This window comes from Micromonospora sp. NBRC 110038 (assembly GCF_020884815.1).
Taxonomy (GTDB): domain Bacteria; phylum Actinomycetota; class Actinomycetes; order Mycobacteriales; family Micromonosporaceae; genus Micromonospora; species Micromonospora haikouensis.
The window spans coordinates 1-461,373 of record NZ_BBOL01000003.1 but is presented as its reverse complement, the minus strand read 5'-3'; the positions used below and the strand labels follow the sequence as shown (position 1 = coordinate 461,373).

Here is a 461,373-nt window from a genome sequence, read left to right as displayed (position 1 = left end):
GCGGGGCGAGCCGGCCGTTGATCCGGGCCGCCAGGCAGCGGTCGCCCCGGTCGGGGCCCAGCTCGTACGCCACGTCGACCGGGGTGGCGCCTGCCGGCAGCACCACCTGCCGCCCCTCGACGACGACCTGGATCTGCGCCTCGGCCAGGTCGCAGCGCAGCGACTCCAGGAACTGCGCCGGGTCGGGCGCCTCCTGCTCCCAGTCGAGCACCCGGCGCAGCCAGTCGAGCTGCTCGGCCTGCCCGGCCGCCCCGGCGGGACGCGGGAAACGGAAGTCGGCGGCGATGCCGTACTCGGCGGCGCGGTGCATCTCCTCGGTGCGGATCAGCACCTCGACCGTGCGGTCCTTCGGCCCGCAGACGCTGGTGTGCAGGGAGCGGTAGAGGTTGTTCTTCGGGGAGGCGATGAAGTCCTTGAACCGGCCCGGCACGGGCCGCCAGAGGCCGTGCACCGCGCCGAGGGCGGCGTAACAGTCGGTCGCCGGCCCGTCCACGACGATCACGATCCGGGGCAGGTCGAACGGGACACTGTGCCCGCCGGCGACGGTGTCCTTCCAGATCGAGTAGAGGTGCCGGGGGCGGGGGGAGACCTGGGCGTCGACGCGGCTGCGGCGCAGCGCCACCTTCGCCTTGGCGACCACGTCGTCGAGGTACGCGGACCAGCCGGGCCGGTCGTGCACGAACCGCGCGATGCGGGCGTGCTCGTCGGGCTCCAGGTGCAGCAGCACCACGTCGTCCAGCTCGCGTTTGAGGGTCTGGATGCCGAGCCGGTCGCAGAGCGGGACGAGCACCTCCAGCGTCTTGCGGGCGATCCGCTCCCGCGACGCGGCCGAGCGGACCCCGAGGGTGCGCATGTTGTGCAGCCGGTCGGCCAGCTTGATGATCAGGACCCGGACGTCCTTGCCGGCCGCGACGATCATCTTGCGGGTGGTCTCCGCCTCCGCGGCCTTGCCGTAGAACGCCTTGTCGAACTTCGTCACCCCGTCGACCAGGTGGGCCACCTCGCCGCCGAAGTCCTCCGCTAGGGCCTGCAGCGTGTAGCGGGTGTCCTCCACCGTGTCGTGCAGCAGCGCGGCCACCAGCGTGGTGGCGTCCATGCCCAGCTCGGCGCAGATCTGGGCGACCGCGAGCGGGTGGGTGATGTACGGCTCGCCGCTCTTGCGGAACTGGCCGCGGTGCATGTTCTCCGCGATCGTGTACGCCCGGCGCAGCACCGACGCCTCCGTGCCGGGGTGGATGCCCCGGTGCGTGCGGATCAGGTGGGTGACCGGGTCTGTTTCGCCGGTCGGCCAGCTCAGCAGCGACCGCAGCCGCCGCGCCAGGGGCAGGTCGCCCGGCTGGGTCGGGAGCGCGCCCCCCAGGGCGGCGCCGTGTCCGGCGTCGACGTCCACGAGGGACACCTCCTCACCCCGGCCCCTCGGTCACCGGGCACGGCGACCGGGAGCAGGCCCACGAAACGGGCAGTACTGCACTTCCTTAACAGCCTAAGCGAGTCGAGGTCGTCCGATCGGTCACTTGGTCATGGGCGTTCGGTCGAGAGTTGGTGAGATGCGGCGCTCTCGATCTTGCTGAGCAGGTCACGGAAGCGGGCCGCCCCGGCGGCCGGGGACGCCCAGCCGGAGGACATCTCCACCAACCGGGTCTCGGGTCGCTCCAACCAGGACAGGATGCGCTCGGACTCCTCGGCGGAGGCCCGGGGCACCGGGCCGGGGCCGGGCGGCACCGTCTCGGCGGTCGCCCGGATCAACTCGATCGTCGGTCGCGGGTGGACACCGGGCGGAGAGACCCCGGCCCCGGCCAGCCGGCCGTGCCGGACCAGGGCCAGTTCCCAGCCGCCCCGGGCGGCCGGCCGGGCGGCGGCCAGCTCGGCGATCCCGGCCAGCGCGGTCAACCGTTGCATCCGGACGGTGGCCCGCAGCACCGCCGCGAGCCGGGACCGCACCACCGCCGCCTCCTCGTACCGCTGGTCGGCCGCCAGCGCCCCGATGCGGGCCAGCAGCGCGTGCACCACGGACCCCGGGTCGGTGGCGGTGGCCGCGCGGAACGGGTCGACGGCGCGGGCCGCGTACTCCCCCGGGGTGATCCGGTGCTCGCAGGGTGCCGGGCAGCGACCCAGCTCGGCCAGCGCGCACGCCGGGGTGACGGTGCGCAGCGACAACCGGTGGGTGCACTGGCGCAGCGGGAGCGCGTCGTGGAAGCCGGCGGCGGCCAGCTCCGCCGCCCGTTGCGAGCCGAACGGGCCGAGGTATGCCTCGTCGCCGGGGGCCAGCGACCGCACCACCGACAACCGGGGGTAGGGCCCGTCGGTGAGCTTGAGCCAGACCATCCGCTCGGGGAACTTCGACCGCCGGTTGTACGGTGGCGCGTGCGCGCCGATCAGCCGCAGCTCGCGCACCTCGGCCTCCAGCGAGTGGGCGCACTCGACCGCCTCCACCCGCTCGGCGGCGGCCAGCATCTCCGACATCCGGGCCCGCTTCTCGGCGGCCGTGAAGTAGCTGCGCACCCGGGTGGCGATGTCGCCGGAGGTGCCGACGTAGAGCGGCCGGTCGTCGGCGGCCCGGAAGATGTAGACCCCCGGCACCTTCGGCAGCCCGTCGGCGAGGTGGCGCTTGCGCCGCTGCGTCGGGGTGACCGCCCGGGCGAACTCGATCGCCTCCCCGACGGTGTCGACCCGGTGCCCGCCGAGGCGCGCGATGAGGCCGTGCAGCACGTCGACGGTGGCCTTCGCGTCGTCGAGCGCCCGGTGGGTGGGCCGGGTGGCCGTGCGGAAGTAGGCCGACAGGGTGCCCAGCTTGCGGTTGGGCACCTCGTCGCGGCTGAGCACCCGCCGGGCCAGCGCCGCCGTGTCCAGCACCCGGGGGTTGGGCCAGCGGTAGCCGTGCCGGGCGCAGGCGGCCTTGAGGAAACCGACGTCGTACGGCGCGTTGTGCGCGACCAGCACCGCGTCGGCGACGAACTCCAGGAAGCTCGGCAGCACCTGCTCGATCGGCGGCGCGGGAATCAGCATGGCCTGGGTGATGCCGGTCAGCACGGTGATGAACGGGGGGATCGGCACGCCCGGGTTGACCAGCGTGGCCAGCACGCCCAGCTCCTCGCCGCCGCGCACCTTCACCGCGCCGATCTCGGTGATGCCGCCGCCGTCCGGCGCGCCGCCGGTGGTCTCCAGGTCGACCACCACGAACGTCGTCGCGTACAGCGGCAGCGCCGGATCCACGCCGCCGCCCGCCGCCTGGCCCAGCCCGGCGAGCGCCTGCTGGACGTATTCCGCTCCGCCCACCCCGGGCACGGTAGACCCCGGGTCCGACACTCGCGCAACATCAGCCCCACGGGTCACCCCTGGGGCTAGGATGAGAGATCAGCTCACTCACCGGGCGGTGGGCCCGGTCGCGGTGGGAGACTTGCCACATGCCCCTCACCGAGCCGCACGACGACAACCTCCCGCAGGAGGAGTCGGTCGCCGCCGTGCGCCACCCCGGTGAGGACGCCCCGACCGCCGGGGCGGGCACCGTGCCCGAGCAGGAGCCAGAGCCGGAGTCCGAGCCGAGGCTGTCGGAGCCCGGGCCGGAGCCCGAGCTGGTGCGGTCGGAGTCCGGGCCGGAACCAGGGCCCGAGTCCGAGCCGGAGCCGACGCTGCCGGAGCCCGTGCGGCAGCGGATCGTCGCGCTCACCGCCGCCGTCCTGCCGGTCCTGCCCGGCGACGAGGTGCCCGTGCCGCTGCGCCGGGTGGCCAAGTTCGCGCCCAACCGGCGGGCCCGGCTGGGCGCGCCGATGATCGCCGCCCAGCTCACCGCCGATCCGCTGTTCCGGCAGCGGATCACCGCCCGGGTGCTCGCCGACTCCGGCGACCTCGGCGCCGCCGTGGTCGCCGGCACCGCCCCGGCCGCGGCCGACCCGGTCGAGGTCGCCGCGCTGGCCTACCTGGCCCGGCCCCGGGGCTGGCGGGAGCTGATCGACGCCAGCGGGGCGGCGGTGCGCGCCGAGGCGGACAAGGCCGTCGTCGACGAGCTGGTCCGCGAGGCCGAGCAGCGCGCCACCCGCGCCGAGCACGACCGGGCCGTGGCCCGGGTCGAGGCCGACAAGCTCCGCGACGAGCTGGCCCGGGTCCGCGACGAGCTCGGCCAGCTCCGCGAGGAGAACCGGCAGCTCGCCCGCACGCTGCGCGAGGCGCAGGCCCGGGAGCGCAGGGCGGCCGAGCTGCTGGCCACCGAGCGGGGCCGGGCCACCCGCGCCGCGACCGAGGCGGACGCCGAGCTGCGTCGCGCCCGGGCCCGGCTGGCCGAGGCCGAGGCGGCGGCCGGGGTGGCCCGCGCCAGTGCCAAGGAGGCCCGCTCCGTCGACGACGCGAAGCTCTGGCTGCTGCTGGAGACGATCGGGCAGGCCGCCGTCGGGTTGCGCCGCGAGCTGGCGCTCGACCCCGTCGACCGGCTCCCCGCCGACTTCGTGGCCGACGCCTTCGCCGACCAGCCCAACGCCACCCCGGCCGGCGCCGCCACCCGGGCCCGCGACACCGACGACCCGGCCCGGCTCGACCAGCTGCTCGCGCTGCCGAAGGCGCACCTGGTGGTGGACGGCTACAACGTGACGAAGCGGGGCTTCGGCGAGATGTCGCTGGAGCAGCAGCGCAAGCGGCTGATCACCGGGCTGGGCGGGATCGCGGCGCAGACCGGGGACGAGGTCACCGTGGTCTTCGACGGCGCCGAGCGGATGCACGGCCTGCCGCCGAGCCCGCGCGGCGTGCGGGTGCTCTTCTCCCGCAAGGGCGAGACCGCCGACGAGCTGATCCGCCGGCTGGTCCGCGCCGAGCCGCCCGGCCGTCCGGTCGTCGTGGTCTCCTCCGACCGCGAGGTCGCCGACGGGGTACGCCGGCACGGCGCGTACCCGCTCGGCGCCGACTCGCTGCTGCGCCGCCTCGCCCGGTCCTGACCGGCCACGCCGCCCCGTTCCCGGCTCGTCGTGGCCCGGCGGCCGATGCGCACGACCGGACCCCTTGCGCGGTTCTGGGGCGGAAGCCCGCCCGCCGGGTCGGGGCTGGCCATGTCGGCGACATGGCGGGGTCGGGGACATGCCGATACCGCCCTGTCCCCGACATGACGACGTGACCACCCCGGTCGGCCCCGCCGCCGTCGGCAATAGGATGAGCGCTCACGGCGGGAGGAGCGACGGATGGGGCGCGCACGAGGCGAGCGCGGGGTGGCCCGGTGACGCCGCGCGGCTGGGCGGTGCTCACCCTCGCCGGGCTCACCGTCGCGCTGCTCGTCGCCGTCGCCCTGCTCGTGCCCTGGCACCGGCCGCCCGCCCCGCGCGCCGACCAGCTCGCCGCCCTGCGGGACCTCCCCGCCGAGCAGGTCGCCCGGGCCCGCGCCTTCCGCGGTGCGCTGCGCCCCGGCGGCTGGGCCGCCCTCGCCGTGGGCCTGCTGGTGGCCCTGGCCGTCGGCCTGACCCCGCTGGGCGGTCGCCTGGTGGAGCTGGTGGCCCGCCCGTTCGGCGGCCACTGGATCGCCCAGGCGGTGCTCGGCGGGCTCGCCGTGCTGCTCGTCGCCGACCTGCTCACCCTGCCGTTCGCCGCCTGGCGGCAGACGATCCTCACCCGCTACGGGCTGAGCACCCAGGGCTGGGCCGGCTGGGCGGCCGACCTGCTCAAGTCGTACGCCGTCAGCGCCGTGATCGGCGCGCTCGCCCTGCTCGGCTTCTACACCGTCATCCGGCTCGCCCCGCGCTGGTGGTGGGCCCTCGGCGCGGCCGGCGCGGCCGGGCTGGTGGTGCTGTTGTCGTTCGTGCTGCCGGTGCTGGTGGAGCCGGTGTTCAACCGGTTCACCCCGATGGAGCAGGGCCCGCTGCGCACCGAGCTGACGGCCCTGGCGGCCCGCGACGGGGTGCCGGTGCGCGACGTGCTGGTCGCCGACGCGTCCCGGCGCACCCGCGCGGTCAACGCGTACGTCTCCGGGCTCGGGCCGACCCGCCGGGTCGTCGTCTACGACACGCTGCTGCGCGAGGCGACCCCGGCCGAGGTGACCAGCGTCGTCGCGCACGAGCTGGGACACGCCAAGGACCGCGACGTCTGGACGGGCACCCTCACCGGGGCGCTGGGCGCCGCGCTGGGCGTGGTCGTGCTCTACCTGCTCGGCTCCGCCGGCCCGCTGCTGCGCCTGGCCGGCGTCGACTCGATCGCCGAGCCGCGCGCGTTCCCGCTGCTGCTCGCGCTGGTCACGGTGGCGGGCCTGGTGACCGCCCCGGCCCAGGCGCTGGTGTCCCGCCGGGTCGAGGCGCGGGCCGACGCGCACGCCCTCGCCCTCACCGGCGACCCGGCCACCTTCGAGGCGATGCAGCGCCGCCTGGCCGGGGTGAACCTGGCCGACCCCGACCCGCCCCGCTGGGAATACCTCTACTCGGCGTCGCACCCGTCCACGGTCGAGCGGATGGCCGCCGCCCGCGCCTACGCCAGGGAGACCGGCCGATGAGCCGCACGCTGCTGATCACCAACGACTTCCCGCCCCGCCCGGGCGGCATCCAGTCCTTCGTGCACAACCTCGCCGTGCGCCAGCCCACCGGCTCCGTGGTGGTCTACGCCTCCAGTTGGCGGGGGGCGGAGAAGTTCGACGCCGACCAGCCGTTCGAGGTGGTGCGGGAGCGCACCAAGGTGCTGCTGCCCACCCCGCTGATCGCCCGCCGGGCTGCCCGGCTGGCCCGCCGGCACGACTGCGACACCGTCTGGTTCGGGGCGGCTGCCCCGCTCGGGCTGCTCGCCGCCGGGCTGCGCCGCCGCGCCGGGGTCCGCCGGGTGGTCGCCCTGACCCACGGGCACGAGGTGGGGTGGGCGGCGCTGCCCGGTGCCCGCACGGCGCTGCGCCGGATCGGCCGCGGCGCGGACGTGATCACCTACCTGGGGGAGTACACCCGGGTCCGGCTGGAGCGGGCGCTGCACGGCCTGACGGAGCTGCACCGGCTGGCCCCCGGGGTCGACGTCGACACGTACCATCCGTCGGTCGACGGCGAGCCGGTGCGGGCCCGGCTCGGTCTCGCGGACCGGCCGGTGGTGGTCTGCGTCTCCCGCCTGGTGCCGCGCAAGGGCCAGGACATGCTGATCCGGGCCCTGCCGGAGATCCGCCGCCGGGTGCCCGACGCGGCGCTGCTGGTCGTCGGCGGCGGGCCCTACCGGGGCGACCTGGAGAAGCTGGCCCGGCAGACCGGCGTCGAGCGGGACGTCGTCTTCACCGGCTCGGTGCCCGCGGCGGAGCTGCCGGCCCACTACGCGGCCGGCGACGTCTACGCGATGCCCTGCCGCACTCGCAACCGGGGCCTGGACGTCGAGGGGCTCGGCATCGTCTACCTGGAGGCGTCGGCCACGGGCCTGCCGGTGGTGGCCGGCGACTCCGGCGGCGCGCCGGACGCCGTCCGCGAGGGCGAGACGGGGTACGTGGTCCCCGGCCGCGACGTCGCCCAGCTCGCCGACCGGGTGGCCACGCTGCTCGCCGACCGGGACCTGGCCCGGCAGCTCGGCGCGGCGGGCCGGGCGTGGGTGGAGCGGGAGTGGCGCTGGGAGACCCAGGCCGCCCGGCTGGCCGCCCTCCTCGCCGGCTGACCCCGCCGCCTCAGCCGGCGGACAGGCGCTCCAGCAGGCGCGCGGCGGGCGCCGGCTTGCCGAAGTGCCAGCCCTGGGCGGCGTCGCAGCCGATGGCCCGCAGCCGGTCGGCCTGCCCCTCGGTCTCGACCCCCTCGGCCGTCACGGTCAGGTCCAGCGCGTGCGCCAGCGAGACCAGGGAGGCGAGGATCCGCTCGTCGGTGCGGCTCGCCGGGTCGTCCGCGGGGGCGCGCAGCCCCGCGACGAACTCCCCGGCCACCTTCAGCTCGGCCACCGGCAGGTCCCGCAGGTACGCCAGGTTGCAGTAGCCGGTGCCGAAGTCGTCGATGGCGATCCGCACGCCCATGTCGGCCAGCACCCGCAGGGCGCGCACCGGCTCCTCCACCGCGCTCATCATGGTGCTCTCGGTGACCTCCAGCTGGAGCCGCTCGGGCGGCAGGCCGGTGCGTTCGAGGACGTCGCGCACCTCCCGCACCAGCCCGGGGCGGTGCACCTGGCGGACCGCCAGGTTGACGCTGACGAACGGCGCGGCGGCGCCGAACGACGACCAGGACGCCGCCTCCCGGCACGCCTCGGCGAGCACCCAGCTGCCCAGCGGCACGATCAGCCCGGTCTCCTCGGCCAGCTCGATGAAGCTGCCCGGGTAGAGCTTGCCCAGCTCCGGGTGCCGCCAGCGGACCAGCGCCTCGACGCCGAGCACCCGGCCGTCGCGCAGGGACGTCAGCGGCTGGTAGTCGAGGTGGAACTCGCCTCGGTCGAGGGCCGCCGGTATCGCCGCGGACAGGGCGTACCGGGCCAGCTCGCGGCGGCTGCGCTCGACGTCGAACAGCGACCAGCGCGCGCCGCCGTCCGCCTTGGCCCAGTGCAGCGTGGCGTCGGCGGCCCGCATCAGGTCGACCGGGGTGGTGCCGGCCACGGGACGCTCGACGATGCCGATGCTCGCCGACACGGTCAGCTCGTGCCCGTCGACCAGGGCCGGTTCGCTGACCGCCGCGAGCGCCGTCTCGGCCACCTTCACCACGTCGTCGGTGCCCGCCGTGCGTTCGACCAGGATGACGAACTCGTCGCCGCCGAGGCGGGCGACCAGGTGCTCGCCGAGCGCGCGGCGCAGCCGGTCGGCCACCGACACCAGCAGCATGTCGCCGACCTGGTGGCCGAGGGAGTCGTTGACCACCTTGAAGCGGTCCAGGTCGAGAAAGCACACCCCGACCCGGTCCGCGCCCCGGCCGGGGGAGTCGATCGCGGCGGCCAGCCGCTCGGTGAACAGCGTGCGGTTGGGCAGGTCGGTGAGCGGGTCGTGGGTGGCCTGGTGGCGGAACCGGGCCTCGCTGTCCCGCAGGGCCCGCTCGGCCTCCGCACGGGCCACCATCGCGGCCCGGCGGATCGACTCCTGCTCGTCGAGCGTCCGGTCCCGCAGCGCCCGGGCGTAGCCCGTCGCCACGGTGGCCAGCAGCCGGGCCATCCGGTCCTCGACGTCCTCGGTGACCAGCCCCAGGTCGCGCAGCAGCCGGAGCTGGATGACCTCGATGGTCCGGCCCAGGCCCTCGGCGGAGGCGATGTGCGCCGCCACCAGCTCGGCGCCGACCTGGTGGCCGACCCGCACGTCGAACGGCTCGGACACCAGCGCCTCGGCCAGCCGCCCGGTGAGCCGGTGCAGCAACGCCTCCAGCTGGGCCTGCGTCATCGGCAGGTAGCTGGTGCCGGAGACCGCCTTCGCCCAGGCCCGGGCGAACACACTCGGGCAGCAGGCGGGCACCCCCGGGCAGGGGCCGCCGGGGGCTGACGGGCCTGACGGGCCGTCCGGATGCTCACCCACCGAGCCGCCCGACGCCACCCATGAAGACCGCCTTCTCGGCGTCCTCGGTGCTCTCCGGGGTCTCGGGCCGCCACTGCGGCACCCAGACCACCCCCGGGTCGACCAGCGGGAAGCCGTCGAAGAGGGCGGTCAGCTCCCGCCGGCTGCGGATGACCAGCGGGTTGTCGGTGCGCTGGTAGACCGCCTCGGCCTCCTCGCGTTCCCCGGTGTCGTGCCGGTCGTCGTCGCTGGCCTGCGACATCACCAGGTAGCTGCCCGGGGCGAGCGCCGCGCGCAGGGTCCGCAGGATCTCGTCGGGCCGGTCCTCGTCGGGCACGAAGTGCAGCACCGCCACGATCATCACCGCGACCGGCTGGGAGAAGTCGAGCATCCGGTTGACCTCGGGGTGGGCCAGGATCCGCTCCGGGTGGCGCAGGTCCTCCTGCAGGACGACCGCCCGGTCGTTGCCGCTGAGGATCTCCCGGCTGTGCGCCACGGCCACCGGGTCGACGTCGACGTAGACCACCCGGGACTCCGGGGCGATCCGCTGGGCGATCTCGTGCACGTTGCCGACGGTCGGGATGCCGGAGCCGATGTCGAGGAACTGGCGGATGCCCTGCTCGGCGAGGAACTGCACAGCCCGGCGCAGGAACGCCCGGTTGGCCTGGGCCATCAACGGGGCGTCGGGCACCGCGGCCACCATCGCCCGCGCGGCGGCCCGGTCGGCGGCGAAGTTGTGCGAGCCGCCGAGATAGTAGTCGTACATGCGGGCCACGCTGGGGCGCTCGATGTCGATCGTGTCGGGTGCCCAGTCCGGCCGCTGCATGCCCTACCCCTTTTGTCAACGACGCGGGCCACGCCGCCCGCGCGGGTCACCCGGGTATTCTGCCCCGCCCGCCGGGCGGGTGACCAGAGAGGGCCGCCGTCGTCGCGCCCGGCCGGCCGGAGGGTCCCGTTGACCGGACCCGCCGGCCGTCGCGCAAGCCCCCCGGCCGGTGACTGCCGGCCGGGCGGGACGGCGTCAGAACTTCGGGGCGTCGGGCGCTTCGAGCAGGCCGAGCCGCAGCGCCGTCATCAGCGCCTGCGCCCGGTTGGCCGCGCCCAGCTTCTCGTAGAGCTTCGAGATGTGGGTCTTGGCCGTCGACTCGCTGACGAAGAGCTGCTTGGCGATGCCGGCCACGCTCATCCCGTCGGCGAGCAGCCGCAGCACCTGACCCTCGCGCGGGGAGAGCTGCGGGCCGGACGGCGCGAGCCGCCGCTTCATCGCCTCGGCCAGGTCGGCCGCCGTGAACGCGCTCGGCGAGGAGGCGGCGTGCCGGGCGGCGGCCACGACCTCGTCGGCCGGGGCCGTCTTCGGCACGAACGCGCTCGCACCGGCCTCCAGCGCACCGAAGAGCTGGTCGTCGCCCGCGTACATGGTGAGCACGACGATGCCCATCGACGCGCTGGACTTGCGGAGCGCGCGGGTGGCCTCCAGGCCGCTGCCGTCGGGCAGCCGCAGGTCCATGATCACCACGTCGGGCTGGAGGGCACCGGCCTGCCGGACCCCCTCCGCCGCCGTGGCGGCCTCACCGACGACCTCGAACTGCCGGTCACGCTCGAAGGCGTGCCGCAGCCCCTTGCGGATCAGATCGTGATCGTCGACAAGGAGGACCTTGGTGCGGGTCGCCGGTGTCGGGCTTGTGGTCATCCTCGGGTTACTCCCCTTCTGCTGCTGCCGCCTTGCCGCGCACCCTATCGCGCCGGGGCGAGGAGCCGAGCACCACCGCCACGGTCGTGCCACTGGGTTGGCGCGGCCTGATCTCCAATCGGCCCCGGATACGTTCCGCCCTCTCGGCCATGATCGCAAGACCGTAGTGCCCGTCCGTGCGCTGCTCACCGATGCCGTGACCGTCATCCGACACTTCGATCTGCGCGTACGGGGGGTCCACCTCACAGGTGACCCACAGATTCGCCGCCCCGGCGTGCTTGCGGGCGTTGGTGACCGCCTCCTGCGCGATGCGCAACAGTTCGGCCTCGGTCGCGGCGGGCAGCCGCGCGGTGGACTCGTCCAGCGACAGGTGCACCCGCAGCCCGCCGGACGCCCCGACGGTGCGCGCGTACTCGGCGATGGCGGCGGCCAGGCCGCCGTGCCGGTCCACCTCGCTGCGCAGCTCGAACAGGCTCAGCCGCAGCTCGGTGATGACCCGGGTCACCTCGCCGCGCAGGGTGCGCAGCGCCTCGGCCGTCTCCTTCGGGTCCTCCTCCACGTACGCCAGGGCGTTGTCGATGCCGTACCCGACCATGACCAGCTCCTGGGCGACCCCGTCGTGGATCTCCCGGGCCAGCCGCTGCCGCTCCTCGTTGGTGGCCAGCGAACGCACCTCGTCGAACAGCAGCGCGGCCTCCAGCCGCAGCGCCGCCGGGCGGGTCAGCGCGGTCACCCGGGACACCACCGGCGGCGGGTACGCCTGCGCGACGTCCGCCTCCATCACCAGCATGCCGACCGTGCGGACCCCGGCGACCAGCGGCACGATCAGCGCGGAGACGTCGCCGCCGGTGTGCGAGCGGGCCTGCGAGCGGCTGGCGGTCTGCGGCTGCTGGCTGGCCCAGGCGTCGGCGATCGCCGAGTCGGCGTCGAGCGTGGTCTCCCAGTCGACCCGGTCCACGCCCACCTGGGCGAGCACCACCAGCCGGCCGCCGCCGCTGGCGGAGAGCACCGCCGCCCGCTCGGCCCGGGCCACGGTGCGCAGCTCCTCCAGCAGGTGCTCGGAGATGCCGCCCGGGTCGAGGGTCGCCCCCGGCAGCTGCCGGGCCACCGTGCGCAACTGGGTCAGCAGCCGGGTCGCCTCCGCGTACGGCTGGGGCTTGCCCTCGCTGCGGACCCGGATCACCCGGTGCAGGGTGCCGGCGGTGTAGAGGCCCAGGCCGGCGAGGATCAGCCACTGCGCGCAGACCGCCAGGTAGCCCGGCTGGCCGAGCTGCCGGCCGCCGTCGACCTGGGTGAGGGCGGCGCTGATCAGCAGCGTGGCGGCGGTGACGGCGAGCAGCGCCGCGCCCTCGCGGAACCGCCGGCGCAGCGCGGTCACCGTCACCGGGACGGCGAGGTACGGCAGCACGGCCGACGCGCCGAGGCCGCCGATCGTGCCGTTGAGGGTGGTCACCGCGGCGACCTGGCTCGCGGCCAGCCCCAGCACCACCACCTCGGCGAAGCGGCTGAGCGGGCCGAGCAGCCGGTGCTGGGGGGCGAGGACGGCGGGCAGCCCGGCGACGCCGAGCAGGGCGATCCACCAGAGCTGGCCGGCGTCGTGGGTGGCGAAGAGGGTGAGGACGGCGACCAGCGCGAGCATCACCACGCGCGCGGCGGTGGCGAGCGGCTGCGTCGGCGGCCGGGCGGGTGTCGAGGAGTCGGGCACGTGACGGATCGTAGTCAGCGCCGGTAGATCTCCGCGATCTCCGCCGCGTACGTGGTGTGCACGACCTGCCGCTTGACCTTCAGCGACGGGGTGAGCTCCCCGGTGGCCTCGGTGAAGTCGCGCGGCAGGATCCGGAACACCTTGATCGCCTCGGCCTTGGAGACGGCCTGGTTGGCCTGGTCGACCGCGCCCTGCACCTCGGCGCGCAGCGCCTCGTCGTCGCGCAGCTCGTCGACGCCGGTGTCCTCGGGGCGGCCGTGGGCGGCCAGCCACTTCGGCAGCGCCTCCTCGTCGATGGTGACCAGCGCGGCGATGAACGGCTGCCGGTCGCCGACGACGACGCACTGGCTGATCAGCGGGTGCGCCCGGACCTGGTCCTCCAGCACCGCCGGGGCGACGTTCTTGCCGCCGGCGGTCACGATGATCTCCTTCTTGCGGCCGGTGATGCTGAGGAAGCCGTCGGCGTCGAGCTGGCCGAGGTCGCCGGTGCGGAACCAGCCGTCCGCGCTGAGCGCCTCGGCGGTGGCCTCCTCGTTACGCCAGTAGCCCTGGAAGATCAGATCGCCGGAGATCAGGATCTCGCCGTCGTCGGCGATCCGGATGGTCACGCCGGGCAGCGGCCGGCCGACGGTGCCGATCTTCGTGGCGTCGGGCAGGTTCGCGGCGGCGGCGGGGGAGGTCTCGGTCAGCCCGTACCCCTCGCAGATGGTCACCCCGATGCCCCGGAAGAAGTGCCCGAGGCGGGCCCCGAGCGGCGCGCCGCCGGAGATCGCGTCGCGGCACCGGCCGCCGAGGGCGGCCCGCAGCTTGCGGTAGACCAGCTTGTCGAAGACCGCGTGCTGCACGCGCAGCGCCACGCCCGGCCCGCCCGGCGACTCCAGCGCCTCGCTGTACGCCACGGCGACCTGCTCGGCCCGGTCGAAGATCCGGCCCTTGCCGTCGGCCTCGGCCTTCTGCCGGGCACCGTTGTAGACCTTCTCGAAGACCCGGGGCACCGACAGCACGAAGGTCGGCCGGAACGCCTGGAGCTCGGCGACCAGGTTCCTCGTGTCGGCGCAGTGCGCCATGGTGGCCCGGGCCTGCACCACGCCGATCTGGATGAGCCGGGCGAAGGCGTGCGCGAGGGGGAGGAACAGCAGGGTCGACGCGCCCGGGCGCAGGAAGAGGTTCGGCAGCACCGGCACGGCGTTGGCGATGTCGGCGTACATGTTGCGGTGGGTCAGCACGCAGCCCTTGGGCCGGCCGGTGGTGCCGCTGGTGTAGATGATGGTGGCGACGTCGTCGGCCTTGACCCCCGTGCGCCGCCGGTCGACCTCGACCGGGTCGACCGAGGCCCCGGCGGCGACCAGCTCGTCGACCGCGCCCAGCTCGATCTGCCAGAGGTGGGCCAGCTCGGGGAGCCGGTCGCGGACGCCCTCGACGAGGGTGGCGTGGGCGGTCGTCTCGACCACGGCGGCGACGGCGCCGGAGTCGGCCAGGATCCAGGCGGCCTGCTCGGCGCTGGACGTCTCGTAGATCGGCACGGTGACCGCGCCGGCCGCCCAGATGGCGTAGTCGAACAGGGTCCACTCGTAGCGCGTGCGGCTCATCAGGCCGACCCGGTCGCCGGGGGAGACGCCGGCGGCGACCAGCCCCCGGGCCACGGCGACCACCTCGTCGCGGAACTGCCGGCAGGTCACCTCGACCCAGCCGGAGGCCGGCGCGGCGGCCGGGCGGGCGAACTGGACGGCCTCCGGGGCGGTCTCGGCATTGTCCCAGACCGGGTCGGTGAGGTTGGCCGAGTCGCCGACGGTGACGATCGGCGGAACGGAGAACTCGCGCACCTGCACTCCCTCGTGCTCGCACTGGCCGGGCGGGCCGGGGCCCCGGACGGGTCGGCTCTGTCGAAACCTACCCGCCCGCCCAGGCGGGTGCGCCAGGCAGGTTGCCGGGTAGCCTCCCCCCATGGCGGACTCCTCCACCCAGTCGATCGTCATCGGCGCGTCACCGGAGCGGGTGGCGGCGGTCATCTGCGACTTCGCGCGCTACCCGGAATGGACCGACGCGGTGCGCCGGACCGAGGTGGTCGAGGAGTACGAGGACGGCTACGCCAGCCAGGTCCGCTTCACCCTCGACGCCGGGGTGCTGGCCGACGAGTACGTGCTGACCTACGAGTACGCCGAGGACATCTCCCGCATCGAGTGGCACCTGGTGGCGCCCTCGAAGATGCAGCGCTCCCAGCGCGGGTCGTACGACCTCGTCGGCAACCCCGACGGCACGACCACGGTGACCTACACCCTGGAGGTGGAGCTCTCCGTGGGCATGCTCGGCATGTTTCGCCGCAAGGCCGAGAAAATGATCATGGATGCGGCGTTGAAGCAGCTCAAGCGCCGGGTAGAAGACACCGGTGCGGCGCGGTGACGCGACCGGCTGCGGCACGCCCGGCACGGTAGAGGAGCCGACCATGGGGGGTACGGATCCGGGCTCGGCCCGGGAAGAGGCGGAGCGGCTGGTCGCCACGGTCCTCGCGGCGGCCCGGCTGGCCGCCGCGGGCGCCGGGTCGGGCGGCGGCTCCGGGGCGGGGCCGTGGGGTCCGCTCGGTGGGATCGTGTCCAGTGTCCTCGGTCACAGCACCGGCGGCGCGGCGACCCGACCGGCCACCGGCGGCGGCCACGGTGGTTTCGCCACCGGTGCCGCCGAATGCTGTATCTGTCCGGTCTGCCGCGGTATCGCCGCGTTGCGGGACCCGAGTCCGGAATTCGCCGAGCGGCTCGCCACGGGAGCCGGCGATCTGGCCGCCGGGGTGGCCAGCCTGCTGCGCGCGTTCGCGTCGGCCGACGAGCCCTCCGCCGGTGGCCCACCGCCCGGTGACCCCGCCGCGCCCCCGCCCCGACCGGCGGCTGACCAGGCATCGGGCGATCACGTGTGGCGCGAGGCCACCCGTACCGGGCATGATTCTCACCCGGCGCCGGATGAGGACGTGTGGTCCGCCGCGACCCGGGGGGAGGGTCCGGGCGTTCCGGCCGCCGCCGTGCCGCCCGCCGACGACGCCGGGCCGGACGCGCCGGGGGCTCCCCGGCCGCCGGCCGGCCGACCCGTGGTGCCCGCGTCGCGGGCCCCCGGTGGCGCGGGAGGGGACGCACCAGGCGACGGGGCCTGACCACCGGACATCCCGTCCCACCGGCACGGCCGTACGCCGTGCCGGTGCCGGGCAGCACAGCAGAGGGGAGTGGCAGCGGTGACGCTGACCATCGGAGTCGACGTCGGTGGCACGAAGGTGGCCGGCGGTGTCGTCGACGACACCGGCAACGTACTCGTGCAGGCCCGACGGGACACCCCCGCCGACAACGTGGGCAAGACCCGGGACGTCATCATCGAGGTGGTCACCGAACTCGCCGCCGGCCGGCAGATCGACGCCGTCGGCATCGGCGCGGCCGGCTGGATCGACGCCACCCGCTCCACCGTCCTCTTCGCGCCCAACCTCGCCTGGCGCGACGAGCCCCTGCGCGACTACGTCAGCCGGGCCACCGGTCTGCCCGTGATCGTCGAGAACGACGGGAACGTCGCCGCCTGGGCCGAGTTCCGCTACGGCGCGGCCCGCCACGCCGACGACTCCATGGTCATGTTCACCATCGGCACCGGCGTCGGCGGCGGCATCGTGCTCGGCGGCGAGCTGGTGCGCGGCGCCCACGGCATCGCCGCCGAACTGGGCCACATGCTCACCGTCCCCGACGGCCACCAGTGCGGCTGCGGCCGGCTCGGCTGCATCGAGCAGTACGCCAGCGGCAGCGCCCTGGTGCGCTTCGCCCGCGCCGCCGCCCGGCAGGAGCCGCACCGGGCCGTCGCCCTGCTGGAGCTGGCCGGCGGCGAGGCCGAGGCGGTCACCGGCCCGATGGTGACCGCCGCCGCCCAGGGCGGCGACCCCGTCTCCGCCGAGGCGTTCGCGCAGGTCGGGCGCTGGCTCGGCACCAGCCTCGCCGACATGGCGCAGATCCTCGACCCGCAGGTCCTCGTCGTCGGCGGCGGCGTCGTCGACGCGGGCGACCTGCTGCTCGGCCCGACCCGGCGTTCCTTCACCGACGCGCTGGCCCAGCGCAGCCGGCTCCCCGTCGCCGAGGTGCTCCCCGCCGAGCTGGGCAACACCGCCGGCGTCATCGGCGCCGCCGACCTGGCCCGCCGGCTGTAGGGCGGGCCGGGATGACCGAGACTGGCCGGGGGGCCGAGGCCCCGGGCGGCGTGCCGCTGCGCGTCGTGTCGTACAACGTGCACAGCCAGCGCGACGACCAGGCCGCGCTGGCGGCGGTGGTCCGCGCGGTCGCCCCCGACGTGGTGATCGTGCAGGAGGCGCCCCGGCGGTTCCGGTGGCGGCAGAAGTGCGCGTCGCTGGCCGAGTCGTTCGGGCTGGTCGTCGCCGTCGGCGGCCTGCCGTCGCTGGGCAACCTGCTGCTGACCAGCCTGCGGGTGCGGGTGGCCGACACCCGTTGCCAGCGCTACCCGCTGACCCCGGGCCGGCACATGCGCGGCGCCGCGTACGCCGACTGCCGCGTCGGCGGGGCCCGGTTCCTGCTGGCCGGCTCGCACCTGTCCACCGACCCGGCCGAGCGCCCCGCGCAGGCGGCGGCGTTCAAGGGGGAGCTGGCCGCCGCCGACCTGCCCGTGGTGGCCGGCGCCGACCTCAACGAGGGCCCGGACGGCCCGGCGTGGGCGACCGTCGGCGCGGGGCTGACCGACGCGGCGGTCGCGGCCGACCGCGCCGACCGGCTCACCTACTCGTGCGCCGACCCGCGCCGCCGCATCGACGCCGTCTTCGTCGACCCCCGGATCACCGTGGTCGACTACGACGTGGTGGACACCCCGCAGGCCCGCCTGGCCAGCGACCACTTCCCGGTCGTGGTCGACCTGCTGCTGCCCGCCGCCGGCTGACGGGCCGCGCGACCCACCGTCCACAGGGACTGGACAAACCGGTCGGGTTACCGGAAGGATTTCGCAGCGACCCGGCTCATGCCGCGCATGAGGAGAATGATTTCCGGCACTCGTGCCGCACATAAGGAGAATCCGGTGTCCCCCTCCACCGACCCCGGCCGTCCCGAGCCGGACGCGACGACGCTCGCCCCGCCCCGGGACGCCCGACCGGTCTCCGACCGAGGCGACACGGTCTGCGTCATCGGGGCCGGGGCCAGCGGCCTCACCGCCGTGAAGAACCTGCGCGAGCACGGCTTCGGCGTCGACTGCTACGAGCGGGAGACCGGCGTCGGCGGCGCGTGGAACTGGCGCCACGACCGCAGCCCCGTCTACGCCAGCACCCACCTGATCTCGTCGCGGCCGTTCACCCAGTTCCCCGACTTCCCGATGCCGGACGACTGGCCGGACTACCCGCACCACAGCCAGGTGCTGACCTACTTCGAGCGCTACGCCGACCACTTCGACCTGCGCCAGCACATCTGGTTCGGCACCGAGGTGATCCGGGTCGAGCCGGTCGACGGCGACCGCTGGGACGTCACCACCCGCAGCACCGGCGGGTATGGCCCCGAGCGCACCTCCCGGTACGCCGCCGTGGTCGTCGCCAACGGCCACAACTGGTCGCCGAAGCTGCCCCGCTACGAGGGGCTGGAGGAGTTCCGGGGCGAGATCATGCACGCCTCGTCGTACAAGGACCCGGCGCAACTGCGCGGCAAGCGGGTGCTGGTCGTCGGGGCCGGCAACACCGGCTGCGACATCGCCGTCGAGGCGGCCCAGCAGGCGTCCCACTGCTGGCACTCCACCCGCCGCGGCTACTGGTACGCCCCCAAGTACGTCCTCGGCCGCCCCGCCGACCAGGTCAACGACAGCCTGCTCGCCCTGCGGGTGCCGCTGCGCGTGCGGCAGTGGCTCTACCACTGGACGCTGCGGCTCACCGTCGGCGACCTGACCCGGTTCGGCCTGCCCAAGCCCGACCACCGGGTCTACGAGACCCACCCCATCGCCAACAGTCAGCTCGTCTACCACGTCGGCCACGGCCAGATCACCCCCGTGCCGGACGTGGCCCGGTTCCACGCCAAGGCCGTCGAGCTGACCGACGGCCGCGAGATCGACCCGGAGCTGGTCGTCTTCGCCACCGGCTACCTGCCGCGCTTCGAGTTCCTCGACCCCCGGGTGCTCGGCGCGGACGAGGCGGGCCGGCCCCGGCTGTGGCTCAACGCGTTCGTCCCCGGCCACCCGACGCTCGCCGTCACCGGTCTGGTCCAGCCCGACTCGGGGATCTTCACCCTGTCGCACTGGCAGACCGTCCTGTTCGCCCGGCTGCTCGCGCTGCGCGTGCGCCGACCGGAGCGGGCCGCCGCGTTCGCGCAGCGGGTCACCGCCGGGGCCGGCGAGCGCTATTCGGGGAAGGTCAAGGACAGCAGCCGGCACTGGTTCGAGGTGGGCCACGCCGACTACCTGCGCGCCGTCCAGCGCGCCATGCACGAGCTGGAGGACAAGTGAGCCGGCAGCAGCGGGTGCGGATCATGCGCGGCCGGGAGTGGGCCCGGCCCGTCCGTCCGGCCCGGCGCGAGGTGCTCAGCGCGCTCCCCGAGGTCGAGCAGGGCCGCCCGCCGCTGCTGTTCGTGCCCGGCTTCGGTCACGGCGCGTGGGCGTTCGCCGAACACTGGCTCGGCCACGCCGCCGGTCGCGGTTTCCCGGCGTACGCGCTGAGCCTGCGCGGCCACGGCGGCAGCGAGCCGGCGCCGGAGGCGACGCTGCGGGCGTACACCCATGACGTGACGCAGGTGGCGGCGGGCCTGCCGCGCCAGGCGGTGCTGGTGGGGCACGGCGCCGGGGCCCTGGTGGTGCGGCACGCCCTGGCCCGCTACCCGGCGCGGGCGGCGGTGCTGGCGGCCCCGGTGCTCGGCGACTGGGCGACGCTCGGCACGGCGCTGCGCCGCAACCCCGGCGGCACCCTGCCCGCGTTCGTCGGCGCGGGGCTGCGGCTGAGCCGCCGGCAGCTGTTCAGCCGCGAGCTGCCCGACGCCGAGGCCCGCCGGTACGCCGCCCGGATCGGCCACGCCGGCCGGCGTGCCCAGTGGCAGCTGCTGACCCACCGCGACCCGGAGCCGGCCGTGGGCGACCCGCCCGTGCTGGTCGTGGGCAGCCCCGACGACCGGGTGGTCCCGCCGGCCGCGCTGACCCGGGCCGCCCGCCGGCACGGCGGCGCGCCGCTGCTCTTCCCCGGCATGGGGCACGACCTGATGCTCGACGTCCGCTGGCGGGAGCCGATCGACGCGATCCTGGACTGGCTGGAGAAGGAACACCCGCCGGCCTGACCCGCTGCCTGCCTGACCCGCTGCCGGCGCGGCCCGCGGTGCGGGCCGCGCCGGCAGCGGCCGGTCGTGCGGAGCGCCCGGTCAGCCGGTGGGGGCGAGGTGGGTCAGCAGCGACCCGCCATCGTCGAGGGCGCTGAGGTAGGAGCGGGCCCACGCCCGGATGTCGTTGCGGTGCAGGTGCTCGCGCATCGCCCGCATCCGCGGCGTGACGTCGGCCGGGTCGGCCTCGAGCGCCGAGAGCAGCCCCTGCTTGAGCCCCTCCAGGTCGTGCGGGTTGACCAGGTGCGCCTGCGGCAGCTCGGCCGCCGAGCCGGCGAACTCGCTGAGCAGCAGCGACCCCGTGTCGTCGACCCGGGCCGCCACGTATTCCTTCGCGACGAGGTTCATGCCGTCGCGCAGCGGGGTCACCGCCATCACGTCGGCGACCCGGTAGAGCGCCGCCAGCTCCGCCCGGTCGAACGGCTGGGTGAGGTAGTGGATGGCCGGCTCGCCCACCCGGCCGAACTCGCCGTTGATCCGCCCCACCTCGCGCTCGACCCGGTCGCGGAGGATCTGGTATTGCGTGACCCGCTCCCGGCTGGGCACCGCCACCTGCACCAGCACCGTGTCGCGCACCTTGACGTGCCCGCTGGCCAACAGCTCGCTGTAGGCCTTGAGCCGCTGCTCGATGCCCTTGGTGTAGTCCATCCGGTCGACGCTGAGGATGACGTGGTCGGGGTCGCCGAGGTCGTGGCGCAGCCGCTGGGCCCGCGCCACCACGTCGGGGCGGGCGGCCAGCGCGGCCATCTCGGCGGTGTCGATCGAGACCGGGAACGCCCCGATGCGGACCACCCGGTCGCCGACGCCGATGCGCCGGTCGGTCGCCGGCAGCTCCAGCACCTTGGCCACCAGCTGGGCGAAGTTGTGCGCGGCCTGGGCACGCTGGAAGCCGATCAGGTCGGCGCCGAGCATGCCGCGCAGCAGCTCGGCCCGGCGGGGGAGCTGCATGAACAGCTCCGGCGGCGGGAACGGCACGTGCAGGAAGAAACCGATCCGCAGGTCGGGGCGCAGCTCGCGCAGCAGGCCGGGCACCAGTTGCAGGTGGTAGTCCTGCACCCAGACCACCGCGCCCTGCTCGGCCGCCTCGGCGGTCGCCTCGGCGAACCGCTGGTTGACCCGCTGGTACGCCTCCCACCAGCGGCGGTGGTATTCCGGCTGCTCCACCGCGTCGTGGTAGAGCGGCCACAGGGTCGAGTTGGCGAAGCCCTCGTAGTGGTCGCGGAAGTCCTCGCCGCTCAGCGGCACGGTGCGCATCCGCACGCTGCCGATGTCGGGCAGGCTCGGCGCCGGCCCGGTGCCGCCGGCCCAGCCGACCCAGGTGGCCGGCGTGTGCCGCAGCAGGGGATGCAGGGCGCTCACCAGCCCGCCGGGGCTGCGTCGCCATTCGCAGGCGCCGTCGGGCGCCACACTGTCGTCGATGGGCAGGCGGTTGGCCACCACCACGAGGGAACTCTGTCGCATCTCGGGCATTCCGATCAGCAGAGACCGACCACCGCTAGCAAGGAACAACCGGGCAGCCAGTGCGGGAAGTGACGTACAGCGGTATTCCTACTGACAGTAAGTTACACCACTGTTACGCCCCATGCCGGGGGCGGTGCGCGTCCCGCAATTCGGGCATCCGCCGTCCGCCTGTGGGGACGGGTCGCTACCCGGCGTATGGGGCCGCCTCAGACGCGGGCGCCGTCGTCGGGGTCGTCGTCGGAGTCGCCGGGGCGCAGCCGCCAGATCAGCGTCACGAAGCCGGCCAGGATGCCGGTGAAGCCGAGCAGGGTCACCACGGACGGGTCCACCGGCAGCAACGTCGGCTCCAGGAAGAGCACGAACCCGGCGACGATGGCCAGCACGCCGGCCACCGCGTACTTGGAAACGCGGGGCAGCGGCGGTGGCGGCGGCGGGGTGTAGCGCTCGTCGGCGTCGTCGGGCAGGCCGGCGCCGAAGGTGTCCAGCCCGTCCAACAGGGACGGCTCGTCCTGCCGTCCCCCGCCGACGGAGACGCCCGAGACGTCGGCGGCCCACGGCAGCCGGCGTACGTCGGTGGCGGTGCCGCCCTCGTCCGCGCCGACCCGGCCGGTCGTGCCGGCCGGCTGCTCGTCGGGCTCGTCGTCGATGTCCTCGGCGGCGGGCCAGGGGTGCGCCCCGGCGGCCGGCGCGGTGTGGAAGCCGGCCACGATACGGGCCCACTCGGCGTCGACGTCGGGCTCGTCGCGGGCCGGCGCGGCCGGGGCCTCCTCGGCGAGCTGGGTCAGGTAGTCGCGCGCGGTCGTCAGGTGGGAGCGGTCGACGTAGAGCCGGTCCACGGGGCGGGCCGGGACGGTGGTGGTGCGGGTGACCGGGTTCAGGTCGGCCGACGGCTGCAGGTACGCGGCGATGCCGCCCGCGGCCAGCACGTCGAGCAGGTGCTCGCCCACGCGCGGATCCACGTCGCCGGCGACCGCGTACTCGCTCGCGTCGAGCCCGTTGTCCCGCCGTCCCCGGCGGGCCCTACCCGCTGACACCGGACACCCTCCCTCGCGCACCTCCCGGTGCGGTAAGCACCCGACGCCCCGCACGCCGTGCCCTGAATCGTGACACGTCAGGGCCCCCTTCCGGGAGTGCGTTGTGGCGCGCCGTACGAAGTAAGGCCCCTGCCGCAGGTCGGGGCGGGGCCTCAATGTCGGTTTTCGCTAATCGCTTGCCAACAGAAGCCCCGCGCCCCGGCCCACCACCAGCACCGCCCGGCCGACCCGCCCCTGCCGACACCTACGCAGCTGAGTCGAATACGACATCACCCCCCCGCCCCACCCCACCCCCACCGTCCCGCCCAGCCCACCGTCCCACCGTCCCACCGTCCCACCGTCCCCCGGGCCGGTGATCAAGAGAAAAGCGTCAGAGTTGATCTCTGCGATGACACAATTCTCTTGATCACCGGCCCGGGGGGCAGCACGGGCGGGGGTCGGCAGGGGGGGCGCGGAGGCGCGGGAGGGCGGAGGCGCGGAGGCGCGGAGGCGCGGGCGGGGCGGGAGGGGCGGGGAGGGGGCTTCGGGTGGTCGGTGATGTCGTATGTGACTCAGCTGCGTAGGCGCCGCATCGCAGGTGCGGCTCTCGCCCCCTCGCGTTCTCGCCTACATGGCGGAGGGCGGTTGCCCCGCCGGGCGGCCTGTCTCGTCCTCAGTGGTCGGGCGGGATGGCCTTGTCGCCCGTGAATCCGGTGGACGCGGTATGCCGGTGGACCTGGCAAGCCCCGGTGGATCCCGTTGACCGGGGGATCCGTCGCCGGGCCTGGTCGCTGGGCCTGGTCGCCGGCCTGGTCGGCGGGCCCGGTCGGCGGGGCTAGTCGGTGGTGCCGGCTAGCCGGAGCAGGCCCGGGGCGTGGTTGCGGGCCGCGAACCCGCGCACCTCGGCCAGCACCTGCGCCGCGCCCGCCGGGTCCACCTCGCGCAGGGTGGGCACCGACAGCGCGGCGGCGAGCACGTGGTCGGTCAGGTCGCCCATCCGCCGGTACTGCTCGGCCGCCGACCGGAACAGCTTGGCGGCGGCCCGGGCGTCGCCGGTCGACCCGGCCAGCGCGGCCTCCGCCGCCTGCCCGGCGGCCCGGGCCCAGGGCGTCATCCGGGGCGCGGAGGTCAGCAGCCGGCGCACCCGGCGGGCCGCGTCCCCGCCGAGCACCACCGCGACGTGGCCGATCGCCGGCACCCACTCGGCGAACGGGATCTCCCGGGTCCGCCGCCAGTCCTCGTCCAGCTCGGCGAGCAGCCGCAGCGCCTCGGCCTCACGCCCCTGCACGGCCCGGCACAGCGCCGCGTGGGCCAACGTGGACCGCAGCACCCGGTGGAAGCCGGACCGCCGTCCGGCGGCCACCGCCCGCTCCACCTGGTCCGGCCCGCCGCCGTCGGCCGGGGCCTCCGGGTCGCCGCGCAGCGTCCGCATCCAGCCGGACACCGCGACGATGTGCATGTCCCACTCGCCGGTCGGCCGGCGCGTCGACTCGGCCGCCAGGTCCGCCGCCGCACCCCAGTCCCCGGCGTAGTACGACCGGGCCCACTGGTCCTCGAAGCTCGCGGTGAGGCTGTGCTCGCCGCCGAGGTCCAGCGAGCGCTGCTCGTCCACCAGCCGCGCCGAGCCGGCCAGGTCGCCCTCCTCCTGCAACGCCCAGGCCAGGTTGTGCACCGCCCGCCGGCGGCTGGCCAGCCGCTCCACCCGGCAGTGCTCGGTGATCTCGACCAGCTCCGCGTACGCCTCCGGCACCCCCGACAGGTAACGGGCCACCGCGAGGGTGATCCGGGCGCTCGCGCTGACCTCCCGCAGCTGGAGCCGCTCGGCGAGGCCCGCCGCGGTCCGGGCCGCCGCGCACGCGGGCTCGGTCTCCGCGTTGAGCATGTGCACCCGGGCCAGCTCCAGCAGGGCGCTCGCCTTCTCCTCGCTGTCGGGCAGGTCGGTGTAGATGCCGATGGCCCGGTCCAGGCAGCGCAGCGTCTCGGCCCGGTCCGCCCGCCGCCACGCGGCGGTGGCGAGCAGCGTCCAGGCCCGCGCCGCCCCCGTCGGCTCGCCGGCCCCGGCCAGCTCGCCGGCCAGCCGGGCCAACCGTGCCGCGCCGCCGTCGACGAGGAACGCGTCCCCGTCGCGGAACAGCGCCAGCTCGGCGTCGAACAGCTCCAACGTCGGCTCGGGTCCGCCGGGCAGGGCCAGCGCCCGCCCCATCAGGGTCGCGGCGGTGTCCAGCGCGTGCAGCTCGTACGCCCGGCGGGCCGCCCGGTGCAGCGCGGCCCGCGCCGCCGGCACGTAGGGCGTGGTGTCCAGCCCGACGGTACGGGCGATCTCGTGCGCCGCCCAGCGGTGGTTGGCGAGCACCTCGACCAGGTCCTGCTGCCGGCCGTCGGTGACCTGCTCCAGCCAGTCGGCGGTGCTCTGGTGGCGCGCCACCCGCTCGGTGCGGGGCAGCCGCTGATAGCACACGTCGCGCACCAGGACGTGCCGGAAGCGGTACTCGGGCTGGCCCGGCATCGTCGAGCTGGGCTGTTCGTACACTAGGTCCCGGCGCTGCAGCCGGCCCAGCGCCCGCTCCACCCACCGCACGGGGCGGCCCAGCGCGGTGGCCACCGGCCCCGGCCAGAACTGCACGCCGACGACGGCGGCGGCCTGGAGCACGGCCCGGTCGGCCGGGTCGAGCAGGTCGAGCCGGTTGGCGATGACCGCCTGCACCGTGCGCGGCATCTCCGGCGTACGGGCCGGGTCGGCCCGCCCGGCGGGGTCGACGAGCCCGCCGTCGAGCAGCATCCGGGCGTACTCCTGGGCGTAGAGCGGGTTGCCGTCGGCGAACTCGATCAGCGGCCCCCGGGACGCGGGCAGCAGCGCGGACTGCCCGAGCAGCAGCGAGTAGAGGGTGTCGATGTCGGAGTCGTGCATCGGCGGCACCGAGATCGACATCGCCCCGCTGATCGTGCCCGTCCAGGCCGGGTGCCGCTCCCGCAGCTCGGGCCGCGCGGTCGCCAGCACCAGCAGCGGCACGCCCCGGGCCGCCGCGCCGAGCTGCTCGACGAAGGCGAGCATCGCCTGGTCTGCCCAGTGCATGTCCTCGAACACCAGCACCGTCGGGCCCGCCGCGGCCAGGGCGAGCAGGAACCGCCGCCAGGACGTCTCGGTCTCGCCCGGGGTGAGCCGCTCGCCGGGCAGGCCGATGAGCGGGCCGAGCGGGTCGGCCAGCCGCACGGCGTGCGGGTCGCCCAGCCGGGCCAGCCGCTGCCGCAGCCGGTCGCCGAGCGCCGCCGGGTCGTCGACGTTCGACACGCCGACCCAGCCCTTCACGATGTCGGCGAGCGCGGCGTACGTGACGTTCTCGCCGAACGGCGGGCACTGCCCGACCAGCCAGGTGATCGGCGGGCCGGGCAGGCTGGCGGCGTGCCGGGCCAGCTCGCGCAACAGCCGGCTCTTGCCCACCCCCGCCGAGCCGAACACCGTGACGAGCTGCGAGGTGCGCTCGGTCACCGTGCGGTGCAGGGCGTTGACCAGCAGGCCGCGTTCGTGTTCCCGGTTGACCATCGGGGTCAGCTCGGCGGTGGTCAGGTCCCGCTGGGGCAGCGCCCGCACGGCCAGCCAGATCCGGCTGACCGCGGAGCGGCCCCGCAGCGTCACCGGCGGCCGGTCGGCGTACTCCATGTCGTGCCGGGTCGCCGCCCAGGTGCTCTCGTCGACGACCACGCCGCCCGACGGCGCGAGCGACTGCAACCGCGAGGCGGTGTTGACCACGTCCCCGGTGACGAAACCCTGCCCGCCGTCGCGGGCGGCGGACAGGTCGACCAGCGCCTCGCCGGTGGCGATGCCGACCCGGAAGCCGAGCGGCGGGTGCGGTCCGGCCGGCTGGCGGGCCAGGTTGCGTTGCAGCTCCAGCCCCGCCCGTACGCAGCGCAGCGCGTCGTTGTCAGTGGCCACGGGCGCCCCGAACAGCGCCATCACCGCGTCGCCGATGAACTTCTCGACCACTCCGCCGTACTGGTGCACCAGCCGTCGTACCGTGGCGAAGTAGGCCTGCTGGAGGTTGCGGGCCTGCTCCGGGTCGGCCCGCTCCGCGTACGTCGTGAAGTCGACGATGTCGATGAACAGGACGCTGACCTGCCGGCGGTCCTCCTGCACCACCACCGGCCGGTCCCGCAGCGGCTGCCCGCAGCTGGTGCAGAAGTTGGCCTCGACGCTGTTGGCGTGCCCGCAGGTGGCACAGCCACGGGTCAGGGCCTGCCCGCACCCACCGCAGAAGCGGTCGTCCGGACCGGCTTCGCGTGAGCAGTGTCCACACTTGAGGTCGATGGTCGGCTCCAGAGCGCGAGGTGGGCCCAGTATCGCGCCAGGCGGCAGAGTCGGCTACCCGATATGCAGGCGGATCGTGCGCCCGACCGGGTCAGACTAACCTTCCGCTCAGGACATGAACGCCAGGAGAGTGCCGTGCACGTACGACTGTCAGCCGCGTGGACGGACCCGCGAGGCACCCTGTGGGCCCCGGGCGACACGGTCGACGTCGATGCCGTCACTCTCGCCGCATTGGAGGAGCAGGGCATGGTAGACACGCCGGACGGTCAGGGCACCGCCCCCGACCAGGGCAGCACGAAGACCACCACGACGACCAAGCCGACCGACCCGACGAAGATCGGCCCCGGCCCGAGCGCGCCGCCCGCGGACGAGCCGGGCAAGTGATCCGACGCTGACGCCGGCCGCGCCCCTGGTGGACGTGGCCGGCGTCAGCGCTCAGGCCGGCGTGGGCCGTCGCCCGGGCCGGCGTCAGCGGCCGGTCAGCGGTCGCTCATGCCGGCGCGGCGGCGCAGCGCCGCCACGTCGGTGACCACGATCCGGCGGCCCTCCGTGCGCAGCCAGCCCCGGCTGGCGAAGGACCCGATGGCCTGGTTGACGCTCTGCCGCGAGCCTCCGGCCATCTCGGCGAGCTGGCTCTGGTTGAGCTCGATGGTGATCATCGGGGCCTGGCTCTCGCCGGCCAGCCGCACCAGCGTCTTGGCCACCCGGCCGGGCAGGTCGAGGAAGACGTGGTCGGCGTTCTGCTCGGTCAGCCGGCGGATCAGCCCGCCGAGGGAGCGCATCACCGCGTCGAGGATGCGCGGGTTGGAGTGCACCAGCTCCATGAATGCGGGCCGGGACAGCGCGAGGGCGGCGCAGTCCTCGATCGCCTCGGCCGACGCGGAGCGGGTGGAGGCGTCGAGCAGGGAGACCTCGCCGAGGACGTCCGGGGGTCGGATCACCGACAGCACGGCCCGCTCGCCGGTCGGCGCGGTGCGGAACACGGCCACCGCGCCGCGGCGCAGCACGATCAGGGACTCGCCGGGGTCGTTCTCGACGAAGAGCAACTGGCCCTTGCGGTACGTGCGCGGCACCGCCGCCGCGATCACCCGCTGCCGCACCTCCCGGCTCCAGGCCGGCGAACATCTCGACACCCGTGAGCGCGTCACCCGGCTCCGGCAGGCGCATCTCCACGGCCCAACCCCTCCCCGGTAAAGGACCTCAACTCGCGGCCGGGTGAACCCGTCAGCCCCCGCCGCGAGGTCGCGAACCGGTTCGGTGTCCGGTAGCGGCACTCATCAGATCATGACGGCCCGGTCGCCCGCTGTACACCCCCGGCGACACTTCCGTAACAGTCCCGAGCTGCGGCGCAGGGGCGTCGCGGCGGGCGCGGCCCCCGGCTGGCGGCCGGTGGCGTCGGTGGGCGAGGATGGCGGGCGATGGTATACCGCTACTTCTACGACTGCGAGTTCATCGAGGACGGGCGCACCGTCGACCTCGTGTCGATCGGCGTCGTCGACGAGAACGGGCGCGAGTTCTACGCCGTCTCCACGGAGTTCGACGACTCCCGCGCCGTGCCCTGGGTGCGCCGCAACGTCCTGGACCGGCTGCCCTCGCCGGCCGACCGGGCCTGGCGGTCGCGGGAGCGGATCCGCGACGACCTCTACGACTTCCTGATGGAGCCGATCCGGGGCCGGCCGGGCGAGCAGCTGGAGCTGTGGGCCTGGTACGCCGCGTACGACCACGTGGTGCTGGCCCAGCTCTGGGGTTCGATGCCGGGGCTGCCCCGGGAGATCCCCCGGTTCACCAAGGAGCTGCGCCAGCTCTGGGACGACCGGGGCCGGCCGCCCCTGCCGAACGCCGACGCGGCCCGGCACGACGCGCTGGTCGACGCCCGGCACAACCTCGCCCGCTGGCGTGCGATGACGGCCCGCTGATCAGGTTTGGCGGGTGCTCTCCGGGGCACCGGGTCGGCGTCGAGCCGATCGAGGGAGTGCCACCATGAGCAGTGAGCCGACCAGCGCCGCCGACGCCCGCAGCCGGGTGACCGAGCTGGTCCGCGCCGCGCGGATCTGCATGCTGACCACCATCGGGCTGGACGGCCGGCTGGTCAGCCGGCCGATGGGCCTGCAGGAGGCGGAGTTCGACGGCGACCTGTGGTTCTTCGCGTACGCCGACTCGGCCAAGGTGCGTCAGTTGCGGGTCAACCCGGAGGTCAACGTGGCCTTCGCCGACCAGCGCAACCACGCCTGGGTGTCGGTCGCCGGCACCGCCCAGGAGGGGTACGACCGCAGGCACGCCGAGCGGCTGTGGCACCCGCTGCTGAAGACCTGGTTCCCGGCCGGCCTGGACACCCCGGGGCTGACCCTGATCAAGGTGCACGCCGGCTCGGCCGAGTACTGGGACTCCCCGGGCGGCACCGTCGTCAACCTGCTCGGCCTCGCCAGGGCGGCGGTGACGGGGAAGCCGCCGAGGGCGGGGGAGAACCGCGAGGTGACCTTCTGAGCGGTGGACGCCTGCCCGGGGCGCGCTGCCGGCGGATTGTCGCGGCGGCTACAGTTCGCAGGGACGGCCCGCCCCGGGCCGGCAACGGTGCCGAGGTCTGATCCGACACTTATCCTGGGGCAAATCGGGCTTCACCTGATGCTCCAGGAGGATGAGCAGATCATGCGTATCGGCGTGCTCACCGGCGGCGGCGACTGCCCGGGTCTCAACGCGGTTATCCGGGCGGTGGTCCGCAAGGGCGTCGCCACCTACGGTCACGAGTTCGTGGGCTTCCAGGACGGCTGGAAGGGCCCGCTGGAGGGCCTGTCCAAGCCCCTCGGCATCGCCGAGGTGCGGGGCATCCTGCCGCGCGGCGGCACCATCCTCGGCTCGTCCCGCACCAACCCGTTCAAGATCGAGAACGGCGTGGAGCGGATCAAGGAGAACCTCGCCGCGCAGGGCGTGGACGCGCTGATCGCGATCGGCGGCGAGGACACCCTGGGCGTCGCCACCAAGCTGCACGAGCTGGGCGTCAACGTCGTCGGCGTGCCCAAGACGATCGACAACGACCTCGGCGCCACCGACTACACCTTCGGCTTCGACACCGCCGTCAACATCGCCATGGAGGCGATCGACCGGCTGCACACCACCGCCGAGAGCCACCACCGCACCCTCGTCGTCGAGGTCATGGGCCGGCACGCCGGCTGGATCGCCCTGCACGCCGGCCTGGCCGGCGGCGCCAACGTCATCCTGCTGCCCGAGCGGCAGTTCGACGTCGAGCAGGTCGCCGGGTACGTCGAGAAGCGCTTCCAGCACCAGTACGCCCCGATCGTCGTCGTCGCCGAGGGCGCCCAGCCGCTCGACGGCCAGATGGTCCTGCACAACCAGGAGCTGGACGCGTTCGGCCACGTCCGCCTCGGCGGCATCGGCCAGTGGCTCGCCGAGCAGCTGGAGGCCAAGACCGGCAAGGAGGCCCGCACCGTCGTGCTGGGCCACATCCAGCGCGGCGGCACCCCGACCGCCTTCGACCGGGTGCTCGCCACCCGGCTCGGCCTCCAGGCGATCGACGCCGCCCACGAGGGCGACTGGGGCAAGATGGTCGCCATGCAGAGCACGGACATCGTCCGGGTGCCGCTGGCCGAGGCCACCCGCGAGCTGAAGACCGTGCCGCTGGAGCGCTACGAAGAGGCCGAGGTCTTCTTCGGCAGCTGACGCCAACCCGGCGCGCGCGGCGGTTCCCCGTGGAGCCGCCGCGCGCGCCGCTCGGCCCCGCCGCACGGCGGGCCACGAAAGGGGTACGACCATGGCGGTGGGCGACCACACCGTTGCGGTGATCGGCGCGGGCAAGATCGGCGAGCTGATGCTCTCCGGGCTGCTGCGCTCCGGCTGGCCGGTGGGCCGGCTGCTGGCCACGGCCCGGCGGCCGATCCGCGCCGAGGAGCTGGCCACCCGCTACGGCGTACGGGTGGTCGACAACCTGACCGCCGTCGGCGAGGCCGACGTGCTGGCCATCGCCGTCAAGCCGCAGGACGCCGCCGCCCTGCTCGACGAGATCGGGCCGAAGGTGCCCGCCGACAAGCTGGTCATCTCGCTCTGCGCCGGCCTGCCGACCGGCTTCTTCAACCGGCGGCTGCCCGAGGGCACCCCCGTGGTGCGGGTCATGACCAACACCCCGGCCCTGGTCGACCAGGCGATGAGCGCCATCTCGGCCGGCGCCCACGCCACCGGCGAGCACCTCGCCCTGGCCGAGGAGATGTTCACCCCGCTGGGCGCGACCGTCCGGGTCCCCGAGTCGCAGCAGGACGCCGTCACCGCCCTGTCCGGCTCCGGGCCGGCCTACTTCTACCTCCTGGTCGAGGCGATGGTCGACGCCGGCATCCTGCTCGGCCTGCCCCGTCAGGTCGCCCACGAGCTGATCGTGCAGACCGCGATCGGCTCGGCGGTCATGCTGCGCGACTCCGGCGAGCACCCGGTCAAGCTGCGCGAGGCGGTCACCTCGCCCGCCGGCACCACGATCTCCGCCATCCGCGAGCTGGAGAACCACGGCGTACGCGCGGCGATGCTCGCGGCCCTCGAAGCGGCCCGCGACCGCGCCCGCGAGCTGGCCGCCCAGTCCGAGTGAGGTCGACGGGCGATGCCAGACGTGGGGGCTGACGACGTTCCGGATCTCGGCCCGCTGCCCGAACGCGTCGCCGTCGACGTGGCCCAGGTGCGCCGGCTCGTCGCCGGCCAGTTCCCGCACTGGGCCGACCTGCCGGTCGAGCCGGTCGCCGACGGCGGCTGGGACAACTGGACCTTCCGCCTCGGCACCGGCATGTCGGTACGCCTGCCGAGCGCGGTCGAGTACGCCGAGGCGGTCGCCAAGGAACACCGGTGGCTCCCCGTGCTCGCCCCCCGTCTCCCGCTGCCCGTCCCCACCCCGCTGGCGAAGGGCGGGCCCGGCGAGGGCTACCCGTACGCCTGGTCGGTCTACCGGTGGCTCGACGGCGAGACCGCGCGGGCGGACCGCATCGCCGACCCGGTCCGGTTCGCGCTCGACCTGGCCGGGTTCGTCGTGGCCCTGCAGGGTGTCGACGCCGCTGACGGTCCCCGCCCGGGCCGGCACAACTGGTATCGCGGCGGCACCCTGCGCACGTACGACGGGCTGGCCGACCGGGCGCTCACGGCTCTCGACGGGCGGATCGACGTGGGCCTGGCCGGCGAGGTCTGGCGACGCGCCCTGGACGCGCGCTGGGACGGTGCGGAGCGCTGGTTCCACGGCGACCTCGCGCAGGGAAACCTCCTGCTCGACGACGGGCACCTCGCGGCGATCATCGACTTCGGCACCTGCGGAGTCGGCGACCCGTCCTGTGACCTGGCGATCGCCTGGACGCTGCTGACCGCCGAGGGCCGGCGGGCCTTCCGGGAGCGGCTGGCCGTGGACGACGCGACCTGGGCGCGCGGGCGTGGCTGGGCGCTCTGGAAGACCCTGGTCAGCTATGCGAACGCGCCGGATGTCGGCGAGGCGGCGGCGAACTCACGGAGGATCCTCGACGAGATCTTCGCCGAGTACACCAACGGCGACAGTCGGTGAAGCCCCTGCGCCGGCCAGGCGCCCGTCGCGTCGTCGCACGGTGACTGCCCCAGATCTCGGTAGGTCAGCGATCTTGGTACGAAACGGCCCCCAGAGGGGCCGAAATCTACCAAGATCTACTAGTAGCGGGCACTGACGTTTCGTCGTGACGGCTGCCTGACGCAGGAACGAGTACTGGCAGCTCAGTCCGAGTGACGATCGGGCTTCCGTGGGATTCGGGTCGCCACGCATTCTCAGCGTGGGCCGTGCGCAACCCCGTTGATCAGATAGCGGAAACCGCCGTCGGTAGCAGCGGCCACGGCATTGTCAAGGCGCTGCCAGACGTAGGGGCGAAGAGTCGCTCTGGCGTCATCCGGTGAAATGAAACGGAATTCCAGCAGCTCACCGTCCGCCAGCCGCAGTGATCTTGCCTGCTCACCGGTAACCATGCCGCAGTCGAAAACGAACATCAAACTGTCGTCCCACGGGCCGTGCGGAGCCACCCAGTCCACCACCAGCAGCCGTCCGGCCCTCACCTCGACTCCCAGTTCCTCGCATAACTCGCGCTCGGCGGCCTGGTGGGGAGTCTCGTTCGCCTCGACCATCCCGCCGGGAAGGTCCCAATCCGGCTTGTACCGCGGGTTGACGAGCAGGACGTGGCCCTGTTCGTTTCTGATCAGGACGTCTGCGCCGACCCGCTTGCGGGCCTGCTTCGCGTTGCCCTCCGCCAGATATGCCTGCCACGCAACCGGATCCCGCTCGTAGAGCGGGCGATCATCCGAGCTGTTCGTCACCGGCTGCTCCTGACCGTAGCTCACCCACTGTGCCGATCCATGATCGCTCGTGGATCGTGTCGCGGAGACGGTCGAGGAGCGGCGGAACCTCGGCACACGCCTTCGCGTGAGATCCGAAGAGTATCGAAGCGTGTTGTAGTTGATCGATGATGACGCCTGATCCGAGGCCAGCGATCTCGTCCAGCACAGCATGGGTTGCGACGCACGCCTCGTCGATCTGGCCCTTGCCGAGCAAGACCGTGACCAACATGAGTTGAGCCAACGCGCGACTTCTGACCCTATCGGCCGGGCTGACGGCCAGCGCGGCCTGGAGCCGGCGCTGGGACTCGGCCAGATCACCGACGCGAAGGAGGCAGCGCGCAGCCTCGATGGCGAACGAAGTCACGTCGAAGGGACTCAACCACTCTGATGTGCCCGTGATCGGCTTGTGCAACGACGCCTCCGCGTCGGCGAGCGCTCGGGTGGCGTCGACCGGTTGGCCGCCAATGGCGAACCCGCGTGCCTGCATCGCCAGAAGCCGGGCCTGGAGCCGGCCGTGCGACGGAGCCTGCCGAAGACGTTCCAGTCCGTTCCGGGCGTGGAACAGCGACCCGCGCGCGTCGCCGCAGTGGTTGGCGAGATGACTCAGCCCTGCGTGAATCTGCGCTACGAGATGGTGGTCCTGGCTCTTCTCCGCAAAGGCGAGGGCTTCGCCGAGGTGTCGGCGGGCAGGACCTGCGCCACCGGAGTCGTGCGCCATCCACCCGGCCATCTCGTTGAGCGAGGCGGCAGCAGCGAGTGCTGCCTTCCCTGGTGTGCTGGCCCCAACGGGTACTGGTTCGGCGACCCTGCCTGCAAGATAGGCCGTTACTGTGGCGTACAGATGACCGCCGCCAACTCGGCGGTCAGCCAGCCGGAGTGACCGTACGAAGTTCAGGTGCTCGTCCCTCGCCCCCTGCCGTTGGTGGTCTCTGGTGCTGGCCGAATCCGCGTTGGGGTTGATCTCGCGGTTGTTCCTCGTTGACCTGAGGCTCGGCTTGCCCGCCCCGGCGAAGCTGATGGCCTTCCCGCCCTCATGACCTGCGGGCAACGCGAACCACAACAGGCGAGGGGGGATCTGTAGGAGCTGCGCCCAATGCGCGAGGCGGTCGAGGTGAACGACCGCTGGGCCGTTCTCGATTCGGCTGAGCTGAGCCTGCGAGAGGCCGAGCCAACGGGCCACGATTTCCTGGGGCAGTGGGTGACGACCGTGGTAAGGGTGGCAGCGGTAGGCCCGGATGGCCCGTCCCAAGTGACGTTTGGCCAGCGCCTGCCGGATCGGCCCGTGGTCCCAGAAGGAGTTTGGCAAGGCAGGCGGTGAGGCAACGCGGTTTCGTTCGGTGGCCTGGCAGGGCCCGCAGCGCCCGCTGGTGTTGTCGCGGGCGAGCCTTCCACCGCAGCGGGGGCAGTTGGCGTTACGTCCCGGCGATCTCGCCATGGTCGGGCGTCTCCGTCCATCGTGGGGTGCGCTGAGCCTATCCATTCAACTCGTTACGTGAGCGTTCGGCATACGCCGCGTGCATATCGGAGAACTCCACTTGCGTGGGATGCGTGTCGACCATCTGTTGGCAGTCATGCCGCTGGCTCTCGCGTGCCGCGAACCTGTCGGCATGGGCCCGGGGCGGGTGCTGGGCACCGGTGGGGCGCGGCCCCCAGCGCGTCCGCCGTCCCCGTCCGCCCCGGTGCCGCCCGACCTCGCGATCCCGACGGAAGGACTCTCCATGACAACGATGCCGGGCACCTGGCGGTGGGCGTGACCGGGCTCGGGCCGTACCCGATCGAAGCGCTCGGGTCGGCGGGGGTGCGCGACGCGGTGGCCCGCTGGTTGCGGCTGGTGGCGGCGGACGCCGAGCTGGCGCCGTACCTCGTCGGGGTTGATCGGGCCCGGCTCGCCGGGCACCTGGCGCTGACCCTCACGGTGGCGCTCGGCGGGCCGGCGGGCGACATCGCGCGGCCGGCGGCCGGGGCGTGGCGCGGCCTGGGCCTGACCGAGGAGCAGCACCGCCGCGTGGTCGATTATCTGGCCGGGGTGCTGTGGGCGCTCGACGTGCCGGCCGGCGCGGTGGACGCGGCCCGGCGGGCCTTCGCCGACGAGGCCGGCGCGTGACCGCCGCCCTGGCCGCGTCGTGGTCCACCCTGCTGCGGTACGCCCGCGCGGCGGCCGACGACTTCTGGTGCGCGGTCGAGGAGCGCTGCCCGGGGCGGCTGCCGGCGAAGGAGGCGGCCGTGTTCCTCGCGGCGCTGGGGCGGCTGGCCGCCGGCGGCGACGACCCGGCGGGGCGGGCGGCGCTGCTGGCCGTGCTCGGCCACGCCTACCGCCGCCATCGCCTGCTGCCGCACCAGGCTGCGGTGGAGGCCGCGCGGCGGGCTTCGGCGGCGGTGACCCGCGCCGCCGAGCGGGCCGGCGGCGGCCCGGCCTGGTGGCCGGCGCAGGTCATCGGCCACGACCGGCCCGCCGAGGGCGTCGCGATCCTGACCGTGCGCCCCTGGCGACGCCTGCCCTTCCGACCCGGCCAGGCGGTGCCGGTCTGCACCGAGCGCTGGCCCGGCCGGTGGCGCTGGTATTCCCCGGCCAACGCGCCGCGCCCCGACGGCACCGTGGAACTGCACGTCCGGGCGGTCGCGGCCGTCTCCCGCGCCCTGGTCCACGAGGTACGCCCCGGCGACCCGATCTGGCTCGGCCCGCCGCGCGACGTCGGGCTGGGCGTCGACCCGGCCTCGCGGGCGGACCTGCTGCTGGTGGCCGGGGGCACCGGCCTCGCGCCGCTGCGCTCCCTCGTCGAGCAGGTCGCCGCCGCACCGGCCGGGCGGCAGGTGACCCTGGTCGTCGGCGCGCGCGCCTTCGTCGACCTCTACGACTCGGTCAGCCTCGACAAGCTCCAGCGCGCCCACGACTGGCTGACCCTGGTGCCGGCGTTGTCGCACGACCCGCTCGCCGGGGCGGGGGAGCGGGGCGACGCGCTGACCGTGGCGCTCGACCACTACCGGCCCGGCCAGGAGGTCTACCTGTGCGGGCCGCCGCCGATGCTGGCCGGGTCGCGGCTGCGGCTGCTCGCCGCCGGGGTCCCGGCCGAACACATCAACCTGCCGTTTTGTCCGCTTACGGGGGCTGAAGCCTAAGGAATTTCCGGAGGAATTCCTTACAGGTTCCGCAGGGGTGTGTAGGGTTTCTCTGGTGAGGCGAGGGGGAGAGGTTGAGGCAACGTCAATGCGCTCGTTGCCGGTAACCTTCAGCTACTCGCAGGCCCTGGAGGCCGGCCTGACGCGGTGGCGGCTCTACCGATTGCGGGACCAAGGGCTGATAGAGCGCATGGGCCATGGGCTCTATCGACGCCACGACGCCGAGGCCGCAGACATCGACCTCGTCGAGCTTGCCCACCGGGCTCCGCCTGCCACCCTGTGCCTGACGAGCGCACTGGCTCGTCACGGCCTCACCGACGAGATTCCCTCCCGCATCGATGTCGCGCTGCCGCGCGGTCGGCATCGACCGGCGACGGCCGCCCCGGTCGCCTGGCACGCGTTCGACCCGGCCACCTTCGAGGTCGGCCGCGCGGAGTTGCCACTCGATCCGGAGACCTCGATCGGCCTCTACGGGCCCGAGCGCAGCATCATCGATGCCCTTCGCCTCCGGCACCGCGAGGGCCCGGAGCTGGCGTACCCGGCTTTGCGTCGGTGGCTGAGACGCGACGGCGCGGCACCGGCGAAGTTGCTGGCGATGGCTCGATACTTCCCGCAGGCCGAACGACCACTCCGAGAGGCTCTGGAGATCCTGCTGTGACCGTGCGCCCGACCCGAGCCACCCTGGCCGGCCGCGCCTACCTCGACCTTCAGAATCTCGCGCGCCGCTCCGGCCGCCCCACCGACGAGCTGCACCAGGTCTATGCGCTGGAGGGCTTCCTCGCCCGCTTGGCCCGATCCCCGTACGCGGACAAGCTGGTCCTCAAGGGCGGCGTGCTGCTGGCCGCCTATGCCGCCCGCCGGCCGACCCGAGACGTGGATCTCCAGGGCCGATGGATTTCGAACGACGCCGAGCGGGTGCTCGGTATCGTCCGTCGCATCAGCGCCCTGGACCTCGACGACGGCCTGACGCTCGATGCGGCGAGCGCAACGGCGGAAACCATCCGGGACGACGACGTCTACACCGGCGTGCGGGTCAGCCTCAGCGGCCACCTCGCCGCTGCCCGCCTGTCCTTCCATGTCGACGTCAACGTCGGCGACCCGATCTGGCCTGATCCAAAGCCGATCAAGCTGCCACGCCTGCTCGACGGTGAGATCGTGGTGACGGGCTATCCGCTCTCCATGGTGTACGCGGAGAAGCTGGTGACAGCGTTGCAGCGGAGTGCGGCAAACACCCGTTGGCGCGACTTCGCCGACGTCTACCTGCTCTCTGGCCTGCACGACATCGATGGCGGCGAGCTGGCCGCAGCCGTGCAACGGGTGGCCGAGTACCGCGGGGTGACGCTCGCGCCGTTGAGTCAGGTTCTCGACGGCTATGCGACGCTCGCGCAGCGGCGGTGGGCCGCCTGGCGACGTAAGCATCGCCTCGATGATCGGTTGCCGCAGAGCTTCGACGAGGTGTTGCAGCGGGTTTTCGCGCTGGCTGATCCCGCCTTGACCCCGCTTTCCGGTGGTCGGGAACACCGGTCGAGAGCACGCCGTGAGGCACTGGACGAGTTGACGGCGGACGCGATCGACATGGGCGTCTACGACGAAGCGATTCGACGCGGTCGCCAGCTCTCGGACGACCCGCCGGCCGAGTGACCATCCACCAACCTGGGAACCCTTGACCACCCTGCCGGTGCGGGTGGTCGGCTTGCGGCCGGGCCGGGCCGGGGCGGGGTCGCCACACCTGCGCGAGAGGAGACCCGTGCCCCATACTGGCGCGGTGTTCACCCTCGCCCAGGCGCGTCACCTCGTGGCCACCCTGCAACCGCGCATCGACGAGCTGATCCGGCTCCGCGCCGACCTCGCCGAGCTGCGCGCCGACCTCGCCGACGGCGGGCTGAGTCCGCTCGGCGGCCTCGCCGAGGTCAAGGGCCTGGAGGCCCGGCTGCACGGCGTCGTGGACGAGCTGCACGAGCACGACATCCAGGTCAAGGGCATCGCCCCGGTGCTGCTGGACTTCCCCGGCGAGCGGGGCGGCCGCCCGGTGCTGTGGTGCTGGCTGGAGGGCGACTCCGACGTGCGCTGGTACCACCGCGTCGAGTGCGGCTTCGCCGGCCGCCGCCGGGTGTGAACGGAGGCTCAGCGCAGGGTGGCCAGCGCCGCCGGTGAGACGTTGCCGCCGCTGAGCACCAGCACCACCCGGGTGCACGACGCGGCACTGACCAGGCCGGTGCGCAGCGCCGCGTAGGTGACGGCGGCGGACGGCTCGACCAGGAGCTTCGTGGCGTCCAGCAGCTCCCACCACGCGCCCCAGATCGCGTCCTCGGCGACCTCCACCACGTCGTCCACCAGGGCCTGGATGTGGGCCAGGGTGTGCCGGCCGGCGAAGGGGGCGGCCAGCCCGTCGGCCATCGACCGTGGCGGCGTGGCCGGGGCCGCGCCGCCGGTGCGCAGGGCGTGCCCGACGGCGTTGGCGGTGGCCGGCTCCACCCCGACGATCCGCGCGGTCGGTGCCGCCGCCCGCACCGCCGCCGCCACGCCGCTGATCAGCCCACCGCCGCCCACCGGCACCAGGACCAGCCCCGGCGGCGGGCCGTCGGCCAGGATCTCCCGGCCGATGGTGGCCTGGCCGGCGATGACGTCCGGGTCGTCGAACGGCGGCAGCAGGTGGTATCCGCGTTCCGCCGCGATGGCCTCGCAGGTGCCGAGCAGGTCGTCGGTGAGCACGACCTCCCCGCCGTACCGGCGGACCGCCTCGATCTTGGTCGGCACCGCGTGCGGCGGCATGCACACCACGGTGGGCAGGGCGTACGCCTGGCCGGCGTACGCCACGGCCATCGCGTGGTTGCCGGCCGAGAAGGCCGCCAGGCCGGCCGGTCGGCCGGCGCGTTCGGTGAGCGCGAGCAACGCGTTGAGCACCCCGCGGGTCTTGAAGCTGCCGGTGTGCTGCAGGTTCTCCGCCTTGACCCAGAGGTCGAGGCCGTACTCGTCGCCGATGTGCGTGCAGGCCAGCAGCGGGGTGCGGACGACCCGCCCGCCGATCCGCCGCTGCGCCGCCGTGATGTCGTCCGCGCTCACCAACTGCACACGGCGCAGCCTAGCCGCCACCACACACCGCCTCACGCCCCGCGCTCACCACGGGGCACGGCCCGGGCCGCACCGTGCCCCGGCCGGGGTCAGTCGCGCGGCGCCGTCTCCAGCGGCCACTGGGTGCTGACCGTCCTGTCGATGCCCCGCCGGTCGAAGGAGAGCTGGAGGCCCCGGGCCTGCTCGGCGTGCCAGCCGACCTGCGCCCGGTGCAGCGCGTCCGGCCGCATCCGGGCGATGGCCTCGTGCCGGGCGGCGATCGACCGGGCCAACTCGGCGGCTGCCCGGGCGTCGCTGGCCGCGTCGTGGGCGTTGTCGAGCGTGACCTCGTAGTACCGGCACAGGTCGCCGAGCTGCCGGCGGCCGTACCACCGGGGTTCGACCTGCTGGTGCAGCACGGACGGGTCGATGACGACGGCCCGGTCCCAGTCGATGGCCGGCAGGCCGTGCCGGGCCAGCTCGGTGTGCAGGGCCGTCACGTCGTACGGGGCGCAGAAGGCCACCAGCGGCGTGGCGTCGGCGATCAGCTTGGCCACCGCCGTGCCCAGCTCCGCGAGCGCCTCCCGGGCCGGCCGGCCGTCGGCGCGCACCCGCTCGTCGGTGATGCCGTGCCGGGCCGTGGCGTCGGCGGGGATCGGCACGCCCGGGTCGACGAGCCACTCCTGCGTCGTGCCGTCGGAGTGCACCAGGGCCGCGGAGACGATCCGGGTCTCCGTCGGATCGGGCAGGGTGCCCTCCAGGTCGAAGCCGACGACCGGCAGGTCGTGCCAGCCGCCGTGGCGTCCGACGGGCGGCGCGACCCGGGCCGGCACGCACCCGTCGTGGTACGTGTTCCAGACCCCGTTGGCGCTGGCGCGCCGGCCGGCGCCGGCCTCCACCGGGGCGTGGCAGGTGGCGCAGCGCCCGGCGTACTTGTTGATCATTGAGTTGTCTCCTGTGGGGTGTCGACGAACAGGAGACGATCTTCGGGTACGCGCCCGGCGGGCGGCCCGCCGCACACGCCGACGAACGGGCGGATCCGTGGCCCTTGTGGATGGTCGCCGCCCCCTAGCGACCACCCCTGTTAGGGATCGGTGATCTTCCATTTACCGTGCATTCGGTGGTATCTATCTCTGACTACCACTTCCCACCCCCAGGAGTGCGACGTGCGGAGATCCCGTCTCGTTACCCTCGCCGTGAGCCTCGCGGCGTCCATCGGCGCCACGCTCACGCTGGCCGTCCCCGCCCAGGCGGCACCCACCGACCGCTACGTCGCCCTCGGCGACTCGTACGCCTCCGGCGTCGGCGCCGGCAGCTACACCTCGGAGAGCGGGAGCTGCCAGCGCAGCACCAACGCGTATCCGGCGCTCTACAACGCCAACGTCAAGCCCGCGTCGTACAAGTCGGTGGCCTGCTCCGGGGCGACCACCACGGACGTGATCAACAACCAGCTCTCCGCGCTGTCGTCGACCACCACGCTGGTCAGCGTCACCATCGGCGGCAACGACGTCGGCTTCGCCAACATCATGACCACCTGCGTGCTCTACGGCGAGAGCCAGTGCGTGGCCGCCGTGCAGGCCGCCGAGGACAAGGCGCGCGCCGAGCTGTCCGGCAAGCTCGCGAAGGTCTACAGCGGGATCAGGTCCAAGGCCCCGTCGGCGCGGGTGGTGGTGGTCGGCTACCCGGTCTTCTACCAGCTCGGCACGGTCTGCGTCGGTCTGAGCGCGAACTCGCGGGCGAAGATCAACGAGGGCATCAACCTGGTCGACGACATCACCCGCAGCGCCGCCGCGTCTGCCGGCTTCACGTTCGCCGACGTCCGCTCCATCTTCGTTGGCCACCAGCTGTGCAGCTACGGCGAGAAGTGGCTGCACGCGCTCAACTTCGCCAGCATCGGCATCTCGTACCACCCGACGGCGGCCGGCCAGTCCGGCGGCTACTACCCGGTGTTCCGCTCCGCCGCCGGCTGAGCCTGGCGAGTCACCTGTCCCTGCTCTGACCCCGGCGCGCCCGGGGCGGCTTCCTGCCGCCCCGGGCGCGTCCGCGTCCGCGCCTCCGGTGGGACGGGGTGATCGACTCCATGTCGGCGACATGGGGGCATCCGGGTGGCGGGGACCCCGCCACGTCGGCGACACGGAGTCGATCAACGGCGGGGTGGCCCGTCACCGCCCGCTATCCGGTGATCGACGCATGTGCATCTTGACGAACTGATGACGGCGTGAGTAGCGTCTCACCATCCTTTTGGAAAGTTTCCTAACTGTTTGGGGAGCCGCCACATGAAGAGATCGCTCCGCCGGGCCCTCTGGGCCGGTGCCGTGGTCGCGGTGACCGTCGCGGTGGTCCCGGTGACCTCGGCGTTCGGCGCGGGGAGTGTGACCGCCACGTTCGCCAAGGCGCAGGACTGGGGGACCGGCCACGAGACCCGGGTAACCGTCACCAACGGCTCCGCCGCCAGCGTCAGCACCTGGCGCATCGAGTTCGACCTGCCCGCCGGCACCACCATCAGCAGCGCCTGGGACGCCGACGTCACCAGCAGCGGCAACCACTGGGTCGCGGTGAAGAAGAGCTGGGCCGGCCCGCTCGCCCCCGGGGCGACCTTCAGCTGGGGCTACAACGGCACCGGGGCCTACAAGGCGCCGCTGAACTGCACCATCAACGGCGCGCCGTGCGGCGGGGGGACCACCCCCACCACCGCGCCGCCGACGACCGCGCCCCCCACGACCGCGCCGCCGACGACCGCGCCCCCGACGACCGCACCGCCCACCACGCCGCCGCCGACCACGACCCCGCCCACCGGCGGCAAGAAGGTCGTCGGCTACTTCGCCGAATGGGGCGTCTACGGCCGCAACTACCACGTCAAGAACATCCACACCAGCGGCTCCGCCGCGAAGCTCACCCACATCCTGTACGCCTTCGGCAACACCACCGGCGGCCGCTGCGCCATCGGTGACAGCTACGCCGACTACGAGAAGGCGTACACGGCGGCCGACAGCGTCGACGGCGTCGCCGACACCTGGGACCAGCCGCTGCGCGGCAGCTTCAACCAGCTCCGCAAGCTGAAGAAGATGTACCCGCACCTCAAGGTCATCTGGTCCTTCGGCGGCTGGACCTGGTCGGGTGGCTTCACCCAGGCCGCGCAGAACCCGGCCGCGTTCGCCGAGAGCTGCTACAACCTGGTCGAGGACCCGCGCTGGGCCGACGTCTTCGACGGCATCGACGTCGACTGGGAGTACCCGAACGCCTGCGGCCTCACCTGCGACACCAGCGGCCCGAACGCCTTCAAGAACGTGATCTCCGCGCTGCGGTCGAAGTTCGGCTCCTCGGCCCTGGTCACCGCCGCCATCACCGCCGACGGCAGCAACGGCGGCAAGATCGACGCCACCGACTACGCCGGGGCGATCGGCAACCTCAACTGGCTCATGCCGATGACGTACGACTACTTCGGCGCCTTCAACGCGCAGGGCCCCACCGCCCCGCACTCCCCGCTCTACTCCTACGACGGCATCCCGCAGGCGGGCTTCAACTCCGACGCCGCGATCCAGAAGCTCAAGGGCAAGGGGATCCCGGCCGACAAGCTGCTGCTCGGCATCGGCTTCTACGGCCGGGGCTGGACCGGGGTGACCCAGTCCGCGCCGGGCGGCTCCGCCACCGGGGCGGCGCCGGGCACCTACGAGGCCGGCATCGAGGACTACAAGGTGCTCAAGAACACCTGCCCGGCCACGGGCACGGTCGGCGGCACCGCGTACGCCAAGTGCGGCAGCAACTGGTGGAGCTACGACACCCCGTCGACCATCGGCGGCAAGATGACGTACGCGAAGAACCAGGGCCTCGGCGGCGCGTTCTTCTGGGAGCTGTCCGGCGACACCACCAACGGCGAGCTGATCGGCGCGATCCGCGGCGGCCTCGGCTGAGGCAAGGAAGGGCCCCCTGTTGACGCTTTCCGCATAGCAAGGGTCCCCTGCAAACACCCCGGGCCCGGGAACCGTCCGCACGGCGGTTCCCGGGCCCCGGCGTGCGTGGGCGCGGCCCGGCGTGGGCGTGGCGCGGGGGTGATGTGTCAGACTCGCCCATCGGCGGCGTCCCCGGTGTGCCGGGGCCGAGGGGAGGGACGGATGGGCGTGACGAACACCAGGGTGGCCACCAGGGCGGCGCTGGTCGCGACACTCGCGGTCCTCCCGTTCGCCCTGGTCGGCTGCGGCAGCGACGACGAGGACGCCGCCCAGCAGCCCGGCCGGGCGCCCGCCGAGGAGGCGGCCGCGAAGTCGCGGGAGCGGGTCCAGGCGTACCTCGACGCGATGATCGCCAAGGACGTGGCCGCCGGGCGCGGCCAGCTCTGCGCCCCCGCCCAGGCGGCCTTCGACGCCGCCGCGACCGGCCCGAACGGCGACTTCGCCGACCACTTCACCGTGACCGGGGCGACGATCACCGACGTCCGCGCGGGCGCGGGCGGGCAGGAGGTCAGCACGGAGATCACCGTGACCGCCGGCTCCCGCGAGGCCACCCGGCCACTGCTGTTCACCGTCACCCGCAGCGGTGCCGACTGGTGCGTGGCGCGCGAGGCGCCGGGCGGCAACACCCCGGAGCCGTCGGTCACCCCCTGATCACGCCCCGGGTCGGCGTTGATCTTCCAACTGCCGGAAACCGTCCCCCTCGCCCGTCGGGTGCCCGGGCGGTCGCCGTACGCTTTCCGTCATGCGCCATGAGTGGCATCAGCTGAGCCATCCCGCCGTGGGCAGCCCCGGCCTGCAGACCAGCCGCCCGACCGTCGACTCCGCCGAGGACGCCGCCCTCGGCCTCGACCGCTGGCGGGAGCTGCCCCGCGCGCAGGTCCCGCCGTGGCCCGACCAGGCCCAGGTCGCCGAGGTCTGCAAGGTGCTCGACACCGTGCCGTCGGTCGTCGCGCCGTACGAGGTCGACCAGCTGCGGCGCAAGCTCGCCCTGGTCTGCGAGGGCAAGGCGTTCCTGCTCCAGGGCGGCGACTGCGCCGAGACCTTCGCCGACAACACCGAGAGCCACCTGCTGGCCAACGCCCGCACCCTGCTCCAGATGGCGATCGTGCTCACCTACGGCGCGTCCCTGCCGGTGGTCAAGGTCGCCCGGGTCGCCGGGCAGTACACCAAGCCCCGGTCGCTGCCGACCGACGCCCGCGGGCTGCCGGCCTACCGCGGCGACCTGATCAACTCGCTGGAGGCCACGCCGGAGGCCCGGGTCGCCGACCCGCAGCGCATGATCCGGGCGTACGCGAACTCGGCCGCCGCGATGAACATGCTCCGGGCGTACCTGGCCGGCGGGCTGGCCGACCTGCACGCGGTGCACGACTGGAACAAGGGCTTCGTCAAGAACTCCCCGGCCGGCGAGCGCTACGAGGCGATCGCCCGGGAGATCGACCGGGCCATCGCGTTCATCCAGGCCTGCGGGATGACCGAGGACGACGCGCTGCGCACGGTCACCCTCTACTGCTCCCACGAGGCCCTGGCTCTGGAATACGACCGGGCGCTCACCCGGGTCTCCGGCACCCGGGCGTACGGGCTGTCCGGGCACTTCCTGTGGATCGGCGAGCGCACCCGGCAGATCGACGGGGCGCACATCGACTTCATCTCCCGCATCGCCAACCCGATCGGCGTGAAGCTCGGCCCGACCACCACCCCCGACGAGGCGATCGAGCTCTGCGAGAAGCTCAACCCGGAGAACATCCCCGGCCGGCTCACGCTGATCAGCCGGATGGGCAACCATAAGGTCCGCGACACCCTGCCGCCGATCGTGGCGAAGGTCACCGCCGCCGGCGCCAAGGTGGTCTGGCAGTGCGACCCGATGCACGGCAACACCCACGAGTCCTCCAACGGCTACAAGACGCGGCACTTCGACCGCATCGTCGACGAGGTGCTCGGCTACTTCGAGGTGCACCGGGGGCTGGAGACCCACCCGGGCGGCCTGCACGTCGAGCTGACCGGCGAGGACGTCACCGAGTGCCTCGGCGGCGCGCAGGGCATCGAGGACCTGGACCTGCCCGACCGGTACGAGACCGCCTGCGACCCCCGGCTGAACACCCAGCAGTCGCTGGAGCTGGCGTTCCTCGTGGCGGAGATGCTCCGTGGCTGACGCGAGGAGTGAGCTTGCGAGCCCCGCAGTCGGCGGCCGTAGGGGGCATGGTGGCTGACGCGAGGAGTGAGCTTGCGAGCCCCGCAGTCGGCGGCCGGAGGCGGATCCGTGGCTGACGCTGTTGTCGACCTGCGGTCGGACACCGTGACCCGGCCCACCGCCGGGATGCGGGAGGCGATGGCCGCCGCCGAGGTCGGCGACGACGTCTACGGCGAGGACCCGACGGTCAACGCCCTGGAGGCCGAGGTCGCCGCGCTGTTCGGGCACGAGGCGGCGCTGTTCGCCCCGACCGGTTCGATGGCCAACCAGATCGCCCTGCAACTGGTGGTGCCGCCGGGCGACGAGCTGCTCTGCGACGCCGACGCGCACGTGGTGACGTACGAGATCGGCGCGGCGGCGGCGTACGGCGGGATCTCGTCGCGGACGTGGCCGGCGGCCGGCGCGGACCTCGACCCCGGCGTGGTCGCCGGGATGGTCCGGCCGGACGACTACTTCGCGGTGCCGACGCGGGCGATCGCCGTCGAGCAGACCCACAACCGGGGCGGCGGCGGGGTGATCCCCCTGGCCACGCTGCGCGAGCTGCGCCGGGTCGCCGACGCCGACGGCCTCGCCCTGCACTGCGACGGGGCCCGGATCTGGCACGCCCACGTGGCCGACCGGGTGCCCCTGGCGGAGTACGGCGCGCTGTTCGACACCCTGTCCGTCTGCCTGTCCAAGGGCCTCGGCGCGCCGGTCGGCTCGCTGGTGGTGGGCAGCGCGGAGCGGATCGGGCGGGCGCGGACGATCCGGAAGCGGATGGGCGGCGGGATGCGCCAGGCCGGGGTGCTCGCCGCCGCCGGCCGGTACGCCCTCGCGCACCACGTCGAGCGGCTCGCCGACGACCACGCGAAGGCCGCCCGCCTGGTGGAGGCGCTCGCCCCGTTCGGGGTGCTCGCGTCGCCGGTGCGCACGAACCTGGTCCCACTCGACCTGACCAAGACCGACCTGGACGCGCGGGGCCTGGCCGCCGCCGCCCGCGCCGAGGGGGTGCTGATCTCGGTGCTCGGCCCGCGCCTCGCCCGCCTGGTCACCCACCTCGACGTCGACGACGACGCGGTCGACCGCGCCGCCACCGTCCTGGCGTCGATCCTGCGCCGCTGACCCCGCCCGCCACCGGGGGCGGGGGAGGACCGGGTCAGGGGTGCAGGCGCTTGAGGGTGGCGATGTCGGTGGCGTGGCCCTCGTGCTTCTCCGTCGGGGTCTCCACCACGATCGGGATGCCGGCCGTGGCGGGGTGGGCCATCAGCTCGGCGAACGCCGGCTCGCCGATGCTGCCCTTGCCGATGTTCTCGTGCCGGTCCCGGGTCGAGCCGCACAGGTCCTTCGAGTCGTTGGCGTGCACCAGCCGCAGCCGGTCCGGCCCCACCGTGGCCACCAGCGTGTCCAGGCAGGCCGTCATCCCGCCCTCGGCGGCCAGGTCGTGCCCGGCGGCCCAGGCGTGGCATGTGTCGAAGCAGACGCCCAGGCCGGGGTGGCGGTCCACCGCGTCGAGGTAGGGGCCGAGGTGCTCCACCCGGGAGGCCAGGGACCGGCCCCCGCCCGCGCTCGGCTCCACCAGCAGCAGCGGGCCGTCCGTGGCCGTGGTCTCGTCGAGCAGCGGCAGCAGCGCCTCGCGCACCTGGCGCAGGGCCGCGTCGGCGTGCCCGGCGTCGACGGCGCTGCCGGCGTGGAAGACCACGCCCCGGGCGCCGATCGCCCGCCCCCGGCGCAGCGCGTGGGCCAGCGTCTGCGCGGACCGCTCGACCGTGGCCGGGGTGGGCGAGCCCAGGTTCACCAGCAGGGACGCGTGGATGAACACGGGCACCCCGCGCGCGGCGCAGCCGTCGCGGAACAGCGCGTCCTGGGCCGGGTCACCCGCCGGCAGCGCCCAGCCCCGGGAGTTGGACACGTAGACCTGGACGGCCTCGGAGGCGGCGGCGTCGACGTACGGCAGGGCGGCCTTCGCCAGCCCGCCCGAGGTGGGGGTGTGCGAGCCGACCGGGCGGCGGGGCGCGGGGGTGCTCACAGGCAGCCGATCGTGACCGGGGTGCCGGGCGGCACCTGCGAGTTCTCGCCCGGGTTCTGGAACCGGACGGTGCCGTTGGGGTTGAACTGCACGTTCACCGGCAGGCCCTGGCTCTCCAACTGCTGCTTGGCCTGCTGGCAGGGCAGGTCGACCACCCGGGGCACGACGACCTGCGGCGGCCCCTCGCTGACGTCGAGCTTGACCTGGGCGCCCTTCTCCACGCCGGTGCCGCTGGCAGGGCTCTGCCCGAGGATCTCGTCGCGCGGCTTGTCCGACTTCTTGTAGGTCTCCACCGGGACCAGGCCGAGCTGGGCCAGGGCGGCGCGGGCCTCGCCGAGGTTCTTGCCGACCAGGTTGGGCACCGAGATCGGCGCCTTGCCCTTGCTGAGGATGACGGTGACCTTCGCGCCGGGCTTCACCTCGGTGCCGACCTTCGGGTCGGTGGCCACCACGACGCCCTCGGGCAGGTTGTCGTCGTAGCGGGAGCCGCCCTTGGCCACCACCAGCTCGGCGTTGGTCAGGTCCGCCTCGGCCAGCTCGAAGTCCTTGCCGACCACGTCGGGCACCGGCAGCCGCTCCGGGCCCCGGGACAGGGTGAGGGTGATCGTGCCGCCCTTGACGATCCGGGCCGCCGAGGCCGGGTCCTGCGTCAGGACGGCGTCGCGGGGGACCTTCTCGTCGTAGCGGGGCTCGGCGTAGCGCAGCACGAACCCGCCCCGGTCGGCCTGCCCCTCCGCCTCGGCCTTGGTGAGGCCGACCAGCTCCGGGGCCACCGTGTACCGGCCCATCCCGAACCACCAGCCGGTGAGCGCGACGACCAGGCCGAGCACCACCAGGGCCGCGAGGACGCCCCTGCGGCCGCGCGGGTCGCCCATGATCTGGGTACGCAGCGCGGCGAGCCGCGCCATCGGCCCCTCGGGCTCGGGGGTGGCCCGCCGCCGGTGCGGGCGCTGCGGTTCGGGCTCGGGCAGCCGCGCCCAGGCGGGCCGCTGGGCCGGGTGGACCGCCGCGACCGCCATGGTCGGCTGCGCCATCGCGCTGGTCTCGTCGGTCACCGGGCGCAGCACGGCGGTGTGCGTGTTGGCGTTGCCCAGGTCGTCGCGGGCCACCTGGACCTCGGCCAGCAGGGCGCCGGCGTCGGTGGGGCGCGCGCCCGGGTCGCGGCGGGTGGCCCGGGCGACCAGGTCGTCGAGCGCCCGGGGCAGGCCGGGCACCAGCGTCGACGGGGCCGGCACGTCCCGGTCGACGTGCTGCCAGGCGACGTCCACCGGGCGGTCGCCGTCGTAGGGGACCCGGCCGGTGAGCATCTCGAACAGCACGATGCCGGCCGAGTAGACGTCGGTGCGGGTGTCGGAGCGGCCGTCGGTGACCAGCTCCGGGGCGACGTACGCCACGGTGGCCATGAGCTGGTTGCCCGGCTCCTCCTCGGAGCTGGCCTCCACGGCCCGGGCCAGCCCGAAGTCGGCGACCTTGACGACGCTGTCGACCAGGTTCGCCACGCCGCCGGTGGGGGCCTCGGCGACCAGCACGTTCTCGGGCTTGACGTCGCGGTGGACCAGGCCGGCGCGGTGCGCGGCGGCGATCGCGGCGAGCATCTGCTCCATGATCGCCAGCGCCTCGTCGGGGTTGAGCCGGCGGCGCTCGGCGAGCACGTCGCGCAGGGTGCGGCCCCGCACGTACTCCATGACCAGGTACGGCAGGCCGGCGTGGGTGCCCTGGTCGTAGACCGCCACCACGTTCGGGTGGGTCAGCCGGGCGATGGTCTTCGCCTCGTCGGTGAAGCGTGCCAGGAACCCGGCCATCCGGGCCCGCGCCTCGGTTGCCTGGGTCGGGTGGATGATCTTGACTGCGACGGTGCGCTCCAGGCGCTCGTCGGTGGCGGTGTACACGGTCGCCATGCCGCCACGGGCCACGCGACCGCGAATGCGGTAGCGCCCGTCGAGCAGCGAGCCCAGCAACGTGTCGGCGACCTGTGTGTCCATCGGCAGGCAGTCTATGTCTCTGGAGGGTGGAGGTTGCACCGGATGCTACAGCCGGATGGCCGGGTGCCCCCCGCGCCGCGCGCGTGGACCGGTTCCGGAGCCCCCGCCGGCCCCTCGCCTGCGGGGCGAGGGGGGTGCCGCGCGCCGTCCGGGCGGGCGCGTGGCAGGGTGATCGGGTGACCGACTCCGTACCCTCCGGCCAGGCCGCCTCCGGCGCAGACCTCGCCGGCCCGAGCGACCCGGCCGGCTGGCTGGCCCTGCCGGACGTCGCCGAGCGCCTCGACCTGTCGATCAGCAAGGTCCACCAGATGATCCGGGACCGCGAGCTGCTCGCCGTGCGCCGCGACGGCGTGCGTCGGGTGCCCGCCGACCTGGTGGCCAACCGCACCGTGCTCAAGCACCTGCCCGGCGTGCTCACCCTGCTCGCCGACGCCGGCTACGACGACGAGGCGGCGCTGCGCTGGCTCTACGAGCCCGACGACACCCTCTCCGGCGGCACCCCGGCGGCCACGCTCGGCGGCGACCACGCCCGCGAGGTCAAGCGCCGCGCCCAGGCCCTCGGCTTCTGACCGGCTCCGGCCGACCTCCGCACCCGGCCGGACACGGGCCGGGCCCCGTGGCGGAGGTCGCCGGCCGGGGTGGCGGGCGGGTCAGTCGGTGCGGCGGGTGGCGGCGATGGCGAGGTCCACCAGCGCCTGCCGGGCCTCGGTCTCCAGGTCGACGGCCGACAGCGCGGCGAGCGCCGTCTCGGTCAGCGCCGCGATCCGCTCCTCGGTGCGGGCCAGCGCGCCGGTCGAGGTGATCAGCTCGCGCAGCCGGGCCACCCCGTCGGCGTCCAGCTCCGGATCGCCGAGCCGCCCGAGCAGCAGCGCGCGGCCCGCGTCGTCGCTCGCCGCCACGGCCGCCGCCACGAGGTACGTCCGCTTGCCCTCGCGCAGGTCGTCGCCGGCCGGCTTGCCGGTCTGCGCCGGGTCGCCGAACACCCCGAGCACGTCGTCGCGGAGCTGGAACGCCTCGCCCAGCGGCAGCCCGTACGCCGAGTAGGCCGCCCGCACGTGGGCGGGCGCGTCGGCCAGCGCCGCGCCCAGCAGCAGCGGACGCTCGACGGTGTACTTGGCCGACTTGTACCGGGCGACCTTGCCCGCGCGCTCCACCGACGTGTCGCCGGTGGCCTGCGTCAGCACGTCGAGGTACTGCCCGACGGTGACCTCGGTGCGCATCTCGTCGAAGACGGGCCGGGCCCGGGCGACGACCTGCGGGTCCAGCCCGGCGGAGTGCAGCAGCTCGTCGGACCAGACGAGGCAGAGGTCGCCGAGCAGGATCGCCGCCGCGTCGCCGAAGCCGTCGGCGTCGCCGCCCCAACCGGCCCCCCGGTGCCGGGCGGCGAACCGCCGGTGCACCGCCGGCTCGCCGCGCCGGGTGTCCGAACGGTCCATCAGGTCGTCGTGGATCAGTGCGCTGGCCTGCACGAACTCCAGCGCGGCCAGGGCGGTCACCACCTGGTCGGCGTCGCCGCCGCCCGCCCCCCGGTACCCCCAGTACGCGAACGCGGGGCGCAGCCGCTTGCCGCCGCCCAGCACGAACGCCTCGATCGCCTCGGCCACCGGCACCAGGGCCTCGTCGACGGCCGTCAGCCAGGTGCGCTGGCCGGCCAGGAACCCGGCGAGGGCCTTGTCGACCCGCTGACGCAGGCCGGCGCGGTCGACGGGGGATACGGGAGCTGCGTGAGTCACGCCCCGACGCTAGCGGGTCGCCCGGTGAGCTGCGCATCGGCGGTGCATGGCGTGTCACCGGCCGCTCGGGCCGGCGAGGTGGGGTGTCCGGGTGACGGGACACCGCCGGGTCGGCCCTGCGGAGCCGATCCCGCCGGGTGGGCGCGTCGCCGACGGTGCGTGACGCTCGCTCGGGTATCGAACATTACGACTTGACGAACGGCGTGTTATCGCTCACAGTCGATGGTCAAGGACGACGACGCCCACGGCTGCCGGGCAAGCCCGCTTCGTTGGTCTTGGATTGGCGTGCGCCAGGCCTGCGTACGTGATGTTAGCGCTCACATCATCGACGCGCGCGGCCGTCCCCGCGCTGCCCATCTCTGGTCATTGAAGGAGGATCATGTCTGCCATTGGTGGATCGCCATCGATCGCACCGCCGCCGCCGCAGCGGCGACGCGGGTGGCTGTCTCGGGTCGTCGCCGCCGGCGTGTCGGCGGTGGTGCTCGGCGTGGCCGCCGCGGCCGCGGTGTCGACGCCCGCCGCCGCGGCGACGGTCGACACGAACGCGTGGTACGTGTTGGTCAACCGCAACAGCGGCAAGGCCCTGGACGTCTACAACCTCGCCACGAACGACGGGGCGCGGATCACCCAGTGGACGCGTAACAACGGCAACCAGCAGCAGTGGCAGTTCGTGGACTCCGGCGGCGGCTACTACCGGCTGAAGTCGCGGCTGTCCGGCAAGGTGCTGGACGTCTACAACTTCTTCACCGCCAACGGCGGCAGCATCGTGCAGTGGAGCGACCTGAACGGCACCAACCAGCAGTTCCGCCTGGCCGACTCCGACGGTGGCTACGTCCGGTTCATCAACCGGAACAGCAACAAGGCGGTCGAGGTGCAGGGCGCGTCGACCGCCGACGGCGGCAACGTCGTGCAGTACGACGACTGGAACGGCAGCAACCAGCAGTGGCAGCTCGTGCGCGTCGACGGCGGCACGAACCCCACCACCCCGCCGCCGACGACCCCGCCGCCGGGCGGCACGTGCGACCTGCCGTCGACGTACCGGTGGTCGTCGACCGGCCCGCTGGCGCAGCCGAAGTCCGGCTGGGCGTCACTGAAGGACTTCACCATCGCCCCCTACCAGGGCAAGCAGTTGGTGTACGCCACCACCCACAGCAGCAGCGCCACCGGCGGCTGGGGTTCGATGAACTTCGGCCTGGTCGACAACCTCAACCAGCTCGGCTCGGCCCCCCAGAACACCATGAGCCAGAGCACCGTAGCGCCGTCGCTGTTCTACTTCGCGCCGAAGAACATCTGGGTCCTCGCCCACCAGTGGGGCCCGACGTCGTTCTCGTACCGCACGTCGACCAACCCCGCCAACGCCAACGGCTGGTCGGCCCCGCAGCCCCTGTCGACTGCGACGATCACCGACTCCGGCACCGGCGTGATCGACCAGACGATCATCGGCGACGACCAGAACATGTACCTGTTCTTCGCCGGCGACAACGGCAAGATCTACCGCCAGATCATGCCGATCGGGAACTTCCCGGGCAGCTTCGGCTCCAGCTACACGACCATCATGAGCGACACCTCGGAGAACATCTTCGAGGCGCCGCAGGTCTACAAGGTGCAGGGCCGCAACCAGTACCTGATGATCATCGAGGCTAGGACCAGCTCCTGGGAGCGCTACTTCCGCTCGTTCACGGCGACCAGCCTGAGCGGCACCTGGACGCCGAACGCGACGACCTACAACAACCCGTTCGCGGGCAAGGCCAACAGCGGTGCCACCTGGACCAACGACATCAGCCACGGCGAGCTGCTGCGCACCAGCGCGGATCAGACGAACACGATCGACCCGTGCAACTTGCAGCTGCTGTACCAGGGCCGCGCCACGAACTCGGGCGGTGACTACGGCCTCCTGCCGTACCGGCCGGGTCTGCTGACCCTGCAACGCTGACCGCGTGAGCCGACGCTGACGGCGTGAGTCAGCGGCCGGCGTGAGTTCGACCGAGCGGCGGGTCCGGCGTAGGCCGGGCCCGCCGCGCGTCGCTCGACACCTCGTACCGGAGCGACCGAACAACGACCGGATCCCGCCCCCCGCCGATCGGCAGGAGGCGGGTCGACCCGGGACAACGGTCGGCGGGGACCGAGCGGGTCGCCACCGGGACCACCCTGCTGCCGACCACCATCACCGCGGAACGCCGCGCGGGGACGACAACGCGTCCCCGCGCGGGACGGTCAGGCCGCTGGCCGGTCAGGCGTCGGCGATCGGGCTGGTGCCCAGGCGGATGTTGTCGATCGCCCAGTACCAGTTGTTGCCGGCATTGAAGATCCGGAAGTTGACCTTTGCCGAGGTGGCCCCAGCCGGGACGGGACAGGAGAGCTGGACGAGCCGGTTCTCCTGGTCCTGGCCCTGGTTGGTGTTGCCGGAGGTCGCGCTGCTGTAGTGCAGCACCTTGACCTTGGCGCCGGTGTCGAACTGGACGGTGACCTCGGCCTCCTGCGGGCTCTCCTGACGGTAGTGGGAGTCGAAGCCCAGGTGGAGGGTGGAGGCGCCCGAGGGGATGGCGACCGCCGGGCTGGTCAGGGTCGAGTCGAACTGGCCCTGGCCGGCCGGGCTGCCGGTGTCGTCCCAGTCGTCGGGGTCGGCAACCGCGACCACGCCGAGGGACCGGCTGAAGTTGGGGCGGTTCTGCCCGCCGGGGAACCAGAACTGCTTGGACAGGAAGGTCCAGCCCTGTAGTTCCCGGGTGCCCTGCGGCATCCCCGGCGCGTTGGTGACCGTCCAGCCCTCGGGGGTGGTCCGCGTCCAGCCGAGCAGGCCGGGTCGGCTGAGGTCGGCCGCCGCAGCGAGCGTGGGGGCGACGGATTCGAAGTCCTCCGCGAGCAGGTAGCCGGTCATGACGGGCCCGGTCTTGGCCGGCAGGGACGCGGTCACCTGCTGGGCGCTGCCGCGCAGATCCGCCGTGACGGTCGCCTTGAGGCTGCCGGAGGCACGCGCCGCCGAGGCGGGCGCGACGACGTCCCACTCCAGGCGGGCGGAGGAGCGGGCCGCGACGGCCGCCGGCACGTCGCCCCTGGGCGTGGCGGTCCAGCCCGTCGGGAGGTCCAGCGTGGCTGCCAGGCTGGTGAGCGGGGCGCCGCCGGCGTTGGTGACGGTGGCCGACACGGTGACCGGCCTGCCCGGCGAGAGCATGGTGCCGTCGGTGCCGGGCGAGCTCGCGGGACCGGTCAGCGAGACGCTCATCGCCGGGGCGACCCGGAAGCCGACAGCCGCGTCGGCGAGCCTCAGCAGGCCGTCGCCGTCGCCGTGGGCGGCGACCACCAGGCGGCCTGCGGTGGCGTCAGCGGCCGGCGTGACGGTGAGTCGCACGTCGGCCGAGCCCCCGGCGGCGATCACCTTCGGCGCCGCGGCGGTCCGCTCGACCGTCCAGCCGGAGGGGGCGAGCAGGGCGACCGAGAGCCGGTCGATCCTGGTGCCGCCCTGGTTCCGCACGGTGACGACGACATCGGCCGGGCTGCTCTGCGCGAATGGCGTGTCCAGGGCGGGCAGCGCCTCCGGCAGGGTGATCGTCGCGGCCAGCGCCGGGGCGGTACCGGTCGCCGGGTCGGTGACGCCGGGCCTGTAGTCGGCCAGGCGGCCGGTCATCCGGCGCAGGAACGACGGGTCTCCCAGGTCGACGACCACGATGTCGTACCAGCCGTGGTCGGCAAGGTGGACGGGCACGGTCCGGGTCTGGCCGGGCGCGAGGGTGACGGTCTGGAGAGGGTGACGTGGCCGTCCACCGTGCCGGGGGTCACGCGGGTAGACCGACTCGCCGACGAGGAGCCTGCGGGTGGTGGTGGAGGGGTTGGCGCACTTCACCTTCACCTGGCCGGGGGCGGCCTGCTCGACCAGGTGCGCTTCAGCGCCCACGCCGGTGCCGCGCAGCTTCCAGACGGACCAGCCGGGGGCAGTGACCTGCAGGTCGTAGCCGTCGGCACCGTACCCGATCGTGTTGTCGGCGGTCCTGGCCGCAGGGACGGTCCACGGATGTGGGGCGGTGCCGTCAGCGGGATAGGCGGTGAACGTCGCGGCGGTGGTGCCCGCGTTTCCGAGCCGCAGGCGGACGTCGGTGCCGGTGACGGCGGCCCGCAGGGACAGGCGGTACGGCAAGGGCCGCGTCCGGCGGGTGCCGGTCTCCTGCGCCGGCAGCGACTGGTTCTTCGGCGGTGCGGGATTCCAACGGCCGACCGCCGGTGGCACCGGGCCGGGCTGCTCCACCTCGGGCTGCGGGTGCCTGCGCTTGAAGTCGAAGGCGGAGGTCAGGTCGCCGAAGACGCTGCGGCGCCAGGCGCTGATGTTGGGCTCCTGGACGCCGGTCCACTTCTCCAGGAACCGGATGACCGAGGTGTGGTCGAAGGCCTCCGAGCAGACGAAGCCGCCCACCGTCCACGGTGAGACGACCGTCATCGGCACCCGGGGGCCGGGGCCGACCGGCAGACCGTTGAACCAGTCGTCGCTGTTGCCGGAGTCCGGCCGTGGCGCGACCGGGGCGGGCACGTGGTCGAAGTAGCCGTCGTTCTCGTCGAAGTTGATGAACAGAGCCGTCTTCGACCAGGTCTTCGGGTCGCTCGCGATGGCGTCGAGGATGTCGTAGATGAGGTTGGCGCTGCCGACCGGGGTGGAGGTGCCGGGGTGCTCGGAGAGCGCCGCCGTCGGAACCAGCCAGCTCACCTTCGGCAGCGTGCCGTTGTTGATGTCGGACCTGAGCCGCTGGACGAGGGTGTCCGGCTCGGAGCGGTACGCCCCCCGCATGAACAACCGGCGCTCCGCCTCGGTCAGCGAGTCGACGCCCTGCTGGAACTGGGCCAGTGCGGCCTTGCGCTGGTCTGCGGTCTTGCCGAACAGGCTGTCGTAGAACTGCTCCGTGGTGGAGTACTGGCCGCTGACCTTGGAAAGGATCTTCCGGCCGATCTCCTTCCAGGGCCGGAAGTACTCGACCGCGTTGTCGGTGAAGTTGTCCCACTCCTGGTAGATCTGCCAGGAGACGCCGGCGGCCTCCAGACGCTCGGGGTACGTCGTCCACTGGTAGCCCGCGTGGGCGTAGGAGTAGGCGGCGTTGGTGACAGCCCGGTTGACGCCGTCCGGCTCGTAGCCGGTCGTGCCGGTCCACAGGTAGTTGCGGTTGGGGTTGGTCGAGCCGTAGACCGAGCAGAAGTAGGCGTCGCAGATGGTGAAACGGTCGGCCAGTTCGTACTGGAGGGGAATGTCACGCCGGTCGTAGAAGGCCATGGTGCTCTGGCCCTTGGCCGCGACCCAGTCGTCCCACCAGCCGTTCGCCCGCGCCTGGTTGGCGTCGGAGAAGCCGTGCGGGAGCGCGCCGAGGTATTGGATGTCGCTCTCGGGGCGACCGGCGTCGACCGCCGCCTGCCGGGCCGAGAACGGCAGAACCTTGCCACCGCCGGGCCGCGGCTGCTCGAAGACGCTGGCTCCGGTGGGCAGGCGCAGCGGTGTGCGGTCGCCGAAGCCGCGCACGCCTCTGAGGGCGCCGTAGTAGTTGTCGAAGGAGCGATTCTCCTGCATCAGGATGATGACGTGTTCGACCGCGTTCAGGCCACCGGGAGGCGGTGGCGCTGCCATCGCCCTCAGCACTGACGGGGGCAGTAAAGAAATCGCGGTGCCGCCAGCGACGGCACCGAGAAGCTTGCGGCGGGAGATCTCAGGCATGGGGCGGAGACTAGGTCGCGCCGATTGCACAAGGTAACCCTCGAGTGGTGAAACTTCATCGAGTGTTCAATTTCCGCTGTGGAATGTTGCGCCGTTTGTGTGGCCATGTTTGTCGTCGCATCCGTTGGGCGGCCGAGCACGTCACTGGGTCCGAGTCTCTGCTCGACCTCGCCGCGTGGGTCACCGCCCCGCACCGCTTCGCCGTCGCCCCTGGGACGCCTGCTGGCCGCATGGTCGCCGACCCGAAATGTGATGCAGCTGCGCCGTCGGAAACGTACGCCATATCTTTTCGCTGCCCGCCGATATTGGCGTCGGCAAAGTGGGAATAGGGATCCCCTTTCCCTGTTGACGGATTTCCTTCCGAGCGGCGGCCTCCTGACCGGGGTGCGTCAGGTGGGTCGACAGGGCCAGCTGGGCTGCTGGCCGCGCCGTGGAGAGGATCGGGGGGCGTGGGTGGCGTGCCGGCGTGGGCGGAGTATCGGCGTGCCGCCGGCTCGTGGGCGTGCCGGGCCGGCCGGCTGCGCCCGGCGGCGCGCGCGGCGGGCCCGCCCGGCGGCCTCGGCCAGCAGCTCCACCGGCGTGGCCAGGACCACGGCCAGCCAGCCCAGCCAGAAGCCTCCCGGCACCCGGAGCTGCCGTTCCCAGCGGGACACCTCGTGCCGGCTCAGCGTGGGCACGCCCGAGGCGGCGCAGAGCTCGGCGGCGAGGGCCTGCTGGCTGCGGCCCCGGCCCCGCCGGAGCCGGGCGAGCAGCGGCCCGAGCGGCTCGGGGCCGGGCGGCGTGGGTGGCGTCATCGGTCCTCCGGCAGGGGTCGGCGCGGGGGCGGCGTCGACCCGCGCACCAGGGCGGGACCGGCGCGCCGCCGATCGGTGCTGACCCCCGCGCGGGCCCCGTCCGCGCTACCGCCTGTCTACCCCGGGGGTACGACGCTCCGCCCGACCCACCGCTCGGGGAGGGCCCGTGCGGGGGCTCGCGTGGCGGTCGCGTCAGGTGGGAAGGTCCTGGGTGCGGTGCGTCCCGACAGCTAGAGTCGGTCCATGGCTCTCGGTCTACCCTCGGTCCTCCCCAACCCGCAGCCGGCGATCGGGGAGCTGATCCGTGACCGTCAGCCCACCTTCTCGTTCGAGTTCTTCCCGCCCAAGACAGCCCAGGGCGAGCGGCTGCTGTGGCAGGCGATCCGCGAGCTGGAGTCGCTGCGTCCCTCGTTCGTCTCGATCACCTACGGGGCCGGCGGGTCGACCCGGGACACCACGGTCGCGGTGACCGAGCGGATCGCCACCGAGACCACCCTGCTGCCGATGGCGCACCTCACCGCCGTCAACCACTCCGTCGCCGAGCTGCGCAACGTCATCGGCCGGCTGGCCGGCGTCGGGGTGCGCAACGTGCTGGCCGTGCGGGGCGACCCGCCGGGCGACCCGGGCGGGGAGTGGGTCCGCCACCCCGAGGGGGTGCTCTACGCCGAGGACCTGGTGCGGCTGGTGCGCGACTCCGGTGACTTCAGCGTCGGGGTGGCCGCTTTCCCCTACAAGCACCCGCGCTCGCCCGACGTGGCCAGCGACACCGCGCACTTCGTGCGTAAGTGCCGGGCCGGGGCGGAGTTCGCGATCACCCAGATGTTCTTCGACGCCGACGACTATCTGCGGCTGCGGGACCGGGTGGCGGCGGCGGGCTGCGACACCCCGATCCTGGCCGGGGTGATGCCAGTCACCCAGCTCAGCACGATCGAGCGGTCCGTGCAGCTGTCCGGGGCCCCTTTCCCGCCGGCCCTGGCCGCGCGCTTCGCCGAGGTGGCCGACGACCCGGAGGCGGTCCGCCGGCTCGGCATCGAGCAGGCGGCCGAGATGTGCCGGCGACTGCTCGACGAGGGCGTGCCCGGCATCCACTTCATCACCCTCAACCGGTCCACCGCGACCCGCGAGGTCTGGCAGCAGCTGCAGGTCGGCGCGCGGGTGTGACCCCAGTGGCGCGACACCACAGCGCCGGTGCGACGGTTGTTCCGTGGTGGGCACTTCGCTGAACTGGGACGAGTACGCGACGGCGTGGGCGCGGCTGCACGGGGGCTTCGACCCCCGGGCGGCGGCCCCGGTGGTCCGCGCCTGGCTGCGGTTCGCCTACCACGTCGGGTACGTGCTGGGCCGGCTCCGGGTCACCCCGACCGCCGTCACCGTGGCGGGGGTGCTGCTCTGCCTCTGCGTGCCGCTGTTCGCCGTCCGGCCGGTGAGCGGGCCGGTGCTCGCGGCACTGTTCGTGCTGGCCGCGTCGGTGGCCGACAGCGTCGACGGGGCGGTGGCGGTGGCCACCAACCGCACCACCCGGCTCGGCTACGTCTACGACTCCGTCGCCGACCGGCTCGGCGAGGCCGCCTGGCTGACCGCGTTCTGGCTGGTGGGCGCGCCGGGCGCGCTGGTCGCCGCCGCCGGCGGGCTGTCCTGGCTGCACGAGTACGTCCGGGCCCGGTCGGTGTCGGCCGGGATGCGGGAGATCGGCGCGGTCACCGTGGGGGAGCGGCCCACCCGGGTCTGCGTGGCCCTGGTCGGGCTGCTGCTGGCCGGCCTCGCCGGGCTGATCGACCCGGACCTGACCGCCGGCACGATCACCATGGCCACGGCCGTCTGGGTGCTGCTGGCCGGCTTCGGGCTGGGCCAGCTGCTCGCCGCCGTCCGCCGCGCCCTCATCGAGGCCGGCTGACCCTCCGTCGCCCTCCCCTATTCCCAGGCGGGGCCGATGGCGTCGGCGACGATCTGCGCGGAGAGGGTGACCATCGGCAGGCCGCCCCCCGGGTGCCCGGAGCCGCCGACCAGCCACAACCCGGCCGCCGGCCCCCGGTTCGCCGGGCGCAGCAGGCCACCCGCCGTGCCGTAGATCGCACCGCCGGGCGCGCCGGTCGCGGCGTCCAGGTCGGCCGGGGTGCGGACCTCCCGGAACACCAGCCGGTCGCGCACGTCCACGCCGCGCTCGGCGAGCACGTCGAGGACCCGGTCGGCGTACGCGTCGGCCAGGCCCGGCCGCCGCCAGTCCACCGCGCCCGTGGCGGTGCCGTGGCGGGGCGCGTTGACCAGCACGAACCACGCCTCGTGCCCGGCGGGGCGCACCGCCGGGTCGTCGGCGACGGTGACGAAGACGGTCGGATCGGGCGCGGGCCGGGCCCGCACGCCCCGCCCGGGGTGGCCGAAGACCGCGTCGAACTCGGCGTCGTAGTCGCGCGGGAAGAACACGTTGTGGTGGGCCAGGCCGGTCTCGCCGGCCACCCCGAGCAGCAGCACGAACCCGGCGAGGCTGCGGTCGGTCAGCCCGGCCAGCCGGCGCGGGCTGGGCAGCAGGTCCCGGTAGAGGGTTAGCGCGTCGACGTTGGCGACCACCACGTCGGCGGGCACGGGCGCGGCGACGCCGGCGAGGCGTACCCCGTGGACCCGGCCGCCCGCCGCGTCGATCCGGGTGACCGTGGTGCCGGTCTGCACGACCACGCCCAGGTCCAGGCAGCGGGTCAGCAGCGCGTCGGCGAGGGTGCCCAGGCCGCCGCGCAGATACCAGCCGCCGAACGCCAGCTCCGCGTACGGTACGGCGACCAGCGCCGCCGGGGCCCGGCGCGGGTCGGCCCCGGTGTAGGTGGCGTACCGGTCCAGCAGCATCCGCAGCCGGGGGTCGGCCAGGTGCCGGCGGCCCAGCCCGCGCAGGGTGCGCCCGGGGGCGATGGCGGCGAGGTCGCCCAGCCGCCAGGCCAGCGCGGCGAGGTCCAGCGGCGAGTCGACGGGCCGGCGCAGGATGTCGCGGTGCGAGGCGTCCCAGACCCGGGCGGCCCGCCGCCACAGCCGCTGCCAGTCGGCGGCGGCCCGGTCGCCGAACGCCGCGCCGACGCGGCCGGCGAACTCGGCCGGGTCGGCGCAGGAGTCGAGGGTGGGCCCGCCGCCGGGGAAGACGTGCCGGACGATCGGGTCCAGCGGGGCCAGGTCGAGATATTCGTCGAGCTTCGCGCCGGTCGCCTCGAACAGGTCGTGGAAGACCTCCGGGAGGGTGAGCAGGCTGGGCCCGGTGTCGAAGTGGAACGCACCGGCCGGGGTGTCGTGGACGTACCGGCCGAGCTTGCCGCCGACCGTGCCGGCCTGCTCGAAGACGGTCACCTCGTGCCCGGTGGCGGCCAGCCGGGCGGCGGTGGCCAGCCCACCCACCCCGGCACCGACGACCACGATCCGCGCCATGACGTGCCCTCCTAGCTGACCGGGCGACCCCGCCAGGACAGACGACGCCGCTTCCGCAGATGGTACGACCGCGCGGTCAGCCAGCCGAGGACCACGACCGACACGGGGTGGCCGAGCGCGTCGGGCCACCACCGGCCGCCGGTGGCGCGGGCGCTGACCGCCCGCCCGGCCACCCCGAGCAGCCAGGCCAGCGCCGCCACCGCCGCGACCGCCGGGGCGCCCGCGACCAGGGCGGCCAGCGCGACCAGCGGGGGAGCCGTGTAGAGCAGCAGCAGCGCCGCCACCACGGCCGCCGCCGCGCCGGGATGACCGAACGAGGCCCACAGCGACTTGGTGTAGCCGTCGCGCAGCTGCGGCCAGTCGTCGTACATCCGGCAGGTGGCCAGCCGGGAGCCGTCGGCGAGGGCGATCCGGCCGCCGGAGCGCTTGACCGCGCGGGCCAGTTCGATGTCCTCCAGCACCCGGTCGGCCACGGCGGCGTGCCCGCCGGCCGCCGCGTAGCCGGCCCGGTCGACCACGAGGAACTGCCCGCCGGCCGCCGCCAGCGACGGCCGCGGCGAGCGCTCCATCGCCCGCAGCGGCAGGAAGGTCAGCCACAGCCACTGCAGCAGCGGCTGCACCAGCCGGTCCGTCGGGGTCCGGGTCACGATCCTCGGGTACGGCGACAGCAGCGTCACCCGCGCGGCGCGCAGCTCGGCGACGGCCGCCGCCACCGCGTACGGGGCGAGGACGACGTCGGCGTCGACGAAGGCCAGCGCGGTGGCGGCCGGGTCGGCGCGGGCGGCGAGCTGGTGGCAGGCGTGCGGCTTGCCCAGCCAGCCCGGCGGCGGAGCGACGCCGGTGAGCAGGGTGACCCGGTCGTCGTCGCCGGCGACCGCGCGGACCACGTCGGCGGTGCCGTCGGTGGAGCCGTCGTCGAGCACCACGATCCGCAGCCCGGGCACGCCGCGCTGGGCGAGCAGCGACTCCAGGCACGGGGTGACCCGGTCGGCCTCGTCGCGCAGCGGCAGCAGCACCGCGACGGCCTCGGCGACCTCGACGGGCCCGCCGGCCGGGCGGCGCAGCCACCGGGTGGCGTTGACCCAGGTGTGCGCGGTGAGCGCGGCGACGGCGGCGATCAGCAGCAGGACGCCGGTCATGCGGTCGCGTCGGCGGGCGGACCCTGCTGGGGCTGCCGGTCCTGCCGGGGTCGCTGGCCCGGCTGGTCCGGCCGGCGGTCGCGGCCCAGCGCCAGGGCCAGCGGGACGGCGGCGACCGCCATGCCGGCCGCGCCCCACACCGCCGACGCGGGCAGGCCGAGGAAGACCGCGTGCGCCAGGACGCTGGAGGCGTACGTCCACAGGTAGAGCGCGAACATCGGGGCGTCGCCGGGGCCGGCCCGGTCGACGACCGCCCCGGCCAGCGGGCGCAGCGCCGCCATCAGCAACACCGCGAACAGCAGCCAGCCGAGGTAGTTGCTGACGGGCACGCCGGGCAGGCCGGGCAGCGCGGGGGTGGCGTCCCGCCACACCCAGTAGCCCTCGGCGACCATCTGCGGGTCGAGGAACAGGTCCCACGCGGCGAGCCCGACGGCGGCGAGGGCCACCCGGGCGACGCCGGGGGAGACGAGCCGGGCCGCCGTGAGCCAGGCGGGCCAGGCCATCCAGGTCCAGGCCAGGGGGATGACCAGCGGCACCCCGGCCAGCTTCGGGCCCAGCTCCCCGGAGTAGTCGTAGCTGCCGAACGGGAAGCCGGTGGCCACCCCGAGCGCCTCGATGGCGAAGCCGCCCCCGGTGGCCACCGCGACCAGCGCCGCCGCCGCGCGGGGACCCCGGGTCAGCAGCGCGTGGCCGACCGAGAGGAGGTATCCGAGGACGACGGTGGCCACGGTCAGCCCGGCCCGGGTGGCGCCGACGGTGAGCGGGTAGCAGATCTGGGCCAGGACCAGCACGCCCAGCCCCACCCAGGGCAGCAGCGGCCGGAGCCCGGGCCGGGTCACGGCGCGGCCGATCCCGGTGCCGGGGCGGCCGGGCCGGCCGGCGCGGGGGCGGCGGGACCGGCCCGGTCGGCGGAGCTGCCGGCGGCCGGGCCGGCCGGGGCCGGCGGGGTGAGCGGGAGGTCCCGGCCGAGGATGCCGAACGGGCGTTCGTCGCCGGGGAAGTGGAAGTGGCGCAGCACGTCGACGAAGCCGAACCGGCGGTACAGCCGCCAGGCCCGGGAGCGCTGCTCGTCGGCCTCGGGCGTGGAGAGCAGGGTGGTGCTGCCCGGTGCCATCGTGAGCAGCGCGGTGAGCTGCCGGGTGCCCAGGCGGTGCCCCTGGGCGGGCGGCCGGACGTGCAACTCGACCACCTCGAAGCAGTCGGCGAGCCAGCGCTGCCGGGCACCGGCGGTCAGCGCCCGGTGCACCTGGTCGTGCCACCACTGGCCGGGCGTGCCGAGGTAGCCGTACCCGAAGCCGGCCAGGTGCCCCTCGGAGGTGAGGCTGGCCACGGCGCGGAAGCCGGGACGGCGCACGTGGGTGGCGATGTAGCCGCGCCGCGCCTCCAGCAGGTCGGCCCGGTAGTTCATCGCCTCGCCGTAGACGGCCACCACGTCGTCCAGCCGTCGGACCAGGTCGTCCGGCGTCCAGCGCACCAGCCTCATGCCCGCCCATCCTTCGCCGTTGCCGCGTCGCCGTCGGCGACCCACCCCAGCACCGCCCGGTCGCCGACCACGTCGCGCACCTCGAACCGCGCGAAGAGCTCCTCCGCGTACCACCCCTCGGTGGGGGTGCGCGTGATCGCGGCGCGGTGCTCGGGGTGACGGTACGCGAACGCGACGAGGTCCGCCGGATCGCGCCACACGCTGACCGTGCCCTGCCAGCCCAGCGGGGCCTCGCCGACGCCGAACCGGGCCAGCAGGCCGGGCGCGGCGTGCAGGGCGGCGGCCACCGGCGGGACGGCCCGCCAGAAGGTGGCCGCCCGGCGGGCCCGCAGCCGGGCCCGGGTCAGCGCCAGCACCGGGCCGGCGACCCGACCGCCGGACGGCTCGCCGAACGGCCGCCGCCCGGACCACTCGCCCCGGCTGGTCAGCGGGCGCAGGTCGACCCGCACCGACGAGCGGGCGATGCGGGCCCAGGAGCGGCCCACCGGCGAGGCGTCGAAGCCGGCGGCGTCGGCCGCGCGGTCCCAGACGGCGAGGGCCGCCCAGCGGGTCAGGTCGGCGTCGCCGGGGCCGAAGCCGGTGCCCGTCCCGGTGCCGAGCAGCTTGCCGAACCGGACCCCGGTGGTGCGGCGCAACCGCGCCGGGTGCGCCGCCATCCGGGCCAGCGCGCCGGGCAGGGCGGCCCGGCCGATCCGCCAGACGTGCAGGGTGACCAGCTCGGGGACGCCGCTCACGCCACCTCGGTCGCGGTGCCGACGGTGATCCGCAGCAGCTCCGCGTACGTCGTGGGGAAGACCGCCTGGGGCACCCCGCCGGCCGCCCAGACCTCGTCGTAGCCGGCCAGGGCCACGTCGACGATGGTGCGCAGCGGCTCGGGGTGGCCGAGCGGGGCGACCCCGCCGATCGGCTGGCCGGTGTGCCTGCGGACGAACTCGGGGGTGGCCCGGCGCAGGTGGGTGAACCCGAGGTGCGCGGCCAGGCCGGCGACGTCCACCCGGTGCGCGCCGGAGGTGAGCACCAGCAGCGGCGCGTCGTCGGCGTCGAAGACGAGCGAGTTCGCGATGGCGCCGACGGCGACGCCGAGCGCGTCGGCCGCCGCCGCGGCGGTGTGCACCGCCTCGGGTAGCAGGCGGACCTCGCTGGGCCGGCCGGAGCCGTCCCGCGCGCCCGCGGCGTCGAGGGCCTCCTGCACGGCCCGCACGTTCGGGTGTGGCTGCATGCCGCCCATTCTCCCCGGTGCCGCACCGCCTTTTTCACCCACCCACGGCTACGCCGCGGCGGCCCCCGCCGCCGGCCGGGTGCCCGGCCAGCGCGGGGTGGCCCGGACCCGGCCGTCGGCGGTCACCAGCAGGGCGGCGTACCCGTCGAGGGTGGCCAGCCAGTCCAGGGCGTCCGGGCCCCCGGCGACGGCCGCCGTGGCGTACACGTCGGCCCAGAGCAGGTCGGGGCCGACCACGGTGACCGACCGGACGGCCTCGGCGGGCCGGCCGGCGCGCGGGTCGGTGATGTGCGTGCCGCGCCGGGCGGTGCCGGAGGTGGCGACCGCGCCCGACGCCCGCTCCAGCACGTCGAGCAGGTGCCCCGGGGACTGCGGGTCCTCGACGCCGACCCGCCACGCCGGCCGGTCGGGCGCGGCGCGCAGCAGCACGTCGCCCCCGGCGTTGAGGCACACGTCGTGGTCGGCCAGGTCGGTCAGCCACCGGGCGGCCCGCTCGACCGCCCAGCCCTTGACCAGCCCGGACGGGTCGAAGCCGACGCCGCCGCGCGGCAGCGGCAGCCGCCGGGCGTCGAACCGGCCGCCGGTGCGCAGCCGGGCCAGCTCGCACAGCTCGACCACCTCCCGCACCGCCGGGTCGGCGGTGGCCGGGTCGGGCGACCGGCCGGCGAGCCGGCCGAGGACGCTGTCCGGCCGGTACGTGCTGAACGTGTCGTCGGCCGCGCGCAGCTCGGCGAAGAACGCCTCCACCCGGGCGGCGACGGCCTCGTCGCGCACCCCGGGCCCGCGCAGGTGCACGCTCACCGGCAGTCCCATCACCTGTTCCACCCAGGCCCGCCGGCCCGGCTCGGTGGTCGTGGCCATCGTGTTCACCTTCCCGTTCACAGGTGGGCCGCGTCGATGGCAGCCTGGAGGGACTCCCGGTAGCCGTCGCTGGTGACGGTGGCCCCGGAGACCGTGTCGATGTCGGCGCTCTGCGCGGCCAGGGCCGACTGCCGCAGGATCGGCACCGCGTAGTCGTTGATCTGCTGGTCCCGGTGGTTGCCGTCGGGCACCTGGAGCGCGGTGACGTCGGTGATCTTCCCGCCGGAGACGGTGATCCGGACCTGCACCGGCCCCCACCGGGTCTGCGCCACCGACCCGTCGTACCGCCCGGCGCCGGTGCCGGACGAGCCGGTGCCGGTGCTGGTGCCCGACGGACCGGTGTCGGTGCCGGTGGCGGACGAGCCGGTGCCGGCGTTGCCGTCCGCGCCGGCGGCGATCGCGCTGCTCTCCCCGCCCACCCCCATCGTGCTGGTCTTGTAGCTGAACAGCAGCACCAGCGCCGCCACGGTGGACAGCAGCCACACGGTGATCCGTCGCATGGAAACCCCCTTCGCGCCTGTCACCAGGCAAAACGTTCGTGGTGGGTGTGCTCGTCGGGCACCCCGGCGGCGCGGGTGGCGGCCCGCGCCGCGTCGACCCAGCCGTCCGGGCCGCACAGGAAGACGTCGTGGTCGGCGATGTCGGGGGAGAGCCGGCGCAGCGCCTCGGCGTCGGGCACCCCTTCCGCGTACGCCGGCAGCCAGGCCGGTCGCCCGGCGCGCGGGCCGACCAGGTGGTGCACCACCACCCCGCGCTCGGCCGCGAGCCGGTCCAGCTCCGCGCGGAAGGCGATCTCCTCCTCGGTACGCGCGCGGTAGAGCAGCACCGCCTGCCCCGGGGCGTACGGCAGCTCCCACAGCAGCGCCAGCAGCGGCGTGACGCCGACCCCGCAGGCGAACATCGTGATCCCGCCGCCGCGCCAGTGCTCCCCGGTCAGCCGCCCGTACGGGCCCTCCAGCAGCACCCGGGTGCCGGGGCGCAGGGCGGCCACCCGGGCGCTGCCGTCGCCGAGGTCCTTCACGGTGATCCGCATCAGGTCCCCCGACGGGGGCGCCGACAGCGAGTACGGGTGGGCCCGGGACCAGCCGGGGCCGTCGAGGAACCGCCAGGAGAAGAACTGCCCCGCCCGGACGGGCAGCCGGTGCAGGTCCCGCCCGCGCAGCCACACCGACGTCACCCCCGGCGCCTCGGGCACCACCGCCGCCACCTCGACCCGGTGCCGCAGGGAGCGCCACGCCGGCAGCCCCAGCCGGAACACCAGCACGCTGCCCAGCGCCAGCAGGTACGCCGTCCACCAGTACGCCCGCGCGACGGGTGAGGCGACGAAGTCCGCGCCGGTCCAGAGCTGGTGCGGCAGCGCCAGCGCGATCCCCAGGTACGCGTACAGGTGCAGCAGGTGCCAGGACTCGTAGCGCAACCGGCGGCGGGCCGCCCGCACCGAGGTGACCACCACCAGCACCAGCAGGCCCAGCGCGGCGGTGGCCAGCAGCATCCCCGGGTACCCGGTGACCAGCAGCCAGAACTGCGTGACGACGTCCTCGCGGGCGGTGCCCGCGTACCCGATGGTGGTCAGCGCCACGTGGGCCAGCAGCAGGTGGAACGAGGCGAAGCCGGCGAGCCGGTGCCAGCGGGCGATCCGGTCCTGGCCGAAGCGCCGCTCGACCAGCGGCACCCGGGCCATCAGGACCACCTGGATCAGCATCAGGTCGGCGCTGAGCAGGCCGGTGAGCCTGCCGGCGGAGGTGAGGCCGGTCGCCACCCCGGACAGCAGCTCCTGCACCCCCCGGTCGGCCGTCCAGAGGGCGGTGACCACGAGCAGGCTGAGCGCGGCGGCGACGCCCGCCACGTCGGCCCACCAGCCGGGTGCCCCCGGCGGGACGAGGCGGACCGGGGCCGGTCGTTCGGCGACGGCGGCGCTCATCCGTCGATCGTTTCGGTACGGCTGACGTTCATGGGTCCACCCTGCGGCGGTGACCTCGACCGGCCCTTTGCGAAACCTGTGCGCGTACTGAGAATCCCGGCGGTCAGCGGCCGGCGGCGGCAGCGCCGGTGACCACCGCGTCGGGCGCGGGCGGCACGGTCTGCTGCCCGGGCGGGGCCGCCCGGGCCGTCTCGGCCAGCACCACCCCGAGCAGCACCAGCGCGCCGCCGCCGAGCTGGGCGACGTTGAGCGCCTCGCCCGCGCCGATGACCACCCAGGCGACCGCCGCGGCGAGCACCGGCTCCACCATGCCGACGATCCCGACGCTGGTCGCGGGCAGGTGCCGCATCGCGCCGGCCACCAGCAGGTACGGCACGACCGAGCCGAGCACCACCACGTACGCGCAGAGCAGCGCGACCGGCACGCCCCCGGCGCGGCCGGTCAGCGGCTCCCAGCCACCGGTGCCGGCGGTGACCGCCCGGGTGAGCAGCCCGGCCACGGCGGACCCGCCGAACGCCCAGGTGCACAGCGACAGGGTGTCGCGGCCCTGCACGCCCCGCGCCCCGAGCACGTAGTAGCCGGCCAGGAAGACCGCCGCGCCCACGCCGGCCAGCACGCCCAGGCCGTCCAGCCGCAGCCCGCCCCACACCTCGGCCACGCAGCCCAGCCCGACGAGGCTCAGCGCCAGGCCGACCCAGAGCCGGGGACGGACCCGGTGCCGCTGGCCGAACCGGGCCCAGAGGGCGACCAGCAGCGGGGCGGAGTACTCGAACAGCAGGCCGATCCCGACCGGCAGCCGGGAGATGGCGACGAAGTAGAGCATCGGCACCAGGAAGAAGCCGGTCAGGCCGTACCCGATCAGCAGCGGCAGCTGCCGGGCGGTGACCCGCAGCCGGCGCGCCCCCGGCCGCAGCGCGACGCTGAGCAGCAGCAGGATGGCGACCGCGCCCAGGGCGCGCAGCAGGGTCAGCTGCTGCGCGTTCAGGCCGGCCCGGAGCACCAGCTTGGAGACCGTGCCGTTGACGGCGAACAGGGCTCCCGAGCCGAGCACCATGGCGACACCGAGGGCGGGGCGGGGAGTCGTCACCAGCAGAGGCTAGCGTCGCCGCCTGTTTCGGCACGCCGGCCCGCCACACGTTGCGTTTTCGTCGGGGGCGGGGTGTACTGTCAGCAGTAGTTAGAACGAGTGTTCGATTGCCTCGAACGCCCGTTCCAACAACCCGGGGTGGTGTTTCGCGGCGCCGGCCCCGGGCGGTGCGGCTCCGCGGGCCGCACCTGGGTCCCGGGCAGTCGCGAGTCCGGGCCCGTCAGGCAGGCGCGTCGCCCGCCGCCCACGACCCCCGGGCGGCGGGCGACGAACCCGCCGATATCGCCGGCCGGGTGTGGTGTGGGGAAGCGTCCACACCCGGCCGGCCCCACCCGGTGCGTCTTCCTCCGCACCACCCGACCCGGCCCGTGCCGGCGGCCCCGGCCGCCGTGCCCGGCCCCGGCCACGTGGAGGAGACAGCCCATGCCGACCAACTCGGCCCAGCCACCGACGGTGCCGGCGCACGTGCTGCCGAACCGCACCCCGGCCCAGCTCCTCGCGGTGGCCCGGCACGGGCTGGCGGAGGCCGCCCGCACCCGCCCCGACGGCCTGCGCTACGCCGCGGCCCACCTCGCCGCCCTCCGCGCCGCCGCGGCCGTGCTCGCCGCTCGCGCCCGCCCCGCGCCGGCCCGGCGACACCGCATCACCAGCGTCTGGGTCCTGCTCTGCACCGTCGCCCCCGAGATGGACGAGTGGGCCGCCTACTTCGCCGCCGGCGCGGGCAAGCGCGCCGCCGCCGAGGCCGGCATCCCCCGCGTGGTCAGCGCCCGGCAGGCCGACGACCTGCTCCGGGCGGCCGAGCAGTTCGTGACGGTGGTGGAGACCTCCCTCGGGCTGACCCACCAGCCGGCGCTCGACGGCCTCGCCGCCTGACCGCGACCGGCACCCACCCAGCACAGCACTTCGGCACTTCGGCACAGCACTTCGGCAACGACGGGCGAGGCACGACAGGGGGTAGGTCCGATGGCGGGCCGCATGGTGGTCGGTTCCGCCGCACTGGCCGGCCTGGTCCGTCCGGCGAGCGCGCCGGACCCGGCCGGGGCGCACCGGATGCTGCCGGTGGCCGCCGAGCTGACCGGCCTGCTGCCCAGCCGGGGGCTGCGTCGGGGCAGCACGATCGCGGTCGCCGCCGGCCAGCCCCGGCACAGCGGCGGCACCTCCCTGGTGCTGGCGCTGCTCGCCGAGGCGTCCCGGGCCGGCTCGTGGTGCGCCGTGGTGGGGGTGCCGACCTTCGGCGCGGGGGCGGCGGCCGAGGCCGGCATCGCCCTGGACCGGCTCGCCCTGGTGCCGCAGCCCGGGCCGGACTGGCCGACCGTCGTCGCCGCCCTGATCGACGGGGTGGACGTGGTGGTCGCCGCCGTGCCGGCCACCGTCTCCGCCTCCGTGGCCAACCGGCTGGCCGCCCGGGCGCGGCAGCGCGGCAGCGTGCTCGTCCCGTACGGCCGGTGGGACGGCGCAGACGTCACGCTGCAGGTGGTCCGGGGCGTCTGGGAGGGGCTGGGCCAGGGCCGGGGCCGGCTGCGGCGGCGCGAGGTCACCATCTGCGCCCGGGGGCGGGGCGCGGCGGCCCGGCCCAAGGAGATCAAGGTCTGGCTTCCCGGAGACGCGCTCACCCGGGTCATCCCCCGTTCACCCGTCGCGTCGGGCGTCTCCGCCACCGGCCGCTCGGCCGCCGGCCGGCTCCGCCCCGTCCCGCCGCCGTCGGCCGCGCTGCGGTCGTCCGAGTTGCCGCGGTCGTCCGCGTCGTCGTCGCCCGCCGCGTCGTCGTCGCCGTCGTCGGCCGTCCCGCTGTCGTCGGCCGTCCCGCTGTCGTCGGCCGTCCCGCTGTCGTCGGCCGTCCCGCCGTCGGTGGCCGTCCCGCCGTCGTCGGACGCACCGCCCCGCCGGGGCGCGCTCACCGTGGTCGGCCCGGCGTGACCGATGCGCCGGCGCGGACGCTGCTGCTCTGGTGCCCCGACTGGCCGGTGCTCGCCGCCGAGCTCGTCGACGGGGTGCCGGCGACCGGGGCGGTGGCCGTGCTGCACGCCAACCGGGTGGTCGCCTGCTCCGAGGCGGCCCGCGCCGAGGGCGTCCGCCGGGGCCTGCGCAAGCGGGAGGCGCAGGGGCGCTGCCCCCGGCTGACCGTCGTCGACCACGACCCGGGGCGGGACGCCCGGGCCTTCGAGCCGGTGGTCGCCGCCGTCGAGGAGTTGGCCGCCGGTGTCGAGGTGGTGCGTCCCGGCGCCTGCGCGCTGGCCGCCCGGGGCCCGGCCCGCTACCTGGGCGGCGAGGAGGCGGCCGCCGAGCGGATCATCGAGCACGTCGCCCAGACCTGTGCGGTGGAGAGCCAGGTGGGCATCGCCGACGGGGTGTTCGCCGCCGGCCTGGCGGCCCGGGACGGGCGGGTGGTGCCCCCCGGCGGCACCCCCGGTTTCCTGGCGGGCCTGCCGGTGGAGGCGCTCGGCCGGCCGGCCCTGGCCGACCTGCTGCGCCGGCTCGGCGTACGCACCCTGGGGGGCTTCGCCGCGCTGCCGGCCGGGGACGTGCTGGCCCGGTTCGGGTTCGACGGCGCGCTGGCCCACCGGCTCGCCGCCGGCCGGGACCACCGGCCGTTGGCCGTCCGCCGGCCCCCGGCGGACCTGGCCGTCACCGCCGACCACGACGAGCCGATCGACCGGGTCGACGCCGCCGCCTTCGCCGCCCGGGCGCTGGCCGAGCGGCTGCACGACCGGCTCGCCGCGCACGGGCTGGCCTGCACCCGGCTGGGCATCGAGGCGGTCACCGCCGACGGCCAGGAGCTGCACCGCGTGTGGCGGCACGACGGGCTGCTCACCGCGGCGGCCGTCGCCGACCGGGTGCGGTGGCAGCTCGACGGCTGGCTCACCGGCAGCGCCGGCCGCCCCGGTGCCCGCCCGACCCGCCCGACGGCCGGGATCATCCGGCTGCGCCTGGTGCCCGACGGGGTGCTCGCCCGGGCCGACCTGCAACCCGGGCTGTGGGGGGAGACGGGCGAGGAACGTGAGCGGGCGCACCGGGCGCTGAGCCGGGTGCAGGGCCTCCTCGGCCCCGAGGCGGTGGTCACCGCGGTGCTCGGCGGCGGCCGGTCACCGGACGACCAGGTGCGGCTGGTGCCGTGGGGCGACGAACGGCTGCCCGCCCGCCCCGGCGAGCAGACCGGCCCTGCCCGGGCCGGCGAGTTGGCTGGCCCTGCCCGCCCCGGCGAGCCGACCGGCCCTGCTCGCCCCGGCGGGTTGGCGGGCCCCGTCCGGGCCGGTGGGGCTGGAGGGCCGGGCCATGCTGACCGGTCCGGTGGGGCTGGCGGGTTCGACCGGTCCGGTGGGCCTACCCGGGGAGGGGCGGCCTCGTCCGGGCGGGGCGCGTCGCCGCCGTGGCCGGGTCGGCTGCCGCCGCCCTCGCCGGCCGTGGTGCTGCCCGCCCCGATTGCCGCGACCGTCCACGACGCGGCCGGCGAGCCGGTCGGGGTCAGCGCGCGGCTCCAGCTCACCGCCGCCCCGGCGCGGCTGGCCGTCGGCGCGGCCCGGCCGGTGGAGATCGTCGGCTGGGCCGGCCCGTGGCCGGTGGACGAGCGCTGGTGGTCCCCGGCGGAGGCCCGCCGCCGGGCCCGGTTCCAGGTGTGCCTGGCCGACGGGGCGGCCCTCCTGCTGGCGGTCGAGTCCGGCCAGTGGCTGGTGGAGGCCATCTATGACTGACCGCCGCCCCACCCCCACCCTGCCGCCGTCGCCGACCGATCTTGGAAGTTCGTGGCCCCTCCAGGGGCCGGAAACTTCCAAGATCTCCGTGGCTCGGGGTGTGCGGTGAGCTTTCACAATCCCGGCGTGGGGTGGGGGGAGTTGGAGCGGGTGCTCTCCGGCCGGGCCGGGCCGGGTCCGGCCGGGTCAGGGCGGGCCGGGACGGGGCGGGGCGGTGAGGCGGGTCGGAGCAGAGAGCAGGGCGGCGCGGGCGGGCGGCACCTGTGGGCCGTGGACCCACCCGTGGTGGATCCCCTCGCCGTCGACGCCGATGGGGGCGACGGCCCCGCCTGGAGCCGCCGCCGGGGCCGGTACACCCCGCCGGAGCCACCCCGCACCGGCGGCGGCCCGGGTGGCGGCGGGCCGGGCAGCGGTGCCGTGCCGTACGCCGAGCTGCACGCGCACAGCAACTTCAGCTTCCTCGACGGGGCCAGCCACCCCGAGGAGCTGGCCGAGGAGGCGGCCCGGCTCGGGCTCACCGCGCTCGCCGTCACCGACCACGACGGCTTCTACGGCGTGGTGCGCTTCGCCGAGGCGGCCCGCGCGCTGCACCTGCCGACGGTCTTCGGCGCGGAGCTGTCCCTCGGGCTGCCCGGCCCGCAGAACGGCGAGCCCGACCCGCTCGGTGCGCACCTGCTGGTGCTCGCCCACGGCCACGAGGGATACGCGCGGCTCGCCGCCACCATCTCCCGGGCTCAGCTGCGCGGCGGCCAGAAGGGTCGCCCCGACTACGGGGAGCTGGAGGAGGTCGCCGCCGAGCTGCGCGACCACGTCCTGGTGCTCACCGGCTGCCGCAAGGGGCACGTGCCGGCCGCGCTGCTCACCGCGGGCGTCGACGCGGCGGCCCGGGAGCTGGACCGGCTCACCGCGCTGTTCGGCGCGGAGACGGTGGCGGTGGAGCTGACCGACCACGGGCACCCGGTCGACGGCGACCGCAACGACGCGCTCGCCGAGCTGGCCCGCGCCGCCGGGCTGCCCACGGTGGCCACGAACAACGTGCACTACGCCACCCCGGGCCGCCGCCGGCTGGCCACCACCCTGGCCGCCGTGCGGGCCCGGCGCAGCCTCGACGAGATCGACGGCTGGCTGCCCGCCGCCGGCACCGCCCACCTGCGCGACGGGGCGGAGATGGCGGCGCGGTTCGCCGCGTACCCGGGTGCGGTGGCGCGGGCCGCCGAGTTCGGCGCGGAGCTGGCGTTCGACCTGCAACTGGTCGCGCCGAAGCTGCCGGCGTACCCGGTGCCGCCGGGGCACACCGAGATGAGCTGGCTGCGCGAGCTGACCATGGCCGGGGCCCACGAGCGGTACGGGCCGCCCGGGGCGCACCCGGAGGCGTACGCGCAGCTCGACCACGAGCTGCGGATGATCGACGAGCTGGGCTTCCCCGGCTACTTCCTGGTGGTCTACGACATCGTCGCGTTCTGCCGCGAGCAGGACATCTACTGCCAGGGCCGGGGGTCGGCGGCCAACTCGGCGGTCTGCTACGCGCTGCGGATCACCAACGTGGACGCGGTGCGGCACCGGCTGCTGTTCGAGCGGTTCCTCGCCCCGGAGCGCGACGGGCCGCCCGACATCGACGTGGACATCGAGTCCGACCGCCGGGAGGAGGTGATCCAGCACGTCTACGCCCGGTACGGCCGGGAGCACGCCGCCCAGGTCGCCAACGTCATCTCCTACCGGCCGCGCTCGGCGGTGCGGGACGTGGCGAAGGCGTTCGGCTTCTCGCCCGGCCAGCAGGACGCCTGGAGCAAGCAGATCGACCGCTGGGGCTCGGTCGCCGCGGTCGACGCCGAGGACGTCCCCGAGCAGGTCGTGGCGTACGCGAACGAGCTGCAGACGTTCCCGAGGCACCTGGGCATCCACTCCGGCGGGATGGTGATCTGCGACCGGCCGGTGATCGAGGTCTGCCCGGTGGAGTGGGGGCGGATGCCCGGCCGCAGCGTGCTGCAGTGGGACAAGGACGACTGCGCCGCCGTCGGGCTGGTCAAGTTCGACCTGCTCGGCCTCGGCATGCTCTCGGCCCTGCACTACGGCTACGACATGATCGGCGAGACCCTCGACCTGGGCGACATGACCCTCGACGACCCCGAGGTCTACGACATGCTCTGCCGGGCCGATTCGGTGGGGGTGTTCCAGGTGGAGAGCCGCGCCCAGATGGCCACCCTGCCCCGGCTCAAGCCCCGCGAGTTCTACGACCTGGTGGTGGAGGTGGCGCTGATCCGGCCCGGCCCGATCCAGGGCGGCTCGGTGCACCCGTACATCCGGCGGCGCAACGGCCAGGAGCCGGTGGCGTACCCGCACCCGCTGATGCGCAACGCGCTGGAGAAGACCCTCGGCGTGCCGCTGTTCCAGGAGCAGCTCATGCAGCTCGCCATCGACCTGGCCGGCTTCGACGCGGCGGAGGCCGACCAGCTGCGCCGGGCCATGGGGGCGAAGCGGTCGGTGCAGCGGATGGCGCGGATCGCCGACCGGCTCTACGCGGGGATGGCCGAGCGGGGCATCGCCGGCGAGCTGGCCGACGACGTCTACCGCAAGCTCACCGCGTTCGCCAGCTACGGCTTCCCGGAGAGCCACGCGATGAGCTTCGCCTACCTGGTGTACGCCAGCTCCTGGCTCAAGCGCTACCACCCGGGCCCGTTCCTGGCCGCGCTGCTCAACGCCCAGCCGATGGGTTTCTACTCGCCGCAGACCCTGGTGGACGACGCGCGGCGGCACGGGGTGGAGGTGCGCCGGCCGGACGTCAACGCCAGCGGCGCGAAGGCCGTGCTGGAGTCCACCCCGGACACCCGGTGGGGCAGCGTGCCGGGCGAGCCGCCGCACGCGTGGGGGCTGGGCGGTCCGGCGGTGCGGCTCGGGCTGGGCGGGGTGCGTACCCTCGGCGACGGGGTGGCCGAGCGGATCGAGGCGGAGCGGGCGGCGCACGGGCCGTACCGCGACATGCCGGACCTGGCCCGGCGCGTGGGCCTGCCGGCCGCGCAGCTGGAGGCGCTGGCCACCGCCGACGCCTTCGCCTGCTTCGGGCTGACCCGGCGGCAGGCGCTCTGGGCCGCCGGGGCGGCCGCCCAGGACCGGCCGGGCCGGCTGCCGGGCACGGTGACCGGCGCGACCGCGCCGACGCTGCCCGGCATGGACGCGGTGGACCGCCTCGTCGCCGACGTCTGGGCGACGGGCCTGTCGCCGGAGAGCCACCCGGCCCGGTTCCTGCGCGACCGGCTCGACGCCCTCGGCGCGGTGCCGATCGCCCGGCTGGGGCGGGTGGAGCCGGGCCGGCGGATCCGCGTCGGCGGGATCGTCACCCACCGGCAGCGGCCGGCGACCGCCGGCGGGGTCACCTTCCTCAACCTGGAGGACGAGACCGGCATGCTCAACGTCACCTGCTCGCCGGGGCTGTGGCAGCGCTACCGGAAGGTGGCGCGCACCAGCGCCGCGCTGGTGGTGCGCGGCCGGTTGCAGCGGCACGAGGGGGTGACCAACCTGACCGCCGACCGGCTCGACCCGATCGAGCCGCCGGTCGCCCCGGCCTCCCGCGACTTCCGCTGAGGAGAGGAGGGGCACCTTGTTGACGGCTCCGGTGGAGCAGGGGCCCCCTGTGAACACCGCCGGGGCTGACTAGGCTCGACCGTGTGGAGCAGACCAGTGCCCGGTTCACCGGCCCGCCGTTGACCCCCCGTACCGCCGTCATCTGGTCGGTGCTCCGGGCCGAGCTGGAACGCCGCGCCGGCGACCGGCTCACCGTCCTCGACGTCGGCGGCGGCACCGGCGGCTTCGCCGTGCCGCTGGCGCAGGCCGGGCACCGGGTCACCGTGGTCGACGCCAGCCCCGACGCGCTCGCCGCGCTCACCCGCCGGGCCGCCGAGTCCGGGGTCGCCGACCGGGTACGCGCCGTGCAGGGCGACGGCGACGCCCTCGCCGGGCTGGTCGAGCCGGCCAGCGTCGACCTGGTGCTCTGCCACTCCGTCCTCGAGGTCGTCGACGACCCCGCGCCCGTGGTGGCCGCGCTGGTCACCGCGCTGCACCCGGGCGGCGCAGCGAGCGTGCTCGTGGCCGGGCAGGCCGCCGCGGTGCTCGGCCGGGCGATGAACGGCCACCTCGACGTGGCCGCCGCCCTGGCCGCCGACCCGGCCGGCACCGCCGGCCCCCGCGACACCCTGCGCCGGCGCTACGACGCCGACCGCGCCGCCGCGCTGCTGGCCTCCGCCGGCCTCACGGTCGAGGAGATCCACGGGGTACGCGTCCTGGCCGACCTCCTCCCCGCCGCCGTCGCGGACGGCCAACAGGCCGCCGTGGTCGAGCTGGAGCGGGCCCTGGCCGCCCGGCCGCCGTACCGGGACCTCGCCGCCCAGCTGCACCTCTTCGCCCGCCGCCCGGCATGACCGCCGCCGTCCCGCCCCCGCCCGGGGAGCCCGCGCGCAGGGCCGCCGTCCCGCCCCCGCGCCCGCCCGCCGATCCGCTGGCCCCGGTGCCGCCCCGCTACGGCGGCGCGAGCCTGGCCGACGTGCTGCCCAGCGCCCTGGCGGTGCTCGGCGTGCCCGGGGCCGTCGACCTGCTCGGCCTGACGCCGGCACTGGCCGGGGTGCGGCGGGTCGCGGTGCTGCTGGTCGACGGGCTCGGCTGGTACCAGATCCCCACCGCCGCCCCGCACGCCCCGACCCTCGCCGGGCTGGCCGCGACGGTCGGCCGCCCGCTCACCTGCGGCTTCCCGTCGACCACCCCGACCAGCCTGGTGACGCTGGGCACCGGGGCCGCGCCCGGCGCGCACGGGGTGCTCGGGTTCCGGGTGCGGGTGCCCGACACCGACCGGGTGCTCAGCCACATCGAGTGGACCGGCGACCCGGAGCCGCTGCGCTGGCAGCCCGTCGCCACCCAGCTCGAACGCGCCCGCGCCGCCGGGGTGGCGGTGACCGTGGTGAGCCGCCCCGAGTACGCCGGCAGCGGGCTGACCCTCGCCGCCAACCGGGGCGGCGACTACCGGGGCGCCGCCGACGCCGCCGCGCTGGCCACCGCGATGCTGACCGCGCTGCACGCCGGGGCCGGGCCGACCCTGGTCTCCGGCTACCACCCCGGCCTGGACCGGCACGGTCACCTCTCCGGCGTCGACTCGGCGCCGTGGCGGGCCGCCGCGACCGGGGTGGACGCGCTGCTCGCCCGGCTGGTCGACGGGCTGCCGCCGGACGCCGCGCTGCTGGTCACCGCCGACCACGGCCAGCTCGACGTGCCGCAGGCCGACCGGATCGACTTCGACGCCGACGACCGGCTGCGGGCCGGGGTGCGGGTGCTCGCCGGGGAGCCCCGGGTCCGCTACCTGCACGTCGCGCCGGGCGCGGCCGAGGACGTGGTGGCCGCCTGGTCGGCCGTGCTCGGCGACGCGGCCCGGGTGCTGCGCCGCGAGGAGGCGGTGGCGACCGGCTGGTTCGGGCCGGTGCCCGAGGCGCACCTGGGCCGCATCGGCGACGTGGTGGTGGTCTGCCGGGGCACGTCCGCCGTGGTCGCCACCCGCTCGGAGCATCCCATGGACTCCCGCCTGGTGGCCTACCACGGGTCGGACACGGCCGCCGAGATGACGATCCCGCTGCTGGTGGTGCGCGGCTGATCCTGGCGGCGCGGCCCCGGGGGCCGCGGCGTGTCGTACCCGGGGGCTAGCCTGCGGGCATGGGTCGCAGTCAGTCGTTGCCGCGCGGCGGCGACCCGCGCTTCGGGCCCGACGGCGACGACTCCGGCAGCCCGATCCTGCACGTCGACATGGACGCCTTCTACGCCTCGGTCGAGGTGCGCCGCCGCCCCGAGCTGCGGGGCCGGCCCGTCGTGGTCGGCGGGGTCGGCCCGCGCGGCGTGGTCAGCGCCGCCAGCTACGAGGCCCGCCGGTACGGCGTCCGCAGCGCCATGCCGATCATGCGGGCCCGGGCGCTGTGCCCGCACGCGGTCTACCTGCCGCCCGACTTCGCGCAGTACACGGCGGCCTCCCGGGCGGTGATGCAGATCCTGCGGGACGTCACCCCGCTGGTCGAGCCGCTCTCGCTCGACGAGGCGTTCCTCGACGTGGCCGGGGCCCGCCGGCTGTTCGGGCCGCCCGCCGAGATCGCCCGCGGCATCCGCGCCCGGGTCGCCGAGGAGCAGGGGCTGACCTGCTCGGTGGGGGTCGCGCCGAGCAAGTTCGTGGCCAAGCTCGGTTCCACCCGGGCCAAGCCCGACGGGCTGCTCGTGGTGCCGGCCGACCGGGTGCTCGACTTCCTGCGCCCCCTGCCGGTCGACGCCCTATGGGGCGTGGGGGAGCGCTCCGCCGAGACGCTGCGCCGGCTCGGTCTGGCCACCATCGGCGACCTGGCCGAGGCGCCGCGCGGCATGCTCCGCAAGGCGCTCGGCGAGGCCGCCGCGGCCCACCTGCACGAGCTGGCCTGGGGGCGCGACCCGCGCCGGGTCAGCCCCGAGCAGGTGGAGAAGTCGATCGGCGCGGAGGTGACGTTCGACGCGGACGTGGCCGACCCGCTGGAGATCCGGCGGGCCCTGCTCGCCCTCGCCGAGAAGGTCGGCGCCCGGCTGCGCCGGGCCGGGCAGGTCGGCCGCACGGTGTCGATCAAGGTGCGCACGGCAGACTTCCGCACGGTCAGCCGGTCCCGCACCCTCGACGTGGCGACCGACACGGCGCGGGAGATGTTCGACACGGCGTGGGCCCTCTACACCGTCCTCGACCCCGGTGAGCGGATTCGCCTCGTCGGGGTGCGGATGGAGGGTCTCGCCCCGGCGGGCGAGACGCCGCAGCAGCTGACGCTGGGCGCTCCCGAGCGCGGCTGGCGGGAGGCGGAGGCCGTGGCGGACGCCGCCGCCGCCCGATTCGGGCGTTCCGTCATAGGTCCGGCGAGCCTGCTCGGCCGGCGCGATCCCGGGCGAAACGAAAATCCGCCCCGCCCATAGGTCGTCCCGCTTTCCGACGCGCGACCCCCCTCGTAGACTTGTCGTTAAGCAGCCGGTTGGCTGCCACGGTCTGTCGGTCCGACCGGGCCGACCAGCGTGACCGGGGAGGAGTGCCGTGCCGCTCTCGGAGCACGAGCAGCGGCTGTTCGAGCAGATCGAGCGGTCGCTTGCCGAGGACCCAAAATTCGCCTCGGCCGTGCGTGCCAGCGATCCGCGCTTCCACGCGCGGCGTCGTCTGCTCGTCGCTGCCGGCGCGATCATCGTTGGCCTGGCTCTACTGGTCTACGGTGCGGTGATCAAGACCCCACCGCTCGCGGTGGTGGGTTTCGTCATCATGCTGGGTTCGGCGGCGTACGCGGTGCAGTCGCACCGCAAGGCGCAGTCCCCCGACCTGCACGTGGTCGGGGGGACGACCACCAGCCGACGCCGCCCGCGCGGGCGGTCCGGCCGGCGGTCGTCGTTCGTTGATCGGATGGAGGACCGGTGGCGGCAGCGCCCGGAGGGGCACCGCTGACCCGGTACCACCGCTGATCCTCGGTCCCGCCGGCCCGGCGGGACCACGTCGATCCGGCCCGCCGACGGCGGGCCGCTGCTTCCTGCCCGCACCGGGGCCGTGCGGGCTTTTACGGTGCCCTGGAACAAGCCGGCTTCTTCTGTCTGTGCAGCCGATGGCCGTTCGACCATTGCACGGGTCTAGCAGTGAAAAAGCCGCTGGCAGCCGCTGCGCCCGGCGACGGCGCGGCCCCCTGCCCACTCAGGGCGTGCTGCCGCGCCGTGTTCGCTGGGACTACTTCGCGGTGGTTGTCTTGATGGTGACGCGCAGGGTCTGCGCCAGGCCGGGCATCGCGTTCCAGCCGTCGGCGACCTGAGTGAGTCGGGTGGCGTTGGTGGTGGTGAACTGCTGCAGGTCGGCTGCGGCGGCCTCAATGACCTCGCCTACCCGCGATTCACGGCAGGCCCAGTCGGCGGCGGCGACCTTCTTCTCGAATGCGACGGCGTCCGCCCATTCTGGAAGGGCGGTTGGGTCCGACGGACTTTCGAACGATACGGGCGGGAAATTTTGTTCGACCTTTATGTACGCCTCGGACAGGTCGCCGGCGTCGATCCCGGCCGTCTTCATGCAGTTGGCGTACTGGCCGGGCAGGTCTGGTGCGACCTGTTGCTGGACTTGGCCGAGCAGGTCCACCAGCTTGGCCTCCAGCTCCTCCTGTCCGTCGGGGACGCTGAGCCTTTCCCCGGCGGTGGCCGCGCCTTGGCAGGACTCAACGGTGGTGAACCAGCCACCCTGGGCGTCCGCTGCGGCGGGCAGGCCCGGGTTCGGAGTCTCGCCCCTCCTGGCCAGCATCTCGATACGGGCGGCTACTCCGAAGTCGGCGCGCTGCGGAGCGAATCCGAGCAGATCTCCGGGGGCGGGCTCGGTGGGTGGTCGCATCGGTTGGTACGGGGTGACGCCGTATACGACGCCCTTGGCAAGAGCGCAGGCGGCGATTGCGGACTGCATTGTGAGCCACATCCGTTCCTGGCCGGCCTGACGTTGTTGCGGCGTGCCGTACACCTGGTCGAGCACAGTAGACAGCAGGGTTGCGGCGTCGACGCCGGCCGGTGCGGCGGCGGGCGCTCCGGGCTGCGCGCAGCCGGTCAGTGCAACGAGGGTGACGGCGGCCGCTGCAGCCATGCGACGGGGACGGTTGGTCATCGGGCGGGTGGCTCCTTTCATGATTGGTCAGGACGAGCAGGAGGTCGACGAGGAGCCGCCCGGGTCGTACTGGTATGTGCCGCTGGAGGTCAGCCACCATGAGCGGGTGCAGTTGTTCGGAATGCTGGGGAGGACCGAGGACGGCGCGCCGATCGTCACCTCACAAGTACCGCTGGTGGTCGCGTTGTTGTTGCCGTAGCAGCTAAAGAGCTTGTTAAAACCGGACACGTCAGTGGACTCGTACGTGTTGCCGCTGTCGCGTGAGAAGGCCGGCCGGCAGGAGCGCGCCATGCGTGCGTCGTAGTGACTGCCTTCGCGGTTCCAGTCGTACCACATGTCCAGGCACTTGCCGCTGGGCACGGCACCGGTCGGGTTGGCCATCACGCGCAGCAGATCGGATGTGTCGTTCTGGTTGTAGAACCCATATGAGGGTGATGGGCCAACGTACAGGTATCCGGACGCGGCCTGGGCGGGACTAGCGACAACCAGGCAGGCGGCTGCGCCGAGTACAGCAACTGCTGTCGCGGCGAGCCGGTGGCGCATGGTGTGAACAGACAAGTGCTTCCTACCTCTGCATGGCAAGGCGACATGTGTGGGGTTCCGTCAAGAGAGCAGCGTACCTCAAAGTCACGCGTTGTATTAGGAGGAAATGATGAGCAAGGATCCCTGGCTGTGTGAGCTGGTGATTCACGCCCATCATGGGGTGTCAAGCGAAGTCCGGCTCTTCAAGGTTGAGGTTCCCCCGGTTTGCCGGAGGGTTGGTTACCTGGCGCCGGTGGGCTCAGGCTGAACGATAGCCGTCTCATCTTGTCGGGCCTGGTGGGCGTGCCAGGCGGTTTCGTACTCGTCTGGGGATCGCCAGCCGAGGTCTTCCTGGATGCGGCGGGTGTTGTACCAGCCGTCGATGTAGGTGAAGATCGCGTTCTCGGCCTCGTCGCGGGTCCGCCAGGAGTTGCGGTAGACCAGTTCGATCTTCAGGGTGGACCAGAAGTTCTCCATCAGGGCGTTGTCGAACGAGTCGCCGACCGACCCCATCGAGGGCAGGATGCCGTTGTCGGCCAGGCGTTGCGCGAAGCGGAAGGACGTGTAGTTCGAGCCGCGGTCTGAGTGGTGGATCAGTTGGCCGTCGTGGACGTCGCGGGACCAGATGCCGTATTCGAGGGCGCCGAGGATCAGGTCGGTGTCGCAGCGGTCGGAGCAGCGCCAGCCCACGATGCGGTTGGAGAAGACATCGCGCACTGCGGCGAGCCAGAACACGCCCTGCCCGCAGGGGATGCGGGTGGCGTCGGCGACCCACAGCCGGTTCGGCGCGGCGGCGGTGAACTGCCGGTTGACCAGATCCGGAGCCGGTGTCGCCTTCGGGTTCGACCGGGTGGACGGGATGCGCCACTTCTTGCGCAGGAACGCCCCTTGCCGGCCGGCGGTACGCATCAGCCGCTCGACCCGCTTGCGCCCCACCTGCCGGCCCTGCCGACGCAACATCGCATGCACTCGTGGGCTGCCGTAGGTGCCGCCCGACACGTCGTGGATCTCTGCGATCTCCACGGCCAGCTCCGCATCCTCGCGTCGCCGGACAGACGGCTTCGCGGCTTGGGCGCGCCAGCCGTAGTAGGTGGAGACAGCCACGTTGAAGACCCGGAGGATGGGCTCGACCCCGAAGCGGTCTTTCAGCTCGTCGACGAGCGTCATGACCGTCGCCGGGTCGGGTCGAGTTCCGAGGCGAAAAAAGCCGAGGCGGCTTTCAAGATCTCGTTGGCCCGTTTCAGTTCGGCGTTCTCCCGCCGTAGCCGGCGCAGCTCCTCCACCTCGGAAGTGGTGGGCCGGTCGCCGCGCTGGCCGCGGTCGGCTTCGTCCTGGCTGATCCAGTTCCGCAACGCTTCGTGATGCACCCCAAGCTGGCGGGCCAGCTGGCGGATCACGGGCTTCGGGTCCGACTCCCGATACAAGCGCACCGCACGTTCACGCAGCTCATCGGGGTACTTCTTCGGTGGTGCCACGGATGACTCCCTTCAGCTCCATCAGAGCATGATCGAAAGCCTCCGAGCTACCGGGGGAACCTCAAGGTTGGAGAGTGTTTGGTATATCTTGTTGCTCGCATTCGTGGAGGCGCAGCGTTGTTGGCGGGTGGGAGTATGCCTCGAATGAGGTGGTCGGCATGCTGGCAGGGGCACCTCAGTGGATCATTAATTACAAGGGCCGCAGGGTGGGTTTCGTAGTCGCGCGGGTCAGCCGACAGCGTGGCAGTCCAACTTATGGCTTTCTCTGGCACGGAGTGACGGGTGCACGCGATGAGCCTTTGCTGGTTGGATGTTTGCGGATGATTCTCCCGTGCGCTGCGCAGCGTGTTGCGTCGAGGTTGATTGCCTTTCCGAGGCTGATGGGTCGCTGCGCGAGAGCGGCCTAGCTTCTGCGCCTCAATGCCGTATGGATCGCCGACTCGGCTGCGATCAGCCGCAGCTTGAAGTCGCATTCGAACGCACCGCAGCTCTCTTCAAGGTGCAGCTTTGGCGGCATTGCCACAGAAGTAACCCTCTTCCCGTAAAGTCGTAGCTCCAACGCGAAATCAATGTCATAGAAGGAAGAACTCCGTGTGGCCAATGAAAAGCGTCAGCGCTTGAGCGCGTCGACAAATGAGGTCCAAGCGGACGGGCTGAACGACAGCACCGGCCCCTGCCGGTCCTTGCTGTCGCGCACCTGGGCGCTGTGGTCGGTGTACCGGGCCTCTACGCAAGCACCGTTGCCGCCGCTGCGGGTGCTGGTGCGCCACTGGTCGTCCAACGCCCTCATCGCGTCTCCTTGTCAAGATGCTTCTTGATGATCCCAGTTGAGGCAGTAGGCGACAGGGCGGCAGCCCGCAGGCTGTTGAAGACCCGAGTGCACCTCTGTACGTCCTCGCCTTCAGCGTAGAGGTCACCGGTCAATCCTTCGATGTAGACCACCCCTGGGCCTTCGGCGAAGCTCAGGATGTGGAAGCTCGACAGCATCGAGGCGTAGGCGCCCTCGCGGAAGGGGATGACCTGGACAGTGACGTTCCATCGCTTCTGGGCATCGAGTAGCGCCGTGAGTTGGGTCTGCATGACCTTGGGCCCGCCGATCTGGCGATGCAGGACTGCCTCGTCGATGACTGTCGCAAGGCGTAGGCGCTCTTCGGTCAGCAGCTTCTGTCGCTCCATCCGGACGGCAACTCGTTCCTCCACCGCCTGGGGAGTTGGCTGGGATGCGTCAGCGATGGTGATTGCGCGGGCGTAGTCGGTGGTCTGCAGCAGGCCGGGTACCACCAAGGTCTCGAAGTTCTGGATCTCGGCCGCCGCAGATTCGAGCCCGATGTACTGCCGGTAAGAGTTCGGCAGGTCGCCGTACTTCGCCCACCAGCCACGCTGCTTGCCACTTCGCGCCATGGACAGCAACGTCTCGCGTAGTTCGGCGTCGGTGATGCCGTACCGGTCAAGCAGCGCGTTCAACGCGGGTCCCTTGAGGCCGACCCGGCCTTGCTCGATGCGGCGCAGGGTGCTCGGAGAGACCTCGATGATCTTAGCTGCCTGTTCGGTGGTCACGTCGGCCTTCTCGCGCGCTCGCCGGAGGTGCGCGCCAAGTTGAAACCGCAGGAACGTCGGGCTCTGCATGGCGCCATCTTGCCTCGCCTCCCGTTCTCGCTAGCCCGCCGATGCGGGCGTGTCGTCAACGGATGTGACTCGTTGCCCCCTACAAAGTGCGCGCGCAAAAAGACTGAAGCGGTATGTTGCGTGCGAAGATGAGGGGACGGGTCATGCCTCGACGCATCACCTACGACCAGTTCATCGCGGCTGTGGCCCTGACCCTGGCTCGCCGGCACGGGCCGGCGTGGAACCGCATCCTCAAGCGGGTGACGTGCCGATGTGGCCGCGACCTGCCGTGCCGGGTGAGACATCGCCTCCCGATCAAGCGAGGGCACTGGCCGGGTGAGGAGGGGTGACCGCCCGGGAGTCGTCGGTGCACGAGCTGCCGATCGGTCGCAGGGTTGCCTACTGGCGTGGGCGGAGAAGCATGTCGCAGCAGCAGTTTGCCGACGCGATCGGCAAGTCGAAGAGTTGGGTCGACAAGGTAGAGCGGGGTGTCCGCAGGCTGGACAAGTTGTCCAGTCTGCAGGCCGTCGCTGATGGGCTCCGGGTTGATCTACGACTGTTGCTCAGCAAGGAGACCAAGCGGGAGGCAAGCTCGGACGAGCTACTGGGCCGGGCCAACATCGACGAGGTCCGGGCTGTTCTGGTTCGTTGGGGGCCGGTCCAACTCTGGCCCGATCATTCCGTGCCTACCCTCGGGGATCTGGCTAAAGCCGTCGACCACGCCTGGCTGGCCTGCCAACACGCCAAGTACCTCGACCTGATCCGGTCGCTGCCAAAGCTGCTATGCGGGGCACAGCAGGTTCGGACGGCTGACCCGGCTGCCCCGGAAGCCGTACAGCGCTTGGCCGAGGCGTACCAGATTGCCTCGATCGTGCTGAGCAAGGCCGACATCAACGATCTGGCCTGGGTGGCGGCGGACCGGGCGCTGGCCGCGAGCCAGAATGCCGACGACCAGCTCTTGGTGGGTGCCTGCGCCGCCCAGCTTGGGCGCGTGTTGCTCGCCCAGGGGCAGGCCCGGCTCGCCATGGAGATCGGAATCGCGCTGGCCCACCGGATCGTCCCGTCAGGTCCGCTCGACGCTCCTGCCGATGCTCTGTCGGTATACGGAACGCTGCTCCTCGTGGCCGCCCGGGGCGCTGCTGGCCTTGGGCACGCCGACAGCGTCGCCGATCTGCTCGACCGGGCTGGTAGGGCGGCGGCGATCATCGGTGACGGGCAAGACCATTATCGGACCGTCTTTGGCCCGGTCACCGTCGCGTTGGCCCGTGTGGTGGCGACGATCGAACTCGATCCTGGCGTACTTGATCTCGTCGTCCATCAGCGGCTCGTCAACGCCACCGCATTTCGACGGTTGCCCCCGAGCATCGGGCTGCCTACCTGCTTGACGCGGCGAACGGGTTCATGCAGGTGGGCGACCTGAAAGCTGCTGGCCAGGCGATAGTGGGCGCCGACCGGGCGGCAAAGGCGGAGGTTCGCCACCGCCGGCAGGGCCACGACCTGCTTGCCACCCTTCTGCGCCGGTCGGCGGCACCTGGCTTCGACGTCCTGCGCTTGGCCGACGAGATGGGCGTAGTTGTCTGATCAGGGGGTCAGCGGCCCGTGCGGGTGGCCAGCAGGCGGCGCGGGCTCCAGCGCAGCAGCCGGTACCGGGCGTCGCCCGTCCTGGCCACCAGCCGGGAGGACGCGTTGCCCAGCGCGGTGCGCCAGCGCAGCAGCACCGACGGCGGCAGCACCGCCGCCAGCAGCCGCGTCCGCCGGTCGGTCCGGGTGGCGAGCGCGCTCCGGACGGCGCGCAGCGCCGGGTGCAGCTCCCCGCCCGCGAGCGGGGCGCGGGCGTACCGGGCCAGTTCCTCGGCGCGGCCCAGCAGCCGCACCGCCGTGGCGGCGGAGGCGTCCTCACCGACGGCCTCGGTGACGAGGCGCTCGGCGGTCGCCCGCGGCGTCTCCGTCCGGTCCACCCGGACCCGGTAGTCGACCAGGGTGTCGAGCAGCTCGTCCCAGGCGGCATGCGCGTCCGCCCGCGCCCGGTCGGGGTCCAGCACCACCGTGACCGGTCGCCCCGCCTCGCCGGCCGGGCCCGCGCCGGCGTCCACCGTGGCCGGTGCGAGCGTCACCGCCGGCCGGGCGGCCCGCCGGCGGCGCAGCGCCATCCGCAGCAGCGCCGGCGCGGCGAGCAGGGCCAGCAGCGCCAGCGCGCCGGCCGTCCACCAGGGCCACACCGGGGCCTGCCGGGTCGGATCGTTCGCTCCGACCGCCAGGCCGGCGTCGGTGTCCTGGTCGGCGGCGTCCGGGTCGGTGGCTTCCGGCGCCGCCTCCGAGTCGTCGGGGGCGGCCGGGGCGCCCGGCTCGGTGGCCGCCGGCTCCGGCGCGTCGGTGTCCGGGGCCCACGCCGAGCGGGTCGAGCCCTGCACCCCGTACGCCGGGGTGGCGTCGAACGGCACCCAGCCCATCCCGTCGAAGTAGACCTCCGTCCAGGCGTGCAGGTTGCGGTTGGTCAGCACGTACCCCTCGTCGGTGCGGCCGGTGCCGTTGGTGAAGCCGAACGCCACCCGGGCCGGGATGCCGGCCGACCGGACCAGCCACGCCATCGCCGCCGCGTACTGCTGGCAGAAGCCGGCCTTGTTGTTGAGGAAGTCGACGATGTCCTGGCCGCTGGTGCCGCCCTTCGTGGTCAGGCTGTAGGTGAAGCCGTTGTCCGCCGAGAAGTGGTCGTAGATCGCCCGGACCTTGTCGTAGTCGGTGCTGCGGCCCCGCACCAGGTCGGCGACCAGGGTGTCGACCTGCTCGACCGGCGGGGTGGCGGTCTGCTGGAGCCGGATCGGGTGGTCCGACGGCAGCGACGGGGCCCGCCGCAGCGCCGTCGGGGTGTACGTCGACCGGACGTAGTCGAACGAGTAGCGCTTGCCGCGGGAGTTCTCCCGGTTGGAGAAGACCACCTGCTGGTTCGGGTCGTAGAGCCAGTTGCCGCTGAGCTCCACGGTGCGCACCGGCTCGGCGTAGGCGGGCAACAGCGGCATGTTGAGGTTCTTCGAGACCTCCACGGTGGCCTGGTACCGCGTCCGCTCGACGCCGTTGCCGGTGCCGGAGCGCTGGGTCGGGTCGGGCAGGTCCCGGGTGACGGGCCGGCCGGTCGGGTTGCGCACCCGGAAGCCGTCGGGCCGCAGCTCGTCGGCGACGCCGTAGCGCAGGTAGAACGGGTTCGGCTCGTTGGTGGTCACCGTGACCATCTCGTAGACCTCGGACTGGTTGAGCTGCCCGCTCAGCGAGGCGAAGAGGTCGATGCGGCCCGGGTTGCCGCCCTGGCCGTTGCCCGACCCGGTGCCGGTCCCGGCGCCCACGGCGTTGAGCAGGCCACCGGTCATCCCCGGCACCGCCAGCGGCAGCGCCACCGCCAGCACCACCCCGACCACGGCGAGCCGCCGCCCGGCGGCGGCCAACGGCGAGGACTCCCACACGTCGACGTCGCGGCCGTCGCCGGTGAACCGGCGGCCGAACCGGCGGACCCGGTCGACGTTGTCGGTGACCAGCAGCCACAGGTAGCCGGCCGCGCCGACCACGAACGGCACGGCGGGGACGCTGTCGACGTAGACGGCGACGGGCACCGAGTAGATGGCCAGCATCGGCAGCCCGGCCAGCGCCGGCCGGCGCAGGCCGACGGCGAGCACGTCCACCACCACGGCCACCCCGCCGATGCCGAGCACGCTGACGAACAGCAGCGGGTCGGTGTCGGGCACCTTCACCCCGTACGAGCGCATGTCCACCACGGACGCGCTCAGCAGCTCGCCGAAGTGGGCGAACGTGCTCGGCGTCGGCAGGAACGCCACCAGCTCGGTGCCGGCGGGGAAGAGCCAGGCCAGCGCGAGCGTCAACCCGCCGAGCATGCCCAGCACCTGCCCCCACAGCGGGGCCCGGACCAGCCGGGTCAGCGCGGCCACCCCGGCGACCACCGTGACCGCGATGGCCGCCTGGATGAGCCAGGTCCAGCGCTCGAAGATGGCCGACAGCGGGGCGGCCGCCAGCAGGGTCGCGGCGGCGGCCACGAAGCCGAGGTTGCGGGTCGCGGTCACGGGGGAGCCTTTCGGGGTCATCTTCCCGCCGGGGCGGGCCGGCACGTGCGCCCGACCCGGCGGATCGTCACTTGACGCCGCCGGCCACGGTCTCGGCCAGCGCGGCCCGCAGGGCGAACCCCTGCGAGCCCCGGCCGGCCTGCGGCCACAGCGCGGGCAGCCGCGCGCCGTGGTCGACCCCGATGACCCGCCACCCGCTCTGCAGCAGGGCGAGCGCGGCGGCACCGTGCGCGTGGTCGGCCTCGGCCCGGGCCCGGGGCGCGAGGTGGAGCCAGGTGGAGCTGTCCAGCAGGAAGCCGACGCAGGTCGCGCCGTTGCCGCGCAGGCCGGCGAGCAGCTCCGCCTCCGCGGTGCTCACCGCGCCGAACAGGCCGATGATCAGGCCGCCGTCGCCGCGCTGGCGGACCTGCCGCACCAGCGTGGTGATGTCGCCGCGCGGGTCGAGGCGGACCTCGGCGAGCTGGTCGAGCAGCAGCCCGTCCCCGGCGGCCTCGGTGGCGTCGACGTCCGCGCCGTCGCCGGTGACCAGGCGCAGCTTGTAGCCGGCCTGGCGCAGGTGCACGGCGATGCTGGCCGCCGCGGAGACCGCCCACTCGAAGCTCGCCGTGGGGCCGTCGCCCCGGTGGCCGTAGCCCCGGGTGTCCAGCACCACCGTCGCCCGGCTCTCCCAGGGCTGCTCCTCGCGGCGGACCATCAGCTCGCCCGTGCGGGCCGTCGACTTCCAGTGCACCCGGCGCAGGTCGTCGCCCATCCGGTACTCCCGGGTCGCCGCGTCGTCCTCGCCGTGCACCGCCACGGACCGGGCGCGGCTGGAGCCGCTGCCCGCGTACTCGCCGGGGAGCCGGACCGAGGGCAGCGGGGTGACCTGCGGGATCACCGTAAGCTGGTCGACGCTGGGGAACGACCGGGTCAGCTCGCACAGCCCGAACGGGTCGGTGAGCCGGACCACCAGCGGGCCCACCTCGTACCGGCCGCGCACGTCCGCGCGGACCGTGTACGCCACGGAGCTGGCCTGGTGCGCGCCGAGCCGCTCCAGCACCACCCGGGGCCGGCTGCCCAGGGCGTACGGCAGCCGGTCCTCCAGCAGCAGCGTGCCGGTGGGCAGGCGGGACATGTTCTGCAACCGCAGCACCACCCGGGAGCTGGCCCCGACCGGCACCCGGTGCGGGTCCAGCGACCGGTTGCAGGCCAGCTTGTAGCGGCTGCGCCCCACGTACGCGGCGGCGAGCAGCGGCAGGACGGCGAGCAGCACGGCCACCCGGAGCAGGTCCTTCTCGCCGAGGATGACGGCGGAGACCGCCGCGGCGAGCGCGGCGGCCAGGAACGAGCGGCCGCGGGTGGTCAGGCCCCGGAGCCCGTCGCGCACGTTCACCGCCTCCGCGGCTCGTACGGGGCGCGGCCGTTGCCGTCGGCGGCGGGCCGGTTGTCGTACGGGGAACGCTGGCGGTCGTGCGGCAGCGGCAGCCGGTGCACCAGCTCGGCGACGATCGCGTCGGTGGTGCGCCGGGCGAGCTGCGCGTCGGCGGTCGGGATGATCCGGTGGGCGAGCACCGGCACCGCGAGCGCCTGCAGGTCGTCGGGGAGGACGTAGTCGCGCCCCTCCAGGGCGGCGACGGCGCGGGCGGTGCGCAGCAGCTGGAGGGTGGCCCGGGGCGACGCGCCCAGCCGCAGGTCGGGGGCCTCCCGGGTGGTGGTGACCAGGTCCACCGCATATTGCTTCACGGCGTCGGCGACGTGCACCTCGCGGACGGTGGCGATGAGCCGGCGCACCGTGTCGGCGTCGGAGACCGGCCGCAGCTCCTGCAACGGGTCGGCCGCGCCGTGCCCGTCCAGCATGGCCAGCTCGGCCTCCGGCCCCGGGTAGCCCATCGCGATGCGGGCGGTGAACCGGTCGCGCTGCGCCTCGGGCAACGGGTAGGTCCCCTCCATCTCGATCGGGTTCTGGGTCGCGATCACCATGAACGGCGTCTGCAGCTGGTAGGTGACCCCGTCGACGGTGACCTGCCGCTCCTCCATGCACTCCAGCAGGGCGGACTGGGTCTTCGGCGAGGCCCGGTTGATCTCGTCGCCGACGACCAGGTTGGCGAACACCGCGCCGGGGCGGAACTCGAAGTCGTGCGTCTCCTGGTTGTAGACGCTGACGCCGGTGACGTCGCTGGGCAGCAGGTCGGGGGTGAACTGGATGCGCCGTACCGAACAGTCGATCGACCGGGCGAGGGCCTTCGCCAGCTTGGTCTTGCCGACGCCCGGGACGTCCTCGATGAGGAGGTGGCCCTCGGCGAGCAGGACGGCCAGGGCGAGCCGGACGGTGGCCGTCTTGCCCTCGATGACCTGCTCGATGTTGGCCACGATGGCCTCGCTGGCGGCGCGGAACTCGTCGTGCGGCAGCAGACCGCCCACCTCGTCCCAGGTCTGTTGTGTCACGGGCCTCCTCCTCGTCGCCACGACGGCAGCTCTGTTAAGAGCACCTGGACCCGCCGTTGGGTTCGCGACGGGAGAGCCTCGTCTGCCGCAGAAATCTCACTGGCCTCTCAGGCTAACCATGTTTGTCGTGAACGCCGAACCCCGCAGGAAGTCGGTCGGTTACGCCCGGAATATTCGCCCGACGGGGGAAACGCATCGTCACCCAGCGTGAGAGGGGTGTCCCGCGTCCCACCTCGCGGCGGCGGGCCGCGTGCCCGGCGGACCGGCGGGGTACACTGCCCGACATGGCCGGAGTCTTCCTGCTTCTTACCGGGCCGTGCTGATGCGCTGACGCGCGACAGCACGGCGGCCCCTCCTGCGCGAGGGGCTTTTTTGTGCCCTCCGCCGGGCCGGCCCGGCGAGCCGGGATCGCCGGCCCGGTCGGCGGGCCGACACCGCCGGACCCGGCCCGGCGACGCCGCGACGAAGCGAACGAGGAGAGACGATGAGTGAGGCAACTGCGGCGGGCGACATCCCCCCGTACCGGTACACCGCGGCCCTGGCCGAGGAGATCGAGCAGCGCTGGCAGGACACCTGGCAGCGGGAGGGCACCTTCCACGCCCCGAACCCGACCGGGCCGCTGGCCGACCCCGGCCACCCCCGGGCCGGCGCGGAGAAGCTGTACGTGCTGGACATGTTCCCGTACCCGTCGGGGGCGGGCCTGCACGTCGGGCACCCGCTGGGCTACATCGGCACCGACTGCTTCGCCCGCTACCAGCGGATGGCCGGCCGCAACGTGCTGCACGCGATGGGCTTCGACGCGTTCGGCCTGCCCGCCGAGCAGTACGCGGTGCAGACCGGCACCCACCCCCGCACCACGACCGTGGCCAACATCGAGCGGTACAAGGCGCAGCTGCGCCGGCTGGGCCTGGCCCACGACGACCGCCGCTCGGTGGCCACCATCGACACCGACTTCTACCGCTGGACCCAGTGGATCTTCCTGCAGGTCTTCAACTCCTGGTACGACGCGGACGCCCGGAAGGCCCGGCCGGTCGCCGAGCTGATCGCCGAGTTCGCCGCGGGCGAGCGCCCGACGCCGGACGGCCGGCCGTGGGCCGAGCTGACCGACGCCGAGCGGCGGGCGGTCGTCGACGGCCACCGGCTGGCGTACGTCTCGGAGGCGCCGGTGAACTGGTGCCCGGGGCTGGGCACCGTGCTGGCCAACGAGGAGGTCACCGCCGACGGCCGCTCCGACCGGGGCAACTTCCCCGTGTTCAAGCGCAACCTGAAGCAGTGGATGATGCGGATCACCGCGTACGGCGACCGGCTGCTGGAGGACCTGGACACCCTGGACTGGCCCGAGCCGATCAAGCTGATGCAGCGCAACTGGATCGGCCGGTCCACGGGCGCGCACATCGACTTCGCCACCGACCGGGGCCCGGTGCGGGTGTTCACGACCCGTCCGGACACCATCTTCGGGGCCACCTACATGGTGCTGGCCCCCGAGCACGAGCTGGTCGACGCGCTGGTGCCGGCCGCCTGGCCGGACGGCACGCGGGACGCCTGGACCGGCGGGCACGCCAGCCCCCGGGCGGCCGTCGAGGCGTACCGCAAGGCGGCGGCGGCCAAGACCGACGTGGAGCGGCAGGCCGACACGAAGGAGAAGACCGGCGTCTTCGTCGGCGCGTACGCCACGAACCCGGTCACCGGCGGGCAGATCCCGATCTTCATCGCCGACTACGTGCTGGCCGGCTACGGCACCGGCGCGATCATGGCGGTGCCGGCGCAGGACGAGCGGGACTGGGCGTTCGCCGAGGTCTTCGAGCTGCCGATCGTGCGTACCGTGCAGCCGGCCGACGGCTTCGCCGGCAAGGCGTACACCGGGGACGGGCCGGCGATCAACAGCGCCGCGCCCGAGCGTGGCCTGGACCTGAACGGCCTGGGGGTCGCCGACGCCAAGGCGGCGATCATCGCGTGGCTGGAGGCCAACGGCCACGGCGCCGGCGCGACCACCTACCGGCTGCGCGACTGGCTGTTCTCCCGCCAGCGCTACTGGGGCGAGCCGTTCCCGATCGTCTACGACGCCAGCGGCGCGGCGATCGCGCTGCCCGAGTCGATGCTGCCGGTCGAGCTGCCCGAGGTCGACGACTTCTCGCCGAAGACGTTCGACCCTGACGACGCCGACAGCAACCCGGAGACCCCGCTGTCGCGCCGCCGCGACTGGGTCGAGGTGGAGCTGGACCTGGGCGACGGGCCGCAGCGCTACACCCGCGAGACCAACGTGATGCCGCAGTGGGCCGGCTCCTGCTGGTACGAGCTGCGCTACCTGGACCCGACCAACGCCGACCGGTTCGTCGACGCCGAGAACGAGTGGTACTGGATGGGCCCGCGCGCCGAGGGCGACTGCGGCGGCACCGACCTGTACGTCGGCGGCGCCGAGCACGCCGTGCTGCACCTGCTGTACGCCCGCTTCTGGCACAAGGTGCTGTACGACCTGGGCCACGTGTCCAGCTTCGAGCCGTTCCGCAAGCTGTTCAACCAGGGCATGATCCAGGCGTACGCGTACACCGACGCCCGGGGCTCCTACGTGCAGGCCGAGGAGGTCGTCGAGCGCGACGGCACCTGGTTCCTGGGCGAGGAGGAGGTGCGCCGCGAGTACGGCAAGATGGGCAAGTCGCTGAAGAACGTGGTGACCCCCGACGACATGTGCGCCGCGTACGGCGCGGACACCTTCCGGGTGTACGAGATGTCGATGGGCCCGCTGGAGGTGTCCCGCCCGTGGGAGACCCGGGCGGTCGTCGGGTCGTACCGGTTCCTGCAGCGGGTCTGGCGGGCCGTCGTCGACGAGCAGACCGGCGCGACGCGGGTCACCGACGACCCGGCCGACGAGGCCACCCGGCGGCTGCTGCACAAGGTGGTCGACGGGGTCCGGGGCGACATGGAGGGGATCCGGTTCAACACCGCGATCGCCAAGCTGATCGAGCTGACCAACGCGCTGACCCGCCTGCCGGCCACCCCCCGCGAGGTGGCCGAGCCGCTGGTGCTGATGCTGGCCCCGTTCGCCCCGCACGTCGCCGAGGAGCTGTGGCGGCGGCTGGGCCACGACACCTCCCTGGCGTACGCGGACTTCCCGACCGCCGACCCGGCCCTGCTGGTCGCCGAGACGGTGACGTACCCGGTGCAGATCAACGGCAAGGTGCGCGGCCGGATCGAGGTGAGCGCCGACGCGTCCGAGGACGACGTGCGGTCGGCGGCGCTGGAGGCGGTGGCGGGCGCGCTGGCCGGCAAGGAGCCCCGCAAGGTCATCGTGGTGAAGGGCCGGATGGTCTCGGTCGTCGCCTGAGGTGCAAGGAGGGGCCCCTGTTGACGCATTCTGCATAGCAGGGGCCCCTTCCTGACGCCCCGCTGGCGGGGGCGCGGCGGCGTCAGGCGGCGGCGCGGTCGCGTCAGGCGGCGGCGCGGCGGCGGCGTTCCGCGCGCCACCAGCGGTGCAGCAGCACCGCGCTGGCGATCAGGCCGAGGCTCGCGGGGGCGGCGGCGTACCAGTTGACGTCGCCGGGGGAGGTGGCCGCCGCGCCGAGCGCCGCGTAGCCGAACGCCGTCGGGGCGGAGGCGAGGACGCTGCCGGCGAGGTACGGCAGCACCCGCGCGCCGGTGGTGCCGTATCCGTAGCTGACCAGCCCGTACCCGGAGATGGGCAGCAGCCGGACCGTGGCGACCCCCAGCACGCTCTGCCGGGCGAACCAGCCGTCGAGGCGGGCGAGCCGCCCCCGGACCCGTTCGGCGACGAACTCCCGGCCCAACGCCCGTCCGACGGCGAAGCCGAGCGCGGCGGCCAGCAGGGCCGCGCCGAGCGCGTACGCCGCGCCCTCGAGGGGGCCGAAGATCGCGCCGACGGCGAGCGTGACGAAGGTGCGCGGCACCAGGGCGACCAGCAGCAGCGCCCCGCCGACGATCGCGGCGACCGGGGCGTACCCGCCGAGGGAGTCGGCGAGCCGGGGCAGCGCCGCCGGCTCGGGCCGGGGGAGCACCGGCAGCAGCGCCGCCAGCCCGGCGAGCAGGAGCAACAGCAGGGCGAACCGGCGCGCCGCCGGCTGCCCGAGCAGCCGCCGTACGGCCGGGAGCAGCCGCCGGGCGGCGGGGGTCATGCGCGGGCGGGCCGGAGCCCGTGTCGGTGGGGACGGTCCACGCATCCAGCCGGCCGCCGGGCGGCCCGGATCATGCCCGGGCGGCGGCCACCGCGGCGCGGCGCTCGGCGCGGAGCCGGTCGGCCCAGGTGTCGTCCAGCGGCGGGAGCTGGTGCGCGCCGGTCGCCCAGCGCAGCAGCAGGTCGGCCAGGGCGGGGTTGCGGGCCAGGGCCGGCCCGTGCGAATACGTGCCGAGCAGCTTGCCCCGCCACGCGCCCTCGGTCGCGCCGTCGTTGCCGACCCCGGCGGTGACCCGGGCCAGCGGGGACACGCCCGGCCCGAGGTGGGTGCGGCCGCCGTGGTTCTCGAAGCCGGTGAGCGCCGGCACCCCGAGCCGGGGGTCGATGTCGCCGGCCAGCTCGCCGACGGCCCGCGACGGGCCCCGGTCGGAGGAGAGGTCGAGCAGCTCCAGCCCGGCGCACTGGACGCCCTTGGCGAAGAACGAGGTGCCAAGGAGCTGGTAGCCGGCGCAGACACCGAACACCACCGACCCCTGGGCGACGGCGCGGTGCAGGCCGCCGTCGGCCCGCAGCCGCTGCGCGCCGAGCGCCTGCGGGCCGTCCTCGCCGCCGCCGATGAGGTAGATGTCGGCGGTGGCGGGCAGCGCCTGGTCGGAGCGGACCTCCAGCACCTCCACGGGCATGCCGCGCTGCTGGGCCCGGCGGGCCAGGATCAGCATGTTGCCCCGGTCGCCGTAGGTGGACAGCAGGTCGGGGTAGATCCAGACGATACGCAGGCTCTCAGTTGACACGGTCCAGCTCCGCTCGGATGTCCTGGAAGGCGGTGTAGTTGGCGATGACCTCCAGCCGGCCCGGCGGGACCGCCCGGACCGCCTCGCCGAACGTGCGGACGTGCTGGAAGGGCACGCCGTTGACGTCGAGGCGGACCGCCAGGTCGTACGCCCGGTCGCCGGTGATCAGCACCTGCCGGCCGCGCAGCGGGGCGAAGTCGACGTCGAAGAGCCAGGAGGTGTCCAGCCCGTCGGGGTCCCGGGCGTTGATGGAGAGCAGCGTCGGCGCGAAGTCGGCCATGTCGAACGCCTCCAGCCAGCTCGCCGGGTTCTTCGCCAGCAGCAGCCGGATGTTGCGCCCGTCGCGGTCCACCTGGGCGTAGCGGCCGGCGATGGAGGTGACCGCGCCGAGCCGGGAGACCGCGTCGACCGGGCGGACGCCGAACTCGGCGGCGACGGCGAGGGCGGTGGCGGCGTTGCCGAGGTTGACCTTGCCGGGGAGCTGGAGCACCACCTTGTGCCAGGCGCCGGTCGGGTCGAGCACCCCGTCGTCCTCGACGGCCCACTGCGGATCGGGCCGGCGCAGCGGGCAGCCGCTGCACCACCACTGGTCGCCGTTGCGTGCGATGGTGTGCCCGCACTCGGGGCAGACCCACGAGTCGTCGTGCCAGCGCTGGCCGGCGCTGAACCAGGTGACGTGTGGCGGCCGGATCCCTCGGGCCGGGTCGCCGGGCGGGGTGGCCGCCCACACGACCATCGGGTCGTCGGCGTTGGCGACCACCCGCACGTCGGGGTGGTTGACCAGCGCCGCGCGCCAGAGCTGCGCCATCATGGCGACCTCCTTGGCGCGGTCGAGCTGGTCGCGGGAGAGGTTGAGCAGCGCCACCACGTGCGGCTCGGTGGCCTCCAGGACCTGGGCCAGGTAGTGCTCGTCGACCTCCAGCACCGCGTACGGGGTGCTGCCGGCCTTGGCCAGCGCCGAGGTGTGGCCGGTGGGCATGTTGGCGCCGAAGGAGTTGGTGGCGACCCGGCCGAGGACGCCGACCGCCGCCGTTGTCAGCCGGGTGGTGGTGGTCTTGCCGTTGGTGCCGGAGACGAGCGCGATGGCGCGCCCCGCCGAGAGGTGGGCCAGCAGGTCGGGGTCGATCTTCAGGCCGATCCAGCCGCCGATCACCGAACCGTCGCCACGACCCGCGGCCCGGGACAGCGCCGCGGCGGTCCGCGACACGGAGCTGGCCACCTTTGCCCGCAGGGGCATCTTCGCGTCCGTCACGCGAGCGAGGTTACCGGACCGCCGCCCCCGCCAGATCGCCGCCGACGGCGAACCGTTCGGCCGGGCCACCCGGGCGGACGGCCGGAGCGCGGTCGACCGGATGGAGTCGATCTATGTCGGGTAGTGGACGCCGGGGTGGGGCCGCCGCGGCCCTCCACTTCGCTCCACCCCTTCTGACGTGCTGTTTTGTCGCCGACGACGACGCGCCGCGCGGGCGATTCTGGTTGCAGGTGGAGGGAAGTGGAGTAGAGTGGGGACCAATGGTGAGGCCGGGAGGGCCCACCGGCCCGGGGGGAGCGGCGCCGCGAACGCCGCTGCAAGGGCGAGGGGGTTGGGCCGATGTTCCTCGGCACCCACACCCCGCGCCTGGACGACAAGGGCCGGTTGATCCTTCCGGCGAAGTTCCGGGATGAGCTGGCGGGGGGTGTCGTGATCACCAAAGGGCAGGATCGCTGTCTCTACGTCTTCCCGATGCCCGAGTTCCAGCGCATCGCCGACCAGTTGCGCGCGCAACCCATGACGAACAAGGCGGCCCGCGCCTACAGCCGGGTCTTCTTCGCCAGCGCGCACGACGAGGTCCCGGACAAGCAGGGGCGGGTCACCGTCCCGGCGCACCTGCGGGCGTACGCCGGGCTCGACCGTGACCTGGTGGTCATCGGCGCGAGCACGCGGGTGGAGGTCTGGGACAAGGCGGCCTGGGAGGCCTACCTCGCCGACAGCGAAGACGACTTCGCCGACATCGAGGAGGGGGTGCTGCCCGGCGGTCTGTAGGGCGTGACGACGCCCGACGTACTGCGAGATCTCCAGCCGCTTTCGAGTTCCTGGCACCCCTTCCCCGGTGCCAGGCGCACGATCTCCCGGAGGGCCGCGGCCTCCGGTGGGCGGGAGCGGATGGGGATCTGGCGGTACGACGGAGGCGTCGTCCGACGACAGGCGCGGAGAGAAACGGACGGTTCAACCGGTGGGGGTCGACATGGGGGAGCTTCGCGGCACGCACGTGCCCGTGCTGCTCGAGCGGTGTCTCGAGTTGCTGGCCCCCGCGCTGGACAGGGGCGACCGCACGATCCACGTCGACGCCACGCTGGGCCTGGCCGGTCACGCCGAGGCGGTGCTGCAACGGCATCCGCGCACGGTGCTGATCGGGCTGGACCGGGACACCGAGGCCCTCGCCCACGCGCGGGTCCGGCTGGCCCGGTTCGCCGACCGGGTCCACCTCGAACACGCCGTCTACGACGAGCTGCCCGAGGTGCTGGCCCGGCTGGGTTACCCGGCGATCGACGGCGTCCTGTTCGACCTGGGCGTCTCCTCGCTCCAGTTGGACGCGCCCGACCGCGGGTTCGCCTACGCACAGGACGCGCCACTGGACATGCGGATGGACCAGACCCGGGGGGTGACCGCCGAGGAGGTGGTCAACACCTACTCCCACCCGGATCTGGCCCGGGTGCTGCGGGTGTACGGGGAGGAGAAGTTCGCCCCGAGGATCGCCTCGGCGATCCTGCGGGAGCGGGAACGGGCCCGGATCACCTCGTCGGCACGGTTGGCGGAACTGGTCAGGGAGAGCATTCCCGCGCCAGCCCGACGAACCGGGGGACACCCGGCCAAGAGAACGTTTCAGGCTTTACGGATCGAGGTAAACAGGGAGCTGGCGGCGCTGGAGACGGCGTTGCCGGCCGCTCTCGACAAGCTCACGGTGGGCGGTCGCATGGTGGTCCTGTCCTACCACTCGCTGGAGGACAGGCTCACCAAGGCGGCCCTCGCCGACCGGGTCCGCAGCAAGGGCCCGGTCGACCTCCCGGTCGAACTGCCCGGGTCGGGTCCGACGTTCCGGCTGCTCAGCCGGGGCGCGGAGCTGCCCGGGGAGGCGGAGGTCGCCGCGAACCCGCGTGCCGCGTCGGTGCGGCTGCGGGCCGCGGAACGGATCGACCCGGACGCGGAGCGACAGGGGCGGGCCGACCGCGAACGGCCCCGCCGGCGGGTCAGGGCGATGCACCAACCGGGGACCGGATCGGCGGATCCGGGGTCGACGGGCGCAGGGACGGACGAAGAGGGGGAGGGAAGAAGAAGATGAACGCTGACAAGCGCGACGGCCGGGACACCGGCGTCGGGCAGCGCGCACCGCGGTCGGGGGGCCGGATCGCGGCGCAGCGGACCACGCGGGCCGGGATGCCGGCTCCGGGGGCCGGCCGGCTCGACCGGCAGGGGGAGACTCGCGCCCGGGGGGCGCGCGAGTTCCCGACCAACGGCAGCGCCGCGTTGCGCCCGACCGAGCGGGTCAGCCCGGCCGAGCGGACCGGCACGACCGAGCGGGCCCGTGCGGCGGCGACCCCGTCGCCGCGGCTGCGGGTCGCCCCGCCGCCGCCGGTGTCGGTGCCGCGGGCGCCGTTCGTGGCGTTGATCCTGGTGCTGGTCGTCGGCGGGGTGCTCGGCATCCTGCTGGTCAACACCAAGATCAACGAGAACTCGTTCCGGCTGGAGCGGCTCCAGCAGCAGCAGGCCAAGCTCGACGTGGACCAGCAGCAGCTGGACAAGGAGATCGCCGACGCGAAGGCGCCCGGCAACCTCACCGCCACGGCCCGCCGGCTCGGCATGGTCGAGGCGGAGGAGCCGGCGTACATCCGGCTGCCGGACGGCCGGGTGATCGGGGTGCCGCAGCCGGCCAACGGCCAGCCGTCGGTCACCAGCCAGCAGGGTGCGGGGGGCTGACCGAGGTGCCGCCGAGAGCTGAGGAACCGCGCCGGGACCCTTCGGGCTCCCGGCGCGGTTCGTCCCGGGCCACCGGCGGGCGGGGCGAGCCGCGCACCGGCGAGCCCGGCGTGCAGGGCATCTCCGACGCGCGGGCGTACACCCCCCGGGGGCGCACCGTCCGCGAGGAGCGCCAGGCGGCGGGCCGGCCGACCGCCGGGGGCGCCGAGCAGCGGCGTACCCCGCGCGGCGCCCGGGCCGGCGGCGATCCGTTCCGGCCGGCGTTGCAGGTGCTCGACGGCGGCCGGGCCGGCGGCGGCCGTGCCGGCCGCCGGGAGCCCGTCCCGGCCGCGCGCGCCGCGGTGGTCCGGACCGTGCCCACCCGGGCGCGGCCCGACGACGATGACGATGACGCGCCGCGCCCGCCGCGCCGCCGGCCCGCCGGGCGCGGCCCGCGCCGCCCCACCCGGCCCGCCGCCGGGCGGTCGCCGCGCAAGCCCCGCAAGCCACCCCGGCTGGCCGACCCGCGCCGCCGGCTGCGCCTGGGCACCCTGCTCGTCCTCGCGCTGTTCGCCACCATCGGCGTCCGGCTGGTCTTCCTCCAGGCGGTCGACACCCCGGCGTACGCCGGCGGCGGTCTCGCCGACCGGGTGATCCGGATCGACCTGCCCGCCCCCCGGGGCGCGATCTACGACCGCACCGGCGCCCCGCTGGCCAACAGCGTCGAGGCCCGGTACGTCTTCGCCGACCCGACCCGGGTCAGGGACCGCACGGAGACCGCGCGGGCGCTGTCGCCCCTGCTCGGCCGTCCGGCCTCCGAGCTGGCCGAGCGGATGAAGCCGCGCACCCTGGAGAACGGGAAACCCTCCCAGTTCGAATACCTGGCCCGGGGCGTCGACGTCCCCACCGCCAAGAAGATCGTGGCGCTCGACCTGTACGGCATCGGCGTGCACCGCGACGAGCGGCGCGAGGTGCCCGGCGGCGACCTGGCCGCCAACCTGATCGGCTTCACCAGCCAGGACATGGTCGGCCTGGAGGGCCTGGAGGCCCGCTACGACGACCTGCTGCGCGGCGAGATCGGCCGCCGGGTGTACGAGGCCGGCCAGGGCAAGCTCGACGCGCCGATCCCCGGCGGCTACAGCAGCACCACCCTGCCCAAGCCGGGGAGCTCCCTGCAGTTGACCATCGACCGGGACCTGCAGTTCAAGGCGCAGCAGGTGCTCAAGAGCCAGGTGGCCAAGGTGCAGGGCAGCGTCGGCGTCGCCATCGTCCTCGACGTGCCCACCGGCGAGGTGCTGGCCCAGGCCAGCCACCCCACCTACAACGCGGCGAAGCCGCAGGAGAGCGAGCCGACCGACCGGGAGGACGCGGCCACCAGCTTCGTGGTCGACCCCGGCTCCATCCACAAGGCGATCACGTTCGGCGCGGCGCTCCAGGAGGGGGTGATCACCCCCGACACGGCGCTGCCGATCCCCGACACCATCGTCCGGGGCGACACCACCTTCCGCGACACCCACCCGGCGAACGGGCGGCGGATGAGCCTGCCGGGGATGCTCGCGTACTCGTCGAACGTCGGCACCATCGAGATCGCCGACAAGCTCGGCCCGGACCGGCTGATCGACTACCAGAAGCGCTTCGGGCTCGGCCAGCCCACCGGCGAGGGCATCCCGGGCGAGGCCAGCGGCCGGCTGCTGCCCGCCCAGTCGTGGAGCGGGTCGTCGTACGGGTCGGTGCCGATCGGGCACAGCGTCGACGCCACCCCGCTGCAGATGGCCGCCGCGTACGCCGCGATCGCCAACAACGGCACGTACGTCCAGCCGCACCTGATCAAGGAGGTGATCAGCGGCAAGGACGGCAGCCGTACGCCGGGCAAGGCACCGGTCACCCGGCCGGTGCTCAGCCCGGCCAACGCGAAGGCGCTGCGCACCATGCTGGAGGCGGTCACCACCGTCGACGGGGCCACCGGGCTCGCCGCGGCGGTGCCCGGCTACCGGGTCGCCGGCAAGACCGGCACCGGCATCCGCTACGTCGACGGCAAGCAGCAGCCCGGCGAGGTCGGCTCGTTCATCGGGATGGCTCCGGCCGACAACCCGCGCTTCGTGGTGGCGGTCTTCGTGTGGAGCCCCGGCGGCGGGGGCGGGGCGGTCGCCGCGCCCGCGTTCCGCGACATCATGGGCTTCACGCTCAGCCGCAACCGGGTCCCCCCGTCCGGCGCGCCGGCGCCCAAGTTCGAGGTCTTTCCGCGCTGACCAGGCGCGGCGGGACATCATCGGTTGATGGGGACGAACCACCGGGGCGGCTGTACGGTCGGAACCGGACGACCGGGTAGGGTCTGACGCCGTGCCCGGCAATCCACGCCCCCGTACCGTGACCGGACTCCGGCTCGGCGAACTCGCCGACCGGCTCGCCGTCGAGGCCCCCGCGGGGGCCGCCGACCAGGCGGTGACCGGGGTGACCCACGCCAGCCAGGAGGTCCGCCCCGGCGACCTGTACGCGGCGCTGCCCGGCGCCCGCCGCCACGGCGCGGAGTTCGCCGCCGCCGCGGCCGCCGCCGGCGCGGTGGCCGCCCTCACCGACCCGGCCGGCGCGCCGGCGGTGGCCGCGGCGGGCCTGCCGGCGCTGGTGGTGCCTGACCCCCGCGCGGTGCTCGGCGCGCTCGCCTCCGCCGTCTACGGCGACCCCACCGCCGGCCTGACCGTCATCGGGATCACCGGCACCGCCGGCAAGACCTCCACGGCCTACCTCGTGGAGTCGGGGCTGCGCGCCGCCGGCCACGTCACGGGCCTGATCGGCACGGTGGAGACCCGGCTGGGCGACCTGGTCGTCGACAGCGTGCGCACCACCCCGGAGGCCACCGACCTGCACGCCATGCTCGCCGCGGCCCGGGAGCGCGGGGTCACCGCGCTGGTCATGGAGGTCTCCAGCCACGCCCTGGCCATGGGCCGGGTCGGCGGGGTGCGGTTCGCCGTCGGCGGCTACACCAACTTCGGCTCCGACCACCTGGACTTCCACGCCGACTCGGCGGACTACTTCGCGGCAAAGGCGCAGCTGTTCGACGGGCGCTGCGCCGTCGAGGTGCTCAACCACGACGAGTCGGCGCTGCGCGCGCTGTACACCCCCGCCACGGTCAGCTACTCGGCCGCCGGCGACCCCACCGCCACCTGGTACGCCACCGACGTCGACGGCGAAGGCTACGCGCAGCGGTTCACCGCGCACGGCCCCGGCGGGCTGACCGTGCCGGCCGGGGTCGCGCTGCCCGGGCGGCACAACGTCGCCAACGCCCTGCTGGCCATCGCCGCGCTGGTCGGCGCGGGGGTGGACCCGTCCACGGCCGCCGCCGGGGTGGCCGCCTGCGGCGGGGTGCCCGGCCGGCTGGAGCTGGTCTCGGCGGCCGGGCCGGTGCGCGGCGTGGTCGACTACGCGCACAAGACCGACGCGATCGTGGCGGCCCTGGCCGCGCTGCGCGAGCTGAGCGCCGGGCGGCTGATCTGCGTCATCGGCGCCGGTGGCGACCGGGACCGCGGCAAGCGGCCGGAGATGGGCGCCGCCGCCGCCCGGGGCGCCGACGTGGTGCTGGTGACCGACGACAACCCGCGCACCGAGGAGCCGGGCGCGATCCGGGCGGAGGTGCTGGCCGGGGCGTACGCCGCCGCCACGCCGGCCCGGATCGTCGAGGTGGCCGGCCGGCGCGCGGCGATCGACGAGGCGGTCCGGCTGGCCGCCCCGGGTGACGTGGTCGCCGTGCTCGGCAAGGGGCACGAACGTGGGCAGGAGGTGGGCGGCGAGGTGTTGCCGTTCGACGACCGTACGGAGCTGGCCGACGCGCTGCGCGCCCGCTTCGGGGACCTGGCGGGCCGCCGATGATCCCGCTGACGCTGGCCGAGGTGGCCGAGGCGGTCGGCGGCCGGCTGGTCGCCGCCGACCCGGCCGCCCGGGTGACGGGCCCGGTGGAGTTCGACTCGCGCAAGGCCGGGCCGGGCGCGCTGTTCGTGGCGTTCCCCGGCGAGAAGGTGGACGGCCACGACTACGCCGCCGCCGCCGTGGCCGCCGGCGCGGTGGCGGTGCTCGGCACCCGGGAGGTGCCCGGGGTGCCCATGGTGCTCGTCGGCGACGCCCTCGACGCGATGGGCCGGCTGGCCCGCGCGGTCGTGGACCGGCTGCCCGCGCTGACCGTGATCGGGCTGACCGGTTCGTCGGGCAAGACCACCACCAAGGACCTGATCGCCCAGCTCACCGCGCGGCTCGGCCCCACGGTGGCCCCGCCCGGGTCGTTCAACAACGAGCTGGGCCACCCGTGGACGGCGCTGCAGGCCGACGCGGACACCCGCTTCCTGGTGCTGGAGAAGGGCGCCCGGGGGGTGGGGCACGTGCGCTACCTGTGCGAGGTGGTGCCGCCGCGCATCTCGGTGGTGCTCAACGTCGGCGTGGCGCACCTCGGCGAGTTCGGCTCGGTGGAGAACATCGCGCTGGCCAAGGGGGAGCTGGTCGAGTCGCTGCCCGCCGACGGGCTGGCCGTGCTCAACGCCGACGACCCGCTCGTCGACGCGATGGCCGCCCGCACCGCCGCCCGCGTGGTGCGCTACGGCGAGGCCGCGCACGCCGACGTGCGGGCCGTGGACGTGACGCTGGACGGGCGCGGGCGCGCCGCGTACACCCTGGTGACCCCGGAGGGGAGCGCGGCCGTGCGGCTCGGGCTCACCGGCCGGCACCAGGTGTCGAACTCGCTGGCCGCCGCGGCGGTCGCCCGGGAGCTGGGCATGCCGCTGGCCGAACTGGCCGCCGCGCTGGGCGAGCTGGGCCTGGTCTCCACCCGACGGATGGACGTCTTCGAGCGCCCCGACGGCGTGACGGTGATCGACGACTCGTACAACGCGAACCCGGCGTCCACGGCGGTGGCGCTGCGGGCGCTCGCCGGGATGCGCGGCGCGGGACGGGCGGTCGCGGTGCTCGGCTACATGGCCGAGCTGGGGGAGTACGAACGACAGGGGCACCTGGAGGTCGGTCGGCTCGCGGCCGAGCTGGGTGTGGACCGGCTGCTCGTGGTGGGCGAGCCGGCGGCGCCGATCCACGAGGGCGCGACAGCGGTAGAGGACTGGGGAGGAAAATCGGTGCTGCTCACCGATCAGGCGGCGGCCGTCGAGGTGCTGCGCAGTGAACTACGGGCGGGCGACGTCGTCCTGGTGAAGGGCTCCCGGTACCGCACCTGGGAGGTGGCCGACGCGCTGCGCGCCGACGCCACGGACGGGGGTGCCGCCGCATGAGGGCGGTGATCGTCGCCATCGGGGTGGCGTTCCTCGTCTCGCTGTTCTGCACCCCGATCGCGATCAAGGTGTTCGCCCGGCTCAAGGCCGGCCAGCCGATCCGATCGAACCTCGGGCTCGCCAGCAACGAGGGCAAGAAGGGCACGCCGACGATGGGCGGCGTGGTCTTCATCCTGGCCACGGTCATCGCGTACGTCGCCGGGCACCTCGCCCTGACCACCCTGCCGGACGCGCAGATCGCCCAGGTCGAGCCGACCATCACCGCGCTGGTCCTGCTGGGCCTGATGGTGTTCTCCGGCGCGGTCGGCTTCATCGACGACTTCCTCAAGGTCCGCAAGCGCAACAGCGGCGGGCTCAACAAGCGGGGCAAGCTGGCCGGGCAGATCCTGGTCGGCGCGGCCTTCGGCGTCGTCGCGCTCTACTTCCCCAGCAGCATGACCGACGCCAGCGGGGCGGCCACCAACACCGAGACCGTGGGCGCCACGACGCTGAGCTTCATCCGGGACATCCCCGCGCTGGACGTCACCAAGATCGGCGCGGTGGTCATCTTCATCTTCGTGGTGATGGCGGCGACCAACGGCGTGAACCTCACCGACGGCCTGGACGGCCTGGCCACCGGCGCGTCGGTGATGGTCCTCGCCGCGTACGCGCTGATCGCGTTCTGGCAGTACCGGCACTGGTGCGCCGACCCGTCGTACACGGCGAACCCGGACAACTACTGCTACACGGTGCGGGACCCGCTGGAGATCGCGCTGATCGCCGGGGCGGCGGCCGGGGCCTGCGTGGGCTTCCTGTGGTGGAACACCTCGCCGGCCCGGATCTTCATGGGCGACACCGGCGCGCTCGGCCTGGGCGGCCTGATCGCCGGCATGGCGATGTCCACCCGCACCATCCTGCTGCTGCCGATCATCGGCGGGCTCTTCGTGATCATCACGATGTCGGTGGTCATCCAGATCATCTCGTTCCGCACCACCGGCAAGCGGGTGTTCCGCATGTCGCCGCTGCAGCACCACTTCGAGCTCGCCGGGTGGAGCGAGGTCAACATCGTGGTCCGGTTCTGGATCATCGCGGGGATCGGCGTGGCCATCGCGCTCGGCCTGTTCTACAGCGACTTCCTCGCCGCGATGGGCTGATCCGCCGGCGCGGCCCCACCCCGCGCGGACCGGCGCGCCAGGCGTCAAGAAGGGGCCCCTGCTATGCCGAATGCGTTAACAGGGGGCCCTTCCTTTCGCCCGGCGACACGCCGACCACGGCGTTCGGCCGGAACGGGCCGCTCGCATTCGCGATGATGGGCGGGTGGGGGAGGACCGAGGCACCAGCGCGACAACGACCGACACGTCCGGCCGACGCGGCCCGGGGGGCGGCCGGGGGGTCGACCCGCCGGCCGCCGCGCCGGGGTTCGGCCTGGACGCCGCCGGCGGGCTGGCCGCGCTGCGCGGCCTGCTGGCCCGCCCCCTGGCCTCCTACTATCTGCTGATCTCCAGCGCCGGGCTGCTGCTGGTCATCGGCCTGACCATGGTCTTCTCGGCCACCAGCGTGAAGAACTACGCCGAGGAGGGCAACGCCTTCGCCGACGCCACCCAACAGGCGATCTTCGCGGTGATCGGGGTGGTGGCGTTCTGGGTGTGCCAGCGGCTGCCGGCGAGCACCTACCGGTCGGTGGCCGGCACGGCGCTCGGCATCGCGGTGGTGCTGCTGCTGGTGCTCAACCTGCTGCTCGCGCTCGACTCGTTCTTCGGGGTGAAGCGGGTGGGGCCGCTGGAGGCCAACCTGCTGTGGCTGTTCGTCGGCGGCGTCCAGCTCCAGCCCTCCGAGCTGGCGAAGTTCGCGCTGGTGCTGTGGGGGGCCGACGTGCTGGCCCGCAAGGGCGCCCGGCTCGGCTGGTGGAAGGAGCTGGCCACCCCGCTGTTCCCCGTGGTCGCGCTGCTGTTCGTGCTGGTCGGCTACAACGACGTCGGCACGATGCTCTGCCTGCTGGCCCTCGTCGTCGGCCTGCTCTGGGCGGCCGGCGTGCGCACCAAGGTCTTCGCCGTGCTGTCGGTGATCGGGCTGGTCGGCATCGGGCTGCTCGTCGCCGCCGCCTCGCTGGGCGCGGGTTCGGGGGCGAAGGGGCAGGAGAACTACCGGCTGGCCCGGCTCACCACCTTCGTCAACCCGCCGCCACCCCAGGAGTGCTTCGCCGAGCAGTGCTACCAGGTCGCCCAGGCCCGCAACGCCATCGAGCACGGCGGCTGGTTCGGCGTCGGGCTGGGCAAGAGCAGCTTCAAGTTCGGCTGGCTGCCCGAGGCGCACAACGACTTCATCTTCGCCGTCCTCGCCGAGGAGCTGGGCGTGGTCGGCTGCGTCGTGCTGATCACCCTGTTCGCGGTGCTCGGCTACACCGGGCTGCGCATCGCCCGGCGGGTGGAGGATCCGTTCCGTCGGCTCGCCGCCGCCGGGGCCACCACCTGGCTGGTCGGGCAGGCGATCATCAACATCGGCGGGGTGACCGGCCTGATGCCGCTGACCGGCGTGCCGCTGCCGTTCATCTCCGACGGCGGAAGCGCCCTGGTGGTGACCATGGCGGCGATCGGGATGCTCGCCTCGTTCGCCCGCTGCGAACCCGACGCGGCCCGAGCCCTGCATGCCCGTCCGCCCGCCCGATGGGTCCGACTACTCTGGGCCCCGTTGCCGCCGCTTCCCGGCCGGCGTCGTCGTCCGGCGCCGCCACCGGCGGACCGTGGGTCCGTACCCCGGTCGCGGGCGCGGCGCGAGGACGACCAGGCCGCATCCCGTGGCGCCCGGCCGGACCGGGCCCGGGGCGGGACGGCGAGCGAGAGGAGACGCTGATGGGTCCGCTGCGTTCGGTGGTGCTCTGCGGAGGAGGCACGGGTGGCCACATCTACCCGCTGCTCGCCTTCGCCGACTGCCTGCGCCGACACGACCCGGGCGTCCGGATCACCTGCCTCGGCACACCCAAGGGCCTGGAGAACGAGCTGATCCCGCCGGCCGGCTACGACCTGCGGCAGATCCCGGCCTACCAGCTGCCCCGGTCGGTGAACATGAGCCTGGTCCGCACCCCCGACCGGATGTGGAAGGCGGCCCGCGCGGCGGGCAAGGTGATCGACGAGGTCCGGGCCGACGTGGTCGTCGGCTTCGGCGGGTACGTCTCCGTGCCCGGCTACCTGGCCGCGTGGCGGCGCGAGCTGCCGATCGTCATCCACGAGGTGAACGTGCCGCCGGGGGTGGCCAACCGGCTCGGCATGAAGTTCACGAGCAACGTCGCGGTGGGCTTCCCGCACCAGCCGGCGCAGGCCGAGGCGCTGCGCGACGCCCGGGTGGTCGGGGTGCCGCTGCGCCGGGGCATCGCCGGGCTGGACCGGGCCGCCAACGCCGCCGCCGCCCGCGCCCACTTCGGACTCCGGCCGGACCTGCCGGTCCTCTTCGTCGCCGGCGGCTCGCAGGGCGCCCGGTCGATCAACCTCGCCGTGGCGGGCGCGGCCAAGGAGCTGGCCCGGCACGGCGTGCAGGTGCTGCACGTGATGGGCGCCCGCAACGAGCCGGTGCCGATCCCCAGTGACCTGCCGGTGCCGTACGTGACGCTGCCGTACCTGTCCCAGATGGAGATCGGCTACGCCGCCGCCGACCTGATGCTCGGCCGGGGCGGGGCGATGACCTGCGCCGAGGTCGCCGCGATCGGGCTGCCCACCGTCTACGTGCCGTACCCGCACAGCAACCAGGAGCAGAAGCGCAACGCGCTGCCCGTGGTGGAGGCCGGCGGCGGGCTGCTCGTCGACGACGCCGAGCTGACCCCGGCCTGGGTGGAACGCACGATCATCCCGCTGATCCGCGACCCGCACCGGCTCGCCGCGATGGGCGCCGCCGCGGCGGCGTACGGGCGGCGCGACGGCGACGAGGCGCTGCTGAACTTCGTCTACGAGGCGGTGGCCCGATGAGGGGCGCGGCCGTCGCGACCGGAAGGTTCCCGTCATGAACACCGCGCAGTTCACCCCGGCCGGCACGCTGACCGCCGAGGACCTGGGCCGGATCCACCTCATCGGCGTCGGCGGCGTCGGCATGAGCGGACTGGCCCGGCTCTTCCTCACCCGGGGCCTGCCGGTCTCCGGCAGCGAGCTGCGGGAGTGGCCGTCGCTGGCCGGGATGCGGGCGCTGGGCGGGACCATCCACATGACCCACGAGCCGTCCAACCTCGACGGCGTCGACACGGTCGTCTACTCCTCGGCGATCCCGCAGGACCACGTGGAGATGGTGGAGGCGCGGCGGCGCGGGCTGCGGGTGCTGCACCGCTCCGAGGCGCTCGCGGCGGCGATGACCGGCCGGCGCACGGTGGCGATCGCCGGCACCCACGGCAAGACCACCACCACCTCGATGGTGACGATGGTGCTCCAGCAGGCCGGCGCCGATCCGTCCTTCGTGATCGGTGGGGAGATCTCCGAGGTCGGCTCCGGGGCGCACCACGGCACGGGCGAGCACTTCGTGGTCGAGGCGGACGAGAGCGACCGCTCGTTCCTCATCTACCGCCCGTACGTCTCGGTGATCACCAACATCGAGGCCGACCACCTCAACACGTACGGGGACCTGGCCACCCTGGAGGCGGCGTTCGCCGAGTTCGCCCGGCTCACCGACCCCGACGGGTTCATCGTCACCTGCGCCGACGACCCGGGCGGGCGGCGGCTGGCGCAGACGCTGCGGGCCGAGGGCCGTCGGGTGCACACGTACGGCGAGGCGGCCGACGCCGACCTGCGGCTGAGCGAGGTCGTCTCCTCCGCGCAGGGGGTGCGCTACCTCGCCGAGATCGACGGGCGGTCGCTGGGCGAGTTCCGGCTGCCGGTGCCCGGGCGGCACATGGGGCTCAACAGCGCGTCGGCGGTGCTCACCGCGTACCTGCTGGGGTTGCCCGTCGAGGCGGCGGAGGCCGCGCTCGCGGCGTTCCCCGGGGTGCGGCGGCGCTTCGAGCGCAAGGGCGTCGCCGACGGCGTGCTGGTCTACGACGAGTACGCCTACCACCCGACCTCGATGACGTTGGCGATGCGGACGCTGCGCGAGGTGGCCGGCGAGGGGCGGCTGATCGTGGTGTTCCAGCCCTACCGGCTCTACCGCACCCGCGACCTGCAGGCGGAGATCGCCGCCGCCCTCGGCCTCGCCGACGAGCTGGTCCTGCTGGAGGTCTTCGGCCCCGGCGAGCTGCGCCAGCCGGGGGAGGGCTCGGCGGCGCTGGTGGAGGCGGTGCCGCTGCCGGCCGACCGGAAGGTCTTCGTCGGCTCCTGGGAGGACGCGCCGGTCGAGGTGGCCCGCCGGGCGCGCCCGGGCGACGTGGTGGTGACGATGGGCGCCCCGCCGATCTCGCTGATGGGTGACGAGCTGCTGGCGGCCCTGTCGGCCCGCGCCGGTGACGCCGCCGGCGGTGCGGGCGGCTCGGCGGCCACCGCCGGATGAGCCCCGGTCCGGCGCGCGGCCGCACGGCCGGCGCGGACCCGGGCGGCGGGCGGCGGGGGCCGGTGCGGCGCTGGCAGCTGGTGCGGGCCGGCTCGGACGCGGTGCCGCCGTCGACCCGGCGGTTCATGGCCCGGGCCCGGCAGCGCCGGATGCGCGCGGCGCTGCCCTGGGCGGTGACCGCCGGGGTGCTGGCCGTGGCCGCGCTGGTGGCCTGGACGGTGCTCGGCACCGGGCTGCTCGGCGTGCGTGAGGTGCGGGTGGAGGGCGCCGAGCTGGTCACCGCCGTGGAGGTCCGCGAGGCCGCCGCCGTGCCGGACGACCAGCCGCTGGCGCGGGTCGACCTGGCCGCCGTCGCCCGGCGGATCGGCACCCTCGCCCCCGTGGAGCGGGCGACGGTCACCCGGGACTGGCCGGACGCGCTGGTGGTGCGGGTGGTGGAGCGCACCCCGGCGGCGGTGGTGCCGCAGGGCGAGCGGTTCGCCGTGGTCGACGGGTCCGGGGTGGTCTTCCGGTCGCTGCCCCGGCAGCCGGAGGGCCTGCCGGTGGTGCGGGTCGGCCGGCCGGGGCCGACGGATCCGGGCACCCTGGCCGGGCTGGAGGTGCTGGGCGCGCTGACCCCGGAGCTGCGCGGGCAGCTGGTGGAGGTCGGCGTCGAAGGGCTGGCCCGGATCAGCCTGCGGCTGCGCGGCGACCGGACCGTCGTCTGGGGCGACGCCACCCGGGGGGCGGACAAGGCCCGGGTCGCCACGGCCCTGCTCGGTCGGAAGGCCGACACGATCGACGTGAGCGCGCCGGACGTCGTCACCTTCAAGTGACCGGCCGGTCAGCGGCCCGCCCGTGGTGGCCGCCCGGTGGCGCGGGTAGGCCGGTGGCGCGGGCCGGAAGATGAGGCGTGGCCCTCTCCGGCGGCGACACGCCGGGCGGGTCCTTGGCTCCGGGCGTGGGGCCGCTTACGTTGCCCCGAAGAGGATCAGTAGTTGACATAACAGTAAGCCTCTAGTAGAGGGTGAGGGTTCACCTCTCGCCTCGTTGGGGGCCCGGCCGTGTCGGCGCTGGTCTGGCCAAGCCGTGTGGGGTCGGCCCATGCCAATCTCGAAGGGAAAGGACCGGAGATGACACCTCCGCACAACTACCTGGCGGTCATCAAGGTCGTCGGCATCGGGGGCGGCGGCGTCAACGCCGTCAACCGGATGATCGAGGTTGGGCTCAAGGGCGTCGAGTTCATCGCGATCAACACCGACGCGCAGGCGCTGCTGATGAGCGACGCCGACGTCAAGCTGGACGTGGGGCGCGAGCTGACCCGAGGGCTCGGCGCGGGCGCCAACCCCGACGTCGGCAAGAACGCCGCGGAGGACCACCGCGACGAGATCGAGGAGGTGCTCAAGGGCGCCGACATGGTCTTCGTGACGTGCGGCGAGGGCGGCGGCACCGGCACCGGCGGTGCGCCCGTGGTGGCCAACATCGCCCGCAAGCTCGGCGCGCTGACCATCGGCGTGGTCACCCGGCCGTTCTCGTTCGAGGGCAAGCGCCGCCAGGTGCAGGCCGAGGCGGGGATAGACGAGCTGCGCAACCAGTGCGACACGCTGATCGTCATCCCCAACGACCGGCTGCTGGCGCTCGGTGACCGCAACATCAGCATGATGGACGCGTTCCGCACGGCCGACCAGGTGCTCCTCTCCGGTGTCCAGGGCATCACCGACCTGATCACCACCCCGGGTCTGATCAACCTGGACTTCGCCGACGTCAAGAGCGTGATGAGCGGCGCGGGCAGTGCGCTCATGGGCATCGGCAGCGCCCGGGGCGAGAACCGCGCGGTCGAGGCGGCGGAGGCGGCCATCTCCAGCCCGCTGCTGGAGCAGAGCATGGACGGCGCGCGCGGCGTGCTGCTCTCCATCGCCGGCGGCTCCGACCTCGGCCTGTTCGAGATCAACGACGCGGCGCAGCTGGTCACCGACGCGGCCCACCCGGACGCCAACATCATCTTCGGCGCGGTCATCGACGACGCCCTCGGCGACGAGGTGCGGGTCACCGTGATCGCCGCCGGGTTCGACGGCGGGACGCCGGCGTACAAGCCCGAGCCGAGCCGCAAGAGCAACCAGAACCAGCCGGCCCAGCCGACCACGCCGACGCCGCCCCCGGCCACGATGCCGGCGCCGTCCCAGTCGCCGCGGCGGGTGCTCTTCGACGACGTGGACGTGCCGGACTTCCTCAAGAACGGGTCCTGACGGCCGGAGATGACCGACGTGAACCCGACGGTGCGCCCGGACCCGGGGCACCCCGACCGCCGGGCCGAGCTGGCGGCCGGGCTGGCCCGGGTCCGGTCCCGGATCGCCGACGCCTGCGCGGCGGCGGGGCGGGACCGCGCCGAGGTCACCATGGTCGCGGTGACCAAGACCTATCCGGCCTCCGACGTGCTGGCCCTGGCCGGGCTCGGCGTGGTCGACATGGGGGAGAACCGGGACCAGGAGGCCGCCGGCAAGGCCGCCGAGGTGGCCGCCGCCGGGGCGACGCCCCGCTGGCACTTCATCGGGCAGCTGCAGCGCAACAAGTGCCGGTCGGTGGTCCGCTACGCCGACGTCGTCCAGTCGGTCGACAGCGTCCGGCTGGCCCGGGCGCTCGACGCCGCGGCCCTGGCGAGCCGGGACCGGCCCGTCGACGTGCTGGTGCAGGTCAGCATCGACGCCGACCCGGCCCGGGGCGGGGCGCTGCCGGGCTCGGCCGACGCGGACGTCGGCCTCGGCCCGGTGGCCGAGGCGGTGGCCGGCGCGGCGGGGCTGCGGCTGGCCGGGCTGATGGCGGTGGCGCCGCTGGGCTGGGAGCCGCAGCGGGCGTTCGCCCGGCTCGCGGAGGTGGCGCAGGCGTTCCGCGCGGCCCATCCGGAGGCGGTCGCGCTCTCCGCCGGGATGAGCGGGGACCTGGAGGCGGCGATCCGACACGGCGCGACACATGTCCGCGTCGGCAGCGCGTTGCTCGGAATGCGTTCCACGCTGCGGTAGCCTGACCCGCGAGAGAAGCAAATTACATCAGTGTTGTTTCAGGAGCGGCGTCCCGTCGTCAGGGGGCGCGGCCCACGACCGCGAATCGTGGGCCGGGGATTGCTGTTCCGGTCCGGTGGGCAGGTTGTCCACTCGCGAGAAGCGACACGGCACGGGGGCGCGTGCCGCACGGCGGACGGAAGGGCGCGGGATGGGTGCACTGCGCAAGGCGGGGGTCTGGCTCGGTCTGGTCGAGGAGGACGACGAGCGGGCGTACGACGACGGTGGCTACGAAAAGGGTGGCTACCGGGAGTCGTCGCGCTACCGGCAGGGCCGGTACGCCGAGGAGTTCGCCGACGACGACGATGACGATGCCGACGAGCCGCCGGCGCCGCGGCCCCGGGCCGGCGAGCGGGGTCGGCTGACCGAGCGCTCCGCCACCCGTCCGCTGGACTCCGACCGGGACCGGGCGGACTCCGACCGGCCGGAGCGCGCCGAGCGGGTCGAGCGACCCGACCGGTCCAGCGTCCGGTCGATCACCCGCAGCTCGGGCGGGGAGGGCTCCGGCGCGCTCACCTACCACACGCGCGACAACCTCGCCCTGGCCCCGCAGGCCCAGCCGAGGGAGCGGGTGGCCCCGGTGGAGGAGGAGCAGCGTTACCAGATCACCACGCTGCACCCCACCACCTACCGCGAGGCCCGCACGATCGGGGAGCACTTCCGCGACGGCGTCCCGGTGATCATCAACCTCACCGAGATGGACGAGGCCGATGCCCGCCGGTTGGTCGACTTCGCCGCCGGGCTGGCCTTCGGGCTGCGCGGTACGATCGAGCGCGTGACCAACCGGGTGTTCCTGCTCTCACCGGCCAACGTCCAGGTCACCGCGGAGGACAAGGCCAAGATCGCTGAGGGTGGGTTCTTCAGCCTGAGTTAGCCCCGCCCGACCGAGGGACGTCGCCTGCTGTGTTGTCGATCCTGCTGCAAGTGCTGTACCTGATTCTGTATGTCTTCCTGATCATTCTTCTGGCCCGGTTTGTCCTCAGCGCGGTCCTCGCCTACGGGCGCCGCTGGCAGCCCGGCCGGGGAGCGACGGTGGGGCTGGAATCCGTGTGGAGCGTCACTGATCCGCCTCTCAAGGCGTTGAGGCGTGTGATCCCTCCGCTGCGAATTGGTACCGTGAGCATCGACCTGGCCTCCCTTGTGCTCCTGGTTATCCTGTTCGTGCTGATGGAGTTCGTGTTGAAGCGGCTGATCCTCGGGTGATGAAGACCCGCAGGTCCAGCCCGCTACGCGGCCGCAACTGACCCGAGGAGTTTCGATGCCGCTGACCCCGGCCGACGTCCACAACGTCGCCTTCAAAAAGCCGCCGATCGGCAAGCGGGGGTACGACGAGGAGGAGGTCGACGCCTTCCTGGACGAGGTCGAGCGCGAGCTTGCCCGTCTGATCGAGGAGAACAACGAGCTGCGCGCCCAGGTGGAGCGCGGCGGTCGCGGCGGTGCCCCCGCCGGTCCGGGCGGCGACGCCCGGCTCGCCGCGGAGCTCAACGACGTCAAGGCCCAGCTCGACCGGGTGCAGCGCGACAAGGTGGCCGCTGAGCAGGCCGCCCGGGCGATGCAGGCCGAGCTGGAGCAGGTCCGCGCCCAGGGTGGCCCGGCCGTGGCCGGCGACGGCGAGCAGCAGGCGCTGCGGGTGCTGATGATGGCCCAGCGCACCGCCGACGACCACGTCTCCGACGCCCGCCGCGAGGCCGACCAGCTGCTGTCCGAGGCCCGGTCCAAGGCCGAGGAGGTCACCCGCGAGGCGCGCGCCAAGGCCGACGCCCTGGAGCGCGACGCCCGCCAGCGGCACCAGGAGGCCATGGGCGGCCTCGACGCCAAGCGCACCGCGCTGCAGAAGCACATCGAGGAGCTCAAGCAGTTCGAGCGGGAGTACCGCACCCGGCTCAAGGCCTACCTGGAGAGCCAGCTGCGCGACCTCGACGGCCGTGGTCAGGGCCTGGAGGCCGAGATGACCCGGGCCGAGGGCGGCCGGGCCGTCGGGGGCAGCAACGGCCTCGCGGCCGCCGGCCTCGCCGGCTCGTACGGCGGCGGGCGCTCCGGCGCGCTGGAGTCCGGCCGCTGATCTTCGGTGCGGCGGCCGTCGTGGGGACGGCCGCCGACCGTGCCACCTGCATCCGACGCGGCGGGGGTGAGCCGTGATAGTCGCAAGCCTGTTGCTCATCCTCGTCGCGGTCGTGCTCCTGGTGGTCGGCCTCACCGGTGGCTCCAGCGTGCTGCTGGCCGCGTCCATCGCGGCCAGCCTGCTGGCCGCCGTCGCGTTGGTGGTGGGTGCCCGCCAGGCGGCCGCCACCCGGGCGGCAGCCGCGCGGGTCGACCCCGACCCGTCCGGGGAGCACCTGCCTCCGGCGGGCCGCGTCCCACGGGACGCGGCCGGGCCCCCGGCCGGGCCGGACATTCCGGCCCAACGCGTTTCGTCCACGATCGGCGCCGACGACCCCGGGTGGCGGCAACCGCCCGGGTCGCCGGCCGCCGGGGCGGACCTGCCCGCCGACGCGGCGGGCGAGACCGCCACGCCCCTCGACGAGCCACCCGCGCTCCGGGTGTCCCCGGCCGACGCGGCCCTGGTCGCCGAGCTCGACGCGGAGGTCCAGGTGGTGGACGGCCGGCCCCGCTACCACCTGTCCGACTGCCTCCACCTCTACGGCCGGGAGGCCGAGCCGCTGCCGGTGGCCGAGGCGGTGCGGCTGGGGTTCACCCCGTGCGCCCGCTGCGCCCCGGACGATGCCCTCCTCGCCGACGCCCGGCCGCTCTGACGCCCGATGGACGACACGCTCACCGTCGCCGTGCGGGTCAAGCCGGGTGCCGCCCGTGCCCGCGTCGGCGGCCGGCACGACGGCCCGCTCGGGCCGGCACTGGTGATCGCCGTGAACGCCCCGCCGGTCGACGGCCGGGCGACCGAGGCGGCCCGCCGGGCCCTCGCCGACGCGCTCGGCGTCCGGCCGGCGGCCGTCGCGCTGCGGTCCGGGGCGGCGAGCCGGGACAAGCTCTTCGCGGTCGAGCGCCCGACGCCGGAGCTGACGGAGACGCTGCGCCGACTGCGCGACGGGGCCGGCCGGTGACGGCTGGCCGCACCGGGCCGGCATGACGCCCGGGTTCGATCTCGCACTGCTGCTCGGCGCCGGGGTGTTGCTGGTGGCGGTCGGCGCGGTCCGCTTCTCCACCCGCCTCGGCGTGCCCAGCCTCCTGGTCTACCTGGCCCTCGGGGTGGCCATCGGCGAGTCCGGGCTGGGCATCCGCTTCGACGACGTCGACCTGACCCGCACCCTCGGTTTCTGCGCCCTGATCGTGATCATCGCCGAGGGCGGGCTGACCGCCCGGTGGAGCACCCTGCGCCCGGTGCTCGGCCTCGCCTCGGCGCTGTCCACCGTCGGCGTGGTGGTGAGCATCCTGGTGGTCGGCCTGGCGGTGCACCTGCTGCTCGGGCTGGACTGGCGGCTGGCGATGCTCTACGGCGCGGTGCTCTCGTCCACCGACGCCGCCGCCGTCTTCGCGACGCTGCGCCGGCTGCGCCTGCCACCCCGGCTGGTCGCCACCCTGGAGGCCGAGTCGGGGATGAACGACGCCCCGGTGGTGCTGCTGGTGGTGCTGCTGTCCCGCTCGGCCACCGAGGCCGGCCACCCCTGGTGGTACGAGGTGCTGCTGCTCGGCTACGAGCTGGGCGTGGGCGCGGCCGTCGGGGTGGGCGCGGGGCTGGCCGGCCGGGCGGCGCTGCGCCGGGCGGCGCTGCCCTCGGCGGGGCTGTACCCGATCGCGGTGGTCGGCTTCACCGTGCTCGCGTACGCCGCCGGTGCGGTGCTGCACGCGTCGGGCTTCCTCGCCGTGTATGTGGCGGGGGTGCTGCTGGGCAACGCCCGGCTGCCGCACCGGCAGGCGATCCTCGGCTTCGCCGACGGGCTGGCCTGGCTGGCCCAGATCGGCCTGTTCGTGCTGCTCGGGCTGCTGGTCTCGCCGGGCCGGCTGGAGGCGGCGGTGCTGCCGGCGGTGGTCGCCGGGCTGGCGCTGCTGCTGCTGGCCCGGCCGCTGTCGGTGGCGGTGTCGGCCACCCCGTTCCGCGTCGGCCCCCGCGAGCAGGCGTTCCTGTCCTGGGCGGGGCTGCGCGGGGCGGTGCCGATCGTGCTGGCGACCATCCCGCTGTCGCAGCGGGTGCCGGGGGCGGAGCAGCTCTTCGACGCGGTCTTCGTGCTGGTGGTGATCTTCACGGTGCTCCAGGCGGGCACGCTCGCCCCGGCCGCGCGTCGGCTGCGGGTCACCGCGCCCGCCGAGCCGGCGGAGATCCGGGTGGAGACCGCGCCGCTGGAGCGGATGCGGGCCGACCTGCTCCAGTTGGAGGTGCCGCCGGGCTCGCGGCTGGGCGGGGTGCACGTGGACGAGCTTCGGCTGCCGGTGGGCGCGTCGGTGACGCTGGTGCTGCGCGACGGGGTGGGCTTCGTGCCCGGCCCGGACACCCGGCTGAAGGCGGGCGACAGCCTGCTGATCGTGGCCACCGCCGGGGTGCGGGACGCGGCCGAGCGGCGGCTGCGGGCGGTGAGCCGCCGGGGCCGCCTGGCGCGGTGGTTTGGCGAGTACGGCGACGACCGCGACGACTGATCTGCTAGCGTTCCTTTTGCCCATTTGAGGGCTTTTCGAGGCGGATTAGCGGTGCGGCGGTGCGGCACGTTGTCGGACGCCTGTACGTTCCGTATTCTTGCCAACCTCCGGAGTGCGCGGCGGTCCTCGCCGCGCGCCCGTTTTGTTACCTGGGGGCGCCAGGCCGGTGACCCCTGTCCAGAGGCCGTGGCATGCCGCGGTCCCGTGGCGCGAGGGAGTGACGATGGTGAAGCCAGCCGACACCAGGACCGCCGGGCGTAAGCCGGTGGCCAGGACCACCCGCAGCGCCGCGGAGACCGAGAAGATCCGGGCGGCGCTGGCGGCCCGCCGCGACGAGCTGAGCGCCGAGTACGATCAGACGCTGAGCGAGATCACCGAGCTGCAGCGCGATCGGCTGACCGACTCGGCCGGGGACGACCAGGCCGACACCGGCACCAAGACGTTCGAGCGGGAGCAGGAGATCTCACTCGCCAACAGCATCCGGGAACGGATCACGCAGGTCGAGCGGGCCCTGGAGCGGCTCGACGAGGGCGGCTACGGCTGGTGCGAGAAGTGCGGCGACCCGATCCCGGTGGAGCGGCTCGCCGCCTTCCCGTCGGCGACCCTCTGCGTGAAGTGCAAGCAGCTGGAGGAGCGGCGCTGACCTCGCTCCCCGGCCGGTCAGGGCGGTGAGCGATCACCGCCGGGAGCGTCGATGGGGAGCAGATGACGGCTACACCGCCCGCCGGAACCGAGACCGGCACCGCCGAGCCGGGCGGGGGCAGGGCCCGACGCCGGGCGATCGTGCTCCTGGCCGGCGTCGGCCTGTTCGCCTTCCTGGCCGATCTGCTCACCAAGCACCTCGCGTTGCAGGCGCTCAGCGACCGGGAGCCGGTGAAGCTGCTCGGGGGCGCGGTCTACCTCAGCCTCACCCGCAACAGCGGGGCGGCGTGGAGCATCGGCAGCGACCACACCTGGGTCTTCCCGCTGATCACCATCGCGGTGATCGGCTGGATCGGCTGGATGGCGCTGCGGCTGCGTTCGGTGCCGTGGGCGGTCTCGCTCGGCCTGGTGCTGGGCGGGGCGCTGGGCAACCTGGCCGACCGGATCTTCCGCGCGCCCGGCCACTTCGTCGGGCACGTGGTCGACATGATCAGCCTCTTCGACCCGTACGGGCAGGTGTGGCCGGTGTTCAACCTGGCCGACAGCGCGCTGGTCTGCGGCGTGGTGCTCGCCGTGTTCCTGGAGCTGACGGGCCGCCAGCGCGACGGCTCCCGGCTCGGCCGGGACAAGCCGGCCGCCGAGGTCCCGGTCGAGCAGGGGGAGCGGGCGTGACGGCGGCGTTCGCCACCGGCGGCGACCACCGTTCCCTGCCGGTCCCCGACGGCCTGGACGGCATGCGGCTCGACCAGGCCGTGTCCCGGCTGTTCGGGCTCTCCCGCACCGCCGCCGCGAACCTGGTCGACGGCGGGGACGCGCTGGTCGACGGCGTCGTGCGGCCGAACTCGCACAAGGTCAAGGCCGGCTCCTGGCTGGAGGTGACGCTGCCCGCCCCGGTCGCCCCGCCGACCGTGGTGCCGCAGGCGGTGCCCGGCCTGCTGGTCGTGTACGCCGACGACGACATCGTGGTCGTGGACAAGCCGGTCGGCGTCGCCGCCCACCCCAGCCCCGGCTGGACCGGGCCGACCGTGATCGGCGGGCTGGCCGGGATCGGGCACCGCATCTCCACCAGCGGCGCGGCCGAGCGGCAGGGCGTGGTGCACCGGCTCGACGTGGGCACCACCGGGATCATGGTGGTGGCCAAGAGCGAGCAGGCGTACACGGCGCTGAAGCGGGCCTTCAAGTACCGCGAGGTGGAGAAGCGTTACCACGCCGTGGTGCAGGGGCACCCGGACCCGTCGCGCGGCACCATCGACGCCCCGATCGACCGGCACCCGCACCACGACTACCGGTGGGCGGTGGTCTCCGGCGGCAAGCCGAGCATCACCCACTACGACACGCTGGAGGCGTTCCCGTCGGCGAGCCTGCTCGACGTCCGGCTGGAGACGGGGCGCACCCACCAGATCCGGGTGCACTTCTCCTCGCTGCGCCACCCCTGCGTCGGTGACCTCACCTACGGCGCGGACCCGACCCTGTCGGCCCGGCTCGGGCTGGCCCGGCAGTGGCTGCACGCCCGGTCGCTGAGCTTCCAGCATCCCCGCACGGGCGACGAGGTGACCTTCGTGAGCGACTATCCCGACGACCTGGACCGGGCGCTGCGGGTCCTCCGCGACTGACCCGGTGACCAGCCCAGACCCCGGACGGCCGGGCAGCCGCGCGACCCGACGCCGGCCCCGTGCGCTCACCGTCGCCGCGCTGCTGTCGGTGGCGGCGGTGCTGGTCGCGGCCGGCTGGGTCGGCCGCCACGACCGGCCGGTGGGCGACCGCACGGTGGGCGAGGTGACCCGGGTCGGGGTGCTGCCCGGCGGGTCGATCCCCGACTACCTGCGCGCCGCCGCCGCCGAGCTCACGGCCCTGCCGGCGGGTGGGTCGCCGGCGGGCACGTACGCGCTGGTGTCGTTCGCGGACTACCTCGCGCCGGACCGGCTGGCCGACGCGCTCGCCGGGGTCGCGGTGGCCGAGGTGGTGGCGCGGGCGCCGCTGCCCGGCCGGCAGACCGAGATCGTCCGGCTGTCGGCCCAGCGGCTCCCGCAGGACGTGGTGGCGGGGATGGCCGGCGTGGCGGGGCGCAAGGACCGCGAGGCCGCCGACCAGCGGGCCCGGGCCGCCGCCGCCGATGACGCCGAGCTGCGCCGGGCGTACGAGGCCGGGGCGCTGGTCGCGGCGGGCGAGGCGGCGGCGTACCGGGCGGGGTGCGCCTGTGCCTACGCCGCCGTCGTGCGGGCCGCGCCGGACGCGCTGCGCGCCCTGGCGGCCCGGCCCGGGGTCCGCGCCGTCGACCCGGCCCCGGAGCTGCGCCGGCTGGACCGGACGGTGGTGACCCCGCCGCTGCCCGAGCAGCGCGACGTGGCCCGCCCGCCGGCCGACGCCGGTCCGACGCCGCTGGTGGGCGAAACGTCGGAAGCGGCACCGACGGCGACGGGTTCCTCACCGAACGTCGACCGGGTCGTCCCCGCCGCGACCCCGTCCGGCGTCGCGACCTCCCCGGACGCGTCCGTGGGCAGCCGAACGGTGGTGGAGAAGTGACAAAGCCGAATCAGGATGTGCGCGGACCGGTGTGGTCCGAATAGGGTTTCGTTCGTAGCCTGTCAGGCGGAGATCGATGGCGCTGGGAGGGCGAGCCTTGGACGGCACGGAGACCAGCTGGGGTCGGCCGGCCGAACCAGCACCGCGGTGGCGGGCGCTGCTCGACCGGGCGCGGCTCGGCGGTCGCACCGCGGAGCAGGCCGAGGCCGACCGCCACGCCGAGGAGGCGCCGCGCGCGGCGCCCGAGCCGCTGCCCCGGCGCACGTCCGGCAACGGCTACGCCGGGCGGGCGGCGGCGATCGGCCCGCCGGGCGAGCAGTCGTACGCCGCGGAGCCCGGCTACCCGGCGGAGCCGGCGCGCGGCGGCTACCGGGCCGGGGCGAGCTACCGGGTGGACCCGGCCTACCGGATCGACCCGGCGTACCAGCCGGAGCCCTCGGCCTACCAGCAGCCGGAGCCGCCGGCCTACCCGGCCGATCCGCTGGGCTACCAGCCCGAGCCTTCCGGCTATCCACAGGAGTCGACCTATCCGGCCGAGCCGTCGTGGCGGTCCGGCCCCGGGCGCCTCGACCCGGAGCCGGTGCGCCGCGCCGACCCGCCGCCGCCCGCCCAGTCCCGCTACTCGCTGCTCGACGGCGGCGGCTACCGCCCCGAGCCCCCGCCGGTCGAGTCGCGCTACTCGCTGCTCGACGGCGGCGGCTACCGCCCCGAGCCCGCCTACCAGCCGCCCCCGGCCGACCCGGTCTACCAGCCGCCGCCCGGGCCGCCCGCGGTGGTCGAGCGGGGCTATCCGGCCCGCATCGAGTGGCGGGCGCAGAGCGCCGAGAGCGAGCTGGAACGCGCCGCCGGGGTGCTCCGCCGCGACCTGGGCACGCCCCGGGTGCTCGCCTTCGCCAACCCCAAGGGCGGGGTGCACAAGACCACGGCCACGGTGCTGGCCGCCGCCACCGTCGGCAGCGTGCGCGGCCGGGGCGTGCTCGCCTGGGACGACAACGAGCTGCGCGGCACCCTCGGGCTGCGCGCCGGCAGCGCCCGGCACGCCCGGACGATCCGGCACCTGATCCACGACCTCGCCCAGATCGAGATCTTGGAGGGCTCCGCCCTGCTCGGTAGCCTCGACGACTACCTGCGGCACGCCGCCGACGGCTCGTACGACGTGCTGGCCGGGGAGGAGAGCCCCCGGTTCGCCCAGCGGCTCGACCAGTTCACCGTCAAGCGGGTGCTGGAGCTGCTGCGCCGCACCCACGACGTGGTCTGCGTGGACACCGGCAACAACGTGGAGAGCCCCAACTGGCGCACGGTGATGCAGGCCGCCGACCAGCTCGTGGTGACCACCGTGCCCCGGGAGGACGCCGCGTTCAGCGCCGACTGGATGCTCGACCTGCTGCACGAGGTCGGCATGGGCGAGCTGGCCGACAACGCCGTCACCCTGATCTCCTGCCCGACGCCGGGCCGCTCGCCGTTGCAGACCGACCTGGAGCGGCACTTCGCCACCCGCACCCGGGCGGTGGCCGTGGTGCCGTACGACCCGGCGCTGGAGACCGGCTCCTCGATCGAATACCACCAGCTCCAGCCGGAGACCCGGCAGGCGTGGCTGCGCGCGGCGTCGGTGATGCTGGAGCCCTTCGCCCGCTGAGCCGGCCGCGACCACGAGCCGCCGCGGCGGCCGAGCCGGCTGCGGCGGCACCGACGCCCCGGGGACGCCCCCGGTCTGTAAGGATCATCGGGTGAGCCCGGACACCTCCGACGCCGACCGCCCCGCGCCCCGTCCCGACCCGACCGCCGGGCCGGTCCCCGGGCCGCCCGCCGCCCCGGTTCCCGACCCGATCGAAGGGCCGGTCCACGGGCCCCCGGCCGACCCGGCCCACCAGCCGCCCGCCGGTCCGCCCCAGTATCCGTTCGGCGCGCCGCCGACCGGGCCGGTCCCCGCCGGCCCGACCCCGCCCGAGCGCCGCCCGGGCCGGGTGGCCGGCGTGGCGCTGGGCGCGTCGGCCGTCCTCACCGCGCTGGGCGTCCCGCTGGGGCTGCTCTGGGCGGCCGTCGCCCCCGACACCCCGGTGGTCAAGACCGCCGAGGGGGCCGTCTACGCCCAGCCGCAGCCGGAGCAGCCGATCGCCGCCGACGGCTGGTTCAGCCTGCTCGGGCTCGGCTTCGGCGTGCTCGCCGCGCTGGCCCTGTGGGTGCTGCTGCGGCGGCGGCGCGGCCCCGTCGGGCTGCTCGCCGGGGCGGCCGGCGGCCTCGGCGCGGCCCTGGTGGCCTGGCAGGTTGGGCGGCGGGTGGGCCTGTCGACGTACGAGCGGCTGCTGGCCTCCGCGCCGGACGGGCAGGCGTTCACCAAGCCCGCCGACCTGCGCGCCGGTGGCCTGCACCGGCTGTTCGACGTGCTGCCCCTGCCGTACGGCAACCTGCTGCTGCCGGCGTTCGGCGTGGCCGTGACGTACACCCTGCTGGCCGGCTGGTCGCGCTGGCCGTCGCTGCGCCCGGAGCCCGAGCCCGACCTGTCCTGGGTCTACGCCGCCCCGCCCGCCACCGGGCCCCAGGTCAGTTCGGGGCCGGCGGACTCGCCAGCTCCGACAGCGGCACCGGAACCGCCCGCACCTGGCGCAGCAGGGTCGCCTCGCGGTTGAGCAGCCGCAGCTCGGCGCGGAGCCGGGCGGCGGTGCCGTCGACCGCGAGCAGCCGCTGCCGGTCGTCGACGGTCAGCATGGCGGTCGCGGCGACCAGGTGGGACAGCACCGTCGGGTCCTCCGGCAGCTGCTCGGAGATGTCCTCCGGGTCGGGGCGGATCAGCCCGAGATATTGCCGGAACACCGAGATCACCCGGGCCGCGAGCAGGTCGGCGGCCTCGTCGGGGCCGCCCGGCTCGGGCAGCCACTCCACCTCGGCCGTCAGGTAGGGCTCGGTGGTCTCGTCGAGCTGCGCGACGCGGAACCGCCGCCGCCCCACGGTGACGATGTCGAACCCGCCGTCGTCCAGCTCGGTCACCTGCCGCAGCTCGGCGGTGCAGCCGACCTCGTGCAGCGTGACGCCGCCGACGCCGGGGACGGGCCGCCCGGGCGTGCCGGGGGCGACCTCCCAGCCGGCCCGGATGGCCACCACGCCGAACTCCCGGGGGGCGCCCTCGGGCAGGCCCGTCAGGTGGCGCACCAGGGCCCGGTAGCGCTCCTCGAAGATGTGCAGCGGCAGCACCAGGCCGGGGAAGAGCACCGTCCCGAGGGGGAAGATCGGCAACCGTGCAGTCACGGGACCGAGCCTAGCCCGCCCGCGCCGTCCCGGCGGGGCCCGTCCCGCCCCGGAGGACCCGCCCGCCCCCGGCGGGGCCGCCCCCGGGCCCGTCGCGGCCCGCCCGGCGGCCGGCGTGGCTCGGCTCACCGTCCCGGCGTGCGGGCGGCGCGGGCCGCCGCCGGCCCGGCCGCCTAGACTCGCAGGCGTGTTGAATCGGATCGACCTGCGCGGCGGCGTCCGGGACCCCCGCCGCCTGCTGCCCCGTGCCCAGCTCGATGTCTCCGTGGCGGTCGAGCGGATCCGCCCCCTCGTGGAGGCGGTCCGCGATCATGGGTACCCGGCGATCCGCGAGGCGAGCGAGCGCTTCGACGGGGTCTCGCCGGAGCGGCTGCGGGTGCCGGCCGAGGCGATCGCCGAGGCCGAGGGGACGCTCGACCCCCAGGTCCGCGCCGCCCTGCTGGAGTCGATCAGCCGGGCCCGCAGGGTCCACGCCGACCAGCGCCGCGTCGACCACACCACCCAGGTGGTGCCCGGCGGCACCGTCACCGAGCGCTGGGTGCCCGTCGAGCGGGTCGGCCTGTACGTCCCCGGCGGCCTGGCGATGTACCCGTCGACCGTGGTGATGAACGTGGTCCCCGCCCAGGCGGCCGGCGTCCGGTCGCTCGTCGTGGCCAGCCCGCCGCAGCAGGAGAACGGCGGCCTGCCCGACGCCCGGGTCCTCGCGGCCTGCGCGCTGCTCGGCGTCGACGAGGTCTACGCCGTCGGCGGCGCCCAGGCGGTGGCGATGCTGGCCTACGGCGCGACGGTCGACCCCGACGGCGCGCAGCGCTGCGACCCCGTCGACATGATCACCGGGCCGGGCAACATCTGGGTCACCGCCGCGAAGCGGCTGCTGCGCGGCGTGGTCGGCATCGACGCCGAGGCCGGCCCCACCGAGATCGCGATCCTCGCCGACGACACCGCCGACCCGGCGCACGTCGCCGCCGACCTGATCAGCCAGGCCGAGCACGACCCCCTCGCGGCCAGCGTGCTGGTCACCTGCTCGGTCGCGCTGGCCGACGCCGTCGAGGCCGAGCTGGCCCGGCAGGTGCCGGCGACCAAGCACGCCGACCGGGTCACCACCGCGTTGACCGGCGAGCAGAGCGGCGTGGTGCTGGTCGACGACCTGGAGGCCGGCCTTCGGGTGGTCGACGCGTACGCCGCCGAGCACCTGGAGATCCAGACCGAGAACGCCCGCGAGTGGGCGCTGCGGGTCCGCAACGCCGGGGCGATCTTCGTCGGCGCGTGGTCGCCGGTGTCGCTCGGCGACTACTGCGCCGGCTCCAACCACGTGCTGCCCACCGGCGGCTGCGCCCGGCACTCCTCCGGGCTGTCCGTGCAGTCCTTCCTGCGCGGCATCCACCTGGTGGAATACACCCGCGACGCGCTGCGTGAGGTGGCCCCGCACGTGGTGACCCTGGCCGGCGTCGAGGACCTGCCGGCCCACGGCCAGGCGGTCAGCGTCCGCTTCCCCGGGAGCGCCTCGTGACGACGCTGGACGACCTGCCGATCCGCGACGACCTGCGGGGCCTGACGCCCTACGGCGCCCCGCAGCTCGACGTGCCGGTGCGGCTGAACACCAACGAGAACTCCTACCCGGTGCCCGAGGCGGTGGCCGACGCGATCGGCAAGGCCCTCGCCGCCGAGCTGCGCGACCTCAACCGCTACCCCGACCGCGACGCCGTGGCGCTGCGCGCCGACCTGGCGGCCTACCTGGGGCACGGGCTCACCGTCGAGCAGGTGTGGGCGGCCAACGGCTCCAACGAGATCCAGCAGCAGCTCCTGCAGGCGTTCGGCGGGCCGGGGCGCACGGCGCTCGGCTTCACCCCGGCGTACTCGATGCACCCGCTGCTGGCGCTCGGCGCCGGCACCCGGTGGGTGCCGGCGCAGCGCGGGGTCGACTTCGGGCTGACCGCCGACGAGGCGGTCGCCCAGGTCCGCGCGCACCGCCCCGACGTGGTGTTCCTCTGCTCGCCGAACAACCCGACGGGCACGGCCCTGGACCCGGCGGTGGTCGCCGCCGTCCTCGACGCCGCGCCCGGCATGGTGGTGGTCGACGAGGCGTACGCCGAGTTCGCCCGCCCCGGCACGGTCAGCGCCCTCGCGGTGCTGCCCGGCCACCCGAGGCTGGTGGTGACCCGCACGATGAGCAAGGCGTTCGGTTTCGCCGGCGGCCGGCTGGGCTACCTCGCGGCCGACCCGGCGGTGGTGGCGGCGGTGCAGCTCGTGCGGCTGCCCTACCACCTGTCGGCGCTCACCCAGGCCGCCGCCCGCGCGGCCCTGGCGCACCGCGACGCCCTGCTGGCCACGGTCGAGGCGATCATGGGGCAGCGGGACCGGATCGTCGCCGAGCTGCGCGCCCGGGGCCTGCGGGTCGCCGACAGCGACGCCAACTTCGTCCTGTTCCAGGTGGGCGGCGACCAGGCGGTGGCCTGGCGAGCCCTGCTGGAGCAGGGGGTGCTCGTGCGCGACGTCGGGCTGCCCGGCTGGCTGCGGGTCACCGCCGGCACCCCCGCCGAGACCGACGCCTTCCTCACCGCGATGGAGAGTTTGTGATGAGCCGCACCGCCCGGGTCGAGCGGATCACCAAGGAGACCAAGGTGCTCGTCGAGATCGACCTCGACGGCACCGGCCGGGCCGAGATCGGCACCGGGGTCGGCTTCTACGACCACATGCTGCACCAGATCGCCCGGCACGGAGGCTTCGACCTGACCGTGCGCACCGTCGGCGACCTGGAGATCGACGCCCACCACACGATGGAGGACACGGCGCTCGCCCTGGGCGCCGCGTTCGACCAGGCGCTGGGCGACAAGGCCGGCATCCGGCGGTACGGCTCGGCGGCCGTCCCGATGGACGAGGTCCTCGTCCGGGCCGCCGTCGACCTGTCGGGCCGCCCGTACGTGGTGCACGACGAGCCGGCGCTGGCCCCGTACATCGGGCCGGTCTACCCGACCAGCATGACCCGGCACATCTGGGAGTCCTTCGGCCAGGCGGCCCGGATCACCCTGCACGTGGACGTGCTGCGCGCGGCCCGCCCCGGCGGCCACCCCGACGCCCACCACGTGGTGGAGGCCCAGTTCAAGGCGGTCTCCCGCGCCCTGCGCGAGGCCACCGCGCTCGACCCCCGGTCGGCCGGCGCGATCCCCAGCACGAAGGGCGCGTTGTAGCCGTGGGCGGGGTGCTGCCGACCCTGCTGCTGATCCTCGCCGGGGTGCTGGTCGGCGGGGCGGTCTCGCTGCACCGCCAGGGCGCGACGCGCGGCGCGGTGGTGGTCACCGCGGTGCTCGCGGTGCTGGCCACGGCCGGCGGGGTGCTCTGGCTGCTGCCCGGGGAGGGCTGATGGGCGATCGGACGAAGCGGGTCGTGGTGCTCGACTACGGCTCGGGCAACCTCCGCTCGGCCGAGCGGGCCCTGGCGCGGGCCGGCGCCGACGTCACCGTCACCGCCGACCTGGCCGCCGCCGCGGCTGCCGACGGCCTGGTGGTGCCGGGCGTGGGCGCGTACGCCGCCTGCATGGCCGGCATCGAGGCGCTCGGCGCGGGCCCGGTCATCGCCGAGCGGGTCGCCGCCGGCCGGCCCGTGCTGGGCATCTGTGTGGGCATGCAGGTGCTCTTCGAGCACGGCGACGAACACGGCGTGGTCACCAAGGGGCTCGGGCTGCTGCCGGGCGCGGTGACCCGGCTGCCCGCCGCCCGGCTGCCGCACATGGGCTGGAACACGGTGCGGCCCCCGGCGTCGTCGGTGCTCTTCGCGGGCCTGCCCGCCGACAGCCGCTTCTACTTCGTCCACTCCTACGGGGTGGTCGACGCGGGCGCGCTGGCGGCGTCGGGCGCGGCGGTGACCACCGCCCACCACGAGGCGGACTTCGTGGCGGCGGTGGAGCGGGGCGCGCTGTCGGCCGCCCAGTTCCACCCGGAGAAGTCGGCCGACTCCGGCGCGGCGCTGCTGCGCAACTGGCTCGGCACCGTGCCCGCCGGTGGCTGAGCGGGGCCCGCGCGGCCGGGGCACCGGGCCGGGGGGCGCGGCGTGAGCAAGGAGCGGGCCCGCCGCCGGGCGGCCCGCGAGGCCCAGTTGGAGCGGGAGCGGGCCGTGCGCCGCCGCCGGGTGGCCCGCCGGGAGCGCCGCCGCGCGGTGGTACGCCGGCTGACGCCCCGCTGGCCGCGTCGCCGCGCCGGCCGGCTGGCCCGGCACTCCCGGGGCGAGCGGGCCGCGATCGTCGGTTTGACCGGCGTGGCGCTGGTCGCCATCTGGAGTTTCGTCGACGACCTGGCGCTGCGGGTGGTGCTGGTCGTGTTGTTGCTGCTGGTGCTGCCGGCGGCCGTGGTGATCGCACTGGGCCGCCGGTCCTGACGCGCACGTTATCGATCTGAGGAGAAGAGCGTTGAGCCTCACCCTGTTGCCCGCCGTGGACGTCGCCGACGGTCAGGCCGTCCGGCTCGTGCAGGGCGCCGCCGGCAGCGAGACCGCCTACGGCGACCCCCTGGAGGCGGCGCTGGCCTGGCAGCGCGACGGCGCGGAGTGGATCCACCTGGTGGACCTGGACGCCGCGTTCGGCCGGGGGTCCAACGCCGCGCTGCTGGCCGACGTGGTCGGCCGGCTGGACGTGCAGGTGGAGCTGTCCGGCGGGATCCGCGACGACGCGTCGCTGCGGGCCGCCCTGGGCACCGGCGCGGCGCGGGTCAACATCGGCACCGCCGCGCTGGAGGACCCGCAGTGGTGCGACCGGGTCTGCGGCGAGTACGGCGACCGCGTCGCCATCGGCCTGGACGTGCGCGGCCGTACCCTCTCGGCGCGGGGCTGGACCCGCGACGGCGGCGACCTGTACGAGGTGCTGGAGCGGCTCGACAAGGCGGGCGCCTCCCGGTACGTGGTGACCGACATCACCAAGGACGGCACGATGCGCGGGCCGAACCTGGACCTGCTGCGCGAGGTCTGCTCCCGCACCGACGCCCCGGTGATCGCCTCGGGTGGCGTCTCGACGCTGGACGACCTGCGCGCCCTGGCCACCCTGGAGCCGGTCGGCGTGGAGGGCGTGATCGCCGGCAAGGCGCTGTACGCGGGCGCGTTCACCGTGCGGCAGGCCCTCGACGTGCTCGCCGCCGCGTGACCGTCACCCGGTTGGGTTCGGGCGGCCCCTGGGAGGCGCTGTACGGCTACTCCCGGGTCGTCCGGGCCGGCGACCGGGCCGTCACGGCCGGCTGCACGGCGACGGTCGACGGCCGGGTGGTGCACGTGGGGGACGCCGCCGCGCAGACCGCGCAGGCGCTGCGGATCGGCCTGGCGGCCCTCGCGGAGGTCGGCGCGGGGCCCGGCGACGTGGTGCGCACCCGGATGTACGTGACGGACCGCGCGTACGCCGACGAGGTGGGTCGGGCCCACAACGCGGTGTTCGGGGCGGTCCGGCCGGCGGCGACCCTGGTCGTGGTGGCCGCCCTGCTCGACCCCGAGCACCTGGTCGAGGTGGAGCTGGAGGCGTACCTCGGCGACCGCTGACCCGGCGCGCCCCCGCCTGCCAGGGGCGCCGGGCCGGCGGTGGTGCGTCGGGCGGTGGGGGTGAGCCGGGGCACACTGCGGCCCATTAGGTTGTGCACAACTCAATTGCGCGCTACGTTTTTCCCGTGACCGACGATCTGGTGCTGGGACGGCAGGTGTGCTTCGCGCTCTACGCCGCGTCGCGCGCCCTCACCGACGTCTACCGGCCGATCCTCGACGAGTTCGGGCTCACCTACCCGCAGTACCTGGTGCTGCTGGTGCTCTGGGAGCGCGGCGACGACGCGCCCACCGTCTCCGAGCTGGGCGCCGCCCTGCGGCTGGACTCCGGCACGCTCTCCCCGCTGCTCAAGCGGCTGGAGGCCGCCGGGGTGCTGGTCCGCTCCCGGTCGGCGGCCGACGAGCGGCGGGTCGAGGTGCGCCTCACCGACGCCGGCCGCGCGCTGCGCGAGCGGATGTGCGGGGTGCCGCTGCGGGTGGCGCTGGCCACCGGGCTCACCGAGGCCGAGCTGATCGGGCTGCGCGACACCCTCAACCGGGTCACCGAGACGATCCACCGACAGAAGGAGAAGTGATCGCCATGCAGGTCCTCTACACCGCCAACGCCCGCGCCACCGGCGACGGCCGCGACGGCCACGTCCGCACCTCCGACGGCACCTTCGAGCTGGACCTCGCGATCCCGAAGGAGATGGGCGGCGCGGGCGGCGCGGCGAACCCGGAGCAGCTGTTCGCCGCCGGCTACGCCGCCTGCTTCCACTCCGCGCTGCGCCTGGTGGCGCGGCGGGCCAAGGCCGACGTGACCGGCTCGGTCGTCGACGCCGAGGTGGGCATCGGCGCCAACGGCAGTGGCGGTTTCGGCCTGGCCGTCACCCTCGTGGTGGACCTGCCGGCCGTGCCCCGGCCCGCCGCCGAGCAGCTCGTCGAGCAGGCGCACCAGGTCTGCCCCTACTCGAACGCGACCCGGGGCAACATCGAGGTCACCCTCACCGTCCGCGAGGCCCTCGCCGCCTGAGCCGTGGCGCGCGGCGCCGGCGCACCGTGTGTCGCCGCGCGCCGCGCCCCGCCTGACGCAGCCCCGACCAGCGACCGAGAGGACGACCGACACCGTGACCGTCAACCGTGAGATCCACCTCGCCTCCCGCCCCGAGGGGTGGCCGACCGCCGACAACTTCCGGCTCGTCGAGACCGAGGTGCCCACCCCGGGCCCCGGCCAGCTCGTGGTCCGCAACCAGTTCATGTCCGTCGACCCGTACATGCGGGGGCGGATGAACGACGTCAAGTCGTACGTGCCGCCGTTCGCCCTCGACGCCCCGCTCGACGGCGGCGCGGTCGGCGAGGTGGTGGCCGGGGAGGGCAACGGGATCGTCCCCGGCGACACCGTCCTGCACGGCCTCGGCTGGCGGGAGTACGCGCTCCTCGACGCCAAGGGCGCCCGCAAGGTCGACCCGTCCCTGGCCCCGGTGAGCGCCTACCTGGGCGTGCTCGGCATGACCGGGCTGACCGCGTACGCCGGTTTGCTCGACGTGGCCGCCATGCGGCCGGGGGAGAGCGTCTTCGTCTCTGGCGCGGCCGGGGCGGTGGGCAGCATGGTCGGCCAGATCGCCAAGCTGCGGGGCGCCGCCCGGGTGGTCGGCAGCGCCGGCTCGCCGGCCAAGGTCGAGCGCCTGCGGGCGCTCGGCTTCGACGCCGCCTTCGACTACCACGACGGCCCCGTGGCCGACCAGCTCGCCGCCGCCGCCCCGAACGGGATCGACGTGTACTTCGACAACGTCGGCGGCGAGCACCTGGAGGCCGCGATCGGCGCGCTGCGGCTGCACGGCCGGGCCGCCGTCTGCGGCATGATCGCCCAGTACAACGCCACCGAGCCGCCGGCCGCGCCGCGCAACCTGGCGCTGCTCATCGGCAAGCGGCTCACCCTGCGCGGCTTCCTCGTCGGCGACCACGGCCACCTGCGCGACCAGTTCGTCCAGGAGGTGGCCGGCTGGCTGCGCGAGGGCAGGCTCTCGTACGACGAGACGGTCGTCGACAGCATCGACGCCGCCCCGGAGGCGTTCCTCGGCCTGCTGCGCGGCGACAACCTCGGGAAGATGCTGGTGCGCCTGTAGGCGGGCCGGGGCGATAGGCTTCGCGGCATGACGGTGGCGGTGCGGGTGATCCCGTGTCTCGACGTGGACGCCGGGCGGGTGGTCAAGGGGGTCAACTTCCTCGACCTGCGCGACGCCGGCGACCCGGTGGAGCTGGCGGCGGCGTACGACCGGGCGGGCGCGGACGAGCTGACCTTCCTGGACGTGACCGCCTCCTCCAGCGACCGGGGCACCATGCTCGACGTGGTGCGACGCACCGCCGAGTCGGTCTTCATCCCGCTCACCGTCGGCGGCGGCGTGCGGCAGGTCGCCGACGTCGACACGCTGCTGCGGGCCGGCGCCGACAAGGTCGGGGTGAACACCGCGGCCATCGCCCGCCCCGAGCTGATCGCCGAGATCGCCGACCGGTTCGGCCGGCAGGTGCTGGTGCTCTCCCTCGACGTGCGCCGGGCGCCGGCCGGCACCACCGCGAGCGGCTTCGAGGTCACCACCCACGGCGGCCGCCGGGGCACCGGGCTCGACGCCGTCGAGTGGGCGCGACGCGGTGCCGAGCTGGGCGCGGGGGAGATCCTGCTCAACTCGATGGACGCCGACGGCACGAAGGCCGGCTTCGACCTGGAGCTGATCGGCGCGGTCCGCGCCGTCGTCGACGTGCCGGTGGTGGCCAGCGGCGGCGCGGGCGAGGTGGCCCACTTCCCGCCGGCCATCGCCGCCGGGGCCGACGCGGTGCTCGCCGCCAGCGTCTTCCACTTCGGCGAGCTGACCGTCGCCGAGGTCAAGGCCGCCCTGCGCGGCTCGGGTCACCCCGTGCGCTGACCCCCCGGGCCGCCCCCGCCGGTCCTCGTGCGGGGGCGCTCAGTGCCGGCCGGAGTGGCCCTCCGGCGAGCGGCGCGGGGCCGGGATCGAGCGGACGGCGTACTCCTGCACGGCGGCGGCGTGCTCGTCCTCGGGGAGGGTCCAGTCGGCGCTGCCCGGGGCGTGCCGTCGGCTCAGCACGCCCTGCACGGTGTCGACGGCCGTGGCCAGGCCGGCGCTCGGGCGGGAGCGCCAGAGCTTCTCCCCGTCGGGGGTGAGCCGGAACCAGCCGTCGGTGACGCTGACCAGGCCGGCGCCGACGAGCCGGCGGACGGCGGTCTCCACCTCCTGCCGCTCGGGGATGGCGTGGTTGAGGTGGTCGGCTGTGGAGAGCACGTCAGCGAGCCGGACGCCCTCGGGGCGCCGGGTGGATGCCGCCCTGCGGTGCCGGCCGGCACCGTTGGCGATCACCAGCGAAACGAAGATCCAGGCGTCGGTCCAGCGCCATCCGCTCTCCCCCATGCAGGAATGATGCCGTGCGCCGCCGCCGGAGGAAACACCTACTTTTCCGGTACGGGTGTCGCCGCAGCTCAGCGCGGTTGCGTGGTCACGGTCCGGCGGGGCGCGGCCCGGCGACCCCCACCTCGACGGGTTCCGCCCCGGCCGGTTCCGCCTCGACGGTGAACATCGGCAGGAACAGTTGGGCCAGCGGCCCGATGGTGAGGGCGTACGCGACGGTGCCGACGCCGACGGTGCCGCCGAGCAGCCAGCCGAGGGCCAGCACGGTGACCTCGATGACGGTGCGGACCAGCCGGACCGACCGTCCGGGGCGGCGCGCCACATACCCGGTCATCAGGCCGTCGCGGGGGCCCGGGCCGAGCCGCGCGCCCAGGTAGAGGGCGGTGGCGGCGCCGTTGGCGACGATCCCGACGACCAGCAGCGCCGCCCGCGCCGCCAACGGGGCCCCGCCGGGCAGCAGGGCCAGGGTGGCGTCGACCACGAGGCCGATCACCAGCACGTTGCTGACCGTGCCGAGGCCCGGTCGTTGGCGCAGCGGGACCCACAGCAGCAGCACGAGCGCGCCGACGGCGATGGTGACGGTGCCGAACGACAGGCCGGTCCGGCGGGCGACGCCCTGGTGGAAGACGTCCCACGGGTCGAGGCCGAGGCCGGAGCGGATCATCAGCGCCATGCTGACGCCGTAGAGGGTCAGGCCCGCGTAGAGCTGGACCAGCCGCCGGACGGGCCGGTGCCGCAGATTGCCAATTGCCACCATGCATGCCACCCTAGGTGCCAATCCGGCGGTGGGGAGAGCCAATATCGGGAGGGTGGCCATGACAAGTCAGGTGCGTGGGGCCCAATTGGCTCGGCTCCTCGGGCAGTGGCACGCCCTGCCGGGCCGCCGGCGCAGCCCCGACTACGCCGCGCTCGCCGGCGCCGTCCGTGGACTGCTCGCCGACGGCCGCCTGCCCCTGGGGGTACGCCTGCCGGCCGAGCGGGAGCTGGCCGAGGCGCTGCGGATCAGCCGGACCACGGTGACCGCCGCCTACCGGCAGTTGCGGGAGAGCGGGCACCTGGCCAGCCGCCGGGGGGCGGGCAGCTGGACGATGCTCCCGGGCACCCACCGGGTGGCCAGCACCGGCCTGTGGACCCCGCTGGACGACCGCGACATGATCGACCTCGGGGTGGCCGCGCTGGCCGCGCCGCCCGAGCTGCTGCCCGCCGCCCGGGCCGCCGCCGAGGACCTGCCCCGCTACCTGGGCGGGGCCGGCTACCACCCGACCGGCGTCATCGAGCTGCGCGAGGCGGTCGCCGCCGGCTACACGGCGCGGGGCCTGCCCACCTCACCCGACCAGATCATGGTCACCAGCGGCACCCAGCACGCGCTCGACCTGGTGCTGCGGCTGGCCCTGGCGCCCGGGGGCAACGTGCTGGTCGAGTCGCCGACGTACCCGAACGCCCTCGCCGCCCTCGCTGCCCGCCGGGCCCGGATCACCACCCACGGGCTGGCCACCGACGCCGCCGGCTGGGACGCCGACCTGCTGCTGGGCAGCCTGCGTCAGGGGCGGCCGAAGCTGGCGTACCTGATCCCCGACTTCCAGAACCCGACCGGGCACCTGATGCCGGCCGAGCTGCGCGAGCGGGTGGTCGCCGCGGCCCACGCGGCCGGCACCGACCTGGTGATCGACGAGTCGTTCGTGGACCTGCCGCTGGACGGCACCGAGCTGCCCCCGCCCGTCGCCACGTTCGACCGGCACTCTCGGGTGATCTCCATCGGCGGGATGAGCAAGCCCTACTGGGGCGGCCTGCGCATCGGCTGGGTCCGCGCGTCCGCCCCGCAGGTGCAGCGGCTGGCCGCCGCCCGGGTCGGGGTGGACATGGCCAGCCCGGTGCTCGACCAGCTCGTCGCGGTCCACCTGCTCGCCGACGCGCCGGCCATCGTGGCCGCCCGCCGCACCCAGCTCGCCGCCCAGCGCGACGCCCTGACCGACGCGCTCGCGCGCCGCCTGCCCGACTGGCGGGTCACCGCGCCGCGCGGCGGGGTGACGCTCTGGGTGGAGCTGGACGGGCCGATCTCCAGCGCGCTGGCCCGCGCCGCCGAGGAGGTCGGCGTACGGCTGGCGCCCGGACCACGGTTCGGCCTGGACGGCACCCTCGAACGCTTCCTGCGGCTGCCGTTCACGCTGCCCGCCGCGGACCTGGCGGAGGCCGTCGGCCGGCTCGCGGCGGTCCGCTACGACCTGGACCGCGCCAGCCGCCCGCGCTGGCAGGAGCCGGCGGTCATCGCCTGACCCGGCCGCCCGCCCGCGCGGTCGGCCGATCCGGCCGAACCCGGCTGCCCGGCGGCCCCGGGTTGGAAGACTGCGGGGATGGGCAACGGGGGATGGTCGCTCGGGGTGCGACCCGGCGCGCCCGGCTCGCGCACCACCCGGCTGGAGCTCTTCTACGACCTGGTCTTCGTCTACGCGTTCCTCAACGTCACCACGCTGACCGTGTACTACCCGAGCCCCGTCAACCTGTGCCGCTGCCTGCTCGTGCTGGGGTTGCTGTGGTGGTGCTGGACGGGCTTCGCCGGGCTCGGCAACGCGGTCCGCGCCGACCAGGGGATCCTGCCGCTGGTCGGCTTCGTCACGATCGCCGCGACCTTCCTGCTGGCCCTGAGCATGCCGGGCGCGTTCACGGACCGGCCCGGCGGGCTGAACGGCCCGCTGGTCTTCGCGAGCTGCTACTTCCTGGTCCGCGCCTCGCAGCTCGCGGTCTTCGGCTGGGTTGCGCGGGGCGACCCGGTGCGGCTGCGGCGCTGGGCGTGGCTTGCCGGGCTGCCGGTGGTCGCGGCGGCCTTGCTCGTCGCGGCCGCGCTGGTGCCGCCGCGGATCGCCCACGACGGCACGGCGACGGCCCTGCAGCTGGCCTTCTGGGCCGCCGCGCTGACCCTGGAGTACGTGGCGGGAACGAGCCTCGGCGGCGCGTACTGGGTGGTGGTGTCGGCGGGGCACTGGGCGGAGCGGCACGCCCTGATGGTGCTGATCGCGCTCGGCGAGTCGATCATCGCGCTCGGGCTGGGCTCGAAGTTCGTCACCGGCCTGCCGCTGACCTGGCCGGTGGTGGTCGCCGCGGTGACCGGCATCGCGATCGCGGCGACGCTGTGGTGGGCGTACTTCGACGTCCTGGCGCTCGCCGTCGAGCAGGCGCTGCACCGGGCCCGCGACCCGGTGGCGCGGGCCCGGCTGGCCCGGGACGCGTACACGTACCTGCACCTGCCGATCGTCACCGGGGTGATCTTCTTCGCCCTCGGGATCAAGGACCTGCTCGTCGAGGCGGCGGATCCGACCTCGCCGGCCTGGGGCGAGCCGTTGGGTGCGTTCTGGATCCTCGTTCTCTACGGCGGGGTCGGCCTCTACCTGATCAGTCTCGTCGCCTGCGGGGTGCGGGTGCTGCGGGTGCTGCGCTGGCCGCCGGTGGTCGCGGTGGCGCTGCTGGCCCTGCTCTCGCCGCTGGCCGCCCGGATCGGGGCCCTGCACGCGCTGCTGCTGCTCGGGGTGGTCTGCGTGGCGCTGGTCGTGGTGGAGACCCGGGGCGAGGGGCGCCGCCGGCACCGGGTCCGCCAGTTGGCGCTGGCGGAGCAGACGGAGGCCGAGGCCGAGGCGAGCAGGTGGCGCGCCGAGCACCTGTGAGCCCGGGCCGCGCCTTCGTCCGCCTTCGCGCCGCGCCCTCGCCCGCTTCCGCGCCACGACTCCGTCCGCCTCCGCGCCGGGCGGCGACCGGCGGCCGTGCCCCGGGACGGTGGGGCACGGCCGCCGGTGGGTCGGTGCCGAGTGGGTGTGGGCCGCGGGGGAGGCGGCTCAGATCTCGGCGAGGCTGCCCTCGTACATCCGGTCGATCTCGGCCGCGAAGTTGCTCTCCACGCCCCGGCGCTTGATCTTGAGGGACGGCGTCATCTCGCCGTCCTCGATGGTCAGGTCGCGGGGCAGGACGGTCACCTTCTTGATCGTCTCCCAGCGGTTGAGCTTGGCGTTGAGCTGGGCGACGTACTCCTCGACCATGGCCCGGGCCTCGGCGGAGGCGGCGATCTCGGCGTAGCTGCGCCCCTCCAGCGGGCCGCCGGCCGCCCAGCCCCGGATCGCGTCCGGGTCGAGGCTGACCAGCATCGTGCAGTAGTTGCGGGCCTGGCCGATGACGACCGCCTGCGACGTGTACGGGCACAGCGCCTTGAACATGCCCTCGATGTGCGAGGGGGCGACGTACTTGCCGCCGGAGGTCTTGACCAGGTCCTTCTTCCGGTCGGTGATGCGCAGGTAGCCGTCGTCGTCGAGGCTGCCGATGTCGCCGGTGCGGAAGAAGCCGTCCTCGGTGAACGCGGCGGCCGTGTCCTCGGGGAGGTGGTGGTACCCCCGCATGACCGGCCGGCCCCGGACCAGGATCTCCCCGTCGGTGTCGATCCGGCACTCCAGGTCGCCCATCGCCCGGCCGACGGTGCCGATGCGCAGGCCGCCGGGCGGGTTGACGAAGTTGCCGGCGCTGCTCTCGGTGAGGCCGTACCCCTCGGAGATCGGCAGGTTGGCGGCGGCGAAGAAGGTGGCGATCTCCTTGCTCAGCGGCGCGGCGCCGGAGACGAGCACCCGGATCCGGCCGCCGAGGCGGGCCTGGAGCTTGCTGAACACCAGCTTCTCGGCCAGCGCGTACCGCAGCCTCAGCCCGGCGGGGACGGGCCGGCCGGCCTGCTCCAGCGCGACCTTCTCCTTGCCGACCCGCACCCCCCAGGCGAAGATCTTCGCCTTCGCGCCGCCGGCGTCCTGCGCGGTGGTGACCGCCTTGTTGTAGACCTTCTCGAAGACGCGGGGCGCCCCGCACATCAGCGTCGGCCGCACGACGGCCAGCAGCTCGACCAGCTTCTCGACCCGGCCGTCGACGTAGGTCGGCAGGCCGACGTGGGTCGCGCCGCAGAGCAGGGTCTTGCCGAACGAGTGGGCCAGCGGCAGCCACAGGTACTGCAGGTCGTCGTCGCGCAGCAGCCCCACCTCGGCCTGCGCCACGCCCTCCCAGCACCAGCCGCCGTGCAGCAGTTCGACGCCCTTGGGCCGCCCGGTGGTGCCGGAGGTGTAGATGAGGGTGGCCAGGTGGTCGGGCCCGAGGTCGGCGGTCAGGCGCTCGATCAGCTCCGGGTCGTCGGCCAGGGTCCGGGCGCCCCGCTCCTCCAGCTCGGCGAGGGTCAGCTGCGGCACGGCCGCCGCCGGGTCGGGCGTGCCGTCGAAGAGCACCACGTGGGTCAGGGCCGGCAGCGTCGCGCCGGCGAGCTTGGCGGCCTGGGCCGGGTTCTCCGCGAACAGCACCCGGGAGCCGGAGTCGGCGACGATGTACGTGGCGTCCTCGGGCTCGGTGGTCGGGTAGACGGTGGTGGTGGCGCCACCCGCGCACATGATGCCGAAGTCGGCGAGCACCCAGTCGAGCCGGGTGCTCGACAGGATCGCCACCGGGTCCTCGCGGCCGACACCGAGCCCGTGCAGCCCCGCCGCGACCGCCCGGGCCCGCTGCCCGACCTGGGCCCAGGTCAGCCAGACCGGCCCCGAGTCGTCGGGGGCGGGGTGGGCGAACGCGGGGCGGTCGGGGGTGGCCGCCACGCGCTTGAGGAACATGTCGGGGATGGAACGGTACGGTACATCGAGAGACATCGCTGTAGCCGCCTTCAGGGGGTGGAGGCGTGACGGGGGTCACGTCGTTTGCGGTTACCGAAGGGTATTGCCTGCACCGCGCATCGGCTAGTCCTCGCGGCGGCCCGCCGGGGCCCCGGCGCGGATCAGGCGTACCGGGCGGCCCGCAGCGACCAGTCGTAGGTGGCCCGCACCCAGTTGCGGCGGGCCGCCAGGAACGAGCGCAGCGCCGGGTCGTCGTCGGCGTCGACCAGGGCCGCCTCCCGCTCGGCGTAGCACGCGAGGGCCCGGTTGAACCGCTCGGCGGCGGCCCGCAGCGCCGCCGGCTCGCCCCGGCCGGTCTCGGCCGCGATCGCGCTGACCAGGTTGTGCGCGTCCGGCCCCGCCCGGTTCTCCTTGCCGTACGAGAACAGGTCGTTGCACCAGCAGACCAGGTCCGCCGCCAGGGTCTCGACGTCGACGAGCGCCGGCTCGACGCGGCGGTCCGCCTCCGGCGGCGCGTCGTACGCGAGGTCGGTCAGGGTGAACGCGGGGTGCACCGCCCCGGTGTGCCGGCGCAGCGAGACGTACTCGGCCACCCCGGGCACCCGGCCGTGCTCCCGGTTCGCCGCCTCCCACAGCAGGGCCAGCAGGTAGTCGCGCAGCTGGCCGACGAAGCGCAGCAGCAGCGGCGGGTGCCCGTGGGCCCGGATCCGCCGGCAGAGGTCGTCCAGGGCGGCGCCCAGCGGACCGCCGGCGGGGGCGAGGCCCGGGGCGCCGTGCCGGTCCAGCACGTCCAGCAGGTCGGCGACGACCGGGGCGAGCCGGGTGGGCGCGTCGCCGAGCCCGTCGTCGTCGCAGGCGTCGTCGACGACGAAGAGCCAGGTGATCAGGTCGGTGAGCAGTCGCAACCGGTCGGCGGGCGCGTCCGGGCAGGTGCGACCGGCCAGCTCGGCGGCGGCGGCGTGCCGCAGCCGGTGCATCCGGCGTCCGTTGGTGATCAGGCCGAACGCCTGCGCCCAGCCCAGGCTCTGTGCGGCGGCCAGATCGGTGCCGGCGTGCCGGCGCGTGGGAAACGGTGGCTCGTCCAGGGCAGAGACCGCGAAGCTCCGCACGTCACCCCCTGCCGGGTCGGGCCACCCCGGGTGGGGCGACCGGCCGAGGGTACGCCAGATGAATAGATATTCATAGTTCGGTCGGGAGTCTGCCCCGCGCCGTCGAGTGACCGTTCCCGCACAGCGGGTCAGATGCCGAGCTGGGCGGCCCGGAGCCGGTCCACCGCCGCCGCCGGCCCCTCCACCTGCACCCGCGAGACCCGCTGCCGGCCGGTGAGGAAGAGCACCAGCTCGCCCGGCGCGCCAACCACGCGGATCCGCGGCCCGCCCCGCCCCGCCGACAGCGCGCCGTGCCCGGGCGCCTGCACCAGCAGGTCGGCCGGGAAGCGGCGCAGCGCCAGCCGGCCCAGCACCGAGGCCCGCCGCCACAGCACGGCGTCCAGCCCGGCCGGCAGGTCGCGCGGACCCCACCCCGCCCGGGCCCGCCGGACGTCCTCGTGGTGGATGTAGAACTCCATCGTGTTGACCAGCTCGTCGGTGACGGGGTTGCTCAGCGGGCTCCACAGCGGCGGCCGGCGCACCAGCGCCACCAGCTCGTCGAAGGGCCGCGCCGCGACCCGCAGGCGCACCCGTTCGGCGTACCCGCGCAGCGGCGGCAGCGCGATCCCCCCGGCGGCGTCCGGCCGCCGCTCCCGCACGACGAGGTGGGCGGCGAGGTCCCGCACCGACCAGCCCTCGTTGACGGTCGGCGCGTCCGGACCCAGGTTCTGCATGAGGTCGGCGAGCGCCTCGCGCTCCGACCGGGCGTACCGCGGCATGGCCCGATCGTAGGCCGGTCCGCCGCCGTCGGCCCGTCGTGGCGGGGATGGCCCTCGACGTGATCGCCGACATACCCGTTCCGGGACAGCGTGGCTCGACCCGTCCGGTAAGGATGAGGGAGATACTTGCAACTTACGGCGGGGGAGAGCGTGACCAGCAGGACAAGTCGGGACGTGCTCCGCAGAGGGCTGTCCGTGCTCGGCCGGGCGATCCGGGAGCAGCCCCGGATCTTCGCGGTGGCGGTCAGCGGCAGCGTGTTGTTCGGCGGGCTGGTGATCGCCAGCGCGTACGTCGTCGGGGCGGTGGTCGGCGACGTCGTGGTGCCGGCGATCGCGCGCGGGTCGGTGGGCGTCGCCGCCCTCGCCCTTGCCGCCGGGGCGCTGTTCGGCATCAGCGTGCTGCGGGTGGTCGGCATCTTCGGCCGCCGGCTCGGCGCGGGCTACATGCAGTTCCGGCTCCAGGCCGCCTACCGCCGGCAGGTGACCCGCCGCTACCTGGAGCTGCCGCTGTCCTGGCACCAGCGCAACGCCACCGGCACCCTGCTGTCCAACGCCAACTCCGACGTCGAGGCGGCCTGGTACCCGATCGCCCCGCTGCCCTTCGCCGTCGGCACCGTGGTCATGCTGGTCGGCGCGATCGCCTCCCTGTTCGTCACCGACTGGGCGCTGGCCCTCGTCGGGCTCGCGGTCTTCCCCGCCCTGTTCGCCCTCAACGTGATCTACTCCCGACGGATGGCCCCCCGCCAGGCCCGCGCCCAGCGGCTGCGCGCCGAGGTCAGCGGCATCGCCCACGAGAGCTTCGACGGCGCCCTGGTGGTCAAGACCATGGGCCGCGAAGCGCAGGAGACCGCCCGGTTCGCCGCCCGCGCCGGCGAGCTGCGCGACGCGCTGATCTCCGTCGGCCGGCTGCGCGGCGTCTTCGACCCGATGCTGGAGACCCTGCCCAGCCTCGGCACCCTCGCCGTGCTGGTGGTCGGCGCGTTCCGCCTCCGGCAGGGCGCCATCACCGTCACCGACCTGGTCAGCGTGGCCTTCCTGTTCACCGTGCTGGCCTTCCCCGTGCGGGCCATCGGCTGGGTGCTGGCCGAGCTGCCGCGCAGCGTCGCCGGCTGGGACCGGGTGCGCCGGGTGCTCGACGCCACCGGCGAGATGCCGTACGGCGACGTCACGCTCGACCCGGCCGACCCGACGCCGGCCACGCTCGCCTTCGCCGACGTCGGCTTCGCCTACGAGCCCGCCGAGGCGCACCTGCCCGGCGCCGAGGTGCTCGGCGAGGTCACCTTCACCGTGCCCGCCGGCAGGACCGTGGCCCTGGTCGGGCCCACCGGCTCGGGCAAGTCCACCATCGCCGCGCTGGCCGTGCGGCTGGTCGACCCGCACACCGGCACGGTCAGCCTCGACGGCGTCGACGTCCGCCGGCTCACCGCCGCCTCGCTGGCCGGCACCGCCGCCCTGGTCGCCCAGGTGCCGTTCGTCTTCGACGACACCGTGCGGGCGAACATCGCGCTGGACCGGCCCGGCGTCACCGACGACGACGTCTGGGCCGCGCTGCGGCTCGCCGAGGCCGACGGCTTCGTCGCCGCGCTCCCCGAGGGGCTCGACACGATGGTCGGCGAGCGGGGCACCTCGCTCTCCGGCGGGCAGCGGCAGCGGCTCACCCTGGCCCGGGCGCTGGCCGGGCGGCCCCGGCTGCTGGTCCTCGACGACGCCACCAGCGCGGTCGACCCGAGGGTGGAGGCGGCCATCCTCGCCGGCCTGCGCGCGCCGGCCGCCGGCGGCCCCGCCGCCTCGATCCTGGTGGTGGCCTACCGGCGGGCCACCATCGCGCTCGCCGACGAGGTGATCTACCTGGAGCACGGCCGGGTGGTCGCCCGGGGCACCCACGCCGAGCTGCTCGCCACCGTTGCCGGCTACGCCGACCTGGTCACCGCCTACGAGCAGGCCGAGGCCGACGGCGAGCAGCAGCCCCGCCCGTACGACGAGGTCGCCCCGCTGACCTCCGGCCTGGAAGTCGAGGTGGACCGGTGAGTGTGGTGGAGGCCGAGCAACCGGCGGAGAACACCTGGCGCACGCTGCGGCGGGGCCTGGCCCTCTCGCCCGAGCTGCGCACCGGCCTGGCCGGCACCCTCGCGTTGGCGCTGGTCTACATGGTGGGCCGGGTCGCCGTCCCGGTCGCCGTGCAGCAGGGCATCGACGAGGGCATCGTCGGCGGTCTCGACCTCGGCGTGGTGTGGACCGTCGTCGCGGCGACCGCCGCCGTGCTGGTGGTGACCACCACCTGCGGCTACCTGATGATGCGCCGGCTGTTCACGGTCAGCGAGACGGCCCTGGCCAACGTGCGCACCCGGGCGTTCCGGCACGTGCACGACCTGTCGATGCTGCACCAGCAGTCCGAGCGGCGCGGCTCGCTGGTCTCCCGCGTCACCAGCGACGTCGACCAGATCACCCAGTTCCTCCAGTGGGGCGGGGTGATCCTGATCGTCAACCTCGGCCAGCTCGCGGTGACGACGGCCGTCATGCTCGCGTACTCCTGGCAGCTGACCCTCGTGGTGCTCGCCGCGTTCGCGCCCGCGGTGCTGGTGATCCGGCAGCTCCAGCGCCGCCTCGCCGGGGCGTACGGGACGGTCCGGCAGCGGATGGGAACCCTGCTCGGCACGATCGGCGAGAGCGTCGTCGGCGCGCCGGTGATCCGGGCGTACGGGATCGCCGGGCGGACCGCCCGACGGCTCGACGCGGCGATCGAGGGGCAGCAGCGGGCCCAGCAGCGGGCCATCCGGATCAGCATCCTGGGCAGCTCCGTGGGGGAACTGGCCGCCGGGCTGGCGCTGGCCGGCGTCGTCGTGCTCGGGGTGCTGCTCGGCGTGGACGGCACCCTGTCGATCGGGCAGCTCACCGCGTTCCTGTTCCTGGTCACCCTGTTCATCCAGCCGGTGCAGATCGCCACCGAGGTGCTCAACGAGGCGCAGAACGCCATCGCCGGCTGGCGGCGGGTGCTCGACGTGCTCGACGTCGCCCCGGACGTGGCCGACCCCGGCGAGCAGGGCCGGGATCTCCCGGCGGGGCCGCTGGACATCCGTTTCGCCGGGGTCGGCTTCGCCTACCCGGGCGGGCCGCCGGTGCTGCACGACGTGACCCTGGACATCGCGGCGAAGAGCCGGGTCGCCGTGGTGGGCGAGACCGGCAGCGGCAAGACCACGTTCGCGAAGCTGCTCACCCGCCTGATGGACCCGACCGACGGGGCGGTGCTGCTCTCCGGCGTGCCGCTGACCGAGGTCCGGTTCGCCTCGCTGCGCTCCCGGGTGGTGATGGTGCCGCAGGACGGCTTCCTGTTCGACGCCACCGTCGGGCAGAACGTCCGCTTCGCCCGGCCGGAGCTGACCGACGCGGAGCTGACGGCCGCGTTCACCGAGCTGGGGCTGGCCGACTGGCTGGCCGGGCTGCCGGCGGGGCTGGACACCCCGGTCGGGGAGCGGGGCGAGGCGCTGAGCGTGGGGGAGCGGCAGCTCGTGGCGCTGGCCCGGGCGTACGTGGCGGACCCGGACCTGCTGGTGCTGGACGAGGCGACCAGCGCGGTGGACCCGGCGACCGAGGTGCGCCTGCAGCGCACCCTGGACGCGGTGACCCGGGGCCGGACCACCCTCGCGATCGCCCACCGGCTCTCCACCGCCGAGGCCGCCGACGAGGTGATCGTGGTGGACCGGGGCCGGATCGTGCAGCGCGGGCCGCACGACGAGTTGATCCGCGACCCCGACTCGGTCTACGGCCTGCTGCATGCCTCCTGGCTGGAGCAGACCCGCTGACCGGCCCGGACGGGCGAACCGGCGGTGCGGTGGACGCGGGGGCGCGCATGGTCTACCGTGCTGCTTAGGTAAGCCTAACCTTCGGAGGTGGGTCATGCGCCCCAGTCCCGCCCTGCGCCCCACGCCCGCCGAGACCGTCCGGACGCTGGTCGCCGGCCGGCTCCCGGCCCTGGTCCACCTGGCCCAGCGGCCCGGCCCGTACCACGTCCGGCACGCCACCGACGCCGACGGGCGGGTGCTGCTCCTCGTCGGCGTGCACAGCGACCTGGCGGCGGCGCTGCCCCGGGGCGCGGGCGCCGACGTCGCCGTGGCGCTGGACGTGCTCGACCTGCCGCCGGCCGCCGGCGCCCCGTCGCTCGGCCGGGCCTGGGTCTCCGGGTGGGCCGCCGCGCTGCACGGCGACGAGGCCCGCCAGGCCACCCTGGACTTCGCCGAGGTGGACCCGACCGGCGACCTGCTCGACGTGGGCACCCGCTTCCGGCTGTACCGCTTCGAGGTGGCCGAGGCCCGCCTGGAGCGCCCCGACGGGCTGCTGCGGATCGACCCCGTCGCGTACGCCGAGGCGGAGCCGGACCCGCTGCACCCGGTGGAGCCGGAGCTGCTCACCGAACTGGCCGTGCACCACGGCCGGGAGATGGCCGCGTACGTCCGGCGTCAGCTCGGCCTGGTCGAGTCCGGCCCCGACGGCCCGCCCCGCGTGGTCCGCGTCGACCGGTACGGGCTGCTGGTCTCCCTCGGCCGGCCCGGCGCCCGGCGGCGGGCCCGGCTGGCCTTCCCGCGCCCGGTGGCCGACCACCGGGAGCTGGCCCGGCTGCTGCACCCGATGCTCTGCCAGCACCCGCGCTCCGCCGCGCCCCGCGGCTGAGCGAGCCGTGCCGTGTGGGCGCGAGCCGCGCTCCCGGGGGTGAGCGGGGCACCCCTTGCTACCGAATGCGTCAACAGAGGGCCCCTCCTTACCCCAGCCTCCCGCGCAGGTAGCGCTGGACGGTCGGGCCCACCGCCGCGACCAGGGTCTCCGGCGGGGCGGAGGCGACCGGCTCCAGCCGCACGACGTACCGCATGAGGGCCAGCCCGACCAGCTGGCTGGCCACCAGCGACCCGCGCAGCGGCAGTTCGGCCGGGTCGACGTCGAGGTGGTGCAGGACCCGGCGCAGCACCTGGGTGACCAGGAACTCGCGCAGCAGCCGGGCCGTCCACTCGTTGCTCACGGCCGAGCGCAGCAGCGCCACCGCGGCGGCGCCGGCCGGGGAGTCCCAGACGCCGAGGAAGGTGCGCACCAGCCGCTCACCGACGCCGTCGGCATCGCCGGCCAGCACCCGGGGCAGCAGCTCGCCCGGGTCGAGCGGGGCGCCCATCGCGGCCAGGAAGAGCTGGTCCTTGCCGCCGAAGTAGTGGTGCACCAGCGCCGGGTCGACCCCGGCCGCGGCGGCGATCGACCGGATCGAGGCCGCGTCGAAGCCCCGCTCGGCGAACGCGGCACGCGCCGCGTCGAGGATCGCCTCGCGGGTGCCCGGGTTGCCGGGCCGTCGCCCGGTGCGTCGCGCCGTCGCCATCCGCGCCCCGCCCGCGCGTCAGCCGCTGCGACGGCGCAGGGTGGCCGCGGCCAGCGCCAGCGCCAGCACCACCGCCCCGGCCACCACCCCGAGGTCGCGCCACATGGTGGCCGTCGGCTCGGCGTGCGCGCCGACCTCCTGCAACGCCTCGACGGCGTACGACAGGGGGAGCGCGTCGCTGACCGCCTGCAACCAGCCGGCCATCTCGTCGCGGGCGACGAACAGCCCGCACAGCAGCAGCTGGGGGATCACCACGACGGGCATGAACTGCACGGCCTGGAACTCGGTGCGGGCGAAGGCGCTGCAGAACAGGCCGAGGGCGACGCCGAGCACCGCGTTGACCACGGCGATGAGGATCACCAGGGCGCTGCTGCCGGCGGTGGTCAGCCCGAATACCCAGTACGCCACCGCCGAGGCGATCGCGGCCTGGCCGGCGGCGGCGAGGCCGAACGCGATGCCGTAGCCGAAGAGCAGGTCGAGCCGGCCCAGCGGGGTGGTGAGCAGCCGCTCCAGGGTGCCGGAGGTGCGCTCGCGCAGCATCGCGATGCTGGTCACCAGGAACATGATCACGAAGGGGAAGACGCCGAGCATCACCAGGGCCACCCGGTCGAACATGCTCGGCTGGCCGGGCGGGGTGGGCTGGTCGGCGTACATGTAGTAGACGAGCGTGAGCAGCAGGGCCGGCACCAGCACCAGCAGGGCGACGGTACGCCGGTCGTGCCGCAGCTGGCGCAGGACGCGGCCGGTGGTGGCGGCCAGGATGCGCGCGTTCACGACGCCGCCCCCTCGCCGGCTGCCCGCCCGAGGCCGTCAGCCTGCCCGCCGTCCGGTCCGCCGCCGTCCGGTCCGCCGCCGTCCGGTCCGCCGCCGTCCGGTCCGGCGTCGTCCTGCCCGGCGGCCGCCTCGCTGGCCCGGATCAGGCGCAGGAACGCCTCGTCGAGATCGTCGACCCCGGCGGCGGCGCGGACCGCGTCGGGGGTGTCGTCGGCGACGAGCCGGCCCTCGCGGATCAGCAGCAGCCGGTCGCAGCGGGCCGCCTCGTCCATCACGTGGCTGGACACCAGCAGGGTCGTGCCGGCGGCGGCGAGGGCGTGGAAACGGGCCCACAGGTCGGCCCGCAGCACCGGGTCCTGCCCGACCGTCGGCTCGTCGAGGACGACCAGCTCCGGCTCGCCGACCAGGGCGCAGGCCAGCGACGCCCGGCTGCGCTGCCCGCCGGAGAGGGAGCCGACGAGCTGGCCGGCGGCGTCGGCCAGCCCGACGTCGGCCACGGACCGGTCCGCCTCGGCCCGGCCCCGGCCGTGCAGGGCGGCGAAGTAGCGGGCGTTCTCGGCGACGGTGAGGTCGGCGTAGACGCTGGGCGCCTGGGTCAGGTAGCCCACCCGGCTGCGCAGCGCCGGGGAGCCCGCCGGCCGGCCGAGGACGGTCACCGAGCCCGAGCGGACCGTCTGCACCCCGACGACGGCCCGCATGAGGGTGGTCTTGCCGCTGCCGCTGGGCCCGAGCAGGCCGGTGACGGCGCCGCGCGGCACCGCGCACGTCACGCCGTGCAGCACCCGGCGTCGGCCCCGGTCCACGACCAGGTCGCGGACCGCGATCGCGTGGTCCATCGCCACCCCCTGGGAAGTAATTCATCACCCGATGAACTCCACGCTAGGTGAGGGAGGGGGCCGCCCGCAACGGTCGCCGCCCGGCCGGGCGGGACTGCCGCCGCGCCGGGCGGGGCGGCCGGCCGGAGTCGGGGTGCCGCCGGGCGGCGGCGAAAGGTACCCCGAGGCAGGAAAGAGAACCCTCGGGCACTAGCCTTCGGACCGGGCGTCAGCCTTCTGACCGGACAGCCCGTCCGGCATCGGGCATTGCGCCCCGATCGGGCGTACGGCACGATGGCGCGGTGGGTCACGCTGCGTCACCGGAAAGTGGATTCCTCGACGACTGGGCCGCCCGGCTGCGGCAGGCGGCCGAGCGCCCCGTCGTCGGCATCCTGCTGCGGGGCAGCCACGCCCGCCGGGCCGCCACGGCGCACAGCGACGTCGACCTCGACGTGCTGGTCGCCGACGCCACGCCGAGCCGCCCGGCCGGGCCGCCGATCAACGCCCCGTACGCCGCCCGCCGCGCCTACCTGGCCGAAACCGGCGGCCGGCTCACCCACGTCTCGGTGGCGGTCCGCGACGTCCGCTCCTGGCTGGAGCGGCTCGCCCAGCCGGCCGAGTGGGCGTTCGGGCTGCCGGTCACCGCGCCGATCCGGCTGCTCTGGGCCGACGAGCGGTGGCGTGCCCGCATCGACCTGCCGGTGCTCTGCCAGCCCGCCGACGAGCCACGGCTGGAGGAGCTGATCGCCACGCTCGGTAAGGTCGCCGGGGCCCGGGCCCGGGGTGACCACCTCGGCGTCCGGCTGGCCGCCGCCGACCTGGCCCGGCTCTGCCCGTCCGTGCTGCGGCTGGCCAACCCCTCGGTACGGGTGGTGTCCCGCCGGGCGGCGTTCGCCGCCGCCCTCGACCTGCCGGTCGCCCCGCCCGGATACCGCGACGACATGCTGCTTTGCCTCGGCGTGCGCCCCGGCTCCGTCGGGCAGCTCTGGGCCGCCGCCGGGCGACTGGTCACCGGCACCGTCCCGCTGGTCCGCCCGTACGCCGGGGAGATCGCCGCCGTCGCCGGCACGGACCTCGCCGAGGCCCTGTCCGACGGGCGGCTGGACCGCTACCTCGCGCAGCTCACCGGCGGGCCGGCACCGGCGCGGGCCGGCGTGCCGCGTCCGACCCCGGTCGCCCGGCGGGAGCCGTCGCCGGTGCCGTCGCCGCGTGCGGGAGAATGGGTGACTGTGCCCGTACCTGACGCGCCGGTGACCGGCGCCAACGCCCCCAGGACCCCGGCGGCGACGCCCGGCCCGGCCCGCCCGTCCCGGCTCGACCCGGCCGTCGCCGCGCGGCTGCGCCGCACCCCCGACGGTCTGGTGGCCGCCGTGGTGCGCCAGCACGACACGGGCGAGGTGCTGATGGTCGCCTGGATGGACGACGAGGCGCTGCACCGCACCCTCACCACCGGCCTGGCCACCTACTGGTCGCGCAGCCGGCAGGAATACTGGGTCAAGGGGGCCACCTCCGGCCACCTCCAGCACGTCCGCTCGGTCGCGCTGGACTGCGACGGCGACGCGCTGCTGGTCAGCGTCGACCAGGTCGGCGCGGCCTGCCACACCGGCGAGCGCACCTGCTTCTTCACCGAGCTGCCGGTCACCACCACCGGGGGGCAGGCATGACCGACGGCGTCGTCAGCCCCGACCAGGCCACCTTCGCCGACCTGGCGGCCCGCTGGCGGGTCGTCCCGGTCACCCGGCGGCTGCTCGCCGACGCGGAGACCCCGGTGGGCGTCTACCGCAAGCTGGCCGGCGGCCCCGGCACGTTCCTGCTGGAGTCCGCCGAGCAGGGGGCCGGCTCGGCGGGGATGGCCTGGTCGCGATACTCGTTCATCGGGGTGCGCAGCAGCGCCACCCTCACCGAGCGCGACGGCGTGGCGGGCTGGACCGGCCAGCCGCCGGCCGGGTTGCCCTCCGGCGGCGACCCGGTCCGGGTGCTGCGCGAGACCGTCGAGGCCCTCGCCGGCCCGGCCTGGGACCCGGCCAGCGGCATGCCGCCGCTGACCGGCGGCATGGTCGGCTACCTCGGGTACGACCTGGTCCGCCGCTTCGAGCGGCTGCCCGAGCTGACCGAGGACGACCTCGGCCTGCCCGAGCTGGGCATGATGCTCGCCACCGACCTGGTGGTCCTCGACCACTACGACGGCTCGGCGATCCTCATCGCCAACGCGGTGCTCCCGCCGGCCGACGAGCCGGGCCGGGACGCCCTGGTCGCCGCCGCCTACCACCACGCGGTCGGCCGGCTGGACGCGATGACCACGGCGCTGTCCCGGCCCATCCCGCCGATGATCTCCACGGTCGACCGGCCGGCCGTCGGCGACGTGGTCAGCCGCACCGACGCGGGCGGCTACCCGAAGGCCGTCGAGGCGGCCAAGGAGGCGATCCGGGCCGGGGAGTGCTTCCAGATCGTGCTGGCCCAGCGCTTCGAGCGGCCCACCGACGCGGACCCGCTGGACGTCTACCGGGTGCTGCGCACCACCAACCCGAGCCCGTACATGTACCTGCTGCGCTTCGACGGCTTCGACGTGGTCGGCTCGTCGCCCGAGGCGCACCTGAAGGTCAACGCCGGCCCCGACGGTCGACGCCGCGCGCTGCTGCACCCGATCGCCGGCACCCGCCCGCGCGGCGAGACGCCGGACGCCGACGCCCGGCTCGCCGCCGAGCTGCTCGCCGACCCCAAGGAGCGCTCCGAGCACGTCATGCTGGTCGACCTGGGCCGCAACGACCTGGGCCGGGTCTGCCGCCCGGGCACCGTCCAGGTGCCGGAGTTCGCCACCATCGAGCGGTACAGCCACGTCATGCACATCGTCTCGACCGTGGTCGGGGAGTTGCGCCCGGAGCAGACGGCGTTCGACGCGCTGGCCGCGACCTTCCCGGCCGGCACCCTGTCCGGCGCGCCGAAGGTCCGGGCCATGGAGATCATCGAGGAGCTGGAGCCGGTCCGGCGCGGCCTCTACGGCGGCACGGTCGGCTACTTCGGCTTCGGCGGGGACCTGGACATGGCGATCGCCATCCGCACCGCGCTGATCCGCGACGGCCGCGCGTACGTGCAGGCCGGCGCGGGGGTGGTGGCCGACTCCGACCCGGCCGCCGAGGACCAGGAGACCCGCGACAAGGCCGCCGCCGTGCTCGCCGCCATCGCCGCCGCCGAGACGCTGCGGCCCGCCCGGTGAGCGCGGCGGGGCGGCGCGTCGTGGCGGGCGGGGGATGGCCGCGGTGACCGGGCCGGCGACCGACCGGGAGACCTCCGGGGCCGGCGCGCCGGCCGCGCGGGCGCGCCGCGAGCTGACGTACGCGGTGCTGCTCTGCCTGGCGGGCGCGGGCCTGGCGCTGTGGGCGTCGACCCGGACGTGGGCGGTGGAGCTGGCCGCCCGGCCGGCGCCGCTGCCCCCGGTGCGCGCGGCCCGCACCGGGGCGGGGCTGCTGCCCTGGCTGCCTGCGCTCGCGGTGGTCGGGCTGGCGGGGGGCGGCGCGGTGCTGGCCACCCGAGGGCTGCCGCGCCGGCTGGTCGGCGTCCTGCTGCTGGCGCTCGGCGCGGCCGTCGCGGTCGGCGGCGGCTACGGCCTGGTGGCCGCGTTCGACGGCACGGTGAGCCGGCAGTGGCCGGCGTTCTGCCTGGTCGGGGGCCTGCTCGCCGCCCTCGGCGGCGGCCTCGTCGCGCTGCGCGGCGCGGGCTGGCCGGCGATGGGGGCGCGTTACGAGCGCCCGGGTCGACGCGGCGCGGGCCCCGCCCCGGCGGAGGCCGCGGCCGGCCCGGTGACCGGGCGGCGCACCACCGAGGCGTGGGACGCGCTGGACCGGGGCGAGGACCCGACGGCCGACTGACCGGCGACCGGCGACGGGCGAACCGCCCGACCGGCGAACCGACTGACCGGCGGCCTCGCGGCCGGGTCCGGCCCGGCGTGGTCGGCGGCCGGGGTCAGCCGACCGGCTGGCGGTCCCGCGTCGCGGCGCGGGCGGCGGCCAGCTCGGCCACCAGGCGGTCCAGCTCGGCGCGCTGGTGGGCGCGGGCCCGGTCGGCGCAGACGGCCTCCCAGGCGTTGCCGCGCGCGGTGCGCACCCGGGCGTCGCCCACGACGGCCCGCTCCAGGGTGTGCACCACCCCGACGGCCAGCGACGCCACGGTGCGGGAGATGGTGGTCAGTCCGATGGTCGGGTTGGGCCCGGCAGTGCTCATCTGGTCACCCCACGCGAGATCGTCCGACGGCTCGGGCGGCTGCTCGCCGCGGCCGCCCGATGGGCCGCGGGCAGGCCCCTCGTCGAGTCTGCCCGAGTCCCACGGTGCCCGGCTCACGTTTCGCCGCGGTCACCGCCACGTCAACTGTCCGCCGGATCCGTCCACCTGGGCAGGGCCGTTCAGCCTTGAGCTTCGTCACAACATCGACCGGCGTGCGCGCGGTCGCAGGCCGGCGCGCGTGCGGGTCGCCGGCCGGTCGCATCGGTGGGCGCCGGGCGGCGTGCGCGCGGCGCGGCGCCGACGGACAATGATCCGATGAAGATGGGCGATCATCGATGGCCTGGCGGGCGGTGGCGTCACCGCGATCGATGCGGTAGATCGCGCTCGGTGATCCACCGTTCACCGGAAGTCGGCCATTATGCCGCAGCCCATCTCGTGAGGAGCGCCATACCCCCGGCACGTGCTGCCAGGTGGCGCCCCCTAGCATCGGCCCATGACACCCGGAGAGGGGAGTCCGTTGGTGACTGCTGAGCATGCGCACGCGGAGGGGGACGGGGCCGGTCCGGCGGCGTCCGGAAGCGTCCTCGACGAGATCCTGGCCGGCGTCCGCGAGGACGTCGCCCGGCGGCAGGAGCAGGTTCCGCTGGAGCGGATCCGTGAGCTTGCCGCCGCCGCGCCGCCACCGCTGGACGCGTACGCGGCCCTGCGCCGACCCGGCGTGGCCGTGATCGCCGAGGTGAAGCGCTCGTCGCCGTCCAAGGGCCAGATCGCCGAGATCGCCGACCCGGCCGTCCTCGCCGCCGACTACGCCGCCGGGGGTGCGCGGGTCATCAGCGTGCTCACCGAGGGGCGCTGGTTCGGCGGCTCGCTGGACGACCTGGCCGCCGTCCGGGCCGCGGTCAAGGTCCCCGTGCTACGCAAGGACTTCGTCGTCTCCAGCTACCAGGTGCACGAGGCCCGCGCGCACGGTGCCGACCTGGTCCTGCTGATCGTGGCCGCGCTGGAGCAGAACGCGCTGGTCGGGCTGCTGGAGCGGATCGAGTCCCTCGGCATGTGCGCGCTGGTCGAGGTGCACACCGAGGAGGAGGCCGACCGGGCCATGGAGGCCGGCGCGCAGGTGATCGGGGTCAACGCCCGCGACCTGCGTACCCTGGAGGTCGACCGGTCGGTGTTCGAGCGGATCGCGCCCGGCCTGCCCAGCAACGTCGTCAAGATCGCCGAGTCCGGCGTGCGCGGCCCGCACGACCTGATCCGCTACGCCTCGGCCGGCGCCGACGCCGTGCTCGTCGGCGAGGGCCTGGTCACCCAGTCCAGCCCCCGCGAGGCGGTGGCCGCCCTGGTCAACGCCGGCAACCACCCGGCGACGCCCCGCCCGGCGCGCTGAGCCGCGCCGGGCGTCCCGCCCGGCGCGCTGAGCAACCCGGGCGAGAAGTCAGCAGCGAGAGGACACCGCCATGAGCGCCACCGAACCGGCCCCGGCCGGTCAGCTCCCCGACGCCGCCGGTCACTTCGGCCGGTTCGGCGGCCGGTTCGTCCCGGAGGCGCTCGTCGCGGCGCTCGACGAGTTGGACGCCGCGTACCGCAAGGCGATGTCCGACGAGTCGTTCCGCGCCGAGTTCGACGCGCTGCTGCGCGACTACGCCGGCACCCCCTCGCTGCTCTACCCGGCGCACCGGTTCTCCGCGAAGATCGGCGCGCGGGTGCTGCTCAAGCGGGAGGACCTCAACCACACCGGCGCCCACAAGGTGCGCAACGTGCTCGGCCAGGCGCTGCTGACCAAGCGGATGGGCAAGCGGCGGGTGATCGCCGAGACCGGTGCCGGCCAGCACGGCGTGGCCACCGCGACGGCCGCCGCCCTGTTCGACCTCGAATGCGTGGTCTACATGGGCGAGGTCGACACCCAGCGGCAGGCGCTCAACGTGGCCCGGATGCGGATGCTCGGCGCCACGGTCGTCCCGGTCACCACCGGCTCGCGCACCCTCAAGGACGCGATGAACGAGGCGATGCGGGACTGGGTGGCCAACGTCGACGAGACGCACTACCTCATCGGCACGGCCGCCGGCCCGCACCCGTTCCCCGAGCTGGTCCGGGACTTCGTCCGGGGCATCGGCGTCGAGGCCCGCGCGCAGTGCCTGGAGGCGACCGGCGCGCTGCCCGACGCCGTCGCGGCCTGCGTCGGCGGCGGCTCCAACGCGCTGGGCATCTTCCACGCCTTCGTGCCCGACGAGGGCGTGCGGCTCTACGGCTTCGAGGCCGGCGGGGAGGGCGTGGACACCGACCGGCACGCGGCCAGCATCACCGGCGGCACGTCCGGCGTGCTGCACGGCGCCCGCACCTACGTGCTGCAGGACGCCGACGGGCAGACCGTCGAGTCGCACTCCATCTCGGCCGGCCTGGACTACCCGGGGGTCGGGCCGGAGCACGCGTGGCTGCACGACAGCGGCCGGGCGAACTACCTGCCGGTCACCGACGCCGAGGCGATGGCCGCGTTCGAGCTGCTCTGCCGCACCGAGGGGATCATCCCGGCGATCGAGAGCGCACACGCCCTCGCCGGCGCGCAGAAGATCGCCCCGGGGCTCGCCGCCGAGCTGGGCCGGGAACCGGTCATCCTGGTCAACCTCTCCGGCCGTGGCGACAAGGACGTGCACACCGCCGGCGAATACTTCGGCATCCTCGACAAGGAGCAGTGACTCGTGAGCCGCATCGGGGTCGCGTTCGACAAGGCCCGGGCCGACGGGCGGGCCGTGCTGGTGGGCTGCATGCCGGCCGGCTTCCCGACCGTCGAGGGCAGCATCGCCGCGATGACCGCCATGGTCGACGCCGGCGTGGACGTCATCGAGGTGGAGATCCCCTACTCCGACCCGGTGATGGACGGCCCGGTCATCCAGAAGGCCAGCGACATCGCCCTGGCCGGCGGCGTACGCACCGCCGACACGCTGCGCATCATCGAGGCCGTCGCGGCCACCGGCGCGCCGGTGGTCACCATGACCTACTGGAACCCCATCGAGCAGTACGGCGTCGACGCGTTCGCCCGGGACCTCGCGGCGGCCGGCGGCACGGGCCTGATCACCCCCGACCTGATCCCCGACGAGGCCGACGAGTGGCTGGCCGCCTCGGACGCGCACGGGCTGGACCGCACCTTCCTGGTCTCCCCGTCGTCGACCGACGCGCGGCTGCGGATGACCGTGGAACACTGCCGGGGCTTCGTCTACGCCACCGCGATCATGGGCGTCACCGGCGCCCGGTCGCAGACCTCGGAGGCCGCGCCGATCCTGGTCTCCCGGCTGCGCGAGGTCACCGACCTGCCGGTCGGCGTCGGGCTCGGCGTCGGCACGGGCGCGCAGGCCGGCACCGTCGCCGGGTACGCCGACGGCGTGATCGTCGGCAGCGCGCTGATCCGCTGCCTGCTCGACGCGCCCGACCCGGCCGCCGGCCTGACCGCCCTGCGGGCGCTGAGCGCCGAGCTTGCCGAGGGCGTCCGCCACCCGCAGCGCTGATCCGCCCCGCCTCCGGGCGGCCTTTCCCGCCACCCGACCCGACCGGGGTGCCGGTCGGGCGGTGGGCGGCGGTAGCGTGTGCACCCGTGACCCTCGTCTCCACGATCCCCCAGGCGGCCCTGCCGAGCCCCAGCACGGCCGTCTGGCAGCTCGGCCCCCTGCCGCTGCGGGCGTACGCGCTCTGCATCATCGCCGGCATCGCGGTGGCCTGCGTGGTCACCGAGCGCCGGCTGCGCCAGCGCGGCGTCGCCCCCGGCGCGGTGCTCGACATCGCCGTCTGGGCGGTGCCGACCGGCATCATCGGCGCCCGGATCTACCACGTGATCACCTCGCCGGAGAAATACTTCGGCGAGGGCGGGGAGCCGCTCAAGGCGTTCGCCATCTGGGAGGGCGGCCTCGGCATCTGGGGCGCGGTGGCCGGCGGGGCGCTCGGCGCGTGGATCGCCGCCCGCCAGCTCGGCATCCCGTTCGCGGTGGTGGCCGACGCGCTCGCCCCGGGGCTGCCGCTCGCGCAGGCGGTCGGCCGGTTCGGCAACTGGTTCAACAACGAGCTCTACGGCGGCCTGACGACCCTGCCGTGGGGGCTGCGGGTGCACGACATGGACCCGCGCAACCCGGGTCACGCCAAGGTCGTCGACGGCGAGCCGGTGCTGCTGCCGGGGCTCTACCATCCGACGTTCCTCTACGAGGCGCTGTGGAACGTCGGCGTCGCCGCCCTGGTCCTCGTCCTCGACCGGCGGCTGCGGCTGGGCCGGGGGCGGGCGTTCGCGCTCTACGTGATGGGCTACACGGCCGGCCGGTTCTGGATCGAGCTGATGCGCACCGACGAGGCCAACCACATCCTCGGCCTCCGGCTCAACGTCTGGACGGCCGCGCTGGTCTTCGTCGGGGCGCTGGTCTACTTCCTGCGCGTGCGCGGGCCCCGCGAATACCTCGTCCCGCTGGGCGGCCCCGCCCCGGAGCCGGCCCCGACCGGGGGCGACGTGTCCCAGCTCGACCTGTCCGAGCGGGAGGCCGGCGCGCGGGCCGCCGCCCCGGAGGGCTACCGGGTGGTGAGCGAGGAGCAGTTCCGCGCGTACCGGGAGACCGGGGTCGTCCCCGACGACCCGGCCGACGCCGGCCCCGACGCGACCGGCGACGCCGACCGTGGGGAGACCGGGGCCGACGGAGCCGACGAGACGGACGACGAGGCGGCCGGGGCCACCGGCACCCGCGCCGCCGACCGCGAGAGCTGAGCGGGAGGGGTCGGCATGCGTACCGCGGTGGTGGTCGGCGCCGGGATCGGCGGCCTGGCGGTCGCCGGCGCGCTGGCCCGGTCCGGCTGGCAGGTCACCCTCCTGGAGCGCGCCGACCGGGTCCGCCCGGACCCGACGGCCGTCGTGCTCTGGCCCAACGGGGTACGCGCGCTGCGCGCCCTCGACCTCGGCGCGGGGCTCGACGCGATCGCCACGCCGCTGCCCGACGGCGGCGTGCGCCGCCCCGACGGGCAGTGGCTGGTGCAGCCCCGCCCCACCCCGGCCGACCGGATGCCCGTGGTGGTGCACCGGGAGGACCTGCACGACGCCCTGATCGCCGGCCTCGGCGAGCGGGTGGAGCTGCGCACCGGCGTGTCGGTGCGCACGGTGCGGGCCGAGCCGGGCCAGCGCCCGTCGGTCGGCGACGGCCGGCAGCGCTTCGAGGCCGACCTGATCGTCGCGGCCGACGGCACCGACAGCGAGATCCGCCGGCAGCTGGCCCCCGAGTCCCGGGTGGTCAGCTCGGGCTGCGCCGCCTGGCGGGCGGTGATCCCCTGGTACCGGGCGCCCCGGCTGCCGGCCGACCAGCCCGTCGGCGGGGAGACGCTGGGGGCCGGGTACCGCTTCGTGGCCGCCTCGCTGGGCGAGCGCGGCTCGTCGGGCGCGTCGAGCCGGGGCGGCATCTACTGGGTGGCCACCGCCGCGGGCGCGCCCCGCCCGGAGCCGCCGGAGACCCAGCTCACCCTGCTGCGCCGCTGGTACGCCGGCTGGCCCACGCCGGTCGGCGAGCTGCTCGACGCCACCGACCCGGCCGACCTGGTGCAGCAGGAGATCCGCGAGCTGCGCCCGCTGCCCCGCTCCTACGGCTTCCCGGCCGGGCCGGGCGGGGTGGTGCTGCTCGGCGACGCCGCGCACGCCATGCCCCCGCACCTCGGCCAGGGCGCCTGCCTCGCCTTCGAGGACGCCGCCACCCTCGCCTCGCTGCTGCGCGAGTCGCGCCTGCCGGACGCCGTGGTCGCGTACGACCGGCTGCGCCGCCCCCGCGCGGCGACGGTGGTGCGGCAGACCCGCCGGATGTCGGCGGTGCTCCAGGCCCGGGGCCGGCTCGCCCTGCGGGCGCGCGACGCCGCCCTCGGCGCGATCAGCCCCCGCCTGCTCTCCGGCGCGGCGGCCTCCGCCGCGCAGTGGCGTCCCCCGTCCTGACGGCCCCGGGCCGGGCCGAGCCGGGGCTCGCCGCCCGCGAGCGGCGGGACGGGGTTCGGGCCGTGGCCGGGCTCGGGCCGGGCCGGGCCGGGTCCGGGCGTCATGTCGGCGACATGGCGGTATTCCCGCGCCCTGATACCGCGATGTCGCCGACATCGCCGCGCACCCCGCCGGCAGGCGGCGGCGCGTCCTCGCCGGCATGCGGCGGCGGCGTCAGATGATCGCGGCGGGCTCGGCGATGCAGGCGGTGCCGATCCGGCGGAAGCCGACCCGCACGTAGACGCGGGCGATGTCCTCGCTGCCGGCGGAGAGGAAGACCAGGTCGGTGCCGGCGGCGCGCAGCGCGTGGGCGAGGGTGGCGGTGACCGCCGCGGCGAGCCCCCGGCGGCGGGCGGCCGGCAGGGTCGCCACCCCGGCGATCTCGGCGGTGTCGCCGACCCGCATCGCCATCCCGCTGGCCAGCGCCCCCTCGCCGGGGGCCTCGGCGAGCGCGGACAGCCGCCGGCCGTCGGCGGTGCGCGCCCGCTCCTCCTCCAGCGCCGCCACGTCCAGCTCGATGATCGCCGCGTCCCGCTGCGCCGGGCCGGCCTCGCCCCGGGCGGTGCCGGCGGCGGCGAAGCCCACGGCGGCGACCGCCCGGCGGGCGGCCACGTCGGCGGCGAGGTCGGGGGAGGTAGCGTCCAGCAGGCGCACCGGCACGTCGGTGAAGCTGCCCGGGTCGGCCAGGGCGGCGGGGTCGAGGACCATCAGCGGGGCCTCCAGGACGGTCAGCCCCGCCGCGCGGGCCACCGCGAGCAGGTCCGGTTTGCGCTCGTGCACCCATTCGAACGCCTCCGGCAGGCCGAGTTCCCGCTGCCGCTGGCGCACTGCGGTAATGTCGGCCACGGAAGGTGGCCCGGCGGCGTCGAGGCGGGGACGCGCGTAGAACGGCCATCCCGCCCCTTCCCGGACGAACAGGACCAGGGGGCCGTGCTCCTCGGCGCGGGCCGCGTCGCGGGGCACGGCGTCGTAGAACCGCTCCAGCCGGTCGAACGTCACAGTCGTCTCAGCGCGTACGTGATCCACCGCGCGAGACTACCTTTCCCAGGATCTGGAAGTGTGATCAATCTGAACTGGCCTTGCGCGCCTACCCCTAACGTAGACTCAATAGACCCATAAGGGCCGACGTCGTCCCGACCATGATCCAACCTGAGTGACGACAGGAGGCCCGGTGGCCTTTCCGTACCCTCTCAGCCAGCAGTCGGCCCCGCCCGCGGCCGGGCTGTACGACCCCGCGCACGAGCACGACGCGTGCGGGGTGGCGTTCGTGGCGGACCTGTACGGCCGGCGCTCCCACTCGGTCGTCGCCAACGGTCTCGGCGCGCTGCTCCGGCTGGACCACCGGGGCGCCCGGGGCGCGGAGCACAACACCGGCGACGGCGCGGGCATCATGATCCAGGTGCCGGACGCGTTCCTGCGCGCGGTCGTCGACTTCCCGCTGCCGCCCGCCGGCGAGTACGCCACCGGCCTGGTCTTCCTGCCGACCGACGACGACGGCGAGGCCCGCGCCCGCCGGGTCCTGGAGAAGTACGCCCTGGTCGAGGGCGCCGACGTCCTCGGCTGGCGGGACGTCCCCACCGACCCGAGCGGCCTCGGCGCGACCGCCCTGGCGGCGATGCCCCGGGTGCGGCAGGTCTTCCTGGCCGCCCGGCGGCTCACCGACACCCCCGCCGGCCCGGCCGGCTCCCCGCTGTCCGGCCTCGACCTGGACCGGGTGGCGTTCTGCGTCCGCAAGCAGGCCGAGCGGGAGACCGCCGAGCGGGGCGTGCCGGCCTACTTCCCGTCGCTGTCGTGCCGGACCATGGTGTTCAAGGGGATGCTCACCCCCGACCAGCTCCCCGAGTTCTTCCCCGACCTGACCGACGGGCGGGTCGACAGCGCCATCGCGCTGGTGCACTCCCGGTTCTCCACCAACACGTTCCCGTCGTGGCCGCTGGCCCACCCGTACCGGATCATCGCCCACAACGGCGAGATCAACACGATCCGCGGCAACCGCAACTGGATGCAGGCCCGCGAGGCGCTGCTGCGTAGCCCGAACCTGCCCGGCAACATCCGCCGGGTGTTCCCCGTCTGCACCCCGGCGGCCTCCGACTCGGCGAACTTCGACGAGGTCCTGGAGCTGCTGCACCTGGCCGGGCGCAGCCTGCCGCACGCGGTGCTCATGATGATCCCCGAGGCGTGGGAGAACGACCCCGACATGCGCGCCGACAAGCGCGCGTTCTACCGGTTCCACGCGAGCCTCATGGAGCCGTGGGACGGGCCGGCGTCGGTGGCGTTCACCGACGGCGAGATCGTCGGTGCGGTGCTGGACCGCAACGGGCTGCGCCCGGGGCGCTGGTGGCGCACCGCCGACGGCCTGGTGGTGCTCGGCAGCGAGGCGGGCGTGCTCGACCTCGACCCGGCCACCGTGGTCGCCAAGGGCCGGCTCCAGCCGGGCCGGATGTTCCTGGTCGACACCGTCGCCGGCCGGATCGTCTCCGACGACGAGATCAAGACCGAGCTGGCCGCCGCCCAGCCGTACGCGGAGTGGCTGCACGCCGGGCTGATCGACCTGGGCGACCTGCCGCCGCGTGAGCACATCGTCTACACCCACGACTCGGTGCGCCGCCGCCAGCAGACCTTCGGCTACACCGAGGAGGAGCTGAAGATCCTGCTCGCCCCGATGGCCCGCACCGGGGCCGAGCCGCTCGGCTCGATGGGCACCGACACCCCGATCGCCCCGCTGTCGACCCGGCCGCGGCTGCTCTACGACTACTTCCACCAGCTCTTCGCCCAGGTCACCAACCCGCCGCTGGACGCCATCCGCGAGGAGCTGGTGACCAGCCTCCAGCACACCATCGGCGCGGAGGGCAACCTGCTCGACCCGGGCCCGGCGAGCTGCCGGCAGATCGTGCTGCCCTACCCGGTGATCGACAACGACGAGCTGGCCAAGATCCTCTCCATCGACGAGGACGGCGACCTGCCCGGCTTCAAGGCCGTGCGGGTCTCCGGGCTCTACCGGGTCCGCGACGGCGGGGCCGGGATCAAGGCCCGGCTCACCGAGATCTGCCGGCACGTCTCGGAGGCGATCGAGGACGGCGTACGCATCCTGGTGCTGTCCGACCGCGACTCCAACGCCGACCTCGCCCCGATCCCGTCGCTGCTGCTCACCGCCGCCGTGCACCAGCACCTCGTCCGCGAGCAGACCCGCACCCAGGTGGCGCTGGTCGTCGAGTCCGGCGACTGCCGCGAGGTGCACCACGCGGCCGTGCTGATCGGCTACGGCGCGGCGGCCGTCAACCCCTACCTGGCCTTCGAGTCGGTCGAGGACATGATCGCCACCGGCGCCCTGACGGGCGTCGAGCCGGCGAAGGCGGTGCGCAACTACGTCAAGGGGCTCGGCAAGGGCGTCCTGAAGATCATGTCCAAGATGGGCATCTCGACCGTGTCGTCGTACTGCGGGGCGCAGGTGTTCGAGGCCGTCGGCCTGGACGCCCGCCTCGTCGAGCGCTACTTTCGGGGCACCCCCAGCACGATCGGCGGGGTCGACCTGCACGGCGTGCACGCCGAGGTGGCCGCCCGGCACTCGCTGGCCTGGCCGGCGCCGGGCGCGGTGGCGACCGACCGGCTGGAGGTCGGCGGGGAATACCAGTGGCGTCGCGAGGGCGAGCTGCACCTGTTCAACCCGGAGACCGTCTTCCTGCTCCAGCACGCCACCCGCAGCCGCCAGTACGACGTCTTCCGGCAGTACACGGCCAAGGTCGACGAACTGGCCGCGAAGGCCGGGTCGCTGCGCGGGCTGTTCACCCTGCGCACCGGCGTCCGTCCGCCCGTGCCGCTGGACGAGGTCGAGCCGGCCAGCGAGATCGTCAAGCGGTTCGCCACCGGCGCGATGTCGTACGGGTCGATCTCCGCCGAGGCGCACGAGACCCTGGCCATCGCCATGAACCGCCTCGGCGGCAAGTCCAACACCGGCGAGGGCGGCGAGGACGTCGAGCGGCTGCACGACCCGGCCCGCCGCTCGTCGGTCAAGCAGATCGCCAGCGGCCGGTTCGGCGTGACCAGCGAATACCTGGTCAACGCCGACGACCTCCAGATCAAGATGGCGCAGGGCGCGAAGCCCGGCGAGGGCGGCCAGCTGCCCGGCAACAAGGTGTGGCCGTGGATCGCCCGCACCCGCCACGCCACCCCCGGCGTCGGCCTGATCTCCCCGCCGCCGCACCACGACATCTACTCGATCGAGGACCTGGCGCAGCTCGTCCACGACCTCAAGTGCGTCAACCCGGCCGCCCGGGTGCACGTCAAGCTGGTCAGCGAGACCGGCGTCGGCACCGTCGCGGCCGGCGTGGCCAAGCTCAAGGCCGACGTCATCCTCATCTCCGGCCACGACGGCGGCACCGGCGCGTCCCCGCTCAACTCGCTCAAGCACGCCGGCACCCCGTGGGAGCTGGGCCTGGCCGAGGCGCAGCAGACCCTGCTGCTCAACAAGCTGCGCGACCGGGTCACCGTGCAGGTCGACGGCCAGCTCAAGACGGGCCGGGACGTGCTGGTCGCGGCGCTGCTCGGCGCGGAGGAGTTCGGCTTCGCCACCGCCCCGCTCATCGTCGAGGGCTGCGTGATGATGCGGGTCTGCCACCTCGACACCTGCCCCGTCGGCATCGCCACCCAGAACCCGGTGCTGCGCGAGCGGTTCACCGGCCGGCCGGAGTTCGTGGAGAACTTCTTCCTCTTCCTCGCCGAGGAGGTCCGGGGCTACCTCGCCGAGCTGGGCCTGCGCTCGATCGAGGAGGCGATCGGGCAGACCGAGCTGCTCGACGTCGTACCGGCCATCGACCACTGGAAGGCCCACGGTCTCGACCTCGGTCGCGTCCTGCACCTGCCGGAGCTGCCGGCCGACGCCGCCCGGCGCGGCGTGCGGGCCCAGGAGCACGGGCTGGAGCTGGCGCTGGACAACGAGCTGATCGCCCTCGCCCAGCCGGCGCTGACCGACGGCACGCCCGTGCGGGTCGAGGTGGCGGTGCGCAACGAGCACCGCAGTGTCGGCGCGATGCTCGGCGGCGAGGTCACCCGCCGCTTCGGCGGGGCCGGCCTGCCCGCCGACACCATCGAGTTCCTGCTGCGCGGCACCGCCGGGCAGTCCTTCGGCGCGTTCCTGCCCGGCGGGGTCACCCTGCGCCTGCACGGCGACGCCAACGACTACGTCGGCAAGGGGCTCTCCGGCGGCCGGCTCGTCGTCCGCCCGGACGCCGCCGCGCCGTTCGTCGACGGCGAGGCCGTGTCGGGGGAGCGGGCCGAGGACCAGATCATCGCCGGCAACACCATCCTGTACGGGGCCACGGCCGGCGAGGTCTTCCTGCGTGGCCGGGTCGGCGAGCGGTTCGCCGTGCGCAACTCGGGCGCGGTGGCGGTCGTCGAGGGCGTCGGCGACCACGGCTGCGAGTACATGACCGGCGGCACGGTGGTGGTGCTCGGCGAGACCGGGCGCAACTTCGCCGCCGGCATGTCCGGCGGCACCGCGTACGTGTGGCGGCTCGACGAGCGGCGGGTCAACACCGAGCTGGTCGACCTGTCGCCGCTGAGCGACGAGGAGTCCGACCGGCTGCACGAGCTGGTGCACCGGCACTTCGCCGAGACCGGCTCGGCGGTCGCCGAGGCGCTGCTCAAGCGCTGGCCGGAGGCGGTGGAGGAGTTCACCGCGGTGGTGCCCCGGGACTACCGCCGGGTGCTGGAGATCATGCGGGCCGCCGAAGCCGCCGGCCGTGACGTCGACGACGCGGTGATGAGCGCGCTGAGCGCGCCGGCCGCGCCGGTGCCGCCCGCCACGCGGGTGGTCGCCCAGGAGGTGGCTCGTGCCTGACCCGAACGGTTTCCTGCGCTACGACCGGCGGCTGCCCGCGCGCCGGCCGGTGCCGGTGCGGATCACCGACTGGCGGGAGGTGTACCCGCCGGCCGGCGAGGCGCTGATCCGCGAGCAGGCCACCCGCTGCATGGACTGCGGCATCCCGTTCTGCCACGACGGCTGCCCGCTGGGCAACCGCATCCCGGACTGGAACGACCTGGTCCGCACCGGCGGCTGGGACGCCGCGGTGGAGTCGCTGCACGCCACCAACAACTTCCCCGAGTTCACCGGCCGGCTCTGCCCGGCGCCCTGCGAGGCGGCGTGCGTGCTCGGCATCGGCGGCGGGCAGCCGGTCACCATCAAGCAGGTCGAGGTGGAGATCGCCGACGCGACGGCCCGGGGTGGCCTCGCGCCGCGTCCGGCGCCGGCCCCGACCGGCCGGTCGGTCGCCGTGGTCGGCTCCGGGCCCGCCGGCCTGGCCGCCGCCCAGCAGCTCGCCCGCGCCGGCCACGCCGTGACGGTGTACGAGCGCGACGACGCGATCGGCGGCCTGCTCCGCTACGGCATCCCCGACTTCAAGCTGGAGAAGCAGCACATCGACCTGCGGCTGGCCCAGCTGGAGGCCGAGGGCGTCCGGTTCCGCACCGGCGTGCACGTCGGCGTCGACGTGACCGCCGAGCAGCTGCGCGAGGCGCACGACGCGGTGCTGCTCGCCTGCGGCGCGTTGCAGGGCCGGGACACCCCGGAGACGCCGGGGCGGGCGCTGCGCGGCGTGCACCAGGCGATGGCGCACCTGGTCGCCGCGAACCGCGTCGTCGCCGCCGCGGGCGAGGGCCGGCCGGCCCTCGCGGTGCTGCCCGACGGCACCCCGATCGACGCCGCCGGCAAGCACGTGGTGATCATCGGCGGCGGCGACACCGCCGCGGACTGCCTCGGCGTGGCCCACCGGCAGGGCGCGGCCGGCGTACACCAGCTCGACCTGTACCCCGAGCCGCCGCACGCCCGCGACGCCGCGCGCGACCCGTGGCCGACCTGGCCGTGGATCCTGCGCAGCTACCCGGCGCACGAGGAGGGCGGCGACCGGGTGTTCGCCGCCGCCGTGCAGGAGTTCGTCGACGACGGCACCGGCCAGGTGCGCGCCGTACGCATCGCCGAGGTGACCGTCGAGAAGCGCGACGGCCGGCGCATCGTCACGGCGGTGCCCGGCTCGGAGCGGGAGCTGCCGGCGGACCTGGTGCTGCTGGCGATCGGCTTCGAGGGCACCGAGGAGCAGCCGCTGCTGGCGCAGTTCGGGGTGGCCCGCAACGCCCGGGGCGCGATCGACGCCCGGCCGGACTGGCAGACCGACGCCGACGGCGTCTTCGTCGCCGGGGACATGCACCGGGGCGCGTCGCTGATCGTGTGGGCGATCGCCGAGGGGCGGGCGGCGGCCGCCGCGATCCACTCCTACCTGGGTGGGGTGGGCGAGCTGCCCGCCCCGGTCGACCCGGCGCGGCAGCCGCTGGCCGCCCGCTGATCCCGCCGCGCCGGACGACCCGGACCTTGGACAGTTGGCGTTCCCCGGGGACGCCAACTGTCCAAGGTCGACCGGTCAGTGCGCGAGCAGGTCGTGGGCCTCGCGGATCTTGGCCCAGGACTTCGGCTTGACCGGGGCGGTGGGGGCGGCGGACCGGGCCGCCGAGGCGGCCTGCGTCAGCTCCGGGCGGCCCTTGGTGAACAGCCAGGTCGTGAACAGGGCGTCGAGGTCCTTGCCGGAGACCTGCTCGGCGAGGGCCTGGAACTGCTCGATCGTGCCGTTGCCGTGGCGGTGGGCGGCGGTCCACGCCGGCAGGATGCGGAAGAACGCCGCGTCGCCGACGGCCAGCCGGAGCTGGTGCAGGGCCATCGCGCCCCGGTCGTAGACCGCGCCGTCGAAGACGTTGTTCGCGCCCGGGTCGCCGGGCGGCACCTGCCAGAACTCGGCGTCGGCCGGGTAGCTGGCGTAGGTGAAGTCGAACCACTCCTGCGCGGTGCCCTCGCCCTGCTCCTCCGACCAGAGCCACTCGGCGTAGCTGGCGAAGCCCTCGTTGAGCCAGATCTGGCTCCAGTCCGCGACCGAGACCGAGTCGCCGAACCACTGGTGGGCGTTCTCGTGCACGACCACGTAGGTGTTCGACCCGCGCCGCCAGAAGCCCGGCCCGTACACCGAGCGGGTCTGCGTCTCCAGGGCGAAGCCGAGGCTGTTGGCCGGAGCGGCGACGCCGCCCTGCGCCTCGAACGGGTACGGCCCGAAGATCCCGCTCTCCCAGTCGACGATCTCGGCGGTGCGTCCGATGCTGGCCCGCGCGGCCGGCCCGAGCGCGCCCAGCGTGGTGCTGTACGCGTTGACGACCGGCTGCCCGTTCGGCGCGGTGTCGGTGACGATGTCGTACTGCCCGATGGCGAGGAACGCCAGGTACGTCGCGCCCGGCGTGGCGCTGCGCCAGCCCCAGCGGGTCCGGTTGCCGGGCTCGGCCAGCGGCGGCCGGGGCTGCACCCCGTTGCTGACGACCTCGACGCCGGTCGGCACCGACACGGAGACGTCCCACGTGGCCTTGTCGCTGGGGTGGTCGTTGCTCGGGTACCACCACCAGGCCGACTCGGGCTCGTTGACGGCGAGCGCCCCGTCGGCCGTCTTCGTCCAGCCGGTCCAGCCGTCGACGCGGGTCTGCGACGGCACGCCCGCGTACTGCACCACGATGGTCAGGGACTGGCCCGAGACGATGGGGCGGGGCGCGGTGATCACCAGCTCGTGGGCGCCCTCGCGGGCGAAGGTGGCCAGGTAGTTGTCGACCTTCACCGACTGGACGCCGAGCACGAAGTCCAGGTTGAACCGGGAGAGGTCCTGGGTGGCCCGGGCGAGGATCGTGGTGGTGCCGGAGAGCTGGTCGGTGGCGGGCTCGTAGCGCAGCCGGACGTCGTAGTGGTCGACGTCGTACCCGCCGTTGCCGTAGTCGGGGAAGTAGCTGTCGCCGATGCCGGGGCTGCCCGGGGTGGGCGCGGCCGGCGCCGCGGCCGGCCGGCCCCAGCCCGATCGGGCGGCGGCGTGGCCGGGTGCGCCGGCCGCGACCGCGCCGGCGGTGGAGACGGTCAGGGCGGCGATGGCCGCCGCGAGAACGCGTCGCACGGGATGGACTCCCTCCGTTGGGTGTACGCCGGCCAACCTAATCGACAGATGTAAACGGGTGTGTCCCGCGCGGGCGGTCCGCGCCCTATTCCCTCGATGGAAATGTTTCGATAGCATTACCGACCAGTAACCACCACCCCTGGGCCACGCGCGCGGTTCCGAGGACCCACCACCCCTGCCCCCGCGGAGGTTCCCCCATGCCCCACCGCCCGCTGGCCCGCACCCTGACCGCGCTGACCGCCCTGCTCGCCGCGACCCTCGGCGCGGCGGCCGCCCCCGGCGTCGCCCAGGCTGCCCAGGCCGCGAAACCCGCCCGAGCCGCCGCCGCGATCAACTACGTGGCGCTGGGCGACTCGTACTCCTCCGGCGTCGGCGCCGGGCCGTACGACCTGTCCACCTGCCTGCGCAGCGACAAGTCGTACGCCCCGCTCTGGGCCGCCGCCCACCAGGTGGCCAGCTTCACGTTCCCCGCCTGCGGCGGCGCGGTCACCGCCGACGTCATCAACAAGCAGGTGAACGCGCTGAGCACCAGCACCACCCTGGTCACCATCACCATCGGCGGCAACGACGCCGGCTTCGTCGACGTCATCACGAGCTGCCGGTTCGGCAGCACCAGCACCTGCGAGGGCGCGGTCGACGAGGCCAGGACGTTCGCCACCACCGAGCTGCCCGGCCGGCTCGACCGCACCTACGCCGCGATCCGCGAGAAGGCCCCCAACGCCCGGCTCGTCGTGCTCGGCTACCCGCGCCTGTTCGAGACGACCTCCTGCGGCGCGCTGGCGATGAGCGCCTACAAGCGGACCATCATCAACGAGGCCGCCGACCTGCTCGCCTCGGTCACCGCCGGCCGGGCCGCCGCGGCCGGGGCCACCTTCGCCGACGCCCGCCCCTACTTCGCCGGGCACGGCGTCTGCGCCGCCGCGCCGTGGATCCGCGACGTCACCGGCGTCATCGAGGCGTACCACCCGAACGCCGACGGCTACCGGCTGGGCTACCTGCCGGCGCTGAACGCCGTCACCGGCTGACCCCGCGCCACCGCAGCCGGCCGGCGGCCGACGGCCCCGCCTCAGGCCCCGCCGCCGGCCCGTCACCTGCCCCGCCGGCCGCTCCGGCGGGGCCGGTGCGCGCGCCGTCGCGGCGGACTGTCCGACGCCGCCGCGCGTCCGTTAGGGTTCGCTGGACCAGACGGCCATCGCGCGTGGGGGGGCAGCAGAGGGTGGGCAGGCTCGCGTCGGCGTACGGTCAGGCGGTCGCCGCCCATCGGCAGGCCCGCGAGCGGCTCGACCGGGCCCGCCGGTGGATCGGCGCGCCCGGCCCGGCCGCCCCCACCGCCGCCGACGTCGTCGCCCGGCTGGCCGCCGTGGGCGGGCGGCTCGCCGCCCCCGCCCCCGGGGTCACCGCGCTGACCGGCGCGCCCGCCCCGATCCGCGTCGGCGAGGCGACCACACTGGACGGCGGCTTCCCCGTGCTCGTCCCACTCGGCGGCGGCTGCCACCTCACCGTCGACTCCGACGCCCGGGACCCGCGCGTCGGCGAGCTGCTGCGCGCGGTGGTGCTGCGGCTGCTCGCCACCGCCCCGCCCGGCACGGTCCGCGTCGCCGGGATCGACACGGTGGCCTTCGGGGCCACCTTCCTGCCGCTGCGCCCGCTGCTCGACGCCGGGGTGCTCGCCCCGACCGCCACCACCGCCGCCGAGGTCGCCGCGCTGCTCGACTCCGCCGAGCGGCACGCCCGGGCCGCCCAGGAGGCCGACCCCGCCGCCCGCGAGCTGCTGGTGCTGGTCGTCGCCGCCGCGCCCGGCCCCCGCGAGCTGGCCCGGCTCGCCGCGCTCACCCACGCCGGGGCGTCCGCCGCGGTCTGCGTGCTGCTCGCCGGCCACCGCGCTGCCACACCCGGCAGCGCCGCCGGCCAGCAGAGCCCCGCCGCCTCCGACGCGCCGCCGCCGGGCGCGGCCACCGCGCTGCGCCTGATGCAGCGGTACGCCCACGTCGGCGACCCGCCCGGGCACCCGTTCAGCGCCGACGGCTCCGGGCTGGCCGCCCCCGTCGTCCTCGACGGCGACCTGCCGCCGGCCACCGTGGCCGCCCTCGCCGCGCACCTCGCCCCCGCCGCCCGCCGCGACACCCCGCCCGCCTTCGCCGACCTGCTGCCGGCCCGCCGCTGGGCGGCGACCAGCGCCGCCGGCCTGTCCACCGTGGTCGGCCGGGCCGGGCGGCAGCCGGTCACCGTCGCCTTCGACGACGCCACCCCGCACTGGCTGGTCGCCGGGCGCACCGGCGCCGGCAAGACCGTGTTCCTGCTCGACGCCCTCTACGGGCTGGCCGCCCGCTACGCCCCCGACCAGCTCCAGCTCTGGCTGCTCGACTTCAAGGAGGGCGTCAGCTTCACCGAGTTCGTGCCCACCGAGAGGGACCCGTCCTGGCTGCCGCACGCCCGCGTCGTCGGCATCGAGAGCGACCGGGAGTACGGCCTGGCCGTGCTGCGGGAGCTGCGCCGGGAGCTGAACCGGCGGGCGACCGTCCTCAAGCGGCACGGCGTCACGAAGCTCGCCGACCTGCCCGGCGACGCGGCGGTGCCCCGGATCGTGGCGGTCGTCGACGAGTTCCAGGTGCTGCTCGCCGGCACCGACGCCGTCGCCCGCCAGGCCGTCGACCTGCTGGAGGAGCTGGCGCGCAAGGGCCGCTCGTACGGGGTGCACCTGGTGCTGGCCAGCCAGTCCACCGCCGGCATCGAGTCGCTGTACGGCCGCGCCGAGGCGATCTTCGGGCAGTTCCCGCTGCGGGTGGCCCTGCCCGGCGGCGGGGGAGTGCTCGACGCGCTCAACACCGCCGCCGACGCGCTGCCGATCGGCGCGGCCGTGCTCAACACCGCCGCCGGGGCGGCCGGGGCCGACACCGTGGTCCGCTTCCCCGACGCGTACGCCGCCCGCGCCGAGCTGGCCCGGCTGCGCCACGAGCTGTGGCGCGAGCGGCCGGCCGGGTCCGCCGGACCCACCGTCTTCCGGGGGTACGATCCGGCGCGGCCCGACGACGATCCCGCCCTCGCCGCCCTGCGCCCCGGCGTCGGGCCCCCGGTCGCCCTGGTGGGCCGCGTCGTCGACGTGGCGAACAGCCCCGCCTCGTTCACCCTCGACGCGACCCCGGGCCGGCACCTGGCCGTGGTCGGCACCTCGACCGTCGGCGCGGAGGTGCTCCGCGCCGCCGCGCTGGGCCTCGGCCGGCAGCACGCCCCCAGCGGGGCCCGGTTCCTGCTCGCCGGGCTGGTCGCCGCCGTCGACCCGGTGGTCGACGCGACCGCCGCCGCGCTCGCCGCCGCCGGCCACCCGGTGGAGCGGCTCGACCCGGCCGCCCTGCGCGACCGGATCGCCGCCCTCGCCGCCGGCCAGCCCGCCGCCGGTCGCACCTACCTGGTGCTCTTCGGCGCGGACGCGGCCTCGGCCGCCCTCGCCGGCACCGACCCGACCACGTTCCGCTCCGGCCTGGACGACCTGCGCGCCCTGCTGCGCGAGGGACCGGGCCGCGGCGTGCACCTGCTGGGCTGGTGGCGGGGGCTGCGCCGGCTCGCCGACGACCTCGGCGGGGCGCACCACCGCGACGACGTCGCCTGCCTGGTCGCGCTGAACGTCCCCGGCGCGGAGCTGGGACTGCACCTGGGCGAGCACGACCTCGCCTACACCCCGCGCCCCGACCGGGCGCTGCTGGTGGACCGGCACGACCAGCGCACCCGGCTGATCGTGCCGTTCACCGGGCCGGGGCACGAACGGGACGAGGAGCGCTGAGCCGTGGCCACCTTCGCCGAGTACGCCGCCCTGGCCCGGCAGCTCGCCGACCAGCGCCGCGAGACCGACCGGGACGCCGTCGCCGCCGACCGCCGCCGCTCGGCCCTGCGCGCGACGCTCGACCAGCTCACCCGACGCCTCGACGCCCAGTCCCACCGCCTCGACCAGCTCGGCCGGGCCGCCGGCGTCACCGTCGAACCGGCACCCACGGCGGGCGAGCGCCCCGCGTCGCCGGCCGCCACCCCGGCGGCAGCGGCCGGGGCCGGACTGCCCGGCGGCGGGCCCGGTGGGTCGCCGGAGCCGGGGACGGCGGGGGCCGGCGGCGCAGCCGCCGCGCCGGGGCGGCCGGGTGTCGGGGCGTACCCCCGGGGTGGGGCGACCGGCGCGGTGGTGGCGGTGCCGGCGGCGGCCGGGGTGCCCGCGCCCCGCGCCGGGGGCGTCGACCCGGGCGCGGAGCTGGCCGAGGCCCGGCGGCTCGCCGACGAGACCGACCGGCTGATCGGGGTCACGGAGGCCGTCGGCCGTCGGCCGCCGCTGCTGCCGGCGTGGTCGCCGCTGGCGCGGGCCCTGGCCGTGTACGCGGCGTGCGCGGCGGCCGGCGTCGTGCTGGCGGTGGTGCTGCTGGGCGTCGCGGGCGTGGTGGCCAGCCCGGGGGCCGTCTACGTGGCGACCTGCGGGGCGCTGCCCGTGCTCTGCTTCGTCGCCGGTTACCTGGTGCTCGGCCGGTGGGGGCGGCCGGCGCTGGGCGCGGACGGGCCGCCGCCCCGGTTCGTGCCGCTCGGCTTCGTGACCTGCGTGCTGCTCATGCCGCTGGCCTACTGCGGCTACCTGGTGCTGTTCCGCCTGCTGGGCTGAGCCCAGCCGGTGTTTCGCCTTGCGCGGGCGGTCAGCCGTCCAGGGCGAGGCGGGCCACCTCGGCCGCGCACCCCCAGGACAGGGTGACCCCCGCGCCGCCGTGCCCGTACGCGTGCACCAGCCGGCCCCCGGCGGGGCCCGCCGGCTCGACCGCCACCCGGGGGCCGCCGTGTCGGGCGGGGCGCAACCCGATCCGCTCGCCGAGCACCGGCGCGTCGGCCAGCTCCGGCACGAGCGCCACGCACCGCCGCCGGATCGCCGCCGCCGTCTGCGGGTCGGGCCCGGTGTCCCAGACCCCCGGCTGGTACGTGCCGCCGAGCACCACGTCGTGCCGGCGCGGGTGCACGTAGGTGATCCCGGCCGGGTCGTCCTCGTCGCGCACCGACGTGGTCAGCCCCGGGTTCGCCACCAGCACCAGGTGCCCGCGCACCGGGTGCACGGCCGGGTCGGCGGCGAGCCGGCCGGCGGCCAGCCCGGTCGCGTTGACCACCGTCGGGGCGACGTCGAACGCCTCGGCGAGGTCCCGCACCCGGTGGCGCAGCACCCGCCCCCCGCCGGCGGTGACGCGCCCGGCCAGCCACCCCAGGTACGGCGTCATCTCCACCGTCGGCGCGGTGAACCGCAGCACCGCCGTGTACGGCGGCTCGGCCGGCCCGGCCACCAGGTCCCCGGTGGCCGCCGCCCACCACGGCGGGCCCTGGTAGCGGTGGCGCAGCAGCATCCGCGTCGGCCGGGCCACCACCCCCGGCACGCCCGCCCCCGCCTGGCGGCCCAGCTCCGCGTGCGTCTCCGCCGCCCAGCGCAGCACCCGGGGATCCTCGTCGGTGTGCGTCGGGTACCACACGGCGGCGGCCACCGTCGACACCGTGTCCGCCGGGTCGTCCGCCGCCAGCACGGTCACCCGCGCGCCCCGCTCCTGCAGGATCACGGCGGCGGTCAGCCCGATGATCCCGCCGCCGACCACCACCACGTCCACCCGCTCCGCCATCGTCCGCTCCTTCCGGTCGTCGCTCGGATCGTGGCCGGCCGTCCGGGCGGGCGTCCAAGACGGAACGGGCAGGCGGCGATAAGCGGCGCTTATGATCCGGGGATGGACGCCTGGTCGGACCTGCGCCGGCTGCGCTACTTCGCCGTGCTCGCCGAGGAGCTGCACTTCACCCGGGCCGCCGCCCGCCTGCACATCGCCCAGCCGGCGCTCAGCCAGCAGATCCGCGCCCTGGAACGCCAGCTCGGCGTGCCGCTGGTGCACCGCACCAGCCGGGGCTGCACGCTGACCGAGGTGGGGCGGCGGGTGGCCGCCGAGACCGCCCGGCTGCTCGCCGACGTCGACGCCGGCGCCGCCCGCATCAGGGATCTGGTGCAGGGCCGGGGCGGGCGGCTGCGGCTCGCGTACACCCGGTCGGCGCGCGGCGGCCCGGTGGACGCGCTGGTGGCCCGGTTCCGCGCCGCCCACCCCGACGTGGAGGTCGTCGCCGAGACCGCCTGGACCGCGCCGAACGTCGCCGGGCTGCTCGCCGGCCGGCTCGACGCGGCGTTCGTCCGCCCGCCGGTCGACGAGCCGGCGCTCGCGTGCCGCACCGTCGACACCGAGGAGCTGCTGCTGGCCCTGCCGGCGGGGCATCCGCTGGCCACCGGCCGCCGCCGGATCACCCGGGCCGAGGTGGTGGACCTGCCGGCCGTCATGTGGTCCCGCGACAACGGCCCCGGGATGTTCGACCGGACCATCGCCCAGGTCTGGCCGCGCGGCGGCTTCCGGCTGGTCCGGCAGGAGCCCGACGACGAGCAGTTGCTGCGCGCGGTGGCGCAGGGCGACGTGATCGCGGCCGTGCCCGCCGGTCGCGCGCGGGCGCTGAAGGTGCCGGGGGTACGGCTGCGCCGGTTCACCTCGCCGACCCCCACGGTGGACGTCGGCCTCGCCTGGCCCCGCCTCACCACCAACCCGGCCGTCCACGCCCTCGTGGCGCTGCTGGGCTGACCGTGCCGCCCCTTGTCGCCCCCCCCGTTCGCCGGGACCTTGGACAGTTGTCGTCCGTTGTGGACGATGGTTGTCCACGATTCGGAGTGAGCGCCGGATCGGACGAGGGGGAGGCGTCGATGAGCGAGGACCTGGGCGGGTTCGTGATCGGGTACGTGCCGGCGGGGGTCGACGGGGAGGTGTCCGACTTCGCCAGCGAGTGGGAGGGGGTGCGCTTCCGCACCCGGGTGTGGGAACGGCAGGTCGAGGAGGGCTGGCGGGTCGACCTGCGGGTGCACGTCCTGCGCGGGAGCCGGCTGGGCACGCTCGACGCGCTGCGCGACTTCCTCGCCGACTACCACGAGCGGGACGCCGCGGCCTGGCCGCTCACCGAGTTCACCGAGGGCGACGTGACCGGCCTCGTCGGCGGCGGCGAGGCGTTCCGGCTGGTCGAGCCCGGGGTGGCCGTCGACGTGCGCGCCGAGCCGGAGCGGGTGCCCGAGTCGGAGCTGCGGGCCGTGGCGGCGGGGGTCCGACCCGTTGCCGCTGCCCCGAGCCCGCCGCAGCCTGACCACCGTCCGTGAGGTGGCCGGCGACGTGTGTGCGACGCCGGCCCGAGGTCACCCTTCGTGATGCCCCCGCGACCCCGCCAGACTTCCCGCTGTCCCTTTGCTCTGCACCCGTATCCGCATCACGGTGTCCTGGCTCGACACATAGAGCCGGGTGAGTCGGTGCGGGCTGAGTCGGCGGGTTACCGTGCGTGGCTGTCGCGTATCCGGGTGCAGAGCAAAGGGTTTGGTGTGGGGGTGTGGCCGCCGGGTGGTCGCGGTAGCGCCGCGTAACGCCCAGAGGTCATCCCGCCCCGACGTCGTCGGCGTGGGCCGCCGCTCGCGGGCCGGTCGTCGGCGCCGACGACGAGGGGCGTCCCGGTCGGGTGGTCGTCACCCGGGCGGGCGGGGTCAGCCGTGCAGGTCAGCCAGGCAGGCCAGCCAGAGCTGGTAGCCCGCAGGCGCGCTCCCGGCGGCCTCCCGGGTCAGCCGCAGCTCCTCCAGCGCCCGGTCGGCGTCACCGCGTTCCGCCGCCGCGCGGGCCAGGTCGAACCGGTCGGTGACGAAGACCGACAGCCGCCGGAGGTGGTCCGCTGCGGACGCGACCAGGGCCCGCAGCTCGTCGGCCGAGCGCTCGTCCGCGTCGCCCTGCCCGGCGGCGACGGGTACTCCCTCGGTGGGCAGCGTGGGGATCGCGTGGACGCTGTCGTCGTCCCGTTGCGGGGGATGGCCGTGGCGGATCGCGCCGAGCCCGGCCAGGGCCGTCAGGTCGCTGAGCGCCTGGTCGCCCAGGAGCGCGGCGACCCGGTCGAGGGTGTGCCCGACCTGGTCGGGGCTGCCCTCGGCGAGCTGGTCGTCGAGCTCGGTGGTCAGGCAGGTGAGCTGTTCGGACACGCCGGCCAGGCCCTCCGCCAGGAAGGCGATCTCGTCTTCGAGCCGCTCCAACACCTCGTCGGCGGTGCTGAGAAGGCTGTCCCGCATGGCTCTCCCGGTCGTGTCGGTCCACAGTGATCGCGAAGAATCTTGACCCATCAACGGATGAAGATCGTCGATAGTATCTGTGAACTTCTGTCGGATACCCGATACGCCCACGGCGGGCGAACATGAGCCTTCCTTCATACCCTGTCGTGTTCGCCGTCGACTACGGACGTGGAGAGTCGTGGACCCTCGACAGGTACCGCTCAGCGTGGGGGCCACGAAGACCGAGCGGGCCGGCCGTCGAGACTCCGCGCTCGCGGCGAGCGAGCCATCGCCACTCTCAAACCCGGGAAGAGCCTGACCAAGCCAACCGCACCTTCCAGCCGAACCGTCCGGGGACGCTGGCAGCCCTTGTGGTGCCCGACGAGGTGAGCCGCCCTGTCACAACCACGAACTTCAGCAACGACCACGAGCGGCGGCTGCCGTAAGAACGTCCGCACAGTCAAATCGATGGCGGACACAGCATCGCAATATCCATGGTTGTCGGATTATCATATGGCGGACCGGCGAGCCGGTCCCGCGCCGTAGCAAACTCCGAAGGGGCTCGAATGACGGCAATCGCCAACCGCCTGGATAGGGCGGTAGCTGATCTGGAGAACGCCAACATCGCACGGATTTACGATTACTATCTGGGAGGCCTCTACAACTTCGCCATCGACCGGCAGAAAGCGGAGCGCATCAAGCTGACGCTGCCCAGCGTCGACCTGCTGGCTCGCGGTAACCGGGACTGGCTGCGCCGATCCGTGCGATATCTGGTGGCGCAGGGGGTGGAGCAGTTCATCGATATCGCGGCGGGTCTGCCGACTGCCAACAATACGCACGAGGTGGCGCACGCCCTCAACCCCCGCGCGCGGGTGATTTACGTGGACAACGACCCATCGGCTGTCATTCACGGCGAGGAGATTCTCGCGAGGGAGCCGCTCGCCGCCATGGCGGAAGCCGACGGGAGTCACCCTGAGCAGGTATGGGCACACCCAGCGGTCCGCGAGTTGATCGATCTGTCTCAGCCGGTGGGGATCATCATGGGTGGGCTGCTCGTGTTCGTTCCCGACGAGGATGATCCGAAGGGGCTCATCGCGGCGTACCGGGACGCCCTGGTGCCTGGCAGTCACCTCGCGATCTCCCACCTCACCGCAGACACGGTGGACGCGGAAACAAGAGCACAGGTGGACCGAATGGTGGCCGCCTACCAAGCCGGGGTCGGCGCGACCCTCCACGTGCGAGACAAGGCGACGTTCACGTCCTGGTTCGAAGGTATGGAACTGGTTGATCCGGGGGTGACCCTGATGGCGGACTGGCGTCCGGACCCGGGTCTGGACGTGGATGCCCAGACGCCGTCGCGGCAGCTCGGCTACGGCGCGATCGGCCGGATCGCCAGCTGATCCGTGGCTGCCGCCTTGGCCGCCCCGGCGGCCAAGGCGGCGGTGGATAAAGTGGTTCGGGCCGGGTCAGAGGCATGGTGGTCGACCTCGCCGACGGGTCGCACTTCGCTGATCGTGACAGGACGTCGCAGCTGGCCTGCCGGACGCTCACCACCGGCGGTCCGGACCGGACGGTCGGCAACTGTGGCGACCGTCTTGGCCGGTGCTGCTTGCCGCTAGCCCGTCAGAAGGTTCACCAGGACACCTGTGGGGATGGAAGCGGCTACGCCAGCCAGGAACCACCACAGCTGACCCCGTCTGTTCGTTCGCTGCAATCTGGCTACCAGATCCGCCAAGCTGGCACTCCCACTCGTCGCGCTATCCTCCGCGCTGACAATCCTGTTGAGTCGAAGTCGTAGCTGTCGTCCTATACGGCTGGTACGTGATGGCGTGTCCTTGATGGCGGAGCCGGGCCAGCGCCTGCGCCGAGCTGATGAAGACGCTGCACGCGCGCGTTCGTTTTCTGAGCCGTAGGGTAAGGGAAAGTAAGCGTCCGGTTGCGGGATCGGCCGGTCTTCGGACCTGCCGGGCGGGTGCTGGAGGGATTCCCGCTCGTGTGCCCTCCGCCAAAGCCCACCGGCGAGGCCGATCAAGAACAGGTCGGCTAGGGCCGCCACAAGTGACCATGGCTGCGGAAGGCTGTAGGCCACAGTTCCCGTCACTGCCGCTGCTGTAATCAGCAACTTGGGCGCATTCCTCATGGATGCTATTTAAGTGCCCTATGCGAGTGGGGGGTGACGGCTAGCGGACAGCAGCGTTGAGCACCTGACGCACGGAAGGCCAGGGGGTCGGCCCTGCGGGTGCCGGAACTGCAGCAACAGGGGCCAGGCACTGCATCCGACGCGGCCTCGCGGCCGTGGGTAGGTCGATCAGCCACCGGCACTGGCCGCACGGGCCGGCGGCCGACGCCGAAGGCGGGGCTGAGGTCGAGGGCGGGGCTGGGGGCGGGCCCGGGACTGCGGCCAGGGTGGCGAGGGCGGTGGCCAGGGCCGACAGCCGTGAGTGCAGCGCGTGATGTCGCCGATGACTCAGCTCCCTATGCGCCGACGGAAGCCCTGCTGCGGGCGGGGACGCTGCTGCACGTGACCCGGGCGGCGAGCCCGCAGTTCGTCCAGCCGCTCTTCTTCCGGCTGATCCGGGTGCACGCCGACCGGGTCACCTACCACGGGTGGACCTGGCTCGACGGCTATCAGATCGACGCGCGGGGCGACGCGGCCGCGCGCCGGTCGATCTTCGGACAGCCGGCCGGGCTGCGGGTAACGGCTAGTCTGCCGGCTTCCGGCGGGCGGCGGGCGAGCAGGGAGAACGCGTTCGGCAGCCGCCCGGACCAGGCCGCCGCCGTGACTCCGCCCGGCCGCCAGAACGGTTCGGGGTGTTCGGCCAGGTGGAGCAGCTCCAGGCCGGCGGCGAGCACCACGTTGACGATTTCCCCCAGGGTCCACTGGAATTCCACCGCACCGTTTCCCGGGAACGTGTCGTTGACGAAGCAATCACCGAAGTAACTCCGGTCGGCCCGGATCCGGGGCTCGTCGGCGTCCCAGCTCCACAGGGCGGCCGCCGGGTGCGCCTCGTACACGAACAGGTGACCCGCCGGCCGCAGCAGCCGGGCGACGTCGCGCGCCCAGGCAGCCAGGTCCCGCATCCAGATCAGCGCGCCCTTGCCGGTGTAGACCAGGTCCGCGCAGCCGTCGCGCAGTGGAGCGCCGGGGAGTTCGGCCACCACGTACCGGCAGGCCAGCCCCAGTTCGGCGGCGCGCCGGTTCGCCGCGCCGGTCGTCACCGCGCTGTAGTCGACCCCGATCACCGTACGCGCGCCGGCCTCGACCAGGGCCACGTCGTCGAGGCCGTGGCCGCTCTGCAGGTGCACCACCGTCGGCGCGGCGCGCAGCAGCGGGCGCAGCAGATCGATCTCGTACGGGAACAGCGACGTGCTCTCCCGCGCCTCGCGCAGCAGGTCGTCGTGCTCCCGGACGTACTTCCCGGCGGCGGTTTCCCAGGCGGCCCGGTTGCGTCGTACGGCGTCGTCCACGATGGGGAGTGTCGATGCCTGCCTCGAAAATGGCGAGCGGTTTTCACTTCCTGTGAATTCCATTGCCGCCCACCCTGACTGGAGTCATGAGCTATTGTCGGAATTCCGCTGGCGAGATCCACTGTGGACGGGTAATGTGCTGCGTCGTCGTCGACTCCCGTGCATGGGATCGGTGGCATTCGTCGTACCTGCGCAATTCCTCCGACGGTCGGCCGAGCCGCCGTCCGAAACGCCGTGCCCTTATCCGTTCCCATTCGCCACCCTCTCCCGGTGGCGGTTGAGTCGAGGAGCCGCCGTGCGCGACCCGGACCCTGACCCGCAGGTCAGACCTGCCGCAGCCGACACACCGGCCGATTCCGCAACGCCCGCCGATCCCGCGTCTACCGGCGGGGGCGAGGGCGCGTCCCGCCTCGCGCAGCGCTTCGCCGCCCGGCCCCCCGGATATCCGAGCGTGCTGGTCTGGCTGCGCGCCGGGGTGGTGCGCGACTGGCGCGGGGTGCTGGGCGCGTTCCTGGCCACCTGGTTCTACGTGCCCGCCGCGTTGTTCCTCGGGGTGGGCGGCGCGATCGTGTTCGGCGTGGCCGGCATCGTCAACGGGGGCGGCAACCTCGGCGAGGTGTTGCCGGAGCCGGTGCGGGACGCCCCGCTGGTCGGCTCGCTGCTCGACGCCTTCCTCGACCGCTCCGGTGGGGTCCTCGGCGGCTTCTTCGGCGTCGCGGTCGGGTTCCTGGCCGGGTCCCTGCTCGTGCTGGCGCTGCCGTGGCGTGAGGCGATCGACGAGCCGGCGAGCATCCTCACCGGGCTGGCCGGGATGATGGTCGCCGCCGTGCTGATCGGCGTGCTCTACACCCTCTACCGGCTCATGTGGGAGCCGCGCCTGCTGGCCATCTCGGGCGCGCGCCGGCTCAGCCGCCGCGAGGCCGAACGGCTCCGACCCGTCCTGTACGACTGCGCGCGCGCCCTCGGCCTGCCCACCGTGCCCCGGCTGCTCATCGAGGACGACCCGGTACTCACCAACGCCCGCGCGTACGCCCGGCACGTGGTCGTCACCACCGGCCTGCTCGACGAACCCGACGAGAACGTCGCGGCGCTGCTCAGCCACGAACTGGTGCACTGGCGCACCGGCGACGAGGTGACCAGCGCGTTCGTCCGTGGCGTGGCGCTGCCCCTGGTGCTGGTGCACGCCGTGCCGACGTGGCTGATGCGGGCCTTCCCGCACCCGGCGACCAACTTCGTGGTGTTCGTCTTCTTCTGGCCCGTGCTGCTCACCATGAAGTACGTGGTGCTGCCGCTGCACTCTCGCGACGTGCGGGCCGCCGAGTACCGGGCCGACGCGGGCGCCGTGCTCGCCGGCCACGCCCAGGGCCTGCGGGACATGCTGGAGCGGCGCAGGTCGTTCGAGACCGGGCGCAGCGGCTGGGACGAGGCGGTCTGCGCCACGCACCCGGCGTCCGAGCTGCGGCTGGACCGGCTGGAGGCGCTCACCGCGGCGGCTGCCGACGGCGTCGTCGCCGCCCCGGTGACCGCCGAGGGCCTGTTCGGGCGGCCGGGGGCGGTCGCCTCCCCACGGGCGATGCTGGTCGCCGGCGCGCTGGCCCTGGCCTGCGCCTTCGGCGGCATCCTGCTCGGGGTGACGCAGTGGGCCCTGTTCCGCCCGGCGCAGGCCGTCGACGGCTACTTCTCGGCGCTGGCCGACCACGACGCCCGGGCGGCCCTGGAGCTGCTGACCCCCGACGCGCGGTCGGCGGCCGGCGACGTCGACCGGCTCGCCGCGCTGGTCGAGGCGAAGGGCTACCAGCCGCCCGGCGACGTCGACGTGCTCTCGGTCGACCGGGACGGCGACGAGGCCACGGCGAAGGTGGAGTTCACCCTCGCCGGCCAGCGGGTGCCGGCCGAGCTGTCGCTGCGCCGGGAGGAGTCGGCGACCCTGGGCCTGTTCCACGGGTGGCGGCTCGTCGGCGGGCCGGTCACGCTGGGCGTCCCCGGTGGACAGGCGGGCCTGACGGTCAACGGGGTGCCCGTCGAGACGCCCCCCGAGGGGGACACCCTCGCGTTGCTGCCCGGCGTCTACACGGTGGGCGGGCAGAGCACGGTGCTCGCGGAGACCCCGGCGCAGGCCGTCGCCGTCGTCCCCGGGATGGACAGCGCGGGTCAGGTGCGGCTGGAGCCGGTGCTGGCCCCGGGCGCGCGGGAGGCGGCCGAGGCGGAGGTGCGCCGGCACCTGGACGCCTGCGCGGCGCAGAAGGTGGCCGCCCCGGCGGGCTGCCCCTTCCGCTACTACAACGGCAGCGCGGTGAAGAAGATCGCCTGGAAGATCACCGAGTACCCGCGGATCGCGGTGGAGCTCACCGGCCCCGCCACGGCCCGGGTGTCGACCCCGTACGACGCGCAGGGGTCGGTGCTGGCGACCGGCACCACCGACGGCTACTTCGGGGCGACCCCGTTCAGCGACGACGACTCGTTCGGCGTCGACGGCGTCCTGTCGGTGGTCGACGGCAAGATCACGTTCCTGCCCAGCGGCGAGTGAAGGAGAGCCACCACGTGACGCAGACCTCGACGGGGACGTCGGCGGGGGCGCGGCAGCCGGTGCGGCTGGTGCTGACGCCGCGCGCCGCCCGGCCGCCCCGGGTGCCGCTGCTGACCTGGATCCACCAGCGCCCGGAGTTCCGCGCCGGGGTGCGCGACGCCGGGGGCGGCCGGTCCGGCGGGCGGCCCGGGTTCAGCGACGCGGTGATCATCGCGGTGGTGGCGCAGGCGCTGCTGCCGGGGCTGTTCAACCTGTTGCAGAGCTGGGTCGACCAGCAGCGCACCGAGGTGAGCGTCCGGGTGCAGGCGGGGGAGTCCGAGGTGGAGATCCAGGTCAACGGCCGCACGGACGCCACGAAGCTGATCGACCAGGCCACCCGGGCGCTCCGTCAGGCGGCCGGTGAGGTAGGCGCTGCCGAGTAGCACGATCATGTCGGGGAGATGGCGGTATCCGGCCGCCGTGGATACCGCCATCTCGCCGACATGGATTCGATCATGAGCCCGGGTCGCCGGAATTCGCGCTGGGCGCGACATCCTGTTACTCGCGCGTAACTTCTCATTGACGTCGCTGGATCGCCAGCCCCATCATCTTTCCACGATCGATCGGAACGCCCCTCGCCTCCGCCCGGCCCGGCCGGGACACCCCCACCAGGAGGTGCAGCCATGCTGCTCCGAAGGATCCTCGCCGTCCTCGCCGCGTCCACCGCCACCGCCGCCGCCGTGCTGGCCGGACCCTCCCCGGCCGCAGCCCAGGCCGCCACACCCGCCAGCGCCGCCGCCCGGGCCGCCGCTGCCGCCAACCCCGTCATCGTCGTCGCCGGGCTCAGCACCCCCGCCCTCGGCTACGAGCCGCTCGCCGCCCGGCTGCGCGCCGACGGCTTCCGGGTGTCGATCTTCCAGCTCCCCGGCCTCGGCCTCGGCGACATCGCCGACTCCGCCCGGGCCTTCTCCGCGTACGTCGACCAGGTGCGCGCCACCACCGGAGCGGCCCGCGTTGACCTCGTCGCCCACTCCGAGGGCGGCCTGGTCTCCCGCTACCTCATCCGCAACCTCGGCGGCGGCACCAAGGTGGGCCGGTACGTCAGCCTCGGCACCCCGCACTACGGCACCTACGTCGCCGACATCGCGAAGTTCCTCGGCCTCGGCAGCTGCCTCGGCATCGTCGCCTGCCAGCAGATGACCATCGGGTCGAGCTTCCTCACCGCCCTCAACGACGGCGACGACACCCCGGGCGACGTGCGCTGGACGGCCGTGCGCACCCTCCAGGACGAGCTGGTCCGGCCCGTCGACAACGCGACCCTCGCCGACGGGGCCACCAACGTGCTCATCCAGTCGTGGTGCCCGCTGCGGCTCGTCGGGCACCTCGGCCTCGTCCTCGACGGCACCACGTACACCGTCGTCCGGGGCGCGCTCACCGACTCCCCGGTGCGCCCCGACTGCTACGCGCTCTGACCCGCCGGCGTCGGGGGGGCGTCCGACCACGACGGTGGGCTCAGGCGGCCTTCGCGAGGGCCGCGTACTCGTCGTCGGTGAGCTGCACCTGCGCGGCGGCCACGTTCTCCTCCAGGTGCGCCACCGACGACGTACCCGGAATGGGGAGCACGACCGGCGAGCGCCGCAACAGCCAGGCGAGCGCGAGCTGCGCGGGCGTCGCGCCGTGGTCGGTGGAGATCGCGTCCAGCGGGCCGCCCGGCTTCGCCAGGTTGCCGGTGGCGATCGGGAACCACGGGATGAACGCCAGGTCGTTGCGCTCGCAGTGGTCGAGCACGTCCTCGGCGCTGCGGTCGGCCAGGTTGTAGAGGTTCTGCACCGACACGATCGGCGTGATCTGGCGGGCCTGCTCGATCTGCGCGACGGTCACCTCGGACAGCCCGATGTGCCGGATCTTGCCCTCCTGCTTGAGCAGCGCCAGCTCGCCGAGCTGGTCGGCCAGCGGCACCTTCGCGTCGATGCGGTGCAGCTGGTAGAGCCCGATGGACTCCAGGCCCAGGTGGCGCAGGCTCAGCTCGCACTGCTGGCGCAGGTATTCCGGCCGGCCCACCGGCCGCCAGTCGCCCGGCCCGGAGCGGGTCAGCCCGGCCTTGGTCGCGATGACCAGGTCGTCGGCGTACGGGTGCAGCGCCTGCCGGATCAGCAGCTCGGAGACGAACGGCCCGTACGAGTCGGCGGTGTCGATGAACGTCACGCCCAGCTCGTACGCCCGGCGCAGCACCCGCACCGCCTCCGCCGGGTCCCTCGGGTCGCCCCACACGCCCGGCCCGGTGAGCTGCATCGCCCCGTAGCCGAGCCGGTCGACCTGGAGGTCGCCGCCGATCCGGTAGGTGCCGGAGGCCTTCGCGGGCTGCCTGCCAGCGTCGTCACCCATGAGTCGAACCCCAATCCTGTGCGTGTCGTCCGGTCGATTGTGCTCCCGTACCCCGCCCGCCCGGAGTCAGTCGGCCAGGATCAGGTCGGCCGCCCGCCAGGCCAGCGCCATCACCGGCGCGTTGAGGTATCCGGACACCAGCACCGGCAGCACCGAGGCGTCCACCACCCGCAGCGCGTCGACGCCGCGTACCCGCAGCCGGGCGTCGACGACGTGCTCGTCGGAGGGGCCCATGCCGCAGGTGCCGACGGCGTGGTAGCCGCAGTAGCCCAGCGCCAGCGCCGCCTCGACGATCTCCCGGTCGCCGCGTACGGCCGGGCCGGGCACCGTCTCGGCGGCGATCCGCCCGGCGATCGGCGCGGTGGCGAACAGCTCCCGCATCCGGCGGAACGCGTCCACGAGGACCCGCCGGTCGTGCCCGGTGGCGAAGTAGTTGGCCACGATCCGCGGCGGCGTGCCCGGGTCGGCCGAGGAGATGGCGAGGCTGCCCTCGCTGTCCGGCCGGGTGACCGTGCACAGCCCCATCATCCCCGCCTCGGTCTCCAGCTCCAGCGCGTGGCCCGGCCGGGGCGGGGCCGCCGAGAACGGCGCGATCAGCAACTGGGCGTCCGGGTGGTCGACCTGCGGCGTGGACCGGATGTGCGCCCCCACGTCGTGCACCGGCAGGCTCAGCGGGCCCCGCCGGGTCAGCGCGTACCGCAGCGTGGCCAGGCCCTGCCCGAGCAGGCTGCCCAGCATGTGGTTGTAGCCGCCGTCGCCGATCAGCCGGAACTGCGCCGGCACCGACCGGTGCTCGCGCAGCCCGAGGCCCACCCGGGGCCGGTCGAGCAGCACGTCGACGCCGGCCCGGCGCAGCGTGTCGGCGGGCCCGATGCCCGACACCTGCAACAGTTGCGGGCTGGCGATCGCCCCGGCGGCGAGGACCACCTCCGCCGAGGCCGCGTAGTCGACGGTGCGGCCGCCGCTGCCGGCCCGTACGCCGATCGCCCGGCCGCCGCGCACGAGGATCCGCCGCACGGCCGTGCCCACCGCGACGGTCAGGTTCGGCCGGTCCCGCACCGGGTGCAGGAACGCGTCGGCGGCGCTGACCCGGCGCCCGTCGCGGATGGTCGCCGTGACGTACCCGATCCGCTCGTCCTCGGTGGCGTTGAGGTCGTCGGACCGGTGCCAGCCCAGCGCCTGGCCGGCGGCGATCACGTCCTCGCAGAGCGCGTCGGTGCCGGTCGCCGACGACAGCCGCAGCGGCCCGCCGGCCCCGCGCGTGGGCGACGCGCCCAGCGGATGGTCCTCCAGCCGCCGGAAGATCGGCAGCATGGTGTCCCACCCCCAGCCCGGGTTGCCGAGGCGCTCCAGGCCGTCCCAGTCGAGGCGGTCGCCCCGGCCGTAGACCATGCCGTTGACGGAGCTGGACCCGCCGACCAGCCGGCCGCGCTGCCACACCTCCCGCCGCCCCGGTGCCGCCTCGGCCGGGTAGTGCCAGGCGGTGCGCCGGTCGTCCATCAGCCGGCTGAACGCCTTGGGGATGCGCACGAACGGGCTGCGGTCCCACCCGCCGGCCTCGACCAGCAGCACCCGGGTCGCCGGGTCCGCGCTGAGCCGGTGGGCCAGCACGCATCCGGCCGCGCCCGCGCCCACCACGACGTAGTCGAACTCCTCCACGCGATCCCTCACTCACCACCGGTTACGAGAATCCCTCAGAAGGTAGTGGTCTGGTCACCGAGGGGGAAAGGGGGCAGTTGCGCCGAGCGGCCCCGGCGGTGGGCCGGCGCGTGCGAGGCTGGCCGGGGCGGGTCCGCGGGCGGGGCGTGGGCCGGCAGCGCGGGAGGGGACGCCGTGACCGGGATGCCGCAGGTCGACTTCGCGCTCGACACGTACGAGTGCATCGTGCTCTACCCGGGCCCGTCCGGGCGGGCCCTGCCCGCCGAGACGGTCCAGCGGTTGCAGGCCGAGCACACCGAGCACATGCGCGCGTTGCAGCGGCGGGGGATCGTCCTGGTCGCCGGGTCGATCGACGGACCCGGACGCGAGCCCGACCCGCCGATCGGCTTCGGCCTGGCCCGCACCGGCTCCGTGGACGACGTGCGCAGCGTCATGGAGGCCGACCCGGCGGTGCAGGCGGGGCTCTACGCCGTCGACGTGATGACGTTCCTCTGCCCGGCCGGCTCGGTGGAGTTCCCCCTCGCCCGGACGCAGAGCTGAGCTGCGCCCTGGGACCGGCGCTGTCGCGATCGTGACGGCGGTCACCTGCCGCGCGCTGCTAGCGTCGGCCACGGCGGCGGGGAGCGTGCCCATGGGAGGTGACACCGGGCGGTAGGATTCCCGGCGCGCGGTCGCCGATGCCCGCCGACACACGACGACTCCGGACGATGATTCCGGTGCGGTTCCGCTCGCCACCCGCGCGGGCGTGACGCGTCGTCGGAAACTGTTCCGCAGTCCGAAAGGGGTCGGCCCGCAGACCGACCCGGAGGAGAGACTAGCCTGATGGGCGTGACACGCCGCGCGAAGATCGTCTGCACCCTTGGTCCCGCCACCTCGTCACCGGAGCGCATCCGGGGGCTCGTCGAAGCGGGCATGAACGTGGCGAGACTCAACTTCAGCCACGGCAGCCACGCGGACCACGAGGCGGTCTACCGACTCGTCCGCGAGGCCGCCGACGCCGCCGGCCGGCCGGTGGCCGTGCTCGCCGACCTCCAGGGCCCGAAGATCCGGCTCGGCCGGTTCGCCGACGGCCCGTACGAGTGGCGCACCGGCGACTCGGTCGTGATCACCGGGGACGACATCCTCGGCACGAAGGAGCGGGTCTCCTGCACCTACCGCAAGCTGCCGCAGGAGGTGAAGGCCGGCGACCGGCTGCTCATCGACGACGGTCGGGTGGCCGTCGAGGTCAGCGAGGTCGTCGGCAACGACATCCGCTGCCTGGTCACCGAGGGTGGCCCGGTCTCCAACAACAAGGGCGTCTCGCTGCCGAACGTGGCGGTCAGCGTCCCGGCCCTGTCGGACAAGGACGCCGAGGACCTGCGCTTCGCCCTCGGCCTGGGCGTCGACATGATCGCGTTGTCCTTCGTCCGCTCGGCAGAGGACATCAAGCTCGTCCACAACATCATGGACGAGGAGGGCGTCCGCCGCCCGGTGCTGGCCAAGGTCGAGAAGCCGGAGGCGGTCGACCACCTGGAGGCGATCGTCCTGGCCTTCGACGGCGTCATGGTCGCCCGCGGCGACCTCGGCGTCGAGCTGCCGCTGGACCAGGTCCCCCTGGTGCAGAAGCGCGCCGTGCAGCTGTGCCGGGAGAACGCCAAGCCGGTCATCGTGGCCACCCAGATGCTCGACTCCATGATCGAGAATTCGCGGCCGACCCGCGCCGAGGCGTCCGACGTGGCCAACGCGGTGCTCGACGGCGCGGACGCGGTGATGCTCTCGGGCGAGACCAGCGTCGGCAAGTACCCGGTGCTCACGGTCAGCACCATGGCCAAGATCATCACGACGACCGAGGCCGGCTCGATCGGGGTGCCCCGGCTCCAGCACGACCCGCGCACCCACGGCGGGGCGCTCACCGTCGCGGCGTCCTCGATCGCCCGGGCCATCGGCGCGAAGGCCCTCGTCGCCTTCTCGCAGACCGGCGACACCGTCAAGCGGCTCAGCCGGCTGCACTGCGACCTCCCGCTGTGGGCGTTCACCCCGGTGCCCGAGGTGCGCAGCCAGCTCGCCCTCTGCTGGGGCGTCGAGACGTTCCTGATGCCGTTCGTCGAGCACACCGACGACATGTTCCGCCAGGTCGACCAGGCGCTGCTCGGCCTCGACCGGGCCAACCCCGGCGACTACGTGGTCATCGTCGCCGGCAGCCCGCCGGGCACCCCCGGCTCCACCAACACCCTGCGCGTGCACCAGCTCGGCTCGCTGGTCGACGCGGCCTCCGCGCGGGCGTTGCAGTGACCGACGGGGCGACCGTCGGCCAGGCGGCCGTCGACCAGCTGCTGGAGGTCCTCGACCTCGAACACACCGGCGCGATGGCCTTCCGGGGGATGAGCCCCCCGGTCGGCCCGCAACGGGTGTACGGGGGTCAGGTCGCCGGTCAGGCCCTGGTCGCCGCCGGCCGCACGGTCGCCCCCGAACGGTTCGTCCACTCCCTGCACGGCTACTTCGTCCGCCCCGGCGACCCGGCCGAGCCGATCGCATACCAGGTGGAGAACGTCCGCGACGGCCGGTCGTTCTCCGTGCGCCGGTCGGTGGCGCTCCAGCACGACAAGCCGATCTTCTTCATGTCGGCGTCGTTCCAGCGGCACGAGGAGGAAGGGCTCGACCACCACGCCCCCACCCCGCCCGACGTGCCGGCCCCCGACGACGTGCCCACCATGAGCGACCGCCTCGCCCGCTACCCCGAGCGGCTCGGCATCTGGGGGCAGATCCCCCGCCCCATCGACGTGCGCTATGTCGGCGAGCCCGGCTGGGTCCGCCCCGGCGACCGCCCCGCCGACCCCCACCAGCGGGTGTGGATGCGCATCGACGGCAAGCTCCCCGACGACCCGCTGCTGCACGCCTGCGCCCTGACGTACGCCTCCGACCTGACCCTGCTGGACTCGGTGCTGTCGGTGCACGGCGAGGTCTGGGGCCCCGGCGGCGTGGTCGGCGCGAGCCTCGACCACGCCCTGTGGTTCCACCGGCCGTTCCGGGCCGACGAGTGGTTCCTCTACGACTGCTGGAGCCCGTCGGCCTCCGGCGCCCGAGGGCTGGCCACCGGCCGGATGTTCACCACCGACGGCCGGCACATCGCCAGCGCCGTGCAGGAGGGCCTGCTGCGCCGCGTCGGCGGCTGAGCAGAGCCGGCGGCTGACCGGGGAGGCCCCCGGCCACCGGTCAGAAGCTGCTGACGAGCTTCACGAACGCCTCGTCGATCGTCGCCGGGTCGGTGGCGTCGAACGCCTTGCCGGCGCTGGCCCCGGCGATCCGGTCCAGCGCGGCCAGGTCCGACTCCCGGTCGAACGCCACGCAGAAGACCTTCACCGGCCGGTCCGGGTCCAGCTCGATGTCGGCGAGCAGCCGGTCGAGGTCGTTGTCCTTCGGATACTCGTTCTTGCCGTCGGTGAGCACCACCACCGCGTTGATCCGGTCGGGGTCGTAGTCGGCGAGCAGCCGGCGGTGCGCGGCGCGGACCGTCGCGTACAACGCGGTGTTGCCGCCCACCCGCAGCCCGGTGAGCCGGCGCGCGAACGCGGCCCGGTCGTACGGGCCCAGCCGGACCTCCTCGCTGTACGGCTTCCCCGGCCGCTGCGGCGTCTCCGACGAGAACGACCACAGCGCCACCCGGTCGGCGGAGTTGAGCAGGCCGACGCCCCGGTCGACGGCGGTGGTGGCCACCTGGAACCGGGTGCGGCTGCCCACCTTGGCGTTCATCGAGCCGGAGGTGTCCACGGCGAGCAGGATGTTCGCCTTCTTGCGCAGCGTGCCCCAGCCGCGCAGGATCGCGTCGACCACCTCGGGCGCCGGCGGGTCGAAGTAGGTCAGCTGCCCGTCCGCGCCGCCCCGGACGGCGGCGACCAGCGCGTCCGACGCCCGCCGCTCGTGGTCGCGGAAGCCGAGGTCGGCGAAGCTGCGCTGCTGCGGGCCGGCTTGGAGGAAGGCCAGGAAGTCCTGGGCCGCCGCCTGCTGCGCCGCATCGGCCGAGGGCAGCACGACGTACGGGTGGTCGAGGTTGAACGTGCCCTCGCTGGGGTGCACCGCCACCAGCGGCACCCGCGGCTTCTGCCCCGGGGTGGGGCTGAGCTGCCCCTCGTTGTACTGGTAGACCAGCTCCTCCTGGACCACGACCGCGCTCATGTCCCGGGCCCGCGCGTCGCCGGCCCCGCCCGCAGCCGCCCCGCCCAGGTCCGCCTCGGCGAGGTCGCGCAGCAGGTCCACCGAGTCGTCGCTGTAGTGCGAGACGTTCGCCTCGATCCGGCGCACGAACTGGGTCACCGCGGGCTTCGCCAGGTCGGCCTTCGTCAGGTCGCTGGACCGCCGCACCGCCGCGTAGTAGGTGGCGATGGTGGCCGCCAGCCCCGACGTGGACAGGTTCGGGTTGTCCTTGCCGAAGGTGAACCGGCCCCACTCGGGCCGCCCGAAGGCCGCCCAGCCGGCGTCGCCGGAGAGCCCGAGGACGTCCGCCCAGCCGAGCCTGCCGCGCTGGCGCACCAGCTCGCCCTTCTCCAGGGGCATCGCGATGACCAGCGGGCTGTTGGCGATCGACGGGTACCGGCCGGGGGTCTGCGCCGCCCGGCCCGCCTGCTCGTCGAGCAGCCGCAGCCGGCCCGTCCACAGCGACGACGTTGGCAGCCACACCTGCGGGGCCGGGACGCCCGGCTGCCGGCCGGACCAGTTCCCCGCCGCCAGGGCCTCCATCGCCTTGCCCGAGTTGAGCCCGTGCACGGTCACCTCGGCGCAGCGCCCGCCGAAGCGCCGGTCGGCGGCGTTGTACCGGGCGGCGAGCTGGGCGACCAGGTCGGCCTTCTCCGTCGAGGAGTTCACCTCCAGCGCCACGCACCCGGAGCGGTCCGGGCCGGGGGTGGGCCGCACGATCACGTACGCCGCGGCGATGACCGCGAGCCCGGCGACGACGGCCACGGTGTACGGCAGCCACGGCCGGGCGGAACGCTGGCCGGCGGTCATCGGCTCCTCCAGGGGTGCGGGTCGGGCGGGGACATCGGCGTCGCGCCGGTGCCCTCCCGGGGCGGGGCGGCCGGCGGCAGCGCCGTGGCGAGCAGCAGGCGCACGCCGTAGACCACGACGAACGTGACCGCCCCGACGCCGGCGGCGGTGCCCACGGCGGTGGACGCGACGTACCCCACGGCGGCGCCGACCGCGCCGAGGAAGATCGCCGTCGAGACGCCCCACGCGTCGGTGGCCTCCCGGCGCAGCCGCCGCGGCCAGCGCTCGGGCCGCGCCCCGTGCGCCACCGGCGGGTACGTCGCCGCGGGCCCACCCGGCGGCTGGACCGGCTGCCACGCCGTCGGGGGCGGTGGTTGCCAGGCCGTCGGGGGTGGTGGCTGCCAGTCCGTCGGGGTGTGCGCCGCCGGCTGGCGGGGGACCGGCTGGGTGGCCGCCGCGTCGGTGCCCTGTTGCAGGGCCGCCCGGATCGGCACCGGCGCGCCGCCGCGCGGGCCGTGCCCCAGCAGCCGCAGCAGGACCTGGTCGGCCGGCGGCCGGGCCCGGTGGTCCTTGTCCAGGCACCGTTCGACCAGCTCCGCCAGCGGGCCGGAGAAGCCGGTCAGGTCCGGCGGGTCGTGCAGCACCCGGTGCATCACCGCCGCGACCGCCCCGGTGCCGAACGGCGGGTGGCCCGTGGCGGCGTACGCGATGGTGGCCGCCCAGGCGAACACGTCGCTGGCGGGGCCCACCTCGTCGTCGCGGAACCGCTCCGGCGCCATGTACGCGGCGGTGCCCATGACCCCGCCGGTCACCGTGCCGGTGACGTCGAGCGCCCGGGCGATGCCGAAGTCGATCACCCGGGGGCCGTCCGCGCCGAGGACCACGTTGTCCGGCTTGAGGTCGCAGTGCACCACGCCGGCCTGGTGGATCGCGGTGAGCGCGGTGGCGGTGCCCACGGCCAGCCGGTGCAGCACGTTGTCGGCGACCGGGCCCCGCTCGTGGACGTACCGGTGCAGGGTCGGGCCCTCGATGTACTCGCTCACCACGTACGGCGGGTCGTCGTCGACGTCGGCGAAGAGGATCTGCGCGGTGCAGAACGGCGCGACCCGGCGGGCGGCGTCGATCTCCTTGGCGAACCGGGCCCTGGCGCGCGGGTCGGGTGGCGCGGAGAGGGCGAGCATCTTGACGGCGACCAGCCGGCCCTGCCGGTCGCGGCCCAGGTAGACCACTCCCTGGCCGCCCGAGCCGAGCCGGCCGAGCAGCTCGTAGGGGCCGGCCCGGTCCGGGTCCCGTGGGCCGAGCGGAGTCGTCTCCGGCATCGCTGTGGCTGCCCCCATCGCCCCTGGCGGTTCCGACCGCGTGGTGCCTGGGCGGTCGGCGTCGATCCGTCGACACCGGTATGGTGCCACGCCCGCGCCAGCGTCGAGCCCGGCCGGTCGGTGGGCGGCCCGGCCCGTGGGACGGCCCCGGCGGGCCCGGTTCCCCCGTTCGGCTGAGGGCCGGCAGCCCGGCCGGTCGGGCGGGCGACTAACCTGACCGGCATGCGTCTCTCCGCCCGGGTCGACTACGCCCTCCGCGCGGCTGCCGAGCTGGCGGCGGTCGCCGACGGTGCGGGAGCCGCGCGGTCCCGCCCGGTGACCGCCGAGCAGATCGCCAAGTCCCAGGAGATCCCGCCCAAGTTCCTGGAGAGCATCCTGTTGCAGCTGCGCCGGGGCGGCATCGTGCACGCCCAGCGTGGCCCCGAGGGCGGCTACTGGCTGGCCCGGCCCGCCGCCGAGATCTCGCTCGCCGAGGTGATCCGGGTGATCGACGGGCCGCTGGCGCACGTGCGCGGGCAGCGCCCGGAGCAGCTCGGCTACCGGGGGGCCGCCCGCGCGTTGCAGGACGTGTGGATCGCCCTGCGGGCCAGCGAGCGGGAGATCCTCGAACTGGTCACCGTCGCCGACGTGGCCAACGGCACCCTGCCCGAGCGGGTCAGCGAACTGGCCGCCGACCCGGGCGCCTGGAGCTGACCGCAACCCCACCCGCCGCAAGCGTCCCGACATTTAACCGATAGGGACTTGACCCGAGGCCGTCTCGTGCCGCATTGTCGACCAAGTCGATAGGAGATGCCGAAAAGTCAGGGGGCGCTCGTGCGCAAGCTGTTGGTCCTCGCCCTCGTCGGGCTCGTCGCGCAACTGGTCGACGGCTCGCTCGGCATGGCCTACGGGCTGACCTCGTCGACCCTGCTGCTGGTGGCCGGGGTCGCCCCGGCCGCCGCGTCGGCGTCGGTGCACCTCGCCGAGATCGGCACCACGCTCGCCGCCGGGGTGGCCCACTGGCGGTTCGGCAACGTCGACTGGCGGGTGGTCGCCCGCATCGCGCTGCCCGGCGCGGTGGGCGCGTTCGCCGGCGCCACCTTCCTCAGCTCGATCTCCACCGAGGCCGCGGCGCCCTGGATGGCCGCGATCCTGTTCACCCTCGGCGCGTACCTGCTGGTGCGCTTCTCCCGGCCGCTGCGCGCCAGCCGCGCCGCCGGGCCGCTGCGCGCCCGCTTCCTCGGCCCGCTCGGCCTGGTCGCCGGCTTCGTCGACGCCACCGGCGGCGGCGGGTGGGGCCCGGTCGCCACCCCGGCGCTGCTGGTCTCCGGCCGGATGGAACCCCGCAAGGTCATCGGCTCGGTCGACACCTCCGAGTTCGTCGTCGCGGGCGCGGCCAGCGCCGGCTTCCTGATCGGCCTCGGCACCGAGGGCTTCCTGCTGCCGACCGTCGCCGCGCTGCTCATCGGCGGCCTCATCGCCGCACCGATCGCCGCCTGGCTGGTCCGCATCGTCCCCGCCCAGCTGCTCGGCGCCGTCATCGGCGGCGTCATCGTGCTCACCAACGCCCGCACCCTGGTGCGCGCCGGCGGGCTGCCCGGCGGCGCCCAGTGGACGGTCTACGCGTTGCTGGCCGCCGGCTGGGTCGCCGCCGTCGTGCTGGCCGTCCGCGCGCTGCGCCGCACCCGCCGCGCCCGCGCCACGGTCGAGGCGGCCCTCGCCGACCAGCCCGCCACGGCCCAGGTCGCCGGCTGACCGTACGCCGTGCCGGCGCGCGGCCGGTTGATCGACGCGATGTCGGCGACATGGCGCTGTCCGGCCCATCGGATGCCCCCATGTCGCCGACATCGCCGCGCCTTGCGTGAGCCGCGCCTTGCGTGAGCCGCGCCTGGCGTGAGCCGCGCCTGGCGTGAGCCGGGCGGGCGTGGGCCGGGGCAGGGGGGTCAGCGGCCGGCGGCCTCGCTGATCAGCTCCCAGGCGTCGTCCACGTGGGCCTGCGTGGTCAGCGGCGAGCCGATCGCCAGGCGCAGGGTGAACCGGCCGGCGACCCGGGTGTGGGTGAGGAACACCCGGCCGGTGGCGTTGACCCGCTCCAGCAGCCCGGCGCTCGCCTCGTCGCCGGCGGCGAGGCGGAAGCAGACCAGCGAGAACGGGTGCGGCGCGGCGAGGACGAACCGGTCGTCGGCGCGGACCCGGGCGGCGAACCGGTCGGCGAGCGCCACGTGCGAGCGGACGTGCGCCCGTAGCCCCTCCACCCCGTACCAGCGCAGCACGAACCACAGCTTCAGGGCGCGGAACCGCCGGCCCAGCGGCACCTGCCAGTCGCGGTAGTCGACGACCGCCCCGGAGTCGCTCGCCGCGTTGCGCAGGAACTCCGGCAGCACCGTCAACGCCTCCACCAGCTCCGCCGAGTCGGCCACCCAGAACGCGTCGCAGTCGAAGCCGGTGAGCAGCCACTTGTGCGGGTCGAAGCAGTACGAGTCGGCGTACTCCAGGCCGGCGTGCGACCAGCGCAGCTCCGGGCAGACCGCCGCCGCGCCCGCGTACGCGGCGTCGACGTGCAGCCAGACGCCGTACTCCGCGCAGACCGCGCCGATCTGCGGCACGGGGTCGACGGCGGTGGTGGAGGTGGTGCCGATCGTGGCCACCACGATCGCCGGCACGTCGCCGGCCGCGAGGTCGGCCCGGATCGCCGCCCGCAGCGCGTCGGGGTCCATGGCGAGGGTCTGCGGGTCGGCGGCGACCACCCGCACCCCGTCGCCGCCCAGCCCGGCGATGCGGGCCGCCTTCTCGATCGACGAGTGCCCCTCGGTGGAGGTGTACGCCCGGTAGCGGCGGTCGACGCCCACCTGTCGCCAGCGGCCCCCGCTGGCCCGGTGCAGCGCGGCGAGGGTGGCCACCAGCGTCGCCGACGACGCCGAGTCCTGGATCACCCCGCCGCCGGGACCGGTGGAGCGGAACTGCTCGGGCAGGCCGAGCAGCCCCGCCAGCCAGTCCAGCATCACCGTCTCCAGCTCGGTGCAGGCCGGCGCGGAGGCCCAGAGCATGCCCTGCACCCCGAGCCCCGAGCTGACCAGGTCGCCCAGGACGCTGGGGCCGGAGGTGTTGGCGGGGAAGTAGCCGAAGAAGCCCGGGTGCTGCCAGTGGGTCAACCGGGGCGTGACCAGCGCGTCCAGGTCGGCCAGCAGCGCGGCGACCGGCTCGCCGTGCGCGGTCGGCCCGGCCGGCAGTGCGGCGGCCACCGTGCCGGGCGGGTCCTGCGAGGTCACCGGGCGCTGCCCGAGCGTCGCCCAGTAGTCCGCGATCCAGTCGACGATCGCGTGCCCGGCGCGGCGGAACTCCTCGGGGTCCATGTGCTCAGCCATCCGACGAGTCGACCAACTCAGCCGGGTGGACGCAAGGGACCGGGACGTTGTTGCGGCGGGGAAAGCGGTGTCCTAGCATCCCAGGGGCGCGGAGCCGAACCATGGACGTCGATGCGATGTCCGATCACCGCCGCCAGCGCGGCGGACGCAACCCGGCGGCCAAGGGCAGGCCACCGGGGCCGACGCGTCGCCGCGCCCGCCCGACCTCCCCCGGAGGCATCCCCGTGCACCTGACCGCATCCCGCCGCACCCTCCTGGCCGCCGCCGTCGCGGCCACCACCCTCGCCGCCGGCGCCCTCGGCACCGTGGCCGCCTCGGCGGCCGCCGCCGGCTGCCGCGTCGACTACAAGATCAGCAGCCAGTGGGGCGGCGGCTTCGGCGCCGACGTCACCGTCACCAACCTCGGCGACCCGATCAACGGCTGGGCCCTCACCTGGTCCTACACCGCCGGCCAGCAGGTCACCCAGGCGTGGAACGCCACCGTCACCCAGTCCGGCGCCCAGGTCACCGCCCGCGACGCCGGCTACAACGCCGCGCTCGGCACCAACGGCACCGCGAACTTCGGCTTCAACGCCTCCTGGAACGACAGCAGCAACCCCGTACCGGCGAGCTTCGCCCTCAACGGCACGACCTGCACCGGCGGCACCACCCCCACCACCGCGCCCCCGACGAGCGCCCCGCCGACGACCCCGCCCCCGACGACGCCGCCACCCACCACCCCGCCGCCGACCACCCCGCCGCCCACGGACCCGCCCGCCGGGGCCAAGCAGATGGAGAACCTCGACCGGGGGCTGATCAGCGTCCGTTCCGGCAGCGGCAACCTCGTCTCCTGGCGGCTGCTGGGCACCGAGACCTCCGGGGTGTCGTTCAACCTCTACCGCGGCTCCACCAAGGTCAACGCCAGCCCGATCACCGGCGCCACCAACTACCTCGACGCCGGGGCGGCGGCCGGCTCCGCGTACACCGTGCGGGCCGTCGTCGGCGGCACCGAGCAGGCGGCGTCCGCGCCGGCGCTCCAGTTCGCCAACGGCTACCTCGACGTGCCGTTGCAGGTCCCGCCGGGCGGCACCACCCCCACCGGGGAGGCGTACACCTACTCGGCCAACGACGCCAGCGTCGGCGACCTCGACGGCGACGGCGACTACGAGATCGTCCTCAAGTGGGACCCGTCCAACAGCAAGGACAACTCGCAGTCCGGCTACACCGGCAACGTCTACGTCGACGCGTACACCCTCACCGGCACCCGGCTGTGGCGCGTCGACCTCGGCCGCAACATCCGCGCCGGCGCCCACTACACCCAGTTCCAGGTGTACGACTACGACGGCGACGGCGACGCCGAGGTGGCCATGAAGACCGCCGACGGCACCCGCTCCGGCACCGGCCAGGTCATCGGCTCGTCGTCGGCCGACTACCGCAACTCCAGCGGCTACGTCCTGTCCGGCCCCGAGTTCCTCACCATGTTCGACGGCCGCACCGGCGCCGCGGTGTCCACCGTCAACTACGACCCGCCGCGCGGCACCGTCTCCTCCTGGGGCGACAGTTACGGCAACCGCGTCGACCGGTTCCTCGCCGCGACCGCGTACCTCGACGGCCAGCGCCCCTCGCTGATCATGGCCCGGGGCTACTACACCCGCGCCGTCATCGCCGCCTGGGACTTCCGCAACGGCGCCCTCACCAAGCGGTGGACGTTCGACTCCAACGCCTCCGGCAACTCCGCCGCCGCCGGGCAGGGCAACCACAACCTGTCCGTCGCCGACGTCGACGCCGACGGCCGGCAGGAGATCGTCTACGGGGCCGCCACCATCGACGACAACGGCCGCCTGCTGCACTCCACCAACAACGGCCACGGCGACGCCCTGCACGTCGGCGACCTCGACCCGAGCCGCTCCGGCCTGGAGGTCTTCAAGGTCGACGAGGACGGCAGCAAGCCCAGCTCCTACTTCGCCGACACCCGCACCGGCCAGGTCATCTGGTCCACCCCCGCCTCCGGCGACAACGGCCGCGGCGTCTCCGGCGACATCTGGGCCGGCAGCCCCGGCGCCGAATCCTGGTCGTCGGCGGTGAGCTACCTGGCCAACACCAGGGGCCAGAACGTCGGCCGCAAGCCGTCCTCGGCGAACTTCCTCGCCTGGTGGGACGCCGACCCGGTGCGCGAGCTCCTCGACGGCACGAAGATCGACAAGTACGGCACCTCCGGCGACACCCGGCTGCTCACCGGCAGCGACGTCGCCTCCAACAACGGCACCAAGTCCACCCCGGCGCTCTCCGGCGACATCCTCGGCGACTGGCGGGAAGAGGTGATCTGGCGCACCGGCGACAGCCGCGCCCTGCGCATCTACAGCACCCCGACCCAGACCAGCACGCGCATCTACACCCTCATGCACGACCCGCAGTACCGCGCCGCGATCGCCTGGCAGAACACGGCCTACAACCAGCCGCCGCACCCGGGCTTCTTCATCGGAGACGGCATGGGTACCCCGCCCACGCCCAACATCTACCTGCGCTGACCGCGCCTAGGTAAGGTGGCAGGCACCGGGCCGCAGCCGCGGAATCCGCACAGCTCCGGCCCGGTGCACCACACCGCAGCACCCCCGACCCGTCCCGACCGGGGAGTGCCGTACCACCACCGGAACCAAAGTTACGCGGCGACCGCAACGCACCGGTGACGCCGGTATGAAGATCGTGTTTCGGGCGTTTCCAACCGGGTTCACCCCCGCCGGTCCACCGGGTTCACCCCTGCCGGCGCAACCCGCCCGCCACCTTCTCGGCGACCAGTTCGAACGAGCGCACCCGGTCCGCCCCGTCGTACACCATCGACGTCAGCATCAACTCGTCCGCGCCGGTCCGCGCCAGCAACTCCGTCAACTGCCGGCCCACCGTCTCCGGCGAGCCCATCGCCTGCCCCTCCCGCCGCTGCACGACGAACTCCCGCTCCGCCGCCGTGTACGGGTACGCCGCCGCCTCCTCCGGCGACGCCAGCGGCTGCGGCCGCCCCGAGCGCAGCTTCAGGAACGCCAGCGCCGACGGCCCCGCCAGCCACTGCGCCCGCTCGTCGGTCTCCGCGCAGATCGCGTTCACCGCCACCATCGCGTACGGCTCCGACAGCCACCGCGACGGCCGGAAATGCTGCCGATACAACGCCAACGCCGGCAGCGTGTGCTGCGCGCTGAAGTGGTGCGCGAACGAGAACGGCAACCCCAGCAGCCCCGCGAGCTGCGCGCTGAACCCGCTGGAACCCAGCAGCCACACCTGCGGCTGCTCGCCCCGCCCCGGCGTCGCCACGATCGGCCCCGCGTGCTCGCCGGTGAAGTAGCCCATCAGGTCGGCCAGCTCCCGGGGGAACCCCTCGGCCGACAGCCCCTCCATCGTCCGGCGCAACGCCAGCGCCGTCACCTGGTCGGTCCCCGGCGCCCGGCCGATGCCCAGGTCGATCCGCCCCGGGTGCAGCGCCTCCAGCGTGCCGAACTGCTCGGCCACCACCAGCGGCGCGTGGTTGGGCAGCATCACCCCGCCCGAGCCCAGCCGGATCGTGCTCGTGTGCGCGGCCAGGTGCGCGATCAGCACCGCCGGCGCGGAACTCGCGATCGCCGGCATGTTGTGGTGCTCGGCCACCCAGAACCGCCGGTAGCCCAGCTCCTCGGCCCGCCGGGCCAGGTCGGTGGTGTGCCGCAGGGCCTCGCCGGCCGTGGAGCCGGCCGCGACCGGGGCAACGTCAAGGACTGACAGGGGTACGTCGATCACGCGAGGAACCAACCCCGGCGTCACCCGGTTTGTTCCCGCCACCCCCGTCGCCCGGTAGGTCCCCGCCCGCCCCGGCGCCCGGAACCCGCCCACCCGCCCCGGCCCGCAGCAGCCCGAGCACGAGCAGGCCCGCGCCGATCCCCACCCCGGCCGCCACCGCGAAGCTCGCCCGCACCCCGCCCACCGCCGCCGCCCGCGTCGCCCCCGCCAGCAGCTCCCGCCCCTCCGGCGGCACCGCCCCCAGCAGGCCCGACACGCGCCCGCCGGCGACGGCGTGCGCGACTCCCGCCGCGTCGGCGACCCCCCGCGCCTGCAGGACGCCCCGCGCCCCCGCCGCGAAGACGCTGCCCAGCGCGGCGATGCCGAAGGCGAACCCGAGCTGCCGGCAGGTGTTCACCGCGCCGGCCGCCATCCCGCCCCGCGCCGCCGGCACCAGCGACATCGCCACCGCGCCCAGCGCCGGCGTCGCCAGCCCCACCCCCACGCCGATCACCGCCCCGCCCGGCACCAGCGCCGGCCAGCCCGCAGCCCCGCGCACCAGCACCGCCGTCACCGCGCTGCCCACCCCCACGCACAACAGCCCGCCACCGATCACCAGGCCCGGACGCCGGCCGTGCAGCGCCCGCCCCGACACCGCCGACACCACGAACGCCACCACCGACATCGGCAGCCCGGTCAGGCCCGCGCCGACCGGCCCCAGCCCCAGCACCGACTGCAACCAGATCATCGAGTACGCCAACGGCGCGAACGCCGCGAACGTCAACAGCAGCCCCGCCAGCAGCACCGCCACGAACGCCCGGTCCCGCAGCAACGCCAGGTCGAACATCGGCTGCCGGACCCGCCACTCCACCACGGCGAACCCCGCCAGCAGCACCGCCGCCGCGCCCGCCGCCGCCCACACCACGGCATCCGACCAGCCCGCCTCGGCCGCGCGGATCAGCGCGTACGTCGCGCAGCCCGCCGCCACGGCGAACACCACCACCCCGCCGACGTCCACCCGCCCACCCACCGCCGGACGGCCCGCCGGGAGCGTCCGCGCCCCCAGCCCGAGCGCCACCGCGCTGACCGGCAGGTTCACGAAGAAGATCCAGTGCCACGACACGCCCTCGGTGAGCAGCCCGCCCAGCACCGGCCCCACCGCCGCCGACGCCCCCGACACCGCCCCCCACACCCCGTACGCGGCACCCCGGTCCCGGCCCGCGTACGCCCCGTCCAACAGCGCGAACGTCGTGGCGAACATGGCCGCCGCGCCGAGGCCCTGCGCCGCCCGCGCCGCGACCAGCCCCTGCGCGCCGGGCGCGAGCCCGCACGCCAGCGACGACAGCGCGAACACCACCACCCCCGCCAGGTACGTCACCCGGTGCCCCACCCGGTCGGCCACCGCCCCCGCCCCGAGCACCAGCGCGGCGAGGGCCAGCGCGTACGCGTCGACCACCCACTGCACCGCACCGAACGACGCGTCCAGGTCCCGCACCATGTCCGGCAGCGCGACCGTCACCACCGTCACGTCGACCAGCAGCATGAACGTGCCCAGGCAGACCGCCGTCAGGGGAAACCATCTGCGCATGCCGACACCCGCGTCTCTCCCGGCCCCGCGCGACGGCCGGTGGGCCGGTGCGCCTCACCCCGTACAACGCGGCTGGCCCGGTGGCGTCACCGGCCCGCCGGCCTGTTGCCGCATCGACGTGCCCGACTGTTGCCGCGCCGGTTCGCCGGCCCGCCCCGGCCGGTCCCGTCCTCAGCCCGTGCCGCGCACCTGCTCGAAGATCAGGCTCGTCTGGGTGTGCTGCACCGCCGGATCCACCGCCAGATGATCGAGCACGAAGTCCCGCAACGCGTCCCCGGACGCGGCCCGCACGTGCAGCACGTAGTCCTCCGCGCCCGCCACGTGGAACACCGACACCACCCCCGGCAGCCGCACCGAGCGGGCCCGGAACGCGTCCACCGCCGCCCGCTCGTGCGCCGTCAACCGCACCGACACCAGCGCCTGCAACGGCAGGCCCACCGCCGCCGGATCCACCTCCGCGTGGAACCCCCGGATCGCCCCGCACTCCCGCAACGCCCTCGTGCGCGTCAGGCAGGTCGACGCCGCCACCCCCACCCGCTCGGCGAGGGCGTTGTTCGGCAGCCGGCCGTCCGCCGCCAGCTCGGTCAGGATCGCGCGGTCGACGTCGTCCAGGGCGGCGAAGGGCCGCACATCATTCGGTGCAAGGGGCATCCACCCATCCTGCTCCGAATCTCCGCGTAACTGAAGCCTCACTCGCAGAATCTTCTGCGGTTCTCTTGCCCGACATCACTGCGATGTTCGACGCTTCCCGCCATGAGCAGCACCGTGGACACCAGATCCGTCGACACCGCCGCCGTGCACGCCGGCCGCGCCGACCTCACCGCCCTCGGCGTCCACGCCCCACCCATCGACCTGTCCACCACCAACCCCCTGCCGTCGGTCACCGACGGCGGCGAAGCCTACGAAACCCTCGCCACCGGCGGCACCCTCCCGCCCGGCGGCAGCGCCGTCTACCAGCGGCTCTGGAACCCCACCGTCGCCCGCTTCGAAACCGCCCTCGCCGAACTCGAAGACACCCCCGCCGCCGTCGCCTTCGCCAGCGGCATGGCCGCCCTCACCGCCACCCTGCTCGCCGCCACCGGCGACGGCAACCGCCACGTCGTCGCGGTCCGCCCCCTCTACGGCGGCACCGACCACGTCCTCGCCACCGGCCTGCTCGGCACCGACGTCACCTGGGCCCGCCCCGACCAGGTCGCCGCCGCGATCCGCCCCGACACCGCCCTCGTCGTCGTCGAGACCCCCGCCAACCCCACCCTCGACCTCGTCGACATCGCCGCCCTCGCCGCCGCAGCCGGCGGCACCCCGCTGCTCGTCGACAACACCGTCGCCACCCCCGTGCTCCAGCGACCCGCCCGGCACGGCGCCGCCCTCGTCCTGCACAGCGCCACCAAGAGCATCGGCGGCCACGGCGACGTCCTCGCCGGCGTCGTCGCCTGCGACGAGGACTGGGCCGTCCGGCTGCGCCAGGTCCGCGCCCTCACCGGCGCGATCCTGCACCCCCTCGGCGCGTACCTGCTGCACCGCGGCCTGCAGACCCTGCCCCTGCGCGTCCGCGCCCAGTCCGCCGGGGCCGAGAAACTCGCCGCCTGGCTCGCCCGCCACCCCGCCGTCGACCGCGTGCACCACCCCGGCCTCGACGACCCCGCCGGGCTCGTCGGCCGGCAGATGACCGGCACCGGCAGCCTGCTCGCCTTCGAGGTACGCGGCGGCGCGCCCGCCGCCGCCACCGTCGCCGCCGCCTGCCGGCTGATCACCCACGCCGTCTCCCTCGGCGGCGTCGACACCCTCGTTCAGCACCCCGCCTCGCTCACCCACCGGCCCGTCACCGGCGACGCCCGACCCGCCGGCGGGCTGCTGCGCCTCTCCGTCGGCCTAGAGGACCCGGAGGACCTGCGGGCAGACCTGGAACAGGCGCTCGCCGCGCTCGGCTGACCGTCGCCCGCCGCCCTCGCCCGCACGCCCGCCCCGGCCGCCCGTCCCCGCACGCCCGCCCCGGCCGGCCGTGGACCGGCCCCGTCGTCCCGCCCCGGCGGCCCGACCGTCGTCCCGCCCCGTCAGGACTTCGGGCCGACGTGCCGGTCCAGCACCGCGACCGCGTCGCGGCGGGCCACCGACAGCGAGTTGGGGCGGTTCATCCGCCAGGCGACGCCGAGCAGGCCCAGCGCCCACTGGCAGAGCCCCATGATGTCGGCCGACTCGTTGCTGAACAGGTAGCGCGGGTAGACGTAGCCCCTGCCGCGCACGGTCACCCGGTTGGCCACCCGGCAGCCGTCGGAGTGGAACAGGCCGCGCGCGAAGTCGCCGGGGCGGGCGGCGACGATCTCGCGTTGCCAGCCGGCCAGGACGATCGGCCGCTCGTGTTTCTTGCCCGGCCCGTGCTGCGGTAGCAGACAGGGCCAGTGCACGCCGCTGCTCTCCACCGAGACGCACCCGCGTTTGGGGATTCGCTGCACCTTCGCGGCGAGCACGGCGAGCATCGCCTGCTCGCACGAGTCGATCAGGCGGGGGTAGGCGGCGGTGCAGGCGATGCGGAGGACCGGTGCCTTTCCGGACGTGACGAGGTGGCCGTCGCCCAGGTAAAGGCCGAGCAGATAGGGGTAGGCCCTGGAGTCTGTCGGATAGCCGACCTCGGGTGAGCAGCGGAAGCAACGCTTCGCCGTGCCGACGACGGCCCGCTCGGGGCGGTCGACGCACCAGTGCCACACGGTGTTGTAGGGCAACGAGAGAGCCCGGGCCACCGATCGAATGTTGTGGCCGTTCGCGCGAAGCTCACGGGCCCGAGCCCGCACCTGGGGTGGATGCATTGAACCATGGTCGAACGCCTGTGCGACAGTTTTTGTGCCCCCGGTGGGATTCGAACCCACACTGTATGCAGTTTGAGTGCATCGTCTCTACCGGTTGGACTACAGGGGCCTTCCATGATTCGGCCCTGACAGACTACCCACTACGCTAGGGACGGCGACACCCGGCACGGCGGGTGTCGGGCGCAGACTGGTGGGAGTGGCTCGTGGCCGAGACGCAGACGGATGCCGAGCGCAGGCGGGTGTTGATCGCCGAGGACGAGGCGCTCATCCGGCTCGACCTGGCCGAGATGCTCGTCGAGGAGGGCTACGAGGTCGTCGGGGAGGCCGGCGACGGCGAGACGGCCGTCCGGCTCGCCGAGGAGCTGAAGCCCGATCTGGTGATCCTCGACATCAAGATGCCGATCATGGACGGGCTGGCCGCCGCCGAGCGGATCGCCGGCGCCCGGATCGCCCCGGTGATCATCCTGACCGCGTTCAGCCAGCGGGACCTCGTGGAGCGGGCGCGGGCGGCCGGCGCGATGGCGTACCTCGTGAAGCCCTTCCAGAAGAGCGACCTGGTGCCGGCCGTGGAGATCGCCCTGTCGCGCTACTCGGAGATCGCCGCGCTGGAGGCCGAGGTCGCGGGCCTGACCGACCGGCTGGAGATCCGCAAGACGGTGGAGCGCGCCAAGGGTGCGCTGATGACGACGTACGGCATGACGGAGCCGCAGGCGTTCAAGTGGATCCAGCGCACGGCGATGGACCACCGGATGACCATGAAGGAGGTCGCCGAGCGGATCCTCGCCGAGACGGCCGGCGGCGAGGTGGCACAGCCGGCCTCCTGAGGCCCCTGATTCTTGGACGGTTGCCGCTCGCCGAGAGCGGCAACCGTCCAAGATCGCGGCCCGCGCGGGCGTTCCCCTGCGGCGCGGGGTCCCCGGCGCTCCGGTTGATCGATACGATCGGATGCATGCCTCGTCACCGCCCGCGTCGGGCGTCGGGACCGTTGCGGGCGCTGCGCGGTGTGCTCGGCGTGGTCGCCGGCCTCGCGGTGCTGCTGGCGGGCTGCCGGTCGTCCGAGCGTGCCGCGCCCGAGCCGGGGGGTGCCACGCCGGCCCCGGGGAGTGCCGCGCCCGAGCCGGGTTCCCTGCGCCCCGACTGGCGGGCGCTGACCCTGCCGACGCCGCTGGGGGCCCCGGGCCGGCTGCTGTTGCGGGACGCGGCGGCGTGCGGCGGGCGCTGGTTCGTGGTGGGGGCGGTCGCCGACGCGGCGGGCGTGACCCGGCCGGCGGCGTGGTCCAGCCCGGCGCCGGCGTCGTCCCCGGCGGCACCGCCCTCGGCTGCGTCGACCGCGCCGGGCGGCGCCGGGTTCGCGTGGTCGCCGCTGCGGCTGACGCCGCGCACGGCGTACGGCGCGGAGAACGTGCTCACGGCGGTCGGCTGCCGCGACGGCCGGCTCGCGGCGGTGGGTGCGAAGAGCGGCGGGGTGCACGGCAATCCCCGGATCAGCACGTGGCGGCAGCTCACCGACGGCTCTGTGGTGGAGGTGCCGGCCGAGTTCGAGGTGTTCGGCGGACCCGACGCGGTGAACGTGGGGCGGATCGCGGGCGGCCCGGCGGGGTGGGTGATCGCCGGCAACCGGGGCACCGGCGCGGCGGCCTGGTCGTCGGCCGACGCGGGGGAGTTCCGCCTGGTCAGCGGCGTGCCCGAGTTGGCGTCGGACGCGGCGGGGCGCACGTGGGCGGCGGACGTGACGGCGACGGCGTCGGGGTGGGTGCTGGTGGGGTCGGTGCGTGCCCCGGGGCGGCCGGGCGGTGACCCGGCGGTGTGGACCTCGCCGGACGGTCTCGGCTGGCGGCGGCAGGTCTTCCCGGCCGGGGACGCACCGGGCGATCTCCAGCGGGTGGTCCGGGCGGGGGAGCGGCTGGTCGCGGTGGGCCGACGCGGCGATGCCCTGGCGGCGTGGGTGCGGGACGCGGCGGCCGTCGGCGACCCGTCCGGTGCGGCGGCCGGCGGTGGGCAGCCGGTCGGGCCGAGCGGCGCGGGAAGCGCCACGGCGGGCCCGGGTGCGGCGGGGCCGAACGCGGCGGGGTGGCGACCGGGCGGGGCGTTGGGGCCGGCGGCGGCGGGCGGGTCGGTTCAGGTGGCGGGCCTGGCGGCGGTCGACGGCGGGGTGCTGGCGGTGGCGGTGGCCGCCGCGGGCTCCTCGGCGTGGTTCTCCGCGGACGGTGGCGGTTGGGCGCCGGTGCGGCTGCCGGTGGCGCTGGCGGCGGCGCCGGACCGGTCGGTCGCGGTGGCCGGGGCGGGTGGGGAGGTGTTGCTGCTGGTGGACGGCGGTGCAGAGGGGGCCCGGTTGTGGTCGGCGCGGCTGCCGGGCGGGCCCGGCTGAGCGTGCCACCGGTGTGTTACCGCCCGGTGTCGGATGTCCGATTTCGCCCCTGCCCCTCGGTGTGTGTTACAGCACTCCGGCGGATCTGGCCACTCAACGTAACGGTTAGGTCAACCCCGCTTTCTAGGTCTTACGGCGTGCCCTGCCTGTGGGATAACGTCCCGGCCCAGACCGGGTACGCGGTCGGTTCGTCCACCCCCCGCAAGGTCCAATTTCCAAGTCGCGGCGGGTGGTTCGGGCCTTCGGACTGAGGAGGGTACGAGCCGTGAGGCAGAAGCTCGCACGGGTGCTGGGTGGCGTGGCCATCAGCGCGCTCGTTATCAGTGGCGCGGCCGCGTGTAAGGCCGACAGTGGCACGGAGGGTGGCAGCGGCGACAAGGCGGCCTGCGACCTCAAGATCGGCTTCTTCGGCCCGCTGACCGGCGACGCCGCGGGTCTCGGTATCCACATGCGCAACGGCACGAAGCTGGCGATCGACCAGTACAACAAGGACAACGCGGACTGCAAGGTCAACCTCGCGGAGTACGACTCGCAGGGCGACCCGGCCAAGGCCCCGGCCCTGGCCCAGCAGGCGGTGGGCGACACCAAGGTCGTCGGCATCGTCGGCCCGGCGTTCTCCGGCGAGTCCGAGGTGGCCGACCCGATCTTCGACGAGGCCGGTCTGCCGATCATCACCCCGTCGGCGACCCGCCCGAGCCTGAGCACCAAGAACTGGAAGATCTTCCACCGGGGCGTCGGCAACGACACCTCGCAGGGCCCGGCCGCCGGCCGCTACATCAAGAACGTGCTGAAGGCCGAGAAGGTCTACGTCGTCGACGACCAGTCGGCGTACGGCGCGGGCCTGGTGGACGAGGTCAAGAAGGTCCTCGGCACGGTCGCGGGCGAGGACAAGGTCCAGGTCAAGCAGACCAACTTCTCCGCGGTCGTCACCAAGATCGTCGGCAGCGGCGCGACGGTGCTGTTCTTCGGTGGCTACTACACCGAGGCGGGTCTGCTGCTCAAGCAGCTCAAGGGCGCCGGCTGGAAGGGCACGATGGTCGCCGGCGACGGCGTCAACGACGCCAACTTCATCAAGGTCGCCGGCCAGCAGGTCGCCGAGGGCACCGTCCTGACCTGCCCCTGCGCCCCGGCCACCGCGGCCAAGGGCAGCTTCGTGGCCGACTACAAGGCGGCCTTCGAGAACGCCGAGCCGGGCACCTACGCCGACGTCTCGTACGACATCACGAAGATCTTCCTCGAGGGCATCAAGGCCGGTAAGTCCACCCGCGCCGACCTGCTCGCCTTCGTGAAGTCCTACAACAAGGCGGGCACCGCCACCGGTGTGACGTACAAGTTCGAGTCCAACGGCGAGTTGGACCCGGCCCAGGTGCTGGTCTGGGCGTTCAAGGTCAACGCGGGCCAGGTCGTCCCGGACATCGAGATCCCGAAGGCCTGACCGGTTCGCCGGTCCCGCCAGGGACACAGACGATGCGGCCGGGAGTGGTTCCTCCCGGCCGCGTCGTTTGACCGCACAGTTGGAGCCCCCACTTGAACTTCGATGAACTGTTCGGGAACTTCCCGGCCCTGACCATCACCGGGCTGGAACAGGGCGCGATCTACGCGCTCGTCGCCCTCGGGTACACCCTCGTCTACGGCGTTCTCCGCCTGATCAACTTTGCCCACTCCGAGGTCTTCATGGTCGGTACGTTCACCGCCCTGTGGACCTGGGAGGCTCTCGGCTACGACCAGAACTCCCCCTCGCCCGCCCTCGGCCCGCTGATTCTCGCGCTGGTGGCCGGCCTGGTCGTGGCTGCGGTCGCCTCGGCGGCGACCGCGGTGACCGTGGAACTGGTCGCCTACCGGCCGCTGCGCCGGCGCAACGCGCCGCCGCTGGCCTTCCTCATCACCGCGATCGGCGCCTCGTTCGTGCTCGCCGAGTCCTTCGGCATCGGCACCTCCCGGGCGCCGTTCGGCATGCCCGTGCTGATCCCCTCGGAGACGGCCTTCACCGTGTTCGGCGCGGCCGTCACCAACATCCAGCTGCTCATCCTCGGCGTCACGCTGGTGATGATGGTCGGCCTGGACCAGTTCGTGAACCGCAGCCGGCTGGGCCGCGGCATCCGGGCCGTGGCCCAGGACGCGGACACGGCCGCCCTGATGGGCGTGAACAAGAACCGGGTGATCCTGCTGGTCTTCGTGCTCGGCGGCCTGATGGCCGGCGTCGCGGCGCTGCTGTGGAACGTCCGCTACGGCTACACGAAGTTCAACGTGGGCTTCCTGATCGGGCTCAAGGCGTTCGCGGCGGCGGTGCTCGGCGGCATCGGCAACCTGCGCGGCGCGCTGCTCGGCGGCCTGCTGCTCGGGGTGGCGGAGAACTACGCCGCCGGGCTGTTCGGTGGAGACTGGAAGGACTTCACCGGCTTCGTGCTGCTGATCGTGCTGCTGATGTTCCGGCCCACCGGCCTGCTCGGCGAATCTCTCGGGAGGGCGCGCGCATGACCGCCACCGTGGACAAGGGCCGCGCCCCGGCCCTCAAGGGCCGCTGGGCGGCGATGCCGAAGCAGGTCCGCTGGGCCGCGATCGCGGCGCTGATCGTCCTGCTCTACATCCTGCCGAACCGGTGGTTCTACGAGTACCTCGGCTTCCCCATCGGCAGCGAGTACTTCGCCTTCTACACCACCCGCTCGGACTTCGCGGGCGTGCTGTTCGACACCGCCGTGTTCGTGCTGCTGGCCGTCGGGCTCAACGTGGTGGTCGGCTTCGCCGGCCTGCTCGACCTGGGCTACTTCGGCTTCTACGCGCTCGGCGCGTACACGGTGGCGTTGCTGACCTCGCCGGAGAGCCGGCTGGGGACGAACTGGCCGTGGTTGGCGGCGGTGCCGGTCGCGGTCATGGTCGCGATGGTCTCCGGCGTCATCCTCGGCGGCCCGACGCTGCGGCTGCGCGGCGACTACCTGGCCATCGTGACCCTCGGCTTCGCCGAGATGATCCGGCTCTACGCCGCCCGCAACGAGGGCGTGCTGCAGGGCCAGCGGGGCATCCCGGCGATCCCGCACCCGCCGGGCACCGGCTCGGACGGCAAGCCGCTGTTCGGGGTGGTCGACGCGCGCCCCTACTACTGGCTGCTGCTGACGCTGATCCTGCTGGTGATCGTGCTGGTGCGGAACCTGGCCAACAGCCGGGTCGGCCGGGCCTGGGTGGCCACCCGCGAGGACGAGGACGCCGCCGAGGTCATGGGCGTGCCGACGTTCAAGTACAAGCTGTGGGCGTTCGCGATCGGGGCGGCGGTGGCCGGCCTCACCGGCGCGGTCTTCGCCGGCAAGCAGACGTTCATCAACTCGGACCAGTTCGTGCTGGAGAGTTCCATCCTGGTGCTCGCGGCGGTCATCCTGGGCGGCGCGGGCAACATCAAGGGCGCGATCGTCGGCGGCGCGGTCACCTGGTACCTGCCGGAGTGGCTGCGCGGCGTCGGCGACCTGGTCGGGGTGGAGTTCGACGCGGCCGAATACCGCATCCTCGTGTTCGGGGTGGTCATCATCGTCATGATGATCTTCCGTCCGCAGGGCATCGTGCCCAACCGACGGCGGGCGGCGGAGTTCGCCGACCGGCGGCAGGAGGCGGTTCCGCAGGAGAAGGTGCCCAGTGAGTGATCCGCAGATGAAGAGCGACCGCGACGCGAGCAGCGACCGCGACATCACCGCCGACGGCCGCAGCACGGTCGGCGTGCCACCGGAGCCCGGCTCCGGCGCGCCGACGGCGGCCACCCCGGCCGGGCCCGACGCGGCGGGGCGGGAACCGCTGCTGGAGGTCGACGACGTCACGCTGCGCTTCGGCGGCGTCGTCGCCCTCGACAAGGTCAACTTCACCCTCTACAAGGGGGAGATCCTCGGCCTGATCGGCCCGAACGGCGCCGGCAAGACGACCTGTTTCAACGCGATGACGGGCGTCTACCGGCCCACCGAGGGCGAGATCCGGTTCAAGGGGCAGCGCACCAACGGCAAGCGGCGGTCGTGGATCACCAAGGCCGGCATCGCCCGGACGTTCCAGAACATCCGGCTCTTCCCCGAGATGACGGCGCTGGAGAACGTGATGGTGGGCGCGGACGTCCACCACAAGACCAGCGTCATCTCGGCCATGCTGCGGCTGCCCCGGCACTTCCGGGAGGAGCGGGAGGGCCGGGAGAAGGCGCGCGAGCTGCTGCGGTTCGTCGGCATCGAGCGGCGCGCGAACGACCTGGCCCGCAACCTGTCGTACGGCGAGCAGCGCCGCCTGGAGATCGCCCGCGCGCTGGCCACCGACCCCGCCCTGCTCTGCCTGGACGAGCCGGCCGCCGGCTTCACCCCGGCGGAGAAGGAGGAGCTGCTCGGCCTGATCCGCGAGATCCGGGACAAGGGCACGACCGTGCTGCTGATCGAGCACGACATGCGGCTGGTGATGGGCGTGACCGACCGGATCGTCGTGCTGGAGTTCGGCAAGAAGATCGCCGAGGGGCTGCCGGCCGAGGTCCGGGACGACCCGAAGGTGATCGCCGCGTACCTGGGGGTGCCGACCGATGCTGCTTGAGATCAAGGACCTGACCCTGCTCTACGGGCGCATCCAGGCCCTGCACGGGATCAGCCTGGTGGTCAACGAGGGCGAGGTGGTCGCGCTCATCGGCGCCAACGGGGCGGGCAAGACCACCACGATGCGGGCGATCTCCGGGCTGCGCCCGGTGGCCCAGGGCTCGATCGTCTTCGACGGCACCGACGTCACCCGGATGCGGGCCGACCTGCGGGTGACCCGGGGCATCGGGCAGGCGCCGGAGGGCCGGGGCGTGTTCCCGGGCATGACGGTGCTGGAGAACCTGGAGATGGGGGCGTACACCCGCCGGGACAAGGCGGAGATCGCCAAGGACATGGCCATGGTGCTGGACCTGTTCCCCCGGCTGGCCGAGCGGCGCAAGCAGGCCGGCGGCACCCTCTCCGGCGGCGAACAGCAGATGCTCGCCGTGGGGCGGGCGCTGATGGCCCGGCCCCGGCTGCTGTTGCTCGACGAGCCGTCGATGGGTCTCGCGCCGAAGCTGATCCAGCAGATCTTCGAGATCATCACCCGGATCAACGAGCAGGGCACCACGATCCTGCTGGTGGAGCAGAACGCCCAGCAGGCGCTGTCCCGCGCCCACCGGGGCTACGTGCTGGAGACCGGCCGGATCGTCAAGGAGGGCACCGGCCAGGAGCTGCTGCACGACCCGGCGGTCAAGGAGGCGTACCTCGGCGTGGCCTGAGCCCGCGACGTCAGACGGCGACCGGCCGGCGGTGCTCCCGCCGGCCGGTCGCCGTGCCCTCCGGGCTAGCTGATGTAGAGCCGGAGGATGTAGCCGCGCTCACCGCACCGGTCGTAGGCCACGACCTTGGGCAGGCTGGTCGCCGTGCCGCCGGCCTCGGCGCTGGCGCACGACCAGACGCCGAGGTAGCAGTAGTAGCTGTCGTAGATGCCGGCGACGTAGCTGGCGCCCGCGGCCTTGCACGCGGCCTCGCTGCTGTAGAGGCCCTCGGTGATCCAGCCGCCGGCCTGGGCCGGCGTGGCCGCCGCAGCGATCCCGCCGGCGGCCACGAGCGCCGGCACGGCGACGCGCGTGATCAACTTGTGCATGGTCGAACCCCCGTTCAAGACATGGATGTCGATACCCTAGCCAAGGAGTCCCGATCCCGATGCCCCGGCCGGCGGCCGTGGCGGGCGTGGGTTGTCAGCCGTACGGGCTAGAGTCGCTGCCGTGACAGCTACGACGCCGCGCCTGCTCCTCGTCGACGGACACTCCATGGCATACCGGGCGTTCTTCGCCCTGCCGGTGGAGAACTTCTCCACCACGACGGGGCAGCCGACAAACGCCGTCTACGGCTTCACCTCGATGCTGATCAACGTGCTGCGCGACGAGCAGCCCACCCACATCGTCGTGGCCTTCGACGTCTCCCGCCAGTCCTTCCGCACGGAGAAGTACGCGGAATACAAGGCGGGCCGCAGCGAGACCCCGGCCGACTTCAAGGGCCAGGTCAGCCTCGTCAAGGAGGTCCTCGCGGCGCTGCGCATCCCGGTGGTGGAGAAGGAGGGCTACGAGGCCGACGACGTCATCGCCACCCTCGCCTGCCAGGCCCGCGACCAGGGCATGTCGGTGCTGATCTCCAGCGGCGACCGGGACGCCTTCCAGCTCGTCGACGACCACATCACCGTGCTCTACCCGCGCAAGGGCGTCTCCGACCTGGCCCGGATGGACGCCGCCGCCATCGAGGCGAAGTACGGCGTGGGCCCGCAGCGCTACCGCGACCTGGCGGCGCTGGTCGGCGAGACCAGCGACAACCTGCCCGGCGTGCCGGGGGTCGGCCCGAAGACCGCCGCCAAGTGGATCAACCTCTACGGCGGTCTCGACGGTGTGGTGGCCCGCGCCGACGAGATCAAGGGCAAGGCCGGCGACAGCCTGCGCGAGCGGCTCGCCGACGTGATCCGCAACTACGAGATCAACTGCCTGGTCTCCGACCTGGAGCTGCCGGTCCGCCCCGAGGACGCCCGCTGGGCCGGCTGGGACCGCGAGGCCGTGCACCAGGTCTTCGACACCCTGGAGTTCCGCATCCTGCGCGACCGCCTCTACCAGTACCTGGAGGCCGTCGAGCCGGAGGCCGAGGCAGGGTTCGACCTGGCCGCCGAGCGGCTCACCGAGCCCGGGGCGGTGGTCGCCTGGCTGGACGCGCACGCCCCCGCCGGCACCCAGGTCGGCGTGGCGGTGAAGACCCCGGCCAAGCCGACCGCCCCCCGCGAGCGCTACGAGCCGCAGCTCGACGCCCTGGCCCTCGCGCTGGCCACCGGCCCGGCGGCGTGGCTCGACCCGACGGCGCTGGCCGAGGCCGACGAGCGGGCCCTCGCGGCCTGGCTGGCCGACCCGGCCCGGCCGAAGGTGCTGCACGACAGCAAGCACGCCCGGCTGGCGTTCGCCGCCCGGGGCTGGTCCCTGGCCGGCGTCGCCCGGGACACCGAGCTGGCCGCCTACCTGGCCCGCCCCGACCAGCGCTCCTACGACCTGACCGACCTGGCGCTGCGCTACCTGCACCGCGAGCTGCGGGTCGACGCCCCCGAGACCGGGCAGCTCACCTTCGAGGGCCTCGGCGACGACGGCGAGGCCGAGCAGAACCTGATGCTCCAGGCCCGGGCCACCCTCGACCTGGCCGACGCGATCGACGCCGAGCTGTCCCGCGACGGCGAGCAGTCCGCCCGGCTGATGGCGGAGGTGGAGCTGCCGCTGTCGGACGTGCTCGCCGCGATGCAGCGGGTCGGCATCGCCGCCGACCTGGACTACCTGCACGAGCTGGAGGCCCACTTCGCGGGCGAGGTGAAGTCCGCCGCGCAGGGCGCGTACGCCGCCGTCGGGCGGGAGTTCAACCTGGGCTCGCCCAAGCAGCTCCAGGAGCTGCTCTTCGGCGAGCTGGGGCTGCCCAAGACCAAGAAGATCAAGACCGGCTACACCACCGACGCCGACGCCCTGCAGTGGCTCTACGCGCAGAACCCGCTGCCCGTGCTGGAGCACCTGCTGCGCCACCGGGACGTGGCGAAGCTGAAGACGACCGTCGACGGCCTGCTCAAGTCGGTCTCCGAGGACGGCCGCATCCACACCACGTTCAAGCAGACCGTGGCGGCCACCGGCCGGCTCTCCTCCACCGACCCCAACCTGCAGAACATCCCGATCCGCACCGAGGAGGGCCGGCGGATCCGCCGCGCGTTCGTCGTGGGGGAGGGCTTCGAGTGCCTGCTCACCGCCGACTACAGCCAGATCGAGATGCGGATCATGGCGCACCTGTCGTCGGATGCCAAGCTGATCGAGGCGTTCAACTCGGGCCACGACTTCCACGCCGCCACCGCCTCGTCGGTGTTCGGGGTGCCCGTCGGCGAGGTCACCGCCGACCAGCGGCGCAAGATCAAGGCGATGAACTACGGCCTGGCGTACGGGCTGAGCGCGTTCGGCCTGTCCCAGCAGCTCGGCATCACGGCCGAGGAGGCGCGCGGGCTGATGGACAACTACTTCGCCGGGTTCGGCGGGGTCCGCGACTACCTCCAGGAGGTGGTGGCCCGGGCCCGGCACGACGGCTACACCTCCACCATCCTGGGCCGCCGCCGCTACCTTCCCGACCTGGTCAGCGACAACCGGCAGCGGCGGGACATGGCCGAGCGGATGGCCCTCAACGCCCCCATCCAGGGCTCGGCGGCCGACATCATCAAGGTCGCCATGCTGCGCGTCGACGCCGGCCTGCGGGAGGCCGGCCTGCGCTCGCGGATGCTGCTCCAGGTGCACGACGAGCTGGTCTTCGAGGTCGCCCCCGGCGAACGCGACGCCCTCGAGGCGCTGGTGCGCGGCCAGATGGGCGGGGCGTACCCGCTGTCGGTGCCGCTGGAGGTCTCCGTCGGCGAGGGCCGGGACTGGAACAGCGCCGACCACTGACCGGCGTCGGGTCCGGTCGGCGCCGCCTACCGAGGCGGTCGGGCGCGGGCCCGCACCTGCGGGCGGGTCGTGGCGGCCGTGGGCGCGGCCCGCTCACCGGAGCGGGTCGTGACCCCAGTTCATCAGCGACCAGCGCCACTTCGTGTCCCGCACGTCGCCTGCGGGGCGCTGCGCCAGGTGCCGGTGCACGTAGCCGACGACCTTGCGCATGTGCCGGTAGTCGGCCTCCGTCAGCTCGGCGCGCTTGCGGCGCAGCAGCTCGACGATCCGCCGGCCGGACGAGTGTCCCACCGACTCGCCGCCGGCCGTGCCCTTCTTCCGCCAGCCGACGTGCTTCGACTCGTCGCTCTCCAGCCACGCCGACAGCTCGCCGGGCCGCATGTTGACCGCCTCGGTGAACTCCCGGTACGTCTCCCCGTGCCGGTCCCCCTCAGTCCCGCTCACGGCGCAGCACCTCCGGCCGGTGGGCGACGTCCCGCCCCGAGTCGTCGTTGCGGATGCGGTACTGCGGCTGCTCGGGGGACGCGTTCACGGCGCGCCCCCGCACGTGCGTGCGTTCGGTGAGCTTCTCCCGGACGACCCCGTACGCCCGGCCGCTGTGGCTGGCCCAGGACACGTGGTCGCCCGCGCGGAATTCCCTCTGCTCGGCCATGCTGCCTGGCTACCCGGGGCGGGTGCGGCGAAACGGGCCGGGTCAGCCGGTGAGCTCGGCGACCGGCAGCTTGATCTCGAACGGCTCGGCCAGCGCGATCAGCTCCGCGCTGTCGGCGACCAGCTCGTACTGCCGCTCGCCGCCGAGGCTGAGCCGGTCGCTGAGCCGGTACGCGTACACGTGCACCGGGTCCTGCTCGATGCGCCAGTAGAACGGGATGCCGGCGGCGGCGTACTCGGCGGGCTTGGCGAAGCGGTCGATCCGCCGGGTGCCGGGGGACACCACCTCCACCGCGAGCACCACGTCCTCGGGCTGGAGCAGAGACCGGTCGGCGCGCACGTCGGCGCGGCGCAGCAGCACGTCCGGCTGCCGGGTGTTCTTCGCGTCGAGCGCGACCCCGACGGCCTGCGTGACCCGTAGGTGCTCGGGGGCGTGCTGCAGGAACCATCGGGCGAGGAACAGGGAGATGTCCTGGTGGCCCAGAGTGGGGGAGGGTGTCACTCGGAGGACTCCGTCGACGAGTTCGACGCGAGGGGCGTCGTCCGGCAGGTGGGGCAGGTCTTCCAGCGTGTAGTCGGCACGCTGTTGCCGGATCGGGTCCGGGCACCAGGGGCCAGGTGGTGTCGGGATCGGCTCGGCGCTCACCCGGTCAGCGTAACGCCGCCCGCAGCCCGGGACGTCGCACCGACGGTGCGATCCGCCGGCCGGTCTGCGGCTCGACGCGTCGGCCGCCCCGGGCTCAGCCCGCCGGCTTCTCGGCGACGAAGATGGCGGTGCCGGGGAAGAGCCGGCCGCGCAGCGGGCTCCACTGGCCCCAGATCCCCTCGTGCCCCTCGGGCCACTCCGGCTCTACCAGGTCCACCAGCCGGAACCCCGCACCGACCAGCTCCCGGATCCGGTCGCCGAGGGTGCGGTGCTGCTCCACGTACGTCGCCGCGCCCGTGCCGTCCTGCTCCACGTACGGGGAACGGTCGAAGTACGAGTGCACCGCGGTGAGCCCGCCCTGCCCCGGGTCGTCCAGGAAGATCCACCGCATCGGGTGGGTCACCGAGAACACCCAGCGCCCCCCGGGGCGCAGCACCCGGAACACCTCGCGCATCACCGCCGCCGAGTCGGCCACGAACGGGATCGCCCCGAAGGCCGTGAACGCGGTCTCGAACGCCGCGTCGGCGAAGGGCAACGCGAGCGCGTCGGCCTGCACCAGCGGGACCCGTACGCCGCTGCGCCCGGCGGCATCCGTCGCGTGCCGCAGCATGCCGGCGGAGAGGTCCAGGGCGACCGGGTGGGCCCCCTGGGTGGCCAGCCACCGGGCGGCGGCGGCCGCCCCCGCGCCCACCTCCAGCACCCGGCGCCCGGCGAGGTCGCCGAGCAGCCGCGCGTCGGCCTCGCGCAGCCCCTCGGGGCACCAGACGAAGTCCACGTCGCCGAGGAACGCGCCGTGCTCGGCCTGGTAGTCGTCGGCGTCGGAGTCCCACCAGCCGCGGCTGGCCCGCCGGGCGTCGGCGTCGGTCACCGGCCGCCGCAGCACCCCCGGCACCGCGTCGGGCTCCGCGCTCACGGGGAGATTGGCCAGGTCGTCGGTCACCGCGGCAGTCTAGTGGCGACCCCGGCCGTCGGCCCGGCCCGGCGTTTGGCGCGGCGTGGGGCGGGCCCGGCGCGGTACCCGGTGGGGCGGGGCAGACGGCGGAGAGGCGAGGTCCCTCGCCCGTAAACCGCCGTTTCGGGCACGAAAGGTGCAGTCCGTCGCGAAAGCGGGCTGGATCACTTCTCCCGGGGCTTGCACGCTGTGGTAATGCGCACGGTAGGCTAGACGATGCGCTCGCGGGTCGCGTGCCTCGGCAGGGAGAAGGCGCGCGGTCGCGGAGTTCCAGACGGAGCCACATCAGGACCTCACTAGTGATCTTCGGTGTGCCCGGCGACGGATCCGCTGGCGCGAACAGGTCACCGCGACACCAGCCTGCTGTGACAACCCATCCGACCGGAGCAACCGCCCACATGACGAGCAGCATCGAGGCCCCCTCGAGCGCCACCCGGGTCACCCACGACGATCTCGGTTCCGAGGAGGCTTTCCTCGCCGCGATCGACGAGACCATCAAGTACTTCAACGACGGCGACATTGTCGAAGGCACCGTCGTCAAGGTCGATCGGGACGAGGTCCTGCTCGACATCGGCTACAAGACCGAGGGTGTCATCCCCTCTCGGGAGTTGTCGATCAAGCACGACGTGGACCCCGCCGAGGTCGTCTCGGTCGGTGACCACATCGAGGCCCTGGTCCTCCAGAAGGAGGACAAGGAGGGTCGTCTGATCCTCTCCAAGAAGCGGGCGCAGTACGAGCGGGCCTGGGGCACGATCGAGAAGATCAAGGACGAGGACGGCGTCGTCCGCGGCTCGGTCATCGAGGTGGTCAAGGGTGGTCTCATCCTCGACATCGGGCTGCGGGGCTTCCTGCCCGCGTCCCTGGTCGAGATGCGGCGGGTGCGTGACCTGCAGCCGTACGTCGGCCGCGAGCTCGAGGCCAAGATCATCGAGCTGGACAAGAACCGCAACAACGTGGTCCTGTCCCGCCGGGCCTGGCTGGAGCAGACGCAGTCCGAGGTGCGCACCGAGTTCCTCAACAAGCTGCAGAAGGGCCAGGTCCGCAAGGGCGTCGTGTCCTCGATCGTCAACTTCGGCGCGTTCGTCGACCTGGGTGGCGTGGACGGCCTGGTGCACGTCTCCGAGCTGTCCTGGAAGCACATCGACCACCCGTCCGAGGTCGTCGAGGTCGGCCAGGAGGTCGAGGTCGAGGTCCTGGACGTCGACCTGGACCGCGAGCGGGTCTCGCTGTCGCTGAAGGCGACCCAGGAAGACCCGTGGCGGCAGTTCGCCCGCACCCACGCGATCCAGCAGATCGTGCCGGGTAAGGTCACCAAGCTGGTGCCGTTCGGCGCCTTCGTCCGGGTGGACGACGGCATCGAGGGCCTGGTCCACATCTCCGAGCTGGCCGAGCGCCACGTGGAGATCCCGGAGCAGGTCGTCCAGGTCGGCTCCGAGGTCATGGTCAAGGTCATCGACATCGACCTGGAGCGCCGCCGGATCTCGCTGTCGCTCAAGCAGGCCAACGAGGGCTTCGTCGAGGGCGAGGAGCACTTCGACCCGACCCTCTACGGCATGGCCGCGACGTACGACGCCGAGGGCAACTACATCTACCCGGAGGGCTTCGACCCGGAGACGGGCGAGTGGCTCGAGGGGTACGACAAGCAGCGCGAGACCTGGGAGAACCAGTACGCCGAGGCCCGTCAGCGCTGGGAGGCCCACACCAAGCAGGTGCAGACCTCCCGGGCCGCCGACGCCGAGGCCGCTGCCAACCCGGCTCCGGCCGTGTCGACCGGCGGCACCACCACCTCGACCAGCACGGCCCCGAGCCGGCAGGCCGAGGAGCCGGCCGGCACCCTGGCCACCGACGAGGCGCTCGCCGCGCTGCGGGAGAAGCTCGCCGGCGGCAAGTGACCCCGTGACGACTCCCCGCCGGGTGCGTGCGACGACGCATCCGAGCCGGAGCCGCCGCTGACGACGACGGGCCCTGTCCCCGCGATCCGGTTTCCACCGGGCCGCCGGGGCGGGGCCCGTCGTCGTTCCGGTCCGCACTTCCCGCGCCCCGTCTTCCGCCCTCCCTTCGCCGCGCGACCCTCCGCCCTTCGCGCCCTCCCCTCTCCGCCTTCCGCCTACCCGCCCGCCTGCCCGCCTTGTCTGGCTGGCCGGCTCTTGGCCGCCCGCGCCCTCTGCCACCCTGCCACCCAGCCCAGCCCTGCCGCCCGGCAAGATCGTGCTCGATCATGGATCGAGTGGCCTCGTTCCCGGCCGGAGCCCACTCGATCCACGATCGAGTGCTGACGCCGACCAGAAGAGAAGCTGACGAGAAGCGACGCCGACCAGAGGCGGCGCTGTTCGGAGGCGGCGATGGCCGGCCAGCGTCCGAGCGCGCCAATGCCCGCTCGGTCCAGGGTCCGCCCGGCCGGCCCAGCGTCCGGGCGGGCGGTCCAGGGTCCGACCGACCGGCTTAGCGCCCGGGCGGGCGGTCCAGGGTCCGAGCGGGGCGGGAGTCGGCCCCGTTGGTCCGTCGCCGGCCGGTTTGGCGGTGCGGGTGCCGATCCGGTTGACTGTTGCGGTGCTGATGGTGGGACTGACCGGCGGGATCGGCTCCGGCAAGAGCGCCGTCGCGGCGAGGCTGGCCGCGCTCGGCGCGGTGGTGATCGACTCCGACCGGATCGCCCGCGAGGTGGTCGCCCCGGGCAGCGAGGGGCTCAGGGAGATCGTTGCCGCCTTCGGCGACCGCGTCGTCGGCCCCGACGGGGCCCTGGACCGGGCCGCGTTGGGTGGGCTGGTCTTCGCCGACCAGGCGGCCCGCCGCCGGCTGGAGGCGATCACCCACCCCCGGGTCCGCGCGCGGACCGCCGAGCTGGCCGCCGCGGCGGCACCCGACGCCGTCGTGGTCAACGACGTGCCGCTCCTGGTCGAGGTCGGGCTCGCTCCGACGTACCACCTGGTGGTCGTGGTGCAGACGGAGGTCGCCGTCCGGTTGGGCCGGTTGGCGCGGGACCGGGGGATGAGCCGGGCGGAGGCCGAGCGGCGGATCGCCGCGCAGGCCGACGACGCCCGCCGGGATGCGGTCGCGGACGTGGTGCTGCACAACGACGGCACCCTCGACGAGCTGCACGCCGAGGTGGACGGGCTGTGGCGGGACCGGCTGCTGCCCTACGAGGAGAACGTCCGGCTCCGCCGGGTGGCCGAACCCGACGGGACCGCCCTGACCGGCCCCGATCCGACCTGGCCCCAGCAGTACGCCCGGCTGGCCGCCCGGCTGCGGCACGTGCTCGCCCCGGCCGATCCGCGGCTCGACCACGTCGGCTCGACGGCCGTCGCCGGCATCGCCGCCCGGGACGTCATCGACATCCAGGTGACCGTGCCGAGCCTCGCGGAGGCGGACGGCGTCCTCGCCGAGCGCCTCGCCGCGGCCGGCTTCCCGCGCATGCGCGGCCAGTGGTGGGACAGCCCCCGCCCGGCGGGCGGCGACCGGTGGGAGAAGCGGCTGCACGGCAGCGCCGACCCCGGCCGCCCGGTGCGCCTGCACCTGCGGCCGGAGGGCTCGCCCGGCTGGCGGTACGCGCTGCTGATGCGCGACCACCTGCGCGCCGACCCTGACCGGCGGGCCGCGTACCTGACGCTCAAGGGTGACCTGGCGGCCAGCGCGCCGGACGGCGGCTCCCCCAACACCACGGCCCGGGATCCGTGGTTCGACGAGGAGCACCGCCGCGCCGAGGAGTGGGCCGCCCGCACCGGCTGGCGGCCCTGAGCCGGCTGCCGGCGTCGCCGCTCCGCCCGGCCTGGCCGGTCCGGCGGCGTCAGCGCGGGGCGCGCGGTTTCGCCGACGGCGTGGCCACCGGCGGCAGCGCCGGCACCGGGCCCGGCGCCAGGTCGAGCTGGGCGTACGTGCCGAGCCTGGTGCGCAGCTCCAGCCGGCGCAGCAGCCCGGACCGGTCGATCCAGCAGCGCAGCGTGCCGCGCTCCGCGTCCACCTCGATCACGTCGACCGCCCGGTCGGCGAGGCGGTCCCCGCGGATCCGGGTCGCCGGGCGGGCGGTCGGCTCCGTCGCCGCGCCGACGCGCAGCGCGGCGGCCAGCAGCAGGTCGACGTCGTCCGCGTCGGGTGGGCGGTGGTGCCAGGCATACCCGGTGCGCGGCGGTGGCAGCGGCGGCGGGGCGGCCGGGTCGCCGGTCGCCGGGGCCGACCAGACCCCGGCGGCGTCGTAGCGGCGTAGCGTCCGGCCGGGCCACGCGCCGGTGCCGCCGACCGACAGGTACGCCGCCTGCGCCGTCCAGCTGAGCCAGCCGGTGCCGGCCACGGCCCGGCCCGGGGCGACGGGCGCGGTGAGCGTGGCGGCGGCACCGCCCTGGGCCCGCATCCGGGTCGCCAACCGGGCCAGCCGGTCCTCCTCGGGGCCGGTGAGCGCCCGGGGCAGCCCCGCGCGGCCACCGAGCGCGGCCACCGGCCACAGCACCGGCCGGTTGGCCCGCTGCAACTCCAGCGTCACCGGTGCGCCGTCCCGCAGGCGTCCCTCCAGCCGGTGCAGCCGGGCGTCCCGGTCGACCCACCAGCGGGCGGCCCCGTCGAGCAGCGGCCCGGCTGGCGGGACCGCGGTCGGCAGGCTGATCGTGGGCGCGGACCAGGTGCCGGCCGGCGCCGCCGTGCCCGGGGCCGACGCGCTCGCCCCCGACCTGGCCGGCCTCGGCGCCGCCGGCGCACCCGGTGCCGCCCCCTCCGGCGTCGACCTGCGCGGCCCCGGTTCGCGCGGCGTCGACCCGGGCGGCCCGGCGGGATCTTCCGGGCCTGCCGCGGCGGGCCGGCCGGTCGGGGTGCTCCGGCTCGCCGTGCCGCCGGGGCGGGCCCCGCCGCTCGGCCTCGCAGGGGCCGGAAGCGCTCTGCCGACGGCGTCGCCGGGCAGGCGGGACCGGAACACGTCCACCGGCAGCCCGCCGGCCTCGGCCGGGGCCAGCCACCGGGCGTCGTCGGCCGGGAAGTGCCCGGCCCGCTCGGGTCGGGGCGCGGCGAGCGCGAAGAGCAGGGCGACCGCGGGACGCAGGGACCGGGCGGCGGCCGCGTCGCCCACCCGCCAGCCGTCGGTCGGCGGCACCAGCGGCGGATACGCAGGGGCGGGCACCGCGGTCGGGTCGGGCCGGGTCAGCAGCAGCTCGGGGGTCGCCTGGAGGAGCCCCCGGTCCGGGCCGGCGCCGGGCCCGCCCACGTCCAGGTAGGCCAGCGGGCGGGACCAGTCGACCCAGCCCACGACGTCGGTGCGGGCGCCGGCCTCGCCGAGGGTCAGGCGCACGCCGGAGCGTACGTCCCGGTGGTTGGTGACCCGCACGGCCGCGAGGCGCTCCGCCTCCGCCGGCGTCAGCGGCCGGGACGGCTCCGGTGCCGCCGGCACCCAGGTGAGCAGTCCGACGACCAGGCCCGCCGCCGCAGCGGCGGCGACCACGCCCAGCGCGACCACGGCGGCGCGCCGGCGCCCGCCCCCGCTGCCGCCTCCGTCCCGGCCCGCGCCGCCGCGTCCGCCGCCCGGCCGGGCGCGGTGCGCTGCGGGCCCCCGGTCGCCGCGCCGACCACGGGCGGGGGCGACCACGAGGGGGAGCGTCGCCGTGGGCCGGGCCGGGCCCTCGGCAAGCGGGTGCGTCGGCCGGATCGGCCGGGCGGGGCGGGGTGTCGGCCCGGGGGAGTTCTCCACGCGAGGATGAACGTGTGGCGTGCGGGACAGGTGACGCGCGCCTCGGGCGGCTGGGGGCGCTCGCGGCGGCCGGTCTGCGCCTGTGCGCGACCACGTCGGGTGCGCACGCCGGTGATGTCCGGGTGCTGCGACCCCTGTGCCGGGGGCGTGTCGACCGTCGAGGGCCGAGCCGCCGGCCCGGACGGCCGCCGCGAGCGGCCTACGGCCATACCCTAGCGCGGTGAAATCCGCCACACAATGCGAATATCGAAGCCGATCACGGACCGACGGTAGTCGTCCCGCCTTGTCGGACCCCGGGCGTACGGTGGGGTCATGGCGCTCGACATTCCCCGGCTCGACGGCCGTTTCCAGGTCGTCAGCGAGTTCCAGCCGGCCGGCGACCAGCCGGCCGCCATCGACGACCTGGAGCGCCGGGTGCGGCGCGGCGACCGCAACACCGTGCTGCTCGGTGCGACCGGCACGGGCAAGAGCGCCACCACGGCCTGGCTCGTCGAGCGGTTGCAGCGGCCCACCCTGGTGCTGGCGCCCAACAAGACGCTCTGCGCGCAGCTGGCGAAGGAGTTCGGCGAGCTGCTGCCGCACAACGCGGTGGAATACTTCGTCTCCTACTACGACTACTACCAGCCCGAGGCCTACATCCCGCAGACCGACACCTACATCGAGAAGGACTCCTCGATCAACGAGGAGGTCGAGCGGCTGCGGCACTCGGCGACCATGTCGCTGCTGACCCGCCGGGACGTGGTGGTGGTGGCCACCGTCTCGGCGATCTACGGTCTGGGCACCCCGGAGGAATACCTCGACCGCGCCGTCCGGGTCGCCGTCGGGCAGGAGCTCGACCGCGACCAGTTGCTGCGCCGCCTCGTCGACATCCAGTACACCCGCAACGACATGGCGTTCCAGCGGGGCACGTTCCGGGTCCGCGGCGACACGCTGGAGATCATCCCGGCGTACGAGGAGCTCGCCGTGCGGGTGGAGCTGTTCGGCGACGAGGTGGAGAAGCTCTACTACCTCAACCCGCTCACCGGCGACGTGGTCCGCGAGGTCGACAGCCTGATGATCTTCCCGGCCACCCACTACGCCGCCGGGCCGGAGCGGATGGAGCGGGCCACCCGCGACATCGAGGCGGAGCTGGCCGAGCGCCTCGCCGAGCTGGAGCGGCAGGGCAAGCTGCTGGAGGCCCAGCGGCTGCGGATGCGCACCACCTACGACCTGGAGATGATGCGGCAGGTCGGGTTCTGCTCCGGCATCGAGAACTACTCGATGCACATCGACGGCCGGCTGCCCGGCAGCCCGCCGCACTGCCTGCTCGACTACTTCCCCGACGACTTCCTCACCGTCATCGACGAGTCGCACGTGACGATCCCGCAGATCGGCGGCATGTACGAGGGCGACGCCTCCCGCAAGCGGATGCTCATCGACCACGGCTTCCGGCTGCCCAGCGCCGCCGACAACCGGCCGCTGCGGTTCGACGAGTTCCTGGAGCGGGTGGGCCAGCTGGTCTTCCTCTCCGCCACCCCCGGCTCCTGGGAGCTGGAGCAGGCCCAGGGCGAGTTCGTCGAGCAGGTGATCCGCCCCACGGGCCTGATCGACCCCGAGGTGGTGGTGAAGCCCACCAAGGGGCAGATCGACGACCTGATGCACGAGATCAAGCTGCGCACCGAGCGCGACGAGCGGGTCCTGGTCACCACGCTGACCAAGAAGATGGCCGAGGACCTCTCCGACTACCTGCTGGAGAACGGCATCCGGGTGCGGTATCTGCACTCCGAGGTCGACACGCTGCGCCGGGTCGAGCTGCTGCGCGAGCTGCGCAAGGGCGAGTACGACGTGCTGGTGGGCATCAACCTGCTCCGCGAGGGTCTGGACCTGCCCGAGGTGTCCCTCGTGGCGATCCTGGACGCCGACAAGGAGGGCTTCCTGCGCAGCGGCCGGTCGCTGATCCAGACCATCGGCCGGGCGGCCCGCAACGTCTCCGGTCAGGTGCACATGTATGCCGACAAGATCACCCCGTCGATGGCGGAGGCGATCGACGAGACCAACCGGCGCCGGGCCAAGCAGGTGGCCCACAACGAGGCGCACGGGATCAGCCCCGAGCCGCTGCGCAAGAAGATCCACGACATTCTCGACGACATCTACCGGGAGGCGGAGGACACCGAGAGTTCCCGGGTCGGTGGCGCGGCGCGGCAGCTGTCGCGGGGCAAGGCACCGGTCAAGGAGACCCGCAGCCGCAGCCGGGCCGGCGCGGCCGGTCCGTCGCGGGAGGGGATGGCGCGGGCCGATCTGGCCCAGCTCATCCAGGAGCTCAACGACCAGATGCTGGCCGCCGCGCGGGAGTTGCAGTTCGAGCTGGCCGCCCGGATCCGCGACGAGGTCGCCGACCTCAAGAAGGAGTTGCGGGGGATGGACGCGGCCGGCGTGAAGTGACCGTCGGGCCCTTCCGGGGCCTCGGATTCCGTTGCCGTAAGCAAGCGAGGTATTGCAGCGAGTGATCGATCTGCGTACTCTCCGTCCTGGGGAGGCGGGGATGCCGTTGCCAACGAGTCCGGTGATTCGACGGGCGCGACTCGGAGCCGAGTTGCGCCAGCTGCGCAGGCGGGAGGAGCTGACGCTGGAGCAGGTCTGTGACCGGCTGGGTTGGGCGTCCACCTCCAAGCTGTCCCGCATCGAGCTGGGGCAGAGCCGGCCGGATCTCGCCGACGTGCTCGACCTGCTGGACGTCTACCGGGTCGCGCCGGACGAGCGTGACGCGCTGATCGTCATCGCCCGGGACGCGGCGACGGGCCGCGGCTGGTGGAAGACGCTCGGCGGGATGGGGGAGCGGCAACGCGCCTACGCCGAGCTGGAGGCCGGGGCCGCCACCGTGGTGGAATACCAGCCCGCCGTGGTGCCCGGGCTGTTGCAGACCCCGGCGTACGCGCGGCTGCGGCTCGGGGTCGCCCGGCTGCTGCATCCCGACGTGGACGTGGAGGCCGACGTGCGGGCCCGGCTGGTCCGGCAGGAGGTGCTGCACCGGGCGGAGCCACCCCGCTACACGGCGCTGCTGGAGCTTGCGGCCTGTGATCCGGGCGGCGTGCCCGACGGCATCTGGCGTGAGCAGCTGCGCCACCTGGTCACCCTGGCGGGCCGGCCGAACGTGACGATCCGGGTGGTCCCGCCCGGCGTGACGGCCGGCGGCGCGCACCCGCTGACCCCGTTCACCCGATACTCGTTCCCCGACCCGGCCGACCCGCGCACGGTGATGCTGGAAGCCCTGACCACCGACGTGCGGCTCGTCTCCCCGTCGGACCTCGGCTGGTACGACGCGGTGATCGACCGGCTGCTCGACGCCGCGCTCCCGGCGACGGAGACGGCGGCGTTGCTGGCCCGGCTCGCCGACGACCCGTCGTTGCCGGCTGCGGCCGACCTCGGCGGTCAGCCGTCGGTGGGGGCCCGGCCGGAGGGTGCCGTGTTGCCCCGTCCCCGCCTGCCGCAGGACTGACCTCGCCCCCGGGGCCGACCCGCCGCACCGCGCCGGCCGGTGCCCGCACCGGCGGCGGGCGGGGTCACCGGTACCGGTTGAAGCCGCCCTCGGAGTCGATGACCTGACCGGTGATCCACCGGGCGTCGGCGGAGCACAGGAAGCGGACGAGCCGGGCGGCGTCCTCGGGGGTCCCCCAGCGGCCGCCGGGGAAGAGCCGCGCCACGAGGGCATGGGCGCCGGGCTCGGCGTACCCGGTGTCGGTGGGGCCGGGGTTGACGCAGTTGACCGTGATGCCCTTCGGCATGAGCAGCGGGCTGAGCTGGACGGTCAGGTTCTCCAGGGCCGCCTTGCTCGCCGCGTACGCGAGCTCGGTGGGCATCGGGCCCAGCCGCTGCCCGCTGGAGAAGAGCACCAGCCGGCCGCCGTCGGTGTCGCTACCGGCGGCGAACCCGGCGGCGAACGCCTCCGCCAGCAGCAGGGTGGCCCGGACGTTGACCAGCAGGTGCCGGTCGATCTCGGTGGCGTCGAGGCCGCCCAGCGGGGTCTGCGTCGAGTACGTGTGCGCCGCCACCACCGTGTCGAGGCGGCCGAACCGGTGGACGGCCTCGCCGACGAGGGCGGCCGGTGCGGACGGGTCGAGCAGGTCGGCCCGGACGTGGGCCGCGCGGTCGCCCAGCTCGGCGAGCAGCGCCGGCACGCCCTCGGGGTCGCCGCCGTAGGGCTGCGTGTCGTCGTAGTCGGGCAGGCCGGTCAACAGCAGCCGGTGGCCTGCCGAGGCCAGGGCGCGGGCGACCGCGGCGCCGATGCCGGGGTGCCGGCTGACGCCGGTCACGAGAGCGATGCGTTCCGTCATGGCTGACAAGCCAAGCCCGCAGAGGTGAGGACCGCCAGCGATTATCGCCGCGCGGCCACCGGGCCCGGCAACCCCGAGCCCGCCGGGACCGGTGGCCGCGCGCGCGAGCGCACCGTAGCCGGGGGGTACGACACTCTCGGCGCGACGGGGCGGGGACCGGCCGGGGCCGGGGCGTCGACCGAGGCGGCGACGCCGGCTCGGACGTGCCGGTTCAGGGGCGCCGGCTCAGGCCGGGACGTCGACGAAGTGCTCGACCAGCGGCGGGCCGGCGAAGTGCGGGCCGATCAGCGCCCGCCACTGCTGGAACCGCTCGGTCTCGCGGAAGTTCTCCTCGTGGGCGGCGACGGAATCCCACTCGACCAGCAGCACGAACCGCGTCGGCGACTCGACGCCCCGGGTCATCCGCACGGAGCGGCAGCCGGGCGTGCCGGCCAGGATCTCGTGCCCCCGCGCGTACGCGGCGGCGAAGTCGTCCTCGTGTCCGGGCGTCACGTCGATGAGCGCAACCTCAAGCACCATGCCCAGAGCCTCGCACGGTGCCGGCTGAGGCCGGGCCGCCGGGGTGGCCGTGTCCACCGCCGGCGTGGAGATCAGCGCCGGCACGACACGGGATGGTCTCCTAGGAAGCCGGACGCGCGGAGAGATCCGTCACTGGAAGCCCGCTGAGAGCCCCCCGGGTGAAAGCAGGAGATGCGCTCCGGCCTCGCGATGGTGAACAATGGGTCGCGAAGGAGGGGAGTATTCCCCCGCGACGGAGTCGTCAGCACGGTCGACCGCCCCCGGCGGCGCGACCCGGCTCCGTAGGTTGTCGGCCCGCCCGCGGGTCGGCGACGGAAGAGACCTCCGACAGCCACCAGTGTCCGCGTCGCCACACCCACCCGCCCCGGCGGGCGTACGGTGTGCCCGACGCCGTGTGTCTGCCGGAGGATGGGATTGAACGTGTCCGGATTGGTGTGGGCGGGGACCCTCGTCGCACTGACAGCGGTTCTCGTCGTCGACCTGCTGATCATCGGCCGACGACCACACGAGCCGAGCGTCCGCGAGTCGAGCCTGTGGGTCGGCTTCTACGTCGGGCTGGCCCTGCTCTTCGGCGCCGGGTTGTGGGTCTTCTCCGGCCCCGGGGTGGCCGGTGAGTTCTACACCGGCTGGCTCACCGAGTACAGCCTCTCGGTGGACAACCTGTTCGTCTTCGTGATCATCATGGCCCGCTTCGGGGTGCCCCGGCAGTACCAGCAGAAGGTGCTGCTCATCGGCATCGTGCTGGCGCTGCTCATGCGCGGCGGGTTCATCGCCGCCGGTGCGGCCCTGATCACCCAGTTCTCCTGGGTCTTCTACATCTTCGGCGCGTTCCTCATCTACACGGCGGTCAACCTGGCCCGTCAGGGCGAGCCGGACGAGGACGAGTTCAGCGAGAACCTGCTGATCCGGTGGAGCCGCAAGGCGCTGCCGATCTCCAGGGACTACGACGGCGCGAAGATGACCACGCACGAGGCCGGCCGCCGGCTGTTCACCCCGATGCTGATCGTCATGATCGCCATCGGCACCACCGACCTGATCTTCGCGCTGGACTCGATCCCGGCGATCTTCGGTATCACCCAGGAGCCGTACCTGGTCTTCACTGCGAACGTCTTCGCGCTGATGGGCCTGCGCCAGCTCTACTTCCTGCTCGGCGGGCTGCTGGACCGGCTGATCTACCTCAGCTACGGCCTGGCGGTGGTGCTCGGCTTCATCGGCGTCAAGCTGGTGCTGGAGGCACTGGCCGACAACAACCTGCCGTTCGTCAACGGCGGCGACCCGGTGGCCTGGGCCCCGCACATCCCGATCTGGCTGTCCCTGACGGTCATCCTCGGCACCCTCTCGGTGGCGACCGTGGCCAGCCTGATCAAGTCGGCCCGGGACCGGCGGCGAGAGTTGGCGTCGGCGCGCGGCTGAGCCGATCGCGGCAACGGGGGCGCTTCCGGCACCGGGAGCGCCCCTTCGGCGTGTCGGGCGGCTCAGACCCGGTGCGCGCCGACCAGGGTGGCGGTCCGGTCGGCCGGCATCGCCTCCTCCAGGACCCGACGGTGCCGGTAGCAGGCGTGCAGGATGCGCCGGTCGGCGTCGCCGTCCGGGGCGGCGCTGACGAAGCCGATGTGGTGGATCTGTCGGCCCGGCCGGGCGAAGAAGTAGAGGTCGCCGACGCGTTCCGTGCCCAGGGGCAGCGGGGTGGTCGCGCCGGCCTGGTCGGCGGCGTCGCGGGGCAGCACCACGCCGAACCGCCGCCAGGCCAGGTGCACCAGGCCGGAGCAGTCGATCCCGTACGCCGACACCCCGCCCCACACGTAGGCCACGTCGCGCAGCCGGGCGGCGACGGTCAGCACGTCCGCCGGGGACGGGGGTGCGGTGGGCGGCGGCACGAGGTGCGCGTCGGGCAGCCAGAGCGGCCGGTCCTGGCCGGGGGCGTGCACCGGCCGCCAGCCGTCCACCGGGGGGCCGGCCAGGGTCAGTCGGGTGCCGAGGATGACCCCGGCGACGACCGGCTCGCCGGCCGGGGCGGCGTGCAGGGCGGTGACGGTCGCGTCGACGACCCAGGGACCGACCGGGGCCCCCTGGTTGTCGGCCGGGGCCGGGGCGGCGTCGTCCGGGGCGGGCGCGGCGTGGGCCGGCCGCGGGGTGAGCTGGGCCGCCGGCAGCCAGCCGGGGTAGCCGCGCGGGTCGAGCCGGGCCGCCGGTTGCTCGACGGCCACGACGTGCGCCCAGCCGTCCGGGCGCAGGGCGGTGACCAGCACCCGCTCGCCGAGCAGCAGCTGACTCAACACGCACTCGCCGACCTGCTGGTCGGCGTCCATGCCGGAGATCCAGGCGGCGACGTCGGCGGGCGCGTCGAGGGCGGGACGGTCGACGGGGCGTACCGCCTCGGGGCGGGACCAGAGGGTCGCGACCGCGACCCGGACGACGGCCTCGCGGCCCGGTTGCAGCTTCACGTCCACCCCCCAGTTCGCGGTGTCCCTGTCGCGACCCTATGAAAGAAAGCGCCACCTATCAATCGGTCGGCTGAATCTTTGCTTCAGTAACGGAGTCGATGCCGAGGCCGGGCGCGTCCGGCAGCACGACGGTCGCCCCGTCGTACCGGATGCCGCCCCGCACCGGCGACCAGGCCAGCCACCAGGCGGCGTCGAGGTCGGAGACGGCGCTGGTCCCGTGGGCGGCGACCAGGCTGGCCGCGGCGCCGAGCCCGACCTGGCTCTCCATCATCGAGCCGACGACCGTGCCGACGCCGTGCTCGGCGGCGAGGTCCAGCAGCGTGCGGGCGGCGTGCAGGCCGCCGCACTTGGCCAGCTTGACGTTGACCATGTCGGCGGCCCGGCGGCGGATCACCTCGACCAGGTCACGCACGCCGAACACCGACTCGTCGGCGAGGACCGGCACGCCCACCCGGTCGCTGACCCAGGCCAGCCCGTCGAGGTCCCAGCGGGACACCGGCTGCTCCACCAGCTCGACGCCGAGGCCGGCGTCCTCGATGCCGCGGATCACCCGGACCGCCTCGCGGGGGGTCCAGCCCTGGTTGGCGTCGAGCCGGATGCGCACGTCGGGGCCGACGGCCGCCCGGACCGCCCGGACCCGCTCCAGGTCGCCGGCCGCGTCGGTGCCGACCTTCAGCTTGAGCACGGAGAACCCCTCGCCGCGCCGCTGCCGTGCGGCGGCGGCCAGGTCGGTGGCGTCGCCCGCGGCGAGGGTGACGTCCGTCGGCACGCGTAGGGCCGTGCCGCCGAGCAACCGCACCAGGGGTACGCCGAGCCGGCGCGCGGCCAGGTCGTGCAGGGCGGTGTCCACCGCCGCCTTGGCGGCCTCGTTGCCGGCCACCGCCCGGCGCACCTCGGCGCACCGGGCCACGAGGTCGTCGGCGTCCCGGCCGACCAGCCCCGGTGCCAGCATCTCCCGCACGCACGCCTCGGCCCCGGCCAGCGACGCCCCGGTCACCTGCCACACCTGCGGGGCCTCGCCGAAGCCGGAGCGCCCGTCGTCGTCGACGAGTTCCACGATCAGCGTGTCGGTGGTGGTGGTGCGGCGCAGCGCGGTGACGAACGGGGTGTGCAGGGGCGCGGAAAGCCGATGGGTGCGTACCGCGGTGATCGTCATGTGCGGCACCCTATAGGTGACCCGGCGACGACAGGGGAGGCCGAATGGGCGGGCGGGACTGGGAGCTGGTGGGGGCGCCGAACGCGCGCGACCTCGGTGGCATGGTGGGGCTCGACGGCCGCCGGGTGCGGGCCGGCCGGCTGGTCCGGACCCCGGCGCTGGGCCGGTTGACCGACGAGGACCTGCCGGTGCTGGGCAAGATCGCCCCGGCCTGCGTGGTGGACCTGCGCGACGATTCGGAGATCGCGGCGGCGCCGCCGAACCGGCTGCCCGGCGAGCCCCGGGTGGTGCGCCTGCCGGTGTACGACCCGGCGCACCCGGTCTTCACGGCCGTGTCGGAGGTGCTGCTCGGGCACGACCTGCGCGCGGAGACGGCGCTGGCCCTGCAGGGCAGCCCGGCGGCGATGGCGGAGATCTACCGCTGGTTCGTCACGGGCGAGGCGGCCCGCGCGGGCTTCGGCGGGGCGGCCCGGCTGGCCGCCGACGCGGGCAACCTGCCGCTGCTGTTCCACTGCTCGGCCGGCAAGGACCGCACGGGCTGGCTGTCGGTCGTGCTGCTCACCGCGCTGGGGGTGGACGAGGCGGCGATCCGGGCGGACTACCTGCGGACCAACGCGCAGACGGAGAGCCTCAAGGAGGTCGTCCTGGCCGCGATGCGGGCCCGGCAGCCGGATCTGGCGGAGGCGGCGATCCGGCCGCTGATGGAGGTGCGCGAGGAATACCTGGACGCCGCGTACGCGGAGGTCCGGCGGGTGCACGGCTCGTTCGACGCGTACCTGCGCGACGGGCTGGGGCTGACGCGGGCGCACCTGGCGGCGCTGCGGGACAACCTGCTGGACTGAGCCCCGTCGCTGCGGGGTGCCCGGCCGGCCGCTGTTGCCCGGCCCGCCGTTCGCTGGTTACGTGCGGTGACGACTGCGGGAGGCGAGACCGATTGCGGCCAATCTTTACTCTGCGTCAGTTCCCTGCGACCCGAACAGACCTTATGCGCTCCCTTTGCTCTGCACCCATCGACGCAACACATCGTTGAGCTGGGGAAAGCCTGGCGTGGAGGCGGCGGGCGGGAGCGGCGGTCCGATGCGCTGCGTGACTGCTGCGTCCGTGGGTGCAGAGCAAAGGGCGTGCGGCAGGTCGTCTCGACGTGCCGCGGCATTTCCCAGAGTTACCTGCCGACGCCGTGCCCGGCCCTCGGCTCGGTGCCGCGCCCGGCCACCGGCCCGGCTCGGCACCGGGCCGAGCCGAGGCCCTCAGGCCGCTGCGGCCGGGCGCAGGTCGTGGCGGGCCGCCCAGACCCGGGCGGAGATGTCGGCGAGGAGCCGGCAGGCGTCCCCGTCCGCCGCGCCGCCGCCGGCCGGGTCGCCGGTGGTGCAGACGACCAGCACGTACGGCGGGGCGTCGGCCGGGTGGACCACGCCGGCGCCGTGGCGCACGCCGCGTACCCAGCCGTTCTTGTGGGCGATGCGGACGCCGTCGGGCAGGCCGGCGGCGAGGTCCTCGCGGAACTCCTGCGCGAACAGGACGTCGAGCATGGCGGCGCAGCCGGCGGGGGAGGCGAGGGGGCCGGGGCGGGTCGCGCCGGCGGTCAGCCCGCCGAGCAGGGCGGCCAGGTCGGCCGCGGTGACCAGGTTGGTGATGCCGGCCTCGCGGGCGGCGAAGTCCTCGATGCCGCGCCCGGTGACGCTGTGCCGGGCGCCGGCGGCCGCCCACGCGTCGGCGACGGCGGGCAGACCGACGTGGCGCAGACAGAGGTTGGTGGCCAGGTTGCTGGAGCGCACGATCATCCGCTCGGCCAGCCAACGCAGGGGCGCGTGGCCGCCCTCCCGCTCCCAGACGGCCTCGTCGTTGTCGTAGTGCCGGGCGCAGGCGAACCGGGGGGCGTCGGGCAGGGCGGAGTCGAACTCGTTGCGCACGTCGACGGGGGCGTCGAGGTCGAGCGTGCCGGCCTCGGCGGCCCGGTGCAGGGCCAGCAGCACGGCGACCTTCATGGTGCTGGCCGCGTAGTGGGTGGCGTCGGGGTGCCGGGTCCAGCTCGCCGGGGCGTCGACCCGGCCCGCGTACGCCGAGACGGTGCCCGGCAGTGCGTCCAGGCGGGCGTCGAGCTCGTCCCAGATCATGCGGGTGACGGTAGCCGATCCGGCCCCCGGTCGTCCGGGGGCCGGCGGCAGGGGTCAGCCGGCGTGCTTGCGGCGGGCCGTGGCGCGGGCGCGCTGGGTCTGGTCGAGCACGACCTTGCGGATGCGGACGGCGGCGGGGGTGACCTCGACGCACTCGTCCTCGCGGCAGAACTCCAGGGCCTGCTCCAGCGACAGCTTGCGCGGCGGGATCAGCTTCTCGGTCTCGTCGGAGGTCGAGGCTCGCATGTTGGTGAGCTTCTTCTCCTTGGTGATGTTGACGTCCATGTCGTCGGAGCGGGAGTTCTCCCCGACGATCATGCCCTCGTACACCTCGGTGGTGGGCTCGACGAAGAGCTGACCGCGCTCCTGGAGGTTGATCATCGCGAAGGAGGTGACCGCGCCGGCCCGGTCGGCGACCAGCGAGCCGTTGTTGCGGGTACGCAGCTCGCCGAACCACGGCTCGTAGGACTCGAAGACGTGGTGCAGGATGCCGGTGCCCCGGGTGTCGGTGAGGAACTCGGTGCGGAAGCCGATCAGGCCGCGCGCCGGGACCAGCCACTCCATCCGGATCCAGCCGGTGCCGTGGTTGACCAGCTGCTCCATCCGGCCCTTGCGGGTGGCCAGGAGCTGGGTGATCGCGCCCAGGTACTCGTCGGGGGCGTCGATGGTCAGCCGCTCGACCGGCTCGCAGATCTTGCCGTCGATCTTCCGGGTGACGACCTGCGGCTTGCCGACGGTCAGCTCGTAGGACTCGCGGCGCATCTGCTCGACGAGGATGGCCAGGGCCAGCTCGCCGCGCCCCTGCACCTCCCAGGCGTCGGGGCGCTCGGTGGGCAGGACCCGCAGCGAGACGTTGCCGACCAGCTCCTTGTCGAGGCGGTCCTTGACCATCCGGGCGGTGACCTTGGCACCCTTGACGCGGCCGACCAGCGGCGAGGTGTTGGTGCCGATGGTCATCGAGATCGCCGGCTCGTCGACGGTGATCAGCGGCAGCGGGATCGGGTTCTCGGCGTCGGCCAGCGTCTCGCCGATCATGATCTCGGGGATGCCGGCGACGGCGATGATGTCACCGGGGCCGGCCGAGTCGGCGGGCTTGCGCTCCAGGCCCTCGGTCATCAGCAGCTCGGAGATGCGGACCCGCTGGGTGCTGCCGTCGGTGCGGCACCAGGCGACGGTCTGGCCCTTGGCGATGGTGCCCTGCCGGACCCGGCACAGCGCCAGCCGGCCGAGGAACGGCGACGCGTCGAGGTTGGTGACGTGGGCCTGCAGCGGCGCGTCCTGCTCGTAGGCGGGCGGCGGGATGGTGTCGAGCAGGGCGCGGAACAGCGGCTCCAGGCTCGTGCTGTCCTGTGGGACGGAGCCGTCGGCGGGCTGGGTGAGCGAGGCGATGCCGTCGCGGGCGCAGGCGTAGACGATCGGGAAGTCGATCTGCTCCTCGTCGGCGTCCAGGTCGAGGAAGAGCTCGTAGGTGTCGTCCACGACCTCCTTGATCCGGGCGTCGGGGCGGTCCACCTTGTTGATCACCAGGATGATCGGCATCCGGGCGCGCAGCGCCTTGCGCAGCACGAAGCGGGTCTGCGGCAGCGGGCCCTCGCTGGCGTCGACCAGCAGCACCACGCCGTCGACCATGGTGAGGCCGCGCTCGACCTCGCCGCCGAAGTCGGCGTGGCCCGGGGTGTCGATGATGTTGATGGTGACCGGCTCCGACCCGTCCGCCGGCAGGTAGCGCACGCCGGTGTTCTTGGCCAGGATGGTGATGCCCTTCTCCCTTTCGAGGTCCATCGAGTCCATCACCCGCTCGGTCGTCTCGCCGCGGGCGCCGTAGGCGCCGGCCTGCCGCAACATGGCGTCGACCAGGGTGGTCTTGCCGTGGTCGACGTGAGCGATGATGGCGACGTTGCGGAGGTCGGTGCGAAGCTGCATGGGCTCCATCCTCCCGCCTGCGCGGATCAGGCGCCGCGTCGGGGTCGCCCCCCGGCCGCCGGCCGGATCCGGTGGGTGCGTGGCTGTCGGTGCCGGCGGCCCGGCTGTCATGCTGGCCGCGTGAGCCGGGGGCCGTCGTGCACGATCTGCTGAACTCGGTGCAGGGCCTGCCGCCCCTGCTGGTCTACCTGGTCGCCGCGGCGATCGTGGCCGGCGAGACGGCGGTGATCGTCGGGCTGCTGGTGCCGGGCGAGGCGACGCTGCTGCTGGTCGGCTTCCTCACGTACACCGGCGCGCTGCGGCTCGGCCCCGCCCTGCTGGTGATGATTGTCGCAGCCGTGACCGGGGACACGTTGGCGTTCCGCGCGGGCCGCCGCTACGGTCCCCGGCTGCGCGCGTCCGGCTTCGGGGCGCGGGTGGGCCCGCACCGGTGGCGGCGCGCCGACGTGCTGCTGGAGCGGCTCGGCGGGCGGGGGGTCCTCACCGCCCGCTGGGTGGCGTTCGCCCGCACCCTCGCGCCCCGCCTGGCGGGGGCGGCCGGCATGCCGTACCGCCGGTTCGCGCCGTGGAATCTCGCCGGCGTGGTGACCTGGGTGGGCGGGTCGGTGCTGGCGGGCAACCTGGCCGGGGAGTCGTACGAGACGGTGTCGCGGCTGCTGGGCCGGGCCACCGGCGCGGTGCTGGTGCTGCTCGGCGGGGTGCTCGCCGTGGTGCTGGTGGGCCGCTGGCTGGGCCGCCACCCGGATCCGGCACGGGCGCTGCTGGCCCGGGCGGCGGCGCTGCCGCCGCTGCGCTGGCTCGCCGCCCGGTACGGGGTGCTGTTCTTCCTGCTGGCGATGCGCGTCGGCCCCGGCTGGACGCTGCTGATCAACCTGGCCGCGGGGCTGGTGCTGCTGTTCGTGGCCGGCGTGGCCATCGCCTGGCTGCTCGGGGCGGCGATGCGGTGGAGCGGGCTGGCGGTGGTCGACGACGCGATCGCCGGCTGGTTCGCCGACCGGCGTACCCCGGGCGCGGCGGAGGTCGCGCTGACCGTGGTGTCCGTGTCGCGCGGCTCGGTGCTGATCGCGCTGGTGGCGGTGGTGGCCGCCGGTCGGGCGTGGCGGCAGCGTCCGTGCCCGGGTCGCGGCGGGGCGCTGCCGCGGGCCGAGCTGCTCGACGTGGTGGGCACCGTCGGCGCGTTCCTGCCGCTGGTGGTGCTCGCCGTGGTCGCCGAGGTGGTGGCGCCGGGCCGGCTCGCCTCCGGCGAGGAGGGGGTCCTGTTCGCGACGCAGAACGCGGTGATGGCGGCGAGCCTGTGCACCCTGGCCTGGCTGCTGTCGCGGGGCTCGCCCTGGCCGGTGACGGTGGCGGCGTGGACGGCCGCGGCGGCCGGGGTGGCGGCGATCGGCGGCGCGCGGCTCTATCTGGGGCAGGGCACCGCCAGCAGCACGATCACCTCGGTGCTGCTCGGGGTGGCCTGGACGGCGCTGTTCATGGTCGCCTGGGCGACGCGGGACCGGGCGGTCGGCGCGGGCGGCCCGGCCGTCGGTCGGGCCGCCCCGGGGGCGCCGGGGTGAGCAGCGGGCCGGGTCCGTCGGCCCGGCGCGCTGCCCGGACCGGCGCGCGGGCGGCGGCGGTGGTCCCGTCCCCGCCGCCGCCCGCGCGGTCCTCAGCTCCGGGCCGCCGCCGGCTCGGCCCCGTCGCGCCCCGCCCGCCCCGCGTCGCCGGCGTCGGGTGCGTCGCCGTCGGGTGCGTCGCCGGTGGGTGCCGGTGGGATCCGGCCGGGCCACCAGAAGCGGTCGCCGAGCAGGAACACCAGCGCCGGCACGAGGACCGTGCGCACCAGCAGCGTGTCGAGCAGCACGCCGATGCAGACGATGACCCCGATCTGGGTCAGCAGGATCAGCGGCAGCACGCCGAGGACGGCGAAGACCGCCGCGAGCAGCACCCCCGCGCTGGTGATCACGCCGCCGGTGACGCGCAGGGCCGAGAGCATGCCGTCGCGGGTGCCGGTGCGGCGGGCGTCCTCGCGGGCCCGGGTGACGAGGAAGATGTTGTAGTCGACGCCGAGGGCCACGAGGAAGACGAAGGCGAGCAGCAGGACGCCGCTGTCGAGCGCCGGGAACCCGAGGACGAGGTCGAACAGCAGCCACGCCGCGCCGAGGCTGGCGAAGAACGAGGCGACGACGGTGAGCACGAGCAGGGCCGGGGCGACCAGGCCGCGCAGCAGCAGCACGAGCACCGCGGCGACGAGCAGCAGGATGATCGGAAGAATCAGCCGCAGGTCCCTGCCGTCGGCCTCCTTGGAGTCGTACGTGGCGGCGACCGTGCCGCCGACGACGGCGCCGTCGAACCGCTCGACGCCGTCGACGGCGGGCGGGGCGGAGCCGGGAACCGCGGCGACGGCGGCGCGCAGCGCCTCGATCGCGCGGTCCGAGTCGGCGCTGCCCGGCTCGGCCTCGAGCACCACGTCGACCTGGGCGACGGCGGTGCCGGCGTCCCCGGGGCGGGCGGAGGCCACCCCGGGTACGGCGGTGGCGGCCGCCACCACGGCCGGCGTCGCCGCCGGGGTGGTCAGGACGGCGACCGGCTGCGTCGTGCCGGCGGGGAAGGCCCGGGCGAGGGTCTCCGCGCCGGCGACGGCCTCGGGCTTCACCCGGAACTGTTCGGTCTCGGACAGGCCGGTGCGGATGCCGAGCCCGCCGAGGGCGAGGCCGGCGAGCAGCAGCGTCGCGAGCGCCGCGACCGGCAGCGGGCGGCGGACGACGGCGGTGCCGAGCCGGCCCCACAGCCGGCCCTCACGCGCGGGGCCGCCGACCCGGGGCACGAACGGCCAGAACAGCCCCCGGCCGAAGAGCACCAGCGCGGCGGGGAGGACGAACAGCGCCGACAGCATGGCGAACACGATGCCGGTGGCGCAGGCCACGGCGAGGGCCCGGTTGTTCTCCTGCTCCGACAGCAGCAGGGTGAGCACACCGAGCACGACGGTGCCGCCGCTGGCGAGGATGGGTTCGGCGGTGCGGCGTAGGGCGGCGCGCATCGCGGCGAAGCGGTCGGCCTCGCGGCGCAGTTCCTCCCGGTAGCGGGCGATGAGCAGCAGGGCGTAGTCGGTGGCGGCGCCGAAGACGAGGACGCTGGCGATGCCGGTGACCGCGCCCTCCTGGAGGTGGATGCCGAGGGCGGGGACGATGGTGTCGACGGCCCGCAGCGTGAGCTGTTCGGTGGCCCCGACGACGACGAGCGGCACGATCCACAGGAACGGGCTGCGGTAGGTGACGAGCAGCAGCAGCGCGACGACGCCCGCGGTGACGGCGAGCAGCGTGACGTCCGCGCCCTCGAAGACCTGCGTCAGGTCGGCGGTGAACGCGGGGGCGCCGGTGACCTGCGCGGTGAGGCCGGTGGGCAGGCCGTCGAGGGCCGCGCGCAGGTCGGCCACCGCGTCGGCGACGGCCGTCTGGCCGTCGGCGGTGGACATCGGTACGGCGAGCAGCGCCACGGTGCCGTCGGGTGAGGTCTGCGGCGGGCTGACCCGACCGCCGACGGCGAAGCGGCCCAGCTCGCCGGCGCGGGCGGTGATCGCCGCGCGGTCCGGCTCGGTGAGGGGGGCGCCGTCGGCGCGGCTGACGACGACGATCGCGGGTTGGACGTCGCGGGAGGGCAGCTCGTCCTGGAGCCGTTCGACCTGGGTGGACTGCCACTGCACGGACAGCCCGGTGGACGAGACGGAGGCGGGGTTGTCGGGCTTCGGGAGCCCGAAGACGACCGCGCTGAGGACGATCGCGGCGGCCACGGTGAGCCAGGCGGCGAGCCGGCCGCGGGCGACGCGGGTGAACACAGACATCGGGTTCCCTCGTGGTTGTCGGGGTGGGGCGCGGGGCACCGGTGGGCGGGCTCGGCCGGCGATCGCGAAGGACCCGATTGTCGCGCCTGCCGAGTATCTTGATAAGCGAGATTATCGACAGCTCGACTATGCTGCAACCGGCACGCACGGGGGGAGGGGAAGCGACGTCGTGGCAACGCACGGCATGTACCGGAGACGGGAAACGCGACGCGAGCAGCTCGTCGCCGACATCACCAACGATCTGCGGCGCTACTCGTCCGACGCCCAGCACATCGGGCACGCCTTCGCCGGCCTGCACGGCCTCAACGGCACCGACCTGCACGCGCTCATCGCCGTCATGGACGCCGAACTCGCCGGCGCCCCGATCACCCCGGGCCGGCTGGGGGAGAAGCTCAACCTGTCCTCCGGCTCGGTGACCGCCCTGATCGACCGGCTGGAGCGCGCCGGCCACGTCCGCCGTGACCGCGACACCGGCGACCGCCGCAAGGTCTTCCTGCGCTACGCCGACCGGGGCGCCGCGCTGGCCATGGAGTTCTTCCAGCCGCTCGGCCACCGCACCGACGCCGCGATGGCCGGCTTCAGCGACGACGAGCTGGAGGTGGTGCGCCGCTTCATGACGGTCATGGTGGCCACCATGCGGGAGCATCTCGACCAGGTCCGGGCGACCCGCCCGGAGCCGGCGCACCGCGAACCGCGCTGACCCGCCCGCCCGGCCGGCGGGCGACCGGGGCGGGTGACGTGCCCGCCGCCGGCAACGGAACTGCCTGGCAGAACAGAGAAAACGCCCGCCGCGCGGCGGAGTACGCCGGGCGCGGCGGGCGCGGGTGCGCTGCGGCGACGGCCGGGATCGTCGACCCGACCGCCGTCACCGGCACGGAGCTACATCGCGCGGACGTTGTCCGCCTGCGGGCCCTTCTGCCCCTGGGTCACCTCGAACTCGACCTTCTGGCCCTCGTTGAGTTCCCGGTAGCCGCTCGACGCGATGGCCGAGTAGTGGACGAACACGTCCGGACCTCCGCCGTCCTGCTCGATGAAGCCGAAGCCCTTTTCCGAGTTGAACCACTTGACCGTGCCGGTAGCCATGCATCTCTCCCTGTTCAAAGCGGGTGAGCACCGACCGCTGGTCGATGATCGCCCTGTACCTCCCCGAGAGTAACCGGCAAAACCCGGATCTGCTGGACGAAGTGCCGCAGGGCGTATCCGAAAATGCCCGCGCCCCGGGCGCAGCCCTGGGAAAACCCGCCCGGCGGCGCCCCGCCTGCGGCATGCTTGCCCCGATGACAAGTCCCGCAGCCACCGCGCTGGCCGTGCTGGAGCGGGAGATCGACGTGCCGGGCGAGGGGCTGGACCGCCTGCGGCTCGTCGCCACCCCCTTCGTGCCCGAGGTGCGGCTGCACCTCGCCGAGGACGCCATCGTCTGGTGGGCCCGGATGGAGGCCGCCGCCGGCCACGCCCTGCCGCCGCCGTACTGGGCCTCGGCCTGGGCCGGCGGCCAAGCCCTGGCCCGGCACCTGCTCGACCACCCCGAGCTGGCCGCCGGCCGCCGGGTGCTCGACCTGGCCGCCGGCTCGGGGCTCGTCGCGATCGCCGCCGCGCTGGCCGGCGCGGCCCGGGTCGTGGCCAACGACATCGACCCGTACGCCGTCGCGGCGGTCACCGTCAACGCCCGCGCCAACCGGGTCGCCGTCGCCGCGATGGGCGAGGACCTGCTCGACTCCGACGCGCCGGACGCGGACCTGCTCGTCGCCGGGGACGTCTTCTACGACCGGGAGATGGCGGGCCGGATGCTGCCGTTCCTGCGTCGCGCCGTGGCCCGGGGCGCGCGGGTGCTGGTGGGCGACCCCGGCCGGGGGCACCTGCCCCGCGACCTGCTGGACCCGGTGGCCAGCTACCGGGTGCCCACCACCGAGCCGGCCGTCGACTCCCCGGTGCGCCGGGTGGAGGTGCTGCGGCCCCGGGCCGGCGGGCCTGACCCCGAGGCGGGATCAGGGTCGGCTGGGGGATCAAACCCGATGCCGGACGTGGCGGACCGGCCGTAGCGTACGGACCATGGCGGAATGGACGCACCAGGTCGGGGAGCTGCCCACCATCCTGTTGGTGGGGGTGCTCGGGGTGGTGATGCTCTTCGACGCCGTACCGCTGGTGGGGGTGCTGGTCCCCGGCGACGTCGCGGTCCTCGCCGCGGTCGGCGTCGGGCGGCCGGCCACCGCCGCGAGCACCGTCGCCGCCGTGGTCGCCGGCTGCGTGGCCGGCTGGTCGCTGAGCTTCCTCGTCGGCCGCCGCTACGGCGACCGGCTGCGGCACAGCCGCGTCGGCGGCTGGATCGGGGAGTCCCGCTGGGCGGCGGCCGAGTCCGTCCTGCGCCGGGGCGGCGGCCGGATGGTGCTGGTCGCGCCCTTCCTGCCGGTGTTCAACGCGCTGCTGCCGCTGGCCGCGGGCGGCCTGCGGATGTCGTACCGCAGGTTCCTGGCCTGCGCGAGCGTCGGGGCCGCGCTCTGGGCCGGCCTCTACGTGGCCCTCGGCACGCTGTCCCGCTCGCTGGCCGGGCTGCTGCCGGTGGACGTCTCGCCGCTGCTGGTCACCATGGCGGTGGGTCTGCTGCTGGCCGGCGTGGTGCTGCTCGTCACGCGCCGCGGGCTGCGCGGCGCCGTCCCCGCCGCCCCGGCGGCCTGAGCCCCGGGCGGGCGACGGCGCCGCCGCCGGTCACCAGCCGCGGGCCCGCCACTGCGGCAGCGACGGGCGCTCCGCGCCGAGGGTGCTGTCCCGGCCGTGCCCCGGGTAGAACCAGGTCTCGTCGGGCAGCCGGTCGAACAGCCGGTGCTCGACGTCGTCGACGAGCTGACCGAACCGCTGCGGGTCCCGGTCGGTGTTGCCGACCCCGCCGGGGAAGAGGCTGTCGCCGGTGAACAGGTGCGGCACGCCCGCCGGGTCGCGGTAGAGCAGGGCGATCGAGCCCGGCGTGTGCCCCCGCAGGTGGATCACCTCCAGCTCGCGGTCGCCGACGGCCACCGTGTCGCCGTCGGTCAGCGGCTGCGCCGGGATCGGCAGGCCCGCGGCGTCGTCGGCGTGCACCAGCGCCCGCGCGCCGGTCTTCGCGACGACCTCCTCCAGCGCGACCCAGTGGTCCATGTGCTGGTGGGTGGTGACCACGGTGGCCAGGCCGGCGTCGCCGACCAGCTCCAGCAGCCGGGGCGCCTCGTTGGCCGCGTCGATCAGCAGCTGCTCGCCGGTGTCGCGGCACCGCAGCAGGTAGGCGTTGTTGTCCATCGGCCCCACCGACACCTTGGTGATGGTGAGCCCGTCGAGCTCGCGTACGGCCGGCGCGCCGCCGGGGCTGACGTCTCCGCTGTAGGTCATGCGTCCTTACATCCATTCCGGTGGGGTCGGCAGGGGACCGTCGGGGGTGACGGCGAGCGTGTCGGCGCCGCCGCGGCCGGTCAGCCAGGCGGCGAGCCCGTGGGCGGGGCCGGTGACGGTGGGTGCGCCGTCGGGATCGCCGACGACCACCTCGTGGCTGCTGCCGTCGAAGCGCAGCACCAGCGCCGGGGCGTCGTCCCGGCCGGCGAGGCCGGCGGTGACCTCGTGCAGCAGCCGCTGGGCGAACGCCTCCGGCCAGTCGGCCGGCGTGTAGCCGGCAGCCAGGTCGACGTGGTGCACCTCGACCTCCCGCAGCCGCCCCCAGACCAGCATGGCCGCCGGCCACGGGCCGCGCCGGGTCTCCACGGTCGCCGCCCACGCCTGCACGGGCATCGCGGCGACCGCCTCGGCGAACCGCTCGGCCGAGCGGCGCAGGTCGTCCAGGAGGGCGGCGGGCGTTCGGGCCGCCCCGGTGGCGATGTCGGCGGCGCGGGCCGCGGTGCTGGCGTACATCGGGATCCGCTCGCCGGTGCGGGCGGAGGTGAGCAGGTTGACGAACCCGTCGGCGTTGCGGGCCAGGTGGGTCAGCACGTGCGCCCGGGTCCAGCCGGGCAGCAGCGACGGCGCGGCGACGTCCGCGTCGTCGAGGGCCGCGGCGGTGCGCAGCAGCCGGGCCGTGGCGTCGTCGAGGTCACCGGTCAGCAGCAGCGGGTCCGCGGTCACGCACCGAACCCTAGCCGCCCGCGGCCCCGGCGTCGCCGTGGAAATCGCTTTCGGCGCGTCGGCGCGGCCCCTACCGTCGGCGGTGCAACGCGACACCGGGGACTCGGAGGAGGTGGTGCCCATGCCGGTCGAAGCACGCGTGTCGCCCCACCGTATCCACCGACCCTGAAGAGGTTGCCATGTCCATCGAACTGACCGCCCTCGGCTGGGACGCCGAACGGGCGGCCCACGCCCGCACCCGCGCCGGCCGGACTCCGGGCCGGGTGGCCCGCGTCGACCGGGGCGTGTGCACCGTGCTCGGCGCGGACGGGCCGGTCCGCGCCACCCTCGGCGCGGCGGTGCTCGCCGACGCGGCCCGCGACCTGACCCGGCTGCCCTGCGCCGGCGACTGGGTGCTGCTGCACGCCTGGCCCGACGGGCCGGTCACCGTCGAGTCCGTGCTGCCCCGGCGCACGGCGCTGGTGCGTCGCACCGCCGGCAAGGACGCCAGCGGGCAGGTGCTCGCCGCCAACCTCGACGCCGCGGCCGTCGTCGAGCCGGTGCACCCCGAGCCGGACGTCGCCCGCATCGAGCGGCTGCTGTCCCTGGCGCACGAGTCCGGGGCCACGCCACTGGTGGTGCTCACCAAGGCCGACCTCGCCGCCGACCCGGCGGCGATCGCCCGGCAGCTCGCCGGCGTCGCGCCCGGGGTGCCGGTGCTGCCGGTCAGCGCCGAGCGCGGCGACGGCCTCGACGCGCTGCGCCCGCACGTCGCCCCGGGCCGCACCCTCGCCCTGCTCGGCCCGTCCGGGGCCGGCAAGTCGAGCCTGGTCAACGCACTGGCCGGGGCGGTGGTGATGCCGACCCAGGCGATCCGCCGGGTCGACGGCAAGGGCCGGCACACCACCACCTGGCGGGCGCTGGTGCTGGTGCCGGGCGGCGGCGCGGTGCTGGACACCCCGGGGGTACGCGCGGTCGGCCTGCTCGACGGCGCGGCGGGCCTGGACCGGGCCTTCGCCGACATCGCCGCGCTGGCCACGGGCTGCCGGTACGGCGACTGCGCGCACGACGCCGAGCCGGGCTGCGCCGTGCGCGACGCCCTCGCCGCCGGGGAGCTGGCCGTCCGGCGGTACGACAGCTGGCGCCGGTTGCAGCGGGAGGTCGCCTTCGAGAGCCGGCGTCGGGAGGCCCGGCTGGCCGCCGAGCGCCGGGGCGGCTGGCGCGGCGGGCGGCGACGGACGGCCCGGCCGTGACTGTCGGTGTTGCCGGGGTAGCGGGGAGCTGACCGCGGCGGCGGCCGGTCGCCGGGGTGTCGGTGCCGGGCGAGGGCGATGGGCCGGGGCCGTGACGGGGCCCGGCGCGACCGGGTTGAGCTGGGGGAATGTGCGGGCGCGGAAAGTTGTCGTACCTCGGGGCTAGAGTTGCCGAGGCGCTTCTTCTGCGCCCGCACGACCGTTCGGGGCCGTCCCGGAAGCCTCCCGGCCGCCCCGAGCGCCCAGATCCTCCTCGCCTTCTTCACCGGGAGTACACGGACAGTGGCCGACCGACTGATCATCCGTGGCGCGCGCGAGCACAACCTGCGTGACGTCAGTCTCGACCTGCCCCGGGACGCCCTGATCGTCTTCACCGGGCTCTCCGGGTCCGGCAAGTCGAGCCTGGCCTTCGACACCATCTTCGCCGAGGGGCAGCGCCGCTACGTCGAGTCGCTGTCGTCGTACGCCCGGCAGTTCCTCGGCCAGATGGACAAGCCGGACGTCGACTTCATCGAGGGCCTCAGCCCCGCCGTCTCCATCGACCAGAAGTCCACCTCGCGCAACCCGCGCTCGACCGTCGGCACGATCACCGAGGTCTACGACTACCTGCGGCTGCTCTACGCGCGGGTCGGCGAGCCGCACTGCCCGGTCTGCGGCGAGCGGATCTCCCGGCAGAGCCCGCAGCAGATCGTCGACCGGGTCCTCGCGATGGCCGAGGGCACCCGGTTCATGGTGCTCGCCCCGGTGGTGCGCGGCCGCAAGGGCGAGTACGTCGACCTCTTCGCCGAGCTCCAGGGCAAGGGCTACGCGCGGGCCCGGGTCGACGGCGTGGTGCACCCGCTGACCGAGCCGCCGAAGCTCAAGAAGCAGGAGAAGCACACCATCGAGGTGGTGATCGACCGGCTCACCGTCAAGCCCAGCGCCAAGCAGCGGCTGACCGACTCGGTCGAGGCGGCGCTCGGCCTCTCCGGCGGCCTGGTCCTGCTCGACTTCGTCGACCTCGCCGAGGACGACCCCGACCGGGAACGCCGCTACTCCGAGCACCTGGCCTGCCCCAACGACCACCCCCTCGCGATCGAGGACCTGGAGCCCCGGGTCTTCTCGTTCAACGCCCCCTACGGCGCGTGCCCCGAGTGCACCGGCCTGGGCACCAAGAAGGAGGTCGACCCGGAGCTGGTCGTCCCCGACCCGGAGCGCACCCTGCGCGAGGGCGCGATCCAGCCCTGGTCGTCCGGGCACAACCTGGAATACTTCCTGCGCCTGCTGGAGGCGCTGGGCGAGGCCGAGCACTTCGACGTCGACACCCCGTGGCGGGCGCTGCCGGCGCGGGCGCAGAAGACGATCCTGCACGGCTCCGGCGACCAGGTGCACGTGCGCTACCGCAACAAGTTCGGCCGCGAGCGTTCCTACTACACCGGCTTCGAGGGCGTGGTGCAGTGGATCGAGCGCCGGCACACCGACACCGAGAGCGAGTGGTCGCGGGAGAAGTACGAGGGCTACATGCGCGACGTGCCCTGCGCGGCCTGCGGCGGCGCGCGGCTCAAGCCCGAGGTCCTCGCGGTCACCCTGGCCGGCAAGAGCATCGCCGAGGTGTGCAACCTGTCGGTGGGCGAGTGCGCCGAGCTGCTGGCCGGCATCGAGCTGACCGACCGGCAGAAGATGATCGCCGAGCGGGTGCTCAAGGAGATCAACGCCCGGCTGCGGTTCCTGCTCGACGTCGGGCTGGACTACCTCTCCCTGGACCGCCCGGCCGGCACCCTGTCCGGCGGCGAGGCGCAGCGCATCCGGCTGGCCACCCAGATCGGCTCCGGCCTGGTCGGCGTGCTCTACGTGCTCGACGAGCCGTCCATCGGCCTGCACCAGCGTGACAACCACCGGCTCATCGAGACGCTGGTGCGGCTGCGCGGGCTGGGCAACACCCTGATCGTCGTCGAGCACGACGAGGACACCATCCGCACCGCCGACTGGATCGTCGACATCGGGCCGGGCGCGGGCGAGCACGGCGGGCGCATCGTGCACTCCGGGTCGGTGCCGGACCTGCTGGCCAACCCGGAGTCGGTGACCGGGGCGTACCTGTCGGGCCGGCGGGAGATCCCGACGCCGACGGGCCGCCGGCCGCAGACCCCGGGCCGGGAGCTGGTGGTGCACGGCGCGCGGGAGCACAACCTGCGCAACCTGACCGTGTCGTTCCCGCTGGGCCAGCTCATCGCGGTCACCGGGGTCAGCGGCTCGGGCAAGTCGACGCTGGTCAACGACATCCTGCACGCGGTGCTGGCCAACCAGATCAACGGGGCGCGGCACGTGCCGGGCCGGCACACCCGGGTCAGCGGCCTGGAGCACGTGGACAAGGTCGTCGGCGTCGACCAGTCGCCGATCGGCCGCACGCCCCGGTCCAACCCGGCGACGTACACGGGGGTCTGGGACCACGTCCGCAAGCTGTTCGCCGAGACCACGGAGGCCAAGGTCCGGGGGTACGGTCCGGGCCGGTTCTCGTTCAACGTCAAGGGCGGCCGGTGCGAGGCGTGCTCCGGCGACGGCACCATCAAGATCGAGATGAACTTCCTGCCCGACGTCTACGTCCCGTGCGAGGTGTGCAAGGGGGCCCGGTACAACCGGGAGACCCTGGAGGTGCACTACAAGGGCAAGACGGTCTCCGACGTGCTGGAGATGCCGATCGAGGAGGCGGCGGAGTTCTTCTCCGCGATCCCGGCCATCCACCGGCACCTCAAGACGCTTGTCGACGTCGGCCTGGGCTACGTCCGGCTGGGCCAGCCCGCGCCGACGCTCTCCGGCGGCGAGGCGCAGCGGGTCAAGCTCGCCTCCGAGCTGCAGAAGCGTTCCACCGGCCGCACGGTCTACGTGCTGGACGAGCCGACCACCGGCCTGCACTTCGAGGACATCCGCAAGTTGCTGATGGTGCTGGAGGGGCTGGTCGACAAGGGCAACACGGTGATCACCATCGAGCACAACCTCGACGTGATCAAGACGGCCGACTGGCTGATCGACATGGGCCCCGAGGGCGGCCACCGGGGCGGCACGGTGCTGGCCACCGGCACCCCCGAGGAGGTCGCCGAGGTGCCCGAGAGCCACACCGGCCGGTTCCTGCGCCCGGTGCTCGGGCTCGACGGGGAGGCCCGGGGCGCGAAGGCGGCCACCGGGCGGGCCGCGAAGGCCAACGGCGCCCCGGCCCGCCCCCGGGCCCGCAAGGTCGCGGCGGCGGCCCGCTGAGGCTGCCGCGCACGCCGACAAGGGGCGTCCCGGTTCGTCCGGGGCGCCCCTTCGCGTCGCCGCCGCCCTGCTCCTGCTCCGAGCCCGCCCCGGCCGGCCCGTGGGCCCGCCGCCAAACGATCACTGTGGTCGATTTGTTGAACCTTCAGGCACAGTGATCCGTGGACCCCAACGAGGCCCGGGCCCCCCTTCGGACCGGGCAGTCGACAGAGAGGCCAGACATGAGTGACGAGCAGGTGCAGACCGGGCCGGCCACGCAGACGCGGCGCGCCCTCCTCGCCGGTGCCGGCGCGCTGGGCGCGGCGGTCGTCCTGTCGGCGTGCGGCGGCGACGACTCCGACGACTCCGCCGGCGGCGACCCCGCCCCGAGCGGCGGCGCGGCGGCGACCGGCGGCGCCGGCGACTCCGGCGCGCTGGCCAGCACCGCCGACGTCCCGGTCGGCGGCGGCCTGATCCTGGCCGCGAAGGGCGTGGTGATCACCCAGCCCGAGGCCGGCACGTTCAAGGGCTTCGACCCGATCTGCACCCACCAGGGCTGCCCGGTGTCGAACGTCGACGGCGGCACCATCAACTGCACCTGCCACATGAGCAAGTTCTCCATCACCGACGGCTCGGTGAAGTCGGGCCCGGCGACGACGCCCCTCGCGGCCAAGGAGCTCAAGGTCGACGGCGACCAGATCACCCTCGCCTGAACGGCGGCGGCCGGCCCGGGTCACCCCGGACCGGCCGCCGCCGTCGTCGCCCGTCAGCGGGCGTAGACCGACATCTCCCACAGCGAGAAGCCGTAGGTCGTGGCCCGGGTCAGGCCCCGCATCCGCACGTACCGCGCGGTCTCGACCGGAAACGCGACCACGTCGGTGCCGCCGTCGCCGGCCGTGGTGGACCACACCGTGCGCCAGGTCGTGCCGTCGGCGGAGACCTCGATCCGGTACGACTTCGCGTACGCCGACTCCCAGGCCAGCGCGACCCGGCCCACCGACCGGGCCGAGCCCAGGTCGACGGTCAGCGTCTGGTCGTCGGCCCAGGAGCTGGCCCACCGGGTGCCCAGGTCCCCGTCGACGGCCTTGCCGGCGGCGTAGCCGAGCTGGGCACTCGACGCGGTCACCGCCTTGCCGGCGGCGAGGTTCGACACGTCGTCGCCGCGCCGGGCCGGGAACGACACCACCTGCTGGTAGGTGGGCCGGTTCTGCCAGGCGATCGTGGCGTGCTTGATCCCGCCCAGCGGCGACTGGACGATCGCGTCGGCGCACCACTGGTCCCCGGCGGAACAGGTGGAGTCGCCCGGGTACGTGGTGGTGGCCGGGGTCGCGGCGGCCGCCTTCAGCGTGTCGAGCAGGATCTGCCGGCAGCCGGCGAGGGCGCCGCCGCCGCAGTAGGTGCGGCCGAGGCCCCCGGCGACCGGGTCGCCGAGGACCGCCCGCAGATCCTTGTCGACGTATCCCCACCAGCCGTACTGGAACGACGAGCCCTTGTGCGCCTGGGCCTCGTTGGCGGACGTGGGCAGGTTCGACTTGTCGCCCTGCTGGTGGCCGGAGGGGGACTCGTTGATCTGGAGGGCGTTGATCAGCGCCTGGTAGAGGTCGGGGCCGAGCTGGTCGCGGAACACGCCCCGCACCAGCAGCGGCCACCAGGCGTCGAAGGTGCGGATGGCGTCGGCGTGCTGGTACACCTTCGAGCCCTTGGCCGTCTCCACCCGCAGCGCGCCGGCCTGCCGCCACGCCTTCAGCTTCGCGATCTCGGCGGCCAGGGTGGCGTCGCCGACGGGCTGGCTCTCCAGCACCCGGATCAGCTCGTCGAGCACCTCGACCCCGCGCAGGTCGGTCAGGCCGGCCCGCTCCACCAGCTCGGTCAGCGTCGCCCGGTCGTACTTCTTCCCGGCGGCGATGCCGGCCTTCAGCGGCTTGTCCAGCAGGTCGCCCCGGTGCACCGCGCCGAAGCTGAAGTTGCCGTCGGCCCCGCCGAAGTCCTTGGCCTGCTTGTTGTTCCAGCTGACGTAGTAGTCCTGGTCCACGGAGTTGGGGTGGGCCGAGCGCGGCGCGTAGCTGGCGGTGTTCGTGTCGGGCTGGAAACCCTGCCACTCGTACGCGGGCTCGGCCTTCATCGGCAGGTTCGGGTTGGACCCGGCGGCCCGCAGCGGGTTGAGCCCGGAGTTGAAGTACGCCGACTGGGTGGAGTTGACGTAGAACCAGTTGAACGCGTACTCGACGTTGCCCGCCGAGGCGACGAAGGCGTCGGCGGTGCCCATCTGCGTCGGGTCGTTGAACATCTGGAAGCCGATCGCGGAGTCCGCCTCGTGCCGGTAGGTGGAGCGGAGCTGGGTGAAGGCGTGCGGCTTGCCGCCGACGGTGCCGCGCCAGGCGACCAGGCCCAGCTTGGTGCGCCACGCCACCAGCTTGTACGAGCCGGCGGGCGTGGTGTCGGCCGCCGTCGGCTTCCACTTGTTGGTGTGGGCGAGCTGCTCCATCGCCACGCACTGCCCCCGGAACAGGTAGTGGTCGCTGGCCAGCGTCGGCGCGCTGCCGTCGGTGGTGCACAGCGGCACCGCGTACGTGTCGGTGATGTCGTGGATCGACGAGGTGGCGCTCCAGGCGTAGTCCTGGCCCCGGCCGAGCAGCACGTAGAGGTTGAGGCCGGCGAACGCCGCGCCCCGGGCGCTGATGCCGGGGCCCTGCAGCTCCTGGATCATCAGCAGCTGGGGGGAGAAGTAGCCGGTCTGCGGCCCGAACACCGCCACCGGGTGCCCGGTCGCGGAGTTGGCGGCGGAGACCACGGCCGCGTTGGACATGCCCCGGTGGGCCGGGTCGATGGTCAGCCCGGACAGCGCGGCGGCCAGCTCCGAGCCGGTGCTGCCGGTGGCCCGGCTGGCGGCGGAGCCGGTGGGGTCGGTGAAGATCGGCTCCACCTTGGCCGTGCCGGCGTCGGGCAGCGCCACGCTCGCCGCGTCGGGGGAGGCGGAGCCGTAGGGGAAGCTCTGCCCGTCGTGCAGGGTCAGCACCGTCTCCGGGTCGTTCTGGTTGCGGAAGCCCGCCCACACCTTGTCGCCCTCGGTCGGGCCGTACTTGGCGCGGGCGGCGATGCGGACCAGCGCGGACTGCATCTCGGTGCCGCCACCGCCGCCGAACAGGCCGCCGACGACGCCGGCGATGGCGATGAGGTCGGTCATCGTGAACGGCTCCGGGCCGCCCTCGTTGGTGATCGCGTCGAGGTGTCCGGTGAGGACGTACTCGCCGGGGCAGTTGCGGTTGGCCATGCAGACGCCGATGTAGGCGTTGACGCCCGCGATGTACTCCTGGACGTCGGCGTAGAGCTGCTCGCCGCGCGGGCCCTTGGCGCGCAGCGCCTCGACCTGTGCCGCCAGGTCCGCCTCGGTGTACGGCGAGTTGCGCCAGACGCTCTGCTCCAGCTCCCGGTTGCTGGGGGCCCCGCCGGCGAACGGGGTGAGGGTGCCCCGGCCGACGTGGCGCATCAGGTCCATGGTGAACAGCCGGTCCTCGGCGCCGGCGTAGCCGGCCCCGTACATGGTGCCGCCCCGGGTGGTGCCGGTGACGTGCGGGACGCCGGTGGCCCGGTCGCGCACGATCCGCACGTCGGCGCGGGGCGAGTAGTCCCGCTCGACCTGCCCGGACGGCACGCCGAAGGAGGCGTCGTTGAAGAAGGTGCCGATCTGCTCGGGGCGCAGCCCGGCGTAGCCGTAGACGAGGTCGGCGTACTTGCCGAGCTGGTCGGCGGAGTGCCGGGGCAGCGTGCCGAGGGTCTGGTTGGCGAGGATCTCGACGAGGGTGGCGCTGCCGTTCTGGCCGGGCGGGACGATGTCGCCGCACTCGCCGAGGCAGTAGTCGTTGGCGGCGAAGGTGCTGGCGGCTGCCTTCGCGGCGGCGGCGCTCGCGGGCGTCGTGGTCGGGGTGGGCGCGGCGACGAGCAGGGCGGCGACGCCGACGGCGGCGGTCGCGCCGGCCAGCAGGCGACGCGGGGCGGTGGGACGGGGCATGGTGATCCTCCGAGCGGTGGGGATCATGACGGGGGGTGACGATCATTACATGAAGAACATTCAGTTACCGGATGGTAGGCGTCCCGCCGCGAGATTGGAAGACGTCAATCAGCATGTCGCGCGCCGGTTACCCGCGAGTATTGAACCGGCCGGGTTCCTTGGATAACCTTCGATCCCCCGGGCTGGTGCCGGCCACACCGGACCCCACTGTCTGGAAGGGACGTCGGATGAGACCCACCCGCCTGCTCGCGTCCGCGGCGCTGCTGGCCGCCCTGCTGCCCCCGGCCGCGCCCGCCGTCGCTGCCCCCGCCGGGGCCGCGCCCGCCCCCACCGCCGTCGCCTCGGGCGGCTTCTCGGTGCTCACCTACAACGTCGCCGGCCTGCCCGAGCCACTGTCCAGCGGCAACCCGGCGACCAACACCCGGCCCATCGGCGAACGGGTCAACGGCTACGACATCGTGCACGTCCAGGAGGACTTCAACTACCACGCCGACCTGTACGCCACCGACCGGCACCCGTACCGCACCGCCACCAGCGGGGGCGTGCCCTTCGGCGACGGCCTCAACACGATGTCCAACTACCCGGTGTCGGACTTCGTCCGGGTGCGCTGGGACGACTGCCACGGCACCGACTGCCTCACCCCGAAGGGCTTCAGCCGGTCCCGGATCCGGCTCGCCGAGGGCGTCTACGTCGACTTCTACGACGTGCACACCAACGCCGGCAGCGACGAGCCCGACCTCGCCGCCCGGCGGTCCAACATCGACCAGCTCTCCGCGTACGTGCAGGCGAACTCCGCCGGCAACGCGGTGATCGTGGCCGGCGACCTCAACGTCCGCTACACCCGCACCGGCGACAACATCCGCGATCTCGTGGCCGCCAACGGCCTCACCGACGTGTGGGTGCAGCAGGAGCGGGGCGGGGTGCCCCCGGCCGCCGGCAGCCCGGCGCTGACCTGCGACCCGGCCAACGTCACCAACGCCTGCGAGGTCGTCGACAAGATCCTCTACCGGGGCAACCGGCTGATCGACCTCGACCTCGACCGCTACCGCAACGAGCACGCCGCGTTCCTCGACCCGGCCGGCGCGCCGCTGTCCGACCACTACCCGCACGCCGCCTGGTTCACCTGGACCCTCGCCGACGGGCTGCGCGCCAGCGACACCTGGGGCGGCCCGCACGGCACCCCGTTCACCGACCTCGACGCCGTCGGCCCCCGGGTCACCGCCGTCTCGCTGCGCGCCGGCTCCCGCCTCGACCAGATCGGCGTACGCCTCGCCGACGGCGCGAGCCCCACCCACGGCGGCACGGGCGGCACCCCGGCCACCCTGACCCTGGCCGACGGCGAGTACGTCGACCGGGTCACCCTCACCCAGGGCAAGAAGGACGGCCGGACCCGGATCTTCTCCGCCCGGCTCACCACCAACCTCGGCCGCACCCTGGCCGGGGGCACCCCGACCGGCGACGCGGTGACCTTCACCGCCCCGCCCGGCGGCCGGCTCGCCGGGTTCTTCGGCCGCAGCGGCAGCGAGGTGGACCAGCTCGGCGTGCTCTGGAGTGTCGGGGCCGGCGGCTAGTCTTCGGAGCGTGGCTGACCCCTCGACCTACCGCCCCGCACCCGGCACCATCCCCGAGGCCCCGGGGGTCTACCGGTTCCGCGACGGCACCGGCCGGGTGATCTACGTCGGCAAGGCGAAGAACCTGCGCAGCAGGCTCAACTCCTACTTCGCCGACCTGTGGGGGCTGCACCAGCGCACCCAGCAGATGGTCACCACGGCCGAGTCGGTCGACTGGGTCACCGTGGGCACCGAGGTCGAGGCCCTCCAGCTCGAATACACCTGGATCAAGCAGTACGACCCCCGGTTCAACGTCCGCTACCGCGACGACAAGTCGTATCCGTACCTCGCCGTCACCCTCGACGAGGAGTTCCCCCGGCTCCAGGTGATGCGCGGGGCCAAACGCAAGGGCGTGCGCTACTTCGGGCCCTACTCGCACGCCTGGGCGATCCGCGAGACGCTCGACCTGCTGCTGCGGGTCTTCCCGGCGCGGACCTGCTCGGCCGGCGTGTTCAAGCGGGCCGGGCAGGTCGGCCGCCCCTGCCTGCTGGGCTACATCGGCAAGTGCTCCGCACCCTGCGTCGGCAGCGTCACGGCCGAGGAGCACCGGGGGATCGTCGACGGCTTCTGCGAGTTCATGGCCGGGCGCACCGACACCATGGTCCGCAAGCTCGAACGCGAGATGACCGAGGCCAGCGAGGCGCTGGAGTTCGAGAAGGCCGCCCGGCTGCGCGACGACGTCGCGGCGCTGCGCCGGGCCATGGAGAAGCAGACCGTGGTGCTCGGCGACGGCACCGACGCCGACGTGGTCGCGTTCGCCGACGACCCCCTGGAGGCCGCCGTCCAGGTCTTCCACGTCCGCGACGGCCGGGTGCGCGGCCAGCGCGGCTGGGTGGTGGAGAAGACCGAGGACCTGAGCCCCGGCGACCTGGTGCACCACTTCTGCACCCAGGTCTACGGCGGCGAGCAGGGCGAGGCCGACGTGCCCCGCGAGCTGCTGGTGCCCGCCCTGCCCGCCGACGCCGACGCGCTCGCCGACTGGCTGACCGGCCGCCGGGGCAGCCGGGTGTCGCTGCGGGTGCCGCAGCGCGGCGACAAGCGCTCCCTGCTGGAGACGGTGGAGCGCAACGCGAAGGACGCCCTGGCCCGGCACAAGCTCAAGCGCGGCAGCGACCTGACCACCCGGGGCAAGGCCCTCGACGAGATCAGCGACGCGCTGGGCATGCGCACCTCGCCGCTGCGCATCGAGTGCTACGACGTCTCCCAGATCCAGGGCACCGACGTGGTGGCCAGCATGGTCGTCTTCGAGGACGGCCTGCCCCGCAAGAGCGAATACCGCCGGTTCATCGTCCGGGGCGCCACCGACGACCTGTCCGCCATGTCGGAGGTGCTGCGCCGCCGCTTCGCCCGCTACCTGGAGGCCCGCGCCGAGACCGGGGAGCTGGGGGAGGAGACCGCCGCCGACCCCGACCGGCCGGGCATCGACCCGACGACGGGCCGGCCGCGGCGGTTCGCGTACCCCCCGCAGTTGGTGGTGGTCGACGGCGGCGCGCCGCAGGTCGCGGCGGCGGCCCAGGCGCTCGCGGAGCTGGGGGTCGACGACGTGGCGCTGTGCGGGCTGGCCAAGCGGCTGGAGGAGGTGTGGCTGCCCGACGACGAGTTCCCGGTCATCCTGCCGCGCACCTCCGAGGGGCTCTACCTGCTGCAACGGGTGCGCGACGAGGCGCACCGGTTCGCCATCACCTTCCACCGGCAGCGCCGCTCCAAGCGGATGACGGAGTCGGCGCTCGACTCGGTGCCCGGCCTCGGCGAGGTGCGGCGCAAGGCGCTGCTGCGCCACTTCGGCTCGCTCAAGCGGCTCGCGGCGGCCTCGACCGAGGAGATCACCGAGGTCCCCGGCGTCGGCCGGCGCACCGCCGAGGCGATCACGGCCGCCCTCAACCCCGGGGCGGACGCCCGGCCCGCCGGCTCCGACGCGGCCGACGGCAATTAGCACCCGCCGCAAATAATTGACGTCCATCTATGGCGTCGCGGGTGTCCGTGTGTCCATGATGTCGGCGGTACGGCCGTCCGCGCGTGCGCCCGACCCGTCGCCCGACGCGTGCCGGGCCCAGGGCGCGTCGCGCATGTCGTCAGGGGAGGCACCATGACACCGGCAGGACGCCGCAGGACCTCCCTGCTCGGCACCGTGGCCGCAGCGACCCTGCTGGCCCTCACCGCGGCAGCCCCGGCGATCGCCGCCCCGGCCGAGGGCGAGATCCTCGCCGCCGGCGGCCCGGACGCCGTGGCCGGCTCCTACGTCGTCGTGCTGCGCGACGCCGCCGTCACGGCCGACGCCGTGCCCTCCACCGCCCGCCGCCTCGCCTCCCGGCAGGGCGGCCACGTCGGCCTGGTCTACCGGCACGCCCTGCGCGGCTTCGAGGCCCGGCTGTCCGAGCGGGGCGCACGCCGGCTCGCCGCCGACCCGGCCGTGGCCTCCGTGACGCAGAACCGCACGGTGTCCGCGTCCGACGTGCAGACCCCGACCCCGTCCTGGGGCCTCGACCGGATCGACCAGCGCGCGCTGCCGCTCGACAACTCGTTCACCTACCCCCGCGCCACGGCGGCCGTGCGGGCCTACGTGATCGACTCGGGCATCAACCTCACCCACGGCGAGTTCGCCGGCCGGGCGGTGTCCGGCTGGGACTTCATGGACAACGACGCCGACGCCACCGACTGCCAGGGCCACGGCACCCACGTGGCCGGCACGCTCGGCGGGTCCACCTTCGGGGTGGCCAAGCACGTGCAACTGGTCGCCGTGCGTGTGCTGAGCTGCACCGGCGGCGCCTGGGCCTCCCAGGTCATCGCCGGGGTCGACTGGGTCACCGGCGACCACGACCCCGGAGAGCTGGCCGTGGCCAACATGAGCCTCGGCGGCGCGGCGTACGCGCCCATGGTCGAGGCCGTGCGGCGGTCCATCGCCGACGGCGTCACCTACGCGGTGGCCGCGGGCAACGAGAACGGCGCCGACGCGTGCACGACCACCCCGGCCTCCGTGCCGGAGGCGATCACGGTGGCCGCCACCGGGGCCAACGACGCGCGCGCCTCGTTCTCCAACATCGGCACCTGCGTGGACCTGTTCGCGCCGGGCGTCGACATCACCTCGGCGTACATCGGCGGCACCGCCACCACCCGCACGGCCTCCGGGACGTCGATGGCCAGCCCGCACGTCGCCGGGGCCGCCGCGCTGATCCTGGCCGAGCACCCGACCTACACCCCGGCCCAGGTGACCCAGGCGCTCCTGGCCGACGCAGGCGTCGGGGTGGTGACCGACGCGGGCGTCGGCACGCCGAACCGGCTGCTGCACGTCGACCCCACCACCCCGGCCAACGACTTCACCCTGACCGCCACCCCGGCCAGCGCCACCGTCACCGCCGGTGGCACCGTCTCCACCACGATCGCCGGCACCGTCACCAGGGGCGCGTCCCAGCCGGTCGCGCTGGCGGCCCGGGGCCTGCCGGCGGGCGTCACCGCCACGTTCCAGCCCGCCAGCATCTCCTCGAACGGCGGCACCACGCTCACGCTCAGCACCGCGTCGACGGCGCTGGCCGGCGCGTACACCGTCACGGTGATCGGCACCGGGACCGCCGCGACCCGCGCGGTGGCCGTCCAGCTGCGCGTCGACGACCCGGCCGCCTGCGTCCGCTCCGACGGCACCGACCGGGCGATCACCGACTTCCAGAACCTCTACGCCCCGATCACCGTCACCGGCTGCCCCGGCAACGCCGCCCGCAACAGCACGGTGGAGGTGCACATCGAGCACGCCGTGATCGGGGAGCTCGACGTGCGGCTGATCTCGCCCCGCGGCACCTGGTACTTCCTCATGGACCACACCGGCGGCGACAGCGACCGCATCGACTACACGTTCACCTACGACCTGTCGGCCGAGCCGGCGAACGGCACCTGGAACCTGTACGTCAGCGACAACCTGGCCCAGGGCACCGGGTTCCTCGACTCGTGGAAGATCAACGTGGCGGGCGCGGACCTGCCCGCGCCCGCGTGCGGCGGGGTCGCCACCGCCGACGTGCGGATCCCGGCCTCCGGCACGGTCGAGTCGCCGATCAGCGTGCCCGACTGTGGCCGGGCCCCGTCGACCACCAGCTACGTCGAGGTCAGCATCGCGCACCAGTACGGCCGCGACCTCCAGATCTCCCTCGTCGCGCCCGGCGGGCAGGTGGTGCTGCTCAAGGAGAGCCTCGTGGGGTCGTACAAGGCGAACGCCCGCGAGGCCTACATCGCCGACCTGTCGGGCAGGCCGACCCTCGGCACCTGGAAGCTGCGGGTCGAGAACGTCGCCGGCTACGAGGGCCTGATCGAGGGCTGGAAGCTGACCCTCTGACGGCGCTTCAACGATGGCTGTCAGTCGCCGTCGCCCCAGCACAGCCCGCCGATGCCGGCCGCGCTGTGGAAGCCGGGGTGCCCGGTGACGTCCAGGCAGACCTCGCCGTCGGGGCCGGTCCGGCCGCAGAACACCGGCTCGACGTGGTTCCAGGCGTCGGCCCGGGACAGCAGCGCGGCGCTCGCGGGCAGCTCGGGGCGCAGGATCGTCAGGCCCTCCGTGTAGACGACGGCCTGGTCGCGGGCCTCCCGCAGGTCGGGCGCCGGGTAGGACAGGTGCAGCGTCCACCGGCGGTGCATCTCGTACGCCCCGGCGGGCGGCCGGTTGCGCCCCGAGCCCCGCTCGCGGTCCGTCGTGTAGCGGTTGACCAGGGAATTGACGTACGACGAGAGGGCGTCCGGCTTCGTCAGCGCGTGCGCGACGGCGGCCCGGACCCGCTCGGACACGTCGGCCCCGTCGAGCATGGCCGCCAGGTCACGATGAAAGTCGGACTCGGGCCACTGCGACGCTTGATCGTCAGTCACTGTCATGTACCTCTCCGTAATGGGTGAGTAGCAAGAGACTGACTCATCGGGCTCGGAAACGCAACGTCGCATTTTCATCCGTCGCGTTCTTGATCTGTGGTCGCCCTCGGGTGAGAATCGGTTACCCGCAGTGGAGGTGGTGTTGGCGATGGCGCAGGTGCCGAGTCCGACGATCAGAGCCCGTCGTCTGCGCCGCGAGCTGCGTCGCCTGCGGGACCGCACCGGGCGCACCGCTGAGGATGTGGCCAAGCTTCTGGGCTGGCATCGCACCAAGATCATCCGCTTCGAACTCGGGCACTCCCGGGTGATGCCCAAGGACCTGCCGCCGTTGCTCGACCTCTACGACGCCTCCGAGGAGGAACGGGAGTCGCTGACCGCGCTGCTGCGGCAGTCGCGCCAGAAGGGCTGGTGGAGCGCGTACGGCGACGTGCTGCCGGACGACTACGTCGGCTTCGAAGCGGAGGCGACATCGATCAGCGCGTTCGAGAGCCTGTACGTGCCCGGCCTGTTGCAGACGGAGGAGTACGTCCGCGCCATCGTCAAGGCGGGCCGCAGCACCGCCGACCAGGACGAGACGGACCGGCGGGTGGCCGCTCGACTCGGCCGCAAGGCCCTGCTGTCGCGAGATGTGCCGCCGAGGTTGTGGATGGTTCTTGACGAAGCGGCCGTGCGCCGAGTGGTGGGCGGACCGAAGGTCATGCAGGCGCAGATCGCTCGCCTCATCGAGGCGTGCGGGCTGCCCACCGTAGAGATCCAGATCCTGCCCTTCGCGGCTGGGGCACATGCAGCCATGGGCGGCCCGTTCACCCTGCTCGACTACTCCGATCCGATCTTGGACCCCACCGTCGTCTATCTCGACAACGACTCCAGCACGCTTCTCTTGGAAGAGGAGAGACACGTGGCCCGATATAGACTCATGTTCGATCACCTCATGGCCAAGGCGCTCGACCCTGACGAGTCGGCCGGCTTCCTGGCTCGGGTGGCTGATGAGTATTGACTTCACCTGAGGGGCTTGACGATGACCGCTCCGGACGTTCACGCGGGGAAGTGGCGCAAGAGCGGCCGGAGCAGCGCGAGCGGTTCCAACTGCGTCGAGGTGGCCGAACTCTCTGACGCGTTGGCGGTGCGGGACTCCAAGGACCCGGGTGGCCCTGCACTCCGCTTCGACCGGGACGCCTGGTCGTCGTTCGTCGTCGGCCTGCGGCACGGCCTGCGCGGCTGATCCCTCGCCGAGTTGGTCGCCGCCCTGATGCCGGCGGCATCACCCACGCCCGGTTAGATGACCGGATGGCGGTGAGCATCGACATCGAAGCCCTGCGTGACGCGGCCGGTTCCGTGGCCTGCGCAGCGGCGGACACGTTGCGGGCAGCGGGTCAACCGGCGGAGTTCGTGCCGGCCGGCGGGGGAGCGTCCGGCGTGATCCGGGAGGCCGGGGAGCCGGCGTACGAGGTCTGGGTGGGCATCACGGCGGACGGCTTCACCGCCGAGTGCGACTGCCCGGACGGCGCTGGGCTGTGCGCGCACGCGGTGGCCCTCACCCTCGTCGCCCTGGAAGACGACCTGCCGTGGTCCTCGGCGGCCACCCCACCGTCAGTCCTGAGCATCGACGCCAAGGTCGCCGAGTTGGCGGAGGTCGCGCGCGGCATCCCCGCGCGTCGGCTCACGATGCTGGTCGCCGAGTGGGCGGCCACGGATCGCGTGCTGGAGAGCGCGCTGTTGGCGCGCGCCGGCCGGCTCGCGCCCCCGAGCGCCGCAGAACTCGACGACCTCCGCCGTACGATCGACGGCCTGGCCCACGAGGCGGCCGACGACCGGTACTGGGATCTGCACGACGTGGAGAAGGCCGGCCGGGCGATGGTCGAGGAAATCGAGGTGCTCGCCCAACGGCCGGCGACCCCGGAGGCGCTGCTGGTGGTCGAGGAGGCGGCCCGCGCCTGGGACCGCATCGTCCCGCCGCTGCTGGACGCCCCGGAGACGTACGAGGAGGAAGTGGCCGAGATCGGCGGCGCGCTACGGGCGGCCCATGTCCGGCTCTGCGAGCAGGCGCAGCCGGATCCCGACGAGCTGGCCGCCCGGCTGACCGAGATCATCGAGGCGGCCGAAATCGACTCCTGCCTCGACGAGCCGTGGGACTACCTCGCCGTGCTGGGCCGCCAGCGGGTCAAGGCGCTGCGGCAGCTCCACTGACGACCGCCGCGCCCAACGCTGCCGCCGCCGTGCGTTCTTGTTAGGAAGGGCCCCCTGTACAACAGAATGCGTTAACAAGGGGCCCTTTCTTGCACTCAGGCCCAGGGGGCGAGCGGGTACCAGGGGATGATCTCGCGGCGGGCGAGCAGCCGGACGTCCCAGTAGAGGAACGTGAACGCCCCGGCGACGATGAACGCGACCGCCGTCAGCACCGCCAGCCGGCTCGGCCGCTCGGTGAACCACCGTTGCAGGCGGGAGCCGGCGAGCCAGGCCAGCAGCAGGAACAGCACCGCCATGATGACGATGTTGCCGAGCGACTGGAGCGTGAACGCCGCCGCACCGTACAACGGGTTGCCGCTCTCGGCGGCGTCGCGGAACATCTGCCGGAACAGCGGGAAGGGCCGCCCGATCAGGAAGCCGGCGATCAGCGCGCCCATGAAGACCATGGGTGCGTTGGGGAACCGGCGGGCGATCCGGGCGAACGGGTCCGCGACGATGCCGAGCGAGGCCAGGCCGAGGTAGACCATCACCAGGCCGATCAGGCCGAAGACGACCATCGACTGGATGCTGCGCGGCGACAGGCCGCCGGGCGTGGTCGGGGCCGTGGAGAACTGCGGCATGGCGGTGCCGACGAGGCCGACGATCGCACCGTACGTCGCCGACACCGCGATCATTCCGACGGACATCCAGCCCAGCGGTTTCAGCGGCTGGCCGAAGCGGCTGAGGCGGCTCCCGGCGGTGGTGCCGGTGAGCGGGGCGATAGCACCGAAGGCGGCGATGTTGCAGGCGGTGAACGTGCCCGCGATGCCGGAGACGAAGGCGAACACGATGCCCGCCGCGATGCCCTGGATGGGCGTCTCCTTGGCGTCGTGGCCCAGCAGCGTGTTGGCGACGTTGTCGCCGATGGTCTGGTCCACGAACTCGGCCGACCAGACCACGGTCAGCAGGAAGCCGCCGAGCACGCTGAGCAGGACGATCAGTGCGCGCCGCCGGGGGAAGTGCCCGTTGACGAAGGTGGACGTTCCCGCGCCTGCGCGGTCGGGCCGGAGGTCCACGGGGGATCGGGACGAACGATGGGTCTGCGTCACGCTGCGCTCCTCATGCCGAGGGGGACGAGACCCCGGCGGGGGCGCGTCGGCGACGCCGACGACGACGCCCGGACCGGGAGGCCGGCACCGCCGGCCGGGTGGACATCGCCCGCCACCGATATTCATCGAGTTGGGTCGATGTCCAACCGCAGTATGGCGTCGGGTCGACCGACCGACTTCTCCGATCGTGCCCAATCCCACCCCCCTTTCCGCCCCACTCACACCCTCACCCCCGGTTCCGCCCCCGCTCCGCCCTCCCCGCCCGGTTCCGTCTCGACCCCTCGGCGTTCGTGGACAGTTCCTGTCCGGAGGGAACGCCAACTGTCCAAGAATCGAAGAGCTGCCCCGTCCCCGCCCGGCCCGTGCCGCCCGCATCCTCGTGATCTTGCACTTGGGGCCCGGGCGAAAGGGATGCATGGGGCGAGTCGGAGGCCGCAAGTGCAAGATCGGCGGGGCAGGTCGGTGGGCCGGGCGGGCGGCGGGAGGGGCGGGAGCGCGAGGCGCGGCGGGAGGTGGTGGAGGCGCGGCGGGGGAGCGGCGGCAGGGGTGAGGGGTGGCGCGGCGGGGACGGGCGGCGGGGTGGTTGCCGGATCCTGAGGGCCGGGCGGGATAGAGTTCTAGGTCGGCCACCGCGGTCAGGTCGGCCGTGCGTCATCCGTGGGGAGTAGGCAGTGAACGAGGCGCGGACGCCCGAGGTTCCGGCCGGCGACGGCCCGACAGCGGCGGCGGGGGCGGCCACGGAATCGCTGCCGGTGGCCGCGGAGGCGGCGACCCGGGCGGCGACGGAGTCGGAGACCACCCTGGTGGTGGTGACCGGCGTGTCCGGCGGCGGGCGCAGCACGGTGGCCCGGGCCCTGGAGAACGTCGGCTACTACGTCGTCGACAACCTGCCGCAGGCGCTCATGCTCGACATGGCCGAGCTGGCCGTCAAGGCCGGCGGCGCGGCCCGGCGTACGGCGATGGTGCTGGACGTGCGCTCCCGTGCCTTCTCCACGGACCTGGCCGGGGCGATCCGGGAGCTGAAGGACCGGGGCTTCTCCCCGCGCGTGGTCTTCGTGGACGCCGACGACGAGGTGCTGATCCGCCGGTTCGAGAGCGTCCGGCGCTCGCACCCGTTGCAGGGCGAGGGGCGGCTGGCCGACGGCATCGCCGTGGAGCGGGGCCTGCTGGAGGAGGCCCGCGACCAGGCCGACGTGATCATCGACACCAGCCACCTGAACGTCAACCAGCTGCGTCGCCGGATCGAGGAGCTGTTCGGCGGCGAGGACGCCCGCCGGCTGCGGATCACCGTGCTCTCCTTCGGCTTCAAGTACGGCCTCCCGCCGGACGCCGACTTCGTCCTCGACGCCCGGTTCCTGCCGAACCCGTACTGGGTGCCCGAGCTGCGGGAACACACCGGGCGGGAGGAGGCGGTCAGCGCGTACGTGCTGGGCCAGGAGGGCGCGGACGCCTTCGTCGGGACGTACGCGGACCTGGTCAACGCCACCACCGTCGGGTTCGAGCGGGAGGGCAAGCGGTACCTGACCGTGGCGGTCGGCTGCACCGGCGGCAAGCACCGCAGCGTGGCCATCGCCGAGGAGCTGGCCGCCCGGCTGCGTCACGCCGGGCTGGCGGCCAACGCGCAACACCGCGACCTGGGACGGGAATGACGCCGCCGGCGGAGCCCCCGGGCGGGGGTGGCGGGCGGGACGACGGGCGGCGTACCCGGGTGGTCGCCTTCGGCGGCGGGCACGGCCTGTCGGTGTCCCTGCGGGCGCTGCGCCGGTGCGTGCCCGAGCTGGACCTGGACATCACCGCCGTGGTCACCGTCGGCGACGACGGCGGCTCCAGCGGCCGGCTGCGCGCCCGCCGGGGCGGCCTGCCCCCGGGCGACCTGCGTCAGGCGCTGGTGGCCCTCGCCGGGGACCATCCGGCCACCCGGCGCACCGCCGGGCTGTTCCAGCACCGCTTCGCCGACACCCCCGGCGACCCGGTCGGCACCGACGACGGGCTGGCCGGGCACGCCGTGGGCAACCTGGTGCTCTGCGGGCTGATCGAGCTGCTCGGCGACCCGGTGGCCGCCCTGGAGCACGCCGGGGCGATGCTCGGCGCGGTGGGCCGGGTGCTGCCGATGTCCCGCCAGCCGGTCGGCATCGAGGCGCGGGTGCGCGGGGCCGACCCGGCGTACCCGGACGAGGTGCGCACGGTGCGCGGCCAGCACCAGGTGGCGGTCACCGGGGGGCGGGTGGAGTCGCTGCGGCTGACCCCGACGACCCCGGCGGCCTGCGCGGAGGCGGTGGCGGCGACGGCCGAGGCGGACTGGTTGATCTTCGGGCCCGGCAGCTGGTACACGAGCGTGCTGCCGCACCTGCTGGTGCCGGGGCTGGCCGCCGCGATCGTGGCGAGCCCGGCCCGCCGGCTGGTCACCCTCAACCTCGCGGCGGAGAAGGAGACCCTCGGGCTCTCCCTCGCCGACCACCTGGCCACCCTGCGGCACTATCTGCCCGAGCTGGCGGTGGACCTGGTGCTGGCGGACTCCAAGGCGGTGGGCGATCCCGCGCCGGTCGAGCGTGCGGCAGAATCGCTGGGTGCCCGGCTGGTCCTCGCCCCGGTCGCCGTCACCGACGGCGAACCCCGTCACGATCCGGCCGCCCTGGGTGCCGCCCTGGTGCCTGTCCTGGGCGCCGATCGTTAAGCACGTACGTAATCTCCGGCGACACGCCGGAACCGGTCCGTGAGGGGGCGCACAATGGCGATGACGGCTGCGGTCAAGGACGAGCTGAGCCGGGTCGACGTGCCCAAGCCCTGCTGCCGGCGGGCGGAGATGGCGGCGCTGCTGCGCTTCGCCGGCGGGCTGCACATCGTCTCCGGCCGGGTGGTGGTCGAGGCCGAGCTGGACACCGGGGCGGTGGCCCGGCGGCTGCGCCGGGAGATCGCGGAGGTGTACGGCTACTCCAGCGAGATCCACGTGCTCGCCTCCGGCGGGCTGCGCAAGGGCAGCCACTTCATCGTCCGGGTGGTCAAGGACGGCGAGGCGCTGGCCCGGCAGACCGGGCTGCTGGACGTGCGGGGCCGTCCGGTGCGCGGCCTGCCGCCGCACGTGGTGGCCGCGAACGTCTGCTGCGCGGTCTCCGCGTGGCGGGGGGCGTTCATGGCGCACGGCTCGCTGACCGAGCCCGGCCGCTCCAGTGCGTTGGAGATCACCTGCCCGGGCCCGGAGTCGGCGCTGGCGCTGGTCGGCGCGGCCCGGCGCATCGGCATCACCGCGAAGAACCGCGAGGTGCGCGGGGTCGACCGGGTGGTGGTCAAGGACGGCGACGCCATCGCGGCGCTGCTCACCCGCATAGGAGCACACTCCAGCGTGCTGGCCTGGGAGGAGCGCCGGGTGCGCCGCGAGGTGCGGGCCACCGCCAACCGGCTGGCCAACTTCGACGACGCCAACCTGCGCCGCTCGGCGCGGGCGGCCGTGGCCGCCGCCGCCCGGGTGACGCGGGCGCTGGAGATCCTCGCCGACGACGCGCCGAACCATCTCACCTCCGCCGGCCGGCTGCGCCTGGAGCACCGGCAGGCGTCCCTGGAGGAGTTGGGCGCGCTCGCCGATCCGCCGCTGACCAAGGACGCCATCGCCGGGCGGATCCGCCGGCTGCTGGCCCTGGCCGACAAGCGGGCCCGTGACCTGGGCATCCCGGATACGGAAGCGGCCGTCACGCCCGACATGCTCGTGGTCTGATAGGACGGTGGCGGTGGGCGCGCGGCGGCCCGTCCCGCAGCGCGTCACCGCGGGCGCGTGCCCGGCCCCGGGAGCGCGCAGCGGATCACCACCCGGCGCACCGCGCCGCCACGCGCTCGGATAGGGTCGTTGCGTACGGCAAGGGGGCCGGCACCGGCACTCTCGCCGTGCACACCGCCTCCGGCGGTCAGGTTCTCTCGGGCCGCGGCGGGGTGGCCGACACGAACTGTCAACGGCCGACTCCAACGGTCGGCGCACACCACTTCGCCGGTCCGATTCCACGCCGGCGGATAAGAACGCGAGGAGATGGGACCTGTGACCATCCGGGTTGGCATCAACGGCTTCGGCCGCATCGGCCGTAACTTCTTCCGGGCCGTGCTGGCGTCCGGCGCGGACATCGAGGTCGTGGCCGTCAACGACCTGACCGACAACGCGACGCTCGCCCACCTGCTCAAGTACGACAGCATCCTGGGTCGCCTCCCGCACGAGGTCAAGGCGACGGCCGACGAGATCACCGTCGGCGGCAAGACCATCAAGGCGTTCGCCGAGCGCGACCCGGCCAAGCTGGCGTGGGGCGAGGTCGGGGCCGACGTGGTCATCGAGTCGACCGGCTTCTTCACCGACGGCACCAAGGCGAAGGCGCACGTCGACGGCGGGGCCAAGAAGGTCATCATCTCCGCCCCGGCGAAGAACGAGGACGTCACGGTCGTCATGGGCGTCAACCACGACCAGTACGACCCGGCCAAGCACACGATCATCTCGAACGCCTCCTGCACCACCAACTGCCTCGCCCCGATGGCGAAGGTGCTGCACGACACGTTCGGCATCACCAAGGGTCTGATGACCACCATCCACGCGTACACCCAGGACCAGAACCTCCAGGACGCGCCGCACAAGGACCTGCGCCGCGCCCGGGCCGCCGCGCTGAACATCGTCCCGACCTCGACGGGCGCCGCGAAGGCCATCGGCCTGGTGCTGCCGGAGCTGAAGGGCAAGCTCGACGGGTACGCGCTGCGGGTGCCGATCCCCACCGGCTCGGCCACCGACCTCACCGTCGAGGTGGGCCGGGAGACCTCGGTCGACGAGGTCAACGCCGCGCTGAAGGCCGCCGCCGAGGGCCCGCTCAAGGGCGTCCTGGTCTACAACGAGGACCCGATCGTCTCCGCCGACATCGTCACCGACCCGGCGTCGTGCATCTTCGACGCGCCGCTGACCAAGGTCATCGGCAACCAGGTCAAGGTCGTCGGCTGGTACGACAACGAGTGGGGCTACTCGAACCGCCTGGTGGACCTGGTCAAGCTGGTGGGTCAGTCGCTGTGACCATCCGCAACCTCGACGACCTGCTCGCCGAGGGGGTGTCGGGTCGGCGCGTGCTCGTGCGCGCCGACCTGAACGTCCCGCTCGACAAGCAGACCGGCGCGATCACCGACGACGGCCGCATCCGCGCGGTGCTGCCGACGTTGACCGCCCTGACCGGGGCGGGCGCGAAGGTCGTGGTCTTCTCGCACCTGGGCCGCCCGAAGGGCGCGCCCGACCCGCAGTTCAGCCTGCGTCCGGTCGCGGCCCGCCTCGGCGAGCTGCTCGGCGCGCAGGTGCGGTTCGCCGAGGACACCGTCGGCGAGTCCGCCCGGTCCACGGTCGACGCGCTCGCCGACGGCGAGGTCGCCCTGCTGGAGAACCTGCGCTTCAACAAGGGCGAGACCAGCAAGGACGAGGCGGAGCGGGGCGCGTTCGCCGACCAGCTCGCCGCGCTCGGCGAGGCGTACGTCGACGACGCGTTCGGCGCGGTGCACCGCAAGCACGCCAGCGTCTTCGACGTGCCGGCCCGGCTGCCGCACGTCGCGGGCCGCCTGGTGCTGCGCGAGGTGGAGGTGCTGGCCAAGCTGACCGGCGAGCCGGAGCGCCCGTACGTGGTGGTGCTCGGCGGGTCGAAGGTCTCCGACAAGCTCGCGGTGATCGAGGCGCTGCTGCCGAAGGTCGACCGGCTGCTCATCGGCGGCGGGATGTGCTTCACGTTCCTCAAGGCCCAGGGCCACGAGGTGGGCACGTCGCTGCTGGAGGAGGAGATGGTCGAGACCTGCCGCAACCTCCTGGAGCGCGCCGACGGCAAGATCCTGCTCCCGGTCGACGTGGTGGCGGCGGACGCCTTCGCCCCCGACGCGGCGCACGACACGGTCCGCGCGGACGCCATCCCGAGTCACCGGCTCGGGCTGGACATCGGCCCGGAGACGGTGGCCGGCTTCGCCGCCGCCCTCGCCGACGCGAAGACGATCTTCTGGAACGGCCCGATGGGCGTGTTCGAGATGGCGGCGTTCGCGAACGGCACCCGGGGCGTCGCCGAGGCGATCACCAAGGCCGACGCGTTCAGCGTGGTCGGCGGCGGCGACAGCGCGGCGGCGGTCCGCGCCCTCGGGCTCGACGAGTCGTCGTTCGGGCACATCTCCACCGGCGGCGGCGCGTCGCTGGAATACCTGGAGGGCAAGACCCTCCCCGGCATCGCGGCGCTGGAGGACTGATGGCGGCGATCACCCGCCGGCCGCTGATGGCCGGCAACTGGAAGATGAACCTCAACCACCTCGAGGCCAACCTGCTGGTGCAGAAGCTGGCCGCGAGCCTCACCGCGCAGCAGCTCACCGACGTCGAGTGCGTCGTGCTGCCGCCCTTCACCGACCTGCGCACCGTGCAGACCGCGATCGAGGGCGACAAGCTGCTCATCGGCTACGGCGGGCAGGACCTGTCGCCGTACCCGTCGGGGGCGTACACCGGGGACATCTCCGGGGCGATGCTGGCGAAGCTCGGCTGCACGTACGTGGTGGTCGGCCACTCCGAGCGGCGGCAGTACCACCACGAGGACGACGCGCTGGTCAACGACAAGGTGACCGCCGCGCTGTCCCACGGGCTCACCCCGATCCTGTGCATCGGGGAGGGCCTGGAGGTGCGCGAGCAGCTGCGGCACGTGCCGCACTGCTGCGACCAGCTCGACGGGGCGCTGCGGGGGCTCACCCCGGAGCAGGTCACCAAGGTCGTCGTGGCGTACGAGCCGGTCTGGGCGATCGGGACGGGCAAGACCGCCACCCCGGAGGACGCCCAGGAGGTGTGCGGTGAGGTGCGCAAGCGCCTCATCGAGACCTACGACCAGGCGACCGCCGACCAGGTGCGCATCCTCTACGGCGGCTCGGTGAAGTCCTCGAACGTGGCCTCGATCATGGCCCAGCCGGACGTGGACGGGGCCCTGGTCGGCGGCGCGAGCCTCGACGCCGAGGAATTCGCGAAGATCTGCCGGTTCCCGGAGCACATCAGCCGCTGAAGGCTCGCTATCCTTGACTCCGCCCGTCCACCGGCCGGTGCCGCAGTGCCCGACCTGTCCGGGCGAGGATCGCTACGAGAGGACTGACCCCAGCCATGCCGATCTGGTTCGCATACACGTTGATCGTGTTGCTGACGATCACGAGCATCATGCTCACCATGCTGATCCTGCTGCACCGCGGCAAGGGCGGCGGTATGTCGAGCATGTTCGGCGGCGGGGTCAGCTCCAGCCTTGCCGGCTCGTCCGTGGCCGAGAAGAACCTCGACCGCTACACGGTCCTGGTGGGCATCGTCTGGTTCGCCTGCATCGTCGGGCTGGGGCTCTGGTTGCGCCTCCAGGTCGGCAGCGGCAGCGGGGCCTGAGAGCGAGCCCGCTGAGTCGTACAATCTGCGCGCGGTCCGTCACCGACGGACCGCGCGCAGTTGTTTGTGTGCTGCACCGCGTCGCCGCCGCCCGCCCGCGCGGCGGTCCCCTCCGACGACAGGAGCGAGCAGCGTGACGAGTGGCAACGTCATCCGGGGCACCCGGGTCGGGTCAGGGCCGGAGCGTTTCGGCGAGCGGCACGTGCCCGCCCCGCGCCGGCCGGTCAGCTACTGGTGCCGCAACGACCACCGGGTCGACGTGCCCATCGCGGCCGACGCGGCGCCGCCGACGCTGTGGGACTGCCCGCGCTGCGGGCTCCCCGCCGGTCAGGATCCGGCGGACCCGCCGGGCCGCGCCCGCCCCGAGCCCTACAAGACCCACCTGGCGTACGTGAAGGAGCGGCGCACCCCCGAGCAGGGGGAGGCGCTGCTGGCGGAGGCCCTGGCCGCCCTGCGCCGCCGCAGGGGCGGTGCCTGAGCGGGGTCCCGCGGCCCGGCCGGTTGCCGGGCCGGGAGCGTTGAGAAGGGCCCCTGCTATGCAACATGCGTCAACAGGGGCCCTTCCGCACCGCCTCAGCGGAGGCTGCGCAGGCGTGGCGGCACCTCGGCCGCCGCCGCCCGGTCCAGCAGCCACAGGGTGCGGCTGACGCCCTGCACCCCGGCCGCCGGGAGCTGCACCGGGCCGGCCCCGGCCAGCGCCATGCCCACCGCGCGGGCCTTGTCCGCGCCGCTGGCGACCAGCCAGACCTCCTCGGCCGTGTTGATCGTCGGCAGGGTCAGCGTGGTGCGCACCGGCGGCGGCTTGGGGCTGCCCCGCACGGCGCTCACCGGCCGCGTGTCGTGGTGCACCGGGTGCTCGGGGAAGACCGAGGCGACGTGCCCGTCCTCGCCCACCCCGAGCATCAGCACGTCGAAGTGGGGGAGCGCGGCGTGCCCCGGGCGGGCCGCGCGGGCCAGCTCGGCGGCGTACCCGGCGGCCCCGGCCTCCGGGTCGTCGCCGGTCGGGCCGTCCGAGGCGGGCATCGGGTGCACCCGGGCCGGGTCCAGCGGCAGCGTGTCCAGCAGCGCCGCGCGGGCCTGCGTCTCGTTGCGCTCCGGGTCGCCGGCGGGCAGGAACCGCTCGTCGCCCCACCAGACGTCGACGCGGGACCAGTCGACCGCGTCCCGGGCCGGCAGCGCGGCCACCGCGCGGTAGACGGCCGCGGCGATCCGCCCGCCGGTCAGCACCATCGACGCCTGGCCCCGTTCCGCCTGCGCGTCGAGCAGCCTCACCACCAGCCGGGCCGCCACCGCCTGCGCCAGCAGGTCGGCATCGGCGTGCACGGCGACACTCGCCTCACTCATCTATGTGCCTTCGCCTCCCGACCGCCCTCGCGGTCCGTCGTGCCCTCGGGCCGCACGGCCCTCCGTCGTGTCGGCGACGGCGTGGCCCGGGCCGACCGCCGTGGTCGACCCGGGCCACCCCGTCACTCGTTGGTGCTCGTGCCGGCGTGGGCGGTGACGCCCGCCTCGGCCCGCTTCGCCGTCGCCGGGTCCTTCCAGACGTGCACCCGCTGGGCGGGTCGCTGCTGCAGCCCCCGGAGGCCGGCCATCGCCCCCAGCGCCTCGGCGTAGACCTGGTCGGCGTCCAGCCGGCGCAGCTCCTCGGCCAGCTCGTCGCCGAGCGGCCGGCGGGTCAGCGGCAGCTGCCGGTCGTCCTGCCCGGTGCGCCGGAAGGTCGCCACGCTGTCGTCCCGGCTGAGGGTCAGCTCGTCGCCGTTGGCGCAACTGAGCTGCACCTCGCGCATCCTGGGTGCCTCCGGCGCGGGCTCCCAGCGCGGGGCGATGCCGAGCCGGCTGTTCAGCCAGCCGCACATCAGCGCCGCCGTCGGGTCGGTCGGCGGGGCCACCACCCGGGCCTGGGTCACCCGCGCCTCGGTGGTGTCGAACGCCCCCGCGACCAGGGTGCGCCACGGGGTGATCCGGGTCCACGCCAGGTCCGTGTCGCCCGGCGCGTAGTCGCGGGCCCGCTGGCGCAGCGCCGCGATCGGGTCGTCGGCCTGCGCCGAGTCGGTGATCCGCCGGTCGGCGACCACGCCGAGGAAGTCCGTCGCGATCTCGGCCGGCGGCTCGCCGTGCCACCACGTCACCACGGGCACGTCCGGCACCAGCAGCGGCATCACCACCGACTCGGCGTGCAGCGCCAGCCGGCCGTACATCCGGGTGACCACGGCCTCGCACGGGCCGAGCCGCCCACCGACGACGATCTCCGCGTCGAGGCGGTTGCGGTCCCGCTCGACGTCGGAGCGCACCACCACGAGCAGCCGGCACGGGTGGGCGGCGGCGGCGATGGTCGCCGCCGCCTCCGCCTCGCGGACCCGCTTCTCGTCGACCACCACGATCAGGGTGAGCGCCATGCCGCTGGCCACCCCGCCCGCGCTGCGCCGCTCGGCGGCGAGCGCCTTGACCACCTCGTTGCCGGTGGTGTCCCACAGCCCGATCAATGGAGCCTCCTGGTCTGCTCGCTGTGCTCGCTCACGCTCTGCGCCAAGCCCGGCCCTCGCGGGCCAGCATCTCGTCGGCGGCGCGCGGACCCCACTCACCGGACCGGTACGGCTCCGGCTTCGTGCCCTCCCAGGCGTGCTCCAGCGGGTCCACCACCGCCCAGCTCTGCTCGACCTCGGCGGCGTCCGGGAAGAGGGTACGGTCGCCGATCAGCACGTCCAGCACCAGCCGCTCGTACGCCTCGGGGCTGGACTCGGTGAACGCCTCGCCGTACTGGAAGTCCATCGCGATGTCGCGGACCTCCATCGTGGTGCCGGGCACCTTGGAGCCGAACTTGAGCACCACGCCCTCGTCGGGCTGCACCCGGATGACGAGCTGGTTGGGGCCGAGGGACTCCATGTCGGCCGGGTTGAACGGCAGGTGCGGGGCCTTCTTGAACATGATGGCGACCTCGGTGACCCGCCGGGGCAGCCGCTTGCCGGCCCGGATGTAGAACGGCACCCCGGCCCAGCGCCGGTTCTGGATGCCCAGCTCCACGGCCACGTACGTCTCGGTGGTCGAGTCGGCCGGCACGCCGTCCTCGTCGAGGTAGCCGACGGCCCGCTGGCCGCCCACCCAGCCGGGCAGGTACTGGCCGCGCACGGTGCCCCGCGAGACGTCCTTCGGCAGGGTGATCGCCTTGAGCACCTTCAGCTTCTCGGCGCGGATCTCGTCGGCGTCGAAGCTGGTCGGTTCCTCCATCGCCACCAGCGCGAGAAGCTGGAGCAGGTGGTTCTGGAGCACGTCGCGGGCCGTGCCGACCGAGTCGTAGAAGCCGGCCCGGCTGCCGATGCCGACGTCCTCGGCCATCGTGATCTGCACCGAGTCGACGTACTTGGAGTTCCACAGCGGCTCGAACAGGCTGTTGGCGAACCGCAGGGCCAGGATGTTCTGGACCGTCTCCTTGCCCAGGTAGTGGTCGATCCGGAAGACGTCCTGCCGGGTGAAGACGTCGTCGACGAGGTCGTTGAGCTCCTTGGCCGACGGCAGGTCGTGCCCGAACGGCTTCTCCACCACCACCCGACGCCAGCCGCCGCACTTCTCGTTGTCGGCCATCCCGGTGCGGGCGAGCTGCTTGAGCACCACGGGGAACGCCGCCGGGGGGATCGAGAAGTAGAACGCCGCGTTGCCGTGGATGCCGTGGCTGTCGCGCAGGTCGTTCAGGGTCTGGGCGAGCTTGTCGAAGGCGGCGTCGTCGTCGAACGAGCCGCCGACGAACTTGATGTTGCCGGCCAGCCGGCCCCAGACCTCCTCCCGCCACGGTGTCCGGGCGTGTTCCTTCGCCGCGTCGTGGGCCAGCGACTCGAAGTCGCCGTCGCACCAGTCGCGCCGGGCGAAGCCCAGCACCACGAAGCCGGGCGGCAGCAGCCCCCGGTTCGCCAGGTCGTAGACCGCCGGCAGCAGCTTCTTCCGCGCCAGGTCACCGGTCACGCCGAAGATCACCAGAGCGCAGGGCTCCGGGATCCGCGGCAGCCGCCGGTCCTGTGGGTCGCGCAGCGGGTTCACCGGACCACCTCCGGACCCACCAGGGTCACCTCGGTCCGCGACTGCGGGGCTCGCAAGACCGGCCCACTCCTCGCACGCACGGTGCCTCCTAGCTCCGCTGATTCCACATCGTCCATCGTCACGCTCACAGTTGCCGGGCCGCGTCGAGCAGCTGGGCCACCCCCGCCGACCGGTCGGTCAGGTGCAGCCGCAGCACCGGGCGGCCCCGGCGGGCCAGGGCCCGCCGATCGCCGGCGGCCTGGGCTTCCTGGAGCCTCCCGAGGGAGTACGGTTTTCCGGGCACCGGCAGATCATCCCCGACCGTACCGGTCAACTGAAGGAAACTCCCTACCTGTGGACCACCCTTGTGGTACTGGCCGGTGGCGTGCAGGTAGCGCGGCCCCCAACCGAACGTCACCGGCCGGGCGGTCAGCCCGGCGAGCAACGGTCGCAGCCCGGCGACGTCGGCGTCGCCGATCCGGTCCAGGTACGCCAGGACCGCCAGGTATCCGCCGGCATCGATCCCGTCGACGAGCTGGCGCAGCGCGCCGGCCAGGTCGGCCGGGCCACCCGCCGGGGCGTACACCTCGATCGCGCCCTCGGTCGACGACGGCGGCCCGGCCGGCGCGGCCGAGGCGAGGAACCGCTCGGCCTGCTCCGCGCTCTCGGCGGCGTCAGGCTGGTCGAACGGGTTCACCCCGAGCGTCACCCCGGCGATCGCCGTGGCGTACTCCCAGGTCAGGAACTGGGCGCCCAGCGGGCCGTTGACCGCCACGTCGGGCGCGCGGCCCCCGCCCGGCACCGCGCCGGGAGCCAGCGACCCGCCGTAGCTGACGGTGAGCACGTCGGGCCCCGCGCCGCCGGGGGCGGTGGGGGACTCCAGCACCACCGGCAGGAGGCCGAGCCCCGCCTTGCCGGTCGACTCGGCGAGGAGCTGCTCGATCCAGTCGCCGAGCCCGTCGAGCCCCGTGCCGTCGGGCACGAGGGCGACCTTGTCCCGGCCGCCGGTGGCCGCCGCGCCGAGGGCGGCGCCGAGCGCCAGCCCCGGGTTGTCGGCGTCGCGGCCCAGCGAGGCGGCGAGCGCCTCGGCCTGCTCCAGCAGCTCGTCGACGGCCACACCGGCCAGCGCCGCCGGCACCAGCCCGAACGCGGTCAGCGCCGCGTACCGGCCGCCCACCCGCGGGTCGGCGGGCACGGTGACCGCGCCCAGCTCGGCGGCCACCGCCTCCAGCGGGGAACCCGGGTCGGTGACCACCACGAAGTGCCGGCCGGCCTCCGCCGCGGTCAGCCCGGAATCCAGGAACGCCTGCCGGTAGACCCGCCAGTGGCTGTCGGTCTCCACGGTGCGGCCGGACTTGCCGGCCAGCACCACCACCGTGCGGTCGAGGCGGTCGGTCAGCGCCCGGCGGACCTGGCCCGCGTCGGTGGTGTCGAGCACGGTCAGCGGCCGGCCCAGGGCCCGGGTGACCACCTCGGCGGCCAGCGAGGAGCCGCCCATCCCGGCGACCACCACGTGGTCGAGGTCGCCCAGCTCGGCGGTCAGCTCGGCGAGCTGGGGCAGCAGCTCGACGCTGCGCCGGTGGGTGTCCAGCCAGCCGAGCCGGGTCCGTGCCGTCGCCTCGGCCGCCGGCCCCCACAGCGTGGGGTCCTGCGCCGCCAGCCGCGCCGGCACGCCCCCGGCGACGAGGGCCTGCCGGACGGACGCGGGCGCGGACCGGTCGACCGGGTCCGCACCGTGCACGACCAGCCCGGCGGACGCGTCCGCCGGGCCGGTCAGCGCGTCGCTCACGTCGCCACCCCGGCCCACCACGGGCACGCCGGTGCAGGGCCGCCGGGGCGACCCGGAGGGGGCGGGTCGACGGCGCGGGACGCCCCGGGGTGGTGCCCCGGGGCGTCGCCACGACCGTCGGTCACGCGTTGCCCCCCACCTTCTGTGCCTTGTCCGCGTTGCCCTGGGCGGCCTGGCCGGGCCGCCCGGTGCCCTGGCCCGCCGCGACGAGCGACTTGCGCACGCCGTCGAGCAGCTCCTGCCAGCTCGCCTCGAACTTCTCCACGCCCTCGCGCTCCAGGACGGCGATCACGTCGGACATGTCGACGCCGACCGACTCCAGGTCGGTGAAGACCTGGCGGGCGGCGTCGTACGCCCCGGTGACGGTGTCCCCGCGCGTCTCGCCGTGGTCGGCGTACGCGTGGATCACCGACTCCGGCATCGTGTTGACCGTGCCGGGGGCGATCAGCTCCTCGACGTAGATGACGTCCCGGTAGTCCGGGTTCTTCGTCGAGGTGGACGCCCACAGCGGGCGCTGCGGGTGCGCCCCGGCGTCGGCGAGGGCCCGCCACCGGTCGGAGGAGAACACCTCGCTGTAGCGCTCGTAGGCGAGCTGGGCGTTGGCCACGGCGGCCTTGCCGCGCAGCGCCTTGGCCTCGTCGGAGCCGAGCTTCTCCAGCCGCTTGTCGACCTCGCTGTCGACGCGGGAGACGAAGAACGACGCCACCGAGCCGATCGTCGACAGGTCGTGGCCGTTGGCCTTCGCCTGCTCCAGGCCGGCGAGGAACGCCTCCATCACCTGCGAGTAGCGGTCCAGGCCGAAGATCAGCGTGACGTTGACGCTGATCCCCTCGGCCAGGGTCGCGGTGATCGCCGGCAGGCCCGCCTCGGTGGCCGGGATCTTGATGAAGAGGTTGGGCCGGTCGACCAGCCACCACAGGGCCTTGGCCTCGGCGACCGTCTTCTCCGTCTCGTGCGCCAGCCGCGGGTCCACCTCGATGGAGACCCGGCCGTCGACGCCCTGGCTGCCGTCGTACGACGGGCGCATCACGTCGCACGCCCACCGCACGTCGTACGTGGTGAGCATGCGCACCGCCTCCTCCACCTCCACCCCACGGGTGGCGAGGTCGCGCAGCTGCCCGTCGTAGGTGTCGGCGTCGGCGAGCGCCTTCGCGAAGATCGTCGGGTTGGTGGTGACCCCGGCCACGTGCTGCTCCCGGCGGAGCTGGTCCAGCCCGCCGGAGCTCAGCCGCACGCGGGAGAGGTCGTCGAGCCAGACCGCCACCCCGGCGGCGGTGAGTTCGCTGAGCCTGTCCGTCATGTCGTCCTCGCTCCCCTTCAGTTGCCGGTCGTGAAACCGGTGATGTCGCCCACCCGGGTGAGCGCCGCGTGCGCGGCGGCCACGATCCGGTCGGGGGTGAAGCCGAACTGCTCGAAGAGCACGGTGTGCGGGGCGCTCGCGCCGTAGTGCTCGATGCTGACGCTCTCGCCGGAGTCGCCGACGACGCCGCGCCAGGACATCGCGATGCCCGCCTCCACGCTCACCCGGGCCTTTACCCCGCGCGGCAGGACCGACTCGCGGTACGCCTCGTCCTGCTCGTAGAACCACTCCTGGCACGGCATCGACACCACCCGGGTGGGGGTGCCGTCGGCCTCCAGCCGCTCCCGGGCGGTGAGGCAGAGCTGCACCTCCGAGCCGGTGCCGATGATGATCACCTGCGGCTTGCCGTTGGACGCCTCGGCCAGCACGTAGCCGCCCTTGGCGACGCCCTCGGCGCCGGCCAGGGTCGACCGGTCCAGCGTCGGCAGGGCCTGCCGGCTCAGCGCCAGCGCGGTCGGCCGGTCGGTGTGCTCCAGGGCCTGCCGCCACGCCCACGCGGTCTCGTTGGCGTCGGCCGGGCGGACCACGTCCAGGCCGGGGATGGCGCGCAGCGCGGTCAGGTGCTCGACCGGCTGGTGGGTCGGGCCGTCCTCGCCGAGGCCGATCGAGTCGTGCGTCCAGACGTAGACCACCGGCAGCTTCATCAGCGCGGCGAGCCGCACCGACGGACGCATGTAGTCGCTGAACACCAGGAACGTGCCGCCGTACGGGCGGGTCCCGCCGTGCAGGGCGATGCCGTTGAGGATCGCGCCCATCGCGTGCTCGCGGATGCCGAAGTGCAGCGTGCGGCCGTACTCGTGGCCCGGGAAGTCCTTGGTGGCGTGCACCGCCGGGACGAACGACGGCTCGCCCTTCATGGTGGTGTTGTTGCTCTCGGCCAGGTCGGCCGAGCCGCCCCACAGCTCCGGCAGCACCGGGGCGAGGGCCTCCAGCACCTTGCCGGACGCGGCCCGGGTGGCCACGCCCTTGGCGTCGGCCGGGAACGTCGGCAGCGCCTCGGTCCAGCCCTCCGGCAGCGCCCGCTGCGACATCCGGTCCCACAGCGCCTTGCGCTCCGGGTTGGCCTTGGCCCAGCCCTCGTACGCCCGCTCCCACTCCTGCTGCGCCGCCGCGCCGCGCTCCAGGACCCGGCGGGCGTGCCCGAGGACGTCCTCGTCGACCTGGAAGCTCTGCGCCGGGTCGAAGCCGAGCAGCTCCTTGGTGGCGGCCACCTCGCTCGCGCCGAGCGCCGAGCCGTGGATCTTGCCGGTGTTCTTCTTGTTCGGCGCGGGCCAGCCGATGATGGTGCGCAGCGCGACGAAGGAGGGCCGGCCGGTCTCGGCCTTCGCCGCCAGCAGCGCCCGGTGCAGCGCCTCGACGTCCTCGTGGTAGTCGCCCTGGTCGGCGTCGCCGGCCCGCCAGTCGACGGTCTGCACGTGCCAGCCGTACGCCTCGTAGCGGGCCGCGACGTCCTCGCTCTTGGCGATGCGGGTGTCGTCCTCGATCGAGATCTCGTTGTCGTCGTAGATCACGCAGAGGTTGCCGAGCTGCTGGTGCCCCGCGAGGGCGCTGGCCTCGTGGGTGATGCCCTCCTCGATGTCGCCGTCGGAGGCGATGCACCACACGTCGTGGTCGAAGACCGACGCGCCCGGCTCGGTCTCCGGGTCGAACAGGCCGCGCTCGCGGCGGGCGGCCATGGCCATGCCGACCGCGTTGCCCAGGCCCTGGCCGAGCGGGCCGGTGGTGGTCTCCACGCCCGGGGTGTGCCCGTGCTCGGGGTGGCCCGGGGTGAGCGAGCCCCACTGCCGCAGCGACTTGAGGTCGTCCAGGGCCAGCGGGTAGCCGGAGAGGAAGAGCTGGATGTAGAGGGTGAGGCTGGAGTGGCCGGCGGAGAGCACGAACCGGTCCCGGCCGGGCCAGTTCGGGTCGGCCGGGTTGTGCCGCATCACCCGGTTGAAGAGGAGGTACGCCGCGGGCGCGAGGCTCATCGCGGTGCCCGGGTGACCGTTGCCGGACTTCTCCACGGCGTCCATGGCCAGCACGCGGACGAGGTCCACGGCCCGGCGGTCGAGGTCGGACCAGTTGAGTGCGGGTTGCTCGGGTCGGTTGGCAGCCACGATGTGTTGTGCTCCTCGGCAGTTGGGCGGAACCCTCTCGGATGACCCTATCGAGCGGGGGTAAACCCCCGCCCCGGGATCTGTGCATGCTCTTCTTTACGCGGTTGGGCGTTTCCGCCGTTCAACCGGGGGTGTGACGGTCCGCACCGTGGTCGGGTCGCGCGGGCAGCGAAAACGACGACGCGTAGTGTGTGGGGACGGTGTGTGGGCCCCGACGGGTCCGACCGACCCGACTCCCCCTGCCGACGCCGGAAGGTGGCAATCCGTGAGCATGATCACCGAGCGCCCCGTCAGCAACTCTGCCGGGCAACCGCCGGTGCGCACGGTGACCGGCGCCCCGGTGGCGCCCCGGCGGGACGTCCGGGCGGTGGTCTCGGCGTACGTCTCGCTGACCAAGCCGCGGATCGTCGAGCTGCTGCTGGTGACCACCGTCCCGGCGATGATGCTCGCCGAGGGCGGCCTGCCGTCGCTGTGGCTGATGGCGGTGGTCCTGGTGGGCGGCTCGCTCGCCGCCGGTGCGGCCAGCGTGCTCAACTGCTACATCGACCGGGACATCGACCAGCTCATGCGGCGCACCAAGCGGCGTCCGCTGCCGACGCACACGGTGTCCCCGCGCAACGCGCTGGTCTTCGGCCTGGTGCTCGCGGTGGTCTCGGTGACGCTGATGGCGGTGTTCACCAACCTGCTGGCCGCGGGGCTCACCCTGGCCGCGATCGCCTACTACGACCTGGTCTACACGCTGTGGTTGAAGCGGACCACGCCGCAGAACACCTTCTGGGGCGGCGCGTGCGGGGCCGCACCGGTGCTGATCGGCTGGGCGGCGGTGACCGGCTCGTTGGCCCCGGCGGCGTGGGCGCTGTTCGCGGTGGTCTTCTTCTGGCAGATGCCGCACTTCTACCCGCTCGCGATGAAGTACAAGGCCGACTACGCCCGCGCCGGCATCCCGATGCTGCCGGTGGTGGCCTCGGCCCGCCGGGTCAACGCCGAGATCATCGGCTTCGCCTGGCTGACGCTGCTCTCCTCGCTGGCCGTCTGGCCGCTCGGGATGAGCGCGATCTACGGCGTGACCGCGCTGCTGTCGGGCGGGGTCTTCGTGTACGAGGCGCACCGGCTGTGCCGCCAGGTGGCCCGGGGCGGGGCGGTCCGCCCGATGCGGCTGTTCCACTGGTCGTACGTCTACCTGACCATCCTGTTCGCGGCCGTCGCCGTCGACGCGCTGGTCTGATCCATCGATCCGGGGCGACATTCCCGACTTGTGTCGGGCGCGCGCGAGTTGTGACGATCGTGTAACTTCGCCCGGCCGCTTTGGTGCCCTGAGTCCTCATATAACCGGGCAAATCACCTGTGGTTCTCCTTAAACGCAGGGGTAATTGGCATCACAAATAGTTCATGGTTCTCGCACGTCCGGATGCAACTCTGCTTAGGCTTCGCGTCATGGCAGATGGTTCCGATACGACGCTGACGGCTCAGCAGACCGTCGCCGACCAGACCCCTGACGGCCTGGTCGCGGGCATCAAGTCGTTCGCCGCCGGGCACGGCGGGGCGAAGGCGGTCATCGAGTACGTCGGCAAGCGCGGCGCGCGCATCGTCCTCGTCGGGTCCGACGGGGCCTGGGGCGACCAGTTCGCGGACGACACCGTCGTCGCGCGGGAGGCGTGCGCCAAGGCGGGAGTCACCGTCGAGAACGCCTGGGAGCGCGAGCTGATGGACCAGATGCGCCCGAGCAACGACCTCTGGCGGTCGATGGCCCGGCGCACGATGGCCCGTTGACCGACAACTTGACCGACCACCACCAGTCGACCCGGGGGGAACCCCGGGTCGCCATCGTCACCTGCGCCGACCTGCCCGACCTGGAGCCCGACGACCGGCTGCTGCTGGCCCCGCTGGCCGCCCGGGGGATCGCGGCCACCGTCGCCGCCTGGGACGACCCGGCGGTCGACTGGGCCGCGTACGACCTGGTCGTGCTCCGTTCGCCCTGGGACTACGCGTTGCGCCGCGACGAGTTCGTGGCCTGGGCCGACACCGTCCCCCGGCTGGTCAACCCGGCCGACGTGGTGCGCTGGAACACCGACAAGCGCTACCTCGACGAGCTGTCGGCCGCCCAGGTGCCCACGGTGCCGACCGGCTGGGTGGCGCCGGGGCAGCCCTGGACGCCGCCCGCCACCGGCGGCGAACACGTGATCAAGCCGGCGGTCAGCGCCGGCAGCCAGGACACCGGCCGCTACGACCTCGCCGACCCGGAGCACCGCGAGCTGGCCCTGGCCCACCTGCGCCGCCTGTCGGACGCCGGCCGGGTCGCCATGGTCCAGCCGTACCTGAGCGCGGTGGACACCGCCGGGGAGACGGCCCTGCTGTTCCTGGCCGGCCCGGACGGGCTCGTCTTCAGCCACGCGATCCGCAAGGGCCCGATGCTCACCGGCCCCGACCTCGGCCCCGACGGGCTCTACAAGGCCGAGGAGATCACCCCCCGCACGGCCACCCCCGCGCAGCTCGCCGTCGCCGAGCGGGTGCTCGCGGCGGTCCCGGGCGGCACGCGGCGGCTGCTCTACGCCCGGGTGGACCTGATCCCGGGCCCGGACGGCACGCCCGTCCTGGTCGAGCTGGAGCTGACCGAGCCGTCGCTGTTCCTCGGGTACGCCGACGGGGCCCCCGAGCGGCTCGCCGACGCCGTCGTCACCCACCTGGCCCGCCTGCCCCGTCCCCGCTGAGCGCGGCCGGGGCCGGGGCGTCAGGCGCCGACCGGGACGGGGACCTCGGCCGGTGGCGTCGCGGTCTCCCACGCCGGCTGGACCGGCCGGCGTTCCCGGGTCGACCACTGCACGGCGAGGGTGGCCAGCAGGACCAGGCACGAGCCGAGCATGTGCGCGCCGACCAGCACGGCGGGCAGGTGGGTGAAGTACTGCACGAAGCCGATCACGCCCTGCCCCAGCTCCACGGCGACCAGCACGACGGCGGCCCGTTCCGCCCGGCGCGCGCCGACCGCGCGGAACGCGAAGACCAGCGCCACCGACAGCCCGACCAGCAGGAACACCCCGTCGGCGTGCACCTGCGAGATCGCCTCCGGGTCGAGGCCGTTGCGGGCCGCGCCGTGGTCGCCCGCGTGCGGGCCGCTGCCGGTGACCCAGGTGCCGATCACCAGCACCGCGGCGCTGACGACGGTGGTGACCAGCGCCAGCGCCCGCAGCGGCCCCGGCACGGTGGGCACCACGGGGCCGTCCGGCTCGCCGACGCGCCGCCAGAGCGCGTACGCGGCCGCGATCACCACCATCGAGGCGAGGAAGTGCAGCCCCACCACCCACGGGTTGAGGTTGGTCAGCACGGTGATCCCGCCGATCACGGCCTGCAACGGGATGCCGAACAGCACCGCCACCGCGAGCGGCAGCAGCTCCCGCCGCCGCGCGCCGTGCAGCAGCACCCCCACCACCACGGCGAGGGCGATGAGGCCCACGGCGAAGGTGAGCAGCCGGTTGCCGAACTCGATCACCCCGTGCACGCCCATCTCCGGCGTCGTGGTGTACGACGCGTCGGTGCACCGGGGCCAGGTGGGGCAGCCGAGGCCGGAGGCGGTCAGCCGGACCGCCCCGCCGGTGACCACGATGGCCACGTTCGCGATGATCGAGGCGAGCGCGAGGCGGCGCAGCAGGGTGGCGGAGACCGGGAACCGGACGGATCGCTTCACGGAGCGAATCCTACGCACCGTAGTGGAACCCGATCGGGTGACTCCGGCGCTGCGGTGGTTCGGATCACCGGCACCCGGGTTTGCGACCCCCCGGCGAATTACGTAACGTGGGCGTTGTGAAAAACGCGGCGGCGCTCTCCGGGCGGCAGCCGGCGGCCGGACCGGTCGCCGGTGCGTCCGCGTCCGCCCACCCGGAGTCCGCTCCGCCCGCGCCCGCGGCCGGTTCCGCCGCGGCCGACCTGTCGACCCGGGACCGGGTCACCCAGCTGCTGCTGGAGCGCGGGGCGACCACCGCCGGGCAGCTCGGCTCGGCGCTGGGCCTGAGCCCGGCGGCGATCCGCCGGCACCTCGACGCGATGCTCGCCGACGGCGACGTGGTCGCCCGCGAGCAGACCGTCCGGGGCAGCCGGGGGCGGGGCCGCCCGGCGAAGGTCTTCGTGCTGACCGACGCGGCCCGGGGCCGCTGCGGCACCCACCACTACGACAACATCGCCACCGCCGCGCTGCGCTGGATCTCCCGCAACGGCGGCTCGGCGGCGGTGGAGGCGTTCGCCGCCGACCAGGTCGCCGCCTTGGAGGACCGCTGCCGCGCGGCCATGGAGGACGCCGGCGACGATCCCCTGGCGCGGGCCGAGGCGCTCGCCGGGGCGCTGACCGCCGAGGGCTACGCTGCCAACGCGTCCACGATCGCCTCCGGTGGCCAGCTCTGCCAGCACCACTGCCCGGTGGCGCACGTGGCCGCCGAGTTCCCCCAGCTGTGCGAGGCCGAGACGGCGGTGATCTCCCGCCTGGTCGGCACCCACGTGCAGCGCCTGGCCACCATCGCGCACGGCGACGGGGTGTGCACCACGCACATCCCGGCCCAGTCCCGTAACACCGTCACCACTGTGAGGACAGATAGATGACCGAGCAGATCGTCCAGCCCCTGACCCAGGAGGAGCAGCTCGCCGCCCTCGGTCGCTACGAGTACGGCTGGGCCGACCCCGACGTCGCCGGGGCCGCTGCCCAGCGCGGCCTCAACGAGGCGGTGGTGCGGGACATCTCGGCGAAGAAGAACGAGCCCGCCTGGATGCTCGACCTGCGCCTGAAGGGCCTGCGGCTGTTCGGCCGCAAGCCGATGCCGGCGTGGGGGGCCGACCTCACCGGGATCGACTTCGACAACATCAAGTACTTCGTCCGCTCCACGGAGAAGCAGGCCACCAGCTGGGAGGACCTGCCCGAGGACATCAAGAACACCTACGACCGGCTGGGCATCCCCGAGGCGGAGAAGCAGCGGCTGGTCGCCGGCGTCGCGGCGCAGTACGAGTCCGAGGTCGTCTACCACAAGATCCGCGAGGACCTGGAGGAGCAGGGCGTTCTCTTCCTGGACACCGACACGGCGCTGCGCGAGCACGAGGACGTCTTCAAGGAGTACTTCGGCACGGTGATCCCGGTCGGCGACAACAAGTTCGCCGCGCTGAACACGTCCGTGTGGTCCGGCGGCTCGTTCATCTACGTGCCGAAGGGCGTGCACGTGGAGATCCCGCTGCAGGCGTACTTCCGGATCAACACCGAGAACATGGGCCAGTTCGAGCGGACCCTGATCATCGTCGACGAGGGCGCGTACGTGCACTACGTCGAGGGCTGCACCGCGCCGCTCTACTCCTCCGACTCGCTGCACAGCGCGGTCGTGGAGATCATCGTCAAGAAGAACGCCCGGTGCCGCTACACGACCATCCAGAACTGGTCGAACAACGTCTACAACCTGGTCACCAAGCGCGCCGTGTGCCACGAGGGCGCGACGATGGAGTGGGTCGACGGCAACATCGGCTCCAAGGTCACCATGAAGTACCCGGCGGTCTACATGACCGGCGAGCACGCCAAGGGCGAGGTGCTCTCGGTGGCCATGGCCGGTGAGGGCCAGCACCAGGACGCGGGCGCCAAGATGGTGCACGCCGCGCCGCACACCAGCAGCACCATCGTGTCGAAGTCGATCGCCCGGGGCGGCGGCCGCACCTCGTACCGGGGCCTGGTGCAGGTGCTGGAGGGCTCGCACAGCAGCCGCAGCACGGTCAAGTGCGACGCGCTGCTGGTCGACACCATCTCCCGCTCCGACACCTACCCGTACGTCGACATCCGCGAGGACGACGTGTCGATGGGGCACGAGGCGACCGTCTCCAAGATCAGCGACGACCAGCTCTTCTACCTGATGAGCCGGGGCCTGAGCGAGGACGAGGCGATGGCGATGATCGTCCGTGGCTTCATCGAGCCGATCGCCAAGGAACTCCCGATGGAGTACGCCCTGGAGCTCAACCGCCTGATCGAGCTCCAGATGGAGGGCGCGGTCGGCTGACGCCGCCGCCCAGTCAGACACCGTCGCCGTAGAACAGACCAAGGAAGAGATGACTACCCAGGCTTCCGCGCCGCCCAGCACCAAGTCGCAGGCGCTCCGCTCGTACGACGTCGCCGACTTCCCGGCCCTGACGGGCCTGGAGGAGGAGTGGCGCTTCACCCCGCTCAAGCGCCTGCGTGGCCTGGTCGGCGGCGACGCGCAGGCCGCCACCGGCGCCGTCCGGCACGAGCACGGCGACCTGCCGGCCGGGGTCACCGTCTCCCGGGCCGGCTCCGACGACCCCCGGGTGGGCAGCGTGCTCACCCCGGTCGACCGGGTCAGCGCCCTGGCGTACGGCGGGGCCGGGCAGGCGCTGCTGGTCGAGGTCGCCCGCGAGGCGGTCGTCGCCGAGCCGGTGCGCCTGCGGGTGGTCGGCGACTCCGCCGAGGGGCTCGCGTTCGGCCACACCTTCGTCGAGGTGGGCCGGTTCGCCGAGGTGACCCTGGTGCTGGAGCACGCCGGCTCGGCCACCCTGGCCGACAACGTCGAGGTGTCGGTGGCCGACGGCGCGAAGCTGACCCTGGTCACGGTGGCCGACTGGGCCGCCGACGCCGTGCAGGCCCAGCACCTGAAGATCCGGCTGGGCCGGGACGCCAAGGTCGTGCACGTCCAGGTCAGCCTCGGCGGCGACCTGGTCCGGCAGTACACCTCGGTGGAGTACACGGGCCGGGGCGGCGAGGCCGAGCTGTACGGGCTCTACTTCGCCGACGGCGGTCAGCACCTGGAGCACCGCCAGCTCGTCGACCACAACGTGCCCGACTGCCGCAGCTACGTCGGCTACCGGGGCGCGTTGCAGGGCGCCGACGCGCACACCGTCTGGGTGGGCGACGTGCTGATCCGCGCCGAGGCGACCGGCACCGACACGTACGAGATCAACCGGAACCTGCTGCTCAGCGACGGTGCCCGGGCCGACTCCGTGCCGAACCTGGAGATCGAGACCGGCGAGATCGCCGGTGCCGGGCACGCGAGCGCGACCGGCCGCTTCGACGACGAGCAGCTGTTCTACCTGATGGCGCGCGGCATCCCGGAGACCGAGGCCCGCCGCCTCGTGGTCCGCGGCTTCTTCGCCGAGCTGATCAACAAGATCCCGGTCGAGGAGCTGCGCGACCGGCTCGGCGACGCCATCGAGGCCAGGCTCGCGAAGGCGGGCTCCTGATGATCAGGATCTGTGCGGCCGACGACGTGCCGAAGGGCAGCGTGGTCAGCGCCGACGTCGACGGCACCCCGATCGCGCTGGTGCACGGCGAGGACGGTGAGTTCTACGCCGCGTACGACGAGTGCTCGCACGCCGCCGTGGCCCTCTCCGAGGGCGAGGTCGAGGGCTGCACGCTGGAGTGCTGGCTGCACGGCTCCCGCTTCGACCTGCGCACCGGCGAGCCCACCGGGTTGCCCGCCACCGAACCCGTTCCGGTCTATGCCGTCGAGGTCCGCGACGGCGACATCTACCTTCCCGTGGGCGCCGACGGCCGCCCGACGCCGAGCAATGGAGTGACCCGATAATGAGCACCCTGGAGATCCGCGACCTGAAGGTGTCGGTCAAGCTGCCCGAGGGTGAGCTCAAGCCGATCCTGTCCGGCGTCGACCTGACCGTGCGGTCGGGGGAGACCCACGCGATCATGGGCCCCAACGGCTCCGGCAAGTCCACCCTGGCCTACTCGATCGCCGGGCACCCGAAGTACGAGATCACCGGCGGCTCGGTGACCCTCGACGGCGTCGACGTGCTGGCCATGTCCGTCGACGAGCGGGCCCGCGCCGGCCTCTTCCTGGCCATGCAGTACCCGGTCGAGGTGCCCGGCGTGTCGGTGGCCAACTTCCTGCGTACCGCCAAGACCGCGATCGACGGCGAGGCGCCGAAGCTGCGCACCTGGGGCGGCGAGCTGCGCGGCGCGATGCAGCGCCTCCAGATGGACCCGGCCTTCGCCCAGCGCAACGTCAACGAGGGCTTCTCCGGCGGCGAGAAGAAGCGGCACGAGATCGTGCAGCTGGAGCTGCTCAAGCCGAAGATCGCGATCCTCGACGAGACCGACTCGGGCCTCGACGTCGACGCGCTGCGCGTGGTCAGCGAGGGCGTCAACCGGGTCCGCGACACCGGCGACACCGGCCTGCTGCTGATCACCCACTACACCCGCATCCTGCGCTACATCAAGCCCGACTTCGTGCACGTCTTCGTCGCCGGGCGGATCGTCGAGCAGGGCGGCCCGGAGCTGGCCGACAAGCTCGAGGACGAGGGCTACGAGCGGTACGTCGCCGGGGCCGGCGCGGCGCGGGCCTGACCGACGATGTCCTCTCTCACCATCCCGGCCGGCATGCCGCAGTTCGACGACGTGCCGCGCTTCGACGTGGCGGCGGTGCGCGCGGACTTCCCGATCCTCGACCGGGAGGTCAACGGGCACCCGCTGGTCTACCTCGACAGCGCGAACACCTCGCACAAGCCGCGGCAGGTGCTCGACGTGCTCGCCGAGCACTACGCGCGGCACAACGCCAACGTGTCGCGCTCGGTGCACACCCTGGGCACCGAGGCGACGGAGGCGTACGAGGGAGCCCGGGCGAAGATCGCCCGGTTCGTCAACGCGCCCAGCGTGGACGAGGTGGTGTTCACCAAGAACTCGACCGAGGCTATCAACCTCGTGGCGTACGCGTTCTCCAACGCCTCGCTGCGCGCGGACGCCGACCCCCGGTTCCGGCTGGGCCCCGGCGACGAGATCGTGATCTCCGAGATGGAGCACCACTCCAACATCGTCCCGTGGCAGCTCCTCGCGGAGCGCACCGGCGCGACCCTGCGCTGGTTCCCGCTCACCGACGCCGGGCGGCTCGACGAGTCCGGGCTGGACGACCTGGTCACCGAGCGGACGAAGATCGTCTCGCTGGTGCACATGTCCAACATCCTCGGCACCGTCAACGCCACCGCCCGGATCACCGCCCGGGTGCGCGAGGTGGGCGCGCTGCTGCTGCTGGACTGCTCGCAGTCCGTGCCGCACCTGCCCATCGACGTGGTCGACCTCGACGCCGACTTCGTCGTCTTCACCGGGCACAAGATGTGCGGCCCGACCGGCATCGGGGTGCTGTGGGGCCGCGGCGAGCTGCTGGCGGCGATGCCCCCGGTCATGGGCGGCGGCTCGATGATCGAGACGGTCACCATGGCCCGGTCGACGTTCGCCGCGCCGCCGGCCCGGTTCGAGGCGGGCACCCCGCCGATCGCCGAGGCGGTGGCGCTCGGCGCGGCGGTGGACTACCTCACCGGCCTGGACATGCGGGCCGTCCAGTGGCACGAGAAGGAGCTGACGGCGTACGCGCTGGACGCCCTCGCCACCGTGCCCGGCCTGCGGATCTTCGGGCCGACCGTGCCGGTGGGCCGGGGCGGGACGATCTCGTTCGCGCTCGGCGACATCCACCCGCACGACGTCGGGCAGGTCCTCGACTCGCTCGGCGTGCAGGTGCGGGTCGGGCACCACTGCGCGAAGCCGGTGTGCAGCCGGTTCGGCGTGCCGGCCATGACGCGGGCCTCGTTCTACCTCTACACCACCACCAGCGAGATCGACGCCCTGGTGGGCGGCCTGGAGCAGGTGCGGAAGGTGTTCGACTGATGCAGCTCGACCAGCTCTACCAGGAGATCATCCTGGACCACTACAAGCGCCCCCACGGCCGTGGCCTGCGCGACGCCGACGACCCGACGGACCGGGTCGCCGAGGCGCACCACGTCAACCCGACCTGCGGCGACGAGGTGACCGTCCGGGTCGCCACCGACGGCGCCGTGCTGCACGACGTCTCGTACGACGGCATGGGCTGCTCGATCAGCCAGGCGTCGGCGAGCGTGCTGCACGAGCTGCTGCGCGGCCGGGAGGCGGGGGAGGCGTTCGCCGTGCACGAGGCGTTCGTCGAGTTGATGTCCGGCCGTGGCCAGGTCACGCCGGACGAGGACGTGCTCGGTGACGGGGTGGCGTTCGCGGGTGTCGCGCGCTACCCCGCCCGGGTCAAGTGCGCGCTGCTGCCGTGGATGGCGTTCAAGGACGCGGCGGCACGCGCCGGGGTGGGCGCGAGCCCGGAGGTGAAGGCATGAGTTCTGACCAGACCGCCGGCGCGCCGCAGGACGGCGCCGTGGCGACCGACGCCGCGACCCCGGCCACCGAGGGCACGGCCCCGTCGGCCACCGGCAGCGTCGGCGACGCCGGCAGCGGCGCGGGCGGGAAGGCCGCCGTCGCCGACGTCGAGGAGGCGATGAAGGACGTCGTCGACCCCGAGCTGGGCATCAACGTGGTCGACCTCGGCCTGGTGTACGGCGTGCACGTCGACGACGACAACGTCGCCACCCTGGACATGACGCTGACCTCGGCGGCCTGCCCGCTGACCGACGTGATCGAGGACCAGGCCCGGCAGGCGCTGACCACCGGCCCCGGCGGGGGACTGGTGAACGACATCCGGATCAACTGGGTCTGGCTGCCGCCGTGGGGCCCTGACAAGATCACCGACGAGGGGCGCGACCAGCTCCGCTCCCTCGGCTTCAACGTCTGACGCTTCCCGTCGAGCGCGGCATCCGTTCCCGGGTGCCGCGCTCGGCCGCTTTCTGCCGCTTTCGGCCGCGACTTCCCCAAGATCGTGCTCGATCGCGGATCGAGTGGTCTGTGATCGCGCGCGAGGCCACTCGATCCAGGATCGAGCGCGACCGGCCCGTCCCGCGAGAAACCCGGTGGTCAGGCGGCGGGTGGGGACGCACCATGGGCGGGTGATCGAGACGTACCGGATGATGCCTGCCCCTGTCCCCACGGCCGTGGCCGGCGGGCGACAGCGGGCGATGCCGCCGGCCGCCCCGGTCCTGCGCCGACCGTCGTGACCGGGGCATTCCTGGCCGGTCTCGCGGCCGGGTACGGCGTCGCCGTGCCCGTGGGCGCGATCGCCGTGCTGATCATGGGGCTCAGCGCGCGGACCTCGTTCCGGGTCGGTGCCGCCGCCGCCCTCGGGGTGGCGACCGCCGACGGCGTCTACGCGGCCGTGGCCACCCTCGGCGGGGCGGCGGTCGCCGGCCTCGTCGCCCCGGTCGGCGGGCCGCTGCGGCTGGTGGCGGCGGCCGTGCTGCTCGCCATCGCGGTGCGGGGCGCGTGGCAGGCGCTGCATCCCCGCCCGGTGCGTGAGGCGGGTCGGCGGCGCGGCCTGGAGAGCCCGGGCCGGGCCTTCGCCGGGTTGCTGGCGCTGACCATGCTCAATCCGGCGACCGTGGTCTACTTCGCCGCGCTCGTGCTCGCCCGCAACGACGGCCACGGGGTCGGTCCGGCAGCGGCGGTCGCCTTCGTGGCCGGTGCCTTCCTCGCCTCGGCGAGCTGGCAGCTGCTGGTCGCCGGTGGTGGCAGCGTGGTCGGCCGGGCCCTCACGGGCCCGCGCGGTCGCCGGGTGACCGGCCTGGTGTCCAGCGCGATCATCGCCGCGCTGGCGGTCGCCGTCCTGCTGACCGCCTGACTCTCCCCGCTGGCCCCGCCCGCCGCGCCGGTTCCGCCGGCTGCGCCGTCGTGCTGACGCCGTCGGCTGCGCCGTCGTGCTGACGCCGTCGGCTGCGCCGCCGCGCTGACGCCGTCGGCTGCGCCGCCGCGCTGGCCTGATGGTCCGGACCTTGGACAGTTGACTCCGAGCGCGGAACAGTAGATGTCCAAGGTCCGCAGCGGGCGGGGCGGACGGCCGGCTGCCGGTGCCGTAGGTTCGGGGCCATGAGCAGCAGACCGGCGGCCGGCGGCGGACGCTGGGTCGAGGTGGCACCGGCCCGCGTCGACCGCTGGGTGGACGGCTTCGCCGACCGGCACGGCCCACCCACCGCGACTGCCCAGGAGTACGGCCTGCTGCTCACCGCCCCGGACGGGGCCACCGCCGCCCTGCACACCCCGCCGGGCGCGCCGCCCGGAGCCGACGTGCCCGGGTTCGTGGCCGCCGCCCGCGCGCCGCGCCGGATCGGCCTGCTGCTCGCTCGCAAGGGCGCGGTGGCCGTCGGCGTCGCCGAGGGGGAGAAGCTGGTCGTGTCGAAGGTGGACACCCGCTACGTGCAGGGCCGCACCGCTGCCGGCGGGTGGTCCCAGCAGCGGTTCGCCCGGCGGCGGGACAACCAGGCGAAGGCGGCCCTCGGCGACGCGGCCGAGCTGGCCGTCCGGCTGCTGCTGCCGGAGGCGGCACACCTCGCCGCCGTGGTCTGCGGTGGCGACCGCCGGGCGGTGGACGGCGTGCTGGCCGACCGCAGGCTCGCCCCGCTCGCCGAGCTGCGCGCCGACCGCCTCCTCGACGTCCCCGAGCCCCGCCTCGCGGTGCTGGTCGACGCGATCGCCGCCGCCCGCGCCGTCCGAATCCTGGTCCGGGGGTAAGCAAGGGCACCGCAGGAGGGGCCCCTGCAATCACCCCGGGATCTGCTGGGGTCAGCGGGAGGAGGGCTTCCCACCCGGGCCAACGGGAACGGCCCGGGCGGGAAGCTCCAGGGTCAACCGGTGGTGCAGGAACGGATCTGTGGCCTGGCGCTGCTGTTGCCGCTCATCATCGTGGTGAAGCCGAAGGTGTTGCCGCTGCCGTTGGACCGCATCGTCATCACGTAGCCGGTGCTGTCCCAGCTGGGGGTGCCGTTCCAGGTGGTGCTGATGCGCTGCGGCGCGGTCACCGCCACGACCACCGTCCAGTTGCTGGCCCCCTGGACCGTCACCGAGGTGTTGTACCGGTCGCCCCAGACGTTGGGGAAGGTCGCCGTCGCGGTGCATCCGCCGCCGGGCGGCGGCGTGGTCGGGGAGCCGGTCGGCGGCGGGGTGGTCGGCGGCGGGGTGCCGTCGGGGGCCACCGCCCGGCCGGTGCTCGGGGAGATCATTCCGGGGCAGAGGCCGCGGCTGTTCAGGTTGGCCATGATCTGCGGGATCGCGTCGCGGGTGTTCTGGATGCCGTCGTGCATCAGGATGACCTGGCCGTCCTGGAGCCGGCTGGCGTTGGAGACGATCTGGCTGACGCTGGCGCCGTTCCAGTCCTGGGAGTCGACGTCCCAGATCACCTGGCGCAGGCCGAGCGAGGCGGCGACCGACTGGAGAGTCGAGTTGGTCTCCCCGTAGGGCGGGCGGAACAACTGCGGCCGGACGCCGGTCGCCGACTGGATCGCCGAGTTGGTCTGGGAGAGGTCCGACTGCATCTGGCTCTGGTTCATCGAGGTCATGTGGGCGTGGTTCCAACTGTGGTTGGCGACCCACATGCCGGCGTCGACCTGGGCCCGCGCGGCGGACGGATTGCCCTGGACGTTCTGCCCGACGTTGAACATGGTCGCCCGGACGTTGTTGGCCCGGAGCACGGACAGCAGGGCGTTGGTGCTGCCCGTCGGCCCGTCGTCGAAGGTGAGACCGACGTAGCCGTTGCAGGCTGCGGCGCTGGACGGGGTGGCGGCGACGGTGAGGCCGGCTGCCGCACCCAGCGCCACGGCGGTGGCGAGCACCGCCAGCCGGCGGGCGTGGCGCGCTGCTCGGGGTGGTGACGGGCGGCGGGGGCCGCTGATGCTGGCGAACATGCGCAGGTCCTCCCGGGGGCGGTGACGTTCGACGATGCCCGACATCAATAGGCGTAGATGGATGTCGTGGTGGCACGGAGTATTGCAGCGGCATTTCGAACGGGTCAACGAATTCCGGAAGTTTTCGGAAACTTTTCGAACGGGCGGCTCGGAGGGGAGCCCGGGCCGGCCGGCGGCGGCCGCCGGCCGGGCGTGCGGGTCGGGCTCCGCTTCGGTCGCTTGCCAGGTGCGAGGGTCAGGCGCCGCCGCCGAAGGTGTCGCACTGCTTCGGGTCGCCGGTCTCGTACCCCTTGGTGAACCACTGCCGGCGCTGCTCGGAGGTGCCGTGGGTGAACTCGTCCGGGTTGACGGGGCGTCCCGAGCGCTGCTGGATGGCGTCGTCGCCGATCTTCTCGGCGGTGTCGATGGCCTGCTGGATGTCCTGTTCCGAGATGCTCTTGAAGATCTTCTGGCCCTGCTCGTCGGCGGTGCCGGTGGCGTTGCGCGCCCAGGCCCCGGCGTAGCAGTCGGCCTGGAGCTCCAGCTTCACCGACAGGGCGTTGGCGTTGGCCGGGTCGCGCTGCTGCTGGCGGCGCATCTGCGCCTCGGTGCCGAGCAGGTCCTGCACGTGGTGGCCGTACTCGTGGGCCAGCACGTACGGCTGGGCGAACTCGCCCTTGGCCCCGAGCTGGTCGGCGAGCAGGTTGTAGAAGGTCAGGTCGATGTAGACCAGGTCGTCGGCCGGGCAGTAGAACGGGCCGACACCCGAGTCGGCCTGGCCGCAGGCGGTGTTGACGCCCTGGCTGAAGAAGACGGTCTTCGACGGCTGGTACTGCTCGCCGAAGGTCTCCGGCAGGGCCGTGCGCCAGTACGCCTGGATCGAGTTGACGTAGAGGGTGTTGCGGCAGTCGAGCTGCTTGAGGGCGTCGTCGGCGGAGCACTTCTGCTCCAGCGAGGTGTTGTCGCCCTGCCCGGACCCGTCGCCGTCGAAGGCCGCGTTCAGGCCGAACCCGCCGCCGACCAGGGCGACCAGCACGGCGACGATGATGCCGACGATGCCGCCGCGTCCCCCGCCGATCGGGATCGGGATCCCGCCCAGGCCGCCGCCTCCGCCGGACCCCCGCCGGTCGTCCACCTGGCTGGTGTCGATCCGCGCGTTCTCGTTCAGCTCCATGTTGACCCCGATCACCGATTCGTCACGTGTGGTGGTTGCGGTGCCGGACCGGGTCCGGACGACGCCTCCGTACCCGATGATCTTGACTGGTAATCCGGGCGGCGCGCATCGGGCGGCCCGGTACACTTGCCCCGTGCTGCGCTGCGAAGGCTGAACCGCCCCGCGCCGACGGGAACCATCGACCCGCCGGCGCTTTCGCGTGCCCTGAGTCAGCCCTTCCAGACCCCGAGAGCGAGTCCCCGACATGATCACTGCCACCGGCCTGGAGTTGCGCGCCGGCGCCCGGATCCTGCTGTCCGACACCACGCTGCGGGTGCAGCCGGGCGACCGCATCGGCCTGGTCGGCCGCAACGGCGCCGGCAAGACCACCACGCTGAAGGTGCTCGCGGGGGAGGGGCAGCCCTACGCCGGGCAGATCGACCGGCGCAGCGCCATCGGCTATCTCCCGCAGGACCCACGCACGGGCGACCTGGAGGTCACCGGCCGCGACCGGGTGCTCTCCGCCCGCGGGCTGGACGTGCTGATGGCCCAGATGAAGGAGGTCGAGGCCCAGCTCGCCGAGAACGCCGACGACCGGCTGGTCCGCCGCTACGGCGCGCTGGAGGACCAGTTCGCCGCCCTCGGTGGGTACGCGGCCGAGGCCGAGGCCGCCCGCATCTGCGCCAACCTTGGCCTGCCCGACCGGGCCCTCGCCCAGACCATCGGCACCCTCTCCGGCGGCCAGCGCCGCCGCGTCGAGCTGGCTCGGATCCTGTTCCGCGACGCCGGCGAGAACGGCGGCGGCATCCTGCTGCTCGACGAGCCCACCAACCACCTCGACGCCGACTCGATCACCTGGCTGCGCGGGTTTCTCGCCAACCACAAGGGCGGGCTGATCGTGATCTCCCACGACGGTTCGCTGCTGGAGTCGGTGGTCAACAAGGTCTGGTTCCTCGACGCGACCCGCTCGGTGGTCGACGTCTACAACCTGGGCTGGAAGGCGTACCTGGAGGCGCGGGAGACCGACGAGCGCCGCCGCCGCCGGGAGCGGGCCAACGCCGAGAAGAAGGCCGGCGCGCTGATGGCCCAGGCCGACAAGATGCGGGCCAAGGCCACCAAGACCGTCGCCGCGCAGAACATGGCCCGCCGCGCCGAGAAGCTGATCTCCGGGCTGGAGGAGGTCCGGGTCTCCGACAAGGTGGCCAAGGTCCGCTTCCCGAACCCGGCGCCGTGCGGGAAGACGCCGCTCACGGCGACCGGCCTGTCCAAGTCGTACGGGTCGCTGGAGATCTTCACCGACGTCAACGTGGCGGTGGACCGGGGGTCGCGGGTGGCCATCCTCGGCCTCAACGGCGCGGGCAAGACCACCCTGCTGCGGATGCTCGGCGGCCTGCTGGAGCCGGACACCGGCGAGGTGCACGCCGGGCACGGGCTGCGGCTGGGCTACTACGCCCAGGAGCACGAGACCCTGGACGTGGAGCGGACGGTGCTGGAGAACATGCGGGCCGCCGCGATCGAGCAGACCGACACCGAGCTGCGGAAGATCCTCGGCGCGTTCCTCTTCTCCGGCGAGGACGTCGACAAGCCGGCCGGCGTGCTCTCGGGTGGGGAGAAGACCCGGCTGGCCCTGTCCACCCTCGTCTGCTCCGGCGCCAACGTGCTGCTGCTCGACGAGCCGACCAACAACCTCGACCCCGTGAGCCGGGAGCAGGTGCTGGACGCGATCGCCCGCTATCCGGGGGCGATCGTCCTGGTCACCCACGACCCGGGCGCGGTGCTGGCGCTCAAGCCGGACCGGGCGATCCTGCTGCCCGACGGCGACGAGGACGCCTGGAGCGACGACCTGCTCGAACTGGTCGAGCTGGCCTGACCAAGGCTCGGCGGGCGCCTTCGGCACGGTGGCCGCGGGGCTCTGGGTGAAATGGGAATTTCCGCGCCTTTTGCGGTGGGCCGTCACTCTCTGCACCGTGCGCGCCCTCGGCGCGCTCAACCGAGCACGCCACCCAGCCGGGTGAGGAGCCCGGAGGTGACCAGGATCAGCCCGCCGATCGCGACGAAGACGACCGGGACCAGCCAGTGGCCGACCCGGCCGACCCACCGGACCACGGCCGGGTGGCCGCCGAGGCCGGCGGCGACGGCGCACCAAAGGCCGACCAGTGCCGCGAACACCACCAGCCAGACCAGGGCGTCGGCCGGGGCGAGGGAGCGGAACACCGGCACGTAGACGGCGATGTTGTCGGCGCCGTTGGCGATGGTCACCCCGGCCACGCCGAGCAGCCCGCCCACCACGGCGGGCGGCCCGTCGTCGTCCGAGCGGGCCAGCAGGGCGCGCACGCCGAGCGCGATCGGGAGCAGGCCGAGCAGCCCGGTCCACGGATCGGGCACCACGAGCAGCCCGGCGGCGGCGACCGCGGCGGCGGCGACCAGGGCGCCGATGCCCAGGTACTGCCCGGCGACGATGTGCCCGGGGCGGGGTCGGCCGGTGCTCCGGGCGGCCACGAACAGCACGGTCAGCACCACGACGTCGTCGATGTTGGTGGCGGCGAACACCAGCGCCGTGCCGGCGGCGGTCGCGATCAGGTCGGTCACGCCAGGCAGGGTACGGCCGCCGCGCCCGCCGCCCCGGCCCGCCCGAACGGGGTACGGCGACCGGCCGACGTCACCCTATCGGGTAGCTGACAATGCATAGCGTGTCGGTTGGCGAATAGTTGATATCTGGCGCATGATCGTTCGAGGCGGTCTAATAGGTGGGACCGTATCCGAACCGCACAGTCTGGGACGTGAGGAATCAGCATGGCAGCCACTGGCACAGCCACCAGCACTGAGAAGGGTCGCCGGATCGTCGGAGCCGAGCGTCAGACGCTCGCCAAGGACCTGGTAAAGCGGTACACCGGCGGAGAGAGCATCCGGGCGCTCGCGGCCTCCACCGGCCGTTCCTACGGGTTCATCCACCGGGTGCTCACCGAGTCCGGCGTGCAGCTGCGTCAGCGCGGCGGCGCGCGGCGCCGCAAGAAGGCGTGACCCGCCCACCGACGTCGTCCATCAGCGCCGTCCCCCGGGCCGCCCGGTGACCCCTGGCGCGGTCGGGGTACGACTCGACTGCGACGGGCCGGTGGCGACGGTGACGTTGTGCCGGCCCGACGTGCTCAACGCGCAGACCCCGGCGATGTGGCGCGCGATGAGCGACTTCTCCCGTGACCTGCCCGGCGACGTGCGCGTCGTCGTGGTGCGCGGCGAGGGGCGGGCCTTCTCCGCCGGCCTCGACCTGTCGGTGGCCGGCGCGTCCGGCCCCGGCTCGTTCGCCGAGCTGGCGACCCTGCCCGAGCAGGAGTGCGCCGACCGGATCGCCGACTTCCAGGCCGGCTTCACCTGGCTGCACCGGCCCGACGTGGTGTCGGTGGCCGCCGTGCAGGGCCACGCCATCGGCGCCGGCTTCCAGCTCGCGCTCGCCTGCGACCTGCGGGTGCTGGCGACCGACGCCAAGCTCTCCATGGCCGAGGTGACCCTCGGCCTGGTTCCCGACCTGGCCGGCACGAAGCGCCTCGTCGAGCTGGTCGGCTATGCCCGCGCCCTGGAGATCTGCGCCACCGGCCGGCGGATGGACGCCGCCGAGGCCGACCGGCTGGGCCTGGCCACCCTGGTGGTGCCCAACGCCGAGCTGGACGCCACGGTGCGCGACCTGACCGCGGGGCTGCTCGCCCACCCCCGCGACGCGGTGGTGGAGATCAAGGCGCTGCTCGCCGGTGCCGCCGGCCGGTCCCACGCCGAGCAGCAGCGGGCCGAGCGCGAGGCGCAGACCCGCCGGCTCCGTGACCTCGCCGGCCGGGGCGAATAGCCGGCCCCTCGGCAGCGGCACCAACCGGACCCTCGGCAGGGGGACAGCCGGACCGTCGGCCAGCGGGCCGGCCCACCACCCGGTGGGGAGAACGGTAAGGACTTTCCGGGAAGAACCGGCTTACGGCCAAGGTTGTCGTAGCCGTCGGGACAATCGACCTGACGGCACGAGCCGACCACGACCCGGAGGTGACGCGTGATGTCCGACGGTGGCATGGCCGGCTGGAGCATGATCCGGTCGATGCGCAACCAGGACGAGGTCTCCGCCCACCGGCTCAGCCGCGGCACCGCCCGGCGGATCGTCGAGTTCGCCCGGCCCTACCGCCGCGACATCGTCGTCTTCCTGGTCACGGTGGTGATCGCCGCGGTGATCGGCGTGGCCACCCCGGTGCTCGCCGGCGACGTGATCAACGCGATCAGCCGGGGCGGTGCGGAGGCCGGGTCGACCGTGGTCCGCCTCGCCCTGGTCATCGCCGTCCTCGCTGTCGCCGACGCGCTGTTCTCGCTGGCCCAGCGGTGGTATTCGGCGCGCATCGGCGAGGGCATCATCCTCGACCTGCGCACCCGGGTCTACGACCACGTGCAGCGGATGCCGTTGCAGTTCTTCACCCGCACCCAGACCGGCGCGCTGGTCAGCCGGCTCAACAACGACGTGATGGGCGCGCAGCGGGCGTTCACCTCCACCCTGTCCGGGGTGGTCAGCAACGTCATCCAGCTCGTGCTCACCGCCGGGGTGATGCTCACCCTCTCCTGGCAGATCACCGTGCTGTCGCTGGTCATGCTGCCGATCTTCATCGTCCCGGCCCGCCGGGTCGGCCGGCGGCTGGCCGACATCACCCGCGAGTCGTACAACCTCAACGCCAACATGAACGCCACCATGACCGAGCGGTTCGGGGTCGCCGGGGCGCTGCTGGTCAAGCTGTTCGGCGCGCCCGAGGTGGAGGCGCGCCGGTTCGCCGGCCGGGCCGAGCGGGTCCGCGACATCGGCATCCAGTCCGCGATGTACTCGCGGACGTTCTTCGTGGCCATGCTGCTGGTCGCGTCCCTGGCCCAGGCGCTGACCTACGGCCTCGGCGGCTGGCTCGCGGTCACCGGCAGCGTCAGCGCCGGCACCGTGGTCACCCTCGCCCTGCTGCTCACCCGGCTGTACGGCCCGCTGACCGCGCTGTCCAACGTCCGGGTGGACGTGATGAGCGCGCTGGTCTCCTTCGACCGGGTCTTCGAGGTGCTCGACCTGCGTCCCGGCATCGCGGAGAAGCCGGACGCCGTCGCCGTGCCGCGCGGCAACGGCCGGGTGGAGTTCCGCGACGTGCGGTTCCGCTACCCCGCCGCCGCCGAGGTGTCCCTCGCCTCGCTGGAGGAGGTCACCACCCTCGACCGCACCGTCAACGAGCCGGTGCTGCGGGGGGTCTCGTTCGCCGTCGAGCCCGGGCAGATGATCGCCCTGGTCGGCCCGTCCGGGGCGGGCAAGTCCACCCTGTCCATGCTGATCCCCCGGGTCTACGACGTCACCGACGGCCAGGTGCTCGTCGGCGGCGTCGACGTGCGCGACGCCACGCTCGCCTCCCTGCGCGACGAGATCGGCGTGGTCACCCAGGATTCCCACCTGTTCCACGAGACGATCGCCGAGAACCTGCGCTACGCCAAGCCGGACGCCACCGACGACGAGATCTGGGCGGCCCTCGCGGGCGCGCAGGTCGCCGACCTGGTGCGGTCCCTGCCCGACGGGCTCGACACGACCGTCGGCGAGCGGGGCTACCGCTTCTCCGGCGGGGAGAAGCAGCGCATCGCGATCGCCCGGCTGCTGCTGAAGGCCCCGTCGATCGTGATCCTCGACGAGGCGACCGCGCACCTGGACTCGGAGAGCGAGGCGGCGGTGCAGCGGGCCCTGGCGGTGGCGCTGACGGGGCGTACGGCGCTGGTCATCGCGCACCGGCTCTCCACCGTCCGCGACGCCGACCAGATCCTCGTCCTCGACGAGGGGCGGATCGTCGAGCGGGGCCGGCACGAGGAGCTGGTCGCCGTGGGCGGCCTCTACGCCGAGCTGTACCGCACCCAGTTCGCGGTGGCCGACTCGCCCACCCCGTACGTGGACGCGACCGGCCCCGAGACCGTGATCACCATGCCGATGGCCACCTACGTCGCCGACGAGGCGCTGCCCCCGGCCGCCGCGAACTGACCCCCGTGGCCGGAGCGCCCACCCGCCGGTCAGGCCGGCGCGGCGGTGGCGGCGCGCAGCTCGCCGAACGCCGCGCCCAGCGTCTCGGCGGTGAAGTGGGCGTTGAGCCCGCTCGGGTTGGGCAGCACCCACAGCCGGGCGTCGCCGAGTAGCTCCGGCTGCGGCCCGAAGGCCGCCTTCGGCCGGCCGAACCCGATCCGGTACGCGGTCACCCCGACCACCGCCACCCACGCCGGCCGGTGCCGGCGCACCTTCGCCGTCAGGATCCGCGCGCCCTCGACCAGCTCGGCGGCGGTCAGCTCGTCGGCCCGGGCGCTGGCCCGCGCCACCATGTTGGTGATGCCCAGCCCATACCCGGGCAGCGCGTCCTGCTCGCTCGGGTGCAGCTGGCGGGGGGTGAAGCCGCCCCGGTGCAGGGCCGGCCAGAACCGGTTGCCCGGCCGGGCGAAGTGCCACCCGGTGGCCGCCGACCACAGCCCCGGGTTGATGCCGACGAAGAGCACGGTCAGCCCCGGCCCGATGACGTCCGGGATGGTCCGCTCCGCCGCCGCGGCCAGCTCCTCGCGCGTCGGCCGGCGCCGCTCCGGCCCGCCGGTCAGCCCGGCTCGTGTGTCGAGGCGGTCCGCCGCGCCGGGACCACCCGTCGGGGCGGCCATCACAGGCCGCGCAGCGCGCCGCCGTCGACCGGGAGGGTGATCCCGGTCAGGTAGCCGGCGGCGGGGGAGAGGACGAACGCGGCGACCCGGCCGAACTCGGCGGGCTCGCCGATGCGGCGCAGCGGGATGCCCGCCTCGGCCTCGGCCCGGGCCCGCTCGGCGTTCCCGGAGGCGGCCAGGAGCTGCCGGTTGCGGTCGGTCATGATCCGCCCCGGGAGCAGCCCGAGCACCCGTACGCCGCGCGGGCCGTACTCGTCGGCCATGTCCTTGGCCACCCCGGCCAGGCCGGGGCGCAGCCCGTTGGAGATGCCCAGCCCGGCCAGCGGGGCGCGGGCCGAGGTGGACAGGACCAGCCCGATCGCGCCGCCGTCGGTCAGCGCCTCGGCGACCGTGCGGGCCGTGCGGACGGTGCCGAGGAAGACGGTCTCGAAGGACTCCCGCCACTGCGCGTCGGTCGTACCCGCCGCGGTGCCCGGCGGCGGCCCGCCGACGGAGACCAGCGCGCCGTCGAGCCGGCCGAACTGCTCCCGGGCGGCGGCGACCAGTCGCTGCGGAGTGGCCGGGTCGCTCAGGTCGCCGGCCAGCCCGATCGCCCGCCCGGGGCCGCCGAGCCGCCGCACCGCCTCCGCCACCTGCTCGGGGGCCCGGGCGGAGACGACCACCCGCGCCCCGTCGGCGACGAGGCATTCGGCGGTGGCGAAGCCCAACCCCCGGGAGGCCCCGGTCAGCACGTACACCCGGTCGGTGAGTCCCAGATCCATGCGCCGATCCTGCCGTACGCCGGTGGGGGCGGCCACCGGTGGGCCGGGCGGCTACCGGCGGGCGGGGCGCAGCAGGCGTACCCGGCCGGCGAGCCGCACCGCGACGGCGCCGCCGGCGCGGGCCAGGGCCGGCAGGCGTCGCGGTCGCGGCGGTGTCGCGCCGTCGTAGCGGCTGGCCGCCTCCCGCACCGCCAGCTCCTCCGCGCCCAGCGGCGGCAGCTCGCCCCGGCGGTGCAGCTCGCGGGCCAGGTCCCAGCCGTCGCGCAGCGAACCGTTGGTGGGCCGGCCGGCGGCCCAGTCGGCGAACGTCGCCGGCCAGGCGTCGCCGAGGCCGGCGGCCAGCAGCGGCCAGTGCCGGGCCACGTCGCCGGCCCGCTTGCGCAGCAGGGCGCGGCGGGCGGCGTCGACGGGGGCCGGGGCGAACCCGGCCGGCAGCGGCCCGCCGGCGACCAGCGCCGCCACCAGCTCCGCCTGCCGGGCGGCCAGGTCGCCGCCGCCGGCGCCGGGCGCGCTCACGTCACCGCCGGAACCGGGCGCGCTCACGTCACCGCCGGGTGTCCGGACGCCGCGGCGATCGCGTCCAGCTCGGCCCGCAGCGCCGACGCGGGCGGCCAGCGGCCGTCGCGTTCCAACAGGAGCGCGGGCGGGCGGTGCCGGGCGCACAGCTCGCCGATCAGGTCGAGCACGGCCGGTGGCACCGGGTCGGTGTGCGTGTCGTGGTAGAAGCCGCCCTGCTCGGCGCCCCCGGCGACGTGCACGTACGCCACCCGGTCCAACGGCAGCCGGTCCAGCAGGGCGAGCGGGTCGGCGCCCCGGTTGCGGGCGTTGGCGTGCACGTTGGCGACGTCCAGCAGCAGCGTCGCGCCGGTCGCGTCGAGGATCTCGGTGAGGAAGTCGGCCTCGTCCAGCTCGTCGTCGGGCCAGTCGAACAGCGCCGCGATCGGCTCCAGCGCCAGCGGCACCGGCAGGTCGGCCTGGGCGCGGCGCACGTTGGCCACCACTGCCGCGACGGCCTCCCGGCTGCGCGGCAGCGGCAGCAGGTGCCCCGCCTCCAGGCCGCCGGCCCGCACGAACGCGATGTGCTCGCTGACCAGCGGCGCGTCGACCAGCTCGGCCACCCGCGCGAGGTGGGCCACCCGGGCCGGGTCGACCGGCTCCGCGCCGCCGAGGGAGAGCTTCACCCCGTGCGGTACGACGGTGACCCCGCGCTCGACCAGGGCGGCGAGGCCGGGCGGCGGTGGCCCGTGCGGGGCGACGGCCTCGGCCACCACCTCGACGAACCGCAGCCCCGGCAGCTCGGCCACGAACCCTGCGATCTCGGGCCGCCAGCCGATGCCGACGCCGGTGGGACCCGGGCCGGTCATCCGCCGCAGCCCCCGCCGCAGCCCCCGCCACCGCAGGAGCTGCCCCCGCTGCACGAGCTGCCGCTGCAGGAGCTGCCGCTGTCCGACGAGCCGCTGCTGCACCCGCCGACCGAGGTGCTGCCGGTGCCGGACAGCGCCTGCCGCTGGATCTCGGCCTGCTCCGCGAAGCCCGGGTCCATGGCCCACAGGGTGGCGGTGCCGAACAGTGCCACGCCCATCGCCGCGCCGGCCGCCCCGTAGGTCGCGTACGCCGGGCCGGAGGCGGGGGCGAGGTGCACGTTGGTGCGGCGCAGCTCGCGCAGGGCCCGCTCGGCCGCCCTGGTCCGCCACGGCACCCGGGCCAGCAGCGCGGAGGCGATGGCGAGGGGGATCACGGCGAGCACCAGGAAGGCGACCGGCCGGCCGTTGGACAGCCCCGCGAAGATCCGGAACCCGCCGAGCAGGACGAGGAGGAACACCGGGAAGGACCCGCGCTGGGCGGAGTGGCGTCGGGCCGCGCTCAGCGCGAGGCCCTGCTGCTCGAGGCCCTGGCGCAGCTGGTCGAGGGCCTGCTGCACCCAGCGGTCGCGGCCCAGCTCGCGGGCGTACAGGCCCTGGTTGGCGGCGTGGTGGACCGCCCGGTCCAGCGGGGTCACCCCCGCCGGCAGGGAACCGCCGACGGCGAGCCGCCGGTCGGCGCGTACGCCGACGACGCCGGTGCCGCGCAGCCCGCCCAGCGCGGTCCAGATCGCGAGCTGGTTGCCGCCGTTGAGGTAGGCCACCTGCTGGGGGCCGAGCTGGGCGCCGCCGACGGACGACGGGCCGGCGAGGACCCGCCGCCGGTGGACGATCGCGCCGATCACGACGACGAGGCTGGCCAACAGGTAGAAACCGAGGAAGGTGGGCCCGGGGATGCCCCAGGTGTCACCGGGCGCCGCGAGGACTCTCATGCTGCTGCTCCTGTCGCGCGAGGGGGTCGCGGGCCCATTGTGGGACAGGCCCGCCACGCGGTCGTCAGCGGCGGCGGACGGCCTCCTCGACCAGGTCGAGCACCGGGCCGAGGTCGCCGGCCGGGCGGCCCATCGCCAGGTGCAGCACCAGGCCGTCGTAGGCGAGTTCGAGGAACCGGGCCAGCACGTCGATGGGTACGTCCTCGCGGAGCACCCCGGCCTCCCGCTGCCTCGCCAGGCGGTCCCGGGTGGCCTCGGCGATGGCGGCGGAGCGTTCGGCCCAGCGGCGGGCGAACGCCGGGTCGGTGCGCAGTCGCCGGGAGACCTCCAGTTGGCTGCCCAGCCAGCCGGTGGTGTCCGGGGAGACGGCGCGGGCCAGCAGGTCCCGCATCACCTGGACCAGGCCGTTGCGGGCGACCGTCTCCACCATGGCCGCCGCGTCGTCCTCGGCGACGGCGAGGAACAGCGAGTCCTTGTCCCGGAAGTGGTGGAAGATCGCGCCCCGGGACAGGCCGGTGGCCTCCTCCAGCCGCCGCACGGTGGCGCCCTCGTAGCCGTGCCGGGCGAAACAGGCCCGCGCCGCGGCGAGGATCTCCTGCCGGCGGGCGTCGAGCTGGTCCTGACTTACTCTGGGCACGGCACGATCGTGTCAGGTGGCCCGCCGTCATGCAAACCGTACGTACGGCTTGTAACGTGCCGGCAACGTGGCCGTGCCCGACCGTGGGGCGCCGACCCCAGCGCCGACCCGGCGCTGGCTCTGCCGTGGCCCGGCGCTGGCCACGGCTGGTGCCGACGGGGACCCGATGCGTGATCGGCCGACGGGCGGCCGGCTACCATCGCCCGGTGACGCCGTGCCTGCCGGCCCTGTCGGCCGGCGGCCCGTCTCCCTTAAGGTGCCCGAGTGCCGCTGCTCCTGCTGGATCTGGACAACACCCTGCTCGACCGGGCCGGGTCGTTCCGTGCCTGGGGTGAGCGCTTCCTGGACGGCATCGGCGCGCCGGCCACCGACATCGACTGGCTGGTGTCGATCGACGCCGACGGGCTGACCGACCGGTGGGACGTGGCGGACGCGATCCGCGACCGGTACGGGCTGCTCATCTCCTCCCTGGACCTGGTGGAGGAACTGCACGACGGGGTGGTGGTCAACAGCCGGCTCGACCCGCTGGTGGCCTGCGCCCTGCGGATCGCCGACGACGCCGGCTGGGTGCCGGTGGTGGTGAGCAACGGCAGTGTCCGCCAGCAGGACGCGAAGATCCGCCGCACGGGCCTGGACCGGTACGTGGCCGACTGGGTCATCTCCGAGGAGGCCGGGGTCAGCAAGCCCAACCCGAGGATCTTCGCGCTGGCGGCCCGGCGGGTCCGGATGCCGCTGCGCGGCGCGTGGGTGGTGGGGGACAGCCCGGAGGCCGACATCGGCGGTGCGGCGGCAGTGGGCCTGCCCAGCGTCTGGCTGCACCGGGGACGGGTCTGGACGGACACCCGGTTCGCCCCCACCTTCACCGTCGACGGGCTGATCGCCGCCGTAGCCACCGTCCTCGCCGCCTGACCCACCCCACCCCCACCCCCCACCCCCCGCCCCCCCACCTCCCCCGCCCCCCACCCCCCACCCCCCACTCCTCACCCCCACCCACGCCGGCCCGGGCTCACGCCCGGCCCGCTTCGGTGATCAAGAGGTTTGCGTCACCGTAGAGATCAACTCTGACGCTTTTCTCTTGATCACCGAGGCCGGCGGGGGTGGGGCGCAGGGGGAGCGGGGGTTAATTGGTTGCGGGGTGGGGGTGGGTGGGTCAGCATGGTGCCGCGCGTCGGGCGCAGCCGGGTCGTCCCGGTCGAGGAGGGGAGGTCGGTCATGGCCGTCTTCGCAGGGCTCTTCCACCTGCCTTCACCAGCCTCGATCAAGGGATCACCAGCACAGTGCGTGACGACGACTTCCCGGCGCGCGGGCGCCGTGGCCGCGGCAAGGGCCGCTTCGACGACGACGAACCCCAGTTCCTGAAGCGTGGCCGGCCCGCCGAGCCGGTCCTGACCGACCCGGACCCGGGTCCGGACGACGACGCCCCCGGCGGCGACGCCTGGTCCACCTGGGATCAGGCCGTGCACGGCCCCGAGCCGCATCCCGCCTGGCTCGTCACCGAGCTGGCCGCCCGGGACACCGACCTCGGGGTGCTCAAGACCGGCAAGGAGGCGGACGTCCACCTGGTCCGCCGGGCGGTGCCGGACACCGACCGGTCGTGCCTGCTGGCGGTCAAGCGCTACCGCGACGCCCAGCACCGGCTGTTCCACCGCGACGCCGGCTACCTGGAGGGCCGGCGGGTGCGCCGGTCCCGGGAGAACCGGGCGATGGCCGGGCGCACCGCCTTCGGCCGGCAGATGATCGCCGGGCAGTGGGCGGCCGCCGAGTTCGCCGCTCTCTCCCGGCTCTGGGAGATCGGCGCGGAGCACGGCCGCATCGCCGTGCCGTACCCCGTGCAACTGCTCGGCACCGAGCTGATGCTGGAGTTCGTCGGCGACCCCGACGAAGGGCTGGCCGCGCCCCGGCTGGCCCAGTGCCGGCCCGAGCCGGCCGAGCTGCGCTCGCTGTGGGAGCAACTGGTCGACGCCCTGGTGGTGCTGGCCCGGGCCGGCTACGCCCACGGTGACCTGTCGCCGTACAACCTGCTGGTGCACGCGGGGCGGCTGGTCATGATCGACCTGCCGCAGGTGGTCGACGTGGTGGCCAACCCGCAGGGCCCCGAGTTCCTGGCCCGCGACGTGCGGGTGGTGGGGGCCTGGTTCACCGCGCGTGGCCTGCCGGCCGACGACAGCGACCCGGCGGCGCTGACCGCGCTGCTGCTGCGCGAGGCCGGCATCCGCTGAGCCGCGTCGGTGTGGGCACCGGGCCGGTCCCGGTGCCCACCCGGCTCGGCCGCCCGGGGGCACCGGGCCCGGGGCGGCCCGCAGTCGCCGGCCGCCCCGCCGTCACTGGAGGTAGCGCTCCACCTCCGGCACGGGGCGTACGCCCTGGGCCTCGGGGTCGCCGTGGGCCTGGCGGGCGGCCCGCCGCCGGCGCAGCAGGTCCCAGCACTGGTCCAGGGACTCCTCCAACTCGCGCAGCCGATCCTGCTCGTCGGCGGTGCCGGACTCCTTCGTCTGCGCGGCCGCGCGGAGCCGGTGCTCCTCGTCGACCAGTTCGGAGATCCGGTTCAGGATGGTCTTGTCGTCCATGCCCCTGAGCCTGGCACAGCGGGTCGGGCCGCGCCCGCTTCTCCCGCGCGTCGGGCCGGCGGACGGGGTCGCGGAGCCCGGAACGTTGCGGTACGTTGCCACGCGATGACGCTGACCGTACGGCCGTTCGCCGACGCCGATGCCGACGCCGTGAGCGAGGTGCTGCGGGCGGGCCTGCCGCACCTGCTGGCCACCCCGGAGCTGCTGCGCTGGCAGGCCGCCCGGGCGCTGGGCCCCGAGCGGTTCGGCGCGCTGGTGGCCGAGATCGACGGCGTGCCGGCCGGGGTGGCCCGCACCGGGCTGCTGCACGAGAGCGCGGAGCCGGGGCTGGGCTTCGTCAACCTGACGGTCCGGCCGGAGCGGCGCGGCCGGGGCGCGGGGGCGGCCCTGCTCGCCGCCGCCGAGCAGCGGCTCGCGGGGCTCGGCGCGACCACGGCGTACGCGATGGTCGACGACACCCCGGCGGACCTGGCCTTCGCCGAGCGGCACGGCTACCGGCGGGGCCGGCGGTCCCTGCTGCTGCGGTGCGACCTGGCCGCAGCGCCGCCGCCCCCGGAGCCGGGGCCCGGCGTCCGGCTGCTCGCCGCCGCCGACCTGCGCGACCCGCGCCTGCTCTACGAGGCCGATCTGGACGTCTCGCGCGACGAGCCGGGCGAGGTCGGCATGGACGAGATCGGGTACGCGGACTGGCTGGCGGCGTACTGGCACCGCCCGGACCTGGACCGGGAGCTGACCACGGTGGCCATGGTGGACGGCGAGGTGGCCGCGTTCACGGTGGGGCTGACCGACAGCCGCCACGACCACCGGTGCGGGATGACCGGCACCCGGCGGCCGCACCGCCGGCGGGGCCTGGCCCGGCTGGTCAAGCAGGCCGCCCTGCGGCGGGCGGCGGCGGCCGGGTTCCGGCACTCGGTGACCGTTAACGACGCCGGCAACGCCGCGATGCTCGGCCTCAACGCCACGCTCGGTTACCGGACGATCGCGGCGCAGTGGCGGTACCGGCGGGATCTGCCCAGGTAGGAGGCCCGCGACGGGTCCCTTGTGGCGGCGGGGAATGTCGCCCGCGAAAATTATTCCTCTCTCCCCTGGAGAAGTTGACCTGCTCAATGGCATGCTCGGGCGGGACCGTTACTTTCCACGGTCGTTCCGCGACGCACAGTTGATCAGGGGAGTGCACCACACGTGGTAACCCCACACCCGGCCCCCACCCGTGCTCGGCGAGCGAGATCCGTTCCGCTGCGGCACGTCGCGCCCGGCCTGCTCCGCGACCCCGTCCGCGCTCTCGTCGGGTTCGGCGAGCGGGCCGACGGCGAGGTGGTCCGGCTCAACGTCGGCGCGTTCCGGCCCTACCTGGTCACCGACCCCGACCACGTGCAGCAGGTGCTGGGCGACCGGGCCGACAACTTCGGCCGGTCCGGCGACGGCGCGTTCTGGGGCCCGCTGCGCCGGCTGTTCGGCGACGGCATCCTCGGTGACGGTCCCGTGTGGTCGGACAGCCGGCGCATCCTCCAGCCGCTGTTCACCGCCCGGCGGGTCGAGTCGGTGCTGCACCGGATGGCCGCCACGATCGCCGAGGCGGTCGCCGAGCTGGACGCGCCGGCCCACGCCGGCCGGCCCGTCGACATCGGCGCCGAGCAGACCCGGATCGTGTGCCGGGCGATCATGGAGACGTTCTTCGGCGACCGGATCTCGGTCGCCGACGCGCTGCGCCTCATCCGGGCGCAGGACGCGATCGCCACCTCGGTGATCCCCCGCGTGCTGGCGCCGTTCGTCCCGCTGGCGCTGCCGATGCCCGGCGACCGGGCGTTCCGCGACGCCGCCCGGCGCATCGACGACGTGCTGGTGCCGATCGTCCGGTCGGCGCGGGGCAGCGACGGCGACGACGTCATCGCCACGCTGTGGCGCGGCAGCACCGCCGACGGCCGACCGCTGGACGAGCGGCAGGTCCGCAACGACACCGTGGCCATGGTCGCCGTGACCACCGAGACGACCGTCAACGTGCTGACCTGGCTCTGGCCGCACCTGGCCCGCTCGCCCGAGGTCGCGGCCCGGTTGCAGGAGGAGATCGACTCGGTGGCGGGCGGCCATCCGGTCGGCCCCGAGCACCTGCCGCGGCTGCGCTACACCCGGATGGTGCTCGACGAGCTGATCCGGCTCTACCCGGTGGCCTGGCTGGCGCCCCGACAGGTGCTGCGGCCGACGACGCTCGGCGGCGTACGCCTGCCGGCCGGGGCGACGGTGCTGGTCAGCCCGCTGGTCACCCATCGGCTGGCCCGCTACTGGGACGACCCCGGCACCTTCGACCCGGAGCGGTTCACCCCGGATCGGGTCCGGGCCCGGCACCGCTACGCCTTCTTCCCCTTCGGCGGCGGCCCGCACCAGTGCCTGGGGATGCACCTGTTCTATCTGGAGGCGCAACTCATCGTGGCGAACCTGTTGGCCCGCTACCGGCTGCGGGTGCGCAGCCCTCGGCTGCCCGCCGTGCAGCTCGCCGCCGCGCTGCGCACGCGGGACCGCGTGGAGCTGGACGTGCGCCCCGCCCGCACCGGGGCCGTCGCGTGAACGTCGTCACGCCACCGTCCACGGTGCTGCCCGACCAGCTCTCCGCCGCCGCCGAGCAGGGCCGCATCTGCGCGCTCGCCGCGCAGGGGCAGCGCGACCTGCAACGGCAGGCGGCCCGCTACCCGGACCTGTTCGCCGGCCGGGCCTTCGACGCCGCGCTGTTCAGCAACATCGCCCTGGCCATCGCCTTCGGCGCACCCTGGTGCACCGCCGAGCAGCTGCGGCTGACCAACCGGATGGTGCTCTGGGGCTTCGCCCTCGACTGGCGGATCGACTACCTGGCGAAGTCCCGGGCGGACGTCGACCGGGTGGTGGCCGGGGCCCTCGCGGTCGCCGAGGGGGCCAGTCCCGACGCCGACGACCCGCTCGGCCGCCTGCTCGCCGAGCTGCGCGACGACCTCGCGGCGGTGCCGGCCTTCGCCGAGCTGGGCGACGCCTGGCGGGCGGCGGTGCGCCGCACCGTGACGGCGATGGCCCGGGAGTGGGACTGGAAGACCGCCCGGGAGCGCGACGGCGCGCCGCTGCCGGGCTTCACCGAATACCTCGCCAACGCCGACAACCTCGCCTGCACCGTGGTCAACGTCGCGCACTGGATTTGGACGGGCGACGCGGAGACCCACCGGCGGCTGGACCGGCTGGTGACCGTCAGCGACGAGGTGCAGCGGGTGCTGCGGCTCGTCAACGACCTCGCCACCTACGAGCGGGACCTCGAATGGGGCGACCTGAACGCGCTGCTGCTGGTCGACGACCGCGCCGAGGTCGACCAGCGCATCGTCGAGCTGGTCGAGCGGTGCACCGAGCTGCTGGCCCCGCTGGCGGGCGGCTGCCCGCTCCAGGCGGCGTACCTGGCCCGGCAGATCGGCTTCAGCAGCGGATTCTACCGCTCCGCCGACTTCTGGGGGCAGCGGTGACGATCTTCCGGGGGCAGCGGTGACCCTCGTCCGCCAGCGGGCCGCCGCCTGCGGCCGCGCCGACCGGCCGACCCGGGACCCGGAGTCCGCCGCGGACGCCCGCGAGCTGGTCGCCGCGATGACCCTCACCCCGGGCGGGCAGTCCTCCGCGTCGGTGTACGAGACGGCGCGCCTGGTCAGCCTCGCGCCGTGGCTGACGCACCACGCCGAGCGGGTCGCGTACCTGCTCGCCGGCCAGCGCCCCGACGGCGCGTGGGGCGGCCCGCAGGGGTACGCCCTGGTGCCGACGCTGAGCGCCACCGAGGCACTGCTGACCGCGCTGCGCCGGGGTGACGCCGACCGGCTCGCGGGCACCCGCGCCGCCGAGCGGCTGGGCCGGGCCGTCGACGGCGGGCTGCGGGCCCTGCACCGGTGGCTCGCCGGCCCGGCCCCGTTCTCGCCGCCCGACCTGCCGGCCACCGACCTGACCGTCCCGGCGCTGGTCGGCTCGGTCGCCGCGCACCTCGACGCGGTGCGCGCCGACCCGCCGCCCGGCCTCGCCGCCTGGCGCGACGCCGGCCCGCTGCCCCTGCCGTCCGGGCTGGACGACGCCCGGCTCGACCGGGTCCGCGCGCTGGTCGCCTCCGGCGGCCCGCTGCCGGAGAAGCTGCTGCACGCCCTGGAGGTGGCCGGCCCGGCGGCCCGGCGGGCCGCCGGGGTGACCCCGGTGGGGCCCGGCACCGTGGGCGCGTCCCCGGCGGCGACGGCCGCCTGGCTCGGCGGGCCCGGGCCGGGGCCCGGTGCCGCCGCCGCGATGTCCTACCTGGAGGACGTCGCCCGCCAGCAGGGCGGCCCGGTGCCGTGCGCGACCGGGATCACCGTCTTCGAACGGGCCTGGTCGCTGAGCACCCTGAGCCGGGCGGGCATGACGCTGCCCGTGCCGCCCCGGCTGCTCGCCGGGCTCGCGGCCACCGTCGGCCCCGCCGGCACCGCCACCGCGCCCGGCCTGCCCGCCGACGCCGACACCACGGCGGTGACCCTCTACGCGCTGGCCCGCCTCGGCCGCCCCGTCGACCCGGCCAGCCTCTGGGGGTACGACACCGGTGAGCACTTCTGCACCTGGCCGGGGGAGGACGGCGCGTCGGTCACCACCAACGCCCACGTGCTCGACGCGTTCGGCTGGCACCTGGCCCACCGCGCGCCGGCCGACGCCCGGCTCACCGCCGTGACGCGGCGGCTCACCCGCTGGCTCGCCGACCGGCAGTCGTCCGACGGGGCGTGGACCGACCGCTGGCACGCCTCGCCCTACTACGCCACGAGCTGCGCGGTGCTCGCCCTGGCCGGTCACGGCCGGGGCCCGGCCGCCGTGGGCGCGGTGACCCGGGCCGCCGACTGGGTGCTCGCCGGGCAGCGCGCCGACGGCTCCTGGGGACGGTGGGGCGGCACGGTCGAGGAGACCGCGTACGCGGTGCAGGTCCTGCGCGCCGCCCGGTCCGCCGCGCCGGCCGCCGTCGAGGCGGCGCTGGGGCGGGCACGGCGCTACCTGGCCACGATGGAGGGACGCGACGGTGCGCCCGCGCTCTGGCACGACAAGGACCTCTACCGCCCCGTCGTGATCGTCCGCGCCGCCGTCGCCGCGGCCCGTCATCTCGTCCGCGCCGGGGCCTCTGGTGACGCCTTCACCGGGCCCGGGTACGGCAGGACCCCCTTGATCAGTGCCGCTTGAGTGAACAAACCGACACTGCTAGCGTGCGCGCGTGGTCGACGGTGTACCGGCCACACGCGCTCCGGCAGCCCTCCGAACAGCCGGCCAGGACGGTGTGATGCGTTCCCGCAGTACGAATCTCCGTACGAAAATCGTCGCTCTGCTGGCGTCGCTCGTCGCGCTCTGGGCCTTCGCGGCGTGGGTGACCCTGCGGGACGGCGCCAACCTGCTCGGGGTGCAGGCGCTCAACGAGTCGGTGTCCGAGCCGAGCGAGGCGCTGGTGCTCCAGCTCCAGCGGGAACGGAAGCTGTCGCTGGCCTACCTGGGGCGGCCGGACGAGACGCGGCGGGAGGCGCTCGGCGCGGAACGGCGGCGCACCGACGAGCTGGCGTCGACGTTCCGCGAGTCGTCCACCAGCTGGCGGGCCACCGTCGCCGCCAGCGACACGCTGAAGCAGCGCCTCGACGCGGTCTACGGGCAGCTGTCCCGGCTGGGCGAGACCCGCTCCGGGGTGGACGCCCGCAGCGTCGACCGGTCGTCGACCCTCGCCGCGTACGGGCAGGTGGTGCGGTCCATCTTCGACGTCTACTCGGCCCTCGGCCTCCTCGACGACCAGCAGGTGGGCGAGGACACCACCGCCCTGATCGAGCTCAACCGCGCCCGTGAGCTGCTGTCCCAGGAGGACGCCATGCTCACCGGCGCGCTCTCGGCGGGGCGGATGACCGCGGCGGAACGGTCCCAGCTCGCCCAGCTCATCGGCGCGCAGCGGTTCGCGGCCGACCTGGCGGTGAGCCGGCTGCCCGCCGCCGACCGGGAACGCTACGACGCGATGGTCGGCGGCGAGGCGTTCGAGAACCTGCGCGACCTGGAGGACGGCATCCTGGAGGGCCGGGGCGCCGACCCCCGGCTGGGCTTCGAGGCCGCCGACTGGGACGCGGCGGTGGCACCCGCGTTGGCCCAGTGGAGCCAGGTCGTGATCGCCGGCGGCGACGACGTGGTGGAGCGGGCCACCCCGGTCGCCGTCACGGTGATCATCCGCCTGGTGCTCGCCACGGGCCTGGGCCTGCTCGCCGTCGTCGCGTCGATCATCGTGTCGATCACCACGGCCCGGGTGCTGCTGCGGCAGCTGGAGCGGCTGCGCGACGCGGCGTTCACCCTGGCCAACGACCGGCTGCCCAGCGTGGTGGAGCGGCTCGGTCACGGCGAGGACGTGGACGTGGCCCGGGAGGCCCCACCGCTGGAGTTCGGCGACGACGAGGTCGGCCAGGTGGGCAAGGCGTTCAACGCGGTCCAGGAGACCGCGCTGCGCACCGCCGTCGAGCAGGCGGAGCTGCGCCGCAACGTCCGCGAGGTCTTCCTCAGCCTGGCCCGGCGCACCCAGGCGCTGGTGCACCGCCAGCTCACCCTGCTCGACGCGATGGAGCGCCGGGAACAGGACGCCGAGGAACTGGAGGACCTGTTCCGGGTCGACCACCTCGCCACCCGGATGCGGCGCAACGCCGAGAACCTGATCGTGCTCTCCGGCTCCACGCCGGGCCGGGCCTGGCGGCGCAACGTCCCGATGGTCGACGTGGTCCGCGGCGCGGTCGCCGAGGTGGAGGACTACACCCGGGTCAACGTGCTGCCGCTGGGCAACGTCTCGCTGGCGGGCCGGGCGGTCGGCGACATCATCCACCTGCTGGCCGAGCTGATCGAGAACGGGCTGTCGTTCTCGCCGCCGCACACCACCGTGGAGGTGCGCGGCCAGGCGGTGGCCAACGGCTTCGTCATCGAGATCGAGGACCGAGGCCTCGGCATGAGCGAGGAGGACCTCGCCGCCGCGAACCACCGGATCGTGGACCGCTCCGAACTCAACCTGGCCAACGCCGCCCGGCTCGGCCTCTACGTGGTCAGCCGCCTCACCGACCGGCACGGCGTGCGGGTGCAGCTGAAGGAGTCGGCGTACGGGGGCACCACCGCGGTCGTGCTGATTCCGGCGGAGCTGGTGACCGACTCCGGCGGGGCCGGCGGACCCGGGCGCACCGGCAGGACCGACCCGTCCGCGCCGGTCGTGGCGGCCCGGCCGGGCCCGTCGGGCGACCGGCCGGCGGCCCGCCCGGTCGCACCGGTGGCCCTGGCGGAGGCCCCGACGGCCCCGGCCGCCGGGCCGTCCGTCGAGGACGACGGCACGCCGGGCCTGCCCACCCGCGCCCGGCCCCGCACCGCCGGCCCGGCACCGGCCGCCCCGGGCGGGGAGACCGAGCTTCCGGTACGCTCCCGGCGTCCCGCCGGGCAGTCGGCGCTGGACGCGCCGACCGTGCCGACCGGGCTCCCGATCACCACGCCCCGGCCGGCCGGCGGCGGTGCGGCACCGGGCTCCACGGTGGAGCGCCCGGAGCCGGCCGAGCGGCCCGCCGGGACCACCACCGACGGCGAGACCGCGCCCGACGCCCCCGCCCCCGCCCCCGCCCCGGCGCCCGCGCCGGTGCAGCGGACCGGCTCCGGGCTGCCGGTGCGCGTGCGACAGGCCAACATCGTGCCGGAGTTGCGCGAGGACCCGGCCGCGCAGCCCGACGAGGAGGAGGACACGGTCCGGGTGCCGGAGCAGGTCCTCAAGATGATGAGCTCCTACCAGCGCGGCACCCGACGGGGCCGCACCGACGCGGCCCGCCTGCTCGGTGGGGCCGGCGGCGCGGAGCCCACCGGCGGTTCCGGCGACGACGCCGACGGGCACGAGGCGACCTGAGGACGAGCACGAGGCTACGTGAGGCGGCGCGGACGACCCGCGCCCGTGGCGGGACGGCAGGTCCCAGACGACAAACGGCGACACCAGCCGGGGGAGAAGAGGACGACGAGTGGGGCAGAAGACGGCTTCGAGTGCCGATCTGACGTGGTTGCTGGATGATCTGGTCGGCCGGGTGAAGCAGGCCGAGCACGCGGTCGCGCTCTCCACAGACGGCCTGCTGATGGCCTCGTCGCAGGGCCTGAGCCGGGACGACGGGGAGCACCTCGCCGCGATGGCGGCCGGCATCCAGAGCCTGGCCCGGGGCGCGGGGAAGCGGTTCGGCGGCGGCCAGGTGCAGCAGACCATCATCGAGATGCAGTCGTCGTTCCTGTTCGTCACCGCCGCCGGCCGCAACGCGTGCCTCGCGGTGCTGGCCTCCGAGGACGCCGACGTCGGCCTCATCGCCTACGAGATGGCCATGCTGGTGACCCGGGTCGGCAAGTACGTGGCCTCCCCGACCCGGCTTCCCGAGCAGCCGGTCGGCGAGAAGTAGCCGCCATGACGGTGCCGGGGGAGTCCACGGAGGAACGGTGGGTCGACGACCACGCCGGGCCGGTGGTCCGACCGTACGCGGTGACCGGTGGCCGGGCGCGCCCGGTCACCGGCACGTTCGACCTGATCTCCCTGGTGACGGCCACCCGGTCGGAGGTGTCACCGGAGGTCGGGCTGGGCCCGGAGCACCTGGCCATCGTCGCGCTCTGCCAGCGGATCCAGTCCGTGGCGGAGGTCGCCGCCCACCTGGACCTGCCGGTGGGTACGATCCGGGTTCTGCTCGGCGACCTGATGGCGCGCGACCTCGTGCAGGTACGCGAGCCGCGGACGACTGCGGGCCTTCCCGACGACAGCATCTTCGAGGCGGTTATCAATGGACTACGGGCCCTCTGAGCGGCCGGCGGGAGCCGTGCCGCTGCCCACCGCGATCAAGATCCTGGTCGCGGGCGGCTTCGGCGTCGGCAAGACCACGATGGTCGGTGCGGTCAGCGAGACGCGACCGTTGCGGACGGAGGAGGTGCTCACCGAGACCGGGGTCGGCATCGACGACCTGTCCGGGGTGGAGGGCAAGACGACCACCACCGTCGCGATGGACTTCGGCCGGATCACGATCAGCGACGACCTGGTGCTCTACCTGTTCGGCACGCCGGGTCAGGACCGGTTCTGGTTCGTCTGGGACGAGCTGGCGCTCGGCGCGCTCGGCGCGGTGGTGCTCGCCGACACCCGACGGCTGGCCGACTGCTTCCCGTCGATCGACTACTTCGAGGGGCGCGGCACCCCGTTCGTGGTCGCGGTGAACTGCTTCGAGGGCGCCCGCCGCTACCGGCTCGACGAGGTGCAGGCCGCCCTCAACCTCGACCCGGGGGTGCCGGTGCTGCTCTGTGACGCGCGGCAGCGGGAGTCGAGCAAGGAGGTGCTCATCACGCTGATGGAGCACGCGCTGAAGATCCGGGAGTCCCGCCGCCGCGCCGCCGGCGGCTGAGCCCCGACACGCAAAGGGCCCCTTGCCGACGGACATCCGCCGGCAAGGGGCCCTTTCTTGCGCTCAGCTGGCGATCATGCGGCGCAGGACGTACTGCAGGATGCCGCCGTGGCGGTAGTAGTCCGCCTCGCCCGGGGTGTCGATGCGGACCACCGCGTCGAACTCGACGCCGGTGTCGGTGCTGACCTTCACCGTGCGCGGGGTCTCGCCGTCGTTCAGCGCGGTCACGCCGCTGATCGAGAACGTCTCCGTGCCGGTCAGGCCCAGCGACTCGGCGGTGGTGTCCACCGGGAACTGCAGCGGCAGGACGCCCATGCCGATCAGGTTCGACCGGTGGATCCGCTCGTACGACTCGGCGATGACCGCCTTCACGCCGAGCAGCATGGTGCCCTTGGCCGCCCAGTCCCGCGACGAGCCGGAGCCGTATTCCTTGCCGGCCAGGATGACCAGCGGGACGCCCGCCTCCTGGTAGGCGGTGGAGGCGTCGTAGATGGTGGTCTGCTCGCCGGTGAGGTGGTTGACGGTGAAGCCGCCCTCGACGCCCGGCACGAGCTGGTTGCGCAGCCGGATGTTGGCGAAGGTGCCCCGGATCATCACCTCGTGGTTGCCCCGGCGGGAGCCGTACGAGTTGAACTCGTGGCGCGGCACGCCGTGCTCGGCCAGGTACTTCCCGGCGGGGGAGTCGGCCTTGATCGAGCCGGCCGGGGAGATGTGGTCGGTGGTGACCGAGTCGCCCAGCTTGGCCAGCACGCGGGCCCCGGCGATGTCGGCCACCGGCTGCGGGTCCTTCGCCATGCCCTCGAAGTACGGGGGCTTGCGGACGTAGGTGCTCTCGCCCTCCCAGGCGAACGTGTCGCCGGTCGGGGTCGGCAGCGACTGCCACCGCTCGTCGCCGGCGAACACGTCGGCGTACGCGGCGCTGAAGCCGGTCGCGCCGATCGCCTGGGCGATGGCGTCCTGGATCTCGGCGCTGTTGGGCCAGATGTCGCGCAGGTAGACGGGCTCGCCCGCGCTGTCCTCGCCGATCGGCTCGTTGGCCAGGTCGATGTCCATCGTGCCGGCCAGCGCGTACGCCACCACCAGCGGCGGGGACGCCAGGTAGTTCATCTTCACGTCCGGGTTGATCCGGCCCTCGAAGTTGCGGTTGCCGGACAGCACCGAGACGACGGCGAGGTCGCCCTCGTTGACGGCGGCGGAGACCTCCTCCGGCAGCGGGCCGGAGTTGCCGATGCAGGTGGTGCAGCCGTACCCGACCAGGTTGAAGCCGAGCTTGTCCAGGTAGGGGGTGAGGCCGGCGCGGTCGTAGTAGTCCATGACGACCTTCGAGCCCGGCGCGAGGGTGGTCTTCACCCACGGCTTGCGGGCCAGGCCCTTGTCGACGGCGTTGCGGGCCAGCAGCGCCGCCCCGATCATCACCTGCGGGTTGGAGGTGTTGGTGCAGGAGGTGATCGCGGCGATCACCACCGCGCCGTGGTCCAGCTCGTACTCCACGCCGTCGGTGCCGGTGACCTGGACCGGGTTGCTGGCCCGGCCACCCGCGCCCACGGCGGCGGTGACCAGGTCGCGCGGCGCGTCGGCCGGGTCGTTGACCCCGTTGGCCGGGGAGTCGCTGGCCGGGAAGGACTCGGCGGACGCCTCGTCGGCCGGGCCGTCGGTGCCGAACGGCTTCTCCTGCTGCGGCACGCCGGGCTTGCGGCCGGCGTCGCCGCCGGTGGCGTCGGCGGCGACGTAGTCGGTCAGCGCCGAGCGGAACAGCGTCTTGGCGCTGCCCAGCGGCACCCGGTCCTGCGGGCGCTTCGGGCCGGCCAGGGACGGCTCGATGGTGCCCAGGTCCAGCTCCAGGCGCTCCGAGTAGTCCGGTTCGGCGGCCGGGTCGTGCCAGAGGCCCTGCTCCTTGGCGTACGCCTCGACGAGCGCTACCTGCTGCGGGTCGCGCCCGGTCAGCTCCAGGTAGCGGACGGTCTCGGCGTCGATCGGGAAGATCGCCACGGTGGAGCCGTACTCCGGCGACATGTTGCCGATGGTGGCCCGGTTGGCCAGCGGCACGGCGCTCACGCCGGGGCCGTAGAACTCGACGAACTTGCCGACGACGCCGTGCTTGCGCAGCATCTCGGTGATGGTGAGCACCAGGTCGGTGGCGGTGGTGCCGGCGGGCATCTCGCCGTGCAGCTTGAAGCCGACGACCCGGGGGATCAGCATGCTGACCGGCTGGCCGAGCATCGCGGCCTCGGCCTCGATGCCGCCGACGCCCCAGCCCAGGACGCCCAGGCCGTTGACCATCGTGGTGTGCGAGTCGGTGCCGACCACGGTGTCCGGGTACGCCTGGCCGCCGCGCTCCATGATGGTGCGGGCCAGGTACTCGATGTTGACCTGGTGCACGATGCCGGTGCCCGGCGGGACGACCTTGAACTCGTTGAACGCGGTCTGGCCCCAGCGCAGGAACTGGTAGCGCTCCTTGTTGCGCTCGTACTCCAGCTCGACGTTGCGCTCGAAGGCGTCCTCACGGCCGAACAGGTCGGCGATGACCGAGTGGTCGATGACCAGCTCGGCGGGCGCGAGGGGGTTGACCTTGGTGGCGTCGCCGCCGAGGTCGCGGACCGCCTCGCGCATGGTGGCCAGGTCGACCACGCAGGGTACGCCCGTGAAGTCCTGCATCAGCACCCGCGCCGGGGTGAACTGGATCTCCACGCTCGGGTCGGCGGTCGCGTCCCAGCCGCCGAGCTGGCGGATGTGGTCGGCGGTGATGTTCGCGCCGTCCTCGGTCCGCAGCAGGTTCTCCAGCAGGATCTTCAGGCTGTAGGGGAGCCGTTCGTGCCCCTCCACCTTGCTGATCTTGAAAATCTCGTAGCTCGCGTCTCCGACGCGTAGCTGGGTCTTCGCACCGAAGGTGTCGAGGCTCGCCACGTCGTACTCCTTCACACCAGCGACCGTGAGTAGTCCTGAGCAGTCTGTCGCACCGGCCGGGGCGACGCCCCGGTTAGGTGACACTTACCGCGATTCCCGTTTCAACAAAACCGTACGTCCGTCTTGCTAGTCGCGCAACCTCGCGCCAGGCTTCGGGACGCGCCCGCACCGCCCGCCCGGGTGGCCCGGCGGCGGAGGGGCCGCCGCGCCCCGGCAACCCGGGTAGGGTTCGAGGCCGGACCTGAAGGGATGCGCCGTGGTCGACGTACAGCACTGGCTGACCGCGCTGCCCCCGGTCGCGGTCTACCTGATCGTCGCCGGGGTGATCGGCGTGGAGAGCATGGGCGTCCCGCTGCCCGGCGAGATCGTCCTGGTCAGCTCCGCCCTGCTCGCCGCCACCGGCGTCGTGCAACCCGAGTGGGTGGCCGTCGCCGCGGCGTTCGGCGCGATCATCGGCGACTCCATCGGGTATGCGGTGGGCCGCCGGGGCGGCCGACCCCTGCTCGCCCGGCTGGGCCGGCGCTTTCCGAAACACCTCGGCCCCGCGCAGCTCGCCCGCGCCGAGCAGAGCTTCGCCCGGCACGGCGTGTGGGCCGTCTTCTTCGGCCGGTTCGTGGCGCTGCTGCGCATCCTCGCCGGCCCCCTGGCCGGCGCGCTGCACGTGCCGTACCGGCGGTTCCTGCTGGCCAACGCGGCCGGCGGCCTGGTCTGGGCCTTCGGCACCACCTACCTGCTCTACAGCGTCGGGCGGGCCGCCGAGCACTGGCTCAAGGACATCTCCTGGGCGGGGCTGGTCCTCGCCGTCCTCGCCGGCCTCGGCAGCACCTGGTGGCTGCGGCGGCGGGCCCGCCGCCTGGAGCAGGCGGACGCCTCCGGCGAGGCCGAGCCGGTCGGCGCGACCGCCGGCGACCGCTGACGCGGCGGCTGGTCACCGGCCCAGCAGGGGCGCGACCACGTCGATCCGGTTGGTCCACACCCCGCCCGTCCAGCCCGCCGGGATCGCGTCGACGTCGTCGGGGTCGTCGAAGCCCTCCGAGAACTCGCCCGACCCGTTCACCACGATCACCCGCGTGTCCGCCTCCCGCATCCGGGACACGAACCGGTTCGGCCAGCCCCACATCAGCCGCCCGTAGCGCTGCGGCAGGTGCAACTGCCGGTGGCGGCAGGCGTCGGGGACGTGCCCCGTCCAGCCGATGGCCAGGTACGCCACCATGCAGTCCTGCATGATCTTCTTCGAGGTGACCCGGACGTCGGGCAGCCGGGCGGCGAACGCGGCCACCGCCAGGTCGCCGCCGTACACGGTGAGGGTGTCGCGCCGCTGCTGCGGCAGCGGCGCCAGGAGGTCGGCCAGCGCCTCGCCCTCGGCGGCCCCCTCGACCTTCAGGTGGATCAGCAGCTCCCGGCCGGGGAACTCGGCCAGCACCTCCTCGACCGTCGGGAGCAGCCCGACCCCCCTGCCCCGGAACGGGAACGTCTTCCCGCCGTCGCTGGTGTAGCCGTAGCCGAGGTCGAGCCCGCGCAGCTCGGCGAGCGTGTGCTCGCGCACCGTCCCCGTGCCGTCGGTGCGGCACTGCAACGTGGCGTCGTGGAAGACCGCCAGGCGGCCGTCGCGGGTCACCTGCGCGTCGAACTCCACCAGGTCGGCGTCCGCCGCGAACGCCGCCCGCATCGACGCGAGCGTGTTCTCCAGGTACGGGTGCTGCGGCGGGTGGATGCGCTCGGCGGTGCAGGTGTCGTTGGTGACGCCGGCCAGGTCGTAGGTCTGGGCCAGCCCCCGGTGCGCCAGCAGGAACGGCCCGCCCGGTGGCCGACCGGCCAGTGTGGAGCTGTTGCCGACGTACAGGCCGGCGGCGGCCAGCAGCACGACGGCCAGCGCGATCGCGAGCCGGCGTCGCCACCGCCGACCCCGGCCCGGCCGCTTGTCGCCCGGCGTGTTGTCGCTTGCGGCAGATCCCGTTCCCCGTTCTGTCACCGAAGCAGTCTGCCAGCGGGCGCGGACCGTCAGAGATCGGCACCGGCAACTGCGTGTTTCCGTAACTTCTGGTAGTCGGCGTGATCACAATGAGGATTGGGTCTCATCGGAAATTGACGGCCCTGGCCCGCACAGCAGGAGGCATTCATGAGCGATGCGCAGACCAGCGTCGGAGACTGGGACGGCGTTCCGCTGCTGCCTGCGCCGCCGGCTACCACGGGCGGCCCCGAGTGGTTCGAGCTGCCGGAAAGCACCTGGGGTGCGCTGATCGGCTGGGTCGCCGGTACTGCCAGGATGGCCCGTGTCCTGGACGATCTGGAGTCGCACCTGACGGTCGTCTCGACGAGCGGCCCGGCCGGCGACGGCTGGGAGGTGCGACCGCGCACGGTGGAGGAGCAGGCCCTCGTCGACGACAGCATCAACGAGTACCTGCAAGCCTGCGGGGCCCCGGCCCGTCCCTCCGGGTACCGATGGTTCCTGCGCCTCCCGGCCGGCTACAACGAGGCCCGGTTGTGGGCCGAAGTGGGCGAAGGTCAGTCCCCGTCGGCGATCTTTCCGGCCGACGTCGCCCCCCGAGTCGCCGAGATCGTGGCCAGGATGTACGGGGGTGCTGGCCGATAGTCGCCGGTTCTGTCTGGTCCAGGATGGCAAGTTCGCGTACGTCCGTGTGCTCGGTCATCGCGCCACTCCGGTGGCCTCCGCCAGCGCGAGCAGGTGTGGATCCGGCCGGCTCGCGGCGGCCAGCGCACCGGCCAGCGCGGTCCGCCCGGCGGGCCTGATCCGCACCTCGGCGGGCACCAGGCGGTCCGCGTGCAGCAGCGCCCCGCCCGCCCCGGCCGCGTCGCCAACACGCAGGTACGCGCCGGTCACGTCGACCAGGTGCGCGGCCCGGTGCTCGATCGGCAGCCGTTGCCAGCCCGGGTCACCGACCAAGGCTTCGTGAGCGACGACCGCGCGCCGGCCGTCCCCAAGCATCGATGCGGTCGCGACCCGGGCGGCGTCGACTGCTGCCCGCTCCGGCCCGCCCGGCTCGATGACCGCTGCGGCGTCGTCGAGCATCTCGTTCGCCGTCGATCGGTCGCCGGCCTCAGCGGCGGCCAGCGCGGCCTGAAGCAACGCCGCCGCGCACGCCGCCCGCTCGGCGGCAGTGCCCCCGCCCGGCTCCAGCGGGGCGACCTGGTGCGCGGCGACGATGGTCGTCTCGAACGCGGCCTGCTGCCGGCCGGCTGCGCGCAGGGCCTGGCCGAGCGGGACGGCGGCGAGCGCCGCCAGCACCGGATCGTCGCCAGCAACGGCCAGCGCCCGGTCGGCGGCCAGCCAGGCCAGCTCGGCAGCGCCGAGCTTCACCAGCACGAACGCGATGAGCCGGTACGCCTGGAGGAGCTGCTCGGCCTGCCCGCCACCGGCGAGCCGGTGCCCGTCGACGAGCAGGGCGGGGGCGAGCCGGAGCAGATCGACGTACCGGCCGTGCCCGTAGGTCGCACCCGCGTGCGCCACCCGCGCCCGGTAGACGACCGGATCGGTCGGGGCGGCCGGTGCGCGTAGCAGGCCCGGATGGCGCGTGAGTGCGGCCCGGACCACCTCGACGCCATCGGCAGCCGGCTCACGCTCGGGCCCGACGGCCCCGTCGCGGGCGATCAGCAGATCCGGGTCGATACGCAGCACTGCGGCGACCTCCCGCAGGGTCGACACCCTGTCCAGGGCGCGGACGCCCCGCTCGACCTTGTCCACCCACGACTTCGACCTGCCCAGCCGGTCGGCGAACACCTGCTGCGACATGTTGCGCCGGCCCCGCCAGTACGCCACCCGGCGACCCACCGGCAGCTCATCCACCCTGCACCAGCCGAGCCACGATGCGCGCCGAGTTGGCGTTCGCCCACGGCCAGCACCGCTTCCGGGTGCCGCAGACCGGGCACCGGCCGTCGCGCTGCCGGTGGGCGTCCAGGTCCCGCTGCCACCACGGCGCCTCCAGGTCGCTGACGACCTGACTCACCGGTCGGCCCTGCCGTCGTTGGACTCGTGGCCGAGAGTCACGGTCGGGACGACCTCGGTCGGTTGGCAGTGCTGCGGGGTGGTGCGCGCGGCCTGGGCGTCGGTGAGGAGCTGCCGACGGGCGACCGCCTGCTCGGCAGCCTGGATGCGCTGCCCGGTCCCGGGCGGCGGGGTCGGGTCAGATCGTCGTAGTAGCCATCGCACGATGCTTCGCAGCTCCGACCAGATCGCCATACCGCCACCTAACGCCTTCCGGGTTTGTGGCAGCGGCTGCTCATGTGGAAGGACCGGCCGCCGCCGCGCTTCTGGGGGCGGCCTGTCACCTGGGAAGCAACAGCGCCCGCTCTACCTCGCTGGACACGGCGCGGCTGGTTCCCGTGCTGTCGCCGCGCCATCACAGAAAGTAGGCGGCTCCACGCCATTCACGTATTGCTACCGGTTATGCGGTGATAGTGATGTCCAGGCGTCGGGCGAGAACCCTGAGTTCCTTCGACACGGCCCGTCGGCGGGCCCGGCGGACCATTGCCGACACCGCGTCCCGAGCGAGCGGGTTCAGGATGAACAGCGACGGGGCGATGTGTTCTGCCCGGGTGAAGGCAACCTCCGCCTCCCGGTCCTTGCGGCCGGACTGCGCAAGGGCCCGCCCGAGGTCCATCCAGTACGCCTGCCGGCGATTGGCGATCGGTAGCGCATCCACGTTGACGGTCCGGGCCAGATCGATCACTTCCGCGTGGTCACCGGACTCTCCGGCGATGGCCATTCGCCACAGCACGACGTTGGTCGGCCCGAAGCACATGGTGTTGAACCCCCCGTCCCGTGGGGGGTCACCGAGGGTCGCCGCCTCCCGCTCCGCTTCGGACAGGTGGTCGGCTGCGGTGCTGGTCTGCCCGTCGACCGCAGAACGCAGCGCAGCGGCCAGGTGTAGTTGCCCGAGGACCTGCCGCACGTCCCGGTCCGTGGCGTGTGGTTGCAGGTCGGTCATGGTCCGGCCGGCGGCGCGCGCGGCGACTCCGGCTGCTTCGACGGGCAGGGCCTGCGCGTATGCGAACCGGGCCGCGCCCCGCCACGCGTGGTGCTCGACGTCCTCGGCGGCGGCCTGGGCGATGCGGGCCGCGTCGACGGCCAGGTGCCGGTGCCCGAGGTGCCGCAGGCAGGTCGACGTCAGGTAGGCCGCTTCGGCGAGCAGGACTCCGCCATGGGCGGAGGCTTCCGCGAGGAGCCCGGGGAGGGTCCGGGCCATGCGAATGTAGTCGGCGCTGAGGCGCAGGTTGTTTGTGGCATGGAGGGACGCGACAGTCTGTTCCCGGCTGTCGGCGGGCTTGCGCCGGTCACCGTCGCTGATCTCCAGCAGGGCAGCCCAGATGGCGGGTACCGCGTCTGCGGCACCGGTCTTCGCCGGGTCGGTCGGATCGCCGGGCTGGTCGAGCAGGTCGGCGACCGTGACCTGTAGGGCAGAAGCGATGGCGATCAGCGTGGACCGGCTGTCGATGCTGCGATGCCCGGCTTCGATCTGCGAAATGTACGGCTGTGAAAGGCCGGCGAGGCCGGCGAGTACAGCTTGGGTCATGCCACCCCGGCGTGCCCGCCAATACTTGATGCGCGTGCCGATGGTGTCGGTCGACATTCTGGCACCTCTCCCCAGGTAGCGGTCTGGGCAGTGAGCCGTCGACCCGCTACCACCGGCGGCTCCACCGTCTGCAACGGTACGCCCCCGTACGGTTACCCGGCTCGATGCGAGTGAGGCAGTCGTGGCCCACGGACTGTGGGCGCGCCGCCAACCGGAGACCGAGCGGCATCCGGGGGAGCGCCGTCAACCGGGACGACCCGGCCAAGGTCGTGCTCGATCCTGGATCGAGTGGCCTCCCATTCCGGACGTTGCCACTCTTTCCGTGATCGAGCGTGACCTTGTTCCGCTGGTCAGGCGGGCCCGTCGGTCAGGCCGGTCCGTCGGTCAGGCCGGGTTGTCGGGCGGCGGGGTGCCGACCGCGCCGGTGGCGGTGGCCTCCGCGTGCCGGTCGCGCAGCCGGGCCCGGATCTCCTCCGGGGTGTACGCCCGTCGCCGCCGCTCGGCGCGGGCCACGACCACGCCGGTGGCGGCGACACCCGCGAGACCGGCCAGCCCGAGCCACTTCCACCACTGCATCCGTTGCCGCATGCGCCTAGGGTAGACGTTCATGAGCAAGCAGAACGGCGGGGCGACGGCATGAGCATCGGCCTGGACGAGGCCGTGGAGCTGACCCGCACCGGCGACGTGTGGGTGTTCCGGGGTCGCAGCGTGCCCGACCGCGCCATCCAGTTCACCACCAACAGCCCGGTCAACCATGTCGGCATGGCGGTGGTCCTGGACGACCTGCCGCCGCTGATGTGGCACGCCGAGCTGGGCCGGTCGCTGCCGGACATGTGGACCGGCACCCACCATCGCGGGGTGCAGCTGCACGACCTGCGGGACGCGGTCTGCGTCTGGGCCAACCGGTACGGCCAGCGGGCCTGGCTGCGCCAGCTCGAACCGCCCGCCGACGCGGCGATGGAGCAGGCGGTGCTGCGCACCGTCGCCCGCCTCGACGGCACGCCGTTCCCGTCGACCGCCCAGCTCGCCTGGCGCTGGGCGCGGGGCCGGGTGCCGCAGGTGCGCCTGCCCCTGCCGCTGCCCGGCCGGCGGGACCGGGCGGCCGACCCGCAGGACCGGGGAGCCGGCCCGGCGGAGCGGGCAGTCGACCAGACGGACCGGGGGACCGGCCCGGCGGAGCGGCCGGGCGGGGTCGCGGTGCGGGACCGGGCGCTGGAGACGGCGTACTGCGCCGAGGTGGTCGCGGTGACGTACGAGGCGATGGGCCTGCTGCCGGCGGGCCGCCGGCCGAACTGGTACGACCCGGGCCGGTTCTGGAGCGGCGACGACCTGGGGCTGACCGGCGGGGCGCAGCTCGGCGCCGAGATCGAGGTGCGGATTCCGCCACGGTGAGCGACCGGGGCGGCGCGCTGCGCGGTGCCGCCGCCGACGGGGTTTGTCGGGGCGGACGCCCGGCAACTGACAGTCCCCGTGACAGCATCCACCGATCTCGACGCGCTGACCGACTTCTTCAACCGGTACGGCGTGGCCCTGACCACCGGCGACGTGGCGGCGGTCGCCGCCTGCTACGCCCTGCCGGGGCTGGTCGTCGCCGACACCTACAGTTTCTCGTTCGCGTCCCCGGCGGCGGTGGCGCTGTCGTTCGTCGGCGCGGCCCCCGACTACCACGAGCGTGAGCTGGTGGCGGCGCACGCGGTGATCGGGGACGTGCAGCCGGTCTCCGCGCTGTTGACCGAGGTCGCGGTGGAGTGGGAGTTCCTGGACGGCCGGGGACAGCGCGTTCCTGGCGAGCGGTACCGTTACCTGCTACGGAGTACCGACGACGGCCCCGCCATCTGTACGGTGATCCGCACCGCCTGACCGCGTCGCGGCGACCTTCGGGGTGCCCGCGGCATCGCCGGAACCGGGCTCACTGGACTGTTAGGACGGTTCAGTGGGCTCCGGCCCTTTCCGACATTGCCGTAGATCGCTACGCTCTCCCGGCGGGACCGATGAGGGAGGGACATGTCGGGCACACGTCGCGCGCAACCCACCCCTGGGACCAACGCCGCCATCGCCAGTTCACCCTGGATCGTGGTCTCGGTCGGGGTGGTGGTGATGGTGGTGCTGCTGTTCGTGGCGCTCGGCACGTACCGCAGCCGGGGTCCCGTCGGTGAGGCGTTCCCGGCCCCCGAGTGGACGATGCCGCTGCCGACGCTGCCGCCGACGGTGAGCCGGTCGGTGACCGAGCCGCCCGCGCCGGTGGTGCCGGGTCTCTCCCCGCGCTCGACCCTGTCGCCCAGCGGGGCGCAGCCCGCCGGGCAGGCCGTGGCGACGACCCCGGTCGGCGAGGGCGGCGCCGGCCCGCTGCCGGCGGAGCCGGCCGCCCCGCCGCCCGCCGCCCCGCCCGCGCCCGAACCCGAGCCGCCCGCCCCGACCACCCCGGCCAGGCCGCCCGCGTCGCCGTCGGTCAGCGGCGCGTACCGGGTGATGAACTCCTACGACGGCGCGTTCATCGGCGAGGTGCTGGTGCGCAACGAGTCCCGGTCGCAGCGGGGCTGGACGGTCCGGATGACCTTCCCCGGTGCGCACCTGGTGACCGCCTGGATCGAGGGCGCCCCGCAGGGCCGGATCAGCCGCTCGGGCGACACGTGGACCTTCACCAGCGGCGTCGACCTGACCCCGGGTGCGTCGGTGCCGCTGCGGTTCCACTTCGACCAGACGCGGGCCACCCGCCCGACGACCTGCACCGTCGATGGGGCCGGCTGCTCCGGCCTGCGCTGACCGACCCCCTCGATCGTCACCGGCCGTGGCCGGCTCCTTCCTGTGCCGTGCGCACGCGGCTGCCCGTCCCCCAGGGCCCGCGTTCGCGTTGCCGTGCGCAGGCGCTTGCAAGATGACTGCTTTGTTGCGACTCCGTTTGCAAGGTATTGCAGAACGTTTCGGCAAGAGCTAGCGTGCGGGCCAATCACGACCATAGGAAGGCCGTCGATGAAACCCCCGCCTATGCCCCGTAAGGCGATGCTCGCCTTGGTCTCCGCCCTCACCCTCGCCCTCGTCGGCACGCCCGTCGCCGTGCGCCAGCTCGGCGGCGACGCCGCCGACGGCGGCACCCGCGCCGACCCTCTCGCCGCCGCCGGCGCGGTGCAGTGGCGCGCCGAGCCCTCCACCGAGGCCCTGCTCGCCGCCGGCAACGACGACACCCGGGCCGAGCAGTTCTACTTCGTCCTGCCCGACCGGTTCGCCAACGGCGACCCCCGCAACGACGCCGGCGGCCTCACCGGCGACCGGCTGTCCACCGGCCTCGACCCCACCGACAAGGGCTTCTACCACGGCGGCGACCTCAAGGGCGTCATCGACAAGCTCGACTACATCCAGGGGCTGGGCACGACGGCCATCTGGCTCGCCCCGGTGTTCAAGAACCGGCCCGTGCAGGGCACCGGCGACGACGTCTCCGCCGGCTACCACGGCTACTGGATCACCGACTTCACCCAGGTCGACCCGCACTTCGGCACCAACGAGGAGCTGAAGAAGCTGGTGCAGCTGGCGCACCGGCGGGGCATCAAGGTCTACCTCGACGTCATCGTCAACCACACCGCCGACGTCATCAAGTACGCCGAGGACAAGTACGCCTACATCGACAAGAAGACCGCGCCGTACACCGACGCGCAGGGGCGCGCCTTCGAGGACCGCAACTACGCCGACGGCACCCGGGGCTTCCCCAAGGTGAACGCCGACTCGTTCCCGTACACCCCGACCTTCGACAGCCCGGCCGACGCGGAGGTCAAGGTCCCGGCGTGGCTCAACGACGCCACCATGTACCACAACCGGGGCGACTCGACCTTTGCCGGCGAGAACAGCGAGTACGGCGACTTCTTCGGCCTGGACGACCTGTGGACCGAGCGCCCCGAGGTGGTCGCGGGCCTCACCAAGGTCTACGGCGACTGGATCGGCGCGACCGGCGTCGACGGGTTCCGGCTCGACACCGTCAAGCACGCCAACCTGGAGTTCTGGCCGCAGTTCAGCCGGGGCATCGAGCGCGCGGCCGAGAAGGCGGGCAAGAAGGACTTCTTCATGTTCGGCGAGGTCTACAGCGCCGACCCGGAGATCACCTCCACCTACGTGCGGCGCGGCGGCCTGCCCGCCACCCTCGACTTCGCCTTCCAGGAGGCCGCGCGCGGCTACACCGCCGCCGGCGGCTCCGCGAAGGCCCTCGCCGACGTGTACGCCCGCGACGACCTGTACGCCGCCCGCGACACCGACGCCAACCGGCTGACCACCTTCCTCGGCAACCACGACATGGGCCGGATCGGCTCCTTCGTCGCCGCGGCCGGCGGGGACGACGCCGCGCAGCTGCGCCGCACCACGCTCGCCCACGAGCTGATGTTCCTCACCCGGGGGCAGCCGGTGGTCTACTCCGGCGACGAGCAGGGCTTCACCGGCCCCGGCGGCGACAAGGACGCCCGGCAGGACATGTTCGCCTCGAAGACGGCCGACTACCTCGACGACGACCTGATCGGCACCGACCGCACCCACGCCGCCGACCAGTACGACCCGACGCACCCGCTCTACCGCACCATCGCCGGGCTGGGCGCGCTGCGGCAGGCCCACCCGGCGCTGCGCGACGGCGTGCAGGTCACCCGGTACGCCGCCGACGGCCCCGGCGTCTTCGCGTTCTCCCGCATCGACCCCCGCCAGCGCGTCGAGTACGTCGTCGCCGTCAACAACGCCGACGCCCCGCAGCCCGTCACCGTGGACACCTGGTCGCCCGGCACCGCGTTCGCCGGCATCCACGGCGGCACCGCCACGCCGACCGCCGGGGCGGACGGCAAGCTCACCCTCACCGTGCCGGCCATGTCCGCCGTGGTGTACCGGGCCGCCAGGGCCATCCCGCAGGCCGCCGCGAAGCCGACGATCACCATCACCGCCCCCGCCCCGGGCACGCCCGTCGCCACCCGGGCCGCCGTCACCGCCCAGGTCACCGGCGACCCCCTCGCCACCGTCACCGTCGCCGCCCGGGTCGCCGGCGGCCGGTGGACCCTGCTGGGCAGCGCGCACACCGCCCCGTACACCGTGCACCACGACCTGACTGGCCTGGCCGGCGGCACGAAGGTCGAGTACAAGGCCGTCGTCCGCGACGGCCGGGGCCGCGTCGCCGCCACCCGCTCCACCGCCACGGTCGGCACCCCCGCCCAGAGCGCGTCGCGGGACTGGGTGGTGGTGCACTACCAGCGCCCGGCCGGCGGCTACGCCGACTGGGGCCTGTACGCCTGGGGCGACATCGACCCCGCGTACGTCACCGAGTGGCCCAAGGGGCAGCCGTTCGCGGGTGAGGACTCGTACGGCCGGTTCGCCTGGGTGAAGCTGAAGCCCGGCGCGAAGTCCGTCGGTTTCCTCGTGGTGGACTCCGCCGGCAACAAGGACGTCGCCGCCGACCGCACCGTCGACGTGACGCAGACCGGCGAGGTGTGGGTGAAGCAGGGCGATGCCGCGCTCTACCCGAGCCGGCAGGCGGCCACCGGCGAGCCCGACCCGCCCGTCGCCGAGGACACCGCGCTGATCCACTACCGCCGCGCCGACGGCAACTACGACGGCTGGGGCCTGCACCTGTGGGACGGCGCGGCCAACCCCACCGACTGGTCCAGCCCGCTGAAGCCGGAGAAGGTCGACTCCTTCGGCGCGGTCTTCCGGGTGCCGCTGGCCGCCGGGGCGACCGGCCTGAGCTACATCGTCCACAACGGCGACACCAAGGACCTGCCGGACGACCAGCGGCTCGACTTCGCCACCGCCGGGCGGGAGGTGTGGCTGCTCGCCGCCACGCCGGGCCGGCTACTGCCGACGACCTCGTCCGGGGTATCCAGGGACGTGGACATCACCAAGCAGCGGGCGCAGTGGATCGACCGGTCCACCGTCGCCTGGCAGACCGGCGAAACCGACGGCCGGACGTACGCCCTGGTGGCCGCCCCGACCGGCGGGGTGAGCGTCGTCGACGGGGAGCTGTCCGGGACGTACACCTCGCTGCCGCTGCGGGCGCAGCACAACGGGCTCACCGAGGCCCAGCGCGCGCGGTTCCCGCACCTGTGGGCCTACCGGGCCTTCACCCTCGACCGGGCCGACCTGGCGAAGGTGCCGGCGGCGCTGCGCGGGCAGCTCGTGGTCACCGAGCGGGACGCCGAGGGCGCGCTGCTCGGCGCGACCGGCGTGCAGGTCCCGGGCGTGCTCGACGACGTCTACGCCGCCGCGACCGGCGCCAGGCTCGGCCCCACCTTCGCCGGCCGGGTGCCCACCCTGTCGGTCTGGGCGCCCACCGCCCGGTCGGTGGCGTTGGAGCTGTCCGACACCCCGACCGCCGCGCCACGGGTCGTGGCGATGCGCCGCGACGACCGCACCGGCGTGTGGTCGGTGCGCGGCGAGCCGGGCTGGACCGGCAAGTACTACCGGTACCGGGTGTCCGCGTGGCAGCCGGCCGCGCAGCGGATGGTCACCGCCTCGGTGACCGACCCGTACTCGGTGGCCCTCGCCCCGGACTCCACGCACAGCCAGCTCGTCGACCTGACCGACCCGGCGCTCGCGCCGGCCGGCTGGGCGGGCCTGCGCAAGCCGGCGGCCGTGCCCCCGGCGAAGGCGCAGATCCAGGAGGTCTCCGTGCGGGACTTCTCCGTCGCCGACGCAGGCGTGCCGGCCGAGCGGCGCGGCACCTACCTCGCCTTCACCGACCCGGACACGGCCGGCATGAAGCACCTGCGGTCGCTCGCCGACGCCGGCGTCGACTACCTGCACCTGCTGCCCGCGTTCGACTTCGCCACCATCCCCGAGCGGCGGGCCGACCAGCAGCAGCCGGCCTGCGACCTGGCCACGCTGCCCCCGGACTCCGACGAGCAGCAGCGCTGCGTCGCGGCCGTCGCCGACACCGACGGCTACAACTGGGGGTACGACCCGCTGCACTACACCGTGCCGGAGGGCGGCTACGCCGTCGACCCGGCCGGGGCGGCGCGCACCGCCGAGTTCCGCCGGATGGTCGCCGGGATCAACGGCGCGGGCCTGCGGGTCGTCATGGACGTCGTCTACAACCACACCTCGGCCGCCGGCACCGACGCGAAGTCGGTGCTCGACCAGGTGGTGCCGGGCTACTACCATCGGCTGCTCGACGACGGGGCCGTCGCCAACTCCACGTGCTGCGCCAACACCGCCCCCGAGCACGCCATGATGGGCAAGCTCGTGGTCGACTCCCTGGTCACCTGGGCCAAGGCGTACAAGGTGGACGGCTTCCGGTTCGACCTGATGGGCCACCACCCGAAGGCGAACATCCTGGCCGTACGCGCCGCCCTGGACAAGCTCACCCTCGCCCGCGACGGCGTCGACGGCCGCAGGATCCTGCTCTACGGCGAGGGCTGGAACTTCGGCGAGGTCGCCGACGACGCCCGGTTCACGCAGGCCACCCAGGCCAACATGGCCGGCACCGGGATCGGCACCTTCAACGACCGGCTGCGTGACGCGGTGCGCGGCGGCGGCCCGTTCGACGCCAACCCGCGCGTGCAGGGCTTCGCCTCCGGCCTGTTCACCGACCCCAACGGCGACCCGGTCAACGGCTCGGCCGCCGAGCAGAAGGCCCGGCTGCTGCACGCCCACGACCTGATCAAGGTGGGGCTCACCGGCAACCTGCGCGGCTACCGGTTCACCGACTCGTCGGGCAGGCAGGTCACCGGCGGCCAGGTCGACTACAACGGCTCGCCGGCCGGCTACACGGCCGCGCCGGGCGAGGCGGTGACCTACGTCGACGCGCACGACAACGAGATCCTGTACGACGCGCTGGCGTACAAGCTGCCGCAGGCCACCTCGGCGACGGACCGGGCCCGGATGCAGGTGCTCGCCCTCGCCACGGTGGTGATGGGGCAGGGCACCGGGTTCGTGACGGCCGGCTCGGAGCGGCTGCGGTCGAAGTCGCTGGACCGCAACTCCTACAACTCCGGCGACTGGTTCAACCAGATCCGCTGGGACTGCGCCCAGGGCAACGGGTTCGGCGCGGGCCTGCCCCCGGCGCAGGACAACCAGGACAAGTGGCCGTACGCGAAGCCGCTGCTGGCGGATCCGAAGCTGGTGCCGGACTGCGCGGCAATCGACCTGGCCGACGCCCGGTACGCGGAGCTGCTGCGCGTGCGCGAGTCGTCGCCGGTGTTCGGGCTGGACACCGCCGAGCAGGTGCAGAAGCGGGTGGCGTTCCCGCTGTCCGGCGCCGCCGAGACGCCGGGCGTGCTCACCATGACCCTCGACGCCCGGGGGCTCGGCGGGGCGTGGCGGTCGGTGACCGTCGTGTTCAACGCCACGCCGCAGGCGGCGAAGCAGACCGTGCCCGGCCTGCGCGGGTCGGACGTGGCGCTGCACCCGGTGCTGCGCGCCTCGGCCGATCCGGTGCTGCGCACCGCTTCGTTCGACCGGGGCAGCGGCACGTTCACGGTGCCGGCGCGCAGCGTGGCGGTCTTCGTGCAGCGCTGACCCCGGCAGGTGTCCGCCCGGCGTACCCCGGACGGACGCGACCGGCCCCCGCCACTTTCGTGGCGGGGGCCGGTCCGTTCGTTGACGCCGCCGAGGTCAGCCGAAGCAGTTGACGATCGGGGTGCCGGGGCCCGCGCAATTGTCCGGGCTGTTGTGGAACACCTTCGTGGTGGGGTCGAGGGTCACCGCCGTCGCGGCGGCCGCGTTGAAGATCCCACCCCCGGCCACGATCGCCTGGTTGTCGGTGATCGTGGTCCGGGTCGCCGTGACCGTGCCGCTGGCCGCGTTGTAGATGCCGGCGCCGTTCACGGCCTGGTTGCGGGCGATCGTGGTGTCGAACAGCACGAGCGACCCGAGGTTGAGGAAGCCGCCGCCGTTGCCCTGGCCTGCGCTGTTGGCGACGACCTTGGCCTCGTGCACCGTGACCGCGCTGCCCGCGCCGACGAAGACCCCGCCGCCGCCCGCGCCGGGCTGCGTCAGGGCCGGGGCGACCGCGGTGTTCTCGACCAGCTCGACCTTGCGCAGCTGGGCCTGGGTGCCCGTGCCGGTGACGGCGACGCCGCCGCCGGAGATGGTGGCGATGTTGAGCTTGAACTCGGTCTCGGCGACGTCGGCGCTGCCGCCGGCGACGTTCAGCCCGCCCCCGAGGCCGCCGGCCGCGTTGCCGACGAACTTGCTCTTCACGATGGTCACCGACCCGCTCACGCTGTCGATGCCGCCGCCACCGTCAGTCGGCGAGCCGGCCTTGTTCGCCTCGAACAGGCTGTCCTCGACGACGAGGCGGCCGGTGTTGTGGATCGCGCCGCCCCCGGTGAACGCGTTGTTCACGGTGAACGCGCTGTGCTTCACCACCGTGCTGCCCGCGTTCTCGATCGCCCCGCCCGTCGCGGGCGTGGTCGTGGTGGTCCCGATGACGTTGTTGCCGGTCAGGGTGCTCTTCTCGACCAGCAGCCGGCCGCCCGCGTCGACCAGGATCGCCCCGCCGGACGCGGGGGTGACCCCGACGGCCGCCGTGAGGCCGTTGCGCAGCGTCACGTCGTACAGCCGCAGGGAGCCGCCGTTGCCGACCCGGAACAGCCGGAACGCGGTCGCGCCGGCGTTGGGCAGGTTGTAGGCGCGCTCGATGGTCGACCGCTCGCCGATGATGTTGATCTCGCTGGTGATGGTCGGCAGGCCGGTCGCGTTCGGCCCGGTCAGCAGGCTGTACCGGCACTCCTTGGCCAGCTTGAGCGTGGCGCCGCTGTGCTCGGCGTTGGCCCGGACGATGGCCGCGATCAGCCGGTTCGGGTCGCACGGGATCTCCTGGGCCCGGCCGAGGGCGTCCTCGCCCTTGCGGTCCTCACCCTTGCGTTCCTCGCCCTTGCCGTCGTGGCCCTGCTGCCCGCCACGGTCGTCCCGGGCGTAGCCGCCCTCGTCGCTGGCGCGCGCCGCCGCGACGCGCGGGGCAGCCGTCGCGTCGGACGTGCCCGCGGTGGCGACGCCGAACGCGGCGAGGCCGACGACCCCGGTCAGGCCGGCGGCACCGGTGGCGAGCCAGGTCCGGCGGCGCAGGGCGCGCCCCGGCCGCCCGGCCGGCGTCTTCCTCGGTGATGTGCTGGACATGTAGGCCCTCTGCTCTCATCTCGTACCGGATCGGGTCGGCGACGTCCTGCACGACCCGATCCGCTTCAAACGGAAGGATCTGGTACGAACCAAGCTATGAGAGCTTTCCTCGCCATATGGCCGTATTAGAAGAAACTACGCATTCGGGTAAACGGACTCCGGCCCCGTCGGGGCGACCAAGGTCGCCCCGACGGGGCCGGAGGGTGGCGGCGACCTTCTCGAAGGCCGCCGTTGCGCCGGGTGTCAGCCGAAGCAGTTGGTGACGGTGCCGGTGCAGTTGTTGGGTCGGTTGGCGGCGATGACGGTGGTGGGGTCGACGGTGGTGATGTTGGTGTTGGTGTTGATGCCGCCGCCGCCGTTGGGGGCGAGGGCGGTGTTGTTGATGATCTTGGCGTTGGTCAGGGTGACGGTGCCGTTGATGTTGCGGATGCCGCCGCCGAACGTGGCCTTGTTCTTGACGATCTCGCTGTTGCGGACGGTGAGGCTGGCGGTGCCGCCGAGGGCCGGGGTGAGGTCGACGTTGAGGATGCCGCCTCCGCCGAGGCCGTCGGTGAAGTTTTCGGTGATCTTGCTGTCGTCGATGGTGACGGTGCTGGACAGCAGGAGGCCCGAGGTGTTGGCGATGCCGCCGCCTCCGCCGACGGAGGCGTTGCGGGCGACGGTGCTGTGGCGCAGGTTGAGCTGGCCGTTGAGTACGCCGATGCCGCCGCCGGTGACGCCGGTGGTGTTGTCGGTGACCTCGGTTTCCTTGAGGTCGACGATGCCGCCTTCGGTGGCGATGCCGCCGCCCGCGCCGATGGACCGGTTGCCGGTGACAGCGGTCTTGGTGATGGTGACCGTGCCGGCGAGGTTGTTGATGGCGCCGCCGGCGGCGCCGGCGTTGTTGCCGGCCAGCCGGGACTCGTGGATCTTGAGCAGGCCGGTGTTGCTGATGCCGCCGCCGGCCAGGATGGCCGTGTTGTTGGTGACGATGGTCTGGTCGAGGGTGGTGGTGCCGTCGTTCTCGATGGCACCGCCCGCGGCCAGGGCGTCGTTGTTGACGAGCTTCGACTTGGTGATGTCGGCGGCGCCGCCGCGCTGGACCCAGATGGCTCCGCCGGCGAGGCCGTTGCCGCCGGTGAGGGTCAGGTCGGCCAGGCGCAGGTGGCCGCCGGAGGCGACCTGGAAGAAGCGGAACGGGGTCGCGTTGGCGGCGCGGACGAGGGTGGAGTCCTCGCCCTTGATGGTGATGTTCTGGGTGATCGGCGGCAGTCCGTTGCCGCCGAGGCCGCTGTTGACGGTGAGGGTGTAGGTGCAGCCCCGGGCCAGCTTCAGGGTGCCGCCGTCGTCGGCGTTGGCCCGGATGATCGCCGCGATCAACCGGTCCGGGTCACACGGCACCTCCTGCACCCGACCCCACTCGTCCGACCGGGACTCCTCGCCCCGGTAGTCCTTCTTGCCGCGGTCCTCGCCGTCGGTGCCGCGCTGGCCGCGTTCGTCCTGCCCGTGGCCGCCGTCCTTGGCGACCTGCTCCGCCGTGGACCACTTCAGGTTCGTCAGCCGATCCATGCCGGCCGCGCCGGCGCTGCCGGCGACGCCGATCCCGGCGAGGCTGACCACGCCGGTCAGGCCGGCCACGCCGGAGGCGAGCCACACCTTCCGGCGGCGCGTCTTGAAGGTGGTCCGCTGGGCGGTGTCGTCGTTCTTCCGAAGGTAGTTGGACATCGGAGTTCTCTGCCCTCTCCTCGTATCAGACAAGGGCGCACCGCCACGGCGAGGCGCCCTTCGCTACAAATCGGTTGTAGCCCGTGAACAACACCGTATGAGAATCTTCTTCGTGAGGCGCTCGTATAAGAAGAAAGCCCACATTAGGGGCAGGCGGCTCCCGGCGGGGGATGGTCGGGCCGCTTCGCCGCACGGGACGCAGCCGGGTCGAGTCGGGCCCGGGGTGGCACCGCCGGGCACGCCGATGACGGGCCCGCCGGCCTCCGGACGTGTCGCGGCCCCTCCCGCTGACCACGGGAGGGGCCCGACCGCTATGTGTCTCAGCCGAAGCAGTTGGTGACGGTGCCGGTGCCGGCGCAGTTGTTGGGTCGGTTGCCGACGATGACCGTGGTGGGGTCGACGGCGGTGATGTTGGTGTTGGTGTTGATGCCGCCGCCGCCGTTGGGGGCGAGGGCGGTGTTGTTGATGATCTTGGCGTTGGTCAGGGTGACGGTGCCGTTGATGTTGCGGATGCCGCCGCCGAACGTGGCCTTGTTCTTGACGATCTCGCTGTTGCGGACGGTGAGGCTGGCGGTGCCGCCGAGGGCCGGGGTGAGGTCGACGTTGAGGATGCCGCCTCCGCCGAGGCCGTCGGTGAAGTTTTCGGTGATCTTGCTGTCGTCGATGGTGACGGTGCTGGACAGCAGGAGGCCCGAGGTGTTGGCGATGCCGCCGCCTCCGCCGACGGAGGCGTTGCGGGCGACGGTGCTGTGGCGCAGGTTGAGCTGGCCGTTGAGTACGCCGATGCCGCCGCCGGTGACGCCGGTGGTGTTGTCGGTGACCTCGGTCTCGTCGAGGTCGATGATGCCGCCTTCGCTGGCGATGCCGCCGCCGGCGCCGACGGACCGGTTGCCCGTGATCGCGGTCTTGTGGACCACGACGGTGCCGGTGAAGTTGTTGATGGCGCCGCCGGCCGCGCCGGCGACGTTGCCGGCGATCTTCGACTCGGCGATCTTGAGCAGGCCGGTGTTGTTGATCGCGCCGCCGGCCAGGATGGCGGTGTTGTTGGTGAGGACGCTGTGGTCGAGGACGGTGGTGCCCTCGTTCTCGATGGCACCGCCGGCGGCCAGGGCGTCGTTGTTGACGAGCCGGGACTTGGCGATCTCGGCGCTGCCGCCGCGCTCGACCAGGATGGCTCCGCCGGTGAGGCCGTTGCCGCCGGTCAGGGTCAGGTCGCTCAGGCGCAGGTGGCCGCCGGAGACGACGTCGAAGAAGCGGAACGGGGTGGCGCTGGCGGCGCGGACGAGGGTGGAGTCCTCGCCCTTGATGGTGATGTTCTGGCTGATCGGCGGCAGTCCGCTGCCGCCGGGGCCGTTGTTGACGGTGAGGGTGTAGGTGCAGCCCCGGGCCAGCTTCAGGGTGCCGCCGTCGTCGGCGTTGGCCCGGGTGATCGCCGCGATCAACCGGTCCGGGTTGCACGGCACCTCCTGCACCCGGGCCTGTTCGGCGTCCCTGCGGTCCTCGCCCTCGGGCCGGCCGCCCCCGGCGGACCAGTCGTCCTGCCCGGACCAGTCGTCCTGCTCGCCGGGGTCCTGACCGCCGTGCCGTTCGGCGTCCTCGTCGGCGTTCCTGCCGCCGTCGGACGCCCGGCCGGCGTCGCTGACGTTCTGCCGGGCCGTCGCGGAGTGCTGGTCGGACAGCCGCTGCGCATCGTCGGACGGGTCGTCGCGGGCGGCCAGCCCGCCGAGCGCCGCCAGGCCGACGACGCCGGTGAGACCGGCCACGCCGGTGGCGACCCAGAGCGCCCGCCGCCTCTTCGCCGGTGCCGGCGGGACGGTGTGCACCCCGCCGTCGGGAATCGTTTCGTCGTGGGACATCAGAGCCTTCCGCCCTTTCCTGCTACCAGACGGGGCCGCACCGCCCGAGGGGGCGCGACCAGCTACAAATCGGTTGCAGCGTTCTGATGCCCACCGTATGAGAAGTTTCCTCGCGAGGGGGTCGTATCCGAGTAAAGCCCGCATTGGCCCCGAAAGGGGCATCAAGCGTGCCGAACGGGCGGGCTGCCATACGGCGACGGGCCCCGCCGGGGGCGCGGCGACGGTCGAAACGTCACCCGCCCCCGACGGGGCCCGTCAGTGGCCGAAACAGGTCAGCCGGGCAGGCGGAAGCCCACCTCGCGCTGCTCGGCGAGCCAGCTCTCCACCTCGTCGGCCCGGCGCGGCAGCCCCGCCGACAGGTTGACCGCGCCGGTCGCCGTGACCAGCACGTCGTCCTCGATCCGGATGCCGATGCCGCGCAGCTCCTCCGGGACCAGGTCGTCCTCGGGCTGGAAGTAGAGCCCCGGCTCCACGGTGAGCACGTAGCCCTCGCCGAGCGCGCCGTCGCGGTACGCCTCCTTGCGGGCGTTCGAGCAGTCGTGCACGTCGATGCCGAGCATGTGCCCGAAGCCGTGCAGCGTCCAGCGGCGGTAGACCGTCGACTTCTCGTCCATCGCCTCGTCCACGCTCACCGGCAGCAGGCCCAGCTCGTGCAGCCCCTCCGCGAGCACCCGCATGCAGGTCAGATGGACGTCCTTGAACTTCACTCCCGGCTTGATGAAGTCGATGCCGGCCTGCTGCGAGGCGTACACGATGTCGTAGACCTGGCGTTGCAGCGGGGTGAACCGGCCGCCGACCGGCAGCACCCGGGTGACGTCGGCGGTGTAGAGGTTGCGGTTCTCCACGCCCATGTCCATCAGCAGCAGCTCGCCCGGCCGGGTGGTGCCGTGGTTGTGCACCCAGTGCAGGATCGTGGCGTGCTCGCCGGCCCCGACGATCGAGCCGTAGCCGACGTCGTTGCCGTCGTGCCGGGCCCGCAGCGCGAAGACGCCCTCCAGCAGCCGCTCCGAGACGCCCCGGTCGGCCGGCAGCACCCGGGCCACGTCCTCGAAGCCGCGCACGGTGGCGTCGATCGCGTCCTGGAGCTGGGCGATCTCCCACTCGTCCTTGACCAGCTTCAGCTCGGAGATCGCGATGGCCAGCTCCCGGTCGCGGGCCGGCTGGCCCTCCTCCCGGGGCCCGTCGTACGGGCGCACGGCCGCGTCGACGCGGGCGTCGAAGCCGCGCAGCACCCGCGTGCGCCCCGGCGCCAGGTCGGCCAGCGCCGCGTCCAGCTCGGCCAGGTCGGCCGTGGGCAGGCCCAGCTCCGTCGACTTCTCCGCGAGGGTGTGCCGCCGGCCCACCCACAGCTCGCCGTGCCGGCTGCGGAAGAACTCGTCGTTGTCCCGCGAGGAGCGGGGCCGCATGTAGAGCACGGGGTCGTGCCCCGAGCCGTTCGGGCGCAGCACGAGCACGCTGTCCGGGTCGTGGTCGCCGGTCAGGTACGCGAAGTCGCTGCCCGGCCGGAACCGGTACTCGGTGTCGTTGGCGCGCGTCTTCTCCCCGCCCGTGGGGATGACCAGCGTCTCGCCCGGGAACGCCGCGGAGAGCGCGGCCCGCCGCTTGGCGTGGTTGGGCACCTCCACCCGGGGGCCGACCGGCAGGGTCGTGTCCCGCCAGCCCTGGCGCATGAACGACAGGAACGCCTCCGGGAAATCCGGGTCGTGCGACTCCGTGCCGTCCGCCGGCTGGCCGTCCGTCCGGTCCTCGCTCATGCTCCGCTCCCTCCGCCTCGTCGCTGGTCCAGACGGTACCCCGGCGCAGGCGCGGGCGGAGACCCTGCGGTGCCCGCGACGGCCGCCCGCGTCGCGTGGAAAGATGACCACCATGTGCGGACTTCTGGCCTTCTTCAGCGCTAACGGCAACGCCGCCGCCCACCGCGAACACATCGCGGGGGCGTTGGAATGCCTGCACCACCGCGGACCGGACGAGACCGGGGTCGAGGTGGTCGGCGACGCGAGCGGCCAGTACGCCGACGGGGTCTTCGCGCACAAGCGCCTGGCGATCATCGACGTGGCGTCCAGCCACGAGCCGCTGCCGTACGCGGGCGGGCGTTACCTGCTGACCTTCAACGGCGAGATCTACAACTACATCGAGCTGCGCGACGAGCTGGTGCGCAACTTCGGCGCGCAGTTCGCCACCGCCGGCGACGGCGAGGTGATCGTCGCCGGCTACCACTACTGGGGCGAGCAGGTGCTCACCCGGCTGCGCGGCATGTTCGCCTTCGTCATCTGGGACCGCCAGGAGCGCCGCGCGTTCGGCGCGCGCGACAACTTCGGCATCAAGCCTCTGCACTACCTGGAGACCGCCGACGGGCTCTACCTCGCCTCCGAGAAGAAGGCGCTGCTGCCGTTCGCCCAGTCGGCGTACGCCGGGGACGCCGGCATCGACACGGCCAACCTCAGCCACTACCTGACCCTGCAGTACGTCCCGGAGCCCGGCACCCTGCACCAGGGGATCAGCCGGATCGGGTCGGGGGAATACCTCACCTGGACCCCGGGCGGCCGGATCGACGTGCGCCGGTGGTACCGCCCGGTGTTCCGGCCGACCCCGGTCAGTGACGAACAGCGGCTCTACCACCAGATCCGGGAGACGCTGCGGGAGAGCGTCCGGATGCACATGCGCTCGGACGTGCCGGTCGGCTCGTTCCTGTCCAGCGGCATCGACTCGACCGCCGTGGTGGCCCTGGCCCGCGAGTTCAACCCGCACATCCTCACCTTCACCGTCGGCTACGACGTCCCCGGCTATTCGGAGATCGACGTCGCCCAGGACTCGGCCCGGCACCTCGACGTGACCACCATCCCGACCAAGATCGGGCCGCAGGACATGATCGACGCCCTGCCGAAGATCGTCTGGCACCTCGACGACCCGGTGGCCGACCCGGCGCTCGTGCCGCTGTACTTCGTGGCGAAGAAGGCCGCCGAGCACGTCACCGTGGTCCTCTCCGGCGAGGGCGCCGACGAGTTCTTCGGCGGCTACACCATCTACCGGGAGCCGCTGTCCCTCGGCGCGGTCAACGGCCTGCCCGGCGGGGTGCAGAAGGGGCTGCGCGCGGTCTCCAAGGCCATCCCGCAGGGCGTCAAGGGCAAGAGCTTCCTGGAGCGCGGCACCACCCCGATCGAGCAGCGCTACTACGGCAACGCCCGGATGTTCACCGAGGAGGAGAAGCAGCACCTGCTGCGCCGCTACGACCCCTCGGTGCGCTACACCGACGTCACCGCCCCGATCTACGCCGAGTGCACCGAGCTCGACGACGTCACCAAGATGCAGTACGTCGACCTCTACACCTGGCTGCGCGGCGACATCCTGGTCAAGGCCGACCGGATCTCGATGGCGCACTCGCTGGAGGTCCGGGTGCCGTTCCTCGACAAGGAGGTGTTCGACGTGGCGGCCACCATCCCGGTGGACCTGAAGCTCCCGCCGCGCTCCGACGCCACCAAGTACGCCATGCGTCAGGCGCTGCAGGGCGTCGTGCCGCCGGCCATCGTCAACCGCAGGAAGCTGGGTTTCCCCACCCCGACGCGGGTCTGGCTGCGCGGCGAGATGTACGAGTGGGCCCGCTGGGTGTTGTCCAACTCGGGCGCGGGCGAGTTGATCGACCTGTCGTACGCGATGCGGCTGCTGGAGGAGCACAAGCGGGAGGAGGCCGACCACTCCCGCAAGGTGTGGACGGTGCTGATCTTCTGCATCTGGCACGCGATCTTCGTGGCCAAGACGCTCGACCCGGGCATCCAGCGCAACCAGTCGGCGCTGCTGACGAAGCCGGTCGTCGGCTCCATGGTCCGTTAGGCCGGGCGCAGCAGACCGGGAAAGGGCCCCCGCCGACGGCGGGGGCCCTTTCGTTCACCGCGCGCCGGCTCCGCCGACGCGCGGTCAGGTCACGCGCGGACGCAGCTCACCGTCGGCAGCGAGCTTGCGCCGCTGGCGACGAAGCCGAAGGCGGTGGTCCCCTCCGGCGCGACCGTCCCGTTGTAGGGGCTGTTGGTGACCGTCACCGTCGAACCGGACGTGGTGTACGTGCCGTTCCACAGGCTGTTGATGGTCTGGCCGGTCGACCAGGTCAGGGTCGCCTTCCAGCCGGTGAACGGCGTCGAGCCGTGGTTCATGATGGCCACCTCGCCCTGGAACCCGCCGGACCAGGAGCTGACCACCTTGTAGGTCGCCATGCAGTCACCGCCGGCCGGCGGCGGCGTCGTCGGCGCGGGGGTGGTCGGGTTCGGCCCAGGCGTGGTCGGGTTCGGCCCGGGGGTGGTCGGGGTCGGCGCCGGGGTGGTCGGGTTCGGGGTGCCGCCGATGCCGGTCACCTGGCCGTTGCCGCCGTCGAAGGTGACATCCGAGCAGCCGAAGAAGTTCTCCTGGCTGTCCGAGCGGACCCAGCGCGAGTAGATGATGTGCCGGCCGCTCTTGCCCGACGGCATGTTGCCGCTGAAGTAGTAGTGCCCCTCGTTGGTGCCCACCGGGCCGTTCTGCGGCGGGTTGGTCACCGTGAGGAAGGGCTGCTCCTCCAGGTCGCTCCAGGCCAGGGCCCGGGTCGGGCTCCAACTGTCCTTCGTCACGTAGAAGTAGAAGGTGCCCGGGTGGTGGGCCCAGTTGCTGTACTTGAAGTCGAACCGGGCACCGGCGGTCAGGTGGGTCAGCGGCCAGTCGGTGCGGGGCGCGTCGTAGCCGCTGAAGCCGGGGTTGCCACCGCTGCACAGTTTGCCGTCGGGGATGTAGCCGACGGTGCGGCCGCCGGCGTCCGAGCGCAGCACGCTGAACCAGTTGTACAGCGAGTTGGCCCCGTTCTCGGCGACCGCGGCCGAGCAGGCCGGGTTGATCGGCTTGATCTCACCCGTGGGGGTGAGGCCGTCCTTCCAGCACAGGTAGGTCCGGGCACCGGGGGTCATCGATGCGCCGTGGGCGGCGGCCGGGTCGGGGCTGGCCACGATGGTGGCGGCACCCGCGGCGAGGGTGGCGGCCGCGATGAGCAGCGCGGCCGTGCGGGAACGGGTCACGGGGTTCTCCTGACTCGCGGAACGACCGCACCGGCCGTTCCGCTGCGACGAGCGGATGTCACGATCGCGGTGCCGCGCCCCTGCCCGTGGGCCGACGGCGCGCGTCACCGACGGTCCGCCTCGGCGGACCGGTGTGCCCCTCGCGCTGGCTCTCTCCCGATGCCGGCGGACGCGACAGCCCCTCGCATCGACCGGCAGCGTCATCTCATCACGCCGATGCCGACCGCCGCAATAGTTGACCGTCGATGATATCCGGGCGTCGCCCGGGCCGTGGCCCCGTCAGGTGGGGGTTCGGTGCCGGCGTCGTCGCCACGTAGGACAGGATCGGGGGTACGGCAGCGGAGGCGACGGAAGGGCCACGATGGGATACGCGGTGGTGCTCGGCGAGGCACTGATCGACCTGCTCGACGCGGAGTGCGACGGGCAGCCCGTCTTCCGCCAGGCGATCGGCGGCGGCCCGCTCAACGTCGCGGTCGGGGTGGCCCGGCTCGGCGGGTCGGTGCAGTTCGTCGGCTCGCTCGGCGACGACGCGCTCGCCGACCGGATCCGCGCCTTCCTGACCGACGCGGGCGTCGGGCTGGACGGGGCGGTCACCGTGCCCGCGGCGACCGCCCTGGCGGTGGCCACCCACACCGGCGCCGAGCCGGACTTCCGCTTCTACGGCGAGCCGCCGTCCTACGGGCTGCTCGCCGCCGACGACCTCGACGCGGACCTGGTCGGGGGCGCCGACGTGCTCTACTGCGGCTCGATCGTGCTGCTGTCGCCGACCGTCCTGGCCGCCGCGCGCCGGGCCTGGTCCCTCGCGGGCGGGCTGCGCGTGTTCGACCCGAACGTCCGACCCCGGCTGCTCGACGGCCCCGCCGCGCTGGCCGCCCTGCGCCAGACGGTCGCGGAGTTCGCCGCCTCCGCCCACCTGGTCAAGCTCAGCGCCGCCGACGCGGAGCTGCTCTATCCCGGCGAGCCGGTCGAGGGGGTCGCGGCGTACCTGCGGGAGCTGGGGGCGGCCACCGTCGTGGTCACCCTCGGCGCGGAGGGCGCGGTCGTCGCCGCCGCCAACGCCGATCCGGTACGCGTGCCCGCGCCGAAGGTGCGCGCGGTGGACGCCACGGGCGCGGGCGACTCGGTGATGGGGGCGCTCGTCGCCGAGCTGCTGGTCGACGGGGAGCCCACCGATCCCGCCGACTGGCACCGCCGGGTCGCCTTCGCGCTGCGGGTGGCCGGCCTGGTCTGCGAGTCGCCCGGCGGCGCGGTCGCCATGCCCACCCGCGCCGAGGTCCTGACCCGCTTCCCCCACTGACCGTTCCTTTATCCCACCCCACCCCACCCTGGTCCCGCCCCTCCCTGGCCGGTGATCAAGAGAAAAGCGTCAGAGTTGATCTCTACGATGACGCAAACCTCTTGATCACCGGGGTGGGGCGGGGCGGGGTGGGGCCGGGTGGGGGTTGGCGCGCGGGGGGTTAGGGGGTGCCGTCCAGTTCGGCGTAGCCGCGGCGGGCGGCGGTGAGGGCGGCGCGGGCACCGAAGGGCGCCTCGGCGGCCACCCGCTCCGGTGGGGCCCCGCCGGTGTGGCCGGCCCGGATCAGCCAGGACAGCTCGGCCAGCTGCCCGTGCTGGAACCGGACGAACTCCGCGTCGACCAGGTCGCCGTGCCCCGGCACGACCACCGTGCCCGGGGTGGTGAGCCGGAGCACCTCGGCCAGCGCGTCCGGCCACTGCAACGGGTACGACTCCTCGAACGCCGGCGGACCGCTCTGCTCCACCAGGTCCCCGGCGACCAGCACGTCCGCGTCCGGCACGTGCACCACCAGGTCGGCGTCGGTGTGCCCGTGGCCCGGGTGGCGCAGCACCACCCGCCGGCCGCCCACGTCCAGCACCGTCTCCCCGCGTACGACGTGGGTCGGGGCCAGCAGCCGGGTGTTGGCCAGCTCGGCGGCCAGCTCCGGCCGGGCGGCGCGCATCTCCTCGTACGCGGCCCGGCGCACCTCGTCGGGGCGGTCCCGCAGCGCCACGGCGGCGACCTCGTGCGCGTAGACGGGGGCGGCCGGGTCACCGGCGACGACGGCGTTGCCGAAGCAGTGGTCGAAGTGGTGGTGGGTGTTCACCACCGTCCACGGGTGCGGGGTGACCGCGCGGGCGGCGGCGACCAGTTCGGCGGCCTGCCCGGCGGTGGAGAGCGTGTCCACCACCAGCGCCGCGCCGTCGCCGACGACCAGCGTGACGTTGACGTCGAGCAGCGGCTCGCGCAGCACGTACACCCGGTCGGCGACCTCGACGAACCGCGGCGTCACGGCGTGCCCGCCCCGGCCGGCGCGCCGGTGGCCCGCGCGGCGAAACGCCGCCGGTCGACCAGGACCCGTTCCACCCGTCCCCGCGCCACGCTCTGGCCGGCGTCGTCGGTGACCGTCACCTCGAAGCCCAGCCGCCGCCCGTCGACGTCGGTGAGCCGGGCCTGCACGACCACCGTCCGCCCGACCGGCGTGGGGGCGAGGTGGTCCAGCTCGACCCGGGTCCCGACCGTCGTGCCGTCGGGCGGCAGCGCCCCGGCGGTCGCCGCCACCGTGGCCGCCTCGGCCAGCGCGACCACCCGGGGGGTGCCCAGCACCGCGACGTCGCCGGAGCCGACGGCCAGCGCCGTGTCGGCGTCGGTCACGGTCAGCTCGACGCGGGCGGCCCGGCCCGGCGCGAGGGAATGCTCCGACTGCTCCTGCATGGGCACAGCCTAGGTGGTCGACGTCCGCCGTTCCGGCCGCCGCCGCGCATCGGGCGGGGCCGCCGTCGCGCATTCGGCGAGGCCGTCGTCGACCGGCGAGGCCGCCGTCGGCGGGGAGGGCGCCGCCGCTAACCTGGACGGCGATGGCCGTCGTGACTGACCCCAAGCCCCCCGCCCCCACCGGACCACCGGAGCCCTCCGACGGCGGTCGTCGCCGCGTGGTCGCCATGGCGGCCTGGGCGGTCGCCTTCGTGGCCGGCTGGCTCGTCATCGGCCTGCCCACCGACCCGGCGTACGCGTTCCTGTGGATCTGGGCGGCCACCATCGCCTGGAACTCCCGCCGCCCGTGGCGCAGCCACCTGCGCTTCGCCCGCGACTGGGTGCCCGTGGTGCTGCTGCTCGCCGTCTACAACCTGTCCCGGGGGTTCGCCGACAACGGGGCCACCCCGCACGCGATGGAGCTGATCGTCGCCGACCGGTTCATGTTCGGCTGGGCCACCGGCGGCCAGGTGCCGACCGTCTGGTTGCAGGACCACCTCTACCGCCCCGAGGTGCGCTGGTGGGACGTGGTGGCGAGCTGGGTGTACTTCTCGCACTTCGTGGTGGCGCTCGCCGCCGCCGCCGTGCTCTGGCTGCGCGACCGGCACCGCTGGGCGGCGTTCATGCGCCGCTGGGGGTTCCTGTGCGCGTCGGGACTGGTCACCTACTTCCTCTACCCGGCGGCCCCGCCCTGGTGGGCGGCGCAGAACGGCCTGCTCACCGAGGTGGCCCGGATCTCCACCCGGGGCTGGAAGGCGTTCGGCATGCACGGCGCCGGCAACCTGCTCAACGCCGGGCAGATCGCGTCCAACCCGGTGGCCGCGATGCCGTCGCTGCACACCGCGTTCGCCCTGTTCGTGGTGGTGTTCTTCCTCCGCTCGACCCGCCGCCGCTGGTGGCCGCTGCTGCTGGCGTACCCGCTGGCGATGACGTTCACCCTGGTCTACTCCGGCGAGCACTACGTCATCGACGTGCTGGTCGGCTGGGCGTACGTGGGGCTGACCTTCCTGGTCGTCGGCCTGGGCGAGCGCTGGTGGGCGGCGCGCCGGGCCCGCCGTACCCCCGGCTCGGAGCCGGCCGACGGCGGGCCGCGCGGCGCGGAGCCGGCCGACCCGGTCGCCGGACCGCCGGCGGTGCCGGCGACCCGCTGAGCCGCGCCCGCCGCATCCAACCTGGCCGCGTTGCGGCTCAGCGGGCGCGGTGGGCGGCGTGTGCCCGGGCCGTCAGCTCCGCCGCCAGCCACCACGCCTCGTCGAGGTCGCGGTCGAGGGCGGCGGCGCCCGCGCCGCCCGCCGTGTCCGCGTGCACGGTGGCCAGCCGCAACCGCCGCTGCGCCGGGCCCTGGGTCACCCGCACGCTCTGGATCCGGGCGTACGGCACGACGGTGAGCTGCCGGGTGAGCAGGCCGGACCGGGCGGCGAAGACCCGCTCGTCGAGCCCGGCACCGACCGCGCGCCAGCCCAGCGGGCGCAGCCACCGGGCCCGGGCCGGCGGGAGGCCGGTCGCCAGCCCGCTCAGCCGCACCCCCGGCAGCACCTCCGCGACGATCCGCTCGCCGGTCTCCTGGTCGCCCACCGGCAGCAGCCGGTCCGGCCGGTTCCGGTCGTCGGCCTCGCCGCCGGAGTAGCCGGCGACCTCCAGGCGCAGCCGCAGCCAGCCCTTGGCCCGCCAGAGCAGCGGCCAGGTCACCCCGACGGTCTGCACCCGGTTCAGCGGCACCGTCTGCGCTCGGGTCTCCAACAGCCCGTTGCGGACCCGCAGGGTGCCCTCGTCGCGGGCCAGCCGGAAGTTCCAGTCGTCGAGCACCCGGCGGACCGGTTGCAGCAGCACGCCGGCCATCGCGGTGATCGTGCTCGCCACCGCGATGAACGACCACGAGCCCTCGGAGAGGAACTGCGCCACGACGAAGGCCACACCGAAGGGGAGCAGGAACGCCTGCGGGGTGAGCAGCTGGCTGACCAGCAGGTCCCGGTTCGCCACGGCGTGCAGGGCCCGCCCGGGTGGCACGGGCGCGACCGTCGGCTCGGCCGAGGGGGACGGCTGCGGCGCGGCCGTCCCCGGGTGCGGCGCGGGGCCGGCGAGCGCGAGCAGGCGCTGTCGCAGGGCGGCGGCCTCGGCCACCCCCAGGTACGCCAGCGGCGCCTCGGTCTTGCCGCCGCCGACCACCTCCAGCCGCAGCTCGGCGAGGCCGGTGAGCTGGGCGAGCAGCGGGCGGACCACCTCGACGGCCTGGAGGCGTTCCAGCGGGATGGCCCGGGTGCGCCGCCACAGCAGCCCCTCGTAGACGCGCAGCTCCCGGCCGACCACGTGGTAGCCGGTGTTGTACCAGCTCACCACCGCCAGCACCGTCGCGCCGAGGGCCAGCACGGTCGCCATCGCCGCGAACCAGCCGAAGCCGACCCGCGACAGCGTCGACCAGGACAGGCCCGCGACGACCACGACCAGCGACTTGGCCCCGTGCAGGGCCGGGCTCAACGGGTGCAGCCGCCGCCGGGGTTCCACGCCGCCGACCGGGTGGTCGTGCGGTGCGGGTGGCGCGTCAGAGGGCGGGCCGTCGTGCGGTGGGGGTGGCGCGTGGTCGTCCTGGGGTGCCGGCGGCGCGTCGGTGGCCGGGCGGGGCAGCTCGGGGCCGGGGTGGGTCACAGGCCCTCCGCGCGGTCCTCGCCGAGGGCGGTGAGCCGGTCGCGCAGCCGCGCCGCCTCCGCCGGGCGCAGGCCCGGCACGCGGGCGTCGCTGGCCGCCGCGGCCGTGTGCAACTGCACCGTCGCCAGGTCGAACGCCCGCTCCAGGGGGCCGGCGCTGACGTCGACGAACTGCATCCGCGAGTACGGCACGATGGACAGCCTGCGGACCAGCAGCCCGTGCCGGACGAGCAGGTCGTTCTCGCGCTCGGCGTACCCCCAGGCGTGCACCGCCCGGACGGTCGTGACGACCCGCCACGCCCCCGCCAGCACGACCGCGCCGAGGGCTGCCCCGAACAGCCAGTGCCCGCTCACCGCCCAGCCGACCGCCAGCCCCAGCAGCACCACCCCGACCAGCGCCGCCAGGCGCAGCAGCTCGACCCAGATCAGGTCGGTGGAGACCGACTGCCAGCGCACGGTCGCCGGCCACGGCTCCAGGGGCCCGGGCGGGTACGCCGCCGGCGGCCCGGACGCCGGGTGACCCGCCGCGCCGGGCGCGCCCGGCGGGGGCGCGGTGGGGGGTGGCCCGACCGGGTGCGGCCCGACCGGGTGCGGTGGGGGGCCGCCGGGGGGCTCGCCGGTCACCGGGGACGTCCGCTGCGCGCGCTCACCCGTCGAGCGTAGGCGATCCGGCCAGTGGCGCGACTTCCCGGAGGAAGCCCCGTGCGTCGAGGAAGTCGCCGAGTGAGGCGCGGTGGTCGGCGCAGGCGAGCCAGGTCTTGCGCCGGTCGGGGGTGTGCAGGCGGGGATTGTTCCAGCGCAACGCCCACTGCGCCGGGGCGCGGCAACCCCGTGCCGAACAGATCGGCGCGTCACCGGGGGGACGGGGGATGCTCATCCGGGCCAGTCTAGGGGCGCGGGGCGGAGATTGAGCGCCGGGCGGCCACGGGGGGAGCCGCCCGGCGACGGGGTGAATGGTACACACGCCGGACCCCCTGCTGTAAACCCGTGACCGGCGATTCTCCAACCCCCGGACGGCGTGGCGAAAATCGGCTTCTCCCCGCCTCGGCACTCAGCCGGGCATGCGAGTCTTGATACGCACCACGCACCACGCCGCGACGATCGACCAATGCTGTGGAGGACCGGTGGCCCAGCCGACCACGCCCGACGCCCCGACGCCGAACGGCAGCGCGCCGCCCTCGCCCCCGCCCGCCGCCGCGCCGCCGACGAGCACACCGGCGCAGGACGCGACGCTGCTGGAGAAGGCGCTGTTCGAGATCAAGCGGGTGATCGTCGGGCAGGACCGGATGGTCGAGCGGATGTTCGTGGCGCTGCTCGCCCGGGGCCACTGCCTGCTGGAGGGCGTCCCCGGGGTGGCGAAGACCCTGGCCGTGGAGACCCTCGCCCGGGTGGTCGGCGGGTCCTTCGCCCGGGTGCAGTTCACCCCGGACCTGGTGCCCGCCGACATCATGGGCACCCGGATCTACCGGCAGTCCAGCGAGAAGTTCGACGTCGAGCTGGGCCCGGTGTTCGTCAACTTCCTGCTCGCCGACGAGATCAACCGTGCCCCGGCGAAGGTGCAGTCCGCCCTGCTGGAGGTGATGAGCGAGCGGCAGGTGTCCATCGGCGGGCAGACCCATCCGGTGCCCGACCCGTTCCTCGTGATGGCCACGCAGAACCCGATCGAGCAGGAGGGCGTCTACCCGCTGCCCGAGGCGCAGCGGGACCGCTTCCTCATGAAGATCGTCGTCGGTTACCCGACCGACGCCGAGGAGCGGGAGATCGTCTACCGGATGGGCGTGGCCCCGCCGGAGCCGGCGCGGGTCTTCGACACCGCCGACCTGATCGCCCTGCAACGCAAGGCCGACCAGGTCTTCGTGCACAACGCGCTGGTCGACTACGCGGTGCGGCTGGTGCTGGCCACGCGTACCCCCGCGGAGCACGGCATGCCCGACGTCGCGCAACTGATCCAGTACGGCGCCAGCCCCCGGGCCTCGCTCGGCCTGGTGCGGGCGACCCGGGCGCTGGCGCTGCTGCGCGGCCGCGACTACGCCCTGCCGCAGGACGTGCAGGACATCGCGCCGGACATCCTGCGCCACCGGCTGGTGCTCAGCTACGACGCGCTCGCCGACGACGTGCCGGCCGACCACGTCGTGCACCGGGTGATGTCGACGATCCCGCTGCCGTCGGTGGCCCCGCGCCAGCAGGCCACCCCGGGCGGCGCGCCGCCGGCCGCCGCCGGGTGGCCCGGGCAGCGGCCGTGACCCCAGCCGACCCCCACCCCTCCTCGGGTACGCGCACGGCACTCTCGCCCGCCGGCGCCCCCCGCAGCGAGGCGGTGCTGTCCCGACTCCAGTTGCTGGTCACCCGCAAGCTCGACGGCCTGCTCCAGGGCGACTACGCCGGCCTGCTGCCCGGCCCCGGCAGCGAGGCGGGGGAGTCGCGCGAGTACCGCCCCGGCGACGACGTACGCCGGATGGACTGGCCGGTGACCGCCCGCACGACGATGCCGCACGTGCGACGCACGGTGGCCGACCGGGAGCTGGAGACGTGGCTCGCCGTGGACCTGTCGGCGAGCCTCGACTTCGGCACCGGCCGGTGGCTCAAGCGGGACGTCGTGGTGGCCGCCGCCGCCGCGCTGGCCCACCTGACCGTGCGCGGCGGCAACCGGATCGGGGCGGTGGTCGGCAGCGGCGCGGACCCGCAGGCCCCGACCGGCCGCCGGCGTGGCGCGGTGCCCCCGCCCGGCCCGGGGCGGCTGGTGCGGTTGCCCGCCCGGGGCGGGCGCCGGGAGACGCAGGGCCTGCTGCGGGCGATCGCCGGCACCGAGATCCGGCCCGGGCGCAGCGACCTGGGCGCGCTGGTCGACGCGCTGAACCGGCCGCCCCGCCGCCGCGGCGTCGCGGTGGTGATCTCCGACTTCCTCGCGCCGCCGCAGCAGTGGGCGCGGCCCCTGCGCAAGCTGCGGGTCCGGCACGACGTGCTGGCGATCGAGGTGGTCGACCCGCGTGAGCTGGAGCTGCCCGACGTGGGCGTGCTGCCGGTGGTCGACCCGGAGACCGGCGAGCTGCACGAGGTGCAGACCGCCGACCCCCGGCTGCGCCGCCGGTACGCCGACGCCGCGACCGCCCAGCGGGCGGAGATCGCCGCGCAGCTGCGCGGGGCCGGCGCGGCCCACCTGCGACTTCGCACCGACACCGACTGGCTGCTCGACATGGTGCGCTTCGTCGCCGCGCAGCGGCACGCGCGCACCCGGGGGACGACACGATGATCCGTTTTCTGCAACCGTGGTGGCTGCTGGCCGTGCTGCCGGCGCTCGCCCTCGCCGCGCTGTACGTGTGGCGGCAGCGCCGCCGCCGGGCGTACGCGATGCGGTTCACCAACGTGGACCTGCTGCGCACCCTCGCGCCGAAGGGGCTGGGCTGGCGGCGGCACGTGCCGGCCGTGGCGTTCCTGCTCTGCCTGCTGGTGCTGGCCACGGCGCTGGCCCGGCCGGCGATCGACACCCGGGAGCCGCTGGAGCGGGCCACCGTCATGCTGGCGATCGACGTGTCGCTGTCGATGCAGGCCGACGACGTCGCGCCGAACCGGCTGGAGGCCGCCCAGGAGGCGGCCAAGCAGTTCGTCGGTGAGCTGCCGCAGACCTACAACCTCGGTCTCGTCTCGTTCGCGAAGGCGGCGAACGTGCTGGTCCCGCCGACGAAGGACCGGGACGCGGTGACCGCCGCGATCGACGGGCTGGTGCTGGCCGAGGCGACCGCGACCGGCGAGGCGGTCTTCACCTGCCTGGAGGCGATCCGGTCGGTGCCGGCCGACGGCGCGGCGGGCATCCCACCGGCCCGGATCGTGCTGCTCTCCGACGGGTTCCGCACCTCGGGGCGGTCGGTGGAGGAGGCGGCGGCGGCTGCGCAGGCGGCCAACGTGCCGGTCTCCACCATCGCGTTCGGCACCGACGACGGGCAGGTCGACATCGGCGGTCAGTTGCAGCGGGTGCCGGTGGACCGGATGGCGCTGGCCGAGCTGGCCGAGACGACCGAGGGCTACTTCTACGAGGCCGCCTCGGTCAGCGAGCTGAAGCAGGTCTACCAGGACATGGGCAGCTCGATCGGGTTCCGCACCGAGCCGCGCGAGATCACCCAGTGGTACGCCGGTCTGGCCCTGTTGCTGGCGCTGTGCGCGGGCGCCACCAGCCTGCTCTGGACGTCCCGGCTGATCTGAGGCCGGGCGGGACGGCCCGCCCGGGACGGCCCCGGCGCGACCGCCGCGCCGGGGCTGCCGGCCCGGTGGCCGGTGGCCGGTGCGTGGCCCTGAGCGCGGTGGCCTGGTGCGCGGCCACCGCCGCCGGGCGGGGTTTCCGTGGCGGCGCGGTCAGTGGCCGGCGCTGGCCAGCACGAAGACGACGGCCACCCAGACGGCGGCGAGGGTGAAGCCCAGCGGGGCGACGTAACGGCTCATGAGAAGGCTCCGGTGGCGACTTGGACGGTCCACGCTGGCGTGGTGGACCGCGAGGGAAGGCGGGGCGCGCACACGAAGTCGTGACCGGGTGCCCCCTCCCCGTCCTGGGCGGACGGCGCTGCCCGGTCGCCACCTTCGGCCGGGGGCCGAAGGCACCACCCTCGGTCGAGGGCCGAGGGGCGGGCGGTGCGGAAGGAGCGGAGCTGGGTCAGCTCACCTGCTGAGTCGTGGCTCAGCGGGGCTGACGTTCGGCCCGGCCACGACTGGGAGGATCGCTATCTCGCACAGCGATCACCTCCTGCGGTCGGCCTGGCTCGGAACGCGGATCATCGTACATGCGGTGACGGCGCGGCCCGTACTCGGCCGGACGGTCGGTGAGCCCCGCAACCCGGTGCCACGCAAGGGCTGTGGCCGCTGCGCGACCCACCGCTGTCAACAGGGGCACCCTCTACCTCCGAAAGCGATGACAGGGAGCCCTTCCTTGCGCCGGGTCCGCGTGGCGCGGGGGTGCGTTAGCGCTTACCTGCCGGTAACGCCTAGGCTCCGGACCGACGTGGATCAGCTGAGCAAGAGGGGGACCCGTGGCCCGTACCGTGCTGGTGACCGGCGGCAACCGGGGGATCGGCCTGGCCATCGCGCAGGCGTTCGCCAAGCAGGGTGACCGGGTGGCGATCACGCACCGTAGCGGCGACGCGCCCGAGGGGCTGTTCGGCGTCGTCTGCGACGTGACCGACTCCGCCTCCGTCGACGCGGCCTTCACCGCCGTCGAGGCCGAGCTGGGCCCGGTGGAGGTGCTGGTCGCCAACGCCGGCATCACCGACGACACGCTGATCATGCGCATGTCGGAGGAGCAGTTCACCCGGGTCCTGGACACCAACCTCACCGGCGCGTTCCGCTGCGCCAGCCGGGCGTCCAAGAAGATGCTCCGCGCCCGGTGGGGCCGCATGATCTTCATCTCCTCGGTCGTCGGCCTCTACGGCGGCCCCGGGCAGGTCAACTACGCGGCGAGCAAGGCCGGCCTGGTCGGCGTGGCCCGCTCGATCACCCGGGAGCTGGGCGGGCGCAACATCACCGCCAACGTCGTCGCGCCCGGCTTCATCGACACCGACATGACCGCCGCGCTGCCCGAGGAGCGGCGGGCGGAGTACGTGAAGGCCATCCCGGCCGGCCGGCTCGCCGCGCCCGAGGAGGTGGCCGCGGTGGTCACCTGGCTGGCCTCGGACGCCGCCGGCTACGTCACCGGCGCCGTGATCCCGGTCGACGGCGGCCTCGGCATGGGCCACTGACCGGCCCCGCCCGGGTCGTCGACGCCGCCACCGCGCCCACCGCACGAATCCCAACGGAGGAACTCGCACATGTCCGGACTGCTGGCCGGTAAGCGGCTGCTGGTCACCGGCGTCATCACCGACGCCTCGATCGCCTTCTCCGTGGCGAAGCTCGCCCAGGAGAACGGCGCGCAGGTCGTGCTCACCGGCTTCGGCCGGCTCTCCCTGGTCGAGCGGATCGCCCGGCGGCTGCCCGAGCCGGCCCCGGTGATCGAGCTGGACGTGACCAACACCGAGCACCTCGCCGGCCTGGCCGACAAGGTCCGGGAGCACGTCGACGGCCTCGACGGGGTGGTGCACTCGATCGGGTTCGCGCCGCAGAGCTGCCTCGGCGGCGGCTTCCTCGACGCGCCGTGGGAGGACGTGGCCACCGCCCTGCACGTCTCGACGTACTCCTACAAGTCGCTGGCCATGGCGGCGCTGCCGCTGATGTCGCCGGGCGGCGCGGTGGTCGGGCTCACCTTCGACGCCACCAAGGCGTGGCCGGTCTACGACTGGATGGGCGTGGCCAAGGCCGGGCTGGAGTCGGCGTCGCGCTACCTGGCGCTGCACCTGGGCAAGCAGGGCATCCGCAGCAACCTGGTCGCCGCCGGGCCGCTGCGCACCATGGCCGCGAAGTCGATCCCCGGCTTCGTCCAGTTCGAGGACGCCTGGTCCGCGCGGGCACCGCTGGGCTGGGACCTCACCGACCAGGCACCGGCGGCGCGCGCCTGCCTGGCGCTGCTGTCGGACTGGTTCCCGGCGACCACCGGCGAGATCGTCCACGTCGACGGCGGCTACCACGCCCTCGGCGCCGCCTGAGGCGCAAGGACGAACGGGCCGGGGCGCCCCGGCGCAGCATGCGCCGCCGGCCCGTTCGCCCGGCCCCCTGTTAACGCATCCGGTACAGCAGGGGCCCCTTCTTAACGCCGGGGACCGGGGGACCTTACCGCCGGGACCAGGGGGCGTCGCAGGACCGTCGCCGGGCGCGGGGAAGAATGGGCCCATGGTGTACGACGCGTTGGTGCTGGTCTCCTTCGGTGGCCCCGAGCGGCCCGAGGACGTGCTGCCCTTCCTGCAGAACGTGACGCGGGGGCGCGGCGTGCCCCCGGAGCGGCTGGCGGAGGTCGCCGAGCACTACCTGCACTTCGGCGGGGTCTCCCCGATCAACCAGCAGTGCCGGGACCTGCTCGCGGCGATCCGGGCGGACTTCGCCGCCCACGGCGTCGACCTGCCCGTCTACTGGGGCAACCGCAACTGGGACCCGATGCTCGCCGACACCGTGGCGCGGATGCGCGACGACGGTGTCACCCGGGCCCTGGCCTTCGTGACCAGCGCGTACGGCGGCTACTCGTCCTGCCGGCAATACCAGGAGGACATCGCCGCCGCCCGGGCCGCCGTCGGCCCCGACGCCCCGGTGATCGAGAAGCTGCGCCAGTTCTGGGATCATCCCGGCTTCGTCGAGCCGCACGCCGACGCGGTGCGCGCGGCGCTGGGCCAGCTCGACCCGGCGAAGCGGGCCACCACCCGGCTGGTGTTCACCGCCCACTCGATCCCCACCTCGGCGGCCGCGAACGCCGGCCCGCACGGCGGCCGGTACGAGGCGCAGCTCGCCGAGACCGCCCGCCTGGTGCACGCGTCCGCCGCGCCCGACCTGCCGTACGACCTGGTGTGGCAGAGCCGGTCGGGCCCGCCGCACGTACCGTGGCTGGAGCCGGACGTCAACGACCACCTCGCCGCCCTCGCCGAGGCCGGGACCACCGGCGTGGTGGTGAGTCCGATCGGGTTCGTCTCCGACCACCTGGAGGTGGTCTGGGACCTCGACACCGAGGCGCTGGAGACCGCCAAGCGGCTCGGCCTGGAGTTCGCCCGGGCCGGCACCCCGGGCACCGACCCGCGCTTCGTGGCGATGGTGCGCGAGCTGGTCGCCGAGCGCACGGAGCCCGGCGGCGAGCGGCTGCGCCGCCGCCTCGGCGAGCTGCCGCTGTGGGACACCTGCCCCACGGTGTGCTGCGTGCCGGCCCGCCGCCCCTGACCCCGGGTCCCCCCGGTCCTGCCCCGCCACCCGACACCCCCTGGGACGACGAATGTACGAACGCAAGCCGGTGCAGAGCTGGCTGACAGACATGGACGGCGTGCTGGTGCACGAGGGCCAGCCGGTGCCCGGCGCGCCGGAGTTCATCAACAAGCTGCGCTCCTCCGGCAAGCCGTTCCTGATCCTCACCAACAACTCGATCTACACGCCGCGCGACCTGCAGGCGCGGCTGACCCGGATGGGCTTCGAGGTGCCCGAGCACGCGCTGTGGACGGCGGCGCTGGCCACCGCCCAGTTCCTCGCCGACCAGCGGCCGGGCGGCACCGCGTACGTGATCGGGGAGGCCGGGCTGACCACGGCCCTGCACGCCGTCGGGTACGTGCTGACCGACTTCGCCCCGGACTACGTGGTGCTGGGGGAGACCCGCACGTACAGCTTCGAGGCGATCACCAAGGCGGTCCGCCTGATCAACGACGGGGCCCGGTTCATCTGCACCAACCCGGACGTGACCGGCCCGTCGGTGGAGGGGGCGCTGCCGGCGGCCGGCTCGGTCGCGGCGATGATCTCGAAGGCGACCGGGGTCGAGCCGTACTTCGTCGGCAAGCCGAACCCGATGATGATGCGGTCGGCGCTCAACACGATCAACGCGCACTCCGAGTCGACGGCGATGATCGGCGACCGGATGGACACCGATGTCCTGTGCGGCCTGGAGGCCGGGCTGGAGACGATCCTCGTGCTGACCGGGATCAGCACCCGCACGGAGGCGGAGCGGTATCCGTACCGGCCGTCGCGGATCGTCGGCTCGGTGGCGGACCTGATGGACGAGATCTGACCCGAGCCCGCCCGACGAGGGCGGGACCGGTCAGGGGCGCAGCGGGGCGTTGCAGGCGGCGACGAGGGCCTGCCGGCAGGCCGTGGTGAGCGGGCGCAGCGCCGCGTCGCGCTGCTGGGCCTCGTAGTTGTTGACCGCCCCGCCGGGCGCGCTGTGCCCGGCCAGCGCCAGCACCCGGTCGAGCACGGCGGCGCGGGCGAACAGCCGGCGCGCCCGCGGGTCGAAGCCCGGCGGCAGGTCGGTGGTGCCGTCGGGGCGGCGCAGCGCCTCCAGCGCGCCGGCCAGCTCCGGCCGCCACTGGGCGACGTCGAGCCGGGTCAGCGCGGCGGTGGTCTCGGCGAGCGCGGTGGCCAGCTCCGCCTCCGCCTCAGCGGCGCCGGGCGAGCCGAGTGACGCGGCGGGGGCGTCGGCGGGCAGCGGGTAGCACCGCCACAGCACCGTCTCCCACGTCATCCCCGAGCCGGAGGTGTGCGTGCGGACCTCCGGGATCACCCCGATCGCCCCGGCGACGACCGCCTCGCCGGTGAGCAGCGCCGCGCCGCTGAAGTCGCCCGGCCCGGGCAGCCCCCGGGGGTCGCCCGGCACGGGCAGCACCAGCCGGATCTCGTCGGGCGAGAGCTTCGCCAGGGCGGGCAGCGCGTCGCGCAGCGGGACGTCGGTCCAGGTGCCGGGGGCGTCGGCGACGAGGTGCTCCTCGTCGCCGGCGATCTCCTCGGCGACCTCGTCGTACGGTACGAGCCCGGCGCGCCACGCGCGTACCCAGGCAACGAACCGGCTCGACCGGCGCGGCGCAACCTTGACCGCGCCCGTGGCGGGGGAGGACATGCAAGAGAGGGTACGTGGTGCGCGCCGTCCGTGTCTCGACTGCGGCTTGCCCGGCGCCCCCTGCCCCCGCCTACCCCCTACCGCCCGGCGCGTCCCGCCGCCGGCGCGTCCGTCCGGTTTCCCTGCCCACTCCGGTGATCGGCGCACCCCACTGCCATGATCGGCGCGGCTGCCGCGCCGCCGGGCGCGACGGGGGTTAGCGTGGCGGGCATGGTGGGGCGCTACGGCGAGGACGTGTTGGCGGGCGACTGGCGGCGGCGCAGGGTCGTGCCCGAGGTGGACGCGGAGGCCGACCTCGTGGTCGAGGACGCCGACTCCGGGTTCTGCGGCGCGGTCGTCGGGTTCGAGTCCGGCGCGGTGGTGCTGGAGGACCGGCACGGCCGGCGGCGCAACTTCCCGCTGTTGCCGGCGGCGTTCCTGCTCGACGGGAAGCCGGTGACGCTGCGCCGCCCGGCCCGGTCGCCGGTGCCGGCCGCCCGGCGGCGCACCGCGTCGGGCTCGATCGCCGTGGCCGGCGTGCGGGCGCAGGTCGCCAAGGCCAGCCGGATCTGGGTCGAGGGCGTGCACGACGCCGCCCTGGTGGAGCGGATCTGGGGCGACGACCTGCGGATCGAGGGCGTGGTGGTGGAGCCGCTGGACGGCATCGACGACCTCGACGCGCGGGTCCGCGACTTCGGGCCGGGGCCGACCCGGCGGCTCGGGGTGCTCGTCGACCACCTGGTGCCCGGCTCCAAGGAGAGCCGGATCGTGGCCCAGGTGACGTCTGCGCACGTGCTGGTCACCGGGCATCCGTACGTCGACGTGTGGCAGGCGGTGAAACCGGCCGCGCTGGGCATCGCGGCGTGGCCGGTGGTGCCACGGGGACGGCCGTGGAAGGAGGGGGTCTGCGCCGCCCTCGGGGTCGCCGCGCCCGCCGACATGTGGCGGCACATCCTGTCCCGGGTGGACAGCTTCGCCGACGTGGAGACCCCGCTGATCAACGCGATGGAACGGCTGATCGACTTCGTCACCGAACCCTCGGCCTGAGGCCGGGTCACCGGCCCCTCGGCCTGAGCCCGCCCGCCGGTCGGGGCGGGCCCGGGCCGGTGCGCCGGGTCAGGGCTCCTCGTCGGGGGTGCGGGTCAGCAGGAACGTGGCCACGTCGAGGGCCACCGCCCGGCCGGCGTCGTCGCGGACCACGGTGAGCAGCTCGCCGTCCTGCTCGCCCGAGCGGCCCCGCCAGCGGTCCGGCCCCTCCGGGGTGAACCGCAGCACCGGCTCGCCGGCCGGCGGGCTGGCCCACAGGTCGCCGGTGGCCGGGTCGGCGCGGAACTCGAACTCCCCGCCCATCCACCACCAGCGGCCGGTCAGCTCCGCCACGTCGGCCGCGGGCGGGGCGGTGGCCGGCAGCCACGGCGCGACGGGCTCCGGCAGCGCGTCCAGCACGGTGGTGAGCACCTCCCGGGCGAGCGCGCCGAGGTGGCCGACGCGCAGCCCGTACGAGTTTGCGAAGCCGACCACGGCGGTGCGGGCGGGCCGGTGCACGGCCAGCGCGGCGACGTACCCGGGCATGGAGCCGCCGTGCCCGACGTGCACCCGCTCGCCGACGCGGTACAACTCCAGCCCGAGGCCGTGCCCGCTGGTCCAGCCCTGCGGGTCGCTCATCGTCACCGTCGCGCACATCTCGGTGAGCGTGTCCGGGTGCAGCAGCGCCGAATCGGGGTCGGCCAGGAACGCCGCCCAGCGGCCGAGGTCGGTGACGGTGGACCAGAGCTGCCCGGCCGGCGCCATCGCCCCGGTGTCGGTGCGCGGCTCCTCGCGCAGCGTGTCGTGCCACGGGTGCACCACGTAGCCCCGGGCGAACGGCTCGACGGGGTCGTAGGTGGTGCGGGTCATGCCCAGCGGCTCCAGCAGCCGCGCCCGCAGCAGGTCGCGCCACGGCGTGCCGGTGACGGCCTCCAGCGCGCCGCCGAGCAGCCCGTACGCCAGGTTGGAGTAGTGGTAGACCCGGTGCGGCGGGTACGCGATCTTGCGCCCGTCGACCCCGGCCAGCACGGCCGCCAGGTCGCCGACGTCGACCCGTTCCCACCACGGGCCGGCGGGCTCGCGTTGCAGGCCGCTGGCGTGGCCGAGGAGCTGGCGCAGGGTGAGCTGGCCGACGCCGGTGCCCGGCAGGTGCCGTTCCAGGGGGTCGTCGAGGGCGAGCGCGCCGGCGTCGCGCTGCTGCATGATCAGCACGGCGGTCATGGTCTTGGTGATCGAGCCGAGCCGGTACTGCCGGTCGGCGTCGGGGCGGGGGTGCTCCCCGGCGGCGGCGACGTGGGTCAGCTCACCGTCGCGCACCACGCCGAGCACGAGCGAGGGGGCGCGCCCCTCGGACTGGGCGCGGGCGACCCGGGCGTCGACGCGGCGGGCGGTCTCGGGCGGCAGCGACACAGGTTCCTCCAGCTCTCGGGGCGGTTCCGCCGGGCTTCGCGGGGGCGGTCCCGCCGAGCCTACTGATCTTGCCGACGGGCCGCGCGTGCTTTGACGTGTCACCCTTGGGGGGTGGACGCGGTGTTCTGGGTCGTACTGGGTGTGGTGTTGGCGGTCGCCGAGATCTTCACGACGACGCTGTTCCTGATCATGTTCGCGGTCGGCGCGTTCGCCGCCGCGGGCGCGGCGGCCCTGGGCGCCCCGACCGCCGTGCAGGCCGTGGTCTTCGCGGTGGTCTCCGCGCTCACGGTGGCGGTGGCGCGGCCGGCGATCCGCCGGCACGCCCGCTCCACGTCCGACGGCGCCGAGCCGATCGGCCTGGCGGCGATCGAGGGTTCCACCGCGCTGGTGCTGGAACGGGTCGACGCCGAGCAGGGCCTCGTCAAGATCGACGGCGAGCTGTGGAGCGCCCGGTCGTACGACGCGACGCAGAGTTTCGACCCCGGTCGGCGGGTACGGGTGATCAAGGTCCAGGGCGCGACGGCCCTGGTGTGGGATGACGACGTTTCCACCTCGGGCGAGCTGCCCGAAGCGAGAGGGTGAAGGGTATGGAGTTTGTGTCGGTGCTGTTGATCGCCGTGGCGTTGATCGCCATGGTGACCCTGATCAAGGCGGTGCGGATCGTGCCGCAGCAGCGCCAGGACGTGGTGGAGCGGCTCGGCAGGTACAAGCGCACCCTCAACCCGGGCCTGAACCTGCTGGTGCCGTTCATCGACGCGGTGCGCACCAAGGTCGACATGCGGGAGCAGGTGGTCAGCTTCCCGCCCCAGCCGGTGATCACCTCCGACAACCTGGTGGTCTCGATCGACACGGTGCTCTACTTCAAGGTCGTCGACTCGGTCCGGGCCACGTACGAGATCTCGAACTTCCTCCAGGCCATCGAGCAGCTCACCGTCACGACGCTGCGTAACGTGATCGGCTCGCTGGACCTGGAGCGGGCGCTGACCAGCCGGGAGGAGATCAACCGGCACCTGTCGGGCGTGCTGGACGAGACGACCGGCCGGTGGGGCATCAAGGTCACCCGGGTGGAGATCAAGGCGATCGAGCCGCCGCCGAGCATCCGCGACTCGATGGAGAAGCAGATGCGCGCCGAGCGGGACCGTCGTGCCGCGATCCTGAACGCCGAGGGGCACAAGCAGTCGCAGATCCTCACCGCCGAGGGTGAGAAGCAGGCGGCGGTGCTGCGCGCCGACGGTGACCGGCAGGCCCGCATCCTCCAGGCGGAGGGCCAGGCGAAGGCGATCCGCACGGTCTTCGACGCGATCCACCAGGCCAACCCGAGCCAGAAGGTGCTCGCCTACCAATACCTCCAGGCCCTCCCGCAGATCGCCAACGGCACGGCGAACAAGGTCTGGATCGTCCCGGCGGAGCTGACCAAGGCCCTGGAGGGGATGGGCGGCGCGCTGGGCGGGCTGAGCCAGATGGTCGGCGACGCGCCGACGCCGGAGGCGGCCGGCAGCGCGAGCGAGGTGGAGCGCGAGGCCGCCGAGGCCGCGCAGGCGGCGGCCGCCGCCGCCCAGCAGATCCACGACGAGGTACGCGTCGCCGAGGCGCAGGCCACCGGCGGGAAGGCCCCGCAGGGCCTACCGGCCCCGGAGCCGGTCTCCCCGGCGAGCCTGCTGACCGACCCGGCCGACCAGCGCGAACGGGGCTGACGGCCGGCGCTCGCGTCGCCCGCCCGTCCGCCGGGCGGGAATGCGAATAATCCTCATGCGGCGCTCCGGTGCCTGACACGATCGGTCCGACAGGACGGGTCGTGACCAGGACCGGGGCGCCGCGGCGCGTCCCGCCCCGCCGACGAGCGCAGCGAGGTGTCGCATGAAGGATCCGCTGGACAAGTTCCTCTCCCGGCCGCCGGTGCCCGGCGCACACGACCCGGCCGGTCCGCTCGGCACCCGCCGCACGGGCGGCGGGTTCGGGGTGCTGCCGTTCGTCACCGAGCCGGGCCCGGCCGCCCCCGCCACCAACGCCACCTGGGCCTGGTCGCTGCGCCGCTTCGGCCGCGCGGCGGTCTGGCTCCTGCCGGCGTACGCGCTGCTCTACGGCGCCGTCGCGATGGCCAGCGACGGCGGCGTCGGCAACGACCCGTACCCGGCCGACGGCGGTCAGCTCTACCTCGTCGGCTGGGTCGCCGCCGTCTGGCTCGGCCTGCTGGCCCTGCTGGCCCTGACCGGGCTGCTCGCCGCCACCCGCAGCCGCCGGGTGGCCGCCGCGGGCCTGCTGGCCAGCATCGCCGGCACCGTGCTCATGCTGCCCTTCGCCGGGCTCGCCGAGCAGGCCCCCGTCTTCGGCACCACCGCCCGCACGCTCGTCCTGGTCGGTGCCACCTGCTACACGGCCGGCTGGTTCCTCACCGGCTGGGCGGTGGCCCGCTCCGGCATGTTCAGCCTCGGCGACGGCACGATGATGATGATCGCCGCCCCGCTGCTCGGCATCGGTGGCGCGCTGGTCGGCTCGGTGCAGACCTTCGGGGCGATCTTCGTGCTGGTCGCGGGGATCGGCATCGGCTACCGGTCCGGTCGGCTCGTGCCCGCCGCCATCGCCCGGGACGCCGCCAGCGCCAGCGTCGCGACGGCGACCGGCCCTGGGCTGGGGCCGGCGGGCGGCCCGGCCTCCGGCACCGGGTCGGCCGGCGGCCCGCTCGCCGCCGGCTGACCGGTCGTCGGCTGCCAGCTAGCTAGCGCCAGCTCCACCGCTGGTTGTCGGCGGAGCCGCACGTCCAGAGGACGATCTTCGTGCCGTTCGCCGTGGCGGCTCCGGACGCGTCGACGCACAGGCCGGACTGCGCACCCCGGATCGTCCCGTCGGCGTTGACGGTCCACTGCTGGTTGGCCTGGCCGTTGCAGTCCCAGATCACCACCCGCGTGCCGTTGGCGGTGCCCGCGTTGTACGCGTCCAGGCACTTGTTGCCGTAGACCCTGAGCTGCCGGGCGGAGGTGTACGTCCAGGTCTGGTTGCTCGCGCCGGTGCAGTCCCACAACTGGGCCTGGGTGCCGTTGGTGGTGGCGAAGTTGTTGACGTCCAGGCAGCGGCCGGACTGCCGGCCGACCAGCCCCCCGGTGCGGGTGCCGCCGCCGGTGTCCTCGGTGCCGCTGACGACGAGCAGGACGGCCTCGCGGGCGGGGACGCTCGTGGCGTAGCTGGTCGTGCGGGCGCCCAGGTCGGTGGCGGTCCACACGTTGCGTACGCTCGCGGTGCCGCCCAGCCCGAGGTCGGCGAAGCGGGCCGTCACGGTGGCGGCCGACCCGGTGCGGTTGAGCAGCAGGACCGCCCGCTGGCCGCTGGTCGCGAGCACCTTGCTGTACACCTGGAGCCCGGCGGAGTCCTCGGCGACCTTGACGCCCTGCCTGCTCAGCGGGTCCTGGTCGATGGCGATGACCTCCCGGTTGCCCAGGATGGCCCGCGTCTCGGCGGACATGGTGGCCAGGTTGTTGCCGGCGAGCAGCGGGGCGCCGGAGATCGCCCACAGGCCGAGGTGGGTGCGGTTCTGGGCCGCGTTGAATCCCGGCATCCCGGCGATCAGCATGTCCGGGTCGTTGTAGTGGCCGACGCTCTGGGCGGCGGGGTGCTGGGCGGAGTCGAAGTTGGCCAGCACGCGGTCCATGGACGCCTGCTGGCCGTAGTAGATGATGTCCCCGCTGGTGCGCCACATGGTGGACATGCCCGGCGCCCAGTCCCAGGGGCTCTGCACTCCCCAGTTGCAGACCGAGAGCACCATCGGCCGGCCGGTCTGCGCGGTGGCGCGAGCGATGGAGTCGCTGATGGCCTGGTAGGTGGTCCGGGGGTTGAGCCCCTCGGCGGAGCCGCCGCACCAGTCGACCTTGACGAAGTCGAAGCCCCACTGGGAGAACGCGAGGAAGTCCTGGTCGTAGTGCCCCTCGCTGCCGGAGCCGGGGGCGGCCGGTCGGCCGGTCGGGTAGTAGTAGCCGCAGCCGTCGCGGCCGGCGTCGGTGTAGATGCCCGCCTTCAGGCCCTTGCTGTGGATGTAGTCGGCGATGGCCTTCATGCCGCCGGGCCACTCGGTGGTGTCGACGGTGATGTTGCCGGCGGCGTCCCGGGTGCCCTGCCACCAGCCCTCGTCGATGTTGACGTACTCGTAGCCGGCGTCCTTGAGGCCGCTGGAGACAAGGCTGTCGACCTGTGCCTTGATCACGTTGTAGTCGATCTTCGCGGCGAAGGTGTTCCACGACGCCCAGCCCATCGGCGGCCTGGTGACCACCTGGTTCGGGGCGGCCGCCGTCGGCGCCTCGTCCGCGACCTCCGCCGACGACGTCCTGCCCGCCGCCGACGCGACCTCCGCCGGGGCCGCGGCGGCGGGCGCGCCCGCCCCGCCCGCGCCCGCGAGCGCCGCGACCAACGCGAGGGCCACGGCCGTCGCGCCGCGCCTGACCGCTGGGGTGCCGGCCGGCCCTGGAGCTGCTCTCATCTGGCCTTCCCTTCCGTTTCGGGGAGGTTGCTGCGCTCACCTGCCGGCAACCCGGTTCATTGTTAGCGCTAACATTGCTGCAAGTCAATGTCCCCGTTCGTGCCGCCGAAGCCGGACAGGGCCGCCGAACAGGGACGATCCGCGCCCAGAACGCCGCCGGCCGCCGGTGAAATAGCCGACAACCCGCCGCCGGAGGTGGTCGGATCGCGGCTTTCGTGGCAACCCTTGGCGTCATGCCGCCACCCCGGTCGCCGCTGTCGCGGCTGTTCACCGTGCTGCTCGCCGGACTGCTCGCCGGCCTCGCGCTGGCCGCCGCCGCGCTGCCGGCCAACCTGCTGCTCGGCTACGCCGCCAAGTCGGCCGTCGGGTCCTACGCGGCACTGCCCGAGGCGCTGCGCACCCCGACCACCCCGCAGCGGTCGTACCTGTACGCCAACGACGGCAAGACGCTGATCACCACGTTCTACGACGTCAACCGCACCGACGTGCCGCTGGCCGAGATCGCCCCGGTGATGCGCGAGGCCATCGTGGCCGCCGAGGACCGGCGCTTCTACTCCCACGGCGGCACCGACCTGCGCGGCATCGCCCGCGCCCTGGTCGCCAACGTCACCGGCGGCGGCACCGAGCAGGGCGGTTCCACGCTGACCATGCAGTACGTGCGCAACGTGCTCAAGACCGACCCGAACCGCACCGCCGAGGAGCGGGCCGCGGCCACCGAGCAGACCGTCGGGCGCAAGCTCCAGGAGATCCGGTACGCCACGGCGCTGGAGCAGCGGCTCAGCAAGGACGAGATCCTCAACCGCTACCTCAACATCGCGTACTTCGGCTCCGGTGCGTACGGCATCGCGGCGGCCAGCCAGCGCTACTTCGCCAAGTCCCCGGCCGAGCTGACCCTGCCCGAGGCGGCGCTGCTCGCCGGCCTGGTGCAGTCGCCCGACGCGTACAGCCCGATCGACGGGGACGCCGACGCGGCCCTGGCCCGCCGGGCGTACGTGCTCGACGCGATGGCCGCGACCGGCAGGATCACCACCGAGCAGGCCGCCACCGCGAAGGCCGAGAAGGTGACCCTGCACCCCACCCAGCAGCCCAACGGCTGCACCGCCGTCGCCGACGGCCACGACGACTGGGGCTTCTTCTGCGACTACCTGCGCCAGTGGTGGCTCACCCAGCCCGCGTTCGGCGAGACCGTCGCCGAGCGGGAGCAGGCGCTGCGCCGGGGCGGCTACACCGTCGTCACCTCGCTGGACCCGAAGCTCCAGCAGACCGCGCAGGAGCAGGCCACGGCCGTCTACGGGTACGACGACAAGCGCGCCCTGCCCATCGCGGCCGTGCAGCCCGGCACCGGCCGGGTGCTCGCCATGGCGGTCAACCGGCACTACAGCCTCGACGCCAACCCCGACGGGCAGACCAACCACCCCAACACCGTCAACCCGCTGATCTCCGGCGGCGGCAGCGTCGACGGATACCAGGCGGGGTCGACGTTCAAGCTGTTCACCATGCTCGCCGCGCTGGAGAACGGCAAGCAGCTCGCCACCGGCTTCGACGCGCCCAGCCGGCTGCCCACCCGGTACGCCGCCGAGGGGGAGGCCAGCTGCGGCGGCAAGTGGTGCCCCGCCAACGCCAACCCGCAGTGGATGGACGGCTACCGCACCATGTGGGACGGCTTCGGCCGCTCCGTGAACACGTACTTCGTGTGGCTGTCGGAGCAGGTCGGCCCGGCGAAGGTGGTGGAGATGGCCCAGCGCCTCGGGATCACCTTCCGCGCCGAGGCCGACGCCGCCTTCGCCCGCGACAACGCCGCCAACTGGGGATCGTTCACCCTCGGGGTGGCCGCCACCACCCCCCTCGACCTCGCCAACGCCTACGCCACCGTGGCCGCCGAGGGGACGTACTGCACGCCGTTGCCCGTGGTGTCGGTGACCGCCGCCGACGGCGACAAGGTCGACGTCGGCGAGCCGTCCTGCCGCCGGGTGCTCGACGCCGACGTGGCCCGGGCGGCCACCGACGCGGCCCGCTGCCCGGTCGGCCAGCAGACCACCTACGGCCAGTGCGACGGCGGCACCGCCACCGCCGTGGACACGATCGTCGGGCGCCCGGTCGCCGGCAAGACCGGCAGCTCGGAGGGGGCCGCCACGGAGACGTTCGTCGGTTTCACCCCGCAGGTCGCCGTCGCCGGCATCGCCGCCAACCCCGACGACCCGGGCGACGCGGTCGGCTCGGCCGTGCAGGCGAAGGTCATCGCCGCAGTGGCCCGGACGATCCGCGCCGCCGTGGACGGCCAGCCGGTGCGCGACTTCACCCCGCCCAGCCGGGAGCTGGCCGGCGAGGTGCACCGCCCCGCCCCGCAGCCCACGCCCACGCCCAGCCGGCAGGAGACCCTCCCGCCGGACGTGCTGCGCTGGCTCAACCGCGGCCGTGGCTGAGGCGCAAGGAAGGGACCCCTGTCAACGCCGCGTGCCCAATCCGGTGAGCGGCGCGACCACCCTGTCCAGCGCGGCGGCCACCTCGTCAGGGCCGCCGTCGCCGGGCAGCACGACGAACCCGCCGAACTCCGGCAGCGCCCGGTAGGCGGCGTCCAGCGCGCGCAGGTGCGGCAGCTCCTCGGTGTCGATGCCGCGCGCCAGCACCCGCCGCTGGGCGACCTCCGGCGCGACGGCCAGGAAGCAGACCACCGCCGGCGCGGGGAAGAGCCGGTACGCCGCGCGCACGGCCCGCCCGCCCCGGTCGCCCCGGGCCCGCATGATCACGTACTGGCAGTAGGTCCACCGGTCCAGCACCGCCGTGCGCCCGGTCGCCCACGCCCAGAGCAGGGTGCGGGCCATCGCGGCCGCGCGCACCGCCGCCTCGACGACCGGATAGAGGGTACGACCGAACAGCGCCACCCCGTCCGGCCGCCCGACCGCCCGCGCCAGCCTGTTCCACAGCGGCCGGCCGCCGGCGTTCTCGAAGTACGCGGCCGGGACGCCCCGCGCGGTCAGCCGCCGCGCCAGCGCCCGCGCCTGGGTGGTCTTGCCGGAGCCGTCGACGCCGACGAGCGCGATCAGCACGGGGCGTCTCATGCCCCGCCACCCTACCCATCGCGCGCGACCCGGCCCCCGGCGTGAGAGGGGGACCCTTCTCTACCGGATGCGTCAAGGAGGGGCCCTTCCTTTCACCGCAGGCGGGGGCGCCAGGTGGACACGGCGGCGGGCAGGCCGCGCCGGACGATGCCCGCCCGGTCGGGGTCGCGCAGCACCGCCGCCGCCGTCTTGCGCGCCTGTTCGGCGGTGAAGTGCGGCGGCAGCATCAGCTCGGCCGGGTCCACCATCGCGTTGATCACCGTCGGGCGGTCGGCGGCCAGGGCGCGCCGCCAGGCGTCCGGCACCTGGTCGGGGGAGTCGACCAGGATGCCGTGCAGGCCGAGCACCTCCGCCCACCGGTGGTACGCCACGTCGGGCAGGTCCTGGCTGGCCGGGAACATCGGCGTGCCCTCGCCGGAGCGCTGCTCCCAGCTGACGAACGCCAGGTCCCGGTTGTTGAGCACCAGCACCACGAACCGGGGGTCCGGCCAGCTCCGCCAGTGCTTCGCCACGGTGATCAGCTCGTTGACGCCGTTCATCTGCATCGCCCCGTCGCCGAGCAGGGCGACCAGCGGCCGGTCCGGGTGGGCGAGCTTCGCGGCGATCCCGTACGGCATGGCTCCGCCCATCGACAGCAGGGTGCCCGAGAGGCTGGCCAGCATCCCGGGGCGCAGCCGCAGGTGCCGGGCGTACCAGGCGGTGCAGGTGCCGCAGTCCACCGCGAGCATGACGTCACCGGGGAGCTGGTCGTCCAGCGCCGCGAACAGCGCCTGCGGGTTCACCGGGTCGGCGGACTGGCCGGCGATCTCCCGCTGGGCGCGGTGCCAGCCGGCGGTGGCGTCGGCGATGCGCTGCCGCCAGGCGGTCGGGGCGGTGCCGGGGCCCAGCTCGCGCAGCAGCGCCCGCAGGGTGGGGCCGGCGTCGCCGGTGAGGTTGACCTCGGTGGGGTAGCGCAGCCCCAGCCGGGAGCCGTCCACGTCGATCTGCACGCCCCGGGCCTGCCCCTGCGGCGGGTAGAACTCCGAGTACGGCATGTTGCTGCCGACGATCAGCAGCCGGTCGCAGTCGCGCATGAGCTGCCAGCTCGGCCGGGTGCCCAGCAGCCCGATCGCGCCGGTGACCCACGGCTCGCGGTGGTCCACGGCGGTGAAGCCGAGCAGGGCGGTGGCCACGCCCGCGCCGAGTCGGTCGGCGACCTGCCGCACCTCGGCCTCCGCGCCCAGGGCGCCCTGGCCGACCAGCATCGCCACCCGCTCGCCGCCGCGCAGCACCTCCGCCGCCCGGCGGACGTCCGCCTCCGGCGGCACGGTCGTGGCGCTGCTCGGCACAGCTGACGTGTGGTAGTAGCCGTGCGCGTGCGGCGGGTCCGGGACGGCCGGCTCGTCCTGCACGTCGGAGGGGAGCACCAGCGCGGTGACCGTGCGCCGGGCCAGCGCCGTCCGGCAGGCCCGGTCCACCAGGTGCCGCACCTGGGACGGGTCGTCGAGCTGGGCCAGGAACGCCGAGGCGACGTCCTTGTAGAGGGCGAGCAGGTCGACCTCCTGGTAGTAGCCGCCCCCCTCGGCGGTCAACGCGGTGTGCCCCACCAGGGCCACCACCGGCTGGTGGTCGAGCTTCGCGTCGTACAGGCCGTTGAGCAGGTGGATCGCGCCCGGCCCGCTGGTGGCCAGGGCGCAGCCGAGCGGCCCGCCGCCGTACTTGACGTGCGCCGACGCGGCGAAGCCGGCGGTCTCCTCGTGGCGCACCTGGACGAACTCCGCCCGGTCGCCGGCGCGTTGCAGCGCCGAGGTCATCCCGTTGATGCCGTCGCCGGGGTAGCCGAAGTAGCGGCGTACGCCCCACTGGGCCAGCCGGGCCACGATGTGGTCGGCGACGGTGGCGTCCCTGGGCAGCCCGCCGTGCCCGTCCGGTGCCGGCTCGCCGGCCTGGTTCGCGTTCACCCGCAGGGTCCCTCCGGTCGCGTCCGCTGTCCCGGATCACCGTTCCCCGTCGTACGCCGGGAAAACGCCGACCGGCGACCGGCGCACGGTGCCGGCGGCGCGGTCCGGCAGAATCGCCGGATGCCCGTGCACCAGATCACCGACCCCGACGACGACCGGATCGCCGACTACCGCGCGCTGACCGACGTGGAGCTGCGCACCCGGTGGGAGCCGCCGCACGGCCTGTTCATCGCCGAGGGGGAGCTGGTGCTGCGCCGGGCGCTGCGGGCCGGCTACCCGGCGCGGTCGTTCCTGGTGGACGCCAAGCGGGTCGACCAGCTCGCCGACCTCGACACCGGCGACGCCCCCGTGTACGCGGCCACCCCGGACGTGCTGGAGAAGGCCACCGGTTTCCACGTGCACCGGGGGGTGCTCGCCTCGTTCCGGCGCAGGCCGCTGCCGGACGCCGCCGGGGTGCTCGCCGCCGCGCGGCGGGTGGCGATCCTGGAGGACGTCAACAACCACACCAACCTCGGCGCGATCTTCCGGGGGGCCGCCGCGCTCGGCGTCGACGCGGTGCTGCTGTCGCCCACCTGCGCCGACCCGCTCTACCGGCGCAGCGTGCGGGTCAGCATGGGCGAGGTCTTCGCGGTGCCGTACGCCAAGTTCGCGCGCTGGCCGGACGGCCTGGACCAGGTGCGCCAGGCGGGGTTCACGGTGCTGGCCCTGACGCCGGCGGTGGACGCGGTGCCGATCCAGCGGTTGACCCCGGCGCAGCGCGCCCGGGCGGCGCTGCTGCTGGGTGCGGAGGGGCCCGGCCTCACGGCGGCGGCCCAGGCCGCCAGCGACGTGCGGGTGGTCGTGCCGATGCGGCGCGGGGTGGACTCGTTGAACGTGGCCGCCGCCGCGGCGGTGGCGTTCTGGGAGCTGGGCCGCGACGACCCGCCGTTCGGCGGGTAGCCGCGGGCGGGGAGTGACGCCCGTCGCGTCGGGCGCGTCCGCTTGCATGACCATGCGGCGTGATGAATAATCTTCCCCGTGTCCAAGGTTCTCACCTCCCTGCCCATCGGCGAACGTGTCGGCATCGCCTTCTCCGGCGGCCTCGACACCTCGGTCGCGGTCGCGTGGATGCGCGACAAGGGCGCCGTCCCCTGCGCCTACACGGCCGACATCGGCCAGTACGACGAGCCCGACATCGCCTCGGTGCCGGGCCGCGCGCTCAGCTACGGCGCCGAGGTCGCCCGGCTGGTCGACTGCCGCGCCGCCCTCGTCGAGGAGGGCCTGGCGGCGCTGACCTGCGGTGCGTTCCACATCCGCTCGGGCGGGCGGGCCTACTTCAACACCACGCCGCTGGGCCGGGCCGTGACGGGGACCCTGCTGGTGCGGGCGATGATCTCCGACGACGTGCAGATCTGGGGCGACGGCTCGACGTTCAAGGGCAACGACATCGAGCGGTTCTACCGCTACGGCCTGCTGGCCAACCCGCAGCTGCGCATCTACAAGCCGTGGCTCGACACCGACTTCGTCACCGAGCTGGGCGGGCGCAAGGAGATGTCGGAGTGGCTGCTGGAGCGCGGCCTGCCCTACCGGGACAGCACCGAGAAGGCATACTCCACCGACGCCAACATCTGGGGCGCCACGCACGAGGCCAAGACGCTCGAACACCTGGACACCGGCATCGAGACCGTCGAGCCGATCATGGGCGTCAAGTTCTGGGACCCGTCCGTGGAGATCCCCACCGAGGACGTCACGATCGGCTTCGACCAGGGCCGCCCGGTGACCATCAACGGCAAGGAGTTCGGCAGCCCCGTCGACCTGGTGCTGGAGGCCAACGCCATCGGCGGCCGGCACGGCCTGGGCATGTCCGACCAGATCGAGAACCGGATCATCGAGGCCAAGAGCCGGGGCATCTACGAGGCGCCCGGCATGGCGCTGCTGCACGCCGCGTACGAGCGGCTGGTCAACGCCATCCACAACGAGGACACCCTGGCCAACTACCACAACGAGGGCCGCCGCCTCGGCCGGCTCATGTACGAGGGGCGCTGGCTGGACCCGCAGGCGCTGATGCTGCGCGAGTCGTTGCAGCGCTGGGTCGGCGCGGCGGTCACCGGCGAGGTGACCCTGCGGCTGCGCCGGGGCGAGGACTACTCGATCCTCGACACGACCGGCCCGGCGTTCAGCTACCACCCCGACAAGCTGTCGATGGAGCGCACCGAGGACTCGGCGTTCGGCCCGTCGGACCGGATCGGCCAGCTCACCATGCGCAACCTCGACATCGCCGACTCGCGGGCCAAGCTGGAGCAGTACGCCTCCCTCGGCCTGGTCGGCGGCGCGGCACCCCAGCGGATGATCGGCGCGGCGCAGGCGGCCTCGACGGGGCTGATCGGCGCGATGCCGCAGGGCGGCGCGGAGGCCATCGCCTCCCGGGGCGTCTCCTCCGCCGACGACGCGGCACTCGACCGCGCCGCGATGGAGCTCGGCGTCGACTGAGCCCCATCGCGGCGGGGCCGCCGGGTCGCCCGGCATCGGCGGCGCGTACCCCGTCGCGGCCTGTTCAGGATCGGAGTCACGGACGGTAGCGTGTCGCCCGTGTTCCCTACCGTCCGTGAGATCCTCGCGCTCGACCCGATCCGCCACGGCGCGCCCCGCCTGGTGGCCGGGGAGGCCGGCCTGGACCGGCCGGTGCGCTGGGTGCACGTGGCGGAGGTGCCCGACATCGCGTCCCTGCTGCGCGGTGGTGAGCTGGTGCTCACCACCGGCATCGGGCTGCCCGGCGAGGACGCCGGGCTGCGTGCGTTCATCGGCGAGCTGGCCGACGTCGGGGTTTCCGGCCTCGTCGTCGAGCTGGGCCGCCGGTATGTCAGCGGCGTGCCCCGGGTGATGGCCGCCGCCGCGGCCCGGCGCGGGCTGCCCCTGGTCGAGCTGCGCCGGGCCACCCCGTTCGTGCGGGTCACCGAGGCCGTGCACGCGCTGATCGTCGACGCCCAGCTCACCGAGCTGCGGGCGACCGAGGAGATCCACCAGCGGTTCACCGAGCTGTCGGTCGAGGGCGCCGGCCCGGCCGAGGTGGTCCGGCAGGCCGCCGAGCTGTCCGGCTGCCCGGTGGTGCTGGAGAACCTGTCGCGGCAGGTGCTCGCGTACGACCCGGCGGGGCAGAGCGCCGAGCTGCTGCTGGACGGCTGGGAGCAGCACTCCCGGCGGATCAGCCCGCCCGGGCGGACCGCGTACGACGCGGACCGGGGCTGGCTGGTGACCACCGTCGGGGCCCGGGGGCAGGACTGGGGGCGGCTGCTGCTGCGCTGGCCGGGCGGCGGGGAGCTGACCACCGGCGTGCCGGTGCCCGACGGGGCGCCGGAGCCGGGGCCCGCCGACGTCGCCCCGCCGCCGCAGGCCCCGCCGACCCGGCTGACGATCCTCGTCGAGCGGGCCGCCTCCGCGCTCGCGCTGGGCCGGCTGATCCGGCGCGACGCCGAGGGGCTGGAGCGGCAGATCCACCGGACGCTGCTCACCGCCCTGCTGGACCACTCCCGCCCGGTCGACGAGGTGGCCCTGCGCGCGCGGGCGCTGGGGGTGGTGCTCGAGCGCCGGCACCTGGTCGGCGTGGTGGTGCGCTACCGCGGCGACGAACCGGCCGCCGACGGGACCCCGCCGGAGGGGCCCGGACCGGTGGACCCGGAGGCGGGGCCGGCCCGGCTGCGGGACCTGTCGGAGGCGGTCGGGCAGGCCCTGCGCGAGGCGAAGCTGACCGGGCTGAGCAGCGCCGTCGACGACCAGTCGGTGGGCGTGCTGCTCGCCCTGCCCGACCCGGCGGCGGAGGAACGGGCGCTGGCCGGGTTCGCCGCCGCGCTGCGTCGCAACCGGGTCGACGCCGCCGGGCCGAGGGCCGCCGAGCCCGCACCGGCCCGGACGCCCGAGCCCGCCCGGGGGAACGGTGCGGGCGCGGTGATCGTCGCTGCCGGCTCCGGGGTGGGCGGCCTGCGGGAGGCGCGCCGCTCGCTGGTGGAGGCGCGGCAGGTCGCCGACGCGGCCCGCCGGGACCGCCGGGACCTGCCGGTCTTCCGGCTGCCGCACGTCGGGCTGGCCGGCCTGCTGCACCTGCTGCGCGACGAGCCGCGCCTGCAGACGTTCGTCGAGCGCGAGCTGGGTGCCCTGCTGGCGTACGACGCCCGGCACCCCCGCGAGCAGCTGCTCGGCACCCTGCGGGCGTACCTGGAGCAGGGGCGCAACAAGTCGGCGGCGGCCGCCGCCGCGCACCTGTCCCGGCCGGCGTTCTACGAGCGGCTGGCCCGCATCGCCCGGATCCTCGACGCCGACCTCGACTCGGTGGAGGTGTGCCTGTCCCTGCACGTGGCCCTGCTGGCCCTGGACGCCGTCCGCGCCCCCTGATCAGCCGGGCAGGAGGGCCTTCGCGTAGGCGGAGGGGACGAAGTGGGGGCCGCCGGGGGTGAAGACGTCCGAGGTGGCCGCCGCCGACCAGGCCGTCTCCGGGACCGCGTCGACCAGGGCCCGCACGACCGGGGCGGCGCGCCACTGCTCCTGCTCGGCGAGGAGGCTCAGCGCCACCACCGACTCCTCGACCTCGCCGACGCACTCGAACGGCTTGTGCCCGTCCACGCCGAGCAGCTCCCGGTAGCCGGGGATCTGGGACCCGTCGGCCAGCAGGTCGCCGCCGAAGATCCGCACGACCCGCTCGCGCGGCATGAACGGGGCCATGGCCAGGAACACGAATCGGCACTTCGGGCAGTCGCGGCACCAGCGCTCGCTCGCGTCGCGCAGCTTGAACGCGGCGTTGCAGCTGGTCACCACGTCGTCGTACCGGTCGATCTCGGCGAAGAGCCGGGCGATGTGCAGCTCGGACAGCGAGCGCAGCAGCGAGAAGTAGGGCTCGGTGAGCCCGGCGTGCTCGGCCAGCGCCGCCCGCAGCAGCCCCTCGGCCTCCACCCCCTTGGACCACTGGTGGTTGATCTCGTGGCCGTTCCAGACCAGGTTCGGGTCGGACGCGGACCGCTCGTTGGACATCACCACCGGGCCGAGCCCGTTGAGCACGGCCGTGGCGACCGCGATCAGCGAGTTGATCGCGGTGACCGGGATGTGCCCGTTGCGGGCCCCGGCGGCGTTGAGGTCGAACAGCACCGGGTCGATGCGCCGCCGCGCCGCGAGGGCGGTCAGCCCGGACGCCTCGTTGACCGCGACGATGACGTGGTTCGGGTTGACCGAGAACGGCACCGGGTCGAGGCCGGCGCGGCGCAGCGCCTCCAGGCTGACGATGGAGTCCTTGCCCCCGCCGACGGCCGACAGGGGGCGCAGGTCGGAGTTGTCGTACGCGCGCGCGGGCGACACCGAGCCCGCGGGGATCTCCGGGGTCAGCTCCAGCACGTGCGGGAGTTGGTTGCGGTAGGCGTACTCGGCGAGGCCCTTGGTGTAGACGGCCGTGACCAGCGCGGCGGCGGCCCCGCCCAGCGGCGCCGGCAGCACCAGCCGGCGGGGCGCGGCGGCCTTGTAGTAGCTGACGCCGGCGACCACGTGCAGCAGCTCCAGGACCCGGCCGAGGGTGGCGACCGTGGCGTCGGACGGCGGTTCGGCCGGCAGGGGGAGGGTGATCGCCTCGGTGAACCGCTGCTCGCCGCCCGGGCCGGTGAGGGCGTAGTCGAACAACGCCTCGCCGGTGGCGAGGTCGATCGAGTAGGACGGGAAGGTGAAGGCGTCCATCCGCCGGAGCTGCTCGTTGGGCACACGCCATACTAGGCCCTGGTTCGTCCGGCCGTGCCCGGCTGCGTCGGACCGGCCCGCCGACGTGCCCGACCGTGGAGGAGATCCCCCGTGCGCCTGTCTGACCTGCGCGGACGTACCGTCGCCGTCTGGGGCACCGGCCGGGAGGGCCGGGCGGCGGTGATCGCGATCGCCGCGCACGGCCCGGCGGGCCTGGTCGCGGTCGACGACAGCGCCAACTTCCTGGCCCTGCCCTGGGAGGGGCCGCTGGCCGAGGCTGCCCCGCTGGTCACCGGCGAGGAGGGCTTCGCCCGGCTGGCCGCCGCCGAGGTGGTGGTCCGCTCGCCCGGGGTGCCGAACACCCACCCGTGGCTGGTGGAGCTGCGCCGCCGGGGGGTCACCGTCACCCAGGGCAGCGCGCTGTGGATGGCCGACCACGCCCGGCGGACCGTCGGGGTGACCGGCAGCAAGGGCAAGTCCACCACGTCCAGCCTGATCAGTCACCTGCTCACGGCGGTCGACCGGCCGAACGTCTTCGGCGGCAACATCGGGGTGCCGCTGCTCGACCTGCCCGACGCCGACCTGTACGTGCTGGAGCTGTCCAGCTACCAGTGCGCCGACCTGACCGACTCGCCGCGCGTGGCGGTGGTCACCGCGCTCTTCCCCGAGCACCTGGACGCGCACGGCGGCGAGCGGGAATATTACCGGGACAAGCTCAACCTGCTGGCGCACGGGCCGCAGACGATCGTGGTCAACGGGGCCGACCCGAGGCTCGCCGCCGAGCTGGGCGACCGGCCGGCCGTGCGCGCCGGCTCCCCGGACACCACGCACGTGGCCCCGGGCCCGGACGGCACGCCCTGGTTCCACCTCGGCGACCGGCCCCTGTTCGCGCGCGCGGTGCTGCCCCTGGTGGGCCGGCACAACGAGGGCAACCTCTGCGTCGCCCTCGCCGTGCTCGACGCGCTCGGCGTGGACGTGGCGGCCCGCGCCGACACCCTCGCGGTCGCGGTGGCCGGGTTCCAGGGCCTGGCCCACCGGCTCACCGAGATCGCCGACCCGTCCGGGCTCACCTTCGTCGACGACACCCTGGCCACGAGCCCGTACGCGGCGATGCACGCCATCGACGCGTACGAGGGGCGGCCGTTGACGGTGATCGTCGGCGGCACCGACCGGGGGCTGGACTACGCCCCGCTGCGCGAGCACCTGGCCGAGCGGGAGATCACCGTGCTCGGCATCCCCGACAGCGGGGAACGGATCGTGGCCGCCCTGGCCGGGCTGCCGAAGGTGCGGGCCGAGGTGGTGGACGACCTGGTGGCCGCCGTGGGCCGGGCCCGGGAGGTGACCCCGGCCGGCGGGGTGGTGCTGCTCTCGCCGGCCGCGCCCAGCTACGGTCGGTTCCGCAACTTCGAGCACCGGTCCGAGGTGTTCGCCGAGGCGGTCCGGGACACCGCGACCCACCCCGCCCGCTAACCGCTGCGGGCGGCCTCGGCCGGGCGGCGGTGCGCCTTGACCGGCGTCCAGGCGAAGGCGAGGCAGCCGCCGACCAGCGCGAGCAGCATCCCGACGAAGAAGCCGCCCAGGTTGGACGTCAGCCAGGAGACCAGGGCGAGCACCAGGGAGACCAGCGCGTAGAACAGCCGCTGCGGCGGGTGGGCCAGCAGCAGCACGCCGCACAGCAGCAGGATGACCGGCACCAGGTAGCCGGCCAGGCCCTGCGGCCCGACGTGCAGGATCACCGGCAGCGGCGCGCGCAGCGTCACGAGGATCTCGGCGCCGCCGAGGGCGACGAGCAGGCCGCCCCAGAAGGGACGGCTGCGCCGCCAGGCCCGCCACCGGCCGGCCCCGCCGGCGGCCGATCCCCCGGCGGCCCGGGGCGTCGCGTCACCCCCGGCCATCTCAGCAGCCTTCGGAGGAGAAGCTCATCCGCAGGTTCGGCAGGGTGAACACCGCGGCGGTGGTGGCGTAGTTGTTCTGCCGCAGCCCGGTGATGGTCACCTTGTCGGCCTGCTGGCCGAAGACGCCCGGGTTGCCGCGCACCCCGGGCACCTTGTCCAGCGTGCTGGCGTCCTGGCCGATGTCGATCGACTGGAACGACGCGTTGCCGGAGATCTCGTCGGAGTCGACGACCATCGTGCGGGCGGTCACCGGCTTCCCGCCGGTGCCGGCGGTGAGCTTCATGTACATGCCGCCGAGGTTGATGCTCTGGCACAGGTTGGTCAGCTCGGCCTTGTCGATCGCCGAGACGAGCACGACGACCTGGCCGCCGGTGTCGCCCTGGTTGGGGCTGTCCTCGATCATCTGGTCGAGCGTGGCGAACTGCTCGAACCCGGTCCCGTCGAGCTTGTCGGCGGTGACGACGAAGGGCATTCCGGAGATCGCGAATTGCGCGCCGAGCACCCCCTGCGCGGTGAGCAGCACCATTCCGGCGGCGCCCACCCCGGCGGCGGCCAGGCTGACCGCGAACCGCCGCCAGCGCACGCCGCCGGAGGGCGGGACCGGCTCGGTGGATACGGTGTCGTCCGACATGACGGCTCCTCTTCGAGATCGATTCGTCCGCGACAATGCGGAGGCGCTGCGCGGAGCGGGGCGATGATCTGAATTGGTTCGCGTACGGCGTGTCGAGCCCGTCGCAGGGCGAAGTTACCGCTGAGTAAAGGGTGGGTCAAGATTGATGCCCAGTGGAGCCGGTCGATCTGCGAAAAATTGCCGATAGTGAGAAACCGCGACGGTTTCTGATCGCGCTGCGGTCCGGCGGCCCGCTCAGTCGTCCCCCCGGGCCGGGCGCGCCGGGTCGACCGCGCAGGGGGCGGTGACACCCGGGCCGCCCGCGTCGGCCGCCCGCGCCGCCCGGTCGCCGGCCCCGGGGCCGAGGAACGGCGCGGTCATCGCGTACGTCAGGACCGGCAGCAGCCGGGGCAGCTCGGCCGTGCGGCCCTGGCTCACCCGCAGGCGCAGGGTGCCGTAGATGCCGGCGACCACCGTCGTCACCAGCAGGTCGTCCTCCTCGGGTGACAGGGGCGACCGGGGCCGGGCGGGGTGGAAGAACCGGTGGAACCGCGACAGCAGCAGGTCGCGCTCGTCGCGGGCCGCCGGGCCGGCCGCGTCGATCTCCACGAGCGCCATCCGGGCGAACGCGGGCACGCTCGCCAGCACCTCCAGCAGGGTCCGCAGGGCGGCCCGGGCGGCGGTGGTCCAGTCCGGTCCCGCCCCGGCGTAGGCGTCGTCCATCAGGCGCAGCAGGACGGCCGTGCCGTGCCGGTAGGTGGCCAGGAAGGCGTCCTCCTTGCCGGCGAAGAGGGCGTAGAAGGCGGGGCGGGTCACGCCGGCCGCGCCGCAGATGTCGGTGACCCGGGCGTTGTCGTAGCCCCTGGCCGCCACCTCGTGCACGAGCCCGTCGAAGAGCCGGTCGCGTTGGGTCGCCGCGACCGCCTCGGCCGACTGGCGGCGCGGGCCCCGCTTGATCGCCCGCTCGGGGTCGCGCCCCGGTCGGGCCCCCGGCAGGGGCGTGGAGTCGGGCCGGGGCTCCGGCGGCAGGGGTGCGGATCCGGTCTCCGGGTGGGGTGCCAGCGACATTGACATCGACCTCCCTGAATCGACGATTGACTTTGCGACCCTCCGGGGTTTATAACTTCACCACGTTGGGTTCCGGTCGGGTCACTGATGGTCATCTTCGCCGGATGGCCGCACCGAGCAGCGCCGAAGGGGGGCTCGATGGTCGCCATTATCGCCGACCGCGCGGGCGCCCCCAAGGCCGGAAAGGTGCGGGTGACGCGGCTGCGCCGCAGTGCCCCACCCGGCACCGGCTGACCGGCCGGACCCCGAGGGCCGCTCCGCCGGGTCACCGGTGACCGACCCGCACACCCCGCCCCGCCGCCGCCCGGCGGCGTCCGTCCCCGCCGCCGCCGACCGTCCACCGGTGGCGGGCCCACGGCCACGGCGTCCCTCCGTGGCCACCTCCGCGGCCGCCCGGCCGCGCCCGGCCCGCCGGGCGCGGTGACCCGCCGGTCCGGCCGCCGCCGTCGCACCACCACCCGTCGAAAGGACCCACCATGCCCAGGTACGGACGCGCCGCCGTCGGCCTCGCCGCCGTCGCGCTGCTCGGCTCCCTCGTCGCGGCGGCCCCCGCCTCCGCCGCCGGCCCGGCCGCCCTCGCCAACACGGTGCTCACCACCGGCAGCGCCGGCGGGACCGCCGTCGCCGTCGGCGACACCCTCCAGGCCAGCCTCCAGACCGGGACCACCGCCAACTTCTACTCGTCGGCCACCGGCACGACCGGCGTCAAGTGCGCCGCGTCCACCTTCACCGCCAAGGCGGTCACCAACCCGGCCGCCCCGGGCACCGCCACCGAGAGCCTCACCGGGCAGACCTTCACCAGCTGCACCAGCAACGTGGTCGGCACCCTCGGGGTCAACAGCGTGACGGTCGACAACCTGCCCTACGCCGTCTCCGTCACCAGCGCCGGCGCGGTCACCCTCACCGGGTCGATCCAGAGCACCGTCTCGCTGCGCACCCTGCTGGGCAACGTCACCTGCGTCTACAAGGCCAACGGCGGCGTCGTGCGGGGGACGGCGTCCAACGCCACCACCTCGATCGCCTTCGTCAACCAGCCGTTCACCAAGTCCGCCGGCCCGGGCACCTGCTTCTCCTCGGCGTACTTCAGCGCGACGTACGCCCCGGTCCGGGACACCACCCAGGGCGGCGCGACGGTCTACGTGAACTGATCCTCCACCGGCCCGGCCGGCGTCCGATCTCCCCGTCGGACGCCGGCCGGGCCGCCCCCGGGTCTCCCGGTCCCGGCCGCTCAGCCGTCCGCGACGGCGGCGTGCAGGGCGCGCATCGACCGGATCGCCGAGCGGATCTCCTGGAGGTAGCGCCCCGGCGTCGGGGCCGGCTCGGGCAGCCGGACCAGGTCGGGCAGGGCCGGGTCGACGCCGACGGTCTCGATCCCGCACCCGTACGGCACGGCCAGCGTGCGCAGCGCGTCGCAGTGCTGGAACGGCACGTAGACCGGCGCGGTGACCATCAGCACCGGGTCGCCCGGCGCGAGCCGGACGTGCTCGGCCCAGAACCGCTGCGTGTCGGCGGTGTGCGCGCGCCGCCGCCCGGGCTCGCTGGACGGGGCGGCGAGCACCCGCACCGGGGGTGATCCCGCCGGCCGCCAGGTGCGCGAGGACCAGGAGCGGTGCGGGTGGCCGGCGTCCACGCCGTCCGCCTCGGCCGGCCCGGCCATCCCGAAGGCGAGCCGGACCGCCGCGTCGAGGGCGTCCACCTCGGTGTCGCCGGCCGCGACGCCCGCGTCGGCCAGAGTCCGCCGCTCCGCCACCGACAGCGGGCGGAAACTGCCCAGCACGGCCACCTCGCCGGCCACCGCCGTGCCCGAGCGCACCAGGTGCGCGGCGTACGCCACCCGGCGCAGGCAGGCGTGCGCGAGCCCCCCGAGGACGACCAGGTGCGCGTACGCCCGGCGGGCCGGCGGAACCGGGCGGACCAGGCCCAGCGCGGCGGCAGCGGCGAGCACCAGCCCCGCCGTGCGGGGGTCGAACGCCGGCTCGGCGGCCTCGGGGCGTTCCCGGCCGCCCCGGAAGTCCCAGTGCCGGGCGGAGAAGTCGTCCAGCCAGGCCAGCGCCGCCGCCAGATCGCCGGAGAGCGGGTCGCCGGAGAGCGGGTCACGGGGGAGCCGGTCGCCGGAGGGCGGATCGCCCGGGGGACCGTCGCCGCCGAACCGCGCGACGAGGTCCCGCAGCGGCGGCGAGGTCACCCACGCGCGCACCCCGTCGACGATCCGTGCCGGGGGAGCGCCCGCCGCCCCGTCGGGCAGCGGCACGTCCCGCATGATCCGCACGCCCCGGATCGTACCGTGCGGATCGCGTCGCCTCCGGAGCCCGGGGCGACGGGAAACGCGCGTCGGTCGCGCCGGACGCCCCGGAAACCGCAGCCGATCGGTTGACGTGCTGTCAGCCGAAGGCCGCCGGTCCGCTACACAGTGGCAGTTGTCCCCGCCGCCGGTGGGTGGGAGCGTGCGGTGACCGCCAACGCGCTGGAGGGTGCGACGAATGACCGACGACCTGCTGGCCCGGCACCGGGCCGTGCTGCCGTCCTGGATGCCGCTCTACTACGCCGAGCCGATCGAGCTGGTCTCCGGCTCCGGTCGCCGGGTCACCGACGCGCAGGGCCGCACCTACCTGGACTTCTTCGGCGGCGTGCTGACCAACATGATCGGCTACGACATCCCCGAGATCCGCGAGGCCGTGCAGCGGCAGCTCGCCACGGGCCTCGTGCACACCTCGACGCTCTACCTGATCCGCCAGCAGGTCGAGCTGGCCGAGAAGATCGCCCGGCACTCCGGCATCCCCGACGCCCGGGTCTTCTTCACCAACTCCGGCACCGAGGCCAACGAGGCCGCCCTGCTGGCCGCCACCAACCACCGCCGCTCCCACCAGATCCTCGCCGTGCGCAACAGCTACCACGGCCGCACGTACGCGACGATGGGCGTCACCGGCAACCGGGGCTGGTCGGCCAGCGCCCTCAACCCGCTCCAGGTGGCCTGGCTGCACTCCGGCGAGCGGCTGCGCGGCCTGCTGTCCCGCCTCGACCCCGCCGACCGCCTCGACGCGGCGGTCGAGGACCTGCGCGAGGTCCTCGCCACCCAGACCGCCGGCGACGTCGCCTGCCTGATCGCCGAGCCGATCCAGGGCGTCGGCGGCTTCGTGCACGGCCCCGACGGCCTGCTCGCGGCGTGGCGGAAGGTGCTCGACGAGCACGGCATCCTGCTGATCTCCGACGAGGTGCAGACCGGCTGGGGGCGCACCGGCGAGCACTTCTGGGGCTACCAGGCGCACGGCGTCACCCCGGACCTGCTCACCTTCGCCAAGGGCATCGGCAACGGCTTCGCCCTCGCCGGGGTCGTCGGCCGGGCCGAGATCATGGAGTCGGTGCCGGCCATCAGCTTCTCCACCTTCGGCGGCAACCCGCTCGCCACGGCCGCCGGCAACGCCGTGCTGGACTACCTGCTCGACCACGACCTCCAGGCCAACGCGGCCCGCGTCGGCGCGATCCTCGCCGACGGGCTGCGGGCCGCCGTGGGCGGCCTCGACTGCGTCGCCGAGGTACGCGGCAGGGGGCTGATGCTCGGCGTCGAGTTCGTCCACCCGGGCACCGTCGAGCCCGACCCGGCCCTGACCGCCCGGGTCTTCGAGGCGTGCCGGGCCGGCGGGCTGCTCGTCGGCAAGGGCGGCCTCTACGGCAACGTGCTGCGGATGGGCCCGCCGCTGACCCTCACCGAGGACGAGGCCCGCGAGGGGCTGGCCATCCTGGTCGATGCCATCCGCTCCTGCGCCGACGGCGAGGTGGCGGCGTGACGTCCGGGGCGGGCGGCGGAGACCTCATCGGGCACTTCGTCGACGGCAAGCGGGTCGACGGCACGTCCGGCCGGCGCGGGGACGTGTTCGACCCGGCCACCGGCCGGCGTACCGGACAGGTGGCGCTGGCCTCCGCCGCGGACGTGGCGGACGCGGTCGAGGCCGCCGGCCGCGCCGCGCGGACCTGGCGCGACGCCTCCCTGGCGAAGCGGACCGCGGTGCTGTTCGCGTTCCGCGAGCTGGTCAACGCCCGCCGCGACCGGCTCGCCGAGGTGATCACCGCCGAGCACGGCAAGGTGCTCGCCGACGCCGCCGGGGAGGTGCAGCGCGGCCTGGAGGTCATCGAGTACGCCTGCGGCATCCCCTCGGCCCTGCGCGGCGGGTTCAGCGAGAACGTCTCCACCGAGGTCGACTCGTACAGCCTGCGCCAGCCGCTCGGGGTGGTCGCGGTGATCTCCCCGTTCAACTTCCCGGTGATGGTGCCCCTGTGGTTCGTCCCGGTCGCCGTGGCCTGCGGCAACGCGGTGGTGCTCAAGCCCAGCGAGAAGGACCCGAGCGCGGCGCTGCTGCTGGCCGAGTGGTTCGCCGAGGCCGGCCTGCCCGACGGGGTGCTCAACGTGGTCAACGGCGACGCCGAGGCGGTCGACGCGCTGCTCGACCACCCGGGGGTGCAGGCGGTGTCGTTCGTCGGCTCCACCCCCGTCGCCCGGCACGTGCACCAGCGCGGCACCGCCGCCGGCAAGCGGGTGCAGGCCCTCGGCGGGGCGAAGAACCACATGGTGGTGCTCCCCGACGCCGACCTGGACCTCGCCGCCGACGCGGCGGTCAACGCCGGCTTCGGCTCGGCGGGGGAGCGGTGCATGGCGATCTCCGCGCTGGTCGCGGTGGAGCCGGTCGCCGACGCCCTGGTCGCCCGGATCGCCGAGCGGATGGGCCGGCTGCGCACCGGCGACGGCCGGCGCGGCTGCGACATGGGTCCCCTGGTCACCGCCGCGCACGCCGCGAAGGTCCGCGCGTACGTCGAGGCCGGGGTGGCCGCCGGGGCCGTGCCCGTCGTCGACGGGCGCGACGTCGCCCCGGACGGGGACCCGGCCGGCTTCTGGCTGGGCCCGACCCTGTTCGACCGGGTCACCCCGGACATGTCGATCTACACGGACGAGATCTTCGGGCCGGTGCTCGGCGTCCTGCGGGTCGGCTCGTACGACGAGGCGGTGGACCTCGTGAACGCCAACCCGTACGGCAACGGCACGGCGATCTTCACCAACGACGGCGGCGCGGCCCGGCGCTACCAGCACGAGGTGGAGGCCGGCATGGTCGGCATCAACGTGCCGATCCCCGTGCCGATGGCGTACTACTCGTTCGGCGGCTGGAAGGCGTCCCTCTTCGGCGACCTGCACGCCCACGGCGCCGACGGGGTGGCGTTCTTCACCCGGGGCAAGGTGGTGACCAGCCGGTGGCTGGACCCGCGTCACGGCGGGGTCAACCTCGGCTTCCCCACCCAGACCTGAGCCATCGCAGCAGCCCCGCCCCGGCCAGGTACGCCACCAGCGCCGGGGCGGGCAGCCCCAGCGGCTCGGGCGCGGCCTTCGGGGTGACGGTGTTGACCAGCAGCCCCGCGATCACGGCGGCGTACCCGGCGACCACCAGGCCGGTGTGGACCGGCCGGCGGCGACGCGCACCCTCCCCGGCGCGCCGCCGCCGGCCGGCCCGCGCCTCGACCGGCCCGAAGACGGCGACGAGCCCGGCCAGCACCACGGCGAGCAGCAACAGCCAGGGCACCCGCCAGGCCAGCCACGCGGCGGTCCCCACCGCAGGCGTGGGCAGCAGGCCGAGCGCGTCCAGCGCGCCGACCAGCAGCAAGGCCGCCGTGAGGTGCCAGAGGAAGACGGTCAGCACCACCGAGTTGACCGCGATGACCGCCTGCCACGGGCCGGGCCGGCGCAGCCACCGCTCGGCCGGGTCGCGCAGCAGCAGGACCAGCCCGAGCTGGGCGGTGGCCAGGGCGAGCAGCGCCAGGCTCGGCGGGCTCGCGTTGTCCAGCCGCTCGCCGGGCACGTGCAGCATCGCCACCGGGTACGGCCCGGCGACGGTGAGCAGCAGCAGCGCGCCGAGGCCGCCGGCGAGCAGCGCGACCGCCGCCGGGCGGGACGTCGGCAGCGGGTGCCGGGCGCCGTCGGCCGCGCCGCCGCCCCGGGGACCGCCGGCTGCGGCGTGGGCGTCGTACCAGGCGAAACCGGCCTGGTGCACGGCGAGCCAGCCGGCCAGGTAGCTGCCGTACGCGAGCGGCGCGGGCCCGACGAGCCGCCCCACGTCGCCGAGGGCGACCACGCCGACCAGGGCCACCGGCACGGCGAGCCCGAAGCGGCGGTGCAGCGCGTGCATCGGCGGGGTGAGCGCGACGGCGGCCAGGTAGGGCACGAGGAACCACAGCGGGATGGTGGCGAACCAGACCACCGTGCGGATCCGCGCCTCCCCGGCGCCCCACAGGTACGACCCGCCCGCGCCGGCCGCCAGCACCAGCAGCAGGACGGTGGTCGGCGGCACCAGCCGGGCGCTGCGCGCCAGCAGCCAGCCGGTGGCGTCGCCGCCCCGGGCCCGGTTCGCGGTCAGCGAGGCGGCGTTGGCGAACCCGCCGACGAGGAAGAACACCGGCAGCACCTGTCCCACCCAGGTCAGCGGGTACGCCCACGGCAGGTCGCCGAGCGCGGAGTGGCCGGTGGGCCGGCCGGCGGCGTCGCGGCCGATGACGGTGACGCCCCAGTGCCCGGCGACGACCATGCAGATGGCGACGGCCCGCAGCAGGTCGACGTAGCGTTCCCGCCCGGCCGGGGTGCGCTCGGCGAGCTGCCGCAGGCGGCGCATCAGCCCAGGCTAGGCCAGGCCGGGCCGCCCGGTGGCCGGATCGGTCAGCGCCGGGGCGTTCCCGGGCCGTCCGGGTCCAGCTCGGCGCAGATCACCGCGTCGAGGCTGGCCCGGACGCCGTCGGCCTTCGGGTCGCCGAGGTCGTCGAGGATGGCCAGCGCCTGCCGCCACGCGGCGGCGGCCCCCTCGTGGTCGCCGGCCTCGCACAGGGTGTCACCGAGGTTCGCTCCGGCCTCGGCCTCGCCGTGCCGGTCACCGAGCGCCGCGAAGAGCCCCCGGGCCCGCCGGTACAGCTCGGCGGCGCGCGCGTGCTCGCCGAGCAGCCGGTGGACGTAGCCGAGGCTGTCGAGCGTCATGGCGACCCCGTCCAGGTCGCCCAGCTCGTCGAGCAGGGCCAGAGCCTGCTCGCAGTCCGCGATCGCCCGCCGGTGGTCGCCGAGCTGGGCGTGGCACCAGCCGACCGAGTTGAGCGACGCCGCCTCGCCGCCCCGGTGGCCGGCGTGCCGGAACAGCTCCAGGGCCCGCAGGTCGTGGCCCAGCGCGGTGCGGTGGTCGTCCGACCGCTCGGCGATCCAGCCCAGGCTCCGGTGCGTGAACGCCTGGTTGATCCGGTCGTCCAGCGACTCGAACAGCACCAGTGCCCGCGACTGGTGGGCGCGGGCGTCGAGGATCCGGCCGAGCCGGGTGGCCGCGCCGCCGAGGAAGCGGTGCGCGTGGGCCTCGGCGCCCCGGTCGCCCAGCCGGCGGGCGGCGCGCAGCGCGATCTGCTGCGTCGCCGTCCAGTCGGCCCAGTGTCCGCGCAGGTCGAAGAAGCTGACGCAGGCGGCGGCGAGCTGCCAGGCGTGCGTGTCGTGGCCGGTGCCGGCGGCGTGCTCGACGGCGGCGACGAGACCGCGGTGCTCCGCGGCGAACCAGGCCAGCGCGGCGGCCCGGCCGTCGACGCGCTCCGGGGCCACCCCGGGCGCGGGATCGGCAAGCGCGATCGGGCCCCGGGGCGGGGCCAGGAATCCCTCGGCCGCGTGCGCGGTGTGCAGGTAGTGGTCGAGCATCCGCCGGGTCGCCGCCGCCCGGTCGGTCGCCGGGCCCGCGTCGGCCAGCTCCCGGGCGTACGCGCGCAGCAGGTCGTGGCAGGTGAACCGGCCGGGGCGGTGCTCGGTGACCAGGTGCGCCCCGACCAGCTCGGCCAGCGGCGGCCGGACCTCGGCGACGGACGTCCCGGCGAGGCTGGCCACGGCGGCCGTGCCGACGTCCGGCCCGGGGGACAGCCCGAGCAGCCGGAACAGCCGGGCGGCCGGCGTGCCGAGGAGCGCGTACGACCAGGACAGCACGGCCCGCACGTCGATGCCCGGGTCGGTGCCGGCGAGCGGGTCGAGGCGGCGCGGGGCCTCCCGCAGCTCGGCGGAGATCGTGGCCAGCGGGAAGCGTGGGTGGGCGGCGGCGCGGGCGGCGACGACGGCAAGCGCCAGCGGCAGGCCCGCGCACCGCCCGACGATCTCGTCGACCGCCCCCGGCTCGGCGTCCACCCGCCCGGAGCCCAGCCGGGCGGCGAGCAGCGCCCGGGACTCGGCCGGGCCGAGCAGCTCCACCGGCACCGGCCGGGCACCCTCCACCGCGACCAGACCGGGCAGCTGGCCACGGCTGGTCACCAGCACCAGGCAGCCGGACGCACCGGGCAGCAACGGGCGGACCTGGTCGGCGTCCCGGGCGTTGTCCAGCACCAGGAGCACGCGCCGGCCCGTCAGCAGGCTGCGCAGGAGGGCGGCCTGCGCGTCCGGGCCGGTCGGCACGCGGTGCCGGGGCACCTCGAAGGCGTCCAGGAAGCCCCGGACCGCCTCGGCGGGCGGCACCGGCGGCTTGCGCGGGTCGAAGCCGCGCAGGTCGACGTGCAGCTGCCCGTCCGGGAAACGGTCGCGGACCCGCTGCGCCCAGTACGTCGCCAGCGTGGTCTTGCCGACCCCGGCCGTGCCGGTGACGACGGCGATGACCGGGGCGGCGGGGTCGGCGTCCGCGTCGGCGAGCAGCCCGTCGAGTTGCGCCAGCACGTCCTGCCGCCCGGAGAAGGCGCCGAGGGTGGGCGGCAGCTGCGCGGGCACCGGCAGCGCCGGCCCCGACTGGTCTGCGGCCGACTGCGCCTGCGGCCCGTCCCCGGGCGTCGGGTCGGCCGCCGGAGGCTCCGGTCCCGGCGCGGCGGGGCTGGTGGCCGCGCGTGGGGCGCCGCCCGGCGCGAGGCGCTCGCCGACGGCCCGTTCCCACCGGGTGGCCCACACGCCCGCCTCGGTCGGCGTCACGCCGAGGGCGAGCAGGAGCCGGTCGAGCACGTCCATCGGCATCGCGCTGTGCCCGTTGAGGTAGTTGGCCAGGCTGCTCCGGGGCACGCCGGTGGCCGTCGCCAGGTCCTGGAGGGAGAGCCGGGCCTTGCCCCGGGAGCGGGCGGCGCGAACCCGCAGCCGGTTGAGCTCCGCCAGCAGCTCGCCCTCCGTCCTGAGTGGATCGTGCGCGGACGGATCAGCGGAGCCATTGGTCACGGTCGCATCCTTCCATCGGCGTCCGACATCGTCCATGGACGTCCAGGATCGCGGTTTCGGCACTCGTCGGCTGGCAGATTCAACGCCGGAGGCGCTTCCGCCGATCCGGTGGTGGCCAAGGAGGAAGGGAGTGCTCGGATGACGAATCCCGGCATGTTCGGCAGGATCGCGGCGGTCACGGGGGCAGCCGCGCTGGTGTTCGCGGGGTTGTCCGGCCCGGCCGGGGCGGCGGAGCGGCAGTCGGCGTCCGCCGCCGCCCCCGGGCTCGGTACGTCCGCCGTGACCTGTGGAAACGCGGCTTGGCCGCACGAGCCCTACGACGGCCGGACGGGCAAGACGACCGCGAGGGCGGCCGTCCACACCGGCCCGTACGGCGACTGCACGGTCAAGGCGTACCTGCCGATCGACACGAAGGTCGTCTTCGACTGCTACACGGTCAACGACTACGGCAACACGTGGACGTGGGTGCGCGACCCCCAGGGCGCCAGCATCGGCTGGGTCTACGACGCGTACCTGAGCTCGGGCGGCTCGAACAAGCTCTGCCCGAAGCTCTGACGGGTCGACGGGGTGGCCCCGGCACGCGCATCGCGGCCGCCACGGGGGTGGCTGCGATGACGCTCGCGGGGCTGGCCGGCCCGGCGCAGGCGGCGGACCGGCAGGCGGCCCCCGCCGGGGTCGGCGCGGCGGCAGTGACCTGCGGCAACTCATACGGCAACCGCTGGACCTGGGTGCGCGACGTGGGCGGCAACAGCATCGGCTGGGTCTACAACGAGTACCTCAACCCCAAGGGCACGACCAAGGCATGCCCGTAGCTCTGACGGGTGCCGGCCCGGCGGGCGGTCGCACCCCGCCCGCCGGGCTCGTCGACCCCCTGCAACCACCGTTCTACGTGACCATGAGAGGACGAAGATGCCGAACCTGAAGAAGCTCACCGCCACGCTGGGCGTGACCGGCGCGTTGACCGCCTCGGCCCTGCTCGGCACCGCCGGTGTCGCCAGCGCCGACGCCTGCCCCTACGAGAGGACCTGCTCCTACTCCACCACCAACTGGGGCGGCACCCCCGGCGCGGTGAAGGAGAACAACAAGGATCTGACCGCCTACTACACCTGGACCCACTCCGAGTCGATCTACAACAACGGCGCCAGCTGCAACGTCACCATCTACTCCGGCACCAACTACACCGGCACCGCCTACCCCCTCAACCGGGGCACCGGGTGGAAGACGACGTCCGGCTCGAAGATCTGGCACCACGCCTACAGCAACAAGTGGTTCTGCTGACATCCGTGCGGCGGGCCGTCGCGGCGTCCGCCGTGGCGTTGCTGGCGCTGGCGGGCCCGGTCGGATGCGGGGAAGCCTCCCCCTCCGACCGGGCCCGCCCGGCCCCGCTCCACCCGCTCAACGGCGCTGCCTACTACAGCGACGCCGAGCAGCGGACGATGGACGAGAAGGTGGAGGCGGCCACCGGGGACTGCATGCGCCGGCGCGGGTTCCACTACCCGGCGGAGCCCACCCCGCCCGCGACGGCCCCGGTCGAGTCGGAGCCGGGGAACCCGTACGGCCTGCTCGACGCCCGGGACGCGCGGACGCGGGGATACGGCATCGTGCCGGAGGAGATGCGCCGCCGCCAGGGCGGCCCGTCCGCCACGCCGTCGTCGCCCGATCCGCGCTACGCCGCCGCGCTGCTCGGCGACCAGACACGCCAGCGGACGCTCCCGCTGCCCGATGGCAACGAGGTGTCCATCGCCGTCGGCGCCTGCGTCACCGAGGCGCGCGCGGCCGTCTTCGGCGACGACTGGGACCGCCTGTTCTACACCGTGCAGGCGCTGAGCAACATGGTCATCACCCGCACCGGCGACAGCCCCGAGGTCGCGCGGGCGCTGGAGACCTGGTCGTCGTGCGTGGGCCGGGCCGGGCACCCGGCGGCGAACCCGGAGGAGCTGCGCGAGGCGCTGTACGAGCGGGCGCGGGCGGCGGCCGACGCCGAAGCCGTCCGCGCGGTGGCCCGCGCCGAGCTCGCCACGGCCGAGGCGGACGCCGACTGCCAGGAGCAGGCCGGCCTGCGGCAGGCGCTGCGTGACGCCCAGCGGCGCGTGGAGCAGCAGGTGCTCACCGACGGGTTCCGGCGCGACGTCGAGCAACTCCGGCAGCGCCGCCAGCGGGTGCTCGGCTGAGCGACGGGCCCACCCGTCACCGGCCCGGCTCGCCCGGACAGCCGGCGGGGTACCGCCGGCCGTCCGGGCGTCGGCGGCATCCCCGCCGGTCGTCAGGGCGTCGCCGGCACCAGCAGCGGGTGCAGGGCGGCCGGGTCGGCGACCCCGGGCAGGTCGCGGGCGGCGAGCCAGGCCGCCCCGGCCGCCCCGTCGCCCGCCGTGGTCAGCGGCGCGTCCGGCCACCGCCGGGCCAGCTCCGCCCGGACGGCGGCGGCCAGTGGGGTGTCGCCGGTGAGCAGCCCGCCGCCGAGGACCACCGGGTCCGCCGCGCCGGCCGGGCGGATCCGCGCGGCGCTGTCGGCCAGGTGGCCGGCGGCCGCCCCGATCAGCCCCGCCGCGACCGGTTCGTCCGCGCCGGCGGCGGCCACCACCAGCGGCGCGAGCCGGGACAGCTCGACCGGCGGCCGGCGGGTGACGGCCTGCACCACGGCGTCGACGGTGTCGCGGGGCCGGTCGGCGACCCGGTCGACGCCGAGCAGTTCGGCGAGCACCCGGCGGCCCAGCGGCCCCGGGGCGTGCCCCGCGTCCAGGTCGGCCAGGAGCCGACGGACCGCCTCCCGGCCCAGCCAGAACCCGGAGCCGGCGTCGCCGAGCAGCCAGCCGTGGCCGTCGGCGACCCGGTCCAGCCGCAGGTCGCGGACCTGCGCGGCGATCGCGCCGGTGCCGGAGATCAGTACCGTGCCGTGCGGGCTGGGCGTGCCGGAGGCGTACGCCACGAGGGCGTCGCCGTGCACCGCGTACGGGCAGCGCAGCCCCGCGTCGCGCCACGCCCCGTCGAACGCGGCCCGCCCGTCCGGGTCGGCGAGCAGTCGCCCCGCCCCGGCCAGCCCGATCGTGCCGGCCCGCACCCGGGCCGGGTCCACGCCGGACAGCGCGGCGCGCAGGGCGGTCAGGAGTTCCGCGGCGGCCCGCTCGGCGCCATGGCTGGTCGGGTTGCCGCCGCCGGCCCGGCCGGTGCCGAGGCGTTCCCCGGCCAGCGTCACGGCGAGCGCCCGGGTGGACGTACCCCCGACGTCGAGGCCGACCACGACGGTGTCGGACATCCGGTGGGCCTCCCCGGGTCGGCGGTGCGGGCGGATTCATGCTGGTAGACCCGGCCGCGCGGGGCAAGATCCCCGGCCGGGCCGGGGGCCGCGCGTCAGGTAACAGTTTGAAAACTTCGACCACGGTCTTGACACGGAGGGCCCTTCAGTAAGAACTTTTACCACTAACAGTTAACACTCTTTTCCGAAAGGCGTCGCATGGTGGATCACGAGGTCGACACCCCCCGGGGCGCCGCCGTGGTCGACGCCGACCCGGCCGACCGGCGGGGCGCGCTGCCCACCGACGGCGTGCTCGCCCGGGTCCGGGCCGGCGCGGCGGAGCTGACCGGCGCGCTGCGCCGCGTCGCCGAGCACGTGCTCAGCGACCCGGAGGCCGCCGCGCGGGCCACCATCGTCGAGCTGGCCGAGCGCAGCGGCACCTCCCCGGCCACCATCACCCGGTTCTGCCGCGCGATGGGCTTCGAGGGGTACGCCGACCTGCGCCTCGGCATCGCCGCCGAGACCGGGCGGGCCCGCTCCGCCGGCTGGACCGTCGACATCGGCCGGGAGATCCAGCCCGGCGACCCCCTGGAGCGGGTGCTCGGCCAGATCATGGCCGCCGACACCCGGGCCATGCACGACACCGCCGCGCTGCTCGACCTCGCCCAGGTGGAACGGGCGGCCGTGGCCATCGCCGGGGCCAGCCGGGTCAACATCTTCGGCGCGTCCGGCAGCGCCCTCGTCGGCGAGGAGATGCAGTTCAGCCTGCACCGCATCGGGGTGGCCGCCTGGGCCTGGAGCGACGTCCACGAGGGGCTGGCCAGCGCCGCGCTGCTCGGCCCCGGCGACGTGGCGCTCGGCATCTCGCACACCGGGCAGACCCGGGAGACCATCGAGCTGCTCGCCGAGGCCGGCAGCCGGGGCGCGACCACCGTCGCGCTCACCGGCTTCCCCCGCTCGCCGCTGGCCGAGCTGGCCGACCTGGTGCTGCTCACCGCCAGCCAGGCCACCACGTTCCGCCCCGACGCGCTGTCGGCCCGGCACCCGCAGCTCGTCGTGCTCGACCTGCTCTACATCGCCGTCGCCCAGCGCACCCACGACCGCGCCCACGCGGCCTTCCGGCGCACCGCCCAGGCCGTCGACGGGCACAAGGCCGCGAAGGGGGCCACCGCATGATCAGCGCACAGGGATACGCCGAGGCCGTCCGACCCGTCCTCGACCGGGTCGTCGACTCGCAGGCCGGGGCGGTCGGCCGCGCCGCCGACCTGATCGCCGCCGGCCTGCGTGCCGGCGGGGTGCTCCAGGCGTTCGGCGCCGGCCACTCCGAGGCGTTCGCCGCCGAACTGGTCGCCCGGGCCGGCGGGCTGGTCCCCACCAACCGGATCTCCCTGCACGACCTCGTGCTGCACGGCGACGAGCCCCGCGACGTGCTCGCCGACCCCAAGCTGGAACGCGACCCGGCCGTCGCCCACCAGCTCTACGCCCTCGCCGCCCCGCAGCCGGGCGACGTCTTCCTGATCGCGTCCCAGTCCGGCATCAACGGCTCGGTGGTCGAGCTGGCGACGCTGGTCACCGGGCACGGCCACCCGCTGATCGCGGTCACCTCGGTCGAGCACACCTCGCGGGTCGCCCCCCGGCACCCGTCGGGGCGCCGGCTCGTCGACCTCGCCGACGTCGTGCTGGACAACGGTGCGCCGTACGGTGACGCACTGCTGCCGCTCTCCGGCGGCGGCGCGGTCTGTGCGGTCTCCTCGGTCACCGCCGCGCTGCTGGCGCAGTTGGTGACGGCGGAGGTCGTACGACGGTTCCACCAGGCCGGGGAGGTACCCCCTATCTACCTCTCCGCCAACGTCCCCGGTGGGGACGAGCACAACCTCGCCCTCGAGTCGCGGTACGCCGGGCGTCTCCGGCGCACCGCCTGATTCGACACCTCAAGGAGAGACAACGATGTCGGTTACCCCCGAGCACCCGGCCGATCTGAGCCGCCGGACCCTGCTGCGCCGTGCCGCCGCGGCGGGCCTGCTCGTCACCCCCGCCGCGGGCCTGCTCAGCGCCTGCGCCGGCAGCGAGCCGAGCAAGTCCGACGACACCGGCGCCGCCAAGAGCAAGGACAACCCGTTCGGCGTCAAGGACGGCAGCGCCGTCAAGGTCGTCATCTTCAACGGCGGCCTCGGCGACCAGTGGGCCAACGAGGACAAGGCCGTCTTCGCCGCCAAGCACGCGGGCGTGACGGTCAACATGAGCTCCACCCAGAAGATCAAGACCGAAGAGCAGCCGAAGATGGCGACGCAGCCGAGCGACCTCGTCATGAACTCGGGCGCCGACATGATGGACATCAGCACCCTGGTCAACGAGGGCGCGATCGAGCCCCTGGACGACCTGCTCACCGCCCCGGCGTGGGACAGCGAGGGCACCGTCGCCGACACGCTGCTGCCCGGCACGGTCGAGGACGGCACCTTCCAGGGCAAGTTCTACGTCGTCAACGTGGCCTTCACCGTGTGGGGCAACTGGTACAACGGGGCGCTGTTCGCCAAGGAGGGCTGGCAGCCGCCGACGACGTTCGACGAGTTCTTCGCCCTCGCGCCGAAGATCAAGGCCAAGGGCATCGCCCCGTACGTGCACGACGCCGTGCACGGCTACTACCCGCGCTGGGCGCTGATGGCGACGATCTGGAAGTCCGCCGGCCGGCAGGCGGTCGTCGACATCGACAACCTGAAGGAGAACGCCTGGAAGGCCGACGGGGTGCTGCCCGCCCTCCAGGCGTGGGAGAAGCTGGTCAAGGACAAGCTGCTGCTGCCGGGCAACCTCAACCACACCCAGTCCCAGCAGGCGTGGCTCGACGGCAAGGCGGCGTTCATCCAGGTCGGCACCTGGCTGAAGAACGAGATGGCGGCGACGATCCCGCCGGGCTTCGAGATGAAGCTGTCGGACTACTGGGGCCTCGGGGCCACCGACAAGGCGCCCAAGGACGTCTTCGCCGGCGCGGGCGAGGGCCTCGTGGTGCCGAGCAAGGCCCCGAACAAGGCGGCGGCGAAGGAGTTCCTGCGGGCCGTGCTGTCGAAGTCCGGCTCCGCCAAGTTCGCCGAGCTGACCAAGTCGCTGGCCTCCACCAAGGGCTCCGGCGACGGCGTGCAGGACACGGCGCTGGCCAGCGCCAACGAGCTGATGCGCAACGCGCCGAAGGACCTGATCAAGACCAAGCTCTTCGACTTCTACGCCGACCTGGACAAGGAGAGCCAGAACCTCTCCGAGGAGCTGATGGCCGGCCGGCTCACCGCGCAGCAGTTCGTCGACAAGATGCAGGCAGCCGCCGACAAGGTCGCCAAGGACTCGTCGATCAAGAAGCAGACCCGCGCCTGATCCCGGTGGCGGCCCACTGATCCGTTCGAGAGAGTGAGTGGAATGCGGCACGGTGTCGCGCGCTTCGTCACGGGCTTCCTGGCCCTCCCCGTCGCGCTGTACCTCTTCTACGTGGTGTGGCCCTTCGCCCAGGCGGCCGGATACTCGCTGACCAACTGGGGCGGCTACTCCGACAAGCAGGAGTTCGTCGGGCTGGACAACTACGTCCGGCTGTTCTCCGACGAGCTGATCAGGAAGGCGTTCTGGCACAACGTGTTCTTCCTGGTCACCGTGCCGCTGTTCACGATCGCGCTGGCCCTGTTCCTCGCGTTCCTGCTCAACGTGGGCGGACGCGAGGACAGGGCCGGCATCCGGGGGGTCTTCGGCTCCGGGCTCTACAAGGTCATCTTCTTCTTCCCGCAGGTCCTGTCGCTCGTGGTGATCGCCGTGATGTGGCAGCAGATCTACCGCTCGGACAACCAGGGGCTGATCAACGGCCTGCTGATGAAGATCGGGCTGGTCGACGCCGACAACCCGATCGGGTTCACCGCCGACCCCGAGCCGTTCCTCGGCGTGCCCGCGGTGCTGTGGTGGCTGCTGTTCATCGCCGTGTGGAGCGGGGCCGGCTTCTACATGGTGCTCTTCTCGGCGGCGATGCAGTCGATCCCGAAGGACATCTACGAGGCGGCGCTCCTCGACGGGGCGAGCCGGTTCCACACGTTCTTCCGGATCACCCTGCCGCTGCTGCGGGACACCATCTCGGTGGCCTGGGTCTACCTGGGCTTCATCGCGCTGGACATGTACGCCCTGGTCTTCGTCATGACCCCGAGCCAGGGCGGGCCGAACCACGCCAGCGAGATCTTCGCGTCGGTGCTCAACTTCACCGCGTTCCAGAAGGGGCAGTTCGGCTACGCCTGCGCGATGGGCGTGGCGCTGGCCATCTTCACGATCCTGCTGGCCGCTCTCCAGCTCCGGATCACCCGCCGTGAGCGGATCGAGTACTGAGGAGACCCCGACGATGAGCACGGTGACCCACCCGTCCGGCGAGCGGGCCCGCCCCGGGCGTCCGGCCCCCCGCCCCGCGCCGAGCCGGGGCCTCGTCAGCCGCGGCCGGGAGCTGGGCGGACGCTTCTTCAACGGCTTCTCGCACCTGTTCCTGGTGGTCTGGGCCGTGATGGTGATCTACCCGCTGCTGTGGGTGGTGATGTCGGCGTTCAAGGACGACTCGGAGGTTATCCGCGAGCCGTTGTCGCTGATCCCCGACGAGCTGCACTGGGACAACTTCACCCGCGCCTGGGGCGAGGGGCACCTCGGCGCGTTCTTCCTCAACACGCTGCTGGTCCTGGTCGGCAGCGTCTTCCTGACCATGCTGCTCGGCTCGATGGCCGCGTACGTGCTGGCGCGCTACGAGTTCCCCGGCAACCGGCTGATCTACTACATGTTCCTGTCCGGCCTGACCCTGCCCATCTATCTCGCCGCCGTGCCGCTGTTCAAGGGCGTCTACAACATGGGGATCGTCCTGCCCCTGCTGGGCCCGAACCGGCACCTCATGCTGATCCTCGTCTACGTCGCCTGGTCGCTGTCGTTCACGGTCTTCTTCATGCACTCGTTCTTCCGGACGCTGCCCGACTCGATCGCCGAGGCGGCGATGGTCGACGGGGCCTCGCACAGCCGGCTGTTCTTCAGCATCATGCTGCCGATGGCCAAGCCGGGCCTGATCAGCATCGGCATCTTCAACGTCCTCGGCCAGTGGAACCAGTGGTACCTGCCGACGCTGCTCATGCAGTCGGTCGCCGGGGAGCCGAAGAACCAGGTGATCGCCCAGGGGCTCATCGAGCTGTCGGTCAACCAGGGCTACAAGAGCGACTGGAGCGGGCTGTTCGCCGGGGTGACGATGGCGATGCTGCCGGTGCTCATCGTCTACATCGTGTTCCAGCGCCAGGTGCAGTCCGGCCTGACCGCCGGCGTGAGCAAGTAGCCGCCGCACGCCGAGCGTCGTACGGTCGAGGCAGAATCGCGTCCGTGCTGGTGGCGGTGGAGGCGGACGACCGGGGTGGGGGAGCGCTGCTGCCCCTCGACCCCGCCGGCCGCCCCACCGGCCCGGCCGAGCAGGTCACCGACCTCGCCGCCGCCGTCGCCGCCCGGGAGGCCGCCGAGCGTCCCCGCTGGGTCTGGGGCAGCGGCGCAGGCGTCTATCCGGCGCTGCTGCGCGCCGGGGTCCGGCTCGACCGCTGCCACGACGTCGAGCTGACCGAGTCGCTGCTGCTGGGGCACGCCGGCCGCTGGGGCGAGCCCCGCTCGCCGGCCGCCGCGTGGGCCCGGTTGACCGGCGCGCCGGTGCCGCCGGATCCGCCGCCCCGCGCGGCCGAGCCGCCCGGCCACGGCCAGGGCGCGCTCTTCGACACCCTGCCCGGTCCGCCGGGCCCCGGCGTCGAGGCCCTGACCCGGGTGTACGCCGACCAGCTCGACCGCATCGCCGCCACCGCCCATCCCGGCCGGTTCCGGTTGCTGGTGGCCGCCGAGTCGGCCGGCGCGCTGATCGCGGCGGAGATGGGGGCGGCCGGCCTGCCCTGGCGGGCCGAGGTGCACGACGAGATCCTTACCGGGCTGCTCGGCGAGCCGTCCCCGGTCGGCGGCCCGCCCCGCCGGTTGGCCGAGCTGACCGCCCGCATCGCCGAGGCGTTCGGCCTGCGCCAGGTGCACGCCGACTCCCCGGCCGAGCTGCTGCGGGCGTTCGCCCGCGTCGGCGTGGAACTGCCCAACACCCGGGCCTGGGTGCTGCGCGGCGTCGACCACCCGGCCGTGCCGCTGGTGCTGGAGCACAAGGAGCTCTACCGGATCTGGACGGCGCACGGCTGGGCCTGGCGCGACGCCTGGGTGCGCGACGGCCGGTTCCACCCGGAGTACGTCCCCGGCGGCGTCGTCTCCGGGCGGTGGGCCACCCGGGGCGGCGGCGCGTTGCAGATCCCCAAGGTGATCCGGCGGGCGGTGGTGGCCGACCCGGGTTGGCGGCTCGTCGTCGCCGACGCCGGCCAGCTGGAGCCGAGGGTGCTCGCGGCGGTCTCCGGCGATGCCCGGCTGGCCGCCGCCGGCGGGGCGGGCGACCTCTACGCCGCCCTGGCCCGGGACTCCTTCGGCGGCGACCGGCCCCGGGCCAAGGTGGCCCTGCTCGGCGCCATGTACGGGCAGACCGGCGGGATGGCCGTCCCCGCCCTCGCCGTGCTGCGCCGCAACTATCCGACCGCCTTCGCGTACGTGGAGGCGGCGGCGCGCACCGGCGAGGCCGGCGGCCTGGTGCGTTCCTGGCTGGGGCGCACCTGCCCGCCCGGCACGGCCGGTTTCGCCGACGGCGACGACGCGGGGGTCGACCCGGAGGCGGCGGCCGACCCGCAGGGCCCCCGGGCGCGGGCGGCCCGGTCCCGGGGCCGGTTCACCCGCAACTTCGTCATCCAGGCCACCGCCGCCGAGTGGGCGTCCACGTTGCTGGCCACGCTGCGCACGGCGCTGGCCGGCAGCGACGCCGAGCTGGTCTTCTTCCAGCACGACGAGGTGATCGTGCACTGCCCGGCCGGGCAGGCCGACGCGGTGGCCGAGGCGGTCCGCGCCAGCGGCGCGCGGGCCACCGCCCTGCTGTTCGGCGACACCCCGGTCCGGTTCCCGCTGGACCTGTCCGTCGTGGACTGCTACGCGGACGCCTGACCTGGCCGGAAGCGGCAGCCCGGCGACGCGCAGCGGCTCACGGGCTTGCCGGCGGCGGCCGACCGGCGACGCGGCGGCCGGCCGTGCCGTCGGCGCGGCACCCCGAGTGCGGCAAATATCCGTTTCGCCCCGACACTCATCGCGGGGGTGCTCGTTGCACCCGGTGTGCGTATCGCAGGAATGATCATCGCGGCGGGCGGGGGACGCCGTCTCGGTGGCCCCGAGGCGTTGCTCCACCAGGGTGACCAACCCCTGGTGGACCGGATGATCGACACGATGACCGAGGCGGGCTGCGCGCAGATCGTGGTGGTGCTGGGCGCGGCGGCCGACCAGGTGCGGCAGACCGCCGATCTGACCCGGGCCACGGTGGTGGTCAACCGCGCCTGGGGCACCGGCGTCGGCTCGTCGATCCGGGCCGGCCTCGCGGCGCTGACCGACCAGCGGATCGAGGCGGTGGTCGTGGTCCCGGTGGACATGCCGGGGCTCACCCCGGCGGCCGTGCGGCGGGTGGCCGCGCTGCCGTACCCCGACGTGCTGGTCTGCGCCACCTACGACGGCCTGCGCGGCTACCCGATGCTGTTCGGCCGCCGACACTGGTCCGGCATCGCCACCCTGGCCAGCGCCGACGTCGGGGCCCGGCCCTATCTGCTGGCGCACAAGGACCAGATCGTCGACATCTCCTGCGACTCGGTGGCCGACGGCAGCCGCGTCGACACCCCGGAGTTGATGGCCCTGTACGGGCTGACCGTCCCGCCCCAGCGCGTCGGCGCGTAGCGCGTTCCTGCGATCGATTCTTGGACGGTTCCTGCTCGCTGGTGACAGGAACCGTCCAAGATTCAGCAGGAGCTGCGGTGCCGGGCGTCCGCGTCCGACGCGAGCGGCGGGCCCATCGCGACGACACCCATCAGTTCGTCGCCAGCCGTCGCGCACCACACCCGCTTCTCGGCGGACTGGAGCGCACCGCGCCATCCGGTCCGTGCTCGTGCTGGATGGTCGGGTTCCCGACGGACGCGAGAGCGACTCCGCCAGCTCCGTTCGTGCCGCAGCGAGCGCAGGGCGACATCGTCTCCGCCTGCGGTGCCCTGACCGCAGGAGCATCACACCACGCGATCGCACTCGCCCGCCTCCGGTCCTTTCTCCGCCCCCTTTGCTCTGCACCCAGATGCGCAACAGGCACGCGACGTAGTCGGTCGCCGGATGCCCCGCTTCATTCGGATTGTTGGATGTCGCCACTCCATCCCCGGTGCTGCCTATCTGGGTGCAGAGCAAAGGGGGCGCGGGATGTCGAGTGGGGTCGAGGGGGTGTGACGAAGAGTCACACCGCCGGGCCTGCGCCCAGACGCCAGCGATCATTGCGCAGCGTGGTCGAGCTGCGAGTGGCGCAGCCGCTCGGTGGGGGCGATCAGTCGAGTCAGTCGAGGCAGAACTCGTTGCCCTCGGGGTCGGCCATGACGATGTGCCCCGCGGCGAGCGGTGCGGCGGGCTCGTGGCGGCGCAGCCGGGTCGCGCCGAGCGAGACGAGCCGCTCGGCCGCCGCCTCCAGGGCCGCCATCCGCGCGTCGCCGACCAGCCCCGGGGCGGCCCGTACGTCGAGGTGCACCCGGTTCTTGACCTGCTTGGGCTCCGGCACCCGCTGGAAGAACAGCCGCGGCGCGGTGCCGGCGGGGTCGACCACCGCCGAGGCGGAGTCGCGGCGCTCGGGCGGCACGCCCATCGCCTCCAGTGCCTGCTCCCACGACTCGAAGCCGGGCGGCGGGGCCTGCACCTGATGGCCGAGGGCCTCGGCCCAGAAGGCCGCCAGCGCGGCCGGGTCGGCGCAGTCGAACGTGATCTGAACGTCGGTCATGGTGCCAGCCTCCGGCATATCGCGGACAGGTTCGTTCCTAGACCTGTGCAACGATCGACGGGTGACCGTCGAGGCGACGACCGAGCGGGTGCTGCGGCTGCTGGCGCTGCTGCAGCGGCGACCGTCCTGGACCGCCGCCGAGATCGCCGCCGAGCTGCGGGTCACCGACCGCTCGGTGCGCCGCGACGTGCAGCGGCTGCGCGCGCTCGGCTACCCGGTGCACGCGGCGGCGGGCGTCGGCGGCGGCTACCGGCTCGGCGCTGGCACCCGGCTGCCGCCGCTGCTGCTCGACGACGAGGAGGCGATCGCGACGGCGGTGTCCCTGCGGCTGGCCTCGGGCGGCACGGTCGCCGGGGCGCAGGAGGCGGCGCTGCGGGCGCTGGCCAAGCTCGACCAGGTGCTGCCCGCGCGGCTGCGCGCCGAGGTGCGGGCGGTGCACGCCGCCACCGACACCCTGGTCGGCCCCGGCGTCGAGATCGACGCGGAGCTGCTGGTGACCCTCGCGCGGGCCTGCCGCGACGCCGTGCGGGTCCGGTTCCGTTACACCGGCCGCGACGGTGCGGAGAGCGAGCGCACGGTCGAGCCGGTGCGGATGGTCACCACCGGCCGCCGGTGGTACCTGATGGCGTGGGACGTCGACCGTGGCGACTGGCGCACGTTCCGGCTGGACCGGATGCGCCAGACGACGGCGACGACGTGGCACTTCCGGGCGCGGGAGCACCCCGACCCGGTCGCCCACGTGCGGCGGGCCGTGGCCGAGGCACCGTACCGGCACCTCGCCCGGGTGCGGGTGCACGCCCCGTCCGACGTGCTGCGGGAACTGGTGCCGCCGCAGGTGGGGCGGGTCGAGGACGACCGCGACGGCTGGTGCGTGCTCGTCGTCGGCGGGGACGACCTCGGCTGGCTCGCCCTGCACGTGGCCCGGCTCGGCTTCGAGGCGGAGGTGCTGGAGCCGGCGGAGCTGCGGCAGGCCCTCGCCCGGCTCGCCCACCGTCTCGCGGCGATGGCCGGGCCGGCTATCGCGTGATCATCTGCTGATTCAGGAGACGACACGCCGGGCGGGTTCTCCAGAAACAGCAGACGATCATCATGCGTCGCCGGCGCGTCGGTGGTGGTGGTCCAGCAGCTTGGACAGCAGCTCGGTCAGTCGCTGGCGCTCCTCGGGTGACAGCGGGGCCAGCAGCTCGTCCTGGCATTCGGCCAGGCGCTTCTCCAGCCGCCGCAACTGCTGCCTGCCCGCCGCGGTCAACGAGATGATGTTGCGCCGACGGTCGGACGGGTCCGGGGCGCGCTCGACCAGCCTGCGCTCGGCGAGCTCGTTGACCGCCGCCACCATGTCGCTGAGGTGGATGCCGCTGCGGCGGCCCAGCGTGGCCTGGCTGGCGGGGCCGAACTCCTCAAGCGTCGCCAGCAGGCGGTAGTGGTAGCCGCGGGCCTGGGCGGCGGAGAACGCGTCGCCCACCAGGCGCTGCGCGTGGCCGGCGGTCTGGGTGAGCAGCCAGCTGGGCAGGCTCTCCCAGCTGGCGGGCGCACCCTCGGCTGGCTTCTCCATGTGACAACCCTAACAAATCGTTGGGCGCACTAACGGTATCGGTATCGTTAGTCGCGTAAACGTTAGTGCGCCAAACGAATCTCCCTGGAGTCAAGGCCATGATCGAACCGTTCCGCATCGACGTCCCCCAGGCTGCTCTCGACGACCTCGACGACCGGCTCGGTCGTACCCGGTGGCCCAACGAGGTCGCCGACGCCGGGTGGGACTACGGCTTCCCGCAGGCGCGGCTCAGGGAACTGGTCGAACACTGGCGCACCCGCTACGACTGGCGCGCGCAGGAGGCCCGGCTCAACGAGCTTCCGCACTTCACCACCGAGATCGACGGCCAGAACGTCCACTTCGTCCACGTCAGGTCGGCGAAGCCGGACGCGCTCGCGCTGATCCTCACCCACGGCTGGCCCGGCTCGTTCCTGGAGTTCCTCGACGTGATCGAGCCGCTGTCGCGCGACTTCCACCTGGTGATCCCGTCCATCCCGGGCTTCGGCTTCTCCGGGCCGACCCACGAGCGCGGCTGGGACGTCGTCCGGGTCGCGCGGGCCTGGGCCGAGCTGATGCGCCGTCTCGGCTACGAGCGCTACGGCGCGCAGGGCGGCGACTTCGGCTCGGGCATCTCGTTGGCGCTCGGCACGGTGGCACCCGAACGGGTCGTCGGGGTGCACGTCAACTACCTGCCGACCCGGCCGCTGCCGGACGCCGACATCCACCTGTCCGAGACGGACGAGGCCCGGCTGGACAAGGTCAGGCAGCTGATGGCGAACCGGCCGCCGTTCCAGGCGCTGCAGGCCGCCACCCCGCAGACCATCGGCTACGCGCTGACCGACTCGCCCGTCGGCCAGCTGGCCTGGATCGCCGAGCGCTTCGCGCAGTGGACGGACCCCCGCTCGCCCGTCAGTGACGAGCGGATGCTCACCGACGTCTCGCTGTACTGGCTGACCGCCACCGCGGCCTCCTCGGCGCGACTGCACCGCGAGGCCCCGCGTCGGATCGCGCCGTGCCCGGTGCCGGTGGGGGTGGCCGTGTTCCCGCACGACATCACGCAGTCGGTGCGACCGCTGGCCGAGCGGCTCTACGACATCCGGCACTGGTCGGAGTTCGAGCGCGGGGGCCACTTCGCCGCGATGGAGGTGCCGGAGCTGCTCGCCGAGGACGTCCGGGACTTCTTCCTGACCTCCCTCACCTGACACGAACGTGCCGGGGCTGCTCGCCCGAACGACGGACGAGCAGCCCCGGCGGGCACAGCTCAGTCGCCGGCCGGCGGCTCCAGCCGGCCCGTGGCGGCCAGGCCCCGGTACCAGTGGGCGCTGTCCTTCCAGATCCGCTCCTGCGTGTCGTAGTCGACGCGGATGATGCCGAAGCGCCGGTCGTAGCCCCACGCCCACTCGAAGTTGTCCAGCAGCGACCAGACGAAGTAGCCGCGCACGTCCGCGCCCGCGTCCATGGCCGCGCCGACCGCGTCGATGTGCCGGTACAGGTAGTCCAGCCGCCGCTCGTCGTGGACCCGGCCGTCGGGGGTGACCACGTCGTCGAACGCCGCGCCGTTCTCGGTGATCATCAGCGGCAGCCCGGGGTGTTCCCGGTGCAGCCGCAGCAGCAGCTCGGTCAGGCCGGCGGGCTCGATGTTCCAGCCCATCGCCGTGTACGGACCCGGCTGCGGCAGGAAGTCCACGTCGTCGGCGCCGACCCACGGCGTGTGCGCCGAGCTGCCGTGCCCGTCGTTGTCCGAGCGGGCCGAGACGCCGTCCCAGGCCCGCACCAGAGTGGTCGAGTAGTAGTTGACCCCGAGCACGTCCAGCGGCACCGCGATCGTGCGCTCGTCGCCGTCGCGCACGAACGACCAGTCGGTCACCTTCGCGGTGTCGGCGAGAAGGTCCGCCGGGTACGCCCCGTCGAGCAGCGGCCCGAGGAACGCCCGGTTGGCCAGCGCGTCGATGCGGCGCACCGCGTCGGCGTCGGCCGCCGAGCCCGACGCCGGCCGGACCACGTGCAGGTTCAGCGTCACCGACAGCTCCGCCGCCGGCGCCAGCTCGCGCACCACCCGGCCGGCGAGGCCGTGGGCGAGGTTGAGATGGTGTACGGCGGCCAGCGCCCCGGCCGGCTCGGTGCGGCCCGGCGCGTGCACCCCGGAGCCGTAGCCGAGGTACGCCGAGCACCACGGCTCGTTGAACGTCGTCCACGTGTGCACCCGGTCGCCGAGCGCCTCCACGATGCCGGCGGCGTACTCCTGGAACCGCAGCGCGGTGTCCCGCGCCGGCCAGCCGCCGGCGTCCTCCAGCTCCTGCGGCAGGTCCCAGTGGTACATGGTGGCCACCGGCCGCACGCCCCGCTCCAGCAGCCCGTCGACGAGCCGGGAGTAGAAGTCCAGCCCGGCCCGGTTGAACGCACCGGAGCCGCCGGGCTGCACCCGGGGCCAGGAGATCGAGAACCGGTACGCCGACAGCCCCAGCTCGGCGATGTGCCCCAGGTCCTCGCGCCAGCGGTGGTAGTGGTCGGCGGCCACGTCGCCGGTGTCGCCGTTGAGGGTGCGGCCGGGGGTGTGGCTGTAGGTGTCCCAGATCGACGGGCCCCGCCCGTCCTCGGTGGCCCCGCCCTCGATCTGGTACGACGCCGTCGCCGAGCCCCACACGAAGCCCTCGGGAAACACTCGCGTCACCGGTTCGCCCCCGTCCCCAGCACGTCGCCGCCCGGCGACCCCGATCCCACCACGTCACAGTCGTAGCCGGACGACGCGCCGGCCACCACGTCCACGGCGGCCGTCCCGCCGTCGTACCGCACCTCGAACTCGGCCCCCGGCCCGCCGCCGGGCGAGGGGATCCGCACCCGGGTCCGCTGGCCCTCGACGGGCGCGAACAGCCGCAGCCGCACGCCGTCGGCCCACTCGTAGTCGGGCCGGTCGTGCGTCGCGCCGAACGGGATCACCGCACCGGGGCGGGCGAGCACCGGCAGGCTGTCGTAGCCGTGCTTCTCGGTCACCCACGCCGGCCCGGTGAGCTGCGCGCCGCTGACCAGGTTGGTCCAGGTGCCGGCGGGCACGTAGTAGGTGACCTCCCCGTCGGCGCTCATCACGGGCGCGACCAGCACGTCCGGGCCGAGCATGTACTGCCGGTCGAGGTACGCGGCCATCGGGTCGTCCGGGAACTCCACGATCATCGGCCGCATCACCGGCACCCCGTCGCGGTGCGCCTCCTCGGCCGCCGCCGCCAGGTAGGGCATGAGGCTCAGCTTGAGCCGGGTGAAGTGGCGCAGCACCTCCACGGCCTCGTCGTCGTACGCCCACGGCACCCGGTACGAGCCGGAGCCGTGTAGCCGCGAGTGCGAGGAGAGCAGCCCGAACGCGATCCACCGCTTGAACACGGCCGGGTCGGGGGTGCCCTCGAAGCCGCCGATGTCGTGGCTCCAGTAGCCGAACCCGGACGCCGACAGCGACAGCCCGCCGCGCAGCGACTCGGCCATCGCCACGAACGTCGACTCGCAGTCGCCGCCCCAGTGCACCGGGAACTGCTGCCCGCCGGCCGTGGCCGACCGGGCGAAGACGACCGCCTCGCCGACGCCGCGCTCGGCCTCCAGCAGCTCGAAGACGGCCTTGTTGTAGAGGTAGGCGTAGTAGTTGTGCATCCGCTGCGGGTCCGACCCGTCGTGCCAGACCACCTCGGTGGGGATGCGCTCGCCGAAGTCGGTCTTGAAGCAGTCGACGCCCATGTCGAGCAGCACCTTGAGCTTGCTGTTGAACCAGGCCACCGCGTCGGGGTTGGTGAAGTCGACGAGCGCCATGCCGGCCTGCCACTTGTCCCACTGCCAGACCGACCCGTCGGGGTTGCGCACCAGGTAGCCGGCCTGGCGGCCCTCCTCGAACAGGTAGGAGCGCTGGGCGATGTACGGGTTGATCCACACGCACACCTTCAGGCCGCGCTCGTGCAGCCGGCGCAGCATTCCCTCCGGGTCGGGGAAGGTCGCCGGGTCCCACACGAAGTCGACCCAGTGGAACTGCCGCATCCAGAAGCAGTCGAAGTGGAACACCGACAGCGGCAGGTCCCGCTCGGCCATCCCGTCGATGAACTCGGTGACGGTCTTCTCGTCGTACGAGGTGGTGAACGACGTCGACAGCCACAGCCCGTACGACCAGGCCGGGACGCGGGCCGGGCGGCCGGTGAGCGCGGTGTAGCGGCGCAGCACGTCCTTCGGGGTGGGCCCGTCGATCAGGTAGTAGGTCAGCGACTGCCCCTCGACGCTGAACTGGGCCTGCGAGACGACCTCCGAGCCGACCTCGAACGACACGTGCTCGGGGTGGTCGACGAAGACGCCGTAGCCGGCGCTGCTGAGATAGAACGGCACGTTCTTGTACGCCTGCTCGCTGGCGGTGCCGCCGTCGGCGTTCCAGATGTCGACGGTCTGGCCGTTCTTGACGAACGGGCCGAACCGCTCGCCGAGGCCGTAGATCGTCTCCCCGACGCCCAGCGCCAGCCGGTCGTGGACGAAGTGGCGGCCCTCGCCGTCGGTGACGACGCCGACGCTGCGCTCGGTGGACGAGGTGACCAGGCGGTCGCCGCGCAGGAAGTCGACCCGCCACCGGTCGACCAGCGTGACGCGGGCGGTCAGCTCGCCGGTGGTCAGGGCGGCGCTGACGCCGGTGACCTCGACGGCGACGGGGTGGTCGTCGCCGGCCGCGAGGGCGAAGCGCGGCTGCTTCGGCAGCCCTCCGCTGTGGTGCCCGACGGTCACGCCGATCACGCCGGGGGCGGGGGAGAAGAACTGCACGGTGACGACCGGGCGGTTGAGGGTGTCGCCCCGCCCGGTGATCTGACCGGTCGGCGCGAAGACGGTGAAGCCGCGTTCGTCCGGCTCCACCGATTCGACTGTGCCGGGGCGCAGCACCGTGACCCCCGGACGCAGTTGCCAGTACCCGTCGGTGAACTTCACTTCTCGGCTCCTACCGTGATGCCGCGGCTCAGCGTGCGCTGGAAGATGAGGAAGAACACGATCGCCGGGACGAGGCTGATCAGGGCCCCGGCGTTGGTGGTGGGGGCGTCCATCAGCCGGTCGCCCTGCAACGACGCGAGGGCCACCGGGATGGTCTGGGTCTGGTTGTCGATGAGCATCACCAGCGGGATGAGGAACTCGTTCCAGGTCCAGATGAAGAAGAAGACCAGCAGCACGGCGAGGGTGGGCCGGACGTTGGGCAGGACGACCCGCCACAGGATCGTCCACTTGCCCGACCCGTCCAGCGCCGCCGCCTCCAGCAGGCTCTTGGGGAACGTGCCGAGCACCGAGGCCAGCAGGTACGTGCCGAACGCGCTCTGGATGACCGTGAAGATGATGATCACGACGAGTCGGGTGTTGTAGAGGCCCACCTCCTTGGCGAAGTAGTAGAGCGGGTAGACCAGGGACTCCTGCGGCAGCATGTTGGCCAGCAGGAACGCCCCGACGATCCAGAGCCGGCCCCGGACCCGGCCGATGCCCAGCGCGTACGCGTTGAGCAGCGACACGGCGACCGCGAGCACCGCGACCGAGCCGGCGATGAGCGCGGAGTTCCACAGCTTCTGCGGGAAGTCGACCTGCGTCCAGTAGGTGCGCAGGCCCTGGGTGTAGAACTCCGACGGCCAGCTCAGCGGCCCGTCCGTGGAGTATTGCCCGGGCGCTTTGAACGCGTTGAGCAGCATGAACACGAACGGCACCAGCATGACCAGCGCGCCGACGGTGACCACGGCCAGCACGATCCAGCGGCCGACGCCCCGGTGGTGCCGGTCGGGCACCCGGGCGGACCGGCCGGTCTTCGCGGGGGCCTTCGTGGGGGTGAGGGTGACGGACATCAGGCGCTCCCGTCCCGTCGCTCGGCGCGGTGCTGCGCGCGGATGAACAGCAGCGCCACCACCACGATGATCAGCGTCAGCACGGTCGAGATCGCCGACCCGTACCCGACCTGGAGTTTCTTGAAGAACGTGTAGTACGCGAAGTACGACGGCACGTTGGTGGCGTTCTCGGGGCCGCCCCGGGTCAGCGCGTAGATCGGCCCGAACACCTTCATCGCGGCGATGGTGCAGGTGAGGGCGACGACGAACGTCTCCGGCCGGATCTGCGGCAGGGTGATCGCCCGGAACCGGCGGGCCCAGCCCGCGCCGTCGATCTCCGCCGCCTCGTACAACTCGGGGTCGACCCGCTGCAGCGCGGCCATGAACACGACCACCGGGTAGCCGATCTGCACCCAGATCATCACGCCCATGACCGCCGGCAGGGCGGTGTCGGGGTCGCCGAGCCAGTCGTGCGACAGCGCGCCCAGCCCGACGGCGTCGAGCAGCCCGTTGAGGGCCCCGTCGGGGCGCAGGATCCAGCCCCACACGATGCCGGCCACCACGACCGGCAGCACCTGCGGCAGGTAGAACGCGGCCCGCAGCGCGTTGGCGGTGCGCGGCTTGAAGCGCCGGCCGATGGTGTCGAACAGCACCGCCGCGAGCACCAGCCCGACGACGGTGGGCACCACGACCATCGCCACGATCATGGCGAGGGTGTTGCGGAACGACTGCCAGAAGACGGTGTCGTCGAGCAGGCGCCGGTAGTTCTCCAGCCCGACGAATGTCGGGTCGCCGATGCCGGACCAGCGGGTGAGCGAGAGATAGCCGGTGAACAGCAGCGGCCCGCCGATGACCAGCGCGAAGAGCACCGCGCCGGGCAGCAGGTAGAGCCAGTACCCCGCGTCGCCGCGGCGGCGGCGCGGGCCCCGGCGGCCCTTCGGGTCGGTGTCGCCCCGGCGTCGGGTGACGAGGGCGTCGGATGCAGCCATGATGGTCCCTCCGGTGCGCCGGCGGGCGCGTCGCGCAGGGCGCGCCCGCCGGGCGTCCTCGTCAGCCGCGCTTGATCTCCGCGACGCCCTCGTCGTACGGCTTGGCGATCGCGTCGAGCACCTGGTCGGGGGACTTCGACTGGTTGATCAGGCCCTGGAAGCCGGAGACCAGCACGTCGTAGTAGCCGGGGACCGGCCAGTCCGGGTAGAAGGCCAGGCCGTCGGTGGAGCTGATCGCGTTGAAGTTCTCGATCAGCTTCTTGTCCTTCGGGTCGGCGATCTTCGACGGGTCGGCCGACACCGGGACGCCGCCGTTGTTGCCGATCAGGGCCTGGATCTCCGGGCGCATGGTGATGTCGATGAAGTCGTACGCCAGGTCCTTGGCCTTGCTGGTCGCCGGGACCACCCAGATGTTGCCGGACGAGCCGGCGTGCAGCTTGTTGCCGGGGAACAGGAAGCTGTCCCAGTTGGCCTTCATCTCGGCCTTGAACCGGCCGTACCACCAACTCCCGGAGACGATCATCGGGGTCTTGCCGGCGATGAACGCCGTGCCCATGTCCTCGGCCTTGGCGCTGGCGGTGCCCTTGCCGACGTAGCCCTTCTTCACCCACTCGGCGAACGTGTCCGCGCCGTACTTGAGCGGGTCGGCCTTGAAGTCGACCGGGTTCTTGTAGAGCTGGTAGTTGTCGACGAACGCCCGGTCGGCCTTGGCGAGCGCGAGCTGGTAGAACAGCTGCCCGGCCGGGTACTCGGCGCCGGCGGTGCCCAGCGGGGTGATGCCCTTGGCGACGAACGTGTCCATCGCGGCGGTCATCTCGTCGAGCGTCGTCGGGACCTTGACGCCGTTGCGGTCGAACAGGTCCTTGTTGTAGTAGACCATCACGTACTCGCCGTAGTTGGGCACGCCGTACCAGTTGCCGGAGCCCATCACGCCCTTGTCGTCGTACTTGGCGGTGGTCTGCAGGCTCGGGCTGAGCGTCTTGTCCCAGCCCCGCTTGGTCGCCTCGGCCGTGAGATCGGTGAGCAGGCCCTGCTTGGACAGCAGGCCGGCGGTGGCGTTGCCCTTGTTGTACTCCATCACGTCCGGGCCCTCGGACGAGTTGATGATCATCCCGGCGTTCTGCTGGATCTGCTCGAACGCCTTGCGCTCGAAGCGCACCTCGACGCCCGGGTGCTCCTGCTTGAAGACCTCGATCGCCTTGTCCCACGCCACGCCCATGGCGCTGGTCTCGCCCTCGTAGTGCCAGAGCTTGAGCACCTTGGCGCCGCTGGCGCCCTCGTCGGCGTCGTCACCGCAGGCGGTCAGGGACGCCGCCGCGGCGACGGCCAGGGTCACCGCCGCGACGACTGTGCGGAATCGTTGCATTACCATTCTCCTCGTGAGTATCGAGCCGGTACTCCTCTAGGCCCGTCGTCGCGTGGCAGCGCGGCGGCGGGCTGTGTTCTTGCTCGTCGTGCCCGACGCCTCCGGGTCGGCCGCGTCGGCCTCGCCGGTGGTGTCCGGAGTCGGGCGACCGGGAGGGCCGCTGGATCCGCGGACCTCCAACGTGCACGGCAGCAGCTCCTGGTGGATCGGGGCGCTGTCGAGCTCCAGGTGGCGCAGCAGCGCCTCGACCGCGATGCGTCCCAGCGCCGAGCCGGGCGACGTCATCGCGGTCAGCGCGGGGGTGGCCAGCTCGGCGACCTGCGGCGAGGTGACCATGGAGACGACCGAGACGTCGTCGGGCACGGTGAGGCCCCGCCCGGCCAGCCCGCCGAGGATGCCGAACACGGCCCGCTCGTTCATGGCGAGCACGGCGGTCAGGTCGGGGGCCCGGTCGAACGCCGTGGCCAGGGCCGCCCGCCCGCCGGCCGCGCTGTCCTCGGCGGGGATCATCAGCGGCTCGACGCCGTGCTCGGCCATCGCCGCGGCGAACGCGTCGCGGGTGCGCAGCGCGGGGCCGTAGCCCTCGGCGATGGTCGCGGCGGAGTGGTTGACGTAGACGATCCGCCGGTGGCCCAGACCCACGAGGTGCGCGACGGCGTCGCGCACGGTGCGGTCGAAGTCGATGTCGACGTACGACAGGTCGGTGGTGTCGCCGGTGCGGCCGATGAGCACCAGCGGCACGCCCGCCTCCCGCAGCACGGCCACCCGGTCGTCGTCGAGCTGCACCTCCATCAGCAGCGCGCCGTCGAGCATCCGCTGGCTGGCCAGCCGCCGCAGGCCGTCGAGGTCGTCGGCGTCGACGGGGGAGAGCACCAGGTGGTAGCCCGCCGCGCTGGCCGCCGAGGCGGCGCCGGTGACGAAGGCCGTCTCGGTGGCGCCCAGGCCGCGGTCGTCGATCGGCAGGAGCAGCCCGAGGATGCGGCTGCGCCGGCTGGCCAGCCCCCGGGCCATCGCGTGCGGCTGGTAGTCCAGCTCCGCCATCGCGGCGCGGACCTTGTCCCGGGTGGCCTGGGAGATGGGCCGCGCGCCGGTCAGCACGTACGACACCGTGCTGACGGAGACCCGCGCGAGCCGGGCGACGTCGTGCATCGTGGCCATCGCGCACCTCCCTCGGCGGCCCGGCGGGCGGGGTCCCGACCTGCGTCGAAACGCCTAGTCGAAACGGTTAGTCGAAGCGTTTCGACAGACCGTAGGACACGTGTTACGAGGGCGTCAATAGCCGATGACAAAAATGGGTCGCCGGGCCGACCCGCGCCCGGGGGCGGCACAGCGCCGCGCTGGGGGGCGGGGTCGGCCCGGCGACGGGCGGAGCCTCAGATCTCGATGTTGAACTTGCGCAGCACCGACGGGGCGACCAGGCCCACCGCCGCGAGCACGGAGATCGCGGTCAGCACGCCGCGCAGCACGACCACCTCGGTCTTGCTGCCGGTGCGCAGCGCGATGCTGTTCGGCAGGCCGACCATCGTCCACATCCGGCGCTTGATCGGGATCGGCCACAGGATCGGCACCCCGGCCCGCGTGATCATGTCGCCGAGGATGTGCACGAAGCAGCCCACCCCGACGGCCAGCCCGATCAGCGGATACCCCCGGTCGCCGGGCAGGTTGGCGAACGTGTACCAGGCGGCGGCGGCCGAGGCCAGGGTCACGATCACCCAGCCGGCGCGCTCCGCCCACCGGTCGAACAGACCGCGCAGGGCCAGCCCGAACATGAAGAACAGGATGCCCACCACGGCCCACTTGCCGTACGCGGCGCACAGCGCGGTGGTGCCCCAGCCGACCAGCACGGTGAACGGGATCGTGTGGGTCAGGGTGCGGTGGCCGTTGTTGCGGCGCGGGTCCTTGCTCAGCTTGGTCGCGTAGTAGACGCCGAGGGAGATCTTCTCCATCACCTCGGCTACGAACAGGCTGACCACCCCGAACGTGCGGGCCACCGTGGCCCCGCCCTGGTTGCGGGTCACCTTGCCCGACAGGTCGAGGTCGGGGAAGAGCGCCCCACCGGCGCAGACCGCGGTGCCGACGGCGAGGGCCAGCGGCGACTGGTGGTAGTCGGCGAACTGGTCGAGCGCCCAGGAGCCGGTCAGCCACACCGCCGCGCCCGACAGTGCGTGGGACGGTCCCATCATGACGCCTCGCCCTCCCCAGGGTCTTGATCCACAAACTACGCCACTCTGGCAGAGTCGCCGCCGGGGAGCAATCACCTGGACGGTCCACACCGGACGGTGTCGCGGTCCGGGCGCGTGGGGCGGCCCCGCCGGCTCAGGCCGTGCCGCCGGCCCGGAAAGTGGACCGCATCGTCTCCCGCTCGGCCGCGCCGGCGTCCCACTCCACCTCGGGGCCGCTCCAGGCCAGCGACCACGAGCGGGTGCCGAACGGGATCAGCTGCGCCCCGCGCAGGCGCGCCCCCATCGGCGCGTCCCAGGTGCACTCCCACTCCGCCCCCCGGCCCGCCACCTCCGCCAGCCGGATCTTCGCGTACCGGGGGAGGGCGCCCGCCTCCTTCGCCCGGCGCTCGTTCGCGCGCAGCTGCTCCAGCGGGGCGGCGGCCGGGTCGTCCGCCGGGGAGACGGTCAGGATCCGTCGGGCCGACGGGTCCTGGAAACAGACCGCGTTCCCGTCCCGGTACTGCCGCCAGCCGGGCGGCAGGGCGAGCCGGAACCCGGCCGGGTCGGCGTACCAGGACCAGCCCGACGGCGGGCGCAGCGGCTCGTCCGGGGCCGGCGCGACGGTCGGGGGTGGCTCGCCGAACGGGTAGGGCCGCAGGCAGGGGAAGGGCGGGGGCGCGACACCCGCGCGCAGCGGCGGCACGATCGGTCCGGAGGTCGGCGGGCTCGGCGCGGCCCCCGGGGTGGCCGGTGGCGTCGCCTCGCGTCGGGTGTGGGGGCTGAACAACGCGAACACGACGAGGTGCGCGACCACCAGCGTGACCGCCACGCCGGACACGACCAGCGGCCAGCGCCGCCCGGCCGGCGCGGCGACGTCCGCCGGCCCGGCCGGCACGATGACGAACGGGACGTCGGCCGACACCGGGGCGGCCGGGCCGGCGGTGTCCGTCGGCGCGGTCGGCGTCGGCCCGTCCCGCGCCGGGCCCCTCCCCGCCGGCCTCCGGCCCGCCGTTGCGTCCCGCCCCGGCGGCCCGGCCGACCAGCCCGGCACGACCAGCCGGTCCGCCTCGGCGGGCCCGGCCGGGCCGTCCGGCGGGACCGCGTCCGGCGGAACCATCGTGGCCTGTGGGTCCACGGTGACGGGCGAGGGCTCGGCGCCCGGCGCGGCGGCCTGGGCCAGGCGGCGCTGCGTCTCCTCGTGGTCGATGCGCTGCCGTGGGTCCCGGCGCAGCAGGCCGACCAGGACCGGCCGCAGCGGCCCGGCGTGCGGGGCCGGGTCCGGCGGCCGGGTGGCCAGGGCGCTCAGCGTCGCCATCGCGGTGCTGCGGGCGTACGGGGACTTGCCCTCCACGGCCGCGTGCAGCGTCGCGCCGAGCGACCACATGTCGGCCTCCACGCTGGAGATCCCCTCGGCGGCCCGCTCCGGGGCGACGAACTGCGGGGAGCCGAGCACCAGCCCCGGCCGGGTCATCACCCCGTCCCCGCCGTCGAAGACGGCGAGCCCGAAGTCGGTGAGCATCACCCGCCCGTCGTGGGCGACGAGCACGTTGGCCGGCTTGACGTCGCGGTGCAGAACGCCGGCCTGGTGCGCGGCACGCAGCGCGGCCAGCAGCGCCAGCCCGATCGCCGCGGCCCGCCGCGGCGGCAGCGGCCCGGACGTGTCCAGGATGTGCTGCAACGACCGGGACGGCACGTACTCCATGATCAACCACGGGTCGCCGTCGACCGGCACCACGTCGTAGACCCGGACCACGTTGGGGTGGTTGAGCCGCGCCGTCGTGCGCGCCTCCCGCAGCGTGCGCAGGCGCAACTCGTCGAGCTCGTCGCCGGCCAGCACGGCCGGCGGGACGACCTGCTTGACCGCGACGTCGCGGTGCAGCATCTCGTCCCTGGCACGCCACACCTTGCCCATGCCGCCGCGACCCACGAGGTCGAGCAGGCGGTACCGGCCGCCGATCACTACCTGCTGCACCGTTCTCCTCACCGCTGGCGGACGTACACCATAGCCAGCGGATCGGCAGGGACCAATCGGACGACAGGTCGGCAACCCGTCAGCAGGCCGCGTGCCCGGCCGCCAGCAGGTTCCCCTCCGGGATGGCGATCCGGGGTCGACCCGCGCCCAGCCGGCTCGCCGCCCGCCGGGCCTGGAACGAACCGTGCTCGCGGCGGGCGGCGGCGTAGCTGCTCGCGGTGTGGGCGGCGATGGTCGCCCAGCCGTACCGCTCGCTGACCATCGTGCGCGCCCGGCGGGCCACCCGACGGGCGAAGACCTCGTCGCCGATGAGCCGGTCGACCGCGCCCGCCAGCGCGTCGGGGTCGCTGTGCGGGAACGTCACCCCGGTGACCCCGGGCTCGACGATCTCGGCGAGCCCGCCCGTCGAGGCGACGGCCAGGGGCGCGCCGGCCGCGGCGGCCTCCAGGGCGACCATGCCGAACGGCTCGTAGAGGCTCGGCACCACGGTCGCGTCGGTGGCGGCCAGCATGGCCGGGAGCTGGGTGGAGTCCAGGAAGCCGGCGAAGCGCACCGTGTCGCCCAGGTGCAGCCGGTGCGCCTGCTCCACCAGCTCCTGCCGGTACGGGCCGTCGCCGGCGATCACCACCCGCAGCCCCGGGTGCCGCTCGCGCAGGTACGGCACGGCGTGCATCAGGTGCTGCACGCCCTTCTCGTAGACGAGCCGGCCCGCGTACCCGACCAGGGGACCGTCACCGGCGAACCGGGCCCGCGCCGAGGCGACCGCCCGGGGCCGGGCCCGCCAGACCCGGTCGTCCACCCCGTTGGCCACCACGTCGACCCGGGCGGCCGGCACGTCGAACAGGCGGCCGATCTGGTCACGCATGTAGCCGGAGCAGGCGATCACCCGGGTCGACTCGCCGCTGATCCAGTGCTCGACGCCGTGGATGGTGCGGTTCATCTCCTCCGGCAGCCAGCCCTGGTGCCGGCCCGCCTCCGTCGCGTGGATCGTGGTCACCAGCGGCAGGTCCAGGTGCTCGGCGAGGGTGATCGCGGTGTGCGCGACGAGCCAGTCGTGGGCGTGGATGACGTCGTATGAGCCGGATTCGGTGGCGCGCAGGGCGGCGCGGGTGAGGGTGTGGTTGAAGGCCATGGTCCAGGCCAGGAGGCTGCCGGTGGCCAGGGGGAAGGCGACGGGGTCCTCGGCGGCGCGCAGGACGCGGACGCCGTCGGCGTACTCCTCCAGGGGTGCGCCGTCGGCGTGGCGGGTGACGACGGTGACCTCGTGGCCGGCGGCGGCGAGGGCGACGGAGAGGGCGTGCACGTGGCGGCCGAGGCCGCCGACGAGCACCGGCGGGTATTCCCAGGAGAGGATGAGCACCCGCTGGTGCCGGGCCGGGTTGATGTCGATCACTTCGGCGTCAGGTGACATGCGGCCCCCTTGGAATTGTCTCCGGCGCGCGGGCCGGCCGCACCCGTGGAAAACGGATGCCGCCGACCAGCCCTGGATCTCGGGCCCATCCTGCACCGGGCCGGATAACCAGCGGAGACGTCGCCGTTGCCGGGATGTAAAGCGCTACCGGCGGACCCGGAAGGGCCTACCGGCGCACCCGCCGGGCGCGTAGCACCTCCGCCACCGACCACGCCTGGAACGGGCAGCCCGTCGCCGCGTGCGGGGCCGCGCCGTCGGCCGTCTCGCTGACCGACCCCAGCCCGTGCTCGGTCAGGTGGGCCTCCACGCCGACGAACAGGTCGTCCACCGGCAGCTTCGCCCGGCGGGCCGCGTCCACGTACGGCCCGAGCAGCCACGGCCACACCGTGCCCTGGTGGTAGCCGCCGTCGCGCTCGGCCGGCCCGCCCCGGTGCCGGCCGGTGTAGCCGGGCTGGTCGGGGGCGAGGCTGCGCGGGCCCAGCGGCGTGAGCAGCCCGGCGGCGACCCGGCGCAGCGTCGGCTCGTCCGGCTCCAGCGGCGCGTACGGCAGCGACCAGGCCAGCAGCTGGTTGGGGCGCAGCAGGTCGTCGTCGTGGAACGGCGCGCCGCCCAGCGGGTACGCCGGCGCGGGCGCGTCCACCACGTCGTGCAGCCAGCCGACCGGGGACGGGAACCGCGCGGCGAACGACGCGGTGGCCCGGGCGTGCAGCCGCCACAGCTCGGCGGCGTCGCCGCCGGCCAGCTCCGTCAGCTCGGCGAGCCCCGCGAGCCCGTTGACCCACAGCGCGTTGATCTCCACCGGCTTGCCCGTGCGGGGGGTGACCGGCACCCCGTACACCCGGGCGTCCATCCAGGTCAGCGCCGTGCCCGGGGTGCCGCCCTGGGTGACCAGGCCGTCGGCCGGGTCGACGGCGATGCCGTACCGGGTGCCGGCCAGGTACGCGTCGACGATCCCGCGCAGCGCCGGCAGCAGCTCGTCGCCGAGGTCGGTGTCGCCGGTGACGGTGACGTGCCGGCTCACCGCGTGCAGGAACCACAGGGCGGCGTCGACCGTGTTGTATTCGACCCGCCCCGTGTCGGCCGTGTTGGCGAGCATCCCCTCCGACAGCGTCGCCGCGTACGCCCGCAGCAGCTCCCGGCCCTCGTCGGCCCGGTTCGCGCACAGGAACAACCCCTCGTACGAGGTCATGGTGTCCCGCGACCACGCGCCGAACCACGGGTAGCCGGCGACCACGTCCGGGCCGGCGGCGGTGCGCACGACGAACGCGTCGGCGGCCAGCGCGAGGGTGGCCTCGACCGCGTCCGCCGGCTCGGCCCGCGCCACCACCTGCCGGTTGCGCCGCCGCGCCGCCGCGACGACCTCCTCCGCCGGGGGCGGCGTGGCGGCCAGGTCGCCCGCCCAGGCCAGCACCGACACCGTGTCGCCGGGGCGCTCCAGCGCGCCGGAGAACCGCCCGGCGTGCCAGACGTCGTCGTCCGGGTGCAGGCCCCGGGCCGCCTCCTCGCGGTGGTGCACCCCGAGCCACCACTGCCCCTCGGGGGTCCAGTCCGGCCCGGCGAGGCGGAACGCGCCCTCCACCACCGCGCCGCCGTCCACCGGCTCGACCCGGGGCGCGGGGCCGTCGGCGCGCCGCTCGCCGTGCGCGTCGCGCCAGGTGCAGGCCGCCGACAGGTCGAGCCGGACCGGGCCGCCGGACACCAGCCGGTGCACCACCGCCACGCACGAGCGCCCGTACGCCATGGCCAGCTCGCGCTCGATGACCACGTCGCCGATCCGCCACCGCCAGCGCGGCAACCCGTCGGCGAGGTCGAAGCGCTCCAACAGTTCGAAGCCGCGCGGGTCGACGTCGCCGGAGGACCACTCGTGCGCGCCGAGGCGCAGCCGCGCCCCGGAGGGGAGGACGACCGCCGGATCGAGACTCACCAGTCCCACGTTCCGGGACGCCGGGGTGTGGCCGGCGACCACCAGCAACCCGTGGTAGCGGCGCGTGCGCAGCCCGCTCACGGTGCCCATGGCGTAGCCACCCAGGCCGTCCGGGACCAACCACTCCCTGGTGGCCCCACCCGTCAGCTCCCCGCACACCTGCGGACCGAAACGAATGTCGATCAACTTTCCTCCAGCGGCGGCGAGGTGTAACACGCCACGACGAGAATGGCCGCTGTGGTGAAGTACCCCGGCGGCACCGAAGATAGGCACGTGATCACCGACGCGCCTCCCTCCCATGCGCCCGCACCCGACGCCGAACGGCTCCGGCTCGCCCAGGCCGACTCCGGGGAGCAGGACTGGCGCGCATGGGGTCCCTATCTGTCCGAGCGGGCGTGGGGGACGGTACGGGAGGACTACAGCGAGCACGGCACGGCGTGGGACTACTTCCCCCACGACCACGCGCGGTCCAGAGCCTACCGCTGGAGCGAGGACGGCATGGCGGGCGTGTGCGACGACCGACAGACGTTCTGCTTCGCCCTCGCCCTGTGGAACGGCCGCGACCCGATCCTCAAGGAACGGATGTTCGGCCTCGGCGGCGACGGCGGCAACCACGGCGAGGACGCCAAGGAATACTGGTGGTACCTGGACTCCACGCCCACCCACTCGTGGATGCGCTGGCGCTACCACTACCCGCAGGCCGCCTTCCCGTACGACGAGCTGGTCGCCGTCAACGCGCTGCGCGGCCGCGACGACACCGAGTACGAGCTGGTCGACACGGGGATCTTCGACGACGACCGGTACTGGGCGGTCACCGTCGACTACGCCAAGGCGTCCCCGACGGACATGTGCATCGTGGTGACCGTCGCCAACCGGGGCGACACCGACGAGCGGCTGCACGTGCTGCCGTCGCTGTGGTTCCGCAACACGTGGGCGTGGGGCCTGCCCGGCGGGGACCGGGTGCCCCGGCTCGTCGGCTCCGCCGCCGGGGCCGGCGTCGGCGCCCGGCTCGTCGGCGAGCACTGGGTGCTCGGCCAGATCCTGCTGGAGGGCGACGGCGACCCGGTGCCGCTGCTCTGCGACAACGACACCAACGCCGAGCGGCTCTGGGGGCTGCCCGGCCGCTCGCCGTACCCGAAGGACGGCATCAACGACCACGTGGTGAACGGCGCGGCCACGGTCAACCCCGACCGTGAGGGCACCAAGGGGGCGCTGCACTACGTCCTCGACGTGCCGGCCGGCGGGCACCGGCAGATCCGGCTGCGGCTGACCCGCACCGCGCCGCCGCCCGGTGGGACGCCGCCGCCGGCCGCCGACCTGGCGGCCGGCTTCGACGCGGTGGTGTGGGCGCGGCGCGCCGAGGCGAACCGGTTCTTCGACGGCGTCATCCCGGCCGCCGCCACCGCCGACGAGGCCCTCGTCGCCCGGCAGGCCATCGCCGGGCTGATGTGGGGCAAGCAGTTCTACCACTTCGACGTGAAGCGGTGGCTGGAGGGCGACCCCGGCTCCACGCCCCCCGCCGGCCGCCGGCACGGGCGCAACAGCCACTGGTGGCACATGACCAGCTTCGACGTGATCTCCATGCCGGACCCGTGGGAATACCCCTGGTACGCGGCCTGGGACCTGGCCTTCCACTGCGTCAGCATCGCCCGCGTCGACCCCGGGTTCGCCAAGTCGCAGGTGCTGCTCCTGCTCCGCGAGTGGTACCTGCACCCCAACGGGCAGATCCCGGCGTACGAGTGGGCGTTCGGCGACGTGAACCCGCCCGTGCACGCCTGGGCCGCGCTGAAGGTCTTCGAGATCGACGGCTCCCGCGACCACGAGTTCCTGGCCCGCGTCATGCACAAGCTGCTGCTCAACTTCACCTGGTGGGTCAACCGCAAGGACACCGGCGGCAACAACGTCTTCGAGGGCGGCTTCCTCGGGCTGGACAACGTCGGCCCGTTCGACCGCTCGGCGGCGCTGCCGGTGGCCGGCACGCTGGAGCAGTCCGACGGCACGGGCTGGATGGCCATGTACGCGCTCAACCTGCTCGACATCGCCGTCGTGCTCGCCGAGCAGGACCGCACCTGGGTCGACACGGCCACCAAGTTCTTCGAGCACTTCGCCTACATCGCCGCCGCCGCGTACGACCAGGGGCTCTGGGACGACGAGGACGCGTTCTTCTACGACGTGCTGCGGCTGGCCGACGGCAGCCAGGTGCCGCTGAAGGTCCGCTCGGTGGTGGGGCTGCTGCCGCTGGCGGCGACCACCCGGCTCACCGCGCGTACGCTGCGCCGGCTGCCCGAGCTGGGGGCCCGCCTGCGCTGGTTCCTGACCCACCGCCCCGAGTACGCCGACGTGATCGGCGCCCGCCGCATCGGCCCGGACGGCCGCCAGCAGCGGCTGCTGACCATGGTCGGCCCGGAGAAGATCGTCCGGCTGCTGGCGCGGATGCTCGACACCGAGGAGTTCCTCTCCGAGTACGGCCTGCGCACGCTCAGCCGGGCCCACCTGGACAAGCCGTTCGCCGTCACCCTCGGCGGCCAGGAGTTCAGCGTCGGCTACGAGCCGGCCGAGTCGACCAGCGGCCTGTTCGGCGGCAACTCCAACTGGCGCGGCCCGATCTGGATGCCGACGAACTTTCTGCTGATCAGCGCCCTGCGCGACTACGCGGCGTTCTTCGGCGACGACCTCCAGGTGGAGTACCCGACCCGCTCGGGGGTGAAGCGGACCCTCGACGAGATCGCCGACGACCTCTCCACCCGGCTGATCTCGCTGTTCACCCGGGACGGCTGGGGGCGGCGGCCCATCTACGGCGCCGCCCAGCTCTTCCAGACCCACCCCGACTGGCGGGACCTGATCAGCTTCCCGGAGTACTTCCACGGCGACAACGGCGCGGGCCTGGGCGCGTGGCACCAGACGGGCTGGACGGCCCTGGTCGCCGACCTCATCCTCACCCTGCGCCACCGCCGGGGGGCCGACCCGGCGTGAAACGGGGTGCCCGCGCCGCGCCGGCGGCAGTACGGTGTCCCGGGCCAAGGGGAGGGGAGAGGCATGCGACAGGACACGTCGGGCCGGCGGGACGCGCAGGTGCTGGTCTTCGACGCCGACGACACGCTGTGGGAGAACAACGTCGTCTTCGAGCGGGTCATCGACGACTTCCTCGGCTGGCTGGACCATCCGACGCTGGACCGGGCGCAGATCCGTGCCATCCTCGACGACATCGAACGGGCCAACGCGGCCGTCCACGGCTACGGCAGCAAGGTCTTCCTGCGCAGCCTGGGCGAGTGCCTGGAGCGGCTGCGGCAGCGGCCCGCCTCCGCCGCGGAGCGCCGGGAGATCGACGCCCTGGCCGAGGCGCTGGTCAACCACCAGGTCGAGCTGATGCCCGGGGTGGCCGCGACGCTCGACGCGCTCGCCGAGCGGCACCGCCTGCTGCTGCTCACCAAGGGCGACCGGGAGGAGCAGCAGCGCAAGCTCGACGCGTCCGGGCTGCTGCACCACTTCCACGCCGCGCACATCGTGCGGGAGAAGAACGTCGACACCTACCGGTGGCTCGTCGGGGAGCACGGCTTCGACCCGGGGGCCGCCTGGATGATCGGCAACTCCCCGAAGTCGGACATCCTGCCGGCGCGGGCCGCCGGCATGTGGGCGGTGTTCATCCCCAACGAGAACACCTGGGTGCTGGAGGACGACGACCTCGACCCGACCGACCCGGGGGTGCTGCGGCTGGCCGCGTTCGGCGACCTGCTGCGGCACTTCTGAGGCTCCCGGCCGCCCGGCGTCGCCGCCCGACCGAGGCCGCGGGCCTGGCCCCGCGCCGGCCCGACCGGGGCTTGGGGCCGGCCGCGCCCGGGCCGACCGCGGGCCCGCCGGACGCACCCGCTCCCGAGGGGGAACAGCGCCCGCGCCGCTGCCCGTGTTACGCCCTCCTGCCGGATTTCGGCCTGGTCGGCAAACGCCGCCGTGGGCGGCCCGGACGGCTTGTACCGCCCCGGCCGCGCTGCCTAACCTGACCCGGCGTTCGCGGCTCCTCGGGGTGAGCCGGGAACGCGCCGAAGTCCGGCGGTGGCGCACCGTGGAGCTGAGTGCAGGCGGGCCGCATCGCCGCCGGTGGGCCTGGCGTGGGCGGCGTGTCCCGCCCGCGCGCCCACCGGCGGCGATCCGCTGCCACACCGGACGGCTGGTGGGTCAGGACCGGGGAGTTGCGGACCCGGTCCTGACCGTGCCGGCGGTCAGGAGACCTCGCCGCGCACGATCGCCACGGCCACCCGGCAGAACTCGTCCATGTCCGGCTGGAAGCCGGCCGCGATGTCGGGGTGCAGCCCGGCCCGGGTCTCGTCCAGCAGCCGCTGGCAGACCTGCTCGACCGGCTCGCCCGCGTAGCTCGACCGGACCCGTCCCGTGGCCGCCTGCAGGGCCGAGGTCAGCTGATCCTCCAGCGGGCCCCGCAGCTTCTGCTGCACGGGGTCGAGCCCGCTCGGATCGAGCGTGACATGTGGCTCCGACATCGGCGCTCCCTTCGTCGGCGTCCGCGGTACCCCACCGCGGACGTCGGTCAAACCACTGCCGGCACGGCGGCCACCCGCACCCGGTAGGAGAACTCCTCCGCCGGTTCCTCCAGGTACGACAGCCGGCGGATCTGCCGGTCGTCGGTGTAGAGGGCGACGTCGGCGAGGACCCCGAGGTGGGTCAGGCCGATGGTGGCGACCCTCTTCTTGTCCTGCAGCACCGCGCAGATGCCGCCGAGCAGGGTGCTGGCGTCGGAGGTGCGGTGCCCCGGCGGACACCGCAGGGTCAACTCCACCTCCACCGGCCCGCCCAACGGGGTCCAGCCGGTGCGCTGGGCCGCCGAGCAGGCCGCCAGGAGCAGGGCCCGGACCCTCGTCGCCTGCCGGTGGCCGGCGGCGAAGATGGACAGGGCTTCGGTCTTCACCGGGGGCAGGCCGCTCACCTCGAACGTCAGGGCGAGAGCGCGGGTGTCCTGCACGACGGCACCTCCTCGTCGTCAACGATCCTGCCCAACCGGTGGACCGGCAGCGGGGGGTTCGCTCGATTACCCACCGTTCGGGCAGGCGGGGATGGGCCGGAGGCGTATCGACTTCGACGGCGACGCGCTGGCAGTTGAGTCCGGGGGAACTCCCGGCAAACGCTAGTCGAACGGGCCGACCCCCGGTAGCCTCCCCGCGCACGTGTCCGATGCGCCGGACGGGCCGGGTCACCCGGGCATCGGCCCGGGCGGGGGCGTCAGCGGCGGCCGCGCTTGATCTCGTGGAACGCCGGGAGCCGCAGCAGCGGCAGCAGCGCGTCCCACACGGTCAGCGCGTCGTCGGTGCCGGGGACCTCGGTGAGGATCGGCCCGTGCAGGCCGCGCTCCACGCCGGGCACCATCAGCACCGGCGAGCCGATGTCCGGCCCCGCCGAGCCGTACGCCAGGGCGTGCGACCTGCGTACCGCCTCGTCCCACCGGTCGTCGTCGAGGGCCGGCGCGGCGGCGGCGAGCCCGGCCGCCGCGACGGCGTCGTCCACCAGCTTGTCCGACAGCGGGTTGCCCGCGTCGTGGGTGCGCCCGCCCAGCGCGGCGTAGAAGCGGCCGGCGTCGTCGTGGCGGCCCTCGGCGCGCAGCGCCTCCACCAGCCGCAGCGCCCGGCCGGAGGCGGCCATCGCCTCGGCGAACTGCGGCGGCACGTCACCCCCGTTGAGGATGGCCAGGCTGAACGCCCGCCACTCGACGGCCAGGCCGCGGGCGTCGGCCACGGCCACCAGCCAGCGCGAGGTGCGCCAGGTCCACGGGCAGGCCGGGTCGAAGAAGAAGGTGGCGTCCATCGGCCGAGCGTACGGCGCACCGACCCGCCCCGCAGCGCACCGTCGCGCCGGGCCTCCGTCGCCCGCCGCCCTCGTGCCGTCGCCCGCCGGTCACCGGGGGGACGAACCGGACGAACGGCGATCGTGGGTCGTGCGCGTTGCCGCCAGGTTTCGCGGCTTCGCAGGTCGGGCAGTGTTGCCCGCACGAAACGCCCGGGGTGGGCCGGTGTCCGGTCCGCTCCCGACCGTCTCGCCGTGCGCCGGGGCACGGGTGACCTCCCCGGCTCTTCGCCGAAGAGAGGGGGAGGGCGATGACAGATCCGGCCCGACATCGGCGCCGACCCGCCGCCCGGGCGGCGGCGGCCGCCACCGCGCTCGCGCTGGTCGCGCCGCTGGCCGCGTGCGGCTCCGGCGGCGACGGCGGCACGCCCACCATCAACCTGTACTACCCGCCCGAGCAGAACCTGCAGAAGGTCGTCGACGACTGCAACGCCCAGGCGCAGGGGCGCTACCGCATCGCCTACCGGGTGCTGCCGCGCCAGGCCGACGACCAGCGGGTGCAGCTGGTCCGCCGGCTCGCCGCCGGGGACACCGGGATGGACGTGCTCGGCCTCGACGTCACCTGGACGCAGGAGTTCGCCAGCGCCGACTGGATCCGGGAGTGGACCGGGCCGGACCGGGCCGAGGTGGAGGAGGGCACCCTCGCCGGGCCGCTGGACACCGCCCGCTACCAGGACAAGCTGTACGGGGCGCCGAAGAACACCAACGTCCAGCTCCTGTGGTACCGCACCGACCTGGTGTCGGACGCCCCGAAGACCTGGGACGACATGATCAGGCAGGCCCAGGACCTGAAGGCGCAGGGCAAGCCGTACCAGGTGCTCACCATGGGCGCCCAGTACGAGGGCCTCGTCGTCCTCTACAACACCCTCGCCGAGAGCGCGGGTGGCAAGATCCTCAGCGCCGACGGCAAGCAGGCGGTCATGGACGCCGGCACCGTCACCGCGCTCGACCAGCTCCGGCGCTTCGCCACGTCCGGCGTGACGTCGCCGTCGTTCAGCAACGCCACCGAGGACCCGGTCCGGCTGGAGTTCCAGTCCGGCAAGGGCGCGTTCCAGGTCAACTGGCCCTTCGTCTACCCGGCGCTGCAGGAGGCCGACCCGGAGCTGGCAAAGAAGGTCAGGTGGGCGCGCATCCCGGGGATCGACGCCGACACCCCCAGCAAGGTCACCATCGGCGGCGTCAACCTGGCCGTCAGCGCGTACTCGACGCACCCGGCGGAGTCCTTCGAGGCCGCCAAGTGCCTGCGCAACGCGAAGAACCAGAAGTTCTCCGCCGTCAACGACGGCGTGCCGCCCACCATCGAGCGGGTCTACGACGACCCGGAGATGGCCGAGGCGTACCCGATGAAGGAGACCATCCTGGAGGAGCTGAAGGAGCCGGCGACGCGCCCGCTGACCCCGGCCTACCAGAGCATCTCCACGGTGATGTCGGCGATCCTGTCGCCGCCGTCGGCGATCCGCCCCGAGCAGACCGCCGACGAGCTGCGCGACGCCATCGCCGACGCCCTCGAATCGAAGGGGGTGCTGCCGTGAGCGTCAACGCCACCCCGGTCGCGGCCGACGAGGCCGACACCGCCGGCCGGCGCGCCCCGGTCCCCGCCCAGCGGGCCGGCCGGCGGGCCACGGCCCCGCTGAGCGAGAACAAGCGGGCCGAACGGAAGCTCGGCTGGCTGCTCTGCGCCCCGGCCGCGCTGGTCATGGTGCTGGTCACCGCCTACCCGATCGGCTACTCGATCTGGCTGTCGTTGCAGCGTTACGACCTGCGCTTCCCCGACGAGCGGAAGTTCGTCGGGCTGGAGAACTACGCGACCGTGCTGACCAACGAGTTCTGGTGGACGGCGTTCGGGGTCACCATGCTGATCACCGTCGTCACCGTAGCCGTCGAGCTGGTCCTCGGCATGGGGCTGGCGCTGATCATGCACCGGACGCTGGTCGGTCGGGGCATCGTGCGCACCGCCGCGCTCATCCCGTACGGGATCGTCACGGTCGTCGCCGCGTTCTCCTGGCGGTACGCGTGGACGCCGGGCACCGGCTACCTGGCCAACCTGTTCGGCGACGGCGCGCCGCTGACCGAGCGGGCCAGCTCCCTGGCGATCATCATGCTCGCGGAGATCTGGAAGACCACCCCGTTCATGGCGCTGCTGCTGATGGCCGGCCTGGCCCTGGTGCCGGAGGACCTGCTCAAGGCGGCGTCCACCGACGGCGCGACCGCGTGGCAGCGGTTCACCAAGGTCATGCTGCCGGTGATGAAGCCGGCGATCCTGGTCGCCCTGCTGTTCCGCACGCTCGACGCGTTCCGGGTCTTCGACAACATCTACGTGCTCACCGCCGGCGGCAACGAGACCTCCTCGGTGTCGATGCTGGCCTACAACAACCTGATCCGGGGCCTCAACCTCGGCATCGGGTCCACGATGTCCGTGCTGATCTTCCTCACGGTGGCGGTCATCGCGTTCGTCTTCGTGAAGCTGTTCGGCACCGCTGCCCCCGGCAGCGACGACGGGGAGAGGCGCTGACATGGCCGACACCACCACGCGGGCGAAGCTGCGCTGGGGCCTGCTGGACGTCATCGTCGTCGTCTTCGCGCTGGTCCCGGTGCTCTGGATCGCCTCGCTGTCGTTCAAGACCCCGGCCACCCTCACCGACGGCAGGTTCTGGCCCCGGGAGTGGACGCTGGACAACTACCGGTCGATCTTCGACACCGACCAGTTCGTCCGCGCGCTGGTCAACTCGATCGGCATCGCCCTGATCGCCACGCTGGTCGCCGTGGTGCTCGGCGCCATGGCCGCGTACGCGATCTCCCGGCTGGACTTCCCCGGCAAGAAGCTGCTCGTCGGCGTCTCCCTGCTGATCGCGATGTTCCCGCAGGTGTCGCTGGTGTCGCCGTTGTTCGAGATCGAGCGGCAGCTCGGGCTCTTCGACACCTGGCCGGGGCTGATCCTGCCGTACATCACCTTCGCCCTGCCGCTGGCGATCTACACGCTGTCGGCGTTCTTCAAGCAGATCCCGTGGGACCTGGAGAAGGCGGCGAAGATGGACGGCGCCACCCAGGGCCAGGCGTTCCGGCGGGTCATCGCCCCGCTGGCCGCACCGGGGCTGTTCACCACGGCGATCCTGGTCTTCATCTTCTGCTGGAACGACTTCCTGTTCGCCATCACGCTCACCTCCACCGAGCGGGCCCGCACGGTGCCGGTGGCGCTGTCGTTCTTCACCGGCGAGTCGCAGTTCGAGGACCCCACCGGGGCCATCTGCGCCGCCGCCGTGGTGATCACCGTGCCGATCATCGCGTTCGTGCTCTTCTTCCAGCGCCGCATCGTCTCCGGCCTGACCTCCGGCGCAGTCAAGGGATAGGTGGTGTAGTGATGGCTGACATCGTGCTGGACAAGGTGAGCAAGTCGTTCCCCGACGGGACCGTGGCGGTGCAGGACGTCGACCTGGAGATCGCCGACGGCGAGTTCGTCATCCTGGTCGGCCCCTCCGGCTGCGGGAAGTCCACCACCCTCAACATGATCGCCGGGCTGGAGGACATCAGCTCCGGTGAGCTGCGCATCGGCGGCCAGCGGGTCAACGACAAGGCCCCCCGGGACCGGGACATCGCGATGGTGTTCCAGTCGTACGCGCTCTACCCCAACATGACCGTCCGGGAGAACATGGCGTTCCCGCTCAAGCTCGCCAAGCTCGACAAGGAGACGATCGACTCCAAGGTCGAGGAGGCGGCCAAGGTGCTGGAGCTGACCCCGCTGCTGGACCGCAAGCCGGCCAACCTCTCCGGGGGCCAGCGGCAGCGGGTGGCGATGGGCCGGGCGATCGTCCGCCAGCCCAAGGCGTTCCTGATGGACGAGCCGCTGTCCAACCTCGACGCGAAGCTGCGGGTGCAGATGCGCACGGTCGTGTCCCGGTTGCAGAAGCAACTCGGCACCACCACCGTCTACGTCACCCACGACCAGACCGAGGCGATGACCCTCGGCGACCGGGTGGTGATCATGCGGGGCGGCGCGATCCAGCAGGTCGGGCCGCCGCAGGAGCTCTACGACCACCCGCGCAACCTCTTCGTCGCCGGCTTCATCGGCTCCCCGTCGATGAACTTCCTGCACGCCGCCGTCGACGACGGGAAGCTGCGCACCGCGATCGGCGACGTGCCGATCGGCGACCGGATCCGCCGCGAGCTGGAGGCCGGCGACGCCCCGCGTGAGCTGATCCTCGGCATCCGCCCCGAGCACTTCGAGGACGCCGAGCTGGTCGACGACGACACCCGCCGCCGGGGCGCCGAGTTCACCGCGCCGGTCGACATCGTCGAGTCGATGGGCTCCGACAAGTACGTCTACTTCACGCTGGAGGGGGAGCGGGCCAGCGCCGCCGAGCTGGAGGAGCTGGCCGCCGACGCCGGGGCCGACTTCAGCGGCGGCGGGGCCAGCCTGGTCACCCGGCTGTCGGCCGAGTCGACCGTACGCGAGGGCGAGGACCGCCGGGTCTGGTTCAACCTGGAGAAGATCCACCTGTTCGACCCGTCCACGGGCCGGAACCTGACCCTGCACGAGGGGCGGTCGTCCGGGGCGCTGGCCGACTGACCACGCGCGGAGACCGGGCCGGCAGCGATTCCGCTGCCGGCCCGTGCGCTACGGGCGGGGCGCACACGGGCGCTGCGGCGCTCTCCCACACGCCACCCGTCCCGCCGCGCCCGCTCAGCGACGCGCGGAGGAGGAACCGCGTCGCAAGGGTGGCTGGCTCCGGGACACGACACGCCGACGCGACTGCACCACGACCGGCCAACGTTCGGTGTGAGAACGGGCGGCCGGTCAGGCCCACTCCACCGCCGGCGGGAGCCCGACGAACGCCGCGTACGCCGCCAGCGCCGCGTCCACCCGCTCCCGGGTGGCGGCGTCGAGGTCGACCAGCGGGCGCACCGCCACCTTGACCTTCGTCTTGCCCAGCGTCCGCTTCCAGGTGCCGGCCACCCGGCCGCCGCGCACCACCGTCGACTGGAACACCCCGTTGCCGCCGGGGATGATCGCCTGCTTGTGCTCCGGGGCGACCATCAGCGACCGGTCCTTGAAGCCCAGCAGGTATTCGTCGAAGCCGGGCAGGGCGTGCACGTCGTCGACCGGGGTGCGGGGCGCGTCGAGCAGGGCCGCGTCGGCCACCGCCTCGACGCCGTCGACCGTCACGCTGGTGAGCGCGTCACCGGCGGCGGCGATGCCCCGCTTCGCGTCGGTGGCGGTCAGGCCCGTCCAGCCGGCGAAGTCCTGCCGGGTGGTGGGGCCGTGGCTGCGGAAGTAGCGCAGGGCGAGGATGCCGAGGGCCTCGTCGCGGTCGGGGCGGTGCGGGTCGGGCACCCACTCGTCGAGCAGCGCGAACGTCTGCTCCGTGCCGACGTGCGGGGCGATGCAGGTGACGCCCTTCTGGGCCGCGTACCACAACAGGTGGTAGCCGCGCTGGCCGGTGGTGTCGATGCCGGCCGCGTTGAGGGTGGCCTGGCACTGCGACCGGGTCATCCGTGTCCCGCCGGCCAGCGCCTCGCCGAGCACGTCGGCGGCCCGGTCGGCCTCCGCCAGGCTGAGCCCGAGGACCGCCCGGCGGGGCCCGGCGGCGGCCAGGGTGCGCACGCCGGTGACGTCCAGCATCCAGCGGGCGTCGCGGGAGGGCACGAGGTGCACGGTGCCCCGCATCGGCCAGGTGCGCAGCGCCTCCCGCCGCTCCAGGGCCTCCTGCACGTCGGCCTGCGTCCAGCCGGGCAGCCGCAGGCCGAGCGACCACAGGCCGCTCGCCGCGTCCTGCGCCTGCATCGCGCCGAACCACTCGACGACCCCGGCCACGTCCTTGGGGCGGGCCGTGGGGTGGGGGCGCAGCAGCAGGGCGGTCATCCGCAGCGCGAGCGCCTCCGCGCCGGTCAGCTCAGCCGCGCCAACCGGTGCTTTCGCGCCGGGAGCCTGCCGCCGCCCGCCGCCCGCCGGTTCCCCCGCGCCGCCCGCCTGCTGCCGCACACCGCCCGCCGGTTTCCGCACACCTCTCGTCGCCACGTCTCACGCCGCCTTCCGTCCACCTCGACGGTCAGCATAGAACCGGTCACCGACACCCGCCGGACACGCGACCGGGCGGGCGGATCACCAGGGATCCACCCGCCCGGGGTCACGCCGTCCGGCAAAGGGTCACCGCCGGGGCGTCACGTCAGCGGCGGGAACGGGCCGACTGCGGGACGTCCGCCTCCACCTGCTCGCGGCGCAGCCGCTCGTCGACGGGCTGGTCCTCGACGACCTCGTCCTTGGTCAGCCGGACCCGCTCGACGGGGACCTGTTCCTTGCTGACCACCGGGTGCTCGGCGCGCAGCCGCAGCTCCTGCTGCTCGTCGCCGATCTCGGACCGCGCCCGCCGGTCGCCCGGTGCGATCGGCTCGCGCTCGACGCGCACCTCGTCGTGCTCGACGGGGACGGTGGTGTGCACGTCCTCGTCGACGACGTGCTTGCGTAGCCGCGCGGTTCCGGCCGGCTCGCTCTCGGTGCCCACCAGCAGCCGCTCCTCGGAGCGGGTCAGCTCCGGCCCCCGCGGGTAGCCGGCGGCCTGCTGGCGCGGCGGGGCCGGCGGGGTGGGCGGCTGAAGCTGGTAGTGCGCGTAGAGCTGGGTGAGCTGCTGGGCGTCCAGCGGCTCGTCGGTGCCCGACTCGACGCTGGGCGCGCCGCGCACGGTCGCCTTGTCGTACGGCAGGCTCAGCTTGTCCTGCTGCATCCGGGCCGACTGGAGCGGGGCCATCGACTCGTGGTGGCCCATCACCCCGGTGGCGACGCTGACCCAGGTCGGCTCGCCGGCGGCGTCGGCCCACACCTGGCCCACGCTGCCGATCTTCGCACCCGAGCGGTCCTGGACGTCCTGCCCGTACAGCGAGCGGATCTGCTGCTCGGTCAGTCGCATTGGCTCGTCCTTCCTCTCGTGGGTCACGACGTGGCTACCCGAGCCGCTCCGGAAGCATTCCGCGGCCCGGCCGTGGATAGGAGCGCCGGCGGCGGCCCGCGCGGGCGGCGCAGGGGTTCCGGCTAGGGTGGGCCTCGTGCTCCGTCAGGTCACCGGAATCCGGTACGTCACCCCGCTGCGCGAGGGCGGCTCGCTGCCCGGTGTGGTCGAGGCCGACGACCTGGGCACGTACGTGGCGAAGTTCTCCGGCGCGGGGCAGGGGCCGAAGGCGCTGGTCGCCGAGGTGATCTGCGGTGAGCTGGCCCGCCGGCTCGGGCTCGCGGTGCCCCGACTGGTGGTGCTGGACATCGACCCGGTCATCGGCCGGGCCGAGCCCGACCAGGAGGTGCAGGAGCTGCTGCGCGGCAGCGGCGGGCCGAACCTGGGGATGGACTTCCTGCCCGGCGCGCTGGGCTACGACCCGGTGGCGCACCCGGTCGACCCCGCCCTGGCCTCCCGGGTGCTCTGGTTCGACGCGTTCACCGAGAACGTCGACCGCAGCTGGCGCAACCCCAACCTGCTGATCTGGCACCGCGAGCTGTGGCTGATCGACCACGGCGCCTGCCTCTACTTCCACCACAACTGGCCGCGCGCCGAGGCGGCCGTGCGCCGGGCGTACCGGGCCGACGACCACGTGCTCGCCCCCTACGCGAGCCGGCTGGCCGAGGCCGACGCCGACCTCGCGCCCCGGGTCACCCCCGGGCTGCTCGCCGAGGTGCTGGCGCTGGTGCCGGACGCCTGGCTGGCCGGGCCCGACTTCGACTCCGCCGACGCGGCCCGCGCCGCGTACGCCGACCACCTCGCCCGCCGGGTGGCGCGCACCGCCGACTGGCTGCCGCAGGGGAGCGCCGCGTGAGAGAACCCTTCGAGTACGCGGTGATCCGGCTGGTGCCCCGGGTCGAGCGCGGCGAACGGATCAACGTCGGGGTGATCCTCTACTGCCAGGGGCGGGACTTCCTCGCGGCGCGTACCCATCTCGACGCCGACCGGGTCCGGGCGCTCGCGCCGGACGTGGACCTCGCCGAGGTGGCGGCGGCGCTGGGCTCCTGGGACCGGACGTGCGTCGGCGAGGGCCCGTCGGGGCGGATGCGGCGGGGCGAGCGGTTCCGCTGGCTGGCGGCCCCGCGCAGCACGATGATCCAGACCGGGCCGGTGCACACCGGGCTGACCGTCGACCCGGCGGCGGAACTCGACCGGCTGCTGGACGCCCTGGTCCGCTGACCACCCGGGCCCTTGGTCCGCGGGCGCGTCGGCCTGTTCCGCCGGACACGTCGGCCCCCTGATCGCGCTACGCCGGCCTCGTTGCCGACGGAGCGCGATCCCCCGTTCAGGTCGACCGGCACACCGGCGGCGGCACGGGCCGCCGGAGCCGGTGCGATCAGGATGGCGCTCGGCGGCCCGGCCGGGGCCGACCGGCCGTGGAACTTGCGCAAAACTTGAGCGAGCCGCCGCGGGCGGGGTCAGCCCCGCCGGGGCTGCGGGACGCGCACCGAGGCCATGCCGGCGGCGGTGGCGGCCTGGATGCCCAGGTCGGCGTCCTCGAAGACCAGGCAGGCCGCCGGCGGCACGCCCAGCAGCCGGGCGGCGAGCAGGAACGCCTCCGGGTCGGGCTTGGGCCGGGCGTAGTCGCCGGCGCAGACGAACGTGTCGAACCGGTCGAGGATGCCGAGCGCGCCGAGGGACGCCGTGACCGACTCCCGCGTGCTGCCGGAGACCACCGCGAAGGGCACCCGCCCGTGGGCGTCGTGGATGTGCCGCAGCACCCCGGGCACGCCGGTCGCCGTCGGCAGGAGCTCCTGGTAGAGCGCCTCCCGGCGGGCGGCGACGGCCTCCACCGGCATCGCCAGGCCGTGCCGGTCGTTGAGGTCGGCGACGATGTCGGCCACCGGCCGCCCGGCCCAGGCGTAGAAGAGGTCCTCGGGCAGGTCGCAGCCCCACTCGCCGAGGGCCCGCCGCCACGCCGTGTGGTGCTGGGGCATCGAGTCGACGATGGTGCCGTCGCAGTCGAACAGGTACGCCTGGAACTCGCCGTCGGGCAGGGGCAGGATCACCGCACCAGGCTATCGCCCGGCGGACCCGGGCGGTCCACCACGTTCACCGGTCGACGTTTGACGCCGCAAGCAACGGGTAGTCGCGGGAGCTGACCGGAGAACGAGGAGGACCCGATGGAGGGCCAGATCAAGGTCGCGGTGATCTACTACAGCGCGACCGGCATCACCTATCAGATGGCGCAGTCCGCGTGCGAGGCCGCCGGCGAGGCCGGCGCGGAGGTCCGGCTGCGCAAGGTGCGCGAGCTGGCACCCGACGAGGCGATCCGGTCCAACTCGGGCTGGCAGGCGCACCGCCTCGAAACCCAGGACGTCATGGAGGCCGAGCCGGACGACCTGTCCTGGGCCGACGTGGTGATCCTCGGGTCGCCCACCCGCTACGGCATGGTCGCCGCCCAGCTCAAGCAGTTCATCGACACCACCGGCCCGCTGTGGGCGCGCGGCGCGCTGGCGAACAAGGTCTACTCGGCGTTCACCTCGACGGCCACCTCGCACGGCGGGCAGGAGTCGACGCTGCTGTCGCTGCTCACCGTCTTCTACCACTGGGGCGGCGTCGTCGTCACCCCCGGCTACACCGACCCGAGCCAGTTCGTTGCCGGCAACCCGTACGGTGCCTCGCACACCAGCAACAACGGGGAGGTCCCGCCGGACCACGTGGCGCTGGCGGCCACCGCGCTGACCGCGAAGCGGGCGGTGCAGATCGGCGCGGCGCTGAAGCGGGGCCTGGCCGCCGGCTGACCTCCGGCGGCCGGCGCGCTCCTCACCCCTCGGCGCGGGCCACGGCCGGGGACCGGCCCGGCGGCACCGACAGCAGGTGGCCCAGCAGATCGGCCAGGACCGCCAGGCCGTCGCGGCTGAGCACCGACTCGGGGTGGAACTGCACCCCGGCGAAGCCGGGCCCGCGCAGCGCGTGCACCGCGCGGTCGACCGGGTCGCGGGCCAGCTCCACCGGCCCGTACGCGCTGGCGACCCGGTCGGCGGCGGCGACGGCCGTGAACGTGGAGTAGAACCCCACCCGGCGGCTCGTGCCGAACACGCTGACGTCGCGCTGCAACCCCTGGTACGGCGCATCGCGCCGGTGCAGCGGCAGCCCGAGCAGCCCGGCCAGCAGCTGGTGGCTCAGGCACACCGCGAGGGTCGGCGCGCCGGCCGCGAGCCGCCGGGCGAGCAGCCCGCGCAGGGCGGCCATCTTCGGCTGGTCCACGGCCCTCGGGTCGCCCGGGCCGGGGCCGGCGACCACCAGGTCGTACGCGTCGTCGCCGGCCGGCCGGTGCCAGGGCGTCACCTCGACGGCCAGCCCGAGGGCGCGCAGCTGGTGGGCGAGCATCCCGGTGAAGGTGTCCTCCCCGTCGACGATCAGCGCCCGCCGGCCGGCCAGCCCGGGCAGGGCCACCGCCCCCGGCGGGCGCTGGTCCAGCCAGAACCGGGCCAGCGGGGCGTTGCGGGCGGCCAGCGCGGCGCGTACCTGCGGGTCGTCGGCGAGCCGGGGCGCCGGGCCCGGCCCCGGGTCGGGGGCGTCCGGGCGCAACCCGAGGGCGGCCAGCACCCCGGCCGCCTTGGCGTGCGTCTCGGCCACCTCCCCGTCGGGCGTGGAGTGGCGCACCAGGGTCGCCCCGACCGGCACCCGCAGCTCCCCGTCGGGGGAGATCTCCGCCGTGCGGATCAGGATCGGCGCGTCCAGGGTCTGCCGGCCGGCCTCGTCGCGGCCCAGCAGGGCCAGCACCCCGGCGTAGTAGCGCCGCCCGGTGCGCTCGTGCCGGGCGATGACCCGGCAGGCGTTCTCCATCGGGCTGCCGGTGACCGTCGGGGCGAACATCGTCTCCCGCAGCACGTCCCGCACGTCGAGGCAGCTCTGCCCGGCGAGCAGGTACTCGGTGTGCGCCAAGTGGGACATCTCCTTGAGGTACGGGCCGACGACCTGCCCGCCGCGCTCGGCGACGGTGGCCATCATCTTCAGCTCCTCGTCGAGCACCATGTACAGCTCGTCGACCTCCTTCGGGTCGGTGAGGAAGCGCAGCAGCGACGCGGTGTCGGCCGTGCCGCCGTGCCGGAAGGTGCCGCTGATCGGGTTCATCATGACCAGGCCGTCGTCGACGCTGACGTGCCGCTCGGGGCTCGCCCCGACCAGGGTCCGGGTGCCGGTGTGCACCACGAACGTCCAGTACGCGCCCCGCTCGCGCAGCAGCAGCCGGCGCAGCGCGGCCAGGGCCGCGACCAGCGGGGAGCCCTGCACGGTGGCACGCATGGTGCGGTGGACGACGAAGTTCGCCCCCTCGCCCCGGCCGATCTCCTCGGCCAGCACCCGGGCGACGGTGTCGGCGTACTCGGTGTCGGCGATGTCGAACCCGGCGTCGGTGGTCACCACCGGCGCGTCGGGCAGGGCGGCGAGGACGTCGGCCAGGGGTAACCGCTCGTGCCCGGCGACCTGGAGGCACTCCAGCGGGGTCCCGTCGTCGACGCAGGCGAACCCGCGCTCGGTGACCTGCCGGTACGGCACCAGCGCCAGGGTGCGCGGTCCGGCCGGGCCGTCGGGCAGCGGGACGTCGGCGAGCCGGTCGACGGCGCGTACGGTGCCGGTGAACAGCTCCAGGTGGTCGGCGCCCTCGCGGCGGACGAGCGCGAAAGGGCCGGGGTCGACGCCGTCGGCGACGGCGGCGAGCAGGTCGTGCGGGCGGGTCATCGGGTTCTCCTGTGGTGGCCGGGCGGCGCCGCCGGTGGCGGCCCCGGGCCGGAAGGAGAACCGGCGGCCGCCTCGTGGGGCGGCCGCGTGGGAAGCTACGCGCGGGGGTGGGCCGCCGGGTCGGCGGGCCACCAGCAGGTCAGGTGCGCGGGCATGCCGTCACCCTACGCGCGCCGCCGCCGCCGGGGAACCCGATCCCGGGGTACGGGACCGGCCGCAGGCCACCGGCGACGACGTCGACCGCCGCGCTGACCCGGTGCCCGCCCGGTACGGTGAGCCACGATGAACATCCTCGCCCTCGACCTGGGCACCTCCTCGGTGCGCGGCCTCGTGCTGGACCCGGAGGCCGTGCCGCGTCCCGGTGCCCTCGCCCGCCGGAAGGTGCGCGTCACCGTCGACGACGACGGCGCGGGCACCCTGGACGCCCCGACCTACCTGGCCTGCCTCGCCGAGTGCCTCGACGAGCTGGCCGCCGGCGGGCACCTGCGCGACGTCGGACTGGTCGCCACCAGCGCCCAGTGGCACTCGGTGCTGCCGGTCGACCGGGCCGGCGAGCCACTGGGGCCGGTGCTCACCTGGCTCGACACCCGCCCCGAGCCCCCGGCGGGCGCGACCGGCCCGGCCGACGGGGCCGCGTTCCACCGGCGCACCGGCACCTGGTGGCACCGCTGCTACTGGTCGGTGCGGCTGCCGTGGCTGCGTGGGCGCGCCTCGACCCCGCCCGCCCGGTTCCTCGGCCTCGCCGAGTACGTGCTGGGCGGCCTGCTCGACGCCGCCCCGATGTCGGTCTCGCAGGCCTCCGGCACCGGCCTGCTCGACCTGCGCACCCTCACCTGGGACGCCGAGGCGTGCGAGCTGGCCGCCGCCGGCCCGGGGCAGCTTCCCGAGCTGGCTGGCGACGGCTGGCGGGGGCGGCTGCGCCCCGAGCACGCCCGCCGCTGGCCGCAGCTCGCCGAGGCGGCCTGGGCGGCGCCGGTGGGCGACGGGGCCGCCTCGAACGTCGGCTCCGGCGCGGTGGACCCGGGCCGGGCGGCGGTGACGGTCGGCACCTCGTCGGCCGTCCGGCTGGTCCAGGCGGTGCCGGCCGGGGCGGAACTGCCGCCGCTGCCCGACCGGCTGTGGCGCTACCGGGTCGACCACGACCACGTGGTCACCGGGGCCGCGTACTCCTCCGGGGGGAACCTGTTCGCCTGGGCGGACCGGGAGCTGCGGCTGCCCCGGGGCGCCGCGCTGGACGCCGCGCTGGCCCGGATCCCCCGGGGCGGTGGCGTCGCGGCGGACCCGCACTTCGGGGGCGACCGGCCGCCCGGTCACGCGCCGGCCGGCTCGGGCGGGCTGGGCGGGCTGAGCTTCGGCACCGACGCGGTCGACATCCTCGCCGGCCTGATGTCCGGGGTCTGCCGGCTGGTCGCGGCCGACCTCGTCGAGCTGGAGTCCACCGTGGGCGGCCCCGTCGAGGTGGTGCTGGGCGGCGGGGCGGTGGAGGCCTCCGCGTGGTGGCGGGAGTCGTTCGCCGACGTCCTCGCGCCCCGCCGCGTGTACCACCACCCCGACCCGGAGGTCGGCGCGACGGGCGCGGCCCGGGTGGCGCTGGGCCGGCTGGACGCGGCGGTGCCACTCGTGGCCATCGGCCGGACGGATGAGCCGCCCTCACCGACCCCGTCAGGACAGCGCCACCCTCGGTATCCTTCCTGAGGCCCGCCTCAGGTCAGCCCGTTGACACCGCCGTCGGGACTGGTTGGATGGACCCCGCTGTCCGGTGCGGCGGACGCGAGGGACCTAGGAGGCAGGTGTGGGCGCAGGTCCCGACCCGGCGCGAAACGGGGTGTCGAACCACCGTAGGCGCCGGTTCGACGTCCGCGTCGTGCCGCACCGCCGCCGATCGCCCCTGCGGCTGCGGGACTGGCGGATGGGCACCAAGCTCGCCACCGTCCTCGTCATCCCCTCCGTGGCGTTCCTGGTGCTGGCCGGCGTGCAGACCCAGGGCCTCGTCGGGCGCACCACCGAACTGAGCGACTTCGCCCGCCAGGTGGGCATCGGACGCCAGATCACCGACGTGGTGCACCAGCTCCAGCAGGAACGCGACCGCACCGCCGGCGAGCTGGCCGAGCTGCGCCGCAGCGGGGGCGGCGGTGCCGCCCGGGACGCCGCGATCGCCGCGCTGAAGCCGTTGCAGTCCAGCACCGACGCCGCCGTGCAGGAGCTGCGCCGGGCGGCCGGCCCGCTGGCCGACGCCGACGCCGCCTGGCAGGTGGCCTACTCGGCGGCGCTGGAGGCGTACGACCAGGTCGTCTACATCCGCGCGGCGGTGCCCCCGGCGGTGCTGGCCAGCGACACGATCCTCAGCAACTACCACCGGGCCGTCTCCGCCCTGCTGAACCTGCTCGCCCAGCCCTCGCCGGGGGAGGGCCGGCGGGCGCTCAACGAGGCGGTGCTGCGCTACGTCCAGCTCGCCCGGGTCAAGGAACTCTCCTCCCGGGTCCGCGCGGAGCTGTACGCCGCCGCCCGCGCCGGCCGGTACGGGGTGGAGGACCAGGTCGAGCTGACCGACCTGCGGGCGCAGCAGCTCACCGCCCTCGGCGCGTTCCGGGTCGCCGCCACCACCGAGCAGATCCGCCGCTACGACGCCGTCTCCGTCGACCCGGCGTTCACCGCCGCCGCGAAGCTGGAGGAGCAGAGCCTGCCCAGCGGCGGCGCGGAGCCGAAAGTGCTGCCCGCCCCGCAGTGGTGGGCGGCCAGCGAGCAGCGCCAGGAGCTGCTGCGACAACTGGAGGCCAGCGTCGTCGACGACGCGGTGGGCCGGGCCGACGAGGCCAGCGCCGGCCAGCTGCGCACCACCCTGCTGGTGGCCGGCGGGATCGTCGCGGTGCTGCTGGTGGCCCTGCTGATCTCGGTGCTGGTCGGGCGGACCATCGCCCGGTCGATGCGGCTGCTGCGCGGCCAGGCGCTGCGGATCGCCCAGATCGAGCTGCCCGACGCCCTCGACCGGCTCCGCCAGGTCACCGGCGGGGTGCCCGAGATCGAGGTGCCGGCGGCGGTCGTCCGCTCCCTCGACGAGGTCGGCGAGTTGGCCGAGGCGTTCGTCGCGGTGCACCGCAGCGCCGTCAGCGTCGCCGTGGAGCAGGCCACCATGCGCCGCAACGTCAACCTGATGTTCGTCAACCTCGCCCGGCGCAGCCAGGTCCTGGTGGAGCGGCAGCTGGAGCTGCTCGACGGCCTGGAACGGGAGGAGAGCGACCCCGACCAGCTGGAGAACCTGTTCAAGCTCGACCACCTCGCCGCCCGCATGCGCCGCAACGACGAGAGTCTGCTGGTGCTCGCCGGCAGCGAGTCGACCCGGCGGTGGAACCGTCCGGTGGCGCTGGGCGCGGTGCTGCTGGCCGCCAGCGCCGAGATCGAGCAGTACCAGCGGGTCCGCCACGAGCAGGTCGCCGACCTGCACGTCGTCGGGCACGTCATCGGCGACCTGGTGCACCTGTTCGCCGAGCTGCTGGAGAACGCCACCACGTTCTCCCGGCCGGACACCGCCGTGCTGGTCACCGCCCGGCCCGAGGGGCACGGCGCGGTGGTGGAGATCGTCGACCGGGGGCTGGGCATGGGCCCGGCCGCGCTCGCCGAGGCGAACGAGGTGCTGGCGACCCCGCCGGCGGCCGACGTGGCGGCGTCCGAGCGGATGGGCCTGTTCGTGGTCAGCCACCTGGCCGCCCGGCACGCGGTGGTCGTCCGCCTGCACTCCGCCCCCGACGGCCTCGTGGCCCGGGTGGGCATCCCGGCCCCCCTGCTCACCCCGGCCCCGCCGATGGTGGAGCTGGACCCGCCCGTGTCGCCACGGATGCTGACCACCACCCTGACCAACCTGCCCCGGGTGACCGCGCCCCTGGCAGACGACCCGGCCCCGGTGGCGGGCGGTCGGCCGCCGGGCGTCGCCGCCCAGGGCCCGGCTCGGCCGCCGGGCGTCGCCGTGCCGCCGGACCCGGCGGAACAGCCGGTGGCGGGCCGCCGGCCGCGCAGCGTCACCGTGCCCCGGCCCGGACGGCCGGTGCCGGTGCGGGCGGAGGACGTGCTCACCCCGGCCGCCGGCCCGGTCGCCCCCGCCGGGGGCGGCTGGTGGTCGCGGCAGGGCCCGGCGGCCGGCGCGGCGACGCCCGATGCCGCACCGCCCACGGTGCCGGTGACCGGGGGCGTCAACGAGCGCGGCCTGCCGGTCCGGGTGCCGATGGCCCAGCTCGCCGCCGTGACGCAGCCGGCCCGGCCGCAGGAGCCCGCTCCCCTGCACGACCCGGACCCGGAGGCCGTGGGCGGCATGCTGACGCGGCTCTACAGCGGCGTACGGCGGGCCGAGGCCGAGGAGACCACCGAGATTTTCCTGCCGCCGGCCGGCGGGCGCACCGAAGGGGGACATCAGTGATGACGTTGAGCCAGGAGGCACGGGACGTGAGCTGGCTGGTCAGCGCGTTCGCGCAACGGGTGCCCGGGGTGGCGCACGCCATCGTGGTCTCCTCGGACGGGCTGCTGGTCGCCGTCTCCGACCACCTGCCGCGCGACCACGCCGACAAGCTGGCCGCCGTGACCTCGGGGGTGATGAGCATCACCGCCGGCGCGGCGCAGATGTTCGACGGCGACATCGTCAAGCAGACCGTCGTGGAGATGGGCCGCGGCTACTTCCTGGTGATGCAGGTGCGCGACGGCTCGATCCTGGCCACGCTGGCCGCCGGGGACGCCGACATCGGCGTGGTTGGCTACGAGATGGCACGGCTGGCCAAGCAGGCCGGCGAGATGCTCACCCCGGCGCTACGCGCCGAACTCCAGCAGGCGCTGCCCCCGCTGGGCTGAGCGGCGCGACCGGGCGGGCCGGCGCCGGTTCGCCGCGACCCGGGGAACACCCGCCGGGCGGTGCGGAGCGACCGTGCCCGCCCGGCGGGGAGTTCCCGGCTAAAGGCCGTTGGCCCGGATCACCTCGCGGTACCACAGCGCGCTGCGCTTGGGCACCCGGCGCTGGGTGGCGTAGTCCACGTAGACCAGGCCCCAGCGCTGGTCGTACCCCTCCGCCCACTCGAAGTTGTCCAGCAGCGACCAGACGTGGTAGCTCTCCAGCGGCACCCCGTCGGTGACGGCGCGGTGCGCGGCGGCCATGTGGTCGCGCAGGAAGCTGATCCGGCCCGAGTCGTCGACGGTCCCGTCGGGGGAGAGGGTGTCCGCCTGCGGCAGGCCGTTCTCCGTGACGGTCAGCGGGATGGGGCCGTAGTCGCGGGTCACCCGGGTCAGGATGTCGTACATGCCGTCGGGGTAGATCTGCTGCCAGTCCGCCTGGGAGGTGGGCCAGCGGGTGACCGTGTCGCCGGTGGCGGTCAGGTAGTACGGGGTGTAGTACTGCACGGCGAGCAGGTCGATCGGCGCGGAGATGGTCTTCAGGTCGCCGTCGCGGATGCCGCGCGCCATCCGGCTGCCGGGCCCGAGGTCGGCCAGCACGTCCGCCGGGTAGCTGCCCTTGAGGATCGAGTCGAGGTAGAGCCGGTTCTCGTAGCCGTCGTAGAGGTGGCTGGCGCTGGCCGCCTCGGCGCTGTCGTCGGCCGGGTAGCAGGGGTGCAGGTTGAGGGCGGGGCCGATCCGGGCGGTGCTGTCGGTGGCCCGCAGCGTCTCCACGGCCAGCCCGTGCGCCAGCTGGAGGTGGTGGGCGACCAGGTAGGCCGCCTGCGGGTCCTGGAAGCCGGGGGCGTGGTGGCCGTGGAGGTAGCCGTTCTGCACCACGGTCTTCGGCTCGTTGATGGTCAGCCAGACCGGGACCCGGTCGCCGAGGCCGCGGAAGAGCACCTCGGCGTACTCGGCGAACCGGTAGGCGGTGTCGCGGTTCTCCCAGCCGCCGGCGTCCTGCAACGTCTGGGGCAGGTCCCAGTGGAACAGGGTGGCCATCGGCGAGATGCCGCGCTCGTGCAGGCCGTCGACGAGGCGACGGTAGAAGTCGAGACCCCGCTGGTTGGGTGTGCCGGTGCCGTCGGGCTGGATGCGCGGCCAGGAGATGGAGAACCGGTAGCTGCGCAGCCCCAGGTCGCGCATCAGGTCGAGGTCGTCGGCGTAGCGGTGGTAGTGGTCGGCGGCGATGTCGCCGGTGTCGCCGTTGCGGGTCCGGCCGGGGGTGCGACTGAAGGTGTCCCAGACCGACTCGCCCCGGCCGTCCTCCTTGGTCGCGCCCTCCACCTGGTACGCCGAGGTGGCCGCGCCCCAGCCGAAACCGGTCGGGAAGCGCAGGTCGCCCCGGGGCCCGCCGGTGGGGTCGGTGTCGGGGTCGGTGCCGGCGTCGCATCCGGTGGCCAGGCCGCCGGAGACGGCGGCGGTGGCGGCCGTGCCGCCCACGCGCAGGCCGGCGCCGGTGGCCCCGGCGGTGGCGGAGAGTGCGGCGCGGCTGAGTAGCCGCCGCCGGGTGAGCATCGACATGGGGCCTTCTCCTCGTGATGGGTGCCCACCGCCGCACGGCCGGGAGCGCTCCCAGCATAAGGCAGGCGGGGGCGGCCGAGCCCGCCTGTGGCGGGTCGGCTCTGTTGTGCGGGCTGGTCCGGCGCGTGGCCGGTCGCGCGAATGCGCTGGTGGGAGGCGATGTCGGGGCGTCGGTCGTGGCTGCGAGACGCCCGCCGGCTACGCCCATAGCGAGCGAGGCCGGCCGGGTGGCGTGACACGCCTGACCCGTCGGCCTCTTTTCCCATGGTGTCGGGGGGTTTAGTGTGGGGACGGGGGAGGGCAACCCCCGTCCCCACCTTTGTTTGCACACACGCACGAGCGGAATTGGCGTCCTGTCGTGCGTGTCGCGCGGGAGCCGGGCCACGCGAGTGGCTCTGGTTCCACCTCCCTCCATTGCCGGTGGGTGGTGGCTGGCGGCGGCGTCCGGGCTGGCCCGCCGTCAGCCTTCGGGCAATGTGCCGGGGACGTCGCGGGCACGACGCTCCCGGTCAACACCTTCTGTGACCTCCGTCGATGGAAGCGCTCCCATCGGCGATGCAGCGACTGTAACGCCCGTCACCGGTTTGTGAAAGCCCCAAAACGAGATCGAAACAAGTAGCTGCTCGTTCGTGGACTCTTCTTGTCGTGGGAGCGCTTCCATGCAAGACTGTCGAACACTGCGACGAGGAGCCAGCTCGCGTGAGTGCGGGTCGCCGAGGGCATCCGGTCATCCGGACGGCACCCCCAGGAGGGCCGCGGCGCGGTCGACCAGCGTCGACGCACCGCACCCGAAACCCCGACCGGGCCGGATCGACCACCATTCCCGAGCGCCTCCGTCCCCCCGTGCCCCTGCGCGCGTGGAGGCGCCCCGCCGGGGCCCCGCGGCCCCGGCCTGGTCCGAGGAGACACCGCGCACATGAGACTCATGGCAAGACGTCGCCGGACGGCGATGCTCGCCGCCACCACGCTGGTCATCGGCGGCATCGCCCTGCCGGCCGGCGCCGCGCAGGCCGCTCCGGCCTGCGACGTGGTCTACGCCACCAACGACTGGGGCAGCGGCTTCACCGGCAACGTCACCATCAAGAACCTGGGCGACGCGGTCAGCAGCTGGACGCTCAAGTGGACCTTCCCCAACAGCAGTCAGCGGGTGGTCCAGGGCTGGTCGGCCAAGTGGAGCCAGACCGGCAGCGAGGTGACCGCGACCAACGAGTCGTACAACGGCAGCCTCGGCACCGGGGCGTCGACCACCATCGGCTTCAACGGCAGCTACTCCGGCAGCAACCCGAAGCCCACGGCGTTCACCCTCAACGGCACCCCCTGCAACGGCACCCCGGCCAACAAGCCGCCGACGGTCTCCCTCGGCGTGCCGAGCGGGCCGTTCGAGGCGCCGGCGGACGTGCCGCTGACCGCCACGGCCAGCGACCCGGACGGGACGATCAGCAAGGTCGAGTTCTACCGCAACGGCCTGCTGGTCAACACCGACACCACCGCCCCGTACGGCTACACGCTGGAGGACCTGCCGGCCGGCAGCTACACCGTCCAGGCCAAGGCCTACGACAACGCCAACGGCATCGGCGTCGACGAGAAGGCGTTCACCGTCAGCGCGGCCTCCGGCCCCCGCCTGGTGGCCACCCCGTCCGCGGTCAGCGTGAGCGAGGGCGGCACCGCCACGTTCAACCTCAAGCTCAGCGCGGCCCCGACGGCCAGCGTCCCGGTGACCCTGACCCGCAGCGGTGACACCGACATCACCGTCACGCCGGCCTCGGCGACCCTCACCACGGCGAACTGGAACACCGGCGTCACCGTGACCGTGGCGGCGGCGGAGGACTCCGACACCGTCGGCGGCACCGCCACCGTCACCGCCTCCGGCACCGGCCTGGCCCCCCTGGCGATCACCGTCACCGAGGTCGACAACGACGTTCCGGGCGGGGACAACGCCTACGTCAAGAAGTTCCTCGACCAGTACGGCAAGATCAAGAACTCGGGCTACTTCAGCCCCGAGGGCGTGCCGTACCACTCGATCGAGACCCTGATCGTCGAGGCGCCCGACCACGGCCACGAGACCACCTCCGAGGCGTTCAGCTACTGGCTGTGGCTGGAGGCCTACTACGGCCGGGTGACCCAGAACTGGGCCCCGTTCAACAACGCGTGGACGGTGATGGAGAAGTACATCATCCCCACGCACGCCGACCAGCCCACCGCGGGCTCCGCCGGCACCCCGCAGTACGCCGCGGAGTACAACCTGCCCAGCCAGTACCCGTCGGCGCTGAACCCGAACATCTCGGTCGGCCAGGACCCGCTGCGCTCGGAGCTGCAGAGCACCTACGGCACCGGCGACATCTACGGCATGCACTGGCTGATGGACGTCGACAACACCTACGGCTTCGGCCGCTGCGGTGACGGCACCACCAAGCCGGCGTACATCAACACCTTCCAGCGGGGCACGCAGGAGTCGGTGTGGGAGACCATCCCGCAGCCGTCCTGCGACACCTTCAAGCACGGCGGGCAGTACGGCTACCTCGACCTGTTCGTCAAGGACACCGGCGCCCCCGCCAAGCAGTGGAAGTACACCAACGCCCCGGACGCCGACGCCCGCGCCGTGCAGGCCGCGTACTGGGCGCTGACCTGGGCCAAGGCGCAGGGCAAGCAGGCCGACGTCGCCGCCACCGTGGCCAAGGCCGCCAAGATGGGCGACTACCTGCGGTACGCGATGTACGACAAGTACTTCAAGAAGATCGGCAACTGCGTCGGGGCCAGCACCTGCCCCGCCGGCAGCGGCAAGGACTCGGCGCACTACCTGCTGTCCTGGTACTACGCCTGGGGCGGCGCGTACGACACCAGCCAGAACTGGTCGTGGCGGATCGGCTCCAGCCACAGCCACTTCGGTTACCAGAACCCGTTCGCGGCCTGGGCGATGACCAACGTCAACGAGCTGAAGCCGAAGTCTCCGACCGCGGTCGGCGACTGGCAGAAGAGCCTCGACCGGCAGCTGGAGTTCTACACCTGGCTCCAGTCCGCCGAGGGCGGCATCGCCGGTGGCGCCACCAACAGCTGGGACGGCAACTACGGCACCCCGCCGGCCGGCACCGCCACCTTCTACGGCATGTTCTACGACGTAGACCCGGTCTACAACGACCCGCCGTCGAACCAGTGGTTCGGCATGCAGGTCTGGTCGATGCAGCGCATCGCCGAGCTGTACCTGGAGACCGGCAACACCAAGGCCAAGGCGCTGCTCGACAAGTGGGTGCCGTGGGCGATCGCGAACACCACGCTGGGCACCAACTGGTCGGTCCCGTCCGAGCTGAAGTGGACGGGCCAGCCCGCCAACTGGAACCCGAGCAGCCCGGCGGCCAACACCGGCCTGCACGTCGAGGTCTCCTCCACGGGCCAGGACGTCGGCGTCACCGGCTCCCTCGCCCGGACCCTGATCGCGTACGCGGCGAAGTCCGGCAACACGGCGGCCAAGACCACCGGTAAGGGCCTGCTCGACGCCCTGTCCGCCTCCGCCGACAGCAAGGGTGTCTCGACGACGGAGAAGCGCGGCGACTACAAGCGCTTCGACGACGTCTACAACGCCGCCGACGGCCAGGGTCTCTACGTGCCCCCGGGCTGGACCGGGAAGATGCCCAACGGCGACGCCATCGCCGCCGGCAAGAGCTTCCTGGACATCCGGTCGTTCTACAAGAACGACCCGGACTGGCCGAAGGTGCAGGCGTACCTCGACGGCGGCCCCGAGCCGACGTTCAACTACCACCGGTTCTGGGCCCAGTCGGACATCGCCATGGCGTACGCCGACTACGGGATGCTGTTCCCGAACGGGTGACCCAACCCCTCCGGGTGGGCGGCGCGGCCCGTCCACCCGGAGCCCGACCGGGCCCGGGGGAACTATGAGCCCGGTCGGCGGACGGCCTGACTCCCACGGTCAGGCCGGGGCGGGCCGGCCGTCCGGTCAACGCAGCGGACCGGCCGGCCCGCCCCACCGCCCGAAGCTGAACTTGCCGCGAAAAAGCCCCGGAAAAAGTGACCGTCCAGGGATCACGTGACGGTCGCGGACGGAGTAACGTACGTCACCGGAGAGGCCGCTCCCCCCGTGGCGGCCTCTCCCTTTTTGTCCCCGCACCGGGCTCTGTCCCGGGCCCCGTCCCAGCCTCCGGCGCAGGGCCGGGCACGGTCACCGGGTGCCGCAGCCCCGGATGCCCGGCCGGCAGCGACCGGCGGATCACCAGCCAGCTCACCGCCAGCGCGGACGCCACCAGCGGCCAGGTCAGCGCCACCCGCGCCACCACCAGGGCCACCACCTGCCCGCCGAGGTAGAGCGGCACGAACACCGCCACCCGCAGCGCGTACGTCGCCGCCCACACCCAGCTGCCCCGCCCGTACGCCCGCAGCAGCGCCGGGTCGCGCCGCCACCGGCCCCGCTGCCGCAGCGCCACCCCCACGAGGACGCCCAGCAACGGCCAGCGGACCACGATGCTCACGGCCCAGGCGAGCGCGCTGGCCACGTTCGACAGCACCTGGACGAGGAAGAAGTCGGTGGCCCGCCCGGTGCGCAACGCGATCAGCGCGGCCACGCAGACCGCGAGCAGCCCGATCAGCACCGACCGTGGCCGGTCGCCCCGCCGCAGCCGCCACGCCGCCACCGCCGTGCCGGCCACCACGGCGGCGGCCACCCCGCCGACCAGTGAGTGACCGGTGGCCAGCCAACCGAGCGCGAACGCCACCGGCGGTGCGGTGGCGTCCACCGCACCGCGCCGCCCGCCGAGCAGGTCGGCGAGGGACTCGGGCCGGTCGGCCGGGGGCGACGGAACGGGGTGCGAAGGGCCTTCGGGCCCGGGTGCGGCGGTCACCGGCAACCTCCTGTACGTCCGCCCCAAACTAACCGCAGGGCCCCGGCGGGCCACCGGGGGACGCTCCGGCGAGTGCCGCTACGGTGTGCGGGTGCGCGCGACGGCGAGGGGTTGGACGGCGGTCTGGTTGGTCGTACTGGCCCTGGCCCAGACAGCCGCCTTCCTCGTCGTGTGGCGCGCCGCCCTGCACACCGAGCTCGGCCAGTGGCTCGACACGGTCGCCCTCACCGGCAACCAGATCGGCCAGGACCGCATCGCCGAGCCGGTGAACCGCATCCTCAACACGATGTCCGCGCTGTCGCTGCTGGCCGCGACGGCGATGATCGGCTTCATCGCGCTCATCCGGCGGCGGGTCGCCCTGGCCATCACGGCGACCCTGCTCATCGCCGGGGCGAACGTGAGCACCCAGCTGCTCAAACACTTCCTGGCCCGGCCCGACTTCGGCATCGACCCCGAGCGGTCGGCCGCCGGCAACAGCCTGCCCAGCGGGCACACCACCGTGGCCGCGTCGGTGGCCCTCGCGCTGATCCTGGTCCTCCCGCCCACGGTCCGGGTGCTCGGCGCATACCTCGGCACCGCGTACGCGGCCGTGGCCGGCGTGGCCACGCTCTCCGCCGGCTGGCACCGGCCCAGCGACGCCGTCGCGGCGTTCCTCGTCGTCGGCGTCTGGGCGGCGCTGGCCGGGCTGCTGCTCCTGGTCACCCAGCGGGAACAGGCCCAGGTGGAGCCCGCCGACGCGCACCGGGTCGCCGCCGTCGTGCTCGGCCTGGGCGGGGCGATCGCCGTGGTGGCCTCGGCGCTGGCCCTGTCCTGGCTGGTCGACCTGCCCCAACTCGACCCGGACGAGATGGGCCGGCGGTCGCTGTTCGTCGGCTACGCCGGCAGCGCCGCCGGCATCGCCGGGACGATGGCCGTGGTGGCGGCGCTGGTGCTCGCCGTCGTGCACCGCCTGGTGCCCCGCGTCAAGGGCTGACGGCGGAGGAGGGAACCGATGCGGACGACCCACGACACGGTGCGGGCGGCGTTCCGCGACGAGTGCACGGCGCTGGGCGACGTCCTGCGCGAGCTCACCCCCGCCGACCTGGACCGGCCCACCGACTGCCCGCCCTGGGCCGTACGCGACCTCGTCGCCCACGTCCACGCCGGCGCGGGCCGGCTCACCGGAATGCTCGCCGCCCCGGCCCCGCCCCGCGCCGAGGTGGACGCCGCCGGCTACTTCGGCGCGGCCAAGTTCGCCCCACAGGTCGACCGGGACCGGGTCGACAGCGCCCGCCGGCAGGCCCGCGAGGCGACCGGCCCGGCCGGGATCGCCGCCGCGTTCGACCGGGACTGGCGCGCGGCCGACGCGGCGGTGGCCCGCCAGAGCGTCGACCGGGTGGTCCGCACCCGGCACGGCGACGCGATGGCCCTGACCGAGTTCCTGGTGACCCGGGTGGTCGAGGTCGGCGTGCACGGCCTGGACCTGGCCGCCGCCCTGGGCCGCGAACCCTGGCTGACCCCGACCGCGGCCGAGGTCGTCGCGACGCTGCTGACCGGCGGCCGGGCCGTGCCGCCCGAACTCGGCTGGGACCGGTTGACGGTGCTCCGCAAGGCCACCGGCCGGGACCCGTTGACCGGCCGGGAGCGGACCGCGCTCGGGGCCGCCGGGTTGCGCCTGCTCGCCTTCGGCGGCTGACCCGTCGGGCACCCCGACTCCGTCGAGGTCGTCCGGGGGCACCCTGGGGGCCCGCCGGCCCGGCTCGCAGGCGGGGGTCAGAACGGCGGCGCGGGCTGCTCCGGCGGGCGGCCCCAGGCCCGCCGGGCGTCCGCCACCGCCACCGCCAGCAGCGCCAGGGCCGCCGCCGCGGCCGACACCAGCGTCGCCACGTGCAACAGCACCGGTACGGCCGCCAGCAGTGCCAGCGCCGCGATCCACCGCGATCGCGACACCCGGCCGAAGACCTCGTACTCGAAGCGGGCCCGGCCGGCCAGGAAGATCACCGGGCCGCCCACCACCATGGCGATCCAGGCCGCCGCCGGATGGCCCAACGGGTGCTCGATGGTCAGCTCGTAGCCGATCGCGGTGGCGGTCAGGCCGATCACCATCACCAGGTGGGTGTCGGCGGCGGACCGGCCGATGACCGCCGGCCGGGTCGCCTTCGCCACCGCCTCGGGCAGGATCTGCCCGGCCCGCTGGAAGTAGATCCGCCACAGCAGCACCGAGATCACGATGTCCGTGCCGAAGGCGACCGTCCGCGCCAGCCCGAACGGGTGGGCGCTGTACGCGAGCCCGACCACCAGGATCGTCTCGCCCAACGCGATCAGGAAGAACTGCTGGTAGCGCTCCGCGAGGTGCTCGCCGATCACCTGCCACCGGTTGACCCGGGAACGGCCCAGCCCGGGCACCGGCCAGCCGAACCGGGAGGCGAGGTACTCGCCGGCCAGCGCCGCCGCCCACAGCACGACCCGCGGGTTCGTGGGTAGGAACGCGCCGGTCAGCCAGAGCACCCCGAGGAACAGGTAGGTGATCAACATGCGCAGCTTCAGCTGGCGGTACTCGTGCTGGCCCAGCGCCACCAGCAGCAGCAGCGGCCGGGTCACCTGCGCCACCACGTACGCGGCGGCGAACGCCAACCCGCTCACCGTGAACGCGCGGGGGATCGCCACCCCCATCACCATGCTCGCCACCAGCGCGGTGACCACCACCGCCTGTAACCCGAAGTGGTACGGGTCGTACCGGCTGGTGGTCCACGCGGTGCCCTGCCACACCGACCAGAGCGCCAGCAGGAGCAGCAGTGTCTTCCCCGTGCCCGTGAACGGCGACCAGCCGCTCGTGCCGCCCGCCTCCACCGCCAGGTCCTCGAACGCCCGCGCCGACACGCGGGTCAGCGCGAAGACGTACACCAGGTCGAAGAACAGCTCCAGGAACGTGGCCCGGGTCGTACCCGCGGTCGCGGGCTGCAGGCCGCTCACCCAGCCCGGCGGGGGTGCGCGCCACCACCGGCCGGGCCGGTCCGCCCCGGCGGCCATGCTCAGCGGCTCCCGCCGTCGTACCGCTCCACCTGGCAGTCGTAGCACCCCGGCCCGCCGCCCCGGCCCGGTTCCCCCGGATCCGCCACGATCCGCCGCCCTTGCCGGGAGCGCGGGGCAGCGGGCAGGATCGACCGGTGACGAACCGATGGGGCATGACCGTGCCGCTGGGCGGCCTCCCGCTGGCCGACCACGCCGCCGCCTTCGCCACCCTGCACCGGGCCGGCTTCACCGACGTGTGGTCCTCCGAGGTCAACGGCGCCGACGCGTTCACCCCGCTGGCGCTGGCCGCCGCCTGGCAGCCGGAGCTGCGGCTCGGCACCGCCATCGCCCCCGCCTTCACCCGGGGCCCCGGCCTGCTCGCGATGAGCGCCGCCGCGCTGGCCGAGGCGGCCCCCGGCCGGTTCGCGCTCGGCATCGGCGCGTCCTCCCCGGTGGTGGTGGGCGACTGGAACGCCGTCGCCTTCGACGAACCGTTCAAACGCACCCGCGACGTGCTGCGCTTCCTGCGCGCCGCCCTGGCCGGGCAGACCGTCGACGGCGCGTACGACACCTTCGCCGTGCGCCGGTTCACCCTGGAACGGCCGCCGGCCGTGCCGCCGCCGCTGCTGCTGGCCGCCCTGCGCCCGGGCATGCTGCGGCTGGCCGCCGCCGAGGCCGACGGGGTGATCCTCAACTGGCTCGCCGCCGAGGACGTGCCCACCGCCGTCGCCGAGCTGGGCGGGCGGCCCGACGGGTTCGAGGTGGTCGCCCGGATCTTCGTCTGCCCCACCTCCGACGCCGGCCACGCCCGCGCCCTCGGCCGCCGGCTGATCACCACCTACCTGACGGTGCCCGCGTACGCGGCGTTCCACCGCTGGCTGGGCCGGGCGGAGATCCTCGACCCGGTGTGGCGGGCCTGGGCGGCCGGGGACCGGCGGGGCGCCGCAGCCGCCGTGCCCGACGAGGTCGTCGACGCGCTCGTGCTGCACGGCTCGCCCGAACAGTGCCGCGACCAGGTGCGCCGCTACGCCGACGCCGGAGTGGACGTACCCGTGCTGGCCCTGCTGCCCACCCCCGAGCTGGCCGCCGGCGGCCCGGCGGCCCTGGCCGACCTGATCGCCCGGCTCGGGCCGGTCGGGGGCGGGGAGCCGACGTGAACCTCACCGGCCGGGTGGCCGTGATCACCGGCGGTGCCGGCGGCATCGGCGCGGCCCTCGCCCACCGGTTCGCCGCCGAGGGCGCGGCGGCCGTCGTGGTGGCCGACCTCGACGCGGACGCCGCCCGTGCCGTCGCCGCCGCCGTCGGCCCGGTCGCCCACGCCGCCGGCCTCGACGTCACCGTGGAGGAGCAGGTCCGCGCGCTGGTGGCCGACACCGAGCGGCGGTACGGCCACATCGACCTGTTCTGCGCCAACGCCGGCGTCGCCACGGCGGCAGGGCTGGACGCCGCCGACGCCGACTGGGACCGGGCCTGGCGGGTCAACGTGCTCGCCCACGTCCACTCCACGCGGGCCGTGCTGCCCGGGATGCTGGCCCGGGGCCAGGGATACCTGCTGCACACCTGCTCGGCCGCCGGGCTGCTCACCGCCGTCGGCGACGCCCCGTACACCGCGACCAAGCACGCGGCGGTGGGCCTGGCCGAGTGGCTCGCCGTCACCTACCGGGACCAGGGCATCCGGGTCAGCGCGCTGTGCCCGCAGGGGGTGGACACGCCGATGCTCGCCGAAGGGCTGGCCACCGGGCACCTCGGAGCGCGGGTGATCGCCGCCTCCGGCGCGGTGCTGCACCCCGACCGGGTGGCCGACGCGGTGATCGCCGGACTGGCCGAGGAGCGGTTCCTCATCCTGCCCCACCCCGAGGTCGCGCAGCACGCCCTCCGCCGCGCGGAGGACCCGGACGGCTGGCAGGCCGGCCTCCGCAAACTGGTCCGCCGCCTCCGCGCCTGACTTGAGGGCCGCCGCGTCTCCGCGTGCCTCCGCGCCTGACTTCGCTCTCCGCGTGGGCCCGTGCCTGGCCCGGGTCTCCTCGTGGGCCCGGTCTTGATCGTGCTCGATCCGGGATCGAGTGGCCTCCACGCGACGCCGATGCCACTCGATCCATGCAGGAGCGCGATCTTGTCGCGGGCGGCGCGGGCCGGCTCCGCGCGGGTTCGGGCGCGGGTCCGGCCCGCGCTGCCCGTCGTCGCCCCTTCATTTCCGCGATCTTGCACTTGCGGACCGGGCATTACGGGGCGAAATAGACTTCCCGGGGGCCGCAAGTGCAAGATCGCCGGTGCGCGGTGCGCGGTGCGCGGTGCGCGGTGCGCGGTGCGCGGTGCGCGGAGCGCGGGCGGTCGGGTGGCGGGCGGGTCAGGGGCGCCAACGTAGCGGGCCAGGATGGATCGACCAGAGCAGCCGGCGCCACCAGGGGCGGGCGGCGCGCAGGGCGGCGACGTACTCGCCGGCCAGGGTGGCGGCCCGGTCCGCCTGCTCGTTGGCGGCAGCGCCCGGCGCGAAGGCGAGCCGGTTGAGCAGCCCGGCCAGCTCCGCCAGGTCGGGCGGCACGGCACTGGCGGTGGCCCGAGCCGTGCGCGTGACAGCCAAGGCTTCGCGGTCGGCCCCGGCGTCGCGGTCGACCAAGGCGTCACGCTCCTTCCCGGCTTCACGGTCGCTGCGGTCGGCCCGGGTGGCGCGGGCTTCGGCCAGGGCGGCGCGGGCCCGCTCCGCCACCTCCGTGGCGGCGAGGTCCCCGCCCACCGGCCGACCCGCCAGCCGCAGCGCGTCGGTCACCTCCCGCCAGGCGCCGGCTATCCGCTGGCCGGGGTCGCCCGTGGACAGCCGGCTCCTCGACCGCGCCCGACGCATCCCGGCCAGCGCCGCCAGCACCGCCCCCACCACCAGCAGCAGGCCGCCCGCGCCGCCACCGACCAGCACCGGCGTCGGCAGCCCGCCCGAGTCGACCGGGCGCGCCGGCCCCGCCTGCGGCGACGGCGCCTCCGTCGGCTCCGGGGTCGGCTCGGGCACCTCCGACGGCGGCGGGTCCTCCGGCACCGGACGGAAGTCCTCCTCCACCGGGCGCGGCTCGTCGTCCGGGCGGGGCAGCGGGTCGAACGCCACCCATCCGAGCCCGGAGAAGAGCACCTCCGGCCAGGCGAACGCGTCCGCCGCCCGCACCGGCCCGTTGCCGTTGGAGGAGAAGCCCACCACCACCCGCGTCGGCAAACCCGACAGCCGGCCCAGCACCGCGAACGCCGCCGCGAACTGCTCCGACGTGCCGCGCTGCCCGCCGCCGTTGCGCGGGCCGAAGAGGAAGAAGTTCAGATTCGGGTACGCATGCCCGCTCGGGGCGTCCGCCACCACCCGGTAGTGCTCGGCGAGGAACTGCTCGATCGCCGCCGCCCGCGCGTACGGGGCCCCGTTGTCCTCGGCGAGCTGGGCGGCGAGCCGGCGCACCGGGTCGGGCACCCCGTCGGCCACCCGCAGCACCCGGGCCACCTCCTCCCCGGCCGGCACGTCCGCCGTGGCGAGCAGGTTGTTGTCGGGCCGCTCCGCCGCCGAGGTGACCGTGTACCGCAGCCCCGGCGTCAGCCCCTCCGGCCGGATCAGCGTCCCCGTCAGCGGGTCGTACGCCACCCGGGCCCCGCCGATCGCACGCGGGGTGGCCACGGCCGGCAGCAGCCGCCCGCTCAGGTCCGCCACGGTGATCTCCTGCCGGACCGTCTCCACCGTCGCCCCCGGCTCGGGCTGCGTCGCCGGCAGGATCCGGCCGGCGTTGCGGTACGTCGCACCGACCCGCCAGGTCACCCCGTCGTAGTCGCTGAGCACCGCGAGCCGGATCCGCACCGACCGGCTGCCGGCAGCGTTCCCGGTGGCACCGGCCGGGCCGTCGGGGCGCTCGGTGGCCACGTCCAGCAGCTTCTGCCCCGGGTTCAACGCCCAGCCGGAGATGCGGATCAGCGGGTTCTCGTCCAGCGACTCCACCTGCGGCGGCTCCACGTACCGGCGCGGGTCCACCGGGCGTTCGTCGACCCGGCCCGCCACCACCGGCCCGACCACGGCCGCCAGCCCCACCACCACGACGAGGCCGGCGGCGGCGGTGGCGGCGAGGCGTACCCGAACGGCCGCCCGCACCCCCGGTGCCAGCCCGGCCGTCGGATCCGGGGCCGACGGGCCCGGCCGGCCGGCCGGCACCGCCAGCCCCAGCGCGGCGACCGCCGCGAACGCCACCGTGGGCCACACCGCCGGGTCCGCGTTCGGCCCCACCACGTACACCGCCCCGGCGTAGAGCAGCGCCGGAGGCAGGTAACCCAGCAGCACCCGGCCGGCCCGCAGCGCCACCTCCGCCCCCGCCAGCCCGGCCAGCCACGCCGCGACCAGCGGCACCAGCACCGTGTCCGGCGTCGGCTCCACCGGGATCATCGCGGTCAGCAGCCGGGGGATGCCGTTGCGGGCCGCGTCCGCCGCCACCTCGACCAGCGAGCCCGGCAGCCCCGCCGCGTCGGCCGACACCCGCAGCGACCACGCCGTGAAACCGGCCAGGCCCGCCACCGACAGCGGGGCGACCAGCCAGGACGGCAGCCGCCGGGCGACCACGCTCACCAGCACCGAACCGACCGCCGCGCCGACCACCAGCCGGGTCAGCAGCCCACCCGCGTACACCCGGCCGAGCACCACCCCGGTCAGCGCGACCATCGCGACCAGCGCGACCGGCAGCGGCGCCGCCCGCAGCGCCCGCCACACTCTCACCACCGGCGGACCCCGTCCCACTCGGCCGCGAACGCCGCCCCGTCGGCGGCGTCGACGACCACGATCCCCGTCGCGCCGGCCGGCGCCGGCTCCGTCGCCCCGAACACCCCCACCACCACCGACGGGTACGCCCCGCGCAGCGCACCGAGATGCCCCAGCTCGCCCCGGCCGCCCGGCCCGGTGAGGAAGACCAACGTGTCGCCGAGCCGGTCCCGGCGCAGCCGGGTCGCCGCCGCCCGCAACGCCGCCGTGGCGTCCCCGGTGTCCAGCCGGGCGGCGGCGAGCCGGTCCAGCGGCCCGATGCCCGCACCGGCGGCCTCCCCGGCCGGCCCCTCCGGCGTGGTCAGCCCCTCCGGCGCGACCAGCAGCAACGACACCGGCAGGTCGGCGCGCAGCGCCGCCGCGACCACCGACGCCGCCGCCTCGCACGCCGACTCGAACGACTCCGGATCCCGGCCCGGGTGGGCGGTCGCCCGGTTGTCCAGCAGCACCACGATCCGGGGCAGGCTGGTGTCGACGTTCTCCCGCACCATCAGCTCGCCCACCCGGGCGCTGGTGCGCCAGTGCACCCGGCGCAGCTCGTCGCCCACCACGTACTCCCGTAGCGAGTCGAAGGTGATCGAACCCTGCGGCACCCCGTCCACCCGGCCGTCGAGGCTGCGCCCCGCCCCCGTCGGCACCGCCGTCAGCGGGTGGATCCGCGGGTGCACCCACACCGGCACCACCGCCGAATACGACCGCGCCAGCGCCACCAGCCCCAACGGGTCGCGCCGGGTCACCCGCAGCGGACCGACCGGCACCACCCCCCGGCGGTCCGTCGGCACGTCGTAGTCGACCGTCGTGTCCCGCCCCGGCCGCAACCGCAGCACCGGCACCGGCACCGTCCGGTCACCGCACCGGTCCTCCGCGAGCAGGTTCGCCGCCCGCAGCCGCCCCGCGTTGCGCACCGTCAGCACCATCCGCGCCGGCTCGCCCCGCGACACCCGGTCCGGGTCCGCGCGCCGCGTCACCTCCAGCCGGGGCCGCCACAGCGCCACCAGCAGCGCGTAGCCCACCGCCCCTGCCGCCGCCACGCCCAGCAGCGTCAACTCCGGGTACGCGAACCGGAAACCGGCAGCGAGCAGCACCACCGCAGCCACGAGCAGCCCGGCACCCCGGGCGGTGATCCCCACGCCCCGCAGCCGCCTCAGCCCTGCACCAGGGGCGAGGCCGGGGCCGGGGCGACCTGGCCCGACGGCAGCGGCACCGGCACCGAGGCGACCGCCTGGCGCAGCACCTCGGCGGCGCTCACCCCGCGCACCTGCGCGTCGGAGGTGAGCAGCAGCCGGTGCGCGAACACCGGCTCGGCGAGGGCCTTCAGGTCCTCCGGCATGATCCAGCCCCGCCCGTCGATCAACGCGTACGCGCACGCCGCCCGGGTCAGCGCGATCACCCCCCGGGGACTCACCCCCACCCGCACCTGCGGGTGACCCCGCGTCGCGGCGGCCAGCCGGACCGCGTACGCGTACAACGGCTCGGCGATGTGCACCCGCTGGGCCATCCGCACCATCTCACCGACCGTGTCGGTGTCGGTGATCGCCGGCAGCGCCTCGGGGGAGCGGACCGTCGCCCCGCGCAGCACCTCCACCTCGACCGCCTCGTCGGGATACCCGACGGACAGCTTCACCAGGAACCGGTCGAGCTGCGCCTCCGGCAGCCGGTACGTGCCGTCCATCTCCACCGGGTTCTGCGTGGCCACCACCAGGAACGGCTGCGGCACCGGGTGCCGGACCCCGTCCACCGTGACCGTGCGCTCCTCCATCACCTCCAGCAGCGCCGACTGGGTCTTCGGCGACGCCCGGTTGATCTCGTCGGCGATGACGATGTTGGCGAACACCGGCCCCGGGTGGAACTCGAAACCCCGGGTGGCCTGGTTGAAGATGGTCACCCCCGACACGTCCGAGGGCAGCAGGTCCGGGGTGAACTGGATGCGCCGCCACCGCCCCTTCACCGTCGCGGCGATCGCCCGCGCGAGGGTGGTCTTGCCGACCCCCGGCACGTCCTCCAGCAGCACGTGCCCCTGCGCGAACAACGCCGTCAACGCCAGCCGGACCACCTGCGGCTTGCCCAGCACCACCGAGTTGACGTTCTCCGCCAGCCGGGCGGCGAGGGCCGCGAAGCCCTGCACCTCCGGCTGGGTGAGCGGTTCGTGCGTGTTCACGGCGGTGCTCCTTGCCTGGTGGCGCGGTCAGCAGGTCGGCAGGACGTTGATGTTGTCGCCGCCTTCGAGGTTGAGCCAGGCCCACGGGATGTAGTTCTTCCCCTCGAACTCGACCCGCACCCACCAGCTGCTCTGCTTCTGGTCGTTGTAGATCCAGGAGTCGACGTTCTCGCCCTGCCGCTTGCAGTACGCCTTCAACCGGGTGCCCGGTCTGGCCCAGCCGACCTGCTTGTCGTTGTCCTGCTGGGGAACAGAGAAGATCTCGTTGCCGTTGCGGCCGGCCACGTCCTTGTCGCAGTACGTCCGCTGGTCGCCGTCGGGACCGTTGTTGCACGTCGCGATCCCGTACAGCGGATCCGTGCTCTGCGCCCGCTTCGCCGTGCCCTCCCCGGCGGCGTTGCTGGCCGTCACCGTCGCCGTGTACGCCGTGCCCGGCGTCAGGCCCGGCACGGTCGCGCTGGCGCAGTTGCGCGCCGTGACCGGCTTCTCGCCCGGGACGCTGACCGTGCAGGTGGCCTGCCCGCCGCCGGCGTCCACCGTGAAGTTCACCGTGACCGCCGTGGCCGTCGCCGACGAACCGGTGACCGTGACCCGGGGCGGCGCCACCGTGCGGGCGTTGGCCGTCGCCGCCGCGCCCGGACCCGCCTCGTTGACCGCCTTCACCGTCACCGTGACGCTCTGCCCGTCGCCCAGGCCGTCCACGGTGGCCCGGGTGTCGGTCACCTCGCTGCTGCGGCCCCCCGCGTCCACCAGGTACTTCGTCACCGGCCGGCCGTTGGCCGCGGCCGGCGACCACTGCACCGCCACGGTGCCCGGCCGGTTCGCCACCGTCGTCGCCCGCAGGTCGACCGGCGCGCCGGGCGCGGCGAACGGCACCACGCTGTTGCTCACCGGGGAGGCCGCCGACCCGGCGCCCCTGTCGTTGACCGACACGACCGTGAACGCGTACTGCGTGCCGTAGTCCAGCTCGCCGGCCGGCACCACCAGCTCCGTCTTCGACGACTCGCCGGCCGGCGCGTTGGCGCCCGCCGAGTTCGCCGTCACCGCGTACTTCGCGATGGTGTTGCCCTGGCCGTTCGCCGCCGGCCACTTCACCAGGACCGTGCCGTCGGGCCGGGCCTCGGCCGTCACGCCCGACGGCGGATCCGGAACCGCCGCGGTCGGCGTCACCGGGTTGCTGGACCGCGCCGGGCCGTCACCCTTGGCGTTGACCGCGTGCACCGAGAACCGGTACGTCTCGCCGTTGGTCAGGCCCGTGACCTCCACCGACCGCTGGTTGGCACCCACCTCGCGGCGCTCGCCGGCACCCTCCACCACGTACCGGATGATCTCCGCACCGTTCGCGGCCGCCGGCCGCCAGCTCACCCGGGCCCGCGCGTTGCCGGCCGACGCGGTGACGCTGCGCGGCGCGCTCGGCTTGCCCACCTTCGGCTTCTTCGGCGGTGGCGGCGGCGGGGGCACCGGCGGCGGGTCGCCGCCGAGCACGTCGTTGGCGTACTTGTTGACCTCGCGCACCTGGTGCTTGTCGTCGACGACCCGGGCGGTCGACGAGTCCGGCGCGTTGATGAACAGCCGGTTCTCCCGCACCTCCAGCTCCAGCGGGCCGGTGGAACCCTTGCCGCCGATCGTGTCGACGAGCTGGCCGGAAGCGTCGAAGGAGTAGACGGTGCCCGTCGACTCGTCGGCGCAGTAGAAGCGGTCCGCCCACGCCACGGCCGGGCTGAGCTTGTCGCCCCGCCCCGGCACGGTGAACTGCCGCTCCTCGCCGCCCGCGCCGATCACGTGCACCTTCCGCTCGCCGGGGACGGTCACCGGCACCTTCGGCCCGCTCGTACGCGCCGGCAGCGACCCCGGACCGGCGATCGTCAGCGGCGTGCGGACCACCTCGCCGCGCTGCACCCGCACCAACGCGCCGGCCGTTCGGTCGAGCACCGCCACCCCGTCGTCCAGCGTGGACACCACCAGCTCGTGGCTGGGCTCCGCGACGTCGTACGTCTCGATCCTCTTCGGCGAGATGCCGCTTCCCGGCGGCGCGGCGGAGCCCGGCTCGGACGGCAGCTCCGCCGCCGTGACCGCCGAGACGGTGCCCTCGGCCGGCACGGCGACCCACAGCCGGCCCTCGCCGTCGAACGCCCCGCCGGTGATGCCCGGCGGGTAGTGCACCGGCTCGCCCACCGGGGCCAGGGAACGCGGGTCGAGCTGCCGGACGATGCCCTGCACGGCGTCCACCACGAACGCGGCATCCTCGTGCAGCGCCACGTTGACGCCCAGCCCGGGGGTGGTCCGGGTGGTGGCGGTGATCTGGAGGGTGGCCAGGTCCAGCGAGCTGACCTGCCCCGTGTTCAGGTCGCGCAGGACCAGCAGCCGGTCGGTCTGGACGACCTGCACCGGGTGCCGCCGGGAGTCGGGCACCTCCACCCGCGTGTCCACCCGCGCCGTCACGCCGTTGACCCGCGCCAGCTCGCTGCGCGCCGCGCTCCACAGCCAACTGCTGGCGTCGTAGTTGGCCACCGCGTTGTCGGCGGCGCCCAACCCGAGGACGGTGAGCCCCATCGCGGCCAGCAGCGCGGACACCGTGCCGACGGTGACCAGGCCACCGCGCCAGCGCCGCCGGCGGGACGCACCCGGTTCCGTGCTCACGGCGTCGTCGATGATGGCCACAAGCGGCTGCCTCCCCGTGTCGTCGTGGCAGGTGACCGCCGTCCACCGGCGACCCTCCCGTGAGCCGGGTGCCATCATATGGCCACCCTGAGACAGGGGAAACCCGCACCGTCGGCCCGTGCGCACCCAGCGTGCATGCCATGTGGACGGTCGATCAGCGCGGTGTCGCGGTCCGCTCCCGCTGCGTGCACACCTGCCCGGACGTGGCGAACGCGTCGGTCGAGTACACGGCGAGCACCGTGAAGCAGTAGTCCACCCGGGCGTTCAGCCCGTTCACCGTGTAGCTGGTCTGCCCCGGGTCCACCGTGGCCATCACCCCCAGCTTCTGCCCGGCCCGGCCGCCGGCCACCATGAACGGCACCGCGCCGGCCGACGGGTCCGTCCAGGTCAGGGTGATCGTGCTGCTGTCGTCGCGCAGCTTCAGGTCACCCGGCGGCGGTCCGTCCACCGTCGGCCCGGCCGCCGCCGACGGCGGCGTCGCCTGCGTTGGCGGCGGCGCCCCGTCGCGGCCGAGCACCAGCACCGCGACGCCGACCATGACCACGAGCACGACCAGGGCCACCACCACGGCCACGACGACCAGCAGCCGGCCGCGCCCGGCCTGTTCCTCCTGGGGGTACGTCGTCTGCCACGCCTCGCGCGGGGACGGGTAACCGTCGTCGGCTTCCCGGCCGCCCCGCTCGGGCCACGCCGGCCCGCCCTGCCCCGGCTGCCCGTCCCACCCCTGTGCGACCGGACCGTGCTTGACCGGCCCGTGCTCGACCGGTGCGTGCCCGTGGCCGACCGGTCCCGGCTCGACCGCTCCCTGACCGGGCCACGGCGGCTGGTGGGGTCGAGCCGCCGGTCGGCGGTCCGGTGCCGGTGGCGGCACGGGCACGTCCGGCTGCGCTGCCCCGTGGCCCTGGCCGATCGGCCTCGATGGGTGCGTGCTCTCGGCGGGCGGGTGGCCCGCCCAGCCCGGTGCGGTGGACTCAGCTCCGATCGGGGCGGTGGGCTCAGCGTCGTCCCGGGCGGTGGGTTCCGCGCCGACCGGTTCGGCCGGCGACTGCGGCGGCGAGACCCTGCTCCAGGGCGGTGCGGTCATGCCCCACGGCGGAACGGGCGACCCGCTGACCGGAGTGCCGCTGACCGGGCTTGCACTGACCGGGGCGCTGCTGACTGGGCTTGCACTGACCGGGCTCCCACTGACCGGAGCGCCGCTGACGGGTCGACCATCGACCGGTGTTTCGCGCGCAGGCGGGGCGCTGGCGGGCGCGTCGCTCACGGGCCCGCTGACCGGCGAAGCGCCCACGGAAGGGCCCGCCCCGATCGCCGGGGCCGACGAGCTGTCGCCGCCCGGTCCGGTCGCCGCCCGGATGGCCTCCTGCCGGGCGGCCTCCTCCCGCAGCAGGGGGTCGATCTGCCGTACCTGGATGGTCGGCTCGTCCCAACCGCGAGCCGGGGCGGGCGGCGGCGACGGCTGCGGCCCCGGCTCGGCGGGCGCGCGCGGGCCCGGCGGAGCCGGCGCGGTGCGCGGTGTGGGCGGGACAGCCGGGACCGGAGCCTGCGAAGCGGGTGCCGGGCGACCACCCTCGGCCGCCGGCTGCGGTGCCCAGGCGGAAGCCGCGTCGGCCGGTGCGGGACCGCCGGCCCGCATCGTCTCCGGTTGCGCTTGTCGCGGTGCGACCGTCCCGCCGTGCGCGGCCGACACCGGCGGAGGCGGCACCGGCCCGCCCTGCCCTCCGGGCCCCGGCCGTGGGGGAGCCGGGATCCGTGGTGCCGGCGGAGCCGCCTGCGGAGCCCATGGCGAGACCGGCTGCGGCTGCGGCGCGTCGGTGCCGGATGCGGGCTTCGCCGCAGCCGTCGGGGGAGCGGCCACCGCCGGCACTGGCGGGACGCCCGGCACTGTCGCCGGGTGCGGCGGCTCCGACACGTGCCGGGTGGTGGCGGGCGCGGTGGACTCCGGCGACCGGGACGGCGCCGGGATCCGGGGCGGTGGCGGGGGCGGCGGCAGTTGCCGTGGCGGGGCGGACACCGGCAGTGGTGGCGGTGGCTGACGCGGGAACGCCGGCGGCACCGGGGGCCTGGTCGAATCGCGCGGCCCGGGGGTAACGGACGGACCGGGAGGAAGAGGCGGCGCCGTGCCCGCCCCCGCGCCCCCGAGGTAGTGCCGAGCCGCCTGCACCGCCGGGTGGTCCGCACCGAGCACGGCGGGACCGGCATCGGCCACCCGGGCGTAGTGGCGGCGGGCCTCGTGTCGGTTGCCCAGCTCCTCGGCGACCGAGGCGAGATCGAAGGAGAACGCGAGCATCAGCGGGTCCGCGGGATGCCACCGGCGCTCGCCGGCCGCGAGGGCCTCCTCCAGTACGCGTCGCGCGGCGGCCGGGTCGTCGGCCTCGCGATGCAGGCGGGCCAGCAGGTGGGCGGTGCCCAGGACCTCCGGATGGTCCTCGCCGAAGCTGGCCCTCAGCGGGTCGATCGCGTCGGCCAACAGCCGGCAGGCAGCCACGACGTCGCCGGCGGCGCGCAGCGCGAGCGCCCGGTGCTGGAGTGCGGCCAGGGGAGAGGGCTGTGACACGTCAGCCATGCTGCCCGGAGAGGGCGTCCCGACGCCACCCGCCGGGTCGGCCATGATCGTTCCAAGGCGCCCTCAAGGCCGGCCGTCGCCGCCTCTGAGCTGGGCGGACGTCGCGGCCCGAGGGTGATGTGCATGATCCACGTGCGCCGTGTAAAGTAAGCCCCCGTGCGGCCCACCGGGGCGGCCCGAGGGTGGTGAAATCCCCTCCGGTCGACACGGTAGGCTGAGCGAGTAGGTCCGGGTGGCGGAATGGCAGACGCGCTAGCTTGAGGTGCTAGTGCCCGTATAGGGCGTGGGGGTTCAAGTCCCCCCTCGGACACAACTTTGCGGCACCTGTGCCGTACCTGACGTACCGGTGGTCAAGCGCCATTGACCACGCGAATCTGATCTTCCCGACCACCTTCACCGGCCTCGTGCCGGCCGACGGTGGTGGTCGATGTGGCTGAGCCCGCGGTGGCTTCCGTCGTCCCTCCGGTCCTGCTTCCGGACCAGGGGCGCTCAGCTCGGACCGGCTCTGGTGGCCCGCTGCGTCGGGCGCCGTTACCGATGCCTGCACTCCCGCGGCAGCGCACCGAGGCGAGGATGTATCGCCTGGCTTCGGTCGACAGCAGTGGCCGGCTCCGTGATCGGTCGATCATCGGAGCAATGGGCTGGGAGCCCGGTGCCCGCCTGGACATCCGTCAAGGTGGTGGCGTCATCGCCGTGCGCTGCGACCCTCAGGGAGTCTTCACTGTCACCGGCCAGGGGCACCTGTTGCTGCCGTCCGCGGTACGGCACTGGTGCGGCCTCTCGGCGGGGGACCGTGTCCTACTGACCGCAGACCCCGCCGCGAACCTGCTCGTGGTGTACCCGCCGATGGCCTTGGACGAGATGATTGCCCAGGCCGAGCGGGCAGTGCTGGGTGGTGATCCGACATGAGCGCGAGCACGGCGAGCAAAGCGGAACTGGAGGCTGCCCGACTGCTGCTGTCGCGGATGGGCATCTCCCCAGCGGACCTGCAAGCAGCGGCGTCGGACCGTCCGCCGGCACCGACGTTCGCCGAGTACGTGCCGGTCGTGGCGGCTGCCGTCACCGCGGGCACACGGCGGGCGTACGGGTCGTACTGGAAGCGCGTGGTCGAGCAGTGGGGCGCGCGGCGCATTGACGAGCCGACGCCGTCGGAGATCGAGCGGTTTGCGGAGTACGTCAAGACGCATGTCGTGGCCCGGCGTAACGCCCGGGGTGGGCGCAGTGCGGCGGAGCATCTGATCGCGTCGTTGCGCTGCCTGTACCGGCGTGCGGTCGCCGACGGGCTTCTGTCGGAGGCGGACAACCCTGCGTTGAAGGTGGCGAAGCCGCGGCGGTTGCCGAGCACCCGGCGGGCGCTGGCGGACACTCGCCTCGCGGAGATCAACGAGGTCGCGGCGTCCACCGGTGACGACCCAGCGTTGGACAGTCTGCTGTTGCGGTTGCACACCGAGACGGCGTGCCGCCGGGGCGGGGCCCTAGCTTTGCGGCCGGTCGACCTGGACCCGGATCAGTGCCTCATCCTGCTGCGGGAGAAGGGCGAGACGGTGCGGTGGCAGCCGGTGTCGCCCACACTCATGCGGTACCTGCAGCGCCACGCCGAGCAGCGGCACGCAACGGAGGAGGGGCCGTTGTTCCGGTATCGCAGCGGGCAGCCGATTACCTACCGACGGTACGACCATCTCTGGGTGCGGATCGGTGAACACCTACCCTGGGTACATGCGCAGCAGATCAGCACCCACTGGCTGCGGCACACCACGTTGACGTGGGTGGAGCGGAATTTCGGCTACGCCATCGCCCGCGCCTATGCCGGACATTCGGGCAGCGGTGGTGAGGCCGGCACCACAGCCACCTACGTCCGCGCGACCATCCATGAGGTAGCTGCCGCGCTCGCAGCGCTG

At 74.2% G+C, this 461,373-nt stretch carries 384 protein-coding genes, 2 tRNA genes and 6 pseudogenes (1 of these 392 only partly in view); 231 read left to right on the top strand and 161 right to left on the bottom strand.

Translation table 11 applies throughout. The features are described from left to right. Positions 1–1,390: the 5' portion of a bifunctional (p)ppGpp synthetase/guanosine-3',5'-bis(diphosphate) 3'-pyrophosphohydrolase gene (locus tag LPU61_RS13710; RefSeq protein WP_043967185.1), read on the bottom strand. It extends 398 nt beyond the left edge of the window; only the first 1,390 of its 1,788 coding nucleotides appear in the window; its start codon is at positions 1,388–1,390; the stop codon falls past the left edge of the window. A gap of 128 nt (positions 1,391–1,518) precedes the next feature. Then, positions 1,519–3,276: a DEDD exonuclease domain-containing protein gene (locus LPU61_RS13705; protein WP_144420370.1), complete on the bottom strand. Its 1,758-nt coding sequence runs from the start codon at positions 3,274–3,276 to the stop codon at positions 1,519–1,521. A gap of 296 nt (positions 3,277–3,572) precedes the next feature. On the opposite strand from LPU61_RS13705, the gene LPU61_RS13700 reads away from it, so the two are divergent. The 3 genes from LPU61_RS13700 (at position 3,573) to LPU61_RS13690 (ending at position 7,578) form a co-directional block, all read left to right on the top strand. Next, positions 3,573–4,922 carry an NYN domain-containing protein gene (locus tag LPU61_RS13700; protein WP_374199678.1) on the top strand — a complete coding sequence of 450 codons (1,350 nt, stop codon included), beginning with the start codon at positions 3,573–3,575 and terminating at the stop codon, positions 4,920–4,922. 275 nt (positions 4,923–5,197) lie between these two features. Further along, positions 5,198–6,457, top strand: coding sequence for a M48 family metallopeptidase (locus tag LPU61_RS13695; protein ID WP_229405092.1), 1,260 nt, complete (start codon positions 5,198–5,200; stop codon positions 6,455–6,457). Continuing rightward, complete coding sequence (locus LPU61_RS13690) at positions 6,454–7,578, top strand: glycosyltransferase family 4 protein (protein ID WP_043967192.1); 1,125 nt, start codon at positions 6,454–6,456, stop codon at positions 7,576–7,578. Before LPU61_RS13695 ends, LPU61_RS13690 begins: the two co-directional genes overlap by 4 nt. 10 nt (positions 7,579–7,588) lie before the next feature. Here LPU61_RS13690 and LPU61_RS13685 read toward each other — a convergent pair whose 3' ends face one another. From LPU61_RS13685 to LPU61_RS13665, 5 genes are all read right to left on the bottom strand, one after another. Beyond that, positions 7,589–9,412, bottom strand: coding sequence for a putative bifunctional diguanylate cyclase/phosphodiesterase (locus tag LPU61_RS13685; protein ID WP_374199662.1), 1,824 nt, complete (start codon positions 9,410–9,412; stop codon positions 7,589–7,591). Further along, the gene (locus tag LPU61_RS13680) at positions 9,387–10,199 is read right to left on the bottom strand and encodes an SAM-dependent methyltransferase (RefSeq protein ID WP_043967194.1); all 813 of its coding nucleotides are present in this window, start codon (positions 10,197–10,199) and stop codon (positions 9,387–9,389) included. The genes LPU61_RS13685 and LPU61_RS13680 overlap by 26 nt, the downstream gene beginning before the upstream one ends. Before the next feature lie 195 nt (positions 10,200–10,394). Then, positions 10,395–11,063: a response regulator transcription factor gene (locus LPU61_RS13675; RefSeq protein WP_007072219.1), complete on the bottom strand. Its 669-nt coding sequence runs from the start codon at positions 11,061–11,063 to the stop codon at positions 10,395–10,397. A 7-nt stretch (positions 11,064–11,070) separates the two neighbouring features. Next, entirely contained in the window at positions 11,071–12,708 is a 1,638-nt protein-coding gene (locus LPU61_RS13670; protein WP_043969287.1) for a GAF domain-containing sensor histidine kinase, read from the bottom strand. Positions 12,709–12,782: 74 nt separating this feature from the next. Then, positions 12,783–14,591 (bottom strand): long-chain fatty acid--CoA ligase, encoded by a 1,809-nt coding sequence (locus LPU61_RS13665; RefSeq protein ID WP_229405091.1) that lies wholly within the window; start codon positions 14,589–14,591, stop codon positions 12,783–12,785. A 121-nt stretch (positions 14,592–14,712) separates the two neighbouring features. Between LPU61_RS13665 and LPU61_RS13660 the strand changes: the two genes are divergently transcribed. From LPU61_RS13660 to LPU61_RS13635, 6 genes are all read left to right on the top strand, one after another. Continuing rightward, complete coding sequence (locus LPU61_RS13660; protein ID WP_229405090.1) at positions 14,713–15,168, top strand: SRPBCC family protein; 456 nt, start codon at positions 14,713–14,715, stop codon at positions 15,166–15,168. Between the two features lie 43 nt (positions 15,169–15,211). Next, positions 15,212–15,907, top strand: coding sequence for a hypothetical protein (locus tag LPU61_RS13655; protein WP_043969289.1), 696 nt, complete (start codon positions 15,212–15,214; stop codon positions 15,905–15,907). A 69-nt stretch (positions 15,908–15,976) separates the two neighbouring features. Beyond that, positions 15,977–16,933, top strand: coding sequence for an ROK family glucokinase (locus LPU61_RS13650; RefSeq protein WP_176734398.1), 957 nt, complete (start codon positions 15,977–15,979; stop codon positions 16,931–16,933). An 11-nt stretch (positions 16,934–16,944) separates the two neighbouring features. Further along, positions 16,945–17,670 carry an endonuclease/exonuclease/phosphatase family protein gene (locus LPU61_RS13645; RefSeq protein ID WP_043967203.1) on the top strand — a complete coding sequence of 242 codons (726 nt, stop codon included), beginning with the start codon at positions 16,945–16,947 and terminating at the stop codon, positions 17,668–17,670. A 135-nt stretch (positions 17,671–17,805) separates the two neighbouring features. Beyond that, positions 17,806–19,209 (top strand): NAD(P)/FAD-dependent oxidoreductase, encoded by a 1,404-nt coding sequence (locus tag LPU61_RS13640; RefSeq protein ID WP_043967205.1) that lies wholly within the window; start codon positions 17,806–17,808, stop codon positions 19,207–19,209. A 23-nt stretch (positions 19,210–19,232) separates the two neighbouring features. Continuing rightward, on the top strand, positions 19,233–20,027 hold the full coding sequence (locus LPU61_RS13635) for an alpha/beta hydrolase (protein WP_043969290.1): 795 nt from the start codon (positions 19,233–19,235) through the stop codon (positions 20,025–20,027). Between the two features lie 81 nt (positions 20,028–20,108). Here the strand turns inward: LPU61_RS13635 and LPU61_RS13630 are convergent, their stop codons facing one another. From LPU61_RS13630 to LPU61_RS13620, 3 genes are all read right to left on the bottom strand, one after another. After that, a complete protein-coding gene (locus tag LPU61_RS13630; RefSeq protein WP_043969291.1) occupies positions 20,109–21,527 on the bottom strand; it encodes a trehalose-6-phosphate synthase in 1,419 nt (472 codons plus the stop codon). Between the two features lie 206 nt (positions 21,528–21,733). Next, the gene (locus tag LPU61_RS13625) at positions 21,734–22,561 is read right to left on the bottom strand and encodes a hypothetical protein (RefSeq protein WP_043967206.1); all 828 of its coding nucleotides are present in this window, start codon (positions 22,559–22,561) and stop codon (positions 21,734–21,736) included. An 814-nt stretch (positions 22,562–23,375) separates the two neighbouring features. Continuing rightward, positions 23,376–26,855 (bottom strand): adenylate/guanylate cyclase domain-containing protein, encoded by a 3,480-nt coding sequence (locus tag LPU61_RS13620; RefSeq protein ID WP_374199677.1) that lies wholly within the window; start codon positions 26,853–26,855, stop codon positions 23,376–23,378. A 234-nt stretch (positions 26,856–27,089) separates the two neighbouring features. On the opposite strand from LPU61_RS13620, the gene LPU61_RS13615 reads away from it, so the two are divergent. Further along, positions 27,090–27,227, top strand: coding sequence for a hypothetical protein (locus LPU61_RS13615; RefSeq protein ID WP_228987051.1), 138 nt, complete (start codon positions 27,090–27,092; stop codon positions 27,225–27,227). A 95-nt stretch (positions 27,228–27,322) separates the two neighbouring features. Here the strand turns inward: LPU61_RS13615 and LPU61_RS13610 are convergent. Beyond that, positions 27,323–28,016, bottom strand: a pseudogene (locus LPU61_RS13610) (Crp/Fnr family transcriptional regulator). A gap of 245 nt (positions 28,017–28,261) precedes the next feature. Here LPU61_RS13610 and LPU61_RS13605 point away from each other — a divergent pair. The 5 genes from LPU61_RS13605 (at position 28,262) to LPU61_RS13585 (ending at position 32,379) form a co-directional block, all read left to right on the top strand. Continuing rightward, a complete protein-coding gene (locus LPU61_RS13605; protein ID WP_043967210.1) occupies positions 28,262–28,759 on the top strand; it encodes a polyadenylate-specific 3'-exoribonuclease AS in 498 nt (165 codons plus the stop codon). A gap of 64 nt (positions 28,760–28,823) precedes the next feature. Next, entirely contained in the window at positions 28,824–29,327 is a 504-nt protein-coding gene (locus tag LPU61_RS13600) for a pyridoxamine 5'-phosphate oxidase family protein (protein ID WP_229405089.1), read from the top strand. A 162-nt stretch (positions 29,328–29,489) separates the two neighbouring features. Continuing rightward, entirely contained in the window at positions 29,490–30,518 is a 1,029-nt protein-coding gene (locus LPU61_RS13595) for a 6-phosphofructokinase (protein ID WP_043969293.1), read from the top strand. Between the two features lie 91 nt (positions 30,519–30,609). Then, positions 30,610–31,428 (top strand): pyrroline-5-carboxylate reductase, encoded by an 819-nt coding sequence (gene proC, locus LPU61_RS13590; RefSeq protein ID WP_043967215.1) that lies wholly within the window; start codon positions 30,610–30,612, stop codon positions 31,426–31,428. A 12-nt stretch (positions 31,429–31,440) separates the two neighbouring features. Further along, on the top strand, positions 31,441–32,379 hold the full coding sequence (locus LPU61_RS13585; RefSeq protein WP_229405088.1) for an aminoglycoside phosphotransferase family protein: 939 nt from the start codon (positions 31,441–31,443) through the stop codon (positions 32,377–32,379). A 233-nt stretch (positions 32,380–32,612) separates the two neighbouring features. Here LPU61_RS13585 and LPU61_RS13580 read toward each other — a convergent pair whose 3' ends face one another. Both LPU61_RS13580 and LPU61_RS13575 read right to left on the bottom strand, forming a co-directional pair. Next, the gene (locus LPU61_RS13580; RefSeq protein WP_229405087.1) at positions 32,613–33,152 is read right to left on the bottom strand and encodes an NUDIX hydrolase; all 540 of its coding nucleotides are present in this window, start codon (positions 33,150–33,152) and stop codon (positions 32,613–32,615) included. Next, entirely contained in the window at positions 33,133–34,353 is a 1,221-nt protein-coding gene (locus LPU61_RS13575) for a helix-turn-helix domain-containing protein (protein ID WP_229405086.1), read from the bottom strand. The genes LPU61_RS13580 and LPU61_RS13575 overlap by 20 nt, the downstream gene beginning before the upstream one ends. A 570-nt stretch (positions 34,354–34,923) precedes the next feature. Here LPU61_RS13575 and LPU61_RS13570 point away from each other — a divergent pair. The 5 genes from LPU61_RS13570 to LPU61_RS13550 all read left to right on the top strand — a co-directional run bounded on the left by LPU61_RS13570 (position 34,924) and on the right by LPU61_RS13550 (position 38,406). Then, positions 34,924–35,277 (top strand): hypothetical protein, encoded by a 354-nt coding sequence (locus LPU61_RS13570; protein WP_229405085.1) that lies wholly within the window; start codon positions 34,924–34,926, stop codon positions 35,275–35,277. Then, on the top strand, positions 35,274–36,290 hold the full coding sequence (locus tag LPU61_RS13565) for an oxidoreductase (protein ID WP_229405084.1): 1,017 nt from the start codon (positions 35,274–35,276) through the stop codon (positions 36,288–36,290). The genes LPU61_RS13570 and LPU61_RS13565 overlap by 4 nt, the downstream gene beginning before the upstream one ends. Before the next feature lie 88 nt (positions 36,291–36,378). Then, positions 36,379–36,948, top strand: coding sequence for a type IV toxin-antitoxin system AbiEi family antitoxin domain-containing protein (locus LPU61_RS13560; RefSeq protein ID WP_043967222.1), 570 nt, complete (start codon positions 36,379–36,381; stop codon positions 36,946–36,948). Beyond that, positions 36,945–37,931 (top strand): nucleotidyl transferase AbiEii/AbiGii toxin family protein, encoded by a 987-nt coding sequence (locus tag LPU61_RS13555; protein ID WP_063838620.1) that lies wholly within the window; start codon positions 36,945–36,947, stop codon positions 37,929–37,931. The genes LPU61_RS13560 and LPU61_RS13555 overlap by 4 nt, the downstream gene beginning before the upstream one ends. A 124-nt stretch (positions 37,932–38,055) precedes the next feature. Next, complete coding sequence (locus LPU61_RS13550) at positions 38,056–38,406, top strand: DUF2203 domain-containing protein (protein ID WP_043967223.1); 351 nt, start codon at positions 38,056–38,058, stop codon at positions 38,404–38,406. Between the two features lie 8 nt (positions 38,407–38,414). Here the strand turns inward: LPU61_RS13550 and LPU61_RS13545 are convergent, their stop codons facing one another. Next, the gene (locus LPU61_RS13545) at positions 38,415–39,362 is read right to left on the bottom strand and encodes a threonine/serine dehydratase (RefSeq protein ID WP_043967225.1); all 948 of its coding nucleotides are present in this window, start codon (positions 39,360–39,362) and stop codon (positions 38,415–38,417) included. A gap of 89 nt (positions 39,363–39,451) precedes the next feature. After that, positions 39,452–40,285: an exonuclease domain-containing protein gene (locus tag LPU61_RS13540; RefSeq protein ID WP_043967227.1), complete on the bottom strand. Its 834-nt coding sequence runs from the start codon at positions 40,283–40,285 to the stop codon at positions 39,452–39,454. A gap of 222 nt (positions 40,286–40,507) precedes the next feature. On the opposite strand from LPU61_RS13540, the gene LPU61_RS13535 reads away from it, so the two are divergent. The 5 genes from LPU61_RS13535 (at position 40,508) to LPU61_RS13515 (ending at position 46,580) form a co-directional block, all read left to right on the top strand. Beyond that, positions 40,508–41,311: an SGNH/GDSL hydrolase family protein gene (locus LPU61_RS13535; protein ID WP_229405083.1), complete on the top strand. Its 804-nt coding sequence runs from the start codon at positions 40,508–40,510 to the stop codon at positions 41,309–41,311. Between the two features lie 306 nt (positions 41,312–41,617). Next, the gene (locus LPU61_RS13530; protein ID WP_229405082.1) at positions 41,618–43,252 is read left to right on the top strand and encodes a glycosyl hydrolase family 18 protein; all 1,635 of its coding nucleotides are present in this window, start codon (positions 41,618–41,620) and stop codon (positions 43,250–43,252) included. A 201-nt stretch (positions 43,253–43,453) separates the two neighbouring features. Next, entirely contained in the window at positions 43,454–43,942 is a 489-nt protein-coding gene (locus LPU61_RS13525) for a hypothetical protein (RefSeq protein WP_229405081.1), read from the top strand. A 91-nt stretch (positions 43,943–44,033) separates the two neighbouring features. Continuing rightward, entirely contained in the window at positions 44,034–45,440 is a 1,407-nt protein-coding gene (locus tag LPU61_RS13520) for a class II 3-deoxy-7-phosphoheptulonate synthase (protein WP_043967233.1), read from the top strand. Between the two features lie 108 nt (positions 45,441–45,548). After that, positions 45,549–46,580: a low specificity L-threonine aldolase gene (locus LPU61_RS13515; protein ID WP_229405080.1), complete on the top strand. Its 1,032-nt coding sequence runs from the start codon at positions 45,549–45,551 to the stop codon at positions 46,578–46,580. A 34-nt stretch (positions 46,581–46,614) separates the two neighbouring features. On the opposite strand, the gene LPU61_RS13510 is transcribed toward LPU61_RS13515, so the two are convergent. Continuing rightward, positions 46,615–47,484, bottom strand: coding sequence for a deoxyribonuclease IV (locus LPU61_RS13510; protein WP_043967235.1), 870 nt, complete (start codon positions 47,482–47,484; stop codon positions 46,615–46,617). Continuing rightward, complete coding sequence (gene pknB, locus LPU61_RS13505; protein ID WP_229405079.1) at positions 47,481–49,466, bottom strand: Stk1 family PASTA domain-containing Ser/Thr kinase; 1,986 nt, start codon at positions 49,464–49,466, stop codon at positions 47,481–47,483. Before pknB ends, LPU61_RS13510 begins: the two co-directional genes overlap by 4 nt. A 176-nt stretch (positions 49,467–49,642) precedes the next feature. Between pknB and LPU61_RS13500 the strand changes: the two genes are divergently transcribed. After that, the gene (locus LPU61_RS13500; protein ID WP_043969299.1) at positions 49,643–50,035 is read left to right on the top strand and encodes an Rv2175c family DNA-binding protein; all 393 of its coding nucleotides are present in this window, start codon (positions 49,643–49,645) and stop codon (positions 50,033–50,035) included. A gap of 81 nt (positions 50,036–50,116) precedes the next feature. Here the strand turns inward: LPU61_RS13500 and LPU61_RS13495 are convergent, their stop codons facing one another. Next, positions 50,117–51,199: a polyprenyl synthetase family protein gene (locus LPU61_RS13495; RefSeq protein WP_229405078.1), complete on the bottom strand. Its 1,083-nt coding sequence runs from the start codon at positions 51,197–51,199 to the stop codon at positions 50,117–50,119. Between the two features lie 379 nt (positions 51,200–51,578). Between LPU61_RS13495 and LPU61_RS13490 the strand changes: the two genes are divergently transcribed. Next, positions 51,579–53,132, top strand: a complete 1,554-nt coding sequence (locus LPU61_RS13490; RefSeq protein ID WP_229405077.1) for a non-reducing end alpha-L-arabinofuranosidase family hydrolase — start codon at positions 51,579–51,581, stop codon at positions 53,130–53,132. Between the two features lie 297 nt (positions 53,133–53,429). Here the strand turns inward: LPU61_RS13490 and LPU61_RS13485 are convergent, their stop codons facing one another. After that, positions 53,430–56,885, bottom strand: a complete 3,456-nt coding sequence (locus tag LPU61_RS13485) for a phosphocholine-specific phospholipase C (RefSeq protein ID WP_229405076.1) — start codon at positions 56,883–56,885, stop codon at positions 53,430–53,432. A gap of 389 nt (positions 56,886–57,274) precedes the next feature. Continuing rightward, positions 57,275–57,679: a helix-turn-helix domain-containing protein gene (locus tag LPU61_RS13480; RefSeq protein ID WP_229405075.1), complete on the bottom strand. Its 405-nt coding sequence runs from the start codon at positions 57,677–57,679 to the stop codon at positions 57,275–57,277. A 243-nt stretch (positions 57,680–57,922) separates the two neighbouring features. Here LPU61_RS13480 and metF point away from each other — a divergent pair, with 243 nt between their 5' ends. Together metF and LPU61_RS13470 are read left to right on the top strand one after the other, a co-directional pair. Continuing rightward, positions 57,923–58,840, top strand: coding sequence for a methylenetetrahydrofolate reductase [NAD(P)H] (metF, locus tag LPU61_RS13475; protein ID WP_043967244.1), 918 nt, complete (start codon positions 57,923–57,925; stop codon positions 58,838–58,840). Between the two features lie 43 nt (positions 58,841–58,883). Then, positions 58,884–59,573: a CDP-alcohol phosphatidyltransferase family protein gene (locus LPU61_RS13470; RefSeq protein WP_043967246.1), complete on the top strand. Its 690-nt coding sequence runs from the start codon at positions 58,884–58,886 to the stop codon at positions 59,571–59,573. Positions 59,574–59,590: 17 nt separating this feature from the next. Here the strand turns inward: LPU61_RS13470 and LPU61_RS13465 are convergent, their stop codons facing one another. The 10 genes and pseudogenes from LPU61_RS13465 to LPU61_RS13420 all read right to left on the bottom strand — a co-directional run bounded on the left by LPU61_RS13465 (position 59,591) and on the right by LPU61_RS13420 (position 68,791). Beyond that, on the bottom strand, positions 59,591–61,081 hold the full coding sequence (locus LPU61_RS13465; RefSeq protein ID WP_043967248.1) for an NAD(P)/FAD-dependent oxidoreductase: 1,491 nt from the start codon (positions 61,079–61,081) through the stop codon (positions 59,591–59,593). A gap of 11 nt (positions 61,082–61,092) precedes the next feature. After that, positions 61,093–62,220: a glycosyltransferase family 2 protein gene (locus tag LPU61_RS13460; RefSeq protein WP_229405074.1), complete on the bottom strand. Its 1,128-nt coding sequence runs from the start codon at positions 62,218–62,220 to the stop codon at positions 61,093–61,095. Then, the gene (locus LPU61_RS13455; RefSeq protein ID WP_374199676.1) at positions 62,217–63,071 is read right to left on the bottom strand and encodes a carotenoid biosynthesis protein; all 855 of its coding nucleotides are present in this window, start codon (positions 63,069–63,071) and stop codon (positions 62,217–62,219) included. The genes LPU61_RS13460 and LPU61_RS13455 overlap by 4 nt, the downstream gene beginning before the upstream one ends. A gap of 71 nt (positions 63,072–63,142) precedes the next feature. Beyond that, positions 63,143–63,703 (bottom strand): annotated as a pseudogene (locus tag LPU61_RS13450) (GNAT family N-acetyltransferase); the annotation flags it as partial. Then, complete coding sequence (locus LPU61_RS13445) at positions 63,700–64,437, bottom strand: monooxygenase (protein ID WP_043967254.1); 738 nt, start codon at positions 64,435–64,437, stop codon at positions 63,700–63,702. The pseudogene LPU61_RS13450 and the gene LPU61_RS13445, both read right to left, overlap by 4 nt. Further along, positions 64,434–64,922, bottom strand: coding sequence for a YbaK/EbsC family protein (locus LPU61_RS13440; protein WP_043969301.1), 489 nt, complete (start codon positions 64,920–64,922; stop codon positions 64,434–64,436). The genes LPU61_RS13445 and LPU61_RS13440 overlap by 4 nt, the downstream gene beginning before the upstream one ends. Before the next feature lie 48 nt (positions 64,923–64,970). After that, the gene (locus tag LPU61_RS13435) at positions 64,971–65,783 is read right to left on the bottom strand and encodes an FAD:protein FMN transferase (protein WP_229405072.1); all 813 of its coding nucleotides are present in this window, start codon (positions 65,781–65,783) and stop codon (positions 64,971–64,973) included. Between the two features lie 17 nt (positions 65,784–65,800). Then, a complete protein-coding gene (locus LPU61_RS13430) occupies positions 65,801–66,283 on the bottom strand; it encodes an FMN-binding protein (protein ID WP_229405071.1) in 483 nt (160 codons plus the stop codon). Positions 66,284–66,303: 20 nt separating this feature from the next. Beyond that, on the bottom strand, positions 66,304–67,704 hold the full coding sequence (locus tag LPU61_RS13425) for a ferric reductase-like transmembrane domain-containing protein (protein ID WP_229405070.1): 1,401 nt from the start codon (positions 67,702–67,704) through the stop codon (positions 66,304–66,306). A 103-nt stretch (positions 67,705–67,807) separates the two neighbouring features. After that, positions 67,808–68,791, bottom strand: a complete 984-nt coding sequence (locus tag LPU61_RS13420; RefSeq protein WP_199486133.1) for a DMT family transporter — start codon at positions 68,789–68,791, stop codon at positions 67,808–67,810. A gap of 423 nt (positions 68,792–69,214) precedes the next feature. Here LPU61_RS13420 and LPU61_RS13415 point away from each other — a divergent pair, with 423 nt between their 5' ends. The 8 genes and pseudogenes from LPU61_RS13415 to LPU61_RS13380 all read left to right on the top strand — a co-directional run bounded on the left by LPU61_RS13415 (position 69,215) and on the right by LPU61_RS13380 (position 79,942). Further along, positions 69,215–69,664 carry an SAV_6107 family HEPN domain-containing protein gene (locus LPU61_RS13415; RefSeq protein ID WP_043967260.1) on the top strand — a complete coding sequence of 150 codons (450 nt, stop codon included), beginning with the start codon at positions 69,215–69,217 and terminating at the stop codon, positions 69,662–69,664. A 90-nt stretch (positions 69,665–69,754) separates the two neighbouring features. Next, a pseudogene (locus LPU61_RS13410) lies at positions 69,755–70,531 on the top strand (hypothetical protein); the annotation flags it as partial. A gap of 173 nt (positions 70,532–70,704) precedes the next feature. Beyond that, complete coding sequence (locus LPU61_RS13405) at positions 70,705–72,480, top strand: DNA polymerase Y family protein (RefSeq protein WP_229405069.1); 1,776 nt, start codon at positions 70,705–70,707, stop codon at positions 72,478–72,480. Positions 72,481–72,585: 105 nt separating this feature from the next. After that, the gene (locus tag LPU61_RS13400; RefSeq protein ID WP_229405068.1) at positions 72,586–76,059 is read left to right on the top strand and encodes an error-prone DNA polymerase; all 3,474 of its coding nucleotides are present in this window, start codon (positions 72,586–72,588) and stop codon (positions 76,057–76,059) included. Positions 76,060–76,124: 65 nt separating this feature from the next. Then, positions 76,125–76,892: a methyltransferase domain-containing protein gene (locus LPU61_RS13395; protein ID WP_229405287.1), complete on the top strand. Its 768-nt coding sequence runs from the start codon at positions 76,125–76,127 to the stop codon at positions 76,890–76,892. Further along, complete coding sequence (locus LPU61_RS13390) at positions 76,889–78,109, top strand: alkaline phosphatase family protein (protein ID WP_229405067.1); 1,221 nt, start codon at positions 76,889–76,891, stop codon at positions 78,107–78,109. Before LPU61_RS13395 ends, LPU61_RS13390 begins: the two co-directional genes overlap by 4 nt. 59 nt (positions 78,110–78,168) lie before the next feature. After that, positions 78,169–79,428 carry a DNA polymerase IV gene (locus LPU61_RS13385; RefSeq protein WP_043967265.1) on the top strand — a complete coding sequence of 420 codons (1,260 nt, stop codon included), beginning with the start codon at positions 78,169–78,171 and terminating at the stop codon, positions 79,426–79,428. 115 nt (positions 79,429–79,543) lie between these two features. After that, positions 79,544–79,942, top strand: a complete 399-nt coding sequence (locus LPU61_RS13380) for a DUF3040 domain-containing protein (protein ID WP_043967266.1) — start codon at positions 79,544–79,546, stop codon at positions 79,940–79,942. A 273-nt stretch (positions 79,943–80,215) separates the two neighbouring features. Here LPU61_RS13380 and LPU61_RS13375 read toward each other — a convergent pair whose 3' ends face one another. From LPU61_RS13375 to LPU61_RS13350, 6 genes are all read right to left on the bottom strand, one after another. Beyond that, complete coding sequence (locus LPU61_RS13375) at positions 80,216–81,124, bottom strand: hypothetical protein (protein ID WP_229405066.1); 909 nt, start codon at positions 81,122–81,124, stop codon at positions 80,216–80,218. Positions 81,125–81,151: 27 nt separating this feature from the next. Beyond that, positions 81,152–81,667 carry a hypothetical protein gene (locus tag LPU61_RS13370; RefSeq protein ID WP_144420374.1) on the bottom strand — a complete coding sequence of 172 codons (516 nt, stop codon included), beginning with the start codon at positions 81,665–81,667 and terminating at the stop codon, positions 81,152–81,154. A 219-nt stretch (positions 81,668–81,886) separates the two neighbouring features. Then, complete coding sequence (locus LPU61_RS13365) at positions 81,887–82,813, bottom strand: IS3 family transposase (protein WP_229405065.1); 927 nt, start codon at positions 82,811–82,813, stop codon at positions 81,887–81,889. Continuing rightward, positions 82,810–83,121: a transposase gene (locus LPU61_RS13360; protein ID WP_229405064.1), complete on the bottom strand. Its 312-nt coding sequence runs from the start codon at positions 83,119–83,121 to the stop codon at positions 82,810–82,812. Before LPU61_RS13360 ends, LPU61_RS13365 begins: the two co-directional genes overlap by 4 nt. 610 nt (positions 83,122–83,731) lie before the next feature. Further along, positions 83,732–83,911 carry a DUF397 domain-containing protein gene (locus tag LPU61_RS13355; RefSeq protein WP_043967274.1) on the bottom strand — a complete coding sequence of 60 codons (180 nt, stop codon included), beginning with the start codon at positions 83,909–83,911 and terminating at the stop codon, positions 83,732–83,734. After that, positions 83,908–84,747 (bottom strand): helix-turn-helix transcriptional regulator, encoded by an 840-nt coding sequence (locus LPU61_RS13350; protein WP_229405063.1) that lies wholly within the window; start codon positions 84,745–84,747, stop codon positions 83,908–83,910. Before LPU61_RS13350 ends, LPU61_RS13355 begins: the two co-directional genes overlap by 4 nt. Before the next feature lie 325 nt (positions 84,748–85,072). On the opposite strand from LPU61_RS13350, the gene LPU61_RS13345 reads away from it, so the two are divergent. Further along, positions 85,073–86,146 (top strand): helix-turn-helix domain-containing protein, encoded by a 1,074-nt coding sequence (locus LPU61_RS13345; RefSeq protein ID WP_308102566.1) that lies wholly within the window; start codon positions 85,073–85,075, stop codon positions 86,144–86,146. 169 nt (positions 86,147–86,315) lie between these two features. Here LPU61_RS13345 and LPU61_RS13340 read toward each other — a convergent pair whose 3' ends face one another. From LPU61_RS13340 to LPU61_RS13330, 3 genes are all read right to left on the bottom strand, one after another. Then, complete coding sequence (locus LPU61_RS13340) at positions 86,316–88,793, bottom strand: DUF3488 and DUF4129 domain-containing transglutaminase family protein (RefSeq protein ID WP_043967277.1); 2,478 nt, start codon at positions 88,791–88,793, stop codon at positions 86,316–86,318. A 67-nt stretch (positions 88,794–88,860) separates the two neighbouring features. After that, a complete protein-coding gene (locus LPU61_RS13335; RefSeq protein WP_229405061.1) occupies positions 88,861–90,159 on the bottom strand; it encodes a DUF58 domain-containing protein in 1,299 nt (432 codons plus the stop codon). Positions 90,160–90,161: 2 nt separating this feature from the next. Then, positions 90,162–91,217 (bottom strand): MoxR family ATPase, encoded by a 1,056-nt coding sequence (locus tag LPU61_RS13330; protein ID WP_229405060.1) that lies wholly within the window; start codon positions 91,215–91,217, stop codon positions 90,162–90,164. A 484-nt stretch (positions 91,218–91,701) separates the two neighbouring features. Here LPU61_RS13330 and leuS point away from each other — a divergent pair, with 484 nt between their 5' ends. Then, a complete protein-coding gene (leuS, locus tag LPU61_RS13325) occupies positions 91,702–94,539 on the top strand; it encodes a leucine--tRNA ligase (RefSeq protein WP_229405059.1) in 2,838 nt (945 codons plus the stop codon). 103 nt (positions 94,540–94,642) lie between these two features. Here the strand turns inward: leuS and LPU61_RS13320 are convergent, their stop codons facing one another. The 3 genes from LPU61_RS13320 to LPU61_RS13310 all read right to left on the bottom strand — a co-directional run bounded on the left by LPU61_RS13320 (position 94,643) and on the right by LPU61_RS13310 (position 97,371). Then, positions 94,643–95,344 (bottom strand): TVP38/TMEM64 family protein, encoded by a 702-nt coding sequence (locus LPU61_RS13320; RefSeq protein ID WP_229405058.1) that lies wholly within the window; start codon positions 95,342–95,344, stop codon positions 94,643–94,645. Between the two features lie 70 nt (positions 95,345–95,414). Further along, on the bottom strand, positions 95,415–96,134 hold the full coding sequence (locus LPU61_RS13315; protein ID WP_043967285.1) for a type 1 glutamine amidotransferase: 720 nt from the start codon (positions 96,132–96,134) through the stop codon (positions 95,415–95,417). After that, the gene (locus LPU61_RS13310) at positions 96,124–97,371 is read right to left on the bottom strand and encodes a MurT ligase domain-containing protein (RefSeq protein ID WP_043967287.1); all 1,248 of its coding nucleotides are present in this window, start codon (positions 97,369–97,371) and stop codon (positions 96,124–96,126) included. Before LPU61_RS13310 ends, LPU61_RS13315 begins: the two co-directional genes overlap by 11 nt. Before the next feature lie 354 nt (positions 97,372–97,725). On the opposite strand from LPU61_RS13310, the gene mraZ reads away from it, so the two are divergent. From mraZ to LPU61_RS13185, 25 genes are all read left to right on the top strand, one after another. Beyond that, the gene (mraZ, locus tag LPU61_RS13305) at positions 97,726–98,157 is read left to right on the top strand and encodes a division/cell wall cluster transcriptional repressor MraZ (RefSeq protein ID WP_043967289.1); all 432 of its coding nucleotides are present in this window, start codon (positions 97,726–97,728) and stop codon (positions 98,155–98,157) included. A 202-nt stretch (positions 98,158–98,359) separates the two neighbouring features. After that, positions 98,360–99,454 carry a 16S rRNA (cytosine(1402)-N(4))-methyltransferase RsmH gene (gene rsmH / locus LPU61_RS13300; RefSeq protein WP_043969307.1) on the top strand — a complete coding sequence of 365 codons (1,095 nt, stop codon included), beginning with the start codon at positions 98,360–98,362 and terminating at the stop codon, positions 99,452–99,454. Next, entirely contained in the window at positions 99,451–100,089 is a 639-nt protein-coding gene (locus tag LPU61_RS13295) for a hypothetical protein (protein ID WP_043967291.1), read from the top strand. Before rsmH ends, LPU61_RS13295 begins: the two co-directional genes overlap by 4 nt. A 5-nt stretch (positions 100,090–100,094) precedes the next feature. Then, entirely contained in the window at positions 100,095–102,317 is a 2,223-nt protein-coding gene (locus tag LPU61_RS13290; protein WP_043967294.1) for a penicillin-binding protein 2, read from the top strand. A gap of 91 nt (positions 102,318–102,408) precedes the next feature. After that, on the top strand, positions 102,409–103,932 hold the full coding sequence (locus LPU61_RS13285; protein WP_043967296.1) for a UDP-N-acetylmuramoyl-L-alanyl-D-glutamate--2,6-diaminopimelate ligase: 1,524 nt from the start codon (positions 102,409–102,411) through the stop codon (positions 103,930–103,932). Then, a complete protein-coding gene (murF, locus tag LPU61_RS13280; protein WP_043967298.1) occupies positions 103,929–105,329 on the top strand; it encodes a UDP-N-acetylmuramoyl-tripeptide--D-alanyl-D-alanine ligase in 1,401 nt (466 codons plus the stop codon). The genes LPU61_RS13285 and murF overlap by 4 nt, the downstream gene beginning before the upstream one ends. Next, positions 105,326–106,462, top strand: coding sequence for a phospho-N-acetylmuramoyl-pentapeptide-transferase (mraY, locus tag LPU61_RS13275; RefSeq protein WP_043967300.1), 1,137 nt, complete (start codon positions 105,326–105,328; stop codon positions 106,460–106,462). The genes murF and mraY overlap by 4 nt, the downstream gene beginning before the upstream one ends. Before the next feature lie 289 nt (positions 106,463–106,751). Continuing rightward, positions 106,752–108,158, top strand: a complete 1,407-nt coding sequence (locus LPU61_RS13270; RefSeq protein ID WP_229405286.1) for an FtsW/RodA/SpoVE family cell cycle protein — start codon at positions 106,752–106,754, stop codon at positions 108,156–108,158. Next, positions 108,158–109,264, top strand: coding sequence for an undecaprenyldiphospho-muramoylpentapeptide beta-N-acetylglucosaminyltransferase (gene murG / locus LPU61_RS13265; RefSeq protein WP_043967301.1), 1,107 nt, complete (start codon positions 108,158–108,160; stop codon positions 109,262–109,264). The genes LPU61_RS13270 and murG overlap by 1 nt, the downstream gene beginning before the upstream one ends. A 34-nt stretch (positions 109,265–109,298) precedes the next feature. Continuing rightward, a complete protein-coding gene (murC, locus tag LPU61_RS13260) occupies positions 109,299–110,765 on the top strand; it encodes a UDP-N-acetylmuramate--L-alanine ligase (RefSeq protein ID WP_043967302.1) in 1,467 nt (488 codons plus the stop codon). Then, positions 110,762–111,580, top strand: coding sequence for a cell division protein FtsQ/DivIB (locus tag LPU61_RS13255; RefSeq protein WP_043967304.1), 819 nt, complete (start codon positions 110,762–110,764; stop codon positions 111,578–111,580). Before murC ends, LPU61_RS13255 begins: the two co-directional genes overlap by 4 nt. Positions 111,581–111,877: 297 nt before the next feature. Further along, on the top strand, positions 111,878–112,990 hold the full coding sequence (gene ftsZ / locus LPU61_RS13250; protein WP_043967306.1) for a cell division protein FtsZ: 1,113 nt from the start codon (positions 111,878–111,880) through the stop codon (positions 112,988–112,990). 9 nt (positions 112,991–112,999) lie between these two features. Next, positions 113,000–113,761: a YggS family pyridoxal phosphate-dependent enzyme gene (locus LPU61_RS13245; protein WP_043967308.1), complete on the top strand. Its 762-nt coding sequence runs from the start codon at positions 113,000–113,002 to the stop codon at positions 113,759–113,761. A 190-nt stretch (positions 113,762–113,951) separates the two neighbouring features. Next, on the top strand, positions 113,952–114,674 hold the full coding sequence (locus tag LPU61_RS13240; protein ID WP_043967310.1) for a cell division protein SepF: 723 nt from the start codon (positions 113,952–113,954) through the stop codon (positions 114,672–114,674). Between the two features lie 29 nt (positions 114,675–114,703). Beyond that, positions 114,704–115,003: a YggT family protein gene (locus LPU61_RS13235; RefSeq protein WP_043967312.1), complete on the top strand. Its 300-nt coding sequence runs from the start codon at positions 114,704–114,706 to the stop codon at positions 115,001–115,003. 55 nt (positions 115,004–115,058) lie between these two features. Beyond that, complete coding sequence (locus LPU61_RS13230) at positions 115,059–115,862, top strand: DivIVA domain-containing protein (RefSeq protein WP_043967314.1); 804 nt, start codon at positions 115,059–115,061, stop codon at positions 115,860–115,862. A gap of 73 nt (positions 115,863–115,935) precedes the next feature. Then, positions 115,936–116,553 (top strand): hypothetical protein, encoded by a 618-nt coding sequence (locus tag LPU61_RS13225; RefSeq protein WP_229405057.1) that lies wholly within the window; start codon positions 115,936–115,938, stop codon positions 116,551–116,553. Positions 116,554–116,559: 6 nt separating this feature from the next. Next, positions 116,560–116,859 (top strand): DUF167 domain-containing protein, encoded by a 300-nt coding sequence (locus LPU61_RS13220; protein WP_043967318.1) that lies wholly within the window; start codon positions 116,560–116,562, stop codon positions 116,857–116,859. A gap of 22 nt (positions 116,860–116,881) precedes the next feature. Further along, complete coding sequence (locus LPU61_RS13215) at positions 116,882–118,387, top strand: potassium/proton antiporter (RefSeq protein ID WP_077939062.1); 1,506 nt, start codon at positions 116,882–116,884, stop codon at positions 118,385–118,387. Positions 118,388–118,610: 223 nt separating this feature from the next. Continuing rightward, positions 118,611–119,030 carry a TraR/DksA family transcriptional regulator gene (locus tag LPU61_RS13210; protein WP_043969309.1) on the top strand — a complete coding sequence of 140 codons (420 nt, stop codon included), beginning with the start codon at positions 118,611–118,613 and terminating at the stop codon, positions 119,028–119,030. A gap of 62 nt (positions 119,031–119,092) precedes the next feature. Next, positions 119,093–119,701 (top strand): signal peptidase II, encoded by a 609-nt coding sequence (gene lspA, locus LPU61_RS13205; protein ID WP_043967322.1) that lies wholly within the window; start codon positions 119,093–119,095, stop codon positions 119,699–119,701. Further along, positions 119,698–120,642 (top strand): RluA family pseudouridine synthase, encoded by a 945-nt coding sequence (locus LPU61_RS13200; RefSeq protein ID WP_229405056.1) that lies wholly within the window; start codon positions 119,698–119,700, stop codon positions 120,640–120,642. The genes lspA and LPU61_RS13200 overlap by 4 nt, the downstream gene beginning before the upstream one ends. Before the next feature lie 4 nt (positions 120,643–120,646). Then, positions 120,647–121,552, top strand: coding sequence for a hypothetical protein (locus tag LPU61_RS13195; RefSeq protein WP_229405055.1), 906 nt, complete (start codon positions 120,647–120,649; stop codon positions 121,550–121,552). Between the two features lie 76 nt (positions 121,553–121,628). Next, on the top strand, positions 121,629–123,188 hold the full coding sequence (locus LPU61_RS13190; RefSeq protein WP_229405054.1) for an AAA family ATPase: 1,560 nt from the start codon (positions 121,629–121,631) through the stop codon (positions 123,186–123,188). Between the two features lie 91 nt (positions 123,189–123,279). Beyond that, positions 123,280–124,179 carry a DUF2567 domain-containing protein gene (locus LPU61_RS13185; RefSeq protein WP_229405053.1) on the top strand — a complete coding sequence of 300 codons (900 nt, stop codon included), beginning with the start codon at positions 123,280–123,282 and terminating at the stop codon, positions 124,177–124,179. On the opposite strand, the gene LPU61_RS13180 is transcribed toward LPU61_RS13185, so the two are convergent. Further along, positions 124,094–124,795 carry an LON peptidase substrate-binding domain-containing protein gene (locus tag LPU61_RS13180; protein WP_043967332.1) on the bottom strand — a complete coding sequence of 234 codons (702 nt, stop codon included), beginning with the start codon at positions 124,793–124,795 and terminating at the stop codon, positions 124,094–124,096. The genes LPU61_RS13185 and LPU61_RS13180 overlap by 86 nt on opposite strands. A gap of 187 nt (positions 124,796–124,982) precedes the next feature. Here LPU61_RS13180 and hisD point away from each other — a divergent pair, with 187 nt between their 5' ends. The 12 genes from hisD to hisF all read left to right on the top strand — a co-directional run bounded on the left by hisD (position 124,983) and on the right by hisF (position 133,206). Further along, positions 124,983–126,305, top strand: coding sequence for a histidinol dehydrogenase (gene hisD, locus LPU61_RS13175; RefSeq protein ID WP_229405052.1), 1,323 nt, complete (start codon positions 124,983–124,985; stop codon positions 126,303–126,305). Further along, positions 126,302–127,372, top strand: coding sequence for a histidinol-phosphate transaminase (locus tag LPU61_RS13170; RefSeq protein ID WP_229405051.1), 1,071 nt, complete (start codon positions 126,302–126,304; stop codon positions 127,370–127,372). The genes hisD and LPU61_RS13170 overlap by 4 nt, the downstream gene beginning before the upstream one ends. After that, a complete protein-coding gene (hisB, locus tag LPU61_RS13165; protein ID WP_229405050.1) occupies positions 127,372–127,983 on the top strand; it encodes an imidazoleglycerol-phosphate dehydratase HisB in 612 nt (203 codons plus the stop codon). Before LPU61_RS13170 ends, hisB begins: the two co-directional genes overlap by 1 nt. A gap of 2 nt (positions 127,984–127,985) precedes the next feature. Then, positions 127,986–128,156 carry a hypothetical protein gene (locus LPU61_RS13160; protein WP_176734836.1) on the top strand — a complete coding sequence of 57 codons (171 nt, stop codon included), beginning with the start codon at positions 127,986–127,988 and terminating at the stop codon, positions 128,154–128,156. Beyond that, the gene (hisH, locus tag LPU61_RS13155) at positions 128,156–128,800 is read left to right on the top strand and encodes an imidazole glycerol phosphate synthase subunit HisH (protein ID WP_043967337.1); all 645 of its coding nucleotides are present in this window, start codon (positions 128,156–128,158) and stop codon (positions 128,798–128,800) included. Before LPU61_RS13160 ends, hisH begins: the two co-directional genes overlap by 1 nt. A gap of 42 nt (positions 128,801–128,842) precedes the next feature. Next, positions 128,843–129,166 carry a hypothetical protein gene (locus LPU61_RS13150; RefSeq protein WP_043967338.1) on the top strand — a complete coding sequence of 108 codons (324 nt, stop codon included), beginning with the start codon at positions 128,843–128,845 and terminating at the stop codon, positions 129,164–129,166. Positions 129,167–129,197: 31 nt separating this feature from the next. Continuing rightward, positions 129,198–129,923: a bifunctional 1-(5-phosphoribosyl)-5-((5-phosphoribosylamino)methylideneamino)imidazole-4-carboxamide isomerase/phosphoribosylanthranilate isomerase PriA gene (priA, locus tag LPU61_RS13145; RefSeq protein ID WP_043967340.1), complete on the top strand. Its 726-nt coding sequence runs from the start codon at positions 129,198–129,200 to the stop codon at positions 129,921–129,923. Next, the gene (locus LPU61_RS13140; RefSeq protein ID WP_043967342.1) at positions 129,920–130,309 is read left to right on the top strand and encodes a RidA family protein; all 390 of its coding nucleotides are present in this window, start codon (positions 129,920–129,922) and stop codon (positions 130,307–130,309) included. Before priA ends, LPU61_RS13140 begins: the two co-directional genes overlap by 4 nt. 125 nt (positions 130,310–130,434) lie before the next feature. After that, positions 130,435–130,881, top strand: coding sequence for a MarR family winged helix-turn-helix transcriptional regulator (locus LPU61_RS13135; RefSeq protein WP_043967344.1), 447 nt, complete (start codon positions 130,435–130,437; stop codon positions 130,879–130,881). Between the two features lie 5 nt (positions 130,882–130,886). Then, on the top strand, positions 130,887–131,318 hold the full coding sequence (locus LPU61_RS13130) for an organic hydroperoxide resistance protein (protein WP_043969310.1): 432 nt from the start codon (positions 130,887–130,889) through the stop codon (positions 131,316–131,318). A 94-nt stretch (positions 131,319–131,412) separates the two neighbouring features. Then, positions 131,413–132,411: an NADP-dependent oxidoreductase gene (locus LPU61_RS13125; RefSeq protein ID WP_229405049.1), complete on the top strand. Its 999-nt coding sequence runs from the start codon at positions 131,413–131,415 to the stop codon at positions 132,409–132,411. Between the two features lie 27 nt (positions 132,412–132,438). Beyond that, positions 132,439–133,206, top strand: a complete 768-nt coding sequence (gene hisF / locus LPU61_RS13120) for an imidazole glycerol phosphate synthase subunit HisF (protein WP_043967348.1) — start codon at positions 132,439–132,441, stop codon at positions 133,204–133,206. 39 nt (positions 133,207–133,245) lie between these two features. Here hisF and LPU61_RS13115 read toward each other — a convergent pair whose 3' ends face one another. Then, positions 133,246–133,707 carry a hypothetical protein gene (locus tag LPU61_RS13115; RefSeq protein WP_043967350.1) on the bottom strand — a complete coding sequence of 154 codons (462 nt, stop codon included), beginning with the start codon at positions 133,705–133,707 and terminating at the stop codon, positions 133,246–133,248. An 85-nt stretch (positions 133,708–133,792) separates the two neighbouring features. Then, positions 133,793–134,461 carry a YitT family protein gene (locus LPU61_RS13110; protein WP_043967352.1) on the bottom strand — a complete coding sequence of 223 codons (669 nt, stop codon included), beginning with the start codon at positions 134,459–134,461 and terminating at the stop codon, positions 133,793–133,795. Between the two features lie 58 nt (positions 134,462–134,519). Between LPU61_RS13110 and LPU61_RS13105 the strand changes: the two genes are divergently transcribed. Beyond that, on the top strand, positions 134,520–135,977 hold the full coding sequence (locus tag LPU61_RS13105; protein WP_043967354.1) for a PLP-dependent aminotransferase family protein: 1,458 nt from the start codon (positions 134,520–134,522) through the stop codon (positions 135,975–135,977). A gap of 78 nt (positions 135,978–136,055) precedes the next feature. Next, positions 136,056–137,360, top strand: coding sequence for a low temperature requirement protein A (locus tag LPU61_RS13100; RefSeq protein ID WP_229405048.1), 1,305 nt, complete (start codon positions 136,056–136,058; stop codon positions 137,358–137,360). Positions 137,361–137,528: 168 nt separating this feature from the next. Here LPU61_RS13100 and LPU61_RS13095 read toward each other — a convergent pair whose 3' ends face one another. The 3 genes from LPU61_RS13095 to LPU61_RS13085 form a co-directional block, all read right to left on the bottom strand. Continuing rightward, the gene (locus LPU61_RS13095; RefSeq protein WP_043967358.1) at positions 137,529–139,355 is read right to left on the bottom strand and encodes a long-chain fatty acid--CoA ligase; all 1,827 of its coding nucleotides are present in this window, start codon (positions 139,353–139,355) and stop codon (positions 137,529–137,531) included. 125 nt (positions 139,356–139,480) lie between these two features. Continuing rightward, positions 139,481–140,428 carry a terpene synthase gene (locus LPU61_RS13090; protein WP_043967360.1) on the bottom strand — a complete coding sequence of 316 codons (948 nt, stop codon included), beginning with the start codon at positions 140,426–140,428 and terminating at the stop codon, positions 139,481–139,483. A gap of 128 nt (positions 140,429–140,556) precedes the next feature. Beyond that, positions 140,557–141,186 (bottom strand): TIGR03085 family metal-binding protein, encoded by a 630-nt coding sequence (locus LPU61_RS13085; protein ID WP_043967363.1) that lies wholly within the window; start codon positions 141,184–141,186, stop codon positions 140,557–140,559. 150 nt (positions 141,187–141,336) lie between these two features. Here LPU61_RS13085 and LPU61_RS13080 point away from each other — a divergent pair, with 150 nt between their 5' ends. From LPU61_RS13080 to LPU61_RS13070, 3 genes are all read left to right on the top strand, one after another. Beyond that, positions 141,337–143,214, top strand: coding sequence for an ABC transporter ATP-binding protein (locus LPU61_RS13080; protein WP_229405047.1), 1,878 nt, complete (start codon positions 141,337–141,339; stop codon positions 143,212–143,214). After that, positions 143,211–144,986, top strand: coding sequence for an ABC transporter ATP-binding protein (locus LPU61_RS13075; protein WP_043967368.1), 1,776 nt, complete (start codon positions 143,211–143,213; stop codon positions 144,984–144,986). Before LPU61_RS13080 ends, LPU61_RS13075 begins: the two co-directional genes overlap by 4 nt. Positions 144,987–145,098: 112 nt before the next feature. Then, positions 145,099–145,851 (top strand): DUF2470 domain-containing protein, encoded by a 753-nt coding sequence (locus tag LPU61_RS13070; RefSeq protein ID WP_043969311.1) that lies wholly within the window; start codon positions 145,099–145,101, stop codon positions 145,849–145,851. Positions 145,852–145,939: 88 nt separating this feature from the next. On the opposite strand, the gene LPU61_RS13065 is transcribed toward LPU61_RS13070, so the two are convergent. The 3 genes and pseudogenes from LPU61_RS13065 to LPU61_RS13055 form a co-directional block, all read right to left on the bottom strand. Beyond that, a complete protein-coding gene (locus LPU61_RS13065; RefSeq protein WP_229405046.1) occupies positions 145,940–146,539 on the bottom strand; it encodes a TetR family transcriptional regulator in 600 nt (199 codons plus the stop codon). Positions 146,540–146,557: 18 nt separating this feature from the next. Continuing rightward, the gene (locus LPU61_RS13060; RefSeq protein WP_043967372.1) at positions 146,558–147,313 is read right to left on the bottom strand and encodes an ABC transporter permease; all 756 of its coding nucleotides are present in this window, start codon (positions 147,311–147,313) and stop codon (positions 146,558–146,560) included. 104 nt (positions 147,314–147,417) lie between these two features. Continuing rightward, a pseudogene (locus LPU61_RS13055) lies at positions 147,418–148,149 on the bottom strand (ABC transporter ATP-binding protein); the annotation flags it as partial. A 47-nt stretch (positions 148,150–148,196) separates the two neighbouring features. On the opposite strand from LPU61_RS13055, the pseudogene LPU61_RS31740 reads away from it, so the two are divergent. The 4 genes and pseudogenes from LPU61_RS31740 to LPU61_RS13035 all read left to right on the top strand — a co-directional run. Beyond that, positions 148,197–149,153, top strand: a pseudogene (locus LPU61_RS31740) (hypothetical protein); the annotation flags it as partial. Positions 149,154–149,357: 204 nt separating this feature from the next. Then, positions 149,358–149,792, top strand: coding sequence for a phosphoribosyl-AMP cyclohydrolase (gene hisI, locus LPU61_RS13045; RefSeq protein WP_043969313.1), 435 nt, complete (start codon positions 149,358–149,360; stop codon positions 149,790–149,792). Next, a complete protein-coding gene (locus tag LPU61_RS13040; protein WP_043967375.1) occupies positions 149,789–151,342 on the top strand; it encodes an anthranilate synthase component I in 1,554 nt (517 codons plus the stop codon). Before hisI ends, LPU61_RS13040 begins: the two co-directional genes overlap by 4 nt. Positions 151,343–151,376: 34 nt before the next feature. Beyond that, positions 151,377–151,994: a Trp biosynthesis-associated membrane protein gene (locus LPU61_RS13035; RefSeq protein WP_077939085.1), complete on the top strand. Its 618-nt coding sequence runs from the start codon at positions 151,377–151,379 to the stop codon at positions 151,992–151,994. A 94-nt stretch (positions 151,995–152,088) separates the two neighbouring features. Here LPU61_RS13035 and LPU61_RS13030 read toward each other — a convergent pair whose 3' ends face one another. Continuing rightward, positions 152,089–152,346, bottom strand: coding sequence for a hypothetical protein (locus LPU61_RS13030; RefSeq protein WP_043967379.1), 258 nt, complete (start codon positions 152,344–152,346; stop codon positions 152,089–152,091). Between the two features lie 520 nt (positions 152,347–152,866). On the opposite strand from LPU61_RS13030, the gene trpC reads away from it, so the two are divergent. The 5 genes from trpC (at position 152,867) to LPU61_RS13005 (ending at position 158,281) form a co-directional block, all read left to right on the top strand. Then, positions 152,867–153,730, top strand: coding sequence for an indole-3-glycerol phosphate synthase TrpC (trpC, locus tag LPU61_RS13025; protein WP_043967381.1), 864 nt, complete (start codon positions 152,867–152,869; stop codon positions 153,728–153,730). A gap of 70 nt (positions 153,731–153,800) precedes the next feature. Then, positions 153,801–155,036, top strand: coding sequence for a tryptophan synthase subunit beta (gene trpB, locus LPU61_RS13020; protein WP_043967382.1), 1,236 nt, complete (start codon positions 153,801–153,803; stop codon positions 155,034–155,036). 3 nt (positions 155,037–155,039) lie between these two features. Next, the gene (gene trpA, locus LPU61_RS13015) at positions 155,040–155,843 is read left to right on the top strand and encodes a tryptophan synthase subunit alpha (protein WP_043967383.1); all 804 of its coding nucleotides are present in this window, start codon (positions 155,040–155,042) and stop codon (positions 155,841–155,843) included. 86 nt (positions 155,844–155,929) lie between these two features. Next, the gene (gene lgt, locus LPU61_RS13010) at positions 155,930–157,078 is read left to right on the top strand and encodes a prolipoprotein diacylglyceryl transferase (RefSeq protein ID WP_229405045.1); all 1,149 of its coding nucleotides are present in this window, start codon (positions 155,930–155,932) and stop codon (positions 157,076–157,078) included. Between the two features lie 15 nt (positions 157,079–157,093). After that, entirely contained in the window at positions 157,094–158,281 is a 1,188-nt protein-coding gene (locus tag LPU61_RS13005) for an NAD(P)/FAD-dependent oxidoreductase (RefSeq protein ID WP_229405044.1), read from the top strand. Between the two features lie 213 nt (positions 158,282–158,494). Here LPU61_RS13005 and LPU61_RS13000 read toward each other — a convergent pair whose 3' ends face one another. Continuing rightward, positions 158,495–159,346: a GNAT family N-acetyltransferase gene (locus LPU61_RS13000; protein ID WP_043967386.1), complete on the bottom strand. Its 852-nt coding sequence runs from the start codon at positions 159,344–159,346 to the stop codon at positions 158,495–158,497. Between the two features lie 145 nt (positions 159,347–159,491). Between LPU61_RS13000 and gltB the strand changes: the two genes are divergently transcribed. Beyond that, a complete protein-coding gene (gene gltB / locus LPU61_RS12995; protein WP_229405043.1) occupies positions 159,492–164,156 on the top strand; it encodes a glutamate synthase large subunit in 4,665 nt (1,554 codons plus the stop codon). Then, positions 164,149–165,654 (top strand): glutamate synthase subunit beta, encoded by a 1,506-nt coding sequence (locus LPU61_RS12990; RefSeq protein WP_229405042.1) that lies wholly within the window; start codon positions 164,149–164,151, stop codon positions 165,652–165,654. The genes gltB and LPU61_RS12990 overlap by 8 nt, the downstream gene beginning before the upstream one ends. A 75-nt stretch (positions 165,655–165,729) precedes the next feature. Here the strand turns inward: LPU61_RS12990 and LPU61_RS12985 are convergent, their stop codons facing one another. Continuing rightward, positions 165,730–167,283, bottom strand: coding sequence for a M1 family metallopeptidase (locus LPU61_RS12985; RefSeq protein ID WP_229405041.1), 1,554 nt, complete (start codon positions 167,281–167,283; stop codon positions 165,730–165,732). A gap of 197 nt (positions 167,284–167,480) precedes the next feature. On the opposite strand from LPU61_RS12985, the gene LPU61_RS12980 reads away from it, so the two are divergent. From LPU61_RS12980 to LPU61_RS12970, 3 genes are all read left to right on the top strand, one after another. Continuing rightward, positions 167,481–168,308, top strand: a complete 828-nt coding sequence (locus LPU61_RS12980; RefSeq protein WP_043967394.1) for an SGNH/GDSL hydrolase family protein — start codon at positions 167,481–167,483, stop codon at positions 168,306–168,308. 173 nt (positions 168,309–168,481) lie between these two features. Beyond that, the gene (locus tag LPU61_RS12975; RefSeq protein ID WP_374199659.1) at positions 168,482–171,061 is read left to right on the top strand and encodes an FtsK/SpoIIIE domain-containing protein; all 2,580 of its coding nucleotides are present in this window, start codon (positions 168,482–168,484) and stop codon (positions 171,059–171,061) included. A 3-nt stretch (positions 171,062–171,064) separates the two neighbouring features. Then, positions 171,065–171,916: a hypothetical protein gene (locus tag LPU61_RS12970; RefSeq protein WP_229405039.1), complete on the top strand. Its 852-nt coding sequence runs from the start codon at positions 171,065–171,067 to the stop codon at positions 171,914–171,916. A 31-nt stretch (positions 171,917–171,947) separates the two neighbouring features. On the opposite strand, the gene LPU61_RS12965 is transcribed toward LPU61_RS12970, so the two are convergent. Further along, positions 171,948–172,904, bottom strand: a complete 957-nt coding sequence (locus LPU61_RS12965) for an FAD-dependent oxidoreductase (RefSeq protein ID WP_229405038.1) — start codon at positions 172,902–172,904, stop codon at positions 171,948–171,950. Positions 172,905–173,006: 102 nt separating this feature from the next. On the opposite strand from LPU61_RS12965, the gene LPU61_RS12960 reads away from it, so the two are divergent. Then, a complete protein-coding gene (locus LPU61_RS12960) occupies positions 173,007–173,891 on the top strand; it encodes a LysR family transcriptional regulator (RefSeq protein WP_229405037.1) in 885 nt (294 codons plus the stop codon). Between the two features lie 119 nt (positions 173,892–174,010). After that, positions 174,011–174,454, top strand: a complete 444-nt coding sequence (locus LPU61_RS12955) for a hypothetical protein (RefSeq protein WP_229405036.1) — start codon at positions 174,011–174,013, stop codon at positions 174,452–174,454. 375 nt (positions 174,455–174,829) lie between these two features. Here the strand turns inward: LPU61_RS12955 and LPU61_RS12950 are convergent, their stop codons facing one another. After that, positions 174,830–175,399, bottom strand: a complete 570-nt coding sequence (locus LPU61_RS12950; protein ID WP_229405035.1) for a hypothetical protein — start codon at positions 175,397–175,399, stop codon at positions 174,830–174,832. A 545-nt stretch (positions 175,400–175,944) separates the two neighbouring features. On the opposite strand from LPU61_RS12950, the gene LPU61_RS12945 reads away from it, so the two are divergent. Then, positions 175,945–176,778, top strand: a complete 834-nt coding sequence (locus LPU61_RS12945; protein ID WP_229405034.1) for an SAM-dependent methyltransferase — start codon at positions 175,945–175,947, stop codon at positions 176,776–176,778. A gap of 1,228 nt (positions 176,779–178,006) precedes the next feature. On the opposite strand, the gene LPU61_RS12935 is transcribed toward LPU61_RS12945, so the two are convergent. Next, positions 178,007–178,846: a class I SAM-dependent methyltransferase gene (locus LPU61_RS12935; protein ID WP_374199658.1), complete on the bottom strand. Its 840-nt coding sequence runs from the start codon at positions 178,844–178,846 to the stop codon at positions 178,007–178,009. A gap of 451 nt (positions 178,847–179,297) precedes the next feature. On the opposite strand from LPU61_RS12935, the gene LPU61_RS12930 reads away from it, so the two are divergent. From LPU61_RS12930 to LPU61_RS12920, 3 genes are all read left to right on the top strand, one after another. Next, a complete protein-coding gene (locus LPU61_RS12930) occupies positions 179,298–181,373 on the top strand; it encodes a M48 family metalloprotease (RefSeq protein WP_229405032.1) in 2,076 nt (691 codons plus the stop codon). A gap of 14 nt (positions 181,374–181,387) precedes the next feature. Continuing rightward, on the top strand, positions 181,388–181,795 hold the full coding sequence (locus LPU61_RS12925; RefSeq protein WP_229405031.1) for a hypothetical protein: 408 nt from the start codon (positions 181,388–181,390) through the stop codon (positions 181,793–181,795). 240 nt (positions 181,796–182,035) lie between these two features. Then, positions 182,036–182,824, top strand: a complete 789-nt coding sequence (locus LPU61_RS12920) for a triacylglycerol lipase (RefSeq protein ID WP_229405030.1) — start codon at positions 182,036–182,038, stop codon at positions 182,822–182,824. Between the two features lie 40 nt (positions 182,825–182,864). Here LPU61_RS12920 and LPU61_RS12915 read toward each other — a convergent pair whose 3' ends face one another. Beyond that, entirely contained in the window at positions 182,865–183,737 is an 873-nt protein-coding gene (locus tag LPU61_RS12915; protein ID WP_043967420.1) for an aldo/keto reductase, read from the bottom strand. 66 nt (positions 183,738–183,803) lie between these two features. After that, the gene (locus LPU61_RS12910; protein ID WP_229405029.1) at positions 183,804–185,396 is read right to left on the bottom strand and encodes a GMC family oxidoreductase; all 1,593 of its coding nucleotides are present in this window, start codon (positions 185,394–185,396) and stop codon (positions 183,804–183,806) included. A gap of 183 nt (positions 185,397–185,579) precedes the next feature. Between LPU61_RS12910 and LPU61_RS12905 the strand changes: the two genes are divergently transcribed. From LPU61_RS12905 to LPU61_RS12895, 3 genes are all read left to right on the top strand, one after another. Then, a complete protein-coding gene (locus tag LPU61_RS12905) occupies positions 185,580–185,936 on the top strand; it encodes a YciI family protein (protein ID WP_043969319.1) in 357 nt (118 codons plus the stop codon). A 282-nt stretch (positions 185,937–186,218) separates the two neighbouring features. Continuing rightward, a complete protein-coding gene (pyk, locus tag LPU61_RS12900) occupies positions 186,219–187,667 on the top strand; it encodes a pyruvate kinase (RefSeq protein WP_229405028.1) in 1,449 nt (482 codons plus the stop codon). Beyond that, positions 187,664–188,548 (top strand): acyl-CoA thioesterase II, encoded by an 885-nt coding sequence (locus LPU61_RS12895; protein WP_043967423.1) that lies wholly within the window; start codon positions 187,664–187,666, stop codon positions 188,546–188,548. The genes pyk and LPU61_RS12895 overlap by 4 nt, the downstream gene beginning before the upstream one ends. Positions 188,549–188,588: 40 nt before the next feature. On the opposite strand, the gene LPU61_RS12890 is transcribed toward LPU61_RS12895, so the two are convergent. Together LPU61_RS12890 and LPU61_RS12885 are read right to left on the bottom strand one after the other, a co-directional pair. Beyond that, positions 188,589–190,376 (bottom strand): substrate-binding domain-containing protein, encoded by a 1,788-nt coding sequence (locus LPU61_RS12890; protein WP_043967424.1) that lies wholly within the window; start codon positions 190,374–190,376, stop codon positions 188,589–188,591. Next, a complete protein-coding gene (locus LPU61_RS12885; protein WP_063838623.1) occupies positions 190,373–191,674 on the bottom strand; it encodes a serine/threonine-protein kinase in 1,302 nt (433 codons plus the stop codon). Before LPU61_RS12885 ends, LPU61_RS12890 begins: the two co-directional genes overlap by 4 nt. Before the next feature lie 222 nt (positions 191,675–191,896). Here LPU61_RS12885 and LPU61_RS12880 point away from each other — a divergent pair, with 222 nt between their 5' ends. Together LPU61_RS12880 and LPU61_RS12875 are read left to right on the top strand one after the other, a co-directional pair. After that, complete coding sequence (locus LPU61_RS12880; protein WP_043967425.1) at positions 191,897–192,367, top strand: Rrf2 family transcriptional regulator; 471 nt, start codon at positions 191,897–191,899, stop codon at positions 192,365–192,367. 120 nt (positions 192,368–192,487) lie between these two features. Then, positions 192,488–193,408: a sulfite exporter TauE/SafE family protein gene (locus LPU61_RS12875; protein ID WP_043967426.1), complete on the top strand. Its 921-nt coding sequence runs from the start codon at positions 192,488–192,490 to the stop codon at positions 193,406–193,408. A gap of 188 nt (positions 193,409–193,596) precedes the next feature. Here the strand turns inward: LPU61_RS12875 and LPU61_RS12870 are convergent, their stop codons facing one another. Next, positions 193,597–195,018, bottom strand: coding sequence for a pyridoxal-dependent decarboxylase (locus tag LPU61_RS12870; protein ID WP_229405027.1), 1,422 nt, complete (start codon positions 195,016–195,018; stop codon positions 193,597–193,599). Between the two features lie 224 nt (positions 195,019–195,242). On the opposite strand from LPU61_RS12870, the gene LPU61_RS12860 reads away from it, so the two are divergent. Then, positions 195,243–197,525: a cellulose binding domain-containing protein gene (locus LPU61_RS12860; protein WP_305071916.1), complete on the top strand. Its 2,283-nt coding sequence runs from the start codon at positions 195,243–195,245 to the stop codon at positions 197,523–197,525. Positions 197,526–197,748: 223 nt separating this feature from the next. Here LPU61_RS12860 and LPU61_RS12855 read toward each other — a convergent pair whose 3' ends face one another. From LPU61_RS12855 to LPU61_RS12845, 3 genes are all read right to left on the bottom strand, one after another. After that, positions 197,749–198,759, bottom strand: coding sequence for an LLM class flavin-dependent oxidoreductase (locus LPU61_RS12855; RefSeq protein ID WP_043967429.1), 1,011 nt, complete (start codon positions 198,757–198,759; stop codon positions 197,749–197,751). Continuing rightward, positions 198,731–200,326, bottom strand: a complete 1,596-nt coding sequence (locus LPU61_RS12850) for an MFS transporter (protein ID WP_043967431.1) — start codon at positions 200,324–200,326, stop codon at positions 198,731–198,733. Before LPU61_RS12850 ends, LPU61_RS12855 begins: the two co-directional genes overlap by 29 nt. A gap of 171 nt (positions 200,327–200,497) precedes the next feature. After that, positions 200,498–200,977: an Lrp/AsnC family transcriptional regulator gene (locus LPU61_RS12845; protein ID WP_043967433.1), complete on the bottom strand. Its 480-nt coding sequence runs from the start codon at positions 200,975–200,977 to the stop codon at positions 200,498–200,500. Between the two features lie 102 nt (positions 200,978–201,079). Between LPU61_RS12845 and LPU61_RS12840 the strand changes: the two genes are divergently transcribed. Beyond that, positions 201,080–202,258, top strand: a complete 1,179-nt coding sequence (locus LPU61_RS12840) for a PLP-dependent aspartate aminotransferase family protein (protein WP_043967435.1) — start codon at positions 201,080–201,082, stop codon at positions 202,256–202,258. Positions 202,259–202,380: 122 nt separating this feature from the next. Here the strand turns inward: LPU61_RS12840 and LPU61_RS12835 are convergent, their stop codons facing one another. Then, positions 202,381–203,064 (bottom strand): transcriptional regulator, encoded by a 684-nt coding sequence (locus tag LPU61_RS12835; protein ID WP_229405026.1) that lies wholly within the window; start codon positions 203,062–203,064, stop codon positions 202,381–202,383. A gap of 101 nt (positions 203,065–203,165) precedes the next feature. Further along, positions 203,166–203,239 (bottom strand) — tRNA-Leu (locus tag LPU61_RS12830). Positions 203,240–203,333: 94 nt separating this feature from the next. Between LPU61_RS12830 and LPU61_RS12825 the strand changes: the two genes are divergently transcribed. From LPU61_RS12825 to LPU61_RS12795, 7 genes are all read left to right on the top strand, one after another. Continuing rightward, positions 203,334–203,954, top strand: coding sequence for an ANTAR domain-containing response regulator (locus tag LPU61_RS12825; RefSeq protein WP_043969321.1), 621 nt, complete (start codon positions 203,334–203,336; stop codon positions 203,952–203,954). Positions 203,955–204,079: 125 nt separating this feature from the next. Further along, complete coding sequence (locus LPU61_RS12820) at positions 204,080–205,498, top strand: hypothetical protein (RefSeq protein WP_229405025.1); 1,419 nt, start codon at positions 204,080–204,082, stop codon at positions 205,496–205,498. 265 nt (positions 205,499–205,763) lie between these two features. Next, complete coding sequence (locus LPU61_RS12815; RefSeq protein WP_043967439.1) at positions 205,764–206,933, top strand: branched-chain amino acid ABC transporter substrate-binding protein; 1,170 nt, start codon at positions 205,764–205,766, stop codon at positions 206,931–206,933. A 92-nt stretch (positions 206,934–207,025) separates the two neighbouring features. After that, complete coding sequence (locus LPU61_RS12810) at positions 207,026–207,976, top strand: branched-chain amino acid ABC transporter permease (RefSeq protein WP_043967441.1); 951 nt, start codon at positions 207,026–207,028, stop codon at positions 207,974–207,976. Beyond that, positions 207,973–209,127 (top strand): branched-chain amino acid ABC transporter permease, encoded by a 1,155-nt coding sequence (locus LPU61_RS12805; RefSeq protein ID WP_043967444.1) that lies wholly within the window; start codon positions 207,973–207,975, stop codon positions 209,125–209,127. The genes LPU61_RS12810 and LPU61_RS12805 overlap by 4 nt, the downstream gene beginning before the upstream one ends. Before the next feature lie 7 nt (positions 209,128–209,134). After that, positions 209,135–210,040, top strand: a complete 906-nt coding sequence (locus LPU61_RS12800; protein WP_374199675.1) for an ABC transporter ATP-binding protein — start codon at positions 209,135–209,137, stop codon at positions 210,038–210,040. After that, on the top strand, positions 210,030–210,740 hold the full coding sequence (locus LPU61_RS12795) for an ABC transporter ATP-binding protein (protein WP_043967447.1): 711 nt from the start codon (positions 210,030–210,032) through the stop codon (positions 210,738–210,740). Before LPU61_RS12800 ends, LPU61_RS12795 begins: the two co-directional genes overlap by 11 nt. 65 nt (positions 210,741–210,805) lie before the next feature. On the opposite strand, the gene LPU61_RS12790 is transcribed toward LPU61_RS12795, so the two are convergent. Beyond that, positions 210,806–211,108 carry a hypothetical protein gene (locus tag LPU61_RS12790; RefSeq protein ID WP_229405024.1) on the bottom strand — a complete coding sequence of 101 codons (303 nt, stop codon included), beginning with the start codon at positions 211,106–211,108 and terminating at the stop codon, positions 210,806–210,808. 121 nt (positions 211,109–211,229) lie between these two features. Between LPU61_RS12790 and polA the strand changes: the two genes are divergently transcribed. Beyond that, positions 211,230–213,938: a DNA polymerase I gene (gene polA, locus LPU61_RS12785; RefSeq protein WP_043967451.1), complete on the top strand. Its 2,709-nt coding sequence runs from the start codon at positions 211,230–211,232 to the stop codon at positions 213,936–213,938. Between the two features lie 93 nt (positions 213,939–214,031). On the opposite strand, the gene LPU61_RS12780 is transcribed toward polA, so the two are convergent. The 4 genes from LPU61_RS12780 to LPU61_RS12765 all read right to left on the bottom strand — a co-directional run bounded on the left by LPU61_RS12780 (position 214,032) and on the right by LPU61_RS12765 (position 216,127). Beyond that, positions 214,032–214,319, bottom strand: coding sequence for a DUF3140 domain-containing protein (locus LPU61_RS12780; protein WP_043969323.1), 288 nt, complete (start codon positions 214,317–214,319; stop codon positions 214,032–214,034). Between the two features lie 49 nt (positions 214,320–214,368). Then, entirely contained in the window at positions 214,369–214,590 is a 222-nt protein-coding gene (locus tag LPU61_RS12775; protein WP_043967453.1) for a DUF2945 domain-containing protein, read from the bottom strand. Between the two features lie 42 nt (positions 214,591–214,632). Next, positions 214,633–215,235 carry a Uma2 family endonuclease gene (locus LPU61_RS12770; RefSeq protein WP_229405023.1) on the bottom strand — a complete coding sequence of 201 codons (603 nt, stop codon included), beginning with the start codon at positions 215,233–215,235 and terminating at the stop codon, positions 214,633–214,635. Between the two features lie 94 nt (positions 215,236–215,329). After that, on the bottom strand, positions 215,330–216,127 hold the full coding sequence (locus LPU61_RS12765; RefSeq protein WP_063838643.1) for a class I SAM-dependent methyltransferase: 798 nt from the start codon (positions 216,125–216,127) through the stop codon (positions 215,330–215,332). 458 nt (positions 216,128–216,585) lie between these two features. Between LPU61_RS12765 and rpsA the strand changes: the two genes are divergently transcribed. Further along, positions 216,586–218,079: a 30S ribosomal protein S1 gene (gene rpsA, locus LPU61_RS12760; protein ID WP_043967455.1), complete on the top strand. Its 1,494-nt coding sequence runs from the start codon at positions 216,586–216,588 to the stop codon at positions 218,077–218,079. Positions 218,080–218,737: 658 nt separating this feature from the next. Beyond that, a complete protein-coding gene (gene coaE, locus LPU61_RS12755; protein ID WP_229405022.1) occupies positions 218,738–219,922 on the top strand; it encodes a dephospho-CoA kinase in 1,185 nt (394 codons plus the stop codon). 49 nt (positions 219,923–219,971) lie between these two features. Here coaE and LPU61_RS12750 read toward each other — a convergent pair whose 3' ends face one another. Then, positions 219,972–221,750 (bottom strand): hypothetical protein, encoded by a 1,779-nt coding sequence (locus LPU61_RS12750; RefSeq protein ID WP_229405021.1) that lies wholly within the window; start codon positions 221,748–221,750, stop codon positions 219,972–219,974. 414 nt (positions 221,751–222,164) lie between these two features. On the opposite strand from LPU61_RS12750, the gene uvrB reads away from it, so the two are divergent. Both uvrB and LPU61_RS12740 read left to right on the top strand, forming a co-directional pair. After that, positions 222,165–224,273, top strand: a complete 2,109-nt coding sequence (gene uvrB / locus LPU61_RS12745) for an excinuclease ABC subunit UvrB (protein WP_043967459.1) — start codon at positions 222,165–222,167, stop codon at positions 224,271–224,273. A 100-nt stretch (positions 224,274–224,373) separates the two neighbouring features. Then, a complete protein-coding gene (locus LPU61_RS12740; protein WP_082106547.1) occupies positions 224,374–225,327 on the top strand; it encodes a helix-turn-helix transcriptional regulator in 954 nt (317 codons plus the stop codon). Positions 225,328–225,391: 64 nt separating this feature from the next. On the opposite strand, the gene LPU61_RS12735 is transcribed toward LPU61_RS12740, so the two are convergent. Beyond that, positions 225,392–226,162 carry an SDR family oxidoreductase gene (locus LPU61_RS12735; protein WP_229405020.1) on the bottom strand — a complete coding sequence of 257 codons (771 nt, stop codon included), beginning with the start codon at positions 226,160–226,162 and terminating at the stop codon, positions 225,392–225,394. Positions 226,163–226,387: 225 nt separating this feature from the next. After that, entirely contained in the window at positions 226,388–226,681 is a 294-nt protein-coding gene (locus LPU61_RS12730) for an antibiotic biosynthesis monooxygenase (protein ID WP_043969328.1), read from the bottom strand. Positions 226,682–227,095: 414 nt separating this feature from the next. On the opposite strand from LPU61_RS12730, the gene LPU61_RS12725 reads away from it, so the two are divergent. After that, complete coding sequence (locus LPU61_RS12725) at positions 227,096–228,094, top strand: TerC family protein (RefSeq protein ID WP_043967463.1); 999 nt, start codon at positions 227,096–227,098, stop codon at positions 228,092–228,094. 62 nt (positions 228,095–228,156) lie between these two features. Here the strand turns inward: LPU61_RS12725 and LPU61_RS12720 are convergent, their stop codons facing one another. Beyond that, positions 228,157–229,125 (bottom strand): NlpC/P60 family protein, encoded by a 969-nt coding sequence (locus LPU61_RS12720; RefSeq protein ID WP_229405019.1) that lies wholly within the window; start codon positions 229,123–229,125, stop codon positions 228,157–228,159. A 58-nt stretch (positions 229,126–229,183) separates the two neighbouring features. After that, positions 229,184–230,281 (bottom strand): mandelate racemase/muconate lactonizing enzyme family protein, encoded by a 1,098-nt coding sequence (locus tag LPU61_RS12715; RefSeq protein ID WP_229405018.1) that lies wholly within the window; start codon positions 230,279–230,281, stop codon positions 229,184–229,186. Between the two features lie 44 nt (positions 230,282–230,325). Between LPU61_RS12715 and LPU61_RS12710 the strand changes: the two genes are divergently transcribed. Beyond that, positions 230,326–231,123 carry a tyrosine-protein phosphatase gene (locus tag LPU61_RS12710; protein WP_043967467.1) on the top strand — a complete coding sequence of 266 codons (798 nt, stop codon included), beginning with the start codon at positions 230,326–230,328 and terminating at the stop codon, positions 231,121–231,123. A gap of 405 nt (positions 231,124–231,528) precedes the next feature. Here the strand turns inward: LPU61_RS12710 and LPU61_RS12705 are convergent, their stop codons facing one another. Together LPU61_RS12705 and typA are read right to left on the bottom strand one after the other, a co-directional pair. Next, positions 231,529–232,395, bottom strand: a complete 867-nt coding sequence (locus LPU61_RS12705) for a serine hydrolase (RefSeq protein ID WP_043967469.1) — start codon at positions 232,393–232,395, stop codon at positions 231,529–231,531. A 54-nt stretch (positions 232,396–232,449) separates the two neighbouring features. Continuing rightward, complete coding sequence (gene typA / locus LPU61_RS12700; protein WP_229405017.1) at positions 232,450–234,318, bottom strand: translational GTPase TypA; 1,869 nt, start codon at positions 234,316–234,318, stop codon at positions 232,450–232,452. Positions 234,319–234,455: 137 nt separating this feature from the next. On the opposite strand from typA, the gene LPU61_RS12695 reads away from it, so the two are divergent. Beyond that, positions 234,456–235,874, top strand: a complete 1,419-nt coding sequence (locus LPU61_RS12695) for a DedA family protein (protein WP_229405016.1) — start codon at positions 234,456–234,458, stop codon at positions 235,872–235,874. A 92-nt stretch (positions 235,875–235,966) separates the two neighbouring features. On the opposite strand, the gene LPU61_RS12690 is transcribed toward LPU61_RS12695, so the two are convergent. Next, the gene (locus LPU61_RS12690; protein WP_082106549.1) at positions 235,967–238,138 is read right to left on the bottom strand and encodes an efflux RND transporter permease subunit; all 2,172 of its coding nucleotides are present in this window, start codon (positions 238,136–238,138) and stop codon (positions 235,967–235,969) included. 184 nt (positions 238,139–238,322) lie between these two features. Between LPU61_RS12690 and LPU61_RS12685 the strand changes: the two genes are divergently transcribed. Continuing rightward, on the top strand, positions 238,323–238,838 hold the full coding sequence (locus LPU61_RS12685; RefSeq protein WP_043967471.1) for a MarR family winged helix-turn-helix transcriptional regulator: 516 nt from the start codon (positions 238,323–238,325) through the stop codon (positions 238,836–238,838). A 179-nt stretch (positions 238,839–239,017) separates the two neighbouring features. On the opposite strand, the gene LPU61_RS12680 is transcribed toward LPU61_RS12685, so the two are convergent. Beyond that, a complete protein-coding gene (locus LPU61_RS12680; RefSeq protein WP_043967472.1) occupies positions 239,018–239,221 on the bottom strand; it encodes a cold-shock protein in 204 nt (67 codons plus the stop codon). A 182-nt stretch (positions 239,222–239,403) separates the two neighbouring features. Here LPU61_RS12680 and LPU61_RS12675 point away from each other — a divergent pair, with 182 nt between their 5' ends. Further along, positions 239,404–240,177, top strand: coding sequence for a methyltransferase (locus LPU61_RS12675; protein WP_229405015.1), 774 nt, complete (start codon positions 239,404–239,406; stop codon positions 240,175–240,177). A 10-nt stretch (positions 240,178–240,187) separates the two neighbouring features. After that, the gene (locus LPU61_RS12670; protein ID WP_043967475.1) at positions 240,188–240,811 is read left to right on the top strand and encodes a DedA family protein; all 624 of its coding nucleotides are present in this window, start codon (positions 240,188–240,190) and stop codon (positions 240,809–240,811) included. A gap of 30 nt (positions 240,812–240,841) precedes the next feature. Here LPU61_RS12670 and LPU61_RS12665 read toward each other — a convergent pair whose 3' ends face one another. Next, entirely contained in the window at positions 240,842–241,495 is a 654-nt protein-coding gene (locus LPU61_RS12665) for an MBL fold metallo-hydrolase (RefSeq protein WP_043967477.1), read from the bottom strand. A gap of 6 nt (positions 241,496–241,501) precedes the next feature. Continuing rightward, positions 241,502–242,218: a maleylpyruvate isomerase family mycothiol-dependent enzyme gene (locus LPU61_RS12660; protein WP_043967480.1), complete on the bottom strand. Its 717-nt coding sequence runs from the start codon at positions 242,216–242,218 to the stop codon at positions 241,502–241,504. Positions 242,219–242,397: 179 nt separating this feature from the next. Between LPU61_RS12660 and rsgA the strand changes: the two genes are divergently transcribed. The 3 genes from rsgA to LPU61_RS12645 all read left to right on the top strand — a co-directional run bounded on the left by rsgA (position 242,398) and on the right by LPU61_RS12645 (position 247,370). Then, on the top strand, positions 242,398–243,450 hold the full coding sequence (gene rsgA, locus LPU61_RS12655) for a ribosome small subunit-dependent GTPase A (RefSeq protein WP_229405014.1): 1,053 nt from the start codon (positions 242,398–242,400) through the stop codon (positions 243,448–243,450). A 282-nt stretch (positions 243,451–243,732) separates the two neighbouring features. Further along, complete coding sequence (gene uvrA, locus LPU61_RS12650; RefSeq protein WP_043967484.1) at positions 243,733–246,678, top strand: excinuclease ABC subunit UvrA; 2,946 nt, start codon at positions 243,733–243,735, stop codon at positions 246,676–246,678. A gap of 221 nt (positions 246,679–246,899) precedes the next feature. Continuing rightward, on the top strand, positions 246,900–247,370 hold the full coding sequence (locus LPU61_RS12645) for a Rieske (2Fe-2S) protein (protein WP_229405013.1): 471 nt from the start codon (positions 246,900–246,902) through the stop codon (positions 247,368–247,370). A 53-nt stretch (positions 247,371–247,423) separates the two neighbouring features. Here the strand turns inward: LPU61_RS12645 and LPU61_RS12640 are convergent, their stop codons facing one another. Further along, on the bottom strand, positions 247,424–250,666 hold the full coding sequence (locus tag LPU61_RS12640; protein ID WP_229405012.1) for a penicillin acylase family protein: 3,243 nt from the start codon (positions 250,664–250,666) through the stop codon (positions 247,424–247,426). Between the two features lie 227 nt (positions 250,667–250,893). Here LPU61_RS12640 and LPU61_RS12635 point away from each other — a divergent pair, with 227 nt between their 5' ends. The 3 genes from LPU61_RS12635 to LPU61_RS12625 all read left to right on the top strand — a co-directional run bounded on the left by LPU61_RS12635 (position 250,894) and on the right by LPU61_RS12625 (position 256,594). Continuing rightward, entirely contained in the window at positions 250,894–252,237 is a 1,344-nt protein-coding gene (locus LPU61_RS12635; protein WP_229405011.1) for a jacalin-like lectin, read from the top strand. 10 nt (positions 252,238–252,247) lie between these two features. Continuing rightward, entirely contained in the window at positions 252,248–254,209 is a 1,962-nt protein-coding gene (gene uvrC, locus LPU61_RS12630; RefSeq protein WP_043967491.1) for an excinuclease ABC subunit UvrC, read from the top strand. Positions 254,210–254,362: 153 nt separating this feature from the next. Next, positions 254,363–256,594 carry a S8 family serine peptidase gene (locus tag LPU61_RS12625; RefSeq protein WP_229405010.1) on the top strand — a complete coding sequence of 744 codons (2,232 nt, stop codon included), beginning with the start codon at positions 254,363–254,365 and terminating at the stop codon, positions 256,592–256,594. A 20-nt stretch (positions 256,595–256,614) separates the two neighbouring features. Here LPU61_RS12625 and LPU61_RS12620 read toward each other — a convergent pair whose 3' ends face one another. Next, on the bottom strand, positions 256,615–257,118 hold the full coding sequence (locus LPU61_RS12620; protein WP_229405009.1) for a hypothetical protein: 504 nt from the start codon (positions 257,116–257,118) through the stop codon (positions 256,615–256,617). A 148-nt stretch (positions 257,119–257,266) separates the two neighbouring features. Between LPU61_RS12620 and LPU61_RS12615 the strand changes: the two genes are divergently transcribed. The 3 genes from LPU61_RS12615 to LPU61_RS12605 all read left to right on the top strand — a co-directional run bounded on the left by LPU61_RS12615 (position 257,267) and on the right by LPU61_RS12605 (position 259,305). Further along, positions 257,267–258,115, top strand: a complete 849-nt coding sequence (locus LPU61_RS12615; protein ID WP_043969333.1) for a helix-turn-helix transcriptional regulator — start codon at positions 257,267–257,269, stop codon at positions 258,113–258,115. A 21-nt stretch (positions 258,116–258,136) separates the two neighbouring features. Continuing rightward, positions 258,137–258,340 (top strand): DUF397 domain-containing protein, encoded by a 204-nt coding sequence (locus tag LPU61_RS12610; protein ID WP_043967498.1) that lies wholly within the window; start codon positions 258,137–258,139, stop codon positions 258,338–258,340. A 65-nt stretch (positions 258,341–258,405) separates the two neighbouring features. Further along, a complete protein-coding gene (locus tag LPU61_RS12605; RefSeq protein ID WP_229405007.1) occupies positions 258,406–259,305 on the top strand; it encodes an SWIM zinc finger family protein in 900 nt (299 codons plus the stop codon). 95 nt (positions 259,306–259,400) lie between these two features. Here the strand turns inward: LPU61_RS12605 and LPU61_RS12600 are convergent, their stop codons facing one another. Next, the gene (locus LPU61_RS12600) at positions 259,401–260,393 is read right to left on the bottom strand and encodes a hypothetical protein (protein ID WP_229405006.1); all 993 of its coding nucleotides are present in this window, start codon (positions 260,391–260,393) and stop codon (positions 259,401–259,403) included. 746 nt (positions 260,394–261,139) lie between these two features. Here LPU61_RS12600 and rapZ point away from each other — a divergent pair. From rapZ to LPU61_RS12560, 8 genes are all read left to right on the top strand, one after another. Further along, complete coding sequence (rapZ, locus tag LPU61_RS12595; RefSeq protein WP_043969334.1) at positions 261,140–262,042, top strand: RNase adapter RapZ; 903 nt, start codon at positions 261,140–261,142, stop codon at positions 262,040–262,042. Further along, on the top strand, positions 262,039–263,067 hold the full coding sequence (gene yvcK / locus LPU61_RS12590) for a uridine diphosphate-N-acetylglucosamine-binding protein YvcK (RefSeq protein WP_228986977.1): 1,029 nt from the start codon (positions 262,039–262,041) through the stop codon (positions 263,065–263,067). The genes rapZ and yvcK overlap by 4 nt, the downstream gene beginning before the upstream one ends. Positions 263,068–263,121: 54 nt before the next feature. Then, on the top strand, positions 263,122–264,102 hold the full coding sequence (gene whiA, locus LPU61_RS12585; RefSeq protein WP_043967505.1) for a DNA-binding protein WhiA: 981 nt from the start codon (positions 263,122–263,124) through the stop codon (positions 264,100–264,102). A gap of 315 nt (positions 264,103–264,417) precedes the next feature. Next, the gene (gene gap / locus LPU61_RS12580) at positions 264,418–265,422 is read left to right on the top strand and encodes a type I glyceraldehyde-3-phosphate dehydrogenase (RefSeq protein WP_043967506.1); all 1,005 of its coding nucleotides are present in this window, start codon (positions 264,418–264,420) and stop codon (positions 265,420–265,422) included. After that, a complete protein-coding gene (gene pgk / locus LPU61_RS12575; protein WP_077939158.1) occupies positions 265,419–266,618 on the top strand; it encodes a phosphoglycerate kinase in 1,200 nt (399 codons plus the stop codon). Before gap ends, pgk begins: the two co-directional genes overlap by 4 nt. Then, positions 266,618–267,409 carry a triose-phosphate isomerase gene (tpiA, locus tag LPU61_RS12570; protein WP_229405005.1) on the top strand — a complete coding sequence of 264 codons (792 nt, stop codon included), beginning with the start codon at positions 266,618–266,620 and terminating at the stop codon, positions 267,407–267,409. Before pgk ends, tpiA begins: the two co-directional genes overlap by 1 nt. A gap of 95 nt (positions 267,410–267,504) precedes the next feature. After that, positions 267,505–267,771, top strand: a complete 267-nt coding sequence (secG, locus tag LPU61_RS12565) for a preprotein translocase subunit SecG (RefSeq protein ID WP_043967510.1) — start codon at positions 267,505–267,507, stop codon at positions 267,769–267,771. 133 nt (positions 267,772–267,904) lie between these two features. Continuing rightward, complete coding sequence (locus LPU61_RS12560) at positions 267,905–268,249, top strand: RNA polymerase-binding protein RbpA (protein ID WP_043967513.1); 345 nt, start codon at positions 267,905–267,907, stop codon at positions 268,247–268,249. Positions 268,250–268,344: 95 nt separating this feature from the next. Here LPU61_RS12560 and pgl read toward each other — a convergent pair whose 3' ends face one another. From pgl to tkt, 6 genes are all read right to left on the bottom strand, one after another. Next, complete coding sequence (pgl, locus tag LPU61_RS12555) at positions 268,345–269,115, bottom strand: 6-phosphogluconolactonase (protein WP_229405004.1); 771 nt, start codon at positions 269,113–269,115, stop codon at positions 268,345–268,347. A 122-nt stretch (positions 269,116–269,237) separates the two neighbouring features. After that, entirely contained in the window at positions 269,238–270,254 is a 1,017-nt protein-coding gene (locus LPU61_RS12550) for a glucose-6-phosphate dehydrogenase assembly protein OpcA (RefSeq protein ID WP_043967516.1), read from the bottom strand. Positions 270,255–270,285: 31 nt separating this feature from the next. After that, entirely contained in the window at positions 270,286–271,800 is a 1,515-nt protein-coding gene (zwf, locus tag LPU61_RS12545; protein ID WP_043967518.1) for a glucose-6-phosphate dehydrogenase, read from the bottom strand. 124 nt (positions 271,801–271,924) lie between these two features. Beyond that, positions 271,925–273,568 (bottom strand): glucose-6-phosphate isomerase, encoded by a 1,644-nt coding sequence (locus tag LPU61_RS12540; protein ID WP_229405003.1) that lies wholly within the window; start codon positions 273,566–273,568, stop codon positions 271,925–271,927. A gap of 121 nt (positions 273,569–273,689) precedes the next feature. Beyond that, positions 273,690–274,868, bottom strand: coding sequence for a transaldolase (gene tal / locus LPU61_RS12535; RefSeq protein ID WP_229405002.1), 1,179 nt, complete (start codon positions 274,866–274,868; stop codon positions 273,690–273,692). A 17-nt stretch (positions 274,869–274,885) separates the two neighbouring features. After that, the gene (gene tkt / locus LPU61_RS12530) at positions 274,886–277,024 is read right to left on the bottom strand and encodes a transketolase (protein ID WP_229405001.1); all 2,139 of its coding nucleotides are present in this window, start codon (positions 277,022–277,024) and stop codon (positions 274,886–274,888) included. Positions 277,025–277,289: 265 nt separating this feature from the next. Between tkt and LPU61_RS12525 the strand changes: the two genes are divergently transcribed. The 3 genes from LPU61_RS12525 to LPU61_RS12515 all read left to right on the top strand — a co-directional run bounded on the left by LPU61_RS12525 (position 277,290) and on the right by LPU61_RS12515 (position 279,732). Beyond that, positions 277,290–278,249, top strand: a complete 960-nt coding sequence (locus tag LPU61_RS12525) for a heme o synthase (protein ID WP_043967523.1) — start codon at positions 277,290–277,292, stop codon at positions 278,247–278,249. Positions 278,250–278,458: 209 nt separating this feature from the next. After that, the gene (locus LPU61_RS12520) at positions 278,459–278,794 is read left to right on the top strand and encodes a hypothetical protein (RefSeq protein ID WP_043967526.1); all 336 of its coding nucleotides are present in this window, start codon (positions 278,459–278,461) and stop codon (positions 278,792–278,794) included. Between the two features lie 8 nt (positions 278,795–278,802). Next, positions 278,803–279,732 (top strand): RimK family alpha-L-glutamate ligase, encoded by a 930-nt coding sequence (locus LPU61_RS12515; protein ID WP_229405284.1) that lies wholly within the window; start codon positions 278,803–278,805, stop codon positions 279,730–279,732. Between the two features lie 20 nt (positions 279,733–279,752). Here LPU61_RS12515 and LPU61_RS12510 read toward each other — a convergent pair whose 3' ends face one another. Continuing rightward, complete coding sequence (locus LPU61_RS12510; protein WP_199486137.1) at positions 279,753–280,721, bottom strand: heme A synthase; 969 nt, start codon at positions 280,719–280,721, stop codon at positions 279,753–279,755. Between the two features lie 98 nt (positions 280,722–280,819). Between LPU61_RS12510 and LPU61_RS12505 the strand changes: the two genes are divergently transcribed. From LPU61_RS12505 to LPU61_RS12460, 10 genes are all read left to right on the top strand, one after another. Then, positions 280,820–281,608, top strand: a complete 789-nt coding sequence (locus LPU61_RS12505; RefSeq protein ID WP_043967529.1) for a metalloregulator ArsR/SmtB family transcription factor — start codon at positions 280,820–280,822, stop codon at positions 281,606–281,608. After that, complete coding sequence (gene sufB, locus LPU61_RS12500) at positions 281,605–283,035, top strand: Fe-S cluster assembly protein SufB (protein ID WP_043967531.1); 1,431 nt, start codon at positions 281,605–281,607, stop codon at positions 283,033–283,035. The genes LPU61_RS12505 and sufB overlap by 4 nt, the downstream gene beginning before the upstream one ends. Before the next feature lie 49 nt (positions 283,036–283,084). Then, entirely contained in the window at positions 283,085–284,230 is a 1,146-nt protein-coding gene (sufD, locus tag LPU61_RS12495; RefSeq protein WP_043967534.1) for a Fe-S cluster assembly protein SufD, read from the top strand. Next, positions 284,230–284,574 carry a non-heme iron oxygenase ferredoxin subunit gene (locus tag LPU61_RS12490; RefSeq protein WP_043967536.1) on the top strand — a complete coding sequence of 115 codons (345 nt, stop codon included), beginning with the start codon at positions 284,230–284,232 and terminating at the stop codon, positions 284,572–284,574. Before sufD ends, LPU61_RS12490 begins: the two co-directional genes overlap by 1 nt. Continuing rightward, a complete protein-coding gene (sufC, locus tag LPU61_RS12485) occupies positions 284,574–285,347 on the top strand; it encodes a Fe-S cluster assembly ATPase SufC (RefSeq protein WP_043967538.1) in 774 nt (257 codons plus the stop codon). Before LPU61_RS12490 ends, sufC begins: the two co-directional genes overlap by 1 nt. Positions 285,348–285,353: 6 nt before the next feature. Beyond that, on the top strand, positions 285,354–286,658 hold the full coding sequence (locus tag LPU61_RS12480) for a cysteine desulfurase (RefSeq protein ID WP_043967540.1): 1,305 nt from the start codon (positions 285,354–285,356) through the stop codon (positions 286,656–286,658). Beyond that, positions 286,658–287,131, top strand: coding sequence for a Fe-S cluster assembly sulfur transfer protein SufU (gene sufU / locus LPU61_RS12475; protein WP_229405000.1), 474 nt, complete (start codon positions 286,658–286,660; stop codon positions 287,129–287,131). Before LPU61_RS12480 ends, sufU begins: the two co-directional genes overlap by 1 nt. Beyond that, positions 287,128–287,583: a metal-sulfur cluster assembly factor gene (locus LPU61_RS12470; protein ID WP_229404999.1), complete on the top strand. Its 456-nt coding sequence runs from the start codon at positions 287,128–287,130 to the stop codon at positions 287,581–287,583. Before sufU ends, LPU61_RS12470 begins: the two co-directional genes overlap by 4 nt. Positions 287,584–287,898: 315 nt before the next feature. Beyond that, a complete protein-coding gene (locus tag LPU61_RS12465; RefSeq protein ID WP_043967546.1) occupies positions 287,899–288,522 on the top strand; it encodes a LysE family transporter in 624 nt (207 codons plus the stop codon). 245 nt (positions 288,523–288,767) lie between these two features. Further along, positions 288,768–289,409 carry an acVLRF1 family peptidyl-tRNA hydrolase gene (locus LPU61_RS12460; protein WP_077939175.1) on the top strand — a complete coding sequence of 214 codons (642 nt, stop codon included), beginning with the start codon at positions 288,768–288,770 and terminating at the stop codon, positions 289,407–289,409. A gap of 113 nt (positions 289,410–289,522) precedes the next feature. On the opposite strand, the gene LPU61_RS12455 is transcribed toward LPU61_RS12460, so the two are convergent. Further along, positions 289,523–290,578 (bottom strand): polysaccharide deacetylase family protein, encoded by a 1,056-nt coding sequence (locus LPU61_RS12455; RefSeq protein WP_229404998.1) that lies wholly within the window; start codon positions 290,576–290,578, stop codon positions 289,523–289,525. Positions 290,579–290,813: 235 nt separating this feature from the next. Then, entirely contained in the window at positions 290,814–291,731 is a 918-nt protein-coding gene (locus tag LPU61_RS12450; RefSeq protein ID WP_091278874.1) for a neutral zinc metallopeptidase, read from the bottom strand. A 244-nt stretch (positions 291,732–291,975) separates the two neighbouring features. Between LPU61_RS12450 and LPU61_RS12445 the strand changes: the two genes are divergently transcribed. After that, positions 291,976–293,580, top strand: a complete 1,605-nt coding sequence (locus LPU61_RS12445; RefSeq protein WP_043967550.1) for an ABC-F family ATP-binding cassette domain-containing protein — start codon at positions 291,976–291,978, stop codon at positions 293,578–293,580. A gap of 116 nt (positions 293,581–293,696) precedes the next feature. Here LPU61_RS12445 and LPU61_RS12440 read toward each other — a convergent pair whose 3' ends face one another. Further along, positions 293,697–294,299 (bottom strand): cadmium resistance transporter, encoded by a 603-nt coding sequence (locus tag LPU61_RS12440; RefSeq protein ID WP_229404997.1) that lies wholly within the window; start codon positions 294,297–294,299, stop codon positions 293,697–293,699. 204 nt (positions 294,300–294,503) lie between these two features. Between LPU61_RS12440 and LPU61_RS12435 the strand changes: the two genes are divergently transcribed. The 3 genes from LPU61_RS12435 to LPU61_RS12425 all read left to right on the top strand — a co-directional run bounded on the left by LPU61_RS12435 (position 294,504) and on the right by LPU61_RS12425 (position 297,723). Continuing rightward, on the top strand, positions 294,504–294,731 hold the full coding sequence (locus LPU61_RS12435) for a helix-turn-helix domain-containing protein (protein WP_007072022.1): 228 nt from the start codon (positions 294,504–294,506) through the stop codon (positions 294,729–294,731). 46 nt (positions 294,732–294,777) lie between these two features. Then, on the top strand, positions 294,778–295,545 hold the full coding sequence (locus tag LPU61_RS12430) for an enoyl-CoA hydratase/isomerase family protein (RefSeq protein WP_043967551.1): 768 nt from the start codon (positions 294,778–294,780) through the stop codon (positions 295,543–295,545). A gap of 198 nt (positions 295,546–295,743) precedes the next feature. Further along, entirely contained in the window at positions 295,744–297,723 is a 1,980-nt protein-coding gene (locus LPU61_RS12425) for an ABC transporter ATP-binding protein (RefSeq protein WP_043967553.1), read from the top strand. 29 nt (positions 297,724–297,752) lie between these two features. On the opposite strand, the gene mug is transcribed toward LPU61_RS12425, so the two are convergent. The 6 genes from mug to LPU61_RS12395 all read right to left on the bottom strand — a co-directional run bounded on the left by mug (position 297,753) and on the right by LPU61_RS12395 (position 302,070). Further along, positions 297,753–298,379 (bottom strand): G/U mismatch-specific DNA glycosylase, encoded by a 627-nt coding sequence (gene mug / locus LPU61_RS12420; RefSeq protein ID WP_229404996.1) that lies wholly within the window; start codon positions 298,377–298,379, stop codon positions 297,753–297,755. Then, entirely contained in the window at positions 298,379–299,140 is a 762-nt protein-coding gene (locus LPU61_RS12415; protein ID WP_229404995.1) for an SDR family oxidoreductase, read from the bottom strand. The genes mug and LPU61_RS12415 overlap by 1 nt, the downstream gene beginning before the upstream one ends. 51 nt (positions 299,141–299,191) lie before the next feature. After that, the gene (locus LPU61_RS12410; protein WP_229404994.1) at positions 299,192–299,656 is read right to left on the bottom strand and encodes a hypothetical protein; all 465 of its coding nucleotides are present in this window, start codon (positions 299,654–299,656) and stop codon (positions 299,192–299,194) included. A gap of 23 nt (positions 299,657–299,679) precedes the next feature. After that, positions 299,680–300,504, bottom strand: a complete 825-nt coding sequence (locus tag LPU61_RS12405) for a DUF692 domain-containing protein (RefSeq protein WP_229404993.1) — start codon at positions 300,502–300,504, stop codon at positions 299,680–299,682. Then, positions 300,501–301,433 carry a TIGR04222 domain-containing membrane protein gene (locus LPU61_RS12400; RefSeq protein ID WP_229404992.1) on the bottom strand — a complete coding sequence of 311 codons (933 nt, stop codon included), beginning with the start codon at positions 301,431–301,433 and terminating at the stop codon, positions 300,501–300,503. The genes LPU61_RS12405 and LPU61_RS12400 overlap by 4 nt, the downstream gene beginning before the upstream one ends. A 64-nt stretch (positions 301,434–301,497) precedes the next feature. Further along, on the bottom strand, positions 301,498–302,070 hold the full coding sequence (locus LPU61_RS12395; RefSeq protein ID WP_043967560.1) for a TetR/AcrR family transcriptional regulator: 573 nt from the start codon (positions 302,068–302,070) through the stop codon (positions 301,498–301,500). 264 nt (positions 302,071–302,334) lie between these two features. On the opposite strand from LPU61_RS12395, the gene LPU61_RS12390 reads away from it, so the two are divergent. Further along, positions 302,335–302,979, top strand: a complete 645-nt coding sequence (locus LPU61_RS12390) for an HAD family hydrolase (protein ID WP_043967562.1) — start codon at positions 302,335–302,337, stop codon at positions 302,977–302,979. Positions 302,980–303,347: 368 nt separating this feature from the next. Further along, positions 303,348–304,289 (top strand): serine protein kinase RIO, encoded by a 942-nt coding sequence (locus LPU61_RS12385; protein ID WP_229404991.1) that lies wholly within the window; start codon positions 303,348–303,350, stop codon positions 304,287–304,289. Positions 304,290–304,391: 102 nt separating this feature from the next. On the opposite strand, the gene LPU61_RS12380 is transcribed toward LPU61_RS12385, so the two are convergent. Then, on the bottom strand, positions 304,392–304,637 hold the full coding sequence (locus LPU61_RS12380) for a DUF2630 family protein (RefSeq protein ID WP_043967566.1): 246 nt from the start codon (positions 304,635–304,637) through the stop codon (positions 304,392–304,394). A 105-nt stretch (positions 304,638–304,742) separates the two neighbouring features. Here LPU61_RS12380 and LPU61_RS12375 point away from each other — a divergent pair, with 105 nt between their 5' ends. From LPU61_RS12375 to LPU61_RS12340, 8 genes are all read left to right on the top strand, one after another. Next, the gene (locus LPU61_RS12375; protein WP_229404990.1) at positions 304,743–305,657 is read left to right on the top strand and encodes a GNAT family N-acetyltransferase; all 915 of its coding nucleotides are present in this window, start codon (positions 304,743–304,745) and stop codon (positions 305,655–305,657) included. A gap of 162 nt (positions 305,658–305,819) precedes the next feature. Then, entirely contained in the window at positions 305,820–307,199 is a 1,380-nt protein-coding gene (locus LPU61_RS12370) for a cytochrome P450 (protein ID WP_374199657.1), read from the top strand. Next, the gene (locus LPU61_RS12365; RefSeq protein WP_229404989.1) at positions 307,196–308,110 is read left to right on the top strand and encodes a terpene synthase; all 915 of its coding nucleotides are present in this window, start codon (positions 307,196–307,198) and stop codon (positions 308,108–308,110) included. Before LPU61_RS12370 ends, LPU61_RS12365 begins: the two co-directional genes overlap by 4 nt. Before the next feature lie 19 nt (positions 308,111–308,129). After that, on the top strand, positions 308,130–309,815 hold the full coding sequence (locus tag LPU61_RS31735; RefSeq protein WP_374199656.1) for a prenyltransferase/squalene oxidase repeat-containing protein: 1,686 nt from the start codon (positions 308,130–308,132) through the stop codon (positions 309,813–309,815). A gap of 97 nt (positions 309,816–309,912) precedes the next feature. After that, on the top strand, positions 309,913–312,519 hold the full coding sequence (locus LPU61_RS12355; RefSeq protein ID WP_229404988.1) for a nitrate- and nitrite sensing domain-containing protein: 2,607 nt from the start codon (positions 309,913–309,915) through the stop codon (positions 312,517–312,519). A gap of 109 nt (positions 312,520–312,628) precedes the next feature. Further along, positions 312,629–313,051 carry a roadblock/LC7 domain-containing protein gene (locus LPU61_RS12350; protein ID WP_007072006.1) on the top strand — a complete coding sequence of 141 codons (423 nt, stop codon included), beginning with the start codon at positions 312,629–312,631 and terminating at the stop codon, positions 313,049–313,051. 5 nt (positions 313,052–313,056) lie between these two features. Beyond that, positions 313,057–313,443 carry a DUF742 domain-containing protein gene (locus LPU61_RS12345; RefSeq protein WP_043967572.1) on the top strand — a complete coding sequence of 129 codons (387 nt, stop codon included), beginning with the start codon at positions 313,057–313,059 and terminating at the stop codon, positions 313,441–313,443. Further along, positions 313,424–314,032 (top strand): ATP/GTP-binding protein, encoded by a 609-nt coding sequence (locus tag LPU61_RS12340; protein ID WP_043967574.1) that lies wholly within the window; start codon positions 313,424–313,426, stop codon positions 314,030–314,032. The genes LPU61_RS12345 and LPU61_RS12340 overlap by 20 nt, the downstream gene beginning before the upstream one ends. 63 nt (positions 314,033–314,095) lie before the next feature. Here LPU61_RS12340 and LPU61_RS12335 read toward each other — a convergent pair whose 3' ends face one another. Further along, positions 314,096–316,951 (bottom strand): aconitate hydratase, encoded by a 2,856-nt coding sequence (locus tag LPU61_RS12335; RefSeq protein WP_229404987.1) that lies wholly within the window; start codon positions 316,949–316,951, stop codon positions 314,096–314,098. 241 nt (positions 316,952–317,192) lie between these two features. On the opposite strand from LPU61_RS12335, the gene LPU61_RS12330 reads away from it, so the two are divergent. Beyond that, positions 317,193–317,852, top strand: coding sequence for a DedA family protein (locus tag LPU61_RS12330; RefSeq protein ID WP_229404986.1), 660 nt, complete (start codon positions 317,193–317,195; stop codon positions 317,850–317,852). Between the two features lie 12 nt (positions 317,853–317,864). Here LPU61_RS12330 and LPU61_RS12325 read toward each other — a convergent pair whose 3' ends face one another. Further along, complete coding sequence (locus LPU61_RS12325) at positions 317,865–318,908, bottom strand: glycerophosphodiester phosphodiesterase family protein (RefSeq protein ID WP_229404985.1); 1,044 nt, start codon at positions 318,906–318,908, stop codon at positions 317,865–317,867. A 147-nt stretch (positions 318,909–319,055) separates the two neighbouring features. Between LPU61_RS12325 and LPU61_RS12320 the strand changes: the two genes are divergently transcribed. Further along, entirely contained in the window at positions 319,056–319,529 is a 474-nt protein-coding gene (locus LPU61_RS12320) for a DUF5956 family protein (protein ID WP_229404984.1), read from the top strand. Between the two features lie 54 nt (positions 319,530–319,583). On the opposite strand, the gene LPU61_RS12315 is transcribed toward LPU61_RS12320, so the two are convergent. From LPU61_RS12315 to LPU61_RS12295, 5 genes are all read right to left on the bottom strand, one after another. Next, positions 319,584–320,741, bottom strand: coding sequence for a helix-turn-helix domain-containing protein (locus tag LPU61_RS12315; protein WP_229404983.1), 1,158 nt, complete (start codon positions 320,739–320,741; stop codon positions 319,584–319,586). After that, complete coding sequence (locus LPU61_RS12310) at positions 320,734–320,901, bottom strand: hypothetical protein (RefSeq protein ID WP_158499192.1); 168 nt, start codon at positions 320,899–320,901, stop codon at positions 320,734–320,736. The genes LPU61_RS12315 and LPU61_RS12310 overlap by 8 nt, the downstream gene beginning before the upstream one ends. Continuing rightward, the gene (locus LPU61_RS12305) at positions 320,898–321,134 is read right to left on the bottom strand and encodes a hypothetical protein (RefSeq protein WP_229404982.1); all 237 of its coding nucleotides are present in this window, start codon (positions 321,132–321,134) and stop codon (positions 320,898–320,900) included. Before LPU61_RS12305 ends, LPU61_RS12310 begins: the two co-directional genes overlap by 4 nt. 205 nt (positions 321,135–321,339) lie before the next feature. Further along, on the bottom strand, positions 321,340–322,524 hold the full coding sequence (locus LPU61_RS12300; protein ID WP_043967584.1) for a helix-turn-helix domain-containing protein: 1,185 nt from the start codon (positions 322,522–322,524) through the stop codon (positions 321,340–321,342). Positions 322,525–322,851: 327 nt separating this feature from the next. After that, entirely contained in the window at positions 322,852–323,055 is a 204-nt protein-coding gene (locus tag LPU61_RS12295; RefSeq protein ID WP_229404981.1) for a hypothetical protein, read from the bottom strand. Positions 323,056–323,103: 48 nt separating this feature from the next. Here LPU61_RS12295 and LPU61_RS12290 point away from each other — a divergent pair, with 48 nt between their 5' ends. The 4 genes from LPU61_RS12290 to pulA all read left to right on the top strand — a co-directional run bounded on the left by LPU61_RS12290 (position 323,104) and on the right by pulA (position 330,939). Then, on the top strand, positions 323,104–323,859 hold the full coding sequence (locus LPU61_RS12290; RefSeq protein WP_229404980.1) for a hypothetical protein: 756 nt from the start codon (positions 323,104–323,106) through the stop codon (positions 323,857–323,859). A gap of 78 nt (positions 323,860–323,937) precedes the next feature. After that, positions 323,938–324,327, top strand: coding sequence for a hypothetical protein (locus LPU61_RS12285; protein ID WP_043967588.1), 390 nt, complete (start codon positions 323,938–323,940; stop codon positions 324,325–324,327). A 144-nt stretch (positions 324,328–324,471) separates the two neighbouring features. Continuing rightward, positions 324,472–325,230: a cellulose binding domain-containing protein gene (locus LPU61_RS12280; RefSeq protein WP_043967590.1), complete on the top strand. Its 759-nt coding sequence runs from the start codon at positions 324,472–324,474 to the stop codon at positions 325,228–325,230. Between the two features lie 207 nt (positions 325,231–325,437). Further along, complete coding sequence (pulA, locus tag LPU61_RS12275; RefSeq protein WP_229404979.1) at positions 325,438–330,939, top strand: pullulanase-type alpha-1,6-glucosidase; 5,502 nt, start codon at positions 325,438–325,440, stop codon at positions 330,937–330,939. A gap of 96 nt (positions 330,940–331,035) precedes the next feature. Here pulA and LPU61_RS12270 read toward each other — a convergent pair whose 3' ends face one another. The 4 genes from LPU61_RS12270 to LPU61_RS12255 form a co-directional block, all read right to left on the bottom strand. Beyond that, positions 331,036–332,541: a hypothetical protein gene (locus LPU61_RS12270; protein WP_043967593.1), complete on the bottom strand. Its 1,506-nt coding sequence runs from the start codon at positions 332,539–332,541 to the stop codon at positions 331,036–331,038. A gap of 243 nt (positions 332,542–332,784) precedes the next feature. Further along, positions 332,785–334,245 carry a right-handed parallel beta-helix repeat-containing protein gene (locus tag LPU61_RS12265; protein ID WP_229404978.1) on the bottom strand — a complete coding sequence of 487 codons (1,461 nt, stop codon included), beginning with the start codon at positions 334,243–334,245 and terminating at the stop codon, positions 332,785–332,787. Positions 334,246–334,565: 320 nt separating this feature from the next. Continuing rightward, positions 334,566–336,101, bottom strand: a complete 1,536-nt coding sequence (locus LPU61_RS12260; protein ID WP_229404977.1) for a hypothetical protein — start codon at positions 336,099–336,101, stop codon at positions 334,566–334,568. A gap of 272 nt (positions 336,102–336,373) precedes the next feature. Beyond that, positions 336,374–337,855, bottom strand: coding sequence for an aminopeptidase P family protein (locus tag LPU61_RS12255; RefSeq protein ID WP_091278591.1), 1,482 nt, complete (start codon positions 337,853–337,855; stop codon positions 336,374–336,376). Between the two features lie 112 nt (positions 337,856–337,967). On the opposite strand from LPU61_RS12255, the gene asnB reads away from it, so the two are divergent. Continuing rightward, positions 337,968–339,929 carry an asparagine synthase (glutamine-hydrolyzing) gene (gene asnB, locus LPU61_RS12250; protein WP_043969346.1) on the top strand — a complete coding sequence of 654 codons (1,962 nt, stop codon included), beginning with the start codon at positions 337,968–337,970 and terminating at the stop codon, positions 339,927–339,929. 89 nt (positions 339,930–340,018) lie between these two features. Here the strand turns inward: asnB and LPU61_RS12245 are convergent, their stop codons facing one another. Next, the gene (locus LPU61_RS12245) at positions 340,019–341,134 is read right to left on the bottom strand and encodes a lytic polysaccharide monooxygenase (RefSeq protein WP_043967601.1); all 1,116 of its coding nucleotides are present in this window, start codon (positions 341,132–341,134) and stop codon (positions 340,019–340,021) included. A gap of 361 nt (positions 341,135–341,495) precedes the next feature. Between LPU61_RS12245 and LPU61_RS12240 the strand changes: the two genes are divergently transcribed. Then, positions 341,496–342,431 carry a carbohydrate kinase gene (locus tag LPU61_RS12240; RefSeq protein ID WP_229404976.1) on the top strand — a complete coding sequence of 312 codons (936 nt, stop codon included), beginning with the start codon at positions 341,496–341,498 and terminating at the stop codon, positions 342,429–342,431. Between the two features lie 160 nt (positions 342,432–342,591). Here the strand turns inward: LPU61_RS12240 and LPU61_RS12235 are convergent, their stop codons facing one another. Continuing rightward, entirely contained in the window at positions 342,592–343,422 is an 831-nt protein-coding gene (locus tag LPU61_RS12235) for an MBL fold metallo-hydrolase (RefSeq protein ID WP_229404975.1), read from the bottom strand. Next, positions 343,419–343,844: a thioesterase family protein gene (locus tag LPU61_RS12230; protein ID WP_043967607.1), complete on the bottom strand. Its 426-nt coding sequence runs from the start codon at positions 343,842–343,844 to the stop codon at positions 343,419–343,421. The genes LPU61_RS12235 and LPU61_RS12230 overlap by 4 nt, the downstream gene beginning before the upstream one ends. Before the next feature lie 143 nt (positions 343,845–343,987). On the opposite strand from LPU61_RS12230, the gene LPU61_RS12225 reads away from it, so the two are divergent. Continuing rightward, the gene (locus LPU61_RS12225; RefSeq protein WP_082106563.1) at positions 343,988–345,034 is read left to right on the top strand and encodes a phosphatase PAP2 family protein; all 1,047 of its coding nucleotides are present in this window, start codon (positions 343,988–343,990) and stop codon (positions 345,032–345,034) included. 37 nt (positions 345,035–345,071) lie between these two features. On the opposite strand, the gene LPU61_RS12220 is transcribed toward LPU61_RS12225, so the two are convergent. From LPU61_RS12220 to LPU61_RS12210, 3 genes are all read right to left on the bottom strand, one after another. Then, positions 345,072–346,526, bottom strand: coding sequence for a PH domain-containing protein (locus LPU61_RS12220; protein ID WP_374199655.1), 1,455 nt, complete (start codon positions 346,524–346,526; stop codon positions 345,072–345,074). After that, entirely contained in the window at positions 346,523–347,002 is a 480-nt protein-coding gene (locus LPU61_RS12215) for a PH domain-containing protein (RefSeq protein WP_229405279.1), read from the bottom strand. The genes LPU61_RS12220 and LPU61_RS12215 overlap by 4 nt, the downstream gene beginning before the upstream one ends. Before the next feature lie 169 nt (positions 347,003–347,171). Next, a complete protein-coding gene (locus tag LPU61_RS12210; protein ID WP_082106567.1) occupies positions 347,172–347,402 on the bottom strand; it encodes a hypothetical protein in 231 nt (76 codons plus the stop codon). Between the two features lie 247 nt (positions 347,403–347,649). Between LPU61_RS12210 and LPU61_RS12205 the strand changes: the two genes are divergently transcribed. From LPU61_RS12205 to LPU61_RS12175, 7 genes are all read left to right on the top strand, one after another. After that, positions 347,650–348,768 carry a MoxR family ATPase gene (locus LPU61_RS12205; protein WP_229404974.1) on the top strand — a complete coding sequence of 373 codons (1,119 nt, stop codon included), beginning with the start codon at positions 347,650–347,652 and terminating at the stop codon, positions 348,766–348,768. Continuing rightward, positions 348,747–349,775, top strand: coding sequence for a DUF58 domain-containing protein (locus LPU61_RS12200; RefSeq protein ID WP_043967612.1), 1,029 nt, complete (start codon positions 348,747–348,749; stop codon positions 349,773–349,775). Before LPU61_RS12205 ends, LPU61_RS12200 begins: the two co-directional genes overlap by 22 nt. Beyond that, positions 349,772–350,722, top strand: coding sequence for a VWA domain-containing protein (locus LPU61_RS12195; protein ID WP_043967613.1), 951 nt, complete (start codon positions 349,772–349,774; stop codon positions 350,720–350,722). Before LPU61_RS12200 ends, LPU61_RS12195 begins: the two co-directional genes overlap by 4 nt. A gap of 818 nt (positions 350,723–351,540) precedes the next feature. Next, positions 351,541–352,245, top strand: coding sequence for a beta-ketoacyl-ACP reductase (gene fabG / locus LPU61_RS12190; RefSeq protein ID WP_043967618.1), 705 nt, complete (start codon positions 351,541–351,543; stop codon positions 352,243–352,245). A 69-nt stretch (positions 352,246–352,314) separates the two neighbouring features. Continuing rightward, complete coding sequence (gene fabI / locus LPU61_RS12185) at positions 352,315–353,085, top strand: enoyl-ACP reductase FabI (protein ID WP_043967620.1); 771 nt, start codon at positions 352,315–352,317, stop codon at positions 353,083–353,085. Between the two features lie 184 nt (positions 353,086–353,269). Further along, on the top strand, positions 353,270–354,298 hold the full coding sequence (locus tag LPU61_RS12180) for a ferrochelatase (RefSeq protein ID WP_043967622.1): 1,029 nt from the start codon (positions 353,270–353,272) through the stop codon (positions 354,296–354,298). 52 nt (positions 354,299–354,350) lie between these two features. Next, a complete protein-coding gene (locus LPU61_RS12175) occupies positions 354,351–355,130 on the top strand; it encodes an HAD-IIA family hydrolase (RefSeq protein ID WP_043967624.1) in 780 nt (259 codons plus the stop codon). Positions 355,131–355,160: 30 nt separating this feature from the next. Here the strand turns inward: LPU61_RS12175 and LPU61_RS12170 are convergent, their stop codons facing one another. Then, positions 355,161–355,955, bottom strand: a complete 795-nt coding sequence (locus LPU61_RS12170; protein ID WP_229404973.1) for a hypothetical protein — start codon at positions 355,953–355,955, stop codon at positions 355,161–355,163. 210 nt (positions 355,956–356,165) lie between these two features. Between LPU61_RS12170 and LPU61_RS12165 the strand changes: the two genes are divergently transcribed. Then, positions 356,166–356,981, top strand: a complete 816-nt coding sequence (locus LPU61_RS12165; protein WP_043967629.1) for a DUF3097 domain-containing protein — start codon at positions 356,166–356,168, stop codon at positions 356,979–356,981. 69 nt (positions 356,982–357,050) lie between these two features. Here LPU61_RS12165 and LPU61_RS12160 read toward each other — a convergent pair whose 3' ends face one another. Next, positions 357,051–358,370, bottom strand: a complete 1,320-nt coding sequence (locus LPU61_RS12160; RefSeq protein ID WP_043967632.1) for a serine hydrolase — start codon at positions 358,368–358,370, stop codon at positions 357,051–357,053. Positions 358,371–358,481: 111 nt separating this feature from the next. Here LPU61_RS12160 and LPU61_RS12155 point away from each other — a divergent pair, with 111 nt between their 5' ends. The 3 genes from LPU61_RS12155 to LPU61_RS12145 all read left to right on the top strand — a co-directional run bounded on the left by LPU61_RS12155 (position 358,482) and on the right by LPU61_RS12145 (position 361,064). Next, positions 358,482–358,952: an NfeD family protein gene (locus LPU61_RS12155; RefSeq protein ID WP_077939230.1), complete on the top strand. Its 471-nt coding sequence runs from the start codon at positions 358,482–358,484 to the stop codon at positions 358,950–358,952. A 5-nt stretch (positions 358,953–358,957) separates the two neighbouring features. Further along, positions 358,958–360,064, top strand: coding sequence for an SPFH domain-containing protein (locus LPU61_RS12150; protein ID WP_043967635.1), 1,107 nt, complete (start codon positions 358,958–358,960; stop codon positions 360,062–360,064). A gap of 163 nt (positions 360,065–360,227) precedes the next feature. Further along, on the top strand, positions 360,228–361,064 hold the full coding sequence (locus LPU61_RS12145) for a hypothetical protein (protein WP_229404972.1): 837 nt from the start codon (positions 360,228–360,230) through the stop codon (positions 361,062–361,064). A 22-nt stretch (positions 361,065–361,086) separates the two neighbouring features. Here LPU61_RS12145 and LPU61_RS12140 read toward each other — a convergent pair whose 3' ends face one another. After that, complete coding sequence (locus LPU61_RS12140) at positions 361,087–362,835, bottom strand: RICIN domain-containing protein (protein WP_229404971.1); 1,749 nt, start codon at positions 362,833–362,835, stop codon at positions 361,087–361,089. A 233-nt stretch (positions 362,836–363,068) separates the two neighbouring features. On the opposite strand from LPU61_RS12140, the gene LPU61_RS12135 reads away from it, so the two are divergent. Continuing rightward, complete coding sequence (locus tag LPU61_RS12135) at positions 363,069–365,258, top strand: transglycosylase domain-containing protein (RefSeq protein WP_229404970.1); 2,190 nt, start codon at positions 363,069–363,071, stop codon at positions 365,256–365,258. A 21-nt stretch (positions 365,259–365,279) separates the two neighbouring features. On the opposite strand, the gene LPU61_RS12130 is transcribed toward LPU61_RS12135, so the two are convergent. Beyond that, on the bottom strand, positions 365,280–365,894 hold the full coding sequence (locus LPU61_RS12130; RefSeq protein ID WP_229404969.1) for a thymidylate kinase: 615 nt from the start codon (positions 365,892–365,894) through the stop codon (positions 365,280–365,282). Positions 365,895–365,986: 92 nt separating this feature from the next. After that, positions 365,987–367,834, bottom strand: a complete 1,848-nt coding sequence (locus LPU61_RS12125) for a thiamine pyrophosphate-requiring protein (RefSeq protein ID WP_229404968.1) — start codon at positions 367,832–367,834, stop codon at positions 365,987–365,989. Positions 367,835–367,954: 120 nt separating this feature from the next. Here LPU61_RS12125 and LPU61_RS12120 point away from each other — a divergent pair, with 120 nt between their 5' ends. From LPU61_RS12120 to LPU61_RS12110, 3 genes are all read left to right on the top strand, one after another. Continuing rightward, the gene (locus tag LPU61_RS12120) at positions 367,955–368,773 is read left to right on the top strand and encodes an RNA methyltransferase (protein WP_229404967.1); all 819 of its coding nucleotides are present in this window, start codon (positions 367,955–367,957) and stop codon (positions 368,771–368,773) included. A gap of 78 nt (positions 368,774–368,851) precedes the next feature. Further along, complete coding sequence (argG, locus tag LPU61_RS12115) at positions 368,852–370,303, top strand: argininosuccinate synthase (protein WP_043967647.1); 1,452 nt, start codon at positions 368,852–368,854, stop codon at positions 370,301–370,303. 90 nt (positions 370,304–370,393) lie between these two features. Continuing rightward, positions 370,394–372,199, top strand: coding sequence for a PucR family transcriptional regulator (locus LPU61_RS12110; RefSeq protein WP_229404966.1), 1,806 nt, complete (start codon positions 370,394–370,396; stop codon positions 372,197–372,199). On the opposite strand, the gene LPU61_RS12105 is transcribed toward LPU61_RS12110, so the two are convergent. Then, positions 372,200–373,546 carry a hypothetical protein gene (locus LPU61_RS12105; RefSeq protein WP_043967652.1) on the bottom strand — a complete coding sequence of 449 codons (1,347 nt, stop codon included), beginning with the start codon at positions 373,544–373,546 and terminating at the stop codon, positions 372,200–372,202. A gap of 87 nt (positions 373,547–373,633) precedes the next feature. On the opposite strand from LPU61_RS12105, the gene murD reads away from it, so the two are divergent. Further along, the gene (gene murD, locus LPU61_RS12100) at positions 373,634–374,992 is read left to right on the top strand and encodes a UDP-N-acetylmuramoyl-L-alanine--D-glutamate ligase (RefSeq protein WP_043967655.1); all 1,359 of its coding nucleotides are present in this window, start codon (positions 373,634–373,636) and stop codon (positions 374,990–374,992) included. Here murD and LPU61_RS12095 read toward each other — a convergent pair. The 3 genes from LPU61_RS12095 to LPU61_RS12085 all read right to left on the bottom strand — a co-directional run bounded on the left by LPU61_RS12095 (position 374,989) and on the right by LPU61_RS12085 (position 377,095). Then, positions 374,989–375,417, bottom strand: coding sequence for a DUF6114 domain-containing protein (locus LPU61_RS12095; RefSeq protein WP_043967658.1), 429 nt, complete (start codon positions 375,415–375,417; stop codon positions 374,989–374,991). The genes murD and LPU61_RS12095 overlap by 4 nt on opposite strands. Before the next feature lies 1 nt (position 375,418). After that, on the bottom strand, positions 375,419–376,048 hold the full coding sequence (locus LPU61_RS12090; protein ID WP_043967660.1) for a DUF6230 family protein: 630 nt from the start codon (positions 376,046–376,048) through the stop codon (positions 375,419–375,421). A 234-nt stretch (positions 376,049–376,282) separates the two neighbouring features. After that, positions 376,283–377,095, bottom strand: coding sequence for a TetR/AcrR family transcriptional regulator (locus LPU61_RS12085; RefSeq protein WP_063838624.1), 813 nt, complete (start codon positions 377,093–377,095; stop codon positions 376,283–376,285). A 476-nt stretch (positions 377,096–377,571) separates the two neighbouring features. Between LPU61_RS12085 and LPU61_RS12080 the strand changes: the two genes are divergently transcribed. Next, a complete protein-coding gene (locus tag LPU61_RS12080) occupies positions 377,572–378,243 on the top strand; it encodes a hypothetical protein (protein WP_043967661.1) in 672 nt (223 codons plus the stop codon). 80 nt (positions 378,244–378,323) lie between these two features. Here the strand turns inward: LPU61_RS12080 and LPU61_RS12075 are convergent, their stop codons facing one another. Next, positions 378,324–379,355, bottom strand: a complete 1,032-nt coding sequence (locus LPU61_RS12075) for a hypothetical protein (protein WP_229405277.1) — start codon at positions 379,353–379,355, stop codon at positions 378,324–378,326. A 220-nt stretch (positions 379,356–379,575) separates the two neighbouring features. Here LPU61_RS12075 and LPU61_RS12070 point away from each other — a divergent pair, with 220 nt between their 5' ends. Beyond that, a complete protein-coding gene (locus LPU61_RS12070; RefSeq protein WP_043967662.1) occupies positions 379,576–380,880 on the top strand; it encodes an aspartate aminotransferase family protein in 1,305 nt (434 codons plus the stop codon). Next, positions 380,877–382,388 carry a CoA-acylating methylmalonate-semialdehyde dehydrogenase gene (locus LPU61_RS12065; RefSeq protein ID WP_229404965.1) on the top strand — a complete coding sequence of 504 codons (1,512 nt, stop codon included), beginning with the start codon at positions 380,877–380,879 and terminating at the stop codon, positions 382,386–382,388. Before LPU61_RS12070 ends, LPU61_RS12065 begins: the two co-directional genes overlap by 4 nt. Here LPU61_RS12065 and LPU61_RS12060 read toward each other — a convergent pair. Together LPU61_RS12060 and LPU61_RS12055 are read right to left on the bottom strand one after the other, a co-directional pair. Further along, positions 382,360–383,742: an acyltransferase gene (locus LPU61_RS12060; RefSeq protein WP_043967663.1), complete on the bottom strand. Its 1,383-nt coding sequence runs from the start codon at positions 383,740–383,742 to the stop codon at positions 382,360–382,362. The genes LPU61_RS12065 and LPU61_RS12060 overlap by 29 nt on opposite strands. Before the next feature lie 44 nt (positions 383,743–383,786). Then, positions 383,787–386,267, bottom strand: coding sequence for a tetratricopeptide repeat protein (locus tag LPU61_RS12055; RefSeq protein ID WP_052503904.1), 2,481 nt, complete (start codon positions 386,265–386,267; stop codon positions 383,787–383,789). A 138-nt stretch (positions 386,268–386,405) separates the two neighbouring features. On the opposite strand from LPU61_RS12055, the gene LPU61_RS12050 reads away from it, so the two are divergent. The 4 genes from LPU61_RS12050 (at position 386,406) to LPU61_RS12035 (ending at position 388,438) form a co-directional block, all read left to right on the top strand. Continuing rightward, a complete protein-coding gene (locus LPU61_RS12050; protein ID WP_144420382.1) occupies positions 386,406–386,822 on the top strand; it encodes a hypothetical protein in 417 nt (138 codons plus the stop codon). Between the two features lie 56 nt (positions 386,823–386,878). Beyond that, complete coding sequence (locus LPU61_RS12045) at positions 386,879–387,079, top strand: hypothetical protein (RefSeq protein WP_229404964.1); 201 nt, start codon at positions 386,879–386,881, stop codon at positions 387,077–387,079. A gap of 97 nt (positions 387,080–387,176) precedes the next feature. Continuing rightward, positions 387,177–387,545 (top strand): peptidase inhibitor family I36 protein, encoded by a 369-nt coding sequence (locus tag LPU61_RS12040; protein ID WP_043967666.1) that lies wholly within the window; start codon positions 387,177–387,179, stop codon positions 387,543–387,545. Continuing rightward, entirely contained in the window at positions 387,533–388,438 is a 906-nt protein-coding gene (locus LPU61_RS12035; protein WP_144420383.1) for a hypothetical protein, read from the top strand. Before LPU61_RS12040 ends, LPU61_RS12035 begins: the two co-directional genes overlap by 13 nt. 92 nt (positions 388,439–388,530) lie before the next feature. Here the strand turns inward: LPU61_RS12035 and LPU61_RS12030 are convergent, their stop codons facing one another. Next, positions 388,531–389,520: an N-acetylglucosamine kinase gene (locus tag LPU61_RS12030; RefSeq protein ID WP_043967668.1), complete on the bottom strand. Its 990-nt coding sequence runs from the start codon at positions 389,518–389,520 to the stop codon at positions 388,531–388,533. Between the two features lie 198 nt (positions 389,521–389,718). Here LPU61_RS12030 and LPU61_RS12025 point away from each other — a divergent pair, with 198 nt between their 5' ends. The 7 genes from LPU61_RS12025 to LPU61_RS11995 all read left to right on the top strand — a co-directional run bounded on the left by LPU61_RS12025 (position 389,719) and on the right by LPU61_RS11995 (position 397,311). Then, entirely contained in the window at positions 389,719–390,675 is a 957-nt protein-coding gene (locus LPU61_RS12025) for a MurR/RpiR family transcriptional regulator (RefSeq protein WP_229404963.1), read from the top strand. Beyond that, complete coding sequence (locus tag LPU61_RS12020; protein WP_229404962.1) at positions 390,672–391,421, top strand: sugar isomerase domain-containing protein; 750 nt, start codon at positions 390,672–390,674, stop codon at positions 391,419–391,421. The genes LPU61_RS12025 and LPU61_RS12020 overlap by 4 nt, the downstream gene beginning before the upstream one ends. A 25-nt stretch (positions 391,422–391,446) precedes the next feature. Further along, complete coding sequence (ngcE, locus tag LPU61_RS12015; RefSeq protein WP_229404961.1) at positions 391,447–392,859, top strand: N-acetylglucosamine/diacetylchitobiose ABC transporter substrate-binding protein; 1,413 nt, start codon at positions 391,447–391,449, stop codon at positions 392,857–392,859. A 42-nt stretch (positions 392,860–392,901) separates the two neighbouring features. Beyond that, positions 392,902–393,843, top strand: a complete 942-nt coding sequence (locus tag LPU61_RS12010; RefSeq protein WP_043967675.1) for a carbohydrate ABC transporter permease — start codon at positions 392,902–392,904, stop codon at positions 393,841–393,843. A 13-nt stretch (positions 393,844–393,856) separates the two neighbouring features. Next, complete coding sequence (locus LPU61_RS12005) at positions 393,857–394,816, top strand: carbohydrate ABC transporter permease (protein WP_043967677.1); 960 nt, start codon at positions 393,857–393,859, stop codon at positions 394,814–394,816. A 35-nt stretch (positions 394,817–394,851) separates the two neighbouring features. Next, entirely contained in the window at positions 394,852–396,537 is a 1,686-nt protein-coding gene (locus LPU61_RS12000; protein WP_374199673.1) for a bifunctional 3'-5' exonuclease/DNA polymerase, read from the top strand. Between the two features lie 180 nt (positions 396,538–396,717). Further along, entirely contained in the window at positions 396,718–397,311 is a 594-nt protein-coding gene (locus tag LPU61_RS11995; RefSeq protein WP_074474259.1) for an NTP transferase domain-containing protein, read from the top strand. Between the two features lie 637 nt (positions 397,312–397,948). On the opposite strand, the gene LPU61_RS11990 is transcribed toward LPU61_RS11995, so the two are convergent. Next, positions 397,949–398,383: a VOC family protein gene (locus LPU61_RS11990; protein ID WP_374199654.1), complete on the bottom strand. Its 435-nt coding sequence runs from the start codon at positions 398,381–398,383 to the stop codon at positions 397,949–397,951. A 61-nt stretch (positions 398,384–398,444) separates the two neighbouring features. On the opposite strand from LPU61_RS11990, the gene LPU61_RS11985 reads away from it, so the two are divergent. Further along, positions 398,445–399,410: a YafY family protein gene (locus tag LPU61_RS11985; RefSeq protein ID WP_229404958.1), complete on the top strand. Its 966-nt coding sequence runs from the start codon at positions 398,445–398,447 to the stop codon at positions 399,408–399,410. 60 nt (positions 399,411–399,470) lie between these two features. On the opposite strand, the gene LPU61_RS11980 is transcribed toward LPU61_RS11985, so the two are convergent. Further along, on the bottom strand, positions 399,471–399,935 hold the full coding sequence (locus LPU61_RS11980) for a MarR family winged helix-turn-helix transcriptional regulator (protein ID WP_229404957.1): 465 nt from the start codon (positions 399,933–399,935) through the stop codon (positions 399,471–399,473). 98 nt (positions 399,936–400,033) lie between these two features. On the opposite strand from LPU61_RS11980, the gene LPU61_RS11975 reads away from it, so the two are divergent. Next, a complete protein-coding gene (locus LPU61_RS11975) occupies positions 400,034–401,116 on the top strand; it encodes an epoxide hydrolase family protein (protein ID WP_229404956.1) in 1,083 nt (360 codons plus the stop codon). Between the two features lie 59 nt (positions 401,117–401,175). Here LPU61_RS11975 and LPU61_RS11970 read toward each other — a convergent pair whose 3' ends face one another. The 10 genes from LPU61_RS11970 to LPU61_RS11925 form a co-directional block, all read right to left on the bottom strand. Next, positions 401,176–402,585 (bottom strand): GH1 family beta-glucosidase, encoded by a 1,410-nt coding sequence (locus LPU61_RS11970; RefSeq protein WP_229404955.1) that lies wholly within the window; start codon positions 402,583–402,585, stop codon positions 401,176–401,178. Continuing rightward, positions 402,582–404,849, bottom strand: a complete 2,268-nt coding sequence (yicI, locus tag LPU61_RS11965) for an alpha-xylosidase (protein ID WP_229404954.1) — start codon at positions 404,847–404,849, stop codon at positions 402,582–402,584. Before yicI ends, LPU61_RS11970 begins: the two co-directional genes overlap by 4 nt. Next, a complete protein-coding gene (locus tag LPU61_RS11960; protein WP_043967688.1) occupies positions 404,846–405,739 on the bottom strand; it encodes a carbohydrate ABC transporter permease in 894 nt (297 codons plus the stop codon). The genes yicI and LPU61_RS11960 overlap by 4 nt, the downstream gene beginning before the upstream one ends. Then, entirely contained in the window at positions 405,739–406,707 is a 969-nt protein-coding gene (locus tag LPU61_RS11955) for a carbohydrate ABC transporter permease (protein WP_043967689.1), read from the bottom strand. The genes LPU61_RS11960 and LPU61_RS11955 overlap by 1 nt, the downstream gene beginning before the upstream one ends. A 61-nt stretch (positions 406,708–406,768) precedes the next feature. Further along, positions 406,769–408,073 carry an ABC transporter substrate-binding protein gene (locus LPU61_RS11950; protein ID WP_229404953.1) on the bottom strand — a complete coding sequence of 435 codons (1,305 nt, stop codon included), beginning with the start codon at positions 408,071–408,073 and terminating at the stop codon, positions 406,769–406,771. A gap of 36 nt (positions 408,074–408,109) precedes the next feature. After that, on the bottom strand, positions 408,110–409,231 hold the full coding sequence (locus LPU61_RS11945; protein ID WP_043967691.1) for a LacI family DNA-binding transcriptional regulator: 1,122 nt from the start codon (positions 409,229–409,231) through the stop codon (positions 408,110–408,112). Positions 409,232–409,446: 215 nt separating this feature from the next. Next, complete coding sequence (locus LPU61_RS11940) at positions 409,447–410,256, bottom strand: metal-dependent hydrolase (protein WP_043967692.1); 810 nt, start codon at positions 410,254–410,256, stop codon at positions 409,447–409,449. Positions 410,257–410,389: 133 nt separating this feature from the next. Beyond that, positions 410,390–412,207, bottom strand: a complete 1,818-nt coding sequence (locus tag LPU61_RS11935; RefSeq protein WP_229404952.1) for a serine/threonine-protein kinase — start codon at positions 412,205–412,207, stop codon at positions 410,390–410,392. 79 nt (positions 412,208–412,286) lie between these two features. Next, positions 412,287–413,618, bottom strand: a complete 1,332-nt coding sequence (locus LPU61_RS11930; protein ID WP_229404951.1) for a glycosyltransferase family 4 protein — start codon at positions 413,616–413,618, stop codon at positions 412,287–412,289. 166 nt (positions 413,619–413,784) lie between these two features. Continuing rightward, positions 413,785–415,728, bottom strand: coding sequence for an amylo-alpha-1,6-glucosidase (locus LPU61_RS11925; RefSeq protein WP_229404950.1), 1,944 nt, complete (start codon positions 415,726–415,728; stop codon positions 413,785–413,787). 42 nt (positions 415,729–415,770) lie between these two features. Between LPU61_RS11925 and LPU61_RS11920 the strand changes: the two genes are divergently transcribed. Continuing rightward, entirely contained in the window at positions 415,771–418,515 is a 2,745-nt protein-coding gene (locus LPU61_RS11920; protein ID WP_229404949.1) for a glucosidase, read from the top strand. Positions 418,516–418,578: 63 nt separating this feature from the next. Next, positions 418,579–419,289 (top strand): HAD family hydrolase, encoded by a 711-nt coding sequence (locus LPU61_RS11915; RefSeq protein ID WP_229404948.1) that lies wholly within the window; start codon positions 418,579–418,581, stop codon positions 419,287–419,289. 470 nt (positions 419,290–419,759) lie between these two features. On the opposite strand, the gene LPU61_RS11910 is transcribed toward LPU61_RS11915, so the two are convergent. From LPU61_RS11910 to LPU61_RS11900, 3 genes are all read right to left on the bottom strand, one after another. After that, positions 419,760–420,035 carry a hypothetical protein gene (locus LPU61_RS11910; protein ID WP_043967697.1) on the bottom strand — a complete coding sequence of 92 codons (276 nt, stop codon included), beginning with the start codon at positions 420,033–420,035 and terminating at the stop codon, positions 419,760–419,762. A gap of 47 nt (positions 420,036–420,082) precedes the next feature. After that, positions 420,083–420,514 carry a hypothetical protein gene (locus tag LPU61_RS11905; protein ID WP_043967698.1) on the bottom strand — a complete coding sequence of 144 codons (432 nt, stop codon included), beginning with the start codon at positions 420,512–420,514 and terminating at the stop codon, positions 420,083–420,085. A 257-nt stretch (positions 420,515–420,771) separates the two neighbouring features. After that, positions 420,772–421,350, bottom strand: a complete 579-nt coding sequence (locus tag LPU61_RS11900) for a DsbA family protein (protein ID WP_043967699.1) — start codon at positions 421,348–421,350, stop codon at positions 420,772–420,774. A 290-nt stretch (positions 421,351–421,640) separates the two neighbouring features. Between LPU61_RS11900 and LPU61_RS11895 the strand changes: the two genes are divergently transcribed. The 4 genes from LPU61_RS11895 to LPU61_RS11880 are packed head-to-tail and all read left to right on the top strand — an operon-like array spanning position 421,641 to position 425,953. Then, positions 421,641–422,921 (top strand): ABC transporter substrate-binding protein, encoded by a 1,281-nt coding sequence (locus tag LPU61_RS11895; protein ID WP_229404947.1) that lies wholly within the window; start codon positions 421,641–421,643, stop codon positions 422,919–422,921. Continuing rightward, the gene (locus LPU61_RS11890) at positions 422,918–423,901 is read left to right on the top strand and encodes a carbohydrate ABC transporter permease (RefSeq protein WP_043967703.1); all 984 of its coding nucleotides are present in this window, start codon (positions 422,918–422,920) and stop codon (positions 423,899–423,901) included. The genes LPU61_RS11895 and LPU61_RS11890 overlap by 4 nt, the downstream gene beginning before the upstream one ends. A gap of 1 nt (position 423,902) precedes the next feature. Next, the gene (locus LPU61_RS11885; RefSeq protein ID WP_043967705.1) at positions 423,903–424,736 is read left to right on the top strand and encodes a carbohydrate ABC transporter permease; all 834 of its coding nucleotides are present in this window, start codon (positions 423,903–423,905) and stop codon (positions 424,734–424,736) included. 11 nt (positions 424,737–424,747) lie between these two features. Next, a complete protein-coding gene (locus tag LPU61_RS11880; RefSeq protein WP_043967707.1) occupies positions 424,748–425,953 on the top strand; it encodes an ABC transporter ATP-binding protein in 1,206 nt (401 codons plus the stop codon). Between the two features lie 228 nt (positions 425,954–426,181). On the opposite strand, the gene LPU61_RS11875 is transcribed toward LPU61_RS11880, so the two are convergent. Together LPU61_RS11875 and LPU61_RS11870 are read right to left on the bottom strand one after the other, a co-directional pair. Beyond that, positions 426,182–427,246, bottom strand: a complete 1,065-nt coding sequence (locus LPU61_RS11875) for a winged helix DNA-binding domain-containing protein (RefSeq protein ID WP_229405275.1) — start codon at positions 427,244–427,246, stop codon at positions 426,182–426,184. A 304-nt stretch (positions 427,247–427,550) separates the two neighbouring features. Then, a complete protein-coding gene (locus LPU61_RS11870) occupies positions 427,551–428,288 on the bottom strand; it encodes a YsnF/AvaK domain-containing protein (RefSeq protein ID WP_229404946.1) in 738 nt (245 codons plus the stop codon). Between the two features lie 136 nt (positions 428,289–428,424). Between LPU61_RS11870 and LPU61_RS11865 the strand changes: the two genes are divergently transcribed. Both LPU61_RS11865 and LPU61_RS11860 read left to right on the top strand, forming a co-directional pair. Beyond that, on the top strand, positions 428,425–429,183 hold the full coding sequence (locus LPU61_RS11865; protein ID WP_043969357.1) for a HipA family kinase: 759 nt from the start codon (positions 428,425–428,427) through the stop codon (positions 429,181–429,183). Then, positions 429,180–429,548, top strand: a complete 369-nt coding sequence (locus LPU61_RS11860; protein WP_077939270.1) for a DUF3037 domain-containing protein — start codon at positions 429,180–429,182, stop codon at positions 429,546–429,548. Before LPU61_RS11865 ends, LPU61_RS11860 begins: the two co-directional genes overlap by 4 nt. Before the next feature lie 239 nt (positions 429,549–429,787). Here the strand turns inward: LPU61_RS11860 and LPU61_RS11855 are convergent, their stop codons facing one another. Further along, positions 429,788–430,378 carry an HAD family phosphatase gene (locus LPU61_RS11855; RefSeq protein WP_077939271.1) on the bottom strand — a complete coding sequence of 197 codons (591 nt, stop codon included), beginning with the start codon at positions 430,376–430,378 and terminating at the stop codon, positions 429,788–429,790. 114 nt (positions 430,379–430,492) lie between these two features. On the opposite strand from LPU61_RS11855, the gene wrbA reads away from it, so the two are divergent. Further along, entirely contained in the window at positions 430,493–431,113 is a 621-nt protein-coding gene (gene wrbA / locus LPU61_RS11850; protein WP_077939272.1) for an NAD(P)H:quinone oxidoreductase, read from the top strand. Between the two features lie 22 nt (positions 431,114–431,135). On the opposite strand, the gene LPU61_RS11845 is transcribed toward wrbA, so the two are convergent. Beyond that, a complete protein-coding gene (locus LPU61_RS11845; protein ID WP_229404945.1) occupies positions 431,136–433,055 on the bottom strand; it encodes a chorismate-binding protein in 1,920 nt (639 codons plus the stop codon). Between the two features lie 282 nt (positions 433,056–433,337). Between LPU61_RS11845 and LPU61_RS11840 the strand changes: the two genes are divergently transcribed. The 3 genes from LPU61_RS11840 to LPU61_RS11830 all read left to right on the top strand — a co-directional run bounded on the left by LPU61_RS11840 (position 433,338) and on the right by LPU61_RS11830 (position 437,888). Beyond that, entirely contained in the window at positions 433,338–434,750 is a 1,413-nt protein-coding gene (locus LPU61_RS11840; protein ID WP_229404944.1) for an FGGY family carbohydrate kinase, read from the top strand. A gap of 97 nt (positions 434,751–434,847) precedes the next feature. Beyond that, positions 434,848–437,463 carry a nitrate- and nitrite sensing domain-containing protein gene (locus LPU61_RS11835; RefSeq protein ID WP_229404943.1) on the top strand — a complete coding sequence of 872 codons (2,616 nt, stop codon included), beginning with the start codon at positions 434,848–434,850 and terminating at the stop codon, positions 437,461–437,463. A 5-nt stretch (positions 437,464–437,468) separates the two neighbouring features. After that, entirely contained in the window at positions 437,469–437,888 is a 420-nt protein-coding gene (locus LPU61_RS11830) for a roadblock/LC7 domain-containing protein (protein WP_198956689.1), read from the top strand. Between the two features lie 99 nt (positions 437,889–437,987). Here LPU61_RS11830 and LPU61_RS11825 read toward each other — a convergent pair whose 3' ends face one another. Then, on the bottom strand, positions 437,988–439,487 hold the full coding sequence (locus LPU61_RS11825) for a GH1 family beta-glucosidase (RefSeq protein WP_043967726.1): 1,500 nt from the start codon (positions 439,485–439,487) through the stop codon (positions 437,988–437,990). 925 nt (positions 439,488–440,412) lie between these two features. Here LPU61_RS11825 and LPU61_RS11820 point away from each other — a divergent pair. Continuing rightward, positions 440,413–443,310 (top strand): glycoside hydrolase family 48 protein, encoded by a 2,898-nt coding sequence (locus LPU61_RS11820; protein WP_199486205.1) that lies wholly within the window; start codon positions 440,413–440,415, stop codon positions 443,308–443,310. Positions 443,311–443,554: 244 nt separating this feature from the next. Here the strand turns inward: LPU61_RS11820 and LPU61_RS11815 are convergent, their stop codons facing one another. Continuing rightward, positions 443,555–444,334, bottom strand: coding sequence for a DUF3159 domain-containing protein (locus LPU61_RS11815; protein ID WP_043967728.1), 780 nt, complete (start codon positions 444,332–444,334; stop codon positions 443,555–443,557). An 85-nt stretch (positions 444,335–444,419) separates the two neighbouring features. Between LPU61_RS11815 and LPU61_RS11810 the strand changes: the two genes are divergently transcribed. Both LPU61_RS11810 and LPU61_RS11805 read left to right on the top strand, forming a co-directional pair. Next, positions 444,420–445,307 (top strand): phosphatase PAP2 family protein, encoded by an 888-nt coding sequence (locus LPU61_RS11810; RefSeq protein WP_043967729.1) that lies wholly within the window; start codon positions 444,420–444,422, stop codon positions 445,305–445,307. Between the two features lie 18 nt (positions 445,308–445,325). After that, complete coding sequence (locus tag LPU61_RS11805) at positions 445,326–446,009, top strand: maleylpyruvate isomerase N-terminal domain-containing protein (RefSeq protein ID WP_229404942.1); 684 nt, start codon at positions 445,326–445,328, stop codon at positions 446,007–446,009. Positions 446,010–446,086: 77 nt separating this feature from the next. Here the strand turns inward: LPU61_RS11805 and LPU61_RS11800 are convergent, their stop codons facing one another. Further along, the gene (locus LPU61_RS11800; RefSeq protein ID WP_082106576.1) at positions 446,087–447,343 is read right to left on the bottom strand and encodes a low temperature requirement protein A; all 1,257 of its coding nucleotides are present in this window, start codon (positions 447,341–447,343) and stop codon (positions 446,087–446,089) included. 155 nt (positions 447,344–447,498) lie between these two features. Here LPU61_RS11800 and LPU61_RS11795 point away from each other — a divergent pair, with 155 nt between their 5' ends. Beyond that, a complete protein-coding gene (locus LPU61_RS11795; protein ID WP_229405274.1) occupies positions 447,499–448,482 on the top strand; it encodes an LLM class F420-dependent oxidoreductase in 984 nt (327 codons plus the stop codon). After that, positions 448,479–449,270: an SDR family oxidoreductase gene (locus LPU61_RS11790; RefSeq protein ID WP_229404941.1), complete on the top strand. Its 792-nt coding sequence runs from the start codon at positions 448,479–448,481 to the stop codon at positions 449,268–449,270. The genes LPU61_RS11795 and LPU61_RS11790 overlap by 4 nt, the downstream gene beginning before the upstream one ends. A 402-nt stretch (positions 449,271–449,672) precedes the next feature. On the opposite strand, the gene LPU61_RS11785 is transcribed toward LPU61_RS11790, so the two are convergent. The 6 genes and pseudogenes from LPU61_RS11785 to LPU61_RS31865 all read right to left on the bottom strand — a co-directional run. Then, complete coding sequence (locus tag LPU61_RS11785) at positions 449,673–452,069, bottom strand: transglutaminaseTgpA domain-containing protein (protein WP_374199653.1); 2,397 nt, start codon at positions 452,067–452,069, stop codon at positions 449,673–449,675. Further along, positions 452,045–453,220 (bottom strand): DUF58 domain-containing protein, encoded by a 1,176-nt coding sequence (locus tag LPU61_RS11780; RefSeq protein ID WP_043967740.1) that lies wholly within the window; start codon positions 453,218–453,220, stop codon positions 452,045–452,047. The genes LPU61_RS11785 and LPU61_RS11780 overlap by 25 nt, the downstream gene beginning before the upstream one ends. A 14-nt stretch (positions 453,221–453,234) precedes the next feature. Next, entirely contained in the window at positions 453,235–454,248 is a 1,014-nt protein-coding gene (locus LPU61_RS11775) for a MoxR family ATPase (protein ID WP_229404940.1), read from the bottom strand. Positions 454,249–454,275: 27 nt separating this feature from the next. Continuing rightward, positions 454,276–456,909 carry a fibronectin type III domain-containing protein gene (locus tag LPU61_RS11770; protein ID WP_043967744.1) on the bottom strand — a complete coding sequence of 878 codons (2,634 nt, stop codon included), beginning with the start codon at positions 456,907–456,909 and terminating at the stop codon, positions 454,276–454,278. A gap of 154 nt (positions 456,910–457,063) precedes the next feature. Then, complete coding sequence (locus LPU61_RS11765; protein WP_229405272.1) at positions 457,064–457,786, bottom strand: fibronectin type III domain-containing protein; 723 nt, start codon at positions 457,784–457,786, stop codon at positions 457,064–457,066. A gap of 1,506 nt (positions 457,787–459,292) precedes the next feature. Continuing rightward, positions 459,293–459,475: pseudogene (locus LPU61_RS31865) on the bottom strand (hypothetical protein); the annotation flags it as partial. Positions 459,476–459,701: 226 nt separating this feature from the next. Between LPU61_RS31865 and LPU61_RS11755 the strand changes: the two are divergent. The 3 genes from LPU61_RS11755 to LPU61_RS11745 all read left to right on the top strand — a co-directional run. Beyond that, positions 459,702–459,785: transfer RNA gene (locus LPU61_RS11755), tRNA-Leu, on the top strand. A 263-nt stretch (positions 459,786–460,048) separates the two neighbouring features. Then, positions 460,049–460,384, top strand: a complete 336-nt coding sequence (locus LPU61_RS11750) for an AbrB/MazE/SpoVT family DNA-binding domain-containing protein (RefSeq protein ID WP_229404939.1) — start codon at positions 460,049–460,051, stop codon at positions 460,382–460,384. After that, positions 460,381–461,373 (top strand): site-specific integrase (locus tag LPU61_RS11745; RefSeq protein ID WP_229404938.1); only part of this gene is annotated, 993 nt, incomplete at its 3' end. The genes LPU61_RS11750 and LPU61_RS11745, both read left to right, overlap by 4 nt.

Excerpts from the sequence above, each read along its gene's own strand:
- LPU61_RS13690 (WP_043967192.1), top strand. The coding sequence starts at position 6,454 with ATGAGCCGCACGCTGCTGATCACCAACGACTTCCCGCCCCGCCCGGGC.
- LPU61_RS13680 (WP_043967194.1), bottom strand. The coding sequence starts at position 10,199 with ATGCAGCGGCCGGACTGGGCACCCGACACGATCGACATCGAGCGCCCC.
- LPU61_RS13675 (WP_007072219.1), bottom strand. The coding sequence starts at position 11,063 with ATGACCACAAGCCCGACACCGGCGACCCGCACCAAGGTCCTCCTTGTC.
- LPU61_RS13660 (WP_229405090.1), top strand. The coding sequence starts at position 14,713 with ATGGCGGACTCCTCCACCCAGTCGATCGTCATCGGCGCGTCACCGGAG.
- LPU61_RS13655 (WP_043969289.1), top strand. The coding sequence starts at position 15,212 with ATGGGGGGTACGGATCCGGGCTCGGCCCGGGAAGAGGCGGAGCGGCTG.
- LPU61_RS13645 (WP_043967203.1), top strand. The coding sequence starts at position 16,945 with ATGACCGAGACTGGCCGGGGGGCCGAGGCCCCGGGCGGCGTGCCGCTG.
- LPU61_RS13635 (WP_043969290.1), top strand. The coding sequence starts at position 19,233 with ATGCGCGGCCGGGAGTGGGCCCGGCCCGTCCGTCCGGCCCGGCGCGAG.
- LPU61_RS13630 (WP_043969291.1), bottom strand. The coding sequence starts at position 21,527 with ATGCGACAGAGTTCCCTCGTGGTGGTGGCCAACCGCCTGCCCATCGAC.
- LPU61_RS13615 (WP_228987051.1), top strand. The coding sequence starts at position 27,090 with ATGGTAGACACGCCGGACGGTCAGGGCACCGCCCCCGACCAGGGCAGC.
- LPU61_RS13605 (WP_043967210.1), top strand. The coding sequence starts at position 28,262 with ATGGTATACCGCTACTTCTACGACTGCGAGTTCATCGAGGACGGGCGC.
- LPU61_RS13600 (WP_229405089.1), top strand. The coding sequence starts at position 28,824 with ATGAGCAGTGAGCCGACCAGCGCCGCCGACGCCCGCAGCCGGGTGACC.
- LPU61_RS13595 (WP_043969293.1), top strand. The coding sequence starts at position 29,490 with ATGCGTATCGGCGTGCTCACCGGCGGCGGCGACTGCCCGGGTCTCAAC.
- proC (WP_043967215.1), top strand. The coding sequence starts at position 30,610 with ATGGCGGTGGGCGACCACACCGTTGCGGTGATCGGCGCGGGCAAGATC.
- LPU61_RS13585 (WP_229405088.1), top strand. The coding sequence starts at position 31,441 with ATGCCAGACGTGGGGGCTGACGACGTTCCGGATCTCGGCCCGCTGCCC.
- LPU61_RS13560 (WP_043967222.1), top strand. The coding sequence starts at position 36,379 with ATGCGCTCGTTGCCGGTAACCTTCAGCTACTCGCAGGCCCTGGAGGCC.
- LPU61_RS13540 (WP_043967227.1), bottom strand. The coding sequence starts at position 40,285 with ATGATCAACAAGTACGCCGGGCGCTGCGCCACCTGCCACGCCCCGGTG.
- LPU61_RS13530 (WP_229405082.1), top strand. The coding sequence starts at position 41,618 with ATGAAGAGATCGCTCCGCCGGGCCCTCTGGGCCGGTGCCGTGGTCGCG.
- LPU61_RS13525 (WP_229405081.1), top strand. The coding sequence starts at position 43,454 with ATGGGCGTGACGAACACCAGGGTGGCCACCAGGGCGGCGCTGGTCGCG.
- LPU61_RS13520 (WP_043967233.1), top strand. The coding sequence starts at position 44,034 with ATGCGCCATGAGTGGCATCAGCTGAGCCATCCCGCCGTGGGCAGCCCC.
- pknB (WP_229405079.1), bottom strand. The coding sequence starts at position 49,466 with ATGGACACACAGGTCGCCGACACGTTGCTGGGCTCGCTGCTCGACGGG.
- LPU61_RS13490 (WP_229405077.1), top strand. The coding sequence starts at position 51,579 with ATGTCTGCCATTGGTGGATCGCCATCGATCGCACCGCCGCCGCCGCAG.
- LPU61_RS13485 (WP_229405076.1), bottom strand. The coding sequence starts at position 56,885 with ATGCCTGAGATCTCCCGCCGCAAGCTTCTCGGTGCCGTCGCTGGCGGC.
- LPU61_RS13480 (WP_229405075.1), bottom strand. The coding sequence starts at position 57,679 with ATGACGCCACCCACGCCGCCCGGCCCCGAGCCGCTCGGGCCGCTGCTC.
- metF (WP_043967244.1), top strand. The coding sequence starts at position 57,923 with ATGGCTCTCGGTCTACCCTCGGTCCTCCCCAACCCGCAGCCGGCGATC.
- LPU61_RS13465 (WP_043967248.1), bottom strand. The coding sequence starts at position 61,081 with ATGGCGCGGATCGTGGTCGTCGGTGCCGGGGTGGGTGGGCTGGCCACC.
- LPU61_RS13460 (WP_229405074.1), bottom strand. The coding sequence starts at position 62,220 with ATGACCGGCGTCCTGCTGCTGATCGCCGCCGTCGCCGCGCTCACCGCG.
- LPU61_RS13440 (WP_043969301.1), bottom strand. The coding sequence starts at position 64,922 with ATGCAGCCACACCCGAACGTGCGGGCCGTGCAGGAGGCCCTCGACGCC.
- LPU61_RS13435 (WP_229405072.1), bottom strand. The coding sequence starts at position 65,783 with ATGGCCACGACCACCGAGCCGGGCCGGCGGGCCTGGGTGGAACAGGTG.
- LPU61_RS13430 (WP_229405071.1), bottom strand. The coding sequence starts at position 66,283 with ATGCGACGGATCACCGTGTGGCTGCTGTCCACCGTGGCGGCGCTGGTG.
- LPU61_RS13425 (WP_229405070.1), bottom strand. The coding sequence starts at position 67,704 with ATGAGCGCCGCCGTCGCCGAACGACCGGCCCCGGTCCGCCTCGTCCCG.
- LPU61_RS13415 (WP_043967260.1), top strand. The coding sequence starts at position 69,215 with ATGCCGACCAACTCGGCCCAGCCACCGACGGTGCCGGCGCACGTGCTG.
- LPU61_RS13390 (WP_229405067.1), top strand. The coding sequence starts at position 76,889 with ATGACCGCCGCCGTCCCGCCCCCGCCCGGGGAGCCCGCGCGCAGGGCC.
- LPU61_RS13385 (WP_043967265.1), top strand. The coding sequence starts at position 78,169 with ATGGGTCGCAGTCAGTCGTTGCCGCGCGGCGGCGACCCGCGCTTCGGG.
- LPU61_RS13375 (WP_229405066.1), bottom strand. The coding sequence starts at position 81,124 with ATGACCAACCGTCCCCGTCGCATGGCTGCAGCGGCCGCCGTCACCCTC.
- LPU61_RS13370 (WP_144420374.1), bottom strand. The coding sequence starts at position 81,667 with ATGCGCCACCGGCTCGCCGCGACAGCAGTTGCTGTACTCGGCGCAGCC.
- LPU61_RS13365 (WP_229405065.1), bottom strand. The coding sequence starts at position 82,813 with ATGACGCTCGTCGACGAGCTGAAAGACCGCTTCGGGGTCGAGCCCATC.
- LPU61_RS13355 (WP_043967274.1), bottom strand. The coding sequence starts at position 83,911 with ATGAGGGCGTTGGACGACCAGTGGCGCACCAGCACCCGCAGCGGCGGC.
- LPU61_RS13350 (WP_229405063.1), bottom strand. The coding sequence starts at position 84,747 with ATGCAGAGCCCGACGTTCCTGCGGTTTCAACTTGGCGCGCACCTCCGG.
- leuS (WP_229405059.1), top strand. The coding sequence starts at position 91,702 with ATGAGTGAGGCAACTGCGGCGGGCGACATCCCCCCGTACCGGTACACC.
- LPU61_RS13320 (WP_229405058.1), bottom strand. The coding sequence starts at position 95,344 with ATGACCCCCGCCGCCCGGCGGCTGCTCCCGGCCGTACGGCGGCTGCTC.
- LPU61_RS13310 (WP_043967287.1), bottom strand. The coding sequence starts at position 97,371 with ATGCCCCTGCGGGCAAAGGTGGCCAGCTCCGTGTCGCGGACCGCCGCG.
- mraZ (WP_043967289.1), top strand. The coding sequence starts at position 97,726 with ATGTTCCTCGGCACCCACACCCCGCGCCTGGACGACAAGGGCCGGTTG.
- rsmH (WP_043969307.1), top strand. The coding sequence starts at position 98,360 with ATGGGGGAGCTTCGCGGCACGCACGTGCCCGTGCTGCTCGAGCGGTGT.
- LPU61_RS13295 (WP_043967291.1), top strand. The coding sequence starts at position 99,451 with ATGAACGCTGACAAGCGCGACGGCCGGGACACCGGCGTCGGGCAGCGC.
- murF (WP_043967298.1), top strand. The coding sequence starts at position 103,929 with ATGATCCCGCTGACGCTGGCCGAGGTGGCCGAGGCGGTCGGCGGCCGG.
- mraY (WP_043967300.1), top strand. The coding sequence starts at position 105,326 with ATGAGGGCGGTGATCGTCGCCATCGGGGTGGCGTTCCTCGTCTCGCTG.
- murG (WP_043967301.1), top strand. The coding sequence starts at position 108,158 with ATGGGTCCGCTGCGTTCGGTGGTGCTCTGCGGAGGAGGCACGGGTGGC.
- murC (WP_043967302.1), top strand. The coding sequence starts at position 109,299 with ATGAACACCGCGCAGTTCACCCCGGCCGGCACGCTGACCGCCGAGGAC.
- LPU61_RS13255 (WP_043967304.1), top strand. The coding sequence starts at position 110,762 with ATGAGCCCCGGTCCGGCGCGCGGCCGCACGGCCGGCGCGGACCCGGGC.
- ftsZ (WP_043967306.1), top strand. The coding sequence starts at position 111,878 with ATGACACCTCCGCACAACTACCTGGCGGTCATCAAGGTCGTCGGCATC.
- LPU61_RS13245 (WP_043967308.1), top strand. The coding sequence starts at position 113,000 with ATGACCGACGTGAACCCGACGGTGCGCCCGGACCCGGGGCACCCCGAC.
- LPU61_RS13240 (WP_043967310.1), top strand. The coding sequence starts at position 113,952 with ATGGGTGCACTGCGCAAGGCGGGGGTCTGGCTCGGTCTGGTCGAGGAG.
- LPU61_RS13230 (WP_043967314.1), top strand. The coding sequence starts at position 115,059 with ATGCCGCTGACCCCGGCCGACGTCCACAACGTCGCCTTCAAAAAGCCG.
- LPU61_RS13220 (WP_043967318.1), top strand. The coding sequence starts at position 116,560 with ATGGACGACACGCTCACCGTCGCCGTGCGGGTCAAGCCGGGTGCCGCC.
- LPU61_RS13215 (WP_077939062.1), top strand. The coding sequence starts at position 116,882 with ATGACGCCCGGGTTCGATCTCGCACTGCTGCTCGGCGCCGGGGTGTTG.
- LPU61_RS13210 (WP_043969309.1), top strand. The coding sequence starts at position 118,611 with ATGGTGAAGCCAGCCGACACCAGGACCGCCGGGCGTAAGCCGGTGGCC.
- lspA (WP_043967322.1), top strand. The coding sequence starts at position 119,093 with ATGACGGCTACACCGCCCGCCGGAACCGAGACCGGCACCGCCGAGCCG.
- LPU61_RS13190 (WP_229405054.1), top strand. The coding sequence starts at position 121,629 with ATGGCGCTGGGAGGGCGAGCCTTGGACGGCACGGAGACCAGCTGGGGT.
- hisB (WP_229405050.1), top strand. The coding sequence starts at position 127,372 with ATGAGCCGCACCGCCCGGGTCGAGCGGATCACCAAGGAGACCAAGGTG.
- hisH (WP_043967337.1), top strand. The coding sequence starts at position 128,156 with ATGGGCGATCGGACGAAGCGGGTCGTGGTGCTCGACTACGGCTCGGGC.
- LPU61_RS13130 (WP_043969310.1), top strand. The coding sequence starts at position 130,887 with ATGCAGGTCCTCTACACCGCCAACGCCCGCGCCACCGGCGACGGCCGC.
- hisF (WP_043967348.1), top strand. The coding sequence starts at position 132,439 with ATGACGGTGGCGGTGCGGGTGATCCCGTGTCTCGACGTGGACGCCGGG.
- LPU61_RS13115 (WP_043967350.1), bottom strand. The coding sequence starts at position 133,707 with ATGGGGGAGAGCGGATGGCGCTGGACCGACGCCTGGATCTTCGTTTCG.
- LPU61_RS13110 (WP_043967352.1), bottom strand. The coding sequence starts at position 134,461 with ATGGTGGCAATTGGCAATCTGCGGCACCGGCCCGTCCGGCGGCTGGTC.
- LPU61_RS13105 (WP_043967354.1), top strand. The coding sequence starts at position 134,520 with ATGACAAGTCAGGTGCGTGGGGCCCAATTGGCTCGGCTCCTCGGGCAG.
- LPU61_RS13100 (WP_229405048.1), top strand. The coding sequence starts at position 136,056 with ATGGGCAACGGGGGATGGTCGCTCGGGGTGCGACCCGGCGCGCCCGGC.
- LPU61_RS13095 (WP_043967358.1), bottom strand. The coding sequence starts at position 139,355 with ATGTCTCTCGATGTACCGTACCGTTCCATCCCCGACATGTTCCTCAAG.
- LPU61_RS13085 (WP_043967363.1), bottom strand. The coding sequence starts at position 141,186 with ATGCCGCGGTACGCCCGGTCGGAGCGCGAGGCGCTCGCCGACCTCATG.
- LPU61_RS13065 (WP_229405046.1), bottom strand. The coding sequence starts at position 146,539 with ATGGCGACGGCGCGACGCACCGGGCGACGGCCCGGCAACCCGGGCACC.
- LPU61_RS13040 (WP_043967375.1), top strand. The coding sequence starts at position 149,789 with ATGACCGACGGCGTCGTCAGCCCCGACCAGGCCACCTTCGCCGACCTG.
- LPU61_RS13035 (WP_077939085.1), top strand. The coding sequence starts at position 151,377 with ATGGCCGCGGTGACCGGGCCGGCGACCGACCGGGAGACCTCCGGGGCC.
- LPU61_RS13030 (WP_043967379.1), bottom strand. The coding sequence starts at position 152,346 with ATGAGCACTGCCGGGCCCAACCCGACCATCGGACTGACCACCATCTCC.
- trpB (WP_043967382.1), top strand. The coding sequence starts at position 153,801 with ATGAGCGCCACCGAACCGGCCCCGGCCGGTCAGCTCCCCGACGCCGCC.
- LPU61_RS13005 (WP_229405044.1), top strand. The coding sequence starts at position 157,094 with ATGCGTACCGCGGTGGTGGTCGGCGCCGGGATCGGCGGCCTGGCGGTC.
- LPU61_RS12980 (WP_043967394.1), top strand. The coding sequence starts at position 167,481 with ATGCCCCACCGCCCGCTGGCCCGCACCCTGACCGCGCTGACCGCCCTG.
- LPU61_RS12965 (WP_229405038.1), bottom strand. The coding sequence starts at position 172,904 with ATGGCGGAGCGGGTGGACGTGGTGGTGGTCGGCGGCGGGATCATCGGG.
- LPU61_RS12960 (WP_229405037.1), top strand. The coding sequence starts at position 173,007 with ATGGACGCCTGGTCGGACCTGCGCCGGCTGCGCTACTTCGCCGTGCTC.
- LPU61_RS12955 (WP_229405036.1), top strand. The coding sequence starts at position 174,011 with ATGAGCGAGGACCTGGGCGGGTTCGTGATCGGGTACGTGCCGGCGGGG.
- LPU61_RS12950 (WP_229405035.1), bottom strand. The coding sequence starts at position 175,399 with ATGCGGGACAGCCTTCTCAGCACCGCCGACGAGGTGTTGGAGCGGCTC.
- LPU61_RS12945 (WP_229405034.1), top strand. The coding sequence starts at position 175,945 with ATGACGGCAATCGCCAACCGCCTGGATAGGGCGGTAGCTGATCTGGAG.
- LPU61_RS12920 (WP_229405030.1), top strand. The coding sequence starts at position 182,036 with ATGCTGCTCCGAAGGATCCTCGCCGTCCTCGCCGCGTCCACCGCCACC.
- LPU61_RS12915 (WP_043967420.1), bottom strand. The coding sequence starts at position 183,737 with ATGGGTGACGACGCTGGCAGGCAGCCCGCGAAGGCCTCCGGCACCTAC.
- LPU61_RS12905 (WP_043969319.1), top strand. The coding sequence starts at position 185,580 with ATGCCGCAGGTCGACTTCGCGCTCGACACGTACGAGTGCATCGTGCTC.
- pyk (WP_229405028.1), top strand. The coding sequence starts at position 186,219 with ATGGGCGTGACACGCCGCGCGAAGATCGTCTGCACCCTTGGTCCCGCC.
- LPU61_RS12890 (WP_043967424.1), bottom strand. The coding sequence starts at position 190,376 with ATGACCGCCGGCCAGCGTTCCGCCCGGCCGTGGCTGCCGTACACCGTG.
- LPU61_RS12885 (WP_063838623.1), bottom strand. The coding sequence starts at position 191,674 with ATGCCGGAGACGACTCCGCTCGGCCCACGGGACCCGGACCGGGCCGGC.
- LPU61_RS12880 (WP_043967425.1), top strand. The coding sequence starts at position 191,897 with ATGCGTCTCTCCGCCCGGGTCGACTACGCCCTCCGCGCGGCTGCCGAG.
- LPU61_RS12870 (WP_229405027.1), bottom strand. The coding sequence starts at position 195,018 with ATGGCTGAGCACATGGACCCCGAGGAGTTCCGCCGCGCCGGGCACGCG.
- LPU61_RS12850 (WP_043967431.1), bottom strand. The coding sequence starts at position 200,326 with ATGCGCAGATGGTTTCCCCTGACGGCGGTCTGCCTGGGCACGTTCATG.
- LPU61_RS12845 (WP_043967433.1), bottom strand. The coding sequence starts at position 200,977 with ATGCCCCTTGCACCGAATGATGTGCGGCCCTTCGCCGCCCTGGACGAC.
- LPU61_RS12840 (WP_043967435.1), top strand. The coding sequence starts at position 201,080 with ATGAGCAGCACCGTGGACACCAGATCCGTCGACACCGCCGCCGTGCAC.
- LPU61_RS12820 (WP_229405025.1), top strand. The coding sequence starts at position 204,080 with ATGCCTCGTCACCGCCCGCGTCGGGCGTCGGGACCGTTGCGGGCGCTG.
- LPU61_RS12805 (WP_043967444.1), top strand. The coding sequence starts at position 207,973 with ATGACCGCCACCGTGGACAAGGGCCGCGCCCCGGCCCTCAAGGGCCGC.
- LPU61_RS12800 (WP_374199675.1), top strand. The coding sequence starts at position 209,135 with ATGAAGAGCGACCGCGACGCGAGCAGCGACCGCGACATCACCGCCGAC.
- LPU61_RS12795 (WP_043967447.1), top strand. The coding sequence starts at position 210,030 with ATGCTGCTTGAGATCAAGGACCTGACCCTGCTCTACGGGCGCATCCAG.
- LPU61_RS12790 (WP_229405024.1), bottom strand. The coding sequence starts at position 211,108 with ATGCACAAGTTGATCACGCGCGTCGCCGTGCCGGCGCTCGTGGCCGCC.
- LPU61_RS12780 (WP_043969323.1), bottom strand. The coding sequence starts at position 214,319 with ATGCGGCCCGGCGAGCTGTCGGCGTGGCTGGAGAGCGACGAGTCGAAG.
- LPU61_RS12775 (WP_043967453.1), bottom strand. The coding sequence starts at position 214,590 with ATGGCCGAGCAGAGGGAATTCCGCGCGGGCGACCACGTGTCCTGGGCC.
- rpsA (WP_043967455.1), top strand. The coding sequence starts at position 216,586 with ATGACGAGCAGCATCGAGGCCCCCTCGAGCGCCACCCGGGTCACCCAC.
- uvrB (WP_043967459.1), top strand. The coding sequence starts at position 222,165 with ATGGCGCTCGACATTCCCCGGCTCGACGGCCGTTTCCAGGTCGTCAGC.
- LPU61_RS12740 (WP_082106547.1), top strand. The coding sequence starts at position 224,374 with ATGCCGTTGCCAACGAGTCCGGTGATTCGACGGGCGCGACTCGGAGCC.
- LPU61_RS12735 (WP_229405020.1), bottom strand. The coding sequence starts at position 226,162 with ATGACGGAACGCATCGCTCTCGTGACCGGCGTCAGCCGGCACCCCGGC.
- LPU61_RS12730 (WP_043969328.1), bottom strand. The coding sequence starts at position 226,681 with ATGGTGCTTGAGGTTGCGCTCATCGACGTGACGCCCGGACACGAGGAC.
- LPU61_RS12715 (WP_229405018.1), bottom strand. The coding sequence starts at position 230,281 with ATGACGATCACCGCGGTACGCACCCATCGGCTTTCCGCGCCCCTGCAC.
- LPU61_RS12710 (WP_043967467.1), top strand. The coding sequence starts at position 230,326 with ATGGGCGGGCGGGACTGGGAGCTGGTGGGGGCGCCGAACGCGCGCGAC.
- LPU61_RS12705 (WP_043967469.1), bottom strand. The coding sequence starts at position 232,395 with ATGATCTGGGACGAGCTCGACGCCCGCCTGGACGCACTGCCGGGCACC.
- typA (WP_229405017.1), bottom strand. The coding sequence starts at position 234,318 with ATGCAGCTTCGCACCGACCTCCGCAACGTCGCCATCATCGCTCACGTC.
- LPU61_RS12690 (WP_082106549.1), bottom strand. The coding sequence starts at position 238,138 with ATGTCTGTGTTCACCCGCGTCGCCCGCGGCCGGCTCGCCGCCTGGCTC.
- LPU61_RS12685 (WP_043967471.1), top strand. The coding sequence starts at position 238,323 with ATGTACCGGAGACGGGAAACGCGACGCGAGCAGCTCGTCGCCGACATC.
- LPU61_RS12680 (WP_043967472.1), bottom strand. The coding sequence starts at position 239,221 with ATGGCTACCGGCACGGTCAAGTGGTTCAACTCGGAAAAGGGCTTCGGC.
- LPU61_RS12675 (WP_229405015.1), top strand. The coding sequence starts at position 239,404 with ATGCTTGCCCCGATGACAAGTCCCGCAGCCACCGCGCTGGCCGTGCTG.
- LPU61_RS12670 (WP_043967475.1), top strand. The coding sequence starts at position 240,188 with ATGGCGGAATGGACGCACCAGGTCGGGGAGCTGCCCACCATCCTGTTG.
- LPU61_RS12665 (WP_043967477.1), bottom strand. The coding sequence starts at position 241,495 with ATGACCTACAGCGGAGACGTCAGCCCCGGCGGCGCGCCGGCCGTACGC.
- rsgA (WP_229405014.1), top strand. The coding sequence starts at position 242,398 with ATGTCCATCGAACTGACCGCCCTCGGCTGGGACGCCGAACGGGCGGCC.
- LPU61_RS12645 (WP_229405013.1), top strand. The coding sequence starts at position 246,900 with ATGAGTGACGAGCAGGTGCAGACCGGGCCGGCCACGCAGACGCGGCGC.
- LPU61_RS12640 (WP_229405012.1), bottom strand. The coding sequence starts at position 250,666 with ATGCCCCGTCCCACCGCCCCGCGTCGCCTGCTGGCCGGCGCGACCGCC.
- LPU61_RS12635 (WP_229405011.1), top strand. The coding sequence starts at position 250,894 with ATGAGACCCACCCGCCTGCTCGCGTCCGCGGCGCTGCTGGCCGCCCTG.
- LPU61_RS12625 (WP_229405010.1), top strand. The coding sequence starts at position 254,363 with ATGACACCGGCAGGACGCCGCAGGACCTCCCTGCTCGGCACCGTGGCC.
- LPU61_RS12615 (WP_043969333.1), top strand. The coding sequence starts at position 257,267 with ATGGCGCAGGTGCCGAGTCCGACGATCAGAGCCCGTCGTCTGCGCCGC.
- LPU61_RS12610 (WP_043967498.1), top strand. The coding sequence starts at position 258,137 with ATGACCGCTCCGGACGTTCACGCGGGGAAGTGGCGCAAGAGCGGCCGG.
- LPU61_RS12605 (WP_229405007.1), top strand. The coding sequence starts at position 258,406 with ATGGCGGTGAGCATCGACATCGAAGCCCTGCGTGACGCGGCCGGTTCC.
- yvcK (WP_228986977.1), top strand. The coding sequence starts at position 262,039 with ATGACGCCGCCGGCGGAGCCCCCGGGCGGGGGTGGCGGGCGGGACGAC.
- whiA (WP_043967505.1), top strand. The coding sequence starts at position 263,122 with ATGGCGATGACGGCTGCGGTCAAGGACGAGCTGAGCCGGGTCGACGTG.
- tpiA (WP_229405005.1), top strand. The coding sequence starts at position 266,618 with ATGGCGGCGATCACCCGCCGGCCGCTGATGGCCGGCAACTGGAAGATG.
- secG (WP_043967510.1), top strand. The coding sequence starts at position 267,505 with ATGCCGATCTGGTTCGCATACACGTTGATCGTGTTGCTGACGATCACG.
- pgl (WP_229405004.1), bottom strand. The coding sequence starts at position 269,115 with ATGAGTGAGGCGAGTGTCGCCGTGCACGCCGATGCCGACCTGCTGGCG.
- tal (WP_229405002.1), bottom strand. The coding sequence starts at position 274,868 with ATGACGGACAGGCTCAGCGAACTCACCGCCGCCGGGGTGGCGGTCTGG.
- LPU61_RS12520 (WP_043967526.1), top strand. The coding sequence starts at position 278,459 with ATGGCAGATGGTTCCGATACGACGCTGACGGCTCAGCAGACCGTCGCC.
- sufB (WP_043967531.1), top strand. The coding sequence starts at position 281,605 with ATGACCGAGCAGATCGTCCAGCCCCTGACCCAGGAGGAGCAGCTCGCC.
- sufD (WP_043967534.1), top strand. The coding sequence starts at position 283,085 with ATGACTACCCAGGCTTCCGCGCCGCCCAGCACCAAGTCGCAGGCGCTC.
- LPU61_RS12490 (WP_043967536.1), top strand. The coding sequence starts at position 284,230 with ATGATCAGGATCTGTGCGGCCGACGACGTGCCGAAGGGCAGCGTGGTC.
- sufC (WP_043967538.1), top strand. The coding sequence starts at position 284,574 with ATGAGCACCCTGGAGATCCGCGACCTGAAGGTGTCGGTCAAGCTGCCC.
- LPU61_RS12480 (WP_043967540.1), top strand. The coding sequence starts at position 285,354 with ATGTCCTCTCTCACCATCCCGGCCGGCATGCCGCAGTTCGACGACGTG.
- sufU (WP_229405000.1), top strand. The coding sequence starts at position 286,658 with ATGCAGCTCGACCAGCTCTACCAGGAGATCATCCTGGACCACTACAAG.
- LPU61_RS12470 (WP_229404999.1), top strand. The coding sequence starts at position 287,128 with ATGAGTTCTGACCAGACCGCCGGCGCGCCGCAGGACGGCGCCGTGGCG.
- LPU61_RS12460 (WP_077939175.1), top strand. The coding sequence starts at position 288,768 with ATGAGCAGCAGACCGGCGGCCGGCGGCGGACGCTGGGTCGAGGTGGCA.
- LPU61_RS12455 (WP_229404998.1), bottom strand. The coding sequence starts at position 290,578 with ATGTTCGCCAGCATCAGCGGCCCCCGCCGCCCGTCACCACCCCGAGCA.
- LPU61_RS12450 (WP_091278874.1), bottom strand. The coding sequence starts at position 291,731 with ATGGAGCTGAACGAGAACGCGCGGATCGACACCAGCCAGGTGGACGAC.
- LPU61_RS12445 (WP_043967550.1), top strand. The coding sequence starts at position 291,976 with ATGATCACTGCCACCGGCCTGGAGTTGCGCGCCGGCGCCCGGATCCTG.
- LPU61_RS12435 (WP_007072022.1), top strand. The coding sequence starts at position 294,504 with ATGGCAGCCACTGGCACAGCCACCAGCACTGAGAAGGGTCGCCGGATC.
- LPU61_RS12425 (WP_043967553.1), top strand. The coding sequence starts at position 295,744 with ATGTCCGACGGTGGCATGGCCGGCTGGAGCATGATCCGGTCGATGCGC.
- mug (WP_229404996.1), bottom strand. The coding sequence starts at position 298,379 with ATGGCCGCCCCGACGGGTGGTCCCGGCGCGGCGGACCGCCTCGACACA.
- LPU61_RS12415 (WP_229404995.1), bottom strand. The coding sequence starts at position 299,140 with ATGGATCTGGGACTCACCGACCGGGTGTACGTGCTGACCGGGGCCTCC.
- LPU61_RS12405 (WP_229404993.1), bottom strand. The coding sequence starts at position 300,504 with ATGACCGGCCCGGGTCCCACCGGCGTCGGCATCGGCTGGCGGCCCGAG.
- LPU61_RS12400 (WP_229404992.1), bottom strand. The coding sequence starts at position 301,433 with ATGAGAGTCCTCGCGGCGCCCGGTGACACCTGGGGCATCCCCGGGCCC.
- LPU61_RS12380 (WP_043967566.1), bottom strand. The coding sequence starts at position 304,637 with ATGGACGACAAGACCATCCTGAACCGGATCTCCGAACTGGTCGACGAG.
- LPU61_RS12375 (WP_229404990.1), top strand. The coding sequence starts at position 304,743 with ATGACGCTGACCGTACGGCCGTTCGCCGACGCCGATGCCGACGCCGTG.
- LPU61_RS12355 (WP_229404988.1), top strand. The coding sequence starts at position 309,913 with ATGCGTTCCCGCAGTACGAATCTCCGTACGAAAATCGTCGCTCTGCTG.
- LPU61_RS12345 (WP_043967572.1), top strand. The coding sequence starts at position 313,057 with ATGACGGTGCCGGGGGAGTCCACGGAGGAACGGTGGGTCGACGACCAC.
- LPU61_RS12340 (WP_043967574.1), top strand. The coding sequence starts at position 313,424 with ATGGACTACGGGCCCTCTGAGCGGCCGGCGGGAGCCGTGCCGCTGCCC.
- LPU61_RS12320 (WP_229404984.1), top strand. The coding sequence starts at position 319,056 with ATGAGCGATGCGCAGACCAGCGTCGGAGACTGGGACGGCGTTCCGCTG.
- LPU61_RS12305 (WP_229404982.1), bottom strand. The coding sequence starts at position 321,134 with ATGGCGATCTGGTCGGAGCTGCGAAGCATCGTGCGATGGCTACTACGA.
- LPU61_RS12300 (WP_043967584.1), bottom strand. The coding sequence starts at position 322,524 with ATGTCGACCGACACCATCGGCACGCGCATCAAGTATTGGCGGGCACGC.
- LPU61_RS12295 (WP_229404981.1), bottom strand. The coding sequence starts at position 323,055 with ATGCGGCAACGGATGCAGTGGTGGAAGTGGCTCGGGCTGGCCGGTCTC.
- LPU61_RS12290 (WP_229404980.1), top strand. The coding sequence starts at position 323,104 with ATGAGCATCGGCCTGGACGAGGCCGTGGAGCTGACCCGCACCGGCGAC.
- LPU61_RS12280 (WP_043967590.1), top strand. The coding sequence starts at position 324,472 with ATGTCGGGCACACGTCGCGCGCAACCCACCCCTGGGACCAACGCCGCC.
- pulA (WP_229404979.1), top strand. The coding sequence starts at position 325,438 with ATGAAACCCCCGCCTATGCCCCGTAAGGCGATGCTCGCCTTGGTCTCC.
- LPU61_RS12270 (WP_043967593.1), bottom strand. The coding sequence starts at position 332,541 with ATGTCCAGCACATCACCGAGGAAGACGCCGGCCGGGCGGCCGGGGCGC.
- LPU61_RS12265 (WP_229404978.1), bottom strand. The coding sequence starts at position 334,245 with ATGTCCAACTACCTTCGGAAGAACGACGACACCGCCCAGCGGACCACC.
- LPU61_RS12260 (WP_229404977.1), bottom strand. The coding sequence starts at position 336,101 with ATGTCCCACGACGAAACGATTCCCGACGGCGGGGTGCACACCGTCCCG.
- LPU61_RS12255 (WP_091278591.1), bottom strand. The coding sequence starts at position 337,855 with ATGAGCGAGGACCGGACGGACGGCCAGCCGGCGGACGGCACGGAGTCG.
- asnB (WP_043969346.1), top strand. The coding sequence starts at position 337,968 with ATGTGCGGACTTCTGGCCTTCTTCAGCGCTAACGGCAACGCCGCCGCC.
- LPU61_RS12240 (WP_229404976.1), top strand. The coding sequence starts at position 341,496 with ATGGGATACGCGGTGGTGCTCGGCGAGGCACTGATCGACCTGCTCGAC.
- LPU61_RS12230 (WP_043967607.1), bottom strand. The coding sequence starts at position 343,844 with ATGCAGGAGCAGTCGGAGCATTCCCTCGCGCCGGGCCGGGCCGCCCGC.
- LPU61_RS12225 (WP_082106563.1), top strand. The coding sequence starts at position 343,988 with ATGGCCGTCGTGACTGACCCCAAGCCCCCCGCCCCCACCGGACCACCG.
- LPU61_RS12210 (WP_082106567.1), bottom strand. The coding sequence starts at position 347,402 with ATGAGCATCCCCCGTCCCCCCGGTGACGCGCCGATCTGTTCGGCACGG.
- LPU61_RS12195 (WP_043967613.1), top strand. The coding sequence starts at position 349,772 with ATGATCCGTTTTCTGCAACCGTGGTGGCTGCTGGCCGTGCTGCCGGCG.
- fabI (WP_043967620.1), top strand. The coding sequence starts at position 352,315 with ATGTCCGGACTGCTGGCCGGTAAGCGGCTGCTGGTCACCGGCGTCATC.
- LPU61_RS12180 (WP_043967622.1), top strand. The coding sequence starts at position 353,270 with ATGGTGTACGACGCGTTGGTGCTGGTCTCCTTCGGTGGCCCCGAGCGG.
- LPU61_RS12175 (WP_043967624.1), top strand. The coding sequence starts at position 354,351 with ATGTACGAACGCAAGCCGGTGCAGAGCTGGCTGACAGACATGGACGGC.
- LPU61_RS12170 (WP_229404973.1), bottom strand. The coding sequence starts at position 355,955 with ATGTCCTCCCCCGCCACGGGCGCGGTCAAGGTTGCGCCGCGCCGGTCG.
- LPU61_RS12165 (WP_043967629.1), top strand. The coding sequence starts at position 356,166 with ATGGTGGGGCGCTACGGCGAGGACGTGTTGGCGGGCGACTGGCGGCGG.
- LPU61_RS12150 (WP_043967635.1), top strand. The coding sequence starts at position 358,958 with ATGGAGTTTGTGTCGGTGCTGTTGATCGCCGTGGCGTTGATCGCCATG.
- LPU61_RS12145 (WP_229404972.1), top strand. The coding sequence starts at position 360,228 with ATGAAGGATCCGCTGGACAAGTTCCTCTCCCGGCCGCCGGTGCCCGGC.
- LPU61_RS12140 (WP_229404971.1), bottom strand. The coding sequence starts at position 362,835 with ATGAGAGCAGCTCCAGGGCCGGCCGGCACCCCAGCGGTCAGGCGCGGC.
- LPU61_RS12135 (WP_229404970.1), top strand. The coding sequence starts at position 363,069 with ATGCCGCCACCCCGGTCGCCGCTGTCGCGGCTGTTCACCGTGCTGCTC.
- LPU61_RS12130 (WP_229404969.1), bottom strand. The coding sequence starts at position 365,894 with ATGAGACGCCCCGTGCTGATCGCGCTCGTCGGCGTCGACGGCTCCGGC.
- LPU61_RS12120 (WP_229404967.1), top strand. The coding sequence starts at position 367,955 with ATGCCCGTGCACCAGATCACCGACCCCGACGACGACCGGATCGCCGAC.
- LPU61_RS12095 (WP_043967658.1), bottom strand. The coding sequence starts at position 375,417 with ATGGCCGGGGGTGACGCGACGCCCCGGGCCGCCGGGGGATCGGCCGCC.
- LPU61_RS12090 (WP_043967660.1), bottom strand. The coding sequence starts at position 376,048 with ATGTCGGACGACACCGTATCCACCGAGCCGGTCCCGCCCTCCGGCGGC.
- LPU61_RS12085 (WP_063838624.1), bottom strand. The coding sequence starts at position 377,095 with ATGTCGCTGGCACCCCACCCGGAGACCGGATCCGCACCCCTGCCGCCG.
- LPU61_RS12080 (WP_043967661.1), top strand. The coding sequence starts at position 377,572 with ATGCCCAGGTACGGACGCGCCGCCGTCGGCCTCGCCGCCGTCGCGCTG.
- LPU61_RS12075 (WP_229405277.1), bottom strand. The coding sequence starts at position 379,355 with ATGCGGGACGTGCCGCTGCCCGACGGGGCGGCGGGCGCTCCCCCGGCA.
- LPU61_RS12070 (WP_043967662.1), top strand. The coding sequence starts at position 379,576 with ATGACCGACGACCTGCTGGCCCGGCACCGGGCCGTGCTGCCGTCCTGG.
- LPU61_RS12060 (WP_043967663.1), bottom strand. The coding sequence starts at position 383,742 with ATGCGCCGCCTGCGGCAGCTCGCCGAGCGCACCCCGGCCGGGCGGGAA.
- LPU61_RS12050 (WP_144420382.1), top strand. The coding sequence starts at position 386,406 with ATGACGAATCCCGGCATGTTCGGCAGGATCGCGGCGGTCACGGGGGCA.
- LPU61_RS12045 (WP_229404964.1), top strand. The coding sequence starts at position 386,879 with ATGACGCTCGCGGGGCTGGCCGGCCCGGCGCAGGCGGCGGACCGGCAG.
- LPU61_RS12040 (WP_043967666.1), top strand. The coding sequence starts at position 387,177 with ATGCCGAACCTGAAGAAGCTCACCGCCACGCTGGGCGTGACCGGCGCG.
- LPU61_RS12030 (WP_043967668.1), bottom strand. The coding sequence starts at position 389,520 with ATGTCCGACACCGTCGTGGTCGGCCTCGACGTCGGGGGTACGTCCACC.
- LPU61_RS12025 (WP_229404963.1), top strand. The coding sequence starts at position 389,719 with ATGGTGGATCACGAGGTCGACACCCCCCGGGGCGCCGCCGTGGTCGAC.
- LPU61_RS12020 (WP_229404962.1), top strand. The coding sequence starts at position 390,672 with ATGATCAGCGCACAGGGATACGCCGAGGCCGTCCGACCCGTCCTCGAC.
- ngcE (WP_229404961.1), top strand. The coding sequence starts at position 391,447 with ATGTCGGTTACCCCCGAGCACCCGGCCGATCTGAGCCGCCGGACCCTG.
- LPU61_RS12010 (WP_043967675.1), top strand. The coding sequence starts at position 392,902 with ATGCGGCACGGTGTCGCGCGCTTCGTCACGGGCTTCCTGGCCCTCCCC.
- LPU61_RS12005 (WP_043967677.1), top strand. The coding sequence starts at position 393,857 with ATGAGCACGGTGACCCACCCGTCCGGCGAGCGGGCCCGCCCCGGGCGT.
- LPU61_RS11995 (WP_074474259.1), top strand. The coding sequence starts at position 396,718 with ATGATCATCGCGGCGGGCGGGGGACGCCGTCTCGGTGGCCCCGAGGCG.
- LPU61_RS11990 (WP_374199654.1), bottom strand. The coding sequence starts at position 398,383 with ATGACCGACGTTCAGATCACGTTCGACTGCGCCGACCCGGCCGCGCTG.
- LPU61_RS11980 (WP_229404957.1), bottom strand. The coding sequence starts at position 399,935 with ATGGAGAAGCCAGCCGAGGGTGCGCCCGCCAGCTGGGAGAGCCTGCCC.
- LPU61_RS11975 (WP_229404956.1), top strand. The coding sequence starts at position 400,034 with ATGATCGAACCGTTCCGCATCGACGTCCCCCAGGCTGCTCTCGACGAC.
- LPU61_RS11960 (WP_043967688.1), bottom strand. The coding sequence starts at position 405,739 with ATGTCCGTCACCCTCACCCCCACGAAGGCCCCCGCGAAGACCGGCCGG.
- LPU61_RS11955 (WP_043967689.1), bottom strand. The coding sequence starts at position 406,707 with ATGGCTGCATCCGACGCCCTCGTCACCCGACGCCGGGGCGACACCGAC.
- LPU61_RS11950 (WP_229404953.1), bottom strand. The coding sequence starts at position 408,073 with ATGCAACGATTCCGCACAGTCGTCGCGGCGGTGACCCTGGCCGTCGCC.
- LPU61_RS11945 (WP_043967691.1), bottom strand. The coding sequence starts at position 409,231 with ATGGCCACGATGCACGACGTCGCCCGGCTCGCGCGGGTCTCCGTCAGC.
- LPU61_RS11940 (WP_043967692.1), bottom strand. The coding sequence starts at position 410,256 with ATGATGGGACCGTCCCACGCACTGTCGGGCGCGGCGGTGTGGCTGACC.
- LPU61_RS11930 (WP_229404951.1), bottom strand. The coding sequence starts at position 413,618 with ATGTCACCTGACGCCGAAGTGATCGACATCAACCCGGCCCGGCACCAG.
- LPU61_RS11920 (WP_229404949.1), top strand. The coding sequence starts at position 415,771 with ATGGCCGCTGTGGTGAAGTACCCCGGCGGCACCGAAGATAGGCACGTG.
- LPU61_RS11915 (WP_229404948.1), top strand. The coding sequence starts at position 418,579 with ATGCGACAGGACACGTCGGGCCGGCGGGACGCGCAGGTGCTGGTCTTC.
- LPU61_RS11910 (WP_043967697.1), bottom strand. The coding sequence starts at position 420,035 with ATGTCGGAGCCACATGTCACGCTCGATCCGAGCGGGCTCGACCCCGTG.
- LPU61_RS11900 (WP_043967699.1), bottom strand. The coding sequence starts at position 421,350 with ATGGACGCCACCTTCTTCTTCGACCCGGCCTGCCCGTGGACCTGGCGC.
- LPU61_RS11895 (WP_229404947.1), top strand. The coding sequence starts at position 421,641 with ATGACAGATCCGGCCCGACATCGGCGCCGACCCGCCGCCCGGGCGGCG.
- LPU61_RS11885 (WP_043967705.1), top strand. The coding sequence starts at position 423,903 with ATGGCCGACACCACCACGCGGGCGAAGCTGCGCTGGGGCCTGCTGGAC.
- LPU61_RS11880 (WP_043967707.1), top strand. The coding sequence starts at position 424,748 with ATGGCTGACATCGTGCTGGACAAGGTGAGCAAGTCGTTCCCCGACGGG.
- LPU61_RS11875 (WP_229405275.1), bottom strand. The coding sequence starts at position 427,246 with ATGACCGCCCTGCTGCTGCGCCCCCACCCCACGGCCCGCCCCAAGGAC.
- LPU61_RS11870 (WP_229404946.1), bottom strand. The coding sequence starts at position 428,288 with ATGCGACTGACCGAGCAGCAGATCCGCTCGCTGTACGGGCAGGACGTC.
- wrbA (WP_077939272.1), top strand. The coding sequence starts at position 430,493 with ATGGAGGGCCAGATCAAGGTCGCGGTGATCTACTACAGCGCGACCGGC.
- LPU61_RS11845 (WP_229404945.1), bottom strand. The coding sequence starts at position 433,055 with ATGACCCGCCCGCACGACCTGCTCGCCGCCGTCGCCGACGGCGTCGAC.
- LPU61_RS11840 (WP_229404944.1), top strand. The coding sequence starts at position 433,338 with ATGAACATCCTCGCCCTCGACCTGGGCACCTCCTCGGTGCGCGGCCTC.
- LPU61_RS11825 (WP_043967726.1), bottom strand. The coding sequence starts at position 439,487 with ATGTCGATGCTCACCCGGCGGCGGCTACTCAGCCGCGCCGCACTCTCC.
- LPU61_RS11820 (WP_199486205.1), top strand. The coding sequence starts at position 440,413 with ATGGCAAGACGTCGCCGGACGGCGATGCTCGCCGCCACCACGCTGGTC.
- LPU61_RS11805 (WP_229404942.1), top strand. The coding sequence starts at position 445,326 with ATGCGGACGACCCACGACACGGTGCGGGCGGCGTTCCGCGACGAGTGC.
- LPU61_RS11800 (WP_082106576.1), bottom strand. The coding sequence starts at position 447,343 with ATGGCCGCCGGGGCGGACCGGCCCGGCCGGTGGTGGCGCGCACCCCCG.
- LPU61_RS11795 (WP_229405274.1), top strand. The coding sequence starts at position 447,499 with ATGACCGTGCCGCTGGGCGGCCTCCCGCTGGCCGACCACGCCGCCGCC.
- LPU61_RS11750 (WP_229404939.1), top strand. The coding sequence starts at position 460,049 with ATGTATCGCCTGGCTTCGGTCGACAGCAGTGGCCGGCTCCGTGATCGG.